This is a genomic window from Candidatus Poriferisodalis sp. (genome assembly GCF_965198245.1).
GTDB lineage: Bacteria > Actinomycetota > Acidimicrobiia > Acidimicrobiales > Poriferisodalaceae > Poriferisodalis.
In genome coordinates this window covers 1,085,713-1,547,085 of the sequence record NZ_OZ240249.1, presented here as the reverse complement: position 1 = coordinate 1,547,085, position 461,373 = coordinate 1,085,713, and the positions used below count along the sequence as shown (strand labels likewise).

Genomic DNA, 461,373 nt, shown 5'->3' with positions numbered 1-461,373 from the left:
ATTCGTCATTGGCGCGGTGGTGCTGGTGGCCCTCGCTATCGCCGTGCGCAGGTGGTCGCGCACACCGGGCCGCACGGGTTTCGGCGGCGCCCGCGCCGCGCTCGGCAAGGTGCCCCAAGCCGGAAGGCTGATCGCCGCCTACACGCTGCACGCCTTCGTCGTGACGACGGTGCTCACGTTCATCGTGAGCCACCTCGAGAGCTACGCAGACCTCTTCGACGCGAGGGGCGCTGCGATCGCCTTCTCGTCCATCGGCATCGGCAGCATCGCCGGCGGTCCGATCTTCGGCCGCATGGCCGACCGACTCGGCAGACGACGCACGGTCACCATCGGCTTCGGCGTCTCGCTGGTCTCGACCATCACCTTGACGGCATACCCAGTGCTCGCGCTCGGGGGGCCGCCGGTCGCGTGGGCGTCGGCATTCGTGTTCGGCACCGCCTTCACCGGCATCATCGCTTCCATCGCTTCCATCGCCGCCAGCGTCAGCGACAACCTCGCCGGCGACGAGTTTGGTGCTGCCTACGGGGTTGCGACGATCCTGTTCGGCTTCGGCCTAGCGGCAGGGCCCCAGATCGGCGGCCTGCTCGCCGACTGGTTCGACAGCTTCGGGCCCGCCTTCGGACTCGCGGTCACTGCCTGCGTCGTAGGCATCCTGCTCACCGGCTGGGGCGACGATCCGGTGCCCTCGGCGGGATCCGGGGCCCGGCCCGCTTGAGGCTGGGCCAGCTGAGTTGGGGCTAGCTGAATTCGGGCTCGTCCCACCACGGGACGTACTCGGGCAGGTCCTGGCTCGGACGCAGCGTGAATTCGGGAGGTCGCTTCTCGAGAAAGGACGCCACACCTTCATGCGCGTCCGCGCCTTGCCCGAGGTGGTAGATCCCCCGCGAGTCGATCTTGTGGGCCTCCATTGGATGGTCGGCAGCCAGCATGCGCCACAGCATGTGGCGGATCACCGTCACCGAGATCGCCGAGGTGTTCTCGGCAATGTCGGCAGCGATGGCTCGGGCTGCAGGCAGCAGATCGACGGGCTCGTGCAGGCTGCGCACGAGCCCGCCTTCGAGAGCCTCGGCTGCATCGAAGACGCGGCCGCTGAAACACCACTCCAACGCACGCGACAGCCCGACCACGCGCGGCAAGAAGTACGACGAGCAGGCCTCGGGCACCAGTCCCCGCCGGGCGAACACGAACCCGATGCGCGCCTTGGTCGACGCCAGCCGGATGTCCATCGGCAGCGTCATCGTGACGCCCACGCCGACGGCGGGGCCGTTGATCGCCGCGATGAGCGGCTTGTTGCACTCGTACAGGCGCAACGCGAGCAGCCCGCCGCCATCACGCATCCACGACAGATCGTCGCTCTCGCGTCGCTCTGCGGCCCGTTCGGCCTTCTGCTCATCGGTCTGATTGTCGAAATCGAAGGCGGCGGAGCCCCCACCGAGATCCGCACCGGCGCAATAGCCGCGGCCGGCGCCGGTGAAGATCACTGCCCGAACGTCGTCGTCGGCGTCAACGAGGTCAATGGCGTCCATGACATCGCAGAGCATCTGGCTGTTGAACGCGTTCAGTCGCTCCGGCCGGTTGAGGATGATGGTGGCGACGTGGTCGTCAACCTGGAACAGGATCGTCTCGAACTCCGGCATGGGGCCTCCCCGGGTCGTAGCGCTTCATGTCCGCCGCCTGATGCCGCGGCCCCGGTGTTTCTACACGTCGAGCCGTCTCAAACGTCGAGGAAGCGACTCGCTGCAAAGGCGGAGCCGAGCACGCCCACCAGCACGCCGGCGATCACGGTGACGAACACCACGGTCGTGAACTGGTTGGAGGTCACCACGAACGACCTGAAGAACGCCAGGATCTCCGAGCGAGAGAACAGCCCCTCGACATGGCCGCGCAATGCGCCTGCCGCAATGGCTCCGATGATGCCGCCGATGAGGCCGTGCAGCATGCCTTCGAGCATGAACGGGAACCGGATGAAGCTGTTCGTGGCACCGACCAGCTTCATGACCTCGATCTCGCGGCGGCGGGCGAACATGGCCACCCGGATCGAGTTGAAGATCAGCATGACGCTGGCACCCGACAGCACGATCGACAGCAGCAGCACAATGCCTTGGAACGACGTGAACCACGTCCGGATGGCGTCGACCTCTTCACGCCCGGTCTGGACGGACAGAACGCCAGGGCGCTGGCGGAACTGCGCCGCGAGGGACTCGATCAGCTCTGCCTCGACCGATCGGGGCACCACCCGGTAGGACGCAGGCAGCGCCTCGGGCGAAACCTGAGCCAGCAACTCGGGCTGGTCGGCCATCTGCTGGGACACGAGCGCGTAGGCCTCATCAGCGCTGAAGAACTCGATGCGGTCGATCTCAGGGTGCGACTGCAACTCGATGCCGAGTGCGTCGATCTGGGTGGGATCGATCTGCGGGTTCAAGAACACCTCGAACTGGACGCCGCCCTCCCAGCGGTCGAGTGCGTTTCCGCTGGCGTAGCCCGCCATGAGCCCCATGCCCACCAGCATCACGCCGACAGCCACGGTGAGAATCGCAGCGAACGTCAGCGTGAGGTTGCGCCGGATGTTGGTCCAAGTCTCCCGCGCGAAGTAGCGGATCCGGCTCACGGATCCACCCTTTCGGGGGGCCGGGAGGCGACAGCCTCCAGCGACTCCGTCTCGTTGCCGTACGCGCCCCGCTGCTCGTCGCGCACCAGCTCGCCGTGCCGCAGCGCCACTACCCGGCGCCGCATGCGGTCCACGATCGTCTGATCGTGGGTTGCCATGACCACAGTTGTGCCGGTGCGATTGATCCGGTCCAGCAGCGAGGTGAGCTCCTCAGAGGTGTCAGGGTCGAGGTTCCCGGTGGGCTCGTCTGCGAGCAGGATGAGCGGCCGGTTCACGAACGCACGGGCAACGCTCACGCGCTGCTGCTCGCCACCCGACAGCTCGTCAGGAAAACGCCGCTGCTTGTCTTCCAGCCCGACCAGCTCCAAGATGGCTGGGACCTGCGTGCGGATGACGTTCTCGGGGCGACCGATGACCTCGAGCGCGAACGCCACGTTCTCGTAGACGGTCTTGTTGGGCAGCAGCTTGAAGTCCTGGAAGACCGAGCCGATGTTTCGCCGCAAGTAGGGCACGCGCCAGCTGGTCAGCTTCGACAAGTCCTTTCCGGCCACGTGGATATTGCCGTCGGTGACCTTCTCCTCACAGGTCATGAGGCGCAGCATCGTGGACTTGCCCGACCCGGACGGCCCGACCAGGAAGATGAATTCGCCCTTCTCGATATTGAGGGTCACGCCGTTGACCGCTCGCGTCTCGCCCTTGTAGATCTTCGTGACGTTGTCGAAGCGGATCATGCGCGCCTTCGGGCTGTGCGGCCGGGTCGAGACTCCGGCATCGCTGTGTCGGTTATTTCCGGGATTTGACTACAGCAGATCTGGATGAGATTGAGCTGAGTCCTACGGTACGCCAGCGTCCTTGTGAAACCCGTTCACCGCCTGCGGCCCGCACACGGCTGCGGTGTCGAAACCGCAGCCGGCGGCGCCTAGTGCAGTCGGTTCCTACGCCACCCTCAGGACGGCGCTTCGAGTCGGATGCCTTCAAAGCGACTGAAGTCGCGATCGAACGAGACGATCTCGCAGCGATGCTCAATCGCCAGCGCTGCAAGATGCGCGTCGTTGACGAGGTTCCCGCCGGACCCCGACGACGCCAGCAGCTCCGAGACGATGCCGAGGTGCCGAGCCGTGGGTTCGACGACAACGCCGGCTGGCTGAGCGATCCACTCCCGTGCCCGTGCGATGGCTTCCGCTGGTGTCAAGGGCTGAGAGAAGACGCCTCGGTGAGTGGACACGCGGACGAACGCCAACAACGCCAGCCATGCGAAAGCAACCGTCGCACCGCCGTTCAATGCCCAATCGAGCCAACGCCTCGATTCGCAGTGACGGTCGGCGTCCTCGTTGACGGCATACAGCAGGACGTTCGCATCGACGAGCTTCACGAACCGGTTTCCATTCGCCGGGCCAACTCGGTGTCTTCGAGCTGCCCCGCAAGCTGAAGCGCCTTGGTCAAATCGACTTGCGGCGGGCCCAACGAGCGCGTCTGGGTGGCGAACGGTCGCCGGCTCGCACCCTTCGGACCGGCCTCACGCAGCAAATCGTTGAGTGCCTGCTTGAACGAGACCTTGCGCTCGGACATGCGGCGCCGGATGATCTGCTCTGCATCGGTATCGAGTGTCACCGTGGTCCTCATGTTGACAGCATAGCATCACCTATTTTGATGCTCTGCTGTCAATGCCTTCGGCGGCGTCAGGTCTCGCCGTCTGAGCCCCGCTGGGAGCGCTGCCAGCGCAGGTAGGCCTCCATCAGGCCGTTCAAGTCGCCGTCGAGCACGGCGTCGACATTGCCGACTTCGACGTTGGTCCGCAGGTCCTTGACCTGTTGATACGGGTGCAGCACGTACGAGCGGATCTGGCTGCCCCAGGCCACGTCGCGCTGTTCGCCCGCCAGGGCTGCAACCTCTGCCTCGCGCTCGGTGCGCTGCAGGTAGGCCAGCTTCGCGGCGAGCATCTGCATGGCCCGGTCTTTGTTCTGGTGCTGGCTGCGCTCGTTCTGGCACGCCACGACGATGCCCGTGGGCAGGTGCGTGATGCGCACCGCTGAGTCGGTGACGTTGACGTGCTGGCCGCCAGCCCCAGACGACCGGTACGTGTCAATGCGCAGATCGCCCTCGTCGATGGGGACCTCGTCGGAGACCTCTTCGAAGAACGGGACGACCTTCAGCGAGGCGAACGCCGTGTGGCGGCGGGACTGCGCATCGAACGGAGAGATGCGCACCAGACGATGCACGCCCCGTTCGGCTGCAAGGAACCCAAAGGCATGGCGCCCCTTGACGAGGAAGGTCGCAGAGCTAATCCCGGCCTCTCCCCCATCGGTCGCCTCGGTCAGCTCGACGGAGAAGTCGTTGCGCTCGGCCCAGCGCTGGTACATGCGCAGCAGCATCTCGGCCCAGTCGCAGGCGTCGGTGCCCCCGGCACCCGAATTGATCTCGCACACGGCGTCGTTCTCATCGTGCTCGCCGCTGAACAGCGCCATGAGCTCGATGTCTGCGAGCCGGCGTTCGGCTGCTTCGACGGCCTCTTCGATCTCGGGCAGCAACTCGGCGTCGTCCTCTTCGGTCGCCAGTTCGACGAGCGCCGTGGCATCGTCCACCTCGGCGCGTGCCCGCTCCCAGCGCTCGATATCGTCGCGCACGCGTGACAGCCGGGTGGTGACTGCACGAGCACGGTCGGGGTCATCCCACAGCGAGGGCTCGGACGCCTCGGCCTCCAGCCCGTTCGCCACCGCACGGGCCTCGTCGATCCCCAGGTACTGATGCGCGTCGGTCACGCGCCGATCCAGGTCAGCCAACGCGTCGGCATAGTCGCTCAAAGATCGGCTCACGTTGGCGCCTCAGCGGCCGTGGCAGTGCTTGAACTTGCGGCCCGAATCGCAATGGCACGGATCGTTGCGGCCCAGCTTCTCCTCGGCTGACTTGACCACGGTGCCGGTCGAAGCTGCAGCAATGCGTCGCGACTGCGACGGACCACTGGGACCGCGGGGCGCTGAGGCTGCAGCCGCACCAGATGGTGCGCCGTTGCCAGCACCGACAGTCGACGGCGTCAGATCCGGCGCGGTGTACTGCACATCTGTGGCCCCAGCAGCACCGTCGGCTGACCTCGAGGGCGCAGGCCCCGTTGTTGACGTTGATCCGGCGGCGGCCTCCGGCGATGTGACCTGCACGTGCATCACGTAGGTGACGAAGTCGCGGTAAACCCGCTCGAGCAGGCTGGCGAACATGTCGAAGCCCTCTCGCTGCCACTCCGCCACGGGGTCCTTCTGGCCGATCCCGCGCAGGTGAATGCCCTCACGCAGATGATCCATGTCTGCGAGGTGCTCCCGCCAGCGCTGGTCGATGAGACGCAGCAGCACCTGCCGCTCCACCTCGCGCATCGCTTCGGATCCGATCTCGGCCTCTCGTGCGGTGTAGTGGTGCTCGCCGTCGGCGCAGACCAGCTCGACCGCATCGGCGACCCCCCAGTCCCGCTGAGGTTCGCCCGACAACTCGGCAACCGTGAGCTCGGTTGGCCAGTAGGTGCCGACCGTGGCCAGCAGCCCGTCGAGATCCCATTCGGAGACGACATCGCCTGTGCAGTGATCCAGCACTGCTGCTTCGGCAGCGTCGTGCAGATAGCCCAGCGACTCGGCGCGCAGATCGTCGCCGCCGAGGATCTGCTCCCGCCGCGCATAGATCACCTTGCGCTGCTCGTTCATCACCTCGTCGTACTTGAGGACGTTCTTGCGGACCTCGGCGTTCTTCTGCTCAACGGTGTTCTGCGCCCGCTCGATGGCCTTGGTGACCATCTTCGCCTCCAGCGGCACTTCGTCGGGCAACGTGCGATCCATTACCCAGTTCACCGCCCCGGTGGCGAACAGGCGCATCAAATCGTCCTCCAGCGAGAGGTAGAAACGGCTCGCTCCCGGATCGCCCTGCCGCCCGGAACGACCCCGCAGCTGATTGTCGATGCGCCGCGACTCATGGCGCTCGGTTCCCAGCACGTAGAGGCCGCCCAGCTTGCGCACCTCGTCGCCTTCCGCACGGCACTCGGGCTCGTAGCGCCCGACACGGGCTGACAGCTCCGCTGCGTTCTCCGGCTCGTCCGGATCGAGCTTCTCGCGCAGCAAGTCGCGGCGTGCCAGGCCCTCAGGGTTGCCGCCGAGCAGGATGTCGACGCCGCGGCCGGCCATGTTCGTGGCCACGGTGACCGAGCCCAGCCGGCCCGCCTGAGCGATGATCTCAGCCTCGCGCGTGTGTTCCTTGGCGTTGAGCACGCTGTGGTCGATGCCCCTGCGATCGAGCGCGGCTGCCAGCTTCTCGGAGTTCTCCACGCTGACGGTGCCCACAAGAGTCGGCTGGCCCGCGCCGATGCGTTCAACGATGTCGTCGACGACGGCCTCCAGCTTCGCGGCCTCGGTCTTGTATATGAGATCGCCCTGGTCGTCCCGCACCACGGGAAGGTGGGTCGGCACCGGGACCACGTCAAGTCCGTAGGTGTTGCTGAACTCGGCGGCTTCAGTGGCGGCCGTGCCCGTCATGCCGGCGAGCTTGTCGTAGAGGCGGAAGTAGTTCTGCAGCGTGATGGTGGCGAGCGTCTGGTTTTCCTCTTTGATCGCCACCCCCTCCCTGGCCTCAACTGCCTGGTGGAGGCCCTCGCTCCAGCGCCGCCCTTCAAGGATGCGGCCCGTGAACTCGTCGACGATCTTCACCTCGCCCCCAGAGACGACATAGTCCTTGTCGCGCCGGTAGAGCTCCTTGGCGCGCAGTGCGGCGTTCATCTGGTGAACCAGGTTGGCCGAGACCTCGTCGTACAGGTTGTCGATGTTGAGCGCCCGCTCGACCTTGGTGATGCCCGGCTCGAGCACTGCCACGTTGCGCTTGTCTTCTTCGACCTCGTAGTCGACGTCGCGGATCATCGTCGCGGCGATACGAGCGAACTGCTGGTAGAGCTTGGCGGCGTCCGCAACCCGGCCGCTGATGATGAGCGGCGTCCGCGCCTCGTCGATAAGGATCGAGTCGACCTCGTCGACGATGCAGTAGTTGTGGCCGCGCTGGACTTGAGCGCTGCGATTCGGCGCCATGTTGTCTCGCAGGTAGTCGAAACCGAACTCGTTGTTGGTGCCGTAGGTGATGTCGGCGGCGTACTGGCGACGCTTGTGCGCAGCGTCGTAGGGGCCGGGCACCACGAGCCCCACCTCCAAACCCAGGAAGCGGTGGATGCGGCCCATCCACTCGGCGTCGCGGGCGGCCAGGTAGTCGTTCACGGTGACGATGTGGACGCCCTTGCCACTCAGCGCATTGAGGTACACCGGCAGGGTCGAGACGAGCGTCTTTCCCTCGCCGGTGCGCATCTCGGCCACCCAGCCGAAATGCAGCGCCGCCCCGCCGATGAGCTGCACGTCGTAGTGGCGCTGGCCGATGACACGGCGCGCCGCCTCGCGCATGACCGCGAAGGCATCGACGAGGACGTCGTTGAGGTCGGCGCCGCGGTCGAGCTCAGCGCGAAACTCGCCCGTGCGAGCCCGCAACTCGTCATCGGAGAGCCGCTCCACCTCTGGCTCGACGGCGTTGATTTCGGGAGCCAACTCCTCCAGCAGGCGCAGCTTCTTGCCTTCCCCGGCACGGAGCACACGCTGAAACAGAGCCACGAGCGCAGGCTACCGCTGGCCCCCGGCACCAGAGCCGAGGATTAATGAAAGGTTCAGGCGTCGATCTCGATGAGCCCAGCGTCTCCGTCCGAGCGCAGGTACACCACGCTCGGCTTGTCGCTATCGACATTCACGAACAGGAAGAAATCGTGGTCGAGCAGCTGCATCCGGGCGACCGCTTCGGCGGGATCCATCAACTCCAGGTCGAACGTCTTGCGGCGCACGATACGCGGGACCCATTCAGGGTCGTCGATGTCCGCCGCCTGCTCGGGAGCCACAGCACCGTTGACCAGGTCGTTGTCGAGGCGAGCCAGCGGATGGTGGACCTCATCGCGTTGCAGGTTCGGGCGACGGCGCCGTACGACACGAGTCTTGAGCTTGCGCAACTGCTTGCCGAGCTTGCCGACTGCGAGGTCGACCGCCTGGTGCTGGTCAACGCCGGCCACTGAGGCGCGCACACGGTGGCCGTGGCCGAGCAGTGTGACCTCCACCTGCTCACGCTCGGTGATGCGCGGGTTTTTCTCCTCCCGGAACACCACCTCGGCCCGATCCAGGTCACCAACGAATCTGTCCAGCGCCCCGATCTTCCGCTCCACTGCAGCCCGCACATCGTCGGGAACCTGAACCTTGCGACCCGTGATGATGATCTGCATTGCCTCGGCTTTCTGGGCAGCTGCCCGGTGAGACGTTCCTGCCCGAAGTGAAGGGATTGCCATGTTAGGCAACAGACGCGGCACCGTCGTGACCCCGCCGAGCACACGCTGCCACGTGCACGGAGGCTGCGCGCGCATCCAACAACGCAGCGGTCGCGGCGCGCAGCGTCGCCCCGGTGGTGAGCACGTCATCGACAAGCAGAATCCGGCGCCCCGCGACACGAACGCGTGCATTGAAACGGGGACCGTGGAGACGTTCGGTTCTGCTGGCGCCCGATTGTGCTCTCGTGCCGATCCGCCGCAACAACCGCGCCGGGCGCACACGCAACGCCTTGGCGGTTGTTCTCGCCAGCGTCTCAGCCTGGTCAAAGCCGCGCGAGCGGCGGTGAGCTGCCGTCGTCGGCGCCCAGGTGACTGTGTCGATGCGCGCCGGCAGAGCCGCCGCTGTGTCGATGCGCGCCGGCAGAGCCGCCGCTGTGTCGATGCGCGCCGGCAGAGCCGCCGCTGTGTCGATCGACCCCTGTGCCGGCGCTGCGAGGTGTGCGAGGGCGAGCGATTCGCCGAGCCATCGTGCGATGGCTCGCTCGCCCCGGTACTTGAGCGCATGGATGAACTCGCGACCGACGCCGTCGTGCGAGAAGAGCAGGGCGACCGATTCAGCACCCGGTACCGACGCCGGCTCGGGATCGCACAGTGCCCCGATGCACTCAGCGCACGGGCACCATCCCAACGCGTGGCAGCCAGGACAGCGCACTTCAAACAGCACGACGCGGACCGTAGATGCGCGGCCGCCGGGTGCTGAAGCCAATTTGGGCGTCAGTAGCGGTAGCGGTCTGCCTTGTAGGGGCCTTGTGGGTCGAGGCCGAGGTAGGAGGCCTGCTCTGCGGTCAGGCGGGTGAGCTTGGCCCCGAGCTTGTCAAGGTGCAGGCGCGCCACCTCCTCGTCGAGGTGCTTGGGCAGCACGTGGACGTCGACGTCAAGCTCGGATGCGTGCGCATGCAGTTCGAGCTGGGCGAGCACCTGGTTCGTGAAACTCATCGACATCACGAAGCTGGGATGCCCGGTCGCGCAGCCCAGGTTCACGAGCCGGCCTTCGGCCAGCACGATGACCGAATTGCCGGTCGGGAAGATGAACTCGTCCACCTGGGGCTTGATCGGGTTTCGCCGGACATCTGACATCGCCGCGAGGCCCGCCATGTCAATCTCGTTGTCGAAGTGCCCGATGTTGGCCACGACGGCTTGGTGCTTCATGCGCGACATGTGCTCGGCGGAGATGATGTCGCGGTTGCCGGTCGCGGTGACGTAGATGTCGGCGATGTCGAGCACGTTTTCGAGCCGGTCGACTTCGAAACCCTCCATGGCGGCCTGCAGCGCGTTGATGGGGTCGATCTCGGAGACGATGACCCGGCAGCCTTGGCCCCGAAGCGCCTGCGCGCAGCCCTTGCCGACATCGCCGTAGCCCGCCACGAACGCCACCTTGCCGCCGAGCATGACGTCGGTTGCCCGGTTGATGCCGTCGATGAGCGAATGGCGGCAGCCGTAGAGGTTGTCGAACTTGGACTTGGTGACCGAGTCGTTCACGCTGTACGCCGGGAAGGTCAGCTCGCCGCGGGCAGCCATGTCGTAGAGCCGGTTCACGCCGGTGGTGGTCTCCTCTGAGACGCCGCGGATGCCCGCCGCAATCTCGGTCCACAGGCCGGGCTCGGTCTGGCGCAGCTCGCCAAGCAATTCGTGCCCCGCGACCTCGTCGGGAGGGGCCGCATGGGGACCGTCGGCCAGCAGGACCGGGACTTCGCCCATGCTCTCGTAGCGGGCACCGAGGTGCACCATCAAAGTGGCATCACCGCCGTCATCAACGATCAGCGTGGGACCGGGACCGTCCGGCCAGCGCAGCGCGCGGTAGTTGCAGCGCCAGTACTCCGGGAGCGTCTCGCCCTTCCACGCGAAGACCGGCACGCCCCGCGGCTCGTCGAGCGTCCCGCCCCGCCCGACCACCACGGCTGCCGCTGCCTCGTCCTGGGTAGAGAAGATGTTGCACGAGGCCCAGCGCACCTGAGCTCCGAGATCGGCCAGCGTCTCGATGAGTACGGCGGTCTGCACGGTCATGTGCAGCGAGCCGGTGATGCGGGCCCCCCGCAGCGGCTGCGCGTCGAAGTGCCGGGCGCGCAGCGCCATGAGCCCAGGCATCTCGGCCTCAGCCAGCTCGATCTGCCGACGGCCCGCTGCCGCCAAGCCGAGATCAGCGACCTCGAAATCGATCACACTTGCCTCCGTTTCGCGTGCGCAAGGTGGTATCGGGCGGCACGCGAACTCCAGTGTGCTCAGCGGCGCTCCAAGCCGCACGGTGTATTGGCCTATTCGCCCAAAATGGGCTTCGCCTCGTCAGCGACACGTTCGCTAGCTGCGCGCACGTGGGTAGTACCGTCGAAGCGGGCGTACTTGGGTTGTTCGACATCGGCGGCGAGCTGTTCCAACGCCTGATTTCCGACCGGTCCGAGGCAGCGAGCTACTACACCCGTCCAGCGGTCGCGGAATTCCTCGCACACATCACCGTCAACGAAGGCGTGCAGCTCCCGGCATCTGCCCGATCGCTGGTGCTCGGCGACGCCGACCCATTGGGCGAGACCTTCCGCATAGCCGACTTCGCCTGCGGGACCGGAACGCTGCTTCGTGCCGCCTACCGAAGAGTCCGCTCACTTGCGAGAGATGATCCCGCCCTATTCCCGCTCTCGGGGCGGTGACAAGACGCTCTCGGCCGACACCTACATGGGTGAAATGATCATCACCGCTACAAAGCGCTCCGAGTCGCGCATCGATCTGTCTACAGCCGATGTCATAACCGTGACGCTTGACGAGCCGTTCAGCAGCATCGCCGTCGCCGCCGAGACAGGTCGATCGATCGACGCCGCGCTTCGCGACCGAGAGGAGCAGCGAGAAGGCCCGGACGCATCGCGATGGCTCGCTCTGGGCCTCCGACGCCAAAGCTCAGACCACACTGACGTTCGATTCGGATTCACGATTTGGGCGAACTCGACACTGGGAATGGTCGTCCATTGGTCACGAGCCCAGCGCCAACAGCACGGGCGCAGCAGTGCGCAGCTTGAGGGAATCCGACAAATGCCTTGCCCAGACTTCAACGACTCGAGAATCTACGCGGCCGCCGCTGAACTCCTGAGAACTCATCGGGAACTCATGCGCGTCCAGCTGATGTCAGCCCGCGATGCGTATCGCGATCCGGCGCGCGCTGAACTCGACTTCGCTGCCGCTGAGATGGTGGGAATCCCCGATCCGGAGGCCCTACGAGATCTTGCCCGCGACTGGTGCAGCGAGCCTTCCGTCCACGACGGCGATCCACCCACTGTTGAACAGTCGTAGGAGAGGTGGACACTGCGGCGGTGTCCGGATCTGCGTCGGAACCCTCACCGAACTACTCCACGCGCAAACGAGAAGCGCCCCATAAGGCCGGGCATCTCGGTCTCTGCCAGTTCGGTCTGCCGTCGGCCCGCTGCCGCCAAGCCGAGATCAGCCACCTCGAAGTCATCGATTGGCGTCATTGCGTTCGGCGCAGATTGCGCAGAAGGACGGTGACATCTTCGAGCAAGCCACCACAGGCACGTAGCCATGTCGGCTCCTCTCCCGGGACGACTGCCAGCCAATCTGTTTCCGCCGCGCCCCTTCCGGTGTGTTGACCCACACGCCCAATTACGTGCTCACGAAGCACCGTCTTGGGGATCACCCATCCGTGAATGCCCTAGGGAGACAGGCCCACTGCGAAGAGGAACTCATAGTTCTGATCTCGGATCTGCTGGAAGCGATACTCGCCGTTCTGCCAACGGGTGGAGAACTTGATTTCGAACCGTCGACCCTCAACCAGATCGAATTCCAATTCCGAGTTAGCGACTTAGAACAGCGTCCCGGCTGAGATGTCATCATCCGCTCCCGACGTGATCGGATTCCCCGCTCCGTCGATCCACTCGGTGCCGCTGCCATGCAAGCGACGCCGCATGGCTTCGATTGCCTCAGAGTTGTCGTCGATGAGCACGAAACGACGTCCAAGTTGCTGCGCGACCGCGCCCGTCGTGCCTGAACCCGCAAAAAAATCAAGTACGCGTTCGCCAGGGCGCGATGAAGCTGACAGCACGCGGCGCAGGATGCCTTCTGGCTTCTGAGTCGCATAGCCCGTGCGCTCACTGCTGTTGGTGGGAACGATCGTGTGCCACCAAACGTCCGTCGGCAACTTGCCGCTTGCAGCCTTCTCCTTCGTCACCAAGCCGGGCGCCATGTAGGGGATGCGCTCGATTGCGTCCTGATCGAAGAAATAGGTCTCCGGATCGCGTACGTACACGAGGATGGTGTCATGCTTGGCCGCCCAGCGACGCTTGGAGCGACCTCCGTAGTCATAGGCCCAGATGATTTCGTTGAGGAAACACTTGCGGCCGAAGATCTCGTCGAACAAGATCTTGCAATAGTGAGCCTCTCGATAGTCGATGTGGAAGTAGATCGTTCCTTCCGGCGTCAGCAGACGGTGAGCTTGTTCGATGCGCTCGGAGATAAACACCAGGTAGTCGTCAAAGCTGTCGGTGAATGAAGTCGAAGCTCTGTTCACCGAGGCGTAGCGACGACCGCCAAACCCGGTGCGGTCCCCCGTCTCGTCGCGCACGACCGAGATCGATGTGCGTCGCTGCTCGCGGCCGCTATTGAAGGGAGGATCTACGTAGATGAGCGGAAATGAGGCGTCTGGCAACTTTGGCAGCACCTCGGCATTGTCTCCATGGACGACCCAATCGAGACCACGTTCAAGATCGAGCATCAACAGTCCTTCTGCAGTGTCTGCACCGACGACGCAGATTTGTACGACGCGACATTGCCCTTCAGATGTCGTCAGAAGCAAGGTAGGTCTTGAGTTCGGCGAGCAGTGTGATCGGGCCGGGATCGCGCCGGGCTGCTGCGGCGATGCGCAGGCTCAGCACATCGACTTGGTAGATGAGGTCGAACAGCTGCGCCATGGCGCCATCGCCACCGGCACGCAACTCTGCGTAGGGCACAGCGACGCGGGCGCCGTCCAACACGCGGCGGGTGAAGTCGTAGCGGCGCCGGATCTGAGGGTGTTCGAAATCGTGCCGCAGCGCGATCACCGCCAGAGGCGAGCCATCAATGAGACGACCTGCCAGGTCCCATCCGGCCAATTCGTTGTGGCACAGCTCGGGCATCGCGCTGGCATATGCCGGGATCTTGACGTTCTCGTTGATCTGGGCCTTGGCTCGGCCCGCGGCGACGACCCCCGGCGCGCCCCCGCCGTAGAAGACCGGCAGCATCTCGCCGTTGCCGATCGCGCTGACGATCTCGTCGAGCGAATCGACCTCAGCGCCGGTGCTGTCCTGGCGCGCACACAGCTGGGCAACGGTCGCGCCGACCCAGCCGGCAACGCCCGACAGCAGACCAGCACGTTCGAGCGCCACCAAGGGCGCGACCGAAATGGCGCCGACTGCCGCTCTCGGCATCGGGATGCTGCCGTCCACTTCATAGAGCGGCGCTCCCCAGTGGCGGGCCAGCTCGGCCAGCCGGCCGCCCGAGGTGACAGCGACAACTGAGGCGCGGGCGTCATGCGCGGCCGCGGCCGTTTCGAGGGTCTCTTCGGTGTTGCCGCTGAACGAGACCGCTATCGCCAGCGTGTGCGGGCCGACGAACGCGGGACACTCGTAGCCCTTGACAACAGTGACCGGCACACGCATCTGCGGCGCCGCGAGGGCCGAGATGACGTCCCCGGCGACCCCCGAACCTCCCATGCCCAGGACAACGACATTGGTGATCGGTTCGCTCCCTGCTGGGCCCACCACCTCCTCGGCGGCGACTAGCGCTGCTTCGAGCTGCGCCGGCAGTGCCACGGTGGCAGCCGCCATCCCCATCGAGTCGATGCCGGTTCGGTCATGCCCCGTCGACTGAGACCCTGCTGACTGACTCATGGCAAGAGCCTCCTGGCGCCGGCAGCTGACCAGTGTGCGTCGTGGGTCACTGTTCAAACGTCGGACTGAGTTCACCACTCGCGATGCGAGCGTCCAGCGCTGCGGCGGTGTCCGGATCTGCGTCGGAACCCTCGTCGATCAGCAACACGGGAATGCCGTTGTCGACGGAATAGGTCCGCCTCAAGCGCGGGTTGTAGAGCAGATCCTCCTCCGCCACGAAGTAGAGCGATCCCTTGTCCTGCGGGCAGGCCAGGATTTCTGACAAGGCCGGATCAAGTCCCATGCGTACCTCTTGGACGCGGCCGGAGCCAGCCGTCCGACGTCGGTTGCGGATCCACGTGGCGATCATGCCAGCAGCGCCCTGATTTCGCTCACTCGTTCTGCCACAGCTTCGGCGTCGAGCGCTTCGAGATTCAGCCGGAGCAACGGCTCGGTATTGGACGGCCGCAAGTTGAACCACCAGTCGCCTGCGTCGACGGTGAGACCATCGAGGCGGTCCTGGGAGTATCTGGTGAAGCGCGCCGATACCCGGCGAAGCACCTCGTCAATATCGCCAACACGAGTGTTGATCTCGCCTGAGGACGCATACCGGTCCAAGGGCGCAAGCAGCTCCGACAACGGCACCGCTGCGGTGCTCAGCTGTTCGAGCGCGACCAGCGCAGCGATCAGACCGGAGTCGGCACGGTAGTTGTCGGCGAAGTAGTAGTGGCCGCTGTGCTCGCCGCCGAAGGCGGCACCAGTGCGCGCCATTTCTGTCTTGATAAAGCTGTGGCCCACCCGGGTGCGCAGTGGCTGGCCGCCCGCTTCAGCGATCGCCTCGGGCACGGCGCGGGAGCAGATCAGGTTGTAGAGAATCGGCCCCGGACCGCAGCGACGCAGCATGGCTTGCGCGACCAGCGCAGTGAGCAGCGATCCGCTCACCGCGCGGCCGCGTTCGTCGGTAAGAAAGACCCGGTCCGCATCGCCATCGAACGCAAGGCCGACATCGGCCCCAACCTCCAGCACGCGCTTGCTGAGATCGACGAGGTTCTCGGGCCGGATCGGGTCGGCCGGGTGGTTGGGAAAGGTGCCGTCGAGCTCGCCGTACATCAGCTCCCACTCGAACGGCAGCGGCCCGAAGACCGCCGGCAGCACGTGGCCTCCCATGCCGTTGGCAGTGTCCGCCACCACTCGCAAGGGGGCAAGCGACTCGACGTCGACGAACGATCGGACATGGATTGCGAACGTGTCGAGCAGGTCACGCGAGTGGCGCCGGCCCCCGCCGGCAGTCGACGTAGCACCCTGTGCTGCCCGCTGAGCAATGTCGGCCAGACCGCTGTTGGCACCTACCGGTGCAGCGCCGGGTCCGCACAGCTTGATGCCGTTGTAGGCGGCCGGATTGTGCGATGCCGTCAGCATTGCTCCTGGCAGGTCCAGGTGGCCCGAAGCGAAATAGAGCAGATCCGTCGAAGCCAGCCCGATGTCGATGACGTCGACCCCGGCTGCCTGGGCACCGCTGGCGAACGCATCGGCCAACGAGACACCGCTCGGACGCATGTCCCGCCCCAAGACAAGCTGCGTCGCACCCGACCACTCAGCGAAGGCGTAGCCGATGCCACGCGCTGCCGACGGACGCAGCTCGTCGGGACAAATACCACGTATGTCATATGCCTTGACGATGCCCGCCAAGACATCGGCTGGCACAGGATCAATGGGGCCCGGCATAACGCTTCCCGAGCCTAAGCGGCGCGTCCCGTAATGCTCCCTGCAATCGTCGAGGATGCCCCGAGTCCGGCGACTTCTGGGGCGATTGAGATGTGAATCAGATGCACGTTGTGCATGGTCGATCTGCCCAGTTCCGCGCAGCGGTGCGCGGCCATTTTCTGCAACCCCCTTGCAATTTGCACGCCCACCTACCTAGAGTGGGAGCAGAGAGTGGGATGCGAACCTGTCTGAAGCAAGCGGACGAGGCGATGATGAAGAGTAAATACCAGCCAACAAATCGTGAGCAATTGGTACTTGACGAGGTCGAGAATCCTAGGTACGACCGTCAGATTGTCAATGGCCTTGACCCCTTTATGAGTGGCTCTGCGCCTGAAGACTTCCAAAATTTCTACACCGCCCAAGAGCTCGATGATTTACGCCAATTACGCGACACTGAACGCGATGTTGAAACACGAATGCCGGTCAAGATTACCCGGCACTACTTCGAAATGGCGAAGTCCAGTTCCGCACTGAAAAAACTCGTCAAGGCATCCGCGGACGAGACTGCGAATCTTGAAGGTGATCCTGACCCCGCTAATCAACTTGATTACAGCCCTATCGAAGGCCTGTTACATAAGTATGAAATGGGATTGCTGTATGTTATTTCGACATGCTCAGCACATTGCAGGTTCTGCTATCGCGAGGAATTGATTGGGCGCAAAGAGATTGAGCGCTCTGACGGCACGGTCAAGAAGAAGGGCCTTGCACATGTCGGCGAAATCACCGACTACATCCGGGCACACAATGCCGCTGTCGCAGCAAACGGAGGGACGCATCCGGAGACCGGTCGGCCCAAATTGCGCGAGATCCTCCTGTCAGGCGGCGACCCCATGGTGCTGCCGAATTCCAAGCTGGCAGCGTGGTTTACAGCCTTGGCGGAAGCAGGCACCGAGGTCATCCGGATCGGAACCAAGGAGCTGGCGTTCCATCCGGATCGCTTCGACGAGGCCTTCTTCTCGATGATCGATCGCTTCCACGACGTCTACCCCGATGTCTCGATGCGATTCATGATCCACTTCAACCACCCCGACGAGTTCTTGATGAAGGACTCCGACGGGCAGTACATCAGTGACGACAAGGGCTTCTTGCAATGGCGTCCCAACACACGGCGTGCGGTCGATGAGCTCGTAGGACGCGGCTGGATCAGCGTGGAGAATCAGACGCCGATCATCGCGGGCGTCAACAACGATGCGAGTGCACTGCGAACCCTGCAACGGACGCTCAAGAGTGTCGGAGTCGAGAACCACTATTTCTTCTGCGGACGCAACATCGTCGCCTACAAGGCTTTCAACGTGCCCATCGAGACGGCGTGGGCGCTCCTCAACGAATCCCAACGCGGATTGTCCGGGGTGGAGTCTCACGCCCGGCTCACGATCGTGCACTACAAGGGCAAGACAGAGGTCTCCGCAGTGACCGACGGTCCGATCGCCGGTCTGCGGGGCGCCGAAAACGGCGTCGTGATCTTCAAGGTGCTGCGCAACCCGGCTCACGCTCCCCACCGGGGCAAAGTCACGATCGTCGGTCGCAACCCAGAGGCCTTGTGGTTCGATGAATACGAAGACCGGGTGCTTGTTGATGAAGCCGGTCTGTTCAGCCAGCAGCGACCGAGCGGTGTTGACGCCCCGCGCTCCCGATCACGACACCGCCCGACGCCCAAGAAGGGTCTGACACCCGGCCAAGCACGGCCGGCGCCGCTCATGGCCGTCGTCGCCAGCAACGAGCGCAGGTCGCACCCGAAGAGTCCGGCCGGCGAACCAGCACCAGCGCTACGCGACGCCGGGGCCTAACCACCTCACGCCGGCGTTTCAGCCGGGAGCGTGTAAGCCCCCAACGCGCCATACGCACCGGCCGCTGCCCGGTGGCGGATGCGCCAGATGTCGGCGATCACCCTCAGCGATTGAGAGGTGAGCCGGACCGTCGTGTCGGCCGAGTGATCCACGGCTACAGGCACCTCAGTGGCCGTCAGTTCGAAGTGTTCGACGAGATACAGCACTTCCACGTCGAAAGCGAACCCGTCGATGACGGAGCGGCTGAAGATCTGCTGTGCTGCGGTCGCCGTAAAGCCCTTGAAGCCGCACTGCGTGTCGCGGTAGCGGCGCAACAGCACCAAGCGAGTGAAGACATTGAACATCCGGCTCGCGAGTGCCCTCGTGGGCGGTGCCGGACTGATGGTGCGTGCCTCGGCGTGGCGGCGGTTGCCGAGCGCCACGTCAGCACCTCCCTCAAGCGCATCGATGAGGGAACGGAGCTGGCCAGGCGGGTAGGCCAAGTCCACATCGGTGAACAGACGCAGTCGCCCGCTCGCAGCGAGCATTCCCATGCGCACGGCTGCGCCCTTTCCGCGGTTCGCCTCCGACGACACCACCACATCGGCACCGGCTCGCCGGGCCGCCTCTGCTGTGCCGTCGGTCGAGCCGTCGTCCACCACCACGATCTCGAGTCGACCGTCCAGGGCTTCGTTGCGCAGGAAGGCAGCGCTGATCTCCGTCACCGCCGCTCCGACGAGGTGTGCAGCTTGGTAGGCCGGCAGCACGACAGACACCTCGGGTGCTTCGTCGAGGATTTCAGCGATCTCGCCGGCAATTGGTACAGCCGTAACGCTGGGTTCGGTCCCGCTGCCAGCGGGCATCGGCTCGTCCAGCGGGGGCGTCCACGGATCCGGGTGACGCGGTCCAAGCGAGCGGCGGCGGTCGAACCGTACCGGGGGCCGCACAGCGACGACCGCCAGCGCGATCACCCCGAGCACTGTTGCCAGCCAGGCGAGGTATTCGACGGCCGTGGCGCCATAGATGAGCTCAACGTGCTCATCGGTGGGAATCACCACCATCCAGTTGGGCGTCACGCGGTAGGGCCCGTCGGCGCCGCGTGCGGACCAGTTCGGAAAGTAGGACACCTTCACCAGCACCGGAACACCGGGCTGGTCCACCGAGAACGACAGCCAGTCCCGCCCAGTGTCGAAGTCGCTGACCTGCACTGGCGGCAGCGCACGCCGTGGTGCCGCGCTGAACCTCGCCAATGAACCCGACGTGCCGCTGTCGCCGCCGGGAGACAGCAGCAATGCCACCCGGGACCAATGCTGCGGCCCCTGTGCCGCGATCGGCACATCCCACGCCTCTGGGTCGTTCCACCAGATCGACGCCGGGTCGGTCCAGGCCCGCCCGGCTTGGGACACATCGGGTGCGACCGCGGGCTCGAAGGACAGCGGAGACACCACGTCGCTGTCAGCGACGAGGTAGATCGACCACGGGCCTGCCGAGGCGATGTGCCTCAAGCCAGCGGATTGATTTGCCGCTGCGGTCGCCTCGGAGCTGAACGATGCGTAGTACCGAATACCCGACATCTGCAGGTGCGGAACTCCCAGCGCGAAGTCCAGGGCGTTGTAGGGAAGGCCGCGCATCGGACGCGACGGTGCCGCCGACATCTCCGACTGCATGAGGAAATGGAACGGCACCGTCGGTGACGATTCGAAGTAGAGACCTTCCATCGACGCTATGCAGCCGTCAGTCCAATGCGGCAGAAGCATCGGGGCCATCGGAGTGCCATACGCACCCACGACGTCGCGGTCGTATTCCCACAGCAGACGCCCGCATTCGAAACGACCGCCGACATCGCTCATTGCGGTGACGAACTCGTAGTACTCGGGGTACGATGGTCGCCCTTCGTAGCCGCGGAAGTTCCAGCGCGCCCAGCCCGAGACGAAATTGCGGTCCTCCGCGGACACCGTGAGTGGACCCCAGCGGTAGGCGCCGCTGGCGTCGAGCCTGCCGCCCGGAGCGTCGCCGAAGCGCAGTGCCAGCAGGCCCACAGCCGCCACCAATGCGGCGACCGGCACCAGCATGCGTACCCAGCGCGCCGCCGGCACCAGCATGCGTACCCAGCGCGCCGCCGGGACCAGCTGCTCGCCGGCGGGGTGGGGACGGTCCGAGTCCCTTCGAGTCAGACCTTCGATAACGAGCCAGAGGCCCATCGCTGCCAGCAGGTACAACGCCAAGTACCAGAAGGGCAGGATGCGCGCGTTCCACAGCCGGTGCTGAGGCCAGTGCACAAATGCGAGGGCCATCGTGATGGCGATGACCGTCCACATCAACGCTGGGCGGTACCAGCGCGCCAAACCGACCGCAGCGCCGATGCCTGCGAGCACGAGCAGCCAGGTGATGCTGTGATGGGCTCCGTCGCCGCTGATCTCGTCGGCAAAGAACAGGTGCTCTCGTACGGAGGTCAGTCGCTCCCAGCCCATGTCGTTCAAGAAGGCCCGGCGGGCCGCGAACGGCACCGTCCAGAACGCCGACAGCAGCCCGCCGATGACGCCGATAGCAAGCGCGTGCCACGCCCGCCGCCATTCGAGCACCACTAGCGCCACGACGGCCGCAGCAGGTACGACCAGCCGAGGCAGCGCAGAGTCAGTGAGATTCCACACAGCGGCCCACAACACGATCGCAGCGATCGACGAGCCCATTGCCCGAACTCGGCCGATGCGATCGGGCAAGGCATGCAGGCTGCGCACTGCGACCATCAAGATGCTTGCCGTCACGGCGAACGCCAGCGGGATGGGGTGGCAGAGAGCCACGAACGCCAGGGCCAGGCTGGCCCGCGCGCGTCCGGTACCCCGCTCGAGCGAGCGCCAGAGCATGCCCAGGTAAACAAGCGTCGCCGACAATGCGATCGAGAACGCGAATTCCCCCGCCAGCGTCGACGCGGCGTTCCCGCCATAAATCGTGAAGTTCACGTCGAAGACGAACAGCAGCAGGGCCACCGCAGCCAGTACCCGCAACGGACGTGCCCAGCCCGCCAGCAATCCCATCAGCCATGCGGCGGCAGGCATCGAGACGACACCGCTGATCGCAATGAGCTTGAACGCCACGCCGAAGGGCAACACCACATCTGCTGCCACGATCATCAGGTACGGCAGCACCATGTAGAACTGCATGGCCGGCATGCCCGCGTACCACTCCGGTGTCCAGCCGCGCAGCGAACCCGCTGGCAGGAGCTCATCGCGCAGGAACGCTGGGCCCCAGACGTGAGCGCCCATGTCCCCACCGGTGGGCGTCGCCACCGATAGGACCCCGCCAGGGTCAAGCCACACAACAACGGCCGTGCAGCTCGCCAGGACCACTGCCGCTTCGATCCACGCCGGCAGCACCGCCCCTGCGCGCGAGGGGCGCATGGTCAGTGCGGCCACCCGCGCAGGTTAGTGGTCTGGCCTGCGACCATCTTCAGCACTGTGGGTCCGGTGGTGCCGCGCGGCTACTGGTAGCCGGAGCGCCGCCATAGCATGAACCCATGGCTTCTGAGGTGCCCTCGGGCGAGCGGCACTCCCGCGCGCGCAAGCCGCGCGCCAGCGAGCCCTCCGACGCGCCGGCCGACGACGACTCGAACGAGCGCTCCCGCCCCGAAAGCCCGTCTTCATCAGGATCCGGCGTTCGCCGGCGCAGAGAACGCTGGCCCCGCTGGTCGATCTGGTTGCTCGCCATCGTGCTGCTTTCGGTGATGTTCCTGCCGGGCATCCTGGGGAACGACGACAGCGAGCCCATCGACTACAGCGCTCTCATCGCTGAGGTGTCCGAGGGGAACGTCAACAGTGTCACCGTCACCAACGGCACCGGCGAGATCACCGGCGAGTTCGTCAACGGCACCACGTTCTCCTCCGAGGGGCCTGTCGAACTCCCCGAAACCGATCTCGCCTTGCTGAGAGAACGTGGCGTCTCCATCGAGTTCCACACCGACAGGCCCAACCTGCTCGTCAGCCTGCTGCCGTTCCTGCTGCCATTCGGCCTGATCTTCCTGCTCTTTTGGTGGATGCAGCGGCGTGCACAGGGGCAGATGTCGGGGATCATGTCGATCGGCCGCAGCAAGGCCAAGACCTACACCACGGAACGTCCGTCGACGAAGTTCGACGACGTCGCCGGCTACGAGGGCGTCAAGCAGGAGATCACCGAGGTGGTCGACTTCCTGAGGACGCCCGAACGCTTTACCGCTATAGGTGCCAAGGTCCCCAAGGGCGTACTGCTGGTGGGTCCGCCGGGCACCGGCAAGACGCTCATTGCCCGCGCAGTGGCCGGAGAGGCCGGTGTGCCGTTCCTGTCGGTCACCGGCTCGGACTTCATGGAGATGTTCGTGGGCGTCGGTGCCAGCCGCGTGCGCGACCTGTTCCAGAACGCCCGCAAGCTCGGGCGGGCGATCATCTTCATCGACGAGATCGACTCGATCGGCCGCAAGCGAGGCGCCGGGCTTGGCGGCGGACACGACGAGCGTGAGCAGACGCTCAACCAGATGCTGGCCGAAATGGACGGCTTCGAAGAGAGCGGCGGCATCGTGATGATGGCCGCAACCAACCGGCCCGACATCCTGGATCCCGCGCTGCTGCGGCCGGGTCGGTTCGACCGCCAAGTCGTGGTGCCGCTGCCGGAGTACTCCGAACGGCTGGCCATCTTGGCGGTGCATTCCAAGGACAAGAAGATCGACGACGACGTGCAGTTCGAAACCCTGGCCAAGGGCACTCCCGGCATGAGCGGCGCCGACCTGGCCAACTTGGTCAACGAGGCTGCCCTGCACGCGGTCCGGCGGGAATCGGAAACGATTGCCCAGATAGATTTTGAAGCTGCGCGAGACCGGGTGCTGATGGGCCAGCGTCGCGAGTCGGTGGCGCTGACGGAGCACGAGCGGGAAGTCACCGCATATCACGAAGGCGGGCACGCGCTCATTGCCACGCTGTTCCCGCATGCCGACCCCGTCCACAAGGTGACGATCCTGCCGACCGGACAGGCGCTCGGCGTCACCATGCAGCTGCCCGAGGAACGCCACGCTTACAGCCAGAACTACATCGAGGACCGGCTGGCTGTGCTCTTCGGCGGACGCATGGCCGAGGAAACCGTCTTCGGCGTGACCTCGACTGGAGCGGCCAATGACCTGGTTCAAGGCACAGAGTTGGCTCGCAAGATGGTCTCCGAGTGGGGCATGAGCGACCGGGTGGGACCGATGGCCTGGGGATCGCACGCGCAGGTGTTCCTCGGCGAGGATCTCGTCTCGGGGCGCGACTACTCCGACGAGACCGCCCGGGTCATCGACGAGGAAGTCGAGCGGATCCTGCGGACCCAGCAAGATCGGGCCCGCCGTGCGCTCGTCGAGAACCGCCCGGCGCTGAACCGGATCGCCGCCGCCCTGCTCGAACACGAGACCATCACGGGCTCCCAGATCATGGCGCTCGTTGCCGATCGCGATCCCGACGAGACGGCAGCGGCCGGCAATGGGCAACTCGACGCCCCCGAGGGGTCCGACACGGACGACCCCCTCTTGACAGACGATGCGCAGGACGCGCCGACGATTCCCCTCATCGAGCAAGCTGCTCCCCCGCCGCAGGTGGCCGACTAGCCCGCTGAGGGGCCCTGCGGGGGATCGGAGCGGCGCACAACCTGTGCGAGCGCCGCGGTCAGCCCAGACAGATCAACACGGCCGACCCAGCCGTCGATGACCTGACCGTCAGCGTCGGTGACCACCGTCGTGGGCACGGTGTCGATGCCGTGCTGGCGATGCAGCTCCCGTTCAGCCCCGAATGGCACTTCGGCGACCGGCAGCCCTGCGCCGGCGGGTCCCCGGATGACGGCCAACGCTGCTGCACAGGTGCGGCATGTCTCCTCGGTGAAGACCACCAGTGCCGGGCCGGCGGTGATGCCCACCGCCGTGAGATCTACGGCCGCGGGCAATTCCGATCTCGTCACTGATGTGGCCGCTGCGCCTCGGCGGCGCTGGGCCAGATAGGCCACCGCGAGCGCGACGACGACCAACACCGCAGCAATGGCGAGACGTTCCATCGGCGCTTCACCACCTCAGCGGATGGGCCACGCTCAAGCCGACGCCGCCGATCCGTGATTGCCACAGCAACACTGCGAACGGCGTGTCGGACGCCAGGAGGCGAGTCGTGCCGCTGCCGAGCCGGTGCGTGACCACACCCGATGCTGGCACGTCGATGACGGCGACCGTCTCACCGTTCAGCGTTCCGACCACGACCCGGCGGTCGCTGCCCCCTTCGACTGCTGGATCAGCGTCGGGGTCAGCGCTTTGGGCGGCAGTGGCCAGCGGATCGACCATGATCGTCAGAAACGCCTCAGCGCCGGGTTCGGGCCCGACGACGACCAGCCATCGATCGCTCGTCTGGACGATGCCGGGCACGAATGCCAAACCCGACTGCGCCCTCAGCACGGGCGGGCGGATCTCGACCACTGCCTCTACGTCAGCATCGTCAGATTCAGGGTCGCCGGTCTGCGTGCCGGCCGAAGCCGATTCGTCGGTCTGGGCGACCACCGTCGAAGACTCGCCGCCGGAAAGCTCGGAGACAGACTCGGCGGCAGCGTCAACACGGTCTGAGGCAAGCGCAATGTCGGTCAGCGGGCTCGCTGGGGTGCCGACCAGCGTCTCCGCCCACACGACGATCGGGACATCGTTCTGCGAGACAACGGAGACTCCGAATGGGAGGCCCGGCGGGGCGAGGAGCGTGTCGAGTCCAGGTGCCAGTTCGCCAGGCGCGGAGATCGTCAACTCCGTGACATCGTGCGATGCCACCGCGAAGGCCACACGGTCACCCGCTAAGCCCTCAGCCACCACCGATGCGACGACTTCCGCGACCTCATCGGAGGGATTGAAGATCCGTACCCACAGGTGTGTTCCATCGTCGATACCGGCTACCGGCACGAGCCAGCGTCCACCGAGGTTCACCGAAGCCAGCTCCGCAGCAAAGCCACGCCGGCCGATGCTCCCGTCGTAGGCCGCGAAGGAATCCACCGCGACGCGACCTGTGCGGGCCCGCACCGATGCAGCCACAACATCCCTGCGACGTGCATGTTCGCCGACGTTGACGACAACCGTGCTCCACGCCGGTACCACCACACCAGTCAGCGCTGGTGCGACGAACGGTCCGAATTCCGCCTCCGAGGCAAATGTGACATCGACGATTGCGTCCCGCGGCAGTGGATTCATGATTGCGAGCAGTCCCAGCGCATCGGCTTGGGTGTCCCCGACCGGGACGTACCAGTTCGGGGCCAGCACGCTTGAACAGCGAGCCTCGTCCACCCCGAGCGGGGACACGAATCTCCGCGTCACTGCCAGACCGCCCGAGGAGGCCTCCACCAGCGCCCCGATGACCTCGTCGCGCGCATAGTCGGAGGTGTTCACGACCCCGGTGCTCTGCGGTGCAACTTCAGCCCTCACGAATTGCCGGCCCGTCGTACGGCCGCGCAGCTCGACCGATACCGATGCCGTTGCACCGGTCATGTTCGTCAGCAGCAGCTCTGTAGTTGTCTCGCCGAATCCCCGAACCGGAACCCGCATGCCGACGACCGGGCAGAACCAGCTCGACGTCAATGCGTCAGGTGGCGGTACCACGACTCGCGTCAGCGCCTCACGCCCGTTGACCGCGGCCGTCGGCGGGTCCCGATCGATACGCGCATCGATCACCAAGGCCGCAACGATCAGCAGCGGGATCAACAGCCGCGGCAGCCAGCGGATGATCCTCATCGTCGTACCAACCGCTTCAAGGAGGCAGTCACGCGATCGGCGAGCGGCGTGGGCTGGCCGATCGCAACCCAGACCATCGCCAGCCAGATCAGCGCTTGAGCCGCCGTCCGGTTAGAGACGGCAACCGAGCGCTCATAGCTCAGCTCAGCCTGCCCAGCGTGGGGAGGATCGAAGCGCATCGCCCAACCCAGCGCCGGAGTCGGCTCCGTCCGTGTGTCCCCGATCTGGAGATACCAGCCCGGGTCGTAGGTCTCAGCCACCAGTACAGGTCCGGCGCCCACAGACCCGAATTGGCTCGTGGCCGACCGGTAGTCGGTGAGCACCCCGATGCCGTCGCTCAAATCGCTCACCACGAGGTCGACCGGATCAGTGGCGAAGCTGGCCGGGATCGGCTGTTCGAACTGCGAACGCGACGACCACCACGCCTCGTTGCGGAACACCTGCACCGATGGATCCGCCGCCAGGGGGCGCAGATCGATCTGGGAGGCGAGTGCCTCAGAGATAGCCGATGACACCGGTCGGTCCCAACCATCGGAGTACGACGGGCCTGAGCGCTCTACCACCACCACGTACCTGATGCCGAACGACCCCAGCAGCCTCCCCAACCGCAGCGTGTCGCCCGCCAGCCCGATCCGAACAGCTTCAAGCAGGCGCTCGGTGCCGGGTGCCTGCGGAGTCGCCCACGAGTGCCTCACGTCGGGGTATCCCCGTACCGAAGTCCCCGCCGCAAGTCCCTCCACGCCGAGATCGGTGCCACGCAGCGGCAAGACCTCTGGAGCGCCGATCCACAGGACTCGGTAGTCGGGTCCGACATCGCGGTCGTCGACCAGTCCCAACGGCACTCGGTGGTCGAAACCCGGAGCTGACCAATTGCCGTCGACCGATGCCCACGCCGTAGGGAGCACCATGGCCCCGACAGCGATGCCGCACAGCAAGACCATCGCACTGCGAATCCGGGGCGGCGTGTCGCCGTCGTCGGCTGCGAGCGCCGCCGGTCCCGAAGTTGCCGCCCAGCACAGACCCACGGCCCCCAGCGCCAGAGATACCGCCGCCAGCGAGTGTCCCAACAACCTCTCGCCCACCAGGACATCGGCCCATCCTGCGACGATGGCCCACGCCAGGGCGAAGCCGGCAAGCCCTACCAGCCAGCCGCGTACCGCCCACCACAACCGAACGCCGCGTGCGACCAGGAGCGGCACGGCTGCAGCAGCCACCAGCCCCCAGTTGAGCGGCAACTCGCCGAGCGGACCGGTCTGGAATCGCAGCAGCTCAGGCAGCGATGACGGCGTCGAGGCCGTGCGACTGCCAAGTGAGGCATCGAGGTAGGCCTGCAATGAACCGAACTCGATCAGCCAGGGAAGGTGCGCAACGAAAGCGAGCGCCACTGCGCCGACAACCTGCAGCAATCCGGCAAGCGGTGTACCGATCGGCTCGCGGCTCGCCGTTCGCCTCATCAACTCCACAACGGCGAGGGCCAACGCCGCAGCCAGGGCCAGCACGACGATGAACGGTTCGAAGGCTGCTGCCACGGCCAAGAGCAACCCAAGCGATGCCACCCTGGCTGAGGTGCCGCGCCGGCTTCCGTCGCGGGAGGCCCGAGCGGGGGAGGCGCCGATCAGCCGGCTCACGAGCAACACAACCGCCGGTGCAGTCCCGTAGGCCAGCAACACGTCCCAGCGACCGCCAGCGAACGCGTTGTACGGCAGCGGGCAGGCGGCGTACAGCACCAGTGCCACCAACCGGCCATTGCGACTCGGGGAGGACGCGCACAGTTTCCAGATGCCGACAAGGCCGGCCAGGACCAGGCCCCAGACGGCGATACCTCTCAACAGTCCTGTGGCGCCCAGCGCGACGGTCCCGCCGAGGCCCAGCAAGCCCATCGCCGGATGGCCGATGCCCGCGGCACCGACACCGCTGTCGCGCCAACCGTCGAGATACGCCCCGAGCATCGCGCCGGCGTCGGCGAACGCTGAGAACTGACCGTACGCGGGGATGCCTCCCCGCAGCAGGTGGCGGGAGCCGAAGGCGATGGCGCCGAGCACGAGCAGCCAGACCACCCACACGGATCGGTGGGCGTTACGTCGCCATGTGCCCAAGATGCTCTCGTCGATGGTGGTTCGTGCAGCCAGACCTCCTTCGGGACTCAGGCGGTATCGGAGCCAGTCGGCGACTCGCACCGAACCGCCCTGCTGCAATCGACGCAGATCGGCGTCGCGTACCCGCCGGTAACGCTTGGCGGCACCTCGCAGCGCGAATGTGCCTCCCACATGGCGCGCGTTCCACAGCCAAGCCAGTGTCACATCGGCGGCCTGAGCGAACCTCCCGCGCAGCGCCGAGAACAGCACCTCACCCGCTGCGAGCAAGGCTGCGAGCGCCGCAGCCGGCAGCAGGTGCACCCACCCGTAGCACTTGAACAGGGTGCGAAGCCGAGCACGGTGGTCGTGCTGGCGCACCGAGGGCCCTTGCGGGGCGCGTGCGACTTCGGGCCCCAGCAGCCCGGTTGCGGCCGGTACGACACGGACGCGAGCACCGGACAGCTGAATCCGCCAGCACAAGTCGACGACGGCGCCGTCGCCTTCCAGTGCAGGATCGAACCCGCCGACGATGCGGAAGTAGTCCTCACGCACGAGGAGGGCTTCGGTTGGCGCCACGAACAGATCGCGGGCCTCGTCATGCTGCTGTTGATCCAGTTCGCCTTCGCCGGCGACGGGAATTCGAACGCCGAGACGGTCTGCTGTACCGCCCAGATCGCGCAGCGTCACGGCGTCGTCGGCGTCCAGCAGCTTGGGGCCGGCGATGCCGACGATTCTGCCTGGGGCATTCTCGGCGTCTTCAATCAGGGTGCTGATGGCGTCGGCTGCCAGCGCGACGCGATCGGACAAGAACAGGAGATAGTCCGCTCCACGCACCAGCGACGCGCCCCGATTGTTGACTGCTCCCGTGCGCTGGCGGTGCGGGCCGCGGCTGCGATTCCGTCGTGACGACACTCGATTTGCGACAGCGGCGGTTGGGAACGCTTCCTGAACACGGCGGCCCTGTGCGCCCTCCGCATCGCACAGCACCAGCACGGCGAGCCGCGGATAGTCCTGCGTAGCCAATGCGCGCAAGGTGGCCTCGGTGTCGGACCATCGCGATCCCATCGTGACGATGGCTGCTACCGCCGGTGGAGGTGCCAGGACTGCCGGACCCACGGCGCCCTCGGATGACAGTCCGGTGGAGACGGGCGAAATCATGGCGATGTCACGTTTCGCACAGTTGCTTACCGCACCGATTCGACAGCAACGACGCCGGAACCCGCCCGAGAGGTGCGGTAGTCCGGCGCATCTCCGTAGTTGAAACTGGTTCCGTCACTCCATACCAACCAGTAGCCGTCACCAGTAGCAGTGCCGGCGATGGCGACCGTCCGCAGACGGTTCTGCCGGTCCGCCCGGTCATCGTGGTGCTCGGCCGACCCGACCGCATGCACCGCGGTATCAGCCCCGGCGAGCCAGTAGCCCTCGCCATCAGGCTTGACGGCTAAGCCGATCGCAACCTCGTCGGCGCCAAGTGGCGCACCGCAGCCGCCGTCATACGCATCGCCAAACGCCAGCACTCGACCGTCGGCGAGTGCCAGCCAGTAGCCGTCACCCGTCGGTGTGGCTTCGATGTCCACCACTGACGACGCCAAACGCAAGTGAGCGACGCCACCCCAGTGTCCGGCGGCACCAAATGCGAACACCGTGCCGTCGCCGGTCGCGAGCCAGTAACCGGCGCCCCCAGGGTGGCCAGCCATTGCCACGACGGGCTCCCCAAGGTTGACACCCATCGCATCACCGTGATCGCCAGCGTCCCCGAATCGGTGAACGTCGCCATCGGATGTGGCCAACCAATAGCCCTCGCCGCCGGGTTGCCCAGCCATCGCGACGAAGCGAGTCGACGAAGACGTGCCATTGCCGAAGTGCTCAGCGGCGCCGTCGGCGAGGACCGTCCCGTCTGATTTCAACACCCACAAGCCTGGACCGCTCGCTTCTACGGGTGTACCGCCCGACCCCGGCTCGCACGTGAAGCTCGGATCGAACTGCGAGAAGCGGTACCAGTCCGACCTCAGCGAGAACGCCCGCCGGAACGGATCGCGGGCCCATCGGCCCCATCGCCCGTCGGTAACACCCCTGTAGTCCTCGAAGTCCTCGACACCGTTCGTCCCGACGAGACGGAGCCCGCGCGTCCGACCCCCCCAGGCGCCGTTCCCGTTCCGGTGCGTCACCTCGATGCAGATCAGCTGGCCGATGTCCGGGAACTTGGTCTCGATGTCTGAGCGACGGATCCCACTTTCCCATGCGTGATTCGGGTTGCCTTGCGTGGCATCGCCGAGATCCTCAACACCCGGGAAGTGGGATCCCTCGTCGATTCCGGCGGTCCAGCCGCCACTGGAAGAATGGAACTCGGCGAACGCAATCCGGCCGTCGGGGTGAACGAGGACTCGCCCGGCAGTATTGATGATGGCCGTGTTGGTGTGGATGTAGCGGGTGCCATGGTCAAGGCCCTGCCCGTTCTTCGCGGCACCTGCATAGACCTGACAATTCCAGTAGTCGCACGTGTCGGTGAACATGCCGCGGCGTTCACGTGCAGCAGCGAGCGACAGCACATAGGACCGGGCCGCGATGGCCTGGGCTTCCAACGCCGCTATGCCGCGTCCGTTGCCTGCTGCACCCCACTCGGGGATGCTCTCGCGCGGCACTACACCGCGCAAGTACTGCTCTAGCGGAACTCGGTTGACGGCAACTGGACCGTTTTGATCGACCACTGCGAGCGAGCCGCGGTACGCGACACGCATCGATTCCACTGCTGAATCGGTGTCGTCGCAATAGATCATCACGAGCATCTGAGACTGGTCGTCGACACCGAAGTCATCGTTGCTGGGCAGCACCTCCACAAAACGATCTCCGCGACGGCTCGATGCTGTCAGCCCATCGGCGACGAGGTTGCCCCTCGCTCCGCAACCGCTGTTCGAGCGGACCCAGAAGTCGCCACCGCTGACGCCGACTCGAGCGACGGCCCCGCCGCCGAAGTCGCGACCGGCAATGCTGAACGCAGATTCGGAGGTGACGAGCAAGTCGCCACGGTTGCGCGTCAGGTGGACCCAAATATCCCGTTCGGCGATGTCGGTTTGCGAGGTATTGCTGTAGTAGTGGCCAAGGATGCGTTCGCTGGTCCAGCCGTAGTCCAGCGCATAGCCGAGCGCTCCCCATTGGCTCAGACCATTGCCGTGGCCGAAGCCGCGGCCCTCCACGATGATCACGTCGGGCGCCAGTCGGTATTCGTTCTGCTGAGCACCCGCACTAGGCGCCGCTACTGCCAGCGTGGCGGCCAGCACTGCCGCGGCGACGATCGCCCGTATGGCACGCGTCGGCATCGAGTCCATCACTGCAGCTTGCGCCGCTCGATCTCGAGGTCGTGGGAGACCATCGTTGTCACCAATTCGTCGAATGTCATCCGAGGTTCCCATCCCAAGACCCGTTTGGCCTTGGATGCGTCGCCCACCAGCAGGTCGACCTCAGCTGGGCGAAAGAACCGGGGGTCGATCCGAACGTGGCGCTCCCAGTCGTCGATGCCCGCTGCGGCAAATGCAAGCTGGACGAAGTCGCGCACAGCGTGGGTGTGCCCGGTCGCAATCACGTAGTCGTCGGGCTCGGGCTGCGCCAGCATGAGGTGCATCGCCCGCACGTAGTCGCCGGCGAAACCCCAGTCGCGCTTGGCGTCGAGGTTTCCGAGCGCTACTTCGTCCTGCAGGCCCAGCTTGATGCGCGCAACGGCGTTGGTGACCTTGCGGGTCACGAACTCGAGGCCGCGTCGCGGCGACTCGTGGTTGAACAGGATGCCGCTGCAGGCATACAACCCGTAGCTCTCGCGGTAGTTCACGGTGGTGTTATGGCCGAACACTTTGGCTGAGCCATATGGACTGCGCGGGTGCAATGGAGTCAGCTCGTTCTGAGGGGTCTCGCGCACCTTGCCGAACATCTCGCTGGACGAAGCTTGGTAGAAGCGGATCGGATTCTCCACCCCGCCCACAAGGCGGATTGCCTCAAGCAGTCGAAGCACGCCCAGACCGGAAATGTTGGCGGTCAACTCGGGCTGTTTGAACGACAGCGCCACGAAACTGATCGCGCCAAGGTTGTAGACCTCGTCGGGCTGGGTGTACTCGAGCGCGGCGATGAGGGACCCGAGGTCGGCGAGGTCGCCGGGCACGAGCTCGACATAGGGCAGGTCGGCAGCCATCGCCTCAGAGCGCGGATTGCGCTGGCCGGTGATGAGCCCGACGACCCGGTAGCCCTCGCCGTGCAGGAACTCGGCGAGATACTGGCCGTCCTGTCCGGTGATTCCGGTGATGAAGGCCGTCGGCACGAGTCGGCTCCGGATCGGGTGGGTGGAGTGCGGGCGTCGGGGCGCGGCGGCGTTCGGGACCGGACCGATGGAGGTCGTTCCGGCTGAGAGGCGAGTCCCGGGTGCGGGATTGTGGCGCCTCGGTTCAGGGTACGGGGCACCGGCATCGCTGTGAAGTCACGTGGGATCGCTCTGAGGCTCACCCGTATGACCGACGGGTTCCGATACCGTGCCGCGGATGGCACTCCGCCCGCCCGCCAGCCGGCGGCGCCCACCGCTCGCAGTGGTGGCCGCAATGCTGGCTGCAACGGCCGTCGTAGGAGTCGGGACTTCGGCTGGCGCTGCGTCGCAGATCGAATCGAATCGGCTGTGGGGGGTCGACCGATACGAGACTGCGGTGGAAATCGCCACCGAATTCGTCTCCGAGGCCGGCGCGATCGACACCGTCATCGTGGCCTCCGGGGAGTTCTTCGCCGACGCCCTGGCAGCCACCCCGCTGGCGAGCGTGCTCAATGCGCCGATCCTGTTGACGCCCTCAGACGTGCTCCATCAAGCTACGCGCGAGTTCATCGAGAGCCATCGCATCACCGACCTCATCATCGCGGGGGGCCCTGCCGCGATCTCAACCGATGTCGAGGACTCGCTGTCTGAGCTGATCGACGGTGCGCCTGAACGGCTGGAAGGCGTGAATCGCTACCGGACGGTGACAACGATTGCGCGCAAGATCGGCGCCAACGAGATCGGCAGCTTCTGCGGGGACGGCCTCCGGACGGCATTGCTTGCCAACGGGGAGACATTTGCCGATGCTCTCGCGCTGTCGCCGCTCGCCTTCGCAGGCCCGCATCCGGCTCTTCTGACGAAGCGCGACCGGCTTCCCGCGGCCGTCAAGCAATACGTCGTGGACCTTGACATCGAGCAGGTCGTGATTGCTGGCGGACTGGCCGCGATCGACGTCTCGGTCGCCGAAGAACTCGAGGAGCTGGGAATCGAAGTGCAGCGCCTGTGGGGCCAGGATCGCTTTGAGACAGCAGTCGAGATCGCACAGTCGCTGACTGACCGCTGCTTCGACACTGACGAATTCGGCCTCGCGAACGGCAGGAAATTCCCCGATGCGCTGGTTGGCGGGACGCTGTTGGGCCTGCTGCACGCTCCGTTGCTGCTCTCCGAGCAGGTCCTGCCGGACCCGACATGCGGCTTCTTGGGGAGTCCGACTCCCGATGCAGGTGCTGTCAAGCTCACGATCTTCGGCGGGACCGCAGCTGTCGCCGATTCCGTTGTCGAGGCTGCAATCGACGCCCTGCGCCGGCTGGACCCGGACTGCGATCCGCGCACCGACAGGCCCGGGGTGCCACGCGACTTCGCTGTGCGACCGCGAGACCGGGGGTTGGAGGTCAGTTGGAGGCCGCCATTGAACGTCGGCAGTGCCGAGCCGTCCGGCTACCGAGTGCGATACCGGCCAGTGGGCGGGTCGTGGACGACGATGCGCAATGTCAGCTCGCCAACAGAGATCACCGGCTTGCAGAACACGACGCTCTATGAGGTCGGGGTGCAAGCAGACGGCGATTCCTACGGCATCTGGACACCCAGTGCTTGGGCATCACCCTCCAGCGCTGCGACACCGGGTCGCTAGCGTCACAGGCTGTGTTGGGGGCTGAACGACCGACTGCTGATGGTGCAGCGGATTCGGTCGCCGTCCTCGCTGGCGGGGTGGGGGCAGCCCGGTTCCTGAGCGGACTGCTGCGGGTGCGCCGTCCCGCCGAGGTGACCGCGATCGTCAACGTAGGCGACGACTTCACGCTGCACGGTCTGTACATCAGCCCCGATCTCGACACCGTGACGTACACGCTCGCCGACGAGATCAATCCCGAGACCGGCTGGGGACGGGCCGGCGAGACCTGGCGCGTGCTCACCGAGCTGAGGCGCCTTGGCGGACAGGACTGGTTCAAGCTCGGCGACCTGGATCTTGCGCTGCACCTGTTCCGCACCCAGCGCCGCAGCGAGGGCGCGTCTCTGTCGCAGGTGACCGGCGAGATCGCTGCCAGGTTCGGACTTGAACTGACACTGCTGCCGGTCAGCGACGATCCGATCCAGACGCGCATCACACCGGCAGAGCCCGTCGGGGCCGCTGAGATCAACTTTCAGGACTATTTCGTCGCACATCAGCACGGCATCGCGGTGAGCGCGGTTCGCTTCGCGGGCATCGATGCCGCCAGACCGGCGCCGGGTGTGCTGGAAGCGCTGGGAGACACCGACACCGTCGTGGTCGCACCATCGAACCCGTTCGTCTCGATCGGCCCCGTGGTGGACGTGCCGCAGGTGCGCGAGACGCTGTGCCGTCGGCGAGACAGCGTCGTCGCCGTGTCACCCATCGTGGGCGGCGCATCGATCAAAGGGCCCGCCGGCGCCATGATGCGCGAATTGGGCCACGAGCCCAGCGTTGCGGGCGTCGCACGGCTGTACGCCGACTTCGCCGGCACCTTGGTGATCGACCATGCCGATGACGACCTCGCCCCCGCAGTGGCCGAAGCGGGGATGACGCCCGTCGTCACCGACACGATCATGGCCGACCCGGACCGCGCTGCCGCGCTGGCCCGGGCAACGCTCGAAGCTGCGAGTGCGAAGGGAACCACGTGACCATCGAATTGCACCCTGTCGAAGGCATCGGCGAGATCACCCTCGGTGCCGATCTCGGAGCGGTCATCTCGAGTGCCTGCGCGGGATCGCCCGCGGGCCTGCGCGACGGCGACGTGCTCGTGGTGACGCAGAAGATCGTCTCCAAGGCCGAGGGCGCGATGGAGCCGATCGATCCCGACGACCCGCTGTCGCACAAGCCGCTCGTCGAGCGCGAATCGGTGCGCATCCTGCGCCGCCGCGGCGATCTCATCATCAGCGAGACCAAGCACGGCTTCATCTGTGCGAACGCCGGAATCGACCTGTCCAACGTCAAGCGGGGCTACGCCGCGCTGCTGCCCGATGACAGCGACCGTTCCGCCAACAAGATCCGCGATCGAATCCGGGCACTGTCGGGCCGCACCGTCGGAGTCATCATCTCCGACACGTTCGGACGCCCATGGCGGCGCGGCGTCACCGACGTGGCCATCGGCTGCGCGGGCATCGCCGCCGTCGTCGACCTGAAGGGCACCGCCGATGCACTGGGTCGGGAGCTGATGGTCACCGAGGTGTGCGTAGCCGACGAGATTGCCTCTGCCGCCGACTTGGTGTGCGGCAAGGCGCGGGGCGTGCCGGTCGCAATCGTGCGGGGCGTCGATCCCACCTGGTTGCGGCGTGCCTCAGTGCGCTCAGAGATCATCCGAGATCCCGCCGAGGACCTGTTCCGCTAGCGCTGGGCCTCCATAAGCCTGCCAGCCATCCTGATGTGCGCCCGGGGTGCGCGGGGCAGGGGCGCCCGAGGTGCGAGCCACGAACCTGACCGCCCAGCGGAACGGGCTTGAAGCACCCAAGATGCGCAACGCAGGGGGCGCCCGTGCTTCAAACAGATGCGGCGCTTGGTGCGTGCGCTGGGTGGGCCTGGGGCGCCGCACAACTGCGCGCGGGCGCCCCTGCCCCGCGCACGGGCCTGTCAGACGCTCCCTTGTCAAGCGGCGAGTGCGAAGGGCTGATTTCGGGTCTGTTCGTCGCGCCACATTCGTCGGATGACGCGGTTGGCGAGTTGGCGTTTGTGGGCTCGTCTGGCTTCGCGTCGGGTCTTGCCTTCGGTGGCTTTTTTGGCGAGGTAGGCAATCGCTTGGGGCTGGCTGCGCTGCTGGGTGACCGACGCGACGTGCAGCACGCTGTTGATGCGCCGGTTGCCTCTGAAGTCGAGCCGGTGCTTGACGGGGTTGGCGGCGCCTTCGCCTGATGACAGGGCGACGGCGCCGGTGCCGCACCAGCGGGCGAACTTGGACTCGCGGTCGAACCGGGTCGGGTCGCCGACCTCGCACAGCAGCGTGGCAGCTGAGATCGGGCCGATGCCTGGTTCGTCGCGCAGGGTGGTGCCGTGGCGGTCGAGCAGCTCGTCGATGAGGCGTTCGAGGCGGCGGATCTCGCGGCGAGCTGTGCGGTCCTGTGAGGTGTTTCTGACTCTTCGCGACGGGTTGGGGTTGGGTTCAGACTGCGTCGGTGGGTTGCTGGCGGGTTGTGGTTGGTGAGAGTAGTGGTCTGGGTCATCGTTGGCTCCGGTGCCAGGCTCGGCGTTGTTGGTCGGCGGTGTGCATCCCGTGCTGGCGGGCGGCGCGGATGGTGTCGCCGCGGCCGTCGTGTTCGTCGTTGGGGGTGAGGTAGCCGATGGCTTCGTGCAGCCGGACGCTGTTGTGGTGGGCTCGGATCCGTTCGAGTTCGGCGGTGAGCACGGTCGGGTCGGTGATCGTGGTCAGGTGGGGGTGCTCGCGTTTGGCGTGGCCCCACAGCGACTCGATCCAGGCCTGGTCGGTCGGTGTGGAGGGGCGGCCGAAGTGTTGAGCGATCGAGCACAGGGCCATGAACCGGCGGGTCTCGTTGGCGCGCATCTCGGTGCCGTTGTCCGAGATCGCCAGCAGCAACGGGATCGTGGTGTCGTCGGGCGGTTCGGCGTCGGGGTCGTCGAGGCGTGCCCGCAGCTCGTTGGTGAGCAGCCCTTCGTTGTCGAGACCGCGGCTGAACAGGACCCGGGCGGCGACCGAGTCGGGGTTGGCTGTGAGGTGGGTGGAGATCCATTTGCGGCTGACGAGGTCGACGATCGCGTACGCGTGCTTGGCGGCAGCGCAGCGTTCGAACTGGGAGCCGTCCCAGCACCACAGCTGGTTCGGGCGCCATTCATGCCAGGCCGGCCACGGCGTCTTCACGCTGCGCGCGGGCCGCGGATCTCCTTGCAGGGCAAGGCCGTGACGGGCCAGGACCCGATCCACTGTCGATGGCGATACCCACACTCGCTGTTCGTAGGAGCCGCGGTGGGCGAGCTTGCGGTGCGAGCGGTCGATGTCGCCCCAGTCATCGAACAGCGCCAAGATCTCGGCCTCTTCGCACTCGAGGAGCCCATGGATCGGGTTCCCGCCCGCAGCGAGATCCTCGAGGCGGCCGGCGGCTCGGCGTTGTCGCCAGCGCCACACCCTGGCCCGGTCGACCTCGAGGGCCGCGCAGGCCCGGGTGAGACTCCAGCCGGCGCGCACAGCGTCGTCGATCAAGCCGAGCAGCGCTGCTTTGGCGGCCCCGTCGACGCGGGCGGGGATCGGGCCGCTCATCCCCAGTGCGATTTTCCCCGCAGCACCGCCAACTCGACCGCCTGCTCGATCACCGTGGACTGGAGCCGTTCGACTTCGGCGCGCAACGCGGCCGCCTCCGACGCCTCGGCGCGGGACTGGCGCGGCCGGCCCGGCCTGGAGGCCTGCAAAGCGGCGATCGCCCCGTCGCGAGCCACAGCGCGCAGCCGAGCGACCACCGAGCGATCCACCCCCGCCTCGGCCGCGGCGTCCGCTTGGGAAATCTGCCCCGACAGCATCCGCACCCACAAGTCGTACTTCTGCTCCGCTGTCAGCATCCGCTTCGGCTCTCGCTGCATCGACGTCATCGTTGACGGCCTCCATGATCAAGGCCAGCCACCATCTCAGATGCAACCTGAAAGAACCAGAATCCCGTCGCGTTAAGTCAGACGCAACACGTCCTGGCCGATGAACGCCTGGAGCCATTCGAGCCGATATTTGCCGGCGGGGGTCGTGTCGGTGTCGGGGTCGATGTGTTCGAGGCGGCGCAGCCGGGCTTCGATCTTGCCGTTCGTGGTGAGCTGGTCGCGTATCTCGGTCGGCAGCTTGGAGATCTGGTCCGCGACATGGTGCAAACCCAGCGTGCGTGCGGCCACCAGGGCCCGACGATGCTCGAGCACAGCCTCGATCTCGGCCACGGCAGGGTCATAGACCTCCAGCGTCTGGACGGGTCCCAGCGTCGGCTCGGCCAACAGCGCCCGGGCCGAGGCGACCGCGTCGACAGCGTCGGTCTTGCCCAGCTGACGCGAGCGGCGCTGGGCCGCTGAGCGCGACGCCGGCACCTCACGGGCGTCGAACCCGGCTGCTGTGAGCGCGATCGCGACGTGCGCTCCCCACTTGGCTGATCCCTCCACGCCGACCTGGCAGACGGCGTGAGCGTCGAGCAGATCGACAGCGGCGCCGTACCCGGCGGCGGTGTTGTCGAACGTCTCGTGGGTGATCTCGACGCCGCGATGGTCGACGATCCCTGCGGTGAAGGTGTCCTGGTGGGGGTCGATTCCCCCGACTGGCGGTGTCATGCTGTGCTCCTGCTGGAAGTGAAACTCCGGTGGGTCCGGGAACGGCAGGGGCGCTTCGTCACAACCGAGTCGAGACAGTCAGGCTCCCTTCAAGACAGGAGCGCTCCTGCCGGCCCCACACTCGACGCGACACGTCTGACAACAGGCACAAGGCCACAAGTCTGGTGGAGTCACCGTCGAGCATGGAACCGGACCGTAACCCCCTGGCAGAAGGCGCCGGCAAACCCAACAGTGACACTCGGGAATTTTGTGTATCGGGCGTGATCTGAGGGTCCGCAGCTGAGGGCTGTGGGCTGGGAAGGATCATGTCTGTGACTGATCATGACGTGCCGGCTGTGCCGGCGAGCGAAGCTGCCGACGATGCAGCGATGAAGGACTGGGCCGAGTATCTGGTGGCCCAGGCACGCGCGGAGGGCGTGGAGCTGACCGGCGACGGCGGCTTGTTGACCGGGTTGGTGCGCCAGGTGCTCCAGTGTGGTCTCGAGGTCGAGATGACCGAGCATTTGGGCTATGAGCGTCACGCCCCGGAAGGCCGCGGGACCCCGAACTCTCGTAATGGGTCGACGCCCAAGCGGGTCACAACCGAGATCGGCGAGGTTGATCTGGCGGTGCCTCGGGACCGTGCGGGGTCCTTCGAGCCGGTGACGGTGCCCAAGCACCAGCGTCGTCTCGACGGCCTGTCGGGGAATGTGATCAGCCTCTATGCGAAGGGGCTCACGACCGGGGAGATCCAGGCGCATCTCGCCGAGATCTATGACACCTCGGTGAGCCGGGAGACGATCTCGAAGATCACCGAGGGGATCGTGGCCGACATGGCGGTGTGGCAGAACCGGCCCCTCGACGCCGTGTATGCGGTGCTGTTGATCGACGCGATCGTGGTCAAGGTCCGCGACGCCCAGGTCGCCAACCGGCCCGTCTATGTCGCCATCGGCGTGGATCTTCAAGGCGAACGCGACGTGCTGGGGCTGTGGCTGGGCCCGACCGGCGGCGAGGGCGCCAAGCAATGGGCCACGATGCTCACCGAGCTGCGCAACCGGGGCCTGGCCGACGCGCTGATCGTGTGCTGCGACGGACTCAAAGGACTGCCCTCCTCGATCCGGGCGACCTGGCCCGACGCCACGGTGCAGACCTACGTGGTGCACATGGTCCCCAACAGCCTGCGGTATGCATCCACCAAGCACTGGGGGCCCATCACCAAGGCCATGCGGGAGATCTACACGTCTTCCACCGTCGAGGCCGCCGAGGCACGCTTCGAGGCCTTCGCCGACGACTGGGAAGGCACCTGCCCCGCCATGATCGGCTCATGGCGGCAGGCCTGGGACGAATTCGTCCCGTTCCTGGAGTTCCCGCCCGAGCTGCGCCGGGTCGTGTACACGACCAACGCCGTCGAGAGCCTCAACGCCCGCTTCCGACGGGCAGTGCGCCATCGAGGGCACTTCCCCAACGAACAAGCAGCAATGAAAGTCCTCTACCTTGTCGCCACCGCCAGACGCAAGAACCGAACCAACCTGACCGGAAAGACCAACGGCTGGAAAACCATCCTGAACACACTGACCGTCCACTACGGCGACCGGATCGCCGACCACATCTGATGAAAACCATCACGGCCGGTTACACAAAATTCCCGAGTGTCACTGTTGGGTTTGCCGGCGCCTTCTGCCAGGGGGTTACGGTCCGGTTCCATGCTCGACGGTGACTCCACCAGACTTGTGGCCTTGTGCCTGTTGTCAGACGTGTCGCGTCGAGTGTGGGGCCGGCAGGAGCGCTCCTGTCTTGAAGGGAGCCTGACTGTCTCGACTCGGTTGTGACGAAGCGCCCCTGCCGTTCCCGGACCCACCGGAGTTTCACTTCCAGCAGGAGCACAGCATGACACCGCCAGTCGGGGGAATCGACCCCCACCAGGACACCTTCACCGCAGGGATCGTCGACCATCACGGCGTCGAGATCACCCACGAGACGTTCGACAACACCGCCGCCGGGTACGGCGAAGCGATCGATCTGCTCGACGCTCACGCCGTCTGCCAGGTCGGCGTGGAGGGATCCGCCAAGTGGGGAGCGCACGTCGCGATCGCGCTCACAGCAGCCGGGTTCGACGCCCGCGAGGTCCCGGCGTCGCGCTCAGCGGCCCAGCGCCGCTCGCGTCAGCTGGGCAAGACCGACGCTGTCGACGCGGTCGCCTCGGCCCGGGCGCTGTTGGCCGAGCCGACGCTGGGACCCGTCCAGACGCTGGAGGTCTATGACCCTGCCGTGGCCGAGATCGAGGCTGTGCTCGAGCACCGCCGGGCCCTGGTGGCCGCACGCACGCTGGGTTTGCACCATGTCGCGGACCAGATCTCCAAGCTGCCGACCGAGATACGCGACCAGCTCACCACGAACGGCAAGATCGAAGCCAGGCTGCGCCGCCTCGAACACATCGACCCCGACACCGACACGACCCCCGCCGGCAAATATCGGCTCGAATGGCTCCAGGCGTTCATCGGCCAGGACCGCACAGCTCGCCGCGAGATCCGCCGCCTCGAACGCCTCATCGACGAGCTGCTCGACCGCCACGGCACCACCCTGCGCGACGAACCAGGCATCGGCCCGATCTCAGCTGCCACGCTGCTGTGCGAGGTCGGCGACCCGACCCGGTTCGACCGCGAGTCCAAGTTCGCCCGCTGGTGCGGCACCGGCGCCGTCGCCCTGTCATCAGGCGAAGGCGCCGCCAACCCCGTCAAGCACCGGCTCGACTTCAGAGGCAACCGGCGCATCAACAGCGTGCTGCACGTCGCGTCGGTCACCCAGCAGCGCAGCCAGCCCCAAGCGATTGCCTACCTCGCCAAAAAAGCCACCGAAGGCAAGACCCGACGCGAAGCCAGACGAGCCCACAAACGCCAACTCGCCAACCGCGTCATCCGACGAATGTGGCGCGACGAACAGACCCGAAATCAGCCCTTCGCACTCGCCGCTTGACAAGGGAGCGTCTGACAATCCTGGGGCGGCTCGCTCAACGTCTCGTGGCAAGGATGGCGCCCCCACTGGCGCCTGAGGTCGAAGCCGAGCTCTACGAGGGTCTCGACGGCTGAGCTGACCAGCAACGCAGACTGCGGCACAGCGGGTTCATCGCCGCACGGCGGCGTTCAGACGGATGCGCTCGGTTGAATGCGCTCGACTGAATGAGCGCGGTCTCATTCACGCTCGCGGCTCGCCTGGGTTCACGTCCGGCAGCAAGCGCTTCAGCCAGCTGCGGCTGTCTCGTTGATCTGCAACTCGATGGAGTCGAGCCCCACCGGCGTGCCGTCTTCGCGCACCACTCCGACCGTGACCCGCTGGCCAGAGTCCCGGTCAATCAGGCTCACCAGCCGGTTCTGATGCTCGATGAGATGCTCGTAGCCGAACTCCGCCAAGGCGAGTGGGCACGGTTACGAACCTCAAACGCCTGGTCGAGGGCGCCTGGACTGCGGGACTCACCGTCGCCTATGCGCTGCATCACTCGAACATCGGCGGCGACTACGACGGCTGGAAGTTCCTCAACCCGTCGCACAAGGGTACGAGGGACCTCGGGCTGTTCGAGGCCGGAAGCTTCGGTGTGCAGGTTCACCCTGATGTCGCGCCACAGCCCGGCGACATCATGGCGCGGGAGCACTGGACCGCGAGCGGGTTCGCAGGGACGGACCTCGACGTCTTGCTGAGCCAGCGCGGCATAGATCGTGTCGTCATCGCGGGCAGTTCTCCGATCGGCTTGATCACTTCATGGGGGGACAGCCGCCCACGCAATTCGCCTAGGCCCTGATCCATCCGCGGATCAGGGCCTAGAGCACGGCCTCGGTCGCATCATCGACGAGGCTGACGGAGAGGTCGTCGAGCACTCCTTCAGCCTCGGCCCACTCGCGGATAGAGGCCATGAGGTCTGACAGATGGTCGGCGCCGCCGGTGAAGCCCAGATCGTCCTCTGCCCACCAGTTCGTGCCTTCCCCGGTGTTTCGGTACACGCGGACCGTGTGCATGTGCTTCTCCTGCGGCTCTGCGCCTAGTTCCATAGTAGATCCCGAATTTCGGCGTCATTCAGCAGCGCGCGTTCGCTCAGCATGTGGCGAAGCGCTCGTGGAGGCACCTCGTCGCGATCATGGAACGCGAATCCGATCGGCAGGCGACCGGGTGCAACGAGCTTGCGATGCGAGCCTGTCTGCCGCTCCACCTGATACCCCAGTTTGGCGAGCAGCCGCAGTACTTGTCGGGCTTTGAGTGCTGGGAAATGCGCCGCTGGGATGGCCACTCTTGACACGCTAATGATCTTTTACGACTATTTACCTGTATTTACCTGCTATTTCCAACATTCGATTCATGCGCGCCGATAACTGTATTTTCGGCCCAGATCAGTGCCGAGCGACCCGGCCGAAATCGTTCGCATCCGACTGTGTCTCAACGTGTCCTGGCCGACTGCGCTGGTCCGGCTGCGTCAAGCCGTTGTCACAGACGTCATGTCGCCGACCAGGACCTTCTCGAAGTCATCTGCATCGGCGGACGCCTGTGGCGTCGACATCGTTTCCCATGATGGTGCCGCGGAGCTGCCCGAGATGGTTGTCTGCGGCGTCTACGCGAGTGGGATGCGCCTGAGGCGGGCCGTTATGCGGTGAGCGTCGAGATCGGGTAGGCGAGCACTTTCTCGTCGGTCGTGACGAGCGTGTGTCCCTCAATCATCGATTGGGCGACGAGGAGCCGGTCGAACGGATCTGCGTGCAGATCCGGCAGCGTTCGCAGGCCCATCGCGTGGGCTGCGGTGAGATCGAGCCAGTCCGCGCCGAGCCGGGCGACCAAGGTCTGGCAGCTGTGCTCCAGAAACAGTTTGCCGATGCGGCGCTTTATCTCTATCTCTGCGACCGAGATTGACGAGACGACGAGGTCGTTGGCGGGGTCCTCCAAAGCCGCCACCGCCTCAGCCGAGAGTCGTTCCGGCGCCTCATTGGCCCACAACAGAACATGCGTGTCAAGCAGGAGCGTCGCCATCAGAGTGGATCATCGAGCGACTCAAGCACTTCGGCGGGCGTGTCGTCGAAATCGTCGGCGATGGTGATCGTGCCACGGAGCTGCCCGAGCTGGCGGCGCGCCGGCGGTCGGGCAGCCTGCTTGAGGCCAGCGGCGAGAAGCTCGTTGATGACCTCGCCGAGCGTTCGGCGAGATTCGAACGCGATGCGCCGGGCTTCATCATAGATCGCGTCGTCCAGTGACACTGTGGTGCGCATACGCGCATCATAGCATCACAGTCCGAGGGCTAACGGCGGCGGCCCTTGTTGCGGGGGCGGGACGGGGCGCCGCGGGTGCAGCTGTTTGCGGCAAGCGCCTCCTTGTACGCCGCCCAGGAGTCGTCGGCCACCACGGCGGACAGGTATCCCCCCCGCACCGCCGCGGAGGCGCAACCCATTCCGGGACCATCAACAACGTCCCTCGGCACGGAACCCAGAACTAGCCTGCGGATTCTTGCGGCAAGCATTCGGTGAAGACCGGGTGCGAAAAGTCCGAGGTTCTTGGAGCAAGAGCCACCGGCGACCACATGGCCACAAGGCAGCAGCGAAGAACGATGCGACCATGACGGACCCCTTCGACGACGCGCCTGCGTCACGTCCGCGACGTTCACGGGAGCGACAGCTTGCTGCACCGACAGCAGGCAGCATCTGGGATTCGGCTGACCCATTCGCAGCTGGCGCTGGTGACGGCCACGTAAGCGCCGGACCCATGCGATCACATCGGACCTCGGGCGTTCTTGCCCCGGTCGCCACCATGGTGGCGCTTGCCGCCATATTGGCGATGCTCTTGGCGGCATGCGTTGGCGAGGATGGGCCCGCCGCGCCGGCTGCCGCGGGGCAGTCAGAGGCGACCCCCACTGTTGAGCAATCCGACCCGGGCCGTGCTGGTCGCCTGGTACCGCAGCACGGGTGGTGCAACCTGGGGTGCCAACGCGAACTGGCTGAGCGACAGGCCCATTGGCGAGTGGCACGGCGTCACCACGAACAGCAACGGCCGCGTCATTGAGCTGGGTTTCCAAGACAACCAGCTGACGGGCGAGATTCCACCTGAGACGGGCGCCGTCCCCGCTCATTCCGATGCCACGTGGGCGCTCGTCTCGACGCTCACACCATTCTCGACGAGGAAGCGCAGCACGTCAGTGCCGGGGATCGCGACACCGAGGCTGCCGCCTTCGCCTTCGAAGAGGCCGGTGGCCACACCGATCAGGTGACCATGACGGTCAAACACGGCACCACCGCTCACGCCTGAATCCAGCAGCGCATCGGTCTTGAGCAGCCGGTGGCCCTCAGGACTGGTCGTCGTGCCCGAGAAGGTGCCGCTGGTGAACGTCAGCGTGTCCTGACTTTGGCCGAAGCCGGGGTAGCCCAGAATGGTGATGTCGTCACCGAGCGCAAGCTCGTCCCGCTCGACCACGAGCGGCGTGGGCAGGTCCGCCGGCGTGCCGCTGAAGCGCACAACGGCGAGATCGCGGACGGGATCGTCGGCCACGAGCTCAGCCCGCTGCCAGTCGTCCGGCGCCGCATCAAACCGCCGCGCAAAGCCGACATGCACCTCGCAGACAGGAGCGTCGCCATCGGCATGCAATACGTGCGAGTTCGTCAGGACGAGCCGACCGTCTCCGATGATCGTGCCCGAGCCCGATTGCTGGCAGCCGGGTGCGACGAGCTGCACCACCGATCTTGCAAGCGCCTCCCAGTCGGGCGCAGCGCTGGGCGGCGCAGCGCCGGGCGGCACCGTCGAGGTCGGCACCGGCGCCGTGGATCCCGGCGCAGGGACCGCAAGACGCTGTTGAGCGGGCACCGTTGCCGAGGTCGTGGCGGCATCCGGATCGCGTTCGCCGGTCGGTTCCGCTGGGGCCCGCGTCACCGTCGTTCCGGTCTGCAGCGGCACAGTGGGGGCAGCCCCGCCACCGCCGGATGCCGCAGCCCGCGTGCCGGTACCGGCGGCAGCCTCGGGGGCATCCGGACGGCTCGCCAGCATCGCCGCGCCAACTGCGACCGCGGCGACGGCCGCTGCCACGAGTGCCGCTGTCGCTGCCCGGCGGCGGGTCCGGGATCCGGACCGGCCGGCAGCGGTACGGGATTCCCGGCGAGATGCGCGTGTGCCCGCGGCCCGCGTGGTTCCGGCCCTGCCCACAGGCACCGTATCGGGCCTGCTCGGCGGTGAATGACTCTCCGATGGCATCGGCGTGCCGTCCTGCGGACGTTCCGGCGGCCGCACCGGCCAATCCTGAGCAGGCGGCTGATGCGGCGGCGCAGACGCAGAACGGGAGGGAGGCCGGCGGTCTGCCGGGGCACCTCTCAGCGGATTGCGAGAATCGCCTGAACGCTTATCGGCCATGTTGACGTTGCTTCGTGCCGCCGCGCTCGAGGTGCCTGCGGGTCTTCTGCGTGCCCTCCGGCCGAGCGGCTCACATCAGAGGTTCGGAAGTCGGCGAGCCAGGGCTTGGGTCGATCACCGCAGCGGCGTCGGCGCGCGACCCGGGCACGGGTACCAGCTGCTCCACCTCGACCGGCTCGGAGACGTCCACCCGGACCGCATGGACCAACAGCGTGCCACGGTCGCGCAGGTAGCGGCATGTGCGATCCGCGCCGGGCTTTCCCACAGGTACAGCGACGTCGGCAGGCCACCACACGTACGGCGTGTACTGCGGCGGCGCTTGGGCTCGAGGCGGCAGCGAGCCCGGCGGCAGGCGGTCCTCGCCTTCGGGCAACAGCTCCCCCAGCAGCGCCGGCAACGTTCGCTCCTCTCCCGCGGCGGCATCGACAGTCACCGCCGCACGCTCGTTCATGAACGTGACGCGCATCGCTTGCGCCACAGCCTCGTCGGCGGCGCTGCGCAGCAGCCCGTCGTAGGCGCCGTCGTAAACCCTGCGAGCGAAATTCCAGCGCGGACCCACTCCCTCGCCGGTGCGCGCAGACTCGGGGGCTGCGGGGTAGGTGTCGTGCTCAGGCAGCGGCACCTCCCGTTCGGCGCTGACGCCGTAGTAGGCCCGCTCTGCCTCGGTGAATCGCCCTGCCATCCGCCGGTACTGCTCGCCCAGCCAGCCTCTCGACGCGACCAGCGGCAGCAGTTCGGCCAGAAACCCGTCCCGTGTGTCGTCAGTGAGATCCAGATCGAGGATCAGCAGCTTGCGCACCGGCGAGCGCGGATCCCCGACCTCAGTGCGGTCAATGCCCGCCCCGAATGGCCGGTGCAGCAGCCGGCTCAGGACGGCCGCTGAGGCCAGCCAGTGCACCTTCATGGTCGCCAGCACCGAGCTGCGGACCGAGGCTTGCTCCAGCTGATCAACATAGGAATCGACAGAGCTCTTCCACGCTCGCACCGAACGGCGGTCCCGTCGGCGGATATGGCGGATCATCCCGCCGGTCACCCCCGCAACCGTGACCGCGGTGGTCAGCAGGACCGTCAGCAGCCGCCAGTTGCGCTCCTCGAACACGGCCGGGGCGCTGAGTTTGTAGTTCAGCGCCGCGACCGCCATGACGAAGATGTAGGCCAGCAGGACGACGCTGATCGCTGTGGTGGACACCATGGGCGCGAGGGGGCCCAGCAGGGAACGATCCCCGGAGAACTCGCGAAACCTTGCCGTGATTGTCAGCCCCACGACCGCTGCGATCACGACCGCAGCGGGAAACCACCGATCCGGTTTGTCCAGGAAGCTCTCTTCCAAGGGCCGTGCCATGACCAGCAGCGTCGTGGCAGCGGCTGCGTATGCCGCGGCCACCAAGGTGAGGCGGACCTGGGCGGACATGCTGCGGCCCGGCGTCAGCCGCAACACCGGCGGCAACGTCGCCAGCAGGGAGATCAACCCGAAGGCAGCGAGCCGCGCCGATTCCGGCAGGTGATCCGGCGTGAGGACGTCGCGCAAGCTCGTCAGCGTCACCAGCGCACCGAGCCCGAGGAGCACCGCGCCGAGCAGGGCATAGGCCACGAACGTGGTGACGCCCGGCTCGGGACGGCTATCGGGGCGCAAGTGATCCCGGAAGTCTCTCAATAGGGCACGGATGCGCTCGTCGCAGAGCTCGTTTTCGAGATCGAAGCGGCGCGTGACGCCGGCGAGCAGCGTCAGGTCCGCCGACGAGCTGCTCCCGCCGTCGGGATCGTCCTCCTCAGGCTCATCAACCTCCTCATCGACCGCCACCTCATCGACCGCCGCCTCATCGCAGACCCCACCATCGGCCTCAAGCCCAACAACCGCCTCATCGACCGCCGCCTCATCGCAGACCCCACCGTCGGGCCCGGCTGGTGCCTGTACATCGACCGCAGCGGGGTCGTGCATTGGGGGACTGAGCGCTGAAAGCACGTCGACCAGCGCGCCGTCGGCGGGCGCGAGCACCGATGGATCGAGCACGACATAGCGCTCGCTTCCCACGGCTGCCCTGACGCCATCGTCGAGCATCGATGCATCTGCGGTCCCGAGGACCCGACGCACCAGCTTGGTCCATCCGCTCGGCGGCACCCCGTCCATCGACACCGGGCCGCTCGCTTCTTGCAGCAGCCGCCGGGCCTCGTCGAGCGCCTCGTCGGAGTCGACACCCGAGCCGTCGGCGCCGACGATCGGTGCCGACCACAGCGCGACGCGAGCGGTGTCGAGGGCGAACGCGTTGAGCCGCTCAGCAGCGTCACCGAAGTCGTCGTGCTGGCTCAGCGCCCCGCTCACCGTCTCGACCGCAGACCGCCGGGTCGCAGCCATGTCGGCCTCGGGGCGGGCCGCGGGCCGCTCGTGCAATTCTGCGGAGTCGTCGTCGGTTACCTGGAATTCCTCCGGGTACAGCAGCGGCGGGGCCGCACGGGCAATGTGCGCCGGATCGGGCGCAGGCAGCAGTCCCGGAGGCAATGGCAGCAACCCGTCCGTGTCCAGCATCTGCTCGGGCGACGGCGCTCGGATACGCGCAGCCCGGCAGGTGGATCTCACGAGGCGCACGAGCGGGTTGCCGAGGCCACTGCGTGCGAACTCGACCATCTCCAGCGGCGCCCCTGCCATCGTCGACCACAATCCGGTCAGCGATGCGACCTCCACCGCGACATGCCACGCGTGAACGTCGCCGTCGGCGCTCGACAGCGGAAGCGCCATAGTGCGCTCGGACTGACGGTCCGCCGGCAGCACCACGAACGCACCCTCTGCTGCAGCATCGATGTAGGCCGCCGGCGGCGCGAGCTGCTCGTCCCCGCTGTCGGGAATCCACACCCGATGGAGGAACACATCGGTTTCTTGGGGCGCGATCCTGCGCAGATCGCTGCGCAGCGCTGCGTCTGCCTCGGCCAGCTCGCCGTGGGCGTTTGCCGCTAGCGACGCCGTCGCTGCACTGACGATGTCGATCCGTTGCAACTCCCCCATGCGGTGCAGCGTGTCCGCCACCGATTCAGCCGACCAGGCGCCGCCTTCGAGGATCTGCTCAAGCCGGCCGCGCTCGGGCATGTCCGGAGCTGCGCACTCAATGTGCATGACCGGCCGGAGATGAGACGCGGCCGACAGCTCAGCCCATGCCGCCAGCACCGACGACATCGCGCGGTCGCCGTGGTGGGTGGCGATGATGACCGTCCGTCTGCGGCCGTCCGCGGCCGGGAGCACGATGCTCGAAGGTCTCACATCAATGGCTCCGGCTCGCGGTGTTCGAGATCGTCGGCCCTCGACTCTGCCACCTGGATCAGGTCATTGAGCGACGGCCGCATGAGCTCGTCCCACAGGCCGATCCAGTGCGGCGCGCTCGACAGGACAGCGGCAGAAGTCTCGCAACGTTGCAGATGCTCCCTGTGGCGCGCGCCATAGCTCTGCAGCGTGCTGCGGCAGACCTCCGAAATGCGCCTCAGCCGGCCGATCTCCGAATCGACATCGTGGGGGGAGTCGAACCGATCCAGTAAGGCCCCGCCGGGGTCCAGGACGGAATCGGCGGTTCCAGAACGGACCCAGTCGCCCAGCGCAGGCGACAGCGACTCGTAGGTGTGCAAGGGGCCGTTGGGCACCGCCGTGCCGAGCTCGCGCAGCTCGATGTACGGCAGCAACGGGTCCAGCGTGCCGGTTCGGCAGACGTCCACATACGCCAGCGCCAGCGACTCCAGAACCAAGGGCAGGACATCCTGCTCGCCGGTGGCTCGCGGCACAGACAGGAAGTTCGCGGCGAAAGACATCGGCACCCTCGTCCGGGATACGAAGATCTCGTAGATCTCGCCATCGGCCCTGATCCGTCCGAGCATCCGCCCGGTGAACCAGCCCCGCACCAGGCAGCGCAGCAGCGCCTGAGGGGCTGGCACAAACGAGCTGAGCGGTTGCGCACGGCGACGCGTCCAGAAGTTCTGGCGCCGGGTCGCCGTGTCGCACTGGTACCACCGCTCGGCAATCGGCCGCATCAGCGACTCCACCACGAGCAGCGACACCGGCGCGGCGAGGGTGCTGGTGATGTCGATGTGGCAAATGGATGAATCGCTGTTCAGCAAACCGTCGATGTCGTCGTCGCCGAGGCCCTCTCTGGCAAGCCGGGCGCGCACATCGGCTTCCACCGGATGGGCCTCCAGCGGGAGCGAGCTGAGCTGCAAACGCGGCGACGCCTGCGTCATGTTGGGGTGGACCAGTCCCAGCAAATTCGCGTCGAGATTGATCAGCGGCGCTGCTGCCGACACTGCTTCGCCGAGCTGGTTGAGCAGCCTGCTGCGGTGCTGGCGGATGTCCTGCTCGCTGAGTCCCGAGGCGTCGTGAGCCTCCGACGTGCCGACGAAGCTGCGCAGCGTCAGGTCCAAGTATCGGGACCATGCCGAGCCCGGACGCTTCAGCCATGCAGCGGCCCTGGCCTGCAGATCTTCGAGCGTCGTCCGGACCCGGACCCGCAGCTCGGTCGGCGAGTGCGAACCGCCCACCGCCGCTGCTGCCGACGGCCACCAGTCCCGCTCGATCTCTACGCATGCCAGATCCTGCGCGTCCGCACCTGCTGCGGCGCCCTCGCCGAAACGCCCGGACACGATCGTGCGTCTCACTTCCTCGCGCTGTTCCAGTGCGCGGTCGGCGGTTCCTACGTCGCGCGCCAGCAGGTCGGCAAATATGTGGGGATAGTCGTCCGGATCGACGAGGGGATAGTCGCCAGCGGGCGGGCGCACGCTGTCGGGCGGCGGCTCGTCGTTCCAAGCGACCCACATCGTGGTGTCGGCAACTTCAAACTCGGCGTTGCCGTGAGCTTCACGCAGCGTGCGCATTATCGGCCGCAGCACGCGTTCGGCGACTTCGGTGACGAGGGTGGCAGCGCGCTCACAGACGAGGGCCTCGCCGGCATAGACGGCCCAGTGAATGCCGTCTAGCAAGGCCTCCTCGAGGCGGGCATCGGTATTGGCGACCTTGCCGCGCATCCCATCGAGCGCCTCGTTGACAGCCGTCGCCCAGTTGCGCGACCAGTCGCGCTGGCGACCGACGTCATTCTCCATCAGGTCCTCATGGACCTCGTCGGCCAAGTACGCGGCTGCCAAACGGCACAGCTCCGCAGCAACCAGCAGCCCGTGCGATGCCACCCATCGCCCCGCAGTGCGGGCGATCTGATCGCTGATAGCGGGAACCCACTCCAACGTCGAGGTGGTGAGATGGGACTGGTACTTGCGCTCGTAAGTCTGCTGGGCGGCGTCGATGGCGTCGCGCAACATCGAGCGCCACCGCTCGGAGTCCAAGCTCTGGCTTTCGTCGAGGCCGCAGCGCTCCCGTGCCTCGTGCTCGAACTCCTCGCGAAACGTGCCGGATTCGGGCGGCCGCAGTTGATCGATGATCTGGTTGTCCTCGGGGCCCAGCTCAGTCAATCCTGCCTGCCGCAAGAACGCCGGGAGGTGATGCTCGGCGAGGTGCGACAGGACCACATTGGGATCCTCGGTGGCAAGCTCGCGCCCGACTTGTAAGGCCTCGCCCGAGTCGCTGTGGTACCTCGTGAGATGACCGATTGCATCCTTGACGAGCCGCTGCACGGCGTAGCGCTCAAGATATTCGGTGCCGACCGACAGGCGCGAGAAGCCCAGCGCCGAGAAGCAGGGCAGCCCCCGCTCATGCATCTCGCCTTGATCCACGAGGATCTCGCCCTGCTGCTGCGAAGACGCCGAATTCGCCCAGTTTCCGGCGGTGTATGCCACGAAACGCGCCTGCACCACTTTGTCGCTGACCCATGACAGCAGCGAACGGCCGACCATCTCGAACAAACGGTCCGGCGTGCCATGATCGACGCCGCCCTCGCCGACGCGGCCCACCAGGAACGGGTACGTCGGGCCGCTGCGAACCTGCGCTTTCGGCAGGCCGGCCTGCCGCAGCACCTCGCTCTCCTTGGGCGCAGCGATGTTCGGCGAGCTGACCTCACTGCCCTGCCACCACTGGCCGTTGAGGATCTCGCAGATCGCCGCGAGGCTGTTGGGGTACACGCCTCCCAGTGACGCGCCCCCGAGCGACTGGAAGACCTCCGGCGTGTACAGCAGCGCAAAGATGTTGTCGCCTGCGGGCGTCTCCAGGCTGCGCAGGATGTCGCACACGACGTTGAGCAGGCCCGCTCCTGTGCCGCCCGCGAGCGAGCTGACCACGACGATGTACATGTTGGAATCCGGGTCCGCCTGCTGGCCGGTGACAGCGCTGTACAGATCGCCTATCTCGCCGCGGGCACCGGGCGCAGAGATCCGGCGAACGCACTCGTCGAGCTTCTTGCGGATACGCGAGGCATAGGCCATCGCCACCGACTGGCCCACGGCGCGCATCTGGCCCGCCCCGAGCTGCACGCCCACATTGAGACCCGCAGGCTCGACCCGCCATGTCTGCATCTCGGGCCACAACCGCGGATTGCCGTCGAGGATGTTCTGCAACGCCCTGAAATCCATCCCGGCGCTGATCAGGCCGAGATACTCGTCGGCCTCGAGCGACTCGGCCGCGTAGTCGATCTCGTCGCCGTCGGGCCGTACTGGCGTGTCGATGTGCAGGAACTGCCAGCCCGCCGGGATCCGGCTGCCGGCATCGTGCTCGGACATCCATCCGCGAATCTCGCGCTTGAGGAATCGCAGCGTCTTGCCACCGGATCCCCCGAGGCCTACGAACAAGAACTTGCTGTACATCTCACTCCTCAGTCGGAATTTCGCTGTGCGTCGGATTCTGAATCTGGTTCACGGCTTCATCGCTGCCGTGGCGGCGGGCGGTCCGGACGGTCGCGCGGCGGCGGGCGGTCCGGACGGTCCCTGGCAGGGGGCCGACCCGGATCGTCCCTGACCGGCGGCTGCTCGCTGGGGCGCTCAGCACCCTCCTGGGCCGGCGGCGGCGCCGGCTGTTGCAGCATGCTCTCGGCACGGTCGCCATCGGATAGGTCCGGCTGGCGCGTCCGGCGCCTCGGCGAAGCCCTCGTCGCGTCGTCGTCCTCGGCCTGTGGCGACGCAGCCTCGTCCGCGCTGTGCGCCGAGGCATCTGCTTGAGCCATGAGCGCTTCGAGCTCATGCTCGTCTACATCGGAGACGCGCGAAGCCCGGCCGCGGCGCGGCAGCGCAACCCACGCCGACGCCACGAGATGCCCCTCAGGAGACCGACGGGGCGCACCTGCAACGAGCAGGGTCGGCAGCTCAGCGGACGCTGTGGCACCGTGCCGGGACCGGCGGCGCGCTGTGGGCCGCGCCGCGATCGGATCGCCTGTGCGGGCGTCGACAGCAGACCATGCGCCGCGCAGCAACCCAGGCAGCCAGAACCACGGAGGCCGTCGCAAGGCGACGCGCAATCCGGCCGACTCCCACGCCATCCATCGCTTGCCTCGTCCGCCCCTGCTTGCCTCGCCGCCGATGCGCTCGCCGGTAGCCGCATCGATGGCACCGCGGGCGCCCGCGGCGAACGACAGCTTCCCGTCGGCGCCGGGCTCGAGGGGAACATCGAACCGGTACATCCAGTAGCCCATCGGGTCGGGAAGGCCCATGTTCGCCACGAGCGCGCCGCAGAAGAGCAAATAGCTCGCCGCCATGCTGACCAGCAACAGCGCCAGTGTCAGCCGGAACGCCGCCGCGGAATTGGCTCGTGCCAGATAGCTCTGGTCGATCTGCAGCTCGACGGATTGCTCGCGCATCAAGCGATCTGCGCTTGACTGCAGCTCGCTGTCGCCGGGGTCCCAGCGAGGCATCAGCGTGATGGCCCCCGCGATGTCCCAATCGCCGTTGTCCAGCTCATCAGCGCTGACCAGGTGCAACGCAATGCCCGCAGCGTCGCCGTCCACACCCACCGACAGCACCGACCCGTCATCGCTCACTGTCCCGCGGCTCCCGCCGCTGTGAACGCCGTCATCGAAACGCCACTCGAAGTCGCCCGGCAACACAGCCGCGTCATCGGGACCCCACACCAGCTCCACCGTCATGGTGCCCTCAGTAGGCGGCACCAGCACGCACCCCGATGCCGCCCGCAGCCGCGAGCGAGGAAGCTCCGCCGCGTCCGACTCGACATCTGCATCCGAGCCCGAGCACGACAGGACCGGTGCTCCCCGAATCTGGTAGCTCTGCTCGATCTGCAGCTCGACGGATTGCTCGCGCATCAAGCGATCTGCGCTTGACTGCAGCTCGCTGTCGCCGGGGTCCCAGCGAGGCACCAGCGTGATGGTCCCCGTGATGTCCCAATCGCCGTTGTCCAGCTCATCAGCGCTGACCAGGTGCAACGCAATGCCCCCGGCATCGCCGTCGCTCCCGACGAATAGCGCCGATCCATCACCCTGCACCGTGCCGTTGCCTGCGCCATCGTGAAACTCGGTGTCGAAGTGCCACTCGATGCTGCTCGGCAGCACGGCCGCGTCATCAGGACCCCACACCAGCTCCACCGTCGCGCTGCCCTCGGTCGGTGGCACCAGCACGCACCCCGATGCCGCCCGCAGCCACGAGCGGGGAACCTCCGCCGAGTCAGGTTCCACAACCAGGCGGCGTACAACGCCCAGCGGCCGCTCGTCCTCCGGCCGGGCTGAGCCGTCGCCGTCCGTAGGGCCAGACGCGCCTAGCGCGTCCGCGCCCGAGCACGACAGCACTGGCGCCCCGAGGCAGTCGTAGAGCACCGAGGCGGGACCGTCGATGTCCACCCGTGCCTCGACGGTGACCTCCCCGGCGCCGAAAAGCGCGCCGGTGTGCGCCGGCCGGACTTGCGCCACCAAAGGCGCGTCGAGATCATGGGACTCTTGACACCGCAGTGGTCGGAGCTCGAAGACGACCGTGCCGTCGTCGCGACAGGACCAGTCCGCGACACGCTCATCAGGCCACTCGAAGTGCTCGACGGCAGCTGCGTCGCAAAGTTCGGGCGGCGCTGGAGCCGCGATCTCGATTCTCCGCGGCGGCGAATCGGGACCCAGTTCGCTGCGCAGCACCGGTCCGATCTGCTGCCCATCGGCTGTAGCGACTCCCTGGGCCGACGGCGCCGACGTTGGAGAGGCTGGAGAGATGTAGCAGGCCACGCCGGCATCGCCTTGGCCTCCGCTGGTCAGGATCTCGAGGGTCCAGCCCCCGTCGAGATCGCCGAATTCGGCCGCATCGAGGCGCAACGGCTCGACGCCGGTGCCGTCGCCGCGACGCGCGCTGCCGTCGGCTGCGACGATCTCGTAACCCGTGATCCAATTCGCGCGCGGGTAAGCCACGATCGACTCAATGAATCTGCCCGCCGGCAGCGGTGCAGACTGCTGACCGTCGACGGACGCGACGCCGCACTCGGGCCATTCGGACAAGCCGTTGGCAGCTACATCGACTACTTCGAGCAGCTGGATAGCGAGCCGGTCGAGAGCGTCAATGGCGATCACCGAGCCATCACGGTCGGCCGGCTGATCATCGCTCCACTGCGCGCAGCCGAATTCCCGCGAGTACTGGAGGCCACGCGTCAGCTCAGACGTCGGATCGCCTGTCAGCGCCCGCACAATCTGCATCGAGGCCAGCGCCATTTCGCGGCCGATCTCGTCTTCCTCGTCGGGATCGGCCTCATCGGGGTCGGCCGGGCGGCCTGCAACCCGGAACTGGTCTCCCAGCAGGATCGCGTAGGTATCGATGCCTGCTGCCTCGAAGGACGGCTTGAGATCGCTGCAAACGTCGGCTCGGAGCCGGTCGGCCTGCTCGAGCGACGGTGTGCCGGTTGGGTCATAGATGCCGTCGGTAAAGAACAGCAGCAATCGGCATGCATCCTCGTTGCCGCCGGCGGTGAAGGCGCGCCGTGCTTGTTCCAGCGCCGTCAGGTAGTCGGTGTGCCTGCCCTGCACAACGAAGCCGCCTTGCCCGTTCGAGTCGCCCAGGGACAGCTCGATCTCAGCATCGGAGGGATGCTGTGTCGACGGAGGTCGGAATCCCACGATCTCCCGGGCCGAGGCGTCGAAGCGCCACAACGCAACTCGGATCTCCGGTGCGTCGGCACTGCGCAGGTCGGCCACCAGCGCCGACAATCGCGCCCGGAACTCTTGCAGTGCCGTCCTGCGCTTGGCGCCGTCGCGGTCGATGCCGTCGCGCTGATGCAGCGAGCCGGAGGCGTCCATCATCACCAGCAGATCGATGGGCTGGCCCGGCGAGCACGGCGAGTAGCCCGATGAGTCAAGTTCTTGCGCAGCAACCACTTGTCCGAACGGCAGCGCAGACAGCACCAGCCCGAGCACGACGACGACGAAACGGCGACACAGGCGCCGGCGCGAGCTTGCTGCCGTCACGGCCTCGTCAGGTCCCGGGCCCAGAAGATCAAGTGTGCAGCACCGAGAGCCCAAGTGGAGAGGGTCATCCAGACGACCGCCTGTCGTGCGCTGAACAGTCGCCACTCGGAGTATCGCCGGGTCGCGCGTGCCTTGCCATCGGCCTTCAGAAACCGGTACAGCACCCCGATGTTGACGAAGCAGCCGACGACGTAGCCGAACGTGTTGAAATCGACTTCGCGTCCGGTTTCAAGGATCCCGATCTCAGCCCGGTCGCCCAGCCAGAAGCTGGCTGCCACGAATACCAAAGTGACGACCACAGCCGCGAAACTCGCGACGGGCGGTCCCGCGTCCTGTCCGCCGTTCACCTTCCTGCTCTCCGTCCGCTCGATGAGGCCGCGAAACTCGCGACGGGCGGTCCCGCGTCCTGCCCTCGAAGCGAGGCACTACGTACCCGTCGAGATGGTCCGTCGCGACCCGGCGCAGTGCCAGAGCGACGCGCTGGTGGACGATCCGTCATCGTCATATGGCTTACGCTCCCGAGCCGATGAACAATCGCCAGTGTCACCCGACGAGGCGTAACATTAGTTTAGATCATGTATACGTGAGTCTGATGCAGGCAACAGACCGCAGAACGCTCTGCGACTGACCAAGCACGGCTGTGAGCGACACGAGGTGCGAGAACTCTCAGTGCGAGGAGGGCTAACGGCGGCGGCCCATCTTGCGGGGGCGGGGCGGGGCGGTGCGCGTGTAGCTCTCTGGGACAAGCGCCTGCGCGGCAGCTTCCATCGAGTCGTGGCGGCCGGCGGCCTCGGTCGCGGTCTGGGCGGCAGCCCACTGGGGCTCGAATCGCTTCAGCCACGCGACTGCGGGCATCGCCACCTCGACGCAGACGGCTTCCTGCGAGACGTCCCTATTCCCTCGCACTGGCAGCGACTCACCTCGACGAAACGCTCGCGCAACACATGTGTTGTGTAACATGCGTGAGTGAATGCAGGCGAGTTGCGGCGCTGGCTGAAGCGGCAGGGCTGCACCTTCGAGACCCACAAGGGAGGCAGCGGGCACCTCACCGTGAGACGTGGGGATCGCACGAGCCAGTTGCCGATGCATGGCGGACGCAAGGAACTGGGACGCGGACTTGTCGCCAAGATCAAGAAGGACCTGGGATTGAACTGATGCTCGCATATCCGATCGAATTGACAGACGACGACGGCACCGTGCTGGTGACCTCCCCCGACTTTCCCGAGCTGAGCACGTTCGGCGACGATCGCGCAGAAGCAATCGCCCGAGCCTCGGATGCCCTCGATGAAGCAATCGCTGCGCGGATTCATCATCGAGAGGACATTCCGGCGCCATCGGCAGGGCAATCCCTCGCAGCCTTGCCGACTCTCACAGCGGTCAAGGTGCTGCTGTACCAAGGCATGCGGGCTCAGGGCATCGGCAAGGCCGAACTCGCTCGCCGCCTCGGCTGGCACATGCCACAGGTCGATCGAGTCTTGGACGTCAACCATCACTCCCGGTTGGACCAGATGGACGCGGCGCTCAGGGCAATCGGCTGTCGCCTCAGCGTGGAGGCAACCAACGCGGCCTAGCGGCGGCGGCCCAGCTTGCGTGGACGGGGCAGTGCGGTGCGCGTGTAGCTCTCTGCGGCAAGCGCCTGCGCGGCAGCTTCCATCGAGTCGTGGCGGCCGGCGGCTTCGGCTGCCACTTGGGCGGCCGCCCATCCCGGCTCGTAGCTCTTGAGCAAGGCTGCCGCCAGCGCACCGACTACCGCTGACCAACAGAGCCCCAGCACAGTCGCATTCCCACCCTGCAGACCCGCTCTCCCGCCGTCCCTTGGGGCACGTTCGTCGCCTTCCGAACATGCCCCGCAGCTCGGTCGCGGCTCCACAAGTTCGATGCCGCACCTCGCCGAAGACACCCACAATTGATTGGGTACGATGACGGCATGTCCCGCCGCGACGAGATCCTCGCACGCCACCGCAACGCGATCCTCGACGCTGCTCGCAGGCACAACGCGTCGTCGATCGCGTTGGCCGGTTCCGTAGCCCGTGGCACCGACCACGACGAAAGCGACTGCGACTTCGTATGCACATTCGACCCCGGGACAACCCTGCTTGATGTAGCTGCTCTGCAGCGTGAGCTCAGAGAGCTACTGGGCTGTGATGTCGATGTGTCGTCAGCGAAAGCGCTCGAGCCCCCCTACACCTCGATGCTCCGTGATGCGATATCGCTGTGACACGGGGCGACGAAGCCCGAATTCAGGACATCATCGAAGCAGCCGAGATGGCCGCACGCATTACCGCAGAGAGCCGCTCAGCTTTCTACGACGACTGGAAGAACATGCCCGTCGCGGCACAGATGATCAGCATCATCGGGGCGGCGGCATCGCGCCTCTCTGATACCACTACCGCCAGCTACCCCGACATTCCCTGGGACGACATCCGGGGCATGCGGAACTTCATCGCCCACGAGTATCACAACATTGAACCAGAGATCGTCTGGGAGACACTCCGGACCAGCATCCCTGAGCTCGTGCGGTCCCTCGGCGAAGAACCTGTACGGCCTCAACGCTGACGCTTCCCTGTTCGAGGTCCCGCACTCGGCTTTCGAGATCCTGGACATCGCCGCTGCAGCGCCAAGGCCATCACGGCGTTGGCGTGCACCGTCGTCGGCACGGTCTTCGTCGCCCCGCATAAGCGCCATTCTGAGTACCGTCGAGTGGCACGAGCTTTGCCGTCGGCCTTGAGGAATCGGTACAGCACCCCGATGTTGACGAAGCAGCCAACGATGTAGCCGAGCGTGTTGAAGTCGACCTCACGACCGGTGTCGGGAATCCCGACCTCAACTCGGCTGCCAAGCCAGAAGCTGGCTGCCACGAATGCCAAAGTGAGGCCCAACTTGCGTGGGCGGGGCGGGGCGGTGCGCGTGTAGCTCTCTGCGGCAAGCGCCTGACTGGGAGCTGTTCGTCCACGCCTGCCAGGGCTGATAGGTTGTCGCGTACTTTAAGTACTTGACGTACGCAAACTGCGTATCGCACGAATCGTGTGGAGGCCCGGGAACACACCAATGACATTCCTCTCCTATACCGATACCCGCAACCGGCTCAGAGAGGTGCTCGACACAGCGGACGGGGGCGTGCCGATCGGCGTCGAGCGCCACGGTCACCGTTTCGTCTTGCTGGATCTGGCGCGGCTGCACGAGCTCTTGGCGGACTCGCCGAGACTGCGCCGTCCCGAAGCCATCGCTGAAGCAGGCGGGTGGTCAGTGTTCCTGCCCGACGCTCCCATCGCCGCAGATGGTGCCGACCTGGACGATGCCACCGAGGAGTTCGTGGTCGCCTTGCGGGAATATGCGCAGGACTGGGTCGAGCGACTGAGATTCGCACCGAACCACGCGCGGCATTGGCCGCTGGTGCACTTCGTGTCGCTGAGCTCGGATGCCGACCTAGCCGCATGGGTTCGCGGCGGCCGGTGAGCTTCCCGGCAGCCCGTCGCGAGGACCACTGCCGCTTCTGCGAGGTCGAGGGCTGGCGACTGGTTCGGTCGGCCACCGGAATACGCAGCACCCACCACGAGACTTATGAGCTAGAGCTGCGCAGCGGAGATGTGCTGCGAACCCGCATCTCGCGGCCGCCAGACCGCACGGTCTATGGCAGCGGGCTCTGGTCGCACATCCCCCGGGACCAGCTCAAGGTGAGCCCCGACGAGTTCTGGAAGTGCGTCGACGATGGCATCGCGCCGCAGCGAAGCCTGCCCGCCGCCCCTGAACGCTCTATCCCCACTGAAGTGCTGTACCTGCTCAAGCGACGAGTCGGCCTCTCGGAGAGCCAGATCGCCGAAATGACCGCAGAGACGGCAATCGAACGGTTACAGCAGTACTGGACCTCCGGCCAATAGGGCCTAGCGGCGGCGGCCCAGCTTGCGTGGACGGGGCGGTGCGGTTCGCGTGTAGCTCTCTGCGGCAAGCGCCTGCGCGGCGGCTTCCATCGAGTCGTGGCGGCCGGCGGCTTCGGCTGCCACTTGGGCGGCCGCCCATCCCGGCTCGTAGCTCTTGAGCAAGGCAACCGTCGGCATTGCCACGAATATGGAGCTGTACGAGCCGACGAGAAGGCCGATCAGCAGTGCGGTCGCGAACTCCGACAGGGTGCCCGCACCGAGGAATCCGGCGCCGACCACCAGCAGCGACACCACCGGCAGCACCGAGGTAATCGACGTGTTGACCGATCGCGTCAGCACCTGGTTGAGCGACACGTTCGCGAGCGCGTGATACGTGAAATGGCTGCGCGCCGGCAATGAGCGCTCGTTGGACTTCACCCGGTCGAATACGACAATGGTGTCATAAAGCGAATACCCCATGATCGTGAGGAATGCCACCACGGTGGCCGGCGTCACCTCAAACCCGAAGAGCGCGTAGGCACCCACGGTCAGCACAATGTCGTGCGCCACCGCAATCAGCGCTCCGACCGACATCTTCCACTCGAAACGGAACCACAGATACAGCGCGATCAGCACGAAGAACACCACGAGCGCCCGGCGGGCCTTGCCGGCGACCTCGTCGCCGAAGGACGGGCTGACCTGCCGGGTCGACAGGCTCTCCGCGTCGACGCCGACGGCGTCAGCCAGCGTCGCGGCAACCTCAACGGCCGATGCATCGGGTCCGAGCACGCCGCGTACCCGGAAGATGTCGTCGGCACCGGTGACCACAACGAGCTGCACCCGGGCGTCGGGCACGCCAGCCTCCGCGGCTGCGGCAGCGACGTCATCGGTCGTCGGACCGTCGCCTGCTGCGCCGCCGGATCCGATGTCCGTGTCGCTCCCCTCGGTGCTCTCAGCGCCGGCCGGAACGGGAATCTCCCACACAGAGCCGCCCTCGAACTCAATGCCGAGGTTCAAACCCCGCACGAGCAACGCCACCGCGCAGACAAGCACCGCCACCGCAGAGCCAATGAGCACTTTGCGTGACACACGCAAGATGTCCCAACTGTTCTCGCCTCGATAGAAGGTGCGCAGGGTTGCGATCACGCTGTGCCTCCCGTCGGCGCGGCCGCCGGGAAGGCGTCGTCAGCGGCGGGCAGCACGCCCAGCCGCCGGGGCTCCTCGTTCACCAGCTTGCGAGCCACGAGTACCACCAGCGGCCGCATGAAGAAGTACGACACTGCCAAGTCGATGAGCGTGGCCAACCCGAGATACAGGGCGAAACCGCGGACGGTACCGCTGGTGAGCTGGTACAGAACGCCTGCGCCGATCAGCGATGCCATGTCCGCCCAGACAATGGTCGCGAAGGCACCCTTGAAGCTGGCGTCGGCGGCCGAGCGGACCGCCCGGCCGCGCCGCACTTCTTCCTTGATCCGCTCGTAGTAGACGATGTTCGAGTCGACCTGGACGCCGATCGACACGATGATGCCGGTGGTCCCAGCCAGCGTCAGCGCGAGCCCGCGGCTCTCACCCAGCCAGCTGATGAGCGACCACAGGACGGATCCGCTGATGGCCAGGCTGGTCACTGCAACGAGGCCGAGCAGCCGGTAGTACGCCAGCATGTACAGACCGACGAGGATCAGTCCGACGATGCCTGCGATCACGCCCGCACGCAGCGTTCCCTCGCCGAGGGTTGCCGAAACGGTTCGTACATCGTCCTGCTCGAACTCGACCGGCAACGCGCCGAATCGCAGCGCTACGGCGAGATCGCGCGCCTCCTCCTCGCCGAACGTGCCCGAGATGACCGCAGTGCCCTCGAACTCGGTCGCGCGGATGACCGGAGCGGACTCGACAACGCCGTCGAGAACGATCGCCACCTGCTGGCCGAAATAGCGGGCGGCGATCTCGTCGAACCCAACCGCACCCTCGTCAGTGAGGTCCAGATTGACGACCCACTCGTTATTGAACGTTGCCGCGGCCTCGGAAACGGCTTCACCGGTCAGCTCGGCAGGACCGAGCACATAGCCGACGGGCTCGCCCCGACCCGGCAGGACCACAGCCCGGTCGGCGACGTCGTCCTCGGGCAGCGTGAAATCCGGGAGTTCTTCGATCTCGATGACGTTGGGGTCGTCGGCGATGTCTTCGCCTTCGGGATCGATCGCACCGTTGTACGCATCCGCGAAGTTGATGGCCGAGCGGAACTCAGCCTCGTCGAAGAGGCTGAACGTCAGCAGCACGGGACGGAACCGGAGTTCCGCTGTCTGGCCCACCAAGTCGACAGCACGCTGCTTGTCCTTGACGCCGGGCAGCTGAATCACGACTTGTTCGCCCTGGCGGGTGATGTCGGGCTCGGCCACGCCCAAGGCGTCGACGCGCGACCGGATGATCTCAATGGCGCGATCCATTTGCTCGTCGTCGGTCGGTGAGGTCGGGCGCAGCAGCACCTCGACGCCCCCCTGCAGCTGCACGCCCAGCACGGGTGCCCAGCCAGCAGCCAGCACGCCCGCGAGCGAGCCAAATCCGATCAGGATCGCGACAAGGAGCGAGACGATCTGCGAGCGGCGCACGTCAGACCTCGGAAACCACGCGCAACCGGGTCGTCAACAGGAACCTGCCGCTCTCAGGCTTACGCCGGTACCGCTGCGGGCATCGCGGCACCTAGCAGCGCAGTGCGCTCGGGTCAGGCTCATTCCGGCGCGTCTAAGTCGTCCGATGTGGGCGGCTCGGCCGTGCCCTCGCTGCGAGCATGCGTGATGATCTCGCCGATGGCGCGGCGCTGCACTCGCAGCTCCACGTCGCTGTCCACCTCGATGCAGACGACCTCACCGGGCTCTTCGACCGCCACGATCTTGCCGATGACCCCGCCGACCGTGGCGATCACGTCACCAATGTCGGCACGGCCCAGCATTGCGGCGCGCTCCGCGGCGCGCTTGCGCTGCGGCCGGATCATCAAGAAATACATGAGGGCAAACAATGCGACGAGCAGGATGATCGAGCTCATGATGTGCTCCTCAGTGTGGCGTATTTTGGCGGGTCAGCGTACCGGGCCACTGCGGCTCGCAGTGACTCAGCCCCAGACTTCGTTGACCTGCTGGCGGAAAGCGTTGAACCGTCCCGCCTCAATGGCAGCGCGGGAGTCGGAGACCAACTCGGCCAGGAACGCAATGTTGTGCAAGGTCAAGATGCGACCTGCAGTGGGTTCGTTCACGCTCATGAGGTGCCGGAGGTAGCCGCGACTGAAGCGAGCCCCGGGCCGCGGGCGGCCGTCGGGTCTGGTCGGACGGGGATCGAGTGGCGTTTCATCGCGGGCGAAACGGGCATTGCGGATGTTGATGCGGCCGTGCGGTGTAAGCGCCGTGCCGTGACGGCCGAGGCGGCTGGGAAGCACGCAGTCGAACATGTCCACGCCTGCTGCGATGGCGTCGACGATCCGGGTCGGGTCGCCGACGCCCATCAGGTAGCGCGGCCGGTCTGCGGGCAGCACTTCGGCCGCTGCTGCGAGGGCCGGGGCCATCTCGCCGCGGGACTCCCCCACCGACAGCCCGCCGATGCCGTAGCCGTCGAAGCCGATCGATGCCAGCGTCTCGGCGCTGTGGCGGCGCAGCTCGGGATCGATCCCGCCCTGGCAGATGCCGAACAATGCCTGCCCGCCGGCGGTCCCGTCCCGGCGCACAGTCTCCATGGCCGCTGCCGCCCGGGCCGCCCAGAGGTGCGTGCGCTGCGTCGCGACGCGCACTTCGGTGGGCGGTGCTGGCAACTCTGGACAGATGTCGAGCGCCATCTGGATGTCCGACCCCAAACGGCGCTGCGCGTCGACGGCGTCTTCGGGTGTCAGCCGCATCTGCGTGCCGTCATAGGTCGAGCGGAACGTCACGCCCTCGTCGTCCACCTTGGACTTCACATTCTGGGAGGGATCGGGGGGATCGTCGCCATCGGAGGCGTCTGAAGATCCCTGACGGCGGCCGGGTTGATCTGCGCCGCCGGAACGGCGGCCGAGCGACATGATCTGAAAGCCGCCGGAGTCGGTGAGGAAGTGGCCGTCCCAGCCGACGAAGCCATGCAGGCCACCGAGCGCCTCAACGACATCCACACCCGGCCGTGCCGACAGGTGGTAGGTGTTCGCCAGCACCACCTCCAGACCCAAGTGCTCGTAGTCGGAGGAATCGAGATGGATGACGGCGCCGCGGGTCCCCACCGGCATGAAGACCGGCGTCTGAAATGTGCCGCGGGCGGTCGTGACCTGTCCTCGCCGGGCCGGGCCGTCCGATGCCAGCAAGTCATATGCGGCCCTGCTGGCCGTCCCCGCCCGAGGCACGCGTTCCGGGGCGCTCATTGCCCACTGCCGCGCCGGAGCAGCATTGCGTCGCCGAAGGACAGGAAGCGGTAGCCATCCGCCAGCGCCGTCTCGTACAGGTCCCGCCAGTGCGGCCCGATGATTGCGTCGATCAGCAGGAGCAGCGACGACCGGGGCAGGTGGAAGTTGGTGAGCAACCCGTCCACCACCAAGAACTCGGCGCCCCGCCGCAGGAACAGCTCGGTCCAACCGCAGATGTCACGCGTGCCCGTCTCGGCTGCGGGCTGCCTCGCCAAGGCGGCAGACTCCAGCGCCCGCACGGTGGTGGTGCCCACGGCGACGACACGCTCGGCTGTGTCGCAGGCCGCGAGCGTTTCTGCGGGCACCCGGTAGTGCTCGACGTGCATCTCGTGCTCGTCGGCATGTTCCGCGGTCACCGGCGCGAATGTTGCCAGGCCGACCGTCAGGTCCACAGTTGCGATCTCGACGCCATTTGAACGCAGCGCATGCAGAACATGCTCTGTCAGGTGCAGACCTGCGGTCGGCGCTGCGGCAGAGCCGTCCGTTCGTGCATAGACGGTCTGGTAGCGGTCTGCGAGCGCCTTCCGGGCAGCGTGACTGTCGAAAGCGTCGACACCGATGCGTTGCGCAATGGCGTTGCGCGCCGTATTCGGGTCGATGTAGGGCGGCAGCGGCGCCTCCCCGGCGTGTTCGAGCAGCGGGGCCTGCGATACCTCGACGAGAGGTACCCCATCGACGAGGACGTCCACAGCGCGGCGCTGTCGATCCAATCGCTGACGCACGATGACCTGGACGTTCGGGTCCCGTTCCGAGACCAGCACGGCGCCGTCGGCAATCCGGCGCGAGGGCCGTACAAGCGCAGCCCAGGCCCCGTGCCGGTCCTCTTGCGCGTCACCCCGTGCGTTGTCCCCGGCCGCCTGCGGCTCGGAGTTGAGCGGTTCAAGCAGCAGCACCTCCGCGACCCCGCCCGTGCGCTTGCGCAGCGGAAGGCGGGCGGGCATCACCCGCGTCTCATTGACCACCAGCACGTCCCCAGAACCCAGCAGGGAGGGAAGGTCGCTGATGTGCCGGTGCTCAGGCGGTATGCACGGCCCCCGGTCCACCAGCAGCCTGGCAGAGTCACGAGGTTCGGCGGGCACCTGCGCAATGGCTGACGATGGCAGGTCGTACTCGAATTCGCCCATCGGTAGCCGCGGCGCGTCCATCGCAGGTCGAGGCTATGGCTGCCCGCAGCAATCGCTCACGGCTTCGCCGACGCCTTCAACCGCAGCACGCGACAGCAATTGGGAGCGACGGCCGGGCCAGTGACCTCACCACGGCGCTTCGTCGACCTGCACCCTCGGCGCCGACCGGGGCCCTTGCTCTTCGACGGTGCGCTCGGACCGGTCCGCAGGCGGCGCTGCCGTCACATCGGGCTCCGGTCCGGTTTCGGTGGCATCGAACAGCGTGTGTCCTGCATCATCGCCGCGGGCGCCACTGAGCAGACCTGCCTCCGCAGGAATCTCAATGCCCAGGTGCGCGTACGCCGCTGCGGTAGCGATGCGGCCACGCGGCGTGCGCTGCAGCAGCCCGCGTTGGATCAAGAACGGTTCGTACACGTCTTCCACCGTCTCGGTCTGCTCTCCAACGGTGATCGCCAGCGTGGACAGGCCCAGCGGCCTCCCGGAATGAGTCACAGCCAGGGCGTCGAGAATTGCCCGGTCCAGCTTGTCGAGCCCGAGTTCGTCGACCCCGAACACAGCCAGTCCCTCACGGGCCACCGACACGTCGACGGCACCATCGGCGCGCACTTCTGCGAAGTCGCGGACGCGGCGCAGCAGCCGGTTGGCAATGCGCGGCGTGCCCCGGCTGCGGGAGGCGATCTCCGCAGCGCCATCGGCATCAATCTGCACGCCGAGGATTCCGGATGCTCGGGTCACGATCGCGGTGAGGTCGCCGGTGGAGTAGTAGTCGAGGCGTTCCACCAAACCGAAACGGTCACGCAGCGGCCCCGAGATCAGCCCGGTACGGGTCGTGGCACCCACCAACGTGAAACGAGGCAAGTCGAAGCGGATCGAACGCGCAGCTGGACCCTTGCCCAGCACGATGTCGATAGCGAAGTCCTCCATGGCGGGGTAGAGCACTTCCTCGACGATCTTGGGCAGGCGATGGATCTCGTCGATGAACAGCACATCGCCGTCGGCCAGGTTGGTGAGGATCGCTGCCAGATCGCCTGCACGTTCCACGGCAGGCCCCGACGTGAGATGCAGCACCGCGTCCAATTCGACGGCGATGATGCCTGCGAGCGTCGTCTTGCCCAGGCCTGGCGGGCCGGCGAACAGCAGGTGGTCGGGCGATTGGCCGCGGGCCACCGCGGCTCGCAGCGTGATGGCGACGTGTTCTCGCACTTCGGGTTGGCCGACAAATTCATCCAGCGAGCGGGGCCGCAGCGTGGCCTCGGCGTCGCCCTCGTCTGCCGCCGAGCGCGTCGGATCGGTGGCATCGCTGCGGCTTGACCCTGAGGGCGCCGTTGACTCCGCGCGCCGGTAGCCCTCGGTACGAGCCCCTCCGGCACTCATCGCGGACCGAGCTCCTGCAATGCCACGCGCAACAGCGCCCCGGTGTCGGACGTTGCGTCACGCCCCGCTGCAATAGCGACAGCCGCCATGGCCTCACGTACTTCTGACGGACTGAATCCCATCTGGCCCAGCGCAGCCCGCACTTCCGCCACCGCAGAGCCAGCGCCGTCGCCGGACGGTCCAATCGCAGCGCCGACGGTCTCAGGTGCACCCAGTCGCGACTTCAGGTCAAGCACCATGCGCTTGGATGTCTTGGCGCCGATGCCGGGCACGAGTTCGAGCACAGCAGCATCGTCGGCTGCCACGGCTCGCCGCAGCTCGTCGGGCGGCAGGTGACTCAGCACCGCCAACGCCAGCGCGGGACCCACGCCATGCGCGCCCAGCAGGGCCTCGAAGCAGCGCCGCTCATCGAGTTCGGTAAATCCGTAGAGGTCGGAACTGTCCTCGCGCACGTGATGATGCACATATACAAAGCACTCATCTCCTACCGGGCCGGCTCCGGCCAGCGTCGAGGGCGCAACGGTGACGCGGTAACCCACCCCGCCAGCTTCGATCAACAGCTCGCCGGCAGGATCCTTGTCGAGCAGGCGACCGCGCACTGATCCGATCATTGGGGACCGATCATCGCGAGCCGTTCATTGCGGCGGATTCTCGGCCGGTGTCACGGCACAGCCGGCGGGGGCACCACCCCGGCGGCGGGAAGCAGCATCCGCGCTCGGCTGTGTGTCGCCGCGCGGTTCCATGGCGCCTGGGACAGGTGGCACAGTGCGACCGCAGCCGCATCGGCAGCATCTGCCGGCTCGGGGGTTCCGGGCAGTGCGAGCAGTTCGCTGACCATGCGCTGCATCTGGTCCTTGTCGGCCCCGCCCCAGCCGGCAACGGCTTGCTTGATCTGCGTCGGCGTGTATTCGACCACCTCTGCCCCCGCTGCCGACGCAATCGCCATGGCCAGCCCGGCCACCTGCGCGACACCGATGGCTGTGCGGACGTTGACCTGGAAGAACACTCGCTCCACGGCGACCACCGAGGGCCCGAACTCCTCGATGAGCGCCTGCAGCTCGCGCATCTGCGTCGCCAGGCGTACCGCTTGCGGCTCGGCGGGATCGGTGCGTATCACGCCCAAAGCCACCGCCTCGTTGCGAGTGCGCTGCGAACCGGAGCCGGGAATCTGCTCCACCACGCCGTAACCGCAGCGCGACAATCCAGGGTCGATCCCCAGTACGAACATCAGTACGAACCGTAGCCCTTGGCACCGTTCCGACTGGGTATGCGCGAGCCTTCGAGCTCTGCGCGATCGACGCTGTTTCGCCCAATTGCTCGCCTCAGTCGGCGATCGTCTCCAGCAGTGATTCGCTGATGTCGAAGTTGGCGTACACGCCCTGTACATCGTCGTGGTCGTCGAGGGCATCGAGGACCGCCATCACTTGCTTGGCGGACGACGCATCGGTCAGCTCGATGAGGTTCTGCGGCGCGTAAGTCATATCCGCCGCCTTCACCGCTATGCCCGCCGCCTCGATCGCGTCGCGCACCGTCATCGTGTCGGCCGGCTCGGTGATGACTCGCCAGGAGTCGCCCTCGCGCTCGATGTCCTCCGCGCCCGCCTCCAGCGCCACCAGCATCAGTTCGTCTTCGTCTGGCTCGGCCGCATCAGCCTCGGATGCCACCACAGGCACTACCACCACGCCTTTGCGCTCAAACTGCCATGCCACCGCACCTGGCTCGGCGAGCGAGCCGCCTGCCCGTGTGAACAGGCTCCGGATCTCCGAGCCGGTTCGGTTGCGATTGTCGGTGAGCACATCCACAAACATCGCAACGCCGCCGGGTGCGTAGCCCTCGTAGGTGACCTGCTCGTAGGACACGCCATCCAGCTCGCCGGTGCCGCGCTTTATCGCCCGCTCGATGGTGTCCGATGGCACCGAGTTGTCGCGGGCCTTCTGGTACATCGTCCGCAGCGTGGCGTTGGAATCCAGGTCGCCCCCGCCCGCTCGTGCCGCTACCTCGACCTGACGGATCAGCTTGGCGAACAGCTTCCCGCGTGCCTTGTCGGCAGCGCCCTTGCGGTGCTTGATCGTCGCCCACTTGGAATGACCGGACACGGACCCTCCCCCACAAAGCGTGCCAAACGACATGCGCCAAAGAAGGTGCACTCGTGAGGACAGTCTGCCGGACGCGTCCCTCAGTGGTCTGTCGATGCGCCGACCATGTCCAAGAAGATCCGGTGAATGCGGTCGTCGGCGGTCAGCTCCGGATGGAAGCTCGACACCAGTATCGAACCCGACCGGCACAGCACCGGGACCAATGCAGGGTTGCCGATTCCCGACGAGTTCACCGCGGGCCGGATCTCCGCCAGCACTTCCACGCCGTCGCCGGTGCGCTCCACCCATGGAGCTCGTATGAACACCGCGTGGAATGGCTCGTCGAGGCCCTCGGTGGCCAGATCTGCCTCGAAACTGGCGACCTGACGGCCGAAGGCATTGCGCCGCACCGAAATGTCGATTGCGCCGAAACATCGCTGATCCCCTCGGCCGTCCAGCACTTCGGCAGCGAGCAGGATCATGCCCGCGCAGGTGCCGAACGCCGGCATGCCATTGGCGAGGCGCTGCGACAGCGCGTTGAACAGCCCGCTCGTGCCGAGCAGGTGCGACATCGTGGTCGACTCGCCACCAGGAAGGGCAACAGCATCGACGCCGTCGAGGTCGGCGGGCGTACGTACTTCGACAGCCCTCGCCCCGACTCGCCGGAACGCGGCGACGTGCTCGGCTGCCGCTCCCTGCAGCGCGACGACGCCGATCAGCGGCAGGCTGTCGCTCGTGCCCGGGGATGCGGGGCAGCTCAGCGCTTACCAGCCGCGTTCGGCGAGCTTGGTTTCGAGGCCTTCCATCTCGAGACCAGGCATGGCGCTGCCGAGACCCCGGCTGACTTTGGCCACCACCGATGGATCGCGGTAGTGCGTCGTGGCTTCCACGATCGCCTCGGCGCGTGGTCCCGGGTCTTCGCTCTTGAAGATGCCCGACCCGACGAAGACCGCTTCCGCACCGAGTTGCATCACCAGCGAAGCGTCAGCCGGCGTGGCGATGCCGCCAGCACAGAACAGGGGCACCGGCAAACGGCCGGTCTCGGCAATTTCCTGCACCAAACCCAGTGGCGACTGCAGCTGCTTCGCCCAATCGAACAGCTCGGCGGAGTCGGCCTGGGTGATCTTGCGGATGTCGCCGGTGATGGAGCGCAGATGGCGGACGGCTTCGACGATGTTGCCGGTGCCGGCCTCGCCCTTGGACCGAATCAGGCAGGCACCTTCGGAGATGCGCCGCAGCGCCTCGCCCAAGTTCGTCGCACCGCACACGAACGGCACGGTGAACGCCCACTTGTCGATGTGGTGGGCCTCATCGGCGGGTGTGAGCACTTCGGATTCGTCGATGTAGTCGACGCCCAGCGCTTCGAGGATCTGGGCCTCGCCGAAGTGACCGATGCGGGCCTTGGCCATGACCGGGATCGTGACCGCCGCCTGGATGCCTTCGATCATCGCCGGATCGCTCATGCGAGCCACACCGCCGTCTCGGCGGATGTCGGCCGGCACCCGTTCGAGCGCCATGACGGCGACTGCCCCGCCATCTTCGGCAATCTTCGCCTGCTCGGGCGTGACGACGTCCATGATGACGCCGCCCCGGAGCATGTCGGCAAGACCGCGCTTGACCCGCACCGTCCCCGTCAGATGGGACTCTGCTTGCTGCGCGTCGGTGGGCATCGAGGCGCCAGTTTGGCCTGTGCTCGTGGGGCCTGAATTCATGGGCTCAGTGTAGGGACCGGTTTCCGAAGCGCAGACGGGATTGTCGGGCCCGAACGCTGTGGGGTCGAGCACGGTGCCACAGGCGGAACAGCGACGCTGGTGCCAACCGGATCGAGGCCCGGGGCGACCGTCACACACTCGCTCCCTAAACTTGGTGTCGTGGCCACGACCCGGTTCTCGCGACCTGTCGAGATCCCCGACGATCTCGGGGAGGTCTCAGTCGCGCCCGTGACTGGCCGGGTGACGCTGCCTCTTCATATCGCTTGGAGCGGTCAGGGCGACTACGACATGTCGAATGCCGACCAGATGCGATCTGTGTATGAGCTCGTCATGACCGAAGGCACCGAGGACGACGTGCTTCATTACATCGACCTCAACCAGCTCCTCGACGTCTGGGAAGACCTCTGGCTGTCGCCGCACGTGCGTGAACGCTGGACGGCGTGGCTGCGAGGCCGCGGCCTGCTGCCTGAGTAGTGCTTACTGACCTGCAGCGCCGCGTCTGGCACGTCGTAGGTCCACTGCCGGACAGCGAATCGGTCGCGCTCGCTGGCGGCGGCGCTCTCATCGTGCTGGGGATCGTGGATCGCGCCACGTCGGATCTTGACTTCTTCGCAGCCTCGGCCTCACAAGCCGAGCGGTTCATTCCGGCGGTCGAGGCCGCGTTGGCGGCCGATGGGCTGCGCGTCGACCGCATCCAGACCGGACCGGGCTTTGCACGCCTGCGAGTTTCTGACGACACGAACACGATCACGATCGACCTGTCTCACGACTACCGGCGCTTCCCAACCGTGGACGGAGAAGCCGGCCGGGTCCTGTCCGCCGACGAACTCGCTGCTGACAAGCTCCTCGCCTTGTGGGGCCGAGCCGCCCCCAGGGACTTCCGCGATGTGCACGCGCTCGCCCAGCGTTTCAGCACTGACGAGATGTACCGCCTCGCAGCCGAGAAGGATCCCGGCTTCGACATCGCATCCCTCGCTGACGCCCTTGGCGTCTTCGATCATCGTCATGCTGGCGAGTTCGCTATGGACCCCGAGGATCACCGACGTCTGCGCGACTGGGTTCATCAATGGCGCTACGAACTCGAACAACACGAGAACCAGACCTGTTCGAACGACGGATCTCCGCAGGAGTCCTAGATACCAGCGGAGATCCACGAGTCCGCGCCGGCAGCGCTACCGGCCGTTGTCACAACCGCTCAGACGAAGGGCATCCTCGCCGAGAACCTCGCAACCACGTGACCGATACGACTGCTACGTCTTCGGGTGTTCCCACCCCTGAACTGCTCCAGCGAATTCACGCTGTCCTCAGAATTCACGCAGGACGGCAACTCGCGTCTCGAGGTCTGCGCGGTAGTCGGGCAAGTCGTCCGGGAGCTGGGTCTCGGCAGCTCTCGGATCGGCCAGCCACAGCGGCCACGTCACTCTCGGTGCATCGGTACGCACAGCCGCTCCCGACATCGTTTCGAGCGCGTCGGCGAGACCTGGTGGGTAGCGGGTCAGTCTCACGGCTTCGGCGTCGTCGTCGAAGTCGCTGCCGGTGCTGGCCTCGCGCTCCAAGCGGGCCTGGACGAACAGCCACAGGGAGGTCCACAGCAGCGCGGGCAGCCCCACCGTCGTCACCGCTGTGGTCAGGTAGGCACTACGCCCGTCACGAATCTGTGTCAGCAGCCGCGCAACGACGGCCTCCAGCTCGATGCGGTTCAGCGAGTCGAGCAAGCCCTGTGTGACGACAACCGTGGACCGGTCGGATTGCCGGCCAAACGCAGCGGCGTTCGCCCCGCTGCTGGGAGCGACGAGGAGTGCCGGCACTTGAACCCCCACCAGCAGGCAGACGCCGTCAACGACATTCGCCAGGCGAGGCTCGTCTTCGAATTCACACACCTTCGAACTGGCTCCGAACAGCGCATTTCGCAAGCGTCGCTCTCCGACAGCCAGCCAGGTAGCGGCGAGCCCGCAGGCCGCTGCGAGCGCGATCGGCATCACCCACCAGCCCAGAGGCGTGAACAGCGCCACCAGCACGCCCACGATCGCCCCTGCAACGAGATGCACGGCCCAGAATTCCGCCAGCAGCTTGTCGGCTCGACTGCGGTAGATGGCGAACAGCGGGTCCACCTGCTGCATTCAAGCGGCCCCAATCACTATTGGCACAGCACAGGTGGCACAGCTTGACGGGCAGACCTCAGCTGGCACGGCGTCGCGCGATGGCACGTCCGTACATATCGAGGTAGATCTCGGCCAGCCGAGCCATCGACAACTGCTCGGCGCGCTGGCGGCCAGCCGCCACGAAGTCCGCGGCGCGGTCGGGGCGCCTCAGCAATCGCAGGAGCGCTGCTGCCAACGCTGCCGGATCGCCGGGGGCGACAAGCTCGGCTTCGTCCCCAATGCGAACGACGTTGCGGTATCCGGGCAGATCGCTCGCTACCACCGGCGTTCGTGCAGCCATGGCTTCGATGAGCACCACGCCGAAACTCTCGCCACGCAATGACGGCACGCAGAACACGTCGGCGCCCTTGATGCGAGCCAGCTTCTCGGTCTCGCTGACCCGTCCGAGCCACTCGATGCGCGTGTCGCGCTGGTATCTGCGCTGCAGCTCCTCGGTCTGCGGGCCGCGCGACATCACCCACAGACGAACTCCCTCAGGCAGCCGCGACATGGCTTCGAGGAGCACCGTGAGGCCCTTGCGCGGCTCGTGGCGACCGATGTACGCGATCGTGGGTGCGGGGCTGCGCATGGGAGCGACTTCGTCGAAGCGATCCAGCTCGACACCGTTGAAGACCAACTCGTAGTCGCCGCCCACGCCATCACGGGCCATCTCGGCGGCATCGGTCGAGACAGCGGCCCGAATGTCGATCCTCGTCGCCAGCCACCGTGTTCCCGGCACCAAGTACGCAAGGCTGCCCCCCGCTGCATGCCACGTGCCGACGGTGGGCGTCGAGCCTAGGAACAGAGCTGTCTGCGTCGGCCCGGGACACAGCGGCTCATGCAGGTGCAGGACATCGAACTGCTCGTCACGCAGCGCCCGAACCGTGCGCAGCGTGCAGGCGAAGTCGGGCGCAATCGGGGCGACCGATCCGTTCGTGAAGGTAGGAATGCTTGCGCCCAGAGGTGTGACACCGGTCTGGGGCGGTGCGCCGTCGCAAGGAGCGAGCACTCGTGTCTCGTGGCCGCTCGCAGCCAAAGCTCGAGCCAAACCCAGCACCTGCATCTGGACACCGCCAGGGCTGGTCAGGCTGTAGGGCGAGATGATCCCGATTCTCACGGGCAGAACCTCATAGGTCGCACCTCACTGACGATCTGCGCAGCAATCCTCACTGCCGCCCAGACGCTAGGCGCGGTGTGCGGGTCGCACAATGCGCTCTCTTGACGCTTCCGCTAGTCGCCGTCGGCTGCGTCGCCTGACACGGCTGGTCGGTCTGACGGCCAATTGGGACCGAAGAGGTGCCACTGGCGCGGTTCTGCAGCGATCAGCGTCACCAACTCGTCGGCGAGCCGCTGGGTGACCGCGGCGACATCGTCACGGAGGCGCCCGCGTCGGGTGACGTCTACCGGCGGCCGAACCGTGCCCAGGTGCTTGCCTCGAGGTCGGAAGTACACGGCGGTCGGCAGCAGGGCCGCACCTGATCGCAGTGCCAGCAACGCCGGACCTGCCGGCAACGTCGTCTGCTCGTCGCCGAAGCTGACCTCGATGCCGTCGCTGGTGAGGTCACGATCGCACAACAAGCAGACGATCTCATTGCGCCGCAGCGCACCCAGCACCTCGCGGCCCGCGTCTGGTCCGAGCGGCACTACGCGCATGCCCAGCCGCTCACGGAAATTGGCGAACCACTCGAAGAGCTCCGGCGGATGCAAGGGCTCGACCACCACGCTGATCGGCAGCCGGTTCACGGTCGCCATCCAGAATCCGGCCCACTCCCAGCCCCCCAGGTGCGGCAGGGCCAAGATGACGCCATTGCCGCGCTCGAGGGCCTCCTCGACATGGTGGTAGGCCGGAACATCGATGCCGCTGTCCAGGGTGCTCTCACTCAGCGCGGGCAGCCTGAACGACTCCAGCCAGTAGCGGGCATAAGAGCTGAAGGCCGCGGCGGTGGCCTGCTGCACGGCTCGCTCAGCCGCCATTGCGTCTGCGCCGGCATCGCCGGCATCTGCGTCTGCGCCGGCATCCAGTTCGCCGCCGTCTGCGTCTGCGCCGGCAGACCCACCGGCACCCGCCCCTGCAGCAATCCAACGCTGTGCCCGTGTCTGGTGCCGGCGCACCATGTCGGCCTTGGCGGGCATCAACCGCGCCAGCACGGGGCCCGCGAGCACAGCCAAACGCTCGCCCAGCCACAGCGGGACCATCCGGGCTGCGGTCGCTCCCGCTTGGTACCCCAGCACTATTGCCTTGTCCCGCCCTAGCGGGCGGCGTGCCTTGTCCCGCCCTCGCGGGCGGCGTGCCTTGTCCCGCCCTCGCGGGCGGCGTGCCTTGTCCCGCCCTAGCGGGCGGCGTGCCTTGTCCCGCCCTCGCGGGCGGCGTGCCTTGTCCCGCCCTCGCGGGCGGCGTGCCTTGTCCCGCCCTTGCAGGCGGCGGAGCACTGCGCTCACTTCGACATTCGCGCGCTGGCCTGGCGCCACACCTTCACAAAGCGCATCACCGCTGTCACGGTTGAGAGCGCGAGCAGCACCCACAGCAACGGAATGAGCAACACCTCGAAGGCAACCGCCACGGCAATCACCACTGTGCGTTCGGCACGCTCCATCAGCCCGCCCTTGGCCACGAAGCCCAGCAATTCAGCCTTGGCACGCTCGTAGGAGATCACCGCACTGACGCCGAGCACCGCCATGGGCAACACGGCCCAATGCGCGCCGTGCTCAGAGGCGAGATACCAAGCGATGCCACCCAGCAGCAGGCCGTCGGTGACCCGGTCGGCCGTCGAGTCAAAGAATGCGCCCCGGCTCGACGAGGTGCCCCGCGCTGCAGCGACCGGCCCGTCAAAGAGGTCAGCGAGCGCAGTCACCACCAGGAACACGGTGCCGAGACCGAGTCGGCCTGCACCAATCGCAACGGCGCTCGCCGCTGCCATCACGAGCCCGAAGGCAGTGAGCACGTCAGCACTCAGGCCGATCGCGGCGAGTCCACGCCCGATCGGCGCCGTGACGCTGTCGACGCCCTTGCGGAACATGCCATCGAACATCGTCAGCTCCCGTCGCCGGGCTCCGGGATTGCGCTCGTGTGCACACCAGCGGCGTCGGGAGCCTCTGGCGCTGAGCTGGGCGCCGTCTCAATCCAGGTCTCGGGATTGTCCTCCACCCAACGCTCGAGCACGGAACCGCTCAGCGCATCCACGAGCACCAAGCCTCTGCGCTCAGGCGGGTCTTCCGCCGAATACACGAGCACTCGCCATGTGGGGCGGCTCATCCAGCCCCGCCAGCCGAGCTGCGCGCTGGCGTGCCCGACAGCAAAACCGACGTCGGTGACTGCGGCGACCAACGCTTCGTTCTCATTGGCAGCGAATCGACGTCCCGCTGCGAATTGGTAGAGGCCGGCGAGGGCGAGCAGCACACCGCCTACCGCCACGCCTTCGTTGAGCAGGACCGATTCGCTGTCAGCGGCAAGCGCCGCTGTAGCAGCCCACACACCCGCTGCGAAACACAGTGCGCCGGTGATCTTGCGCCGCGAGTTGTCGGGGAACTTGTACGCGCCGACAAATCCTCGGTCCAGATCAGCGGGAAGCGCGTCGCGCACCTCGCCGAGGTCGTCTGGCTCGGCCATCGAGGCCAACGCTACCGGCGCCCTCGCAGGCGCTCGCGGCTGCTTGCGCTTCTCGCACGAACTAGAGCACAACGCCGAGCAGGGCAGCTGCGTCGCTGGCGGACTCACCGTCCGCGACGGCCGTGTCGATTGCTGCGAGCGCGCCCGGCGTGTCGAGATCGTCGTCCAGACGCTCGCGGACGCTCGACAGCGCTCCGTCGCCGGGACCCGCCGCCCGCCAGCGCACGAGTCGCCGGGCCGCATCGGCCACACGGCGCTCATCCCAGTCCCAATCGGCCCGATAGTGCGCACCCAGCAGCGCCAACCGCAGCGCCATGGGCTCCCAGCGCTCGCGCAAGTCGGACACAAACACGAGGTTTCCTGCCGATTTGGACATCTTGGCGCCACCCTGTCGCACCATCGAGGTATGCATCCAGTGGCGCACGAACGGTCCACCGGTGATGGCTTCGGACTGTGCCCTGGAGCACTCGTGGTGCGGGAACACCAGGTCGCTTCCGCCACCGTGCACATCGATCGTCTGACCGAGGTGAGCGAGCGACAGAGCAGAGCACTCCACATGCCACCCGGGGCGGCCCGGACCCCACAACGACGACCATTCCGGTTCGTCGGGAGCTGCACGTTGCCACAGCACGAAATCCAGGGGTTTGCGCTTGTCTGGATCGTCAGGCCGACCGCCACGCCTGCGGGCCAACTCGATCATCTCGGTGACGCTGAGCCGGCTCAGCTCCCCGAAGCCGGGTGCCGTCGAGACGTCGAAATAGACACCTTCGCCACTGCGATATGCGTGTCCGCTGTCGAGCAACTGGCCGATCACTCGCCGGATGTCGGAGATTGCTGAGGTGGCTCGGGGCTCGCTGTCGGCCCGCAGCAGCCCCAGCGCCTCCATGTCTGCGTCGAACGCAGCCAGCGACCCCGCCGCCAGATCCAGGTAGTGCACGCCCATGGCACGCGCCCGCGCCAGCAGGTCGTCGTCCACGTCGGTGATGTTGCGGACGCACCGGGTGCGCCAGCCAAGATCCCGCAGTCGCCGCTGCAGCACGTCGTAGGCCAGGAACGTGGCGGCGTGGCCCACGTGGGTGGCGTCATAGGGCGTGATCCCGCACACGTACATGCGCAGCGTGTTGCCTGGGCGCACGCTGAGCGGCACGATGGCCCGCCGCTGCGTCTCGTACAGCCTCATCGCTCTGCGCTCAGAGCACCAGCCATCGGCTCAGTCGGGGACGGTCTCGGCGCTCGGCTGCGCTGCGTCAGGGTGGCTCGGCCCGCCCCCGAGCACGCTGATCGGGACGTGATCCAAGCCGACCAGCCGAAGGGCCACACGGGTGCGGTACCGCGTGTTGAGCTGCATCAGCACCGCAGTGAATGCCTCGATGGCTGTTGCATTTGACAGGTTCCCGCAGTCGAGCGCTCGCGCGCCGGGCATGCGGTCCACGATCTCGGCGATATGCCAGGTGGCCTCGCGGTGATCGCTGCAGATGAGGATGTCGCCGTCCACCGGCTCGTCGAGATTGCCGAGCTCGGTCGCAGGCACGTGCTGCAGGGCAGCGGCGACTCGGGAGTCCGGCAGCGACGCCTGAACCGAAGCCGCGACCGAGCCCCTGGGCGGGATCAGCGGCACGAACTCGTCGTCCACGCGGGCCAGCGCGTTCGACATCGTCGCCACCACCTTGCCGCGCAAGTGCTCGGCGACGCCCCGAGCTGTGATTGCTGCCGCGTCCCACGGAGTGGCGATCACGACCGTGGGCTCCTCCGCGGCGAGGCTGTTGGCACCGGGGTGGATGCGCAGGTGCCGCTCAGGCCAGCGATCCAGAATATTGTCGACCACTTCCATCGACCGGTACTTCGAACGAGATCCCAGCGTCACTTCACAGCCGATGTCGGCCAACCGGGTCGCCAGCGCCGCGCCGGCTGGGCCGGTGCCGCCGATGATGCCAATGCGGGTCGGCTCGCCGGCACCTGCAGAGGCACCTGCTGCGACCCCATCTACGGTCCCGTTGGGGGTCGCATTTGCTGACACGACCGCCACGGTACGGCGAAGCGCGCCATAGAGCAAAGAGAGGCGGCAATGTGTGCGGACACCAGAGGGGCGCCAGGCACGGCGGTAGCGTCCGGCGGTGGGCAGCGTTGCGGGCTGCCGTGCCGACAAGGAGGCAGCGCCAATGGCCGGCAGCGGAATCGTGGAAGGCAAGAAGCTCCTCATTACTGGGGTGCTGACCGACGCCTCGCTGGCGTTCAACGTGGCCCGGTTGGCCCAGGAGCAGGGCGCGGAGATCGTGCTGACCGGCGCCGGACGGGGCATCCGGCTGACCGAACGGACCGCCCGCAAGCTGCCTACCGCGTGCGATGTGCTGCCGCTCGACGTCACCTCGCCCGACGAGATCTCCGCGGTGCGCGACGACCTGACGCAACGCTGGGGCCGCCTCGACGGGCTGCTGCACTCCATCGGCTTCGCACCCGCGAGCTGTTTGGGCGGGAACTTCCTCGACGCACCGTGGGAGGACGTGTCCACCGCAGTGCACATCTCGGCGTACAGCCTCGCCGGGCTGGCGTCACCGTTGGCGCCCTTGCTGGCCGAGGCGAAGGGCTCGGTGGTGGGCCTGACGTTCGATGCCAGCGTGGCGTGGCCCTACTACGACTGGATGGGCGTTGCGAAGGCTGCCTTCGAATCGACGGCGAGGTACCTGGCGAAGTCGCTCGGACCGCAGGGCATCCGGGTGAATCTGGTCTCGGCCGGGCCCATCCGCACCATGGCGGCCAAGTCGATCCCCGGGTTCACCGACTTCGAGGAGGCGTGGGAAGCCCGCGCTCCGCTGGGCTGGGACATCGGTGACAGCGAACCGGTCGCGCGCAGCACGCTCGCGCTCATGTCGGACTGGTTCGGGAGCACCACCGGCGAGATCCTTCACGTCGACGGCGGCTATCACGCCATCGGCGCCTAACGCCAACCGACACCTCGGCCCGTGGCGAGACCTGAACCTCATCGCTCGATCAGGCTGCTGGTTGTGCCTGCGGCGGCGTGGTGGCGGGCAGTGGTTTCTGTGAGGAGATCGTGGGCAGTGGTTCTTGGGCAGTGGTTCTTGAGAGGTGACTGCGTCTGGTGATTGCGGCGCGGTGTTTGGGCTTGCGTGAGGGCGCCGGGTTCGGGGGATTTGTCGGGTCGGGTGGGATGAGCCGGAAACGGTTGTCACGGACGATGACTTGCCAGTTGTGGTCGTGGATGCGATCGTGGCATGACCAGCAGACGAGCACGAGATTGTCGACTCGTGTCTTGCCGCCGCATTTCCACGGGATGACGTGGTGGGCTTCGCAATCGCCCGGCGGTGCCCCACAGCCGATGCATTTCCCGTCGCGTGCGATTAAGGCGCGGCGCTGCGCCGCGGTGGGCGCCCGGCTCGCGACTGTCTCGTACAGCGGGGTCAGCTTGTCGCCGAAGATCTCCACCCAAACGTCGGAGTTGCAGGCGAGCCGTGCGAGGGTGCTGAGCGGGATCGGTCCGATGCCGCAGATCTCCGCGACACCGCCTGGCTGGCCCGAAAAGGCCGCCAGCTCGGCGGTGCCGTCGGGCTCGCCGGTCAGGGCTGCGAGATCGGCACGCACGATGATCTCCGCCGCTGCTGGCTTGCGACCGATGTGGGCCGGTGGTGCCTCTGCAGCGGGCGCGGGCTCGGAGCGGTTGACGCCGTCGGTCTCGCCAATGCACCCCTGCTCTGGGACACCGGTGCCAGGCAGCGTCAGATGACCTGACTGCGGCGGGTTGTCCGTGAACGGCTGTTGGCCGGTGGGTTCGGTGGGAGCCGCAGTCGAGGGAGTCGCCTTCGGTGCGGCTGGGTTATCTGCGGCGAGGAGCGTTTCAAGTGCGTCGGCCATGCGCTGGTCGCGTGAGCGCACCGCGTTGCCCTTGCCGAGTGCATCTACAGCACCGTCGGCGGCGGTGCCATAGGCCGCGTTGGGGGGTTGAGGCTGGGCACGGCAGAGCTGGGCTTGGCGGTGCTGGGCGCGACGATCTGCTTGGCGGAGCTGTTCGGCGTGGTGACGCAGCCGGTTCTGGATGCGGGCGCCCATCTCGGCGTCGAAGCTGCCGCGCATCTGCACCGAGCCGTCGTCGCCGTTCCAAAAGCGCACATTGCGGTTGCGCCGGTTGCGGCGATGCTGCGCCACCAGATCAGCAGCGTCTTGGTGGCGGGCCGTCCAGCGCTGAGCGGCTTGGGCGAACTCGTCGGCAGGCAGCGTCTTGGCGAGCCCGATCAGCTCGGGATCGCCCTGCACCGCATCGGGACTGGTCTTGCGGGCGGCACGTGCGAGCTTGGCGGCGTTCGCCAAGCTGATCTGCCCCTCGGTGAGCGCGGCGTGCGCATCAGGAATGGAGACCAGCTCTGTGTCGGTGCGCACGTTGCGGGCAGCGTCCGAGCGCGACAGGCCGCTGTGCTCGTGCAACAGCCCCGCGCCGCCGTCGCCGTGGCGTTCGCGCTGCGCAACAACTGCCGCTGCTTTGGCCTCGAGCAACTCGACGCGGCTGCGCAGCTGCTTGGACACACCCAAAGTGCGGCGCAGCAGATCGCTCGGCGCTGTCTCGATGCCGTCGAGCGCAGTGTTGAGGTGTTCGAGCGCCTGCTCTACATGAGAGAACATACGTTCACTCTACTGGATCGGTGTCACAATTAAGCGTTCTCAGCACAAACAAATTATTACAACTATGTTACATATGGTTTCAGTGTGTTTCCATGTTGCACGTAGCCCCCGGAGCTCAGCCAAGACGTGGCCGTGAATCTCTGCACCGACTTGGCCAAGACTTCGCCAATTGGTTCGTCGCCCCAACGGCTTTCCGACATAGCGCACGCCCATCGACGCCTCCGCCAAGTCAGTGGTCAGTCAGAACCTCGCGCAAAGGGGTTTGATGAACGAATTGGGACATCGGGGTCGTCGACCTGCAGCACTGCCGCGACATGCTTCAGGGCTTCTCGGCAAACGGTGCGTACGGCGCAGAGAAAGTCACCGTCATTCCGGATGAAGGCTTCCAAGGTCACTTCGCCATCTGTTGTCGACTCCGCGGTCTCATGACCTGCGCGAGACAGTGGCAAGAATTCGGGCCGTTGGTCGCGCCCCAGCGCGTCGTGGACGGCAGCATCCCATTCGATGAGTGGGACCGCCGTCTCGTCGACCAATTCAGAATATGAGTACTCCGACAGGTCGAGGCGTTCCAGAGTTGGACGCTTGCCGTAGAACTCGAGGAAGCTGCCAGCTCGCGGCCCTTCGGAGCGTCCGAACAGCAATGCGTAAAGGACAGTGAACAACTCGACAATCGCTGAGCGCTCGTCGCACCCCACGAGACGCGCCGCATCGAACAGTTCTGATTGGATGCTTCGAGCCGACCAATCCTCCAACTGGCGCAGCAGCGAGGATGCTACGTAGAGGAACGCCCTCTGCTGATTCGACATTCCATCGAGGACTGTCTTGGCCTCGGCGTCGTCGAGCAACGCAAGCTCGCCGGCGAGGTCGGGGCGACTCTCCATCAGTTTTCGCGCGACTGCTTCCTTGTGAGCGAGCCACTCGGCGTCGGCCTCCGACATATCGACGCCGAGCGAGGCCACGTGGTTCGCAAGCTCGATGTGCGGTTGCTGGGCGAGGCTGACCACCGAATCGAAGGGCGGGCTGACGGCGGGAGGCGTAGGCACCTCGCGTCGGTAGTCGACCTGCGAGATGAAGAAGAGCTGTTGCTGGTTCGGTTCCGCATCGCCCTGGGCTGCGGCCCGCCAAAGCCGCTCGTACTCGACGAAGGCCTTGGTGAGGCCGGCGATGTCGAGAGCGAAATCGATGGCTCGGCGCGGCTGGGTGCGCAGCACGACGTAGCGCAGCAACTCGGGCGGCAGCATCGCTGTCAGCTCCGACGCCGTCATGCCGATGCCCTTCGATGAACTCATCTTGGCCCCGCCGAGCGTGAAGAACTCATAGGGCACGGGCACCGGAACCGGGCACTGCAGCACTTGGCGTGCCAGCGCGGAAGAGACTTCATGTGAGCCGCTGGCAGCCATGTGGTCCTTGCCGGCGCCCTCGATCGAGACGCCGAAGAGCTTCCACTTGGCGGCCCACTCCAGCTTCCACGGCAGCTTGCCGTTCCCGCCGAACGGGCTGATGCGGCCGCTGTGCCCACAGCCCTCGGCCCATGTCACCAGATGGGGCCGGCACTCGTAGGCCACGGTCTCGCCGTCGTAACCGGACGCATAGGTAGTGCCGATGCGGCCGCATGCCTCGCAGATGGGTTGGAACGGCAGCCAATCATCGGAACGCTCGGCGCCGCTGAGCCTGAGGTAGATCTGCCGCACGTCGGCCGCAGCTCGCAGGAACGTGTCGATGATCTCGTCGAGCCTGCCTGCCCGATAGATGTCGCTCATGCGGTAGAACTCGACCTCGACGCCGAGATTGTCGAACTGCCCGGGAGCATCATCGACCGGCGAGTCGGTGGCATCGAACCACTTTCCAGTGAACTCGCCGAAGTACGCCTCAGCCATCGAATCACCACGAAGACCCTCGGGCGGCGGTGCGGCCCACAGCGGCTTGCCCTGGTGCTCGACGAACTGGTCTCCGGTGCCGTGCGGTTTCTCGTCGACGGGATCCATGTCGTCGCAGCCGTACATAAAGGTCGCATTCAGCCCACGCTCGCGGGCTGCGCGCGCCAAGGCGTCGTGAATGAGCACGCCGCGCAGCGAGCCGACATGGGCACGGCCGCTGGGTGTCTTGGAATCGTTGACCACGACCCGCTGAGGGCAGCTGTCGAGCACTCTGTCGATCCATGTCATGGCGTGATGCGCAACAGGCCGCTACGGGTCTGACAACGACCACGGCAGCCTAACTGGGTCACCCTGCTCCGCCGTCTGCGATTTTGCTGTGCGTGCCTTCGTCGGCGGCAGCAGGATCACCGATCAGGCCGCGTAGCAGATCGTCGAGTGCGACCACGCCGAGCGTCCGGCTGTGCTCGTCGACCACGACGGCAAGATGAATGCGTGTGCGCTGCATCCGGCGCAGCGCCTCGTCGAGCGCTGTGTCGGGATCGAAGCGGAGCATCCGGCGAACGAGGCCGCTACCGAGACGCTGGCGAGCCGCAACTCGACGGTCGGCTTCGGCAAGGTCGGGCGCATCCCGCTCGGTCGCCGCTGCCAGGTCGTTGCTGTGGAGCATGCCCCGGACGTCGTCGGGTCCATCGCCGAGCACGACGAGCCGCGAGCGGCCCGTGCGGGTGAACTGCTGCTCGGCCGCTGCGATCGAGTCGGCGAGCCGTACGGCGGCAACATCACCCGCCGGCGCCATGATCTCGCTCACCGTGGTGGCTTCGAAGCGCATCGCCCGCTCGAGCAGCGCCACATCGCCAGCCTCGATGTGGCCTTCAGCGAGCGAGTCGCGAGCCATGAGGCCCAGCTCGGCCGGCGTCGCCGTGTCGGTCAGCTCAGTGGTCGGCTCCACGCGAAGGGCTCGCAGGACCCCGTTCGAGACGGCGAGCAGGGTTCGCACCACGGGTCGGGCGACGATGAGATATGCGGCCATCGGGCGGGCGAGCACGAACAGTGTGCGTTCAGGGCCGATCAACGCCAGGTTCTTGGGGACCATCTCACCGAGCACCATGTGAACGACCGCTACGAGCCCGAGGCCGATTCCGAAGCCGATGGAGTGCAGAACGGCGTCTGGCAGCTCGACGATGCCCCCGATGGCGCTCTCGATGACCGCAGCGATCGCCGGTTCGGTGAGGCGACCGACTGCCAGCGAGCACACGGTGATCCCTAGCTGCGCGCCGCCAAGGGTGGTCAGCACATCGGACTGCATGTGTTGCGCCGCAAGGGCTGCTGATCGTCCCGTTGCGGCTTGGCTGTCCACGACTGCACGCTTCGAGCCGATGAGGCCGAACTCCATCGCGACGAAGCCGCCGTTGAACACGATCAGCACCGCGCCCACCGCTATCGCGAGCGCCGTCACGACGATGCCTCGTTCGAATCGGTGCCTTCGCTGTGCGCGGGGGTTTCGGCGCTGACGGCTACCTCGGCAATGCGCAAGCCGTCGAGTTCGCTCACCGCCAAGCGCCAACCGTTCCAGGAGACCACCGTGCCCACAGACGGGATCTTGCCAAGGCGCTCCAGCACGAATCCGGCCAACGTCTCATAGGGACCTGGGGGTGCGGCCAAGCCGGTGGCCTCTTCCAGCTCATCGAGCGTGGCGGTGCCCGCCAGGGTGATCGGGCGGCCAGGCCGGCGAGGTGTCAGGGCGGGCGGCTCGTCGAACTCGTCGGCAATGTCGCCCACCAGCTCTTCGGCGATGTCCTCGCGCGTCAGGACACCGGCAGTACCGCCGTGCTCGTCCACCACGACGCACAGCCGGCAGTCGGCCTCGGACATATCGGCCAGCACGCCGTCGAGCTTGCGGCTCTCGGCCACCGCAACGACGGGGCGCATGATGGTCTCCACCGGAGTGCGATCTCGCTCGGACGCGTCCACACTGAACACATCGCGTACCTCGGCGATGCCGAGCACGTCGTCGGAACTCGACCCGAGTACGGGGAATCGCGAGTGGCCGCTGCTGCGGGCCAGCTCCACCAGATCGCCGAGAGTTGCGCCGGCTCCAAGGGCCGACATCGCAGTCCGTGGCGTGAGCGCATCGGCGGCGTCCTTGCGGCCCAATCGCAGCGTTCGTACCAGCAGATCGGCCTGCGCGTCGCTCAGGGTGCGCTGGCGCGACGAGCGGACGACGTACTCCAGCTCATCGCGGGTGCGCACGATGCGCAGTTCCTCGGTCGGCTGCAGGCCCAATCCCCGCACGGTGGCGTTGGCGATGCCGTTGAACAGCAGCGTGACGGGGGCGGCGATGACGCCATAGATCCGCAGCACCGGTGCCAACCACATGCTCACCCGAAGCGGACGCGATATAGCCAGGTTCTTGGGTGCCAGTTCGCCGAACACCATTTGGAACACTGCGGCCAGCGCTATCGCAACCACCGCGATGGCGCCGGTCGATGCCACCGTTTCTGCCCAACCGCCCAGCGCCCGTTCGATCAGCTCGCCGATGGTGCCCTCAGCGATGATGCCGAGCACCAATGAAGTGAGGGTGATGCCGAGTTGTGCACCGCCGAGGTGGAAGCTGAGGCGCCGCAGCAGCGCTCGCACGCCACGAGCGCGGAGGCGCCCCTGCGCTGCCAAGACATCGACCTGAGAAGTGTCAACGGCGAGGAGTGAGAACTCCCCCGCCACGAACACGCCGTTCAAGGCAATGAGCACGACGACGAGTGCAAGTCCTGCAATGAGTCCCAGCGTCATGCCGGTGTTGCGCACCCCCGCGTAGCCCAGTGGCTGCGCCCACGGTACCGCCGGGCCGCGGAGAGCTGATTCTGCTCGCGGTCGAACCCGCTGGGTCGCTCTTGTTCGCCTCGCTCACGGGCCGCTCGACCTCCGGTCGTCCCGGTTCGGCAAGCGGGGTCACCGCTAGCCTCGCCGGGATGCGGGTAGCCCCCAGCACTGCGCCCGCGGATCAGCCTGCGCAGCTTGATTCCGATGCCGTCGGCACGCGATCAGCCGATGACGACACCACCCCCACCGATCCTGCAGAAGCGAGTCCAGCCGGCGGGTTCGGCGACGATCTGACCGATGATTGGATCCGGGCTGAACGTTCGCTGAGTTGGATCCGGCGGCTCGGGCCCCTGCTCCGGCGACACCGGATGCGCATTGTCGGTTCGCTCATCGCAGCTATCGCCGCAATGGGCGTGCAGGCCGTCGCACCGCGGGTTGCGGGCTACGCCGTCGATGCAGCGCTGCCGCGCGAGGGGGCGAGCGGGTCTGGTTCGTTGTGGGCGTTCGTCATCGCACTCTTCGCGCTGGGCGTGGCCCGGGGCGTTTTCACCTACGCATACCGCAAGGGTCTGTTCTCGATGGGCTGGCGCGTCGAGTATCAGCTGCGGACAATGCTGTTCTCCCACCTCAGCCGGCTGTCATTCGCGTTCTACGACCGGGTGCAGACCGGTGAGATCATCTCCCGCTCGAACTCCGACATCCGCTCGGTGCAGATGTATCTGGCCTTCGCTCCCATCGTGTCGATGCAGCTGCTGACCTTCGTGGTGGCAATCTCGCTGATGGCGTGGATCAGTCTCACGCTCACTGCCATCACGATGCTGGCGATGCCAGCCGTCTACGCGCTCGGCCAGCGGTTGCGGCGGATCATGTTCCCGCTGTCGTGGATCATCCAGTCCCGCAATGCCGAGGTCGCGACCGTGACCCACGAGACCGTCAGCGGGGTGCGTGTCGTCAAGGCATTCGCGGCCGAGGCCCGGCAGGTGGAAGAAATGGCTCAGGCGGCGCAACGGCTGCGCTGGGCCAACATGCTCCAGCACAACACCCGGGCGCACTACACGCCGGTCATCGAGAACCTTCCTCGCCTGGCATTGGCGATGGTGCTGCTGGTGGGCGGGCACCAGATCATCAACGGCTCGCTCACCGTGGGCGACTTGGTCACTTTCAATCTGTACATCCTGCTGCTGCAGGCGCCGTTCCGATTCATCGGGATGCTGTTCATCTTCGGTCAGCGGGCCAAGGCTTCCTCTGAACGCATCTTCGAGGTGCTCGACGAGCCGGTGCTGGTCGCAGACCGACCCGGTGCGATCGACCTGCCTCAGCGGCGGGGTGACGACGATGCCCCCGCAGGCCAGGAGGTGAGCTTCGACGGTGTTCGATTCGCCTACGGCACCGAGACCATCGGCGGTGTGGCGGGAGCCTCGAGCGCGGAACGCGACGCACCACCGGTCTTCGATGGACTCGACTTGCACATCGGCGCCGGCGAGCGCGTCGCAGTGGTCGGGCGCACCGGCTGCGGCAAGACAACTCTCGTCCGCCTTCTGATGCGCTTCTATGACATCGGCAACGGCAGGATCGCCGTCGGCGGCCACGATGTAACCGATGTGACGGCCGACAGCCTGCGCCGCGCCGTGGGCCTCGTTCCCGACGAGCCATTCCTGTTCTCCGCCAGCATCCACGACAACATCGCCTACGCCCGTCCTGATGCCGAGCGGCCAGATGTGATTGCAGCCGCAGCCGCTGCGCAGGCTCATGAATTCATCAGCGAGCTCGACGAGGGCTACGACACGGTGGTCGGCGAGCGCGGGTACGACCTCTCAGGCGGTCAGCGCCAGCGCATCGCGATTGCCCGGGCATTCTTGGCCGACCCGGCAGTGCTGATCCTCGACGACGCCACCAGCTCGATCGACGTGGCGCACGAGGAGAAGATCCACGAAGCGCTCACCGAGCTGCTGAAAGACCGCACGACCATCGTCATCGCCCACCGGCTGTCCACGATCAGTCTGGCTGACCGGGTGATCCTGCTCGCCGACGGGCGGGTGGCAGCCGATGGCACTCACGCCGAGCTGCTCGCCACCGAACCCCTCTACGCAGAGGTGCTGGCAGCAGGAGACGAGTCACAGACCACCGGCCAATCCGAAGCGGACGGCTGTAGCGCGCACGAAGGCAGCAGAACATGGTGATGGTCGGTGGCCCCGGCCACATGGGTCCTACCGCGACGCAGGCCAGCGCTGCGGCGGGCCTTCCGTTCGCCGGGGTGCCATCGGAGCTGCAGGAGGGGGCCGAAAAGCTGCTGTCGCTCGAGCCCGATCACCCCGAGCCGCGCGTCAATTTCGACCCTGTGACCGAACGCGCCGAGGGCGGGCGGGGGCGCCCATTCGGCCTCCGGGACATGCTGATGCCGCACCGGTGGGGCATCGCTGCAGCGCTGCTGATGCTGTGTGCCGAGACGGTCGCGATGCTGGCAGGGCCCGTGCTGGTGCAACAGGGCATCGATCGCGGCATCGTGGCAGGCGATCGCTACACGCTCAACATGGTCGTGCTTGTCTTCGGGGGCGTTGTGGCGGCAAGCATCGTGCTGAGCCACGTGCGCCAACGTCTGAACGGACGCATCTCCGAGCAGATGATGTACGACCTGCGACTGCGCTTGTTCAGCCACTACCAGCGCTTGTCGCTGGACTGGTACACGACCGCCAAATCGGGTGTGCTGCTCAGCCGCATGACCTCCGACGTGGAATATGTGGCGCTGCTCGTCAACGAGGGCTTCGTGAACTTGCTGATCCAAGTGCTCACGGTGGGCGTCGTGACCGTGGTGTTGTTCACCTACGACCCGGTGCTGGCAGTGGTGCTGCTCGTGGGCATCGTTCCGCCGCTCACCGCGCTGACACTGTGGTTTCGTACACGCAGCGAGGCTGGCTACAGCGAGATCCGCGACCGCATTGCAGACGTGCTGGCCGACCTCTCGGAGAACCTGGCTGGAATCCGAGTGATTGCTGCGACGGGGCGGCGTGCGGCGAATGTGCTCCGACATCGCAAGGTGACCGCCCGCTACCGCGACGCCAACCTGTCGATGTCCAAAGCACAGGCGATCTATGGCCCGGGCACCGAGGCGATCGGCATTGCGGCGCAGGGGCTGGTGCTGGCCGTCGGCGGAACGATGGTGCTGCGAGGCAGCCTGGAGATTGGAGTGCTGGCGGCGTTCGTCCTGTTCGTGACCCAGTTCTTTGCCCCGATCCAGCAGCTCGCGCAGCTGTACAGCACCTACCAGCAGGGCCAATCGGGCCTGCGCAAGATCAGTCAGGTCCTGGCGACGCAGCCGACCGTGCGCCAGCGGGTCGATGCCATCGAATTGCCGCCGATCGAGGGACACATACGGCTCGAGGGCGTTTCGTTTGCCTATGACGATGAGGCGGCCACGTCTGGCGAGAACGGCGATGGGACCGACGGCACTACGAAGGTGCCGGCGGGACACTTCGGCGCATCCTTCGACCCGATGGCGATGCCTGAGGGGCTGGGCAATGGCACCCGGATCGGTCACGGCGGCACCACAGATGGTGACGAGCCCTTCGAGGATGACCCTCCGGAGGTGCTGAGCGGCGTCAGCCTGGAGATCCGGCCTGGCGAGACCTTCGCCTTGGTGGGGCCGACGGGTGCAGGCAAGAGCACGATCGCGAAGCTGATCATCCGCTTCTACGACCCGACCGAGGGTCGGGTCACGATCGACGGCTGGGACCTGCGGGACATCACGTTGGCGTCGCTGCGCAACCAGCTGGGCGTGGTGCCTCAGGAGCCCTTCCTGTTCCACGGCACCATCCGGGACAACGTCGCGTTCGGTTTGCGTCACCGAGGCGGCACTTCCGCCGGCGAACAGCTGGACGCCGACATCGATGCGGCGCTCGACCTGGTGGGGCTGCGCAGGTTGATCGACAGCCTTCCCGACGGAGCCGACACCCAGGTGCATGAGCGGGGTGTGTCGCTATCAGCCGGCGAGCGGCAGCTGCTAGCGCTGGCTCGGGCGTTCGTGGCGCGGCCTAGGGTGATCGTGCTCGATGAGGCCACCTCCAGCGTCGACCTCAGCACCGAAGCCGAGATCGAAGGCGCGCTGGACCTGCTGTTGGAAGGCCGGACTGCGGTTCTGATCGCACACCGGCTGGCAACGGCCATGCGGGCCGACCGCATCGCCGTCATCGACGAGGGCGGTGTCGTCGAGCTGGGCACTCACGACGAACTGGTCGCGCTCGGCGGCCGTTACGCGCAGATGTACGCCACGTGGGTGTCCCACGCTGGCGAGGGCCGCCGCGACGACTCATGAACGACGGCGTGGAGCGGCCGGTGCCATCGTGCGACAGCCCGGTGCCGGCTGTCTCGGTTCGAGGGGTGTCGGTCGTCTACGACGGCAACACGGTGCTCGGGCCGCTCGATTGGGACATCGCTCCGCACGAGCGTTGGATCGTGCTCGGGCCGAACGGGTCAGGCAAGACGAGCCTCATCAAGATCCTGTCGCTGTACCGCTTCCCCACCACCGGCACGGTGGAAGTGCTCGGCGAGCGGTGGGGTGCAGTCGACGTGCGCGAGCACCGGCGTCGGATCGGGCTTGCGAGTTCGTCGCTGCGGGATCAGTTCCGGCCGAACATCTGCGCAGCGGACATCGTGATGACGGCCCGTTACGCGGCACTGGAAACTTGGTGGCACACCTACACCGATGCCGACCGGGCAGCAGCGCTGGCGTGCCTCAAGCGGGTGGATGCAGGCCAGCTGGCCGAGCGCGCGTTCGCCACGCTGTCGTCGGGCGAGCAGCAGCGGGTGCAGTTGGCCCGCACGCTCATGAGTCGTCCGGAGCTGTTGCTGCTCGACGAGCCGACCGCCGGGCTGGACTTGGCGGGTCGGGAGCAACTGGTGGCCAGCCTGGAGTCGCTTGCCGCCGATCCGCAGACTCCCGCAACCGTGCTCGTAACGCACCACACCGACGAGATCCCTCCGTCGTTCACCCATGGGTTGCTGTTGCGAGACGGAGTGCCGCTGGCGTGCGGCCCGTTGGGTGAGGTGCTCAACGCGGAGTCGCTGTCAGAGTGCTTCTCGCACAAGCTGCGGCTCGAGCGGCGCGACGGCCGTTGGCTTTCCTGGGCCGCGAACTAGATCCCAACCCGCAGGCAATGACGTCGGTCCGGGCGAGTCGGGACCCTTCGCCACCGACTCCGGCTGAGAACGCTCGTGCCCGGGCCTGCGAGACTGACGAAATGGGCGAGCACAGCAACACAACGATGGGCGCCGCTGCCAGCGAGATCGAGGCGCGGATCACCGGCTACTTCGAAGCCTGTACCTCTGGCGATGCTGAGGCCGTGGCAGGGCACTTCAGCGAGAACGCCGTCGTCTACGACACGAATCACGCACCGGTACAGGGAGCCGCCACGATCGGGCGGTTCTGGGCACGCATCGCCTCGAAGTGGCGAGGCGCATCGTGGAACTGCGAGCGGCTCGTGACCGACGGTGACACCGCAGCGATCGAATGGAGGATGACCGGAACGATCGCCGGGCCCGCTGGCCGGCGGGACAACGACGTGCCGTTTGCGGTGCGCGGCAGCGAGCACTACGACTTCGACCTGAGCAGCGACTCGGGCGAGCGACTGATCGCTGAGATCCGCCAGTACTGGACGTTTGATCTCGAACACCCATCCAGCGAATTGGTCGACTATCCCTACGGCGAGCTTGGACGGCTCGGCGGCTGACGGCCTCTTGGGACCCACGTTGCCGCACAGCGACACCAGCAGCGCTTCAGGCGACGACCTGCACCTGATCTATCCCGATCCGCAGTTCGCCGAACGCAGCGCCGCGGCGGGTGCGCTGCGACGGCTGGCACATGCCTTCGTGCGGCACCGCACCGACCCCGAGACGTTGGCCGAGATCACCGCATGGGCCGACGCGACCGCCGAGCGGCTCGAGGCTGCCTCGGATCCTGTCCCCCGCCCGGAGGACTACTTCGCCCGCCGCTATGTCGACCCGAGACCGTCCGATGGCTCCGAGGTCATGGCGTTTGGCGACCGCGCATTCAGCGGTCCGGCCAATCCCACCGCCATGGAGGTCCACATGCGTCGCCACGGCGAGGGCGTGCGCGCAACCGTGAGCTTCGGCGCCGCGTTCGAGAGTGCCCCGGGTCGGGTGCACGGCGGGGCGGTGTGCGCCGTCGTCGACGATGTGCTCGGCTACCTGATGGTCTGCTTGGGGATCGCCGCGTACACGGCGCGTCTCGAGATCGACTATCGAGGCGGCGTCCCGATCGATGAGCCGGTGATCTATGAAGCCCGCGAGACCAGGCGTGACGGCCGAAAGTCGCACGTCAAGTTGGCAGTGCGCGCAGGCAACGCGCCGCCGGACGCTCCCCCGCTCATCGAGGCTGCCGGCCTGTTCGTGATCGTGACGGCAGATCAGCTCGGCAGTTGAGGCTCACGCAGGATGAGGTGCTCCAGCGGCTCGCCGATGTGCGCCCGGCCCGACGGGAGCTCCCCCGGCCCGGCGTCGACATCCCACACCATGACGTCATTGTCGAGCGTGTACAGCAGGAACCGGCTGTCGGGTGCCCAAGCCATAGACCCGAGGTCGACACCGATCTCGGGGGAATGACGGCCCCATTTCTCATCGAGATCGACGACCACCACACCTGCCGGCATGCCGGTGCCGTGCCGAAGCCGTATAGCGATGCGGTTGCCGTCAGGAGACATCAACCCCTGCTCGCTCCAACGGTCCGGCCGCGCCGCGAGCAGCTCTGCCGGCAATTCCACTCTGCGCTCGTCGATCGCCCCGGTGACAATCGGGTAACCCTCGCAGAACGTCTTGCAGTCGGAAGCCATCTCGTCCTGGTCGTCACGCTCGCCGAAGCGGCCTGACGCCTCCGCACAGATGTCGGTACACCATTCGTCGCGACGATCTGCACCCACACTGGCACTGAAGGCGGTGTCGGTGATCTGACAGCCGTGCGCCTCGCACTGCAGCCGCACGACATGACCGTCGCCGACAGCGAGCACCCGACCAGCGCCCAGCCGGAGCGCCGAGTTTCGTCCGTCGAGCGCCATGACACTGCCTGCCATGGACACGACGACGTGGTCGCCGAGAGCGCCATGCACGATCGCCTCGTTGGGCATTTGCACCGCTGAGCGGAAGACGCCGTCGGGGCCGATCACTCGGGCGAAGAGATGCTCGGTACCGCGCACCACGGCGACGATCCCCGGTGGGCTGTAGGCGGGCAGAACCTCGGTCACGTCTTCAGCGATGACGACAGTGTCTCCGCTCTGGGGATCTACTCGCATCACGTTGCGTCCGATGCCCACAGCGATCGCTCCGTCGAGATCAACCAGCGTGTGCGGCAACCCGGGCAGCGGCACGTAGCTCGCCGCTCCGGTCAGCAGGTCGAGTTGATACAGGAAACCGCGAATGTTGCCCGTGGGATCGCCGGCCAGCGTGGCAATCATCTCCGCAACGGGCCGCGCGGGCGGCAGATCGCCCACGGGCGTGTCGAGCGCCGTCGGTGGGGGAAGCGTTGTGCGTGGCGGTTGCGATGGGGCCGCCGTCGTGGTGGTCGCCGGGGGCTCGGACGTGGTGGTCGCACCAGCTTCGACGGCATCGGGCTCGCCACCTCCGCTGCGCACCCACGCCACAATCAGCGCAGCGACAGCCAATGCCGCGACCAGCGCCACCAACGCAAACAAACGCGGAGGCGTTGACGACGGCTGCCGCTCGATCACAGATTCCTGCACACCGGCGAAGTCGGCTCCGCCTTCGGGCAGGATCTCCAGTCCCCGTGGCGGCTCAGGAATGCTCACCGCTTCACATTCTGCGCCGCATGCTGCGCCCCCGCGCCCCAACGTCGGTAGCCCGAGGGCGAATTGCTACCAAGAAGTGGCGTTCTGGGGAAGTTCCCGGAAGGGTGTGGCTGGATCGGGACCGGGCTCCCTGGGGAGTCCCAGCACCCGCTCGCCCAAGATGTTTCGCTGGATCTCGTCGGTGCCGCCGTAGATCGACGGCGCCGGTGAGAAGACCGTCATCTCCTGCAGCACGCCGTCGGTTGCCGCGTCGGCCCCCCACAACGTCATATCTGCGCCGAGGATGGTGCTGGCGAGCGACCGGGCCCGACGCAGGGCGGTCGTCATGCGCAGCTTCGCCAGGTTGCCTTCGCCGCCGGTGCGCTGAGATCGCTGTCGCCCGCGCATTGCCGACAGCCGCATCACCTCGAGATCGGTGTGCAGAGCCGCGAGCTCCTGTCGCACGACTGGGTCCGCGGCACGGCCACGCTGGCGTGCCTCGGAGGTGAGCTGTCCCAGCGTTCCGGGACCCACACCGCCTGCGGCGAGCGGCAGACGCTTGCCGCGGAAGGCTCCCGCCGGTTCGTCCAAATGTCCTGCAATCGATCCAGGGTGTGCGGCTGCATACGCAAGGCCATGGCTGCCACCGATGCTTGCTCGCTCGACGGCCAGCGTGGTGTTGGTGACGCGCCAGCCGTCGTTGAGCTCGCCGATGATGTTGGCGTGGGGCACCCGTGCCCCGTCGATGAACACCTCGTTGAACAACGACCGGCCGGTCATCTCGCGCAAGGGCCGGACTTCGACGCCTTCGGCGGCCATGTCGAAGGCGAACCATGTGAGCCCGCGGTGTTTGGGCGACTCGGGATCGGTACGAGCAACGAGCATCCCCAGGTCCGCGTGCTCGCCTTCGGAGGTCCACACCTTCTGGCCGCTGACGTTCCACTCATCGCCGTCGCGAACCGCCTTGGTTTGGAGTCCGGCGAGGTCGCTGCCGGCTCCAGGCTCGGAGAACAGCTGGCACCACGAGTCGGTCCCATTGAGGATGTTCGGCACAAATCGCTCAATTTGGTCAGGCGTCCCGTGCTCAAGAATCGTCGGGGCGGCAAGCAGCATGCCCAGCCCTGCCGGTGAGCCGATGGCACCTGCGGCGCGAACGGCTTCGACCAGCACACGTGTCTCGCTGCGGCCCCAGCCTCGGCCGTAGGGCTCACCGAGGGTGGGGTTCGACAGTCCGGCGGACGCGAGCCGCTGCCACCATTCCCGCACGCTGATGTCGGGATCCCAGTTGTTCGCTAGCCATGCGTCGAGCTCAGCCCTGAGATCGCCACCCGAGGTCGCGCCAACCGTTGCCTGCCGCTCGCTCATGGCGCCGAACACTACCGTCGGCCCTTGCTCAGGCTTCCTGTGCAAATCGCAGGCTGTATCTCAGGCTTCCTCGGCGAAGCGAAGGCCGTGTCTCACACTTCCTCAACGAATCTCAGGAAGATGGCGGTAGTAGGAGCGAAGAACAGCCGCCAGGCCTGCATGATCCCGCCGTTGGGACCGCAGATCATCCGCGTCTGGGATCCCGCAGGCAGTTCCACGACGACTCTGGGGCTGAAGATCCACAGCAGCTGCAGCTTCAGCGTGTAACTGCCGGGCCGCAAGAGGTAGCTCTCGGTCTTGTTGTCGCGGATCTGTCCGACTCGCTGGCCCTCGATGACGACCTGGTAGCTGCGGATGGTGTCGCGGTAGTGATGAATGCGCTCCAGCACCAGCTCAGCAGTTGCCCCCTCAGCCGCGTCGGACTGATCGTCGCCTGACGCATCAGCCTCAGCGGCCTCGGGAATGCCCATCGGCCCCCTGGGGGCCTTGGCGTTGTGGTCGGCCATGGCCCGACGAGCCCGCTCCCACACCGACGGGCGGCGAGACCGGTCGTCACCGGAGGCGGGATCGGGGGCCGGCGCGGCCCCATCTCCCTCAACCATCGGAATCCCCGCGTGGCGGCATCGCTGCGAACGTACTTCCCGCCATCTCCGGAGGCCAGCCCTCGCCGGTCAGCATCGCCTCCACGACAACCGCGACGCCATCGGATTCGTTGCTGGGCGCGACAACATCGGCCACGGCACGCACCTCGGGCGGAGCATTGGACATTGCGACCGAGCGACCCGCCCAGCGCAGCATGTCAATGTCGTTCAACCCGTCGCCGAATGCCACGACGTCGGCCGGTTTGATGCCGTAGCGCTGGCACACAATCTCCAGCCCGGTCGACTTGTTCACCCCGGCGGCGGCAATCTCGGCGAGGTCGAGGCCCGACGGTCGGATCTCGGTGCCCAGCGGCATCTCCGGTGCCAGCTCGCCAACGGCGGTCATCATCTCGGTGCCCGGCGTTTCGACCAACCACGTCAGCACGGGTCCGTCGACGGCAGCAATGGCGTCGTCCACTCGGTCGATCCGCAGATCGGCCGCAAGCCCAGCCGGCATGTCTGGCACGAAGTTGTGCTCCCACAGGTGCCGACCATCGGCCATGTCAAGCCCAAATCGCACATCGGGCAGGAGCTTGCGAGCGATTTCCGCGGCCTCGATGGCCTCGGAATGGGTCATGGAGCGATCGGCCACCTGCTCTGATGCCCGGGCGTCCATCACCACTGCGCCGTTGAGGCAGACGGCGTACGACATCCCGCGAGCGCACCGCGCCAGCGGCTCGACCTGGGGCCAGGGACGGCCGGTCGCGATCACGGTCATAACACCGGCGGCGTCCAGCGCGTCCAGCGCATCGACCGTCCGAAGAGTCGGCATGCCGCTGCGACCGATCAGTGTGCCGTCGATGTCGAATGCCGCCAGCCGCGGCAAGCCCGCCCGTGGGATCATCGCGCTGTTGCGGGGTGCACTGGTCATGACCTGCACGGTAGAGGGCGGGTGTGACGGTCATGCTGTTTGGGCCAGTGGTTCGGGCCTGGGTGTGACCCTCGGTGTGACGGGCTCGGTGCCTTGTTGCTGATCTGTCGGCTTGGTGCCCGGGCTGCTGGCCCGCACCGACCGGTCGGACGGTCTGCGGTTGGTCTCAGTCCAGGAATTCAGCAGTGGCAGTAGCGGTTTGCAGCAGGCGGTCCGACTCGCCGGCTGTCTCGAAGATCCGGGTGCGACTGGTCACCACATGTCCGGTTCGGGCCAATATCTCACCGTCGACGCGAAACGGTCCGCCACGAGCCGGCGCCAGGTAGTGCATGTCTGCGAACACGCAACGCGACGGGCGCTCTCCCCCGTCGCTGAGCCCAGCCAGATGTGTCGCCATGACCTCGGCAACCACGATCGAAGCCCCGCCTTGCAACGAGCCGAACGAGTTGCGGATGCGGTTGTGCATCGGCAGCTCGATGCGCGGCTCTCCGGGCACCGGCGAGATGCGCAAGTAGTCGTCCAGCGGCGGACGGGGGTTCACCTCGTGATCTTCCCGGTAGTGGACGGTGTTGTCTCGTGCCGTCGAATCCACCACCGGCGTGTCGTCGCGGCGGGGCAGTCGTGCGTACGTACACGTCGAGCGTGCGATTTCCGTTCCGGCCTCGTCGGTTACCGAGGTCTCGGTGACCACCTGGTTGCGTCCTATTCGCAGCGGCGAGCACCGGGCGGTCACCACCGAACCCTGTGCCCGTGCTGCAAGCACCGTTGACAGGTGCAGCGTGGCGGACCAGTCCGGAGACACCACGAGGACGGCGTGGTGTCCGGCCACCGAATCCACCAATGTGGCGACGGCACCGAGCCGCAGCCAGCCCCCCTCGGCCAGCGGACCGTCGGCCAGATCGTCCAAGATGGGCATCGTCGCGGTCAGCGAACCGTCGGACGTCATCTGGTGGCTGAGACGCAGATGTCGCAGGATGTGGTTCTGAGGCGGGTAGCGGACCGGCTGCTCGCTCCCTGGGTCGGCGGCCGAACCACCACCGTCATATGGCTGATCGCCGGGCTGACCAGTGCGGGCTGGCCGGCCCGAAGGTGACGCCGCTGCTGCGCTCATGCGGCACGCTCGTCAGCGAGATTGCGCAGAGCGTCCCACAGCTGCCTTGCCGCATCGGCCAATTCGTCGGTGCCGCCACCGTTACCAATCACGAAGTTCGACGCTTCGCGCCGTTGGTCATCGGTGGCTTGAGAGGCCAAGCGGGCCTTGGCGTCGTCGGCTGTCATGCCGCGGCCCGTAAGTCGTTGCAGTCGTACATCGGGCGGCGCTTCGACCGTCACCACCACTTCATAGGGAAACCGAGTGTCGCGGCCCAATGTGCTCTCCACCAACACCGCCATGTCAAGCACGACGACATCAGCTACGCCTTTTGCCGCAATCGTCTCGATCCGCTCGTCAAGGAGGTCGTTGATGGCGGGGTGGCTGATCTCGTTGAGAGCGGCGAGCTCCGAAGGATCGTTGAACACGATCGCTGCGAGCGCCGGCCGGTCGATGCCTCCATCAGGTCCGCGCAGGTGGTCGCCGAATCGCTCGACTACAGGTTCGACCGCCGATCCCCCTGGGGCGATGATCTCGCGGCCCAGGCCGTCCACGTCCACGACAGCGGCTCCGTGGAAGGAAAGCAATTCCGCGACGGTGCTCTTGCCCGCGCCGATCCCCCCAGTCAGCCCGACGATCAGCACAGCGACCCCCTGGGAGCGACGATCAGCACAGCGACCCCCTGGGAGCGACAATCAGCACAGCGACCCGGCGGCCGGGGCTAGGCCGTGCGGCGGTTCGCTGCGTCGGTCGGAGGACCGGCAAAGGCCTGCGCAATATCCATCCAGCCCACCGCTAGGGGACCTTGGATCTCAAGATCGGTCTCGGAGTGGTGGCGGCGCTGGGTGGCCACCAAGCAGAACTGACAGGCGTCGCCGCTCACCTTGTCGGCAGCGTCTTGCGGCCCCCAGGTCCACACAGCCCCACTCGGGGCATCAAGTTCTACACGTACCGGTCCGGCGGGCACCTCGAGACCGCGGTTCATGTAACTCCAGCCGCGGGTGCTGACCCCGATGTGGGCGACGTGTCGCAGCCGATCGGTGCGGGGCAGCTCCCGGCCGTGGGTGTCGGCGATGTCGTGCCCGTGCGACCACGTCTCCATGAGCCGAGCGGTGACAAACGACAGGGCGCCCATCGAGGGGCCGAACCACGGAATCCGGTCCTTGGGGTCCAGCGGCCGAACTGCCGCCACCATCTTGGCTCGCTCCGTGCACAGCCAGTCCCAGATCTGCGCACCGGACATGGAAGCAAAGTCGATTCCCGCTGCCGTGTGCAGGTCCATCTCGCCCCGTGCGGCGGCGGCCGTGAAGCCACCAAAGCCCTCGGGATCGACGACGGCGACTGTCGCCACCCAATCGGTCATGCCCAGATGCACCATCGTCTCGCGGCTGTCCCATCCCTCCGCTGGCGTGGGCAGGCGCCATTGCTTTTCGCTGATGTCGGTGACCACGTCGCCGAGCGCTTCGGTCTCAGCTTGAAGGTCGTCGCAGATCCCGTCCATGACGGTGGACCCTACCCGCGCCCCTCAGTGTGATTCTGGGGTGCCAGGGACCTGCGCCGGGGCGATGCGCAGCGGCAGATGAGTAACTTGCACTCGATGAGCGGCACAACCAACAGTGGCCACGGGCCGCGGTCCGACGAGGGCGTGCTGTGGCGGCCAGATACGCAGCGGCGTCGCTCAACGCAGCTCTGGCGCTTCGCTGCCGACGTCGGTCTTGGGCTCGACCAGCACACCTACCGGGAGCTGCACGAATGGTCGGTTCGACAACCTGGCGAGTTCTGGCGGGCGGTGTGGAACTTCAGCGACGGCATCGGCGAGCTGGGCCCAGAGTTCTTGAGCAGTGAAGTGTTCTTGAGCAGTGAAGCTGGCGGCGGCGCTCCGGAGCCCCGGCCGGGTCTCGAGTTCTTCACCGGATCGAACCTGAACATTGCCGAGAACTACTTGAGGCCGACTGCTTCGGGGGGGCCTGCTGCGGACGACACTGCTCTCGTGCTCATCGGCGAGGACGTCGTAGAGACAACGATGACGCACGGTGAACTCCGGGCGGAAGTGGCGGCCTGCCAGCGGGCGCTGGCCGCCGACGGCGTCGGCGTGGGCGACCGGGTGGCCACCATGCTTCCCAACGGCCCCGAGGCGGTCATCGTGTTCCTGGCGACAGCATCGTTGGGCGCCGTGTATTCGTCGGTCAGTCCCGACTTCGGCATCGACGGCGTGCTGGACCGCTTCGGTCAGATCGCCCCGGCCGTGCTGGTCGCTGTCGATGGCTACTACTACAACGGCATCCGGCATCGCACCACCGCCAAGGCAGCCGAAGTGGCCGCCAGCCTGGCGAGTGCCGGCGCGCCGCTTCGCCGGCTCGTGATCGCGCCGTACGACCGCTCCGCCGGTGTCGAGCGCGACGCCGCTGGAACTCATGCATCCACGGAGTGGTCGGCCTGGCTGGAGCCGCACACGTCGGCAACCGGCGACAACCTCACGTTCAGCCGGCTCGGATTCGACCAGCCGGTGTGCATCCTGTACTCGTCGGGAACCACCGGAAAGCCGAAGTGCATCGTCCATCGGGCCGGCGGCGCCCTGCTCAAGCTGTGGAGCGAGCAGCGCCTGCACTTCGATGTCCACCCCGGCGACCGGGTGATGTACTTCACGACCACGGGCTGGATGATGTGGAACTGGCTCGTAGCCGGGCTGGCCAGCAGGGCATCGCTCGTGCTGTACGACGGATCGCCGTTCCACCCGGGCCCGGCCCGGCTCTTCGATGTGGCAGACGACTGGGGCGTGACGCTGTTCGGCGTCAGCGCCAAGTTCATCGAGGGAGCCATAAAAGCGGGTCTGCGACCGGCGCAGACCCATGCGCTCGACACTGTGCGCGCCATTGCATCAACGGGCTCGCCGCTTGCGCCCGAGGGGTTCGACTGGGTGTACGAGCAGGTGAAAGCCGACGTTCATCTGGCGTCCTTCTCCGGAGGCACCGACATCTGCGGCGGCTTCGTGATCGGTGACCCCACGGGCCCGGTTCGCCGCGGCGAGATTCAGGTGCCGGCGCTCGGCCTGGAGGTCGACGTGGCTGACGCCGACGGCGCCTCGCTCAGTGCCGGGACGCAGGGCGAGCTGGTGTGCCGAAATGCATTTGTGTCCATGCCGCTGCACTTCTGGGACGACCCTGACGACATGCGCTACCGATCTGCGTACTTCGAGCGCTTCGCGGGTGTGTGGCATCACGGCGACTTTGCCGAGTGGACGCCGAGCGGCGGGATGATCATCAGCGGGCGATCGGACGCCACGCTGAATCCCGGCGGCGTGCGCATCGGCACCGCGGAGATCTACCGTCAGGTCGACCGGATCGACGAGGTGCTCGAGAGCGTGGTCATCGGTCAGCGGGTGACTGCCCCCGACGGATCGACGACCAGCACCGACACCAGGGTCGTGCTGTTTGTGAAGCTGCGCGAAGGGCTGACGCTCGACGATGAGCTCACCGGCAAGATCCGCTCCCAGATTCGCTCTGGAGCGTCGCCCCGGCACGTGCCGGCGGTGATCGCCCAAGTTCCCGCCATTCCCCGCACGCGGTCAGGAAAGCTGGTGGAGCTCGCCGTTCGGGATGTCATCGAAGGCCAACCCATTGCAAACATCGAGGCCATCGACGACCCTGATGCGCTAGCCCACTTCGCCAGCCATCCCGCTTTAGAGCCATAAGAGCCTCAGCGGATAGGCGGCGATGCCCGGCAGCCCCGACGGCCTGGACTTTGCGCAGAAATGCCGCCACAGACGGCAAAATTGCACAAAGAAGGCGTGACAGCAACTTTCCGAGACGTCAGCTATCCGCGCGGCCTCCAAGGGCAGGGACATGATCATGGGAACGCGGGACACTCCTTTGAAAGTCGGCGCCATGCCGAATCGATCGCGATGCCGCCGCGGCGCGCCGCTTGCTAGAACAGTGATTCGTCGGTGCGGCGAAGTCCTTCGATGACGAGCACCGAAGCGGCCGTTGCTGCCATGAGCACCACCGCGAGCGCCATCGCCTGACCGCGCAGGCTCTCCCCCGGCGTACCGAGCAGGCGGAACAGCGCCAGCGGTGCGGTCAGCGTGTCGGGTCGCCGCGGCAAGAACGCCGTCGCACCGAACTCACCGAGCGACACGGCGAATGCGAACGCCGCACCGACCGCAACCGCGCGTGACGCGATCGGCACGTCAACCTCTCGGCGCGTTCGCATCGGGGACGCGCCGAGCACCGAGGCCGCCTCCCGCAGCCGATTGTCGATTGATCGCAGCGTCGGCACCAACGTCCGGACGACGAAGGGCATCCCCACCAAGGCGTGCGCGACAGGAATGATCCACCACGCTGTACGGAACTCCAACGGCGGGGTGTCCAGCGCCAGCAGCATGCCGAGTCCCACCGTGACCGCCGACACCCCCAGCGGCAGCGTCAACCCGACATCGAACAGTCGCCGCAGCCACGTCGCGCCCCGTGCGACGGCCACAGCGCGGGCGCGGCCCCCAACGACGACGATCGACGCGAGTGCGCCCACGACTGAGGCGATCACCGTCGCCATCGCCGCGAATCCCAGCGAGTGCGCCAGGGCAGCGAGCGCGGTCGCCGGCAGCATCTGCACCCGTTCGGCGAGCGCCGTGAAGTTGGCAACTCCGTAGCCGTTGCCGGTCGCAAAGGCCCGCTCAACCAATGTGCCGATCGGCACGCCGAGCAGAAGCAACGCCACGACGCCATTGACGGCGATCACCCCGCGGCGACGGCGGGGTGCCGTGCGTCCAGGCGCCCGGCGGGCAACTGCTCGTCGCCGTTCGGCCATGCCCGCCAGCGTGACCAGTGCCGCCACAGCGACAAGCTGGCAGAGCGCCAGCGCCGATGCCGTAGCAAAGTCGAGCCGCGTGATGGCGTACCGGTAGATCTCTGTCTCGACCGTGGCGCGTGCCGGGCCGCCGAGGATCAGGATCACCCCGAACGAGGTGAATGAGAACAGGAACGTGACAGCCGCCGATGCCGCGACTGCGGGCCGCAGCAGCGGCCAGGTGACGTACCGGAAGGTACGCACCGGCGTGGCGCCGAGAACGGCCGCCGCGTCGGTGTTGCGGCCGTCCAGGCCAGCCCACCATGAGCCCACGGTCCGTACCACCACGGCGTAGTTGAAGAAGACGTGAGCGGCAAGGATCGCCCACACGGTGTGTCGCAGCGACAGCGTTCCTTCATCGAGACCGAACCGGTCGAAGGTTGCCTCGAAGGCGCCGGCCACGACCACCGTCGGCAGCACGAACGGCACGGTGATGACGGCTCGGACAATCCGCCGCGCCCTCGGCCGCAAGCGCGCCAGCGCTGCCGCGGCAGGAATCCCGACAGCAAGGGTGAGCACAGTCGAGGCGACGGCCTGCCAGACCGTGAACCACAGCACGCCGCGAATCGCCGAGCGCCCCAGCAGATCCCCGAGGCCACTGAGTCCGTCCGCGACAACGGTGAGGACCGGGTAGGCAAAGAACACCCCCACGAATGCGAGGGGTGCGGCAGCGGCGACTGTCCAACCGAGAGCCGGTGCTGCGGATCGCCGCCTCAGCGACCGGGCCACTGTCACATCTCTCTGAGAGGGCGGCGCGCTCAGCGCAAGACGATCTCCACCCAGCGCTCGGTCCACGCGTCGCGGTTTGCTTCGATCTCAGCCGGGTCGAGCATGAGCGGATCGTCGGGCACCGCCGTGTGCTCGACAAATTCGGGCGGGAGTGTCGCGCTCTCGATCACGGGGTACACGAACATGTTGAGCGGCACGTCGTTCTGCCAGGTCTCGCTCAGCATGAAGTCGACCAGCGCACGCGCCCCTGCCTCGTTGTCGGTCCCGGTGAGGATCCCGGCGAACTCGATCTGGCGGTAGCACGACTCGGTGATGACCCCAGTGGGTGCCACGTCTGTTGGCGGATCGGCGTAGATCACCTCCGCAGGCGGGCTGGAGGCGTACGACACGACCACCGACCGGTCACCGCCGCCGGCAGTGAACTCGCCGTAGTAGGCGTCCTGCCAGCCCGCCGTCACCGTCACGCCATTGGCACGCAGGTCCTCCCAGTACAGCTCCCAGCCGTCGCCGAACGCAGCGATGGTGGCAAGCAAGAAGGCGAAGCCGGGTGAGGACGTTTCGGGATGCTGCACCACGAACTGATCAGCGAATTCGGGGAATGTCAGATCATCAAGGCTCTCCGGCACCCGCGGCACAGCGTCCTTCCAGTAGTTGACGCACACGTCGCCGTAGTCCACGGGAGTGACCCGATGTCGCGGATCCAGCTGCAGGTCGACTGGCACGCCGGCGAGTGCCGGGGACTTGTAGCGGGCGAAGATGCCCGCGTCGAGGCCCCGCTGCAGGAAGGTGTTGTCGATACCGAAGAGGACATCGCCCAGCGGCGCATCCTTGGTGAGTATCGCCTGGGCCACGAGCGTGCCCGCATCGCCGACCTCAAGCAATTCCACCGTCACACCAGTCTGTGCGGTGAACTCCGCAAGCGTTCCCTCGGACAGGTTGAACGAGTCGTGGCTGATCAGCGTGACCGTCGTTCCAGCGATCGATGGCCCGTCGTCGGCCGGCTCCTCGGTGGCGGGTGCCCCAGCGTCTGACGGCGACTCGGTCTGGGGCGGGACAGGTGTGTTGGTCTCAGGTACATCGCCGTCGCCGCATGCGGCCACCATCAGCATCGCGGCGGCGACGGCGACAGCGAGGCGGAACGGCCTACGAAGCGGGTGGGTGGTCATGTGCTTCCTCCGCTGGCATTACCCAGATCAGGTTCTCGGGTCGGCGACGGCACAGCTGTCGCCCTCTCAGCCCCACGGGCTCCCCGGTTTGTGTTGTCGCCGTCACCCTACCGTGCGGCGCTGTTTGCTTCGCCGCCGCCGCGCCCAGATCGGCGCCGAAGCGAGCGATCCGCAGAGCTCAGAACCAGCGACGCGATTTGCTGTGCCGGGTCAGCACCGGCGCCGTCGAGATGAGATCCAGCATCTCGAGCTGATCTTGGCTGAGGTAGCGAGTGCGGCCGGCCACTTCAGCGAGCGGTTGCAGCGCGATCCCGACGGAGTGCACGCCCACCATGGCGCCCGACTGTCCTTCCATGAGGACCTCCACCGCACGTGCCCCGAGCCGGCTGCCGAGCAGCCGATCCGCCGGCGAGGGCGGCCCGCCTCGCTGGATGTACCCCAGCACGGTGGTGCGGGTGTCGAAGCCGGTGCGTTCGGCCAGCAGCTCGCCGACGAACTGGCCCATGCCGTCAAGGATGCGATTGCCCCACTCGTCGGTGCCCGTATCGGGGATCTCGACGCTGCCGTCAGCAATGGCGCCCTCGGCGACCACCACGATGGACGCATTGCGGTCGCGGTGGTGGCGCGCAACGAGACGTTCGGCGATCTCGTCGATGTTGAACGGTGCCTCGGGAACCAGGACCGCTGCGGCACCACCGGCGATGCCCGCCCCGGCCGCAATATGCCCAGTCTCACGTCCCATCACCTCGAGCACCATGATCCGGTTGTGCGACTCGGCTGTGGTGTGCAGCCGGTCGACGGCTTCGGTAGCGACACCCAGTGCCGTGTCGAACCCGATGCAGATGTCGGTGCCGAAGACGTCGTTGTCGATCGTCTTGGGCACAGCGACGACGGGAAACCCGGCTTCGGACAGCCGGCCGGCGGTGATCAGCGTGCCGTCCCCGCCGATCGTCACCAGTGCCTCGACGCCGTCGCGCTCGAGCTGTGCAATCAACGGCGCCGTGCCTTCGGATTCCAGCCGGCGGCTGCTGCGGGAGGTCCCGAGCATCGTGCCGCCCCGGGGCAGCGTGCCCCGCATCGCCTCGGAATCCAGTGTGATGCTGTCGCCGTCGAGCACGCCGTTCCAGCCCCGCCTGTACCCCACGACGCTGCGGTCCAGCTCGTGACCGGCCATGCGCACGACGGCCCGGATGGCCGCGTTCAACCCTGCGCAATCGCCTCCGCCGGTGAGCACCCCGATTTGCACGGGCTCACGCTACGCGGCCACGCGGACAGGCAAGGCCCTGGTTGCCGAACCTCCTGTTCCCCGCTCATGTTCCCAGTCCCTATTCGAGACGGGCTCACGGGCCGCTCGAGCCCCGGCTTCGCCGCCGATCGGCTCAGCCTCTCGGCCAGACGGCGCAACGGTTCGATCCCGGTCGCCTGGACACCTGAAGGGCGGCTCAGTCTGCGACCAGCACCCCGGCAGCTTCGAGCTCAGCGAGCCGGGCGTTGTCGAGTCCGAGCAGCCCGCCGATCGCCTCGCGGTTGTCAGCACCGCGGGCTGCGACATGGCCGTCGGTGCCGATGCCCGAGCCGAGCGCCGGGCGCGCGGGCACCGCGAAACCCGAGGTGGCCTCGGTGAAGAGTCCCCGATCTTCGGCCCAGTCGGTTGCTGCCAGCTCAGTGATCGAGCGCATCTCCGCCACGCTGAACGGTGTGCCGGCCTCGATCGCTCGCCGGAACTCCTCCACGTCCGAAAAGCCAGCAGCCCACTGGGTCATCTCGTCGTACAGCTCGTACCGGTTTGCCATGCGCGCCTCGGAAGTGGCGAAACGAGGATCAACAGCCAGCTCGGGTCGGCCCATCGCCTTGATCGCGTCGTTGAACCACGCTGCTGGGTTGCCGGCGATGGCCCATACCCGGCCGTCGGGCAGGACCAGGATCGGGCATTCGTGGGCAAGGCCTGCGTTGGGCTCCTCCCAGCCGCCCGCCAGCTCAACAGCGGACCACTCCTGGATGTACACCATCGCTTCCACCATGCACACATCGATGTGGCCCCCCCGGCCCGTGCGAGCCGCCTTGACCAGCATCGCGTTGACCGAGGCGGCAGCGGACATGGCCGTCACGATGTCGCCGACCACCAGCGGCGGGTTGGAAGGTCGGGCACCGGTCTTGCGGATTGAGTAGTCGATGTAGCCCGATTCCATGTGGCCGACGGGCGCATACGCACGCCGGTTGGCCCACGGGCCGGTCTGGCCGAAGCCGGTCACCGAGCAGTACACGAGTGTCGGATGCAGCGCACACATCTCGTCGGGTCCGAGCCCGAACTTCTCCATGACACCGGGGCGGTAGTTCTCTACGACGGCATCGCAGCGGCCGATGAGCTCTCGCACCAGCTCCGGGGCCCCGGCCGCACGCAGGTCGATTGAGCAGAAGCGCTTGCCGGCGTTCTGCTGCGAGAAGTACGGATTGACGTCGCCCGGCGCACGCGGCGGGAAGGTCCGGCTCAGGTCGCCGTCCGTCGGCTCGATCTTGATGACCTCGGCCCCCATGTCCGCCATCATCCGCGTGGCGAGCGGCCCCGCCACGACACGGGTGAAATCCAGCACCCGGATGCCCTCGAGGGGCCGCTGATCTGCGCCGTTCGCAACTGACTCCGCCATAGCGCTGCGAATTCTCTCACGGCAGGCCAAGCGGCTTCAGCGCAACACCCACCAGCCGTATCATCAACTTCGGCAGATACCCGAACGTGCGCAGGAACTAACGCGCCGCCTCGACAGCGGCCTTCAAGATCCACTCATAGGCAGGCTGAGCACGCACGCCCAGAGGTGCCTCGCCGGGAAGACCTCGGCGGTCGAGCGTCAGCAAGGATGTCTCGGCGGCGGGCGTGTGTGGGATCGAGGTTTTCTGAAAAGGGCTGTCATATATTTGTAATAATCGGAATGGGCTGAGAACGTGTGTTTGTGACACCGGCCCAGTAAAGTGAACATATGTTCTCTCATGTGGAGCAGGCGCTCGAGCACCTCACCGCGGCACTCGACGAGGTCGCAGCGGCGCCCAGCGATCAGCTGCGCCGCACCCTGGGGCTGTCCAAGCAGCTGCGCAGCCGCGTCGAGTTGCTCGAGACCACAGCCGCCGCTGTGGTCGCCCGGCGAGAGGACCACGGCGACGGCGGCGCGGGGCTGCTGCGCGAGCACAGCGGCCTCTCGCGCTCGGACGCTGCGCGCAATGCGCGCACCGGCGCAGAACTGGCCGCGATCCCCGACGCGGATGTGGGGGTGGCCGAGGGACAGATCTCCTTGGCAAACGCTGCCAGGCTCGCGCAGGCTGCACGCAACACCAGTCCTGACGCTGTGCAGGACGATGGGGAGCTGATCGGGCTCGCCAAGGCGCTGCCCGCGGACGAGTTCGCACAAGCCGCCCGCCGCTGGGAAGCCCAGAACCGAGACGCTGCGGACCTCGCCGCACAGCATCGCCGCAACCGCCGCAACCGACATGTGCGCTTTTGGAACGGCGACGACGGGTCGGTGCAGATGCGCGGCAGCTTCGACGCCGAGACCGGCGCCCGCATCCAGCAACGGCTGCGCCGTCAAGCCGAACAACTCCGTCAAGCCGACCGCCGACGCCAAGCCCAACCGCAGGCCCCCGCCAATCCCGACGCCCACAACCGCAACGACGGCGACGGTGCTGGCGGCGCTGCTGCTGCGCGCACCACAGACCAGCGCACGACAGACCAGCGCACCACAGACCAGCGCACCACAGACCAGCGCATGGCCGACGCACTCGACACGCTCCTCGCCGCCGGCGCCGCACCCGCAGCCCCAGCCGCGGCACCGACTGCACACATCGCACCGACTGCACACATCGCACCGACTGCACACATCGCACCGACTGCACACATCGCACCCAAAGCAGCGTCCGCGGAGATCATCGTGCGCGCCGATCTCGCAGCCCTCGCAGAAGAGTCCCGCGGTTTCGCGGAGATCTGCGGCACCGGCCCGATCCCGCCCAGCACCCTCGCCCGGCTCGCGTGCAACTCCGACGTGTGGGTCGAGATCTTCGGCGACAAGCTCACCCCGCTGTATGAGACCGTCGCCCGCCGAGCGCCCACCGCCGCGCAGCGCCGCGCTCTGGTCGCACGCGATGGGGCCTGCATCGGCTGCGGGGCGCCGCCAGGCGACTGCGAAGCCCACCATGTCATCCCCTGGAAATGCGGCGGCAAGACCCGCGTCGACAATCTCGTGCTGGTGTGCTGGTCCTGTCACGACCGCATCCACGACCACAACTGGCGAGTCTTCGTCCGTGACGGCCGTTTTCGGCTCATCCCTCCAGGCCCAGCAGACCCCCCGAACCCCGCCCCCTCACGCAAACCCAGACACCGCATCCCACAATCGACACCACCCGCCCCCACCCCACAACAGCCACCGCCGGCTACCAGACGACACGAAGCACAACCAGCAGCCTGAACACCGGTGACACTGGCACCGCCGGCCACGAGGCCACACGAAGCACAACCAGCACGGCCGACACCCTCACCCCGACTTTCCGACCACCCTCCGAGGTCACAGCGCTGAGAAACGATCGCTACGAGGGCAGCTTGGCCGAGCGATGAAGGCCCGACGCACAATACGGCTGTCTTGAACGGTCAGCGTCGCAACGGCCAGCGTAGACATCAGGGCAGTATCGCGAACTCGCGAACTTGCCGAGGTTCTTCGCAGGAGATTCTTGCTCTGTCCGCGCTTGGGCGCGCTCTACGGCAACCACCCGAGACTGCGTCGGGCATCAGCCACGACGGCGGTTGCCGACAGGGCTGAGCCGCTGATGGTGAACTCGAGGCGGTTGGACAGTTTGCGGTCGTCGTCGGCGCAGATGGCGCCGGTGTCGTCGCAGGCGTCTGGGACGGGCAATACGACGGTCACGTCGGCGGCGGAGCGGGGCTGGATCACAATCCGCCAGTGCGTGTTGTGGGGCCTGTCGAGGCGCCTGGCTTGCTTGACGGTTCCCCCGGTCACGCTGAACGCCTTGTCCCGCAGGGTCTTGTAGCTCACGCCGAAGTTCTCGCTGAACTTCAGCTCGAACGAGAAACGGCTCAGCCCGTCGTGAGCCGTGGGGACGTTCTGGGTCCACGCGGTGAGCGGTGCTGGTGCCACTTCGTCGGTGGCAGCGCTGGTGAGCGTCTCGGCGTTGGCGGCATCGTCGGTGAAGCTCACCGTGACCTTGACGGTGCTGCCCTGGTCCGCGTCCACCAGCGTGTAGGTGCTGGCGGTGGCTGCGTCGATGTCGGTGTCCGCGGTGCCGTCGTTGCGGACCCACTGATAGGAAAACACAGCACCCCTCAGCCCGTCGGCGTCGTCAATCCCCGACGTGTCCGCCGTGAGGGTCTGTTCCACCTGGGGAATTCCAGTGATGGCGGGCGCTCCGGTAGGCGAGCTGTTCTCAGCCGCGGTCTCAGATTCGGTCTCGGTCTCAGACTCAGACTCAGACTCGGTGTCGGTGTCGGTCTCGGTTTCGGTCTCAGACTCAGACTCGGTGTCGGTCTCTGATTCGGTCTCGGTCTCGGTCTCAGGGTCGGTGGTCTGTTCTGAGACTGTTCCGGTGACTTTGATCTTGAAGCTGGCCGTCTCGTCGTAGGCGGTCCAGGTGCGGGTGTCGGCGGTGGTGGTGAGGTAGTGGGAGTTGTCGGCTATCGACCAGCCGTCCGCGCCGCCGGGGTCCTCTGCTGTGGCCGCGGACTCGTCGGTGGGATAGGTCTGGGGGATGAGCGCGAACGCGTCGGTCCCGCTGGGGCTGACCCACTCGACGACCACGAAATAGGTGGTCCCCGCCGCCAGCTGCGCACAGGCGCCCTCGCCCGTCGCCGCGTCGAACACGACCACGCCCGGCGCGGAGAAGCTCGACGGGCCGGCCAGGGTGCACAGCGCGTCGCCGGGCCCGCTATCGCTGGCGGCGCTGTTGATCGTCACTCGCAGGTTGTCCCCCGCGGTCGAGGCGTCGAAGAGGTGCGACACCTGGACACTGACCGAGCCGAGCGTGTAGCCGCCGGCCCTCGGGCCCGTGGTGAACGCCTGGGCGAACCCCGAACGGGCCGTGTTGAGGGTGCGCTGAATGCCGCCGGCGCCGGCGACGCCGACGTTCAGGTTGGCGACCAGGAACTGCGGCCTCTCGCGCACCTCGGCGGTCGCGGCGCTGGTCAGCGTCTCGCTGTTTGCTTTGTCGTCGACGAAGGACACCCTCACCGCAATGGTCTTGCCCAAGTCGTCGTCGCCGAGCTCGTAGGTCGACTCGGTCGCGTCCGCGATGTCGGCATCGCCGCGCATCCATCGGTAGGCGAAAAAGACGTTGGACAGCCCGTCGGCGTCGTCGATGCCCGAGGTGTCCGCCGTCAGCGTCTCGCCCACCTGCGCAGCGCCGCTGACGGCGGGCTCGCCGGTGGCCTCGGAGTTGGCCTCCCCCACGTTGGCCCCCAAGACGGCTACGTCGGCGGTGCGCACGATGCGCACCCGGATCACCTGCCCGTCCTCCCAGCCGACATCCACGCCGGACCACCTAAAACTGCTCGCACCCGAACTGCCCGCAGCAAACTCCAGGGAGAGGTCGCCCACGACCAGCGTGTAGTCCGCGGCGTCGGGAACGCCGTCCGCGAACGCCAGACGCAGATCACGCTCCGGCAGATGCGACCACAGCGACCTGATCTGAAGGCTGCCGCTGCCGCCCACATTGGAAAACAGATCCGCAGACGCCGCGCCGATCGACACGCTGGTGTACTCGGTCACCGACATGTCCGCCGACCACAACGGCACCACAGACTCCTGCGCGTCCGCCGACGCCGGCACCGCCCACACCGCCCCAGCCGTCAACACGACCGCCAAAAGGGCCGCCGCGACGGCCTGCCGCATCGGAACCCGACCCGGCGGATCAGCGGGACCTGCGTTGCTCAGGGCCGGCCCGGCCGTGTCGCTGCGGTGTGCTGGTGTCATGTGCGGTCATCCTGTGGGGAAAGGGCTGCTCGGGGAATTCGGGAAGCCGGCGGCGTGGCATCGCTCACGGGCTGGGTCACTACCGCACGACGGTGAACACCGGCGAGATCCCATAGATCGGCCGGAACTCACCGATGTTGTCGGTCAAACTGTCATCGACAAGCACAGCGCCGACAGGAGCAAAGTTGTTTTTCTCTTTGCGCGTGTACTCGGGATCTGGCGCGTGGACGTCGCTCGGATCCCTCACCAGCTCGTAGCCCCTCGGCGAACCCGCCGCGACCTGCTTCATGCTGTTCGAATTACCCATGGTGAACATCGGGTTGGCGGACCCGGCAGAGTCGCACCCGGTCCACACCATCGCATGCTTCTCGAACAAAGCAGAGTTCCCGGTCACATACGCGCCGTACTCGGTGTTCTCCCACGTGTCGCTGTAGAACCCGGAGTACGAGTCCGCGATCAGCGTCGGATGTTCGTCGTCCCAGCCGCCGTCCAGCCAATGGACCGGCACCCCGATGCCGTCCATGTCGGTGTTGGCCGTCGCGTCCACCGAAGCGGTGCACACCACCGCCGCGAACCGTTCGGAGACCCGCCGGATGACCGCATCGGTATAGGGCACGTCGACTTCTTCGCCCCGCACATGGGTCCCCGCAGCCTCCCGGCGGACAAGCTCGTTGTACACCCCGATGTCATCCGACACCGCATCGGTCGCGTTGTGAGAGACGAACACCAGCCTGAACTGACCTCCCACACCGACGCCCGCGGGAATGTGCCGCCAGCTCAAGGGCACCCTCACACCATCGGGAACGAACGGGGCATCTTCGTTGACCTCGGTGTACACCGCGAGCGACAGCGAATTGCCGCCCGAGTTCGCGTCCAGGCTGGAAAGGCCCGTACCTCGATACAGAACATCCGCAATGGCGGCGTCCGTTGCCACGCCGGCGTCCTCGCTGCTGCTGGTGGTGCGCTCCAACCGGTGCGCGGTACCGCTCACATGGCGCCACACCATCACATAATCAGTGCCCGGCGCCAGATGCATTCCCGGCGGCGCCTCAAAAAAGCTGTGGCCCGCCGCGAACTCGCTGGGGCTGAGAAGGTCGAACAGCTTCTCGCCCGGCCGCCCGCCCACATCGGCGTGCACCGACACCGCCACCGACCTCGGACTGTCAGGAAACTCGCTATTCGAGCCCTCGATTTCGACACCGATGCCCTGAAGCCGATAACCCAACCCGTCCGAACCCGTCGTGAAACCCTGCGACAGCACAGGGTTGGCGGAGTCCGCAGAGGCATAGCTGTTGTTGCTCTGGCCCAGGTTCTGCACCATCGCGTCCAGCGCCTCGCCGAACACGGCCATGTACGGTGCATCAACTTTTATGTCGATAGTGTTCGCGTTAGCGGTGTCAATGGTCACCCCTTCCGCCTTCGGCTCGTCTCTCATAGCGGACTGGGTGCCGTGTATGCGGCCCACGGTGATGCCCCCCGCTCGGGTGACACTCATTAGGTCCCAGTAGAAGTTGTAGACGTCGCTTCCCGACACGGTTGCGCCTTGGGGGGCGGTCCATTCGTTGATGCCGCTTATCTGGCGGGTGTTGACCAGGCTGAACAGGCTGGTGGATTCGTCGCGTAGCTGCCACGGGTTGGTAAAGATCCCCCCGCGTGCGGTGTTGTCCGCGGCGAAGGTCAGACCGCGTATGAGGTAGCGGTCCGCGGCCCCCACAGTGATCTCGAATTTGCCCTCGTCGCCTTGCGACACGATCTCCTGGATGGTGTCGTCCATGGACTCGGGCGGATCCACGGTCAGGTCGGGGTCGGGATTGGGGATTTGGGCGTAGGTCGAGACCAGGATGCCGCTGTTGCGCTGCGAGCCCATAATGGCCAGGCGCAGCACGTTGGTGGCCCCGCTCACGCTGTTGTCCAACGTCGCCCTCGCCTCGCCGCCGGCGTCCTCATCGTCAGAATCCGTCCTTTTGATCGACAGCGACGCCCCGAAGTCCGACAAGACGATGAGGTAGCGGACGTTCTTCCCTTGGTATGCGAACGCGCCCGGCGGGGCCGTGAACTTGTTCAGGCCGGCCTTGAACGAGGGCGGGTTCTCAAAATCGAACAGCTTGGTCTCCGCGCTTGTGTGGCCCACCCCAGGAGGGCGGGCCATCCACAGCGACACGGTCAGGCTCGACGGCGCCGCAGCCAGATCGATCGACACGCTCGAGATCTCATAGCCCTGGCCATGAGTGCCCAGCTCGAAGCCCATCTGGTACTCCCCGGTGATCGTCGCGGTGGTCGAGCTCGCCTGGCCGGTGTTGGCGACCAGCGTCGAGGTCAGCCGCGGCGCCGGTGCGGGAACCGGGCCGAACGGCAGGCTGGTCACTGTCTCTGAGTTGCCCAAGCTGTCGGTGAACGACACCTCCACCTTCAACAGCTTGCCGATGTCATCCTCGACGCGCCGGTATCGGCCCGACTCGATCACTATGTCCGCAGGAGTTGCGCCCTCTGTTTCGCCGGTGAGGACCAGTTGGCCGTGGAACTGCCGGTAGTGGGTCGAGGCGGGGTCGGGCGAGTCGAGGCCCACCGCGGTCTCGGTGCTGCCGTCGACGCGGATCCACCGGTAGGAGAAGTCGTGCTGGACGCCCGTCGCGGCCTCGGAACCCACATTGGGGATCCCGTCGGCGTCGGCGATGGCCGAGACGTCCACCGCGAACACGCCGGGGTCCTCAGCCGAGACCAGCACCACCGGCCGGCCGGTGGCGGCATTGTTCGCCACTTGGGCGTGAGCGGGATTGGGGCCGTCAGCGAGCCACAGGGTGCTCGCCAGCGTGGCCGCCCCCAGCCCGACGAGCAGCAGCCGACGCGGCGTACGACGCCGGGCGACGGTCATGACCTACCTCCCGCGAGCAGAGGACCAGAGTCCGGGGGGGGGGGGGTAGATCGTGCGCTGTGCATAATAGGAAGGTGACGATACCGCATGATTCAATGAAACACCACCATCATGAGTAGCCGAAGCAGGGCGCTGAGGTTGTCGCTGGTCGCAGCGTCTCCCGGCGGCGGGTACGAGGCAGCCGCGTTGCGTGGCGGACCGCGAGCGCTGGGGCGAGCAGCGCTGGTCCTGCTCCTGGTTCTGGTGGGCCTGCCGTTCTACCTGCTGGTCAGCCCGGTCTCGGCCCTGTCGCGTGACGCAGGCAGCGATGTCTCACTTGCCGCCGCCAACGACTACCCCACCGGCCTGTGGTCGGACGGGAACACCATGTGGGTGGCGGACTTCGAAGACGGGAGACTGTACGCCTACAACATGTCGGACGGCAGCCGGGACTCCGACAAAGACTTGGCGCTCGACTCCGAGAACGGCCTTCCGGTCGGCATTTGGTCGGACGGGACCACCATGTGGGTGTCGGACTTTCAGGACGGCAAGCTGTACGCCTACAACATGTCGACCACAGCCAGGGACCCCGGCAAGGACTTCGACAAGCTGCGCGCTGCCGGCAACTACTTCCCCGAGGGCATCTGGTCCGACGGGGTCACCATGTGGGTGGTCGACGTCGGCGCTAACAAGGCGTACGCCTACAACCTCTCGGACAAGACCAGCAACCTTGACGAGGGCTTCGAGCTGGGTGCGGGCCACACCTCTGCCATGGGCATCTGGTCGGACGGGACCACCATGTGGGTGTCGGACTGGCGTGACGCCAAGGCATACGCCTACAGCATGGCGACCAAAGCCCGCGACGCCGGCAAGGACTTCCCGCTGGACGCCGACAACAGCCATCCCGAGGGCATCTGGTCCGACGGGACCACCATGTGGGTCGCGGACCGCGAAGACGACAAGGCGGAGGGCGGCAAGCTGTACGCCTACGCGCTGCCAACCGACGTGATCGTGTCTCCGGTGTCGCTGGCGTTGGCCGAGGGCGGTTCGGGCACCTACACAATGGCGCTCAACGCAGCGCCCACGGCGGACGTGACCGTCGAGGTCACCGGCGGCGGCGACGTGAGCGTCAACCCCACCAGCGTCACGTTCGGCCCGTCGAATTGGAGCACGGCGCGGACAGTGACGGTGAGCGCTGCCGACGACGACGACGCTGTGAACGACACCCTCACGCTGGAGCACAGCGTCAGCACCGCCGACAGCAACTTCTCGGGCATCAGCGTTGCCGGCGTGGCGGTCGCCGTGACCGACGACGAGCGTGCGGGGGTGACCGTTTCGGTGGCCGCACTGACGCTCGAGGAGGGCGGTTCGGGCGACTACACGATGGTGCTCGACGCGGCGCCCACGGCGGAGGTGACCGTCGACATCACTGCGGGCGGCGATGTCAGCGTCAGCCCAACGAGCCTCACGTTCGACTCCTCCAATTGGAGCTCGGCGCAGACCGTGACGGTGAGCGCGGCCCACGACGACGACGAGATCCACGACTTCGAGACCGTCAGCCACAGCATCGGCAGCGGGAGCGCCCCAGAATTTGCCGCCCTCACCGATCTGGCGGGTGTGGAGGTCTCGGTCGGCGACGACGACACTCGGGTGACGAGCTTCGAGCTGGCCGCCGCGAATCGTCACGCTGCCGGCATCTGGTCCGACGGAACCACCATATGGGTGACCGACGACATTGACCGCATGCTGTACGCCTACAGCATGGCGACCATGGCGAGGGACACCGCCAAGGACTTCACCTCGCTCGACGCCCGGAACGTTCTTGCCTCCAGCATCTGGTCCGACGGGACCACCATGTGGGTGGCCGAGCGCAGTGTCGCCAAGCTGTACGCGTACCGGATGTCCGACGGCGGGCGCGACGCCGCCAAGGACTTCGACACGCTCCTGGACGCCGGCAACAGATCTCCGCGGGGCATCTGGTCGAACGGGACCACCATGTGGGTGTCCGACACCTCCGACGAAAAGCTGTACGCCTACAACATGTCGACCACGGCGAGAGACACCGCCAAGGACTTCGACACGCTCCTGGACGCCGGCAACAGATCTCCGCGGGGCATCTGGTCGAACGGGACCACCATGTGGGTGTCCGACACCTCCGACGAAAAGCTGTACGCCTACAACATGTCGACCACGGCGAGAGACACCGCCAAGGACTTCGACACGCTCGACGCCGCCAACACCGCTCCGCGGGGCATCTGGTCCGACGGGACCACCATGTGGGTTGTCGACTCGTCCAGCGACAAGCTGTACACCTACGAGATGCCCGCCGGGGTGTCTGCGGCGTTGCGCACACCGTCGAGGCTGGTGGCCAACACCGACCAGACGCCCGGCCGCATGGTGGGCATCCATTCGTCCAATCCCAAGATCGGGCAGGGATTCACGACCGGCGCGTGGGCCAAGGGGTACGCCCTGACATCGGTCGCGGTCCGCTTCGACGTCATCGGTGCTGATGCGGCCCTCACGACCGAGATGTCCGCGACCGTCAACGAACCCGACGAGACCGACGAATCCAAGCCCGGCCATGCGCTGTGCAAGCTGGTCGGTCCGCCGAGCTACGCGCGCGAAAGCTTGAACACCTACACGGCACCGGCGAGCGGGTGCCAGCTCAGCGCGAACACCGCCTATTTCGTCGTGCTGGAATACGAGTACGAGGATGTGGAGGGCGCCGCGAGCCTGGTGGGCTTGGGCAGCACTGTCGCCGCCGCCGAGTCCTCCGGCGGCGCCGCGGGCTGGTCCATCGCCGACTATCACAACTACTGGACCCACGACATGTGGCGAACCGAGGCGGAGCGGATCGTGAGGATCGAGCTCGTCGGCTACCCGGGCAAGAAACCCGCAGCCACCGACATCGGCGCCACCGAACTCACGGAGGAGACGGCTGTCGACGAACCGTTCTGGTCAGCAACGCTGACCGTGGGAGGCATCGAGTCCGCTGCGGGATTCGATCTCTTCACGGGATTGGGCAGCCTCTCCGCCCGCAGCTTCTGGATCGATGGTCGGATCTTCGGAAATATCGTCGGCTCGATCTACGTATACGAGGACAACTACCTGTACTTCGTCGTGAACAATCCGAAGCCGCCGGAATTCACGCTGAGTATCGACGGATTCCACTTCTCTTCGCGAGATGCCGAGGTCACCGAGACTGACGTGCTGAACAGGTACAGGTGGGCCGCGGGCGAGTTGACCCTGTCGGTCGGAGACGAGGTGAACGTCAGCCTCGTCCTGTCCGATCCGACCGACGTCGAGCCGCAACCTGTGGCCGCGCGTTCTTCTCAGGCGACCGACAGTCCGGGCACGGGAAAGCCCCCGATCAGCGGGACGCCGCAGGAGGACGAGTCAACGACGGCGGACACGCCCAAGATCGCCGACGAGGCCTTGAATCCGGCCAACACTGCGACTGAGACACCGCTGACCGTCAGTCTGGAAGACGCCGCGTCGACTCACGATGGCTCGACAGAGTTCACCTTCGACTTGCGGTTCAGCGAGAATCTCCGCCTGAGCTATGTCACCCTGCGGGACCGCGCCTTCGTGGTGACCGACGGCGACGTCTTGAGGGCGCAACGGATTGACAGGCCGAGCAACATCGGTTGGCGAATCACGGTACGACCGGACGGCAACGGTGATGTGTCCGTTGTCCTTCCTGTCACGACTGACTGTGGAGCGCGTGGGGCCATCTGCACCCAAGACGGCACGAAGCTCTCGAGCCGGCTCGAATTGACCGTTCGCGGCCCGGGCTGACCCCGGCTTCGTTGCTCTCGGCGGTCGTGACGACGAACAACCGGGTCGTGCTGGTCGCGTGGGCTTGGCGGCCGAAGCGTCGGAATACTGAGAAACTTGCGCCTATTGCAAGGTTTTCAGTATATCACTATGATATGTGTGTAGAGAATCGGGACGGAGTGCATGAGAGGCGGGTTCGACATGGCTGGGAGCGTCGTTCGGCGACTGGGGGATGTCCCCGCAGCTCAGCATGGCTGTTTCACGCGCGCGCAAGCCTCGGCGGCTGGGATACCGGACTTTGATCTGACGAGGTCTGTAGGACGCGGCCTGATCGAACGCGTGGGGCACGGCGTGTACAGGGTCGCCGGCGCCGGCGACGACCCCCTGGCGGAACTGCGCATCGCGTCGCTCCGTCTCGACCCGGAGCGAACACCGCGCCAGCGGGCTGCCGATCCCAAGGTCTGGGTTGCCCTTCAGTCAGCTGCGAGAGTCCACGGTTTCGGGGTATTCGCCGGCGGGCCGCACACGTTCGTGTCGCGCAGCCGCATTCAACCTGGTCACGGCACCAGCGTCCGCCTCCGATCGCGAGGTCTCGAGCGCGGCGACTGGGGGCTCAAGGACGGATTTGCGGTGACGTCGGTGGGCCGGACCACGGCCGACCTCATGAGCGACCATGTCGACGGCGGACACATCGGCCGGTTCGTCAGCGACGCGCTCGACGCAGGCGCCATCACCATGGGCCAACTGTGCGAGCGGCTCAGCGCAGACCCCGACGAGATCGAGTCCCTCATCATGCAGAGCGGTCACCACGCGAGCGTCGGCATCGATGACTGACGCCGAAGGCGACGTAGGCGAGCAATCGGTTCCCTATCGCACGCCCGAAGCGTTCCGCCGAGCGCTCAAGGAGCGGATCGCGAAGGCCGCAAGATCCGACTCCCTCTACACCTCAGAGATTCGTCGCCAATTCGCCTACAGCCGATTCCTCTACCGGGTGTTCGCCTCAGCGGATTCCGGATGGGTGCTCAAGGGTGCCACAGGGCTACTGGCTCGCATACCCAGCCGCGCCCGCCACAGCCTCGACATCGACCTGATGCGCCGCGACGACATGAGCGAAGCCATCAAGCTGCTGCAGACCCTCGGGCACCAACACGCTGACACAGACTTCTTCACATTCGACGTGCAACCGGAACGACAGCCCGCACTCGACGCTCCCAACGCGGCACTGTCCGCGACGGCATACCTCGGAGAACGCCAGTTCGAGAGTTTCAAGATCGATCTCGTTGTCGAATCGAACATGACCGCAGAGCCCGAATATGTCAGCCCGATGAATCCAGTCGAGATCGCAGGACTGCGATCAGTTCCATATCTGGTGTACCCGCTCGTCGACCACATCGCCGACAAGCACGCCGCCATGCTCGACGACTACCGCGGACGGCCCAGCACCCGGTACCGCGACCTCGTTGACCTCGCCATCATCGCCGGCACCGAATCGGTCAATGCAGCCGCACTCAGCACCGCTCTGCACAGCGAATACGCGCATCGCCGAATTCAGACGCCTACCGTCGTCACGCTGCCGTCAAACACATGGATTCCGGGGTACGCACAAGCAGCCAAAGATGTCGCGAACCTGCCCCAACGCACCGCTGATGAAGCGCTGGAACTCGTGGGCAAGCTACTCAATCCCATTCTCGCGGGCCGCAAAACAGGGACATGGAACCCGGACGGGGCCGGCTGGGAGGACTAACCCGAACCGCCAGCTTCGCGTCGAGCGAGCGCCTACCCGAAGTTCACGCGTGGAGCTGCGGTTCAGCGAGAATCTCCGCCTGAGCTATGTCACCTTGCGGGACCGTGCATTCGTCGTGACTGACGGCGACGTCTTGAGGGCGCAACGGATTGACAAGCCGAGCAACATCGGTTGGCGAATCACGGTGCAGCCGGACGGCAACGGTGATGTGGCCGTTGTCCTTCCTGTCACGACTGACTGTGGAGCGCGTGGGGCCATCTGCACCCAGGACGGCACGAAGCTCTCGAGCCGGATCGAACTGGCTGTTCGCGGCTCGGGCTGACCCCGGCGGACCCGCACCGGCAACAGCGTGTGGGTGCCCGAAACTCGGTGGAGGCGTCGGCCGGGCTTCAGCGCGCAAAGTGTGCCTGCTGCCGGCGTCGGCTGTGCACAGCCGGCCTGATCAAACGGCCGCTCGCGCTAGCTGCGAACACGCTGAGCTGAAGCGGCCGCCGAAGCGCTGACGGTCTGGTCGCGCATCTCAGCGATGCGGTCGCGCAGCGCGGGCACCCGAGCTTGCAGGTGGTTCAGTGCGTCGTCACGCCGGTCGTCGTAGGCGGGATCGCTCGGCAGGGTGCCGGGACTCTCCAGCAGGCGGATGATCTCTTCGAGAGCGCGGGGCGGGTGGGTGTATCCGAACCGCTTGCAGTAGTACCCGAGCCCGGCTTCGAGGCTGCACGCCTCGGACTGATCCATCGCGGCAAGATCCAAGTAGTCGCGCAGCTTGGGCCGGAATCTGATCACGTCGAGCTTCGCGGCCATCAGGTCCGGAATGGACCCCACCTTCATGCCTTCGACAGTTATGCCCGCAGCTACCCATCGCATCCGTGAGGGCTCCACACCGTTCGAGGGCAGAGCGCGGAATATGTCGACTCTCACGCCGTCGACGAAGCCATGGAACATGTTGTCGGAGACCTCGTCGATCACCACGCTGGAGGCCGCTGCGCGCAGGCGCTTCTCTTGCGCTGTGCCTGAGAACTTGCGCAGTGTGATGACATCGAGATCCTCGGAGACTCGGTGGCGCAGATGGATCGCGACAGCTGTGCCTCCCATGAGGGCACCGCCGACGCGGTTCGCGCAGTCCGCAACATGAGGCCACACACGTCGCAGGTTCTCGGGCAGCACGTCGGCCCACGCGTCGAGTCCGCTCATGGCGCAACTGCGCGTCGGGCGATCTCGCCGTCGAGCAGTTCGGCCCTCAAGCCGGTGTCGAAGCCCCGCAGTGCGCGGCACTCTTGCAGCACCCCGGTCGGCAAGGCTGAGAGCGCCCACGCTCGCGCGCACGGATCGCGTCCGCCGACCAGCGTCTCGGCGATGTGCAGACCGTGCTGCGAGATCCTCAGCGTGTCAGCGGAGGCACCCGACCAGAAACTCCGCCAGAAGCGCTGGGGAACCTCGTCGTCGGTCTCGATGGGCCGCTGCGTCGGCACGTCACGCAGAAACGACAAGACCTCCATGCAGCCGTCCGACCACGACAGTGACCACACCGTTGCCTGTCGCAGTTCGTAACCGTGCTGGATCGTCGACTTGGTGCTCTCAACCCAGCCGCGTTGCTCTAGGGCGGCGATACAGCGCAGCGTCTGGGAATACGACACGCCGGCGAGCTGGGCGATCTTCGCCGCGGTAGCGCCGAACGGCCTGGCCCTCAGTGCGTTGAGAACCGACTTGGACCCGTGGCTCAGCGTCGGAAGCGGGCTGTCGGTGGCCCGCAGCGTAGCCGGCAGCGGCTCGATCTGCCACGGGTCTCGCGTCGGGTGAGGCTGCGGCCCGTTGCACAGAAGATGGCGCAGCCGCTGCTCGGTGGATCGGGATTTCACGGGCCCGAGCAAGGCAGCGATCTTGCGTGCGGTGACCCGTGAGACGCCGATCTCCTCTGCGACGCTCGAAGCCGAAGGATCCTGCAGCTCGGCGACAGCGACCCAGGCCGAGGGGGAGAGTTTCGTGGAATGGATCGCGGTACTGGAGGTGACGGTGAATCGTCTGCGGCAGTCGCCGCAACGCCAGATGGACCACTTGGCGCCGGCACCAACGCTCTGGTCCGAACAGCGCACGCTGCCGCACACGGGGCAAGTCGGAGACCCTTGCCATCTCGCATCGATCAGGAGCTGTTCGGCACGCTCGCGTTCAGTGATCGCCATATGGCCATGATACTCGCTGGTGGGCAATTTTGTTTCCTATGCGAACCAGAGAGAGGGTCCGAACGCCGAACAACATCGGCCTGAGACTGACGGAGCGCCACCAGATGGAGAGCGTGGCTAGGTTCGAGGAGTGCGAGGCAGTAGTCCGACCGACACCATGCCGAGGGAGCGCCATTTCCCACCCGATTCCGGTCGCTCCTGGGCCGGACTGTTCCCAAAACTCTGGCGGTATCGCAGCTGTGTGCTCAACGGTGAGGCCGGTGCCGTCCCCGGACGGAGTCAGGGGTACTCCACTGAGCCTCTCTGGCCATTGCACGGGCTCCGACCCTTGCGAGGATTGAGCCGTGACAGATCGGCTACGGCCGGAGCAGGACCCGTTGAGTTGCGTGACGTCAGTGGTCGGCGAGAATGTCTCGGGCTGCTTCGACGGCGGTGTCGGTGCGGGTTTGACCGGTGATGCGCCGCACGTCGGCTCCGGTGGGTGCAGCGTCGGTGATGGCTTCCCGAACGTCGTTGCTGACTGCGGCCCTGCCTCCGACGATGATGACCTGGCTGGGCCGGTAGTCGCGGATAAGCGCCGCTGTGGCTTCGGGCAGTGTGCCCGGTGCGGTGTAGGCGACTGCGGAGTTGTCTGTGGCGGCTGCGAGCGCTGCGGCGACGCCGATATCGGGCGGGGACCAGCCGTTGGCGATCACCAGGGTGATGCCGTCGGGCGCGTCGGCGGGATTGCCGAGCACGCGCCGGGCTGCTTCGGCGGCGGTGTGGATGCGGTCTGTCCCGGTGAGCCGTGACACGCTGGCATCGGTGCCTGCCGCGGCTGCGATCTGGGAGGCCGCGTCGTCGCTGATCGCAGCGGTGCCGCCGATCATGATCACCTCCGCCACGTCGTAGTCGCGCAGGAGCGCAGCGGAAGACTCAGCCAGGATGTCGCGCTGGGTATAGAGCACCGCGGCGCGTCCGCTGCGCGCAGCCAGTGCTGCCGCAGCGCCGATGTCGGGCGGGGACCAGCCGTTCGCCACAATCAGCGTGACCCGGCCAGCCTCAGAAAGGTTGCCCAGGACCCGCCGTGCCACGCTCGCGGCCGTATCAGCACGATCCGCCCCAGTGATGCGCGCAATGTCGGACTCGGGTGATGCGAGACGGATCTGGGTGCAGACGTCACGTGACACCGCGGCGATCCCGCCCACGATGATCACCTCAGCCGGGGACGCCTCCCGCAGCAGCAGCCCCAACTCCGACGGCAACTCGTCGCCTGCGGTGTAGGTCACCACCGCGCTGTCTGTTCGGGCCGCGAGCACCGACGCCGCTCCCACATCGGCAGGGCTCCACCCGTTGGCCACCACGATGGTCGCGGCCCCCACATCCACACCGCCTCCGCTGCCTAGGCAGCACACGCTCAGACCAAGCGACTGCCCCGCCAGCACGTTCGTCAACCTGAAAGGAATGCACCCCGACAGATCATTGCCCGACAGGTCAAGCTCGGCGAGGCTGGTGAGGTTGCCGAGCTCGTCCGGAATCGAACCCGACAACTCGTTGTCGGACAGGTCAAGCTCGGCGAGCTTGGTGAGGTTGCCCAGCTCGGGCGGAATCGAACCCGACAGACGATTGCTGCCCAGCCAGAGCGATTCGAGGTGGGTGAGGTTTCCCAGTTCGGGCGGAATCGAACCCGACAGTCGATTGCCGGGCAGCAGGAGCTCTGTGAGGTTGGTGAGGTTGCCCAGCTCGACCGGAATCGAACCCGACAGCTCATTGTCGTACAGCAACAGCGTGTCGAGGTTGGTGAGATTGCCCAGCTCCGGCGGTATCGAGCCCGTCAGCTCATTGTCGGACAGCCACAGCTTGTCGAGGTTGGTGAGATTGCCCAGCTCCGGCGGTATCGAGCCTGACAGGTCATTGCTGGACAGTGAGACTTCGGCTACGTGAGCGTAGGTGCGGGCGATCTTGATGCCGTCCCATCTGAACATCGCCACATCAGGGCTCCAGTTCAGGGTTGCCTGGGTGCTGTCGCCAATGAGGATCGGCTTGGCGGCGAGCAGGATGTTGCAGTCGGCGATGAGTCCGGCGTTGGTGGTGGAGTTCGACACAGCGGGAGTGCCAGAGCAGGGGCTGTGCTCGACCTGAGCCGAGGCGTTCGCGCCCAGCCCGAGAACTGTCGCCAAGGCGATCACAAGAGCCGACGCAGACACGGCGATCACGAACCCGCGTCTGCGGCCGGCTCGACGGCGGCCGTGATGCTGTTCGGCGTCGTTCGCGGTGCAGGATTTGTTCCCGGGTGGGCGGTGGCTCATGAGGGGCTCTTTGCTGACGCGGCTGTTGTCGCGCTCAAACTCGCGAACAAGCCCGGCGTGGCTTGTTTGCGAGTTAGCACTTTAGGTCCTCTGACCTGCGGTTTCGCTCGCCCGATGGTCCGCCCAAAAGGGGGGCTCCACATTTGAAACGGGGGGTACTCCACATTTCGGATCCACCCTCCTAGGACGCTTCCGCGCCCCCTCGGAACAGTGTTTGTGCAGGTCAGGGCTGCATTTTGCAGCGTATCGCCATGATGAGAGGCGTCCGCCTCGCCGTTACGCAATGCCTTCGACACCCGCTGTGAGCGGATTCGTGCTGAATTCTGCCCCTCTGACGGGTTACAGCAGCAGTCATTTGCGCTGGTCACAGCGTCACAGGGGCAAATGTGGAGCCATTTTGAAGTAGATGCTTCGAACAGCGGGTTCGCCCATGGCTCGGCTCATCGGCAGTGGTGCAAGGCGGGTCGGAGGTCATGGAACCTGTCGGGGAGAAAGTGACCGAGGGCCGCCGGTAGTTTCTCGGCGTGGCGACCTACGAGGCTTACCGAGGGCTGACGCTGCCGGAAGCCGTGCTGGAGCTTGTCGAGCAGGACGGCAACGAGCGCACCCGCCACCTGAGCCGGTCCGTCCCGCAGCGCAGTGTCGATCGTCGATTCAGTGTCGTCTTGTCGCCACGCCATGATGCACGTGAACGGGCACCCAGCGCGGCGCCGGGAGACGAGACTTGAGTCGTACGCCTCTTGGACTGCCTCAACTCTGCAAGTTCACAACCTCGGCATGGCCAACATGAGAAGAATCGCGGGTTCCCGGATTCGGAGGATTGCCCTGCTCGGCGCGTTGGTCGCCTTCTTGGTCGCGATGTTGCTGGGTGAACGGCTCAACGTCGTCGAATTCGCGTTGCTGCTGATCGGAACGGCCGGCGCGACGGCCCTCGGACCGAGTATCGCCAGTGAGGCACGGCGCCCCGGCAGCCGCGGCTCGCGCGACGACTGGGCAGCGCTGCGAGCCTCGCCGCTGCGAGGCATCCCCCGGGGCATTCTGATCGTGCTGCTCGCAGGCTGGGCTGTCACCGCTGGTGTGGTCCTGCTCGCCTATGCAGGATCGATGTCGGTTCCGTTGCCTTTCGACGGCGCTGTGTCAGGCGGAGTGCTCTTGATAGCCGGCCTGCAAGTCTCATTGACCGTGTGGCTTTGGATGCGACGGCGCCGCCAAACCTGAGCGCTCCGGGCCGTTGTTAGGGATCTTTGTGCAGGTCAGGCCGCCGCGGCCGCGATGATCTTCCTGTTGGTCCGGTGCTCCATCTGAGTTGACGTCTGTGCACTGCGATACTGGCGACATGAGGGGCGCAGGCGCTTGGACACGCCTGCCGCGTCTTTGGAGCCTGGTCATCGGCATCACTTTTCTGGTCGTCCTCGCGGCAGCCGGGATCGCTGTCGGCATCTCGCTGCGCTCCGACGAGCAACGGGATGCGGCGCCCGCGTCGATCCTCCCCGATCACGACTGTGTGGCACTAATAGGCCCTGAGCCGTGGATCACGCTGCACGCGAACTCCGAGCCGCAGTACTGCGTGGTCGTCGCAGAGTTCCAGAGCGTCCAGGTGTGGAACAAGGGCATGGAGCCCATGACGGTCGACTGGCCCGACGGAGAACGCCAAGTCGCCGTTGACGATCACTTCGATACCGGTCCCATAGGGGAAGTCCTTCAAGTCGGCCCTAACGAGATCGCCGCCGCGCCCTTCGTTATGCCCACGATCTGGCTGCTTGCAGAGTCGCTCAGCCCGACGTCTGGAATCGAGGCAACCGACGACGGCTTCGGCCCCGTCCGCGTCGGCATGACCCTCGACGAGGCAAGCGCCGAACTCGGCCTTCGACTGGAGACGGTCGAGCCGGTACCGGGGCCAAATCGCTGGATCGCGGCGGTGCACGGCGATCCCTATTCGCCGACATTCCTCTCTGAGGGATCAGGCGACGGCACCAGCGTCATTGTCGAGATTCTCTTGCACGGCCCTCACAGATAGCCGGCCTGCGTGGCGGGTTCTGCCCGATCGAGCGGCAGGGGCGACACCGCTCTGCGAGGCTCCCCGAACCACGACACCACGACCAGGCCGCAGATCGACCCAACCGACGAGCCGCACACCCCAGCAGTGGTCCATTTGATACCGGCAACGAGAGCGGCCAACCTCCCGGCGACGGCATTCGCTCTGGCTCTGAAGCGCCGCCTCGTGCCGGACGCTGTTCCCTGCGGTGGGTCCCACGTCGGCGAAGCTCCGAGCGGATGCTGCCAGCGCGTCGGGCTGCTTCGTCAAGGGTGGACGCGGCACCGCCCCCTAGCCTCACGACGTCGCCTTCGTCGTCGACAGCGAGGCCGGCATAGATCAGAACCTCGTTGAGTTCGGCCATGCGGCGTGCGTGCTGAGGCCGATTGTTGCGGTACCGCACCGGGGCCATCGTCCTGTTGATGAACGCCACCAGGCTCTTGCCGTTGCCGTGCTTGTTCTGGTGCGCAGCCAAGGCATTAGAGATGCGATGCCGCTTGGTGATCCCCGGACTCACATTCAGGACCCTGATCTGTGCGAGAGCCTGATCAATCTCGGCCCCCGACAGTCCCTCGACGGTCTCGCCTAGCACGTCAGCGACGCCCTGGATGACGTCAGCCTCAAATGGAGGGACAGAAGTCGGTGCCACGGGCGGAGCGTAGGGCGCAGCCGACATACGGCCGCGCAAGCCCAATGCCCGTCCGTGACTCAACAACCCGAGTCTCTACAAGACAGTGAAGATGTGCGCGGGGTGATTCAGTCACAAACAAGCCCGGCGTGGCATATTTGCGAGTTAGGGCTTCATGTCCTCTGACCTGCGGTTTTGCTCGCCCGACGGTGCGCCCAATAAAGGGGGTCCACATTCAAAACGGGGGGTACTCCACATTTGAGATCTGAACCGCGCTGGCTTTGTTGGAGACTCAGGGGTTTGGTTTTCCAGCCCCGGTTGGGGTGGTCTTGTGGGCAGCGTAGAACGCTGCTTCGAATTCTGCGGGCGGGGTGTCGTCGCAGTGGCCGTGGAGCCGCTGCTCGTTGAACCAGTGCACCCAGCCCAAGGTGGCGAGTTCGAGCTGGTCGACGTCGTCCCAGCCGTGTGTGTCGGGCCCGTAGGCGCATTCGGCCTTGTAGAGCCCGTTGGTCGTCTCGGCCAATGCGTTGTCATAGGAATCGGCAACGGTGCCGATGCTGGGGCTGGCCCCGATCTCGTCGAGGCGTTCGGTGAATCGCAGCGACGTGAATTGCGACCCCGCGTCGGAGTGTGCCACGAGCCCGACCAGGCGGCGGCCGCCGCGTGAGCGGCGGGCCATCTCGAGCGCGTCGAGGACCATCTCGGTGCGCATGTGCGAAGCGACGCGCCACCCCACGATGCGGCGGCTGAACGCGTCCACGATGAAGCACACATAGGCCATGCCTGCCCGGGTCGCGACAAAGGTCAGATCGGTCACCCACAACGCATCGGGCCGATCAGCAGTGAAGTCGCGGTTGATCAGGTCGGGCGCCCGAACAGCGTCCCGATCGGGGCGGGTGGTGAACATCTTGCGCCGCCGGCTGACGCCGCGTACGCCCAGCTCACGCATCAGCCGGGCGACCTGGTCCCGGCCGATCTCATGACCGGCCCGCCTGGCGGCCTTCCACAGCTTGCGTGCCCCGTAGACCTTGCGGTTCGCGACCCACAGCGCCAACAGAATCTGCATCCACACCGCGTCGCGAACCGCTCGCGCCGACGGCTCGCGCTGGCGGCGCTTGGCCGCGTAGTACGTGCTCGGGGCCACCTGCAACGCAGTGCAGATGGGCTCGACCCCGAGCTCGCCACGATGGGCGTCGACGAACGACACCGTCACCTCTGTGGGCGGTCGAGCCCCTTACGCGAAGAAAGCCGACGCCTTGCGCAAGATCTCGTTCGCCCGACGCAGCTCCCGGACCTCGGCCTCCAACGCCTTGATCCGCTCAGCGTCCTCGCTGCTCGCACGAGGCCTCAACCCAGCATCGATCTCGGCCTGGCGCACCCACGACCGCAGCGACTCCACCCCGATCCCCAGCTGGGCCGCGACCCGCTTCACCGTCCCGTGATCGGTGCCCAGCTCCTTGCGGAGCTGACGCACCGCACGCACAGCACGCTCCTTTTCCGCCTCGCTGTACCGACGCGTCGTCGGCTTCCCAGGCGACATTTCATGTGGCATGACTCCATCCTCGTATCCAAGATCAGGAGTCTCCAATAAACAGTGAAGATGTGCGCGGGGAGTGGGCCGTCGACATCCTCGATGGTCGATGCTGCGAGCAAGATGCCGAGTTCGGTGCCGTTCATGCCATCGCCGAGCACTTTCGCCACCTTCTCGACGAACGACGGCGAGAAGCACGGAATCTCCTGTCTTGCCACGCTCAGAGCGTAAAGGGCACAAGTTCAGCGAAGCGAAGCGAAGCGAGGCGTTGCGCAAACAAGCCCGGCGTGGGCGATACAGGATTCGAACCTGTGACCTCTTGCGTGTCATGCAAGCGCGCTAACCAACTGCGCCAATCGCCCGAAAGGGTTTCAAACGGTAGCACTGCGGGTGCAGTGCACAGCCGAGGCGGAGACCGGATTCGAACCGGCGTACACGGCTTTGCAGGCCGCTGCCTAACCACTCGGCCACTCCGCCCGAGTCCGGGTGAGGGTACCGTCCGACGTGCGCGGGGTCGCCCGCCGTACACTCGTCCGCCAAGGCAGTTCGCCGCGTGGCCTCACTGCCCAGCGTTGTCGCACGAGTCGTCGCGACGTGCGCACCTCGCGGGTCACGCCCTCTGAAGAGATTTTCGTGACAACTTTTAGTGAACTCGGCGTACCTGCGCCCATGTGCGACACCCTGGCTGACCAAGGCATCACCGAGCCGTTCGCCATTCAGGAATTGACCATCGGCGAAGCACTCGCCGGCCGAGACGTCTGCGGCAAAGCCAAGACCGGCTCCGGCAAGACGCTGGCATTCAGCCTGCCGATGCTGGCGCTGACCCCCCGCGCCGCCGACGGCCATCCCACAACCCTCATGCTCACGCCTACCCGCGAACTGGCCAACCAGATCGCTGCCGTGGTCGAGCCCTTGGCCAAAGCCGCCGACCTGCGGTCAATCGCCACCTACGGCGGCACCAACCTCGACCGGCAGATCGAGCTGCTCGCCGGTGGCATGGACATCGTCATCGCCACACCCGGCCGGCTCATCGACCTCATCGACCGCGGCGCCGTCAACGTGTCGGGCATCCAACGGGTGGTGGTGGACGAAGCCGATCGCATGGCCGACATGGGGTTCTTGCCGCAAGTCGAATGGGTGCTGCGCCACATAGACGGTCAGCATCAGACGCTGCTGTTCTCGGCGACGCTCGACGGCGTCGTCGACACGCTGGTCAAGCGGCACCTGCGGGACCCGGTGTTCCACGAAGTGACCGAGCGGGAGGTGACCGTCTCGGAGATGGGTCACGTGTTCATGTCCGTGCACAAGATGGACCGGGTACGGGTCGCAGCGCGCATCATCGAGGCGAACGGCCGCACATTGCTGTTCACCCGCACCAAGCGAGGTGCCGATCAGCTCACCCGCGAGCTGCGAGAGGCCGGGGTTGATGCCGGCGCCATTCACGGCGACCTGCCCCAGATCAAGCGTGAACGTGCGCTTGCGAACTTCGCCAAAGGCAAGCTGGCTGCCCTCGTCGCCACCGACGTCGCCGCCCGGGGACTGCACATCGACGAAGTCGATGTCGTCGTTCACTACAACGTGCCGCCCGAGCACAAGACCTACCTTCACCGCTCGGGCCGTACCGCTCGGGCGGGACGCGGCGGCACCGCGGTGACGATGTTTCTCTGGGACGAAGAACTCGAAGTCCGCCAGCTTCAGCGCCGGCTGGGGCTGCGGCTGCCCTTGCACGACATGTTCTCGAACAATGAACGCCTCGACGACCTCCTGGCGTTCGCCGCCAGCAGCGACAACCTCGGCCGCTGAAATCCGCTTTAGACGGGCGGGAACCGACCGGTACCCTTGCCATTCCAGCGGCAGACTGGCCACTGGACGAAGGCCCCTACCGACGAAGGCTCAGCTGTGGACAGTGCGAGGCGCGCAAGCGCCCTGAGCGACGATGCGGCGCCCTGGCCGCTGCCCGCCTCGGGTGCATGGCACCCGGGCCTTGGCGCGGCCGAGCGGCAGTTCTTCGAGCTGTCACCGGATCGACCGTTCACGCTGGAAGGCGGCGGCACCCTGCAGGTCCCCGTGCTGGCGTACGAGACCTGGGGTGCCCTCGACGCCGACGCAGCCAACGCAGTGCTGGTCTGCCACGCGCTGACCGGCGACGCCCACGCGCATGGCCTCGCGCATCCGCCGTCGCAACCCACCCAAGGCTGGTGGAACGACTTCATCGGTCCCGGCCGCCCTCTCGACACCAACCGGTACTTCGTGGTGTGCGTCAACGTGCTCGGTGGCTGCCAAGGCAGTACCGGCCCGTCGTCGGTGAACCCGGCCACCGGCGAGCGTTTCGGGCCCGACTTTCCCGTCGTCACCAACCGCGACATCGTGCGGTCACAGTGGGCGCTGGGCCGCCACCTCGGCATCGACCGCTGGCTCTCAGTGGTCGGCGGCTCGATGGGCGGCATGACCGTGCTGGAGTGGGGCATCACCTATCCCCGGCGGGTCGGCTCGCTGGTGGTGATCGCGTCCACCGCCGAGGCCTCGGCACAGCAGATTGCCTGGAGCAAGGTCGGCCGCCAGGCAATCCTGGACGATCCCAAGTTCAGAGACGGCCGCTACTACGACGCAGCCGACGGGGACGGACCGCATCGAGGCCTTGCCAATGCACGGCGCATCGCCATGATCCACTACCGTTCCGGCGACGAATTCGACCGCCGGTTCGCCCGCCACAGCGAGGATCCGGTGCTGCCCCTGCGGCTTGAGCAACGCTTCGACGTCGAGAGCTACCTCGACTACCAGGGCGCAAAGTTCGTGCCCCGCTTCGACGCCAACACCTACCTGGTGCTGAACAAGCTGATGGACCTCCACGATGTCGGCCGCGGTCGCGGAGGCATCGATGCAGCGCTGGGCCGCATCGTCGCGCCGACCATGGTGATGAGCGTTCGCACAGACTTCCTGTATCCGCGGCCCCAGCAGTTGAGGATCGTGGAAGCATTGGCCCGCCGCCCGACGGTGCGAGTCGAACACGTCGACATCGACAGTGACAACGGCCACGACGGCTTCCTCACCGAGCCCAACCAGACCGGACCGCCGATGGGCGAGTTCATCGACGACGTCTACAAGAGCGATGCGGGACCCTCGGGGGCAACCCGTTGACCACCAGCGCCGCGGCGCTGCTGGCCGAAGTGCACACCAGCGTGCCGTCCGAGGCCGTCGGATCAGGCTTAGGGGTGTGGTGGCTGCTCGTGTCGCTGCTCGGCTTGGTCACCGTGGCATGCGGCACGGGATTCGTGCTGTACCTGCGGCGGACGGTCCCGCAGCAGTGGCAAGGTGAAGAAAGCACCGTAAGGGGGACCCCATGAGCGAAACCTTCGATCCCCAAGAAGTGATCGCCCGCTTCGCAGAGCGCGCTCAGGCAGTGCGCAAGCGAAACCTGCCCGCCGTCGGCGGCGAGGAGCGACGACACTTCATCCGTCAAGCCGAGCTGGACTTCATGGACTACGCGATGATCGGCGACGCCGAGGCGACGCTGGTCGACGGGATTTTGACCCTGCGCATCGACTTGCGCTCCTCCGGGGAATAGCAGCGTTTCTCAGCCGCTCGGGGCCGCAACGGCCCGCTGAATCCACGCGTCTCTGCGGTGGCCGCTTGCTACAGTGATCCGCCCGCGCGGATGTAGCTCAGTTGGTTAGAGCGCAACCTTGCCAAGGTTGAGGTCGCCGGTTCGACCCCGGTCATCCGCTCCACGCTGCCTCTTGTGTGCTCCGCTACGGCAGTTGGCGTCGCGTCGAGCGTCCGGATGTGCCAACCTTGTGCGGCCCAATCCGGGCAAGGCAGCGGCCGAATCCGGGCAAGGCAGCAACCAGACATGACCCAAGGCTGCGCCTGTGGCGCGCCCCAGCGATCATCAGGAACGGGAGAACAACATGGGTGCACTCGACGGACGTGTCGTTCTGATCACCGGCGCGGGCCGCGGCATCGGCCGTGAACATGCCCTGCTGATGGCGTCGGAAGGGGCGAAGATCGTCGTGAACGATCTCGGCGGTTCCGCCGATGGCACCGGCGCAGATCAGGGCCCTGCGGGCGAGGTCGTGGCGGAGATCGAAGCCATGGGCGGCGAGGCCGTTGCGAACGGCGACAGCGTCACCGATTGGGAAGGCGCGCAGCGCATGGTGAACCAGGCTGTCGAAGCGTTCGGCGATCTGCACGTGCTGGTCAACAACGCAGGCATCCTGCGTGACCGCGTGGTGGTCAACATGACCGAGCCGGAGTGGGACGCCGTCGTCGATGTGCACATGAAGGGTCACTTCTGCCCCACCCGCTGGGCTGCGGCCTACTGGCGCGAGCAGTCCAAGGCCGGCAAGGAAGTCAGCGGCTCGGTCATCAACACTGCCTCGGGCGCCATGCTCGGCAACCTCGGCCAGTTCAACTACTCAGGCGCCAAGGCCGGCATTGCCGCCATGACGCTGGTGGCTGCTGGCGAGCTCGCCCGTTACGGCGTGCGGGTCAACTGCCTGGCGCCGATCGCACGCACTCGTTTGACGCTGCAGACGCCAGGGCTGGAAGAGGTGGTGCGCGCACCGGAGGACCCTGCAGAATTCGACCTGTACGACCCGGCGAATGTCAGCCCGCTGGTGGCCTACCTGAGCATGGAGAGCTGCCCGTTCACCGGCGGCGTGTTCCATATCGGTGGCAACGAGGTGGGGCTGTACCAAGGCTGGTCGTTGTCGAACGACGACATCATCGCTGCCGATGGGCGCTGGACTGTTGAGGGCCTGACGTCGATTGCGCCTCGGCTGAATGAGGGTCGGTCGAAGCTGGCTTCGGTGGCTACTGCTATTGGCGACACCTTCAAGGGATTCGGCAGGCGCGAACCCACCACGTAGCTGCGGGCGCGCTCGCAGGATCCTGTGCGCCGTGTTCAGACGCGCTGGATGCTCACCTGAGCGTTCAGTGCTGAGGTCAGCGCAGCGATGTCATCGGGATCCGAGGTCGCGATGACGGTGTGTTCGACACGCGCAAGGTGAGCAGCCGCCACGGCGACCGACGCATCAATCACATCGTCCGTGCCGGTCCTGGCGCAGAGACGACCGCAGGCGCGCGCCACCGCGCCGTCGAGAGCAACTTCGTCGCAGTGCATCAGGGCGCGGGCGAGATGTGCCTGCCGCCGGCCTCCCCGCCATGTCTGAGCCACGACGCCAGCGGGTGCCGCCACGATGTCGCCGGCGTCGGATGCCGCCCGCAGCCGCACCCACATGGCCCGGTCGTCGCGATCAAGCGCGATGAGCGCCCCCGCATCGAGCACCAAGGCGGTCAATGGCCCAGTTCCGCTCGCGCCCGGGCCAGTTCAGCCTCCGTGAATGCGCCGTGATCAGACTCCCAGTCGGCGACCACGTCGCGCAGCCCACGTGTGACCAGCCGACGGCGTGCCGCATCGGCCAGCCACGCCGACATGTTCTGCTCATCAGCCTCGGCGGCCTCGCTCACGGTAGCCGCGAGGCCTGCTTCCAGCGAGATCGTCAAGCGCTCAGTAGCCATGCCAACAATCATACTTCTTCATAACCGCGACCATTACTGCGGGTTGCGGGATTGGTTCCTCGCCTCGCCAGGAAATTCGCCCGTGGAACGGACGGGCCAGGTGTGACAATGGAGCTGTGGAGGCACTCCGGTTCGCCAAGCACCAAGCCCTCGGCAACGACTTCCTCATCGCGCTCATGCAGCCGGACGAAGAGACGGCTTTCGCTGAGTCACAGCTCAAATTGCCAGCCTTGGCGGCGCAGCTCTGCGATCGAAGCTCCGGTATCGGTGCCGACGGCTTGATCTTGGCCACCGACATGAGTACCACGCAGCCGAGCGCGGCGCCGGACGCACCCGAAACCGCTTCCGCGGCAACGGTCAGGCAAGTACGGATGACGCTGTTCAACTCGGACGGGTCGTCAGCGGAGGTGAGCGGCAATGGACTCGCCTGTTTGGCCAACGAGGTGGCCCGCACTCTCGTTTCCAGCATGGAGTTTTGCGAGGGTGCCGAAGCGCTCGACAGCATTCTCGAACTCACCGTTGACACGGTCGATGGAGCGAGGCGGGTGACCTTGAGTGCCGAATTCGCCACAACCGAGAGCGGCTCGGTCGAGCTCGTCGATCCGCTCGCCGAAGTCCACATGCCAGACGTCGCACCCGGGCCGAACGTCACGGCCGAACTTGACGAACAGATCAGCACGGTCTTCGGCGACACGCAGCGAGCCATCGGAAACGTCGGCAATCCGCATCTCGTCATCAACGCTGTTCGACCGATGAACGCACGCGAGACAGCCGACCTTGGCGCTGCGTTCGAGGCACACTTTCCTAGCGGCATCAATGTCGAGTTCATCTGGCGCACTGAGCACGACGGCTCGACTTCGGCGGCCCCAAGTTCCATCGGCATGTCCGTGTGGGAGCGCGGCGCCGGGCTGACGCAGGCATGTGGCACCGGTGCCGTCACGGCGGCGATGCGGGCGCAGGACTGGGGTCTCGTCACAGCGAACGAGGAAACGACCGTCGAGATGCCCGGCGGCGAGGCGACTATCTCGACTGACGACGATGACGGTCACCCCATCCTCAGCGTTTGGGTGGAGCATCTCGGTGACTATGAGTGGCCAGTGCGGGAACGATCGCCGGATGGCTGATTCTGAGCAGATCGCTGACGAGACGTCAGACACGCATCGGGGGGGTTTTGGGGAGTTTGGGGGGGCTGAGTCCGGGCTTATTGACCGGGCTTTTCGGGAGCAGATCGTGCTGGTGGGGGTGCAGTTGGCGGAGCGCACTGCTGATGAGGTCGATGCCAATCTCGACGAGCTGGAGCGGCTGGTGGACACTGCTGGAGCCGATTCGGTGGAGCGGGTTGTTCAGCGGCGGGATGCGCCTGATCCGGCGACGTTCGTCGGGCGTGGCAAGGCCGACGAGATCTTGGATGCCTCGTTGGAGCACGATGCCGACACCGTGGTGTTCGACGACGAGCTGTCGCCGGCGCAGCAGTTCAACCTGGAGCGGATTCTGAAGCGCACGGCGCTGGACCGCACGGCGGTGATCCTCGACATCTTCGCCCAGAACGCCACGACGCTCGAGGGCAAGGCCCAGGTGGAACTGGCGCAACTTCGCTACCGGCTCCCCCGCCTGCGCGGCCGGAGTCGGCAACTGTCCCAGCAGGCAGGCGGCATCGGTACCCGGGGGCCGGGCGAGACCCAGCTCGAAGTTGACCGCCGGCGGATTCAGCGGCGCCTCGCGCGGCTGGAGAAGGACCTGCGCGGGCTGCGTCGGACTCGGCTGAATCAGCGAAAGTCGCGCCGACGGTCCCGCTACCACACCGTGGCGATCGTGGGCTACACCAACGCCGGCAAGTCGACCCTGCTTCGGCGACTCACCGGTGCGAATGTTCTGGTGGAGGACCGTCTATTCGCAACGCTCGATGCCACCACCCGGCGCCTGCAGCTGCCCGGCGGCGAGACGGTGCTCGTCACCGACACAGTCGGCTTCATCAAGAAACTGCCGACGTCGCTGGTCGAGGCGTTCATGTCGACCCTCGAGGAGGTGGCCGAGGCCGATCTGCTGGTGCACATCGTGGACGCTTCGGCCGCAGAACCCGAGATGCACATTGACGTCGTGCGCGCAGTGCTGCGCGAGATCGGAGCCGGCGACATTGACGAGCTCATCGCGTTCAACAAGAGCGACGCGACCGACCGAGGCACGGTTCGGCAGCTGCTGGAGCACTACGAGGGCTCCCATGCGATCTCGGCGAACAGCGGCGACGGCGTCGAAGAGCTATTGCTGGCTGTCGGCGACCGGCTCCGCAACCTCACCGAGGTCACCGAGCTGCGCATCCCCTACTCCCGCGGCGACGCCCTGGCCGCCGTGCACCGCGAAGGCGAGGTGCTCACCGAGAAACATGACGACGACGGCACCGTCGTGCATGCCCGACTCGACGACGTTGCGCGCAGCCTGTTTTCGGAATTTGTTGCACGTGGCTCCGATTGAGCGCTGCGATTCGCCCGCACCCTTGACGAAGAAGACCGGCCAATGCGGGACCCGCTGTCGGCAACGGTCTCTGCGCCGAGGCTGTGGCATGTCTGTTGTCCTTCGCCGTCACTCGCGCCTTCGTTGCGGCGAGCAATGATGTCGTGGTGAGTGCAGGCACGGGGTTTGTCCCGCCGCCCTATCCCTATGACCGGCTGGACGAGCTGAAGCCGCTGGCGGATCGCCATCGGGGCGGCTTGGTGGATCTGTCCATCGGCACGCCGGTGGACCCGCCGTCACCGGCGGTGCTGGCCGCGCTCGGCGGGTCGGATTCCGAGCGGGGATATCCGCCGTCCATCGGCACGCCCGACTTGCGGGAAGCCGCTGCACGCTGGTGCGAGGAACGCTTCGGTGTGGAAGTCGATGCCGCTGCTGAAGTGGCTGCAACGATCGGTTCGAAGGAATTCGTGGCGGGACTGCCCCACTGGCTGCGCTTGCGCACACCCGAACGCGACACCGTCTTGTTCCCCGAGATCAGCTACCCCAGCTACGCCATGGGCGCCGAGCTGGCTGGCTGCCGGGCGGTGCCCGTGCCGGCGGACGAGCGCTGGTCGATCCAACTCGATGCCATCTCCGATGCCGATGCCGAGCGGGCGTTGGTGCTGTGGGTCAACACGCCCGGCAATCCCGCCGGCGGTCTCGACGACCTTGCTGCGGCTGCACAGTGGGGCCGCGAGCGAGGCGTACCTGTCTTCAGCGACGAGTGCTATGCCGAGTTCACCTGGAACGGACCGCCTCGCACGATCCTGTCGCCGACTGATCCGGGGCCCGCAGGTGGCAACACCGAGATCCTTCGCGCACACGTCGACGGCGTGGTCGCAGTTCATTCCCTGTCCAAGCGGTCCAACCTGGCCGGCGTGAGGGTGGGCTTCTATGCAGGCGACCCCGAGCTTGTCCACTACCTGCGGGAAGTCCGCAAACACGCCGGGTTCATGGTTCCGGGGCCGGCCCAAGCGGCTGCGACAGCGGCGCTGGCCGACCAGGTCCATGTTGCCGAACAACGTGAGCGATACCGGAGCCGGCTCGAGCGCCTCGCGCGCATCGTCGGTCGCTTTGGGCCCGAGCCTCCACTTCCTCGAGGCGGGTTTTACCTGTGGGCTGCGGCTCCCGGCGGCGACGCGTGGGCGTTCACTCGCACATTGCTCGCAGAGGCGGGCATTCTCGTCTCGCCCGGCGAGTTCTACGGACCGACCGCTTCGGACTATGTCCGGGTCGCAGCGGTCCTGACCGACGATGCGCTCGTCATGGTCGAATCCCGCCTCGACTGACTCACGACTCGGATTCCCACGAACCGCAGCAACGAACCGCCCACCGCCGCCTAGGGCAAGTTCTTGTATGAGGTCGCTGCAAAATATCGCACTTGTGAGAAGTCAGAGCTCGTACTAGCCATCAGACAATGGAATTGAGGCCTTCGCAAGGCCGGTGGCCATCAGGCTTCGAGTTGCTGGGCTCGGTCCGCCATCTCTGAGGTGCTTCCGCAGGGGATCCACGTAATCCGCGGATCTCGTGCGAACCAGCGCTGCTGCCGGCGAGCGAAACGCCGGGTCCGTGCGACGGCAGCTTCAAGCGCTTTGTCCAGCGAGCACTCCCCTGCCAGGTGGCCACGCAGTTCCTTGTAGCCAAGGGCTTGCGCTGCAGTGCGCGACAGCGAACCCTCCATCAGCCGCCGCACTTCGTCCACGAGACCTTCCTCGATCTGTCGGCGATAGCGGTCCGTTATGCGTTCGTCGAGCGTGTCCCGGTCAAGGTCGATGCCCAGCATCCGAAAGGGCACCTCGGGATAGGTCTGCAGACCCGGCCCATACGACGAGAATGGCCGGCCGGTACCCAGGCAGACCGACAGCGCTCGCACGACACGTCGTATGTTCGTCGGCTCCATACGTGAAGCTGCGAGCGAATCCAGTTCGGCAAGGCGGCGGTGCAGGACGACGACACCGTCCGCCGTTGCATGCGCCTCGGCCTCGAGCTCCGCCACGATCGATTCGAACTCCGGCGGCGGGGTCAGGCCGTCGATGACAGCGCGCAGGTACAGACCGGTGCCGCCGACGAGCATCGGAACGGCGCCGCGGCCAGCGATGTCGGCCATCGCCGCTTCGAATGCCACGGCGAAGTCGACGACCGTGAATCGCTCCGCCGGGTCGACAAGGTCGATGAGGTGGTGCGGCACCTCGGCCTGCTCGGCGGCAGTGGGCTTGGCGGTGCCGATGTCCATCCCCCGATAGACCTGCATCGAATCGATCGAAACCAATTCCACCGGACCCGCGGCTTCGGACTGGGAGCGGGCACGCTTGGCCAGTTCCAGCGCGAGCGCCGACTTGCCCGACGCCGTGGGGCCCACGATGACCAATGGCTGGTCGACGCCGTCACCGCCCACGGCGCCGACCTCGTGCCCCCCGCTCTTGTTCCCCGTTCTCATACGACGGGCTCACGGGCCGCCCGGGACACGGCCTCGCTTCGAGAGCCGGCGGCAGCGCACGACGTGCCTCCCAACCGTTCGGCCTCAGCGCGCGGCAACCGGGATGCGGGTGCGGTGCCGTGCGGGCGCGGTGACCTCGATGAGCTCACCGCTGAGATGGAACGTGGCGGCCTCGCGCACCAGCACTCGGGCGTAGGTACCCGTTCTCAGCGGCTCGGGTGATGCGAAGTGCACCAGGCGGTTCTGGCGGGTTCGTCCCGTCAATGTGCCCGGATCCCGCTTGGACGGCCCCTCGACCAACACCTCCTCGATCTGGCCGACACGCGACTCGTTGCCCAGTCGTGCCAATCGCTCGACGACGGCTCGCAGCCGCTCCATGCGCTCGGCTGCCACAGCAGGTGCCACAAATCGATCACTCAGCTCGGCGGCCTCGGTGCCTGGACGCGGCGAGAAGACGAACGTGAACGCGCTGTCGAATCGCGCTTCCGCAACGACCTCGAGCGTCTCCGTGAAGTCGGCCTCGGACTCGCCGGGGAACCCCACGATGATGTCGGTGCTCACCGCCAGATTCGCCACGGCGGCACGGGCGGCGTTCAGCCGATCGAGGTAGCGCTGGGCGGTGTAGCCCCGGTGCATCGCCGCCAGCATCCCGTCGCAGCCGGACTGCAGGGGAAGGTGGAGGTGCTCGCACACCGCCGGCGTCTCGGCCATGGCCGAGATGACGTCGGCCCGCAGATCCTTCGGGTGCGGGCTGGTGAATCGCACCCGCTCGATGCCGTCGACCGCGCCGACGGCGCGCAGCAGATCGCCGAACAGCGGACGGGCCGTGTGCCGCCCGGCGGCCCAGGTTTCACCGGCACGCCACGCGGCGGTGTCGGCGGGGTCGTCCGAGGTGTGCGCACCGTTCGCGCCAAGCAACGCGGCCTCGGCGGGGTCGTCCGAGGTGTGCGCACCGTTCGCGCCAAGCAACGCGGCCTCGGCGGGGTCGTCCGAGGTGTGCGCACCGTTCGTGCCACGCAGCGCCAGGGTCACGTCGCGGCCGTAGCTGTTGACGTTCTGCCCCAGCAAGGTCACCTCGCTGACGCCGTCCGCCGCCAGCCGGCGCACCTCGTCGATGAGTTCGCCGAACGGCCGCGAGATCTCGCGGCCCCGAACCGACGGCACGATGCAGAAGGCGCACGAGTTGTCGCAGCCGATCTGGATCGTGACCCACGCTGCGTGCTGGGCATCACGTCGCACTGGAAGCGCCGACGGAAACTCCTCGGACTCGGTGAGGATCTCCGTCACCGGCCCTGATACCCGCGCATTGGCCAGCAGTTCGGCAGCGCGGCTCACATTGTGGGTACCGAAGACCACGTCGACATGGGGAGCCCGCTCGCGCACAAGATCCTGGTCCTTCTGAGCCAGGCAGCCTGCAACGGCGATCTGCACTTCGGGTCGGTCCTCCTTGAGGCGCTTGAGGTTCCCGAGCTGCCCGTAGAGCTTGTTGTCGGCGTTCTCACGGATGCAACAGGTGTTCAGCACGATGATGTCCGCTTCGGCCATCGTCGGCGCGACAACCAAGTCGTCAGCCTCCAGCAGGCCGGCGATCCGTTCGGAGTCGTGCACGTTCATCTGGCACCCGTAGGTGCGCACGAAGTAGCTGCGCTGGGTCTCGCCTCGTTGGGTTTGCTCGCCCGCAGCCACGGCGTCAAGGCTAGGGGCGCGCCCGGGACCGGAAGTCAGGTCGATGGGCCATCAGCGGTGGGTGAACGCGAACGGGCGGTGCCGGTTCGCCAGGACGGCCGGCGCGCTGCGTTGGCCGATTGGCTCAGTCGACGCTGGCACCCTCAGTCCGTGTCGCCTGCGCATCGTCCAGGCGGTCGAGCACGTCGGCATCGCTGTCGGCAGGGTCACCGTCGACGCCGAGACCCAGCGCATGCCGGATCCGGCCGTCGATCTCGACGGTGACCTCTGGGTTCGCGATCAGGAACTTCTTTGCGTTCTCGCGACCTTGGCCCAGTTGCTCGCCCTCGTAGGTGTACCAAGCACCGGACTTCTTCACGATGCCGTGCTCGACGCCCACATCGAGCAGCGAACCCTCGCGGCTGATGCCATGCCCGTACATGATGTCGAACTCGGCCTGGCGGAACGGCGGCGCCACCTTGTTCTTGACGATCTTGACGCGTGTGCGTCCGCCCACGACTTCGCCTTCGATCTTGATGGCCTCGATGCGGCGGATGTCGATGCGCACCGTTGAGTAGAACTTCAGCGCCCGACCACCCGACGTGGTCTCGGGGCTGCCGAACATCACGCCGATCTTCTCGCGCAGCTGGTTGATGAACACGCAGATCGTCTTGGTCTTGTTGAGGTTGGCGGTGAGCTTGCGCAGCGCCTGCGACATGAGACGCGCCTGCAAGCCGACATGGTGGTCGCCCATCTCGCCTTCGATCTCGGCCCGCGGCGTGAGCGCTGCCACCGAGTCGATCACCACCACGTCAATCGCTCCCGAGCGAATCAGCATGTCGGTGATCTCGAGCGCCTGCTCGCCGGTGTCGGGCTGGGAGATCAGCAGCTCGTCCACATCGACGCCGATGTTCTTCGCGTACAGCGGATCCATTGCGTGCTCGGCGTCGACATAGGCGCAGACGCCACCGGTTCGCTGGGCCTCGGCCACCAGGTGCATGGCGAGCGTGGACTTGCCCGATGCCTCCGGGCCGTACACCTCCACCACCCGGCCGCGGGGAAAGCCGCCGATGCCGAGCGCCAGGTCGATCGCGAGACTGCCGGACGAGATTGCCTCGACAGCCATGTGATGTTTCTCGCCCATCTTCATCACCGACCCGTCGCCGAACTGGCGTCGGATCTGTGTGAGCGTCATATCCAGTGCTCGTTCCCGATCTGTGTTCTGCTTATCCATGTCGTCCTCCTCGGACACCCGCCGGCCGCACCCGGTGTGCGATGCCGTGTGGTGGCACCGTAGGAGCGGGGTGTGACAACTCACGGGTGATTTTCTGCCGGTTGATCTCCCTTGGACAGCGGTCACGCTCGGTGCGCCGCACGTCGCTGCACTGACGGCCCCTGCTCAAGCACTCTGCGCTGTTACAGCAGCCACTACGAATGACAGCAATGTAGTTCCGAACATCAGTTCGTGTCAAGGCAGGACAGCCGAGATTGGGGCACTCGGTCACGCCTCGTGTGTGCGCGGGCGGCCGGCACGTCATCGTGTCGCACCCGTGTGGCACGCTGCGCCCCATGAGCTCCCCATCCCAGATGAACGATGACGACTTCGTGCTGCTGCACATCGAACGCGATGCCGGCGTGGTGTTCGCAACCATTGACGCCCCGCCGATCAACGTGATGACGCTGGCGCTGTTCCGCGAGCTGGCCAAGTTCAGCGCGCACGTTGCCGACGACGACTCCGTGCGAGTGGTCGTGCTGCGCAGCGACAATCCGGACTTCTTCATCGCGCACTTCGACGTAGAGGCAATTCTCGGCTTCCCCACCGAGGGACCGGCTGAGCGCCCGACCGAACTCGGGGGCTTCCACGCCATGTGCGAGCGCTACCGCACGATGGGCAAGGCCACCATCGTCGAGATCGGAGGACGGGTCGGCGGCGGCGGCAGCGAGCTGTCCATGTCGTGCGACATGCGCTTCGGCGCCATCGATCGCACCTTCATCAACCAGATGGAGGTGCCCATCGGCATCCTGCCCGGCGGGACCGGCACACAGCGTCTCCCCCGGCTCGTGGGACGCGGGCGCGCCATGGAAGTGATCCTGGGCGGTGTCGACCTCGACGCACGTACCGCCGAGCAGTGGGGCTACCTGAACCGGGCGCTTCCCGCCGACGAGCTGCGGCCCTTCGTGACCGATCTGGCCTATCGCATTGCGAAGTTCCCGCCCCAAGCAGTTGCGCTGGCCAAGCAGGCGGTCAACGCCGCTGACGATCTGCCGCTGCGAGAGGGATTGTTCACCGAGCAGTACCTGTTCCAGCAGCTCATGCGCACTCCCGAGGCCCGGCCCGCCATGGAACAGTTCTTGGAGCTGGGCGGGCAGACCCGCGAGGGCGAGATGCGGGTGGCAGACCTCGTCACCGAGATCAGCACGGACAGCTGAAGTTCACGCCAGTGGCACTCGCCCATCCCCCGCTCGCGGGCAACACCGAACTCATCGACTCGTGGCGCGCCTGGCTGGTGGCGATCGGAGCGGGCCTGTCCTGCGGCATGGCCTTCGGCACCATCTACACATTCGGTGCGTTCATCGAGTCGATGGCGACCGAATTCGGGGCCGGCCAGGGCGGCACCTCGGTCATGATCGGGATCGCAACCCTGCTGTTCTTCAGCACCGGGATCATCTCCGGTCCGCTGTTGCATCACCTCGGGCCGAGGCCGCTGCTGGCCGTGGGCGGCGCGCTGTTCGTCGTCGGCTTGGTTGCCACCTCGTCGGTTTCCGAGCTCTGGCACGGCTACGTCGTGTACGGCGTCGGCTGCGGCTTCGGGGCGGGCCTGTTCGTCTCACCGCTGTTCGCCACGGCAGCGTCGTGGTTCCTGCGGCACCGGGCGGTTTCTCAGGGTCTGGTGGCGACCGGGCCCGGCTTGGGAACGATGGTGCTGGTACCGCTCGCCCAGCGGATGATCGAGAACCTGGGCTGGCGGGAGGCGTTCCGGTGGCTTGCGGTCATCGGAGCGATCACGGTGCTGGTGTGCCTCGTGCTGGTGCGGCGCACCCCGATCGTGGCCACCGCGCATCCGCGGGAGCATGTGCGCCGGGTCGTGCGCACCAAGGCGTTCTGGCAGCTCACGATCGGCTCCACCCTGTTCGCCGTACCGGTCATCGGCTCGCTGGCCGCAATCATCCCCTTCGCAAGCTCCGTCGGCATCGGCGCCGGCGCAGCCGCATGGCTGCTCTCGGTCGTCGGCGCCGCGAGCATCTTCGGACGCCTGCTGCTGACCAGCTTCGCCCGCGCTCTGGGTTCGATCCGTCTGCTGAAGATCTCGTTCGCGATGCTGCCGGTCGCGTTTGTGATCTGGTTCTTCGCATCGGATCGCTACGCGCAGATCGTGGTCTTCGCCGTCATCCTGGGCGTCGGCTACGGCGGATTCGTTGCGCTGCAGGGCGATGTGACGCCCCACCTCTTCGGTGTGGCCGGCATCGGATCAGTGCTCGGGCGACTGTTCTTCTGTTACGGGATCGGGAGCATGATCGGTCCGATCGCCATGTTTACCCTGCTGGAGAGTTCGGGCGGAACGCTGCTGCCGATCGCGCTCGCGGGGGGTGTCGCGCTCGCGGGCGTGCTGGTCATCTGGGGGCTGACGCCCGACCCGGTGCCGTTGGAGCCGACCACCTCAACGCGAGCACCGCGCTCTCCCGTGCAACTGTCACCTCCCAGCGTCTGGATGCCCGTGCCAGCAAGCAGCGACCGCCGGAGCTGAAACCGGGCAGCCGACACCGTTCGGCTCTATCGTCAAGCACCGTGGAACGGCCGCTCGAAGACGTACTCGTGCTCGACCTGACTCGCGCGGTGGCCGGGCCGATCACCGGACGGCTGCTGGCTGATCTCGGTGCCCGGGTGGTGAAGATCGAACCGCCCGATGGGGACCTGACCCGCTTCATCGTTCCCCATGTGGATGGCCATTCGGCCTACTTCGCACACTTCAACGCCGGCAAGGAATGCGTGTCGCTCGACCTCACGACTGCCGCTGGCCGCGACGTGTTGATGGCCATGGTCCCCAAGGCGGACATCGTGCTCGAGAACTACCGCCCCGGTGTCCTCGACAAGCTGGGCTTGGGGTACGACGCGCTCGCCGAGATCAATCCAGGCATCATCGTGGCATCGGTGTCGGGCTGGGGACATGGCAACAGCCGCAGCGACCGCGGCGCGTTTGCATCGGTGCTGCATGCCGAGGCCGGCGTGACCGAGATGGTGTCGCGTCGACGTGGTGGCGAGCCCTACCGCAACGATCCGATGTCCCACGCCGACACCTACAGCGGGCTTCATGCGCTCGGCGCAGTGCTGGCCGCGCTGCACATGCGGCACCGCACCGGGCGCGGGCAGACCGTCGAGGTGTCGATGGCGGAAAGCACGCTGATGTGCAATGACCTGGCTGCCACGGACTTGACCGGCCAGGACCCGCAGATCGGCTTCAAGGGCGGGCAGAACTGGGCCGCGGTCTACCCGCTGTCGAACGGCCGTCACGTCACTGTGACGCTGGACCTGACCGCCAATTTCGGCATGAAGGTGATCACCGCAGCGATGGATCGTCCCGACCTGCGCGTGGACCCCCGGTTCGCCCGCATCGAGGACCGGGTGCATCACCGAGACGAGCTGGAAGCCATCTTCGGCGAGTGGGTGAGCCAATTCGACAGCGCCGAAGCGGTGGAAGCCGCGATCGGCGTGAAGCCTGTCATGGCCGCCGAGGTCCGCACGGTGCCCGAACTGGCCGCCACAGACTGGGCTCAGGAACGAGGCGCCTTCGTAGACGTTGTCGCAGGCGAAGCGGCGGTGCCGCTCACTGTGCCGCAGTCGCCGTGGCGCTTTGCCGGAGCGGACGCAGGTGCCCCGCCCGGAGCCGTCGCAGGCGACCGCGGGCAGCACAACCGCGAAGTGCTGGCGGAGCTGGCGGGGCTTGACGCCGCCGCGATCGACAAACTCGAAGCTGACGGCGTGGTCTCCTCCGGACCGCCCATCCGCCGCCCGGCTGCTCGCTCACGCCACTAGCGCAACGCACCAGCGACAATCGGCTGGAAACCTGGTGGGGCCCGCCGGCCGTCGCTCAGCCGCAAATGCGCAAGGCCCGGCCGCTCACCGTCCGGAGAGGAGCCGGGCCTACTTCCTCGGGCTACTGCCCTCGGCCTCCCCAGTCTCGCCTGACGTCGAACGTAACGCAAGCCTCGGGATGGGCCGTCAAGGTCGTGGTGTCCCTGGCGGACTCAGGAAAGCAGCGTGGCGCCGATGTGGTCGACGAATGCGGCGATCTCGTCGACGGTCTGGCCGTTGGGCAGCAGCACCAGCCGGTCGACTCCCATCTCGGCGAAGCGCTCGACCATCTCAGGCGTCGGCCGCATGCGGGGCGTGACAGTGATCTCGAGCCGCCCGAGCTCGGCGGGACGGTCATGGCGGGCGCCAGCTTCGGACAGTCCTTCGATGCAGCGCTGTGTGCCGTCGTAGTCGAGCGCGAATCCGTACCAGCCCTCGCTCATCGTGACGGCGCGGCGGTACGCAGGCGGGGTGTGGCCGCCCATGACGACCGGCGGACCCGGTTGCTGGACCGGCCGGGGGCGGGCCTGCACATTCGAGAAGCTCACGAACTCGCCGTGATAGGCGGGCGCATCCATCGACCAGATGGCACGCATCGCCTCGATGTACTCCTCGGTCCGGCGGGCCCGGTCGGCCATCGGGATGCCCAGCGCATCGAACTCCGGCCCGAGATAGCCGACACCGACGCCGAACAGCAGTCGGCCTCCCGACAGCACATCCACGCTGGCCAATTCCTTGGCCAGAACCAACGGATTGCGCTGGGGCACGATGATGATGCCCGTGCCGAGCTTGATCTCGCTGGTGACCGCAGAGACATAGGCGAGCGCCACCGCAGGATCCAGCATCGGGTGCAACGGCGGCAGCGGCGACGGCGGCGCCTGCGGGTCGGGCAGCACCACATGCTCGCCCGTCCACACGGACTCGAAGCCCGCGGCCTCAGCGGCCACTGCGACACGCCCAGCTCCCTCTGGGCCAGCCGCGTCGCCCAGCGCACCCATATTGATCTGGAACAGACCGATCTTCACTGTGTTCCCCTCTAGTTGCCTGCCGTGGTGACGCTCTCGGTCGCCGCTTCGCCGATGCGGTTAGCGGAAGTTGGGCGCCACCTCATTGATGAACAGGTCCATGGAGTGCTTCTTGGCTTCCATGGGCCCGAAGGTGAAGTCGGGAATGATCAATTCGTCGACGCCGACCTGGCGGTACTGCTCGACCACCTCGCTGACCTCGTCGGGCGTTCCCACGATGGCGGCTCGGCCGAGGTCCATGGCACGGGAACTCTTCAGCTTGGCCGAGTCCTCACCGATAAACAGCAGCGCGCACGCCGAGCGGCTGATCTCGCTGGGATCGCGACCAATCGCCTCGCAGTGCCCATCAAGCACGCTGCACAGCTCGGAGATGTCGTCGGGCATGCCCCAGCAGTTCCACTCGGTGGCCCAGCGGGCCGTCGTGCGCAGCGTGCGACGCCGGCCGCCGCCGCCGATGAGCAGTGGTATCGGCGACTGAATCGGCTTGGGGTCCAGCGGCGCCTCGGTCACCGTGTAGTGCTCGCCGTCGAGGCTGGTGCGGTGGTTGCCGAGCAGCGAGCTGATGATCTCGACCGCCTCGTCGAAACGGTCCATGCGACTGCGCAGCGTGCCGAACTCGAAGCCGTACGCCTCGTGCTCGTTCTCCTGCCAACCCGCGCCAATGCCCAGCACCACCCGGCCGCCAGACAGATGGTCGATGGTGGTGGCGATCTTGGCGGTCAGCACCGGGTTGCGGTAGGTGTTGCCCGCCACGAGCGGACCCAGGCGCACCCGCGGCACTGCCACCGCCAGCGCCGCCAGCACCGACCACGCCTCGTGAACAGGCTGGTCGACGTTTTCCTCGTTGGGCATGAAGTGATCTGCGAACCACAGACCATCCCAGCCGGTGGCCTCAGCGTGCGCGCAGCATTCGATGATCGCTGACGTCTGTTGGTCGTTCTTGGTCCAGAATCCGAATCGCATCGGAACAGACTGCCACCGTGCCGGTCAGGCGCGCAGGATAACGATTCAAGACAGTCGAGATATATCAGCAACACGACTTGGATATACTCGGGCTCATGACCAAGCGTCTGGTCGACATCGACGATGAGCTGCTGGAGCAGGCGCGCCGCATCACCGGCGCACTGACCATGAAGGACACCGTCAATGCAGCGCTGAAGCACACAGTCGACGCCGAATTGCGAATGAAGCACGCGCACCGAATTGCTGGCCGTCACGGAACTGACATCGCCGATGATGAGGTCATGTCCGGTGCCTGGCGTTGAGACCTCTCTATCTTGCGGACAAGAGCGCGTACGCGCGCATGCATCACGCCGCAGTCGCGGCCCGGCTCACTCCGCTCTTGGTCGACGGGTACGTGGCGACGTGTCCGATCATCGACCTAGAGGTGCTCTATAGCGCGCGGTCCCGTACGGACTACGAGGAGATCCGTGCCGAGCGAGGCACCCTGTCATCGTTTCCCATCACCGAATCGGTCACCGATCGAGCACTTGAGGTGCAACACCTCCTCGCTCAGCGCAGTCAGCACCGGCTTCCGCTGCCTGATCTGCTGATAGCGGCGGTCGCCGAAGTCAACGGCCTGTCAGTCGTTCATTACGACGCCGACTACGACCGGATCGCCGACATCACCGGCCAGGCGACCGAATGGGTTGTCCCGCGAGGCTCGGTCTGAAAGCCAGCGTTCGGGCCGCGCGAGAACGTGCTTTGCACATTCTTGGGTTCGATACCCGCGCCATGAACCAGGCGGTGAAAGGCTGCCTTGGTGTAACCGAGTTCGGCGGCTAGCTCGTCGAAGCGGTCCATGCGGCTATGCAGCGTGCCGAATCAGCCTGGCATCCCGCGACTCAAGTGCTCAGAACGTCCACGAGCCGCCATACATCGCTGCTGGGATTGGAACGCGGCGACGATCCCGCCGTTTCATGCCTCTTCGCAAGCGTTTGAGCCCGTGCCTTGGCGTCGGCATAACCGGGTTCGAGAACTTGCCACGCGGCCGCCGGCACATCCTTCTTGTTCTTCCTGTCAATTAGGCCCAGCTCTCTGGCGAGCCGATTTGCAGTTATTCGATCGAGTGGAGCCGTGTGTTCCTGGGCATGTAATACGAGCCATAGCTCAAAGCACGGATCCGAAAACGCGACATGAATGCCGCTTTGACGGGCTTCGTTGAGCGCTTGCGAAACGTTGGCGTGGGCGTCGCGGTCGAACACGCACCAGACCTCGTCGAAAGGCACTTCGTTGCGGCGACGCACCTGCTTCATGGCACGAATGTCGTTGCGCGCTTTCTCCACGAGGGTCATCGGTGCTGCGCCCGTGACGCCCCAGCTAATGGTGAGACCTGAACCGCGGATTTTTCCCCAGCGACCAAGGTATTTCGGCTCCGTCTTATCGCCCTCGCTGTGGACTCGGATTATCCGCTGTGTCTTGCGCCGAGGTGCCACATGTCGTGCTCGGTTGCGCCCGGAACTCATGCGTCGGTGAACTCATCGACGAGGTCAGCTGCTTCCGCCGGAAGTGCTCCCGCCAAGTCTGCGGGATTCGGCGATGGGATCGCTCCGTAGCGGCCTAACAGATAACGGCGCTCGATCGCTTCGTCACGTCGCGGCGCCGGTGTGAAGTGTGCCAACGAGTACAGCGACGAGGCGCCGTCGGGGGCCTTCTCGGTGAACCACACCTGATCACGACTCAACATCGCTTCGCCGCTGTCGCCGAGCATGCTTGTGTCGTTGGTGTTGAAGATCAGTTGCGCTCCGTTGGGGTTGTACCGCGGACTCTGGAACAGCTCCACGAGCCGGCTCACGAGGTGGGGATGCAAGCTGGTATCGAGTTCGTCCACGACGAGCAACCGGCCATCGTCGAGCGATGTCAACAGCGGCCCGATCAGTCCCAGCCAGGTCTGCGTCCCCTGGGATTCCGCGGACCGATCCAACTCCACATCCCCGTCAGCGCCCTCATGGGTCAAGACCAAAGTGTCCTCGTCGGCGATGTCTTTCTCTTCTCGCACCGCGAGGCCAGCGGAGCGCATCGCACGCAGGATCTTCTTGCGCTGCTCAACCTGTTGCGGGTCCGGTGGCACCAGCCTGAGATCAACGATGCCGAGGTCAGCAAATCGCAGCACATTCAACAACCGTTCCTTCGACTCGCGCGCACTGAGTTCGTTCGCCGACTTCGCCGAACCGTACGTCCAGCCTTCCCAAGCCGAGTGCCAGATGTTGTTGACAAACCAACGGTGCAGGCGGCGCAGCGGGTTGTCAGGACCGGCCCCCGCAACCGACAGCAGCAGCGCATTCTCCCGGTCGTAGCGCTCCAGCAGCTCGCCTTCGTCGTGAAGCGGCGATCGAAACTTGGTCTTCTTTCCGCTCACCCGCTCGAACAGCAGAGCCCTGCGCCCGCGCGGGGCATACCAAGCAGACTCGGCTCTGACACGCGCATCGTCCATCTCAAAGCCATACCCGAAGAGAACGCCGCCCAGAATCAACTCCACTTCGAATCGAGACGGCTTGTCGGCTGCGGCACCGTCGAGCAGGAAGCGCTGTCGGGGAAGCGGATCGCCAGATGCTCGTTGGCTGAACGATCCAGCGACCAGCCCGTGCATGTCGCCCAGTGCCTTCAGAATCGCCGATTTCCCGGAGGCATTCGCGCCGAAGATGGCTGCGGCCGGCAGCACCCGCTCTGGCTTGGCACGGCCCGCGATGGACATGAGCCGGACTACATCGGGATCGGCGAGACGCGTCCCAAGCAGGGACAGATGCACTTCATCTCGAAAGCAATAGACGTTCTCTGCCGTGAACGACAAGAGAGCACTAGAGGCCGTTGACAGGCCCGTTGTCTCAGTCACAGATATATTTCTACGATAATTTCACAGAAAATGCAACATATTTGCTAATGGCGGTCTTGGAGGATCAGGCGCAGCAGGTTGAGCGCAGAGATGGCGCTGTAGTCGGCGAGGCGCTCGCGATCGCCGGGGAGGCGGATCTCGTCGGCCTTGTCCCGGTGCGCCACTGCTGGTGTGTCGCCGTGCGCCGGCTGCGCCGATATCGACACGGCAAGGAACGCCGTGCCATACGGATGCTCAGGAGTCGCCGACGCACGGTCCTCCACTGCCGTGACCGCCAGTCCGACGCTGGCGCCGCTGCGCAGGCGAGCGGCCCGCGCGAGTGCTTCAGCGCCAGCGACCGACGCAAGGGGCGGCACAAGGTCATCACCCATCGGTGATACCTCCGACGAGCCGGCATGCAGCAGGTACTCGGCCAGATGCTCCGACCGGGCCACAATGCCGCCTGCAAATGTACGCGGGGCCGTCGGGTCCGACGACACCCTCGCGTCGTCGCCCGCCGACGCCAGGCCAGGGTCGCCCAGCTTCGCTCCGCCGGGGGCGGTTCCCGCTCGCAGAGCGGCCTCGGCCGATGACAGGCGGTTCGCCATTCGGCCGCCGGTGATCGTCTCCGCGACGCCGAGCGTCAACCCGAACCGACCCAACTCAGCCAGCACCGCTGTCTCCATCGTGTCGTCGTCGTAGGCGAACACCAAGTCGCCGAGCAACGGTTCCAGCACCGCCTGTTCGGCGTCGATCAGGCGCCACGCCTCGGCCGAGTCGGCCCCCTTGGCGGTGATGCGGACCTTGATGCCCTCAATGCCGCTGGCCAAGAAGGCAAGCGTCGGGTTGCCGGTCTCGTCCAACTCGTCGATCCGGCCAGCCAGCATCTCGGCAAGTCCGGATTCGCTCTGGCCCCACGTCCGCAGGACACGACTCTCGATGGTCGCGCTCACGCCCGCACGCCGCTGCAGGTCGCCCAGCACCGTGCCGTTGAGCATCTCGCGCATCTCGTAAGGCACGCCGGGCACCACGTACACGACCCGATCGAACACCTCGGCTCCGTCCGGCGGCTCGGCGCCATGCGGCACCGCGCCCACGCCCCGCACCCAGCGGATCGGCGCCATCAAGCCGGGGGCGGTGCCGGGCTGCTGCGGGATCGGCGTGGCACCGGTCGGCACCATCGCCTGTCGCAGGTTGTTCTCAGGCATCGGCCGGCTGCGGCTGGCGAACATGGCCCGGATGCGGTCGGCGATGACCTCATCGAGCACCAGATCAGCCCCCATCACCGACGTCAGCACCTCGCGGGTGATGTCGTCCTGGGTAGGACCGAGGCCGCCGCACACGATGACGGCATCACTGCGGTCGAGCGCCAGCCGGAGCGATGCGTCGATGCGGTCGAAGTTGTCGCCCACCTTCGTCTGATAGTGGCTGTCGATACCGGCGAGGGCGAGCTGTTCACCCATCCACGAGGAGTTCGTGTCGACGATCTGACCCAGCAGCAGCTCGGTGCCTACGGCGATGATCTCGGTCTTCACATCGGGTGACCCTAGGCGCAGGGGGCAACCGCCACAGTGCGAAGGCACGCACGCAGAGGAGACCGCTGGGTGCCGGGCGGCGCTGCCGGGCGCAGCGCCTTTCGTGTCAGAGTGCGGGTTCGTCGCCCAGCTGTGCCGCCGCCGCGCGCACCGCTGGCGACGATGCCGAGGCCGCCGTGTCAGAGTGCGGGTTCGTCGCCCAGCTGTGCCGCGGCCACGCTGCGGGCCGAGCGCAGGTAGGCCCAGCCGGTCCAGACCGTGAGCGCCACGGCGATCCACAGCGTCAGCGTGGCAAGCCAGTGCACATGAGTTGCCAAGGGTGGCATGACGGCGAAGCCAATTGCCCACAGTTGCGTGAATGTCTTCCACTTGGCGAGCTTCGTGGCGGGAACCGTGATGCCCCGGCGACCGGCTCGAGACCGGTAGGCGCTGATCGCCAGCTCCCGCACGGCGATGATGATGACGGGTGCTGCGTGGAATTGGCCGTTCCATACGAGCGCAGCCATCCCGCCGATCACCAGCACCTTGTCCGCCAGCGGGTCCAGGAAAGCGCCAGCGCGCGTCTTGCCGTGACGTCTGGCAAGCCATCCATCCAGATAGTCGGTCATGGCGATCGCGAACCCGGTGACGAAGGTGCTCCACCGTGCCCCCCACGACACGATCATCGCGATGAACACTGGCGAGGCCGCTATACGGGCGACCGTCACGAGGTTGGCCGGGGTCGCCAGCGCCGTCGGCCCGAACGTCGGGGGCACATCGGGCCCATTCGGAACCGCCATCGCCTTGCGAGGCTACGCGAGCGGAGCAGAAGCGGGGCGATGGCCAGCCGTTCCCCTCCGGCTGGGGTGTTGGGGCCGCGAAGGCGGCAGAGGCTTCCTGAGACGAGCAACCCAGCCCACGTAGTATCGGCACGTGGCGCTGCGGACGGTCTCGGGGGACGGCGACACCGCCACGTCGAGCGAGCCAAGCACCACCCCGCGTCCGGCCCAGCGCATCTTGAGTGCCACCGAAGCCGTCGAGCGGATGGCCGCCAAGCGCCAGGGCAAGCGCGGTTGCTACGCCATGTTCAGTTCCTACCTCGGTGGGGTCGTCACCGATCCGATGGTGATGACGGTGCCGCTCGATGACCACATGGTCCACCGCGGACACGGTGTCTTCGACACGTGCTCGCTAGTGAACGGTCGGCTGTACCGGCTCGGCATCCACATCGACCGGCTGCTGGCCAGTGCAGCGGGGGCACGCCTCGAGGTCCCGTGGTCTCGCGACGAGCTCATTGCGATGGTCGCCGACACGGCTGCATCATCGAGCGCCCGGGACGGCATCGTCCGGTACTGGCTGACGGCCGGACCCGGCGGGTTCTCGTTCATGCCGGCAGAGTGCGAGGAGCCCTGCTTCTACTGCGTCGTGCTCGACCCGATGAGCTTCGGCGCAGGCGGTTTCGATCCGATGAGGGACGGCTTCCGCGAGGCGACGGTGCGCGATACGCCGATGAAGCCGCCGTTGCTCGCCCAGATCAAGTCGAACAACTACCTGCTCAACGTTTTGACCCACCTTGAGGCTGCCGACGGCGGAGGCACGTTCGGCATCATCGTCGATGACGATGGCTTCATCGCCGAAGCGTGCGTGCTGAACGTGTGCAGCGTGAGCCACGACGGCGTGCTCGTCACTCCCCCATTTCAGGGAATCTTGCACGGCACCACCATGCGGCGGCTGCTGGATCTGGCCCGGGGAGCCCTGTGCGAGGACGGGCTGCTGCGAGACGTGCAGCAGCGGCCGTTGCGGGCGGACGAAGCTCGTGCCGGCGCCGAGCTCATCATGTCCGGCGGCGACACCCATGTGTTCCCCGTGGTGGAGTGGGACGGTGCCCCGATCGGCGACGGCACGGTGGGTCCGGTGGCGAAGCGACTGCACGAGCTCATCGAGGCCGAGACGACTGCGGGCGACGGCGCGCCGGAGGACTTCATCGAGGTGCAGTACCCCTAGAGCGGGCACGGCATCGACCCGAGTCGAGGGGCGGATCGGACGCCTCCATGGCTGTTCGGTGACTGTCACAGGGCCGTCCTAGGGTGCCCTCGTGGACCTTCCAGCCGATGCCGCCGTCGCCGAAAGCGACATCCGACGGCTCGATCCGCGTCCGGCGCCAACCAAGGATCCCGCCGCGGTGCCGGTCACGGTCGTGGGTCCAGACAAGTTGGGCGAGTTCGTCGATGCGCTCCGTGGTTCTGCAGCGCGCGCGGTGGACACCGAGACGGTGTACCAGCCTCGCGTAGCAGGGTCGCGCGGACAGGTCCCCCAGCTACGCGTGATCTCTGCCGCGACCCGTGCTCCCGATGGCACCGAGTGCGCCTGGGTGGTCGATGTAGCTAGGCACGACGGGCCTGAGCTGGCCACGGCACTCCACGACGGTCTCCGGGTGCCCGATCTGGCATCCGACGCCTGGAATGCCACCTTTGACGATCGGGTCATCGACACGCATCTCATGGAGCCAGCCGAGGCCGCCGGCGCAGCTGTCGGATCACTGCGCTGGTGGGATGCGCAGCTCGCCGATGCTCTGCTGCATCAGGGATTGACGGGCTTCGGCTTCTTCCACGGCTTGGCATGGGCAGCCGAGCGCTACCTGGGACTGAGCGTCGAAGGCAAGGCCACCACCCAGCTGTCCTATTCCGCCGACGCACCCCTCAGCGATCACCAGGTGGCCTACGCCGCGGCAGACGCCGTGTTGACCCTGTGGGTGTCAGAAGTACTGCGTGACCGTTTGCGCGAGACGAGGTTGGAAGAGGTGTGCCGGCTCGAGCTGGCAGCGCGCCCATTCCTCGACCGCATGGAGCGGGCGGGCTTGCCGTTTGACGTCCAAGGGTGGGAGGCCGAGCTGGCCGGACTGGCAGCTCGGCGAGTCGAAGTGCTCACCCACTTGGCGGACCTGACCGGCGGCGGGCAGGCCGACTTGTTCGGCGGAGGCGTGGAGCCCAACTGGAATCCCGACAGCGAACAGCAAGCCCGCGACGTGCTGAATCGCTTCGCTGCCGACCGGGTCGAGGCGTGGACCGCGAAGACCGATCGCCACGCCCGTCCGCTGGCGCCTACCGATTCGCTGGGCGCGTCGGTGCTGGCAGGCATCGGCGGCGAACTCTGCACCGCGCTGCTGGCGTACCGCGACCTGTCCAAGACGCTGAGCACCTATGGGCACACGATGGCAGAGCACCTATGGTCCGACGGCCGTCTCCATCCGGAGTACCTGCAGGTGGTGGGCACCAACACGGGTCGGCTGGCCAGCCGCAATCCCAACGCTCAGAACTTCACTCCGCGCCTGAAGCCGTACATGAAGCCGCCGCCAGGACGAGTATTCGTCTATTCCGATCTGAGCCAAGCCGAGCTGCGGTTCGCTACCCAGCTGGCCGGCGACGAGGGCTTGAGGGCCGCGTTCGAGAGAGGGCATGACATTCACAGCGCCACCGCCGAGCGAATGTTCGGCGTGCAGATGGACGGTCCTGCGGGACTCGGCGCCCTCGACCGGCCTCGTTACGAGGAATTCCGCACCAAGGCCAAGCGCATCAACTTCGGCATTCTGTACGGGCAGCGCGGCGCGGGCCTGTCACGCGGCTTGACCGACGCCGGGGTGCCGACCAGCCGCGACGAGGCCGGCGCGCTCATCGAGGCGTATCTGGGCGCCTACCCCGGCATCGCGCAGTGGGTGGACGAGCGCGACCGCTATATCGGGCACTTCGCCGCGACCTCGCTCGATGCCGATTGGCCGCTCACGCTGCAACTGCATGCGCTGTGGCCCCGGACCGACGATGCTCGGCGGGCGCTGCGCAAACAGCAGCGTCGGCATCACAGCGCAGAAGAGGTTCACGAGGCGGTGCTCGCGGCGGAACGGGCAGCTGCAATCGACGCAGGTCGCTTCGCACAGGGCGGGGAGATTGACCTGCGTGACATCGATGTCGCGGAGGTGGCATGGGCGCTGTCGTTCGCCGCACCGGTGGTCGTTCGGTCCGATGGCTCGCCGCTGTCGTTCAGCTCCCGGACGCCGGCTGGGCGCCGCCAGCAGTTCACGTTCTCGGTGGACTGGGTGCTGGGCGAAGCTGCAGCCGTCGTCGGTTGCTCGACCAAGCCTCGGCCCGATGAGGTGTGGCGCCGGGTGCTGCAGCGATTCGAGCTCGCGCCCCCGACAGCTTTGTCGGGAGGGGCTCTGCGCCCGGCCGTCGACAAGGTGCTCGAGCAGAGGCATGTGCGGCGCGCTGTGGTCGATGAGGTCGGCGTTTCGATGGGCGAAGCCGACCAGCGTTTCCTGCTGCAGCGCGCGCTGCACACCCGGGTCGGCCAGATGGCCAACGCCTACCGCAATGCGCCGATCCAAGGCGGCGTGGCTGACGTCATGCTCGACGCCTTTGGGCGGCTGGGTGAGGTCTTGGCGCAGTATCGGTCTGCCGTCGCTGTGCAGACCGTCCACGACAGCGTCGTCATCGAGTGCGACGAACACGATGCTGCTGCTATCGCCAGCGATGTCAAGGCATCCCTGGAAGCAGCGATGTCGCGCTGGTGCCCCGACGTGCCCACGGTGGCTGACACCGACATCCGGTCAAGCCTGTCGGAGACCTCAATCCTCGAAGCGATCGACTGACGACGCAGCCGGCTCGGCGCGCGACGCCTATGCAACGTCCACGGATTGCGAGCGCTGGCTATTGCCGACATGGGTCATCGCATAGACCGCCATCGCAAGCGTGACGGCAATGCCCATGGTCAAGAACATGCGCTGCACGCCGACCCATTCGGCCAGCGCACCTAAGGGCGCAGCTGCGATAGCGAATGCCGCGAACGGCAGCTGCACCAGCGATTGGACGCGGCCCTGGTAGGCCTCATCGGTGGAACGCATGACGATTGTCTGAATCAATGAGATGAACCCGGTAGATGCCGCGCCGACGGCCACCGCGATCAGCATTGCCACTGCATAGCTAGGTGCCCAGCTGAGGGCGATGACCGAGGCGCCGAAGCCAAATCCCAGACCGATCAAGATGGTCCCGACACTCGACGAGTCAGCGCGCGACGCAAGCAGTATCGAAGCGATAACGGCACCGACCGACGCAACCCCGGAGATGAACCCGACATATGCATCGCCATAGCCGAAGACACCTTCCACAAGCGCTGGCATGAATGCGACGTAGTTGAAGCCGAACATGATCACGACAATCGATGTCAGTATCGGCCGGCGGAGCTCGCGGCGGCTCATCGCATACCGGACTCCCTCGCCGATCTCTGCCAATGGTTTGGCGCGGGAATAGCGGGCGATCTGTGACTCGTCGCCTTCGGCCGCCCGCGGTCGATGCGTCTCAGGGAGCTGCAAGAGCAAGAGGAAGCTGAGCGACGCGATGGCGGTCGAGACGAAGTACGCGCCTGCAAGGCCGAACAGCGCGATTCCCGCCAGTATTCCCGCCAGCGAAGGGGCAATCACGCGGCTCCCGCTCAGCGACAGCGACGAGAGCGTGATCGCGTTGCCCAGGCGCTCCCGGCCCACAAGCTCGGTTGTCATCGAGATGCGAGCCGGACCGATCAGGCCGAACATCAGGCCCTGCAGGGCACTGGAGACGAGCAGCATCCAGAACTGGATGACACCGGTCGCGAGGGCCGTGCCCATCCCGAGCGCCGTGAGGACGAGGATGAACTGGCCGACCAGCATGAGGCGTCGCTTCGAGAGCCGATCAGCAGCCACCCCTCCGAACAGCGTCGACACCGCCAAGGTGAGCCCGAAGAAGAGGAACACGATGCCGAGAGCCCCTTCGCTCTCGGTGAGATCCCACGCCAGCAGCCCCCGCAGCAAGAACTGCATCTGGATGCTCATGAAGGAAAACACCCCGCTCAGCCATAGTGCCCGGAACGCCGGAACATGCAGCGCTGCGAATGTCGTGGTGCGGTCGTTCGGTCCGGGCCCCGACGATGCCTTGATTTGACCGTCGCTGTCGGCAGGGGGCTGGGCCTGCCCGCCGGGCGCCGTCGTCGCCCGTGATTCCGTCATACCTGTGGCCCCTTCGGACAAGCCGGATGACGACGCTACCGGTTCGCCTGCGCCGGTGAATGGGGCGCGGACGTGGTGTGACCAGCGTTGCGGGCCAGCGTCTCGCAGCCGGCGCTAGCTTCAATTCGGCTCGGATCTGACGTACCGATTCGTGCCACAACCGATACCACCATTCCAGGAGAGTGCCCAAATGCCACGTCTTGACCTCAGCGGAGCTTCAGCCATCGTCACCGGCGGAGCGTCGGGCATCGGCGAGGCCAGTGCACGCCAGCTGGCCGATGCCGGCGCGCACGTCGTGATCGCCGACCTGCAGGAAGACCTCGGCGCCGAGGTGGCGGCGTCGGTCGGCGGCCTGTTCGTGCGATGTGACGTCACCAGCGTCGACGAGGCAAGCGCAGCGGTAGATGCGGCGTCGGAGATGGGGCCACTGCGAGCGCTCGTCAACTCGGCTGGGCTCGGCCGCGCCGGGCGCACCATCGACCGCAATAACGTGCCGATGGATCTCGAGCAATTCCGCTTCGTCATCAACGTGAACCTGATCGGCTCGTTCAACATGCTGGCCCAAGCTGCCTCGGCAATGGCCAAGACCGAGCCCGTCGACGGCGACGGATCCCGCGGCGCAGTCGTGAACATGGCCTCGGTCGCCGCGTTCGACGGTCAGATTGGCCAAGCCGCGTACTCCGCCTCGAAGGGCGGTGTGGTGGGCATGACCCTGCCCATCGCCCGCGACCTGTCCGCCACCGGCATTCGCGTCAACACCATCGCTCCCGGCCTGATCGACACGCCGATCTACGGCGAGGGTGAGCAATCCGACCAGTTCAAGGCACACCTCGGACAGAGCGTGCTGTTTCCCAAGCGACTCGGCTATGGCGAAGAGCTGGCGTTCATGGTCATGGAGTGCATCACCAACCCGTACATGAACGGCGAGGTGATCCGCGTCGACGGCGGCATCCGGCTGCCACCTCGCTGATTCACCCCTGCGATCACTCGCGCCAATCAACCGCTTCGATCGGCGCTCTTGCGCCAAGCGTTCAACCAGTCGCGGCTTCAAGGAATTCGGCGATAGCGTCGTTGAACGCCTCGGGCTGTTCCTGGTTGGCCAGGTGGCCCGCATCGGCGATCTCCACGTAGCGAGCGCCGGGGATCCCTTCGGCGAGCCGCTGGGAGGCTCGCGGCGGGGTGACCTCGTCGTGCTCGCCCACCACCACGAGCGTGGGCGCGGCAATGCGCTCCAGATCCGGGTAGTGGTTGGATTCCGCCATCGAGTCGCATGCCCACTGGTAGCAGGGCATGCGGATCGACGGGATCATCATGTCGGCGACATGAGACCGAAGCTCCGAGGATGCTCCCGGGCTGACGAGCCGCTGCGCACGTGCCGCAGCGAAGCCTTCGGGTCCCAGGTCGACGAAGTCTGCCGCTCGCGCCCGCATCGCTTCCGCCTGTTCGGGCTTGGTACCGGCACCGGCACTCGAATCGGCCAAGACGAGCGAGGAGACCAGATCGGGATGCCGCAGAACGAGGCGCGTCGCGGTGACGCCGCCCCACGAGACGCCCAGCACAGCAACCGGCCCGTCGGACTCTGCGGCTATCAGCGACGCAGCCGCATCGGCCCAGCCGTCGATGCCGGGGGCGTCATCGGGATCGGCCGAGAAGCGGTAACCGGGAGCGTCCCAAGCCACCAACCGCATGCCCAACCGCTCCGCCAGCGGCCGCTGACCCAAGAAGGCATCGGCGCACGAGCCGATGCCGTGCAGGCACAGCAGCGCAGGTGCGTCGTGCGCACCGTATGACCAGCGAAAGACGTTGCTCATGCCGCCTCCCTCACCAGAGAACAGTCGCCGACCACGCTCATGGGCCTGCTCAGCAGCGCGGGACCAGTCGGCACGCGCACGCCGTGCTTGACGGGGGATGAGCAGGAAATCGAGCCGGTGTGCTGAGAGCTCATGGCTTCGGTCGAACCCGCGCCAGCGGGGTCGGCACGCCAGCCACAGTGGCGCGGGTCCGGAAGATGCAGCCGCCGTCGGATGTGCCGCCGCCGGTCACGACGTACAGATCGCGCATGTCGGCGCCGCCGAAGCAGACGCTGGTGACGAACTGGTCGGGAACTGGCACTGCGACGTCCGGCTCGCCGTCGGGCGTGTAGCGCTGCACCCGGCCGCCTTCGGCCAGCGCAACCCACACGCCGCCCTCGACATCCACCGCCAAGCCGTCAGGCACCTGGCGCTCCCGCACGAACTCCCGCCTGTTCGACACAGCGTCGCCGTCCACATCCGACACCCACACCCGGCCCGGGATGCTGTCGGAGTGATACAGCCGGGTGCCATCAGGCGAGAAGCCGATGCCGTTGGTGAGCCGCACGTCGCCGTAGACCTCCTCTGCCGAGCCGTCGAGGTTGATGCGATACAGCTCGCCCGGCTCGTCCGCCGATGACTCGTCGAAGGGGTTGCGGCGCAGCGATCCGACATAGACACGGCCCAGCGCGTCGGTGTGCATGTCGTTGAAACCGGCAACGTCAGGGGCGAACAGCACCTCCGAGCCAGCATCGGTGACGTGCTGGATATTGCGGCCGCTCACCACCACGCCACCGTCGGCGTGCAACACCATGCCACCCACGCCCCGACGCTTGGGCACCACGATCTCGATTTCGCCGTCGGGTCGCCGCCGGCGCACGCCGCCGTTGGGCACATCGGAGAAATAGAAGTTGTCGTGCTCGTCGACTCGGGGACCTTCGATCAGCCCCCACCCCGAACTCAGCAGCTCCAAATCGAATCCATCGTCCATTGAGCTCTCCCCCGCTCCCGCCTCGCCAGTCTCGGTTCGCAGTGTTCGGACACTAATGAACCAGCGCGGAGGTCGGGTTCCCAACAGCGCTGAGCAAGCACCCGTCGGTTGGTCGGCTCGGCGTGCCGCCGTGGCCCTTCTTCTGCGGTGCGCTCTCGGGGAGCCGGACCAGCCCCCGTCCTCAGGCTCTCGCAGCCCTCAATCGGCAGGCCTTCAGTACCGCAGCGGAACGCTCTAGAGAAACAGGGCGGGTTCGCGAGCTAGATCGGGCTTGCAGGCCGGGGCGGCGTCCCGGGACTGGGCGTGTTTCGGCGCCGGTGCGGGGTTGCGACGCTGGGTCGGCTTCTTGGACGGTGCGGGGTTGGGCGGCGACTTTGCTTCGGGGGGCGCGAGCCGGTAGCGGTCGTCGCGGATCACAACTTGCCAGTTGTGGTCGTGGATGCGGTCGTGGCAGGACCAGCAGACCAGCACGAGGTTGTCGATCTTGGTGGGGCCGCCGCGTTTCCAGGGGATGATGTGGTGCGCTTCGCATTCGCCGGGCACTGCGCCGCAGCCGATGCAGGCGCCGTCTCGGGCGATCAGAGCGCGGCGCTGGGCTGCGGTGGGCGCTCGTGCAGCGACGGCCTCGTAGAGCGGCGTGAACTGCTTGCCGAACAGCACGACGGAGATGTCAGCGTTGCAGGCGAGCCGGTCGATCACGCTGGCGGGGACGGGTCCGGTGCCGACGATCTCGCCGATGCCACCATGCTCGTCGAGCTGGTCGCCGAGGTCCGCTCGCACGATGATCTGCGTGGATGGGCACCTGTGCCCCGCCGGGCCGGTGCTCTGGGAGCCAGCACCGCCGGAATCCGGGGTGCCGGCGGCTGCGGTACCGGCAGAGGCGGGTGCGGGTTCGGCGTGGGAGAGGATGCGGTCGAGCGCGTCGGCCATGCGTTGGTCGCGGGTGCGCACAGCGCCGTCGCGTGCCGAACCATTGGGCGCTGTGCCGTGCAGGGCTGCGCCGTTGGGTGCTGCGCCGTCGGGGCTCGCGGCTGTGCGGTCGCGCAGCAGGCGGCGGTCGGCTTGGCGGAGGCGTTCGGCTTCGTCGCGGATACGGGCCTGGATGCGGGCGCCCATCTCTGCGTCGAACGCGCCGCGCATCTGCACGGTCCCGTCGTCGCCGTTCCAAAAGCGCACGTTGCGGTTGCGCCCGTTGCGGTGATGTCGCTCGGCGAGGTCTGCGGCGTTCTGGTGCTGCGCAGTCCAGCGCTGGGACGCTTGGGCGAACTCGTCGGGCGGCAGCGTCTTGGCCAGATTCACGAACTCGGCGTCGTCTTGCACCGCATCGGGGCTCGTGTCACGCGCTGCCCGAGCCAGACGGGCGGCGTTGGCCATGCACATCTCACCCTCGGCCAGTGCGGATCGGGCATCGGGCACCCGCTCGAGCTCAGCGGCGGCGCGAACATTGCGCGCTGCCTCTGAGCGCGGGACTGCCGCGATCTGGTGCAACACCCCGGCACCGCCGTCGCCGTGGCGCTCGCGCCGCGCGATCTGAGACGCCACGGCGGTCTCAAGCGTCTCGAGCTTGGCGCGCAGTGGCTTGGCCAGACCCAGCGCCTCGCGCAGCTCGGCGGTGGGCGCGCCATCGACGCCATCGAGCGCTGATGCGAGCGAGTCGAGCGCCTGCCGCACCTGAGAGAACATACGTTCATTGTAAGGGCGCGGTGTCACATTCGAACGCTCGTATGCTATCAGAATGATTACAGATATATGACATTTGATGTTGTTGTTGTCAGATCTATTTCATTGATTGTCGAATCCGCTGTGGGGCGAGCGGGCGCTGCAGCCGACTGATCAGCTCGAAGGACTGAATGTGATGGGCAGCGGGTGTCCGGTTCGGGTGAAGAGGTCTTGCAGCATCCGCAGCGTCATGCCCCAGACGACCCGCCCGTGCCCGACTTCGATGCCCGGGAAGCGCTCATCGGGCCGCGGCGGGTAGAGGTAGTCGATGTGGTGCTGCGGGTCCGCCAGTTCCGCCACGGAAACCCACAGCGCGTCCGCAACTTCGTAGTTGAGCGTCAAGACGGGACGGTCGCCGTCGAGCCAGCACACATGCGGGGTCACTCGCAGCGCCGCACCGCGCCAACGCGGATTGCCCTCGAGATCGTCGAGGCGGCCAAGCCAGCGGACCCCCGAATGAGCGGTGATGTCGAAGCCGATCTCCTCGCGGCTCTCGCGCACCGCCGTGTCGAACGTGTCGTCGTCGTCGGGTTCGGTCCGGCCGCCCGGAAAGGCCATGTGGCCAGACCATGGGTCCCCGTTGCGGATGGCGCGTTCGATGAACAGCATCTCTGGACCGCTATCGCCCCGTCTCACCACCGCCGCAACGGCGGCAGTCGGACCGTGATGCGGCGCATCCAAGTCTTGGCTCAGCACCTCCGACAAGCACTCAGCGTCGAATACCCCGATGACGGAGTGCTGCCCTACCACGGCATCGCAGCGTAGGTGGCCGAGCCCGATCGGCTCCGAGTTGCCAGATGCGTCACTGCTACCGTCGCCGCGATGACTGCAGCTGACTCTGTCGCCTCAGCCGAGTCCGACGATCCGACCACCGGCATGGACGCCGTGGCATTCGAATCGTTTGCGGGCGAGGTCGCGCAATTCCGGGACACGGTCGTGGCGCCGAACGTCACTCGCTGGGAGAGCGAGAAGCGCATGGCGCCCGAAGCCCTGCGGGAAGCGTCGGGGATTGGGCTGCTGGCCATGGAAGTGCCCGCGGCGCTCGGCGGTCTCGGGATGAACTTCGCTCAGAAGTGCCGCATCGTCGAGGTGCTCAGCGCCGTCTCGATGCCGTTCGCCTTCAGCCTGGTGAACACTGGCAACATTGCCGCCCGGGTGGCGAACCTCGGCAGCGAGGTCCACCGCGAGCGGTATCTGGCAGACCTCATGGCTGGGCGCCGATTCGGCTCGACAGCGCTGACCGAGCCAGGGGCCGGCAGCGACTTCGCCAACATCGCCACCACCGCGACACCCGTCGAGGGCGGCTTTCGGCTCGACGGTGCCAAGGCATGGATCACCAACGCCGCGCACTCCGACGTCATCTTCTGCTACGCGCAGACCGAGCCGGGTTCTCGGGGCCGCGGCATCGCGTCGTTCCTCATCGACGGCACCCGGGCGGGCTTCGAACGACTGCTGCCCTATGAACTCGCGGGCGGTCACCTGATCGGCACCGGCGGCTTCCGGCTTGACGGCTACATCGCCCCCGCCGAAGATCTCATCGGCCCGCCCGGGCAGGCGTTCCTCGCAGCCATGTCCAGCGTGAACGGCGCCCGCACGTACGTCGCCGCTATGTGCTGCGCCATGGTCGAAGCAACGCTGGCAGGCGCAGTGCGCTACGGCACACAGCGCGAGGCATTCGGCAAGCCCGTCATCGGGCACCAAGGGCTGGCTTGGAAGCTGGCCGGTGTACAGAACCGCCTCGAGGCGGCCCAGCTGCTCACCGAGCGTGCGGTCGAAGCGGTCACCGAGTCGCTGCGCACCGGCGACGCCTCAGGAGCGATCCTTCCAGCGGCACATGCCAAGAAGTTCACCACCGAGACGGCCGAGGCCGACATCGCCGCATGCATCCAGACGATGGGCGCTGAAGGCCTACGAAGCAACTACCCGTGGGGTCACCACCTCGTCGGCGCACGCATCGCCAACTACGTGGACGGCAGCACCGAGATCCAGACCGACCGCATCGCCCGTTCCCTGCAAGACATATACGCCTGAGAGGATCACATGAACCTGTTTCATTCTGCCCGTCGCATCCACATTCCATTCACCAAGTACTGGATCGGGATATCGAAGCCTCTCGATCATGTTCACTTGATCGTCGTCGGACCTCACATCTGGCGACTGTCCACCTGGTACAACCCGAACGCGAAAGCTTGGATTGCAGAACTCAAAACCGAAACCGAAACCGAAACCAAGAGACTCACTGTGCCAACAACTCGGATTCCAAACTGGAAGAACGCATGGGAGCTAATCGCCTCCAGGATCGAAACCGACATCATTTTCCTCAAAGACGACAACCGAAAGAGAGCTGGCCGATGATCTATGGTCAAGACTTCGTCCCCGGGGTCACGATCAGAAAATGCGGAGAACCGCTCAGCCGAAGACGCCTTCCTCGCGCAGCGCGGTGATGTCATCCCACGTGTAGCCGTGCTCGAGCAGAACCTCCTCGGTGTGCTGACCGAGCTCGGGTGCGACGGCGCCGGGCTCAAGCGGCGTGGCCGACATGCGGATCGGCGTGCCGATCACCACACGGTCGCCGTCGGGGTGCTCCACCCGTCGCAGGTAGCCGTTCTCGTACATGGACTCATCGGCGGCAATCGATTCGTAGTCACGGACCAGCCCGTAGCGAACGCCAGCGCCGGTGAGCACCGCTTCCCACTCCTTGAGGGTCCTGGTCGGAAACACTTCGTCGATGATGGCGACCAACTCGGCCCGTGCATCAGAGCTCAGGATGAGATCCAGGAACCGTTGGTCGTCGGCTAGGTCGGGCCGGTCGAGCAGCTTGGCGAACTCGGGCCACCCCGGTCCGGTGCCGCTGAGCAGGTGGATCCAGCCATCGGCCGCCTCGACGGTGTGGAGCAGGGTGGGCACGAATGCGTGGCCCGAATCGATCCGCTCGGGATTGCGACCGGTCAGCAACGTGTAGGTGATCTCCGACGCCTGCGCGTAGATCATGCCGCCCACGAGCGACACATCGACCCGCTGCCCCAGCCCGGTCTCTCGGCGATGGAGCAACGCAGCAAGAATGCCGGTGACCATGTTCTGGCAGCCGACATGGTCCGAAATGACGGCCCCGTTCATGACCGGAGGACCGCCGTCGATCCGGGTGGCAAACATCAGCCCGCCCTCTGCCTGACTGCTCGAGTCAGCGCCCTCACGGCCCGACTTGGGGCCGATCGGCCCGAACGTCGAACCGGTCGCGTACACAAGCCGGGGATTGATGGCTGAGAGGTGCTCGTAGGACAGGCCCCAGGCCTCCATCGTCCCAGGCACGAAATTGTGGATCAGCACATCGGTCTCAGCGACGAACCGCTCAAGCGCGCTCTTCCCGCCCGGGGTGCGCAGGTCGAGGGTGACCGACCGCTTCCCCCGATTGCACGCTTCGTAGTACGGACTCCGTGGATCGTCGGGCGACACGGGAATGACCCGCCCCAGGTCTCCCATGCCCGGCAGCTCGATCTTGATGACCGACGCTCCCATGTCATGCAACGTTGCCGCAGCCTGCGGGCCCTGCACCAAGATGGACAGGTCAACCACGGTGTAGTCGTCAAGCGCTCCCATCGCCGGATGGTAACCCCCGCTATTCGCGGCAGACTTCGGATCACTCGACGTCTCGCCGTCCGATCCTCGCTTGCCAGACCGCGTAGACCACACCTCACAGGACGATGACCATGTCAACCGCATCGACGCAACCACCCTCAGCTGATCTCTATGAACGGCAGCACCGAGATCCAGACCGACCGCATCGCACGCACGCTCGCTGCCACCTACGCGACAAGTTGAACCCGCCGTATCGCCGCTCCTCCGCCGCGACACACGCGACAGGCTGAGTCACGGCACTCAGCCGAAGACGCCCTCTTCCCGCAGTGCGGCGATGTCATCTCACGTGTAGCCGTGCTCGAGCAGGACCTCCTCGGTGTGCTGACCTGACGGCGATCCGATCGATGATCTACTCGCAACGTCGACTTGGCTGCTTCCCTGTCGGGTTGACCAGTCAGCAGGAGAGGGCACCCTGCCACCAGCGAAGAAAGTGTTCCCGCGTCCCAGATGAGGCGCCCCAAACAGCGATGATTCCATTCGTGCATGCTAATATGACCAGTTCACGTCCGCAATGCCGTTAGTCTGCTGCGACCTCCAACCCAAGAAGGAGCAGATCACTCATGCGTGAGACACTCAGCCCGTCCCCGCAGACGAGAACATGAATGGCGAAACGCTGGACTGTTGTTCTCGTCTCCGTCCTAGCGGCCGTCATGCTGACCAGCACTGTCGGTGCCGGCGCGCAGACGACACCGCTGATCGATAGCGGACCCGAATCGGAAACCGGCGCAGTTCCTCAACAGCCACCCAGCACCCTGACGGAGACCGTCAACCCAGCCATCGCGTCGTATGCGGCGGATTATTCGGTGAGCGAGGCAGAAGCAGAGCGTCGCCTCGCCCGTTTGGATGGCATCAGCGAAGTGCTTCAGTCGATCCGCGAATTGGATTCCGAGCGGGTCGCAGGCTGGGGGATCGACCATGGCGAAACCCTCACCGGCTGGGTGTGGCTGACCGGCACCGGTGCAGCGAGCACCGAGGCCGTGGCCCTCGCCGATGCACATGCCGACATCGAGATCCGCGTAGGTGCCGCCCACACGTATGCGGAACTGCGGGATGCTCAGGACGGCTTCGGCGATGGCAGCCACATCGTTGCACCGGGCACAACCGGCGCGGTCGGGCATGCGACCGGCGGTTCGGACTTGCTGCAAGATCTGCCATCGATCGTCACCTTCACGGGTCTAGACCTGCGCAGCAACGGCATCTATATCGGCATTGACCCGTCGCTTGCGGCGGATGCTTCGACGGGCAGTGCAATCGTGCCCGGCGGGCTGATGACTCCGGACCCAATCGCAAGCACTGACGGGAATGCGACCGACGACACATCGCTCGAGACGGCCATAGCGCAGCTGACCACCGACCTTGATCCCCATATCAGTGTCGCGTTCGAAGTCGTTGACGGTCGCGGTGCAGGATTCAGCGCGGACTTTGACGGGGGCCGCGGAATGCGCACTTGCACATCCGGCTTCGCCGCTGTGACCAATGACACTGGTGTCTACGGAATCGTGACAGCAGGCCACTGCTCCAACACGCAGCGAATGCAGGGGGTCTCGCTTCCGTGGGTGCGCGGCTATGAGAGCCGTCGTGCAGACGCGCAATTCCACGAGATCCCCACGGGGGCAAATCATGTCCTCTATGACGACTATGTCTGCAACACGAGCGGCTGGTGGGATTCGGAGTGCGATGTGTCCGGTGACATAGCGCGCATGAACATGCAAGACCATTACGTGTGTCACACGGGCATGAACACGGGCACCTCGTGCGGCACGGTCGAGGACATCAGTCACCGTCCCTCCTACTACGGCGCATGCAGGTACGGAAGCGAGACGGGTCGCAGGATCAACTGCAGCAGCGTCTTCGTGCTGGTAGAGGGTCCGTCGTTGTATTCGTGTGAAGGCGACAGCGGAGGGCCTTGGTTCAGCTACGGAACTGCCTACGGCATCCACATGGGAACCGTCAACCAGTACCCGACCTGCTATGAGCCTGTGTCAGGAGCGATCTTCTCGGCAATCGACGAAGTCGAGTCCTTCCTCAATGTCGACATTCTGAGCAATGGCTCTGTCACGATTGAGTAAGCACATGTGACGTGAGGCCGTGGGAACGTCCTGCTGTCGGGGGATCAATGTGTTCTAGGACGGGGCGAGCAGGGTATGCACTGCTCGCCCCGTCAATCCTGCTGTGGCTCGCTCTTGCGGGATGCGGGCAGAACCGCCCCGATTCTGCGGTCGAGCGAGAATTCGCAGGAATGTGGGACTACCCCCGAGTCGGGCTCTGGGAGAGGAGCGATTCACAGCTTGAGGGAACGCTGACCATCGAGGGAGACTGCGTTCTCGTGATCGAGAGTTACTCCGAGCAGCGAACTCTAGTCTCATTGCCACGCAGCTTGCCGGTGTTCGAACGCGGCGAGCGGTCCACAGGGATCGAAGACGCCAAAGGCTGGATGTCGACGGTGTATGACGCTGAAGCGAAATCGCTATGGGTAGGCGAAGGCGGACAGGTACGCGTCGGAGACCACGTGTCGCTCTCAGGCCATCCCATCGACAGCGACTGGTTCGACGGTGAATGCGCCGCGGATTCCTACTGGCGAGCAGGCTCTCTCGAACTCTGGCCCTGACCGCGTGAGATGTCGACAGACCGCACCCCTTGCACGAAGCTCACGCCAAACGCTCAGCCGAAGACGCCCTCGTCCCGCAGTGCGGCGATGTCATCCCACGTGTAGCCGTGCTCGAGCAAGACCTCTTCGGTGTGCTGACCGAGCTCTGGCGCGACGGCGCCTGGTTCGAGCGGGGTGGCTGACATGCGGATCGGGGTGCCGATCACCACAAGGCTGCCGTCGGCGTGTTCCACCCGTTTCAGGTAGCCGTTGTCGTACATCGACTGATCGGCGACGATCGTCTCGTAGTCGCGGACCAGCCCGTAGCGAACCCCGGCCTCGTCGAGCGTCGCCTCCCACTCACCGAGGGTCCTGGTCGGGAACACTTCGTCGATGATGGCCACCAACTCGGCTCTGGCATCGGCGCTCAGCATGAGGGCCATGAACCGCTCGTCTTCGCCAAGATCGGGTCGGTCGAGCAATTGAGCGAAATCGGGCCATTGCGGTCCGGTGCCGCTGAGCAGGTGGATCCAGCCGTCGGCCGCTTCGACGGTGTGGAGCAGGGTCGGAACAATGGCGTGGCCCGAATGGTTCCGTTCCGGGTTGCGGCCGGTCATCAGGGTGTAGGTGATCTCGGACGCCTGGGCGTAGATCATGCCGCCCACGAGCGACACGTCGATCCGCTGCCCTGTGCCGGTCTTGGACCGATGGAGCAACGCGGCCAGAATGCCGGCGACCATGTTCTGGCAGCCGACGTGGTCGGAAATGACTGCCCCGTTGATGATCGGTGGACTGCCGTCGATCCGGGTCCCGAACATGAGCCCGCCTTCGGCCTGACCGGTCATGTCGGCTCCTTCGCGGACGGACTTGGGGCCGATAGGCCCGAAGCTCGAACCGGCGGCGTACACGAGCCGGGGATTGATGGCTGACAGGTGCTCGTATGACAGGCCCCAGGCCTCCATGGTCCCGGGCACGAAGTTGTGGATCAGGATGTCGGTCGCCTCGACGAGCCGCTCAATGGTGCTCTTCCCGCCTGGAGTGCGAAGGTCGAGCGTGACCGACCGCTTCCCTCGGTTGCACGCTTCGTAGTACGGACTTCGGGGATCGTCCGCCGAAACGGGGATGACCCGTCCCAGGTCACCCATGCCCGGCAGCTCGATCTTGATGACCGACGCTCCCAGGTCGTGGAGGGTGGCCGCAGCCTGCGGACCCTGCACCAACACGGCCAAGTCCAGCACTGTGTAGTCGTCAAGCGCTCCCATCGCCGGATGGTAACGCCCACCATTCGCGGCAGCCTCCCAGTCACTCGAAACCAACACCGCACCGTTGCGAGCGGTCGTCGCTACCGACCCGGCCGTCAAGCAAGGATTGTCCGACCTCTACGGGCCGGAGTGGGCGAAGTACACCCACGGATTCATGAAGCGACTCGAAGGCCGCCGGCCGACATGGCCTACCGCGACATGTTAGGTCAGGCCTGGACGGGCTGAACTGGTCTTGTGGCAACGCAATGGTCAAGGTGTGATGTGGACGTCGGCGCCTCGACGCCACGTATGCGAAGGACTCAAACCAGATCATCATCCTGTTGCGACGGCTGCGTCCCGGAATCCGGTATGTCAGGCTCTCACCGTGTTCACAGGGGGAAGGTCATGAGCGAACCACTGGCGACTCCGACATCTCGAGCGCTGTACGAGCGTGCGCAGGCGGTGATACCAAAAGGCGTGTACGGGCATTACGGGCCCGCCGTGATCGAGGACGGGCCGGTCTTCTTCTCCTCGGCGGAAGGTGCCCGGTTCACCGATGTGGACGGCAACTCCTACATCGACTGGATGTGCGCATACGGCCCGAACATCTTGGGATACAACCACCCGGCGGTGGAAGAGGCCGCGGAGAAGCAGGCCGCGGACGGCAGCACGGTCAGCCTCGCCGCGCCCGTGATGGTCGATCTGGCCGAAGAACTCGTCGACCTCGTGGACGGGGCCGATTGGACGCTGTTCGGCAAGAATGGCGCCGATGCGACCGGCCTGGCCGTGATGGTTGCCCGCGCAGCAACGGGGCGGCGGTACATCCTCAAGATCCAGGGCGGCTATCACGGCTCGGCCCCGTGGATGCAGGCGCCCGGCAACAAGGGCACGATCGCCGAGGACCAAGCGTTCGTCATCGAGGTGCCCTGGAACGACGCTGACGCCGTGCAAGCGGCCATCGATGCGCATTCGGGCGACATCGCCTGCTTCATCTCGTCGCCGTACCACCATCCCGTGTTCGCCGACAATGAGCAGCCTGCGGACGGCTACTGGGCGGCCGTCGAGGGCGCATGCCGGGCGGCAGGGGTCGTCGTCATCCTCGACGATGTCCGCAGCGGGTTCCGGATCGATCTCGCCGGCTCGCACGTCGCCTACGGCTTCGCGCCCGACCTCATGTGCTTCGGCAAGGCGATCGGGAACGGGCACCCCATCGCAGCGCTCGCCGGCAGCGAATCGCTGAAACAAGTCGCCGGAGAGACGTTCTTCACCGGAACCCAGTTCTTCAACGCAGCGCCCATGGCGGCCGCCCTCGCCACGCTGCGCGAGCTGCGCTCGTGCGATGCGGCCGCGGCCGCGACCGAGACCGGCGTTCGCTTGGACGATGCCCTGACCGATGTGGCGGCGGCTCATGGACACGAACTGCGGGTCACGGGTGTGCCGGCGATGCCGTACTTCCGCATCATCGGCCCGGGAGGCAGTCGGTTCCACGCCCGCTGGGTTGCGGAGTGCATCCGGCGCGGCGCCTACCTGCTCAGCTATCACAACAGCTTCGTGTGCACCGCCCACACCGACGACGACATCAAGCGCACCTGCGACATTGCCGACGCGGCGTTCGCCGCGCTCGACTGAGGTCGGAGTCGCCTGACCGATCCGGAACTGTTCCGGTGACCAACCGCCCGATGGCCTGGAAGGAACGCGCATGAAATACGGCTTTACCGTGCCTAACAACTTCGGGGTCGACGACCCCGCCGATGTGGTCGGATTGGCCGTTGAGGCCGAGCAACTCGGCTTCGACTCCGTGTGGGTGAACCACCACGTGCTCAATGTGGGCTACGTGGTGATGTAGCAGTGCTCAGCCAGGGACTCGCTTCCTTCGCTGGCGAACACTGCCTTCCCAGCTGAGCGTCTAGCGTCGACCGCTGCGCTTCGTTCGGAACGAGTTGCGCAACTGGTTGGCGTCGTAGCCGCCGAGCACTTGGCCGTCGGTGGCGTACACGTAGAGCGCCGTCTTGAAGTAGATGCCCAGGGCACCCACCACGACCATCACCGTCACGACACCCGCAAGGCCGACGGCTGTACCGACGACGATGCCGACGACGCCCGGAACGATCAGACCAATCAGCACACCGACGATGACTGCGGGGAGCATCAGCACGAAGCCGAGCAGGCCGAATCCCGCTTGAGAGATCAGGTTCTCGCCCCAGGTCTGTCGAACCAGACCAGCCGATCGCTTGATGCTGGAGATCGGCCTTTCATCATCGACGATGATGGCGGGAACGACGAGATAGGTGGCAATGGCCCAGGCTGCCTCGGCGAACCACGTGAGGATGCTTCCGAGCGCTCCTAGGCGCTCTCGGAGAAATCGAATCAGGATGCCGAAGGTGGCAGTGATGACAGCCCAGCCAAACAGGCTCGGCAGGTGCATCGCAGCCCGAGCCATGGCGCTGCGCACTGTGGGGTCTCCACCCGACATCCGGTCATGGGCACCCGCCACAAGCGCCCCTTCGAAGAAGACGCCGATGGCGGTTGCAGCCACAACAAACACGAAGCCGAGTACCGCCATGCTGCCGCTGACGCTGCCCTCCTCGACATCGCCGACGACGAAGCCCACTACGCATGCCGCCGCAACGAGGGCGAGAATCGCGAGCATGCTGAGGACGGGTAGCCACAGCAGTTCCCGGTCCTGCTTCAGCAATGACCACGAGGTCTTCGTCAGTCTCCAGGTATTTGCCATTCGGCCCATCGCGATGCTCCTTGAACGTCGGCGAGTCGAGAGCTCAGGCTCTCCGATCGCCGCGGCGATCCCGGTCCGCCTTGAGCGTACAGACGCACTGTGACGCCAAGGGTCGCCTTCGGACAGTGCCGCTCAATCGGCCCGTTGAAACGGTGAGCGGACAGGTTCTGCCCCTTCGGGCTCGCGTCGCACCGACGCCGGGTCGCTCTCAGCGACTGGCCGCGGCGGTTTCTCGTCGCGCGGACGCCGGCGTACGTATCACCATCGCCACCGAGGCCAGCACGACTGCGCCGCCAGCGAACTGAGTCAGCGTCATCGGCTCGCCGTGAATCATCCACGCCATTCCCACCGCCACGATGTGCATAGCCAGCACATACAGCGACGACCGGGCAACCTCGAGGTGGGCATGGCACCAGGTCATGAGGACGTGACCGAACACGCCGGTCACGAACGCCACGATGACGATCCAGAGCCAGTCGTAGCCGCCGAACTCCCGCCAACCCGCTGGCGAGACCCACAGCAAGGTGGGCGGGATTGCCGCGATCAGCGACCAGAAATTGATGCCGGCCATCCACTCCATCGGATCGACGGCGCTCGCGGAGCGCGCCATACGCGTCAACACGAAGTAAACGGTGAACGTCAGGACCGACATTGCGGTCAGGAACAGTCCGAATGGGCTCGCTCGGAAATCCCCGCCGGCACCAGCGATCACGCCGACGGCACCGCCCACCCCGAGCAGCGTGAAGGCGATCTGGCGGAAGCCGACCCTGTCGCCGAACAGGGGTCCCACGACCGCCAGGAGCATGGCCGGCTGCAGGGCCATCATGACCGACATCACCGAGATGGTGACCTGCTGCACTGCGGCGAAGACGAAGACCATGTTGATGCCGAAGGACAGTCCCGGCAGCGCCGTCTGCCAGAACACCCGCCGAGACAGCCAGCGGCCGCGCAGCGCCAGCACCGCCAGCAAGAACGGTGTCGACATCCCGAATCGGATGACAGCGCTGACCATTGGGGGTGCACTGAGCAGCTTCGCTATCGGCGGACCCATGCCCCAGGAGATGACGACGAGCCCCATGATGACGAGCGGCAGCGCGGCGCTGGTGGGGTGCACAGGCATAACACCTTCGGCGGGCCTCGGCGGCAGGGAAGTTCGGGCGCCGTTGAGAGAATCCCCGATGGCACCAGCTCGACCGATGGCGGGCGCCACAACGAAGACGGCACCGCCCCGGTTCGACGGTTCGGGCATGCTGCCGCCCGGCGGCGCAGCCCGATCCGATCCCCTCACCCGAGCGAGGCTAGGGCTGATTCGCCGGCTGAACCCGGGATCGCGAGACGTCCGGTAAGGGGCAGCCCCCGCCAATACGCTGCGGTCCGCGGGCAGCCCAGCCCGCGGCACAGCCCGCAGCACAGGGGGAATGCCATGACCGACGAGGCCAGCGCCGACGACACCGGGTCCGAAAGCAGCCTGGCACCGCAGTGGTCGATTGATCTCAGTGGCCAGACGGCGTTCGTCACCGGCACCACCTCAGGATTGGGCAGGCGCTTCGCCACTGTCCTCGCTGCGTGCGGTGCCAGCGTGGTCATCTGCGGCAGGCGCGTCGAGCGGCTGAACGCCTTGGCGGCCGAGTTGGAGGCCGACGGCGCAACTGTGCTGCCGATGCCGCTCGATGTCACCGACACCGAGGCGCTGTTCGGGGCCGTCGCCACCGCCGAAGAACAGCTCGGTCCAGTGCAGATCCTCGTCAACAACGCTGGCAAGCCCGACGCCCGCCTGGCGCTCAAGATGGACCCGGCGTTTGTGGACGAGATGATCGCCACGAACCTCACGTCGCTGTTCCACCTGTCCTGTGAGGTCACCCGGCGACTGATCGCGGCTGAGCTGCCGGGCCGGATCGTCAACATCTCCTCGGGGGCTGCCTTCAGGGCACCGATCGGGACCTCGATGTACGCCGTCACCAAGGGTGCCGTCGTGCGCATGACCGAAGTGCTGGCGCAGGAATTCGCCCGTTACAACGTGAACGTCAACGCCATTGCCCCGGGCGCGTTCGAGAGCGAGATGATGGACGGAATGCTCGAACGCATGGGCGACATCACCAAGATGTTCCCCCGCCGACGCCTGGGCAAGGCTTCGCAGCTCGACTCGACGCTGCTGTACCTGGTGTCGCCGCTGTCGGATTTCGTGTCGGGCACCTGCATCACCGTCGACGACGCGCAGGGAGCCGGCTGAGATCGTGAGCTCGACGGACGCCACGGCTGGCGTCGGCAATCACACTGATGCCGACGCCACGAGCGTCAGCAATCGCACTGATGCCGACGCCACGAGCGTCGGCATTGCCGACCTCGAAGCGGCGGCGCAGCACTGGCAAGAGTACGGCTGGGTGCTCGTGGACGGTCTGGTGCCGACCGCGGACATCGATCATGCGGTGGAGGAACTGTGGGACTTGTACCCGCACCCTGATGAGTTCCACGCCGACGACCCCGCTGTGCGAGACCGATTTGTCGGCAACAGCTTCAAACAAGGCCACGAGTTCCCCGAGGCCGACGCTGAAGGCGCCGCCTTCCGGCCCAAACAATTCCTGGGACACATCCTGTTCCCCTACACGTCGCCGCGGCTGAACCGGCTCCAGGTGCATCCCAACGTCACGGCGTTCGCTCGACTGGCGATGGGCATCGATGACATCCGCATCTACCAGGCCCGCATCTGGGGCAAGTACACCGGCGTCACCAACTACGAGCAGCCCTTCCACCAGGATCGGAACCACAACGTCGTGCCCGACCGCCTCGAGCCCGGCTGGTGGAACCTGGAGGGGTTCCTGTACCTCAGCGACGTCGAACCTGATGTGGCGCCGACCGAGATCGCGGGAGGCCCAGCCGACTCGTCTCGGCCCTACGACGGGCCGCCCGAAGGCGAGCGGTTCTCCGCCGCCGGTGCCCGGGGCTCGTATCTGGCATACCGACCCGACGTGTGGCACCGAGGTGTCGACCTGACGCGGCCCGGCGGCAGCCGCTTCCTCATGAGCGCCTCATTCAAGCCGGCAGGTGCCGACTGGATGGGCTACGACAACGTACAGCCGGTGACCGTCGGGCGGCCGTGGATCACGTTTGCTGCCACTTGTTCGCCTGAGGAGTTGGCGCTGTTCGGCGCCCCGCTGCCCGGCCACCCCTACTGGACCCCCGAGTTGGTCGACGCCCTCGAACGCCGCTACCCCGGCATCGACCCAAGCCCCTGGCGGAACGCCCTGGTTTGACCGCCGGAGACGCAGTCTTTGCTGCGCAACCCTTGTGACTCGGTCTATGCTGCATACTGAGTCATATCTGAATCAGATTCTTGTCATGACGGAGGTGCGCAATGGACCAACTCACCGTCCGGGGATTCGAAGACGACCTCGAAGCTGCAATGCGTCGTCTCGCACAACGCGAGGGTGTGTCGTTGAACAAGGCTGCACTGAGATTGCTGCGCAAAGGCGCGGGTCTGTCCGACGACGCTGAACGAACCGACATGGTCGGCACATCGCTCGACCATCTGATCGGCAGCTGGACGCCGACTGAAGCTGACGAGATCGACCGCGCTCTCGCGGACTTCGAGACCGTCGACGAGGCCTCCTGGGCGTGAGGCTCCTCCTCGACTCCAACGCTTACTCGCTGCTCATGCGTGGGCACGAGCGCGTTGGCGAACTGGTGCGAAATGCTCAGGAATTGCTGTTCTCCGCCGTTGTGATCGGCGAATTGATGTATGGCTTCCGAGTCGGATCGCGTTTCGAGCGGAATGTCGCAGACCTCCGCTCTTTTCTCGAGAGTCCGTATTCGACCCTCGTCGAGGTCGGTCAAACGACCGCCGACCGCTATTCAAGAATCGCCGCAGCTTTGAAAGGCAAGGGTCGCCCCATCCCGACGAACGACGTGTGGATTGCCGCACACGCAATGGAGACCGGCGCAGACCTTGTCTCAGCAGATCGGCACTTCGAGCACATCGACGGGCTTGTCTGGGTGCCGATCTCGGCGAGCTGAGCGCTTCGGCGACCCAGCGCCGCGCGGTAGCGTCGGCGGCCATGAGCTTCTTCGGATCTGATCACTTCGAGACCATCACCGACGGCCTGATCTTCCCTGAAGGTCCGGTGGTGCTGCCCGACGGCTCGGTGGCCGTCGTCGAGATCGGGCGGGGCACGATCACCCGTGTCGATGTGTCCGATGGTCGCAAGGACATCCTGGCCACGCCCGGCGGCGGGCCGAACGGTGCAGCACTCGGTCCTGACGGTGCGCTGTACGTATGCAACAACGGCGGCTTCGAGTGGATCACGGTCCGCGGCCGCACGGTGCCCGGCGAGGTGGCGGCGGACTACACGACCGGACGGATCGAACGGATCGACGTCGAAACGGGTGAGGTGGACATCCTCTACGCCGACGTGAACGGCGTCTCCCTCAAAGGGCCGAACGACATCATGTTCGACTCCACCGGAGGTTTCTGGTTCACCGACCACGGCAAGACCCGTGCTCGTGACCGTGACCGCGGCGGGCTGTACTACGCAAAGGCCGATGGCAGCCACATCGAAGAGATCGTCTTCCCGATGGACGGGCCCAACGGCGTCGGCATCTCCCCAGAAGAAGACCGCGTCTATGTTGCCGAGACCTTCCAGGGCGCCATGTTCGCGTTCGACCTCGAAGGGCCGGGCAAGGTAGCCGCTGGCGTGCCATCACGGGGCTGGTTCCTGGCGCGACCCGCCGGCCGCAAGTACTTCGACTCGCTGGCGATGGACGCAGAAGGCAACGTGAGCGTGGCGACGATTCTCACGGGGGGCATCAGCACGTTCACCCGCGATGGCGAAGAACTCGAATTCGCTCCCACCGACGACTCCGCCACCACCAACATCTGCTTCGGCGGCGATGACATGCGAACTGCGTACGTCACCCTGTCAAGCACAGGCCGCCTCGCCGTCGGCGACTGGCCCCGCCGCGGCTTGAAGCTCCCCTTCTAGAAAAGCAATCCTCAGGCCAGACAGCGAGGCATGGCGCCGCCGACCTAGGCGACGTGTCTGATGGGTCGCCTCCGGCCGACGGCGATTTCTAGGCCAAGCAGCGAGGCATGGCGCCGCCGACCTAGGCGACGTGTCTGATGGGTCGCCTCCGGCCGACGGCGATTTCTAGGCCAAGCAGCGAGGCATGGCGCCGCCGTTGTAGGCGACCATGTCCATGATCGCCCGTTCGACGCCGGGGAACTCGTAGCTGCCGGGCGCGGCCTCGCGATATGCGACATGGAGATTGCCGGCCAGCCGTTCGGGATCGGTGTAGCGGGCATGTGACCCGAGGTCGCTTGCTTGTGCCTGCTCCAGCGGTGAGCGTTCGGCTGCGATCCCCTCAGCCGCGCAGTCCTGCACGAAGCGCAGGTACGCACGCTGCTCACCGAGGACCCGCTCAATGTCGCCGCCGCCGACGTGCGGACCGTGACCCGGCACGATCACCTCGGCGCCGTAGCCCTCAATGACATCGAGAGCGTCCAGCGTCCCCGACACCGAGCCGAACAGGGCGAACGGCGTACCCCCGTGGAAGATCAGGTCGCCGCAGAACAACGCCCGGCAGTCGGGCAGCCACGCCAGGATGTCGCCGTTGGTATGCGCCACGAAGCCCAGGTCCGACAGCTCGATACGCCGGTCGTCGAGGTGCAGCACGGTCGAGCCCTCGAAGGTCACATCGGGCGCCCGGAACCGCAGATCCCCCCAGTCCACGCCAGGAAACACTGCGCTGTAGTCGGGAATGCCTGCGGCCACCATCACCTCGCGGCACGCCGTGTGGGACACCACCGTGGCGTCAGCAAAGAGGTAGTTGCCGTGGGTGTGATCGGCGTGGTGGTGTGTGTTGACCAGGATCGTCACCGGGTTGGGGGTCACCGACGCGATGGCATCGAGGTAGGCGCGAGTGCGGCGCTCGGTGGAGGTGGCGTCGATGGACACGACGCTGCGGGAGCCCACCACAAACCCCATGTTGTTGATGAACCAGGTGCCGTCAGGCTGCACGTAGCTGTACACGCCCGGTGCCACCTCGCTGAGCTGTGCTGCCTCGACTGCTGCATGTCCCGACATGTGCCCTCCTCGGGTCCGGCGAACAGGCTCCGCTTCTACGGCGAAGCGTAGAACCCGTCGCCTACGCTGGGGAGCGCCTCGGATCGCGCCCGCAGGGACTCAAGGGAGCCGCCATGAGCACGACTGCCGACATCGACAGCTCTTCGGTAGAACGGGACTTCGACGTCTACAGCGACGAGTACATCCAAGGCGCTGCTGACGTCTGGGACGATCTGCGCCCAGAGTGCCCGGTCGCTCACAGCAGCCACAACGGCGGGCACTGGATGCCCACCACCTGGGACGACATCGCCGCAGTCGCCTACGACACCGAGAACTTCAGCTCCCGCGACATCGCTGTAGCGCCCACGCCCGAAGGCGTCGGGCTGCTGACGGCTCCGCCGATCACCTCGGACCCGCCGTTCCATACCGACGCCCGACGGCTGCTGCTGCCGTTCTTCGGGCCCACGGCCGTAGACGAGATGGTGGAGGTCACCCGCAGCATCGCCCGTGAGCGAATTGACGCAATCGTGGCCGAAACCGGGGTGGACCAAGGACGTTCCGGCGTCACCGACGCCGCCGACACCTATTCCAAGCACATTCCTGTCCGGGTCATCGCCCGCATCCTGGGGCTGCCCGAGTCTGACGAGCCGGACTTCACCCGCTGGGCCGTCGATGTGCTGCAGTCCAAGGGCGACGAGTTCGGTCGGCGCGCAAACGCCACACGTGAAGTGCTCCAGTACTTCGGCGAGCTCACCGACCAGCGGAGGCAGGAACGGGCGGACGACCTGCCGTCGAAGCTGCTCGACATGCGGCTGCCCAACGGCGACCCGCTAGCCAATCACCACATCACCGGTGCCAGCTTCCTGCTGCTGCTCGCCGGCATCGACACCACGTGGAGCTCGATCTCGGCCAGCTTGATGCACTTGGCCATGCACCCCGAAGACCGTGAACGGCTGGTCGCGGAACCCGAGCTCATCCCCACCGCCATCGAGGAGTTCCTGCGGGCCTATGCACCCGTGACGATGGCAAGGGTCACCGCCACTGAAGATGCAGAGATCGGCGGCTGCCCGGTCGCACACGGCGACAAGGTGCTGCTGCCGTTCGGGGCTGGCAATCGCGATCCGTCGAAGTTCGAGCGTCCCGATGAGGTCATCATCGACCGCGCCGAGAATCGCCACTTCGCCTTCGGGCTCGGAATCCACCGCTGCCTGGGCTCGAATCTGGCCCGCATGGAGCTGAGGGTCGCCATCGAGGAGTGGCTGGAGCGGTTCCCGAAGTTCGAACTCGCCACCGACGTCGGCCGTGGCGGTGTGGAATGGGGCGGCGTCCAGGTACGCGGCCCCCGCAACCTGCAGATCCGCGTCGGCATCTGAGCCTCCGAAGCGGGGCGTCGAGCAGAGCTCATGCCCTGGCTCAGGCCGCGAAGAGGCTGCTGAGCGAGTACGTGAATCCTGGCAGGACTGAGCCGCCGTCGAGATCGTCGTCGAGCGTGAGCGTCTCGACCTGCTGTGCGGCGGCCCGGTCAGTGCCGGCGCGGTGCACCTCGATCGTATTCGCGTCGGGATGCACCACCCACAACAGCCGCACGCCAAAGCTGAGCCACATGGCGGTGCGCTCTGCGAGCTCGCTCGGACGATCGTTCGGCGATGCCACCTCGACTACTAGGTCGGGCACGACGCCTGAGTAGCCGTTGGGTTCTGTGCCAAACGGCAATCGCTCGGCGGAGGTAAAGGCAATGTCTGGCTCGCGCACGGTGTCGGGATTGCGCTCGAGCAAGATGCCGGCATCGGTGCCGATGACGGTCCCGAGGCCGCGAGCCTCGGCATGGTCAACCAGTCGTGCGCCCAGACGCATAGCGACCATCCCGTGCCGATATCCAGCGGGTGCCATCTTGCAGAACAGCCCCCTGACCAGTTCGCCGCGCACGCCCTGGGCGTCTAGACGCAACAATTCCTCGGCAGTGAGCAACGTAGTCGCAGAGGGCTGAGTGATTGTTTTCATTTTATTTCAATCACTTTCATCGTGTCATGCCATCGTTTCGGCGACAGTGGTCGAGGCGATAGACGAGATGCCGTCTCGGCATTCTCTCATCCGGCAGCCGCTGGGGGAAGCGGATTCCCCCCGGAGCCGAGCCAGCCGCCGTCACTCTCCCAGCGCGTCCGCTAGTTCCTCTGGCGTCATCATCACATCGCGGGCCTTGGAGCCATGCGAGAGACCCACAACGCCCCGCTGCTCGAGCAGGTCCATGAGCCGGCCGGCGCGGGCGAAGCCGATCTTCAGCTTGCGCTGCAGCATGGAGGTAGAACCGAGTTGGGTCTCCACCACGATGACCATCGCCTGTCGCAACAATTCGTCGTCGCCGGCGTCGCCTGTGGTGCCGCCCGGAAGTCCTGTCGCACCCGCTGACGCTTCGGCGCCCTCGACGCCTTCGACATAGCTGACCTCGGGTGCCTGCCGGCGCCAATGGGCCACTACGTGGGCAATCTCCGACTCGCTCACCCAGCTGCCCTGGATGCGGCGCGGAGTGCTGGAGTTGGCGGACAGCAGCAGCATGTCTCCTTGGCCCACCAGACGCTCGGCGCCCGGCTGGTCCAGGATGACCCGGCTGTCGGCCAGGCTCGACACGGCGAAGGCCAGCCGGCTGGGAATGTTTGCTTTGATCACGCCGGTGATGACGTTCACGCTCGGGCGCTGGGTTGCGACGACCAGGTGGACGCCGACGGCTCTGGCCATCTGAGCCAGACGGGTGATGGAGTCTTCGACGTCGCGGGCCGCCACCATCATCAGGTCGTTCAGCTCGTCGACGACCACCACGATGAACGGCATCGATTCGTGTTGCTGGTCTTGGCCGAGCAGCTCGCTCTCGTTGCTGTGCAGCGCTCCGTCGAGCACGGCTGCGTTGTAGCCGGTGATGTCACGGAAGCCCGCTTCGGACAGCACGTCGTAGCGGCGCTCCATTTCCCTCACGGCCCATGCCAGGGCGTTCGCGGCCTTGCGCGGCTCGGTCACCACTGCGGTCAGCAGGTGGGGCAGGCCGTCGTACTGACCCAGCTCGACCCGCTTGGGGTCGACGAGGATCATTCGCACCTGATCGGGGGTGGACCGCATCAACAACGACGAGATGATCGAGTTGATGCACGACGACTTGCCCGAGCCGGTAGCGCCTGCAATCAGCACGTGGGGCATCGTGGCCAGGTTGAGCATCACCTCGCGCCCCGAGATGTCCTTGCCCATCGCCACTTCGAGCGGGTGCATCGCATCGGCCGCCGCCTTGGAAGACAGGATGTCGCCCAGCGCGACGAGGTGGCGGTCGGAGTTGGGCACCTCGATGCCGATCGCCGAACGGCCGGGGATCGGCGCCAGGATGCGGACATCGGCAGCCGCCATGGCATACGCGATGTCCTTGTGCAGGGCCGTGACGCGGGACACCTTCACGCCCGGGCCCAGCTTCAGCTCGTAACGCGTGACGGTGGGGCCGGGCTCCCAGCCGGTCACCTGCGTTTCCACGCCATGGCTCGCAAGCGCGGCCACCAGCGCTGCGGCTCCTGCCGACAGCTGCGCCCGGTCGAACTGCTGGGTGCCGCTGCGCTTGAGCACCGACTGCTTGGGCAGCTTCCAGCGCGGACGCTGGCCTCGGGCCCCGGTGCCCCGCGGTGCCGCGCGCGGGGCCGGTACGGGTGGGGGTACGACGTCTCCACCGGGAGGCTCGACGAAGGACGGCGGTGACGGCTCAAACGATGCGTCGCCAGGCTCCGCGGCGGTCGGATCGAGACCTGGAATCGGGGCCCCCTCCGCAGCCGGCAGCTCGCCACCCGGCATCTGGTCGCCATCGGATGCGTCCAAGTCGTACTGCTCGGCTTCGAATGAGGGCGGCTCGGGATCGGTGCCCACACGCTGCAGGCTCCGGGCACCTTTGGACACGGACCCGCGCAGCAGCCGGCCGAGTGCAGCGACGCCGGTCCACATCCAGCGCAGGACCTGACCAAGACCGACGTTGCCGACGATCATGACGGCAAACAGCATCACGAGCAGCAGCACGGCCCACGTCGCGGGGTCGTCGATGAGACGTCGCAACGGCTCGGCCACAGCGGCGCCCAGCACTCCCCCGCTGCGGCGCAAGTCCTCCAACTCGGGTCCGAAGCCGTCCGCGGACCCCGACAGGTGCGCCGCTCCGGCGAACGCGACCGTCAGCAAGCTCAGCCCGAACGCGGCGCGACCGCTGCGCTCTGAGGCCGCCATGCGGGCGAGAGCCACCCCGATCCAGATGAGCAGGATCGGCACCGCGAAGCGGAACACACCGAGCAAGACGGCAAGCCCGTTCTCGAGGAGTCGGCCCACGACGCCCGCTCGGTCGCCCAGCAGGCCAAGCCCGCAGATCACGGCAAGTGCGAACAGCGACAGCGCCACGATCTCGCGAGATCGGCCGCTCAGGGCATTGCGGACTACCCGGGACAGGCCGCGCTGGGAATCTCCCCGCGTCGAAGCCTTCGACGCATCCTTCGAGCCGTCGGCCCCGGCAGTGCCCTTCGCACTCACCTCTGCGAGAGTACCGAGGCGGGGCTACACCTACGGAGACCCACCGAGGCCGCCGCTCAGCAGTCTTGTGGACCAGCGTCGATGCGGCTTTGCTCGGCCGCTTCGTGCTCACGCCTGGTGCGAGCTCGTTCGGCGTTCGCAGCTCGGTGCTGGTTACGGGCGGTCTGCACCGCAACCAGCACGAACATCGCGACAGTGAACGGGATCGAATAGCGATTGATGAAGTCGATGACCGTGCCGAGCGGCCCTGAGAACAGGTCCGCAACCCACCACACGAGTGCCAAGCGCGTGACGGTGCCAGCCAGGTTCACCACCACGAACGGCAGCTGGCGCATCCGCGCAATTCCCGACAGCAAGCACATCGGGTAGCCAGGAATGGCGAACAGCAGCAACCAGCCCACACGGGGGAACCAGCGCTCCAGCCAGCCCATGGCCCTGATGATGCGATTGCGGGGACCCAGCTCGGCTGCCAGGTACGCCTTGGCATTCGGGCCGTAGTCGTAGCCGAGCCGGTACAGGAACGGGTCGGTGATGAACAGCCGGGTCACCCCGATGATCATGAAGGCCCACAGCGGCGCTTGGTGGGCCACGCCGAGCAGGATCGGGTCCGTGGCGTTCAGCGACAGCAGCAGCAGCGGCGCTCGCGCGATGAGGGCCGCGAAGAAGATCTGTCCGACGTAAGCCGCCAGGGCAAAGCCCACCGGCACCGCTGCGAGCAATTGCATCCGCCGCCGGTCGGCATCAGAGATCGCCACGCTCAGCGATGCCCCCTCGGCGTCGACGGCGTCGGCCGTCGTTGGATCGTCCCGGCCGTCGTCAACCACCTCGGCCGAGGCTACGCACCTACGCCGGCGGTGGCTGTCACTGATAGACGGGCTCCATGCTGGTGTAGAGGTCCTCGGGTTGGAAGATCCTTATGTAATCCAGTTCGAGTCTGGTGCGGATCGTGTCGTAGCTGCTGGAGGCGAATCCCGATGCCCGCACTATGAGTTCCATGGGCCTGTGAGCTATTGCTACGAGTTCCAGCAGGGAGTCGGTGTCGTCTGGATCCAAGTACGTGAAATACTTGTCCCGGTCAGACCCGGTGTACGCCACCTTATTTCTACCGATTGTGAACTCGCCGGTGTCGGCATCGGTGATCGTGATCGGTTTATACTCGACCGAGATCTTGTTCTTGGGTCTGACCGTCAAGTCATCATTATGACCGTCGATCTTCTGAAAACTCCGATAGCCGGCCGGGGTCCACTCTAGGCCCAAGGTCACCGTTATTTTGCCATTGTTCCAGCAACTAGCGTGTTGTAACGTAATCTGAGTTGACGTGCCGGAACCACAATATATGTTCCACCTTGACGAATTAGTCGGCACCAATGGGGCATCGTATTGCTGCCGAGGACCATTGATGTACTGATGCGAGACGGTCTTTCGGGACCTAGGGACATGTTCGAAGACGTTTATCTCCATGCTGGATGCCCTGGCGATATCTTCGTAGCTGTCCACGACTACGTTATACTCGTCATGCAGGGACTCCAAGGCGACCACAGGGTTTCCGGCAGAGAAGGCATAGTTCTGGTAGAAGTAATTGACGTTTGTGTTCACGGAGAATTTGACCTCAACGTATCCGTACTTGAAGGAGAACTTGCCGTAGGTCGACATTGATCCTCGACAGGAGTGAACCCTCGTCATGTAGTATCGGCCGTCTCGTATATTCTGGCAAGGCTCGCCACGGCTGTCCGTGTCGCCGCTGTCGCACGGGTTGGGATCGTGATTCCAGAGGTCGCTGTCGAGAGTCGCCATCCCGTTGTCTAGGCCTTCCTTGCATCCATCCTCGATGGGCGTACCGTTGAACTCTTCGGCAAAGATCAGGCTGTAGTTCTCCTTGGGCTGAACGAGGTTGGGCAGGCTGTCGCGCAGGCTCGACGGCGTCTCCGGCTGCTCAGACGGCGGGAGTTCGTGCATGAATAGACATGTGAACCTGTCCCGGTTCGCACTGGGATAGTCGCCGCACTCTGAGGCATGCTCCGACGGGCCGACCACAGCCTCGCGATACACCATCAGATCGGACGCGGAGTCTTCGGCCGAGAACTCCACCGTTCTCACCGGATGCCCGTTGATGTAATAGAAAGGTCTGTCGTTGTCATAGTCATCCATGAACATATACAATAGGCCGCTATCCTCTCGCACTCCGAGCAACAGGTCATAGCAGTCACGCCCGCAGAATTGGCGTGGCTCTCCGGACACACCTTCAACCGCGTACTTCACACCGTCTGCATCGCCATCGCGCGCCTGCACGCTCACCCTGCCGAAGTAGCGGTTGCCGAGGACCAGATCATCATTGTGATCGTCCCAATCCGGCCCTTGGAGACTATTGACACTCCCGTCACAGTTGGCGAATTCGTGATCGCAGAACAGGAAAGCGCTCGGATAGAAGGAGAACTCACGAGACGTGAACGCCAGCGCAGGCCCGCCGCTGTCGTCGACAGTCAAAACCTGGTCACGGGGAACGTCCGAGCCGGTATCCACGGAAGCATTAGCGCTGTCAGTCGCTACAACACCGAACGTCGTGGCGGCCAGCAGCACGACGCCCACCGCCCAGGCCCCCGCCAGTCGCAACCGGGCGGAACTCATTGGTAGACGGGCTCCATGCCCGTATAGCGGTCGATGGGCTGGAATACTCTGATGTAGTCAATCTCGAATTTGGTCTGGATTCGGTTGTTGGATGGATTCCCATGAGCGTGAAGCTCAAACTCCAATGGGATGTGAGAGATTCCGATCTTCTCTAAGATCGAATCCGAATCGCCGTCGGTTAGGAACTCAAAGAATTGCTCACGTTGGTTGCCAGTGAAGAGTCGCTCAGAGGAGCTGAACGAGACTTGTCCATCCGTCGAAACTGAACTGGGCCAGGAGCCTATTGATATGTTCCCCATGGGCACAACCGCAAGACTGTCGTGGACACCGTCGACTTTAAAAAAGGTGCGGTATCCTCTAGGCGTCCACTCAATACCTCTTGTTATGGTCTCGGTAGATTTGCAAGTAGTCCCTGTGTAGAATGGGGCCGGATTTGATGACTGACTGCCCCGCCGGCACAACCGTAACCGTTTACTGCTTCGGCGAGGTTCGGTCGTCGTGAACCGTTGTTCACCGTATGGGTTGATCCATTGATGAGAAACCTCAGATCGAGATGAGGGCAAAAACTCGAACAGGTTGATGGCTGTTCCGAGATAGCGTGTGACGGCTTCATAGTCCTCGACGGGTATGTCATAGCGGCGATACTTGTGCTTGAGAAGTATGAGCGGATCACTAATGGAGAGCGCCATATTCAGCCAAGCCGCAGTGCTGTGAGCCGTCATATCCGCGGTGTACTTTACTTCGATATATCCGTACTTGAATCTGACTTTGCCGTTGGAGTTGATCTCGGGGGAGCAACTGGTGATGACCGCCATGTAGTAGCTACCGTCTTCGACGTTCGCGCAGGGCACACCGTTGCTGTCGACATTGTTGCATGGGTTCGTGTCAAAATGCCAGACATCTCCGCTCAAGGTCACCATGCCGTTGTCAAGCCCCGGTTTGCAACCGTCCTCCTCAGGCGTACCGTCGAATTCCTCAGCGAAGACTAAGCGATAGTTCGCTTTGGGCTGGACGAGATTCGGCAACGCGGTGATCATGTCTGCGGAAGCACTCGGAGGATCTGAAGGCAGCGCCTCCGCCAAGAACAGACATGTGTACCTGTCTGCGTTCTGACTGGGGAAATCGGCGCAATCGGGTGACCGTTCTGATGATCCGAGCGACACCTCACGATATACCTTCAGATCCTGACCAGGAATCTCGACGGACAGCTCAACTCGCTGTCTTGGAAAATCGCCGACATAGTGAAATCGATTGAGACCCGCATCGAGTCCGAGGCCCTCCTCAATGATGTCAGTGGTGATGGAAGCCTCCTCAGCAAACAAAAACAGCGCGCCGCTGTCCTCAACTATGCCGACTTCAACATGGGCGCACCGGACTGGCTCCCTGTGGTGGCACCACTGATACATCGATTTGTCAGGCTGATCCTCGATCACAAACCTGAGACTGTCGACCTCGTTATCTCGCTCGCGAACCTCCACTCTGTCGAAATAACGGCCGCCTCCGATGTTGTGGTCGGTGTCGGTCCTGCCAGAGGTGTCGTCGCTTGTGTAGAGACGCACCTGCGGCTCCAGAAAGATACGGCCGTCAGATACGAAACTCAAGGCCGGCTCCTCCTGTCCGATGGCAGACGCAGCCGAGGCTGCCGGCACAGAAGTGACATCGTGACGCGCCACTACGCCTACTACCGTCGCAAGCGCAAGACCAACTGCTATCAGCCTTGGGAACCTAGCCACAAATGCCATCCATTGATTTGCCTTGGGTTTCGTTCAGGCAGTGTGAATCGCCCTGAGTTTCGTGGGTCATCTGCTAGCAGTCTTCTGTAGGGAATGATTGAACGCGCTCAGTGCGAACGGCCTGGGATCAGCGGCCTGCGAGGATGCGCCGTGCGGCGCGCACGGCGGTGTCGGTGCGGGTGCCGCCGGTGATTCGCCGCACGTCGGCGCTGTCAGGTGCGGTCTCGGTGATGGCAGTCCGCACGTCGTTGGCGACTGCTGCGCGGCCGCCCACGATGATGACCTGACTGGGCCGGTAGTCGCGGATCAGCGCTGCGGTGGCCTCTGGCAGTTCTCCTTGCATGGTGTAGGCGACTGCGGAATTCTCCGTGGCAGCTGCCAGTGCGGCCGCCACGCCGACATCGGGGGCGGACCAGCCATTGGCGATCACCAAGGTGACACCGTCGGGCGCGGCGGCGGAGTTGCCCAGCACGCGCCGTGCTGCCTGCGCGGCGGTGTCGATCCGGTTGTCGCCCGTCAGCCTCGAGATGCTGGCGCCGTTCGCCACCGCGGCGATCGCGTTTTGGACCTCATCGCTGATGGCGGCGGTGCCTCCCACCAGCATTACCCGCGCAATGTCGTAGTCGCGCAGCAGCGACGCCGATGCTTCCGGCAGGCTGTCACGCTCGGTGTAGATCACTGCCGAGCGGCCGCTGCGCGCAGCCAGTGCCGCAGCGGCGCCGATATCAGGCGGCGACCAGCCGTTCGCCACAATCACCGTCACCCGCCCGGCCTGGGAGGGTCCGCCCAGAATGCGACGCGCCGTGACCGCCGCGGTGTCGGCACGACCCGTACCAGAGACCCGCGAGATGCCAGACTCCGGTGACGCAGCGCGAATCTGCGTGCGAACCTCACGCGACACCGCAGCATTCCCACCGACGATGACCACATCAGCGGGAGAGGCCTCCCGCATCAGCTCCCTGGTCTCCTGCGACAACGCGTCTCCCGCGGTATACACCACCACTGCGCTAGATGTGCGCGCCGCCAGCACCGAGGCCACCCCAACATCAGAGGGACTCCACCCATTCGCCACCACAAAGGTCGCGACCCCGACATCAAGATCACCGCCGCCACCGCCACCACCGCCGCCACCGCCGCCACCACCACTGCTTGTGCCGCTGCTTGTGCCGCTGCTCGAACGCCGCTGTGTCACGGTCAGATCGAGGGCCTCGTTGGGGATGGTGTAGTAGCCGTCGTTACCTTCGATCTCGTGAACGATCGTGAACTTGGAGTTGGCCGCAGCACCGTTGGCGTTCACCGTGACCCGCTGGGGCACCCACCAGTTCGATTCCGTGAACCTGAGGCTGCGCGGTTCCACCGACAGACCGCCTCCTGCATAGATCGTCACATCCACGTCCGTCGGCGATCGGGGCTCTTCGGCGGATTTCACCTCGGGCGTCTGGAACAGCGGCGACGAGTTGCTCAGCGTCGTGCCGCCGCCCGGTGCGCTGTTGAGACTGACCATGTAAGTCACTGCCCGACCGCTGGTGATTGTCACGCCCTGCGAGCTGATGCGGAGTCCGGGGGTGTCGTTGTCGATCATCGTCACGTCGACGCTGCCGACACTGAGGCTGGCGTACTCGCTGGCGCTGCCTGCGGCGATGGCGTGGGAGATCGTGGCCGTGCCGTCCACCTCGTCGTCATCCTCGTCCGCCGCGACTGTCACCGTGCGGGGCCGATCCCAGTTCGAGGGTGTGAACGTCACGCTGACAGTGGCATTGCCGTTGAGGGTGATGCCGGCCTCGGCCCCGGCCGTGATATCGACGGTCACGTCGGCTGAAGGCTCTTGCGCGAGCGACACGGTGTAGGTACCGGTGTCGCCCTCGGTCACCGCCAGCGACGGCGGTGTCAGCACCACGCCAGCAGCGTCGTTGTCGGTGACCTCGACGACCACCTGGACGGTGTTGCGCTGGTAGTCGTCGTCGGTCGAGGACGCGGTGGCGGTGACGGTGACACGGTCGTCGAAGGTGTCGGCGTCCTCGGTGCCTGACACGGTGACAACCTGGGCGGTATTCCAGGTCGTAGTGCCAAATGTCAGCGACGCGCCTTGGGTGACGGTCGCGATGGAGGTGTCGCCGGAGGTCACCGTGACGATCACGTCGTCCGATGGCTCGCTGGTCAGCACGACCGTGAATGTGCCGGTGCCTTCCTCAAGCACCCCGATCGCGGCAGGCGAGACGCTCAGACCCGGTGTGTCGTTGTCGGCGACATAGACGGCAACGTCGGTGCGTTCGGTGACGGCGGCCGGGACGTACTCGTCGGCACTGCCCTCGACGACGACGTGAGTGATCGTGACCTCCTCGTCGACGGCGTCTTCGTCGTTGCCGGCGATCACCGTGACGGTGCGCTCCTGGTTCCAGTTCGATGCGTCGAAGGCCAACCGAGTGGGCTTGGTGGTCATCTCGCAGCTGCCGCTGTCGCACCTGACGGCGATGTCGATGGTCACGTCGCTGGTCGGCAGGTGCGACAGCGAGATCGTGTAGGTGTCTATGTCGATCTCGTCCACCCTCAATTGCGGGGGCGACACGGGGATCTCGGCAAAGTCGTTCTCGACGATGGTGACCTTGACCGAGTCGACGCTGATGCGGTCATAGTCCCGATCGCCGCTGGCGGCCGCGTGGGTGAGCTCGACCGGGGCGTCTGTGCCGGCGTCGTCGTCGGGGGCGGCGGTCACCGTCACGGTCTGCGCGGTCGACCAGTTCTCGGCCGTGAACGTCAGCATGGTGTCGCTCAGGGTCAGGTCGCTGCCGTCGTGCCCGGCGACGGTCACGGTGACATCCGCTGTCGGCTGCGAACTCAGCGACACCTCATAGGAACGCGAGCCGCCCTCGGTCACCGACAGCTCTGGAGCCGACAGCTCGGGGGCCAACCCCGCAACCGTCACGGCGACCGCGGCGGTGTCGGCGTCGGTCACGGTGACGGTGATCGAGTCGACGGGGATGCCGTCGTAGTCCGAGTCCGCGCTGCCGACCGAATGCTTGAGCGTCACGTCCGACTCATCGATCGCGTCGTCGTCGGGGACGGCGGTCACGGTCACGGTCTGCGCGGTGGACCAGTTCGCAGCCGTGAACGTCAGCTCGCTGCCAGCGATCAGCGTGTTGCCGCCGAGCGTCACGTCGCTGCCGCCGTGCCCGGCGATGGAGATGGTCACGTCTTCGGTCGGCCGCCGGCCCCCCAGCGTGATCGTGTAGTCGCCCGAACCGCCCTCGACGAGCTCGAAGGAGTCGGCGGACACGAGCACCGCTGCGGTGCCGCTCCCGACGGTGCCGACATCGTCGTTGTCGGTGATGGTGACCCTGACGGGATCGCCGGCGAGGTTGTATTGGCTGTCGGCGCTGGAAGCGGTGTGGGTGAGGTTGAAGGCTGCTTCGTCGTCGGTGTCGCCGTCGTCTGCAGCCGCGACGGTGACGGTTTGGGGCGTGTCCCAGTTGCCGGTGGTGAAGGTGAGTGCGTCATTGGACACGTCGCTGCCCGACAGCGACGCATCGGTGCCGCCGTGGCCGCCGATGGTGACGGTGACGTCCGCCGACGGCTCGGTGGCCAGCTCCACGGTGTAGTCCGCGGAACCTTCCTCGGTGACATCGATCGCGGTGGTGCCGATGACCAGCCCGGCTTCGTCGTCGTCGATGACGGTCACGGCCACCGAGGGGATGGCGAGGCTGTCGTAGTCGGCACCCTCTGAGGTGTGGCTGATGTCAAACGGGGCGTTGTCGCGGGCGTCGTCATCGTCTTCGGCCTCGACGGTGACGGTCTGGGGAGTGCTCCAGTTGCCGGAGGTGAACGTGAGGTCGCGCGTCAGCACGCCGCCCGACAGCGACGCGCCGGAGTTGGCCGGGACGGTGACGGTGACGGTGACATTCGCGTTCGGTTGGGTGACGAGCTGCACGGTGTAGCTAGCGGAGCCGCCTTCGTCGACGTTGATCGCGGTCGGATTGATGGCGACGGAAGGGCTGTCGTTGTCGGTGATGCCGACCGTGACTATGGCGGAATCGCCGTCGCGGTCGGTACTGACGCCTTCGTAATCGTTGTCGCCGGTGCTGGTGGCGGTATGCAGGAGCGTGACCTCGTCGTTGAGGGCGTCGACATCGTCTGCGGCGGAGACGGTGACGGTCTGGGGCGTGTCCCAATTCGAGGTCGTGAAGGTGAGTGCGTCATTGGACACGCCGCTGCCTGTCAAAGACACGCCGGAATTGTCTGGAAACGTGACCGTGACGGTGACTTCATCGGCCGGCTCAGTGTCCAGCCGCACCGTGTAGTTCGCGAAACTCTCCTCGACGACTGTGATGCCAGTGGGATTCACCATCACTGCGGGACTGTCGTCGTCGTCGACGGTGACCTCGATCTCGCTGTCTGCGAGGCTGCCATAGTCGCTGTCGCCGGTGCTGCGGACGTCATGGGTAAGAGTGAAGGTGTCGTCGCGCCCGTCATCGTCGTGGGCGACCTCGAAGGTGACCGTCTGGGGCGTGTCCCAGTTGCCGGGCTCGAAGGTGAGTGCGGACCGCACCACGTCGCCTGACATCGTCAAGCCGGTGGTCGCGTCCGACGTCAGGGCGACACGGACGGTCGCTTGCGGCTTGGTGGCCAGCCACACGGTGTAGCCCGCGGGCATCTGCTCGATAACGGCAAGCTCGAGGGGGTCGATGCCGAAGATCAGCCCGGCAGAGTCGTTGTCGGTGACCGTGATCTCGACCTGGACATCTTCGACGAAGCCGTAGCCGGGGTCCGAACCGGCTGTTGAGTGATTGAGGTCGAATACGTCGTTGCGGCCGTCGTCGTCGTGACCGGCCACGACGACGACGGTCTGGGGTATGGACCAGCTCGAGGTGGTGAACGTGAGCGTGTTCGTCTGCGTAACATCGCCCGTCAGCGACACATCACTGTCCGTTGGACGCGTCAGGACGACGACGACGGCCGCTTGCGGCTTGGTGGCCAGCCTCACGGTGTAGCTAGCGGAACTCTCCTCGACAACGGTGAGTTCGAGAGAGCTGAGGTCGATGATCAGCCCGGCCTCATCGTCGTCAGTGATGGAGACGGTGACATCACTGCCGGTCAGGTTGTAGTCGGTGTCATTGCTTGTGGCGGTGTGGGTCAGGGTGACGGTGTCGTCGTCGTCGTCATCATCGTGGCCGGCTTCGACGGTGACGGCCTGGGCCATGTCCCAGTTCGAGGTGGTGAACGTGAGCGTGTTCGTCTGCACGTCACCCGACAGCGACACGCCGGCATTGGCGTGGCCCGCGACGGTGACGGTGACGACATCGGACGGCTCGGTCGCCAGCTTCACGGTGTAGCCCGCAGAGTCCCCCTCTTCTTCAACGGTGAGGTCGGTGGCGTCGATGACCAGCCCGGCAGTGTCGTCGTCGGTGATGTTGACCGTGACGGCGTCGATAGTGACGCTGTCGTACTCGTCGGCACTGCTGGCGTTGACGGTGTGGCTGATCGTGGCTTGCTCGTCAGCGACGTCGACGTCGTCGACGGCGGTCACGGTGACGGTCTGGGCAGCGTCCCAGGTGCCAACGGTGAACGTGAGCTCCGCGGTCGTGTCGGCGCTGCCCCCAGGCGCGGCCACGCGGGCGTCACCGTCCGCGGACACGTCGATGACGACGGACCCAGAGGGCTGCGCCCCCAGCACGACCTCATAGCTGCCGCCCGAGGCGTCATCCTCGGTGACGGCCACCGGGCTGCCCGACACCGACACTGCGGCATCGTCGTCGGTGATGTCGACCGTGACGGCGTCGATGGTGACGCTGTCGTACTCGTCGGCACTGCTGGCGTTGACGGTGTGGCTGATCGTGGCTTGCTCGTCAGCGGCGTCGTCGTCGGCGGCGGCGGTCACGGTGACGGTCTGGGCAGCGTCCCAGGTGCCGACGGTGAACGTGAGCTCCGCGGTCGTGTCGGCGCTGCCCCCAGGCGCGGCCACGCGGGCGTCACCGTCCGCGGACACGTCGATGACGACGGACCCAGAGGGCTGCGCCCCCAGCACGACCTCATAGCTGCCGCCCGAGACGCTGCCCTCAGCGACGGTGAAGGGGGCCGACGGGACCGTTACCACCACCGAGGGGGTGTCGTCGTCGGTGATGAACACCGTCGACTCGTCGTCGGTGCCCGCGGTCACGCCTGCGGGCAGCGTCCCGAAGGTCAGCTTCACGCTCTCGCCGGCGTCGGCGGCGGAGTCGTCGACGGCGGCGAACGTGAACGACGTCAATTTCTCTTCCGACGCGAACGACACGCTCGCGGGGACACCGGAATAGTCGTCGCCGGTCGCGCCACCCTCGGCGGTCGCGGTGATCGGGATCGTCACCGACCGCTCAGGTTCAACCGACAGCTCCACTATCACCTTGACCGTGCCGCCCTCAGCCACGCTGTAGGCCGCCGACGCGAACTCGACCGTCACCGAGGGATCGTCGTTGTCGGTGATGAATATCGTCGACTCGTCTCCGCTGCCCGCGGTCACCCCTGCGGGAAGCGTCCCGAAGGCCAGCTTCACGCTCTCGCCGTCGTCATCGTCGCTGTCGTCAAGGGCGGACACCGCGGCGTCCTTCGCGGTTTCGCCGGGACCAAAGGTGACCTGCGACGGGGCGGAATAGTCCGCGGCAACGGCTCCCCCACTAGGCGACGCGCTCAGGGGAATCGTCAGCGTGCGACGCGGATCCTTGTCCAGCACGACCCTCACGGCAGCGCCCTGGCCCCCCTCCGCAGCCTGGTAGGACGCCGCTGCGAAAGAGACGCTGACCTGGACCACAATGACGCTTTCGGTGACGGCACTGGTCAGCGTCTCGGTATTTTCCTCGTCGTCGACAAACTCCACCCTGACCGCTAGCCGCTTGCCGACATCGGCCGGCTGCACGGTGTAGGCGTCCGACGCTGCGCCGGAGATGTCGGTGGCCTGTCCGCCGGAGTCCACGCGCAGCCACTGGTAGGAGTAGCCGGGGCTGGTCAGGCCGTCCGCATCAGCAATGGCGGAGGTGTGCGCCGTCAGTTCTTCACCCACCTCGGGCGAGCCGGTGACCGACGGCGCGCCCGTCGGGGCCAAGTTCACCGACTCCAGCGTGAACGTGAGGGCCGCAATGCTCTCCGTGGAGAACTTGCCGGTGCCGCGAATGCTCGTGATGACACCCCGCGGCGACGTCGCGGAATTCGACAGCGAGAACCCGCCCCCGTTCTCGGTACCGGCGTCCCACGGGTACAGCTGCACCTCGTGCGACGACAGCCAGTTGCCGCTCGCGTCGAGCAGGGACAGCCCTGAGACGCCCACAAACCAGTCCGGACTCGGTGCAACCATGGTGACCAGCGTGACCAGCGGGTGGTCGGTGGTGAGCGTGGCCGTCAGGCTCTCCATGTCGGTGGGGCCGATGGAGCTCGTGTCGCCCTCGACGACACCGAGGGCATCGGGCCCGGCACCGGTGACCTCACTCCTCAGGGCCGACGTTCCCCCGACCTCCGCCATCGACTCGATTCCAGCCGAGGCGACCTCACCGCTCTTGAGGAATGCCGCATCGGCGTTGTGGACGGCGCCGATCAGGCGCGAGAAGTGCGCCCCGCCGGGAAGCCCGTCCGGCGTGGCCGCTGTGGTCCAATCACCCTGGAATTCGATCGTGTAGGTGGCCGTCGATGCCAACGCGGCCACCGGGGCAGTCTCCGGGGGCGTGAGCGACAGGTCCTGCCCAGTGCGACTCACGGTGACGGTGTACGTCGTGGTCGCCACGCCGTCCTGCGCGGTCACCTTGACCCCAAAGATGTTCTCGCCCACCGAGAGGTCGACTTGGGCCGTGTCGGCACTCGCGACGGTGTTGCCGTTGCCGTCGAGGATCACCACCGCAGCGTTGGTGTCGCTTGTGGTCGCGGCGAACGTTGTGCGCGCCACGGTGTACCCCACCGCCCCCGAGTAGGAGGTGACCTCGCTCGTGAACCCCGGCGTCAGTCGTACGCCGGTCACCGTGAGGCCGCTCAGCTCGGCGTCGTCGGAGAACGTCGTCCCCGTGCGGGTGGTCGACCACGCCCCAGCACCGATCGAGTTCACCGCCCGCACCTGCACGTCGTATTGCGTTTGGCTGTCCCGTCCCGTGATCGTGTGGCTCAGGTCGCCGTCGCCGGATGTCCACGCCTGCTCGACAGTCCAGTTGTCGTCGTCGGTCTCGTCGGCGCTGGTCTCGATCCAGCGCGCGTCGTAGGACGTGATCTCCTCTCCGCCGCTGATAGCGGGCGGGCGCCACTCGACGGTCAGCGACTGCGCGCCCGGCGCAACCGAGGTGATCGTCGGGGCACCGGGTGCTGTGGGCGCCGCGTCGATGATGACGATGGGCGCCTTGTTGTCGACCAGCTCGGACAGGCCGGTGTAGTCGCTGGCCGCCAGCGCCACGAAGAAGACCTCGCCATCTTCGTTCTCTTCTTCGATGTCTGACTTGATGCCGATGCTGACAGTGCGTTCTGCGCCGGCGTCGGCATCCCCGGACCAGTCGAACTTCTCGAACCCGTAGACGGTGTACACCGACATCGAGCCTCCGGAGAACAATTCCCCGTATCCATACTTGTAGTCCTCACGGTCAGGGGTCTGAGACTCGGCGAGCTCAAGGTCGGCTCCATAGGAGGACTCTGTGGAGGCGATCACCGAGTCCTCGGTGATGAGCGCTCGATTGTCGTCGGCGGAGCTGTGAATGATCGCGACGACCGGCCAGGGCGCGGCAACGCTGTCAGTGTTGGTCAGCGTGCATGCGAGGGTGGACCCCTCCACCACTTGCGATGGGCACGACAGCGTGAACCCGCCCACACCGACCTCGACGTTCTCGGTTCGCGACCCGCGCTCCACGGCGACGGTGTAGGTCTGCGACATGCCGTCCTCGGCGGTTACGAGAACCGCTATCGAGGTTGAGCTCGAGGCGAGATACACCGCGGCACTCTCAACACCGCTTTCAGCCTGCACGCCATCGACAGTGACCGTGGCCCGCTCATGGGTCACCGTCGGAATCAGGGTTACCTCTGTGACGTCATAGTCGACGGTGATCTCATATGACAGACCGGTCGATGAGAACGTGAGCGGCTGCTCGGCTACCCCCCCCCCCCCGGCGAATACGCGGAGGCCGCTCAGAGACGCATCGCTGCTCTTGCTGTCGCTGTCTGAGATCCGAACGTTCTGCCGGTTGTTGTACAGCACTCCCACGTTCCTGCTGCCATCGGACGCCAAGGAGACGTAGAACACCTCCTCGCTCTCATGATCGTCGTCATCGGCAATGCTGATGACAACTTGGCGCGAACTCGTGTTCCCGCCGGTTGTCGTCGTGGTCCCGCCGGATGTCGTCGTGGTCCCGCCGGATGCTGCGGCTGCCGTTCCCGACCAATCGAAGAACGAGTAGCCGACAAGGTCGGAACCTATCCACCACACGCCCGCTTCGATTGTGGCTTCGGGAGTGGGAGCGCTCAACTCAACATCGAGGGGCGAGCCCCGGACCAGCGCCCTGTTCGAGTCGGTCGACCGGTGCAGGATCCCGACGACCGGCCAGTCCTCCTCGGTGGCTGCGGTGTTCGTGAGCGTGCACGTCAGGGTCGAGCCCTCCGCGATCTGCCCGGGACACGTCAGTTGAAACCCGTCATGGCTCACCGTGACGCTGTCGGAGGCATTAGCGAGGCCAAGACCGAAGAACGCAGTAACGCCGACGAGCACGATCAACAGCACCAACGGCGCAACGAGACGTGAGGAACGCAGACAGCGCTTCATCGCCGACATGACGAACTCAACCGAGAACAGGCTGTCCGCAGCCGTCTCGCCAGAGCATTATGAAATGCTCGTGCAGAATTATGCAGAATTATGATGAACCACTGTAGCGATCCAACTCATATACATATGCGCTATATCTCTACAGCACCGGACCAGGAGATTGGTCAATATTGGGGTTGAGCCATACCGGTCGAGCGGGAGGCACTTCCCCCCGGTTGGGGCCCAATTGCCTTCCCGTGCGAGAAGAGGGACGGGAAGAGGGTGCGCCGGCTTGCCCTTCGGCCCGGTGCCTACAGCCCTCTAGCCTGCGGCGTCATGGACTCGACGATGATGGACCTGCCGCTCACCTTGGACCCCTTCGTTGAACGCGCTGAGACGCTGTTCGCGCACAAGGAGATCGTGACCGCAACCGCCACCGGCATCGAGCGCACCAACTACGGGCGCTGGGCGGAACGGACAAGGCGCCTCGGCGGTGCACTTGACGACCTCGGCATCTCCGCGAACGGCCGGGTGGCCACGTTCGCCTGGAATACCGACCGACACCTCGAGCTGTACTTCGCTGCGCCGTGCTCGGGCCGGGTGCTGCACACGCTCAACATCCGGCTGTTCGCCGAACAGATCTCCTACATCGCGAACCATGCCGAAGACGAAGTGGTCTTCGCAGACCGGTCGCTGCTTCCGGTCCTGTGGCCACTGGTGGACGAGATGACGACCGTGCGCCATGTGGTTGTCATGGACGACTCGGGCGGTGGCGACGCAGCACCTGAGGTTCCCGACGATCCCCGCATCGTCGACTACGAGGAGCTGCTGGCCGCTGCGACCCCATCGGGCTTCCGGGTTGCCGACGAACGCCAGGCGGCCTCGATGTGCTACACGAGCGGCACCACGGGCGAGCCCAAGGGCGTGGTCTACAGCCACCGCTCCACCTATATCCACACACTGGCCGCGATGCTCGTCGATTCGGCTGGCGTCTGCGAGAGCGACGTGATCATGCCGGTCGTGCCCATGTTCCACGCCAACGCCTGGGGTCTCAGCCATGCGGCGGTGGCAGCGGGGGCCAAGCTGGTCAATCCCGGTCCGAATCTGGCACCCAAGCCGCTGGCAGAGCTCATCGAGACCGAGCGGGTCACCCTCGCCGCCGGTGTGCCGACGATCTGGATGGGCGTGCTGGGCGAGCTCGAAGGACGTGATGTGTCGAGCCTGCGCGCAATCCCGTGCGGCGGTTCGGCAGTGCCCAAGGCGCTGTCGGAGGGGTACCGGGCTGTGGTCGGGCTGCCGATCCTGCAGGCGTGGGGCATGACCGAGACCAGTCCGCTGTGCTCGCTCGCCCATATCCGCTCGGGCCAGCAAGGCCTCGACGACGATGCAAAGGCCGATCTGCGCACGACGGTGGGAACGGTCCTGCCGACCGTGGAGTTCCGCATCTGCGAGCCCGACACCACCAGCGAGCTGCCCCACGACGGCAAGTCATCCGGTGAGCTGCACGTGCGAGGCCCATACGTGACCGGCTCGTACTACAACCGGCCCGACGCCGCCGACTCGTTCACCGACGATGGCTGGCTGCGCACCGGCGACGTCGCCACCTGTGACCCCAATGGCTACGTCCGGCTGGTGGACCGCACCAAGGACCTCATCAAGTCAGGCGGCGAGTGGATCAGCTCGGCAGAGGTGGAAAACGAGATCATGAGCCACCCCAAGGTGGCCGAGGCTGCGGTGGTCGCGGTGGCCTCCGAGCGCTGGATGGAACGGCCGATGGCATGCGTGGTGCCGGTAGAAGGCGAGACGATCACTCACGACGAGCTCATCGAGTTCCTCACGCCGCGGATGGCGAAGTGGTGGCTGCCCAGCGCCACACAGATCATCGAGGAAGTTCCGAAGACCTCGACGGGCAAGTTCTCCAAGAAGACGCTGCGGGACCGCTTCGGCGATCTCGTCGTTGACTGACGCCAGCGTGAGCGACTTCGACCTTGACCAAGCTCAGCCACACCGCTCCGAGCCCGATGCGAGCGGCCCACACCGCTCCGAGCCTGATGCGAGCGGCCCACACCGCTCCGAGCCTGATGCGAGCGGCCCACACCGCTCCGAGCCGCGCCTGCTGGTGTGGCTGGCGTTGCGACTGAAGGGCCTCGGCGAGATCGACGACGTCGCTGCGATCCACGGGCTCGAACCCGACGTCACCGAGTGGCTGCTTGCCGAACTGGATGCGGCCGGGCACTGCATGTTCCGCGAGGTCGGCGGCGTGCCGAAGTTCATCCTGACGCCAACCGGCCGAGACGACGGTGGAGCCGCGTTGGCAGCCGACCTCGACGAGGCGGGTGCTCGGGACGCGGTCACCGCGGCATACCGGGAGTTCCTGGCGCTGAACCCCAAGATGCTGCAGCTGTGCACCGACTGGCAGGTCTGGCCCGCCGATCATCTCGCGGCGGCCGATGCAGGGCCTGGCGACGGCGGGCGGCTCAACGACCACAGCGACCCCGACTACGACGCAGCGATCATCGAGCGGCTCGAAGCGGTGCACGGCGAGCTGGCGGGCGTGCTCGAAGCGCTCTGCAGCGTGATGGCTCGCTACGAGAACTATGCGCCCCGCTTCACTGAGGCCTTGGGCAAGCTGCAGGCCGGCGACCTGGACTACCTGACCAAGCCGATGATCCCCAGCTACCACACGGTCTGGTTCGAGCTGCACGAGGACTTGCTGGCAACGCTGGGCATCAACCGCGCCGAAGAAGGCAGCGTCTGAGGCGCGCCGGTGCCACTCGCAGGCCCCACAGCCGCCGATATCAGGACCGCTGCGGCAGCGCCTCGGCAGTAGTCTCGGTGACATGAGCGCGCGATTCGGGCGAGTGGTTCCGGCGATGGTGACGCCGTTCGCGGCAGACGGTTCGCTGGATGTGGACGCTGGAGTGACCTTGGCGCGCTGGCTCGTATCGGAGGGCGCCGAGGGTCTCGTCATCACCGGCACCACCGGCGAGGCACCCACCATCACCGACGAGGAGGACTGGGAGCTGTGGCGCGCTGTCGCAGAGGCCGTCACGGTCCCGGTCGTGGCAGGCACCACCACCAACGACACGGCGCACTCGGTGAGCCAGACCCGCAAGGCCGCCGAGCTGGGCGTAGACGGCATCCTGGCGGTGACGCCGTACTACAACCGGCCTTCGCAGGCAGGCATCGCAGCGCACTTCGCGGCGGTGGCCGAGGCCACCGACCTGCCGATCATCATGTACGACATCCCGGTTCGCACGGGCCGCAAGATCAACACTCCGACGCTGCTCGAGCTGGCACAGATCCCCAACATCGTGGCCGTGAAGGACGCCGCTGGCGACCCTGGCGAGACCGCCACGGTCATCGCTCAGGCACCGGAGGGCTTCGAGGTGTACAGCGGCGACGACGGCTTCACGCTGCCGCTGCTGGCCGTCGGGGCCGTCGGCGTGATCAGCGTTGCAGCGCACTGGTCGGCCGGTGAGCACGTCGCGATGTTCGACGCCTGGGAAGCGGGCGACGTGACCAAGGCCCGGGAGATCAACGCCACGCTGCTCGAGAGCTTCGACTACGAGACCGGAGACGCGGCGCCGAACCCGGTGCCGACCAAGGCGATGCTGCGCACGCTGGGTTTGCCCGTGGGTGAGCCACGCCTGCCGATGGGCCCGACGCCTGACGGCTTGGAAGATCGCGCCCGCGAGGTCTACGCCCGACTGAAGCAGACTTGAGTCCGCGCGCGCGGCGCCCAGCGGCGTCCAGCACTTCGACGCGGTCGGGCGCTCCGGCGGACGGCGCAACGAGACAGCCCGTCACCGTCACGTTCCTGGGTGGACTCGGCGACGTCGGGCGCAACTGCACGGTTGTCGAGGTCGACGGCAAGCTGCTGATCATCGACTTCGGGGTCATGTTCCCCGACCCGGCGATCATGCCGGGGGTGCAGCAGGTGCTTCCCGACATGGGTTGGCTCAACTCCCGTGCCCGCGACATCGTCGGATTGGTCGTGACGCACGGACACGAAGACCACCTCGGCGGTGTGCCGCACTTCCTGCGCAGTATCGAGGTTCCGCTCTACGGCTCAGCTCTGTCGATGGCACTGGCAGAGCACAAAGTGACGGAGGCGCGCCTCGGTGACCGCACGTCATTTCATGTCCTGGGCGACGGCGAGCGTCGGCGCATCGGCCCCTTCGACGTCGAGGCACTGCCGATCACCCACTCGGTGCCCCAGAGCTTGTGCATCGTGGTGCACACATCCGCCGGCGCGCTCGTGCACACAGGGGACTTCAAGATCGACGAGTCGCCGGTGGACGGTCGTCTCACCGACTTGGCGCGGCTGCGGGCGCTGGGCGAGGAAGGCATCGCCCTGTTGATGGCCGACTCCACCAACGCAGACCGTCCGGGACGCAGTGCCTCGGAGACCGAGATCGGCGCCACGCTGCGGCGGCTGTTCAGCGAACGCCCGGAGCGGCGGCTCATCGTGAGCTGCTTCGCCAGCCACCTGCACCGGGTCCAGCAGATCTGCGACGCCGCGATCGACGAAGGCCGCGTTGTGGTGCCGGTCGGCCGTTCGATGGTGAACAACGTGCGCATCGCACGCCAACTTGGGGTACTGAAGATTCCCGAGCGTGCGCTGTTCGGCGTTGAGCAACTCGGCAGCTTGGACCCATCGAACGTTTGCATCGTGTGCACCGGCAGCCAGGGAGAGCCCAACGCCGCGCTGTCGTTGATCGCGAACGGAAGTCATCCCGACATCGGGGTCGGACCTGACGACACCGTGGTGCTGTCGAGCCATCCGATCCCAGGCAACGAGCGCGCCGTGTTCCGCATGGTGTCCGGACTGGCTCGCCGAAGTGCCGAAGTGATCCACGACGGGCACGAACTCGTGCACACGTCCGGCCATGCCCAGCGCGACGAACTGCGCGAGCTGCACAAGGCGTGCCGCCCGCGCTGGTTCGTTCCGATCGAAGGCGAGTACCACATGCTGGCTCGCCACGCCCAGCTCGCCCGCGAACTCGGCATGAGGGCCAAGCGGGTGCTGACGCTGACCGACGGAGCCCAGATCACGCTCAAGGGCCCTGAGCTCCAGGTTCGCGCCGGGGTTCCCGCTCCGTATCACTACGTGGACGGAACGCTGGAGGATCCTGACCAAGAGGTCATCGGCGAACGTCTGGCCCTCACAGCAGGTTTCGTACACGTGACCGTCGTGCTTGATTCTGGGGGCCGATTGGCAGCAGCGCCCGACATCGCCTCGCGGGGCTGGCTCGACGTGACCAAGCACGCCGACGTGGTCGAAGCCCTCTCCGAGGAGATCGCTCAGGCCGTCGAGCGAGCCGTCAAGGCGTCACGATCCAGTCCCGACACCGACGAGGTCGAGCGAGTGATCCGCCGCGCCGCCGGTCGCTTCGTCGGGACTCGCACCCGGCGCCGCCCCGCCGTCTCAGCCACCGTGATTCTGCTCAGCTGAGCCTGCGCAAATCGCTGCCGCCGCGCTCTGGAAGCTCATGCCTTGCAGGCCGCCCCGGCCGGGTGCGTTCGGGTGGGAGCCTAGGGGGCGAGCGCGGAAACAGAGACAACCGCGACGCCGTCGGGGCGGTCATAGCTGTATCCGGACGCGGTGATCACCACCAACTTGGACGGCGGGCCAACGCGATCCGTGTCGACCTTGGCCGCTAGGCGAAGCAGCGCCTTCGCAGCATCGTCGATGCCATGGGCGCTGCCGAGCGTCACCTCAACAGCCATCCAACGACCATCGCCGGCCTCCACGATGGCATCGGCTTCGAGGTGGTCGCTGTCGCGGTAGTGCGAGACCACGGCATCGTTCGCTTGGGCATAGATGCGCAGGTCGCGCACCACCAGCGACTCGAACATGAAGCCGAACGCCGGAAGGTCCCCCAGCAGGCGGCCAGGCGTGGCTCGCAGCACGGCCGCGGCCAATGACGGGTCCACAAAGTGGCGCTTGGCCTTGGTGGTGAGCGTGGCGCGCGAGCGCAGATGAGTGCGCCAATGGAAAAGGTCCTCCAGCACGAATAGCCGTTGCAGCGCACTGAGATAGCTGCCCACCGTCGTGCGGTGCAGTCCCCCGCCACTTCCGGCTTCGGCTGCGAGCTTGTTGACCGACGCCGCCGTGGAGACGTTGCGAGCCAGCGACATGATGAGCCGATGGACCCCCTCGGAGTCCCTGCGCACGCCATCGACGGCCGAGACTTCGACGCGGCACACCTCACTGAGGTAATCCCGCAGCGCTCGCTGAGCGGTCAGCGCATCTTGTTCGAGCAGGCGGGGCCAGCCGCCGCGGCAGGTGATGTCGGCTATGCCTTCGACGTCGACGCCCGATGGCGATGCCGCGCAGGCAGCGCCGCTCAGCAGGCCGTTCAGCGACACTTCGCCGGTGGAATGGCCGGATTCCAACAGCGACATGGGACGCATGCGCACCCGACTGATGCGTCCGGCACCGGAATGGCGTGTGAGATCGTCGGGCGGCGTGGCGGAACCCGTCAGGATGAAGCGACCACTCAGGCCGGGTTGCGCATCGCAGGCAGCACGAACGTGGGGCCACACGTCGGGCGCGAGCTGCCATTCGTCGAGCAACCGCGGCACCGCGCCTTCGAGAACGGTCTGCGGTACGACGCTCGATGCGAGCCGCGCGCTCGGGTCCTGCTCGAACAGCACTTCGCTGCGCGCAAAGTGCTTTGACGTCCATGTCTTGCCGCAACCCCGAGGCCCTTCCACAACCACAGCAGCAGATGCAGCGAGAGCATTCCGGAGATCGTGATGGACCACACGGGTGAGGTATCCGGGGGGTGTCAGGGTGCCGCCGGGAACGTTGCGGGCATCGCTGTCGGACACGAGAACTCTCCAGGATCTGGGCCGCGTTGACGGTGGAGCAGGATACTCTGCACATCAGCTTCAACCGACAATTTCAGGAGATTCTAAGCGACTATTTCGGGAGTATCAAATCGACTATTTCTTGGATGCCGCCACGGACCGAGAGATCTGGGATCACGCGGCGACCCATGACTACGTCATCGTCTCGAAAGACTCAGACTTCGGCAGCTTGCATTCCTGCACGGCCCGCCGCCGAAAGCGATCTGGGTCCGGGCCGGCAACGCGTCAACTCGCGCCATCCTTGAGCTGCTGCTACGGCACCGCGGACTCATCGACGACTTCGAAGGCGATGCAGAAGGTGCCTTGCTTGTGCTGTCGCTCGACTGATGTGCCGATCGTTGCCACCGACAGCCTCCGTCGGTACTCCCTTCGGCCGAAGAGTACGACGTTCCGCTCTCCTGCATAGGAGGATTGGGGCCCGAGCTGGCGTCTGATGCTTGTCCAGTCGTTGTCCATCCTTGCCGCCAACAGCGTCCGTCATGGCCGACGTGAATTTACGGGCTCTTCGCGTTTTAGCGTGGGGTGAAGGTGTCGAGCAGGCTCCGGTCGGGTTTTGCGGCGTGCAGCAGGGCTCTGATGCGGTAGTGGTCGAAGTTGGTGATCCCGAACGAGACGCGTTTGGTGAGCTTCGCCGGGTTGTTGGCGGCCCCGGTGGGTCCGTTGGTCACGCGTGAGCGATGCCGGTTCGTGATCTGGTCCCGCCAGGTGCGCGGAGTGCGCCCGAGCTTGTTGGGCTCGGGGGGAACGCTTCGTCGCGCAGGTCGCGGGACAGCTCGTCGAGCGTCTCGGCGGCGAGTGCGTGGTCGCGGATCCGGTAGATCATCGGGACGGTCTCTTTGGCGTGCCAGGCGTCGCGGACCTCGCCGCGGGGGTCGCCGGCGGCGAGCTTGACGACGTGGAACGGGTCGGCGATCTGTTTCGCGTGCGCCAGCGTGTCGGTGAACGCCTTGCGATAGGGGCCCGACAGCTCCACGCCCTCCGCGCGTGCCTGGGCCACCAGATACTCGGCCCAGTCCTTCATCGCTGCATCGTCGGCAGCTTCGCTCGCCGGCACAGCCGGCACGTCATGATCAGTCACAGACATGATCCTTCCCAGCCCACAGCCCTCAGCTGCGGACCCTCAGATCACGCCCGATACACAAAATTCCCGAGTGTCACTGTTGGGTTTGCCGGCGCCTTCTGCCAGGGGGTTACGGTCCGGTTCCATGCTCGACGGTGACTCCACCAGACTTGTGGCCTTGTGCCTGTTGTCAGACGTGTCGCGTCGAGTGTGGGGCCGGCAGGAGCGCTCCTGTCTTGAAGGGAGCCTGACTGTCTCGACTCGGTTGTGACGAAGCGCCCCTGCCGTTCCCGGACCCACCGGAGTTTCACTTCCAGCAGGAGCACAGCATGACACCGCCAGTCGGGGGAATCGACCCCCACCAGGACACCTTCACCGCAGGGATCGTCGACCATCGCGGCGTCGAGATCACCCACGAGACGTTCGACAACACCGCCGCCGGGTACGGCGAAGCGATCGATCTGCTCGACGCTCACGCCGTCTGCCAGGTCGGCGTGGAGGGATCAGCCAAGTGGGGAGCGCACGTCGCGATCGCGCTCACAGCAGCCGGGTTCGACGCCCGTGAGGTGCCGGCGTCGCGCTCAGCGGCCCAGCGCCGCTCGCGTCAGCTGGGCAAGACCGACGCTGTCGACGCGGTCGCCTCGGCCCGCGCGCTGTTGGCCGAGCCGACGCTGGGACCCGTCCAGACGCTGGAGGTCTATGACCCTGCCGTGGCCGAGATCGAGGCTGTGCTCGAGCACCGCCGGGCCCTGGTGGCCGCACGCACGCTGGGTTTGCACCATGTCGCGGACCAGATCTCCAAGCTGCCGACCGAGATACGCGACCAGCTCACCACGAACGGCAAGATCGAAGCCCGGCTGCGCCGCCTCGAACACATCGACCCCGACACCGACACGACCCCCGCCGGCAAATATCGGCTCGAATGGCTCCAGGCGTTCATCGGCCAGGACCGCACAGCTCGCCGCGAGATCCGCCGCCTCGAGCGCCTCATCGACGAGCTGCTCGACCGCCACGGCACCACCCTGCGCGACGAACCAGGCATCGGCCCGATCTCAGCTGCCACGCTGCTGTGCGAGGTCGGCGACCCGACCCGGTTCGACCGCGAGTCCAAGTTCGCCCGCTGGTGCGGCACCGGCGCCGTCGCCCTGTCATCAGGCGAAGGCGCCGCCAACCCCGTCAAGCACCGGCTCGACTTCAGAGGCAACCGGCGCATCAACAGCGTGCTGCACGTCGCGTCGGTCACCCAGCAGCGCACCCAGCCCCAAGCGATTGCCTACCTCGCCAAAAAAGCCACCGAAGGCAAGACCCGACGCGAAGCCAGACGAGCCCACAAACGCCAACTCGCCAACCGCGTCATCCGACGAATGTGGCGCGACGAACAGACCCGAAATCAGCCCTTCGCACTCGCCGCTTGACAAGGGAGCGTCCGACAGTCCCCGGCATCACCCTCGGCTGAGTGGTGCTGGGCTCGCTGCTGAATGCGCTCTAGCAGACAGCGCTAGCTGGCGGGCTGGGTGTCGAAGGTGGTGACGCGGTTCCTGCCCCGGTCGAAACCGGAGTCCAAGGATGCCTGTATGTAGTACCTGGTGCCGGGCACAAGACCGGCGAGAGTGACCGACGCGGTGCTCGCCGAGACCTGCACGAAGCGGTACTGCCACCCGATGGTGTTGGTGGCGTAACCGAAGTACACGAAGGTGTCGTCGGCGTTGGCGATCGGCACGGTGACAGTCGCCGTGGTGGATCCGACGGCGCTCACCACGATGTCGCCGAGCGTGATCGCCGCAGCGGTGCCGTCGCAGTTGGGCTCGGAGCGCTCGGTCGGCTGGGGGGTGACGGTGATGCGGTCGGTGCCCGTGGCGGTGTGGTCGTAGCCGACCAGCACGCTGGTGGAATACACCGGGTCGGCGTCGCGGCGGATCGTGACGATGCGATATTCCTGGCGGATCGTGACGTATGCGTCGTCGCCTGCTTCGGCCGAGCTCAGTCTCGCTCCTGAGGGCTGGCTGACATAGACGCTGCCGTCGTCGCGCACATAGGTGCTTGCGCTGCCCAGGTCCACGAACCTGAGCTGGGACGGGCCCACCGAGAACTCCTCGCCGGCGTGCCGCTCTTGGGCCTGCTCGAAGTCCCACTCGTGGACCTTGTTCCAGAACGTCAGCCGGTCCACCCCAGCAGGGTCCAAATAGCAGTAGTGGGTGCGCCGCTCCACCAGGTAGCCCATCACATCAGCCGCCTGCGCCGCGGGTGCGTTCCATGCCAGCCTCACACGCGCCTGCACGTAGCCGTTCGTCTCATCGACCACGGCGGTGCTCGTATCGCCGACCACGTTGCCGGCCGTCGGGTCCCGGCCCTTGGTCAACCGCACATTGGTCACCCCGAGACTCGGGTCGTCAGCGGCGAGGGCTGGGTCGACGGCGGCGAGCACGGCGACGGTTGCGATGCTGGTCAGCATCTCGGCATGGCCGGCCTGGTCGGTGAAGCTGACCCGCACCTTGACGGTGGCGCCCACGTCGCCTGGGACCAGCGTGTAGGTCTGCGAGGTTGCGTTGGTGATCTCGGCGTCGCTGCCGCGGATCCACTGATAGAAGAACTCCACGCCCGACAGGCCGTCTGCGTCGTCGATGTCCGACGTCGAGGCCGTCAGCGTCTCATGCACCTGCGCAGTGCCCGAGATCGTCGGCCTGCCCGTAGCAGTGGTGTTCGCCACAAGAGCCACGTCGTCGTCGTCGACGGTGACCGACACCGAATCGATCGACTGCCCGTCATAGGCGTCGTCACTCTGGGAATCGTTCACCGCGTGGGACACCGTGTCGGAATCGTCGGCGGTGTCGGTGTCATGAGCCGCGGTGACCGTCACCGTCTGGGGCGTCGACCAGATTCCCGAACCCGACACGGTGAACGTCAACAACGTCGGCGACACGGTCAGATCCCCCGTCGCGGTGATGTCGATCACCACATCAGACGTCGGCGCCGCGTCCAGCACCACCGTGTACGACTCACCCGTCATGTCGCCCTCATCCACCGACAGCGTCGACTCCGACACCGTCACCCCAACATCGTCGTCGTCGGTAACGGTCACTTCGACGCTGGCGATCGCCACGTCGTCATAGGCGTTGTCGCTGTCGTCGTTGTTCACCGTGTGGGTCACCGTGGCGTCGTCGTCGGTGCTGTCGTCGTCGCTCGCCGCGCTCACCGTCACCGTCTGGGGTGTCGACCAGATCCCCTGGCCCGACGCGGTGAACGTCAAGCTCGCCGTCGCCGCGAAGTTCATGCCGTCCGAGCTCACGGTCACATCGCTGTCGCTGTCACCCGACAGCGCCACGTCGATCACCACATCGGTCGCCGGCGCCACGTTCAGCACCACCGTGTAGGTGCCCATCCCGCCCTCGGCCACCGACAGCTCCGAGGTCGACACCGACGGCCTGTCGTCATCGACCACGCTCACCGCCACACTGTCCAGGCTGGCCAAAGCGGCGTACTCCAGGGCGCTGTGCTGGGTATCGCCGTTGCCGTCGGTGTAGCCGGCCACAACGGCGTGGGCGACCGTCGCGGTGCCGTCGGCCATGTCGGCGTCGTCGGCCACGCCGGACACCGTCACCATCTGCGCGTTCGACCAGTTCGACGAGTCGAACACCAACTGCGCCGGGACCGCAGTCGTCACAGCAGCATCCCCCGACGTCACCGACACCGCCACCGGCGCCGACGGCAACGCGTCCAGCACCACCGAATAGGCCTTCGTGGCGCCCTCGTCCACCTCCAGCGTCACCGGCGACACCGTCACCCCCGCCGACGTGTCGTCATCAGCCACCACCACGCTGAGCGTGACCGCCGGCGCGTCCACATACTCCGCCGCGCTGCCCGCCGCCACCGACACGGTGAGCGTCTCGGTCTCATGCACCAAGTTGGCGTCGGAGGCCGCGGCCACGTTCACCGTCTGCGCCGTCGAGTAATCGTCAGGGGTGAACGTCAAGCTCGCCGTCGCCGCGAAGTTCACGCCGTCGGTGCTCACCGTCAAGCTCCCGCTGGCGGCGACATTGATGGTCACGTCCGCAGTCGGCTTAGCCAGCAGAACCAGGTCGAACTCCGTCGTGTCGCCCTCCAGCACCGTTTCGCCGTTGTCGAACTCGGGCGAGTCCACCAGCAGCGCCAAGTCGTCAACGGTCACCGCCAAATCAGCGGTCACCGCCAAATACTCAGCGGCGCTCCCCGTGCCCACCGTGTGGCGGATCGTCGCCGCGACATCGGCGGCATTGTCATCGGGAGGCGACTTCACCGTCACCGTCTGAGCGGTGTTCCACGTCGACGGTGTGAACGTCAAACTGGCCGTCGCCGCAAAATTCATGCCGTCGGTGCTCACCGTCACCGTCTCATAGGACTCCAGATCCGCCACCGCGATCTCCACGGTCACATCAGCGGTCGGCTTCGAGGCCAGCTCCACCGTGTAGGTCTGACCGCTATTGCCCTCGGCCGCGAAGTGCACCGACGTCTTCGACAGCGTTATCCCCACCAAGTCGTTGTCGACCACCGCGACCGCCACGCTGGCGATGGGCACATCGTCATAGGCGTTGTCGCTGTCGTCGTTGTTCACCGTGTGGGTCACCGTGGCGGTGTCGTCGGTGCTGTCGGCGTCTTCGGCCGCGCTCACCGTCACCGTCTGGGGTGTCGACCAGATCCCCTGGCCCGACGCGGTGAACGTCAACGACGACGGGCTCACCGTCACATCGCTGTCGCTGCCATCAGCCGTCGCCACGTCGATCACCACATCGGACGTCGGCGCCACACCCAGCACCACCGAGTAGGTGCCCATCCCGCCCTCGGCCACCGACAGCTCCGACACCGACACCATCGGCCGGTCGTCATCGGCCACGCTCACCGCCACGCTGTCCACACTGGCCAAAGCCGCATACTCCAAGGCGCTGTGCTGGGTATCGCCGTTGCCGTCGGTGTACTCAACAACCACCCCATGGGCCACCGTCGCCGTGCCGTCGTCCATGTCGGTGTCGTCGGCCACGCCGGACACCGTCACCGTCTGCGCCGTGTTCCAGTTCGACGTGTCGAACACCAGCTGCGCGGCATCAACGGTCGCAGCAGAGGTATCCCCCGACGTCACCGACACCGCCACCGGCGCCGACGGCAACGCGTCCAGCACCACCGAATAGGCCTTCGTGGCGCCCTCGCCCACCGACAGCGTCACCGGCGACACCGTCACCCCCGCCGACGTGTCGTCATCAGCCACCACCACGCTGGCCGACACCGACGGCGCGCCCACGTACTCCGCCGCGCTGCCCGTCGCCACCGACACGGTGATCGTCTCGGTGTCATGGGCCGAGTTCCCGTCCTGGGCCGCGGCCACCGTCACCGTCTGGGCGGTGTTCCACATCGCCGACGTGAACGCCAGCGTCCCCGTCGCGCCGAAGTTGTTGCCGTCAGTGCTCACCGTCAGGCCCCCGCCGGCCGCGATGGTCACGGTCACGTCCGCCGTCGGCGGGGTAGCCAGTTCGACTTCGCATTCTGCCGTTCCGCCCTCCAGCACCGAAACCGGACAATCGACCACAACACCCGCCGGGTCGTCATCGGCCACCGTCACCGCAACGCTGGCAATGGTCTCCCCGTCGAAGTCGTTGTCGCTCCGGTCGTCGTCCACGGTGTGGGTCACCGTGGCGGTGTCATCGGCGCTGTCGTCGTCTCCGACGGCCCTCACCGTCACCGTCTGGGCAACCGACCAGTTACCCGACGTGAACGTCAGCGTCCCCGTCGCCGCGAAATTCACGCCGTCGTCGGTGCTCACCGACACATCGCCATCGCTGCCTTCGCCGAACCCGATGTCGATCACCACATCGGAGCTGGGCGCCTGGCCCAGCTTCACCGTGTAGGTGTAGGGGCCCGTGCCGGCCTCGACCACTGCCAGCTCGGTCACCGACACGATCACCTTGGAGGCCTCGTTGACATCGACGACCGTCACGGTGACGCCCACTGTGTCGTCGAGCTGATCGCTGACGCCGCGGTTGTCAGGAATGCCGTTGTCGGTGACTTTCACCGTCACGTCGTAGTCGTTCATGGTGTCGCCGTCGGCGGGCGACTCGAAGTCGGGCACGGCGGCGAAGGTGAGCTCGCCGTGGCCCTGGGCGTTCTTGGCGATGGCGAAGTCGCCCGCGTCGGTGCCTTCCAACGACCACGTCAGGGTCGTGTCGGCGTCGGGGTCGGTCGCCTCGTAGGTCTTGACGACCTCCGACGTTGCGGTGTTCTCGTCGACGTTGAACGCGGTGAACGCCGCCGCCGTGGTGGTGATCACCGGCGCCTCGTTGACGTTCGTCAACTCGACGGTCACCGCGATGGTGTCGTCGACGGCGGTGTCGGGCTCGCCGTCGACGTCTTTGGCGTCGCTCACGTTCACCGTCACGGTGAAGCTGTTGTTGGCGGCGTCCTCGAAGTCGAAGGTGTGCGCGACCCCGGTCTTGGTCGTTATCTGGCCGTCCGAGTCGATGTCGAAGGTCCCCGCGTCGGTGCCCGTCAGCGTGTAGGCCAGCGTGTCGGCGCTGTCGCGGTCGGTGGCGGTGACCGCGCCGCCGACGACGCCCACTCCCGCGGCGCTGTTCTCCGCCAGGGTGCGGGTAGCCGTCTCTGCGCCGAATCTCGGCGGGAAGTTGCCCTCGCCGACCTCGAACAGCCCCGACAGGGCATAGAAGGGCCAGTTGGTGGCGGGGTCGAAGAAAGCATTCGCGTCGAGGGGGCCACTCGAGCTGTGATCGAGGCGCCCGACCTGGATGCTGCCCCCGTTGCCGATCGCCAGCGAAGCATTGTCGGGCAGGAGCTTCTCGGTCCCGGCGTCGGTGCTGCCGGTCCAGACCCGCTCGACGGCGATCGGGGCGCCGTCGGCCCCGGTGGGGTTGGCCTCGTCGTCCCAGCCGCCGTCGTAGAAGTTCTCGTAGTCGTCGGCGACCTTGGTGCCGTTGAGCCACCAGATGGGCACGCCCTTGTCGTCGGCGGTGTAGGCGGTGGCGGTGTTGTCGCGGGCATCGGTGCTGGTGGTGCTGCCGAGCAGTCGGAACCAATGGCTGTAGTCGGCGATGTCGGTGTGGCCGGCGGCGGCCTGGGCCTGCACGAAGGTGTTGTAGACGGCGATATCGGCAGAGGCCGGGTTGTGCGTGCCGGTGACGAACAGGACCCGGAACCGGTCCCCGTTGGCCACATCGGCGGGCAAAAGCGACCAGTCCACCGGGACCGTGATCGCATCGTCGGGGGCGCCGCTCACCTGGATCAGGAGGTTCTGCGCCGCGGCGAGCTGCGACCACGCCGAGCTCGTGTCGTCATAGAGGTGGCCGCGGTCGCCTATCGACCAGCCCGCCAGGCTGCCGGAGTTCTGGCCCAGGGCGGCCGTCGACGACCACTTGATCGCGTCGGTATTTGCGTTCGCCCGCGACAGCACCACGAAATACGTGGTGCCCGGCGCAAGCTCGGGGCACAGATCGGTGCCGATCGTCGGAGCGCTGAAGGAGTGCAGGCCCGAGCCGGCGAACGCCGCCGGGTCGCTCAGCGTGCACAGCGCCTCGCCCGGAGAGCCGCCGGCGTCGGCGTTCAGCGTCACCGTCAGCTCGGCGCCCACCGTCGCCGTGTCGCCGATCTCGGCGAACGCGACGCCGACCGAGCCCAGCGTGTAGCCGCCCGCATGGGCGCCGGTGGTGAACCGCTGGGCGTAACCGGAGTTGGCGCTGGACAGCTCGGCGGGGCTGCTGGCGACGGGTTTCGCGCTGTTCTGCACCAGGACGTCAGCGGCGACCACCGTCTCGGTCGCCGAACTCTCCAGCGGGCCCTCCGAAATGTCGTCGTCGTCGTCGAAGCTGACCCTCACCTTGATCGTGTGGCCGGCGTCGGCGTCCACCAGCGTGTAAGCGGCCGAGTCCGAGCCGATATCGGTCTGGGTCGAACCGTCGTCGCGGACCCACTGGTAGGCGAAAACCGCCGAGGCCGTCCCGTTTCGGTCCGCTATGGCCGACGCGTCCGCTGTCAGCGTCTCGCCCGCCCGCGGGGTGCCGCTGATCGTCGGCACGCCGGTGGCCGGGGCGTTGACCACAACGGTCGGCCTGCTCGCTATCGGACCCTCCGCATTGCCCTCGTCGTCGACGAAGCCGACCCACACCACGATCCGCTTGCCGACGTCGGCGTCCACCAAGGTGTAGGCGGCCGAGGACGTGCCCACATCGGTCACAGTCGCACCGTCAAGGCGGACCCAGCGGTAAACGAACGTCGCCGAGGCCGTCCCGTCGGGGTCCATGATGCCCGAGGTGACCGCGGTCAGCTCCTCGTCCACGCTCACCGTACCGCTGATGACGGGCACGCCGGCGGCCCGATAGTTGACCGCCTCGCCCACCACCATCACCCCCGACAAGGCGTAATAGGGATAGATGTTGGCGGCGGCCGACGCCTCGCTCGCGTCGAGGGGGCCGCCCGCGCTGTTGTTGAGCCGCCCGACGCGGGCGGGATCGGCGCCCAACGCCCGCGACACGGCGGTCACCGAGCCCGACTCGGTGCTGGAGTCCGCCTCGGTGCCGGCGTTCGTGCTGCCGGTGAAGACCCGGTCGACGGTGGCCGCGGCGCCGTCGGCCCCGGTGGGGTTGGCCTCGTCGTCCCAGCCGCCGTCGTAGAAGTCCTCGTAGTCGTCAGCCACCTTGATGCCGTCGAGCCAGTAGACGGGCACGCCCTTGTCGTCGGCGGTGTAGGCAGTGGCGGTGTTGTCGCGGGCGTCGGTGTCGGCGGTGCTGCCGACAATCCGGAACCAGGAGCTGTAGTCCGCGATGTCGGTGTGGCCTGCCGCGGCTTGGGCCTGGACATAGGTGTTGTAATCCGCGATGTCAGTCGAGGTCGGGCTGGCGATGCCGGTGACGAACAGGACCCGGAACGCGTCCCCGGCAGCCAGCCCGCTCGGGATGAGGCCCCAGTCCGGCGGGACCGCGACCTCCGTGGCGACGCTGCCCCTGACCTCGATCATGTGGGATTGGCTCGATGAGCTCAACCAGCCCGCGTTGAGGGCGGTGGTGTAGCCGTGGCTGGAATCGGCGACAGTCCATCCTGGCGAACCGCCTTCGTCTTCGCTGCTGCTCTGGGTGAGGTGGGGCGTGATCTCGTGCTCGTTGTGGCCGGCTCGCTCCAAAACGGCGAAGTACGCGGTGTTCGCCGAGAGCTGAGGGCATCGGTCGGCGCCGGCGGTCGGCGCCGTGAACGTGTGCGTGCCCGAAGAGGAAAAACTGGGCGGGTCCTCCAAGATGCACAGCGTCCGGCCCGGCACACCGCCGGCCTCCTCGGTCAGCCGCACCGTCAGCTCGCTCCCCGCGGTCGAGGCATCGGCGATGCTGGAGAAACTGAAACCGATCGAGTCGAGCTCATAGCGGATGCTCGCGCCGGTGGTGAACGATTGGGCAACAGGCTCATCCAGGGGGATTTCGAAGGTGGCGCCGCTCGCGGCTGTCTGCCCGGTGTTCTTGACCAGGTCGACCGTCGTGTCCGCCTCGTCGTTGTCGACCACCGTCACCGCCACGCTTTCGATGGGCACGTCGTCGTAGGCGTTGTCGCTGTCGTCGTTGTTCACCGTGTGGGTCACCTCGGCGGCGGCGTCGGTGCTGTCGTCGTCCTCGGCCGCGCTCACCGTCACCATCTGCGCCGTCGACCAGATCCCCTGGCCCGACGAGGTGAACGTCAACGACGACGGGCTCACCGTCACATCGCTGTCGCTGCCGTCGGCCAGCGCCACGTCGATCACCACATTCGACGCCGGCGCCACGTTCAGCACCACCGTGTAGGTGCCCATCCCGCCCTCGGCCACCGACAGCTCCGACACCGATACCGTCGGCCGGTCGTCGTCGACCACGCTCACCGCCACGCTGTCCACGTCGGCCAAAGCGGCATATTCCAAGGCGCTGAGCTCGGCGCCGTTGTCGAAGTACGTGGCAAGCACCGCATGAGCGACCGCCGTCGACCCGTCGGCCATGTCGGCGTCGTCGGCCACGCCGGTCACCGTCACCACCTGCGCCACCGACCAGTTGTCCGCCGTGAACGTCAACTGCCCCGGAACCGCAGTCACCACAGAGGCATCCCCCGACCCCGTCGACACCGCCACCGGCGCCGACGGCAACGCGTCCAGCACCACCGAATAGGCGTTGGTGTCCCCCTCGCCCACCTCCAGCGTCAGCGGCGTCACCGTCACCCCCGGCGACGTGTCGTCATCAGCCACGATCACGCTCTCCGTGAGAGGCATCGCCTTGCTCACATACTCCGCCGCGCTGCCCGCCGCCACCGACACGGTGATCGTCCCGGTCTCATGGACCGAGTTCGCGTCCTGGGCCGCGGCCACCGTCACCGTCTGCGCCGTCGAATAGTCCCCAGACGTGAACGTCACACTCGCCGTCGGTGCGTAGTTCACACCGTCTGAGCTCACCGTCAGGCCCCCGGCGACCGCGACGTTGACGGTCACATCCGCAGTCGGCCGGGCAAACAGGCTGATCGGGAACTGCTTCGTGCCGCCCTCCAGCACCGAGAACTTGGCGATGACTCGCCCAGTCACAGTGTTGATGCCTGTGGCACTGGTATCTGTGACGCTCACGGGCAGCTCCGCGGTCACGCTCGCATACTCCGCGGCGCTGCCCGAAGCCACCTCATGAACAATCACCGCCGAGATGTCCGCACCATTGTCATCAACAGGCGAGGTCACCGTCACGTCCTGCGCGGTCGACCAGTTGTCCGCCGTGAACGTCAATTGCGACGGCGCCACCGTCACCGACTCATAGGACTCCAAGCCCGGCACCGAGATGTCCACCATCACGTTCCCTGAGGGCTGCGAGGCCAGCTCCACGGTGTAGGTGACCGGCACGCCCTCGGCCATCGTCAGCTCGGTCACCGACACGATCACCTTGTCGGGCTCGACGACGGGGCCGACCTGGGGGCTGGTGCGGGGGTACTCCTTGTTGCCGGCGTCGTCGTCGAAGACCACCCGCACCTTGAGGTGCTTGCCCACGTCGTCGGCGGTGGGCGTGTAGGTCTCGCCGGTCTCGCCGTCGATGTCGGTCTCGTCGGTGCCGTCCACCCGGATCCACTGGTATTCGTAGGAGACGTTCGCAAGCCCGTCGGTGGAGTCGGTGATGCCGGAGACGTCGGCGGACACCTCCTCGCCTCTGTTCGGCGTTTCGACGCTCAGAGCGACCTGTATGGACGAGCCGAGGGACCAGGAGAGACCGGCGGACCAGGTGTACCGATAGCGGCCCGTTCCCGGTTCGCTCTCGGCGGCGTCGTCCGAGGCGTAGGACACGCCGTCCGCGGTGAGGGTGAAGCCGCGCGGCAGCGCCTTGTCCAGCTCGAGGGCCAGATCGCCGGAGTTGTCGGCGTCGTTCCCGTCGAGTACGGCGCGAACGGTGTACGCGACCCCATCCACGGTGAACTCCGTCTCGGTGATGGATCCGAAAGCGTTAAGAAAGACACCCGCCACGGCGTATCCGGTGGAGAAGGGTGGGGGCGGGGGACTGTTCGCCGCCACCACACTTGCCGTGTAGACGTCGGTGGAGAACGCGCTGCGGACCACCGGTTCGCCCACGGCGGGCGTGTTGTCGGGCTGCGCGCCCCGCAGGTCGTAGACGTAGAGCCGGCTGTCGACGATGTCGGACACCCACAGCACCCGGCCGTCGAACCACAAGCCCTGCGGGCTGGAGTTGTCGGAGTCCAGCGCGATGTCCTTGGCGGAGTCCCGGGACTCGTCGGACAACTTGTAGGCGAACACCTTGTTGTCGTCGTGATCGGCCACGAACATCGTCGTGCCGTCAGACCACAGACCCCGCGGCGTCGTGGCGTTGTCACTGGCCGCAGCGGTGGAGTCGTACAGGGCCTCCATGTCCTTGGCCGTATCGTGGGTGCCGTCGGAGCGCTTGTAGGCGAAGATCTTGTCGCCGGCGCCGTCGCCGGTGGCGTCGTTGCCCACCCAGACGGTGCTGGCGTCGCACCACACACCCAGGGCATTGTCGTTCGCCGAGTTGAGCGTGATGTCCTTGTCCGCGTCCCGGGTCGTGTCGGACATGTTGTAGGCGTAGACCTTGCCGTCTTCTATGTCGGCCACGAACATGGTCGTGCGGTCCGAACAAACCCCCGACGGGCGATCGTTGCCGGCCGCGCTCAGGGTGTCGAAGTCCTTGTCGGCGTCGCGGGACCCGTCCGAGCGCTTGTAGGCGAAGAGCTTGTTGCCGGCGCCGGCGGAAAGTCCGTCGTTGGCCACCCAGATGGTCTCGTCGTTGCCCCAGACGCCCCGGATCCGGGAAAGGACGGTGCCGGTGTCCAGCGCGAACCCGGTCACCCGCGACGGGACGTACGCAACGCCTCTGACCTCGATCTGGCGGGCTTGACTTATTTGGTCCTCCTCCCAGGGATTACCAGTGTCCTGGAGGTGGCCGAAGTTCTCGATCGACCAGCCCGCCGCGCCGCCGCTGTCCTCGTTGTCGCTGAGCGTCACAGCCAAGGAGATCTCGTCCGAGGTGGCGTTCCCCCGTTCGATGACAACGAAGTAGGACATGCTCGGCGCAAGCGTGGGGCACCGGTCCGCGCCCGAAGCCGGCGGAACATCGAAGGTCTGCACGCCCGAGCCCGAGAACGTCGCCGGGTCGGCCAGCGTGCAGAGCACACTGCCCGGCACCACGTCGGCACTGGAGTTCAGCGCTGAGGCGTTCAGCGTCACCGTCAGCTGGCTGCCCGCCGTCACGGTGTCGGCGATAGTGTGAAACCTGACGCCGACCGAGCTCAGCGTGTAGCCGTCGGTGGCGGCGCCGGTCGTGAATGCCTGGGCCTGTGTGAGGTAATTGCTCGATTCGAGGGCTTCGCCTGTCGCCTCAGCGGTCTGGCCCGTGTTGTCGACCAGGTCGGGGGCCACCGGGTCGGGGGCCACCGGGTCGGGGGCCACCGGGTCGGGGGCCGTCACCGGGCCGGCCTCGGGGCTGGTGCGGGGGTACTCCTTGTGGCCGGCGTCGTCGTCGAACACCACCCGCACCTTGAGGTGCTTGCCCACGTCGTCGGCGGTGGGCGTGTAGGTCTCGCCGGTCTCGCCGTCGATGTCGGTCTCGTCGGTGCCGTCCACCCGGATCCACTGGTAGTGGTAGGAGACGTTCGCAATCCCGTCGGTTGAGTCGGTGATGCCCGACACACCAGCAGTCACCTCGGCGCCCTCCATCGGCGCCGACTCGCTGATCGCCGGGGCGCCGACCGCGGGGGTGTTGTCGGGCTGCGCTCCCGGCAGGTCGTAGGCGTAGAGCCTGCCGTTGATGTTGTCGGCCACCCACAGCACCCGGCCGTCGAACCACAGCCCCCGCGGGTCGGCGTTGTCGGAGTCCAGCGTGATGTTCTTGTCCGAGTCCTGGGACTCGTCGGACCGCTTGTAGGCGAACACCTTGTCGTCACTGCTGTCGGTCACGAACATTGTGGCGCCGTCGGACCACAGACCCCGCGGCGCCGTGGCGTTGTCACTGGCCGCAGCGGTGGAGTCGTACAGAGACTCCAGGTCCTTGGCGGAATCGTGGCTGGCGTCCGATCGCTGGTAGGCGAAGACCTTGGCGGCGGCGCCGGTGCCGTCGTTGGCCACCCAGACGGTGCCGGCGTCGCACCACACACCCGAGGGGGCGTCATTGGCCGACTCGAGCGTGATGTCCTTGGCCGAGTCGCGCGTCCTGTCCGACATCTTGTAGGCGTAGACGTCGTTGTCAGCCGAGTCGGCGACGAACATGGTCGTGCCGTCCGAACAGATGCCACGCGGGTCCTGGTTGCCGGCAGCGTTGAGGGTGTCGAAGTCCTTGTCGGCGTCGCGGGACCCGTCGGATCGCTGGTACGCGAAGATCTTGTTGTCGGTGCCGGTGTCGTCATTGGCCACCCAGATCGTCTCGGCGTCGCCCCACACGCCCCAGGAGTCAGCGTTGTCGCCGTCCAGCGCGAAGCCCGTCACCCGCGGCGGCGGGCCGATCTCGGGGATCACTGTGGGGTCATCGTCTTGGACCGTCACCGCCACGCCGGCGATCGTCAGGCCGTCGTAGTCGTTGGCGCTGCGGTCGTCGTCCACCGTGTGGGTGACCGTGGCGGTGTCGTCGGTGCTGTCGGTGTCGCCGGCTGCGCTGACCGTGACCGTCTGGGGGTCCTGCCAATCGGTGGTGCTGAACGTCAGCGTCATCGGCGACACCGTTACATCGATGTCGCTGTCATCGTCCAACGCCACGTCGATCACCACATTGGACGCCGGCCGCGCCCCCAGCACCACCGTGTAGGTGCCCGAGCCGCTCTCGTCGATGTCGAGCGACGTCTCCGACACCGTCACCCCCACCACGCCTGCCACCACGGTCACCTCGACGCTGGCGGCCGCGCCCCGCAGGTACTCCGGCGAGCTGCCGTCGGCCACCGCCAGCGACACCGTCTCGGTCGGGCTGGCCGCATTGGGCAGGTCGAACCCCGACGCGCTGACCGTCACCGTCTGCGGGGCGTCCCAATCGGCCGACGTGAAGCTCAACGACGCCGGCAACACCGTCAGGCCGCCGCCCACGCTGAGATCGACGGTCACATCGGCAGCCGGCTCGGAGGCCAGCGCCACCTCGAAGGTGCTCTCGCCGAACTCGGTGACCTCCAACGACGCCGGCGACACCGCGATATCGGGCACCAGCGCCGTGCTGCCCCGAACCTCGATGTAGCCGCCGCCATTCCCTGTGCACGGAACCCAGCGGCTCTCAGCATCGACATAGAAACCGCAGCTTGTGCTGACCGACCAACCGTCGGCGGAGTCAAGGTCATAGCCGGGGTGCGGTACGCCCGGCGAAAGTTCCTGCCAGACAGTGCTGACCATGTTGACGTCGAAATCCGATGCGCCCAGGCGTTCAAGGCTGACGACGTAACCGGTATCGGGGGCGAGCACCGGACACGAATCAGGCGCAGCGAACGAGTAAGCGTTGAATGCCGTGTACCCGCCCAGGCTCACCAGCGTGCACAGCACCTCGCCGGGTATGTAGCCGAGGGAGTCGTGGGCAACAGCCTCAGCGATCGTCGCTTGGAGCACCAGCGTGTCGGTCACCCCAGCCGAGTAACCGGCAAAGGCGTGCAAGAACATGCCGATCGACCCGACCCGGTAGCCGGCCGGCGACGGGCCGGTGTCGAACCCCGTAGCCCAGATCGGATTGGCAGCGGACAATTTCCTGGAAGTACTGCTCGTGAGCCCTTGCGTGGTGCCGACCAGCTTGGTGTCGTCGTCGTTGTCGGCCACGCTCACCACCACGGCCACCGCGGCCATGTCGTCGTAGGCATCGTCGCTGTCGTCGGCGTCGACGGTGTGGTTGATCACCGCTACATCGCCGACGGCGTCGGTGTCGTCAGCGGCGGTGACGTTCACCATCTGCGGCTGGTCCCAGTCCGACGACGTGAACGTGAGCATCGCCGGCGACACCGTCACGTCGCTGCTGCCGCCCAGCCTCGCCACCTCGATCACCACATCGATGGCTGGCGCCACGCTCAGCGCCACCGTGTAGCTGCCCGAAGTGTCCTCGCCCAGCGTCAAGGCCAGATCAGAAACCACCAACCCCGGCACCACAACCCCGGCGATCTCGAGCTGGGCGCGCTGCGGGACCCCAGCGACATCAAAGACATGTCCGTCGTGTTGATATGGGACCGGAAGCGACCAGCCAACCGAGCCGCCGCCATCGACGCCAGTGTCCGATGTCGTCCACAAATCCCATCCATCGAAGTCATGGTCGGCACGGTGCGCATGGACGAAGTAGGTGGCGGCGCCGGAAAGCAAGCAGGATTCCGTCGCGATGAACAGGTTCACAGCATCGCTTCGGTAGCGATCGGGAACGGCCAGCGTGCAGACTGCCTCGCCGGGCACATAGCCCAGGGTGGCGTCCGGAACCGCGGTGGTGACTGACACGGTGATCGCCCCGCCAGCACCCGCTTCGAACCGCCTGAGGCTGAGGCCGATGCTGGCCAGCTCATAGCCCCCGCTGCTCGGACCAGTGGTGAATGCCTGCGCCACTCGGCGATTGGATGCACCGAAAATCTCAAAGTCGCGGCTGTCTTTGCCGAAGTTTGAAATCAGCGTCGACGTCTCGTCGTCGATGACAGTGACCGCAATATCACCGGCGGTCACCGACGCATACTCCGTTGCGGTGCCGTGATCCACCGTGTGGGAGACCGTTGCCCTGCTGTACAGGAGATCAGCGTCGTCCGCCGCGCTGACCGTGACCGTCTGCGGCTGCTGCCAATCGGTGGTGCCGAACATCAGGCTCGACGGCAACACCGTCACATCGCTGTCGCCAGTGACCACCACATTCACGGTCACCGACGCCGACGGCCGCGCGTCGAGCGCCACCTCGTAGGTGCTCGAGGCGTTCTCGGTGACGTCGAGCCACGACTCCGACACCGTGACCCCCGGCACGCCCTCCACCACCGTCACCTCGACACTGCCCGCCGCCCCCCGCAAATACTCCGGCGAGCTCCCGTCGCCCACCATCAGCGACACCGTCTCAGTAGGGCTCGCCGTGTCCAGGTCGAAATTCGACGCGTCGAGGGTGACCGTCTGGGGGGTGTCCCAATCGTCGGCTGTGAACGTCAAGCTCGCGGGCTCCACCGTCAAAGCACCGCCCGCCGTCAAATCGACCGTCACATCAGCGGCAGGCTCAACAGACAGCGCCACATCGAATGTGGCTGCGCCGAACTCGGTGACCTCCAACGACGACGGCGACACCAAGATGTCCGGCACCGCCGCCACACCGCCCCGCAGCGCAAAACCGAAGTTGGCAAAGTCGTCGCACCTGGCCCAAAAATCGCCGCCTGCGGCAACGGGGGGGTACACGCAGTCACGATCAGCCCGCCATCCCTCGGCCGAATCAGCATCGGCCCACGGCGGAAAATCCCCGACCCAGCCGCGCATACGGACCCGGTGATTCGGGATGCCCAAGGTCCTCAACACAACTGCATAGCTGGTGTCAGGCACCAGCGCAGGACACGAATCAGGAACGGTGAACACGTTCTCGCCGTTCTCGACATAGGCATCGGGGCTCACCAACGTGCACACCACATCGCCGGGGATACGGGCAGCAGGACGATGATCACTGTCCACTGGGGGCACGCCGTTAGGAACAACCTCGGTGATCTCCGCCACCACCGCAAGAGTCGACGCCTGCCCAACAGGCAAGCCCACGTACTGCCCGAACCACAACGTCAAAGAGTCCATCCTGTAGCCAGACGCAGCCAGCCCAGTTGTGAACAACTGCGCATCTCGCTCGTTAGCGGTCCCTCCGATGGAAGGACTATCCGCAGCGAAACCATCCCGAGTCCCCACCAGCTTGACGGTCTCGTCGTCGACCACGGTCACCACCACCGCCACCGCCGCCAAGTCGTCGTAGGCGTTGTCGCTGTTGGCGGCGTCGACGGTGTGGGTGATCACCGCGAGGTCGTCGGCCGAGTCGGCGTCGTCAGCGGCGGCGGTGACCGTCACCGTTTGGGGCTGGTCCCAGTTCGACGACGTGAACGTGAGCGTCGCCGCCGGCACGGTCACGTCGCTGCTGCCGCCCAGCTTGACCACATCGATCTCCACATCGGCGGCGGGCTCGGTGGTCAGCCTCACGGTGTAGTCGGCGGTGCTGCCCTCGGCCACCGTCAGCTCGCGCACCATCAGCAGGCCCGGCGATGCCGCGGCGACGGTGGCGGTGGCGGCGCTGGGCAGGGTGTAGCTGCGGCCGTCGTCGTCGCTGAAGCCCGCCTTCACCTTGACGGTGTTGCCCGCGTCGGCGGGGACGAGGGTGTAGCTCTGCGACGTGGCGCCGGAGATGTCGGCGTCGACGCCGGCGGTGGTGCGCACCCACTGGTAGGTGAACTCGGTGTTCTCAAGGCCGTCGCCGTCGGCAATGGTCGAGGTGTCGACGGTGAGCACGTCGTGGACGGTGATGGGGCCGGTGCCGGGAACGGAGATGCTGATGGCGACGGTGGGCTCGCCGGTGGGGGCCTTGTCGGGCTGTTCGACCAGCACGAGGCCGCGTACCTCGATCATCGCGGGGTCGTTGCGGGACTCCCAGGCGCTGTCCGCGTCCGACCAGCGGCGGCTGGTGTCCGCCAGCGCCCAGCCCGTAGCGGGGTCGAGGACGTCTTCTGCGTCGTTGGCAGTCCTGGCCAACCTGGTCGCGCTGATGTGTTCCGCGGCCCGAGTGACCACGACGAAGTAGTCGACCGATGCCCGCAGCCGCGGGCAGGCGTCATCGCCGGTGGGCGCATCGAACGTGTGCAACCCGGTACTGGCGAAAGCAGCCGGGTGGGAGAGCGTGCACAGCACGTCGCCGGGATGGCCGTCGGTGCCCGAATCGCGCAGCGTCACCGTCAGCTCCGCGTCGGGGTCGGCGTCGGCGTGGATCAAGTCGAAGACGACGCCGGCTGATGTCAGCCTGTAGCCGCCGACATGCCCGCCGGTGGTGAACGCCTGGGCGTGCTGGCGATACCCGGAGCCCAGAGGGTGCGTGGAACTAGCGTGCACGGCCTGGCCGGTGTTGGACACCAGCGTGCCGATGATCGGCGCGGCGGCGACCTCGAGGAAGTGGGCTGAGGTCCCCCCCGGCCTATTCCAAGTGGTGCCGTTGGACCAGAGGCGCGAGTTGGCGATCTTCCATCCGGTGACAGGATCGAGAGCATCCTCTGCGGCGCTGGAGGAATAGAGAACGTTGACCAGGGTCGGGTTCGGGCCCTCTCGGCTCACCACCGCGAAATACGTGGTGTTCGGGGCCAGCTTCGGGCACAGGGTGCCGCTCGCGGGCACGGTGAACCTCTCGGTGTCGTTAGCGTCCGAGGTGAAGGCCGCCGGGTCGTCGAGCGTGCACAGCGCCGCGCCGGGATTGCCGCCATCGCCGACCCCGTGGAGCCTGACCGTTGTCACGCCCGCGCGTGCGAGAGAGCCGAACCTCAGGGAGAAGCCGAGCGATTCCAGCACGTAGCCGTGAGGGCTCGGCCCGGTGGTGAACCCCTGCGCCCTCAGTGGGCTGCTGTTGTCGATACTGAATTCGCCACCAGGGTCTTGACCGGTGTTGGAGACCTGCGTCGCCGCGGCGGCGGTCTCGGGCGGGGGCTCGACCTCTGGGGAGGCCTCGCTGGTGAGCGGGTAGGCCTCGAATCCGACGTCGTCGTTGAACACCGCCCGTACCTTGAGCTGCTTGCCGACATCGTCGTCTGTGGGGACATAGGTGGGCGAGGTGGCGCCGTCGATGTCGGTCTCGGTGCTGGCGTCGACGCGGATCCACTGCAACACGAACGCATCGGCCGACACGCCGTTGGCATCCGCGATCCCCGACATGTCTGCGGTCACGCGCTGGGTCAACTGCGCGTCGCCCGACACCGCAGGCGCACCCGTCGGCGCAGCCGGCACAGCTCGCAGCGACACCTCCACCTGCTCGGACGCGCTCCATGTTGCGGTGCCGGGATCGAGTTGGAACGCCGTGGTGTTTGTGTTCGTGTCCTGGGTGCCGGCCGGCAGCGCATAGACGTGCTCCGCGTCGCCCAGCACCAGCTCCCAATTCTGCGACACGTCCGAGCTCACCCTCGGCGACAGCGTGAGTGTCAATTGGCTGAAGGTCGCGTTGAGGCTCAGCGCCTCGACGCTGTACTGGGTTGGCCCGTAGCCGAAGCCGGTGTCGTCGAGAGCGCTGGACGGGAACGTTGAGGCGGCCGCGTCGTACCCGACCGCGTTGCCGGAACTGTTCGCGGTGACCGTGGCCGTGCCCGACCAGAACGTGCGGCGGGTGTGCGCTGCGGGCAGGTCGTAGGCATACAGCTTGTCGTCGTCGGGGTCCGACACCCACAGCACCCGTCCGTCGAACCACAGGCCGCGCGCTTTGGCGTTGTCGGCGCGCAGGTCGATTTTCTTCGCCGAGTCCTCAGAGCCGTCGGCGAGGCTGTACGCGTAGATCTGGTTGTCTCCCTGATCCACCACGAACATCGTCTCCCCGTTCGACCACAGCCCCTTTGGCGCGGCGTTGGCCGACGCGCTGTCGAACTCTTTGGCCGTGTCGGGCAAGCCGTCGGAGCGCTTGTAGGCAAAGACCTTGTCGTTGGCACCGGAACCGTCGTTGGACACCCAAACCGTGCTGGCATCGCACCACAAGCCCCCGGGACTTGTATTGCCGCTGAGCAGCGTGAAGTCTTTGGCCGAGTCATGGGAGCGGTCCGACATCTTGTAGGCATAGACCTTGTCGTCGCCGATGTCGGCCACGAACATAGTCGTGCCGTCAGAGCAGACGCCCGTGGGCGACTGGTTGCCCGCCGCGCTCAGCGTGTTGAAGTCGCTGGCCGTGTCACGGCCGCCGTCGCTGCGCCTGTAGGCATAGAGCTTGTCGCCGTTCCCCGTCCAGTTGTTCGCCACCCAGATCGTGGTGGTGTTGCCCCACACCCCGGTGGGATTCTGCTGGCTGTTGTGCATCCTGATGTCGGACAGCCGCTGCGACCCGGCCGCGGCTGCCGCTCCCACCGCCGCGCTGGCCGCGCTGGTCAGCGACTCGTCGTTGTCGGCGTCGTCGGTGAAGCTCACCCGCACCTTGACGGTGGCGCCCTCATCCTCGCCGCTGAGGGTGTAGGTCTGGGACTGCGCGCCCGCGATGTCTGTGTCGGTGCCGCTGTTGGTGCGGACCCACCGGAACTCGAACTCGGCGGTCGTGAGGCCGTCGGCGTCGTCGATCCCCGAGGTGAGCGCGATCAGGGTCTGGCCCACTGTGGCCGTGCCCGAGACGGCGGGCGCACCGGTGGGATCGCTGTTGGGCTGGGAGACCAGCAGGCGGCCTCGCACCTCCAACAGGTAGGTGGACGCCGCCGAACTCCACGCACTGCTCGCCTGCTCGAAATCGCGGCCAGTGTCCTCCGCGGTCCATCCGGTGGCCGGTTCGATGGTGTCTTCTGCGTTGCTCACAGTCGTCTTCAACGAGATCGCCTGAGTGGTGCTGTTGGCCCGCTCGATCACGAAGTAGTACGACGTCGACGCCAACAGCCGCGGGCACGCGCCGTCGCCGGTCGTGGGCGCGCCGAAGCGGTGCAGTCCCGAGGCGGCGAAGGCGTCCGGATCAGTCAGCGTGCACAGCACATCGCCGGGATGGCCGTCGGTACCCACCTGGTTGAGCGTTGCGGTCAGCTCGCCGGCGGGCTGGGAAGCGGCGTGGATCTCCTCGAAGTCGATTTCCACCGAGCTCAGGCGGTAGCCCCCGGCGCCGGCACCGGTGGTGAACGCCTGGGCCCGTTTGGGAGTCGTGGCATCCAGTGCGCTCCCGCCTGAGGATGCGGCCTGGGCGGCAGTGGACAGCAGCGGGCCGATGATCGGCGCGGCCCTGACTTCGAGGTAATGCGCCCGTCTGAAGATTTGCCCCCAGTTGTTGGTGAACTGGTGCAAGTTGTTGCCGATGGTCCAGCCCGTGGCAGGATCGAGCACGTCCTCCCCGGTTCCGGTGGTGCGCACCGATGTAGAAGCCTGGTTCGATCCGGTGCGGTCGACGACCGCGTAATAGGTGGTATTGGGCGCCAGCTCCGGACACGCCGTGCCGCTCGAGGGAGAGGCGAATCGCTCCACGTCAGAGATCAAGGCGGTGAAGGCGGGGTTGTCGAGCGTGCACAGCACATCGCCGGGAGCGCTGCCGGACTGCTCATGGAGCCGCACGCGGGTCGATCCCGCACGACTGACATCGAGGTCGAGGACCAAGCCGACCGACTCCAGCACGTAGCCGTGCAGGCTCGGCCCGGTCCTGAACGCTTGTCCTCTGGACGTCGTGGTGCTGGTGAGCGCTGAGTAGAGGCCGGCAGTCTGGCCGGTGTTGGAGACCTGCGTCGCCGCCGCGGCGGTCTCGGGCGGGGGCTCGACCTCTGCGGAGGCCTCGCTGGTGAGCGGGTAGGCCTCGAATCCGGCGTCGTCGTTGAACACCACCCGCACCTTGAGCTGCTTGCCGACGTCGTCGTCTGTGGGGAAATAGGACTGCCCCGAAGCACCGTCGATCTCGGTCTCAGTGCTGGCGTCGACGCGGATCCACTGGAACGCGAACGCATCGTCGGACACGCCGTTGGCGTCGGCGATCCCCGACACGTCCGCGATCACGCTCTGGGAGACCTGCGCCGTGCCGGTCAGCGCGGGCACCCCCGCCGGCGCCTCCGGCGCCGCCCGCAGCGACAGCTCCACCTGCTGGCCATCGCTCCACGTCGCGGCGCCGGGGTCGAGCACGAAATTCGTGTACTCGGGGGATGTGTTGTGGGTGCCCGCGGGGAGCTCATAGACGGAGTTCGCGTCGCCTAGGACCAGCTCCCAGTTCTGGGACACGTCGTTGTTAACCGTCGGTGCCAGACTCAATACGAGCTCGCTGTTCAGCGCACTGAGATGCATCGTCCGCACGCTGAAGGCGGCTGCCCCGTAGCCGAAGCCGGTGTCGTCGAGAGCACTGGACGGGTATGAAACTCCGGTGCTCTCATAACCGACGATCGAGCTATCGCCGACGTGCGTGCGGACCGTGGCGGTGCCCGACCAGAACGTGCGGCGGGTGTGCGCTGCGGGCAGGTCGTAGGCATACAGCTTCTCATCGTCGCGGTCCGACACCCACAGCACCCGGCCGTCGAACCACAGCCCGTGGGCTTTGGCGTTGTCGGCGTGCAGATCGATGTTCTTCGCCGAGTCCTCAGAACCGTCGGCGAAGCTGTACGCATAGATGCGCTTGTCCACCTGGTCCACCACGAACATCGTCTCCCCGTTGGACCACAGCCCCTTCGGATCGGTGTTGGTGGTGGCGCCGGGCTCGCCGGCCTGGTACAGCTCGTCGAATTCCTTGGCGGTGTCGCGCGAGCCGTCGGAGCGCTTGTAGGCATAGATCTTGTTGTTGGCGGCGCCGGCGTCGTTGACTACCCACACCGTGTTCGCATCGCACCACAAGCCCACAGGATCTGTGTTGCTGCTGTCCAGCGTGATGTCCTTGGCGGCGTCATGAGAGCGATCCGACATCTTGTAGGCATAGACCTTGTCGTCGGGTTGGTCGGCCACGAACATCGTGGTGCCGTCAGAGCAGACGCCCGTGGGTATCTGGTTGCCCGCCGCTCTCAGAGTGTCGAAGTCGCTGGCTGTGTCACGGCTGCCGTCGCTGCGCCGGTACGCATAGAGCTTGTCGCCGTTCCCCGACTCGTCGTTCGCCACCCAGATCGTGGTGGTGTTGCCCCACACGCCCAACGGGTTGTTCTGGCTGTTGTGCAGCCTGATGTCGGTCACCCGCTGCGACCCCGCTGCGGCCGCCGCCGCCACCGTCGCGGTGCGCCCGCTCGTGAACGACATGGTGTTGCCGGCGATGTCGGTGAAGCTCACCCGCACCCTGACGGTGGCGCCCACATCCTCTGGGGTGAGGGTGTATGACGACGACGTGGCGTTGGCGATATCGATGTCGGCACTGGTGCCGGCATCGGTGCGGATCCACCGATACGAGAACCCGGTCCCCGCGAGCCTGTCGGCATCGGCGACCCCGCTAGTGAGGGCGATGAGAGACTGGCCCGCCACCGGGGTGCCCGAGACAAAAGCAGTAGGCCGCGGCGCCAGCACAGTGCCCTTCACCTCGATCTGGTGAGGTTTCGGCTGCGACTCCCACGAGCCGCTCCTGAAGCGGTGGCGCACGTCGGCGACCGTCCAGTCGGTTGCCGGCAAGAGAGTGTCTTCGATGCTCTCGGTGTCCCACGCACGCTTCAGCCCGATCGTGTCGCTGGTGTTGTTGGCCCGCTCGACCACCACGAAGTAAGAAGTCGATTCGTCGAGCAGCGGACAGGCGCCGTTTCCCGTCGTGGGCGCCTCAAAGTGCAGCACACTGTCGGCGGTGAACGTGGACGGGTTGGCGAGCGTGCACAGCGCATCGCCGGGGTCGGCGCCTCCTTCGTTGAGCGTCACGGTCAGTTCGCTGTCCGGCTGCGAGTCGGCACTGACGGTGCCGAACTTGATGCCGATCGAGCTCAGCCCGAAGCCACCGGGGTTGTCTCCGGTAGTGAACGACTGGGCGAGTTTGGTGTCAGTGGCGTCCAGCTCTGCGGGGTTGGACACGGTTCTCTGGCCGGTGGTGGACACCAACGGGCCGGTGTACGGCGCGGCGTCGATCGCGATGCGCAGCGCGAAATTGTTCACAGCCGACCAGGTGTTGTTGGTGCGGTTCAGGATGAGGCGCTGGTCGGCGATAGTCCACCCTGTGGGGGGAACCAGGACGTCATCGTGATGAGAGGTGTGCCCCACTTCGTTGCCGACGTCTACCCCGAAGTCGTGCGAGACGACGACTGCATACGAGCGGTTGGCGACCAGTAGCGGGCATCCGCTGGGTGCCTCGTACGTGGAGACCCCCCCGTCTATGAATAGATCGTCCGAAGCCGGGTCGTTAAGCGTGCAGAGCTCAACGCTTTCGGGCAATCCGTCGCCGTCCAGGGCATGGAGCGCCACATCCATATGTTCCTTGAAAGCGACGTCTATGCCCGGCGAGAAGTCGGTGTACACACCGACGGAGTCCAGTTCGTAGCCGAATGAATTCGGCCCGGTCGTGAACACCTGCGCGTGACTCTGCTCTGACGCCACGCTAAGAACACCTTGTCCGAACTGGCCGGTGTTGGAGACCTGGGTTGCCGTGTCGGCGGTGTCAAGCGCGGCGATAGCCGGCGACTCCTCGCTGGTGAGTTCCTCGGAATAGCCGTCATCGTCGGTGAAGGTCACCTTCACCTTGACGGTCTTGCCTTCGTCGTCATCGCCCAAGGTGTAGGTGGAATTGGTGGCGCCAGAGATGTCGGCGTCGACGCCGCCGTCGACCCGGATCCACTGGTAGTTGTATTCGACCCCCGTCAAGCCGTTGGCGTCGGTGATCCCCGAAGTGTCAGCGGTGAGGGTGTGCCCCAGCCCGGCGACGCCCGTGATGGTGGGCTCACCCTCGGCGTCAGAGAACTCATAGCCCTTGACGTCGATTCGGAAGACCACTGAATTGCCGATGGTGTGCCACGTGTTGGAGACGACTCCGGATGAAGTGTCACGGATGCTCCATCCCGGGGCCTTCCCCGAGTCCTCCGAATTGGACGTAGTCAAGCCCAGCGCAATCTTTTGGGTGGTGCTGTTTGCCCGTGCAATCATCACCGCATACTTCGTCCCGGCGCTCAGCCTCGGACACGCCCCGCTTTCCGTTGTGGGAGGGGCTTCGAAAAACGCCACGCCGTGAGGGCTGATGGTGGCCGGGTTCGAGAGCGTGCACAGCACGCCGCTGGGACGGTTCGAATTGCTGACCGACTGGAGCGTCACCGTCAGCTCGCTGACCGGATCCGCATCCGCGTGGATTCCCTGAAAGTTGATGCCGATCGAGTCCAACACGGCGCCCGTGCCGGCGGTGAATACCTGGGCCAACCTCGGAACGTCCGAACTCAACGCCTGTTCAGCGTTATTGGATCGGCCGGTGTTCTTGACCAGGCTGGTGACCGAGATCGTCTGCGCTTCGGCAGGGTGCTGGTCTGCGGCGATGCCGACCAGGGCACCCGCTGCTGCGAAAGCCAGCGCGGCGCAGGCCGCGAGCGGGCGTCTGTGCGACCTGGCGAGGGATACCGACACGCGTCGACGCATCACACTTGACACTGGACGGTTGGGCCTCTACCCATCCTGCGGGGGGGGGGGGGTCAGCGGGTTAATCTCGCGGGCGAGCACGGCGCCTCTACCCATCCTGCGGGGGGGGGGGGGTCAATAGCACTATCACGACTCCCCTCAGGGCTTACGTCGGAGGACCGCAGTTCATTCTGTCCGGCTTTGTGCACCTGCATCATACAAGAATGTATTGAGTCGATGTAATTGACTATCGGCACGCTGAAACTGGGCTGAATCGGTGTGAGCGGCCCTGCCCGTTTCACCGAACAGGCACCATGCCTGGCGCACCGTGGGGCGCCGTCGGGGCTGGCCGCGTCGGAAAATGACGCCTGTTGGGGTGCTGGTCGGCGCTACGGTCCCAGGCGGATCGCCGCGCCCAGCCGCGGCCGGCTGTGCAGCCAGCGGCGCAGCCTGGGCCGGCGCTGCTTCGCGCTCTCGCTGAGCGAGCCTGCACGCCGTCGCGGCGCTGCGGCGTGGGCACCGCAACGCTCGCCCGCACCGCGACGCTCGCCGGCACGATGGGAGGGAGTGTCTTCTGTGTCTGAACAAGAACGGTCTCGGCTCTACGCTTGGTTCTGTGATCAAGCCGACGAGCCGCTCGCGGAGTACGTGATGTCGTGCCTGGCGCCCGCCCCGCTGGCCGACATCGCAACGCGAGCCGATGTGCGCGATCTCGCCATCAAGATCGACGCACTGGTGGCACAACGCGAAGCCGACCGCAAAGCAGCCGCGGCACAGCGCGACGCGGACCGCAAGGAAACCGCGGCACTGCTCGCCACCAAGTTCGATGCGTTGGCGGCACAGCGCGACGCGGACCGCCAAGAAGCCGCAGTACAGCGCGACGCGGACCGCCAAGAAGCCGCAGTACAGCGCGCTGCCGATTTGCGGACGGCACGACATCGCCACTACTGGGCTGTGGGCATCATGACGACGCTGTTCGGGGCGAACATGGCAGTGGTACTGGGCGCGCTGTTGAACGCGGCCTCGCGGGTCGCCGCATAGCTGCGTCGGCGAACTCCGGCTACAGCAGCGACGCGGTCATGGCATGGCGTAGGCCTACACGCGACCGTCGCCGTTGTCGGATACGCACATCGCGTTGCTGCCAAGCGCCGGGTCCGGAACATGCGTGTCGCCTGGGAGACCGCTGAACAGTTGTCAGTAGCACCGAGTTGCGACTGTGGCGAGCGCGCAGGCCGTAGCGCTGCAAGGCCACCCACGTCCGAACTGCCCAGCCGTTTCCTAGGCGGGCTGCAACGGTGGTATCCCCTCGACAATCCGATCAACACGCTCCGTCAGAGCACGCATATCGAGCCGGACTTCATCAAACCGAGAATCGATGCCATCGACACGCTTATCCAAGGCATCGAACCGATAATCGACCGCATCGAACCGCGAATCGACCGCATCAAAGCGGGAATCGAAACGCGCTATTGGTGCCGCGAAGCGGGAATCGACCGCATCGAAACCGGCATCGAAGCGCTCAGCGAGTTCGACGCGCATCACCTTCAGCACCGCCCACATAGCGCCCGCCAAAGCAACAAGCGACGCCAAGACCACAGTGAGCAGCGGCGGCACCAACCCCCAGTCCATGGACCGATGCTGCTTCTCGCCCTCCCGTCGCGACTGCGGATTTTCCCGCAGCACATGCGCACGCCCAGCGTTCCCGCAGCAGCGCGGGCGACAGCAGGGTCGTTGGGCTTTTTCGAGTCTTCACTGCCTGAAGACGACACGGTCTCCTCACAGCGCAGAAGGCGCAGCGCAGCGGGCGACCCCGACGAACGACGCGCACCCCTCGACGGCCGATTGTCCTCGTCACCACTGATCTCCTTCGCACGAACACACTCGGCCATGCGCCGCAACACCGCAACCCCCGCAATAGCACGCGGGGCGACATCCCCAACGCTGCACGACGCGGCACTGAGTGAGGCCAATTCTGAAGTTTTGATGTGACACGGTGTGTTTACGGTATTTGTCATGGAGCACACGGATATTCGCAGCGATCAGAAGAACGGAAAGCTGTCAGGCCCGCTGCCGGAATGCAGCCCCGCTGCGGCGGCGATGTCGGTGCCAGTGCCGCCGGTCAAGTCCGTGGCGCATGGGGCCGAGTCTGTGTCGGCGGCTGTGCCGGATTCCCCGGTTGGGGCTGAGCTTGTTGGTGCGGTGCCGGTCGGAACCGAGCTTGCCGAGGCGGTGCCGGGCAGGACTGTGCCCGCCGGAACTGTGCCGATCAGGTCGGTGGGGTCGGTGTTGTCGGTGTTGTGCGAGGCTCGTCGTGCTGTGTCTGAGGCGGCGGGGGTGCCGCTGGGCGGTGCTGGCAGCGACACGCTCACCCAGGTTGTGGCCGAGGCCGCGCGGCTGCGCTCGGCCGCCCAGGCATTGCTGTTGGCCGCGACCGCGGCGTTGGAGGCAGACCGCGAGGGATCAGGCCGCACCGCGCTGCGCGAGCACGCCCGGTTGAGCGCCCGCAGCGCCAAGCGCACCGCCCGGACCAGCCACCAGATCGCCCAGATGCCCAACACCGCACGCGGCCTCGCTCTGGGGCACCTCACAGCCGAGCACGCCGAAGTGCTCGCCGACGCCGCCCGCCACACCAGCCCCGAAGCGGTCGAGGGCGCCGAGGAGCTGCTCGAGGCCGCCGCGGTGGTCCCGCCTGAGGTGCTGCGCCGCGACGCGCGGGGGTTCGCGGCCCGCTGGGACCCTGACGCGGTGCGCTCGGTGCTGGACCGTCAGCGCCGCCAGCGCAGCGCTGCGCTGTTCATCGACCACAGCACCGGCATGGGGGTGCTCAACGCCCGTTTGGACCCGGTCAGCTTCGCGTTGGTCAAACAGGCAGTCGAGAACTACTGCGACGCCCTGTGGCGCACCGACGGCGGACGCGACGGCACACCCGATCAGATCCGCGACAACCCCCAACGCCTCGCCGACGCTGTCTTCGAGATGCTCACCGACCGCAACGCCCTCGCCACCCTCGCCCACCCCGCAGCTCGCCCCCCCGACACACCCCACGACGCCGCCCACACACCGCACCGCAGCGGCGACACCGCCGAGGACGACGACACAGTGCGCGACAGCGCCCCGGGTCGTTCGATCGGGCGGTGGCGGCCTGCTCAGGCGCCCAACCAGCTCGTGATCATCGCCGACATCGGCGTCATCGACGGCACCAGACCCGACGGGCTGTGCGAAGCGCTCGGCGCAGGACCGGTCCCCCCGGCCATCCTCGACGATCTCTCACCCGACACCCGCATCAGCGGCGCCGTCTTCGGCGGACCCGGCCAAGTGCTGTGGCACGGACGCAGCCGCCGCCACGCCAGCACCGCACAACAGCTCGCCATCGCCATACGCGACCGCGGCTGCGTGCTGTGCCGCGCCCCCATGCACCGCTGTGAGTACCACCACATCGACGAATGGCACACAGACGGCGGCAGCACCGACGAAACCAACCTCGCCGCCCTATGCGACGACTGCCACACCAGCCTGCACAACAACAACCGGCGACTCCGCCGATTGCCCGCACCAGGCCAATGGGCCACCGAACCCCGCCACGACCCTGCTGCTGGCGGATCGAGCAACCAACCCCGCGGCGACCCCGCTACAGGCGGATCGAGCACCGCAGCCCGCCACGACCCTGCTGCTGGCGGATCGAGCACCGCAGCCCGCGGCGACTCACCCCCAGGGCCCATGCCATAGCTCTGCAACGCCACCCCGGTCCGAACTGTTCAGCCGTTTCCTAGGCTGGCTGCAACGGTGGAATCCCCTCGACGATCCGATCGACACGCTCCGTCAGAGCACGCAAGTCGACCCGGAGCTCATCAAACCGGCGGTCGACGCCATCGACACGCTTGTCCAAGGCATCGAACCGCGAATCGACCGCATCGAACCGCGAATCGACTGCATCGAACCGCGAATCGACTGCGTCAAACCGCGAATCGACTGCGTCAAAACGGGCATCGAAACGCTCTATGAGTGCCTCGAAGCGGGAATCGACCGCATCGAAACGGGAATCGACCGCATCGAAGCGGGAATCGAAACGCTCAGCGAGTTCGACGCGCATCACCTTCAGCACCGCCCACATAGCGCCCGCCAAAGCAACGAGCGACGCCAGGACCACAGTGAGCAGCGGCGGCACCGAACCCCAATCCATAGACCGATGCTACTTCTCGCCCAGACGCCGAGCCAGCGATTTATTACTCAGCACCAATGCTCAGGCGGGCGGCTGGCGCTGTGCTCGCAGTACTGCGCCCGGGGCGACTTGCTCGCCGCTGCCGAGCACCGAGAACTCGGAGAGCACCGCGCCGACGCCTACGACCGCGCCTGTGCCGAGCACCGAGTCGATCACGACAGCACCGGCGGCGAGGCGGCAGCCGTCCCCCACTACTGATCGCAGCACGACGGCGTCGGGTCCGATTTCGCATCCGCTGCCAATGACCGACGTTCGGATGCGCGCATCGGGATGGATGCTCCCAGACGCCACCGTGCTGGCGTCGACCACTCTGGCACCGGCACGCCGGCCGTCGAGGATGTCGAGATTGGCTGCCAGATACTGCTGCGGCGTGCCCGTGTCGAGCCAGTAGGTATCTGAGACCAGCGCCGCCAGCGTCCCGTCTGCGACGAGCTGTCCGAAGACCTCTCGCTCGATGGAGACGGGCCGGTCGGGCGCGATGCGATCGAGCACCGCTGGGGTGAGCACGTAGGTGCCGGCGCTGATGGTGGGCTGTTCGCCACGCGGCAGTGCTGTTTGGGTGACTCCGGGTTCGGGCTTTTCCGAGAACGACAGCACCCGGCCCGATGGATCGGCCACGACCAGGCCATAGGGCGTGGGGTCGGCAACCGGCTGCAGCGCAATGGTCGCTTCCGCAGCCGAGCTCTCATGAAAGCTCGCGAGGGCCCCGACGTCGAGGTCGGTGAGCACGTCCCCGTTGAGCACCAAGAACGATCCGGTGATGCCGCTGGCCTCCGCGGCAAACCGCACCGCTCCCGCAGTGCCCCGCGGTTCCGGCTCGACCGCCACCTCATACGCCAGCCGGCCGATGCGCCCCTGCGGGTACGCCTTGGTGAACGCCTCGGCTCGGTAGCCCAGCGAGAGCACCACTTCGTTCACACCGTGTTGGCTGAGATGCTCGCAGACCCACTCGATCATCGGACGCCCGCACACAGGCAGCATCTGTTTCGGAGTGTCGTTGGTCAGCGGCCGCAGCCGGGTGCCCGAGCCTCCCAGCAACAGGATCGCCTTCATCTCGAGGTCCCCGGTGCTGGCCCTCAGGGTGTCGCGGCAGCCGGCTCGCCGCCCATCGAGTTCTCGTCGGTGCCGGGCTCGACAGTCTCATTGGGTTCAGACGTGACCGGCAGGTCGCCTTCGACCGGCTCGCTCCCGCCTCCGTCGTCCAGCACCGGCCCCTCTTCGGTCGATCCATCTACGAGCGGCTGATCCTCAGGTGGCAGGTTCAAGTAGGAGCGGAGGAACGCGTCGTCGGGTCGCGGAACGTCGGCGTTTTCGACGCTCGGATGGACGTAGGCGAACACGAAGATCTGGCCGTCGCCCAAGAAGCGCACGTCTCGCAGGTCCTCTGTGAAAGCCAGCGCCTTGGTGGCCTGCAACGTCTCCCAGCGCATGATGCGGAGCTCCGCGCCCGGTTCAGCAATGTCGGGATCGTCGCTGTCGGGATCAGGCGAGGCACACCCCTCGCCAGATTCGTCGAGAATCGTGCCGTCGGGCAACTCGATCTTCGAGTCGTCCAACTCGAACTCGATCTCACCCATGAACGATCCAACGGTGGCGAACTGCCCCGTCACGCCAGTATGAAATGGATGAATGTGAATGAGCCCGTCGCCGTGAGTGTGAATGCCTGACAGGTCATCGACGTCGTTGGGATAGAGGTCGAGGATGAAATCGTCGCAGTCGTAGATGGCATAAAGCGAGTGCCAGTGATCGCCCAGGCGCGGAGGACCAGCGGGGGCATTCTCGGACCGCTCAATTCGGGCTACCAGGATCAATACGACGCCCAGAATGACGACGAGGAGCATCGCCGCCGGGAACAGCAGGTCGCGCCGCGGGCGGAAGCCTCTGCCGCTTCCGCCGGCGCTCGCCGCTTTGGCGACTTTCTTGGCAGCGGCTGATCTCGCCATACGGGGCGACAAGCTACCGGCGCGCCCGCCCGGTCCGGCTCAGCGAGAGTACTAACGCCGCCTGAACCCCTGCGCCGGCGCTAACGCCGGCCGAACCCCTGCGCCGGCGCTAACGCCGGCCGAACCCCTGCGCCGGCGCTAACGCCGGCCGAGGCCTTCGTAAGTGAAGCCTGCTGCGCGCAGCTGGACGGGATCGAGCAGGTTGCGGGCGTCCACGATGCGCGCAGCAGCCATCTCGGAGGCCGCCCAGGCCCAGTCGAGCGTCGCGAACTCGGGCCACTCGGTGAGCACAACTGCCACATCGGCGCCGCGCAGGGCCTCAAACGCAGAACCGCGAACGGTCAGGGCCGCCGGCAGCTGTGCGGAGATGTCGGGTCGAGCGTCGAGGTCGTCGCCCAACGCTGGGTCGTACGCCACGAGTTGCGCTCCCAGAGCCCCAAGCCGGTCGGCCACCCTGAGAGCGGGAGAGCCTCGCAGGTCATCGGTACCCGCCTTGAAGGTCAGGCCGAGCACCGCCACCGTCACACCATCGAGACACCGAACGTCGGCCCCGGGTGCGTCGGTGCTGAGATCAGATGGCCGGCCAGGCTCGGTGCCGACGATGCGAGCAATCTTGGCAACCACGCGGTCGAGCTGCTGATCGTTCACCGTGATGACGCCTTCGAGCAGATGGAAGACGTAGCCGGCGTCGTTCGCGACCGACACCAGAGCGCGCGTGTCCTTCGGCAGGCACGAACCGCCCCAGCCGGGGCCGGGTTGCAGGTACGCAGAACCGATGCGGTGATCAGAGCCGACCCCCTCGAGCACCGAGTCGACATCGGCCCCGACTGCTTCGCACACAGCGGCGAGCGCGTTCACAAACGAGACCTTGGCGGCCAGGAAAGCATTCGCCGCGTACTTGACCGTTTCCGCTGACGTCGGATCGCTGAGAATTACCGGCGCATCCACGCCCGCATACAGCGCTGCGATCCGGTGTGCCGCCGAGAGGTCGTCGGCCCCGATGACGATTCGATCAGGTGCGAGGAAGTCGGCCACCGCCGAGCCCTCCCGCAGGAACTCGGGATTCGACGCCAGCGCTACATCGGTCCGTCCCAGCGCCGCCGCGATCTTGGGTGCAGTGCCGACCGGCACGGTCGACTTGGTCACCAGCACCGAGCCAGGCCGCAGTCGTGACGCCACCGAATCGAGTGCAGCCATGAGATAGCTGAGTTCCGTCTCACCGTCAGCACGCAATGGCGTCGGGACGCACAGGAAGGCGATATCGCACGTGGCCGCAACAGCCTCGGCCGAGATCACGAAGCGGAGGCGACGCTGTGCGATGCCTTCAGTGACAAGCCGGTCGAGATCGGTCTCGCGAATCGGCACGACGCCAGCTGACAGCGACGCCACCTTGGCACGATCGATGTCGGCACAGATGACGTCATGGCCAAGGTGGGCGAAGCACGCCGCCGTCGTGAGGCCGACGTAGCCGGCGCCGACGACGAGGATCCGTTGCGGGGGCGCTGTTTCGCTCATGGCACAAGTTGTTCAGCAGTCGGCACGTCAACCCGCCGGTAGCCCGCATCGACGCGCAGTGGCCCTTCGCCTGCGTGCAGGATCACCGTGGTTGCATCGAGGTCGTCATGGCCGGCGAAGTCTGGCACAGGCACGAGGTGACTGGCGAGCAGTCCCGCTGCAAGGCGACCCTCAGAAGAGAGATAGACGACCGTGCCGACCGGAGGGCGATCAACGCCTTCGGGTATCGCTCCCGCGGCCTCCGCGTCGAAGCCGAGCTCGCTCAGCTCTGCTGCAAGCCGATGGCGCGCCGTGCCCGTGACCTTCACCGTCACGCGTGACTCCACGATGTCGTCCCAGCCGATGCCCCGGAACACATCCAGCACCCGCTGGTTGTGGGGGTCGGGCGTGAGCCCCAGCGACCACCGCACGGGATCGTGGACATCCTGCACCCGCAGCTCATATTCCTCGAAGTCGGTATCGAAGTCGATGCCCGGGAATCTCGACGCGAGACGCCGGCCATCGTTCACAATGCTCAGAGTGTCAGAGGTCGACAGATGGTCGGCTGCGATGTCAAGAATCGAGAGCAACTTGATCGGACTCGCGAGAAGTCCCGGTGCGACTTGCTCGGCGGCAATACGCATGAACTCGCGTTGGCGGTCGTTGCGAGCGAGATCATTCCAGATGCCATGGCGTTGCCACGTGCCGTCAGGAGACTGCTCTTCGAGGTGGCGGCTCCGTACGTACGCCAGTGCCTGCCGGCCGTCGAGGACGTGCGTGCCAGCCTTGGTGACGAAGCCACTACGGCTCTCAGTCGGGCTGCTCGTACCGCCGTTCGGTTGATCTCTGAGGGGCTGGCTAAACGTCATCTGAACGCCGCCGACTGCGTCCACGAGTCGCAGGAAGGCCTGGAAGTCGACTTCGATGAAGTGCTGCAAGGTGATCTCGAGATTCTCCTCCACGGTGTCGATCATTCGTGCAGCGCGACCAGCGGTCGTTCGGTCGCGGTTGTAGGCGCTATTTATCTTGGCAATCTGACTGATGCCTGTGATGTCGCTGGTGCCTGCGATCTCGGCGGCGAGATCGCGCGGGATCGACATCATTGCGGCCGTCCCGTCATTGCGCAGCCGAATCACCATGATCACGTCTGCGAGTCGGCTGAAGTCTGAATGGCCCGCGCGCAAAGGGTCGTCCGCTGAGAGCCCCAACGTGCTGTCGATGCCCACGAGCAGGTAGTTCTCGCCCGTCGGGCTGCCTGGGAGCACTGGCTGCCCTGGGGATTGGTTGTCTGTACCAGCCGATCCCGATGCCGCGTCGGCCTCATCGGCTGCTCCGTCGCCATCTCCCGTCGTGCCGCCTCCGCCGCCCTCAGCTGTGTGTCCAGGGGGCTCACCATCGGGATTCCCGAGCGCTGTCGACGTCTGGCCGATCACGACATCGGCCGCCGTCACTGGCTGCTGAGGCGCTGAGGTGAGCACGTCTGCCAATTCGTGACGTTCGATCCGCCCGAGCTGGAGCAGCACGAATGCAGAGCCAGCGGTCGCGACTGCTCCCAGCAGGGTCAACGCCGCCAGCGAAATAAGAATGAGGCGAGCCCGCCAACTGCGGTGGCTCACTCGGCGGCCTCAGGCCTACTCACTCGGCTGCCTCGCAGAGGGCCTCGCTCAGGGATGGATATACGAACAGGCTCTCGGCGATGTCCTGGACTCGCAGGTTCGCGCTCACAGCCAGCGCCACGACCGAGATCAACTCGGCTGCATGGCGGCCCACGATCGATCCGCCCAGGACCTGGCCGGTCAGCGGATCAGAGACGATCTTGACAAAGCCACGCGGATTCTCCTCGATCAGCGCCTTGGCATTGGCACCGAACGGCACCTTGGTGACGCGGATCTTGCGGCCCGTGGCAAACGCCTCGGCCTCGGCAAGTCCGACATCGGCGATCTCGGGCTCGGTGAAGATGGCCGACGCGGCCTTGTCGTAGTCGAGGTGTCGATGGGGCCGGCTGTCGTGCAGGCCCATCGAATGCTCGACGATCTTGCGCCCCTGCATGGCCGCCACCGACGACAGCGGCAGCTTGCCGGACAAGTCGCCGGCCGCATAAATGCCCGGACCCGACGAGCAGAGGTTGTGATCGACCTCGACGAATCCGTGCTCGTCGACGCGCACATCGGTGTTCTCGAGACCCAGCCCGTCGCTGTTGGGGATCGAGCCGATGGCGAGCAGCGCATGAGATGCCTGCACCGTTCGCCCATCGCTGCAGACGACCTCCACGGCGTCGCCGTCACGCACGATGCTCACCGCACGTGCGCCCTTGAGCATGTGCACGCCGAGATCGCCGAAGGTCTGCTCAAGCACAGCGGCGGCCTCGGGATCCTTGTGCGGCAGCACCTGCTGGCGGCTGACGATCAGCGTCACCTTCGAGCCCAGCGAGGTGAACATGTGCACGAACTCCACACCGGTCACGCCTGAGCCCACGACAACGAGATGTTCAGGAAGCTCCGCGGGCGGGTACGCGTCACGGGTGGTGAGAATCCGCTCACCGTCGATGGGTGCCCAGTCGGGGATCCGGGGACGGCTGCCGGTCGACAGCACGATGACGTCGGCGGACAGCTCGACCGCTCCGTCCGATGTGTCGGCGCAGACGTCGTTGGGCCCGAGCAGGCGACCTGAGCCCGACAGGATCCGCACACCCTGGCTGACCAACATCTGACGGGCGACTTCCGCGAGGCGGTCCTCGATGTCGCCGATGCGCTGGCGCAAGTGCGGCGTGTCGACCGACGTGGAGACGTTGGCCAAGCCCAAGTCGTCGAGGCGGCCGGCGAAGCTGAGCGCGGAACCCGTCGCGATCATGGTCTTGGAGGGCACGCAATCCCGCAGGTGTGCAGAACCGCCGACGATGTCACGCTCGATGAGCGTCACTTCTGCGCCGTAGCGCGCCGCGTAGGTTGCCGCCGAATGGCCCGCTGGGCCACCGCCGATCACGACGAAGCGCTTCTGGGCCATGAGTGGGCAGCGTACCGGTGGCTCCCGGCCCCTCTGTCGTCGCCGACCCCGGAGCGGGGCCGGCTCAGCTCAGCGTGGGGCTGCAGAGACCGTCGAGCTCGCTGACCGTGATGCGCTCGCGATTGGCGTAGGTCACCTCGTTGGAGGGGTCGGGCCGCAACCGGAACTCGCGGAACGACATCTCCAGGGAGTCGAACGCGATGATGCGACCCGCCAAGCCGTCGCCGATGCCCAGGATCAGCTTGATCGTCTCGAGCGCCTGGATCGACCCGACGATGCCTGGCAGCACGCCGAGCACGCCAGCTTCAGCGCACGAGGGAGCAAGTTCTGCCGGCGGGGGCTCGGGCAGGTAATCGCGATAGGTCGGACCGTTGTGCGGGTCGAAGACCGTGATCTGGCCCTCGAAGCGGAAGATCGAACCGTGCACCACCGGAATGCCCAGCTTCACCGACGCGTCATTGAGCAGGTAGCGGCTCGGGAAGTTGTCGGCGCCGTCCACGACGACATCCCAGCCCGACAAGATGTCGAGCACGTTGTCGGCACCGAGCCGGGTGTCGTAGGTGACCACGTTGACGTCAGGGTTCAGGGCAGTGAGGGTCTTCTTAGCCGAATCCACCTTGCGGTCGCCCACCCGGTCGACGTTGTGGAGGATCTGGCGCTGCAGGTTGGATTCGTCGACCACATCCATGTCGATGATGCCGATGGTGCCGACGCCGGCCGCAGCCAGGTACAGCGCTGCGGGAGAGCCGAGGCCGCCGGCGCCCAGCATGAGCACCTTGGCGTCAAGCAGCTTGAGCTGTCCGGCCTCGCCCACCTCGGGCAGCAGCAGGTGACGCAGGTAGCGGTTGCGCTGTTCGGCGCCGAGGGAGGCAGGCGTGGCCCACGGACGACCTTCGTCCTTCCAGCGGCCAAAGCCGCCATCCATGGAGACCGAGTTGGGGTACCCGAGTTCGGCGAGTGTCTTGGCCGCAAAGGCCGAGCGAACGCCGCCGGCGCAATAGATGATGATCTCGGCGTCGTGATCGAGCACTCGGTTCTCGATCTGCGCCTCGAGATGCCCGCGCGGGATATGGATCGCCTCGACGAGCGCACCCTGGGTGTACTCGTCGGGCTCGCGCACGTCGAGCACGACCGGTGAGCGGTCGGAGATCCACTCGGCGGCGGTGGCCGTGTCGATCTCGGTGATCTCGCGTTTGGTCGCTGTCAGCAGTTCGCGGAACGAGGGCATCTGGGCCTCCCTGTTCGTGACTCGGCGTCGCGTGCGGTACGACCTGATCAACCGATCAGGCTCGGATCCTAAATCCTACCTATCTAGTCAGGAATTAGTCACCCCGGACGCCACGCGGGTGTCACCTCAGGCGGGAGGTGCGGCCGCAGATTCGCGGCAGTACCTCAGAGATGGACATCCGCAGGACCATGTCGGCTAGGTGATCCATCTCGGTGGGCTCGGCGTTGACGATCACCACGCGTGCACCGGCCGACTTGGCTGTGGGTACAACCGCAGCGATGGGGTACACGGCCAGCGTCGTGCCCACGGCCAGCATCAGGTCGCAATTCTCGGCTGCGATCTGAGCGCGCAGCAGGTCTCGTGCAACGAGCTGCTGACCGAAGCTGATCGTGGCGCTCTTGAGAATCCCGCCGCACTCGGGGCATGGTGGGTCGTCCTCGCCGAGCCGCACCCGGTCCAGCGCGATTCCCATGTCGTCGCGGTAGTCGCACTCCAGGCACGCAACCTCGCGGATGGTGCCGTGCACCTCCACGATCTTGTCGGGATCTGATCCGGCGTCGTGGTGCAGCCCATCCACGTTCTGCGTCAAGAGCGACACCAGCTTGCGACGGCGCTCCAGCTGCACGAGGGCCCTGTGACCGTCGTTGGGCTCGGCGCCCCAGGCCCGGTGGTCCATGCGAGCTCGCCACGCCAAGGCGCGCACCTCGGGATCGGCCAAGTAGTTCTGCAGCGTCGCCTGCTTCTCGGCGGCGGGGTTCTTCGTCCACACGCCATTTGGACCGCGAAAGTCCGGAATGCCCGAATCGGTGGAGATGCCTGCACCGGTGAGCACCGTGATGGCACGTGCCTCGTCGATCCATCCAGCCACAGATCGCACGTCGTCGACTGCGGAACTCGAATCGGCCCCAGTGTTCATCTCATCCGGGTTCATCTCACCCATTCTGACCAACGCCCGATGACGATAGCGCTCAGCATGCCGGAGCCGTCGAGCGAGATCGCGGCGTTCATGTTGCCCATTCTGACCTATTGCGCAGGAGTCAATTTCACGAGCGTTGTGGCACTTCCAATAATTTTCATATTATTTTCATCTATTTTGATATATATGTATTACGTTCCAAGTGAATGGCAGTCGCAAGCGAACGTGAGGGAGATCCCAGTGCCAGCTGAACAGAGGCCCACAGTCCCCATCCACTCGGCCGCTCCAGATGGGGCCACCCCAGCCACACTGCAACTAGTCGGCGGCACTGCAACCGGGCCGGGCAGCACTGCGCACATCGGAGCGGCGGCGGAGCCACTGCGGGTCCTGCAGGTGCGGCCCTGGGACGACCCCAAACTGCACCGCGATGGCCACGACCCGCGCTCGGCCTACGTGGAGCGCTTCTGGATCGCTGTGCTCGGCCCCAGTGCGGTCTGGCTGCTGCGGCTGCTTGCGCGCGAATTCGACGAACTGGCCCCGGGTGAGATTCTGCGCCTAAACCTCGAGTCCACTGCGCAGCGACTCGGTCTTCAACACCGCGGCGGTCGCCAGAGCACGTTCATGAGAACCATCGACCGCTGCCGCATGTTCGATCTGGCCCACTTCGAGAACGACGCTGTTCTGATTGTGCGCAGGCAGATGCCGCCGGTACCGCGCAAGCTGCACGTTCGCATGCCGCGCGAACTGCGCGACGAGATCGGTCGCTGGACTCGCACCGTTGGACATACGGACTTTTCCGTGGGCGAAACTCGGCTGCTTGCGACATGCATGCTGATGCTTGGTCACGGCCTTCACGAATCCGCAGAGCGGCTCGTGATGCTGGGGTTGGCGCCGAGGGCTGCCAACGAGGCAACTGCATGGGCGTGGGCCGACCGTTGCGTACGGCCTCACGCCACCCGAAATGTATGACGCGTCCAGCCGGGGCGCGGTCACTGTCCGCCAGACGCAGGGCGGCACCCGATTACCAATTGCACACCAGTTCGACCAGCGTGCGCACGCCAAAGCCGGTCGCACCCTTGGACAGCTCGCCAGCATCGGCATCGGTTCGCACTGGACCGGCAATGTCGAGATGCACCCAGGGGGTCTCGCCGACGAACTCCGACAGGAAGATGCCGGCGACAAGCGTGCCCCCGTAGCGGCCCTTGCCGATGTTGCGCAGGTCGGCAATCGGAGAGTCGAGTTGCTCGCGATACTCCGGCGGCAGCGGCAGGTGCCAGAGAGGTTCTCCTGCGGCGCGGGCTGCTGCCTCGGCCCGTTCGATCGCCGCCGAGTCATTGCCCATGAGTCCCGCGTACTTGTCGCCCAACGCCACGAGGCAGGCACCCGTCAACGTGGCGAGATCTACCACGAGGTCAGGCTCCTCTTCGACGGCCAGCGAGAGGCCGTCCGCGAGGACGAGCCGGCCCTCGGCGTCCGTGTTCAGCACCTCGACCGTCTTGCCGTTGCGGATGCGCAGCACGTCGCCGGGCTTGGTGGCCGTGGGTCCGGGTTGATTGTCCGTGCAGCAGCAGATACCGGTGACCGCGACGTCGGGTGCCAATCGAGCGATGGCGCTCATCGCCCCGATGACTGCGGCGGCGCCGCCCATGTCCACCTTCATCCACTCCATGCCTTCGAAGGACTTGAGGTTGAGCCCGCCGGTATCGAAAGTGATGCCTTTTCCGACGAGATGCACAACCGCACGTGGAGTGGCCGCCGGCTGCCATCGCATGCGGATGAGGGCGGGGGGCTCTGTCGAGCCAGCGTTGACACCGAGCAGCCCGCCGCATCGTTCTGCTGCGAGCCGTTCGCGGTCCCATACCTCGACCGACGCCGTGCCCGCTGCGGGATCGCCCTCTGCCGCAGCTGCTTCGATTACATCCACTGCGGCAGAGGCGAGGCCGCTCGCGGTGAGCGCCCCGGCCGGCTGGTTCACGAGGTCACGGGCCAGTGCGATCCCGCCGGCCACGGCAGCGGCACGTGCAATGGCTGCTGCCACATCGGTGCCATCGGGCGCCGCGAGCGCTACCCGCTCGAGCGCAGCCGGCGCCGGCGGGTCGCCCTTGTGCTCGTTGAACCCGTAGGACGCCAGCAGCATGCCTTCGACGACTGCGCCGAGAGCGACATCGGCGCCAACGTCGTCAGACGCTGCAGCCGCCAGCGCCGAGGTCAATGAGTCCAGCTTCGAGGCGGCACGCCACAACGAAGCCGACGCCTTGCGGATGTCTGCCGTGGTCAGATCCCCTGAACCCAGCCCGACTGCAATCGGCAGCATGTCGTCTGCAGTATCGGACGCGCCGGCCATGAGCGCCGTGCTGCCCACGGAGCCGTCGAATCCGCTGGCGGCCAAGTAGTTGGGCGTCGCACCCAGCGTGTCCAGGGCATCGCTGCGCACCGGCCGGTCGCTGGCGGCCGTGGGCGGCCCAGCAGCAGGGTCGGTGACAACCTCGAATTCGTCGGTCGATATGGTCAGCGGCACGGCATCCTCGCTCTGTTGGTGTTGACGCGGCGTTAGCGGGCGCGGTCCCGCAGCGCGGTTCTACCCGACGCCGAGTCCGGGCACAGAAGAGTTTCGCCCAGCCTCGACCACTACTGGGCCGACCGCAGATGCACGACATCGCCGACGGCCACAGTGTGGGCAGCGCCGGCGTCATCGGTGACCAACAATCGCCCTTGGGCATCGAGGTCAGTCGCGAGTCCTTCGAGGACACGCGACATCGTCGTGGCATCAAGCGAGATGCGAACTCGACGGCCGAGCGTGGCCGAATTCTGCCGCGCTTCTTCCAGCACTTTGGTTGTCCCGGTGGCGTCGCTGGCACCTTCGCCGCTGTGGCAGAGGCGCCCGTATCGAGCTTCGAGTCCCGCAAGCACCCGGCGCGCCAGCAGAGTTCGGTCCACTGGAACACCAGATTCCAGGTTGAGGCTGGTCGCGATGCCGTCCAGTTCTGCGGGCACCTCCGGCCACCCGGTGTTGAGGCCCATGCCCACAACAAGTGCCGTGATCTGTCCTTGGGTGCTGATGGACTCAGCCAGGATGCCGGCGAGCTTGCGGTCTTGACGAGTTGTGCCAAGGCCCGCATCGCCAGCGATCACAAGGTCGTTGGGCCACTTCAGCTGGGGTCGAATGCCGCTCGTCTGCTCGCATGCGTCGGCTGCAGCAAGCGCGACTGCGAGCGTCACCAAGGCCGCACGAGCAGGAGGCAGCGGACCCGCTGGCGGTCGCAGCAGCACGGACATCATCAACGAGCTGCCCGGCGGCGCCGTCCACCTGCGACCACGGCGACCGCGACCGGCGGTCTGGCGGTCCGCAATCAGCACGACCCCTTCGGGTGCGCCGCGTCGGGCCCGATCGAGCAGTTCGGTATTGGTGGAGCCGATCTCGTCGTGCCACTCGACATCGGTGAAGCGGGTGCCGTCGACACTGCTGAAGTGCGGTGAGTCGAACTGCCCCGGATCCTGCTCGGCAGGCACGCAGCGACAGTATCGGTAGCGAACAGGAGCGGAGAGCAATAACGTCGCCGATCGATGTTCTGCCTATCCGCGCGGCCTGTTAGGACCTGATTCGTGTTCAGCAAGCTCCTCATCGCCAACCGGGGCGAGATCGCTGTGCGTGTCATCCGGACCTGCCGCGAGCTGGGCATCTCATCGGTCGCCGTCTACAGCGAACTGGACCGCGACGCCATGCATGTGCGGCTCGCGGATGAGGCGTTCGCCCTCGGCGGCCGGACGGCAGCCGAGAGCTACCTCAACACCGAAGCAATCCTGGACGTGATCTCCCGCAGCGGGGCTGACGCAGTCCATCCCGGCTACGGCTTCTACTCCGAAAACGCCGACTTCGCGCGGGCCATCACCTCCCGGGGTGTGACCTTCGTGGGACCGCCACCGGAAGCCATCGAGGTGATGGGCGACAAGATCTCGGCGCGCCTCGCTGCCCAACGGTCCGGGGTCGCCGGCGTTCCGGGCACCACCGAAGTGATCACCTCGACCGACGAGGTCGCTGCTTTTGGGGCAACCCATGGCTACCCCATCGCCATCAAGGCGGCTTACGGCGGCGGCGGCCGCGGCATGAAGGTCGTTGGCGGGCCTGACGAGATCGAAGCCGCGCTGGAGTCTGCGCAGCGCGAGGCCGAGGCGTTCTTCGGGCGCGGCGAGTGCTACATGGAGCGCTACCTCACCTGGCCGCGCCACATCGAGGTGCAGATCATCGCCGACCATCACGGCAACGCCGTCTGGCTGGGCGAGCGCGACTGCTCCGCTCAGCGCCGGCACCAGAAGCTGGTTGAAGAAAGTCCCGCGCCGCTTCTCGATGACGCCGTTCGCAAGGCGATGGGAGACGCAGCGGTGGCGGTTGCCCGCGGCTGCGACTACACGAACGCAGGCACCGTCGAATTTCTCTATCAAGACGGCGAGTTCTTCTACTTGGAAATGAACACCCGGCTGCAGGTGGAGCACCCGGTAACGGAGATGGTGACCGGCGTCGATCTGGTCCGCGAACAGATCCGGGTGGCCGCCGGCGAGCGGCTGTCGTTCACGCAGTCGGAGGTGACCTCGGTCGGGCACGCCATCGAGGCGCGTATCAACGCCGAGGATCCCGCGGGCGGGCGATTCCTGCCCTCACCCGGGTCGCTGACGTCACTGCGTGTGCCCGACGGTTTCGGCGTTCGCTGGGACGGCGGGTACGAGGCAGGCGACACCATCAGCCAGTACTACGACAACCTCATCGGCAAGCTCATCGTGTGGGGCTCGGACCGCCCGACAGCAATCGCTCGCATGCAGCGGGCGCTGGGCGAATTGAGCATCGGCGGCGTTGCGACAACTGTTGCCGCCCACACCGTGATCATGGCGTCGGAAGATTTCCGGGCCGGCACCCACAGCACCAGATGGGTTGAGGAACAACTCGACCTGAGTGGTGTGAGCGGCAAGGCCGACGCCGAGCCCCCCGTCGGGTCTGGTGGCACATCCGACAGCGACGACATGCCGCGCGTGCGGCGCGACGTCGTCGTCGAGGTCGATGGCAAGCGATTCTCGGTGAGCGCATGGGTGCCCGAGGCAGCCTCGTCCGGCGCTGCAACTGCTTCGGCGCGCCCGAGGCGCGCGAGCAGCGCCGCCTCAGCCGGCACCGGTACGGGTCAGGTGACCGTCCCGATGCAAGGCACCATCGTCGAGATCCTTGTTGAGGTCGGCCAAGAGGTCACCAGCGGCGACGGCGTGGTCGTGCTCGAAGCCATGAAGATGGAGAACAGCATCAACGCGGACCGCTCCGGAACCGTCACCGAGATCAAGGTCGCGCCGGGCGACACCGTGGGCGCCGGCGACGTGGTGGTCGTTATCTCGTAGCTGCGGAGCCCCCTGGCGCGGCGGGTGGGGAAGAACTCTCCTCCGCCACCCGCTTGTCACTAGTAAGGGTGCCGACGTCGAGCTCGATGGCACGCACCCGGCGCAGCGTTCGCTCGGCAATCACCCGGTTGGCTCGCAGCAGGTCCGCTAGGACACCGAGCATCAGCAACTGCATCGCCACCAGCAACGCAACCGCGCCGATGATGAGCGACTGCACGTGGCCCGAACCGTCTGAGGTCACCAGGAACCATCCGAAGCGGGCGAACAGCAAGACGCCGACCGCCGCGAACCCCGCAGCCAACACGGCAAAAACCCGCAGTGGCTCGTGCATGGCGTACACGCGGACGATGGTGCCCGCGGCCCTGCGCACGTACTGCCGCTTGGATTTGAAAAGGCGGGACGGGCGGGTGGTGGGATTCACCCGAACCGGCACATCGGTGACGGCCAAGTCCGACTTGCCGGCCTGGATCACCGTCTCGAGCGTGTACGTGAAGCGCGACACCACGTTCGCTGCGAGCGCCGCCTCCCGGTTGTAGGCACGGAATCCGGAGGTGACGTCGGCCACATCGGTGGCCGAGGCCTGGCGCACGGTCCACGAGCCGAGTCGTTGCAGCCGCTTCTTGAGCGGTGAGAACTCAGGGTGATTGCGGATGTCCCGTGAGCCGATGACCAGGTCGGCCCGACCCGCGACGATCGGTTCGGTGAGCCGGCTGATGTCTCCCGCGTTGTACTGGTTGTCGCCGTCGGTGTTGACGATGACGTCGGCACCCATGCGCAGCGCTGCGTCGACGCCGCTGGCGAAGGCCACCGCGAGCCCCTTGTTCTGCGTCAGGCTCACGACTGCGTCGGCGCCATGAGTCCATGCCACGTCGACCGTGTCATCGGTTGAGCCGTCGTCGATGACCAGCCACAGCACTTCGCTGAAGCCCTCCACTTGGCGTGGCAGCGCGCTCAGGGTCTCACCTAGCGTCTCTGCCTCATCGAGACAGGGGATCTGGATCACCAAGCGCACCCGCACATTGTGTCGGGTCAACCCGACACTGGGGGAACTCGGGCTCTGAGAGGCCGCGCGGATAGTCGACGTCTCGGAAAGTTGCTGTCACGCTTTCTTTGTGCAATTTTGCCGTCTGTGGCGGCATTTCTGCGCAAAGTCCAAGCCGTCGGGGCTGCCGGGCATCGCCGCCTATCCGCTGAGGCACTTAGTCCACGTTGATATGCCTGAGGCGCAACGCGGCGAGACCGAGGCTCGCGACCGACACGCAGGCGAGCACCACGATGGCCGTGACCCCACGGTTGGGATCGAAACCCAGGTCGACGTCGGCGATCTGGGCGAGCACCGAACGGGCATAGCCGCGCAGCGAGAGCCGCGCAGCGAACTCGCCGAGACCCACAGCGAGTCCCTCCCACAGCAATACGTAGGCGATCCCCCACAGCACCGCCTTGCGGAACAGCAGCCCGACGAGCACGAACAAGCACGAATACGCCACCGTCCCCAGCGCCGCCGCAGCCAAGATCCCGACTGCAAGGTCTCCCGACCCTGCAGCGCCGCCTGATGCCAGCCAGCCCCCCAGCACCGTCGGTGCAACGCACAGCGGCAGCGCCGCCGTCATGGCGACCGCGGCCGCGGCGGCTGCCACAGGCGCGCGACCCATCGGACGCAGCCACAAGTACACGAGCGTGCCGTCATCGCGGGCATCACCCAGCGAGGCCGCGGCGAACACCAACGACACGATCGGGACGATCACGATCAAGCCGAACGCATCGGCGTAGCCCGCCCCGTCACGCAACATCTCCGCTGCGCTGAGGTCCCGGTCAGCCGCAGCGATCCCCGCGACCCAGCCGACCACGATCATGATTGCTCCGAGAGCGGCGAGTGCCGCGAGCCGGCCGGCCGTCACGATCTGGCGGATCAGGACTCGGTAGCACAGCACGGTCGCCCGTACGGATCCGACACGACGGCGTTGCACGGTCGTCTGCCCCGTGTCGATGGCTTCGCTCATCGTCGTTCCACCAGGTAGCGGAATACCGATTCGAGGTCCTCGTCCAGCGGTATGACGCGTCGCAGACGGGTGCCGAGGCCCTTCGCCAATGGCGCGATCTCACGCCCGAGCCGATCCACCTCCAGCGTGTCTGCCACCACCACGTCGCCGTCGATGCGCACGCCCACGACGGTGCCCGAGCTGACAAGCGCAGCGGCGAGAGCACGAGGCTGGTCTGCTTCGATGCTGATGCGGTGCGGGCGATCGTCCATCAGCTCCCGGAGATCGCGGTAGTCGCCGCTCGCCACCAGACGGCCTTGGGCGATCACCAGGATGCGTGACCCCAGGCGAGCGACCTCTTCGAGCACATGCGAGGACACGAGCACGCAGCGTCCCTGCGCGCCCAAGCCCTCGAGCAGTTCGATCATGCGACGTCGCTGGACTGGATCGAGGCCGTTGAGCGGCTCGTCCAAGATCAGCACCTCAGGATCGTGGACGAGTGCGGCAGCCAACTTGGTGCGCTGGCGCATGCCCTTGGAATAGCCCGACACCGGCCGATGATCGTCCGGGTCGAGTTCGACAACTCCCAGTGCATGGCGTCCGGCAGCTCTCGGGTCAGCCACGCCCTGGGTTGCCGCGGCAATGCTCACGAAGTCGAGTGCGTCGAGCCGGTCGAAGAGGGCGTCCTGCTGGGGCGAGAGACCGATGCGGCCTCGCACGTCGCGATCTCCCCGGGCGTCGGCTCCCAGCACTCGCACCGTTCCACGCGATGGCGGGGTGAGCCCGCACATCATGCGAAAGAGCGTCGACTTGCCCGCACCGTTGGGACCGAGCAGCGCGGTGACGCCGGCGCGAACCGTGAACGTCACGTCCGACACGGCCACCACGTCACCGAAGAACTTCGACACTCCATGCACCTCGACCATGCCGGAGGGCGTGGCGTCATTCGGGGAGTCCGTCGAGGGGTCAGCGGATCCGCTGCAGGGCGAGGGCCGTCCGGTCGTCGAATCGGGTTCGGGTGCAGGCACCGGATGGGGGCGCGCGTTCATCAGCTCCCCTCGATCCGCCGGTAGCGCCACCAAACCACTGCCGCGCCTGCTGCGACCCAAGCCGCGTTCACCGCCACGACGAAGATCGTCGACAGCTCGCTGAGGCGCTGGCCCTGCGACGCTTCACCCGCCCCCAACGGGGTCGGCGGACCGACGCCGTAGATGCGGTCCTTCAGCGCCGCACCGATTTCGCCGAGGTTGAACGCGTACAACCGGGCGTCGAGCTCGGCGGTTTCGACGAGCACGCTGGTGACGAGATTGCTGCCCAGCAAGAGCAGGACGACGCCGATCACTGCGAAGGCGCGCCGGTCGGTGAGGCTCGAAATGGCCAGGCTGGCCGCGGTGATGGTGGCGGCGATGGCGATGCCGGAACCCAAGATGCGCACGAGCACGATCAGCCAGTCCCCCAGCCCATCAGGACCCGATCCCTCCACGGTGTAGGCAATGAGCAGGAACAGCAGCGGCCCGATGGTGATGACCGCCAACGTGACGGCCACCGCGGCCGACTTCGAGACGAGATAGCTCCACAGCCGCAGCGGCGTCGACAAGTACAGCGGCAGCATCCCGTTGCGGCGGTCGGCGACCAGGATCTCCGGCACCACGATGCCGCAGTAGAAGAACAGCGCCGCCTCAATCAAGCCGTAGTACTGGTGGTAGTCGGGCAGGATCTGCTCGGAGATCATGTCGACGTCGATCACGGTGGCGATGCCGACGAACACAATGGCAGGAACCAGTGCGATCACCACAGCCAGCCACGGCAGGAACTTGTGGCGCGCCGGTCGCCCGAATCCCAGCGTGAACCTGAATGACGACCCGACGACGGCGCGCATCGCGCCGGCAAGTCCGCGGCGGGGGCCGTTGTAGGGCCGGTAGCGCTGGTCGAGAATCTGTGCAGCGTCGTCGGCGGCTTCGGTCGCCATCGTGCGGGCGTCGTTCATGTCGTTCATATGGCTGACGCTTCGAACAGGTCGGCCAAGGTGCGGCGGCGGGTCTCGAGACGCCGGATACGCGCTCCTGCTTCCGCTACCGCGTCGCGAGCCCGGTCGCACAGCTCGTCGCGGTCAACGCCTCCCAGCCGCAGCGTGGTGCCCGAGCGCTCCACCTCGATGCCGGCACCGAGCAGCATGCTTACGACCGCGTCCACCGATCCCGAGGGCACGGCAATGTCGACGAGTTCCAAGGTGACGCCCTCGCCGTCGCCGTCGCCGATCAGCTCGGCGATCGGCCCTTCGGCGACCAGGCGACCCGCGTCGAGTGCCACGATGTGGTCGCAGACCCGTTCGACCTCCTCGAGCAGGTGCGACGACAGCACGACGCTCACCGAGTGCTCGTTGCTGATCTCGCCGATCAGGGTCAGCATGTCGCTGCGCTGCGTTGGGTCGAGCCCGGACGTCGGCTCGTCGAGCAGCACCAGTTGCGGATCTGACGCCATGGCTTGTGCCAGCTTGACCCGCTGGCGCTGACCGGTGGACATCGTGCCGAGCGTGCGTGTGCGCTCCTCGCCCAAGCCGACCAGCCACAGGCTGTCCGAGGCACGGGTGCGCGCCTCGCTACGAGGCAGGCCACGCACCTGCGACAGGTGACGCACGAAGTCCACGGCGCGCATCTCGTCGGGTAGCACGTCACGTTCGGGAGCGAACCCCACTTTCGCCCGTAAGGCCGCACCCTGGCTGCGTGGATCCAGTCCCAGCACCGTCGCCGAGCCCGAGGTCGGGATGCGCAGGCCGAGCAGGGCGTTGAGCAAGGTGGTCTTGCCCGCGCCGTTCGCGCCCACCAGCCCGGTGACTCCGGGTCGCATGCGCACGTCCAGCGTGTCAAGCGCCACGGTCGACCCGAAGCGTTGCGTGAGCGCCGATGTCTCGACGATCACCGCATTGTCATCGGTGCCGCCGCTCACCTGCTCAACGTACCTGCCGTGCTTCGAACTGACCGGTCAATGGGGGAGGCCGCTGAAATCGTCCCGGCGCAGCGGGTGCGCTAGAACGACTCGCATGACCGATCCTTCTTACAGGGGCCCTGTGCCTGACACCTCGGACCCCGACGCGGCTGCCACGTACCAACTCGGCGGGCACATCGCCACCATCACCTACAACCGGCCCGAGGCCATGAACGCCATCAACGGCGACATGCGCCAGTGCCTGAATGCGGCGTGGATGGAGTTCTATAACGACCCCGACGCCTGGGTGGCGATCATGACCGGCACCGGGCGGGCGTTCTGTGCCGGTGCCGACCTGCGCGACCCGACCCGGGGCTCGGCGGGATCGTGGTCGGGGTCGTACTTCGAGGTCCCGACCGTCAACAGCCTCGAGAGTGGTCTTGAACTGTTCAAGCCCGTCATTGCGGCCGTCAACGGTGCATGCATCGGCTACGGGCTAACAGGGGCACTGGTGGCGGACTTCCTAATCGCGTCGGACCGCGCCGTATTCGGCATGCCCGAGGTGAAGATCGGCGTGCCGACCATCGTGGGATCGATGCGGATGCCGCACAAGATCGGCTGGGCGAACGCCATGGAGATCCTGCTGACGGGCGACAACATCGACGCCGAACGCGCCCGCGAGATGGGCCTGGCATGGAAGGTCGTGCCGCACGACACGCTCATGGACGAAGCACGTTCGCTGGCGGCGCGCCTGTGCCAGGGAGCGCCGCTGGCAGTACGGGCCGTCAAGGAAGTGGCGTGGCGAAGCCAGCGGATGGGCTGGACCGAGGCCCTGCGCATGGGCGAGTCGATTCGCAGGATCGTGGGCGACAGCGACGATGCCAAAGAGGGCGGACGTGCCTTCGCGGAGAAGCGCCCGCCCGAATGGACCGGCGCCTGAGGTGAGTCTTGCTAAGGCCTGTTGAGAAAGGTCAAGGCGATGGACTTCGCGCTATGTACTTTGGTCGGCCCGCAGGGAACAACAGAGGCTCTGTAAGTGACTCCAACCATTGACGCCGCTCGGGAGGCAGATTCGCAATAGCCCTCTCTGCTTGGGCCAGTTCCTCATCGGGGATCTTCTCCAAGCCAGCAGAGAAGGCGTTGCTGAATTCAGCAGCCATGACGGCCAAGCCGAGATCATGGATCATGCGCAAAGCAACCCACGCTGTGGCGTACGCGATTTCAAGCCATTGTTGGGTGATTTCTAGCCGTTGTCCTTCTTCGCCGTTGATCGGCTTGAAGATGCCCCATAGGTACTCGCCCTCGAGCTTGGCGTGGGCAACGCAGTTTCGGTTGGCGACGCTCTGCTTGATCCATTGAAGCCCCTCGTCAAGTTGAACGAATTCGTTGATACCGAGAGAGCGGTACCATCGTTCGCACTTGGTCCTCAGTTGACCAGCAGTCAGCAGTGTCCAGTCTTCGTCGGTGAACATCGGCAACGTGTTCCGCAACATGCTCTCCAAGCCGTATTGGATTCTCCAGAATCTGCCGACCATCTCCCACACGGGTTCGAGTGGCTCCCAGCCCGGTGCCTGCTCTGCTTGCTTCACCAGCCAAATGCTACGACTGCGTTGGAGGTGCGATGCGGCTGCCGTTGTCGTCTCGCCGTTCCTTGCCAGTGCGCCCATGCGTGGCTCTCGACTGCTGCAGCGATGACGGAACGACTGCCAGCCACGTGCTCCGCAGATGGCTTCTGCTTGGATGGCGCCGGGTATCGGCTGTACGTCGATGCTCGACGGGGTGCTTGTGCAGCAAGCAGATCAATTATCTCGTGCACGCGCGCAATGCCGCGTAGCCGGCGATCTCAAAGGCGTGCTGGGCGGCATCGCACGCGTCAACGTCGTATTCCACATCGTCTCCGATGCCGAACTGCCGCTCGTCAAACTTGCAAACTGCCCGCACTTCGGTCTGGGCTTCGTCCTCGGTGTCCCGCGCGTCCGGGCACGAGTCGTCGCCCCCTGCACGATCTCGTTCGCCCGACGCAGCTCGCGGTTCTCCTGGCGCAACCGTCGTAGCTCCTCGCTCTCCGCCGAGCTCAGCCCTGCACGGACGCCTGCGTCGATCTCGGCCTGAGCCACCCACTTGCGGACCGATTCCACGCCGTAGCCGAGCTGCGGAGCCACACGCGTTACCGTCCCCGCCGAGGCGCCCAGCTCCTCTCGCAGCGCCAGCACCATCGGCACAGCGTGCTCCCGTTGCTCAGCCGAGTACCGACGAGACGTCGCCGCAGGACTAACGCGGGACATCGAGCCAGAAGCTCGAAACGCCATCCACTAACCGGCGAGAGTGACGCGAGCCACGAGGTCGGTGCCGAAGCCGGTAAGGATCGCTAGGTAGAGCAGCCCGGTGGCGGCCATGACGGCCGCGTACTGGCGTTCGCGCAGCGCAGCCATGGCTAGCGATGCGAGCGCCACCGTGGTGATGGCGCACGCGGCCCAGAACCAGCCCAGCAGCCCGCCATAGCCATCATCGATGCTGCCGGTGAGCACAGCCATCATTCCCGTGGGCAGCAACAGCAGCCCCACTTCGACGGGCCAGATCCCGCCAAGATGGCGCACCAGTTCCCGCAGCGGTTCCCGCCGCAGTCCCGGCTGCACGAGGTACCAGTGACCCAGCAGCATCGAATCGCTGACGGCACCCAGGAACGCAGCGCCGACGACAACGCGCGCGAGGTGCAGAACCGGGTTGATGTCTCCGCTGGCGCCGAGTCCCGCAGCCACCACGCCCACCACGCCGGCGAGCGGTGCCGCAAGATCCCAGCGCGAGTCGAAGACCTCGATCGTCCTCCGCGGGGAGGACTCAGCTGGTGCTGCACCGTCGCTGTCGATGCTTCCGGCTGGCTCACGGGGGCCCGCTGGGGACACGTTGGGCAGTGCCGAGCGCACGAGCGTCGCGCCTGCGCAGAGCGCCATCGCGATGCAGGCGAAGTCGCGCACCGCGTTCAGCTGGAACACGAAGCCGGCGACGGCTGCAATGACTGCGATCACCCCATACAGCGAGCGCAACAGCCACCCGTAGCCCAGCCCGACTTCGCGTCGCCGAGTGGTCACCCACAGGTACGCCAGGCCCCCGGTGGCCCACTGGCAAAGCACCGTTGCCACATCGACGGGTGCACCCTCACCCACAGGGGGCCAATCTCAGTCGTAGGGACCCAAGAACTTGGATCCGTCGAAGTGAATGAGATGGTCAGGCGATTCGGCAATCCAAACTTCGGTTTCCCACGCGATGTCTGCGACGTATTGACGGAAGGTCGCTCGATCTGAGAACGCCGTGACGTAGACGAGTCCGAGACGCGGCGATTGCAAGAGCTGGTCCAACTCGGCTCGGCGCTTCGGATCGATGGGTCCGTGAGATGTCACGGCCTCGACAACGACGAGCCACGACTCGTCCACATGCTCGACGATGACATCGGGCATCTTGCCGTGATGGGGAACGCTGATACGAGCTCGCATGAATGCGTTTTCGTCGTAGACCGCGAACTTCTCATCGGCATCGCCGATGTACCAAACGGCTCCTCCGGGCGTGAATCTTGGGCAGAACCCTTGGATGATCTCCCTAATGAGCGGGTTCTGACCTCCTGGCGAGAGATCGACGGAGGTGCCATCAGGCAAACGCACCGGAATGCGACGCAGCCGGCGCTGGCGCTCAAGCTGGTCGGCGAGCGTCCCTACCCGCTCGAGATAGGTGGCCAGGCGTTCTGACCAAGCGTCGGTGCCGTAGGCCTTGGCCAGCGTCCAGGCAATGCCGTTGACCTGGTAGACGGTCTTGCCGCTGTTGGTGGGGCGGTCGGGATCGTCGGGGTTCTTTGTAGCCAAACCGGCGGCGCAGAACTGGTGAATTGTCTGCCGTCGAACCGTCTCGCGGGTATTGGGCGCATAGTCCTTGCCGTAGTGGACACGCATGAACTTCATCATCTCGGTGATGCCCCGCAGCGGGGTGCCCGCCGCCGCCCATGGCATGTCGGGCTTCACGTCAAGAAGCGCGAGAAAGGCAAGTGCAGAGCGCTCGTTGCTCTGCGCAGGAGGGAATCCGAGTTCCTTGAGAATCCACTGCGCCTCGGAGATGCGCTGGGTGATCTGGTGGTTCACCGCACACCTTCGAGAGCCGGGACGTGGCGTTCCACCAGCAAGTCCGTGGCTGCCTGCTCGAAATTAGCTGAGCGTGCCTCGGCACCCAAGGCCAGGAGGGACTGAACGTCCGGATACCGAAGCGACTCCAAGTCGGCAGCGTTCACTTGTGTATGCCCGTTGAACTGCCGGAAGAACAGGTCGACAATCGTCGAGTTGAGGTAGGCCGCCAATCCCCATGCGAGATAGCGTTCCATGCCTCGGTTCGAGACGTGCAGCACGTTGACGTGATTCTCCATGGCGACGACATCGCTCGGCAGATCCAAGGATTCCAGCACGGCCGCGACTACCCGTCGGCGTTCCTCTTTCGATGAGAAACGTTTGACCAGCACGTACTCACCCGAAGGCAGGAACATGCCTTTGGTTGCCGGCGTTACCGCAATCGCGCACGGCTTGGAGTTGGACTCACCCGGCCAGTTGATCCTGCCTCGCCGCAAGTGTCCGGGGTAGATCAACGGGATCGCGTCGCCGTCGCCGTCGCAGTCTTCACGCAGGTGCTCCCGCGACCGAAAGTCCACCACCCGGCCTGTCGAGGCTGTGACACCCAATCCTGCCAGCGTCTGCGGGAGGCCTCCTACGTGCTCCGCCAGCACGACGCTCGCGGGGTCCTCGGGTATGCGAATAAAGAGCCGTGGATCCTTCGGGTGGACGACCGAGTCGGCGCTGACTTCATGCCGGCGAGGTTCGTCGAGACCCGAACCCGAACTGACGGCGATCTGCACCGGGGGGCGCTGAGCGGACCGAACGATCCTGAAGATGATGTTCTCTTGCAGCACCGCGCCGTCGCGAAATGCGGTGTCGCGGGATTCGAAGACGTGGATGTCCCGTAGCACACAATCGTCCAGCAGGGCCTGCCGGAATGGCCTGAAATACGACCCGTTGCAGAAACTCCTCGGGGTGATCGCGACCAGCTGGCCACCGGGAACGAGCAAGCGGCTAGCAAGCCAGACAAAGGCCGAATACAGGTTGCTCGTACGAACACCAAGACGTCGAAGCCGCTCATGAGTCGCCGAAGCTGTGCGCAGCTTGCCGTATGGCGGGTTCATGATGACGAGATCGAACGGCAGACGTTCTCGCTGGAACATCTCTGGCGCTGCCTGGGCCGCAGCCCATGTCAAAAAATCCGAATGCTCGACACGACCCTGAACTGAGGGCATTACATCGCAGCAGTCACTGAGGGTCGCTTCGAGACCTTCCAGCAGGCGATCGTCGACTTCCAGGGCTGTTACGTCCAGCAAGCAGTGCCATCCCTCGCTGGCTGCGCGTTCAACTAGTGCAGCCGAGAGCGAACCGACGCCGGCACCGGGGTCCAGGACGCGTACCCGTCCCTCCGGCGGTTCGAACATGTCGGCCAACAGTCTCGCTATGGGGGCAGGAGTGAAGTACTGCCCAAGCTCCGAACGACATTCCGCAGTCAGTCCCTCAGCCTGCGCGATGCGGCGTTGCTCGGCACGCGTCAACGGTCCAGCCGCAAGCAGATCATCGGCAACTGCCGCCACACGGCCTCACCAAACAAGTCGAGTTCGAAACCTGTCGGCAGCATAGGTAAGTCCAGGGTTCGCTACGCGGAACGTTTCGGGGTGTTTGAGAGGGGTGCCCTACGCCGGCACTTGCTGGCGGCTTGGTCCGAGCTGCACGGCTGCGGCCGATTCGGCGGCGTGGTAGCTGGAGCGGGTCAGCGGGCTGGACTCGACGTGATCAAGCCCCAAAGCAGTTCCGACCTCTCGCCAACGGCTGAACGAGGTAGGCGGCACCCAGCGGGCGACAGGGATGTGATGGCTGGTCGGCCGCAAGTACTGGCCGATCGTCACGATGCTGACGCCGACTGCCGCGAGATCGGCCAAGGTGACGTCGACCTCGGCATCGTCCTCGCCCATGCCGACGATGATGCCCGATTTCGTGACGAGCCCGGCCGATGCGCTGCGGGCCAGCAACGCCAGGCTGCGGGCATAGCCCGCCGATGGGCGAACGGCTCGCTGCAACCGAGCGACGGTCTCAATGTTGTGGTTCACGATGTCGGGGCCCGCGTCGAGGATTGTCTGGAGCGCCGCGGCATCGCCGCCGAAATCGGGCACCAGCACCTCGACTGTCGTGCTTGGCGATTGCGCCTTGATCGCCGCGATGGTCTCGGCGAACGCAGCCGCCCCACCGTCGGGTAGATCATCCCGGGCAACCGCGGTGACGACCGCATGGTCGAGTTCCATCTCGGCGACCGCGTCGGCCACCCGGCGAGGCTCATCGGGATCGAGCGGTGCCGGCTGGCTGGTGTCGACCAAGCAGAAACCGCACGCCCGCGTGCACCGCTCGCCGTTGAGCATGAAAGTGGCTGTGCCCGCACCCCAGCACTCGAAGATGTTCGGGCAGCCCGCCTCCTCGCACACCGTCACCAAGTCGTGCCGGCGCATCACCCGGCGCAGCCGCAGGTAACCCTCATTGGGGTCCATGCGGGCACGCAGCCACGGGGGTTTCCGCTCAGCGAGACCGAGGCCGCCGTTCACACCAGCTTGCGCCAACCTGGCTCGGCTGCGCGGCGGAGGGATCTCGACCTGACCGGGACCCAGGCCACGGCTGAAGGCGCTGAGATCGGACGGGCGGCGCCGCCACGCCACATCTGCACGCTCGAAGCCTGTGGGCGACCACCGTTCGGCTGCACGCCGGACCACCGCATCTGCCACCTCGCGCATCGTCGCAGTGCAGCCCTCAGCCCGCAGCGATGTCGGTCGGAAATCACGGATGCCGCACGGGATGATCCGCTCGAACCACGCCAAGTCGGTGTCGACGTTCAGCCCGAAGCCGTGCATGGTGCGACCACGGCTGAGTCGTACGCCGATCGCGGCGAGCTTGCGGGGCGTGCCGTCGAGGTCGAGCCACACGCCCGGATAGCCCCGCAGCCGACCGCAGCCGGCGAGACCGAGGTCAGCCAGCGCGTCGATGAGCACTTGTTCCAAGTCGCACACGTACGCGGCCGTCTCCGCCAGTCCGCCGCCCCGGTTGCTTGGCAAGGACAGGATCGGGTAGCCAACGAGTTGGCCGGGACCGTGGTAGGTGAAGTCGCCGCCACGGTCGATACGCACGCAGTCGGCGCCGACCTCAGCCGGATCGACCAGCAAGTTCGCCTCGTCGGCACTCGGGCCTGCGGTGAAGACGTGATCGTGTTCGAGCAGCAGCAAGTAGTCATCCCGACTGTGCGTCCACAGGCGTCGCTGCAAATCCAGCGCCTCGCGGAAGCGAACCCGCCCCAGCCACCGCACCTGCAGCATCAGACGAACGCTCCGCTCATGTTCGCTACGCTCACGGGCCGCTCGGGCCCCGGCCTCGCTGGCGGCGTTGTTCTGCAACCCGAATCCACTGCAAACTCGCTCGGCCTCAGAGCTCCGCTCCCCAGTCGTGCTGTTCCAGCATCTGGCGGATGTGCCCCAAGAATCCCGCGGCATAGCTGCCGTCGAACGCACGGTGATCCCAGCCCATCGCCAGGTGGCCTACCGAGTGCACCACGATGCTCTCATTGCCGAATCGATCTGCGACCACGACCGGGCGGCGGGCAACGCCGTCGGTCGAGAGCACCGCAACCTGGGGCTGGTTGATGATGGCCGCCGTCGTGTAGGTGCCGAACGAGCCGTTGTTGGAGATGGTGAAGGTGCCGCCGGTGATGTCGTCGGGGGTCAGGCGTCGCTCGCGGGCCCTCGTCGCGAGTTCGTTCATGGTGCGGGCGACCCCTCGCAAACTCAGCGAGTCGGCGTCCCGCAGCACCGGAACGATGAGGCCGTCGTAATCGAGGTCGACGGCAACGCCGATGTTGCGACGCCGCCGGATGCGCAACCCGTCGTCTTCCACCGAGGCGTTGAGCCGGGGCCAGTGAGCCAATGCGTCGGCGACGGCAATGACGATGAAGGGCAGGTAGGTGAGGCTGAATCCCTCTGATGCTCGCCACGCTTCGCGGTGCGCCCGGCGCACCTGCTCGACGTTCTCGTAGTCGACCTCGACGACGGTGAGAGCGTGGGGCGAGGTGGCCACCGAGTTGACCATGTGCTCGCCGGTGCGGCGCCGGATGTTGTTGAACGCCTCGAAACGTGAGTCGCCGTCGGTCCACTCAGCCGCTGCAGCGGCTGCCACCGGTGCCGGCACCGAAGGCGGGCTCGGAGCGGCGGCGCGTTCGCCTGCTGGCGATGTTGCTCGTGCTGGCGCGGTCGGGGCGGTTGCAGCCGCCGAGCGTTTCTGCTCGTCGATGGCGTTGAGCACATCGGACCGGGTGATGCGACCGCCTACACCTGTGCCGACCAGTGCAGCGGGATCCAGGCTGTGCTCTCGCACGAGGCGCCGCACCACCGGAGACAGCAGCCGACCACTTCCATTGCGCGCCGACCCGCTGGCTGCGCCATCAATCGATGCGGCCGCAGCGGCTGCGGCCACTGGGACCTCAGATGGCGCTACGGGGGCCGGTTCCGCCGGCGGCGAAACGGGTGCTGGGGCCGCGGCTGCGCTGGTGTCGGCGACGGGCGCAGCCGGCGGCGGCACGACGGCACCCTCGCTTACCTCGACAATGGCCAGCACCGTTCCGACGTCCACCGTCTCGCCCTCGGGCACACGGATTTCGCTGATGACCCCCTCCATGGGCGAGGGCACCTCGCTGTCCACCTTGTCGGTGGACACCTCATAGAGCAACTCGCCCACCGTGATCGAGTCGCCGACGCCTTTGAACCAGCGGGTGATGGTCCCTTCGGTGACCGTCTCGCCGAGCTGCGGCAGCACCAGGTCAGCCATATCGCTGCCTCGAACGGCGTCGAGTGCCCGCACGCCGGCTCATCCGTGGAGCCCCCGACCTGTGAGCGCCATCATCGTCTCGCCGAACAGCTCGGACAACGTTGGATGCGGCTGCACCAATGCGGCCACCTCGGAGACCGTGGCCTCCCAGTTGACCGCCAGGTAGCCCTGACCGAGCTGCTCGGTGACCCACGGCCCCATCATGTGAACGCCGAGCACGCGCCCGGCGGAGCCGTCGGCATCACGCTCGGCCACGATCTTGACGAGGCCCTCGGTGTCGTTGACGATCATCGCCCGGGAATTGCCGCTGTAGCGGTGCTTGGACGACACCACGTCGTAGCCGGCTTCGCGAGCCGCTGCTTCGGACAGCCCGGTGAAGGCCACCTCGGGATGGCAGTAGATCGCCCACGGCACATTGGGGTAGTCCACCGGCGCGGGGTCTTCGCCCAGGATGTCCTTCACCGCAACGATCGCCTCTGCGAAGCCGACATGGGCAAGCTGAGGCGTATTGATGAGGTCGCCCACGGCGTAGACGCCGGCCATCGTCGTTCGGCACAGCTCGTCAACGACGACGAAGCCTCGTTCATCGACTTTGACTTCGGTGTCATCGAGGCCGAGGTGGTCTGGGTACGGCCGCCGTCCCACCGACACCACCACCGCGTCCACTTCCAGCTCGGCCGTGTCGGCGTCGTCGCCCTCTGACGCAGCTGCCGTGTATCGCACGGTCGTGCCGCCATCGTCGAGCGGCGTGTGACCAGTGACCCCGCAGCCCGTCCGCACGTTGATGCCCCGCTTGGCAAACGCCCGGGTCAGGGCCTTGGAGATGTCCCCATCGACGCCGGGAATGATCTGTGGCGCGTACTCGAGCACGGTCACGTCGGCGCCGAGGTCGGCCAGCATCGAAGCGAATTCGCAGCCGATGGCCCCGCCGCCAATCACGGCGACGCGACCTGGCACCTCGTCCAGCGCCAAGACTTCGTCCGAAGTCATCACGAGCGTCCCGTCGCGATCGAATCCCGGCAGTGTGATGGGCACCGAACCCGCCGCCAGCAAGACATGGTCACCATGCAGCGTCTGGGTCTCGGACTCGCCGTTGCGCACCGCGACCGACCGGTCGGTGCCCAGCCGGCCCGTCCCCTCGTGCACCGCGACTTTGCGGCGCCGCAGCAGTCCCTTCACCCCGGTTTCGAGGCCGTCCACGATGCGTTGCTTGCGGCCCTGCGAGACGCTGAAGTCCAGCTCGGGCGGCTCGGTGTTCACGCCGAACTCGGCTGCTTCGCTCACCGTGCGCCACACGGCTGCTGTCTCAAGCAACTCCTTGGCGGGTATGCAGCCCCGGTGCAAGCACGTGCCGCCCAGCCGGTCCCGCTCCACCAGCGCGACCTTCATGCCCGCCGCGCCGGCATACAGCGCCGCCCCGTAGCCCGCGGGCCCGCCGCCGATCACGACGAGGTCGTAACGAACCGGGGCGCTCGATTCGCCGGAATTCGCTTCATCTGCCATCGCGCGACGAGGGTACGCCTCGGGGCTCAGCCGTTTGCACCGGGGCGATCATCTGTCCAGACCGGCGCCGAAGCGCTACAACCAGATCAGCACCCGGATCGCGAACGCCACCAGGATGACGACGCCCGTGACAAGCGCTGTGACAAGCAACGCCCGGGTGCTCACGCGGACGAATGTAGCGACGGTCGCTACCGGGACCCCCATGTCCCCACGGGTAAGATTCGCACCGTGACCGCATTCGCCCGCCGCCGGACTGTCGGCTTGGCTGCGTGCGCCATCAGCCTCATGGTGTTGGCGGGTTGCGGTACCGATGACGACGCGTCTTCGACAGCGTCTCCGACGGATGTCGCCGAGACGTACGAGCCTTCGAGCGCAGCCGCTGCTGAAAGTGTCGAACCGGCATCTGCCGCCGAGAGCGTCGAACCGGCATCTGCCGCCGAGAGTGTCGAACCCGTAGCAGCCGACGGTGGCGCAAATGCCTCCGCCACTGAAGGATCATCGGCAGACGAGAGCGCCTCAGCGGCCGAGACCCGGCCCGAGATACTCCTGCTCGACACGAGCCAGGTTGACGGGCAGCCCTTCGAGCTGGCTGCTGCAGCAGGCAACGACGTGCTGCTGTGGTTCTGGGCTCCGTGGTGACCGGCCTGCCGGAGAGAAGCTCCTGCGGTCGCAGAGCTGAAAGCAGAACACGGGGATGACTTGGTGATCGTGGGCGTCGCCGCGCACGACTCCATCGCTTCCTTCGAGGGATTCGTGAGCTCTCACGGACTCGAGCAGATGCCCCACTTCGGTGACGAGAGCGGGGATCTGTGGGATGCGTTCGGCGTCCGATCTCAACCCACCTGGATGCTTGTACGAGCCGACGGCACTACTGAGCGCGGCCAGGGCCATATTCCCGGCGAAATCGTCACCGACGCGCTGTCACCGGCCTGACCGAAGCCATGGCCAGGAGCGAGCAGCGCAGCGTCAGCGTCGAGCGCCACATCGCCGCGCCGGCTGAGGCGATCTTTACGGTGCTAGCCGATGCCAGCCGTCACTGCGAGATCGACGGCTCGGGGAGGCTGGTTCGGGCAACCAGCAGCAACATCCCATTGACGCTCGGCAGCACATTTTCGATGCGCGTGCGTCTCGGCGTCACGTACCCCACCAAGAACCGGGTCCTGGAGTTCGAGGAGAACCGGCTGATCGCGTGGGCGCACTGGCAGGGGCAACGCTGGCGATACGAGCTCGAGCCCTCCGACGACGGCGGCACGCTGGTGCGCGAGACCTTCGAATGGGGAACTGCACGCTGGCCGCGCAGCATCGAACTTGCGGGAGCTCACAAGAAGAACGTGCTGTCCATGGAAGTCACGCTCGAGCGACTGGCAGCCATCGTCGAGACGCCTCCCGCCGCGACCCCCGACACAGACGCTGAGAACGCCGCCTGAGCAACCGGCCCGGATGGCCCGCTGCTGCTAGTCGGGCTCGATGACCCACACGTCCCCGCCGAGCGCTTCTTCCAGGCGCCGGTGCAGGTCCGCCAGCGTGCGGTCGCCGGCTCGGCGAACGAGGATCGCTTCGTCGCAGTTGTGCATGAACCACGTGTCCCGCCGCCGCATCGCCTTGCCGAACGCCTCTCCGTCGACTGGTGACTTGGCACCGAGCATGAATTCTTGAGCTGCTTGCTGCCGGAGCTCGGCGAAGCGTTGACGCGACGTCCCCGGCCACCGTCGTTCGACGCCCTCGAACGCAAGCACCACGGCATATGGCACACCAGCCGCCAGCGCAGCCTCGGCACCCAGCGTCTCGGCACCAAGCCCGAGGCCCGTCGCGACCACGAGATCGGGATGCATCTGGCGCTTGGCAGCGAGTACGTCGCTCAGCTGCCGGAGCACCTTGCGCAAGATCGGGTTCTCGTTGTACCCGCCGAGCTCCGGCGGCCGGTGGCCCAGCACGGTCACGACGTGACCGGCGATTTCCCGGTTCCCCGATGTCGGCTCGTCGGTGCTGACGGTGCCCTTCGGGGAGCCGTGCGACCCCGACCGCCCGTCAGCGAGCTGATCGAGCACGTCATCGTCGAATCGCTTGCCCCGGAGCCCAGCACCAGCGCTCGCAGCGTGCACGGCCAGGGCATCGGCGGCGGAATTCAACCGCTGGCCGGCGTGACCTTTCACCCAAGCAAACTCGACGTCGCCCCGCGCCAGCACGGCATCGATGAACGGCTCCCACAGGTCTCGGTTGGCCACCGGCTTGCGTGACGTGTTCAGCCAATTGCGCCGGTGCCAGCCCTTCCACCATTCGTCGGTGAAGCACTTCACCACGTAGGTGGAGTCGCTCATGATGCGCAGCGGCCCATCCAGCACCTCGACGGCCTGAGCCGCAGCGGTGACCTCCATCCGCTGGTTCGTTGTCCTGGGTTCGTGACCGCACGCCCACGGCCCGCCGTCAATCACGTACGCCCAGCCGCCCGGTCCCGGATTGCCCAGGCACGACCCGTCAGTGAAGACTTCGCGGGCTTGGGTGTTCGGCTGGGGACTCATCCAAGTGCGACACTAGAACCCATGCTCTTTGACGGGTTGCATGAGCAGATCCCCGACATCGATCCCGACGAGACCGACGACTGGCTGCAGTCGTTCAAAGCAGTTGTCGAGGAACGGGGCAAGAACCGGGCACGCTTTCTGATCCGGCGTCTGATGTCCAAGGCCCGCGAGCTGCAGGTCGACTTTCCCGCCACCGTCTCGACCCCGTACATCAACACCATCGCCCCCGAAGACGAGCCGTGGTTCCCGGGCGATGAAGGGATTGAGAAGCGCCTTCGAGCTTTCATCCGCTGGAACGCCGTCGCAATGGTCACCCACGCCAACTCCTGGGCGGACGGCATCGGCGGCCACCTGTCCACGTTTGCCAGCTCCGCGGCGCTCTATGACGTGGGCTTCAACCACTTCTGGCAAGGCAAGGATGACGGCGAGCCCGGCGACCACATCTACATCCAGGGCCATGCCGCACCTGGCATCTACGCACGGGCCTATCTCGAGGGCCGCCTCGACGACACCGACCTCGAGCACTTCCGGCGCGAGATCGGCCGCACCGGGCTGTCGTCGTACCCCCATCCGCGTCTCATGCCCGACTTCTGGGAGTACCCGACGGTGTCGATGGGCCTCGGGCCGATCATGGCGATCTACCACGCCCGCTTCAACCGCTACCTGCACAACCGTCGTATCGACAACACGGCCGAGTCGAAGGTGTGGTGTTTCGTGGGCGACGGCGAAACCGACGAGCCCGAAACCCTCGGTGCGCTGCACCTCGCCGCACGGGAACGCCTCGACAACCTCATCTTCGTCGTGAACTGCAACCTGCAGCGTCTCGACGGGCCCGTGCGTGGCAACGGGAAGATCATCCAGGAGCTCGAGGCCAACTTCCGCGGCTCTGGGTGGAACGTCATCAAGGTGATCTGGGGAGGCCGCTGGGACGACCTGCTGGCCCGGGACCGTGACGGCGCACTGCTCAACAAGATGAACGAGACCATCGACGGCGAGTACCAGCGCTACTCGGTGGAAAGCGGGGCCTACATCCGCGAGCGGTTCTTCGGGCCCGATCCCCGGTTGCGAGAGATGGTCCAGCACCTCTCCGACGAGGACCTGCAGACCCTGCCCCGAGGCGGTCACGACTACAAGAAGCTGTACGCGGCCTACCAGGCGGCCGTGGAGCATGAGGGCAGCCCGACCGTCATCTTGACCAAGACTGTGAAGGGCTGGTCGTTGGGACCTGACCTCGAAGCACGCAATGCCACCCATCAGATCAAGAAGCTGAACCGGACCCAGCTCATGACCATCCGGGAGCGCTTGCGGCTCCACAACGAGATCGACGCCGAGTTCGACCCTGACGATCCGCCCTATTGCCGCCCCCAGCCCGGCAGTGCCGAGCACGAGTACTTGGTGGCCCGCCGGAAGGCTCTGGGCGGTCCGTTGCCCAAACGCATGGGCAACTGGTGCCGCAAGGCACTGCCGATGCCGAGCTCGAAGCCGTTCGAGGAGTTCTCGGCGGGCTCGGGCAAGTTTGCGGTGTCGACCACCATGGCCTTCACCCGGATGCTGCGGGCGATGACGCGAGAGCCGGGCTTCGGCGACCGTGTGGTGCCGATCATTCCCGACGAGGCCCGCACGTTCGGCATGGACTCGCTGTTTCGCGAGCTCGGCATCTACGCCAGCCAGGGCCAGCTGTACGAGCCCGTCGACCACGACCTGCTGCTGTCCTACACCGAGCACATCGACGGCCAGATCCTTGAGGAGGGCATCACCGAGGCCGGGGCGCTGGCCAGCTTCACCGCCGCCGCCACCTCCTATGCCGTCCGCGGCGTGGCGATGGTGCCCTTCTACACCTTCTATTCGATGTTCGGCTTCCAGCGTGTGGGCGACATGATCTGGGCGCTGGCCGACATGAGGGGTCGCGGTTTCCTCATGGGGGCCACGGCCGGGCGCACCACCTTGATGGGCGAGGGTCTCCAGCACCAGGACGGCCACTCGCCGCTGCTGGCCTCGGTCGTGCCGCCATGTCAGGCATACGACCCGGCGTTCGCCTACGAGCTCGCGACGATCGTGCGCGACGGGATCCGGCGCATGTACGGCGTGGGCGAGGACATCTTCTACTACCTGACGATCTACAACGAGAACTACGTCCAGCCCCCTGAGCCGGACGACCTCTCGACATCGGATCTGCTGGCTGGGCTGTATCGCTTCGCCCCGGCTCCGGAAGGTCGCTCGCACGCCGGCACCATCCTGTTCTCGGGTTCGGCGCAAGGTGCTGCCCGGGCCGCGGCCGACCTGCTGGCCGCCGAGCACGACGTTGGGGTGGACCTGTGGAGCGCCCCCTCGTACAAGGCGTTGCGTGAAGAAGCACTGTCGTGCGAGCGGTGGAACACGCTGCATCCCGACGATCCCCAGCAGGTGCCGTTCGTGACCCGGCAGCTGGCCGACGGCTCCGGGCCGGTCGTGGCCGTGACCGACTTCATGCGAGCCGTGCCCGACCAGGTGTCACGCTGGATCGGCCGCGACTACACCTCGCTGGGCACCGACGGATTCGGCCGCAGCGACACCCGCAGCCGGCTGCGGGAGCACTTCGAGGTGACTGCCGAGCACACCACAGTGGCGGTGCTGTGGCGCCTTGCCGAGCTCGGCGAGATCGACGCGACTGCGGCGGCCGAGGCCATCAAGCGCTACGGCCTGGCCACCGACAGCGCCGACCCCTGGTCCTCGGCAACGCACTGAGCTAGCCGGTGCCGACGATTCCCGACGCTGCGAGGGCGGCGCGTGCAGACTGTCACGATGCCCAGCGACATTCCCTGCCCGCAGCGATGGTTCGACGACTACGAGGCCGGTGAACGTTTTACGTTCGGAACGACGACCATCGACGAGGCCGAGATCATCGAATTCGGCCGTAAGTTCGACCCGCAGCCCTTCCACATCGATCCCCAGGCAGCCCGAAACACCGTCTATGGCCGGATCATCGCGTCGGGATGGCATACCGGCTCGATCATGATGAGGATGCTGGGTGAATACCTGTTGGGGCCATCGAGCATGGGTTCGCCTGGTCTCGACGAACTGCGCTGGCTGGCACCGGTGTATCCAGGCGACCCTCTCACCCTCGTGGTCGAGATTCTGGAGGTTCGCCCGAGCCGCTCCAAGCCCGACCGCGGCATCATCAAGATGACCCACGAACTCGTCAACCAGGACGGCACCACGGTGGTGCGCGCGGTGGCGAACATGATGATGGCCCGCCGCACATGAAGCCCTCGAAGTGCTGATCGCTCACTGCGGGCAGCGTCGAGAGGGGCTTGCTCAGGCGAGCTGCAACGGACCCGGATCGGGTGTGCCGGAGCTGCCTTCCAGGCGTGCTACGCGCTCACGCACCAAGGCGACCTCGGCGGTCACGCCGTCGATGCGGTCGGACTGGTGGTCGATGCGATCCGACTGGTGGTCGATGCGTCCGCTGAGGTGGAAGGTGATGCCCAAGCCGGTGCCGAGCACGCTGGCGACGATGCCCGCGGCGGCTACGAGTACCGCCCACGCCTCGACGACAAGCTGTGTCGCTGCCATCATGCCCGCTGTCATGACCTCACGCTAGAACACACGCCGCCCGGTTCGGCAACGCATTTTGGGCCCATCGACTGCCCAGTGCACCAGCACGGACAGCTCTGGCCTCGAGATCCTGCGGCCACACATCGGGCATCGGCTGATGCAAGCCGGATACGTTTCACATATGTCCACGGGTAATGCGGATGATGAACAGCAAGCACCGCGGCAATCCACCGACAACCCGTACTTCGTCGAACGCGAGCTTCGACGTCATTTCGACGGCATTCGCATTGTCAGCGAACTCGACCTCTCCGCTGATGGATCGATTCTCAAGAGGGCTAGAGACGTCGTCCTCAAGGTCGCCCAGCACGGTGTGCCTGATCGCCTGAAGCGCTACCCCGCCTCGACTGCAGCATTTCTCGCCGCCGAAGGTGCGCGCTGTTACGACGAAGGTACGTTCTGGCCCAACATTGCCATTGCCCCGTACCTCTCATCAGGTGTCGATCAGTCCAAGGTAGGCAGGGCGTTTCTGTCGGCACTGGACGAACTCGGACTCGAGAACTTCAGCTACGCGGCGGCTCGAGAACGCTGGCTCGCGTATGTGAGCCCGATTCTCATGCACGGAGGCATCCCTGCTGCGTGCGCAGACGAAGTCGCAGATTTGGTGTTTGCCGGATTGCGCGATGGCATCTGGGATGCCGACGAGCTCATCGGTCGCATACGACAGTCCAGCACCCGCTGGTCAGGACTTGCGAAGCCAGTACAACGCTTCTTCGAGTATGGCGACGAATTTGCCAGCGACCTTCTGCAGCGGGTGATCGACACGGCCGCCGACATCGCCGAACTCGGACGTGACGCGACCGACCTCATCGCAGAACTCTCTGCCGACGCAGGACTGCCCCGGTACTTGACGCGGGCCCTGCTCAACGACGAACGACGTTCGGCCCGGCGTGGGCGACGTCCGCCTCGACCCACTGTCCGAATCGACCGCTACTCGTGTGATGGTCCGTACATGACGCTTCCGCCTTTTCCGCATGAAGGCGGGTGGCTGATCCAGGGTGCTATGACACACAGATTCGCGACGCGCAGGCATGATCCGCGCGATATCCCGCTCGCGCCGTCGCATGGCTGGACTGCAACGCTTGAGTGGCGCGAGCACTCGGCCAACCGGCAGTCGGAGCGACAGTTTGCGGGTTTGGAGCGGGTTCACGCATACGTGTTCGATGCCTCCGGCAATCTCACACGTCAGCAGCACCGGCTGCCCGCCAGCCAAGCGTTGATTCTGACATCACCAGGCGTAGCCATCACCGACTCCGATGGAATGCCCATCCCGAGTCCAGAGGAACTTCCTCCGCGGGCAGGCGCATGGAATGGCTGGGTGCTGAGAAGCTTCGACCTCGAGGGGGTAGCTGCCGTGCTGGTGAAGCCTCCTCCTGGGCCGGGCGGCGATGAGGAATTGACGGAGCTGGCCGTGGCCCGAGCCCCCGCACGGCCCAAATTGGCGACGGCGCCGGTCAGTGGCACAAGAGGGATGCTCGGCGGCGGCGTGTTCGCTGAGCCACCGAGTATTGCGATGCCCGAGGACGCCGATCCACAAAGGTGGCGCGTCCGTTGGCGCGAGATTCGAAGCGAAAGCGAACCTGCCACAGATGCGTCGGCCGAGAATCGCTCGCCGACCACTACGCGACTCGCAGACTTGCCGTGTGCGGAGGGCGCATTTGAATTGGCGGCGCTCTTGCCTTCTGCCCCTGCATTCGCGGGCACGATCGAGGTGTCTGGCCCATTGGGCAGCGACATTCGCGAGGACATAACCGTCATTCAGGGACTCGCCGTCGATGTCCCTGATCGCATCTTCGTACCGCGCGAGGTCGTCGAGGTTCGCGTCACCGCGGATGCCGAACTCCTTCTCGAAGGCGGTGCGCGAGTTTCAGAAGCGAGGTTGTCGTTTGAGGCAGGCCAGGACACCGTTCCCCTCACAGCCGGCGGCACCGCCTTCGCTGTCACGATTCCTCGATTGACCTGGGCGCTTCGCCGAACCGACGGATCCTTCCCAACCCTCGGAGTTGAGCGGCTGCGAATCGGACTCGACGAGATTGAATCAGGCGCAGTCGGGTCGGTCTTGGTTCGATGCGGTCGGCCGGCAACACTGCGACTTGAACTGCGCAGTGACGCAAGCCCTTACGAGATCGGGCCTCTGCAAACCAATAGCCCGGTCGGGTGGTGGTCCTTCTCGCTTGCCGAACTGCGGACGACAATCGCCGCTGCGACGGCTCCTCGGCTAGATCTCATCCTCCATGTCGACGACCTGAGCGAGCCCATCGCCGTGGTAGAGGCACAGTTCATTGTGAGCGACTTGGAGATCAGCACGGAACTCGACCCGGAGACCGCCGAGTGCCTTGTCAGCGCCGAGTGGACGGAGAACCGCCAGTTCACTGGTCGCCAACTCCGGCTCTGGTCAGAGCATCGGCCGTGGGAGCAGCCCGTTTGCGTCGAAGTGGAGGACGACGTCGCTGGCCGATGCGAGGCAATCCTGCTGCTGCCGCCGGGTCCCTACGTGGCCGAAGTCACCTTGGCCGATGAGTGGTCCTCGCCAACGTTGCCGATTCCCGGCCAAGCAGGCACACGCGATGTGCTCGTCGGATCGGAACTGCAGCGGCGGATCCGACTTGAGGGTCTTCGCACCGAGGCCCCACTCGAGGCGCTCGAGCTTGTCGTCGCAGGTGCCGCCCGTTAAAAGAGCCTGGATATCAGCGCAGCAGCCTCCGCAACCGACGAACTCGCTAGTGCCATGGAGGCCGCGGCACAGCTCAGTGCGACGAATGCAGGAGCATCGAATACCTTGGTCGACCTCGTCGAGTTGGTGTTGACCTCTGACAGTCTGTTGCCGCGTCTGGCCCCGATGCTCGCCGAGCTTCCGGCGCAGGTTCTCCGCAAGCTCGAGTTAGCCATCGTCGCATCCGCTCACGGCTCGGCCGGATACACAGATTGGGATCTGGAGCGCCTGTGGAAGACCCTCCCGACCGTAGCCGCGGCGCTAGACAATCCGTTCGTCGGCAGTAGTCCGAGCGATCTCGCCGACGCGAGCCTCGACCGGTGGCAACGCTTCAGCGGTTGGCGACCCGCAACTGGCGCGGCACCAATTGAAGGTCGAATCGAGCCCGTCACCCCTCCGCTCGACGAGTTCGGGCCAGAGAGGTTGCGGGAATTGCAGCAGGCCTTGCCGCCATCCGGTTCATTGCCGCTGCAGTGGGGCGGCTACCTCGATGCGGCGTTCGAGATGCTGACCAACACTTGGCACGAGCCAGCCCGAGCACCGGGCAGCCGCAGGTCACCAGACCGTGAGCGCATCAGGCATTGGCGCTCATCGCACAATGCGGTCTACTCCTACGCCCAGAGGTTCAGCGCCCGGCAACTCACCCTGCTCGACTTGGTCCGGCCTGAGTCGGAAAGGCCTGCGTGGCACAAGTTCCCCGCAGATGTCCTCGCAGCCGCATTTCACCTGATCGACAGCTCGTCAGGACGGGCAGACACGGCTGAGGCTGCGACTGCGTTACGTGACGCTGCCGAGATCGCCCCACTGTTGACGACGCGCAGCATCCTGCTCGCCCTAGGCCTGCATCACATCGAGAACTCCGCCGAGGATTTCTGGGGTGACTGAGTACCGCAACTCCGACGCAGCAGGATTCGATCCTGCCGCCGCTGCGAAGAGCATCGGCGAGTCGTATCGGCGCTACTTGAAGACCCGCTACTCGCCGGCCGACGCGTCGCTGCGCGCAGAAGTTCATCTTGCTCTGGACGAGCGATTCCAGAGCGAGAAGGGCCCATTTCGTCAACCGACTCCCGCTTATGCCACCGGCGCCTCGCTGAGTGATCTTGTCTCGACAGGGCTGCTGCATGAGCGCTTCACTCAACTGGACCCGGGCGTGTTCCCGCCAGCGCGACCTCTGTATCAGCATCAGGAAGGCGCTCTGCGCAAGGCTGTGGCGCGTCGCAATCTAGTCATCGCGACTGGCACGGGATCGGGTAAGACCGAGTGCTATCTCTTCCCGATTCTGCATCAACTCCTTACCGAAGGCGATGCCGGGACGCTGAGTCAACCCGGGGTGCGAGCGTTGTTGCTCTACCCGATGAATGCGCTCGCCAACGATCAGATGCAGCGCTTACGCGATCTACTGCGGCCCTTTCCCCAGATCACGTTCGGGCGGTATATCGGCGCAACGCGAGAGCGGCACCGCGAGGGCGTAGAAGCACATCGTGGCGCTACGGGCGCTGACCCCGATAACGGCGAACTTGTGTCGAGGGAAGAGATGCGAGAGCGCCCGCCCCACATTCTGCTCACGAACTACGCAATGCTCGAGTATCTGCTGCTGCGGCCCGTTGATACGACACTGTTCGACGGCCCGACCGGAGAGCATTGGCGCTGGATCGTGCTCGACGAGATGCACGTATACAACGGCGCGCGTGGCGCTGAAATCGCCATGCTGCTGCGGCGTCTGCGCGACCGCGTGGTGCAAAGCCAGCCCGGTCGCCTGCAGTTCGTTGGCACCTCTGCGACGCTCGGTACCGGCACGGGTGCCTCGTCCCGAATCGCGAGATTCGCCTCCGATCTGTTTGGTGAGCTGATCGAGCACCACGAAACCGAATCTGCGCGACAGGACATCGTGACACCGTCCGTCGATGAGCCGGATACCGATGCACCAGCTCGCTTCCATTACATGCTGCGGGCTCTAGAAGGCGCCTTCGTGTGCCGATCACCGGCACACGACCCCGCGACACCGAGGGTGCAACTTGAGCGACATCACACCTGCCCGAGCTGTGACGACAGCGGTGTCGACTCGCAGATGTTCGAACTCGGCCTTTGCGTTCGCTGTGGTGCGGGTTTCCTCGTGGGAAGTCTCCAAGATGCCACTATCGATGCCGCAGAACCTGAGCACTCGGACCGGCTGGTCCAAGCACCGCCGCAGCGAACCAATCTGGCCTACCTGCTGATCGGCCGACAACTCGAAACCGACGACGAGGACGAGGCCGCTGTTGTCGACGACGAAGAGGTGGAGGCTGAGGTCGACTACCGACATGTCTGTACTGCTTGCGGTCGCCTGAGCGACTCAGGGGAGGAACGTTGTCCTTGCGGAGCGACCGGTGCCTCAGAACGAATCGTCTTCGCCAAGCCCAAGCGCCCAAATGACCCGCTCCGCCGATGTCCCACTTGTTCCGGGCGCACGAACGGCCAGATCGTGCTGCGCTTCTTCACCGGGCAAGACGCGCCCGTCGCAGTGGCCGCAACCAGCCTGTATCAGGCGCTGCCGCCCGGAGACATCCCGGCTGGTGTCGTGCCTGAGATCGGCGAGGGTCGCAAGCTGCTGATGTTTGCGGACAGCCGCCAAGACGCGGCCTTCTTCGCGCCGTACCTCGAACGCACCTACGCCCGCGCCGTCCAGCGCCGGATGATCTGGCTGGCAATTGACCGGGACAGCGATGACGACTTGCGGTTCGACGATCTCGTGTTGCCTATCCAGAGGCTCGCAGAAGACCATCTTGTTCTCGACCCAGATGCCAGCGGCGACTCCAAGCGGCGACAAGTGCGAACGTGGCTGATGGCCGAGGTATTGGCGACAGATCGTCGTCAAAGCCTCGACGGCAGCGGGCTCGGCGAGATCACTGTCGCCGTGCCGCGACGCGCTCGACCGCCCGAGCCTCTGAGACAGCTCGGTTTCAGCGATGCCGAGGTATTCGACATCGTGGCGGTCTTGCTGGACACATTGCGAATGCAGGCCGCTGTCTGGCTGCCTGACGGCGTGAGCATCGATGAGCAGGTGTTCGCTCCGCGAAACGTCGTGACCACGGTTCGCGCGGAAGGCAGCGCCGGGAAGGTGCTGTCATGGCTGCCCACCCGTGGCACGAATCGTCGCATGGATTACCTGCACAAGGTCCTGGACCGTCGCGGTGCAGTGGCCGACGAGCGGGTGATTCTCGACGGCCTATGGAGATGGCTCACCGACCGGGGCAGCGGTTGGGACAAGGCATTCCCGTCCCGCAGCGGAAGACAAACGGGACACACCTTCGCAATCGACCCCGAGTGGATCCGGTTCGTGCCAGCCCGAGAAGGACATCCCGCCTATGTGTGCCGTACCTGTCGGCAGGTTGCATGGCGAAGTGTGAACGACGTATGTCCCACTTGGCAGTGCGCGGGTTCGCTGCGTCCCGTGACCGATGTCGACTTGTCTGCCTCCGATCACTATGGGCGGCTCTACACGACGCTGGTTCCTTCGGGCATGAGCGTTCAAGAGCACACAGGTCAGCTCTCAGCCGACCAAGCCCGCACATATCAGCAGGACTTCCTCGATGGCCGGATAAACGCTCTGAGCTGCACGACGACGTTCGAACTTGGCGTCGATGTCGGCGACGTGCAGGCGGTATTGATGCGCAACGTACCGCCGACGCCGGCCAACTATGTGCAGAGGGCCGGCCGGGCCGGCCGGCGAGCCGGCAAGTCGGCCTTGGTTGTCACATTCGCGCAGCGCCGCAGCCACGACCTCCATCACTTCAGAGAGCCTCAGCGTCTCATCGACGGACACGTCGAGGTGCCGATCGTGTCGCTACGGAATTCGCAGATTGTGCGACGGCATATTCACGCCGTGGCGTTCGCGGCATTCGAGCGCCGCATCGCGACCACGGGGCGCGAACCGCACAGGGATGTGGCGTCGTTCTTTCGCCCCACAGATGGCCGACCGGCTGCGGTCGACGAATTTGTCGACTGGCTGCGTTCATATCCGGAGGAACTCGGACGGGCGATAGCTCGCATTACGCCGGAGGCTGTGGCCCCAGAACTCGGTGTTCAGACGTGGGAATGGGTCGACCACTTGACCGCAGGCACTACTGGTAACCAAGCCGACGAACCCGCTGGCTCGCTCAGGCGCGCCGCTGAATCGATTCGAGAGGATCTGGCAGAGATCGAACGTGCAATCGAAGACGCAGACCAACAAGAGCGCCAATTGTCCAACCAAGGACATAGCGACGCCGCGTCCAAGCAAGCCCACCGCCGAGGTGCCCTGAGGCGGGTCCAAGCCACCTTGGAGAAGCGACCATTGATTGACTACTTGGCGACGCGCGTTGTTCTGCCCAAGTACGGGTTCCCGGTCGACGTCGCCGTACTGGATCTTTGGCGCGACGGCGACCGTGACGCCGGAGCGCTCGATCTCAACAGAGACCTGCGCTGGGGCATCACCGAGTACGCACCAGGTTCCAAGGTGGTGGCGAAGAAGGCCATCTGGGAATCCGACGGATTGCGAGCCCCGCCGGGTCGGGCACTCTATGCACGCTCCTACTCCGAGTGTCAGAAGTGCGGCGATTTTCGTGTACGACGCGATTTCGATGCCGAGGATCATCACCTCGCGCCACCGTGCAGTGCCTGCAGCAACCCAATCGCCGAGCGGCAATTCGTCGTACCGCAATTCGGTTTCATCGGCTACAGGAGTCGGGAACAGCCTGGGGAGACCCGGCCGCCTCGAGCGGGTTGGGCACGTTCGTTCTTCAGTGACTACGAAGGGGAACAGCCCCCGTGGGAGCAGGCACCGATAGAAAACGTCACGATCGGTGCTCGCTTCAGTCGGCAGGGACAGATCACCGCCATCAACGCTGGACCGGCATCACGAGGCTTTCGAATGTGTCTGACGTGCGGGTATGGAGAACCACTCGTCAACCAAGACCGAAAGAAGCCTCCGAGAACCCACAACAGGCCTGGTTCTCAACGAGAATGCAGCGGACGACCGCGCGTTCTTGACCTTGGACATACTTTTCTGACCGACGTACTCGAACTTGACTTGAAGAGGCCGCTTAGCCGAATCGAAGCGCGCAGCACCCTGCAATCGTTGCTTGCCGCAACCCCGGTGCTCGGCATTCCCACCGATGACGTCGACGGAACACTGCGTCCTCTTCCTGATGGCGGCGGCACTGCGTTGATCATCTTCGACTCGGTGCCGGGCGGCGCCGGCTACGTCCGCCTGATTCGTGAGGAACTCGCGCAACTCACGGATCAGGCAAGGAAAATCGTCGGCGATTGCGCGTGCGCCCTGAAAGCGAGTTGCTATGGCTGCCTGCGGACCTACCGCAATCAGGCTCATCACGACGAACTGGTTCGCGGTGAAGCATTCAGAGTCCTCGATGCTCTGCTTGCGTACGCGTCATGACTCATTGTCCTTGAAGTTCTTGGCGGCGTGGAGTGGGCGAGAATGCGACCATGGACTCCAAGCCGGGTGGTCGGTTAGACGTACCGGACAGGTGACGGGGGCCCGATGGTTGGTCCGAAGCCACGCACTGAGGGCCAGCGCCGACGAAGTCCGACGCGAGAACAGGGGGCCCGTGCTAACTGCCACGAGGCGATGCATGTCGGTCAGGTGGACATGCTGTTCGCAGCGGACGAGAACCTGTTAGCCGATTTCACGGTAGAAGTTGGCTCAGAATCACGGCAGAACAGCCAGCAATCTCACGACAGCATTGCTGGCAGTGCTTCGGGCGTGCGCGGATTAGCCTGTGGCCGTGCTCTTGGACCGGATCACTGTTGATCCTCACCGCATGGGCGGTCTGCCCTGCATCAGGGATCTGCGGGTGACCGTTGCAACGGTGCTGGGACAGCTTGCCGCTGGCAGGACCCGTGAGGAGTTGCTATCCGACTATCCGTATCTCGAGACGGACGACATCACGGCGGCACTTGAGTTTGCCGCCGCCCGGGTCAGCGAGAGAGAACTCTCCGCTTCCCTGTCTGCGTGAGAATCCTCCTCGACGCCAACCTGTCTCCACGAGTCGCAGGAGCACTCAGGGCTGGCGGCCATGAAACCCTCCATGTCGGCGACGTGGACATGCTTACCGCAGCGGATGAGACCATCCTGGAATGGGCTGCGGAGCATGGGTACGTCGTGGCCACGTCTGATTCGGATTTCGGAGCACTCCTGTTTCGGCGCCGCTCGGTGAGTCCTTCAGTCATCCACTTGCGAGGCGTGTCTCACCAGTCGCCGGATGCGCATGCGGCTCTGCTTGTGGAGAGCCTCCCGGTCTTGGCGGAGGCACTGGAAGCCGGCGCTGTCGTCTCGCTCAGTCCCACGAGGATTCGGGTCCGAGACTTGCCAATCTGGTGAAACTGAGTGGCCGCAGAAGGGCTCTCGGATCAGAAATCGCGGCCGCACCCCCCACGGCGAACTGAACGGAGAATTGCTGCTCCTGCCGGGGTTTCCTCGGTTTCGCCGTCGCTCTGACGACACGTTCATTTCGGTTTCCGCTGGTCAGAATCAAACCTGCGCGGTCCGCGCGCCGAGGGAGATCACGTGCTGGGGCCGTCAAGCATGGGTTCGCCCGGCCTCGACGAGTTGCGCTGGCTGGCACCGGTGCACCCAGGCGACCGTCTCACAATCGTGATCGAGATTCTGGAGCTTCGCCCGAGCCGCTCCAAACCCGACCGCGGCATCATCAAGATGACCCACGCACTCGTCAACCAGGACGGCACCACGGTGGTGCGCTCCATCGCCAACATGATGATCGCCCGCCACCCCGATGCAGCAGGTCGCGAGGTCCCCTAGGCGTACCGGGCAGCAGCCTGGTGTTCCAGCCAGCCCAGCAGGATGGCGACGGCTCGGGGGTCGTGGCGGATGCGGTGATCTGCCCCCGCGATGAGGCGCAGCTCTGCACTGGGATGCTGCTCCGCCAGGTGGCGGGCCTCCTCGTAGGGCACCTGCCGGTCATTGATGCCGTGCAGGATCAGCAGCGGCCGGTCGGTAAGTCGCTGCACTGCGTCCACCGCCCTGTTCTGCTTCAACTCACGGTTCCACGTGCTTGGCGAGCGCGGGAAGTCCTCGGACCTGATGACACCGACATTGCGGCAGTGCGCCAGGAAAGCTTTGGGGTCGCCTGCCCAGTCGTCGAAGTCGGCCCTCGGCGCCATGGCTGCCACGCCGCGCACCCGGGGGTCGCGTGCAGCAGCAAGGATGGCCACCGAGCCTCCGGTCGTGGAGCCCACCAGCCACACACCGCGGCAGCCGTCTTCCAAGACGTGCTCGATCGAGCGCCCGACATCGTCGATCCATCCGAGCAGGGAAAAGTCGCCGTCGGACTCGCCGCAGCCTCGCATGCTGACCGCGAGCACCGTCCAGCCCTGCGCTTCGGCAATGCGCTCCGCGAAGAGCTGGTACGTGCGGTTCGGTATGCCAGGTCGCTGCTTGGAGGGGAACCCATGACACAGCAACACCGCCGGTCCGCTTCCCGTCGAGCGTGACGGCCGAACCATCAACGCCGCAAGATGCGGGCTGCCCTCGATCGTGATCTCGGTGACGGTGGTGCTCACCGCGCTGCGTTTCGACCGGGGCGGCACGACGGCAGCGCTGTAGGGGGGAGCATCGGCGACTCCTAGCCACAGAGCCGCGAAAGGCGATAGCCGCGGTTGCGCGCTTCAGGCAGCTCGTCGGGTCCGAAAGTGGCGTAGGACTGCGCCGTCACGATGTCGGCGACGGCCGCAGCCAGCTGTTCGTCAACGGCGGGATCGTCGGACGCCACTTCCATGTCGTAGACGATCTGGTTGCGCTTGTCGCCGACGAATCGACAGCCGGCGAGCTCCCTCGGGATGTCCATGTTCACATTCTGCCGTCCAGCGGACGCTCCCCTCACCCGAGCCGTGGCCAACGTGGCCCGAACGGGAGAGATTCGGCCCAAGGCTCACCTGCCGTTGGGGGAGACGGCGGCGAGGGCGCCGATCCGGCGCAGGTATTCCAGGTGCGCGTCCACGACGGCGTAGACCTGTTCGAGCGTCACTTCGAGGCCATCGCGACGGGCGGAGCGGTACAGGTCGGCCGCAGACGAACGATCCTCGGTGATCGTCGTGCTCCCGTCACTGGCAGTCCCGTCGGTGTCGCCTGCCGCGACGCCAGCCGACTCAGCGGGACCGAACTGCAGCTGATTGAGATGCTGCCGAAGCAGCGCTTCAAGCTCGTCGGCGTCCAGCGAGGCAGCGATGTCGAACGGCAGCAGATCGGAGACGAACTCCGCTGCCTCGGCGAGACGCCACACCGGCTCCCGTCGCTGGCGGCCAAGCCGCTGCGCCTGCGTGCCGACCACGCCCGCGGCAACGACGAAGCCGATCACCAATGAGATGACGATGACCGTGACGATCACCGATGCCTCCTCGGCCTCAAGCGTGTCATGCGGCGCACCGGCCGCGTTGCGTTCTGTGTTGTCGGGTCTACAGGCCGATGCGCTGCGCCAGGTGCTCCCGGTGGTATGCGGGATCGCCGAAGATCAGCTCGGAGCTCTTCGCTCGCTTGAAGTAGAGGTGCGCAGGGTGCTCCCAGGTGAAGCCGATGCCGCCGTGGATCTGGATGTTCTCCGCGGCACAGTGGAAGTAGGCCTCCGAGCAGTACGCCTTGGCCAGCGATGCCACCGATGGCAGCTCGTCGTTCATCTCTGCGGCGCACCACGCGGCGTAGTACGCAGCCGACTTGGCCGACTCGACCTCGAGCAGCATGTCGGCGCACTTGTGCTTGATGGCCTGGAACGAACCGATCGGACGACCGAACTGCACGCGGTCCTTTGCGTACTGCACCGCCATGTCGAGCACGAATTGCGCACCGCCCACCTGCTCGTTCGCGAGGGCCACAGCGGCCAGGTCGAGCACTCTGTCGATGTAGGCGAAGTTGTCGGTGTCGCACAGATGCTTCCCAGGCGTGTTGTTGAATGAGATCCGGGCCTGCTTGCGGGTCTGGTCCATCGTGGCGAGATTCTCCCGGCTGAGGCCGGCCGCGTCGCCCTCGACGGTGAACAGGTGAATGCCGCCGTTGCAACGGGCCGCCACGATGAACAAGTTCGCTGTGCCGCCGTCGGTCACAAACATCTTCTCGCCAGTGATGGTCGCCGAGTCGCCTGTGTCGGTGGCCTCCGCCTCGACGCCCTCGGCGTCCCAGCGACCACTGGCCTCTGCCAGGGCCAGCGTGGCGATGATGTCGCCGGAGGCAATGCCCGCGAGCAGCTCTTCCTTGGCCTTCTCGTTGCCGGAGTGCAGGATGGCGTTGCCGGCCAGCACCACGGTGGAGAAGTAGGGCGAGCACAGCAGGCTGCGGCCCATCTCTTCCAGCACGATGCCCAGCTCCACGTAGCTGGCGCCCTGCCCGCCGTATTCCTCGGGGATGATCAGCGCCTGCAAGCCGAGCTGTTCGGCCATCTGCGACCAGACGGCAGTGTCGTAGCCGTCGTCGGTCTCCATCAGCTCGCGTACGGCGGTCTCCGGGGACTTCTCCTCAAGGAACGAGCGGACAAAGTTGCGGAGCTCTTCCTGCTCCTCGGTGAATGCGAAGTTCACGGTCGCGCCTCCGGGCCGGGTGCAGCCAGTGCAATTTGATCACCGGTGCAATAGTCAGGCGAAGTTCTATCACCCAGACACAGGAACGGCTCAGTGGGACTCACGCAGACGGCGTGGAACCTGCGGTGCGAGCCGGGCGTTAGCTTTCGTGACGAGCTTCCCGCATACGAGCGGGGCAGATCGCAAGGCTGATCCGAAAGCGAACATGACTCAACAACGGCGCCGGATTCCTCACAGTTCGGGCAATGCGGCCAGCAAGGCGGTACAGCAATGAGCGACGGGTCCAGCCAGACCCCAGACGCGGACACGCCTGAAACGGGCACGGTCGCGTCGACCGCATCGAATGGCGGCGCGGTACGCCGGCTTATCGGGCGGCCCGGTGCTGGTGCCGGCTTGCTGGCCGGCATTGCGGGTGCTGCCGTGGCGTTGGCGTTCGGGGAGCTGATGGACGGGCTGGTCGACACGATCCCGTCGCTGGTGGTCGCCGTCGGCGAGGCGTTAGTGGACTACTCGCCTGACTGGGCCGTGAAGCTGAGCATCGAGTTGTTCGGCGAGAAGGACAAGGCGGTGCTGGCGATCGGCATCGTCGGGGTCTCGCTGTTCATCGGCGGCCTGCTGGGTGCCTGCGCGATGGCGTCGCGCCGACGCTGGGTGCCGTTCGCAGGCTTCGCTGCGTTCGCCGTCATCGGCGGATGGACTGCAGCCCGCAACCCGATGAGCCCGTTCGTCGGCTCGTGGATCGTTGCCGTGATCGCAGCAGCGCTCGGCTACCTCACGCTGAGAATGCTCTTGCGACTTGCCCCAGCCCACAGTCCCCCACACAGCGACGATCAACCGCCGCTCGAACCTGCCGCTGGGGAAGCTCCGGATCCGGCTCCCGATGCCAGCCGACGGGCGTTCCTGCTCGGCGTCGGCGGCGCCGGCGTGGCGGCTGTGGGCCTTGTGGCGCTGGGACGGGGAGTACGCGGCCCCTCAGCGGCAGAGACCGCCCGGGCCAACATCAACCTGAGTCCGTCCGCGCCCCCCACCACCGCCGCCGCCGCGGGTGCCGCGACTGCAGCAGAGACAAGCGCTACGACTGCGGCCCGCCGAGCGGCAGCCGCCGAGGTGGCCGCGCTGGACACGCTCGACGAGGTCGCCGGCATCTCCCGCTACCTGACGCCCAACGACGACTTCTACCGGATCGACACGGCGCTGACGGTGCCGCAGGTCGACCCGGCCAACTGGAAGCTCCGTTTCACCGGAATGGTCGACAACCCCTACGAGCTGACCTTTGACGAGATCTTGGCGATGGACCTGCAAGAACACGTCATCACGCTGTCGTGCGTGTCGAATCGTGTCGGCGGCCGTCTCGTCGGCAACGCCATCTGGACCGGTGTGCCGCTGGTGGACCTGCTCGACCGGGCAGGGGTGCGAGACGGTGCCGACCAGGTCGTCGGTCGCTCGGTGGACGACTGGACCGCCGGATTCCCGACAGGGATCCTGCGCGACGGCCGCAACGCAGTGCTGGCCGTCGGCATGAACGGCGAGCCATTGCCCACCTCCCACGGCTTCCCCGCCCGCCTGGTGGTGGCAGGCCTGTATGGCTACGTGTCGGCCGTGAAGTGGATCGAGGAGATTCACCTCACCACCTGGGATGGCTTCGACGGCTACTGGGTGCCGCGGGGATGGTCCAAGCGGGGGCCCATGAAGACGCAGAGCCGCATCGACGTGCCCGGCAGCGGTGATCGCCCCGTCGCCGGAACCCCAACCGCCATTGCAGGCATCGCCTGGGCGCCGACTCGAGGCATCAGCGCTGTCGAGGTGCGCATCGACGACGGCCCGTGGCAGCAATGCGAGCTGGGCGAGGCGCTGGGTGACGAGAGCTGGGTGCAGTGGCACCTGGCCTGGACGCCCACCGCAGGCACGCACTCGCTGCAAGTTCGGGCCATCGACGGCACCGGCATGACGCAGCCCGAGGGTCCGAAGGACGTCCGGCCCGATGGTGCCGAAGGCTGGCACCGGGTCGCCGTGCGGGTCGACGCAGCCTGAGCAACGCCCTGACGATGCCCTATCGCTGGCGGGCGAGGGACGCACGCCTGCCGCGCTCCTAGGATGCGGACATGGCATTGCACTGGTCCGGCACCGGCATCGAAGTCCACAAGCACGTCGTGCGCCCCATCGAAGGTGACTTGCCCAGTGGCTTCCCCGACGACTTCGACAACAACGTCTTCACCATCCGCTGTACCGAGACCGGCGAGGCGATGCTCATCGACGCCGCGAACGAGCACGAGCGTCTGCTCGAGGTGTGCCAGGCGCTCGGCGTGACCAAGGTTGTCGAGACGCACGGTCATTGGGACCACATACAGGCGGTCCCGGCCATTCGCGACGCGGGCATCGAGGTGGGCATCACCGCTGAAGACTCGTCGATGCTGCCGAGTTACGACTTCATTCTCGAGGACGACTCGGTCATCGAGGTGGGTCGCCTGCGGATACGCACCATCCACAACCCGGGCCACACCGCTGGCTCCATGAGCTTCCATGTGGAGGGCACGCCGCTGCTCTTCACCGGCGACACGCTCTTCCCGGGTGGACCCGGCGCAACGGGATTCGGCGGCGACTTCGATCAGATCGTTCGCAGCATCGAGGATCGGATGTTCTCGGCGTTCGGGGGCGACACGATGGTGCTGCCCGGTCACGGCCTCGACACCACGATCGGCAACGAGTCTCCGCATCTGCAGGAGTGGATCGACCGAGGCTGGTAAGCCGCTGCGTCTAACCCGTCGCCACCCGGCGACTGCGTCTAACCCGTCGCCACCCGGCGACTGCGTCTAACCCGTCGCCACCCGGCGACCGAGCGATCTGAACGCTATGTAGAAGGTCACGATGGCGAGTCCAACGATGGCGGCGGCTCCCTTGAGGATCATGAGCCCGTCCCAGCCCTCGAACAGGATCGCCCGCATCGCCTCCATGAGATAGGTGACAGGGTTCCACGCCGCCACCGTGCGCAGCCAGCCTGACATCAGCTCTCGTGGCAGGAATGACGGCGTCAGGAACGCGAACGGGAAGAAGATCAAGAACGACGAGTTCACCGCGGCCGGATTCCCGGTGCGCAGCGCAACTGTGTAGGGGATGCCGCTGTACGCCACGCTCCAGGCGATAGCGAGCAGCAAGAAGACCAAGAACCCCAAGAAGCCGGTCTCGAACCACACCCCGAAGCCAAGGCCCATCGCGACCACGAACAGGGCCAGTCCGAGCGCCATCACGATGTCAGCCACCATCAGCCCGAACAGCAGCGTGGATCGGCGAATCGGCGTCACGAGCATCCGGTCGAGATAGCCGGACTGAATGTCGATCACGAGCACGCTGGCCCGAGAAATGCCCGTGACGGCAAAGATGATCGCGACGGGAAGCTGGAAAGCCCGGTAGTCGAGGCCGACATTGCTCCCCGAAGGCGCCTGACCCTCCACGAACGACTCCAGAGCGCCGGTATTCACGACAAAGAAGAAGACGGGAATGATCAGCGCCGGGATCATGTACTCGGGTTCGCGAACCACGCTGCGGACAGCCCGCCGGGAGATCGTCGCTATGTCGGTGAGGAAACTGACTCCGTGCGTCAGGTGGCCACCAGCGGCCGCAGCAGTGTCGGTCATGATGCGCGTTCCGCAACGGTGTGCTGGCCGTCCACCTGTGTGCTTGGGGCGACCGAATCGGCCTGCTCCACAGCACCCTCTCCAACAGCCTCCTCGGCTGCTACTGCGCTCTCTGCAGCAGCTTCTTCGGCTGCGGCCATGCGGTAGCCCGTCGCCTGAAGGAACACGTCGTCGAGCGAGGGTGTCCGCACGGTGAGCGCTGTGGGATGCACGTCGGCACCGGCCAGTGCCACAGCAACTGCACCGACCAGGCCGGCACCGTCCGAGGTCGCAATGGTGATGCCGTGGCGACCCGCAGTCACATCGTCAGCCTGAGGCACGGTCTTCGCCGCCTCCGTCGCGCTAGCGATGTCCTCGGGCTCGAGATCCACCACGATCACGTCGGCGCCCACGGCGCGCTTCAGCTCGGTGGGGGTGCCCTGTTGCACGATGCGCCCATCGGCCAGGATCGCCACGCGATCGGCCAGCACATCGGCTTCTTCCAGGTATTGGGTCGTCAGGAAGACCGTCACGCCCAGCTCGTCATTGAGGCGGCGCACCTCGTCCCACACCTGGGTTCGGCTCACAGGGTCGAGGCCCGTTGTGGGCTCGTCCAAGAAGATCACCTCCGGTGCGTGGATCAGCGACGCCGCTAGGTCCAGCCGCCGTTTCATTCCACCGCTGTAGGTGGAGATACGGGCATCGATGGCGTCGCCAATGTCGGCGAGGTCGATAGCTCGCTCAATGGATGCAGCCCGGTCGGCGGGGCGCAGCCCATAGAGCCGGGCCTGCAGGTCAAGGATCTCGCGGCCGGTCTGCTTCTCGTCGAGCGCTGCGTCTTGCATGGCGACGCCGATGCGGATCCGCACCTCACCGGGGCTTCTCGCCACGTCGTAGCCGGCAACCCTGGCGGTGCCCGCCGTCGGGCGCAGCAGCGTGCACAGCATGCGCACGGTCGTGCTCTTGCCAGCGCCGTTCGGACCCAGAAAGCCGAAGATCTCACCTTGGCGGACCAGCAGATCTACGCCGTCGACCGCCCTCACCGAACCGAAGTCGCGGACGAGTCCATGGGCCTCAACGGCCGTTACTGACCCGTCAGACGTCGCCTCAGACACGGGCGGCAGGCTACCGATGCCGATGAGTCCCTTCGTGCGGCTCTTCGCACTGTGAAGCTAGGGCGCGCGTTGTTTGGGACGCTCAGGCGGCCGACTTGCGGCGAAGCATGCCAGTCCGCCGATCAACCTCATAGTCAGCTTCGCGAAGCAGCTTGGTCACCGCTCCAAGGTCGATAGCTGACAGGTCCCAGTCACGTCGGAATCCCTCGCGCACAGCCTCCACGTAGCACTGGCTCGGGCTGAGCTCACCATCACGCGAGGTGATCCCCCGGACGACATCTTCGAGTTCCGCAGACATCGGGACTGCCACCGAAGCCGGTGGAACACCGCTGGTCATCGTCAACATTAGATCGACCGTCGAGACATGCTCGAATCCAGATGCAAGGCCTTTGACTGACCGCTGGCCCTTGTCGAGCGTCGCAATGAGTTCGGGCACGACAACGAGATCGGCTGCAGCAATCGCTCGTTGCAAGAGACGCCAGACACCCCCACTGCTGTTGCCGAAGAGCAGAGTGATATAGCCGTTCGGCTTCAAGACGCGGCGGCACTCGCGTAGCGCCTCCGTCAACATCTCCTCGTACCGATCCGGTGAGCGATACGACCCGGTGTCTGTCCTGTCCACAACCGCTTCTAGTCCCGCATCAGTGAGCTGGTGACCTGGCAGCCACGCCTCTTGGAACAGGCTCATGTCTGAGTAGAAGATGTTCGAGCCGAAGGGCGGATCGGTGAAGACGTAGTCGACAGACTCGTCTTCTAGCGGCAGGGATGTGGCGGAAGCGACGTCGTACCTGACGTCCCCGTTCTCCACTCCGGCGACCAGTCCGCGTTCGCATCTACGTGCCCGTATCCATTCGTCCGACCGGGCAACTGCATCGACCTTTCGGGTGAAGAGGTCGAACACGTTCCACTCGTAGAAGACCGGCGCGATGTAGTAGTTCGCGTTCGCCGCATTCAGGGGTCGTTGACGCGACCACTGGTATCGCTTGCTTGCGCGGGTCAGGATTGCAGTGAACGCAAAGAGAAGCTTGCGGCGGATCGCAGAGTCATCCGTTGCGTCGATCGCGTCGCGCAAAGCTGCAAGTGCGCAGAGATTCCGTGTGCTGTAGAAGGTCGCTGTCGAAGTGAGGCCGTGACGCCCGAGCGCCGATGCCTGGTACATCTGGCGTGTCGGCTCGATTGGAACGTCGGGCCAAGTCAGGTCGGCCTCCTGAGCTACCTCGAGCGGCTCAGACCAGGGTTGTTCGCGCTGTATTGCGGCACAAGAGCATACGACCGAGTCAACGACCGGCTCCTCACCTGTCCTCGATGAACGGCTGCCAACTGTCTCCCCGCAACGGAAGCAGGCCATCGCGGCCTTGTGCCAGTCGGCTTCTCGAAGGGACGCGTAGTAGTTGACGCGGGCATCGCAGCCCCCGCACTCGACCACGCACGACCAGATGGCCTTTGCAGTCTCGGCGCGTCCTCCGCATGCAGAGCACGTCGAGCCGTAGATGTCCCCGACAACCTCGCGCGCTCGTTCAACCGCTTCCGCGCCATGCCGTTGAAGAGATCCTGTGTCGACGAGATTGGCGTAGTTGCTACCAATGTGCCGACCGAGCACCGATACATCGAACAACCGAGCACGTCGGCCTGCCACGAGCGCAGCAACCCCGGTCATGCCGGACCCTGCGAAGGGATCGAGCACGATGTCGCCAGGTGCGGTCATAGCGTCGATGAATGGGACGACCGCCGCCACCGGAACCTTCGTCAAGTACGCGTGCGCCATGTACACCGGATCGGAACGCTTCACGGTGACCGAATCTGGTAGCGAATGAACTGATTCGCTGGCCGGGCCGAAAAGCCCGGCCTGTCCGTTGGAAGCGGCCCTAGCGTTGGCGCGTCGGGTCATATGTCACATCATGCCGGAGGGAGCAGGCGCGGCAGTGGGTTTCAAGGAAGATGCGAAATTTGCTCGCTTCGTCGCGATGGGTGCCGTCGGCGCCGCCGTGGCCGCCGATGTCCTGCGGGAGCGCCACGGCCACCAGCCCATTGAGCTAGAGCGTTATGCGACGGCCAACAAGGTCTGGCAATCCAAGGTGAAGCGCCTCCGCCTGCCCGACCTCGTCTGCACCCAGTGCGGTCTCAGGATCGAAGCTCGCGCCAAGTCCACGTTGGAGATCGTGCTTTCGCACTCGGACACACCGGGACGACGGTGGGACGACGGAGGGATGCGCGATTCCGACTTGTACGCGTTCATGCGCGTCCGGTCGAATCAGGACGAGTTCCCACCAGACGTGGCTGATCCCGTCTGGTTTTCAACCGCGGCACTTCGCGCTCGTGAGACACACGCCATGCGCTCAGGTCGCAAGTCACAGTCGGATGGATCCGAGCTGATGATGAAGTGGAAGAGCTGGTCACCCAAATTCGGAGGCACCTTCGAGTGCGTTGACTCTGATGGCCGGATCGCCGTTCGCAAAGAAACCGGCGAGCGGCGGAGTTACTGGCAGTGGCGTGATTGGCCAAGCGAAGGTCACGTCTACTTGGCGCCGGGCGACAAGTTTGAGCCCGGCGAGCAGATCGTCGCAGGCATCGTCACACCACCCGAGTCGCTCTCGTGTCCGGGGGCCATTTGGGACGTGTCTGCAGCGCTGCAAGACCCGAACGAAGTTGAACGCCTGGCAGCGATGCGTGCAGTCGGTACCCAGCCTCATGCGCAAGTGATCGAGCTCCTCAGAAATGTTGCCCATGACGCTGAGGAGGATTGGCGAATACGGCTCGAAGCCCAAGTTGCACTTGCACGAAGCGACTCAAGAAATTGGGTACCACTGATTGCCGCATCGATGGACGCCAGTGAGGAGCACGAGCGGTCGATGGAGGCCGTGCTCGCGCTTACCGAAGTTGATGCATCAGCGGCTCTTGAGGCCCTATTCGACATCGCGACAAACATTGACCTGCATGAGGATGTGCGCGCCGCGGCTGCATGGGGCGTTGGTCAGGGTGCTGCCGCAAGCCCTGACCGCTTGATACCGGTCATGCTTGACGACAATCCGCTCGTTGCCGTCCACGCCGTTAGCGCGATCGACTCCGTCTCCGACGCGACCAGAACGACCTTGCTGGACTGGTTGGGCAGTGGCGATCAGCGCAAGGCCGCAGCCGCAGCAAATGTCCTTGCCCGTATCCACGACGTTGAGACACTTCTCGATGCGTGCGACGAGGACGAGCCGGCCCGGAGGTGGGCCGTCTACGCACTCGGTGGCATGGATGCATCGGTCGTGCGCTGTCGAGCTGGTACACGACTGACGGATGAACTCCGGTCAGTGCTTGAGCCGATGTGGCTCCGAGAGCTCGATTGGTTGCAGGCAGACGACGATCCGCTCACCGCTCTCGATCTACAGAAGATCAGATTCGACCCGAAGCACCCGACACTCGACGTTGTCATGTCACCAGCACGGAGTGTGAGCGACTAGCCGCCTCGTACGCACTTTTTGCAGACGGGTGGCGCAAGCGCGCACTGTTCGCATGTCGATGTTGCACATGGCGCAGACCGCGAAGGCCACGACGGTGGCGACGGCGAGCACGCCGACGAAGATGAGGTCGGGTGTGCTGACCCCAGTTCGCGATCCAACGAGATTGGCTGGCCCAACACCGCCCGCAACAGCCCACGCGAAGACCTAGCCGCGGTGCATGTGCTTCGCGGCTGATCGAGCTCTCCATATGTGCTCAACGAACCCAGGGCGGATGTTCCTACAACTGGCGCTAGAGCGAAGGGAGCACGTCGATGTGGCGGGTGACGGACTCCCAAGCGTGAGCGAGTTCAAGCACTGAGCGGTCGGCGCGATGGCGGCCTACCAGTTGCAGGCCGACGGGCAGGCCGTCGGTGGTGAAGCCGGCCGGCACTGAGATGGCCGGGTGGGTCGTGACAGTGATGTCGCTGCACGAGCGCATCCAGTCGATGTAGGTTTCGAATTCGACACCTTCGATCTCGGTGGGGTACTCGACCTCGACATCGAACGGCGGCACCTGAGTGGTCGGGCACGCAAGGAACTCGAAGCCGCCATCGGCAGGGGACATGAACGCATCGATGTCGGCGTATAGCTGGGTGTGGCGACGGCAGATGTCGGTGTACTCGCCGATGGACATGGCGAGACCCTGTTCGATGTTCCACGCCACGGTGTGTTTCAGCTGGCCCCGGTACTGCTCCAGCAGCGGCCCGAAGCCGACAGCGAACAGCCACGCCCGCCGGGCCTGGAAGATCTGCGGGGCATCGGACAGGTCCGGCCAGGCCTCGACGACCTCGCAGCCCAAGTCGGTGAGCACATCAGGCACGTTCGCCGTCGCGGCCCGCACCGCAGGATCGATGGGCAGTCCGCCCGCATCGGGCGACCACGCCACCCGCACGCCGCGCAGATCTCGCTCCAGCGAGCCTGCAAAGACCTCCGGCGACTCCTGGTTCGACACCGGCGAGCGGGCATCGGGACCGGCGAGCGCCTGCAGGAAGAACGCCACGTCGGTCACGGTCCGCCCCATCGGGCCTTCGACGGCCAACGGGAACCAAGCGTCCTGCGAGGTGGTTGACGGCACCCGTCCTGGGGATGGCCGGAAGCCCACGATGTTGCAGAACGCGGCAGGGTTGCGCAGCGAGCCACCGAGGTCCGAGCCGTCGCACAGCGGCAGCATCCGGGTAGCCAGTGCAACCGCTGCTCCCCCGCTGGAACCTCCGCATGTCTTGGCAACGTTGTAGGGGTTGCGGGTGATGCCGAACACCGGATTGAACGTGTGCGAGCCGGCGCCGAACTCGGGTGTGTTGGTCTTGCCCACCATGACTGCCCCCGCCTGGTGCTGACGCTCGACCACCAGCGCATCGATGTCCGGCACGAAGTCTGCGAACAGCGGCGAGCCCAACGTGGTGCGAACACCGGCGGTGAGCGCCAGATCCTTGTGCGCCACCGGCAGACCATGCAGCAACCCGAGCGACTCGCCGCGGGCGTGGGCTTCATCGGCCGCAGCCGCCCGCTCGGCGGCCAGTTCGGGCGTGAATGTCACAATCGCATTCACGGCCGGATTGACCCGGCTGATGCGTTCAAGGTGTGCCGCGAGCAATTCTCGCGCCGAGATCTCACCGTTCGCCAGCATCGCCGCCATCTGCGTCGCCGTCAGCCCGCAGATGCCCGCTTCGTCCCCAGAGCGCGTGTCCATCGGGTCATTCGATCACAGGCACCGCCTAGGTTGCAGCCCATGAGCCAGTCATTTACTGCAGGGACCAGCGACGAGAATCGCCGCACGGGCCAAACCGTCGAGCTGCTGCAGACCCTGATCCGCAATGAGTGCGTGAACTACGGCACAACGGAGTCCGGGGGCGAGGTTCGCAACTCCGACACCATTCAGGCCTACCTGGAGGGTGCAGGCCTGGATCTTGAGGTGTTCGATGCGGCGCCGGGCCGACGGTCGCTCGTGACCCGCATCGAAGGCAGCGATCCGAATGCGCCCACTCTGTGCCTGATGGGTCACACCGACGTGGTGCCGGTGAATCCCGACGGCTGGAGCCGGGACCCCTTCGGAGGCGAACTCATCGACGGCGAGGTGTGGGGCCGCGGCGCGGTGGACATGCTGAACCTGACGTCCTCGATGGCGGTGGCATTCCGGCACATGGCCGACACGGGCTACCGACCCAAAGGCGACCTCATCTACTTCGCCTGCGCCGACGAGGAGGCCGGCTCGGCCTACGGGGCTCGCTGGATGGCCGAGAACCACCCCGATGCAATCGGTGCCGACTACGTGCTGACCGAGAACGGCGGTTTGCACTCGGGCTCGCCCGAAGCTCCTTTCATCGGCATGAACGTGGGTGAGAAGGGCGTGGCCTGGCGGCGCCTGCGGGTACGGGGCGTGCCCGGGCACGGCTCACGACCGTTCCGGCAGGAAAACGCCCTCGTCAGGGCAGCCGCAGTGGTGCACCGGATCTCGCAGTACCGCCCGCCGCCGAGGTTCCATGAGCTGTGGCGGGAACAGGTCGACACGCTCGGTGTCGACGACGAGACCCGGGCGATCATGCTGGACGAGGCACTCATCGAGGACTGGCTGGATGCCCATCCCAGCGCGTCGGTGGCAGCGCACCTGTACTCGTGCACCCATACCTCGTTCTCGCCGAACGTCATCGGCGCGCCCACGTTGATGAAAATCAACGTGATCCCCGACCACGTCGACATCGAGGTGGATGTGCGCACGCTGCCGGGTGAGGGCGCAGCGGAGGTGCAGGCGCAACTGGATGAGGCGCTCGGCGACCTGGCAGACGATGTCGAGGTTGAGATCATCATGAACGATCCCGGTTCGGTGAGCCGGGTCGAGACTCCGTTGTGGGATGCGCTGCAGGTGGCGGTGGGGCGGCGGTTCCCGACTGCTCGGCTCACCCCGCAGCTCATCATCGGATTCACCGACTCCCGCGTGTACCGCGACATGGGCGCTGTGGCCTATGGGGCCGGTCTGTTCAGCCCCGATCTGGACGGCGGCGACTATGGCGCCCGCTTCCACGGCAACGACGAGCGCATCGACCTCGAATCACTCGCGCTGACCACTCAATTCTGGCTCGACGTGGTCGACAGCCTCTGGAACTAGCGTCCTTTGGGCAATGGGAGCGAGATCGGGTGTCTGAGGGCGAAGTTGTCAGCAAGGGCGTCGGCGAGCTGGCCTACTGGTCGAAACGCAAGGACGCCGAAGGGAAGCTCGATAACTACTGGTTCGAGCGCTTCTACACCGATCACTTCGGCCTGACCCACGACGACTACCGCGACAAGCGGGTGCTCGACATCGGCTGCGGCCCCCGGGGGTCGCTGGAGTGGGCAACGATGGCCCGCGAACGCGTAGGCGTGGATCCGCTGGCTGACGATTACCTGCAGATGGGAGCTGCCGAACACGCGATGACGTACGTCGCAGCCGGCGCGGAGACAATCCCGTATCCCGATGCCAGCTTCGACATCGTCTGCTCGTTCAACTCGCTCGACCACGTCGACGATCTCGAAGCTGCGATCGCCGAGATGAAGCGTCTCACTGCCCCCGGCGGATTGCTGCTCGTGATCACCGACGTGCACGATCGCCCGACGCCGCAAGAGCCGATCTGCTTCGACTGGGACGTGGTCGAGCACTTCGCGCCCGAATTCGCCATCCAGTCGTTTCGCTGTCTGGAAAAGTTCGGCAACGGCGCGTACCAGAGCGCCGAGCAGAACATCTTGTTCGACCACGCGAACACCGAACGCCGGTACGGGGTGCTGACAGCGCGGTTCATGCGGGTCTCCGATGCCCAACCAGACGCGTCGGCCGAGCCTGAAGCGTCCGAACCAGAACCCGAAGCCCCGGATTCTCCGACGCCGTCGGAACCGACCCTTGGCGAAGCCGCCACGCAGTTGGCGGCTGCAGCCATGCGCACCATCCGATCCAGCTCGGAGCAGATCGTCGAGCGCGTCGAGCGAGCTAGGCGCGACCGGCACAGTTGACGGCGCAGGCGATCGGCGACGCCCGCCATCTCCATCAGGGGCGCTGGTTGGGGCATTTCGGGTCAGCCATACACTGCGTCTGATGGCATTGGGCGACACAGCGGCGGGAGGCTCGGCAGCCGATATGGCGCCGGGAGGCGCGGCAGCCGACATTGCGCCGGACGCTGCGGGGGGCGCACCCCTCTTCGAGATCGACGGCTTGGGTGTCCGAGCTGTCGACGGGCCGCAGATCCTGCGGAGCGTGGATCTGACAGTCAACGCGGGCGAGTGCCACGCCATCATGGGCCCCAACGGGTCGGGTAAGTCGACGCTGGCCACCACGATCTTGGGATCGCCCGAGTACCAGGTCACCGGCGGTGAGATCCGGTATCGAGGCGACGACATCTCCGAATGGGATCCCGATGCCCGCTCCAAGGCCGGCCTGTTCCTGGCCTTCCAGTACCCCCAGCACATCCCCGGCGTGTCGGTGCGCAACTTCCTGCGCCAAGCAGTTTCGGCACGCCGTGGCGAAGACGTGTCGGCCATCGAGATCTATGTCGCCATGGGCGAATGGATGTCACGGCTCGGCATGGACGAGTCGTTCATGGACCGCTACCTCAACGAAGGGTTCAGCGGCGGCGAGCGCAAGCGCAACGAGATCCTGCAGCTGGCCCTGCTGGAGCCCGATGTGGCAGTGCTCGACGAGACCGATTCGGGACTCGACATCGACGCGTTGCGGGTGGTCGCGACTGGTCTGCAGCAGGTTCGCGCCGAGCGGCCGCACATGGGCGTCGTGCTCATCACCCACTACGAGCGCCTGCTCGGCGAGATCGAGCCCGACCATGTGCATGTGCTGGTCGACGGGCGGATCGTGGCCTCGGGCGGTCCTGAACTGGCTGCCGAACTCGAACGCGACGGCTACGAGCCCTTCGAGCAGAAGGCGGCGGCGTGAGCACCGCGGGCGACGTCGCCATCGACGTCCCTATCGACACGACAGTCAAGGCGCAGTTCCCACTGCTCGAACGCAGCGTCCACGGCCATCCGATCGTCTACCTGGACTCTGCCGCGTCGTCGCAGAAGCCGGCGGCCGTGCTCGACGCCATGGACGACTACTACCGCACCGTCAACGCCAACGTCCATCGCGGCGCGTACGAGATCGCAGCGGCGGCAACCGAGCTGATGGAGAATGCCCGCGCTGACGTAGCTCGATTCATTTCGGCACCCAGTGCCGACGAAATCATCTTCACCAAGAACGCCACCGAGGCCATGAACCTGGTGGCCCGTTCATGGGGCGGCTCCAACCTGGGCCCGGCTGATGCGATTGTGCTCACCGAGATGGAGCACCACGCCAACATCGTCCCCTGGCACATCCTGGCCGCCGAGCGGGGTTTCGAGATCCGCTGGATTCCGATTACCGCTGACGGCTGCCTGGACCTGACGGACCTAGACCGCTTGCTCGATGGGGCGCAGCTGCTGTCGGTAACCGCCATGAGCAACGTGTTAGGCACGCTGAATCCCATCCCCCGGCTCGCGGCCGCCGCCCACGACGCAGGCGCGCTGATCAGCGTGGACGCCAGCCAGTACGTACCTCACCTGCCCACCGATGTGGGCGCTCTGGGCGCGGACTTCATGGTGTTCACCGGCCACAAGATGTGCGGCCCGACCGGTGTGGGCGTGCTGTGGGCGCGTTCCGATCTGCTCGAAGACATGCCGCCGTTCCTGGGTGGCGGCGAGATGATCCTTGACGTCACCAAGGAGGGCTTCCGGCCCAACACGGTGCCCCACAAGTTCGAAGCCGGCACCCCGCCTATCGCGGAGATCGTGGGCCTCGGGGCCGCCGTGCGGTACCTGGAAGGGCTCGGCATGGACGCCGTGCGCGCCCACGAAGTCAGCCTCACCGGGTATGCCCTGCGTACGCTCACGGACCGCCATGGCGACGACATCACCGTGCACGGTCCATCGGAGCCGGCCCAGCGCGGCGGCGTGCTGTCGTTCGTGTACCGCGACGTGCATCCCCACGACATCTCCCAAGTGCTCGACCAGAGCGGCGTGTGCGTGCGGGCGGGACACCACTGCGCCAAGCCGCTCATGCGATGCCTCGGCGTCACCGCCACGACGCGGGCATCGCTGTACGTGTACAACGACACTTCCGACGTAGATTCGCTGGCTGAGGCGCTCGACGAAGTCGGCGCACTGTTCGGCCGCTAGCGGCAACAGGACTGGGGCGGAACGAAACCCGATGGCTGGGCTCGAAGACCTGTACCGGGAGATCATCCTCGACCACTACCGGAACCCGCGCAACCGCGGCGAGCTGGAGAGCCCGCCGGCGCACCGCAGCGAGGGATTCAACCCCCTGTGCGGTGACGAGGTCGTGCTGACCTTCGAGATGGATGGCGACACGGTGACCGACTTGCGTGTCGGCGGGCAGGGCTGCTCGATCAGCCAGGCATCGGCATCGATGATGTCCTCCGCGGTTATTGGCAAGTCCGCTAACGAGATCCGTGATCTCACCCGGGCCTTCAAGGCCATGATGTCGATCCACGAGGAAGTCATCGGTGGGGACGGATCCGAGGCCCTCGATCGCGACGGCGGGGCGTCGAACGGCGGAGTGCTCCAACTCGGCGACTTGGAAGCGCTGCGGGGCGTGGTGAAGTTCCCGGTGAGAATCAAATGCGCGACGCTGGGCTGGAACGCGCTCGCCAGCGGCCTCGACGAGACATCCGGGGCGGAGTGAGCCTTCCGGCGGATCGGTCCGCCTGCACACAGCGATAAGGCGGGACCATGACTGAGCAGGCTGATCGCCGCGCTGAACTCGTCGAGCGGGCGCGGCAGGTTGCTCCGAAGCTGGCCGCCCGAGCGGCGGCCGATCCCTGGGCCCGTCAGATTGCCCCCGACGCCATCGACGAGTTGCGGGCCGCCGAGTTGCTCACGATCGGCCAACCGAGCGCCAATGGCGGTCAGGAACTCGACTGGATCACCTACCTCGAAGTGCAAGCGGCGCTAGCCGAGGGCTGCCCTTCGACCGCCTGGCTGGCGTGCGTGGGCAATGCCCACGCCTGGCTCGCAGGGCACTGGCCCAGTGCCTGCCAAGAGGAGATCTACGCCGACGGTCCGGACACCTACGTCGCCGGAGTGCTGACCGATCGTGGCGACACAGTCCCGGTCGACGGAGGCTGGACGCTCAACGGCTTCTGGCCGTTCGGGTCGGGCATCGACCACGCGGGCTGGGTCGTCCTGGGCGGTCACATCCCGTCACCAAACGGCGGCGAGCCCATTTCGGGCATGTTCGTCCTGCCCGCCAAGGACATCGCCTTCCTCGACGACTGGCACGCCAGCGGTCTGCGAGCCACGGGCAGCAGCAGCATCGTGGCCAAGGACGTCTTCGTGCCCGAACACCATTTTGTCCCCGGCGAGGTGCTGGCTTCGGGCGACACCCCGGGCATGGCCCACAACCAGGGTTGGATCCAGCGCAGCGCGCTCATGCCGACTTTGGCGTACGCCCTCACGCCGGTCGCGATCGGTGCCGCCCGGGCATCGCTCGCAGCGTTCGCGGAGGAAGTAGACGGCAAGGTCATCAGCCACGTCGACGTGCTGCAAACCGATTGGCCGCTGACACACCGGCAGTTCGCCGAGTCTCATGCGCTCATCGACCAGGGCGAGCTGCTGCTGCGGCGAGCCGCTGAGCTCATCATGGAGACCGCACGCAACGGGGAGTTCATGGAGCTCGGGCTGCGAGCACGGGTGCGGCTCGACTGCGCGTACGCCGTGCGACGGTGCCTGGAAGCCGTAGAAACGCTCTACCTGGCAACCGGGGGACGCGGCGTGCGCGACACCAACCGCATCGGCCGTTTCCAAGCCGACCTGCAGGCCATCAACATGCACGCGATCACCGCGCTCGACCCAGCGTTGGAAGGTTACGGCCGCATCCTCATGGGCCACCCACCCCGCACCCCCCGCCTCTAGCGATTTGCGGCGCTCAACCGAGCGCGTCAGAGTTCTACGCTGAGGTCGCGCCAGCGCCAGGGCGCGTCCGGAATGAGCAACTCGGGGTCACCCGTCCAGAGCTCGGCGTCATGGGCCACGGCGGTGGCCGCAGCGAACGCGTCTGCATAGGACATTCGATACTCCGACTTGAGCGTCGCCGCCTCGATGACTCGTGAGGCGGTTGGGATCTCAGCCGTCACGTTTCCCAAGAGCCGGGGCAGCACACGATCTGCGAGGGGCGATCCCCAGCGACGCCGAGTCGAGTAGTACACCTCGCCGACGTTGATCCACGACATCACGGCTTCGCTGCCTTCGAGCAACTCGGACATCCGGCGCTCAAGCGATTCCCTGCCCTGCATGAACTGCATGACCGGCCAAGCGTCCAGCACGACCGCCATCAGCCAGAGTGATCGTCGGTCTCGTCATCGGCCAGCGATGTCCCGTACCGGGCCAAGCGAGCTTCCTCACGCTCACGATCGGCTCGCCGTTCTGCGAGCAAGTCCTCGGTCAAGTCGGGTTCGCTCGGCAAGCAGCCGAACAATGAGGAAAGGTCGGTCACGCGGCGCACGCTCACCGCGTCGCCGTCGCACCAGAAGCTCACACGATCACCCGGTCGGATGCCGAGTTGGTCACGGATCTCCTTCGGAATCACGACTTGGCCCTTCGGCCCCACCCGATGAGTCATACTAAACAGTATAACTCACGCCCGAGCGGTCGGCTCCAACAGCGAGCATCGAGGTCCGTCTGACTCATGTAGTGGCAAGGTTCGGATCGTTGTCCAGGGTCAGCACAAAGGCGGCGTGATCGTCATGGCTCAAGAGGTCACCGAGAAGTCGATGCCAGCGCCCGACAGGCACTCTGAGCACCTCGGAGCCAAGGTCGATGATCTCGACACGGCTGCCGTCTTCGGAACTCCAGTGCCGGCGCGTCACGTCGTTCGTTCTACCAGCGGTGGCCGGGTGGGACTCCGGTCATCCATTCGGAGATTCGGCGCGAGGTGCCTGGCGTCGTGCCTGGCGGCAGTTCGCCCGGAGGGAAGAACGCCACTTCGGCAATTTCCGGCGAGACGGACTCTTCAACCCGCCAATCGGTGACGACGAACACGACGATGTGGTCGCTGCGACGCCCATGGCGCGAGGAGTACACGCCGAGCACCTTCCGGGGAGCCTCGGCAACGACAATGCCGGTCTCCTCACGCAGCTCTCTGGCTGCCGCCTCCGAGAGCGTCTCACGTGGCTTCACGCCGCCGCCTGGCAGGAACCAGCCGTCCCTGTAGGTGTGGCGGACCAAGCAGATCCGGCCTTTAGGGTCGACCACGAGTCCGCGCACACCGAGCGTGACCCGAGCCGGCCGCAGGCGCACCCATGCTTCGAAGAGCTGATGCAGCAGGCGGCGCGCGCCGGGCTTCGATTCGATCGTCCCCTCCACCATCTGCGGAGTTGCGGACCGTTCTCCCCTCTTGCGCCGCTTCAGGCGCCTGCGAGCCATCGAACAGCGATCAGCTTGCGCCGCCCGCCAAGCCGTCCATCGCGCGCGCCAGTGCAGCGTCCAGCTCGGTCACGCCGCCACGGTCGTGAGTGTTCAGCGCGACCTCCACCGTGCTGTACACGTTTGACCAGTTGGGGTGATGGTTCATCTTCTCTGCCACTAGGGCCGCAGAAGTCATAAATCCGAACGCCTCCACGAAGTTCCCGAAGCGGAACGTGCGTCGCAATTCGCTGCCCGACACGGCCCACTCCCCCAGATCGGCCGCCAGTCCTGCAAGTTCGTCCTGCGACAACAGCTCTCGTGCCATTGGATCATCCTCCCCATGTTTCCCCTTGCCCAGTCAACACCAACCGGCAGGCACATCGAAAGCGCGCTCTGCCGCTCGCGTCCAGAGGCTGAGCCGATAGGCGAAGCCGTGGCCCGAGCGGCCCGTGAGCCCGTATCGAATCGAAACTGGGAACAAGAGCGGGAAATGACTGGTGCGACAACGGAAAGGTTCACCTGTGCGCGCGGCCTCTCAGCAAGATTCAGCGGCGCTCAGCCCAATTCGTCGAGCGGGTCTGCCCAGGGGTCAGCAAACGGATCGTCGGCGGGTGACGACCGCGCGCCTGCAGCGAGGGAGCTGCCGAGCCCGCCGATGGACACCGCCACGCCAGCCTTTGGTTCGTCGGGCAGGTACGGCGCGTAACCGTCTTCCTCGAGCGCGTCCGCAAGCTCGGGTCCACCAGAGTCGACGATGCGACCATCCACGATCACGTGGACTTCGTCGGGGCGGAGGTACTCGAGGACCCGGGTGAAGTGCGTGATGGCCAGGACTCCCAGGCCGGCCTCGGTGAGCGCCTCGATGCGGTTGGCGCACGCTCGCAGAGCATCGATGTCGAGGCCGCTGTCGATCTCGTCCAGGATGGCGATGCGCGGCTGCAGCACCGCCAGCTGGACCGTTTCGTTCCGCTTCTTCTCGCCGCCTGACATGTCGACGTTCAGCGGCCGCGCCACCAGCTCGGCCTTCAGCCCGACTGCTGCAGCTTCGGCTTCGAGCAATTCCCGGGTCCGCTCCAGCTGTTCGGCACCCGAGCTGTCGTAGCCGGCCCGCAATGCAAGAGCCTCGGCCAGCGCCTGGGCTGCCGAGACACCTGGCACCTCGGTCGGATGCTGCATCGCCAGGAACAGCCCGGCTTGCGCTCGCTCCCAGGGAGCCAGGCTCAAGACGTCGACTCCGTCAAAGGTGACCGAACCGGCGGTGACCTCGTAGCCGGGTCGGCCCATCACCACGTGCGCGAGCGTGCTCTTGCCCGAGCCGTTGGGGCCCATGACTGCGTGCACCCGTCCCGAGGACACTTCGAGATCGACGCCTCGGAGGATCTCCTGACCGCCCGCGGACGCACACAGCCCTTCGATGCGCAGCGTGTGGGTGGAATTGGCGCTCATGGCAGCACCACCGCTACGCCTTCGCCTTGAGTGCGTATCTCGTAGACCGGCACGGGCTGGGTGGCGGGGAAGCAATTCGGCCGCCCGGTGCGCAGGTCGAAGCTCGACGAGTGCTGAGGGCACTCCAGCGCGCATTCTTCGGGCCAGACCCAGCCGTCGGCCAACGAGTAGTTCTGGTGGGTGCATCGATCGCCGATGGCATAGAAGTCGTCGCCGATGCGAGCGAGCGCGATGCGATGACCGTCGACATCGAAGCGTCGGGCTTCGCCGTCAGGCACATCATCTTGCTGGCACAGCACCACGGTGCGGACCTCGACTGCTTCGCTCATGACGCCCCTGCCGGGGATACCAGTTCATCGATGCGCCGGCGCACCGACGCAGAGATCTGCTGTGACGGCAGCGCGTCGAGGACCTCGTCGAAGAAGCCCCGCACCACGAGTGCCTCGGCCACGTCGGTCGGCACGCCACGGCTCTCGAGGTAGAAGCGCTGGTCAGCGTCGACGGGACCGGTCGAGGAGGCGTGGCTGCACTGCACGTCGTTGTTCTCGATCTCGAGGTTCGGCACCGACTCGGCCCACGCATGCGGCGACAGCTTCAGATTCCGGTTGGTCTGCTCAGCCACGACATGGAAGGCATCGGCCTCGATACGGATCAGCCCGGTGTAGACCACCCGGGCGTGGTCGTCGACCGCCCCCTTGAACAACAGGTCAGAGGTGGTGTGGGGTGCCACGTGGGTCTGGAAAGTGCGGAAGTCGAGCGTGGAAGTACCACGGCCGAAATACACAGCGTCGATCTCGCTGTGGCCGCCACGACCCGTCATGTCCGTGCCGATGCGGGCACGGGCATACGCGCCGCCCATCGCCACGTGCCCAATCCGCAGGTTGGCATCCCGGCCCACGTCCGAGCAGTGGTTGACGAGCTGCCACGCGGCAGCGCCGAGTTCCTGCACGGTGAGGTGGCCGAGGTGCGCACCGTCGCCGAGGCTCAGCTCGGTGAGTGGGCAGATGAGTGCAGGCGCGTCACCGCCGGTGTGGTGCTCGATAACGGTGGCCTGGCTTGTGCGTCCGGCCACCACGACGAGTCGGGGGAACCAGGCCAGTCCGTCCGCATCGGTGTGAACGTGGACGACGACGGGTGCAGCGATCACTGCCCCCGGCTCGATCCTGATCGCGACCGGCGCTGCGGACAGCGCCAGGTTCCAATCGCCGAACACATCGGGACCCTCAGGAGCCACGATTCCGATCAGATCCTCGGCGCCGTCATCGAGTGTCATCACGCTGATGCCGTCTGCCTGAACAGACACATCCACGATCGCCCCATTTGTGACGCGGATCACTGCGGCGGCATCGTCATCGACGCCCGCGACCAGACCCTCCGGGCCTGCGGAACCGCCGGGCGTTCCGAAGGCGTACCGATCAGCGTCGAGATCGTCGATTGGGGTGTAGCGCCAGACCTCTTCGGTGAACGACGGCAAGCCAAGTGCGGCCGCCCGGTCTGCAGCGACGCGGCGCCGCTTGGTCAACGCGTCGGAGCCGTCAAGCGCGTCGACCAGATTGGGCGTGAACACTGTTCGGAGGCTATCGGCGTGTCGGCGACGGGCTCAGTTGCCCCGGCGACGCTTCTTGCGCTGTTTCTTGCCGCTGCGACCTCGCATTTTGGCCCGGAGTCCCTTGGTTCGAGCATGCTCGGCGGCGACCTCTTCAAAGATGCGCGGACCTGCCGTATTCACAATGTCTTCGGCCTCATCCAGCAGCGCCGCAATGGAGTCGTCCACGCCGATGCTTTCGGGTTCCTTCGCGAAATTCTGAACGCCCAGAGAACCGTGCTGCCAGCCGACATCGAGGCGCCGGGGCGAATAGGAGGGACAATCCTCCGGGCAGCGCCACGGGGCCTCCGGCGCAAGGTCGAGATTGCACTTGCGCACCGTGTCGCCGTTCGGATACGTCCGGCTCTCGTAATGTTGGCAGTTCGTCCGCATCGGCATGGCAGCTGCGTCCCTCAGCGCTGTGCAATCGTGTCGGCGAGCGCAATGGCCCGCCGGGCCTCGTCCACGTGAAGATTCTCGACCATCTTGCCGTCCACAGTTACCACCCCACGACCTTCCGTGACCGCCGCTTCGAACGCTTCGATAACCCGGCGGTGGAAGTCCAGCTCGTCGAGGCTGGGTGAGAAGGCTTCATTGCACGGCTCGACCTGGGTGGGATGGATGAGCGTCTTGCCGTCGAAACCGAGGTTTGCTCCCTGCCGGCAGACCGCGGCGAATCCACTGGCATCGCGGATGTCGTTGTAGACGCCATCGAGAGCGCCCACGCCTGCCTCGCGGGCAGCCACCAGGCAGGTGGCCAAGTGCGGCACCAGCGCGGCACGATCAGGCGTGATGGTGGCCCGCAATTCCTTGGCCATGTCGTTGGTGCCCATCACTACGGCATCGGTTCGCTCGAATCCGGCGATCTCGCGGGCGTTGGCAATGCCCGCCGGAGTCTCGATCATGGCCCAGATGCGAGTGGAATCGGGCGCACCCGCTGCCTCCAGCAGGCCGGCCACCGCTGCCAGATCGGCGGCGCCTGACACCTTGGGGATGACCACCGCGGACGGCGCGGCGGCACCGACGGCAGCGACGTCATCACGCCCCCACGGAGTGTCGAGCCCGTTGCAGCGAATCGCCAGCTCCCGGTAGCCGTACTCGCCCGAAGACGCTGCAGCGCATGCGCCCTCGCGGGCGGTCTCCTTCGCATCGGGCGCCACCGCACCTTCGAGATCGAAGATGAGCGCGTCGGCGTCGATGCTGCGGGCCTTCTCCAGTGCCCGAGCGTTCGCCGCCGGCATGTACAGGACCGACCGTCGCGGGCGGGCGTAGGCAGTGCCGGAACTCATGGGAGATCTCAGGCGGTCTCGAGGCCGTAGGCCGTCGCCAGATCGGGATCGGCTGCCGCCAGATCACGAGCCAGTTGCAGCACCACCCGGCACTGCTTGACCGTGGCGTCGTCCTGCATCTTGCCGTCGATCATGACCGCACCCGTGCCGTCGCCCATCTCGGTCACCACCCGCTGCGCCCACGCCACCTCAGCGGGCTCAGGGCTGAACACCCGCTTTGCAATGTTGATCTGGCTGGGGTGCAGGCTCCACGCACCCACGCAGCCCAGCAGGTAGGCGTTGCGGAACTGGTCTTCGCAGCCGATCGGATCGGCGATGTCGCCGAACGGTCCGTAGTAGGGAAGGATCCCGGCGGTGCCGCAGGCATCCACCATGCGGGCCAGGGTGTAGTGCCACAGGTCTTGCTGGAACGACGTCCGAGCGTCGTCGTCAACCTCGGGCACCGGATCGGTGCGCACGAGGTAGCCCGGATGGCCGCCGCCGACCCGGGTCGTCTTCATGCGTCTGTCGGCAGCGAGGTCCGCTGGCCCGAGCGACAGGCCCTGCATGCGGGGGCTCGCCAGGCAGATCGACTCCACGTTGGCCACCCCCCGGGCTGTCTCCAAGATCGCGTGCACCAGCAGCGGCCGTTCGAGCCCCACACGGGCCTCAAGCTGCGCCAGCAACCGATCCACGTAGTGGATGTCGGAGGCGCCTTCCACCTTGGGGACCATGATCACGTCGAGCTTGTCGCCGATCTCGTGACACAGCGCCCAGACGTCGTCGAGAAACCACGGCGAGTCGAGGCTGTTCACGCGGGTCCACAGCTGCGCGTGACCCGGTTCCCACGCCTTGCCCACCTCGATCAGTCCGGCCCGGGCAGCGTCCTTGTTGTCAGCAGACACGGCGTCTTCGAGGTTGCCGAGCAACACGTCGACGGTTGGTGCGATGGCGGGCACTTTGGCCCGCATCCGTTCATTCGACGGATCGAAGAAGTGGATCATGCGCGAGGGCCGGAACGGAACCTCGCGCAGCGGTTGGGGCGCCCCGAGCGCCAGCGGGGCAAAGAAGTCTTTTGGGCTGCGCATCAGCCGATCGATCCCTCCATCTGAAGCTCGATCAGCCGGCTCCACTCGACGGCGTACTCCATCGGCAAGGTGCGCGTCACCGGCTCGATGAAGCCGTTCACGACCATGCCCATTGCCTGTTCTGCCGACAGGCCGCGGCTCATCAGGTAGAAGAGCTGCTCGTCGGCGACCTTGGACACCGTGGCCTCGTGGCCGATCTCGGCATCGCGTGAGCCGATCTCTTGGTACGGGTAGGTGTCCGATCGGCTGTCCTGGTCGAGCAGCAGGGCATCGCACTGCACGTGGCTGCGGCAGCCGCTCATGCCCTCTTCGACCCGCACCAGCCCGCGGTAGGTGGTGCGCCCGCCGTCCTTGGAGATGGACTTCGAGACGATCTTCGAGGTGGTCTCGGGCGCGGCATGCACCATCTTGGCTCCGGCGTCCTGGTGCTGGCCGGCGCCGGCGTAGGCAACCGAGAGCACCTCGCCCGAGGCCTTGGGCCCCATCAGGTACACGGCCGGGTACTTCATGGTGAGGCGCGAGCCGATGTTGCCGTCGATCCACTCGACGTGGGCCTCGTCGTAGGCGGCCGCCCGCTTGGTGACCAGGTTGAACACGTTGTTCGACCAGTTCTGGATGGTGGTGTAGGTGATACGTGCGCCCGGCAGCGCCACCAACTCGACGACGGCTGAATGCAGCGAGTCGGTCGTGTACACCGGGGCCGAGCAGCCCTCGATGTAGTGCACCGTGGCACCTTCGTCGGCGATGATCAGCGTCCGCTCGAACTGGCCCATGTTCTCGGCGTTGATACGGAAGTACGCCTGCAGCGGCATCTCCACCTCGACGCCGGGCGGCACATAGATGAACGACCCGCCGGACCACACAGCCGAGTTCAACGCTGAGAACTTGTTGTCACCCGGCGGGATCAGCTTGCCGAAATAACGCTGCACGATCTCGGGGTATTCCTTGACGGCGGAGTCCATGTCGCTGAACAGCACGCCCTGGGCTTCGAGGTCCTCGCGGTTGCGGTGGTAGACGACCTCAGACTCGTACTGCGCCGTGACGCCGGCGAGGTACTTGCGCTCGGCCTCGGGGATACCCAGCTTCTCGTAGGTGTCCTTGACCGAGTCGGGCAGCTCTTCCCAGGCATCGACCTGACCCTCGGTGGGCTTGATGTAGTAGTAGATGTCGTCGAAGTAGATCTGCGACATGTCCCCGCCCCAGTTGGGCATGGGCTTGCGCTGGAAGATCTTGTAGGAACGCAAGCGGAAGTCCAGCATCCACTGGGGCTCTTTCTTGAGCGCGGACATCTCGCGGATGATCTCTTCGTTCAAACCCTTGCGCGGCTTGAAGACGTAGTCTTCCTCGTCGCTCCACCCCAGCTTGTACTTGCCGAGGTCGATTCCGACGGCAGCTTCGGCGGTGTCGGTCATAAGTTCAGCCTAACGCCGCTCGCCGCCGGGTCCGAGTGCACCGGTCGGCGGCAAGACCTCAGCTCAGCAGAGCGGGGGCGAGGCGGCGCCAGCCGTCGAATGCAGCCTCAGGATTTGGGGCCAGAACCTGCACGCAGACGTGATCTGCGCCGGCATCGAAGTGGGCATCCACACGGGCCTTGACGTCTTGCTCGGTGCCCCAGACCACGATGGCATCGACCAGCTTGTCTGACGGTCCCCCGTAGGGGCCGCCGTTGATGTCGGCCTGGGTGAAACCCAGCCGCAGCAGGTTGTTGGCGTAGTTCGGCAAGCCCAAGTAGATGGCCATGTTCTTGCGGGCCAAGGTCCGGGCCGACTCGGCGTTGGTGTCCAGAATCGCCATCTGCTCGGGATAGAGCGCTGCTTCGGGACCCATGGTCTCGCGAGCCACCGCGGTGTGCTCGGGCGGCACGAAGTAGGGGTGGGCGCCGGCGGTTGCCGTGGCTGAGAGCTCCAGCATCTTCGGGCCGAGGGCCGCCAGCACGATCTCGGGCAAGTCTTGAGGGCCGTGGGCCATGAAGCGGGCCTTGTTCATGCGCTCGAGGTACTCGCGCATGTAGCTCAGCGGCCGGGAGTAGTCGTGCTTGCGGATGTACTCCACCAGGTGGTGGTGGCTGACGCCGAGGCCCAGCAGGAAGCGCCCTGGGAAGGCCTCGTCGATGGTGCGCAGCGTGTTCGCCATCGTCATGGGGTCACGGGCGTAGATGTTGGCAATGCCGGTGGCGATCTTGATGGTGCTGGTGCCCTCCAGCAGGCGGGCGGCCGCTACGAAGGGATCACGCCCGACCGCCTCGGGGACCCAGAACGCGCCGTAGCCAAGTTCCTCCGCTTCGGCGACAAATTCCACACCTTGCGCGGACGGCAACGCGTCGAGCACCCCCGTCCAGATGCCGATACGTCCCAAGTCGATGCTTCCCATGCTCATGGACTGCGACGCTACTGCCGCGCCATGCCGCGCGTTCTGGTCGTGAGCAGGTCGGCGGTCAATCCCAGCAGACGGGATACCGTGTCAAAGTGGAGCGCGACGGGGGCGGACAAGCGTGATCAACACCGTGGCGGAACAAGCCGACGAGGTTGAGCGCCTGTGCAAACGCTTCAACGTTCAGCGTCTCGAGCTGTTCGGATCGGCCGCCCAGGGGACATTCGACCCCAGCCGCAGCGATCTGGATTTCATCGTCGATTTTCGGCCTGCCGCCTTGGACAACTATGCCGACACGTACTTCGGACTTCTGGAGGCCCTTGAAGACCTCTTCGGAAGGGCAGTCGACTTGGTAGTCCACTCAACGATCAAGAACCCCTACTTCCTCAAGGCAATCGAGGAGACCAGGACCGCCGTATATGAGGCTTGAGAGCCGCAAGTACCTCGACGACATACGGCGGGCCACGCAATCGCTCATGGAATTCACCAGCGGCAAGTCCCTCGCCGACTATCTCGCCGATGCCATGTTGCGCTCCGCGGTCGAGCGACAGTTCGAGATCATCGGCGAAGCAATGACACGGCTTGCGCGGAGCGACGATTCGGCTGCTGCTCGCATCACCGCACACAGGCGCATCATCGCATTCCGCAATGTGCTGATCCACCAGTACACCGATGTCGACGACCGCCTCGTTTGGGACGTCGCGGAAAAGAGCCTGCCGACCCTCGCCCAAGAGGTCGAAACGCTGTTGAGCGAGGAATAACGCAGCCGGTCGCTGGATCAGTCGATGCGGTGGAGTTCGCCCATGTAGCGGACCCGGCGGTCGAGGTAGTTCTGCACGCCCGGCAGGATCAGCGAAGCGGTGTCGGGGTGCTCGCGGATCTTGGCTGGCGTTCCAACCGCGATGGCGCCCGGCGGGACCTTCATGCCGCCCGGCACGACGGCCCCGGCGCCCACCAGCGCCCGCTCGCCGATCTCGGCATCGTGCAGCACGATCGCCCCGGTGCCGATCAGCGCCTCGTCATGCACTACGCCACCCTCGATGTGCGCCAAGTGTCCGATCGTGCAGCGCTCCCCCACCGTCGTGGACCACTCCTCGGTGACGTGCAGCACGGCGTTGTCCTGCACCGAGGTGCCAGCGCCCACGACGATGTCGTTGTCGTCGCCGCGCAGCACCGCACCCGACCAGATCGAGGCCTCGGGGCCAATCGTGACTCTACCGATAATGATCGCCTCAGGCATCACGAAGGCGTCAGGGTGAATGTCGGGCACGTAGTCGCCAAGCGCGTAGATAGGCACGGTGCAACGCTAGGTGCAGCGATGGCTGCGCACCACCCGCCCCGAACGACGGCGCGAGCGCTATGCCCGGTACGGTGCGCACTCCATGGCGCAGCCTCCTGTGGCACCAAAGCGGCCGCACGTCCGGCGAGTGCACGGCACCGATACCGACGATCTGTGGCACTGGCTGGCAGACCGCGACGACCCGATGGTGCGGGAGTACCTGGAAGCCGAGAACGTCTATACAGCGGCAGCCACCGAGCACCTGGCCGATCTGCGCGAGGCCCTCTTCGAAGAGATCAAGTCGCGGATCAAAGAGACCCACCAGTCGCTGCCGACGCCGAAGGACCAGTGGGAGTACCGGGCTCGCACTGTCTCAGGTCTCCAGTACGGCATCCACGTTCGGCGGCCCAGAGGCGGGAATGACGAGCAGGAAACCGTGCTGCTCGACGAGAACGAGCTGGCCGACGGGCACGACTACTTCGCTGTCGGCGATCTGGCAGTCAGCCCCGATCATCGGCTGCTCGCCTACACCACCGACACCGACGGCGACGAGAAGTACTCGCTGACGGTCTTCGAGATCGCCAGCGGTCGCGTTCTCGATGCGCCCGGTATGCCCACAGAGGGCTGCGGGCTGGCAGACCTCAGCTACGGCTTGATCTGGGCGAACGACAACTCGACCATGTTCGTCGTGCGCACCGACGACGCCCAGCGTCCGAACCGTGTGATCCGCCACGTCGTCGGCACCGACCCGGCCGATGATGTCGAGATCTACCGGGAGGACGACGAGCGGTTCTGGGTCGGTGTCGGAGCCTCCCGCAGCGAGCGGTACATCGGGATCGGGTGCGAGTCGAAGACCACCTCCGAGCATCGTCTGCTCGACGCCGACGATCCGACTTCGGGGCTGCTGCTTGTGCAGGCGCGCTGCCACGGCGTCGAATACGGCGTCGACCACCAGGGCGATCGCCTGCTCATCGTCACCAATGACGGCGCCGAAGACTTCCGACTCATGGAAGCGCCGCTTCCGACTGGAGACGGGACCGACTCACGTCTGTGGCGGGAGCTCATCGGTGCTCGGCCTGGGGTCCGCCTCGACGGCGTGGACTGCTTCGCCGACTTCGCTGTCGTCCACGAGCGCAAAGACGGACTGGTGTCGATGCACGTCCACGACACCCGCTCCGCAGGCGACGGGTCCCCGCTGGGCCCGGGGTTCGAGATCGAGATGCCCGAACCCGTCTACGAGGCAGGTGGCGGCTCGAACGCCGAGTACCAGACCAAGCGGTACCGCTTCGGCTACACGTCGATGGTGACGCCTCCGTCGATCTTCGAACTGGACCTCGACAACCATGAGCGAGAACTGCTGGATCAGCTCCCGGTGCTGGGCGACGTCGACCTGACGGCGTACCAGACCGAGCGCATCAGGACGACAGCTCCCGACGGCACCGAAGTCCCCATCAGCGTGGTGTGGAAGCCGAGCGCCATCGGTTGGCCTGCGCCGTGCCTGTTGTACGGCTATGGCGCGTACGAAATGCCGATGCCGGCGTCGTTCTCGACGGCGCGGTTGTCGCTGCTCGACCGGGGAGTTCTATTCGCGATCGCCCATGTTCGCGGCGGCGGCGAGCTCGGCCGCCCCTGGTACGAAGGCGGCAAGCTGGCCAAGAAGTCGAACACGTTCGATGATTTTGCTGCGTGCGCTGAGCATCTCGCAGCAGCCAATTGGGCCGACCCCGCACGGATCGCTGCCCGGGGAGGCAGCGCTGGCGGATTGCTGATGGGTGCCATGGTGAACCGCCGGCCGGAGTTGTTCTGCGGCGTGGTTGCCGAAGTGCCGTTCGTGGACGTGCTGAACACGATGCTCGACCCCGACATCCCGCTCACGGTCACCGAGTACGACGAGTGGGGCGACCCCGCCGAGCCGGCGGCGTTCGAGACGATTCGCTCGTACGCGCCCTACGAGAACGTGGAAGCCGTCGACCATCCGGCGCTGCTGGTGACCGCTGGGCTCAACGACCCGCGGGTCCAGTACTGGGAGCCTGCCAAGTGGATCGCCAAGCTCCGCGACACGACGACGTCGACCAAGCCGATCCTGCTGCGCACCGAGATGGGCGCCGGCCACGGCGGCCCGTCAGGTCGCTACAACGCCTGGCGTGACGAGGCGTTCATTCTGGCCTTCATCTGCGACGTGCTCGACGTGGCGTAGGCGGAGCTACGGGCAACGCAGATAGGTCACGGCTTGGCGGAGCAGAGGTCGCGGATTCTCTGCGCAAGTTTGCTGCCTGCAGCGGCATTTCTGCACAAAGTCCGACGCCAACCATCTCGCTGCGCAAAATTGCTGCCGGTATGCGCGGCTTCTAAGCGAGGGCCACGACGGCGAGCGCGGCGAGCACGCCGTTTCGCAACAGCGAGCCGGCGCCCACCGGCTTCGCAGACCAGCGACCGAAGCAGGCGCACACGGGTCGGTCGTCAAGCGGACGCCTCAGCACCCGCGCCAACGCCGCGCTGAAGGCCGCCAACAACGCCAGCGCCAGCCACGCGGGCCACGGCTCGGCCAGCCCTGCCGCCAAGCCCGCTCCCAACACGATCTCAATTGGAGCGATGAGCGACACCGACCAGCGGGGCGCACCCATCGCTCGGGCGGCGCCAGGCCACGAAGGATCACGCAGCTTCAGCGCCCCCGACGCCAGGAACAGCACGCCCAGCGCTACCCGGGCGACGGTGCCGATCACCTGGTCGCCCGATCACCGGGCCACGCCGCCCCGCCGTCAGGCAAAGGTGCCGTAGCCACCCTTCCAGAAGAGCAGGGGGTCCTTGGCGTCGAGCACATCGAGCTCCACGACACGTCCCACCACGATGTCGTGGTCCCCCCCGTCGTAGACCGCCTCGATGGTGCAGTCGATGTAGGCGATCGAGCCGTCGATAATCGGTGCGCCTGTCGGTCCCGGCCGCCACTCCACGTCGACGAACTTGTCGTCGGCCCGGCTGGCCATGACGCCGCAGGTGGCCATCTGGTCCTGGGCCATGATGTTCACGCAGAACGAGCCAGCCGCCCGGATGTCGGCCCATGACGTCGAGTCCTTGGTGGGCAGGAATGCCACGAGCGGCGGATCCAGCGACACCGACGTGAACGAGCCGATGGCCATGCCGACGGGACGGCCCTCGTTGTCGGCGGTCACGGCGGTCACACCGGTCGGGAAGTGCCCAAGCACGCTGCGGAAGAGCCCGGAATCGATGGTCGGCTGGTCGCTCGCGTCAGTCACGGCTGCAACCCTAGACACGCCATCGGTGCCGTTTCCCCGTCTCGATGGTGCCCGCAGCACCCGGTCGGCCCCATACAGCCCTATGTAGCCTCCGGCCATGACTTCGAGCGCTGACGGGAACACGGCCAACACGGCGGCGGCGGACTTGCCACACGATGGCCTAGTGGCCGTGGTGAAGTGGGACTGCCCGACGTGCGAGCTGGTCGCGCCGGTGCTTGCAGACATCGAAGCCCGGGGTTCGCTGACCGTGTTCACCCAGGACGATCCTGCCTTCCCCGAGGCTGTCGCAGCCAAGGTGCACGACGCCGATCTCGGGTTCTCATGGCATCACGACATCGAGACCGTCCCGACGCTGATGCGCTTCGCCGACGGCGACGAGGCCGGTCGAATTGTCGGCTGGATGCGATCCGAGTGGGAGTCGTTCACCGGCCTCGACAGCTTGGGCGAAGGGCTGCCCGAATTTCACCCCGGATGCGGCTCGCTGTCGGTGGATCCAGCCCATGCTGACGCTCTCGAAGCACGATTCGGCAGCTCGGGCCTGAGCGCTCGCCGCGTCGAGTTCGGCAGCCAGGAAGACATCCACGAGGCGATGTTCGATCGGGGCTGGTCGGACGGCCTGCCGCTGGTGCCCCCGACTGCCGAACGGGTTGCAGCGATGCTCGCGGGGACATCACGTGCTCCCGACGACCTGGTCGCCAACGTCGCACCGGATCTCGCCGACTGCACAGTCGAAAAGGCTGCCGTCAACGCAGTCATGGCTGGCTGCCGACCTGAGCACTTCCCGGTTGTGCTCGCAGCGCTGACTGCTGTCTGCAACGACACGTTCAACATGCACGGAATGCTGGCCACCACCATGCCGGTAGGGCCTGTGTTCATCGTCAACGGCCCCATTGCGCGCCAGATCGGCATGAACAGCGGCATCAACGTCTTCGGTCAGGGCAACCGGGCCAACAGCACCATCGGCCGGGCGGTGCAGCTGATCGTGCGAAACGTCGGCGGGGGCCGGCCCGGCGAGGTTGACCGGGCAGCGCTGGGCCAACCCGGCAAGGTGGGCTTCTGCTTCGCTGAAATCGAAGGCGGCATCGAGACTGCGCCCGGCTCCGGCGACGGCGATGCCGGCACCGGCTGGGATCCGCTGTGCACAGACTTCGGCTTCGAAACCGGAGCGAACACGGTGACGGCCTTCCCCGGCGAAGCGCCCCGCTCAGTCGTCGACCAGATGTCACGCGATCCCGAATCGCTGGCGCGCACGATGGCGGCCGCGCTGAATGCGATCCACCACCCCAAGCTCGTGCTGGGCTTCGATGCAATCCTGGCGGTGGCACCCGACCACTCCCGTGTCTTCATCGACAGCGGCTGGTCCCGCCAGCAGACGGCCCTGCGCATCAACGAGCTGACGACCCGTCCCGGCGCCGAATTGGTGCGCGGCGCGGGCGGCATCGCCGAGGGAGTCCCCGAGTTCCTGGCCGAGACGGACCTCTCCAAGTTCCGTGAGGGAGGCCTGCACCTCGTGCACTGCGGTGGCGGTGCTGGCCTGTTCTCGGCGGTCATCGGCGGTTGGGTGAACGGCGATGTGGGATCCCAACCCGTGTGTGTCGAGATCGATCCGTGGCGCTAGCAACGCCACTCGTCCCCGGGGAAGTTCGGGCCCTGGGCTACCCGCTCTTGTTCGCTACGCTCACGGACCGCTCAGGCCCTGCGCTACCCGCTCTTGTTCGCTACGCTCACGGACCGCTCAGGCCCTGGGCTACCCGCTCTTGTTCGCTACGCTCACGGACCGCTCAGGCCCTGGGCGACTACAGTCGATCGGGACGTGCCCACCGGATCCACACAGGGGAGACCACATGAGCACTGTCGTTTTGGACCCCACCAACGAGGCGGCACCTGCGCACCGTGAACGCGTGGCGCGGCCCGGCTCGCTGGATGGCCTCACCGTCGGCCTGCTGGACATCAGCAAGCCACGCGGCGACCGGTTTCTGAACCGGCTGGAGGAACGGCTGACCGAGCGTGGCCTGCGGGTCGAGCGCTACTCCAAGCCCACGTTCACCAAGCCGGCGCCGGTCGACCTGCGCCACGAGATCGCCACCCAGTGCGACGTGGTGATCGAAGCGCTAGCCGATTGAGGCAGCTGCACGTCGTGCAGTGTGCACGACATCGCTGATCTGGAACGCCGCGGCATTCCGTCCGTCTTCGTCGCCACCGTCCAATTCGTCGACGGTGCCGAGGTGCAGGGCAAGGCCCTCGGCTTCGACCCTGCTGCGGTGTGGGTGGAGCATCCCATCCAGGACCGCACCGACGACGAGATGGTCGCCATCGCCGACAAGGCCTTCGACGAGCTCATCGAGCAACTTGTCGCTTCGTGAGCGACAAGCCCGACAAGCACAGCGTGGCGGCATAGTCATCCCAGCCGGAGCTGTTCGCCGTCTGCGGTGATCAAGCCTTCGGCGATCAATTCATCAACGAGCCGTTGCGCACGGGCTTTGTCGCGTTCGAGACGCATCGCAACCGGTCCCTGCGCGCGGGCGACTTCGCGCTCTGACAGCGCAGCGAGCAAGCGTCCCCGGGCCTGCCGGTCGCTGCCCTCGTACGGCGCCTGGCGAGTGCTGACACCAGCACTGCGATCAGCCGGGTCAGGCCCGTTTGAACCCGCCCATGCGCACCACTTCCGTACCGGGCAGTCGCCGCAGCGTGGCGTTCGCTTGGTGCAGATCCGGTTGCCCAAATCCATCATCACCTGGTTCCACGACCAGCCCTCGCCCGCCGGCACCAGCTCGTCGGCCATCTGCTGCGCCTGGGTTGGGCTGAGCCGTTGACCCGCCCAGCGGGCGAGGATGCGACCCACGTTCGTGTCGACGACTCCGGTGTCGATGCCGAAGGCAAATGCCTGCACGGCCCGGGCCGTGTAGGGGCCGACACCGGGCAGAGCCAGCAAGTCGTCCAGCCCGGCGGGCACCGTGCCGCCATGTCGCTCGCTGATGAGCGTCGCCGTCCGCCACAGGTTGCGAGCACGGCGGGGATAGCCCAGTCCTTGCCATGCCGCCAGCACATCGGACAAGGCCGCCTCGGCACAATGCTGCGGCGTGGGCCAGCGCTCGGCAAATGTCTCGTAGTAGGGCAGAACCCGCTCAACCTGGGTCTGCTGCAGCATGACCTCCGAGACCAGCACCAGCCACGGATCGCGGGTGCGCCGCCACGGCAGGCCCCGCCGCTCGGCTGCCCACCACCGGCTCAGCTCGGCGTGGCGCAAGCCACGCGCAATCAGCTCGGCGTGGCGCAAGCGGTCAGGCCTCCCCGACGGCGGCCTCGTCGCTGTAGGGGAAACGTCGCTCGGGCGATGCATCTCGCTTCCAGATCATGACCTTGCGCCGGAAGTAGCAGACCTCTTCGGACCGCTGGTTGAACGCCCGGGTCTCGACGGTCACCACGCCCCGGTCGGGCCGTGAACTTGACTCCCGCTTGTCCAGCACCTTGGTGACGGCAAAGATGGTGTCGCCGTGGAAGGTTGGGCGCGAGTGCGTGAGCGTCTCGACTTCGAGGTTGGCGATGGCAGCGCCGCTGACGTCGGGCACGCTCATGCCCAGCACCAGCGAATAGACGAGGTTGCCGACCACCACGTTCTTCCCGTGCACGGTCTCGTGCTGGGCGAACCACTCGTTGGTGTGCAACGGGTGGTGGTTCATGGTGATCATGCAGAAGAGGTGATCGTCGGCCTCGGTGATGGTCTTGCCCGGCCAATGCCGGTACACGTCGCCGATCTCGAAGTCCTCGAAGTAGCGCCCGAACGGGCGGTCATGGACGGTCACGTGAGCCTCCGCTATGTGTCGCTGTTGCAAGGGTCGAGTCATCGTACGGCGCACGGCCCCCGCTGGCCGGGCTGACAGATGCGTCACGCTTTCGAAGCGTCAGACCTTCTTTGTGCAATTTTGCCGCCTGAGGCGGCAAAATTGCACAAAGTCTCGGCGGACCCCCGCTTACCAGGGTCGACGGCCGGGTCGCTTGGGGAAGCGGGCTTTAGCCTGTGCGGCTGTGACCACAACGGGGACAGACGCTGGGACGAATGCGGGATCTGCCAAACCGGATCTGAAGGCGGCAGCCGACGCGCTGACGGCAGGCGTCGGGGCAGTAAGCCGCGCCACCGAGCACGCGGTCGGCCTCGGCGATGATCACCAGTGCTTCCTGTACGACCTGGCGCACACGGCGTCGGCCATGCGCATCTGCGAGTCCCTGCTCGACTGGGGCGCACTGGGCGACGCAGAAGCGCGACTCGCCTGCGGGTTCATCGCCGATGCTCTCGGTGAGTTTCACGCCCGGCTATTCGCTCGCGAAGACCAATGGGGCCTCGAGCCGGGCGCATTGGATGCCACACGCGATTTCGTGGCCGCCTACCGCAACCCGGCCTACGTGGCCACCATGGCCGGCCTCGATGCGCCCAGCCATCTCGACGAGGACTTCGAACTCGTAGCGGAGACGTTCCGCCGCTTCGGCGAGGACAAGATCGCACCGGCCGCCGAGCACATCCACCGCGGTGACACTGACATTCCTGAAGACATCATCTCGGGTCTCGCCGAGCTGGGCTGCTTCGGCCTGTCGGTGCCCGAGGAATACGGCGGGTTCGCCTCAGGTGCCGAGAGCGACTATCTGGGCATGGTCATCGCCACCGAGGAGCTGTCGCGGGCCTCGCTCGGCGCAGGCGGCTCGCTCATCACCCGGCCCGAAATCCTGACCCGGGCGCTGGAACGCGGCGGCACCGAAGGGCAGAAGAAGCACTGGTTCCCCCAGATCGCCACGGGCGAGACCATGGTTGCGGTTGCCGTGACCGAGCCCGACTACGGCAGCGACGTTGCCAACCTGGTTGTCTCGGCAAGCCCGACTGAGGGCGGATGGCTCATCTCGGGCACCAAGACGTGGTGCACCTTTGCCGGCAGGGCCGACGTGCTGATGCTGCTGGCCCGCACCGATCCCGACCGGCGCAAGGCGCACCGGGGGCTCAGCCTGTTCATCGTGCCGAAGCCCCAGGCGGAAGGCCACTCGTTCCAATTCATCGACGAGCGCGGCGGCACCATCGAGGGCCGAGCCATCGCCACGCTCGGCTACCGCGGCATGCACAGCTTCGAGATCGCCTTCGACGACTGGTTCGTGCCCGCAGAGAACCTCATCGGCGGCGATGACGGCATCGGGCAGGGCTTCTACCTGCAGATGGCCGGGTTCGAGAACGGACGGCTGCAGACTGCAGCGCGTGCGGTCGGCGTGATGCAGGCCGCCTACGACGAAGCCCGCTCCTATGCAGACGAGCGCCGGGTGTTCGGCCAGCCGATTGCCGAGTACCAATTGACCCAGGCAAAGCTGGGCCGCATGTCCGCGATCATCGCGGCAGCCCGCCAGTACAGCCACGAAGTGGCGCGCATGATGGCGCGAGGCGGCGGTGCGCTCGAGGCCTCCATGATCAAGGCGTACGTCTGCAAGGCCGCCGAATGGGTGACCCGCGAGGCCCAGCAGATCCACGGCGGGTTCGGCTTCGCCGAGGAATACACGGTGAGCCGGCTGTTCGTCGATGCCCGGGTGCTGTCGATCTTCGAGGGCGCCGACGAGACGCTGTGCCTCAAGGTGATCGCGCGCCGTCTGCAAACCCAAAACGCCTGACAACGTCCTGACGACGTTCTGTGTGCAATTTTGCTCGCTCAGCGAACATTTCTGCCAACAGAAGCGTCACGACCGTTCTCAGTGCAATCGAGCCGACAAGAACGGCATTTCTGCAACCAGAAAATGCTGTGACAGCAGCGGCTCGCGAAGGGCGCCGGGCGAGCACGGGATAGCTTCGGCGCGTGCACCCCATCGAGCACCTGCGCTACGTCGCACGGGCGGGCGACCTGTCCCAGGACGTGCTGGTGCGCGAGACGGCTTCGGCGCTGGGCGCGCTGTCGTCTGACCCGTTGGAGCTGGTCACGGTGTGCCGACGCATTCTGGACAAGTACCCGATTGCGGGGGCGCTGTGGTCGATGGCGGCCCGGGTGTGCGCATCTGCACAGCCGTACCGGGCTGCACGTGAGTTCGCGTCCGAGCTGCGTGCCGATGCCACCGCCGACCATGCAGCCGACGCTCTGCCCGCCAATGCCGCGGTGTGCCTGCTGGGCTGGCCCGACCTTGCCGCCGAAGGGCTCGGGCGACGATCCGACGTGACCATACGGATCATTGACGCCTACGGCGAAGGAGCCGGCTTGGCGCGGCGATTGGCCGGGCGTGGCTGTGATGTCACCGATGTTCCGCTCGCGGGATTGGCCGCCGCATGCTCCACCGCCGATGTGATCGTCACCGAAGCTGCCGCTGCCGGGCCCGACGCGGTCATCGCCGCGAGCGGTTCGCACGCAGCGGCTGCGGTCGGGTACGTCTCGGGCGTGCAGGTCTGGTGCGCGATCGGAATGGGTCGGGCGCTGCCGCGGCAGTTCTTCGAGGCAGCCGCAAGCGCCGTCGCTGAGGAACCGTGGGAATGCGATGAGGAGGTCGTGCCGCTCGGCCTGTTCAGCCACGTCGTCGGCCCTGAAGGCGTCGAGCCTGCGTCAGACTGGCAGCGCGCCGATTGTCCCCTCGCAGCCGAACTGCTCCGTCCGGCGATCTGAATTCCGGCAAGTCGTTCGTTCGGCCACGCGAACCGTGGCCAAGCCGGGCGGGCGCGGTAGTTTGCCTGCCGTGCAAGCTGGCGCATCTGCCGACATCAAGCTTGAGACACTCAGCGGCCACGGCCACACGCTGGGTGAATGGCTGGTGGTGTTCAACCTGTTGGCCGTCGTCATCGATCCCTTCACGCACCAGAGCGGTTGGATCCTGCCCACTGCGTCGCGGCTGTTCTTGGTCTATGAGGAAGCCGACGTCCGCTGCGCGTTCGTGGTGTGCAGCGATGCGGAGGGCGCTCGCAGCTTCCTGGGCCGCTTCGCCGACGAGCATCTCGTACTGCTGGACCCCGACCGCGAGTTCGTGCGTTCGCTCGGCCTTGAGCGTGTGCCGGCTCTCGTGCACCTTGCCCAGGACGCCAGCGTGCTCGGCTCGGCCCAGGGCTGGGACGCCGACGAATGGTTGACGGTGATCAACGGCGTGGAAGAGGTCATGGACTGGCGAGCTCGGCCGGTTCTGCCGACTGCTGAAGATCCGGGCAGCTTCGAAGGCACTCCAGCCCTCAGCTAGCCCAAGCGACCAGACCGAGGTTCAGGGCCACCGGCCCTTCTGGCGATACATCGACCGGTCGGCTGCGTGAAGCAAGGCCCCGGGCGTCGCGTCGCCGCCGCGGCCAGTTGCGCTGCCGATGCTGACGGTGACACTCATCTCGTGCAGCGGGTTGGAGGCGTCGCCCCCTGCGGAGGCGCAGTCCAGCGCCGCATGCAGGCGCTCGGTGACGACCCCCATGTCGTCGGAGCTGCGCAGGCCGCCGCACACGACCACGAATTCGTCCCCGCCCACACGGGCCACGACATCGGAGGGTCGCACTGCGTCACGGATGCACTGCGCAACCGTGACGAGCACGAGATCGCCGGCGAGATGGCCATGCTGGTCGTTCACAAGTTTGAAAGCATCGACGTCGCAGAACGCCACACCCACCACCCGGCCGGTACGCGCCGAGCGAACCAACTCAGAACGCAGGTGACGAAGCGCCCCTTCGCGTGTGGCAACGCCGGTCAGCGCATCGGTGCGCCACGTACGCCGGCGGCGGCCCGATGCCCACCACATGCCGCCGCCGAATGCTGCGACCAATGCGGCCGCCCCGACTCGCAGTCTCGACATGTCCAGCCAGCTCAAGGTGCGCTCCAGCGTCGCGGGCCCCCTCGGGGCGTGAAGGTCATCGGGCGGTCCAGCCCCCGTCCACCATCAGCGAACTGCCCGTGACGTAGCTGCTGGCGTCACTGGCCAGGAACAGCAGCGCACCGTCGAGCTCGTGCGGCGCGCCGGGTCGCCGCATCGGGGAGTTGCGGCTGATCCAGGCCATCGAACGGTCGTCATCGAACATCGGCGCCGTCAGCTCAGTCTCGAAGTAGCCAGGGCATAAAGCGTTGACCCGCACGCCCCGAGTGGCCCATTGCACGGCAAGGTCGCGAGTGAGATTGACCAGGCCCGCCTTGGATGCCGCGTAAGCGGGCTGCAGGTTCGGGGCCGATGCCACGTGGCCGTGCACCGAGGCCACGTTGATGATGCTGCCGGTGGCCTCCCGGCCGATGATGTCGGCGGCGGCGAGCCCGGCCAGCAGGAAGCACGCGTTCAGGTTGATGTCGACGACGTGCCGGAAGCTCTCGACGTCGGCCTGTTCTCCAGGGTTGATGGCATCGCTCACACCGGCGTTGTTGACCAGTACGTCGACCTGCCCGTAGTGGTCAACGGTCCGTGCGACAAGATCGCGGCAGGCGTCGTCGTCGCCGACATCGCAGGAGATCGCCAGCGCGTCTGGCAGCTGCGAGGCCAGCGCTTCAAGCCGGTCCGCTCGCCGGGCAGCCACCACCACCTTGGCCCCCGCTGCCGCGAACACCTCAGCGAACCGCACGCCGAAGCCGCTCGATGCGCCCGTCACCAGGCACACCTGCCCATCCAGCCGGAACGGCGAGGTCAGGTCGATCTGCCCGTTCGCTGCGGTCTCACTCATCGACATTCCTGTTCTGGCGCTGGGGTGGGACTCCAGTGCCTGAGCGTACGGCCCGATGAGGTGCGAATAGAAAGTGGCACGGCCTGACACGGGCATAGTGCCCTAGCGTGGATGCCATGAAGATCCGGATCGGTTTCGGGCTGGGCACGCGCAGCTTCACGAACGACCACGCCACCTTCGACCCGTTCGTGGACGCGCTGGAGGACTTGGGCTTCGACTCGCTGTGGCTGAGCGAACGGCTCGGCGGCGAGTGCCCCGACCCGATCGTGGGCCTCGCATATGCAGCAGGCCGCACCAAGCGCATGAAGTTCGGCATGTCAGTGCTCGTACTGCCCGGTCGCAACCTCACCGTGCTGGCCAAAGAGCTCGCCAGCCTCGACCGGCTGTCCGACGGCCGCCTGCTGCCTGCGTTCGGCCTGGGGGTGGCCGATGTCCACGAGCAGGCTGCATTCGGCGTCGAGCGCCGCCAGCGGGCGAAGATGTTCAACGAGGCCCTGCCGCTGCTGAAGCGCTTCTGGGAGGACGAGCCCGTCACTCACCACGGTGACTGGTACCACTACGACGACGTGACGCTGGCACCCAAGCCGGCCCAGAAGCCCATGGACATCTGGCTGGGCGGAGCGGCGGAGGTCGAGCTACGCCGCTGCGGGCGCTTCGGCGACGGATGGCTGCCGTCGTTCTGCACGCCCGACATCGCGGCCGCTGGCTGGAAGATCGTGAACGAGGCCGCCGACGAAAACGAGCGCTGGATAGACCCTGAGCACTTCGGCGTCCTCGTCCCCTACACACAAGGCGAGATGAGCACCGGATACAAGGCAATCCTCGAACGGCGTGCCCCCGGCATCGACCCCGGCGAGATCATCCCGACCGGTTGGGACGGCCTGAGGGACCAACTGCAGCGCTTCATCGAGGTGGGCGCATCCAAATTCGTGCCGATCCTGGTCGGTGAGCCCGAGGACTGGTTCGAAGAACTCGAGGGCGTCGCCAACGCCGTTCTGCCGCTGCAGAACTAGGCCTGCTCGTCGCCGTCCGTCGACGTCGCTGCTGAGCCCAGCAGGGCCGCGATCATTCGCTCGACGGAGCCCCCTCGGGCCTCCTTGAAGACCCCAAGACGCTCGAACACCTCGCTCGCGGCACGGTGGAAGCCGTCGGGGAGGCCTGCCGCAGCGAACGCGTCTGCGATCTCGTCCATCTCACCCGTCCAGCGCCACGCTTTGGGACCCACTGCGATTGCGGTGTACGACAGTCGCTGTGACAAGCCGCTCTGCGACAGCGCCCACTCGGCAGACAGCTCATCAGCCACGCCCTCAGCCGCAGCGAGTGCCGCCACCGACATCAACAGGGCGCTGGTGCCCTTGGTCCACGAGGCGTAGGCCATCTTCAACGCCGATGCGGCGCCCGTTTCGCCTCCCTGCAGGACGCGAGGCTCCAGTGCGGAACCCTGGAAGTGGGCGGCTACACGGTCAGCGTGAGAGCCCGACAGATAGAGCCGGGTTGTGCCGGGCTTCGTCGCCGGTGGACCGATCAGGCTGCCGTCGACGAAGTCCTCGAAGAGCGCTCCGATCTTCCGGGCCGTCGTGGGCGACACTGCGTTCGCGTCCACGTAGCAGCCTGCGAAGCCCGTATCGGCCACGGTGTCAGCCAGTGCCTCGGCCCCATGGGGCGGGCAGACCGAGATCACCATGTCTGCGGCGGCGACCATCGATGCGAGGTCGCCCACGTCAACGAGACCAGCGCCGGCTGCCCGCTGGCGAGTGGCGTCGGAACGGCCCTCGCTGGCCCACAGCACGGTGCCCGAGCACGCAGCTCCAACGGTCACGCCCATGGTCCCCGGGTGCAGGATTCCGGTAACGGCCGCCTGGGGTGCCTCGCTCACGGGCAAAGTCCTAGCAGCGACGCTTCTATGCCGAGTCTCCGGACGGTGTGCCGTCCTTGCCACCGCCCAGATAGGACGTGCGCAGGGCTGGGTTCGCCAGGAGCGCCTCTGCGGTGTCGTCGAGTACGACTCGGCCGGTTTGCAGCACCCAGCCCCGGTCGGCGATCGAGAGCGCCATGTTGGCGTTCTGCTCGACCATGAACACCGTCATGCCGGCTTCGTGAATCTGGGCGATCAGCTCGAAGTTCTGCTGCACCAGTGCGGGTGCAAGCCCCATCGAGGGCTCGTCCATCAGCAGCACCCGCGGCTGGGACATGAGCGCCCGGCCAATGGCCACCATCTGCTGCTCGCCGCCCGACAGCGTTCCGGCGTTCTGGCCGAGACGCTCCTTCACGCGGGGGAACAATTCGAAGACACGCTCCAGATCGGCCGCTATGCCGTCGCTGTCGTTGCGCAGGTACGCGCCCAGTTGCAGATTCTCCCGCACGGTCAGCCGCTTGAACAGCCTCCGGTTCTCCGGAACCATCGTCACGCCGCGGGCGACCCGGTAGCTGGTCGGCCGGTCGTTCACGACCTCGCCGTCGAGCACCACTTCTCCCGATGTGGGCTTCAGCATTCCCAGCAGCGTCTTCAGCGTCGTCGACTTGCCGCTGGCGTTGCCGCCGAGCAAGCACACCAACTCGCCCTCGTAGATGGCCAAGTCGACGTCGCGCAACGCGTGCACTGCGCCGTAGTGAGCATTCACCTGACGCATTTCAAGGAGCGGAACGGTCAGGTCCGACCCTTGCGCGCTCATGGCCTAGACGCCCTTTTTCCGCTCGCGGCGCGCAACCTGCTCATGAGGCCGCCGCGCCATGGCCCAGGTAGGCCTCAATGACTTGTGGATCAACCGACACGTCGGCGTAGTCGCCCTCGGCGATCTTCTCTCCGTGGTCAAGCACGACGACACGGTCGGAGACTTCCCGGACCACTTCCATATCGTGCTCGATCACAACGATCGCGTACCCCCACTCATCACGCAGTCGCCCGATCAGGCCGGTGAGCTCGGCCGACTCAGTGGGGTTCATACCCGCCACGGGCTCGTCAAGCAGGATCAGCTTGGGTTGCGTGGCCATCGCACGGGCGATCTCTAAGCGGCGACGGTTGGCGTACGAAAGGGTGAAGGCGGGCTGGTCGAAGCGGTAGCCCACGAGTCGATGACCGAAGAACGACAACACCTCTTCGCCGCGCCGGCGAATCTCTTCCTCCTCGCGACGGAAGGCCTTTGTCCACAGCAGCGCCCCCACAACGCTCTGGCCGGTCCGGCAGTGCTGGGAGACCATGACGTTCTCGAGCACCGTCATGTTGGCGAACAGCCGCACGTTCTGGAACGTCCTGGCGATGCCGCGCGACGTGACCCGGTTGGGATCCAGCCCGATCAGCGACTGCCCCTCGAACAGGATGTCGCCCTCTGAGGCCGGCACAGTGGCACTGATCGCGTTGAACAGCGTGGTCTTGCCCGCGCCGTTCGGACCGATGACCGAGACGATCTCGCCCGGGTACACAGCCAGGTCCAATCCCGCGAGCGCCTTGAGGCCGCCGAAGTCGACGCTGAGCCCTCGTATCTCGAGGATCGGTTCCGCCGCCGGAGCATCAGTTTGTGTCGCCGCGCTCACGCAGGCTCCTCTGCCCGTCGACTGGCGTCAGCCTCGTTGCCGTGGTCGTCGTCTTCTGTCTGGCCTCGCAGCCAGGCGTCCTGGGCCATCTCTTCTTGATGCAACTCTCGGGTACGGCGCACGCTCGGGATGAGGCCCTCGGGCCGCGCCAACATCATCCACACCAGCAAGGCGCCATAGATCAAGAGCTTGAATTCGGAGAACTCGGCCAGCAGACCGGGCTGCTTGGGCCCGCCGAGCACACCGATGAGGACGGCCGAGCCGGCGATGACGCCAACGATGTTGCCCATCCCGCCAAAGATCACCACCACCAAGATGACGATGGAAACGAGGATCAGGAAGCTGGCGGGAAAGACCGAGCCCACCTTGGCGGAGAAGATCGCCCCGCTGAACGAACCGAGCACCGCGCCCACCACGAATGCCAGCAGCTTGACGTTGACCGTGTTGATGCCCATGGCCTCAGCCACGGTCTCGTCCTCGCGCACGGCCATCCACGCCCGACCGATGCGCGAGCGCTCCAGGCGCCACGACACGTAGATCGCGATCGCACAGAACGCGAGCACGAGGTAGAACACGCTGCGGGGATCGGTGCCCGACACTTCGGCCAGGCCGAAGATCTCTGCCCCGGGAATGTTGGTGATGCCCTGCGAGCCTCCGAACCATCCTGAGAGCCAGTCCGACAGGAACAGCAGGCGGATGATCTCGCCGAAACCCAGCGTCACGATGGCGAGGTAGTCGCCGCGCATGCGGATGACCGGCGCCCCGATGAACAACCCGACCAGGCCCGTCAGGACTACAACGCCGATGAGGGCCACGAACCACGGCAGCTCGGGGTGGATTCTGGGAGATGTCGCCGCGGTCAGCACTGCGGCGCTGTAGCTGCCGACAGCGAAGAACGCCACATAGCCGAGGTCGAGGATTCCCGCGAGCCCGACCACGATGTTGAGCCCGAGCGCCAGAAGCACGAAGAGCCCCACGTTGGCCAGCAACTCGTTGGTGAGCTTGCCGGCAAACATCGGCAGGACGATCAGCACCGCAGCGGTTGCCAGAATCAGCACGAGGTTCGCCTTACTGCGTGCCGCACCTTCGAGCATCTCGACACGAGCTCGTGCCCGGCGCACCCGGCCGCGCCCGACGAACGCGAGAGCGCCGGACCCCGCAGCGAGGACCACCGCTCCCGTGATGGTCAGGCCACCCCTGGATGCGTAGAACCAGTCCGTCACCGAGTCGATGTGCATACCCTCGGCGAGGTCCTCGACCAGCGCCTCGAGTACCGCTGCTCCAAAGACGGCGAGCACCATTGTCCACAGGACCCGCCGAGCAACCGCCGGCACGACCCGCAGGAGCCCGCCCGCCGCGCCGATCGCTGCGCCGATGATCAGCCAGATCACGACGGCAAATGCCGTGCCCCGGCCGAAGGCCAGCAGATCGGCCAGGATCGGGCTCCAATTGACGAGCGGCTCGCGTATGTCGAAGTTGGCAATCAGGATCGCAAGCAGCGACAGGCCGCCGCCCGCGAGCGCGCCAATGACAGCGCCGCCGACGACTTCGTGCGCGCCGGCTGCGTGATAAGGAACGCCCTCTCGACGGACTTGATGACCGACGCGAGTCCCGACTGCGAACGGCACGATGACCAGCGACAGGTAGCCGAGGCTCAACAAGCCCTCGATGATCGTCCTGCCGTCGAGCCGCACCGGCATGTTGGACAGCGAGATGAAGAACTGCCCGAGGACAGCCACAGCACCCATCCGTCCGATGCGGCGCCAGTCCTGCGCGAAAACAGGGCGGGGAGGCGCCGCCGCGGAGGCCGCGGTCGTATCGGGAGTCGCCGCATCGGGGGCCGTCAGTGCGCTCACGTTCGGTCCTCCCCTGGCAGACGCTCGCCGAACAAACCTGCTGGCCGCACCAGCAGCACGATGATGAGCATCGAGAACGCCACGGCGTCACGCAGCTGGGAAACGCCGCTCACGCCCAACGGCTCCAGGATCAACAGCGGCCCTACAGATTCGGCCACTCCGATCGAGAGCCCACCGGCCATCGCGCCGCCCAGATGCCCGATCCCGCCGACCACCGCAGCACTGAATGCCTTGATGCCGGGCAGGAAGCCGGTGGTGTGAATGACGCTGCGGAACAGGATCCCCCACAGGATCCCGGCCATCCCCGCCATCGCTCCGCCCACTGCGAACACCTTGACGATGGTGCGGTTGACGTTGATGCCCATGAGTGCCGCTATCTCGGCGTCCTCGGCCACGGCCCGCATCGCCTTGCCGGTCTTGGTGCGGTCGACGTAGTACCACAGGGCCGTCATCGACAGGGCTGCGACGACCACCACGAGAATCTTGCCGCCCTCGACCTGCAAGAAGGTGTGCTTGGCCTTCACCCAAGCCGGCACATCGGGGTAGGACTTGCTGGCGGGGCCCAGCAGGACCACCGAGGCGTTCTGGAGGAAGAACGACACGCCGATGGACGTGATGAGCGGGATCAACCGGGGTGAGCCGCGCAGCGGCCGGTATGCGACGCGCTCCATGACCACCGCCGTGAGCGTCGACACGATGATCGACACGATGACGATGAACACCAGTGAGCCGATGAAGTTGGACTCCCACAGACCTGCGTCAGCAAGCTTGTTCGAGGTGATCATGCCAGTCATCGCGCCGACCATGAACACCTCGCCGTGGGCGAAGTTGATGAAGCCCAGCACGCCGTAGACCATCGAGTAGCCGAGGGCGATCAGGCCGTACATCGACCCCTGCGCAACACCCGATACCACCAGCCCCCGGAATTGCGCCCCGGTCAAACCGGTGGCGTCGGGGTTCGCCCAGCGGGCGAACGGGTTGTCAGGGTTGATCTCCTGGGCGATGAACGCCAGGAAGCCGACGAGGAGAACCGCCAGCACCCCCACACGGATGACGGTGAGGAACCAGTCGACCTTGGTACGCGGCGCTCTGAATCTGAAACGGACAGTCCGGTGACGGGGCGCCCCACTTGGGGGCGCCCCTTCTTCTAACACCGAATTGACCTTAGAGGGCCGGACGTGTTTGGGCTAGTACCTCGCCCATCCGGCTCAAGGAGCGAAGGAGAACATGACGTTCTCCATGCTGGCTTCTACGTTGTCCTCGCCGCCGATGTTCTGGACGACCGTGATGCGGGCAGCGCCGCAATCACCGAACTCGTCGCAGTTGATCGTGCCGATCAGGCCGCTGTAACCCGTGACGCTGTTCAGGTGGTCGCGAATGCCTTGGCGGTCGACGACCAGTGTGTCGCCGTCGAGGAACGAGGCCGCCGTGATCGCGTCCAGCAGCAGCGTGGTGGCGTCGTAGCCATGCGCCCAGAACGGAGCCGCCGGCTTCTCACCCCACCGCTCCTCGTACGTGGCGAGGAAGTCGTTGGCGGTCTTGTCCGTGCTCTGATTCACGTTGTCACCAAAGCGAGTGTCCGGACCCGAGAAGTACATTCCCGCGGTCTGCGGCAGCGCCAGGTAGTTCGTGTTCAGCAGGCCGTCAGCCGCGAGCAGGACGGTGTTCTCGAGACCCGAGACTCCCGGCGCCTGGTCGGCGATGAAGTCACCGGCCGGCTGGAAGATCGGGAAGAACAGCGCCTCGGGACTCCCGGCGGCAATCTCGGTCAGTACCGGCACCATGTCGGTGTCGTCCTTGTTGACCGCCGTGAACCCAGTCACCGTGCCGCCCTCTGCCTCGAACGCGTCAGCAAACGCCTGCGCGAGGCCTTGGGTGTACGGGTCGCCGTCATGGATTGCGGCAGCCGTGGTCAGCCCGAGTTCGCCGAAGACGAACTTCGCCATGGCGGCACCCTGGAACAGGTCGTTGTGGGCCGTCCGGTAGTAGCCGACGTTGTAGTTCGCGCCCGCGGTGCCCGCCAAGTCCGAGGTCAGGGCAGGCGAGGTGTTGCCGCCCGAAATCAGGACCATGCCGGCCTCAGTGATGAGCGGTGCTGCAGCGACCGCCGCACCCGAGCAAGAGGTGCCGATCACGCCGAGGACATCTTCGTCAGCGACGATGGTCTGCGCCGCCGCCTGGCCGCCGTCGTTGGAACATAGGTCGTCGAGCGTCGTTCCTAGGTCCACGTCGAAGCCGTGGATCTGGCCGTAGTCCTCGATGGCCAAGACCGTCGAGCGTTCGATCGGCAAGCCGAAGAACGCGACATCGCCGGTAATGGCCTCGAGCGACCGGATCTGGATTGCGTCGCCTTCCTCGACTTCGACGACGCCAAGCGCGCCTTCCTCAGGTCGGTCTTCGCCGCACGCTGCCGCAATGAGCGCCATCGAGAACAGCAGAGTCAAGAGGGTCAATAGCTTTCGTTGCATGCGCATTCCTCCCCGTTGAGTTGGCCGGGCGCACCTGCACCAGCGGCCTCGTGCCTATGGCGCACTCAGTCGGATAGCCGTCGGCACCGTGTACTCGTGCCGACATCGATTACCAAGCTGGATGCGTCACATCTGACCCTAGATCACTGCTAGGTCGCAATCGGACCATCTTGCATCTGAAATTGCTGCAAATTCACGAACATGTACTGGACCTACCGCATAAGTAATGCGCAGATGTGAGGGAACATCAAGCCGGGCGCACTTCAGCCGCCGGTGGGTCGAATGAGCCTGCTAGCCATACGGCGTGTCTGGCACTGGGGGCGGCCGCTCATGGGCCCGCAGAGTCTCGCCCGAGGCGCTGTTCGCCGTCGGCGCGGTGTCGCAGTACCTCGGCGCGGCAACGGCCGTCGAGTTGTTCGACGAGCTATCGCCCATGACGGTTGCGCTACTGCGTGTTGCGGGCGCGGGCGCCGTGCTGGTGGTGTTGCGCCGTTCGTGGCGACGGCACTGGTCACGCATCGAACTGGCCTGGACCGCTGCATTCGGAGTGGCACTGGCGTCGATGAATCTGTTCTTCTACCTCGCCATCGCCCGCGGCCCGCTGGGGAACTCGGTGGCTATCGAGTTCATCGGGCCGATCGCTGTCGCGGTCATCGGCACCAGGACTGCCCGATCAACGTCGGCGCTGGTGCTAGCCGTTGCTGGCGTTGTGACCCTGGCGGGTTTCGCGGCGCCAGAGGCGCAGCTGGGGGCGCTGTTCTCACTGATCGCAGGGGCGCTGTGGGCCGGATACATCGTGCTCGGACACCGGGTTGCGCGTTCAGGCATGGCAGTCGACGGCCTCGGCGTGGGCATGCTGATCGGTGCCGTGGTGATCAGCCCAGCAGGTGCCGGCGACCTCGGCTCGGCATTAGGCGCTCCGCTCCTGCTGGCAGGCGGCGTTGCGGCGGGGGTGCTATCGAACGTGATCCCCTACGGCATCGACCAGCTCGTGATGCAGCGACTGGCGCGAGCACGGTTCGCCCTGCTGCAGGCTTTGCTTCCCGTCGCTGCAACCTTGATCGGGCTGGTGTGGCTATCGCAGGTACCGAGCGTGCGCGAGGTGGCAGGCATCGTGGCCGTGGTTGCAGCGATCGTCATCAACCGGGAGTCCGATCAGATGCTGGGTGACGTCGTTCCCTGACCGGGCGAAGGCGCTGCGGCGTCGCTAGAAGAGCGGATTGCGCCAAGTGCCTGCGGCCACCAGCGCCCCCACGAATGCTGCTGTCCCGATCGCCGTCAGCAAGCCCCACACGACATAGGGCGAACGGCGCAGCGCCATGTCGACGACCTCCCCCGAGAGCCGTTCGGCCAGCGTCGGCGGACCTCGGCGCCGGCTGGTGTCGCCGATCGCCAAGCCGGCAAGGACTCCGGCCACAAGTCCGCCCATGTGACCGCCGATGGAGATGCCGGGAATGAGGAACGAGATGACCACGTTGACGATGATGAGGCTGCCCAACCCGTCCCGCCACGGGTTGCCGCCGCGCAGGTACTCCACCACGTAGGCGGCACCCATCAGGCCGTACACCGCGCCGGATGCCCCGACCACGACCGCGTCGGGTCGAAGCAACAGCGCACCTGCCGAGCCGCCGATGAGCGACACAACGTAGGTGCCGGCCAGCAGAGCCGGGCCGATGAAGCGTTCAAGCCGCCGACCCAGCAGGTACAGCACCAGCATGTTGAACAGCAAGTGCCGCAGGTCGGCATGCAGGAACGTGCCGGTGACGATCCTCCACCATTCCCCCCACTCAGCTACATACGGCCCCCAAAGGCTGTAACCGTCAAGAGCGGAGGGACGCAGCGAGCCCCGTGCGGACGGCACGATCCGGGCCAAGTTGTGAGTCAGGGCGAAGACCACGACCGAAGCGCTCGCGAACACAACGGTTGCAGTCGGCTGCCTGCCGCGTCGAACGCCCAGCCTTCGCACGATCCTGAACCCTAGGAGTTGCGCAGGTGCGGTCGGATGCAGGCAGCAGTAGCTTTCCGTCGGCCGTGGGGTCGAGCGACGATTCCTGAGGGGCATGGACAAATGTCAACGCTGCAAGATGTGATGGCCCGGTTGCAGCTCGCCGGCACGGCGCAGAACCGCAAGGTCTATGCGCGCCATGGTGCCGCCGCGCCCATGTTCGGCGTCAGCTACTCCGAACTGGGCCGCATCGGCAAGCCATTGATGAAGGACCACTCGCTGGCAGCCGAGCTGTGGGAGACCGGCAACCACGACGCCCGCGTGCTGGCACTGCGCATCGCCGACGCCGCGGAGATGACCAAGACGAGGGCGCGTCGCTGGCTGCGAGACGTCGACAACTACATCCTGGGCGAGGCGCTGGGTGGGCTGCTTGCACAATCACCGCACGCTCGGGAACTCAGCAACGAATGGCGCGACTCGCCCCGGGAGTGGCCCGCCTCGGTCGGCTGGTTCATCGTGGCCTGCACAGCCGAGCAGTCCGACGTGTGGTCAGCCGGCGAGTTACGGGATCTGGTGGTTCAGATCGAATCCGAGATCTCAAAACGACCCAACCGGGTTCGTCATGAGATGAACGGTGTTCTCATCGCCATTGGATTGCGCGATGAGAATCTGCGCCGCCACGTCATCGACCTGGACGGCCGGATCGGTCCGGTGCTCGTCGATCACGGCGAGACCGGCTGCAAGACCCCCGACATCGCGCCCTATATCGAGCGCACCATTGCACATCGAGCCAGCGTGGCCGCCCGGCGTGCCGCAAAGGCCAGATCCAAAGCCAGCGCCTAGCGCTAGCCGCCTAGGAGTCGACGGGCGATCACTCGGGCCTCATCGAGGTCGGCGACGAAGTGATCCGATGGAACCCCGCGGAGCACGTCCAATTCCTTGACGCCCGTTGCCTGCGATCCCTCGAGGCCCATCACGATGCACTTCGCACCCGAATCCAATGCAACGTCGACGAGCTGACCGACCATGTAGGTCGCGCTGTCGTCCATGTGTCGCGTGTCGGTGAAGTCGAAGATCACCACCTCGTGCTCGGCCACATCGGCGTTGATCGTGTTGAACAGCTTGATGGACGATGCCGCCGTGTAGATGCCTCGCAGCGACAGCAGGCCGGTCCGTGCTGCAAATGGGTCCGCAGCATCGAGGTCGAAACCGGGTGCGTCGCTATCGTCCCCAGCGCTCAAGAACGTCATGTCGAGCAAGGGAGTGGACACCACGTTGTCGAACTCGAGACGTTCGAGCTGGCGCGAATTCGTCAGTGCCGCAGCGACGAGCCCTGCGCCAACCGCCACGACGAGGTCGGCCACAACCGACAGGCCCAACGTCAGCGCCATCACTCCGTACTGGTCCAACTGCGCCCGTCGTACCTGCGTCAGGTACTTCCAATCGATGATGTCGAAGCCGATCTTGATGAGGATTCCGGCCAGCACAGGATGCGGGATGACCTCCGCGTAGCGTCCCAGGCCCAGCACCAGAGCCAACAGCACCAGTGCACAGAGCGCTCCCGACAGGCGCGATCGACCGCCGGCCTTGACATTCGCAACCGTTCCAGAGGTGGCACCAGCGCCTGGTACGGCTCCGATGAACGCCGCCAGGACATTGGCGGCTCCCACGCCAATCAACTCACGATTCGGACGATGCTGGTCGCGTGTCATCGAGTCGGCGACCATCGCCGTCAACAGGCTGTTGACGGAGCCGAGCAGCGCGAGCGTCACCGCGGGCGCCACAGCACCACCCAGATCACCCCAAGCGAACTCGGGCAGCGCGATGTCAGGCAGCCCTGAAGGCACATAGCCGATGATCGCCACGTCATCGATCCACAGCACGCTGAACAGCGTGCCGACGAGCAGCGCTGCCACCGACGATGGCAGAAACCGGCGCAGGCGCTGCGGCCAGAACACGCAAACGCCAATGGTGAGAGCGCCGAGCGTCACCGCCCCAACTCCGATGTCCCCCACGACCTCTGGCAGAGCGCGGACGGAGGCCACCACTCCGCCGGGCACGACCTCGCTACCCAGCAACGGCAGCAGTTGCACTACGACGATGATCAACCCGACCGCGGAGGTAAAGCCCGACACAACCGGATAGGGCGTGTACGACACGAAGCTGCCAAGGCGCAGTAGGCCCAGCAAGACCTGCACCAGCCCGGCGATCACCACGATGGCAAGCGCTCGGCTTATCTCACCGCCCGCGTAGTTGACAACGACCACCGACATCGCCACTGACAGCGGCGCGGTGGGTCCGGAGATCTGCGTTCGGGAGCCGCCGAACAACGCCGCCAGCAAGCCGACGGCGATGGCGCCGTAGAGGCCTGCGATGGCGCCGAGACCCGATGCGACACCGAAGGCCAGCGAGAGCGGCAGCATGACCACCGCTGCGGTGAGACCGCCGAAGACGTCCCCGCGTAGCCGTTCTGCGTTGTAGTTCAGCGTTGGCACAGCTACAACGAATAGTCCATTCAGAGGCCGAGGATGGCGTTAATGGCCCCCAGCACGGCGGCGACGTCTGGATCGACGAACAGGACCGCAAACCCTGCATGGTAGATCGTGTCGCCCACACGCGCTGTGACGCTGTAGCGGTTGACCGGGAAGCCCGCGACGATGCCGGCGTAGTCGTGGCCGTAGGACTCGTCGCCCAGTTCCGGAGTGTCGCCGGGGCTGAACGCGCCCAGCGCTGTCGTGCGCGGCTCGACGAACTCCCCGCACGCGATCAGCTCGGCGTCATAGTCCTTGATGGCCTGTGCGGCCACCTCGGCCGAGTCGAAGCGGGCAGCCCAGACGTCGAGGAAGGGTCCCGTCGTCGGGTCTCGGACCCACGTCGCGGCGGAGAACGCCACCGGCTCCACGCCGCTGAAGATCGCAGTGCCGGGACAGGTCTCTGCCACCGGCATGGTGGTTTCGCTCAGCAGCGTGTCGAGACCCTCAGGCGTCGAGCCTTCGAGCAATGTGCCCTCCACGGCAGCGGGTGTTGCCAAGGCCGCATCGATCTCCGCGAGGTCAGGGTCGAGATAGTCGCAGCCTCCCGGCTCGGCAGCACCGGCCAAGCGGTCGCCGACCCAGGTGAGGGTCTCACCCAGATACGTCAGCGTCGTGTCGACGTGTCCGCCGCTTGGGTACACCTCGAGGGTCGCGTGGGTGCCTTGCGAGCAGTAGGCGCCGTGCAGCGCTCGGACCAGCTCGGGTGCCACGACGGCGTCGGCCCAGCCCTGCACGAACAGCACCGGCGCATCGACGATGGGCGCCCCGCCGGCCTCATTGGCAGCGAGTACCTCGGCTAGCGGGCCGACCGGCTTGATGCCGTCCCAGCCGCTGGGATTGCGCATCGCATCACCATCGACGCCAAAGAAGGCCTCGAAGACCGCACCGAGGCAGTCCTCCTCGACGATTCCCATCTGGTCGATGGCCTCCGCAGAGAAGTAGTCCTCGAGACGGAGTTCGTCGTACGCGGCCGCCATGGCGAACGCCGCCATGACAGCGAAGCCTTGCGCATTGGTGCCGACGGTGTCCATCAAGCCGCTCATGTTGGCTGCCGGGGCCGCAGCCACCACTCCGGCGAGATCCAGTTCGGGTGCGTAGGAGGGCGCTATCTGTCCTGTCCACAGCGCGGCGTGGCCGCCTTGGGAGAGGCCCCAGACGACGTAGCGGTCGCTGGCGCCGAGATCCATCTGGCGCACCGCCCGCACGATGTCGATGGTGCCGCGGCCCTCGCTCTCGCCGACCAGGTAGGGATGCGTGCCCGGCGTGCCAAGGCCCTCGTAGTCCGTCGCCGCCACGATGTGGCCAGCGGAGGCGATCGCCATCGGGATTCCGGATTCGGCGGGATGCGTCGCCGACGGCGCGCACACGTCAGCCACACCCGTTGTGCCGTGCGCCCACGTGACAATCGGCGAGCCGGCTGCAATGCCCGCAGGAGCGAGGACGAGTCCGCTGACCTCGACGAGATCGCCGCCCACACCGGTCGACAGGTACGTGATGCGCCAGCCGTCAAGGTCGCCGGCGTCAATGGGCTCGGCTGATACCAGGTCACCGGCCGCTGGCTCAGCCGGTGGCGCCTCGGTTGTTGTGGCGGCCGGCGCTTCAGTGGTTGCGGCCGGCGCCTCGGTGGCGACCGGTGCTTGGCTGGTTGCCACTGCGCCCGCATCGGTGTCGGCGGACGTGGTCGGAGCAGCTGTCGCCTCTGGGGACGGATCGGAGTCGGCGTCGCTGCAAGCAGCAGCGACGACGGCGAAGACGAGCAATGGAGCCAAGATGCGGCGCATCCCTGCACAGTACGGCCTAGGACAACATGCACCGAACGAATCGGGCGTCAGGTGCGCCGGTGGAAGTGTCCGGGCCCGACTTCAGGTTCGAGCCAGCTCGGCTCGTGCCAAGAACGTCCTCAGAGGCCGAGAATCAAGTCAAGCGCTCCCAGGGGAATCGCGGGGTCCGGCGCGACGAATATCGCTGCCAAGCCCGCGCTGTAGATCGAGTCGCCGATGCGTACGGCAGTGGCGTACCGGAGGATGGGCAGCCCCTGCACTATGCCCTCGTAGTCGACGGCGAAGGACTCGTCACCGAGCCCGGGATCCTCACCCAGGGTGAACATACCGAGCGCACCGGTCTCCACATCAGTGAATTCGCCGCACTCGATGAGCCCGTCGCCGTAATTGCTGAGCGCCTCTGAAGCCGCCTCAGGCGATTCGAAACGGGCGATCCAGACATCAAGGAAGGGCCCGGTCAGCAGATCGCGGACCCACACGGCCGCGGAATACGCGACCGGCTCGACATCGCCGAAGGTTCCGATTCCGGGACAGGTTTCTGCCCTGGGGGTCGAACTCGCCGTCTGGAGATTCTCGAAGCCTTCGGGCGTCGAGCCCTCGAGCAGCGTGCCTTCGACAGCAGCAGGCGTCGCCGGCGCCTCTTCGACTGCCGGCTCCTCTACTGGCGCTGCCGTGGTGGTGGTGACGATGGGTGCCGCGGTTGTCGTAGTGACGACCGGTGCCTCCGTCGTGGGCGGCGGCGCCTGAGTTGTAGGCGGCGGCGCCTGAGTCGTGGGCGGCGCTGCCTCGGTCGTGGCGACCGTGGTCGGCGCGGCCGCCTCGGTGGCCGGGGGCGGATCCGGATCGGAGCCACCGCAGGCGGCTCCGATGAGGGCAATAGCAAGGAACAAACCGGAAATACGTCGCATAAGGGCAGACTACGACCTAGGGAGAGACCGAGAGGGGTGTGCAGTGAAGTTCGGAATGACGCTTGCCAATACTGGGCCGCAGGTCGAGGGCGGGGGCGCTATCGCCTACGCGCAAGCTGCAGAGGCGGCCGGTTTCGAGTCGCTGTGGACTGTGGAGCACGTGGTGGTGCCCGAGGGTTATGCGTCGCCGTACCCGTATTCCGAAGATGGCAAGATGCCTGGCAAGCGGGACGACATCGACATCCCCGACCCGCTCATCTGGATGGCCTTCGCGGCAGCGGCAACCTCGGAGATAAAGCTCGGCACCGGGATTCTCATCGTCCCCCAGCGGAACCCCGTGGTGACCGCCAAGGCGATCGCGACGCTGGACCGCCTGTCGGGTGGACGGGTGATGCTCGGGATCGGTGCCGGTTGGCTGGCTGAGGAATTCGACGCACTGGGTGTCTCCTTCGACGACCGTGGCGACATCACCGACGAGTACCTGGCGGCGTACCGATCGCTGTGGCATGACGAGGTGTGCTCGTACGAGGGCAAACACGTCTCGTTCGACCGCGTGTACTGCCGCCCGCAACCGACCGGATCGGTGCCGATCGTCGTCGGCGGCGACAGCAAGCGGGCTGCTCGACGCGCCGGTGAGTACGGCGACGCCTTCTTCCCGGTATCCGGTGATTTCGACGAGATGACGGCGCTCTATGAGCATGCGAAGCGATGTGCCGAGCGGGTTGGACGCGACCCGGAGCAGATCGACTTCATGACACAGGGGCCCGCAGCGCCGGAGCACATCGAGCGGGCGGCCGCGGCCGGCATCACTCGTCTTGTCACCTACCCGATGTCACGTACCAAGTTCGACGACTTCAGCCGTGACGTGATCACGGCATACGCCGACGCTTAGAGCCCACATGCTCGACCAGCTATTCGAGTTCATCGAGGCATCGCCGTCGCCGTACCACGCAGCTGCGGCAGCCCTCGATCGGCTGGTGGCGTCAGGTCTCGTCGAGGTCGGCCGCGACGACCCGTGGAACGAGCTGGAGCCGGAAATCGGATGGGCGACGCGCGACGGCGGCACGGTTGTGGCAGTGCGCGCCGCGGCCCACGTCGATCCCGACAGGCTGCGCTTCAGCGTGATCGGCGCGCACACCGACAGTCCGAACCTGCGCCTGCGCCCGCAGCCGGACAGCGGTGCGTACGACTACCGGCAGCTCGGTGTGGAGGTGTACGGCGGTGTGCTGCTCAACTCGTGGTTGGACCGCGACCTCGGCCTGTCCGGCCGCGTCACCGTGTTCAACAGCGACCGTCTCAGCGACCGATCCCGGTCGCTCTTCGACGACGAGTACCAGCACACGCATTTTCCGTTCTGGAGTGACGCTGACGAAGATCGCACGTTGACGTCGACCGCTCCGCGCACAGTGCTGTGGCGCTGCGACCGGGCGCTGCTGCGTGTCCCGCAGCTCGCTATTCACCTCGACCGTGAGGTGAACGATGGCCTCAAGCTGGACCGCCAGCAGCACATGACACCGGTGTGGGGACTCGGCGAGCCGAGCGCGGACGGGTTCCGGCAGTTCCTCGCCGGTGAGCTCGATGTCGAGCCCGACGCAGTGCTGGCGTGGGATGTCATGGCGCATGATCTGTGCCCGCCCGCTCGGCTCGGGCGCGACGGCGAGATGTACGCCGCCGGTCGCATCGACAACCTGGCGTCGTGTCATGCGGCCGTCGAGGCGTTGGTCGGGCTCGACGCGGCGCCTGACGACACCGCCGCAGTCGTCGTGCTGTTCGACCATGAGGAGATCGGCAGCGACTCCGCCACCGGTGCCGGCAGCCCAATCCTGGCTGACGCACTTGAGCGAATCGCCCAGAGCCTCGGCGCCGACCGCGAGCAGTACCTGCGGGCGGTGGCACGCTCGTTGTGCGTGTCAGCCGATGGAGCCCACGCGGTGCACCCGAACTATCCCGAGCGCCACGAACCTGGGCACTTGCCGCTGCTGAACGGCGGTCCGGTCATCAAGACGAATGTCAACGTGCGCTATGCGACCGATGCGGCGACCAGTGCCCGCTTCGTGTCCGCATGTAACGCCGCCGGGGTGCCGCACCAGATCTATTCCCACCGCGGCAACCTGCCGTGCGGCTCGACCATCGGGCCGATCACGGCCTCCCGGCTGGGAATGAGCGTCGTCGATGTGGGCTCGCCGCAGCTGTCGATGCACTCGGCCCGGGAACTCGGCGGCAGCGACGACCCTGCGCTGCTGACGGCGGCGCTGGGCGCCTTCCTCGCTGAAAGCTGACAGCGCTCGGCGGATCGCCGTCGCGGCCGGACCGAGTTGCACTGAACAAGCGCTCAGCGGTGATGCAAGTAGTCGTCGAGGTGTGAGCAGTCGTTGAATCGGCGCAGCACCCAGTCGTCGTCGCAGCGCACGATCTGGGTGATCGAGCAGTTGTCGGAGCCGCCGAACGAGAACGGCGTGGCCCCGACGATATGGGCCAGTGCGGCGCCGATGACTCCGCCGTGCACACAGGCAGCGACGAGTCGGTCGGGGTGCGCCCCGGCGATGCGTTCAAGGGCACCCATGCACCGGCCGATGAGCTGCTCGTTGGTCTCGGCCCCGGGAATGACGTCCCAGCGGCGCTCCGTGTGCAACCGCACATAGAGGGGGTGATTCTCTGCCGCGAACTGGCGGATCCTCCCGCCGTCCCACTCGCCTAGCGCCACCTCGCGCAGGTCGGGCTCGATCGCGGGAGTCATGCCCAGTCGTTCAGCAAGCGGCTCGAAGGTCTGCTGCGTGCGTTGCAACGACGAGACAAAGAGCGCGTCGATCGGCTCGGAAGCCAGCCGGCGGGCTACTGCCGCCGCCTGCACATGCCCCTCGGGTGCGAGCGCAGGGTTGCCCTGAGTGCCCAGCATGGGGAACGGTTCGCCGGGCACGAACGCTTGGGACGCGCCGTGACGCACCAGCAGGATCTCGGTAGCGCCCGGCGGCCGCTGCCACCGCTGCTGCTCGAACTGCCTGACCTCGGTGTCGGAGGCTGCGAGGTCTTCATGTTCACGGTCTGGAGCGGTCTGTGTCACGGCCGCAAGCTAGTGGCCTGCCCGCGGGCTCGTTCAGCTGGTACGCCGCCGCGCCGTTGGCCGCCAGGGCCGAACCGGCATTGAACTCGAACCAGCCGAACCAGCCGATGCCTGCACCCAGCATGACGAAGGGCACGTTGGAGCGTCTGCAACCCCGGCTGGTCAGGCGCCAACGTTCGCCGCAGCGTCGAGAGCTGCGCCCAGGTCGTCGAGCAAGTCCGAGATGGTCTCGAGACCGACGGACAGCCGTACCAGGTCGTCGGGCACTTCCAAGGCCGAGCCCGCGGCGGACGCGTGAGTCATTGCTCCGGGGTGCTCGATCAGCGACTCCACTGCACCCAGCGATTCGGCAAGCGTGAACACCCTGGTCGCGGCTGCGACCTGCTCTGCGGCAGCCCGGCCGCCGTGCATCCGGAACGACACCATGCCGCCAAAGCCGCTCATCTGCCGGCTCGCGATGTCATGGCCGGTGTGGTCGACGAGACCCGGATACAGCACGGAACGCACCGCCGGGTGCCCGGCGAGCAGGTCGACCACTGCCTCTGCACTCGCGCAGTGACGGTCCATTCGCACCCCGAGCGTCTTGACGCCTCGCAGCGTCAGGTAGCAGTCAAAGGGGCTCGGCACGGCCCCAACCGCATTCTGGGTGAACACGAGGTGTTCGGCCATGGCGTCGTCATTGGTGGCCACGAAACCGCCCACGACGTCGCTATGGCCGCCGAGGTATTTGGTTGCGGAGTGCACCACCGCGTCCGCACCGAGGGCGAGGGGCTGTTGCAAGTACGGCGTAGCGAACGTGTTGTCCACCACGACGATGCCGCCCAAGTCGTGGGTGATCGCGCTGATGGCCTCGATGTCGAACACGGTGAGCAAGGGATTGGTCGGCGTCTCCAGCCACACCATGCGCGTCTGGGGCGTCCAGGCATCCCGGATCTTGTCGGGAGCGGTGAGATCGGCGGCAGCGAAAGTGACGCCAGCGTTGCCGAACACCTTGTCGATCAGCCGCAGGGTGCCTCCGTAGGCATCGTCGCCGAGCAGCAGGCTGTCCCCGGGGCGCAGGACTCGCAGCAGGGCGTCCGATGCCGCCAGCCCGCTCGCAAACGCAAACCCGTGGCGGGCGCCTTCCAGGGACGCCACGCATACCTGATAGGCGTGGCGTGTGGGGTTGCCGGTGCGGCCGTACTCGTATCCGTGGCGGGGCTGCCCGACGGCCTCCTGGGCAAAGGTGGTTGCCAGCGAGATGGGCGTGACCACCGCTCCGGTGTAGGGGTCATGAGGCTGGCCGGCTCGAATGGCGCGCGTCTCGAAGCCGAAGTCGTCTGGATCCTCGAAGCCAGACAGCTGGGGATCGCCGCCCAGCACTACCCAGGCTCCTTGCAATCGCCGCCGGACGCGGGCAGCGTGCCGTCGACCGGCAGTCCCCGTTCCGCCAGCCATTCATCGTCGAAGACCCGGCTGAGATAGCCGCGACCGGAATCGGGAATGAGGGTCACTACGAGGGAATCCGCCGCCCGGCCCGCCGCGTCCAGCTCGGCGGCAACCCGTACAGCGCCAGTGATCGCGGTGCCTCCGGAGCCGCCGATGAGCAAACCTTCGGTGCGGGTGACGTGGCGCGCCATGGCAAATGACTCGGCGTCAGTGACGGGAATCACCCGGTCGACGATGCTGGCGTCGTAGGTGGTCGGCCAGAAGTCCTCGCCGATGCCCTCGACCAGATAGCTGCTGCCGTCGCCGCCGGCGTAGACCGACTCCGGGGGGTCGGCCACGACGACCTCGATCGCCGGATTCTGTTCCTTGAGGTAACGCCCGACGCCGCTGACGGTGCCGCCCGTACCGGCGCCGGCCACGAAGTGGGTGACCCGCCCGCCGGTCTGATCCCAGATCTCGGGTCCGGTGGTCTCGTAGTGGGCGCGGGGATTGTTCTGGTTGGAGTACTGGTCGGGCGAGAAGGCCCTGGGCGTCTCGGATCGCAACCTCGCCGCAGTGGAGTAGTACGAACGAGGATCCTCCGGCGCAAGGGCGACCGGACATACCACGACCTCGGCGCCGTAGGCCCGCAGCAGCGCCACCTTCTCGGGCGCCACCTTGTCTGTGCAGACGAACACGCAGCGATAGCCACGCTGGGCCGCGACGACAGCCAGTCCCACGCCGGTGTTCCCGGAGGTCGGCTCAACAATCACGTCGCCGGGTCGCAATTGCCCGTCGGCCTCGGCCGCGTCGATCATCGCGATCGCCGCACGGTCCTTGACCGATCCGCCGGGGTTTGTGGTCTCGAGTTTCGCCACGACCGGCGTCATGATGTGCGGCGCGACCCGACTGAACCGGACCATTGGAGTTCGGCCCACCAGTTCCAGAATTGATGGGGCGATGTCGAGACCGTCGAGCGGGTCCGGCACGCCCGATGCCATCGGGCCGTCTGCAGCCATCGCTGCGAAAGCCTAGGGAGCCCGACGCAGCCGTGCCCCGCTGTTGCGTCGTGAGGTCAGCTGGTTCAGCTGGACAGAGCAGCGAGCGGCGACAGCTCGGGTCGCATCAGCTCGACCCCACCGTCGGGCAGCACCGAAACCTCGTGCCAGAGCCGGAGCTTGGGCGGGCGTCCCAGCATCTGAACCGTCGAGAGGAACGAGTGGAAGATGGCCAGGTGCGTGGAGTGCGACCGGGACCACGCCTCGAGCGACGCCAGGTCTTCGAACCAGCCCACGAAGCTCGTGGACTGCAGATCCTCGCCGTCGATGGTCTGCTCCCGCAAGAACCGGCTGGAGATGCAGCCGGTATCGGGGTTGCGGGCCAAGAAGTCGATGCCGGCCCGCAGCTTCGGCTCGATGTCGGTGAAGTACAGCTCTCGCTCGTCGTCGGGGCACTCGTCCCACTTCTGGCCTGAGCGGATGAGGCACAAGTTGGCCGGCAGCGGCGAGCCTGGAGCCGACTCGAAGGGATCATCAGCGCTGGCCGCCATGCGGTCCCGCGCAGCCCCCCAGTAGTCGTGCAGCTCGGTGATGTCTACCGAGGTCAGGTTCCGAATTCCCGGCAGCGGCCGCTTGGTCCCGGCAATGGTCTCCCAGCGCTCTGCGGGAATGACGGCCGTCTCGCAATAGACCCCAGCTCGTTCAAGCACATCGCAGCTCTGCCGCCAGCGCTCGTAGGCCTCGGGATTCACCCAGTACGCCATGAACACTGTCTCGACATCGCCCTGGGCTTCTGCCGCGTCGTCACCCTCGTCGGTGAAGTTCACGATGCGGGCCCGCTCGACGTGATCGGGCCGATGGTCGCCCTCGGTCAGCGCCGACTGCAATTCGGCCAGCGTGTCGTCATTGTCCGGACCCTTCGAGAAGACCATCGAATAGACGGTCACCTCGGGGAAGTCGACAACGCACCACGCCGGAGCGCTCGGCGAGTGCCCCTCCGGTCGATTCGCTGCCATCGGTCTGACAGATCCCGGCGAGGGATCCGCTCAGGCGCCGAGTTCGGCGGCGCGAGCCCGGAAGCTCTCGACGTTGGCCTCTTTGATGTCCTCGTAGCCGCGGATCATGTCCGGCAATTCGGCGATCTCGACGGCCCGGGCGTAGGCAGCATCATCGCCGCTCGCCAGCGTGTCGAGCGCCCGGGAGATCATCCCGCGGTACTCGTCGATCAGCTCCCGCTCCATACGGCGATGGACGGTCTTGCCGAAGATGTCCAGCGCGCCGCCCCGCAAGCCCTTCATCCGGGCCAGCAACGCAAATGCGACATCACCCGACCGGCCAAGGCCGATCTTCTTGTCGACGCCCATGCGCCGCATGATCGGCGGGTGCAGCTTGTAGGTGACCTCGGTCTTGTCGCCGAACTGGTCACGCACTGCCTGCTGGAACGCCTCGCTGCGGTGCAGACGAGCAACCTCGTACTCGTCCTTGTACGCCATCAGCTTGTACAGGTACCTCGCCACGGCCTCGCTGAGGGCCGTCTCGTCACCTGCAGCAGCCTCGGCCTCGCGCACCTTGGCCACAAACTCCGCGTACGCCGCCGCATAGTCGACGCTCTGGTACCCAACGAGGTCGGGCACGCGGATGCGCAGCAGCCGAACCAGCTCCTCTGACTGATCGGGCACCGCGTCGATGAGCTTCTGCTCCCGCTTGGAACGACCGGTCTCTCGCTTCACCCGGCCGACACGCTCCACGTGCAGCGTCTCCATGAAGTCCGGGTCGAGCACGATGTTGCGGCCGATGCGGAACGCCTGGGTGTTCATCTCGACGGCGACGCCGTTGAGCTCGATGGCCCGCTCGATGGCCGTGGCGCTGATCGGCACCACGCCCGACTGGTAAGCGGCGCCGAGCACCAGCACGTTGGCCGGCATGTGCGAGCGGAACAGGTTGTCCGACAGCGTGCCTGCGTCGAAGTAGATGTTGCGCTCCGGTGTGGTCGCCTCGTCGATCGAGCGCTGGAACGCCGTCCACTCAGGGAACTCAGCGGAGGTGTCACGCACCATCGCGCTGGTCGGCACCTTCGACGACGACACCAGCGCCACCGTGCGGCCCGCCTGAGCCTTCTCGAGGTTGACCGGATTCGTGCCCGACAGCAGGTCGAACACGATGTAGGCGTCGGCCTCGCCGGTCCCGACCTTGTTGGCCTCGCCACCATCACTGCCGTGGGGACCATTGGCGTCGGGTGTGCTGGCGAGGCGACGGATCTTCAGGTTCGACACCACCGGGCCGCCTTTCTGGGCGAGTCCGGTCTGGTCCAATCCGTTGGCCTGCTTGCCGTCGAGCAGCGCCGCTGTGGCAAGCATCTGGTTCACGGTCACCACGCCGGTACCGCCGATGCCCATCATCAGTATGTTGCCCTCGTCGAGCCGATCTGGCTCAGGCAGGTTGTCGCCGATCTCGTCCACGGCCGCTGTTGCTTTCGTGGGCACCTTGCCCCCGGGCACCACCTCGATGAATGCCGGGCAGTCGCCGTCGAGGCAGGTGAAGTCCTTGTTGCACGAGGACTGGTGGATCTGCGTCTTGCGACCGAACTCGGTCTCGACGGGCTGCACGCTCAGGCAGCTCGACTTCTCGCCGCAGTCGCCGCAGCCCTCGCAAACGGCTTCGTTGATGAACACCCGTGTCTTGGGCTCGGCCACCTTGCCGCGCTTGCGGTCACGCCGGAGCTCGGCTGCGCACGCCTGGTCGTAGATGAGCACGGTGCAGCCCTCGATGTCACGCAGCAGCCGCTGCGCCTCATCGAGCCGATCGCGGTGCCAGACGTCGGTGTCGGGTGCGAACTGAGCCTCGGCGGGGTACTTGTCTGGATCGTCGGCGACGACCATCACCTTGGCCGCACCCTCGGCATGCAGCGAGCGGGTCAGCTCCGGCACCTCCATGCCGCCGTCCACGTCCTGGCCACCCGTCATTGCGACCGCTGCGTTGTAGAGGATCTTGTAGGTGACGTTGGTGCCTGCCGCGATGGCCTGGCGGACCGCCAGCGAGCCGGAGTGGTGGAACGTGCCGTCGCCGATGTTCTGGAAACGGTGATCCATCGTCACGAACGGCGCTGCGCCGACCCACTGCACGCCCTCGCCGCCCATCTGGGTGGTGCCGCGCACGTTGCGGGTGGGAGTCATCGCCGCCATGCCATGGCAGCCGATGCCGCCCCCGGCCTCGGAGCCCTCAGGCACCCAGGTCGAGCGGTTGTGCGGGCAGCCCGAGCAGAAGCCCGGCGTGCGTCCCGCTGCTTTGGCACCGTCGGAGGTGGTGACAGCCAGCGGGATCGTGATGCGCTCGGGCACGGCGGGGCCGATGCCGTCGCTGCCGAAGCGGTCGACCAGGAACGGGCGGATCTTGCGGGCGATGAGGTCGGCGTCCATCTCGCCGTGACCGGGGAACCAGAAGCCGTCGGCGGCGTCGCGCTTGCCCAGCACCCGGGGGGCGGAAGCGGTGCCGTAGAGGATCTCGCGCACCAGCGTCTCGATGACCGAGCGCTTCTCCTCGACCACGACGATCACGTTGAGCCCACGTGCAAACTCACGCAAGCTGGTGGGCTCCAGCGGCCATACCACCGTCGGCTTGAGAATGCGGACGCCACGGCGAGACAGTTCTGCCTCGCTGAGACCCATGCGGTCGAGCGCCTCACGCAGGTCGTAGTAGGTCTTCCCGGCCGCGATCAGGCCGACCTTGGCGTCGGGACTGGTGACGGTCTGGCGATTGAGCTTGTTCTCCGCCACGAACTTGTCGACCGCGACCATGCGGCCCTCATGGATTTCAAGCTCCATGCGCACGGCATTCGGGCCGAACAGGGCATCCTGCTGGGTGTGCGCCCAAGGCTTGCCGTCCCACTCGAGGGCGGGACGCACGGCGCTCACCCTTCCCGGGCCCACCTCGACGGTCGAGTAGCCGTCAGCGACATTGGTGACAATCTTCAACGCCGACCAGAAGCCCGAGTAGCGGGAGAGCTCGTAGCCCCAGCGTCCGTAGTCGATGACTTCTTGGACCGAGCCGGGGTACAGGATCGGCGTCTGGAAGTGGATGAGCACCGGCTCGGATTCCGACGCGAGCGTGGACGACTTCGAAGCCGGGTCGTCGCCCGCTACGAGCAGCACGCCGCCCTTAGGGTCGACGCCGCAGACGTTCGCATGCTTGATGGCGTCACCTGACCGGTCCACGCCGGGCGCCTTCCCGTACCACATGCCCAGCACGCCGTCGTAGCGGCCTTCGAAGTTGCGGTTGGCGAGCTGGCTGCCCCACACAGCCGTTGCGCCGAGGTCTTCATTGAGCCCCGGCAGGAACGTGATGTGGTTCTGCTTGAGCTCTTCGGCGTTGCCGAGCATGAGGGCGTCGATGCCCCCCAGCGGCGACCCGCGGTATCCCGACACCATCGCCGCCGTGTGCACGCCGTCACGGCGATCGGCCCGGAGCTGGTCGAGCAGCACACGCAGCAGCGCCTGCACGCCTGACATAGCGACATCGCCTTCGGCGCGGTCGAAACGGTCCTCGAGCTTGAAGTCTGCGAGTGCCATCGAATCCCCCTGATCCGCCGTCATGGCTCCTTGCGGAGGCTACCCGTCAGCCCAAAGTGCTGCCCGTATGACGAACGCACTCATGTTCTTGACGATGCCTGCCAGCCCCGACGACCCAGACTCTGCGCAAAAATGCCGCCACAGGCGGCAAATCTGCACAAAGAATGCGTGGGAGTCGTTCCCGAGCCGTGACCTATCCGCCCGGCTGCTTGGGCAGCAAGACTGGCCGCGGGAGCGTGAAGGCCAAACCCAGTGCGCAGGCGTTCGACACTGCCGCCAAGGAGAACGTCCAGCCGTAGCCGCCAGTGGCTCCGAGCAGCAGCTGCGCGACGTACGGACCCACCGCGGCACACGACCCCGCTGTTGCGAAGAAGCGTCCCACGATCGCGCCGGCATGGGTACGCCCGAAGTAGTCGGCGACCAGTGCCGGGAATACCGCCACGCTCCCGCCATAGGACAGGCCGAAGGCGATCGCCGATGCGTACAGCAACACCAGCCCGTCGGAGACGGCGATGCCGACGAACGACAGCGTCTCCACCGCCAGGGCCAGCATCACGGCACGGCGACGGTCGATGTGGTCGGACAGCGGTCCGGTCACGATTCTGCCCACGAGCCCGCCGACGCCGACGGAGCTGATGACTCCCGCAGCCCACAGCGGTGAGAATCCGAGGCTCCGGGCGTACTGGACGCCATGCGCGAATGGCACGAACACCACCACGAACGTCAGGGCGAACATGCCGAAGATGCGCCAGAACACCGAATTGCGCCACGCCTGCGGGGCGGTCCACGCGGTGGCGGGGTCCTCGGTCTTCGGATCGCGGACGTCCGCTGCGTCCACGTCGGAGTCCGCCGGCCTCGACGCGACTCGTGATCGCCTGAGCGGGCGGTTCCGAGGCTCGGGCGCGGGCCCGTCGGGTTCTTGACCGATCGACTCCGGGTCGCGCACGAACACTGTTGCGGTGACGGCCATGAGCACACCGCCCGTCACCGCCATCACGGCGATTGCCATGCGCCAACCGAATTGCTCGACGAGCCACGCAGCGATCGGCGGCGCAACGATGCCGCCCGCGCTCCCCCCGGAGCCGACGATGCCGGTTGCCAGGCCTCGCCGGTCAGTGAACCAGCGCACGACGGTGGCGTTGGCAGGCACCCACGACGACGACATCCCGAGCGGTGCAATCACGGCGAGGCCGATGAACACCATTGCGAGGCTTCCTGCGGCTGACAGCACCAAGTAACCCGCTGCGAGCAGCACTGCGCCCAAGGCAATGACCTTGCGCGGGCCGAACCGGTCGGTGAGCTGCCCAGTCCATGCGCTCACAGCGCTGTAGGCGAGGATGTAGGAGGCATACGCGAGCTGCAGCCAGCTCGCCGACCAGCCCCTGTCGGCGCTGATCGCCCCTTCGAAGGTGCCGTAGCTGAACTGGATGCCGTAGACGATGAACAGCACCCAGAATCCGGCCCACGCCACACGCCAGCCGTGGAAGGGCTGGCCGATAAGCACGCCCGCGCCGCGAGGCGGCGGGCCGTTGGGGTCAGTCATGGGACGTGCATTCTGGTGCGCAGCAGCCGCCGATGGCGGTGGCCGCTACATGTCGCCAGGCGTGATGTAGAACCAGATGCCGTGCTTCTCGCCGGAGTCGGCCATCGCCTTACGGGCTGCGACGATGGTGCGCCCTGCTTCGGTCGACTCGAAGAACCAGCGAGTGCCTGCCCACGCTGAAGGAGCATGCTCGGCGAGCGCCAACGCCGCCGTCTCGTAATAGCCGCGGATGTCCTGTGCCACCCGTGCCGGAATGCCGGGAATGCCCGCCTGCTTCCACGGTGTGCCCGAAGCGACGTCGACGAAGCTCTGCACGGCGGCCCCGATGTCGTCGACAGCAACGGTCCGGCCGGCGCCAACCCGGTTGCCGAGCTTGGCTACGGCACGGTCGTAGGCGGGGCGCAGGCCGTTGGCCTCGTCGACGGCGGGGTGCAGGTTCGGGTCGTGGTGGGGCGGCAGCGTGCACGACATCGTCTCGGTGCCGTCGTCGTCGATCGTCTCGGCGAACTTCTCCACGACCGGCCCCGGCGACGACAGCAAGCTGAACGCGTGTGCCAGCACCCGATGCTGGAATTCGGCGTCGTTGGGCTTGCCGAGCGGCCGACCCAGCGGGAACTCGCACCAGAGGCCTCGCGGCGGAGCGGTGCCCTGGATGTGGGCGCCGATGGATCCCAGCGCGACCGTCGCCAGTCCCTCTGCCTCAAAGACGTGTGCGAGCGTACTCACGGTACGCGTGCACAGCGGTCAGACGGGAGTGAACAGGACGACGTCCACCTCGTGCTCACGGAGGCACTTCGCCCCCGCAGGACCCGAGTCCATCCGCACCGCAGACAGGTCGAACTGGTTGCCGGCATAGGACAGGTGGATGTCGGAGACCCGCCCGATGGTGCAGTCAGCCACCAACTCGTCGAGGCGGTCGATCGGAAAGACGGTGTTGATGTCGAGGGCGATGCCGGTGGCGTCGAAGTTCGGGCTCCAGTGGCCGCACATGTAGTCACGCCGGCCCGCCTCAAGCACTCGGTAGCTGACGTCGATGGGTGCAAAATCGTCCTGGTCGGGATGATGCAACGACGCCGAGGACACGATTGCCACGGTGGCATCGGCCAGCGGCGGGGGCGTGGTGAACGCAGTGGTCTCGAAATCGGGCAGCTCGAGCCCTCCGGTCAGTGCCTTGACATCGGAATCAGCCATGGCGGCAAAGTTAGGACCTGAGGCCAAGTCTCGCTCGGAAATGCAGTGCTGCCCGCGGTCGAGGGCGGAGAAGCCCTCTGCTCCGGGAATCCAGCAGGTTCCAACCTCGCAGATTTCTTCTCCGCACTCGACCGCTAGGAATCTTGGGCTGAGGCACCTTCTTCGAGGTTCAGCGAACGTTGGCGGAGGCGGCGCATGCCTCGCAGCCAACGATCCGGATCGGAGGCCTTGCGCTCCACGTAGGTCTGGGCCTCGGGGTGCGACAGGATCAGGAAGCGTTCTTCGGCCATCGCTTCGGTAATGACTTGCGCCACGAACTCGGGCTCGACGATGCCGTCGGTGCCACCGTCGGCGAGCCTCCGCGGCGCCATGGCGGTGTTCACGCCCTGCGGGCACAGCACCGAGACCCGGATGCCGTCGTCGCCGTGGAGGATCGCCTCCATCTCGGCCAGCTTGATGCATGCCGCCTTGGTGACCGAATACGGCGCCGAACCCATCGCCGCGAGCAGACCCGCCGCGCTCGCGGTGTGGACGAGGTAGCCCTGTCCCCGAGCCAGCATGGACGGCAGCACTGCACGGGCCGCGTACACGTGGCTCATGACGTGCAGCTCCCATTGGGACTTCCAAGCGTCGTTGGACGCGTCCACCCCGCCTTCGGCGCCAGCGCCTGCGTTGGAGAAGAACACGTCGATCGGTCCGTGAGCTTCGAGCGTGCGCTCTACGAGGTCCGTGACGGCCGTCTCGTCGGTGACATCCAGCCCGACGCCCTCGCACCCCAGCTCATCGGCCACTGCAACCGCAGCTTCAGTGTTGTAGTCGGCGACGACGACATGGCGGGCGCCCTGCGCCAACCAGTGGCGCGCCGTAGCGGAGCCAATGCCCCCGCCGCCTCCGGTGATGATCGCTACTCGATCGCGCAGTTCCATCTCATGCGCTCCTTGTCTGGTGTTGCGACGGCGTGAACCGGATCAGTGTCGCGCAGCGCAGCGCCTCGTGGCGAGGCGGGAGTCGTATCAGTCGGCTGCGGCCTGGGCCGGCTCGGCCGTGCCGATGCCGCCGACTTCGGAGCCGTCTTCAATCGCCTTCAGCCGAGCCGCATACGCGGTCTCGACAAGGCGCTCGGCGCCCAGGTACCGACCGGGGCTGGCCCCGTCGACGTGGCCCATGATCCCCCGGTAGAGGCTGAATCCGCACAGCGCCGCCAACTCTTCGGACATGGCACCGACGTCGGCCGGAGAGAGGCTGTAGTACTGGTTCTGCTGCTGGCGCATCCAGCCCCGGCAGTACTGCACGCTGATGCCGAGGCGCCAGTCGTCGGGGGACGTGTTGGCGCCGCCGCAGTGCCAGGTGCCGCCGTTCACGATGAGGACCGAGCCAGCAGGCATCTCAGCCGCGATGTACTCCGGCTTCTCCCCCGGCTGGGGCTCGTGGTCGAAGCGATGCGACCCAGGAACCAAGCGGGTTGCGCCGTTCTCTTCGGTGAAATCGGTGAATGCCCAAATCGTGGTGACCATGAAGGGGGGGCGCGGGCGCGGCACATCGATCTGATCGACGAGGCCGTCGTCGGAATGCAGGCCTTGATGCACCTCACCAGGGCCGATGTGCATGCAGGTGGTGCCCGACAGGATCGCTCCCGGCTCCATCAGCCGCTGCGGGAACGGCAGCACGTTGCGGTGGATCGGCAGCTTCCAGAACGACCGGTCCTTGCCCAACAGGTTGTACATGCGCTTGGTGGCGAACCCCTCGATGCGGTTCCCCTTCGGCTGGATATTCAGCTCGTCTTCGACCCGGGCGACGGTGTCGCGGATCTCGGTGAGGAGTTCTGGCTCGATGGCACCTTCGACGATGCAGTAGCCGTGAGCTTCCACTTCGTCGAGATAGCGCTGAAGTTCGCCTTCGTTTGCGGTGAGATCGGGGGTGCCGCTGCTCATGGTCCCAGTCTTGCAGGACACGATCGCCGATACCTCACCGCACAAGCGTTGCGGTACCGCGTTCGTAGGATGACTCCCGTGGATGGCGAGAGCAGGTACGCGTCGAGCCACGACAACGCCCACCTGCGTCCGCTCATTGACCTGACATCACGGCCCACGTCGCTCAACTATCTGCGCGAGGCCTGGCGCCGGCGAGAGTTCGCCATCGTCGTGCCCGCACAAGATCTTCGAGCCCAGAACATGGACACGACGTTGGGCCAGTTCTGGCATCTGATGAACCCAGCGCTGCTTGTGGGCGTCTACTTCCTGGTTTTTGGTGTCGTCATCGACACCAGTCGCGGCGTCAGCAACTTCCTGGGCTTCCTGATCGTCGGGATTGTGCTGTTCCATCTCACCCAACGGGTGGTGCAGGAGGCGGCAGTCTCGATCACTCAGAATCTCGGACTCATTCGATCTATCCAGTTCCCGCGCATCTTGCTGCCCGCCGCAACGGTGAACGGCCAGACCGCAGCATTCGTTCCGGCGATCGTTCTGGCACTTCTAGCGGTGTTGGCCACAGGAGAGCGCCCATCGATGCGCTGGTTGTTGCTGCCGCTCGTACTGTTGGCGCAGTTCGTCTTCAACTTCGGATCGGCGCTGATATCTGCACGCATCGGCACTGCTGTCCCGGACCTGCGGCACATCTTGCCTCACCTGTTCCGACTCTTGTTCTACGCCTCGGGCGTGATCTTCAGCGTCGATGCATTCGTGCACAGCTTCGCCTGGCGACGGGCTTTTGCGCTGAACCCGATCTACGACCTGATCACGTGCGCACGCTGGTGCCTGCTGGGACAGGCAGTCGACGTCTGGGTGCTGGCTGGCACGGTTGCGTGGAGCGTCCTGATGCCCATCGTTGGCTTCATGATCTTCTTCCGCTCCGAACAGCGACTCGGTGCGTGATGGCAGCGTCGACACGGGTGACCGTCGAGATTCGCGACGTTCACGTGAACTACCGGGTGTACGAGGAACCGACCAAGGGACTCAAGCAGGGATTCGCCCGAGGTCGGATGCGTCGCCGCTACCGCATCATTGAGGCAATACAAGGTGTGACGCTGAATCTCCACGAGCACGAGACACTCGGGCTGATCGGAGCCAACGGAACAGGAAAGTCGACGCTGCTCTCGGCCATGACTGGGCTGTTGCCCCTTGCGTCAGGCAGCATTCGCGGCCGGTCGAGGCCTTCGCTTCTCGGCGTGTCGTCGGTGATGCGACCAGCACTGTCAGGTCGCCGCAACATTCTGATCGGCGGTCTGGCTCTGGGTTTCTCCAGGGTTGAAATCGAGCGCCGCATGGATGAGATCATCGACTTTGCAGGCGTGCGTGAGGCCATCGATCGGCCCATGCGCACCTACTCGTCGGGTATGCGCGCCCGGCTGCACTTCGCCATTTCCACGGCCCGCGTACCTGAAATCCTCCTGATCGACGAGGCGCTCACAGTGGGCGACGAGGAGTTCCGTCGGCGTGCCGCCGAGCGCATAGATGACGTCTGCGGCGCTGCTGGTTCCGTCGTTCTGGTCTCGCACAACATGGCGGAGATCGAGCGCTACTGCGATCAGGTTGTGTGGCTGGACGGTGGCCGCATCCGAGCCGTCGGAGAGCCAGCCGAGATCGTCGAGGCCTACGTCACGACCTCCCGCCCCAACTCCCGTTGAGCCGGCGGGGCGCTGCGGGGGCGACAATGCGAGACTGACCCTGTGGCGGGAGAAGCAAGGCCGGGGCGGCGGATCATCCTGAACGCCTTCACGATGAACTGCGTCAGCCACATCCAGCAGGGCTTATGGGTGCGTGACGACACCCGCCAGCGGGAGTACACCTCGCTCGAACCGTGGCTCGAGCTCGCCCGCATCTGCGAGGCGGGGTGCTTCGACGCCATCTTCCTGGCGGACGTAATCGGGCTGTACGACACCTACCAGGGCAGCGCCGACACCTCGCTGCGCGAGGGCATGCAGGTGCCCGTGAACGACCCGATGCTGCTGATCCCAGCCATGGCGACGGTCACTGAGCACCTCGCATTCGCCTTCACCAGCTCAGTGCTGCAGGCGCACCCGTTCACGTTCGCCCGCCAGATCACCACGCTCGATCACCTCACCGGCGGGCGCGTGGCGTGGAACGTCGTGACGTCGTACCTGCAGAACGCCGCCCAGAGCCTCGGCCATGACCGCCTTCCGCGCCATGACGAGCGCTACGAACAGGCCGAGGACTACATGGAGGTCTGCTACAAGCTCTGGGAGGGCAGCTGGACCGACGACGCCGTGGTGGCCGACACCGAACGCCGCGTCTACGTCGATCCCAACGGCGTACGGCCGATCAACCACAAGGGCGCCTACTACTCGGTGGCGGGGCCACATCTCTCGGAGCCGTCACCGCAGCGGACGCCAGTGATCTTCCAAGCAGGTTCCTCAGATCGCGGGCGAGACTTCGCCGCGAGACATGCCGAGTGCGTCTTTGTCGTGGCGGCATCGCGGGGCCTCACCCGCATCGCCGCAGACATCCGCCGAAGGGTGAGCGCGGAAGGTCGCCATCCCGACGACGTGAAGATCATTGCCGGCCTGTCCCCTGTCGTGGGCGGAACGGAGGCCGAGGCGAAAGCCAAGCACGCCGACTATCTCGAAACGCTCTCGCTGGAAGCGGGCCTCGCCCATCTGAGCGGCAACCTCAACGTCGATCTCAGCCACATCGACCCTGATCAGCCGCTCGAGACCTTTGACACCGAAGGCGTGCGGGGACCGGTGAAATCCCTGCTGGATTCCGCTCAGCCGGGCACCCGCACCTTCGGGGATCTCGTCAAGCTCAACATGGCGGGGCAGTTCCTGATCGGCTCTCCCGAGCAGATCGCCGACGGCATGCAGCGCCGTCTGGACCAAGGCGTGGACGGCTTCAACTTGGTCTACGCCACCACGCCCGGCACGTTCGTGGACTTCATCGAAGGCGTGGTTCCCGTGCTCTCAGAACGTGGGCTGGTTCAGCGGGCGTATCAACCGGGAACGCTGCGGGACAAGCTCTTCGGCCGCAGTCGACTGCCCGAGACACACTTCGGCAGCGGCTTCCGCCGGTAGTCGGCGCAGCTGCTGCGCCGTCGCCTGGCCGTTCCGCTCGGGGGTTCAGCCGGCCAGCGTGGCCCGTGACGGCCCCCGCAAGGTCACACCGCCGTCGACGACCAGCGTGTGGCCGGTGATGTAACGAGCCTCGTCGGTGCACAGGAACCTGACCGCTGCGCCTACATCCCAGCCGTTGCCTTCGATGCCGAGCACGCTGGCGCGTCGGCGTGCCTCTGCAAGATCTTCGGGCATGTCATCGCCGCCGACGAGTGGCGTACGGACGGGACCAGGGGCGACGCAGTTCACCCGAACGTTGTCGGCACCATGGTCGACCGCCATCGCCGACGTGAGCGCCATGATCGCCCCCTTCGAGGTCGAGTACGCCGTCATGCCTCGGGGCCTTAGCGCCGAGATGGATGAGATGTTGACGACGGCGCCTCCGCCCGAGTGCTCGATCATGGCGGGGATTGCGTGCCGTGACGCCAGCACCATCGAGGTCAGATTCACATCCATGACGCGCTGCCAGCGGTCGACGTCATCGGTCACCACCGATCCGCTGCTGCCGATGCCCACGTTGTTCACCAGGATGTCCAGCCGGCCCCAGCGATCGAGCGCAGCCTGGGTCATGGCCTCGCAGTCGGCTTCGACGGTCACATCGGCCTCGACGGCGATGGCGCTGCCGCCTTCGGCGGTGATCATCTCGACGGTGAACTCAGCGAGCTCCGCCTTGCGGTCGACAGCAACGACATGCGCTCCGGCCTCGGCCAGCAACACCGCAGCGGCGCGGCCGTTGCCGATCCCGTCCCCCCGTGCCCCCGCGCCGGTGACCATCGCCACCCGGCCGCTCAGATCAGCATTCGCCCGTGTCGCACTCATTGACAGCCTCCTGCGCTGGGCGACCGCCTAGCCGCTGTTGCGGCGCAGCGTGCTGCGGTCGTCCAGCGGTGTCCACGCATCGGTGTAGTCGTCCTGCAGCTCACTCAGGCCGGCTGCCCAGGCGGTGGGGATCCACGCATAGCGGGACTCGAACATGAAGGCCAGCATGTCGGCCATCCGCCGGGGCTCGAGTTCCGCCGTGGTGCCGGCGTTGTAGGCGTCGATGTCGGGGCCGTGGGGCAGGAACGCGTTGTGAATGCTCACGCCGCCGGGCAGGAAGCCTTCGAGCTTGGCGTCGTAGGTGCCTTCGATGAGCCCCATCAGCTCGCTCATCACGTTGGAGTGGTACCAGGGCGGACGGAACGTGTGCTCCTGAACGGCCCAGCGTTCGCGGAACAGCACGAAGTCCACGTTGGCGGTGCCCGGAAGGTCTGAGGGCGACGTCAGCAGCGTCCAGATCGAGGGCGCGGTGTGATCGAACAGCAGCGGCCCGAGCGGGCAGTAATTGCGCAGGTTGTACTTGTAGGGGGCGAAGTTGCCGTGCCACGCCACCACATCGAGCGGTGAGTGCGGCAGGTGTGTCTCGAGCAGGCGGCCGTCGTGCTTGAAGACCAGCCGGGTGGGATTGTCGTCGGCCTCGTAGCCGGCGACCGGATAGAGGAAGTCCCGCGGCATGGCCAGCGCGTCCACGCCGATCAAACCCGGGTCTGGCAGCCGGAATGGTGCGCCGTAGTTCTCGCACACATATCCCCGGACTGTCTCCTCCATGAGCTCGACGCGGAACTTGACGCCACGGGGAACTGTTGCCAGCTCGGCAGGCCCAACCGTGAGCGTGCCGAGTTCGGTGACGAGTCGCAGCGTCCCCTGCTGAGGCACGATCAGCATCTCGCCGTCGGAATTCGCGAACACTTCACCGTCCATCGAACGGTTGGCGAAGTACAGGTGCGTAGCAGCGCCGCATTGGACATGAGCGTCGCCATTGGTGGCCAGCGTGCAGAGCCCTTCGAGCCAGGTGCACGGCTCGTCAGGAACCCCAATGGGACTCCAGCGCAGCTGGGCCACCGGCGGCGAACCCTCACGGCAGGGGGAGGACCGGATGTTGCCCGGATTGATGTCGCGGAGTTCCGTGACGTGACGCACCGATGGTCGGATCCGGTACATCCACGTGCGCAGCGCATCCGTCCGAGCGACAGTGAAAGCGCTGCCGGTCAGCTGCTCGGTGTAGAGGTCGTGGGCGACACGCTGGGGGCTGTTCTGACCGATCGGCAGCACGCCGGACTCAGCTTCGGTGGCGTGCTCGTTGCCGAACCCGCTCTGATACTCGACGCCGAAGTCATCCCCCATGCCTGCCAGCCTAGATCGGGCCTGCCGACCCGCTTGAGGTGGCGAGCACAGTCCAGCCAGACCGGCGCTAGTAGCTGGGTCGGCGGTGGTGGCGCATGACCAGCGCCAGGACGGTTGCGCCAGCCGCGCAGACCGCGAAGCCGGTCCAAACCAGGTCGAAACTGCCCGTCCATTCCGCTATGTAGCCGGTCGCGAGGCCGCCGATGCTCAGCCCGGACATGAATCCGAGCATCACCGTGCCCGATGCCCGACCCGCCAGCGCAACAGGAATCCCAGTGATGACCGCCAACATCGCTACGGCGTTCCAGGACATCATGGTGAAGCCAGCCAGCAGGGACATCACCCACAGCAGGCCGCCGTAGACAGAGGTGGCGGCGAGCAGGAGTCCCATCGCGACGACGGTGAACCCCGCCTGGACGGCCAGCGCGCTCGCCGGCCGGACTCGTCGTTCGGTGAGCCGAGCCCACCAGATGCGTGATCCCACCGCGGTGATGCCCGCGAGCGCACTGGCCAGCCCGGCCCAGAAGTTGGTCCAGCCCAGTGATTCCTCGGCAAAGAGGATCTGGAAGCGGCCGACGCCACCCGCGACGGCGCCCATCAACAGCGAGTACCAGGTGATCGCAATGATGAAGCGGTGCTCGGAGCGGCCCATGCGGAGCACCTTCGGTGCCAGCGGGGTGATGGTGAACACCGCGCCCGGCGGTGCGTCGTACGCCGCTGCCGATTGGGCGCCCGTCCGCGCGTCAGGACGCATCCACAGTTGGATGCCGAGAGCGCACACCAGAGCCACGACCCCATAGACGCCGACCGCGGTACGCCATCCGAACCAGACAGCGAGCGTCGGCAGCGTCGCCCCCGCCAGGAAGGCCCCGAACATGACGCCCGATTGCTTGAGGCCGGTGATTGTGCCTCGTTGACCTTCTGGCACTCGTTCGGCGACGAGCTTGTTGGTTGCCGGGTTGCACCAGCCCTGGCCAAGGCCAGCGAACGTTGCAGAGGCCATCAGCGCCCAGACGTTGGGCGCGAAGGCCATGCCGACCATGCCGACCCCGGCCGTAACGATGGTCAGCACGGTTGAGAGCTTCGGGCCGATGCGGTCGGTGAGGCGCCCCGAGAGCGGGGCGAACAGCGCTGCTGCAACCGTGTTGGTCGTGAGAGCGACCCCGAAGACACCTTTGGTGATGCCGAGCGACCCGATGAGATCGGCCGCCACAACCGCCGGTGCGATCAGGGGAAACGGCCCGAGCACCATCGTGGCGACGAGCACGAACCTCAGACCGAAGCGCTGCAGCGGGCCATCGGGACCCGGCGGGGGCGCCTCGGCAGCGTCCGGTACTGCGCTGGAGACGCTGCCGACCGTTCGCATCGCTGCGCACCCTATGGCTGCTGTCACGCTTTCTGTGTGCAAATGTGCCGTCTGTGGCGGCATTTCTGCGCAGAGTCGAGGCCGTCGGGGCCCGCCGCAGCGTTGCCGATGTCGCCGACCTCGGGGCCGCGGACGCGATGGTGACGATGGAAGCTCTTGCTGGTGAGCTGCCTCTGGCTGACGTGGTGGTCCTGACGTGCCCGCTGACGGCCCGCTCTGGAATCATCCCAAGGTTGTGATGACGACCCATATCGGAGGCGCCGGCAGCGGGATGCCGTCTCGCAACGACGACCCGTTCATTTCCCGGCTCGATTCGTTCCTCGCGGGCCACACGCCTCGCCTGCTGGTGGAGAGCTGAGCCTTGAGAACCGAGACACTGCTGCCGCTGGGCAAGCTCGACCCCGGGCTGCGAGCCCCCGACGTGCCGCTCGACGTGACGAGCATCGGCGAGGCCGCTGCGCAGGTCGAAGAACTGGGCTACGACGCCCTCGTCGTCGAGGAGACCAAGGACGACCCCTACCAGCTCCTCGCAATGGCAGCAATGGCAACGACCACGCTGGAACTCGGCACCTCAGTGGCGATGGCGTTCCCGCGGTCACCAACTGTCGGTGCATGAAGCCGCTCGTGGCCACAGCGCCAGACGAGGCCACGCTGGCGGTCGTGGCACGCACTGTTCGCGAGCGCGTGGGCTTCTACCTGTCGACACCCGCCTACCGGGCAGCCTTCGACGTGCACGAATGGACTGACGAGGCGGAGCGGGCCGCGGTGATGTCGAAAGCTCAGCGCTGGGACGAGATTTCGGCGCTCGTATCCGATGAGATGCTGCACACCATCGCCACGGTCGGCACCTACGACCAGATCGGACGTCTGCTCGCCGAGCGGTACGGTGCCCTGACCGACCGCATCGAGTTCTCGATCCCCGTCAACAATCCTGAAGACGGCGAGCGGTTGACCAGCATTCTCACGGAGCTTCAGGCCACCAGCCGAAGCTGAGCGGTGCCGCGGCTCCTCGCCGGCAACCCCACCTGAGACCTTCTAGGTCTAGGGTCTCGTCGTCGGTCGCGTGCAGGCGCGGCTATGGAGTCAACCGCACACAGGCTGGGAGGCAGCAGATGGGTGTCCTGGACGGGCGAGTCGCGATCATTACCGGGGGCGCACGAGGGCAGGGCGCTGTCGAAGGGCAGCTCTTTGCTGACGAAGGTGCAACCGTGGTCCTCACCGACGTGCTCGACGAAGAGGGCGAGCGGACCGCCGGCGAGGTGGGATGCGAGTACCTGCACCAGGATGTGGCCTCGGAGGCCGATTGGGATGCGGTCGTGGCCGACGTCGTGAATCGTCACGGCCGCATCGACGTCCTGGTGAACAACGCCGGGATCTTCCAGGACACCGGCCTGATGAACACGACGGCCGAGGACTACCACCGCATGATGAGCATCAACGCTGCGGGCACGTTCTTGGGAATGCAGAAGGTCGGGGCAGTGATGGCCGAGGCAGAGTCCGGATCCATCATCAACATCAGCTCAGTCGCGGGCCTCATGGGAACCTTGGGAGGGTTCGCCTACGGTGCCAGCAAGTGGGCGGTGCGCGGCATGACCAAGTCGGCGGCGAAGGAACTCGGCCGCCGCAACGTGCGCGTCAACTCGGTTCATCCCGGCTACATCGACACCGTGATGCTGACCCAGACATCGGTCTTCAACGAGGACCCCGACCGCACTCGCCGGGCGCTGCGCAACGTGCCGCTGGGGCGCATCGCCGAACCGGCCGAAGTCGGCCGCGTGGTCCTGTTCCTGGCGTCGGACGCCAGCAGCTACTGCACCGGCCAGGAATTCACCGTCGATGGGGGCATGTTCTGTTGAGCTGGCTCAGCCGAACCATCAGACACAGCGGCTAGGAACGGCGCTCCCGCATATTGACGGCGGCGCGGACATCGGGCAATTGCTGCCCCACCTCGGGTCCGCTGGGCGAGATCTGGGTGCTGCGGGGCGCTACGTCAACGTCCGCAAGTGGCGATCAAGCAGTGAACTACAGTGACCCGCGGGTTAGCCCCATGGGGAGAGGTCGCACATGAACTACGACGCCCGGCTCCTCCGTGCGGACATCCGAGCTGGCATCACCTCTGCCGCTGTCGTGTTGCCGCTCGCGCTCGCCTTCGGCGTCGTGTCAGGGCTGGGTCCCATTGCCGGTCTGTGGGGCGCAGTTGCCGTCGGGTTCCTCGCGGCTGTCGTTGGGGGCACGCGGGTACAGATTTCCGCGGCGACGGCCCCGGTGGCGATCGCCGTGTCGTTCATTCTCGTGAGGTACGCCGATTCGGCCGTCGAGGCGCTCGCAATCATCTTCATCGCCGGCATCATCCAGATTCTCCTGGGCCTGTTGCGACTCGGGAATCTGGTGCAATACACGCCGTATTCGGTGGCTTCGGGCTTCATCAGCGGTGTCGGAATCATGGTGGTGCTGCTGCAGGTACTGCCCTTCTTCGGTGCCGACCCAGTGCTCGGCAACCCACTCGATTCGATCCGCGATTGGCCCGGCGCTGCCCGCGACATGGACTTCCACGCGTTCGGATTGGCCGTCACCACCTTCGTGATCTTCGCGGGATGGCCAAAGCGGTGGCGCAACTACGTGCCAGCCGCCGCTGGCGCGCTCGTGTGCGGGATCGTTCTCGGCGCATGGATCTTCGACGGGGCTCCCCGCCTCACCGAAGTCGTCGACGCTCCGGATTTCTGGGCAATGGAGATGCCAACCGGCGGCTTCTGGGGTGCTGTCGGCGCAGCGATGATCATCGCTCTCATCGGCACGCTGAACAGCCTCCTGAACGCCTCGGAGTCCGACTCGATGACAGGACACCAGCACGACCCCGATCGGGAACTCATCGGCGTTGGACTCGGCAATGCACTGGCGGGCATGTTCGGCGGCCTGCCGGGTGCCGCTGCTCCGGACGCTACGCAGACGAATATCCGAGCAGGGGCTCAGACCAGAGTGGCGGGCGCAGTATCCGCAGTGGTGTCGCTCGTGCTGATGATCGTGCTCGGCGGCCTCGTCGACGACATCCCCTACTCGGTCCTGGCGGGCATCTTGCTGTGGATGGGCTTGCGGCTCATCGACTGGCGCCTCATAACGCACCTGAACAAGGTGCAACGAGAGCACGTGCTGGTGATGCTGCTCACGCTTGGGCTCACCGTCTTCGTCGACCTGCTGGTGGCCATTGCCGCCGGCCTGATCGCTGCGGCTCTGGCTGCCAGCCGTCGCTTTGAGCGGCTGGAGCTGGACAGTGTCTTGTCGGTGCCGATGCTTGATGCGGTGTTCTTTGCTGACAGCGACAGGGTCGACATCAGCCAATTCGATGCGTTCTCGGCGCGAGTCGGGATGGTGAAGATGCGTGGCAGCTTCACCGTTGCGTCATCCAACCGGCTGAGGATCGCCATCAGCAAGGACATCCAAGAACACGAAGTCGTGATCCTGGACTTCTCGGAGACGAGCTACATCGACGACAGCGCAGCGCTCGTGGTGGAGCAGCTCATCGACGCTGCCATAGAGCACGACACGGAGTGCATCGTGATCGGCCTCGACGGGCTGCCCGCGACCAGCTTGCAGGCCCTCGACGTGCTGCGCCGGGTACCGGGCGACCACTTCGTCCAGAGCTTCGATGATGCCCGGGCAATCGCCGGTCGGTTGCTCGAGATCAACATGGAGGCCTGAGCCAGCACGCTGCGGCTCCGAAGCGAGCCAGCCGAGGTCGTCCGAGGCAAGCTCAGTACAGCTCGGGGACGAACGTCTGGTCTGACATCGGCGGGCGCACGTACCCGCCTGAAGGACTGCGTTCTGGCAGCTCGACGGACTCCCACGGCACGGCTTCGTAGGGGATCTGCGACAGCAGGTGGGCAATGCAGTTGAGCCGCGCCGCCCGCTTGTCGTCCGCCTCGACGACGAACCACGGGGCCTGCTTGATGTCGGTGTGTGCGAACAGGGAGTCCTTGGCCCGTGAGAACTCCACCCACCGTGCACGAGCTTGGAGGTCCATCGGCGAGAGCTTCCAGCGCCGCGCCGGGTCGGCAATGCGGCTCTGGAAGCGACGCTCCTGCTCCTCGTCGCTGACGGAGAACCAGTATTTGATGAGGATGACGCCCGAGCGCACCAGCATCCGCTCAAACTCGGGGCATGAGCGCAGGAACTCCTCATACTCCTCATCGGTGCAAAAGCCCATGACCGGTTCGACGAGTCCGCGGTTGTACCAGCTGCGATCGAACAGCACCATTTCGCCGGCTGCAGGCAGCTCTCCGGCGTAGCGCTGGAACCACCACTGCGTCTTCTCGCGATCACTGGGCGTGCCGAGCGCCACGACGCGCACCACGCGAGGGTTCAGGCGTTCGGTGATGCGCTTGATCGTGCTGCCCTTGCCTGCCGCATCCCGGCCCTCGAAAATGACCACGACCTTGAGCCCCTTGTGGCGAATCCAGCGCTGGAGGCGGGCCAGTTCTTGCTGCAGGAGCTTGAGTTCCCGCTCGTATTCGCGGCGACCGATGCGGCTGCGACGCTTCGGCGGCGGGGCGGGGGGATCGGTGTCTGGCTCGGCAGCGGCAACTGCTTCAGGCTGAGCGTCTTTGGACGTGGCCTTCGACCCCATGGGTTCGGACAGTAATTGAGCGATCCGAGTGACGAAGACCCGCGGGAGGGGCTGGTCTCAAGCCCTCCTGATCGCCGCGGTGGTGGTTCGATCAAGCACCGTCGCGTAGAGCACGCCGAAGATCACGATGATGGCGCCCGCCACCGTTGTGAGCGTCGGGTACTCGCTCAAGAACACGGCTGCCCAGATGATGCCGGCCGCGGTCTCCACCGGAGCGAACAAGGCCACCTCGCCGGCAGGTGCGTATCTCGATGCGGTGCTGTAGGACAGGCGTCCAAGCGGGTTGCAGACCAAGCCCATCACCAGCACGGCAGCCCAGGCCGTGGCGTCGAGCCGGCCCAGGTCGACGACGAATGCCGTGGGGATGACCACCAGCGCCGAAGCCAGTGCCAGACCGACGATGCGGCTCATATCGCGATGGCGTCGCCAGACGACCGTGCTGGCGGCGAATGCCGCGACCGCAACCAGTGCCAGGAAATCGCCAAGCAGGTTCGGCGTGCCTATCGAATCCGAAACCACCAGGCCGATGCCGGCCAGCGTGAGCGTGATGCCCACGACGACGCGCAACGACGTTCGCTCACGCAGAGCGAACCATGCGATCGCCGCAGCCAGAACTGGCGCAGCCGCCACGATGGCCACGACGTGAGAGATCTCGGTGTGGGTGATCGCCGAGATGAACGTGAGCTGGCTGAGCGCCCCGAGCACGCCGATCGTGAGCAAGGGCACGGTGTGGGCCCGGATGGACGCCCAAGCGACGGATGGGCGCCGCATCGCCATTGCGCCATAAAGCACCAGTGCCAGCGCCCCGACGATGAAAGCGATGTCGAGTGCGTCGGCTTCCGAGATACGCACCCACAGCGAGTCGGTGGACACCAGCAGCATGCCGCTCGCCGCGAGGAACCAGCCGAGGCGTCGACCGTCGCGGTCGGAGTGAGTGTCCGTCACAACACCGTCGCGCTGCCGAGGTGGCCTGTTGTGATCATGAGAGCTTCAGTCATTGGCAGAGATGTCGCCGCCGAGGCGGCGGTGCACCAGCTGGGCTCCGGCCAAGTCCGACAAGGCGAAACCGACTGACTTGAACAGGGTGATCTCGGAATCGGAGGTGCGCCCGGGATGGTTGCCGGCGACAAGTGCCGCCAAGTCGGCTGCGATCGAGTCGCTCGTAATGAGTTCATCGGCGAGCGGTTGGGCGAGATCGCCTGCCAGCACCGCTCCGGCACGCGTGTCGACGAACAACGTTGATCGAACGACCGCAGCATCGTCGGCCTCGCGCATGTCGGCGCGGAAGCCGCCCACGAGGTCGAGATGCGTGCCGGGCTGCAGGAGGCTGCCGCACACCAGCGGGCCGGTTCCGCCAGTGGCACAGGTGACGATGTCGGCACGCTCGACTGCGACGTCAAGCGAGGGAGCAGGTCGGGCCGGCAGGCCGTGATCTTGGAGTGCGCCCGCCACTGCAGCGGCCTTGGCGGGATCCCGTCCCCAGACCTCAATGACGCCGAATTGCCGGACCGCGGCATGGGCGAGCGCAAGGTTGGGTGCCAGCTTGCCCGTGCCGACAACGAGCAACCGATCGGCATCGGAGCGGGCCAGACGATCAGCGGCCAGCGCTGAGACGGCGGCCGTGCGCCGCAGCGTGAGCTCGTCGCCGTCAAGCACAGCAGCGAGCTGGCCCGTCTGGCCGTCGAACAACAGGTAGCCCGCACTGATGATCGGCAGGTCGGTGCCCGCATTGGAGGGGTAGTACGTGACGGCTTTCACTCCGAGCAGTTCGCGATCAACCCATGCGGGCATGACCAGCAGCGAGCCGGTGCCGCCGTCGGGAAGGGCCACATCGTGCACCTCCCGCTGGGGCACCGTGACGCCACCGTCACCGAGCATCTGGGCAATTGCATCTATCAGCTCGTTCCACGGCGTGGCCCGCCGCACCGCTGCGGCATCGAGCGAGAGCATCACGAAGTGCCAGCGGTGAACAAGCGGGGAGGCCGGTAGACCCCGTGGGTGACGGCGCCGTCGACAACGTGAAGCTCCCAGACGGACGCCTTCTTGCAGCGGCTCGGGGTGAGGTCGACTCCCCGGTGGGCGAGGCGCCACAGCACTTCGGGAATGGCGTCGCCGTGGCTGCACAACACGCTGTCCCCTGGCAGGCCGCACAGGCAATCGAGCAGGGCTTCTGTGCGCGAGCCATCGGCGCCCTCGTCGAGCTCGACAGCGATCCCGATGTCCAGTCCCAGTGCTGCGGCGAGCGGTTCGACGGTCTGGATGCAGCGCACTGACGGGCTCGACAGCACTCGGTGCACTGGTGCTGCGGAGAGCAACTCGGCGATGGCCGCCGCCTGGGCCAAGCCCTTCGAGTCAAGAGGTCGGACGCTGTCGTCACCCTGCCAGACCCGCCGATCGCCAGCGGAAGCGTGACGAACGAGGTAAAGCACAGCGTGAACGCTAGAGCCGCGCAGGAATGTCTGCCGCCCCCTCCGCGACTACTGAGACCGGGATGGGGTATGAGACGATGAGCCCGAACCGAATGGGGGTGGGCGATGAGCAACACGACTCAGGATCCGGATCCGAGCGAGACGCCAAGCGTCGCTGGGTCCGATGCCGCGACGCCTAGCGTCGCTGGGTCCGATGCCGCGACGCCTAGCGTCGCGGTGCCCACACTCCCCGACGGCGCGTTTGCCTGGCACCGGCTGATCGGCGTCGACGAACTCGATGTCGGCCGGGTCACCGCGGTGACCGTCGAACGCGAGAGCCTGTGCGTCACTCGCACGGATACAGGATTCGGGTGCCTCGCCAACGCCTGCCCGCATCAGGGCGGTCCGCTCGGCGAGGGCAGCATCGAGGGCGGTTGGCTGCGCTGCCCGTGGCATGGCTACGACTACTCCCCCAGCAATGGCAAGCCGCCGCCCCCATTCGACGATGCACCTGCCGCCTACCGCACCGAGGTCCGGCCCGACGGTGTCTACGTGGCTCTGCCGGTTTCGGCCACCCGGACTCGAACCGTGTCGGACCAGCTCGTCGAGACCATGACCGCGTGGGGCGTCGGGTGGGTCTTCGGCATGGTGGGGCACTCAAATCTGGGCTTCGCCGATGCACTGCGAGAGGCCGAGGCTCGCGGCTCGCTGCAGTTCATCGGTGTGCGCCACGAGGGCGCCGCCTCCTTCGCAGCGACCGCCTACGGAAAGCTGACCGGGAGTCTGGCCGCGTGCTTTGCGATTGCCGGGCCGGGCAGTACCAACCTGCTGACAGGGCTCTATGACGCCAAGATGGATCGGGCGCCGGTGCTGGCGCTGTCGGGCCAGGTGCCGTCGAGCGTGCGTGGTAGGGGCGCATTTCAGGACACCGACCTGTCAGCGGCCTTCGCCGACGTTGCGCGCTACTCCCAGACCGTCCAGGCGGGCTCCGACGCAGCTGAGCTGATGAACTTGGCCTGCAAGACGGCGTTGGTGGAGTGCGACGTGGCGCACCTGGTGCTTCCCGACGAGGTGCAGGTGCTTCCCGCGCCCGGCGGTGGCCGCAGTGACGCCGGATCGCCGCAGGGTCGCACTGGCGACCGGGCGGTCTCGCCCGCGGCGAGCGCGCTCGACGCGGCAATCGATGTGCTGTCGGGCGCGGCGCGGCCGATGATCATTGTGGGGCACGGCGCCCGCAGCGGCATCGACGACATCGTGGCGCTGGCCGAAGCGATCGATGCGCCGGTCGCCACGACGTTCAAGGGCAAAGGCCTCATTGCCGACCAGCACCCGCTGGCCTGCGGCGTGCTGGGCCGCTCGGGTACGCCGATTGCCAGCTGGTTCATGAACGAGGCCGACGCGCTGGTGACCTTCGGCGTGTCATTCGCGAATCACACCGGCATTGCGTCGTACAAGCCGATCATTCAGGTCGACTTCGACCCGATGGCGCTGGGGCGGTTCCATGCGGTGACGGTGCCGATGCTGGCCGACGTGGGCGTGGCGGCACGGGCGTTCGCTGAAGCGTTTCGCAGCCGGGCCGTCCCAGGTACGGCCGCGGCCGAGGTGGCAGCGCGTTGGGACATCTGGCGTGCGGAAAAACAGAGCCGGCGCGACGACGACCGGGGCAGCGGCATGAACTCGGCGGTCGTCTTCGAGGCTCTGAGTCGCCTCGTTCCGGCCGACGCCATCATGACGGTGGATGTCGGCAATCACGCCTACTCCTTCGGCCGCTACTTCGAGCCGTGCGGGCAGACCGTGCTGATGTCGGGATACTTGGGGTCCATCGGCTTCGCATTCCCCGCTGCGATGGGGTGCTGGGCCGCAACCCAGCGTGCGCCGGGTGTCGACGGATCGCCGTGGGCGGAGCGGTCTGTGGTCTCCGTGTCAGGCGACGGCGGCTTCGGCCAGTACGCCATGGAGTTGACGACCGCCGTGAAGTACGGCATGAACATCACCCACGTGCTGCTCAACAACGGCGAGCTGGGGAAGATCTCCAAGGAGCAGCGAGCGGCCGAGCTCGATGTGTGGCAGACCTCGCTGCACAACCCCGGCTTCGCGTCCTTCGCGCAGTTGTGCGGTGCGATGGGGCGCGAGGTGACATCGGCAGATGAGCTGGACTCGGCACTGTCGGACGCCCTCGCCCACCGGGGCCCTGCGCTCGTTGAGGTGATGACCGATCCGCTGCTCGTCTAGGGGCCGCGCGGATAGGTGGTGGCGTCTCGAAAAGTTGGTGTCACGCCTTCTTTGTGCAAGTTTGCCGTCTGTGGCGGCATTTCTGCGCAAAGTCCAGGCCGTCGGGGCTGCCGGGCATCGCCGCCTATCCGTTGAGGCTCTTTGGGGGCCGTCCGGAGGCGATCACTAGCGTCGAGGGGCGATGACGAGACAAGCGGCAGCACAATCGGCAGCCTCGAAGTCCCCAGACGGGCTCGGGCTCGACGAGGCGTATGCGGTCGACGGACCGGACGCCAACCGCGAGCTGTACGCGTCGTGGGCGGCGACATACGAGTCGGAGTTCATCGTCGAGAGCCGCTACGTGTACCACCAGCAGGTGGCCGAGGTGTTCTGCGCCGGCATGGCCGCCTTTGACCGACCGGTACTCGATGCAGGCTGTGGCACCGGCATCGTGGGTGACGAGCTGGCGAGGCTGGGCGTGACGGTCATCGATGGCATCGATATTTCGACGGAGATGCTGGCGAAGGCCGGCACCAAGACCCACGACAGTCGGCCTACCTACCGGCAGCTCGTCGAAGCCGATCTCACCGGCCGCATTGATCTCGCTGATGAGTCCTACGACGGCATCGTGAGCGCAGGCACATTCACTCACGGACATCTCGGTCCCGACACGATCTCGGAGCTGCTGCGGGTGGCACGCCCTGGTGCGCATTGCGCGCTGGGGATCAACTCGGCTCACTTCGACGAGTTCGGATTCGGCGACTGGCTCGAGCAGTGCCGCGCAGACGGGCACATCACCGAGCTGCGCTACGAGCTGCGGCCCATCTATGGCAGCGCCGACGAAGCGGATCCCGACCAGTGGGCCCGCATCGCCGTCTTCACGGTCCGATGAGCACCGCTTCGACTTCCCAACGGGCGATCTTCGCCGACTTGGGTCGCAGCCAGTGGTACCTGCACCTGAGCCGCCCATCAGCGGGTGGGAGTGGATTCGACCTGGGCTGGCTGGGTGCTGTGCTGGGCGAAGCGCGCGCAGTGTGTACCTCGGCCAGCCTGGAATTGCTGATTGGCTTCGGCCCAGCGCTGCTGGGCGAGTTCAGCAATGACGTGCCCGACGACTTCGGGCCCTACGAGACGATCGAGTCCGCCGATGGTTCGGGTCGCCGCGCCGTGGGCACGCAGGAAGAACTGTTGCTGTGGTTCCACGGATCACGCACGGACGACGTGTGGAAGGCCCAGTACGACACCCGGATCTCACTGCGGCCGCATTTTGCAGTGGCACGCGAGACGCCGGCATTCGTCTATGGCGAATCGCTCGACATGACCGGGTTCGTGGACGGCGTCGGGAACCCCGACGATACCGAGCGGGTCGCCGTGGCGACGGTTGCCGCCGGCGAGCCGGGAGCGGGCGGCAGCCACGTCATCGCACAGCGCTGGGTGCACGACCTCGGGGCGTGGGAACGAGTTGCCACCGGCGAGCAGGAGGACATCATCGGCCGGCGCAAGTGGTCGGGCACTGACAAGCTGGCGGTTCAGGCGCCGCAGAGTCATCTGCGCCATGTCGAGCTGCGTGTCGATGGGAACCATGGATTGAGCGGCAGCCCCGAGCGCGACGAGATGTGGCGCCGCTCGACGCCGTATGCATTCCACGACGGCACGGTCGGGCTGTACTTCCTCGGTTTCTCGGCGTCGCAGGCGCCGCTGCGTGAACGGATGCGTCTCATGTACGGCCTCGATGCCGCTGACGGGGTACGTGACGGGCTCACTGACTTTTCGACGCCGGTGTCAGGTTCGTACTATTTCGCCCCTAGCCAACAGACCCTCGACGCAATCTGCGGCTAGGTCGCCGCGGCCGCTGCGCAGTGGAGAGCTACTTGCGGTACGCGAATGTTTCGTCGAAACGCGACTGAAGGTACACGCCCGACGTCGTGGGCAGGTACTTCGGCTGCTCGCCTTCGCCGAGGCAGCTCGGCAGGCACTCGACGACCGTGTCGAAGGACGGGTTGACAAACGTCGGCACCGAGTATCGGTCGGCGGCGTGCGGCGACTGCACCCGGTGAACAGTGGCGCGATACCGATCATTCGTCCAGCGGGCCAGCATGTCGCCCAGATTCACGATGAAGCTGCCCGTCGGTGCTACGACGTCGTGCCACTGCCCGTCGACGTCCGCTAGCTGCAGTCCGGGCGTTCCGTCGGTGTGCAAGAGCGTTACGCAGCCGTAGTCGCTGTGGGCACCGCAACCCAGCTGGTCCAAAAGCGGTTCGCCGACAGCGGGGTACCTGATGAGACGGGTGCCGACCAGGGGCCGCACGAGGCGCTGACCAAAGAAGGACGGCGGTAGGTCGAGGGCCTCGGCAATCAAGCGCAGCAGGCGTTTCGCAGCATCGAGTACTGCCTCCTGGTAGGCCTCGACAGTCATACGAAACCCGGGCACGTCCGGCCACTGATTCGGTCCCTCGAGCGGCGAACAATCGGGATCATCGAGTGAGCGTTCGGGACCGAAGTCCAACGTCTCCTTGAAGTCGGCGCGCATCCCAGGCTCGAGCAATTCGCCCTCCACACCCGCGTAACCCCGGTGATGACCGGAGAGTTCGATTGCGAGCGCGCACTTGGATGCAAGAGGCTGTGTGAAGAACTGGCGTGCGGCCATGAGTACGCCGTCGAGGAGTGCGCGCTCGACGCCGTGCCCGGTCATGGCAAAAAAACCGATACCGCGGCAGGCAGCGTCGATCTGCTCGCTCGCAGCCGCGAACGAGGTGTCGCCGGAAATGTCGATGACCGGAATCTCCGTATCGCCGCCCGGCATGGCACGCAACGTATCGGGTCAGCCAAGCGCGCCGAAGCGGGACGGCGGAGAGGGAACCGGCCCGCTTCGGATGCTGCTGGGGGTCTATGCAGCGGTCGTCGAAGCAGTGGACCCGGAGCCCTCGGAGTGGGTGTGGCCGCCCCAGCGGCCCTTGCCCATGAAACCGCCGCGGTTACGGTGCCACCCGTCGGGGTCTTCGGATCGATCTGGCCGCTCGCCGTTCACCATTGCAGTGATCTTGGCGGTCAGCTCGTCGGCCATTCCGCCAGCCCTTTCGTCGGGGTGTTCTGACGACCCTGACGATGGCAGGCAAATCTGAAAGGCCCCTGAGATCAACCTGAGAGCGACCTAAGAATGCGCGCTCGGCAGAGGTGATCGCCGAGGCGGAGCGTGACCAGCCGGCTGTCAGCCAGCTTCGGAGTGGGTGACCGGATCCTCGCCCATCCATTCGCGCAGCGTGTTCTTGAGCTTCGTCTGCTGGATGAACAGGTCATGCTCGGGACCGGCGAGATCCGCGGACTGCGGCGCCTTCAAGTAGAACGACAACCACTCCTGCACGCCGCCGTGACCGGCACGCTGGGCGAGATCCAGGAAGAGCGCCAAGTCGAGCACGATGGGCGCCGCCAAGATCGAATCGCGGCACAGGAAATCGATCTTGATCTGCATCGGGTAGCCGAGCCATCCGAAGATGTCGATGTTGTCCCAGCCCTCTTTGTTGTCTCCACGCGGCGGGTAGTAGTTGATCCGCACCACGTGGTCGATCTCGCCGTAGAGATCCGGGTAGGTCTCCGGCTGCAGGATCGTGTCGAGAACGCCCAGCTTGGAGGTTTCCTTCGTCTTGAAGTTCTCGGGATCGTCGAGGACCTCGCCGTCGCGGTTGCCCAGAATGTTGGTGGAGTACCAGCCGCGCAGGCCCAGCATTCGAGCCTTGAGCCCCGGCGCTACCAGCGTCTTCATGAGCGTCTGACCGGTCTTAAAATCCTTGCCGGCGATCGGGACGCCGCGGCGTTCCGCGAGCTCGGTCATGACCGGGATGTCGACCGTCAGGTTCGGCGCGCCGTTGGCAAACGGCACACCGCTCATAAGTGCTGCGTAGGCGTACATCTGGCTCGGCGAGATGTTCTCGTCATCGGCTGCAAGCCCAGCTTCGAACGCCTCCACGCTGGTGTGCACCCCTGTGGGCTCCTGGTACGCCTCGGTCGACCCGCACCACACCATCACCAGCCGGTCACACTCGTTCTCGGCGCGGAAACGCTCAATGTCGTCCATCAGGGCTTGGGTCGCGTCGAGCTTGCTCATCGGCGGCTTGGTGCGTGTGCCTTCGAGTCGGCTGACCCAGCGGGGATCGAACACGGCGTCCATCGCCACGATGCCTTCGAGCTCGCGGGAGATCACGCCGAGGTCGCGCTCTTCGAGCACCCCCGCAGCGCGAGCGCCCTCGAGTGCGTTAGGCGTAATGGGGTCCCAGCCACCGAAGACCAGGTCGTCGAGACTGGCCAGCGGCACAAAATCGCGAATCAACGGGTTGCGGCCCTCGCCCCGGCCTCCCAGGCGAATATGGGCCATCTGGGTCACCGACCCGATCGGCGCTGCCAGCCCGGCCCGCATTGCCAGCACGCCAGCGATGAACGTGGTGGCAACGGCGCCCATGCCGGGCGTCAGCACACCGAGCTTGCCCGTCGCAGGTGCGATCTGGGGTGTCGTCATACCGCGAACCCTAAGGGGCCGCGCGGAAAGGTGGCGTCTCGGAAAGTTGCTGTCACGCCTTCTTTGTGCAAATTTGCCGTCTGTGGCGGCATTTCTGCGCAAAGTCCAGGCCGTCGGGGCTGCCGGGCATCACCGCCTATCCGCTCAGGCTCTCAAGGACAGTCGTGTAGCTGCGACTGTCGAGCGCGCCCCGTCAGGCAGCTAGCGGCGCCGTGGGCGTGAACTCGGCGTCGAGGTGCTTGACGCCGTGAATGAACGCTGCCTGCAAGGTGTCGGGCTCGCTGACAGCGACGATGTCGGGCAGGCGGCTGAACAGTTCGCGGTACATCACCGTCATCTCACGACGTGCGAGATGCGCCCCCAGGCAATAGTGCGGGCCAGGTCCGCCGAATCCGTACTGCGGGTTCGGATCTCGCAGAATGTCGAACTTGAACGGATCGGTGAACACCGCCGGGTCGCGGTTGGCGGCGACGTAGAACATCGCGACCTTGTCGCCTTGGCGCATCTCGCGGCCTTCAAAGACATAGTCCCGGGTGACGCTCCGGCGCATGTAGCCGACGGGGCTGGACAACCGCACGATCTCTTCGACCGCAGAGGGCGCGACGCCCTCGAAGTCGCCAGCCCAGATGGCTCGCTGATCGGGATAGTCGGTGAGGTACTTGAGCCCCCACGAAATGGCGTTGCGCGTGGTCTCGTTGCCGGCAACGACCAGCAGCACGAAGAAGCTGGCCAGATCGGCATCGCTCAGTTGATCGTCAGCCAGCTCGGCGTTGACGAGCACGCTGGTGAGATCGGTGCCGTCGCCGCCGCGCTTTGCCTGGGCGACATCCTTCATCAGCTCGGCGAGTTGGCCGCCAGCGGTGAGCAATGCCGTCAGGAAGTCGACATCGGTCGGCTGGTACTCGGGATCTGAGATACCCAATATGACGTTGGTCGCCTCGAACACGCCTTGGTACTCCGACCGCGGAATGCCCATCAGGTCGCAAACGATCTTGAGCGGGAGCGCGGCGGCCACTTCGGTCACAAAATCGCAACTGCCCTGCTCGCACACCGAGTCCACGATCTCCGCCGCCGCAGCCTGAACGCTTCCGTCGAGATCGGCCAGCATCCGCGGCGTGAATCCCTTGGCGACGATGCGCCGCAGCCGAGCATGGCGCGGGTCGTCCATGGCGATCATGGAACTGAAGAACTCAAGGAACTCCGGCGGTGCGTCCAGCATGGTGATGCCATCAGCGGAGCTGAAGACCTCGGTGTTGCGCGAGATTGCGGCCACGTCGGCGTGCCGGGTAATGCACCAGTAGCCAGGCCCCGGCTTGACAACTTCGTCGTCGTAGTCAGGCTCCTCGAACCAGTCAAGCGGAGCTTCGGCATGATGTCGAGCGATCACCGCGTCGATGACGTCGGCCGGCTGAGTCCAGAACCACGCCTCCATCATGTTGGGCAGGTCGGTGTTCCACTCGCGCATGGCTGCACGGTAGCGCTGCGTTGCGAAGGATCGACACGACGCAGCAGCCTTGGAGGCCCCAGCAGGCCGTGCGCCGGACCATCTGGCACGATGTACCGCCGTGGCTACCGACCGAGCCCTAAATCGCAGCACCGTCAATGGCGGTTCTGAATTGAACTACATCGTGCATGGCGCTGGAGCAATCGGCAGCGTGCTCGGCGCGCGGCTGACCCAAGCAGGGCGCCAGGTGGCTCTGGTCGCTCGCGGGGAGCATCTGGAAGCTCTGCAGCGCGACGGGCTGCGGATCTCGGGTTACACCGAGGGCCATTTCAGGCTGCCGGCCGTGCGCACCGCACACGAGCTCGATCTTGATGAGCGCACCGTGGTGCTGCTCGCCATGAAAACCCAACACACGTTCGAGGCGGTCGAAGAACACCGCGAGCTGTACAAGGGCGTGCCGCTGTTCTGCTTCCAGAACAGCGTCAGCAACGAGGAGTGGCTGATCGAACGGGGCTTTCGCGCCTATGGCGTGATGGTCCGGATCGGCGCTCGCATCGACGAGCCCGGGGTGGTCACCCACACCGGCGCACGCCGGGCACAGATCGGCTGCTGGCCCACCGGCTCCGACGAGCTGTGCACTGCAGTGGCGGACGACCTTGTTGCCGCCGACATGCGCGCTTCAGTCGACGATCACGTGGCCGATGCCAAGTGGGGAAAGCTGGTGCTGAACCTCACGAACGCGTTCTCAGCGCTGATCGATCTGCCCGTTCAGGAGTGGTTCTGTGCCGAGGAGACCCGTTTCTTCATGGCCGATCTGCAGGAAGAGGCAGCCGACGTGCTGGATGCGGCGGGGATCTTGCCGGTCATGGACGACGGTCGGGACTTGCGCTCGTGGATCGAGCGGATGCGGAAACCGGGCCGGCGCGAGCCCCGTGGTGATTCTGACCCGGTGATGCACAGCTACCCATCGACCTGGCAGGACCTGCACTTCCGGCGTCCCACTGTCGAGGTGGAGCACTTCAACGGTCGCATCTGCGAGCTCGGTGAGCAGTATGGAATCCCGACGCCGCTCAACCGGGTGCTGACCGAGCGCTGCGTTGATGCTGCAGCCCGACGCCTCGGTCCGGGCACCGAGACCGTCGCGTCGCTGCGCGCGGCGGCCGGGTTGTAGGCGCCGCGTCGGCAGCGGGCTGGTGCCCGGGGCGGGATTCGAACCCGCACGCTCCCGAAGGAGCCGAGGGGTTTAAGCCCTCTGCGTCTGCCAGTTCCGCCACCCGGGCCAGCCAGCGCGGCGAGTGCCGCCGCAGACGCAATCATGCTCGCTCCGCGGCCATCACGACACCTCGACCGCTGAACAGCCTGCGTGTCGCACCCAAGGCCCCGCGGACGTATCCGACACCGTGCGATCCGCCGGATCGGACTGTCGCCCTACCGGTGTGTTGTTCCGGGCGCCTCACGTGCTCCGATGATCAGGCGGCCTCGTCCCACGGGTGCGGCGGGTCAGACACTTCTGAGGGCTGGCGAATGGCCGGCGCTTGCGCAGCGGCTGGTGCCGTAGCTCCCGAGGAGATGCCGACACCGTCGACCACTCCGTCGGTGCCCTCGGCCGCACGCCACAGCACATCTCGGGCTGCGCCCGCCGTTTCGGAGGCCAGATCGTTGCAGACCACGATCCCCTCGATGGCGTCGGCGACGACCGCTCCGAATGGACGGCCACGCACACGCACTGCTACTACGCAATCGTCGGGAGGCCTGCGCTGGATCGAGCGATCAAGCTGGTCGGAGCGCGGCGGGCTTTGAAAGCTCGGGACGTTCAAGTCCAGCGCACGTGCCGCCGCGGCGAGCGCTCGCACTGTCAGGACGAACCGGCCAGACGCGTCGAGGCTGGGACGCTCGACGCCTCGCTCGGTCCGGGACGGCGTGGCGCCCCCACGGTGTGGCCGGCTGCGGACCGGCGATGCATCGACCAGTCGAAGCGGTGCGGGAGGGTGGGTACGGGGTGTTGCTGGCATGTGCCCAGCATCACAGGGGGGTGTAACAGCTATCCGAACAGCCACCGACACGCTTCCCCACGCGTTGACAATCACCGAGGCCTGCGCGGAGGCGACCACAATGGGCAGCGATGGCCGGCACTGCAACAGGACTGCTTCCAGCCCAGCAGGCGACGCTCGATGCAATCCGCACGCCTTCGCAGCAGCGGCCCGTCTATCACAACGACTTCGCCATTGAGTTGCGCCAACAGTCCGAAGACGCGTTGGCTCAAGTGGTCGATACCGCACGCGAGCTCGACAGTCGAGGCCTGCGGATAGCCAAGCGAGACCTGGCCGGCGTCTTCGGCTGCGAAGCACGACACCTCGCCGATGCTGAGGTCCCCTTTGAATGGTCCGTGCCCACCGCCCGCGGCACAGTGCTGCACAAGGCCGTCGAATTGTCGATTCACCGACCCTTCGAGCCCACCGATGGAGTGAACGCAGCTGTTGAGCGCCTCATTGCCGACGATGAGAACTTGGGCAGCTTCCTGGCTGACTCCAGTGTCGGCGAGCGCGCCGACCTGGTGGCCGGGTGCGTGGCACTGCTCACACGGTTCAGTGAGACCTTCCCGCCGATGCAACGATCCTGGCGGCCAGCCGCCGAAGTCAAAGCCCGTGCACGGCTCTGCGGCGGTGCCTTCGTGCTTTCCGGTAAGTACGACCTGACACTGGGAACGCCAGCGCCGATGGGTGGTCCTGACGGCGGTCAGCGGGCTGGCAAGGTCATCATCGACCTCAAGACCGGATCACGGTCTCCAACCGATCCCGAGGACCTGCGGTTCTACGCGCTAGTCGAGACGCTGTCAGTCGGCGTGCCGCCGCTCGGCGTGGGCTCGTTCTATGTCGCAGAGGGTCGTATCGAACACGAAGCAGTCACCGCCGAGGTGCTCGACAGCGCGCTGCGTCGAACGGTTGACGGCATCGGAAGGCTTGTGGCGCTTCGATCAGGCGACCGTGAACCACGCCGAGTGCCCGGCCCGCCGTGCTGTTGGTGCCCGATCTCGGCGGATTGCGGTCCCGGTCAGGTGTGGCTGTCCGACCCTGACGACTGAGCGACACCGTCGCTGCGAGCGGCTCGCAGCCGCGCCGCCATCTCGTCGCGGCCCGCCCGCCACTCCTCCAACGTCAGGCCGAAACGCACGTGGTCTTCCCAGACGCCGGCGATCTGGATGTAGCCCTGCGCGATCCCCTCCGAGCGCAGGCCCAGCTTTTTCACCACCCGCAAGCTGGCGTCGTTGCGAGGCATGATCGAGACCTGCACCCGGTGAAGTCCGGCCTGCTCGAAGGCGAACCCGAACACGGCCATGAGGCCCTCGGCGACCAGTCCCTTGCCCGCCAGCCGCTCGTCGACCCAGTAGCCGACATGAGCGCTCTGGAACGCTCCCCGTGCCACATGGGAAATGTTGATCTCGCCGCAGAACCAGCCTTCGTGCCACAGGCCGAAGTCGAACGCGGTGCCCAGCGAGCGCTCGCGTTCACGCATGCGGCAACGGTTGGCGAATGCTTGGGGGTCGCACGACGGATCGGGCGCGCTCGTGGGTGGGCGCGGCTCCCATTTCGCCAACCAGTCGCGGCATCGTTCGCGAACCTCGCTCCATTGAGCGAAGTCCGACGACACGAGCGGGCGAAGCTCGAGCCGCTCGGTGCGCAAGCGACTCACGCCCCGCACAGTAGTGGCGCGCCGTCGGCGGTCACCGAGCGGCATGAGCGCCTCCTGCGGTATCCGAGGGGCGCTGCGGCGTTCGCAGCTCGGCGGCAATGCCATCGAGAAGATCGCGTTCACGCACCAAGCACTCGTCGATCTCCCAGTGGCGCATGATTGCAACCAGGATGCAGCAACCGCCCACGATCACGGGCGCCCGGTCGACGTGCAGACCCGGATTGTGGACGCGGTCGGCCAGTCGCTCGGTGGCGAGCGTGCGGAACACGTCCTCGGCTGCAGCCCTGGTGAGCACGAACCCGTCGATCATCTCAGGATCGTAGGTATCGAGACCGATCTCTACCGCAGCCACCGTCGTGATAGTGCCGGCAACACCCACGAGCCGTGCCGCCGGGACACCTCGGCCGATGACCGGGTGCTCGCGGTCGATGTCATCGAGGTGCAGGCGAGCGACCGAGATCGCCGAACTCAGCTCGGAGGGTTGAGGGGGATCGGATGCCAGGAATCTCTCGGTCCACCGCACCGATCCCATGTCGACTGACGTGGCGTCATCCGGGCGGGCGTTCGCGGTGGGCGTGCCATAGGCGAGCTCAGTAGAGCCGCCGCCGATGTCCAGCACCAGCGCGGGGCCCGCATGGGCGCCATCGAGGCCCGAGGTGGCTCCGGCGAATCCATATGCCGCCTCGCTGTTGCCGTCCAGCAGCTCAACCTCCCTGCCGAGCGTGCGGCTCGCCTTCTGCAGGAATTCGGCGCCGTTCGCTGCATCGCGTACAGCGCTGGTCGCCACCGCCCGCACTGCGTTCACCTCACGGCGTTCGATGATCTCGCGGTACTCCCCCAGCACGTCGAGCACACGGCCTATGGCCTCGTCCCGCAGCCGACCGCCAGCGTCGACGCCGCGCCCGAGCCCAGTGATCCGCTGCAGCCTCAGACCCAGACCCTCGCCGTCGTCGATGAGCAGCCGTGTGCTGTTCGTACCGCAGTCCACCACCGCCACTGGGCCGGCTGGGTTCTCGGCAGTCACCGAACCAACCCCTCGGGGCCCAGCCGTGCAAGCACCCAGTCACCGACGGGGTCGTCACCGCCCGCCAGCCGGTACGCCAGGTGCGCATGCAGGCACTTCACGCCTAGCGCCGTGCCCCCGACGCCGCCGCTTGGGCGCGGTCCGTGGTGATCTCGGGGCAATAGCGCATCCCGTTCGGCGGCGTAGCAGCGGTGGGCAGCAGCGAGCGCCGCTGGGTCAACGGCCGCCTCGGCCACCCGGACACCGCCGTCACCCTCAAGCTGGGACACCCGCTGGCGCAAGTCGGCATCGACCAGCCAGTAGCGGGTCGGCATGGGACGTCCGTCGTCAAACAGCGGCGCATTGGCAATCACGACTGGTCGCCCGTCGTGGTGCGCGACGGCGACAGCAAAGGCGCACTGGGGCGGGCGGCCGAGCAACTCGGCCACCGCTTCGGCTTGAGCGGGCGTCAGGGGTGCGCCGGGAGCGCAACGGACAAGCAACGCCCTATGGGGTGTCGCGGCGGCGGACCCTCAGCCTTGGCGACGCTTGCGCCTGCGGCGACGATTGAACAAGAACAACACCACCACTGCGAGCGGGGCCAGGATGCGCTTGAGCAAGGGCCTGCCCGCTGTCTCGAGCAGGTCGACCGGCTCCGGCTCGGCCATCTCGATCTGGCGCGGGCCGGACTCTGCGGGAGTTTCCGCCGCCTCGCCCGTCGTTTCAGCGTCGTCCGCGGTGCCGTCGCCCGCCTCAGAGCCGGAGTCCTCTTGGTCACCAATCTCGGACAGCTTCTCCTCGAGCGAACTCACGAACTGCCCGATGAGCTTCTCGGTGACATCGGCCATGACCCCGCGGCCGAACTGGGCCACCTTGCCGGTGACCTTCAGATCGGTGGTGATCGACACGACCGTGCCGTCGCCGTCGCCGTCGGGAGTCATCTCGGCGGTTACCTCGGCGGCTGCATTGCCGGCGCCGCGCGATTCTCGGCCGGTGGCCTCGAGCACGATCCGGCGGTTGGCCTCGTCGAGCTCGACGAATCGGGCCGAGCCCTTGTACTGCGCGGTGATCGGGCCCACCTTGATCTTCACACCGCCCTTGAACTCATCGCCGTCGATCTCGGTGAGCTGCGCGCCCGGCATGCACGGCGCGATGAACTCGACGTCGGTCAGGGTGTTCCAAGTCCGCTCGACGGGAATGCCGACACGGAATTCACTCTTCAGCTCCATCGGCGCAGATCCTCCACGGTGTCGATGTCGTCGGGTAGCCCTTCGCAGGCTACCGGCACCACGATTTCGGGAAATCGGCGCATGACAGAGCGGGCGCCTTCATCGCCGTCGTGAGGCAGCAGCGGCCATACTTCGCGACCCAATCGCACCGGATTGCCGCGGATGCCGCCGTAGGTCGCGACAGCAATCGGGCCCGAGCTCTCGGCAACGGCGCGCCAGGCAGCGGAAGGAACGAAGGGCTGATCCGCAAGCCCGACCACTACGGCCTCGGCGCCAACGAGGGCCGCCCAGGCCGTCGCGCACACCACCGAGGACGCGATGCCGGATTCCCAGTGATCATTGGCGAGCAACGTGATGCCGCCGTGCCGATCAGAGCCGACGGCGTCCAAGGCTCCTGCCAGATCCACGGCGCCAGTAACCACGGCCACAGAGTCGAGTCCTGCATCGAGCAGCGCCTCAAGCGAACGGGCAGCGACGGAACGACCGTCGAGGGTCGCTAGCAGCTTGTGCTCGGGTGCCGCGAAGCGCGTTCCGGCCCCGGCGGCCAGCAGGACGCCTGCGGTGGTCATGATTCCCGTGCCCAGCAGCCGGATGCCTCGCTCGAACGACTAGTACGAGCGGGGCAGGCCCAGCACCTTCGACGACACGAAATTCATGACCATTTCCTGGCTGACCGGGGCGATCTTCATGAGCCTTGCCTCGCGCCAGTAACGCTCCACGTCGTATTCCTTGGCATAGCCGAACCCTCCGTGAGTCTGCATGGCCCGGTCCGTGCACTCGAACGCGGCTTCCGACGCCAGGTACTTCGCCAAGTTGGCCTGCGCGCCGCAGTCGAGGCCATTGTCGTAACGCCACGACGCGTCGCGCACCACAAGCTCGGCCGCGTGAAGCCGAGCGTGGCTGTCCGCCAGCGGGAATGCGATTCCCTGGTTCTGCCCGATCGGACGTCCGAAGATGACTCGGCCCTTGGCGTACTCGACGGCGCGTCGCAGCGCGACCCGGCCGATGCCCAGCGCCTCGGCGGAAATCAAGATGCGCTCAGGGTTGAGTCCGTCAAGGATGTAGCGGAAGCCCTCACCCTCCTCACCGACCCGGCGGCTGACCGGCACCCGGAGCCCGTCGTAGCGGACCTCGCACGAGACAACGGCGTTGCGGCCCACCTTCGGGATCGGCGTGATGTCGACAGCTGGGTCCTGCAGGTCGACCAGCAGCAGGGTCATTCCCTGGGTCGGTCCGTCGCACTCTTCCTTCGGCGTGGTGCGCACCAGCAGCAGGCACACGTCGCAATACGGGGCTTTGGTGGTCCACACCTTGGCGCCGTGGATCACGTACTCGTCACCGTCGCGCACTGCCCGGGTGCGAATCGACGTCGTATCGGTGCCCGCATCGGGCTCGGTCACGCCAAACGCCGCATGGATGGAGCCGTCGGCAACGCCGGGCAGGAACTCCTTGACGAGCGCGTCGGAGCCGTACTTGCGCACCGGCTCCATGCCGAAGATGGACAGGTGCAGCGCCGAGCAGCCGTTCATGGCCGCACCGCTGGCGGCCACCTCCTCGAGCACGATCGAGGCCTCGGTGATGCCCTGGCCGCCGCCGCCGAACTCAGTGGGAATCGCGATACCGACCCAGCCTCCTTCGGCCATGGCGTTGTAGAAGTCCCAGGGGAACTCGTGGTTCTCGTCGCGGTCGCGCCAGTACTCGTCGGGGAAGTCGGCGCAGACCCGTCGGACGCCTTCGCGGATCGCCTCGTGGTCCTCGTTCGTCGTGAACTCCATCGCGCTGACGCTACCTGCCCCTCGATTTGTCGGGTCTTGGCGCTAGTGGATGCGGCCTTGGCCGTCTCTGAGGCGGGGAGCTTGGTGGCCGGTGTGGGAGGCGATGATCTCGGCGACTATGGACACTGCTGTCTCTTCGGGCGTGCGGCCGCCGATGTCTAGACCTATGGGGGCGGCAACGCGGGCGAGTTCTTCGTCGGTGACGCCGGCTTCGCGTAGGCGCTCGGTGCGCTTGTTGTGCGTTGTTCGCGAACCCATGGCGCCGAGATAACCGACGCGGGTGGGCAGCGCGCCCACGATGGCGGGCACGTCGAACTTGTGGTCGTGGGTGAGCACGCATACCGCGTCTCTGGGCCCCAGGTCGGAACCGATGCGGTCGAGCAGGCGGTTGGGCCAGTCCACGACCACCTCGTCGGCCATCGGGAAGCGACGCCTGGTCGCGAAGACCTCCCGTGCATCGCAGACCGTCACGCGGTAGCCAAGCAGCTTGGCCTGGGAGGCGAGTGCGCGGGTGAAGTCCACAGCGCCGAAGATGACCATGTGCGGGCGCCGGGCATGACACTCCACGAACACGCTGAGGTCCATCTGGCGAGCCTCACCGTGCTGGCCGTAGTGGCGAACTTCGCTGATGCCCGCATCCAGCATCCCGAGCGCGTCACGTTCGACGACCCGGTCGAGATCGGCGTTACCCAGGCTGCCGAGTGTCGGCGAGTCGGGTCGCACGAGCAGCTTCGCTCCGGCATCGGGTCCTTCGACGACCGTCGCCAAGGCCACGGGCTCCTCGGCCCGGATTGCGTCCCGGAACGCCTCGTAGATGCCGGCTGCCTGGCTCACCAGTCGAGTTCCTCCACGAACAGGTGGATCGTGCCTCCACAGGTCAGCCCGACGGCAAAGGCCTCGTCGTCGCTGTAGCCGAACGTGGTGATGCCGGCGCCGCGGCTGCCGCCCAGCAACGCCAGTGCCTCGCCCACCACGGCACCTTCGACGCAGCCGCCCGAGACCGAGCCCGCCACCTCGCCCTCTTCGTTCACAGCCATTGCTGCACCGGGGTCTCGTGGTCCCGAGCCTTCGATGTCCACCACCCGAGCAACTGCCACGCGCTGGCCAGCGGCCCGCCACCGGTCGATGTCATCCAGGATCTCGTCCATTCGTCCAGTCTCTCCTTCTTGGCGGGTTGTGCGTCGGGTGCCCCGAGAACTAGCGCGCTCAGGCAGCGATGGCAGCAGCGAGGTGCTCCAGCGAATCGAACGAGTGGCCTTCGATGAAGTCGTCGACGTGCGGCAAGGCCGCTGCCATGCCGCGGGCCAGCGGCGCATAGCCGGGAGTGTGCTTGAGCGGGTTGACCCACACCAAACGGTGGGTCACCAAGTGCAGGCGCGCCATCTGCTCGGCCAGCTCGTCCGGAGTGCCGCGGTCCCAGCCGTCAGAGCAGATCACCACGATGGCGCCGCGGGCCTGCCCTCGGACCCCCCAGCGGTCGTTGAACTCGTGCAATGTGGCGCCGAGGCGGGTGCCGCCCGACCAGTCCTGAACTGAGTCGGATGCGGCGCGCAGGCCCGCGTCGGGATCGCGGGACGACAGCTCGCGGGTGACACGAGTGAGTCGCGTGCCGATCGTGAACGCCTCAACCCGGGTGCGTCCCACCACGGCGGCGTGTGCAAATCGCACGAGTGCACGGGCATAGGGCTCCATCGAACCCGACACGTCCAGCAGCAACACGAGTCGGCGGGGTTTGCGGTCACCCGTCAGGAACTCGCGTCGAATCGCCTCGCCGCCGGTTCGGAGCGCACGGCGGATCGTTCGGCGCAGGTCCGGACGCCGCGAGAATCGCTTGGCCCGCACTGCACGGCGCGAGCGGCGGGTCACAGCCTGAAAGCGCAAATCGCCCATCAGCGTGTGCAACTCCGCCATTTCAATGTCGCTGCAATCGGCGAAGTCCTTGTGACGCAGCGTCTCGACATCGCTATAGCGGACGCGCAACGTGGGGCCGGTGTCGGGCTCGTCACCCTCGGCCGACGGCGGCGTGTCGCCGTCGTCGGTGTCAGTGGCCAGCGTTACCGAGATCGGCGGCAGTTCCACAACGATCCCGCTGGGTTCACGGCCTTCCCAGAACACCGCGAAAGCACGGTCGTAGATGCCGATGTCGGCCGGACTGCCCACCAGCGTGGCCCTGCCCGCCCAGTACACGTCGTCGCGGCCGGATACTCCGAGCAGCCTCAGTGCCTCGGTGAACGCCATCACTCGGCGGATGGTGACGATAAGCCCCGCGCCGCGCAAGATCGACGAGAACGCCGAAGCCAAGAACTCGGGCTCGTTGACGTGTCCGTCTGTCGCCGACTGCTCGGCACCCAGATCAGTGCCGGTGGCGCCCATGGCCTGCCCGCAGTCCAGGCCGCTCAGGCCTCGGCCACGGCGGCCATGATCATTTCCATGCCCACCGAGGTGACCCGCTGCTGGTCCTCGCGGTACTTGAGCACCGTGCCGAGCGTGGCTTCCAGCATCGGGTTGTCCAGCTCGGCGGCGCCGAGGCGTCCCAACGCGGTGGCCCAGTCGATGGTCTCGGCTACGCCGGGCGGCTTGTAGAGCCGCATTTCGCGCATGGTGGACACAGCCGAGGCAACCTGCCGGGCGAGGGTGCCGTCCACGTCGGGCAGCTTCAGCTTCACGATCTCAACTTCCCGGTCCACCGAGGGATGCGAGACCCAGTGGTACAAGCAGCGGCGCTTGAGGGCGTCGTGCACATCGCGGGTGCGGTTGGATGTGACCACCACGAACGGCGGGTGGGCGGCCGTGATCGTGCCCAATTCGGGCACGGTGACCGTGAAGTCGGAGAGCACTTCCAGCAGGAACGCTTCGAACTCGTCGTCGGCGCGGTCCACCTCGTCGATCAGCAACACGGCCGGCGTGGCATCGTCGTGGTCGATGGCCTGCAGCAGCGGCCGGCGGATGAGGAACCGTTCGGAGTACAGCTCGTCCTCGATGGCCTCGGCGTCGGCCGCGGCACGTCCAGCAGCCTCAGCGGTGCGCAGGTGCAGCAGCTGGCGCGTGTAGTCCCATTCGTAGAGCGCCTGCGCCGCATCGATGCCCTCATAGCACTGGAGGCGGATGAAATCCCCGCCGGTCCACGCTGCGAGAACCTTGGCCAACTCCGTCTTGCCGACGCCAGCGTCGCCTTCGAGAAAGAGCGGGCGACCCATGGTGACCGACAGGTACACCACCGTGGAGAGTCCCTCGTCGGGCAGGTAGCCGTGCCGGGACAGGGCAGCCGAGACCTCAGCAGGAGTACCGGGCACCTCGAACACGGACGCCAAGGCTACGGCCTGGCGTTCATACGGACGCAGTTCGGGCCGAACGCCCCGACCCAGCCGTCCCTGGTCGGCCGTTCCCCCAGGACTTTGCGCAAGAATGCCGTCATAGGCGGCAAATCTGCGCAAAGAAAGGTGAGATCTCCTCGACGCATAAGTAGTTCGCATATTTCATGCTGTTTCAATAGTTTCCAGTCGGCATGTGCTCTCCAGCCGCCGAACCAGAGACGGCCGGCGGCGGACCGGTCGTGGACGAGGAACGTCTTGAATCCCACATGCGGCGACAGCACGGACTCGTCTCGCGCACCCAGGCTCTGGCAGCCGGTATGACCCGGCATCGCATACAGCACCGAGTGAGCGCCGGTCGCTGGCGGCGCGTCGGGGCAGGCGTGTACCAGCACTCGGCTCTGCCCGTCACCCCGCACTCGAAGCTCCTGGCCGCATGCATCGCCTACGACGGCTTGGCAAGCCACCGATCCGCAGCGGCGCTGCACGGCATCGACGGCTTCGAGTTGGGTCGTCCCGAACTGGTGGTCAGCCCGAAACGCGCGAGGTCCGCCGTCGGGGTCATCCTGCATCGCTCGACGCAGATGGACCTGGCCCGGCCGATCCGGCTTGACGGCATCCCATGCACGGGACTGGCCCGCACCCTGCTCGATCTCGCCGCAGTGGTGAGTCGAAATCGGCTCGAGCGGGCGATCGACGCTGCGATGCGTGACCGGCACCTGCGGTACCAAGATCTCTCCGAGGTGCTCGCGACCCACACCGGCACGGGCAGGCGTGGCCGGGGCCCGCTCGGCGCGGTGCTCGCCGAGCGATGTGCCGACGTTCCCGTGCCGCTGAGCGACTGGAGTCGTTGGGTATGCGAATTGCTGTGTGAGTCCGGTCTTCCGAGGCCAGCGTTGGAGCATCGGGTGCATGAGGCCGACGGTCGCTTTCTGGCTCAGGTAGATCTGGCGTACCCCTCTCGCCAACTGGCCATCGAGCTTGACAGCATCCGCTGGCACCACAACCGCGAATCCTTTGTGAATGACCGGCGGCGGCGCAACCGGCTGCTAGCAGCCGGTTGGGATGTGCTCTCCTTCACCTGGGACGACTACTCCGAGCAGCCCACCGAGCTGTGCGCTGTTGTTGCCAAGGCCCTCGGTGATATGGCGTCTCGCTGAGTATCACGTAGGCAGTCCACGAGAACGCACCTACAGGCACGTCTCATCGGACTTTGCGCAGAAATGCCGCCTTGGGCGGCATTTCTGCGCAACGAACCGGTGCTCGACGACACCGGGACGGACCCACCGCCCAACGCAGACGATCCCGGCCCGGCTACGACCTAGCGCTTACGCGGATGCGTTGGCCTCCAGGCGGCAGAAGCACGAGGCAGTGATCGGGACGTCGGCGCGTGCGACCGCCAAATCGAGGCGCTGGCGGATGAGGGGCGCCTCGACGGTGTCCTCTCGCCGGACGAGGCACTCGTGCAGCCCATGCAGGCTCCAGACGTTGTCGGGATGCTGGCAGGGTCGACGCAGCTGGCCATCCAGGCCCAGGTCGGCTCGGTAGAGGACTTCGGCCTCGTCGAAGTGGCCCTGTTCTGCCAGCAGCGCGCCCAGCGCGTGACGCGTCGGCTGCATCCAGCCCCAAGGCTCGTCGTAGGGCAAGTTGTCGTCGAGCTCGACCGCCCGGCGGAGATGGGAGAAGGCGACGTCGAAGTTGCCGCGCCGGTACTCCACCTCGCCGTCCAGCATCGCCCCTGCGACGGCCAGGATGTCCAGGCCGGTGTTGTTGAACAGCGTCCGGCTCGGCAGCACCTGGGCCTTGGCGGCCAAGAAAGCCTCACGTTCGGCCAGCGCGTTGTCGACCCGGTTCGTCGAGCCATACGCCACCGTCCGTGCGTAGCGCATCATCGCCGTGGTGACGCAGTAGAACTGCTGGTCAAAGGGCAGGTGTTGGGCGAGGATCTGCTGCCACTTGCCGAAGCGCACCAGGACGTGCTGCTTGATCGCCACGAATCCCTCCAGCCAGTCGGCCATCGGCGGCGAGCCGGTACGCAGCAACTCCTCAGGCAGCGTGCGGTTCATCTCTTCAGCCGCTTGGAGTGCCGGGCCGAACTGGCCGGCGAGCATCGCCCCGTACACCTTGAAGTGATAGTCGTGGCAGCGGTAGGCCGAATAGAAGTTCATCGGACCCTTCAGGTCCAAGTACTTCCGATCGGCGACGATTGCCGATGAATTGCGCTCCACGACATTGTGGTAGTGGCCGCACAGCACGTCGATATGGGTCGGCATGTGGACTAGGTGTCCTGCGTCAGGCGCAAGATCGACGAGCCGGTCGCCGGCTGACAGCGCCCGCTCGGGATGGGGCGACATCTCCATGAGGTGGATGTACATGTGCAGCAAACCCAGATGGCTGTTGGCACCGGAGGCATCGAGCGTCTCGAAGGCAGACTCCAGCACTTCGACCGCTTCGAGGGTTCCCGCGCCGTCGGCTGGCTCGCCGGTAACTAGGTCCCACAGCCCCCACGGGGTCCGGTTCATGATCGCCTCGGCGAACAGGGCGCAGATATCGAGGTGATCGCTGTGGGCCCGGTAAACCTCGCGCATCGCCTCCGCGTAGGCGTCATTCCATCGCCCAAAGTCGTCCTCGTCCGGTACTTGGGGATTCGATGGATAGCGGTGCGTCAGTGCACCGATCAGCGCTCGTTCGAGATCGCTGGTGCCTGCTGATGCATCGTCAGCTGCCACCACCTCAACTCGAGCACGTTCCAACGAGGTGCGCAGATCGTCCTCGTCGAAGTCTTCCCACGGCTTGTTGTAGTTCGGCCCGATGGCATACGCGATGCCCCAGCGGGCCATTGCGAAGCCGGGATCGTGCAACAGAGCACGCTCGAAGCAGGCGATCGCCTCTTCATGATGGAAGCCGTAGCACCACGCCATGCCTCGGTCGAACCAGAGCTGGGCTTCGGCATCCCGTGTTGTCACCGGCCACTGGTACGAGCCCAGATCGAAGTACGCCATTCTTGTTTCTCAAGCCCTCCCGCTCGTATGAACAGTATTCCTCACAAAACCCGGCAAAGCCATGATCACTGCTCATCTGCTATATCCGACAGCGCTCAGGGTCCGACGGCTCCTACGAGGTCGATGATTCCGATTGACGGGCGGACGCCGATTCGGAGCTGTGGGGCATTGCCACGCTCGCGGCCGACGCCGGTTGACACATAGATCGGTGTTCCGTCCAGCTCATGCAACCCGCCTGCGGCGACGTGCCTCGGCACGCTCGACAACGTCAATGGCGGGCCGATGAGCGGGAACGAAACCTGCCCGCCGTGGGTATGGCCGGCAATGAGAAGATCGGCCGGCCGTGCGTGCAGCAACTCGATTGCGTCTGGCTTGTGGGCGAGCAGTATCCGAACGTCGGCATGCTCATCGCCCGTGAGTCGTTCAGCCATCCGCCGCGCCGACGCCTCGTCGCCGAAGAGCGTCGTCCCTCCGATGCTCAGCGTGATGCCATTGAGCTCGAACGTGTCGACCTCGTTGTCGAGCACTCTGGCGCCGGTGCCAGCGGTGATCTGCCGGAGGCCCGCAACGGTGTCGGTGTTGCCGCTCACCAAGAAAACCAATGGCACGTCGTCGAGAATCCGCCGAATTACTTGCGTGAATTGCGGCGCTCGCTCGTCGAAGAGGTCGTCGTCGAACTGGTACAGATCTCCAGGCATCACGACGATGTCAGGTGCGAATCCAAGCAAGCGGTCGACGGCCTCGTTCTCGTAGTTGCCGACCGCTGTCGTCTGCAGATCAGCGAGCACCCCGATCCGGATCCGCTCGTCGACGCCATCGACCGCGAGCTCCGCAGTGTCCACACGTAGCCAGAAGGGCTCGACATAGGTCGCATAGACGCCGACCGGGATTGCGACAAGGGCGATCACGCAGACAGCGGTGATGGCTTGCGGGCGCGTGCGGGCAGCCAGCAGCGCGATGCCACCGGCGATCGGCGCACCCATCGCCCCTACGACATAGGTGACATGCACAAGCGTGAACCCGTCCAGTCCGGTAATGAACAACGCTCCGCCGCTCAAGATGACCGTGCCCACGAATCCAACGGTCACCGCGCGGGCAACGACCTGGCCGCTGCGGAGTCCTGTGCGGATCCACTTCACCCCGAGGATCCCCGAAACGATCCCCACGACGACTGCAGCGACGATGGAGTAGTAGTTCAAGAACATCGGCAACAGACCCTCGCATCCCGAGGGTGCCACAGACCTGTCGAGCCGTTCGGTCGGAAGGGCGCCGGTGCGGCTGCGCTGTGCGTCGAGTGCGACCTCAGCTGGTGCCGAGGGTGAGCAGGTTCTCGACAGGCTGGTAGAGCTCTTCGAGGTAGGCGGTGTCGTCGGGGCTGAGCTCGATCATCGTGGCCTCGACGAGCTGGTCCAGCTGGCTGATCTTCGACACGCCCACGACCGGGGCGGTGATCTCGGGCTTGTTCACCAGCCACGCCAGCGCTACCTGGGCGGGGCGCACATCGAGCCGCTTGGCCACCTCGGACACCCGGGCGGCGATGTCGAAGTCCCGCTCGCCCCGGTACAGGCTCTCGGTACGAGCACGATCCTGACCCTGGGACCTGTCGGTGGTGCCGGCGTCGAGGCCGCCCTGATACGAGCCCGCCAATATGCCCCGTGCCAGCGGCGACCACGGGGTGAGCGCCACGCCGGTGCGGGCGCAGTAGGGGTTCATCTCCCGCTCTTCCTCGCGGTAGATGAGGTTGTAGTGGTTCTGCATCGACACGAACTTCGTCCAGCCCCGCATCTCGGCGGTCAGCTGCATCTCCGCGAACTGCCATGCGAACATCGACGACCCGCCGAGGTACAGCGCCTTGCCCGCCTTCACGACGTCGTGCAGCGCCTCAAGCGACTCAGTGATCGGCGTCTCGACGCTGCCGGGGATGCCGTGAGGATGGCGGTGAATGACCAGCTGATCCACGTAGTCGACACCGAGGCGGCGCAGCGAGTTGTCGACGCCTTCGATGATGTGCTTTCGATTCAGGCCGCCCTCGTTGGGGTTGCGCCCCATCGGCATGGAGACCTTGGTGGTCAGGACGTACTTCTCACGCGCAAGCAGCTCCCGCAGCACCTGGCCCACGACCTCCTCAGATGCGCCCACCCCGTAGATGTCCGCGCAGTCGAAGTAGTAGAGACCGCGCTCGATGGCGGCTTCGAAGATCGGACGGGCTTGGTCGACGTCGAGCGTCCAGTCGCCTTGGTGGCCCCGCCCGGGGATCCCGAAATTCATGGTCCCCAGACACAGTTCGGAGACCCGCAGGCCGCAGTTGGACCCGAGCTGGATTGACTTCAGTCGCGACATGGTCACGAAACGTATTCGACGGCGGCACTCACCCGTCGGGTCGCCGCTGCCGGAAACTGGGAACCGGCGCTACGCAGCCTCTGGCGCACCAGAGGCGAGGGCGCGCCAGAGCGAGCGGTACGTCGGCCACGATGCCTCGGCGGGCACGTAGCCGTCGTCGATCAGCGCCCTGTTCAGGCGCTTCAGATTGCGAGCCGGCACGCCCGAATCGACGTGATGGGCCAGGTGGTAGCCGACGTGGAAGGGCACGAACAGCACCCGGGCCAGCCAGCTCTGGCGGATGTGGTGCGTCGTATTGCGCCGGTCGGGAGTCCGGGTCATGCCGCCGTGCTCGGCGATGGCCCGCAAGCGGTTGATGATCTGGTACCAGGTGAAGAACGGCACCCCCCACAAGAACAGGTACAGCCATGGGTGACCCGACAGCCAGAACGCAGCGAACACGATGGCCTGCCCCGCGAAGAACCGCAGGCTCAGCGGCAGGAACCTGAGCTTGGCCAAGCCGGTGAATCGGGGCTTGACGATGCGCCACGCGGACACGCCCACCACATCCCTCATGAACTTGCGGCGCAGCGACGGCCACGAAATCGGGTAGAACGAATACAGCAGGAAATCCGGCTCGCGGGGGCCGAATTCGTCCCGGTGGTGGTTGGCATGGCCCCGGCGGTAGTGGTGCGCGCCGGTGCCGAACGGGAACCAGCCCACCAGGTTGATGCCGATCCGGTCGTTCAGCCAACGATTCGAGAACAGCAGCCGGTGGGATGCCTCGTGGTGGAGGACGAACATGCGCAATTGCAGCGTGCCGATGATCGGCACCGCAGCAACGATGGCCAGCGGATGATCGATGGCGATCACTGCGGCAATGACGGCCACGGGCGCTGCCAGTGTCGCGATGACTTCGACCGCATTGATCGCATTGGGGATGCGGCGCAGCTGAGCCCGGAACGCGGGCTTGGGCCGGCCGTCGGGGCGCAGACGCTCCGAGCCCTCGAATGCGGGCAGATCGGATCGCGCCATGCCGCCGGTCATCTTCGCCACGAGCTCGTCGTGAGTCGGCGTTGCGGCGGTCGAGCTCACGGTTCGATGCTACGGCGCTCGCGCAGTGACGGCGGTGCGTGGCGACACTGGGCTGGCAGGGCTGGCCGGGCACGCCGACCGTTGGCTACGGTTCCGGGCGACCACAGATGGGCTGATGAGAATCAGCTGACCGAGACAGGGGAACCGGCGATGGACTTGGGAATTTCAGGACGCACAGCAGCGGTGGCTGCGGGCTCAGCAGGACTGGGGCTCGGATCGGCAAAGGCGCTCGCAGCCGAAGGCGTACGCGTGGCCATCTGCGGCCGCGATGCGGAGCGCTTGGCTGCCGCGGTGGCGCAGATCGACGGCGAGGTAGTTTCCATCACCGCCGACTTGGGCAACCCCGACGAGGGTCGCAGCTTCGTCGAGCAAGCCATCGAGAGCCTGGGCTCGGTGGACATCCTGGTGACCAACGCCGGCGGTCCGCCACCGGGCATGTTCACGAACACCGAGATCGACTCGTACCAGATGGCCTTCGACATGAACTGCAAGGCCATGATCGAGATGTGCCGGGTCGCCATCCCTGCGATGCGCGAGCGGGGCTGGGGCCGCGTGTGCGCCATCACCAGCGTCGGCGTCAAGCAGCCGATCCCGTTCCTGCTCGCCAGCTCGGTTGCACGGGCGGGGCTGACCAGCTTCCTCAAGATCACGGCCCGAGAGGTGGCAGCCGACGGCGTGACCGTGAACTCCGCTCAGCCGGGTACCCATTGGACCGACCGCGTGTCCAAGATGATGAACCAGGAAGACGCCGGCAAGAGCAACCCGATGGGTGTGTGCGGCGACTCCGACGACTTCGGCGCCGCAGTGGCGTTCTTGTGCAGCGAGCAGGCCAAGTTCGTGACCGGCACGGGTCTGCTCATCGACGGCGGTCAAGCCACCGGGCTGCTGGACTGAGCTCGAATCGCTAAGTGCCTCAGCGGATAGGCGGCGATGCCCGGCAGCCCCGACGGCCTGGACTTTGCGCAGAAATGCCGCCACAGACGGCAAAATTGCTCAAAGAAGGCGTGACAGCAACTTTCCGAGACGTCACCTATCCGCGCGGCCTCTAAGAAACGCCGGCAGCCTCGAGCGCCCGCCGGGTGAGAACCCGGGCGAGGTGGTTGCGGTAGTCCGGCGTGGCGTTCAGGTCGGTGGGCGCGTCGGTGCCCTCGGCGGCCTGCTCGGCAGCTTCAGCCGCCGATGCCCCGCCTGCCAGCGCCGCCTCGACCGAAGCAGCTCGAATCGGCACGGAGCCCATGTTCACGAGCGCCACGTTGGTCCCGCCGTTGACGGTCACCGCGGCTGCGCCGACGATTGCCCAGTCCTGGGCCCGCCGGTTGAACTTCTGGTAGTTCCAGCCGTCGCCGGGCGCCTTGGGAACCCGGATCTCGGTCAGCATCTCGTCGTCCGCCAGCGCTGAGGTGAAATAGCCGGTGAAGAAGTCGCCAGCGGCGATCTCACGGCTGCCGTTGGGACCTTGGGCGACGAGGCTGCCGCCCAGTGCCAGCACCGCCGCCGGCAGGTCGGATGCGGGATCGGAGTGCGCCAGCGAACCGCCGATGGTGCCACGGTGGCGAACCTGGGGATCGCCGACCTCGCCAGCCACATGGCCCAGCAACGGGCACTCCGCGGCCAGCAGATCGCTGGTCTCCAGCGCCCGATGACGGGTCAGCGCGCCGATGCCGATGTGGTCGCCGTGGTCGGAGATAAAGCTGAGGTCGGTCACGCGGCCGATGTCCACGAGCACGCTCGGCACCGCCAGGCGCAGCTTCATCATCGGCAGCAGGGAATGACCGCCGGCGAGCAGCTTGGCCTCGTCGCCGTGCTCACCGAGCAGTGCGATGGCCTCGTCGGCGGAACCAGCTCGTACGTAGTCGAATGCTGCAGGAATCATTGCCGTGCTCCCCTCAGGCTGACGTCTCGCCGGCCGCGCAGGCCAGCACCGACTTGACGATGTTGTGGTACCCCGTGCAGCGGCACAGGTTCCCTTCCAGGCCTAGGCGCACTTCTCGCTCGGTCGGGTCGGGATTCTCCTCGAGCAGCGATACCGACGCCATGACCATGCCTGGAGTGCAGTATCCGCACTGCAGTCCGTGGTTCTGGCGGAAGGCCTCCTGCATCGGGTGCAACTCGTCCTCCGACGGCGCCAATCCCTCGATGGTCAAGATCTCCTCGCCGTCGGCCTGCACCGCCAGCATCGTGCACGACTTCACCGATTCGCCGTTCACATGCACGGTGCAGGCTCCGCATGAGGACGTATCGCAGCCCACGTTCGTGCCGGTCAGCCGCAGGTCGTCCCGCAGCCAGTACACGAGCAGCGTGCGCGGCTCGACGTCGCCGGTGCGAGTCTCGCCGTTCACAGTGACGCTGATCTCCACAATGACCCCTCTTCTCGCCGGCCACCAGGCCGAGTGCTTGGTTCCGTGGCCGTCAGGCCGGGCGTGTGTCTGCACGGCCCGCCGGGGCCGAGCGGCCACCATCATGCATCATGCAGCAGCAGCGCGCAGACAAGGCGACAAGCGGCACTGAACCGCAGCAGTAGTTTGACGATGTGGCCGGCGACGAGGCCGTTGCGGGTACTGGCGACTGGTCGGAATGCGCGAGCGAACTTGCGCCGCCGGACACGCGGGACTTGATCCTGCAGCGGGCGCGTGACCTGTTCGCCCGGCAGGGCTACCGGGGCACTTCGGTCCGGCAACTCACCTCGGGCCTCAACCTGACGCCGGCCGCGCTCTACTACCACTTCACCGGCAAGGAAGACGTGCTCGCCGGGGTTCTAGCCTCAATGGAGCGCGACGGTGAAACGATCATCGCCCGGATGGGCGATCTCGAGCGAACGCCCGAGGCCCTGCGAGAGGTGCTCGACCGCTTCTTCGACCTGCTGGCCCGCGACATCGTGGCATTCCGACTCGTCGCCGATGACGTCGACGTTCAGCAGAGCGCTGTCGGTCAGCGCCTGCGGGCGCAAGCCAGAGATCTCTTTGTCTGGCTCACCGGACCTTCATCCGAAGTCGAGGATCGCATCCGTGCTGCAGGCGCCGTCGGCACGGTCCGTCTGTCGCTCGAGCAGAGCGGCGTGGATCCCGATGTTCACCGTGATGCGATTGTTGGACGCGCCCTGCGCATCATGACCGACTAGCAGGCTCAACTCGCCATCTCGGTGGCTTGGCCTGGTGCCAACGAACGGATTCAGTTGCCGAGCAGGTGCGCCACGCCGCGCAGCGGCCACGCTGGCGGCAGCTTGACCACGTCGGCGGGATCCACGTTTAGGCGATACAGCGTGTCGCCGTCGCGCACCAGCGAGAGCTGCTCGCGGGCGATCCGCTCCACGACCACTGGATCCTTGGCCTCGGCCACCTGCTCGGCCAGGTGAGCGGTCTCCGCCTGCAGCCGTGCCAAGGTGTCGGAAGCATGGTCGATGTTGCGCCGTTGGCTCGTCAGCGACTGCCAGGGAAACAGCAGCACTGCGAGCAGGCCGACTGCGCTCACCACGATCACAAGACCGACAAGCACCGCCATCACCCGGGGTCGCCCCTCCCGGCGGCGGAGCTGCGTCGGCGCGTTCATGGGCCCTGGGTTCGTGAGTATCGTGCCAGCGAGGCGCCACCTCGATAGGCAGCAGCCTCGCCGAGCTCTTCTTCGATGCGGAGCAATTGGTTGTACTTGGCGACCCGATCCGAGCGTGCCGGCGCGCCCGTCTTGATCTGGCCGCAGTTGGTGGCGACAGCCAGGTCGGCGATGGTGGTGTCCTCGCTCTCGCCTGAACGGTGCGACATCACCGCGGTGTATCCGGCCTGCCCGGCGAGCTCGACGGTGTCGAGCGTCTCCGTCAGCGTGCCGATCTGGTTGACCTTGATCAGCACGCTGTTGGCTGCTCCCGCAGCGATGCCGCGTCCCAGCCGCTCGATATTGGTGACGAACAGGTCGTCGCCGACCAGCTGTACCCGATCGCCCAGCAGGTCGCCGAGTCTCGACCAGCCGTCCCAGTCGTCCTCGGCCATGCCGTCCTCCACTGAGCAAATCGGGTAGCGCCCGCACAGTTCGGCCAAGTAGCTGGCAAAGCCTGCAGCGTCGAGCTGGCGGCCCTCGCTGGCAAGGGAGTAGGTGCCGTCGGCGAAGAACTCGGTGGACGCCACGTCAAGCGCGAGCGCCATGTCAGCGCCGGGTTCAAAGCCAGCTTCGCCGATCGCCTCGACCAGAAGCTGGAGCGCAGCCTCGTTGGACTCCAGGTCAGGAGCGAACCCGCCTTCGTCGCCGACCGCTGTCGACAGGCCCCGGGTTCGCAGCACGCTCCGCAGTGCGTGGTAGGTCTCGGTGCCCCACCTCAGAGCTTCCGAGAATGACGCCGCTCCCACCGGGACGATCATGAACTCCTGCAGGTCGACGTTGTTGTCGGCGTGGGATCCGCCATTGATGACATTCATCATCGGTGTGGGAAGCACATGTGCATTGGCACCGCCGACGTGGCGGTACAGCGGCACGCCCAGCGTTGCCGCCGCGGCGTGGGATGTCGCCAGCGAGGCGGCCAGCACGGCATTCGCCCCGAGCCGGCCCTTGTTCATCGTGGCGTCGAGCTCGATGAGCATGCGGTCGACAAGGCGCTGATCGGCAGAGTCGAACCCGACGAGCGCGCCGGCGATCTCGCCGTTCACGTGCCCGACCGCGACGGCGACACCTTTGCCGCCGTACCGGTCACCACCGTCACGAAGCTCGACGGCCTCGAACTGTCCTGTCGAGGCACCCGAGGGCACGATCGCACGACCGACGGCACCCCCCGCCGTGCGTACTTCGGCCTCAACCGTGGGATTGCCCCGCGAATCCAGCACCTCGCGGCCGGTCACCTGGACGATCTGAGTAAGTGCGCGCACTGTCACGCAATGCGAGAGTACCGAAGCCTGGCGCAAGCACGATCAGCGCTCGAGTCGAGCCACTAGGGGGTCTGCGCCTCGCGAGCCGCGATGCGGTTCGCCCGTGCGGCGCGTTCGGCCTTCTTGATTGCCTCCCATTGCACCGACAGCTCGTCATCGCTGGGTTCGGGAGCGTCGGGATCGCGTACGAACACATGGGGATGTCGGCGCAGCATCTTGGCCTCGATAGTGGCGAGCACCTCGCCCAGCGTGAACGTTCCCGCCTGTTCCCCAATGGCGGCATTCATGAGCACCTGCAGCAGCACATCGCCGAGTTCGGAGACAAGATCCTCGATGGCGGTTGCCTGATCGTGCGCTGAGCCGGACATCGCGTCATGGGCGGCCTGCAGCGCCTCGGCCAGCTCGGCGGCCTCGTCGAGGGCGTGAGGGGCCAGCGAGGCATGCGTCTGGACCCGGTCCCAGGGGCACTCGCGTCGCAGTCTCGCAATCACCTCGTGCAGCGAGACGAGTCTCGCACCGAGGTCTTCATCAACGGCCATAGCGACTCCCACGCAAGAGACAGCTCACGGCAGGATCGGCAACGACACCCTCAGGCTGTCGGCGTTCCAAGCGCCGAGCCCTGGGGCGACGCTCACCTCGTAGATCGACATGATCTCGGTCAGTACGTGGCCCGCGAACGGACCGATTGACGAAAGATCGGTCTCATCGGAAAGCAGCGCATCCAGATGCAGCACCACCCAGAGCTCACCGGTCGGACTCGCTGCGGACGGCAACATCAGCGGCTCGGTCAACCCTCCGGGCTCGAGGTCGAGCAAGGCCAGCGCCAAATCGCCTCCTCCGAACAGACTGAACGGCTGGCCGCATCCAATGGTGCCGTCAGCACCGGCGAGCCCTGGAAGGTTGACCGCTGCAGCGACGTCAGGCAGCGCCTCACCTGCCCGCACGCGATCGGAGGCAGAATTGGCGTCGGCCTCGGTCGTCACTGCCAGCGCACTGACGCAGTGCGGCGTAGCCAACCGCTCGATGCTGGGATCTTCTTCGACACTGCGTTGTTGCGCAAATTCTTCGAAGGCGCCTTCGAGGTGCGCCTGAACCTGCGCATTGATCTCCTCGTCAGAGGCGCTGACGTCGACGGGGAAGTCCAGACCGTCGAGAGCGACACCAGCAAGGCGCAACTGAATCATGGACGTGAGCCGCGACACGAACTCCTCGTGAGTCGGGTTCTCCGGATCGTCCATAAGCGTCACGGGCGAGTCCACGATGTTCTTACGAACGTCATGAACAAGCACCTGCCCGCCCGGGAAGCTCGCTGCAACGGCGGCGCCATCGGAGAGCAGTGCCCCGAAAGCGGCTTCCTGGGCAGCTCGCGCAGCGTCGCGTTCGGCTCGCTCGGACTCAAGTTGGGCTTCCAGCTCTGCCGCTTCGACAGCATCCTCAACGGCATCGCGTGACACCACGCCGTCGTTGTCGGTGTCGAGTGCGTCGACGAGATCGGGGTCCACCGCTGTGTCAATGGTGACGACGTCGCCATCGTCCGCACATGCAAACGCCATGAGCGCTGCGAGCCCCGCGACGGCCCCGATGGCCAACTTGCGGCGCAGCGCCCGCCGTCGCCCCGACCGGGCAGTCACCGCCGCCTCGGACCCCGAGGCCGCCAGGCTTCGATCGGCATCAGGAATTCTTGGCGCCGAAGGGGTCGCCGTGGTCTGAGGCATCTAGGCAGGGTAGGTGTTCGCCGCTGCGGCGGTGTTGACACCATCGCATCGGAAGGTCAGTCCGCGGGCGGCCGCAGTTGCTGGCAGAACCCAAACAGGTGCCCGACAGTGGCCGGTTTCAACGCTCGGACTGACAGCTGCACTTCGCCCACGTCTGCCTTGTAGCGAGCTGCGCCAAACGGCGTGCCTGCACAGATGCGCCGCATGCGCAGCTCTTCGCTTGCGGTCAGCGCGAGCGGTCCCAGGCGCACCCGCCCGCCGTCGTGACCGGGCGCGAACGCCACGGTTCGCATGCCCAGCCGGTGGCATTCCGCACGCAGCAGTGCGATATGCAACAGCGTCCCCGCGGCGTCAGGAATCGGACCGTAACGATCGACCCATTCGGCTTCGATGTCAGCCACTTCCACCAACTCGGTCACAGCCCCCAGCCGGCGATAGGCCTCCAAGCGACCCGTCTCGTCCGCCACGTAGTCGTCGGGCAAGTGCGCCACGAGCGGCAGATCGATGACGATCTCGGCCGGCTGTTCGGGCGTCTCGCCGTTCAGCTCGGCAACCGCCTCGCTCACCAACTCGCAGTAGAGGTCGTAGCCGACAGCAGCGACGTGGCCAGACTGCACGCCGCTGAGCAGGTTTCCGGCGCCCCGGAGTTGGAGGTCGCGCATAGCGATGCGGTAGCCCGAGCCCAACTCGGTGGACTCGCCGATCGTGCGCAGGCGCTCGTAGGCCTCCTCGGTGAGCGAGCGACCTTCGGGGTGGAACAGGTAGGCGTATGCACGCTGGCCCGACCGGCCCACCCGTCCGCGGATCTGGTGCAGCTGCCCCAGACCCAGCAAGTCGGCGCGGTCCACCACCAAGGTGTTGACGCTGGGCATGTCGATGCCCGATTCGATGATGGTCGTGCACACCAGCACGTCGTAGGCGCCTTCCCAGAAGTCGATCACGACCTGTTCGAGCGTTCCCTCGTCCATCTGGCCGTGTGCGACCGCGATCCGCGCCTCTGGCACGAGCACCGCGAGGTCCCCAGCCACCAGATCGATGTCCGCGACCCGGTTGTGCACAAAGAACACCTGGCCCTCGCGCAGCAGCTCCCGCCGGATGGCCTCGCTGACGGCGCGCTCGTCATAGGGGCCGACGTGCGTGAGGATCGGCTGGCGCTCAGCGGGCGGTGTCTGCAGCAGTGAGAGATCCCGGATGCCAGTGAGTGCCATTTCCAAGGTGCGGGGAATCGGTGTGGCCGTCAGCGTCAGCACATCGACCTCAGAACGCAGGTGTTTGATCGACTCCTTGTGACTGACGCCGAAGCGCTGCTCCTCGTCCACCACCAACAAACCGAGATTCTTGAACAACACGTCCCCCGACAGCAGCCGGTGCGTACCGATCACCACGTCGACTGTGCCGTCGGCTACCCCGGCAAGCACAACGCGCTGAGCGGCAGGTGTGAGAAAGCGGCTGAGCACCTCGACACGGACGGGTTGGTCGGCGTAACGCTCCGCGAACGTCTGGTGGTGCTGCTGGGCCAGCAGCGTCGTCGGCACCAGCACCGCCGCTTGCCTGCCTGCGCTGACCGCGCAGAATGCCGCCCGCACCGCCACCTCGGTCTTGCCGAAGCCGACGTCGCCGCACACGAGCCGGTCCATCGGCGTGGGTTCTGACATGTCGGCCAGTACCTCGTCGATCGTCCGGCGCTGATCCGGTGTGGGCGTGTAGGCGAAGCTGTCGGCCAATTCGGCCATGCCGAATCCGTCGGGATCGAACGCGTTGCCTGCAGTAGTGATTCGTCGTTGGTACAGCACCACCAGCTCTTGGGCGATTTCGTTCACGGCCGCCCGCACCTTGGCCTTTTGGCGCTGGAAGTCGCTGCCGCCCATGCGACTGAGCCGAGGCGTCTCTCCGCCGATGTACGGGCGGATGAATTCGATCTGCTCGGTTGGCAGGTAGAGCCGGTCGGTTCCGCGAAACTCCAGCTCTAGGTAGTCGCGCTCATCGTCGCCGAACGCCCGGCGGACAAGCCCCGCGTAGCGGGCGATGCCGTGATGGTGATGGACGACGAAATCGCCGACGCTGAGATCTTCGAATGACGGCGATACTCCAGTCCGCCGGCGAGCTGCGCGGTGAACGCGGCGGCGGCCGGAGAACTCCGCCTCGGGCAGCACTGCGACACCGGCTGCGGGCGCGATGAATCCCTTCTCGAGGGGCGCGACCACCACGTGCCCGCCCGGCGCCGGAGCGAACCCATCTCGATGCAGGCGCAGCGGCACTTCTTCCGCGCCCAACACATCAGCGAGACGCACAGCCGAACCCTCGCCTTCGGCTGCCACTAGCACAATGGGTCGCTGCGCTCCCGCCACACTGGGTCGCTGCGCTTCGGCCACCATGGGTCGCTGCGTACCTGTCACCAAGCGACGCAACTGAGCCACCAAGCGCGTGACGTCGCCGGCGGCGGGCACCCAAGACTCAGTCGCTATGTGCGGGCCCGGTGTCCCGTCTGCCGACGGAGCCGCGGTCGAGTCCACCGACCACACCGCGGCCTCGCAGCGCGCCAGCAACCGGTCGAACCGAACGTGCAGCCGCGGGAACGACACCACAGCCTGTTCGCCCGTGCCGTCGCACTGGCCCGCATCGTCGGGATTGCTGAGGCCCCACGTCACCGCCAGAGAACGGGTCAGGTCGTCGGTTTCCGCGGTGATGTCGGCGGCCCGGTCGGCGAGTCGCCGCGGTTCGAGGAGCAACACCAGCGCCTCGGGTCCGAGCAGGTCTGGCAGCACGATCTCGTCGGAGCTAAGCCACGGCAGCCACGACTCCATCCCGTCGAACAGCTCGCCTCCAGCGAGTCGCTCCATGTGCTCGCGGCACCACGGTTCGCTGATTGCCAGCGCTGCGGCCCGTTCCCTCATAGCGGCATCGGGGCGCATCTCGCGTGCCGGGAACAGACGTGTCTCAGCAAGATCTGCCACCGAACGCTGATCGGAGACGGAGAATGTCGTGAGACGGTCCACCTCGTCGCCCCACAGGTCGATTCGTATCGGTGCATCGGCCGTCGGGCAGAAGGCGTCCACGATCCCGCCGCGCACCGCAATCTCGCCCCGGTGCTCGACCTGATGCTCGCGGCGGTAGCCCCACCCCACCAGCTGCGACACCAGCTCGCCGAGGTCGCACTGGCCGCCTCGCTCGACGTGCATCGAAGATGTTTCCCCAGCACACACATCGGGACTGAGCCGTTGCAGCAGAGCTCGAATCGGGGCGACGATCACCTCGGGCACAGGTTCGCCTGGGTCTGAGCTCGAGCTCAGCGCCCCCAGCACCGCCAGGCGGCGGCCCATGGTCTCAGTCGCAGGACTCACCCGTTCGAACGGCAGCGTCTCCCAGGCACCGAACAGTGCTACCTGTTGTCCCCCCAGCCAGGTGCCGAGGTCATCGGCATAGCGCTCAGCTTCGTGGGCCGTCGCTGTCACGACGAGAACCGGCGTCCGCGACCCCAACGTTGCCAAGCCGGCGGCGAGGTAGGGGCGTGCCCCCTCTGCCACAGCAATCGAACCGGACGCCCGGCCCAACATCGACACGAAGCCGGGGTCGTTGCCGAGGCGTTCGGTCAACACCCGCAGCGGCGCTGAGCCTGCGGTGCTCACTGTGCGTGGGGGTCCCGACCCCGCTGGCGGGTGTTCGTGACGTTCATCGCCGCCTCGGGGCCATCGCGCACCAGCATCTCCAGCCCTGCCACCGCCAGGTCGATGGCCTCGTCGATCAATGGTTCCTCCCGGCGCGACGGGCGTTGCAGAACCCACTTCTTGCCGGCTTCGGGCCGCGGCGGCTTGCCGATGCCGATGCGCAGACGCACAAAATCCCGGGTGCCGAGCTGGCTGGCGATCGAGGCCAAGCCGTTGTGACCGGCGATCCCCCCGCCCACCTTCAGCCGAACCTGGCCAGGCTCAAGGTCGAGCTCGTCGTGCACGACGACAAGTCGCGAGGGCTCGACAATGCCGTGGCGCTTGACCAGCATGCCGACGCTGCGACCGCTCTCGTTCATGAATGTGGACGGGCACGCAAGCGTGACGCGGCACTCGCCGACCGTCGTCACTGCCACCCGAGCGTGTTCGCGTCTCTGCGCGGTCAACGCGCACCTGAGCGCCGCGGACCAGCCCTCCACGGCTAGGGATCCAACGTTGTGGCGGCTCCCGGCGAAGCGCTCAGGAGGATTGCCGAGACCCACCACCAACCAGTCTGCGGCTGCCCCCCGCCGCGCGGCCGCCCGGCGGAAGACGGACACTGAGTGAGTCAGTCCTCGTCGTCGTCGTCGTCGACGTCGTCGTGGTCGTCAGCCTCGGTTGGTTCGCCGTCTTCGTCAAGCCGCTCGGCTGCGACCGCTGCCCGTGTTCGCTGCGCGATCACCACCAGCGTCTCGCCCTCGAGCAAGCTCACCATGCCCGCGGGCAGGGCGAGATCGCTGACGCGAATCGAGTTCTCCAGCGACAGCGATTCCACATCTACGTCGATCGCCGGGGGGATGACTCCCGCTGGCGACTCGACATGCAACGACATGAGCTGCTGCTGCACGACCGCTCCCTCGCGACCGGCCAATGCCGCTTCACCGACGAGCCTGACCGGCACGTCGACCACGAGGCGCTCCTCGAGTGAGACGAGCATGAAGTCGACATGGGTGACTCTGTTGGCGATCGAGTCGCGCTGCATGTCCTTGACGATGGTGAGATGGTTCTTGCCCTCGACCTCAAGGGTGATGATCGCGTTGGGCCCCGCTGCGTTCAGCGCCGCCCGGAAGCGCAGGCGATCGAGCGTGATCAACACCGGGTCGCTGCCGTGGCCGTACATGACCGCAGGAATCTTGTTATCGGCGCGCAGACGTCTCGACGGGCCTGAGCCGGTTGCCAGACGGGCCTCGGCGACGAGCTTCAGCTGTACCATGCCGATCCCTTCAACATTTGGCCCCTTCAACACTTGAGCACTTGGGCGATTGGCGCCTGTTCTGATTGCGGCTGGGAAGCCTACGAGATCCAAGCGTCGACGCCGCCGAGAATTGCCTTAGAACAAGTTCTGGCCGTCAAAGATCTCCGAGACCGAAGCGTCCTCGAACACCGATTCGAGGGCATCGGCGAACACCCCAGCGACACTCAGCACCACCAACTTGTCGAACTGTTTCGAGCTGGGGATCGGCACTGTGTTGGTGACGATGACCTGGCTCAGCGACGAGTTCTTCAGACGGTCGACGGCCGGTTCGGAGAACACGCCGTGAGTGCTGGCGCACATCACGTCGGCCGCTCCATGGGCCAACAGCGTCTCGGTGGCCGAACAGATGGTGCCAGCCGTGTCGATCATGTCATCGATGATCACGCAGGTGCGCCCCGTCACCTCACCCATGATGCCGAGCGCTTCCGATTCATTCGCGCTGTCAGCCGAGCGGCGCTTGTAAATCGACGCAACATCGCAGCCCAGCCGTGTGGCATAGCGCTCAGCCACCTTCACCCGGCCGGTATCGGGCGACACGATCACTGAGTCGGGGCCCATGACGGCGGACAAGTACCTGATGAGCACCGGCGCAGCAGTCAGATGATCCACCGGACCGCCGAAGAAGCCCTGGATCTGCCCGCTGTGCAGGTCAATCGACACGAGACGCTCTGCACCGGCGACGGCGAACATGTCGGCGAGCAGTCGCGCAGTGATCGGCTCGCGGCCGGCTGCCTTGCGATCCTGGCGGGCGTAGCCGTACAGCGGCGCAACCGCGGTGATGCGCTTGGCCGATGCACGCCGGGCGGCATCCACCATGATGAGTTGCTCCATGATCGCGTCATTGAGGCTCATGGTCTCGCAGGCGGCGTGACTCTGAATGATGAACACGTCGCCGCCACGAATCGATTCGGCGAACTTGCACTTGATCTCGCCATTGGCAAAATCGACGAGTCCGGGATCACCGAGTTCCACGCCCAGTTGCTCAGCGATCTCGGTGGCCAATTCGGGATTCGCCCTTCCGCTGAACAAGTGCAGGCGCTTCTTGGTGACCAGCTCCATTGCATGTTCCTTTCGCAGCTGTCCCCTCGGAGCCGTGCTCGACACAGACGCGCTCGAAGCAGCAGCACTTGAAGGCTGGGCGAAACGCTCGGCAATGGGTTTTGGCGGCATGTTCAGCAGTCCGGCGACACTTCGAGGCTACCTGACGGCACCTGCAGAACACCGGAGATTTTCGCTGTGCGACTGCGTTTTGGACGCTCAGCGACCGCGTCGCGTCGCCAGCACTGCCTCGCACGCCGCCAGCTGGTCGGCATCGTTCACACCCAGCACTTCGGCAGAGTCAGGAGCCGGCACAGCCGAGATCGACTGGCCGGCGCGCGCAAGCAGTCCGATGGCATCGGTGAGGTAGTACTCCGACTGAGCGTTGGCCGGGTTCAGCTCGCCCAGCACCCGGCGCAGCAGCGAGATGCGAAAGCAGTAGACGCCCGCATTGATCTCGTTGATTCGTGCTTGCGACGGCGAGGCGTCTCGTTGCTCGACGATCCCGATGAGCCCCCGAGAGCGCACGATGCGCCCGTAACCGGTTGGGTCGCCGACGTAAGCCGTGAGCAGGCTCGCAGCAGCGTCAACGCTCCGGCGCTCCGAGATGACCTGGCCCAGCGTCGCGGCACGCAACAACGGCGTGTCGCCCGGCACCACCAGAACATCTGAGGCTTCTGAGAGCTGGCTGAGGGCCAGCAGGCCCACACGTGCTGCGTCGCCGGTGCCGAGTTGGGTGGGCTGGGTCGCGAACACCAGGCGGTCTGGCTGCGGCGCCCCGGTCTGAACGGCGTCGCGGACTTGGGTTGCGCCATGCCCTATCACGACCACGACCGGCTCGGCATCGACACCTGCGAGAGCGTCGAGCACTCGCAGCACCATGGCGCGGCCTGCGACCGGAAGGAGCGGCTTCGGCACGTCCGAGGCCATTCGAGTGCCCGCGCCCGCTGCCAACAGAATAGCTGCGCAGGGTTGGCTCATCGGAACCGAGCGCATCGTGCGGGTTCGACCTGGGAATGGGGCGGTTCGGGGAGGAGGGTTCGAACCTCCGTTGTCGGGACCAAAACCCGATGTCCTGCCAATTGAACGATCCCCGATCGCGCATGCCGCGTCAACCGGCGTGCTTGTGTATCGAGGGTAGCGACCTGCGCGAATGCCATGGTCAGGGAGTTGCCCGCGCTCGGAATCCGCGAGTTCTCGTGGGACGCCGACTGCGAGGCGATAGCGTTCAGCGCTCGATGGGATCGCTGGTCAAAAAGCGCCGCAAGCGGATGCGCAAGAAGAAGCACCGCAAGATGTTGCGGCGCACGCGTTACCAACGCCGCAACCGCTGACCCAGCCACCGTGATGTCTTAGGGCGATGGTCTAGAGCCGTCCAATCGCACGCACCCACACGGCGCTGATGCCGTCGCGCACAGGCAGGTTCATGCGTGTGCCGAAGGGCGCAGGGACGAACCACGTGCCGCCGCTGCCTGCCAGCTGCGGCGTTCGCCCCGTGGCCTGGGCGAGCTCATCGCGCCAGACGGCGAGCTCGGGATGCACGGCCAATGCGGCCGCCTCAAGGTCGTTCGAGCCCCCGCTCGGTCCTCCCATCTCGTCCCACATCCGGTACACCGCTGCGGTATTGACCTGAATCGGCGGCGTCCACAGCACAAAGGCCTGATGCCGGAACGGGATCGACTCGATGATCTCGCCGATTCCCGTCACGCGAGCTCGGCCGCCGGTGAGGCAGAACGCCACGTCTGCGCCCAGGGTCGCCGCTTGCTGCGGGGTGATGAGGGCGGGCGTCTGGGTGCGGGACGTCGCAGGGACTGCCTCGACGGCCTCGCTGACTGCGAGACGATTCGTCCAGCGAAGCACTGCGGCTGCGTCGGCCGATCCCCCGCCGAGCCCGGCGCCCGGCGGTATGCGCTTGCGGATCTCGACGTGGGCGGTCCGGCCCGCCAGCTCCAGCGCCCGGATCACCAAGTTGGAACGGTCACTGGGTATGTCCCAGTCGGCTGCACCGGCTGCGCCGACCGATGGCACCACCTCAATCGACGATGCGGTGCTCGGATGCACGACGATCTCGTCGCACAGATCCAACGTCACCATCTCGGCATCAATGAGGTGATAGCCGTCTCGACGAGTGCCCGTAATGCGCAGCTGCAGCGTCAGCTTGGCGGGAGCAAGCAGTCCAATTGGCTGCCGGTGAGCGGAGGTGTGCGCCGGCACAGCCGTCTCAGCCTTGCTGCCGAGTGGCCAGCGAGACTGTGGCGAGAAGTACCCACTGCGCAAGCCCCAGCCGTTCGGGGCGTTCGGTCGGGTCGACGCCGGCGGCCACAAGCGTTGCATCGGCGTCATCGAAAGCGCTCCGCAACGTACGGCGCAGCATCTGCCGCCGGTGCGCGAAAGCCGTGGTGAGGAGCCGATCGATCTCGGCGCGCAACTCGGATTCCAACGCTTCTGCACGCCGGGTGATGCGCACCAGCGCAGACTCCACTTCGGGCCGGGGGTAGAACACCGTGGCCGGTACCGCGCCAGCCAGTTCGGCGTCAGCGTGGATCGCAACACGCACCGAGACGGCGCCGTAAGCACCGCTGCCGGGTTCAGCAGCCAGTCGCTCGGCGGCTTCTCGCTGGCACATCACCAGCAGCTGGGACACCCCCGGCACCTCGTCGAGCACCCTCAGCACCAGCGAGATGGCGATGTTGTAGGGAAGATTCGCCACGAGGTGCCAGCCAGTACCCCCCAGGAGTGCGTTCCAGTTCATGCGGCGAGCGTCTGCGTGCACCACCTCCACCGAGTTCTGGTAGGGACTCAGCACCTCGCGCAACAGGGGCACCAGCCGGCCGTCGGTCTCCACGGCGACAACAGTGGCCCCAGTCTCTGCCAGGGCCGCCGTCAGCGAACCCAACCCGGCGCCGATCTCGACGACACGGTCACCCGGCCCGACTCCTGACAAGCGGGCAATACGGCGCACGGTGTTGGGATCGACCACGAAGTTCTGCCCGAGGCTGCGGCGCGGAACAGTGCCAGCCCGTTCCAAGAGCTCCTTGACCGCAGGCAGTGTCAGCAACTGGTTGGTCATGGGAGAGCAAAGGGGCCAAGCCGGAACATGCGCTCGGCATTGGCCGTGGTCTCGGCCGCAACCTGCGCGGCAGAGGCGCCCCGCGTCGCTGCCACCGCCTGGCCCACGAAACGCACCCAGCTCGGCCGGTTCTGTTTGCCACGCTGAGGCACAGGGGCCAGGTACGGCGCGTCTGTCTCGACGAGGTAGCGGTCGGCCGGAACGAGGGCGGCAGCGTCACGGATCTCGGACGCATTGCTGAACGACACGATGCCGCTGAATGAGAGCGATGCGCCGCGATTGAGTGCCGCGCGGGCCTCGTCGGGCCCTCCGGTGAAGCAATGGAAGATGCTGCGTTCGGGCACGCCTTCGGCGTCGAGCACGTCGAAGGTGTCCTCCCAGGCGTCGCGGCTGTGGATCACCAGCGCCAGCTCGTAGCGGTGCGCCATCGCAATCTGGGCGGCGAACGCCTCACGTTGGCTGGCCCGATCGGAGTGCTCGTAGTAGTAGTCCAACCCGCATTCGCCGATCGCGACCGGCGATTCGCCCGCGGCGATCAGCTGCTCCAGCGCCTCGAGCGCTGCAGGTCCGGAGTCCGCATCGTGGGGATGCAGCCCGATGGTGGCGGCGACACCCGGCAACGTGCGGGCGCGCTCCAGTGCAGAAATGCTGTGCTCAACGTCGGTGCCGATGTCGATGACCCAGGCGACCCCATCTCGGTGCGCCTCGGCGACGAGATCGGCGCCGTTGTCCCACAAATGGCAATGGCTGTCGATCCAGACTTCGGCCTGGTTCGGGGTGTTCATCGCAATGGGCTCATCGCAGGCGCGGGTACAGCGGCTTGCCGGTCTCCACCGGCAGGCCGCCGGGGTAACCGCCCCAGTTGGCGGCCTCCGGCAGACGCTGATCGGCCACTGAGCCCTCCATGCCGATGCGCCGCCACACTTCCTGGCAACCCCTCGGCGTGGCCACCGACGCCAGCACCGCCACGATGCGCAGCGCCTCGAGGGCATCGCCGAGGACCGCGTCCACCTCGGGACCTGGTTCGGCCTTCCAAGGCTCGGCCGCCTCGAGCATGGAATTGGTCTCGCGAATGATCCGCCACGTGGCGTCGAGGGCATCTGAGGGCGCCAGTCGTTCCCACGCCTCGGCCGCCTCGCCATAGCACTGGGTCACCGCGGAGGCCAGCGGGCTGTCAGGGCGGGGCGCCGGACCGATCCCGTTGCACTTGCGAGCGACGACGGTGGCCACCCGGCTCATGAGGTTGCCCAGGTTGTTGGCCAAGTCCGCGTTGTAGCGGGCGACCATCGCCTCATAGGAGAAATCCCCGTCAGGCCCGAAGGGCTGATCGTGCAGGAAGTGGTGCCGCACGCCATCGCTGCCGAAGTCGTCAACGAGGTCGCCAGGAGCGATCTGGTTGAGCGCCGACTTCGCCATCTTCTCGCCGCCGACGAGCAGGAAGCCGTGGACGTGGACCCGCCGCGGCGGCAACACGCCGCCGCTCATCAGCATCGCCGGCCAGTACACGCAGTGGAATCGCAGAATGTCCTTGCCGATGAGATGGACCCCCGGCCAGCGGTGGTCGAACTGGGTGTCATCGCTGGCGTAGCCAGCCGCCGTGATGTAGTTGGTCAACGCATCGAACCAGACATAGGTGACATGTCGGGAGTCCCAAGGAATCCTGATGCCCCAGTCCAGCGATGTGCGGCTGATGGAGAAGTCCTGAAGGCCGCCGCGGATGAACCCCAGCGCCTCGTTGCGCTTGGTCGCCGGGACCACGAAGTCGGGATGGGCCTCGTACCAGTCGAGCAAGGGCTTCTCGTACCGGCTGAGCGAGAAGAAATAGTTCTCTTCGGTGACATGCTCGGCGAGACGGCGGTGGATGCGGCAGTTGCCGTCGTCGAGGTCGTCGTCGGTGTAGTAGGCCTCGCAGCTCACGCAATACAGGCCCTCGTAGGTCTGCACGGTGATGTCGCCGTTGTCGTAGCAGGCCTGCAGCAGCTGCTGCACCGAGCGGTGATGGCGCGGCTCGGTTGTGCGGATGAAGTCGTCGTTGGCGATGTCGAGCTGCTGCCATGCCTCCTGGAAGCGCACGACGGTGCGGTCAGCCCACTCGATGGGGGTGCAGTCGTGCTCGGAGGCTGCCCGCTGGACCTTGAGGCCGTGCTCGTCGGTGCCGGTCAGGAACATGACGTCATCACCGCACAGCCGCTGCCAGCGAGCGATCGCATCGGCGGTGATCGTCGTGTACGCGTGCCCGATGTGGGGGGCGTCGTTCACGTAATAGATCGGCGTCGTGACGTAGTAGGAAGCCACGCCTGCAGGGTAGTGAGGGGCAGCCAGGGAGCTTGCGGGGTTTCAGCGACGAACCTGGCCGCCCGCGGGCTTAGTCGCGAGCGTCGGCCAGCGCCACGGCGAGGGGGTACACCCGGTTGCGGCCGGCACCGAGCTTGCGCGCCACTGCGGCCGCAGCATCGCGAGCGCTGGCGCCGGCGGCGAGCTCGGTCTCCAGTTCGGCCCGTATCTCATCGTCGGAAGGGGCCTTGCGAGCCGCCGGACCGATAACCACCACGATCTCACCCTTGGGATGGTCAGCGAAACGGGTCGCCAACTCGCCCAGCGTCCCGCGGGACACCTCCTCGTGCAGCTTGGTGAGCTCCCGCGCCACCACGGCGGGTCGGTCGTTCCCGCAGGCGTCGGCCAGCTCGGCCAGCGTGGCTCCGACCCGCTTCGGCGATTCGAGCAGCACCACGGTGCGCTCCCACGCAGCGATCTCGGCGATCCGCGCTGCGCGGGCGTCCCCGCTGCGCGGCAGGAAGCCCTCCATCGCCCAGCGTTGCGCCGGCAGGCCCGACACGGCGAGAGCGGCGATGGGCGCCGACGGCCCCGGGACGACGCTGACGGGCACTCCGGCAGCCGCGACTGCCTCGACGAGGCGCTGTCCGGGATCGGAGATGCCCGGCATGCCGGCGTCGGTCACATAGGCAGCAGTCTCGCCGGCAACCAGGCGCTCGACCACCTGTTCGCATGCCGCGGCCTCGTTGTGCTCGCGCACTGCGAGCAGCGGTCGCCGGCCGATGCCCAGCCGCTGCAGCAGCAGACCCGTGCGGCGCGTGTCCTCGCAGGCCACGAATGACACCTCGCGCAGCACCTGTACCGCCCGGGGGGCGATGTCGGCCATATTGCCGATCGGCGTAGCGACCAGCCACAGCAAAGGTTGCTCTACGGTGGCTGCGGCTGACCGGTCAGTCATGTCTGTAGGCAAGCACGCTCAGCGAGTGCCGGTGTGCTTATGCGTCGAGCCGGATGTCGAGCGAGTCGCCCACTCGAATTCCCCAGCGTTCGAACGCGCCCGCTCGGGCCTCGATCACCGATCGTGCACCGAGCCGGGGGCGGCCGATCCTGCCCGGCCGCATCGTGACGATGTCGACCACTTGCCTGCCGGCGTTGAGGTACGCCACATCGATCTCGAAGTTCATTCCCACGGTGTGCACCGCACGGCAGCGCTCGATCAGCAGTGCCCCGGTCAGGTCGTCGCGCCCCAGCAGTCCGCGACGGCGTGCGGGGCGGGCGCGGGCGACTTCGAGGCTTGCCACCACGCGGTCCCCACAGGCCAACCACGGCATGGCTACACGTTGAAGCGGAACTCCACGACGTCGCCGTCGCGCATCGGGTAGTCCTTGCCTTCGACGCGCATCCTGCCGGCGTCGCGCGCCGCGCCCCATGAGCCCAGTTCGAGCAGCTCAGCCCAATCGATCACCTCTGCCCGGATGAATCCACGCTCGAAATCGGTGTGGATCCGGCCAGCGCACTGCGGTGCCCGCCAGCCAGCACGGAATGTCCACGCCCGTGACTCCTTCTCGCCGGTGGTGAGAAAGGTTCGCAATCCCAGCAGACCGTGCGCGCCAGCAACGAATCGCTCCAGCGCTCCGGAGCCCAGACCGAGCCCTTCCAGCAATTCAGCCCGTCCGGCCGCTTCGAGCTGGGCAGCTTCTGCTTCAAGCTGGACGCACAGCGGCAGCACCGTGGCGCCCGGCAGCTCAGCCTCGATGGGCGCTGCAAGCTCGGCTGCCGCATCCAGCTGGTCCTCGCCGATGTTCAGGACCGCCATGACCGGCTTGTCGGTCAGCAGGAAGTGGCTCCGCAGCGCCACGCGATGCGGGTGCTCGTCGGCCCCGTTGCACGTCGCGGCAAGTGGCCATGCCCGGAACAGCGGTGTACCGGCTTCCAAGTGCTCAAGTGCAGCCTCGAGTGCTGCCACCTCTTCGGCAAGCGCTGTGTCGGAGGGCTGGCTGCGCAATGCCTTGCGCCGGCGGTTGATCCGGGACTCCACCGACTCCAAGTCGGCCAGTGTCAACTCGGTCTCCACAATGCTGAGGTGCTCGAGCGGATCGGCTGGACCTGGCACATCGGTATCGGTGAAGGCACGGAGCACAAAGACAATCGCATCGACCTCGCGAATTCCGGCCAGGAATCGGTTGCCCAGTCCCTCGCCCTTGCTGGCGCCCTCTACCAAGCCGCCGATGTCAATGAACTCGGTGGTCGTGGGCACCACCTTGCGGCTTGCGCTCATGCGCGCCAAGGCATCGAGGCGGCCATCGGGCACGCGTGCCACGCCGACATTGGGATCGGTTGTCGCGAACGCGTACGGCGCGGCCAGCGCACCACCGCCCGCGAGGGAATTGAACAGCGACGATTTCCCCGCGTTGGGCAGGCCGACGAACCCAAAGCGCTCCATCGCCGGGCGAGGCTAGTGAGTGCGCCGACGCGGTCCGGCCAGCACCCCGACGGCCGTGGGCTCGCAGCACGCCCGGGCGATGCGGTGTGTTGCGTGCAAGACTTCGCCGACACGGGTGTGCGGCCACGAGGCCCACTGACGGGGAGGAATCCATGGGACCGTTGCAGGGACTCAAGGTGATCGAGCTGGCCGGCATCGGCCCAGGGCCGTTCTGCGCAATGCTGCTCGCGGACCTCGGGGCGGACGTCGTCCGCATCGATCGCATGACACCCGAGGACCTCGGCATCGACCGGGGACGCAAGTTCAACGTGCTCAACCGCGGCCGGCGCTCGGTTGCGGTCGACCTCAAGTCGCCGGACGGCGTCGAGACCGTGCTGAAGCTGGTGGAACAGGCCGACGCGCTGATCGAGGGGTTCCGCCCCGGTGTGACCGAACGGCTGGGCCTCGGTCCAGACGAGTGCTTCGCCCGCAACCCGAAGCTGGTGTACGGGCGCATGACCGGCTGGGGCCAGGAAGGCCCCATGGCCCACGCAGCCGGCCACGACATCAACTACATCGCCCTCACCGGCGCACTGCACGCCATCGGTCCCGCCGAGGCGCCGAGCCCGCCGCTCAACCTCGTCGGCGACTTCGGCGGCGGGGGCATGTACCTGGCGTTCGGCGTGTGCGCTGCGCTGCTCGAAGCGCGCGACTCTGGGGAGGGCCAGGTGGTGGACGCAGCCATGACCGAAGGTGCGGCATCGCTGATGGCAGCGATCTATGGCATCTACGGCTCGGGTGGCTGGCAGGACGAGCGGGAGTCCAACTTCCTCGACGGCGGCGCCTACTACTACGGCGTGTACGAGACCTCCGACGGCAAGTTCGTCTCGGTCGGGTCGATCGAGGGCAAGTTCCACGACGAACTGCTCTCCAAAACCGGCCTGGCCGACGCCGCCACCGTGGACCGCAACGACCGGGATGCGTGGGCTGACAAGCGGGCGCGCCTCGCCGAGGTCATCAAGACCAAGACCCGCGACGAGTGGGACGAGATCATGGCCGGCTCAGACGTGTGCTACGCGCCGGTGCTGGACCTGTCCGAGGCTCCCCATCACCCGCACAACGTTGCACGCGGCAGCTTCGTCGAGGTGGAGGGCGTAATGCAGCCCGCGCCTGCACCTCGTTTCAGCCGTACCCCCGGCGAAGTCGCTCGGCCGCCGGCTTCACCCGGCGAGAACACCGACGAGGTGCTGGCTGACTGGGGCTTCGATGCGGACGACATCTCCAAGCTGCATGAGGTCGGCGCGGTTGGCTGAGCCGACCTCCTCGCGGACCGCCAGCACCGGAAACTGATGCCGGTGCGGCGTCGATAGCCTGCACCGCCTATGTCGAAGCGCACCAAGAAGCGAAAGCTCCGGGCGCGCCGCAGCAAGGCAAACCACGGCAAGCGCCCCAACTGCGGCCGCGGCTAGTCCGCGTCAGCCGCTGCGGCGCTCTATTTCGGCCAGGATCGGCTCCGTCAGCACGATTCCGCCGTAGTAGGTGTAGTGAATGCCGTCCTGGGTGCGGATGTTGCGTTGCCCCGTTCCGAGACGCCGTGCATAGGCGCCATCCACCGCCACTGCGTCAAATGAGTCCATGTAGATCGCGCCGTCGACCTCGGCGGCGGCTGCTGCCGCGAGCGGGTTGACGACACCGGGCAACGGGGCAAAGTGCCTTGGTTGCAACGGCGGCAGGCCGATCCAGATGACCAACCGGCCGGGCCTGGCGGCCGCTGCGACGAGATCACGGACGCGGGCCTGATAGCGCTCGTTCCATTCCGGCTCTCCAAAGCGCTCGGGAAAACCCCGGAAGCGCTGCTTGTCGTTGGCGCCCATCGCCAGCACGATGACGTCGTAGGGCCCCTCGGCAACTTCTGTCGCCATATAGGTGACCCAGTCGAAGTACCAGTCGGTCACCACCCCGGTCGACTTGATGATGTCCTCGGTGAAGCGGAACCGTTCGTCGTCGGCGATGAGCTGCCGGAAGCCGTACACGGGACCGCCCGATATCGAGTCGCCCCCGGACCACACCCGCAACGGCCGCTCCGGTGTCGCCGTCGGCAGGAGCGACCGCCGGTCGTCGCGTGCAAACCAGTAGTAGGTGGGCTCGGTGCCCAGCTGTGACTCCGACAGCGGGTCCGGCCAGCGCAGCACCGGGTCTGCCCATGGATCCTCGGTGATCCTGGGTGCCGGTTCGGGCGCCGGCTCCGGCTCGGCCGCCGGCGCAGGCACGGGCGCTGGCGATTCCTCGCTGGCACCGTCGTCGGGCGAGGCCTCACCGTCGGTCTGCGCCCCGGCCGGTCCCGACAGCAGCACTGACGCCAGAAGGCACACGACGACCACGGCCAGAGCTCCCCCCAGAGTTCGCCGAGGGCGGCGCACCGCCCGCTGATTCACGAAGGAGCGCCTGATGTCAGGTCGACGACGAGGCCGAGTTGGTCCAGCAGCACCTCCGACAGCCATCTGCCACCGATCGTGCTGAGGTGGACGCCGTCGGTGAGCCGGACGTCGGTGAGCTGGCCGTCGGCATCAGCGACGTAGCGGCTGAAGGTGCCGTTCGGTCCCCTGAACAGGTCGCGGATTTCCACGTAGTGCACCCGATCGCGCTCGGCGGCTTCTGCTGCGAAGACCTCGTTGACCCTCTGCATCCGGGAGTCGTATTCGGGATCCTCCATGATCGGCTGGCCGACCCAGATCAAGATTCGTTCCGGGTCGGTCGTCACCAGGTCCATGATGTGACCGACTCGCGCCGAATACTCCTGTAGCCAGCTCTCGGAGAAGCGGCGGGCGATCTGTCCGTCCACGACGATCGCCTGGGCGTCGTTGCCTCCGAACATCAGCACTACCGCGTCGGGGTCTTCACCTGCCATGACTTCGACGATGCGTGTCGGCCAGTCGTAGAAGTCGGGTCGACTCAGGCCGCTTGCGAGCTCGTGCTCTGTCGAGGCATCGATGACACCAGTGTCGTTGGCCAGTCCGACCATGGTCTTGCCGAAGAACTGCACCATCGAGTCGCCCATGATGGACAGCTGCAGCGGGTCGGCGGGTGTCGGGAACCACGGCACGCTGGTGGGAGGTGCGCTCGTCGCCGTGTCGCCGAGGGTGCCTAAGGCCGGCTGCTCGTCCCCGGCTGTCAGCTCAGTGCCGATTGTTCCGCCGACCGTCGCCTCGGCTCCCGTCGTTTGGTCTGCCAGCGCCGGGGTGTCGCCGCTGTTTGTGCCGACGGGCCCTGTGGCGGGCGTGTCGGCGACCACGACCCCGGTGGGGGTCGAATCGGCCACTGCTGCGTCGCCGGCGGCATCACCCACGACGGCGGAGGCGAATGGGTCGGTGGTCGCGCCCGGATCGGTCACCGAGTGGCCCAACGCCTCATCGGCCCACAGGCGCGGCAGGTGCAAGCCGACGGCGCTGGACGTGCCCTCAACCGGCTCCCAGACCGCCACCGAGGCGTCGCGCTCCCAGCCGAATGGCTTCTGCTGTGCCTCACGCAGCAATTGCTGCGAGTTGAGCATGATTGCCAGCAGCAGCCCGAGCGCTCCGGCTGCCAAGACCCGGCCGGCAGCCACCCCGGTTCGGCGGTCCGTGGCGTCGAGACGTGGCGGCCCTGCGGACGGAGTGATCCGGGGATCGGGCGGAGCGTGCGATGCCGTCATGACTCAGAACTGGAAGTAGATGAACGGGGCAACGCCCGTCGGGCCGAGGACATCGATTGCCACCAACGAGACGCCCACCACGGCGCCTTGTGCCACCCAACCCAGGCTGGCAAAGCCGTCGCGCAGCTGATCGAACCAGTCGGTGGGCATGAACTGGAACGCCAGTGCGCCGAATGTCACTGCGATCACGAGCGGCGTTGCGGTGCCTGCGTAGTTGTCGAAGCTGGCGACCGCGCCGAGCATCTCGACCGCCGCCGACAGCGACTCGGACCGGAAGAACACCCATGCAAGGCACACAACATGGAACGTGACCAGCCAGCGCACCACCTCGCCGAGGCCCGGGGAGAGCAAGGGGCCGGCGCCGCTGCGCTCCCGCTGCTCGCGCACCAGCCGCTCCACCGCCAGAACGACGCCGTGAATGCCGCCCCAGATTACGAAATTCCAGGTGCTGCCGTGCCACAGGCCGCCGAGCAGCATGACGATCATGAGGTTGCGGTACGTGTTGACGCGGCCACCCCGGTTGCCGCCCAGCGGCACGTAGAGGTAGTCGCGCAGCCAGCGGGACAGGGTCATGTGCCAGCGCCGCCAGAAGTCCTGCAAGGTCAGCGCCCGGTACGGATTGTTGAAGTTCTGCGGGAAACGGAAGCCCAGCAGCAGCGCCACGCCGATGGCGATGTCGGTGTAGCCGGAGAAGTCCGCATAAATCTGGACTGCGTAGGCGTAGACACCGAGCACGACCTCAGGTCCGCTGTGGGCCCCCGGATCGGCGAAGACACCGTCCACGATCTCGCTCGCCAGGAAGCTGGAGATCACGACCTTCTTGAACAGCCCGTTCAGGATCAGCCCGAACGCCTCCGCGGCTGGGACGTAGCGAGGGTCGGGCCGTGCAGCGAGCTGCGGCGCCATCTCTGCCGCCCGCACGATCGGTCCCGCCACCAGCTGGGGAAAGAACGACAGGTACACCGCAAAGTCCAGCGGCGCCATCTCGCGGACGTTCCCGCGGCCGATGTCGATGATGTAGCTCATCGCTTGGAACGTGTAGAAGGAGATGCCGACCGGCAGCGTGTACTCCAGCACCGGCAAGGCGCCCGAGATCCCGATGCTCTCGAGCAGGTTGGACATCTCGACGGCGAAGAAGTCCCAGTACTTGAAGACGCCGAGAATACCGAGATTGGCGGTAACGCCGATCCGGACCCACCACTTCGCAGCTTGGGCAGAGCCGGCGACCCCCTGGCCCGAGTCCCACAACCGAGCTGCGGCGAAATGCCCCACGACCCAGTTGATGACAATGGTCGCGAACAGCAAGAAGACGAAGCGCCAGCTCCACCAGCCGTAGAACACGATGCTGGCCGCCAGCATCAGCGGCTTCCACAGGGCCGGGTGCGGCCGCGTGAGCCAGTTCACGACAAAGACGACTACGAAGAATGCTCCGAAGACGAACGTCGGGAACAACATGCCGAGCCGAACATACTGGCGTTCCCGTCCCTCCAATAGACACAGCTTCAGGATGGACACCGGTGAGCCAAGGCGTTTCTGTATGACGACCCCCGCAGCAACGCTCGACGCCTGGCTAGCCGTTGACCCAGATCCCGGGACGCGCAGTTCCATCGAGACCAACCGCGAGCGCCCGGACTGGGTGCAGGCCCATTTCGGCAGAATGCTGCGATTCGGAACCGCTGGAATGCGAGGGCCGACCGGACCAGGGCCTGCCTGCATGAACCGGGTCATGGCTCGACTGACCGCCCGGGCAGTCGGCGCTGAGCTGGTTTCCAGCGGTCTGGCCGACCGGGGCGCGGTCGTCGGCTTCGACGCCCGTGCCGGCTCCGCGGACATGGCGTTCGACGCCGCACGCCTGCTCGCCGCCATGGGCGTTCCGACAGCCATCATCGACGGAGGGGCGCCGACGCCTTTGCTGGCACGGCAGCTGCTCGCCCGTTCCGCAGGGGCGGGGCTCATGATCACCGCCAGCCACAACCCGCGCGAGGACAACGGCCTCAAGGTGTATTGGTGCGACGGAACGCAGATCCGGCCGCCGCTGGACCGGCGCATCGAAGCTCGTATTGACCTCGGGGATCTCCCGACCGACGACGACCTCGCAGCCCGACACGAGCTGGAGCTGCTTGACGTGCGCTCGGTCATCGCCGAGTACGTCGGCGCGGCCGTCCGCCGACCGGTGTTCGATTCGGACGGCCGACCGGCCGATCCGACCGACGTGCCACCGATCGTCTACACAGCGCTGTGCGGCGTCGGCTCGCAGACCCTGGGCCATGCCTTCGCCACCGCCGGCCTGCCGCCGCCGATCTACGTGGAGCACCAGCGACATCCCGATGGATCGTTCCCGGGATTGCCGTTCCCGAATCCCGAGGAGCCGGGCACCCTCGACGCTGCGATGAGCCTCGCCGACTCATGCGAAGTCGATCTCATCCTCGCCAACGACCCCGACGCGGATCGGCTGGCGGTGGCCGTTCGCGATCGGGACGGTGCGTGGTGCCGGCTGAGCGGTGACGAGTTGGGTGTGCTGCTATGCGACTGGCTGATCGGTCTGGCGGGTGACCACGGGACGACACGACCGTTGATCTCGGCGTCATCGGTCGTGTCAGGTCGAATGGTCGAGGCCCTGTGCGCTGCGCGAGGCATCGCCCACCACCGAACCCTGACCGGCTTCAAGTGGATCATGGAGCCACGGCTGGCGCATCCCGATGCCCGCTGGGTGTTCGGCTACGAGGAAGCGCTCGGCTACTCGGTCTCCGACGCCGTGCTCGACAAGGACGGCGTCTCGGCGGCCACCGAATTCGCGCGGCTGACCGGTGCCTTGGCTGCTCGCGGCATCGGACCGCTCGAATGTCTCGACGAGCTGGCGGCCGAAGTCGGCCTCCACGTCACAACAGCAGCTTCAGTGCGCGCCAGCGCCGGTGCGATCGCCGCCGCCATGGCGGCGTTGCGAGCCAATCCACCTCGCACGATCGCTGGCCGCTCCGTTATGAACATCACGGACTGGCTCGACGCCAGCACGCCTCACCCCGCTGACCTCGTCGAACTGGAGCTGGCGGGCGGCTCCAACCACGACCCCGAGGCGCAGGTGCGCATCTGCATCCGACCGAGCGGCACCGAGCCCAAGGCGAAGATCTACCTCGAAGCCGTGAGCCCGAGCCCCGGTGACCTCCGCACCGAACGCCGTCGCCTGCGGGCACTGCTCGACGCCATCGCCGCCGAGGTGTCGACCGCTCTGTTCAGGGCCGAATAGAGGGACAGGCGCACGGGCGGCGACGCGTGCCAGCAGCGGCGGTCACCATTGTGTGCAGAAATACCGCCTCAGACGGCAAGCTTGCACTCAGAAACTGCTCGCCGAGAAATCTGTGCAGAAGTACCGCCTCAAACGGCAAGTTTGCATACAGAATGCGTGACGGTCGCTTCCCGAGCCCGGACGACTGGCTCTAGATCAAGTCGGCAGCCAGCTCATCGAGCGGCACCAGCGGTCGGGTGCCCACATGGGAGATGACTTCGGCGGCCGCCACCGAGCCCAGCCGGCCGCACCGTTCCAGGTCGTATCCCTGCGTCAGCCCGTACAACACACCGGCTGCGTACAGATCGCCCGCACCCGTGCGGTCCACTACCTCGTCGACCGGTTCGACCGGAACGTTCACGACCTCGTCGGGGGTGACAAGCACTGCGCCGGCTGCCGAGAGCGTCACCGATGCGATGTCCACCCGGCCCTGCACCGCCGCGAGCGCTTCGTCGAGATCATCGGTCTCGTACAGCGCCTTGAGCTCGGCAGCGTTGGCGAACAGGACGTTGGTGCAGCGATCGACCATGTCGATGAACTCGCGCCGGTGGCGCTCCACGCACAGCGAGTCGGAGAGGCTGAGCGCCACCTGGCAGTCGTTGCCGGGCGCGGCGCAGTGCTCTGCCACCTCGCGCAGCGCGGCCCGAGCCGCCGTCGGGTCCCAGAGGTAGCCCTCAAGCAGCACCGTCCGGGCGCGCGCCACCATTGACCAGTCCACATCGGCCGGGGCGAAACCGGCCGATGCGCCCAGGTACGTGCTCATGGTTCGTTCACCGTCAGGTGTGATGACCACCGTGCAGCGACCCGTCGGGTCGTCTGCGGGCGCCCGCGCGGTGGCGTGCTCGACCCGGTGACCGACCATGTCAGAGACGAACAGATCGCCGAGCGGGTCATCGCACACTCGGCCCATGTAGCCCGCACTGCCGCCCAGCGCCGCTATGCCCAGCATCGTGTTCGCGACCGAGCCGCCCGGCGTCATCTCGTCGGCGCCGCCGAGCATCTGGACGAGCGCGCTGAGCTCCACCGCCCGCCGGGTGTCCACCAGCGTCATGGCTCCCTTGACGATGCCCAACTCGGTGACGACGGCTTCGTCGGCGCGTAGCAACACGTCCACCATGGCGTTGCCGATGCCCACGACATCAAGAGGATGCTCACCAGCAGCGGCATCGGGTGCGTTGCCGATGCCGACGACATCCAGCTGTCCGGCCGACTCCACCCCGTCGGCTTAGCACCTCGTCCTGCCCGTTCGCACGATCTACCCGGCCCTCAGGGCGTCGGTAGTGTGCGCGCCGTGACGTTCCTCATTCCTGGCCCGCCCCCCAAGTCGGGATCCGACGGCTCCGGTGCACCTGATGCCAACCCGTACCGGCTGCCACGAGATGTGCAGCCAGTTCGCTACGACATCGTCATCGAGCCAGATCTCGAAGCTGCACGATTCGTGGGGGAGGTCCGCATCGAGGCGACAGTGGAGCGCCCGGTCGACAGCGTCACCTTGAATGCCGCCGACCTCGAGTGCTCCGATGCGACCTTGCGCCAGGGCGGCCGGGCCGTCGGCGCTGAGATCTCATTCGATCCCGCGACTGAGCGGATGACGCTGCGACCGGTCGACGGCAGCAGCCTCGATGTCGGCCAAGTGCAGATCGCATGCAGGTTTGCCGGCGAGCTGAACGACCAGCTGCGCGGCTTCTACCGATCCACGTTCGTCGACGAGGCCGGGGAGACGCGCACGATCGCCACCACCCAATTCGAATCCACCAACGCCCGGCGTGCTTTTCCCTGCTTCGACGAGCCCGACCTCAAGGCGGTGTTCGGCGTCACCATGATCGTGCCCCCCGATCTCATGGCGGTCAGCTGCGGCGAATTGGTGTCGTCCGAGCCGACAGCCGACGGCCGACGTCGCGACACCTTCGCCGACACCATGCAGATGTCCACCTACCTGATGGCCTTCATCGTCGGCGACCTCGAAGCGACCGATCCGGTGGACGTCGGCGGAGTGCCGCTGCGGATCGTTCACGTGCGCGGCAAGTCGGCACTGACCGCTTTCGGGTTGGAGGCCGGGGCGTTCTCTCTCGCGTGGCTGGTCGACTACTACGGCATCGACTACCCGGGCACCAAGGTGGACCTCATTGCGGTGCCGGATTTCGCATTCGGTGCCATGGAGAACATGGGTGCCATCACCTTCCGCGAAACGCTGCTGCTGGCAGATCCGCAGAAGGCGACCACCGCGGAGCTGCTGCGAATCGTCGATGTCGTCGCGCACGAACTCGCTCACATGTGGTTCGGGAATCTCGTGACGATGGACTGGTGGAACGGCATCTGGTTGAAGGAGGCGTTCGCCACCTTCATGCAGGTGGCGACCACCGATGCCTTCCGACCGGAGTGGAAGCGCTGGGACGAATTCTCGATCGAGCGTGGGGCAGCGTTCGACGTGGACGCTTTGAGCACCACCCGGCCCGTCGAGTACGAGGTGATCTCCCCCGCCGATGCCGAGGGCATGTACGACGTGCTGACCTACGAGAAGGGCGCTGCGGTGGTGCGGATGCTCGAGCAGTACCTCGGCCCGGACCGATTTGCAGCGGGAGTGCAGCACTACCTGGAACGCAACAGCTACGCCAACACCACCACGACCGACCTGTGGGACGCCCTTGAGTCCTCCAGCGGCGAGCCCGTGAGGTCGGTCATGGACGGCTGGATATTCAAGGGCGGCTACCCGATCGTGTCCGTCGACGCGCATAGCAGCGGCCTGACGGTTTCGCAGCACCGCTTTGTCTATGGCACCGGGGAATCCGACGATGCGGATGCCGAGATCTGGAGCGTGCCCGTCATGGTGCGCGCTCGCCTTGCCGACGGCAGCACCGTCGAGCGGCGACTGCTGCTCGCCGATGCCTCGGCGACTGTGGACTTGGACGGACCGGTCGAGTGGACCGTCGTCAATGCCGGCGGCCACGGCTATTACCGGGTGCGCTACAGCGGGGACCTGCTCACAGCTGTGGCTCGCCAGGCGCTCGAGGTGCTTGAACCCATCGAGCGCTACGGGCTGGTGGACGACACCTACGCCGGCGTCGTGGCCGACGACGCCAGCGCTGCGGAGTTCATCGGGCTCGTGACCGACCTGGGCTTGGAGACAGATCTGCACGTGTGGCAGCGGATGATTTGGGGGCTGAAGGGGCTGCACGCCATCGCCGAGCCGGCGGGGCGCGAAACCCTGGCTGTTCTCATCAGGGACTTGGCCACGACCGCCCTGGGCGTGCTGGGCTTCGAGCCTCAGCCCGGCGAACCCGATCTGGACCGCGAACTGCGCGGTGTGCTCTTCGAAGCGGCTGGCGGCAGGGGGCGCGACGAGCTGGTGCGGACCCGCGCACGGGAACTCTTCGAGGCAGCTGCTGGCAACGGAGCCGCCGTCGAGCCGAATCTGGCCGCGGCAGCCGTGCAGGTCGCGGCGGCCTCGGGCGACGAGACCGACTACGAGCGGATGGTCGAGTTGTACCGCTCAGCCGACACTCCCCAGAGCGAACTGCGCTACCTCCAGGCGCTGCTGCTCTTCGAAGATCGACAACTGTTCGAGCGCACCCTGGAGTTGTTCGCCACCGAGGTGCGGACCCAGAACGCCCCTTACCTGCTCGGTGCCGCCATGACGCATCTCGACTGGGGACCGGTGGCATGGGAGTTCATCCGGGACCAGTGGGACGAATTGACCAGCCGTTTTCCCCAGAACTCGATATCGCGCATGGTCGGCGGGATTCGCGGATTGAACACCCGCGATCTCGCCACCGAGGTCGAGACGTTCTTTGCCACCCACGAGGTGCCACAAGGCGCTCTCACGGTCGCCCAGCACATCGAGAAGATGTGGGTCAACGTGCGGTTGCGCGAGCGTGAGGGTGCTCGTATCTGATGTTCGGTCGCCCGCCTCGACGCTCCATGCGACCGGGCGACGAGGTGTGGCTGTCGCTACGCGCACTCGCGGCGGCAGGGGCGCTGATCGCCGTGGTGATCTACTGGGCGCTCGTCATCGTCGACTAGACGCAGCGGGGCTTGACTTTCTCGATTCGTCGGCCCAACGCAGCATCATGGCGATGATGGTTCCCCACACGATCGGAATACCGCCCAGCTTCATGATGAGCCCGGCCGTCTGCTGGTCTGTCGCAGCGTCGAGGCCGTAGAACCGGGGTGCCAACTCGTAGGTGGCATAGAGGGGGAAGCTGGCAAAGGTCAGGAACCCCGCAGGCACCGCCGGAACAACACCCAGCGCCAGGAAGAGATACACCATCTTGCCGGGATAGGCGCGTAGCCGGTGCTCGATGAGCGGCGAGCAGATCGGCAGCCACACGAGCACGCCCGAGACCAGCCACACCACGTCCATCACGAACGAGCCGAATTGGTTCGCCCGCAGCGTGTCCACTGCCCACGGCGAGTGTGTCGCGACGAGGCAGCCATTGAACACCAGCCCGGCGGCAACCGGCTTGGTGAGCCGGGTCATGAAGCGGTAGAGGCGCAGCCTCGCCAGGATCCTGCGGGCCATCGGCTCGGGAACGCCCATCACCATCAGCGGCGCAGCGACCAGCGTGTACAGCATGAACTGCACCATGTGGGCCGAAGCCAGATAGCCCGCACCAAGCACGCCGAGCGGCCAATCGGAGGCCACCCAGAACGCCGCCACCCCGGCCAGGAATAGCCACATCTGGCGGCGCTCCGCCGCTGCATCGGCAACGTCCAGCGGCTCTATGCGCATGCCGCGAGCACGCCGACGGGCCCTCAGATACGGGACCGCGATGGCCAGCGACGCCACCCAGACGCCTGGGTAGGCACGCCACGCCCACGTCCACGGCACCTCGAGCGCCGAGCACCAGAAACGCATGGTGCTACAGACCCGCGCCGGCCGGCGCGTCCGGTTCGATGACGGCCAGGATCGGCAGGTCGTGATCGAACTGGGACTGACGTGTGGGATAGGGGTACTGCGCGTAGCCGTAGCCGTTGGGGGCGAAGGCAAACACACGGCCATCGTGGCCTACGTCGTAGACGCCGTGGCCGTGAGCCACGTCGGCCTCGGCATCTGTGCTGTGGTCGTGTTCCGTAGTCGGCGTGGTGTCGAAGATCTTGATCGAGGCCAACGAGCCCAGTGCATTCTGAAGGTCCGTCAACTGCTGTTCGCTCCGGGGAATGAGTCCAACAAAATCGGCGCTGAACTGGTCGAGATACGCACGCAGGATCTCAGGGGTGTCCCGATCAGGGTCGACGGTGACCGCCAGCACTTGCACATTCTTCGGGGCACCTGGACGGCTGAGCACGCTGGCGAGCTGCGCCAGCTGCACACCGCAGATATCGGGGCAGTTCGTGAACAACTGGTACACGAGACGTACCTGCCCTTCCGTGTCTGCCGCGAGACCGAAGTCGTTGCCGGCGGTGTCTGATAGCACCATATGGGGGATCTGCCGCAGCTCGGAGGGGGCCACCGCGAGGCCTTCATAGCGCGACCCGGTGTCGCCCCCGCCTACGCATGCTGCCACGAAGACAGCAGCGACCAGAACTGACGCGACCACCCGCAGGCGTGCCCGGCGCGTGCGTCCTCGACGGCGACGTGCGTGAGACTGACGTGACGCCGATGTGGAGGTGAGGGGAATCGAACCCCTGGCCTCTTCGATGCGACCGAAGCGCTCTACCAACTGAGCTACACCCCCGAGTCGGGCGGTTGTCGAATATATCTGCGCGATCAGCAGGCCCGTCTGCGACCACGATTCGCTGCACAGCAGCGCTTGGATGCACTGGCTGATCGCCGTTCGGCGCTGTGCCTACTGGTTCGCCGTTCGGCGCTGTGCCTACTGGTTCGCTGTACGGCGCTGTGCCTACTGGTTCGCCGTTCGGCGAATCATCCTCACCGTCGACGAGCTGGCCGGATCTCGCAGTGGCAGGTAGTGCACCTCAGCGGTGGGAGCCGCTCGGCGCCGACGCACCGCCAGCGCGACGTAACCCGTGGTGAGCCCGAGCATCACGACGAAGGCAGCGAGCGCCCACAGCGATCCCGTGGCGAGTGTGCCTGCGAGCGTCACCAGCATGCACAGCACGAGCAACGTGCCGATGTCGCGTCGACGGACCGCTGCCTGCTTGGGCGTGGTCGGCATTGACGTGGACGGGCTCGTCCACCGAGGTTGCGGCTCGGCAAATTCCCTCAACGCATGCGCTTGGGAGATACGTGCTGCAGCCGGCGCGGAACGACCGAGCGAGTCGAGTTGTTGGTGGAACTGGTCGACGGACGATGTTGTTCTGCGTCGTGGCTGGAACAGGCGCGCAACGTCGGGAGCCAGTACCACGATCCAAGCGACAGCCAACAACACCAAGACCAGTTGTGTCACCCATCACCTGCCTAGCGGACGGGCCTGCCCACAGAGGGTGCCATTCCGCCGCACGTCCAACATGCATTTCCGCTGCCCGCGCACTGCAGCAGACTAATCTTCCCAGATTGAGAGCGGGTATCGCGCGATCGTTCGCTCGGCGGGCACTTCGCAGCACCGCAATCGAATCAGGCAACGGAGTCAGTCGGTGGCGTCCGCTTCTCGCCGGTAGGTGCCCGACTTGCCGCCCACTTTCTCCCACAGGGCGAGGTCGCCGATGACCATGGATCGGTCGGCCGACTTGCACATGTCGTAAATGGTGAGGGCTGCGACGGAACACGCCGTCATCGCCTCCATCTCGACACCGGTGCGGTCCACTGTCTCCACCTGCGCCTCGATCTCGATCCAGGTGTCGGCAATCTCAAAATTCACATAGACAGCGCCGACGAGCAGGGGGTGGCACAGCGGGATGAGATCTGGGGTGCGCTTGGCGGCCTGGATGCCAGCCACCCGAGCGACCGCAATGACGTCCCCCTTCGCAATCGCACCCCGGGCAACCAGTGACGCTGTCTCCACGTCCATGTACACGCGGCATCGAGCGATCGCCCGTCGATGTGAGATTTCCTTCGGCGTCACGTCGACCATGCGCGCCCGACCCAGAGGATCCAAGTGTGTGAAAGGTGACTCGGTCATGTCTCAACCACCCCTGTATTTGATGAATCGGCGGCCTTCAGCCGCCGCTGTGTCTGACGGTCGGCGGTTAACCGCCGATCTGACTCATGGTTCGCTTGGGCTTGATGAAGTTGACCTGCCCGATCGAGTGGCCGGCCCACTTGGTGCCGACCGCATCGCGGACTGCAACCGCGAGGCGGTCATCGACCTCGTCGCCCGTAGCGCCGCTGCGCAGGATCGACCGCATGTCGAACTCGTCCAGCGCAAACAGGCAGGTGCGGAACTGGCCTTCGGCTGTCAGGCGCACCCGGTCGCAGTTGCCGCAGAAGGGCTTCGTGACACTGGCGATGACTCCGACCTGACCACCGCCGTCGAGGTAGCGGTAGCGCTCGGCGGGCTCGTTGGAACGCAGCACGGGCTCGGTCGGGAACACGTCTGAGATCGCCGCCAAGATTTCATCGGCGGGAACCACCACGTCTGATGTCCACACATCTCCAGCCTCGAGCGGCATGAACTCGATGAAGCGGACCTCGACTCCGCGCTCGCGGCCGAACCGGGCGAAGTCCACGACTTCGTCGTCGTTGATGCCGCGCATCATGACCGTGTTGATCTTCACTGGCGCGAGCCCAGCGTCGATGGCTGCATCGATGCCGTCGAGGACCCGATCCAGCTCGTCGCGGCGCGTCAGCTCCAAGAAGCGATCGCGATGGAGCGAGTCGAGGCTGATGTTGATCCGCGAAAGGCCCGCTTCCGCCAGCGGCTTGGCATGCATGCGCAACGTGGCGCCGTTCGTGGTCAACGCCACGTCGACGCCAAGCGCGGCGAGTCGTTCGACCAGCCGTGGCAGGTGAGCCCGCACCAAGGGCTCTCCTCCCGTCAGCCGGATGCTCTCGAAACCGAAGCGGTCCACGCACACCTTGGCGAAGCGCTCGATCTCCTCGAAGCTCAGGATCTCTGAACGCGGCAGCCAAGTCATGCCCTCTGCGGGCATGCAGTACTGGCAGCGAAAGTTGCAGCGATCGGTGACCGAGATGCGCAAATCGCCCACGATCCGACCGAACGGATCGACAAGGTCAACCGCTCGCGCCGGCGCTACGGCACCTGCTGCACCATTCATGGACCTGAGCGTATCGACGGCCGCGCAGAGAGGTCGCTGCCGGGTCCCCGACGATGGACTTGCTCAGTCCAGCAGGAGCACGTCGAGCTTGTCTCCTGCGCGTACGCCGTCGCCGTCACCGATGACCGCCAGGGCATTCGACTTGGCCATGGCCCACAGCATGTGCGAGCCCTGACCTCCCGCGGAGCGCACTTCGGTCCGGCCGCCCAGCGGTGTCGCCAGCACCCGCATGAAGTGCGTCTTGCCGTCGGGGCGCCGCAGCAGGTCTTCCGCAGCGAAGGCCACGACCGTGGGTCGGATCGGCTGCGGGTGCCCCATCATCGAGCGCAGGCCGGGCCGGGCGAAGAGCTCGAAGGACACCATCGATGAGACTGGGTTGCCCGGAAGCCCGAAGACAGGCACATCGCCCACTGTGCCGAACGCCAGCGGCTTTGCCGGCTTGATCGCCACCTGCATCCACCGCATGTCGCCGATGCGGTCGAGCACAGCTTTCACGTAGTCGAAGTCGCCCATGCTCACGCCGCCCGAGGTGACGATGGCGTCGCATGTCTGGACGCCGATGGCGAGGGCGGCCTCGATCTCGGCTGGGTCGTCGCGAGCGAGGCCGAGGTCGACCGTTTCGACATCGGCTCGGTGTGCCAACGCCAGCAGCGTCCGACGGTTCGAATCGCGGATCTGCCCCGGCTGCAATGGGCTAGCGTCGTCGACGAGTTCGTCGCCGGTGGACAGCACGCCGACTCGCGGCCGGGGGTACACCTCGACCTCGGTCATCCCGAGGCTGCACAGGACACCGAGATGCCCTGCCGCGAGCTCAGTTCCTGCCGGGAACACGTTGTCGCCTGCATGCAGGTCATCGCCAACAGGCCGCACGTGATTGTCGGGCGGGACGCTGACCTCCACTCGTACCACTTCGCCGTCCGCGACCGAGGCCGCAACGATCGCCGTGCGCTCCACCATGACGACGGCATCGGCCCCAGGGGGAATCGTGGCACCGGTCATGATGCGACTGGCTTCACCGGGCCCCACGGTGACCTGCGGAGCATGCCCGGCGGCGATCGTCTCGACGACGCGCAGCTCACAAGGAGCGTCCGCTACGTCCGCCGATCGCACGGCGAAGCCGTCCATGGCCGTGTTCGGGAATTGGGGGATGTTCTGCGATGCGATGATCTCGCTGGCCGTCACCAAGCCCAGCGCGTCCGCGACCCGCACACGCACGGGCTTGCGCGCTTGGCATCGGTCCAGAACGAACTCGCGCGCGGTCTCGAGCGGAAGCACCGGGCGCAATGTACTGGGCGCAATGTGCTGGAGGCGGCCTACCGGGGGGTCTCGATGCCTCGCGCTGCGAGTATCCGGGCGATCTCGGGGCGGCGCGCTTCGAGTTCGGCAGGATCCTTCACCGGCTGGAAACGCCCGTCAGGCCCGTCCCGCTCGACGAGCAGCATCGTGGTGTCCACGAAGGCCGAGAGCTCGCCGATCAGCCGTTCGAACTGGACGACCCGGCCGCCCTCGACCTGTTTGTGGGCCTCGAACCAGGTCAGCGGCCAGTCCGTCTCGAAGACGTCGACGTCGGCAACCAGCGAATTGGTGTTCACCGCACACGTCGCCAGTGGATCGATCCCGGGCGGCAGGCGAAATGCCTCCACGATCTGCAGTCGCCCGTTCACACGCCACGGCGCGCCGCCTGTTGCGCTGCCCGGGACGACTTCGCAGGTGAGCGGTCTCGCTTCCGCCACGTGCGCGCCGATCACTGCGGGGTCCAGCGTTGCCGCGGCGTTGTCGACGTTGGTCACGAACAAGTGCCGACCGCCCGCTTCGGCGAACCGGCCCAGCAGGCTGCTCCGGCGCATCGCCCATGGCGCGTCCCCGTGTCCCGGCGCATGCAGCGACACTGTGCCGCTGCGGTCGCGGAACAGATCGCCGTCGGGCGTCAGGCGCATGGAGACACCCTGGTGGGCGAAGTCGACCGGTACCTGTGCGCTGTGGGTGCCGGCCGATGCCCAGTCGCGCAGCGCGCCGTCGGACTGGAAGCTCGTCATCAGCCACAGCGGGACGGTGCACCCCAACTCGCTCGCCAGGCGCCGCAAGTCCGCCATCTTGGCGTCCGCGAACCTCAGGCCAGGCAGCACTTCGGCCAGTGCCTTGACGCCGCCGCCGAAACGAGTGGCCATGCCGCCCGCCAGGAGCAAGACGCCCACCTGCCCACGAGCGATTGCCTCGCGACCCACATCTTCGAGCCGTCCGCGTTCGGCCGAGCCCAGCGGTGCCAACGACACAAGGTCGTCGGTCTGAGCGGCTGCGATGCTGCCGCGCACCCAATTCGCAGCGGTCCGGTCGCTGCCGCTGCCCGAATTGCCGGTCAGCCGGCCGCGCAGCTCATCGAACGTGCCGGTGTCGAAGCCGTAGGCGGCCAGCGTCCGAGCCGAGTGCTCGTCGATGCCGTACCGGGCTGCCAGATCCGAAGCGCGCACGCCGCCAGAACCTAGGGCGTCAGCGGAGAGGCGGCGATGCCTGCCAGGCCCGACTGCCGCGACTCTGCGCAGAAATGCCGCCACAGACGGCAAATTTGCGCAAAGACTGCCCGCAGCCGCGACTCTGCGCAGAAATGCCGCCACAGACGGCAAATTTGCTCACAGAAGGCGTGACAACGGCTTCCCGAGCCGTCAGCCCCACCCGTCGACGCGGCACGCGCCGGATTCTCCGGGCGGCCCTCGACGAACCACAGCTACACTGCTCGGCGGCTGGAGCCAGGACCACATCGCAGAACGGGACCTCATGCCGACCTACCAGTACCGCTGCACTGACTGCGGAGAGTCGTTCGAGCGCCATCAGAGCTTCTCGGACGATCCCATCACGGTGTGCCCACTGCCGCGGGAGGGCGAGGCGCTCAACGGGGCAGGCTCGACGTGCGGCGGCGAGGTCCGCAAGATCTTCTCCAACGTCGGGATCAGCTTCAAGGGCAGCGGCTTCTACCGCAACGACAGCCGACCCTCTTCAAGCTCGGATTCGTCGGGCTCGTCGGAATCCGGCTCATCCTCATCAAGCACAACCAGCGAATCCCCAAGCAAGAAATCGACCTCTTCGGAGAGCGGCTCGTCAAACGACAAGTCCAGTTCAGCCGTCGGGGCCGCCTCGGCGTCAGGCTGACGCCTCCAGCATCGAAACGAATCCGCGGCGATGCAACCGCCGCGATGACTTCGCGGCGGAGGCTTCCATGGCGTTCATCTCACAACTCGGCGATCTCTGGCAGCGCCGTCCCAACCTGGTCCACTGGACCGCCGTCGGCGCTGTTGCGCTCGTGGCACTCGTGCTCGTCTCCGGGATGACCGGCCGGGCGCGCACGGCTGCTGCTGCATGGGGGACCTCGGTACGCGTACTTGCCGCTCAGTCCCCGTTGGCAGTGGGGACCTCTCCCGAAGGGCACGTCGATCTCATCGAGGTCCCGGCCCATCTCGTGCCCGCCGGAGCGCTCACCAGCGCTTTCGAGCTCGGCGAGCTGACTCGGGCCGTCCCACGCGGGGGCCTGTTGACCGAATTGGACTTTCACCCCGCGGCGGGAGTGAGCCCAGGGCGCCGGGGCATCGGCATCAGCGTCGTCTCCCACGCACCCGACGTCGAGCCCGGCACTGGCGTGGAGTTGCTGCTGTTCGCCGACATCGATCCGTTCGATCCCTCCGCCGGCAATGCAAGCCCCGATCGCGTGCCTGCCTATGTCCTGGCCGCATCGGCAGATCGATGGTTTGTCGAAATCGAGCCTGTGCACCTCGAGGCGGTCGCGCGCGCCAGCGCGACTGGCATCGTGGTGCCGGTGGTCCTCAGCGCAGACCGCTGATAGCCACCACGGCCACCGCAGCCGCCAATGCCACGCGGTAGCCGGCGAACGATGCAAACGGCGATCGCCGCGGTGCCCGGCTCGTCCGATCCAGCAGCCACACCATTGCGGCTACGCCCGCCCATGACGACACCACTGCTGCTGCTCCCCCGACGATGAACAGCTGCAACTGCGCACCTGTGGGGGCAGCACCTGCGAGCGTGACCGAGCGGTAGACTCCAGCGCCCCCAATGAGCGGCAAGCTCATGAGGAAGGCCAGTCGCGCCGCCGCAGCCCGGTCGAAGCCGAGCCACCGGCCTGCCGTGATGCTCACCCCCGAGCGGCTCACACCCGGCAGCAAGGCTGCTGCTTGCGCGAGTCCCATTCCGACCGCATCCCGCAGGCCGTAAGAATGCTGGGACCTCTGCGCGCCTCGTCGCCCCGCCGATGCGTCGCTCCACCACAGCAGCCCACCGAAACCAGCCAGCAGCGCAGCGATCAGCAGCGGCTGCTCTGCGAGGTCGAGCAAACGGTCCTCCAGCGTGACGCCCACCAGCGCCGCGGGGACGGCCGAGAGGGCCAAGCTCAGCGCAACCACCGTGTCGCTGTCGGCGCGGCCGCGGATGCCGCTCCACAGTGCCCTGGCGTAGCGGGCAATGTCAGCACGCAAGTACGCCGCCGCTCCAACGAGCGTGCCGACGTGCAGCGCGACATCGAAGGCATTTTCCAGCTCGTTGTCGCCATCGAAGAGATCCCAACCGGCCAGCCACGGCACCACTTCGAGGTGGGCGCTCGAAGAGACCGGGAAGAACTCGGTCACTCCTTGCAGCAGGCCGAGCACGATCGCCACGGCAAAATCCGGCACCGAGGCGGCCTCTAGTCGTCGCTCCCCACCGATGGGACAATGCGCGGTCTCCAGCGACGGGGTGGGTCGTAGTGATGGCCGACCGCCCAGCCCTGACGCATCGATGCGAGGAAGGTTGCGGGATCGTCATCGTGGAAATCCGGCATCTCGAGGTAGGCGCCCCCGAGTGCTTCGGCCACGTGGGCGTCGCTGCCGGCGCCCGGCGCCAAGCCGTGCTCGCCCGCATAGCGCGCTGCACGCGAGTTGAGGCTGGTGAGGCTCGTCTTCGCGTTCAGCACCTCGATGCCGTCGACGAGACCCTCGCTGACGAGCTCATCGAGCACGTCGTGACGCAGGTTGTTGCGCAGCGGATCGAACGGGTGCGGGATATAGACGAGCCCACCCTGGGACTTCACGGCTCGCGCGGCCGTCACCGGCGCCAGACCTTGCGGCACGCGGTCGGTCAGGAACAGCCCGATGATCTCACCCGCGTGGGTCTTCATCTCCTCACCGACCACGACCCGGGCATCCAAGGAGCCCTTCAGCTGTTGGGCACCGCGCACGGCGTTGTGATCGGTGATGCACACCACATCGATGCCGCTCTCCGACAGGCATTGCGCGAATTCGTCCGGTGTTGTGGTCGAGTCGCCCGACCACATCGTGTGCGTATGGAAGTCGACACGCACCCATCCCGACGGGCACTCATCGGCGAGATGCGGATGGCGTTCGATGGCTGCAGGTGCGGGTGGGCGCGGCATCGCTCACACCCCCGAGAGCGCCACGTCAGCGATGACCAGCGGCGGCATCGACATGCCGCCCGCGAGACGTTCAGCGGTGGCGCCGATACCACAGATCCCCAGCAGCATCCGCTGAAGGGTGGACGCAATGGTGGCCTCGCGAAACGGCTCAGCGAGCTCGCCGCCAGCGATGCGGTGCCCCCAGGCGCCGACCGAGAAATCGCCGCTCGTGGGATTGACCCCGCTGTGCAAACCGCTGACGCCGCGCACCAGCACACCGTTTCCGACCGCAGCGAACAAGTCTTCAGCGACGATATCGCCAGTGGCGACGACGGGCGCATGGGTGCCCACACCGGGAACGGACCGCGTGCCGCGCACTGCCGAGCCGGTCGACACCGTGTCCGACCGGCGTGCGGTGTAGGCGTTGTGCAGGAAGCCGCAGAGCACGCCCGCCGAGATCAGCGCGTTGCGACGGGCCGCCAGACCTTCGCCGTCGAAGTTCGCTGCACCGAGTGTCGCCGGGTCGGTGGGGTCGTCGACCAGGTGCAGGCGCTCGTCGGCGATCGGCTCGCGGACCCGGTCGGCGAACGGTGAGCGGCCCTTGAGCACGCTGTCCGCCGCAAGCACGCTCGACACCACACCGATGAAAGCTGCCGCAACCGGTGGGGCCAGCACGACATTCATTCGTTCGCTGGGCGGCTTGGTTGCGCCCAGCTGGCCGGTGGCCAGCTCCGTTGCTTCTGTGACGACCCGTTCGACGTCAAGTTCGTCGGGACGCCACGCTGCATCGCCGGCGTAGCCGATCTGCGTCTCGTCACCGTCGGTGGCGAGGGGTTGGGCGCCGATCGAACAGGTGCCGTGCTCGGATTGCACACAGATGCCGGTGCTTGATGCCAGCGCGGACTGCGACCACCCGTCGCTCCACGCCGCTACACGCACTCCCGAGATTCGGGGATCTGCGGCCAAGCAACGGCGCTCGAGGTCGATGGCCGCTGCGATCTTGTCGGCGTCGGACACCTGCAGCACTGACGGGTCGCTGAGGTCCAGCCCCGGCGGCGCAATGCCGTCGGGCTCGGCCAATCCCTGGTGGGGATCCGGCTCGCCGAACGTCACGTTGCGGCGGGCTGCAGCGAGCGTGTCGGACACCACGTCGGCGTCCAGCGAACCGGCCGAGGCGAAGCCTTGACGCCCCTGGGAGACGACCCGCACGCCGATCGCTGCGCTTACACCCGAGCGCAGTGACTCGACATCGCCGTTGTACGCACGCACTGTGGTGGAGCGCCCCGTCGACACGCAGACCTCGATCTGCTCGTTGCCGTGGGCTTGCTCACACACCCGTTGGGCGAGGCGAGTCAGCTCGTCAGTGTCGTAGCGCCGTTGTTCGCTCACGCGCGATCACACCCCGCCGCTCACGCCCAGCCACACCCCGCCGCTCACGCGCGACCACACCCCGCCGCCTATGCGGCGGTGCCCCCGACCGTGAGGGCACGCACCCGCAGGGTGGGCTGGCCGTCGCCAACGGGCACGCCCTGGCCGTCCTTGCCGCAGGTGCCCGGGCTCCCCATGGCGAAGTCGTTCCCAAGGGCGTCGATGTCGAGGAGCACCTGGGGGCCATTGCCGATCAGATTGCCCTCTCGCAGCGGCTCAGTGATCACACCGTCTTCGATGAGATACGCCTCGGTCATGCCGAACACGAAGTCGCCTGTGGCGGTGTTGACCTGGCCGCCGCCGAGGTGTGCCACATAAACACCCCACGGCGTGTCGGCGATGATGTCGGCGGGATCGATGTCGCCGTTGGTGACGAAGGTGTTCGTCATCCGGACCATCGGCAGGTGCGTGTAGCTCTGGCGGCGACCGTTGCCCGACGGCGCGCGGCCATCGTCGCGGCTGCGCAGCCAATCCCACATGTAGTCGGTCAGCACGCCGTCGGAGATCAGTACGTTGCGCTGGGACCGATGGCCTTCGTCGTCGATGGCCAGCGCGCCCCACTCGGGACCCATCGTGCCGTCGTCAACCAGCGTCACTCCGCTGGCAGCCACTTGCTCCCCCACCCGACCAGCGAACACTGACGCGCCCTTGCGCACCAGATCGGCTTCGAGTCCGTGACCGCAGGCCTCGTGGAAGAGCACTCCGCCCCCGCCCCGAGCGATGACAACGGGTACTTCGCCGCTGGGCGCCGGGCGAGCCGAGAGCTTGGTGACGGCACGCTGCGCAGCGCGCTCGGCGAGCTCGGCGGGGTCGTAGTCGTCGAACAGCTCCCACCCGATCGTGTAACCGACGGTCTCGCGTCCGGTCTGCAAGCCGCTGTCGCCGCTCGCGACGCATCCCACCGAGAAGAGCGTCCGCACCTGGTCGTCGGCGGCGCATACCCCGCTGGTGTTCGCCACCATGATCCGGCGGCGGCCCTCGCCGTACCGGGCGGTGACCTGGGTGATGGCCTCGTGGGTGGACCGGGCAGCATCATCGGCGGCGCGCAGCAATGCCACCTTGCGTTCCGCGCCGATGGTTGCGGGCAGTACTGCCACCCGTGGCTCCGCGAGACCGTTGCCCCCGAGCGACATCATGTCCACCGTCCCGCCTTGGGGCGAGCGGGTTGCTACCGCTGCAGCCGTGCGGGCCGCATCTGCCAGTCCTCCGGCACTCAAGTCGGACGTGTGCGCATAGCCCGTGATGTCGCCAGCAGTGACACGAATTCCCACACCGCGGTCGCGACCCGAGTTCATCTCGGTGACCCGGCCCTCGTCGAAGACCACGCCAACCGATTCACGATCCTCGGCGAACAGCTCGGCCCATTCGCCGCCGGCGTGCAGCGCCGCTCGCAGCGTCGCGTCAACCACGTCGAGGTCGACGAGCGGCTCCGCTGCTCCGCTCACGGGCGTCATCGTGTCCGTTGTACGTGTCATAGCCAGTCTCGCTGCCAGAAATCCTCAGGCCGTGCCGAATAGTGCGACCCGACACAATCGACGAAGTGCGACCGCTGTACGGCCGCACGTTGGCCGCGCCATCGCCACACTATTGTGCGAAGCCACGTGAAACGCTTCGAGTGGGAAGTGCGCCGAGGGGCCGATTCAGGCACCAGAGTTTGCAGGCTCCGCGGGAGTGCAGCCTGAGTGCGCATCCCACACAGCCTCGCCACGGTCTTGCGCGTCTGCGTGAGCGGAGGGCTCTTGGCGCTGCTGATCGTCATCAGCCGCGATGAGCTGTCGGCGCTCGACGTCGATTCCAAGAGCGCCGCCGCCGCCTGGCTGATCGCAGCGGCTCTGGCAATCGCGGCCGCATTCGTGATGGCCGCGGCACGCTGGTGGCGGGTGGCCGACACCCTTGACCTCAAGGTGTCCGGGCGTTCGATGCTGTCGATCTACCTCGCCGCACTGTTCGTCGGGAACTTCCTGCCCACCACGATCGGCGGCGACGTGCTGCGGGTCAACCGGCTCAGTCATCTCTGCGGCAGCGAGGCCAGCGCATTCGCGACCGTCATCATCGAACGACTCACCGGCTGGGTCGTGCTTCCGCTGCTCACCCTCGCCGCACTGGCGTCACAGCCGAGCCTGCTGACACACTCGGGAGGTCAGATCGCCGGCGCGCTTGCGGTCGGGACCTTGGTGATGCTCGCCTTCATTGTCTGGATCGCGGAGCATCCCCGCGGCCTCGGTCGGTTGTCCGGCGGCAGCCGCATCCGGGATGCCCTCGGCGCCGTCCATACCGGTCTGAGCATCTTCCGGCGCGCACCGCGCGCTGCCGGGCGCCTCCTCGGCGTCGGGTTCGCATACCAGTTCCTGCTGGTGGTGGCGACAGCTTTGACCGGCGCAGCGATCGGCGTGAACCCGGGCCTGCGAGCGTGGCTGGCGTTTGCACCGATGGTGCTGATCGTCCAGCTGCTGCCGGTTGCCATCGGCGGCCTCGGCGTGCGAGAAGGCGCGCTCGTGCTATTTCTGGATGCGCACGGTGTCAACGAAGGCGAGGCAGTGCTGCTGGGCTTGCTGCTGTACGCGCTGACGCTGCTGGTGAGCCTTTCCGGGGCTCCGACACTGGCGTTCGGCGGGCGACGGCGTCGCGGCAAGCCACAGGCCGAGGTCCCGCTGGGGCGCTGAGTACCCTTGTGCCGCGAATGCACCTCGCCAAGCTCACCAGTCCGGCTGACCTGCGAGCGCTCAGCCCCGCACAGCTCGATGAACTGTGCGCGGAGATCCGGCACTTCGTGGTGCAGGCCGTCTCGCGGACCGGTGGGCATCTCGGATCGAATCTCGGTGCGGTCGAACTCAGCGTGGCACTGCATCGCGTCTTCGAGTCGCCACGTGACGTCATCATCTGGGACACCGGCCATCAGGCCTATGTGCACAAGCTCATCACCGGCCGGCGGGAAGGCTTCGAACGGCTCCGTCAGCGGCACGGTCTGTCGGGATACCCTAGCGCAACCGAGTCCCCCCACGACATCGTCGAGAACAGCCATGCTTCGACCTCGCTGAGCTGGGCATCCGGCCTCGCCACCGGCTTCCAGCTGACAGGTCACGAGCACCGACGCGTTGTCGCCGTCATCGGTGACGGCTCCATGACCGGCGGAATGGCCTTCGAGGCACTGAACAATCTCGGCCACTACGCCCAGCGGGCGCTGATCGTGCTCAACGACAACGGCCGCTCGTACGCCCCAACCGTCAGCCGCCTCTCGGCCGCGATGTCTCGACTGCGACAGTCGCCGCACTACGTGCAAGGCCGTCGAGCGATGGAGCAACTGCTCGATCGCGTGCCCCTGGGAGACGGCGTGCGACGGGGGATCGACAGCGCTGCCGCCGCGATGCGCGAGATGTGGGAGCCACCGGCATTCTTTGAGACGCTCGGCGTCCGCTATCTCGGCCCGGTCGACGGGCACGACATCGCGGCCATGGAATCGGCGTTCCGCGACGCTGCGGCCTATACCGACGGCCCCATCGTCGTCCATGTCGTCACGCAGAAAGGGCGCGGCTACGCCCCCGCCGAACACGACACCGAAAAGCACCTGCACGACATCGGCCTGTTCGATCCCGCCACTGGTGGTGCGCCCGCGCTCAGCACGGGCGCCTCGCAGCTAGAGGCGAAGGTGATGGCGCAGGCCGAGCCTGATGCAGATGCCGACTCGCAGGCGGCTGCGAAGTCCCAGCCGACTGCATCTTCGGAGCCGGCTCTGCGCGATTACACCGCTGTCTTCACTGAAACGCTCATCGCAGCAGCACGACGCAACCGCGACATCGTCGCGATCACGGCTGCCATGGGTGGTTCCACCGGGCTATTGCCATTTCAGCGAGAGTTTCCCGAACGCTTCTACGACGTCGGCATCGCCGAGCAGCACGCGTTGACCTCAGCTGCAGGCATGGCGCGCGCCGGGCTGCGGCCTGTCGTGGCGGTGTACTCGACGTTCCTGGCCCGAGCCTTTGACCAAGCGCTGTACGACATTGGCCTGCATCGCCTGCCGGTCATCCTCTGCGTCGACCGGGCCGGCATCACCGGACCCGATGGCGCCTCGCATCATGGGTTGTACGACATCGCCATGTTCACGCGCGTGCCCGGCATGACGGTGTTCGCTCCATCGTCGCCCGACGAACTGCCCGTGGCATTCGCGCGGGCCTTGGAGATCACCGACGGACCCGTAGCGATCCGCTGGCCACGGGGCAAGGGCCCGGTGGCGCAATCCGCGGAACACGCGGATGCAACGGCAAGCGGCATGCGGATGCAAGCCCGCCAGCACCGCTCCGGCCCCGACGCCTGCATCCTGGCCGCGGGCCAGACACTCGTCGCCGCCGCCGAAGCTGCCGAGCTCCTCAGCGCCGAAGGAGTGGACGTCTCGCTGTGGGACCCAAGGGTGCTCAAGCCGCTCGATCGAGCGATGGTGCTCGACGCCGCCACGCACCCGCTCGTGGTGACCGTCGAAGACGGCGTCCGCGTAGGAGGCTTCGGCAGCCTCCTCAACGACGCCCTCCAGCAACTGGATGTGCCGACGGCGCCGCGCGTCAGCCAGCTCGGCACCCCCGACACCTACCTCCCCCACGGAACCGCCCCAGAGCTGCACGCCGAGCTCGGCCTCGACGCAGTAGGCATAGCCGCCGCAGTCCGCAAGACCCTCGCCCGCATCACGGCCTGAGAACCGCGAGCGCGAAACGGCCCGGGACAGGCACCCCGAGCCGTTCAGCGAATTCGGTTGTGTGCTCGGCTCAGCCCAGTTCAGAACCGACGACCGAGACGAAGCTCACGCATGCGCCCGGCTGGCCACCGAGGTTGTGCGTGAGGCCCAGCGTCTTGCCCTGCTCGGTGACCGAGGCAATCTGCCGCTCAGGCGGTGCCTGACCACGCAACTGCAGCCAGCACTCGAAGAGCATCCGCAGGCCGGATGCGCCAATCGGGTGGCCGAAGCTCTTCAGGCCGCCGTCGGGGTTTACCGGGAGGTCGCCGTCGAGGTCGAACGTGCCGGCCATGGCTTCCTTCCAGCCCAGGCCACGCTCGGCGAACCCGAGATCCTCCATCAGGACGAGCTCGGTTGGCGTGAAGCAGTCATGCACCTCGGCCATCGCGATCTGCGAGCGAGGATCGGTGATGCCGGCCTGCTTGTAGGCCTCGGCTGCCGATACCTCCACCTCGCGGAACGTGGTGTAGTCGTAGGTGCTGTCGAGCGCCCCGGTCGCAGGACCTGAGGCGAAGCTGAGCGCCTTGATGTACAGCGGGTTGTCGCAGTACTGGTGGGCGTCCTCTGCCCGGACCAGGATCGCGGCGGCCGAGCCGTCGCTCACGCCGGAGCAGTCGAAGATGCCCAGCGGACCAGCGATCAGCGGCGAGCCGGCGATGGTCTCCTTGGCTACTTCCTTGCGGAACTGAGCCCGAGGGTTCAGCGCTCCGTTGCGGTGGTTCTTCCAGGCGATGCGGGTGAGGACTTCCTTCATGGTGTCGGAATCGAGCCCGTACTTGTGGGCGTATGCCGGTGCCAGCAGGCTGAACGTCGCCGGAGCGGTGATCGATGAGTCGGTACCGTCGCTGGGCGGGCGAGCGCCGGTCAGGCCGGAGTAACCGGAGTCCTTCAGCTTCTCGACACCGATGGCCATCACCATGTCGTAGGCGCCCGATGCGACTGCATACGCAGCGTTGCGGAATGCCTCCGAGCCGGTGGCACACATGTTCTCGAGCCGGGTGACCGGCTTGTAGTCGAGCTGCAGCGGCTTGGACAGTGTCAGGCCGGAGACTCCCGAGCCCATCGTGCCGAGCCAGAAGGCGTCGATGTCGTCTTGTTCGACGCCCGCGGATGCGTACGCATCGTGTGCGGCGTCGGTGAGCATGTCATCGACGCTGCGATCCCAGTGCTCGCCGAATTTGGTGCATCCCATTCCGACGATGGCGACTTGGTCGCGAATGCCATGTGAACTCATGTGTGCCTGCCTTGTGGTGGGTTGGGTGTTGGGTGGTGGACCGGTGGGTACTCCGTCGGTGCGCCGCTGAGTGCGCAGGCGCTAGATCTCCCTGCGACATTATGGCCGCTGGGGCACAGTGCTTGCTTGCTGCTGCTCTCGCAGCAGGTGCGTGCAGTGTCAGGAGGCGGCTGGGCGGGCCTTCCAGAAGTAGTTGTGAATGCCTTCGGCGCTGTAGAGGCGCCGGAACGTCATCTCGACGCGGTCGCCAATCCTCACTTCATCGGGATCGACGTCGGTCATCTCGGCCTGGAAACGACCGCCGCCGTCGTAGTCGATGACGACCGCCACGACCGGCGGCGAAAGCGAGAAGGCCAGCCGATCGACGGTGAACGTGGCGATCGTGGCGGGAATGTCCGCCATGCGGATGCGCTCCATATCGTCCACGGCTCCACCTTCCATCGACACGCGCATCGGCGGCATGTGGATCGCACCCGAGCTTCGGTCACGGGAGCCGACGAAGGCGTACTTCCAGTCCTCGGAACGGAACGCAGGCGGCGCGCCTGGGCGTTGAGGGTCTGGACGGCGGGGAGGCTCCCGGTCGAGGAAGCCGCGCCACGTCAGGTACTTGTTGTAATCGAGCGCGTCGTTGCCGCGATCGATCTGGGACCGCACCGAGGCAAACGGCGTGTGGTCAGCGATGGCGTCCGTCGTGTGCAGCACATCGACCGTGGCGCCGTCGGCCAGATGGACCAGCAGGACCGTCTCGTTGGGGTCGGCCTCGTCCAGAATCGATGCCAGCACGATCGCCGGGTGAGCGGTTCCGGTGTTGCCGACCTCGCCTGTCAAGTCGGTGACCAACTTGTCGCCCGCGACTCGTGACAGGCTGCGCACCGCCCGCGCGTGCAGGCCGACGATCACGATCTTGTCGATGTCATCGAGACTGACGTTCGCGTCGCCCAGCGCACGCTCGATGGCGTCGTTAGCGAGCGGCAGATACACCTGCTCGCCGAATCGTTCTTCCCAGATGCGCGAGAACGCATCGCCCGGCTGTCGGTAGCGGTCGGTGAACTCCGCAGTCGCAACCGCTCCGCCGAGCCATTCGCACAGCACCGGCGAAACCGAGTCATCGCCGAAGACGTACGCAGCCGCGCCGTCGCCTCCGCTGGCCTCGTCACCACTGGTGGGACGACCGGTGCGAAGGTCAGAGGCGACGGCCAGGTTGGCGCCCCGATTCGCTGCGGCGAGCGCCCAGGCGGCCTCCGATGACCGCGGCGCTCCGCCGACGTCCACCGCCCACGATGACTGGGGCAGATCGAGCGCCGCGTGGATCGCCGCAGCGTTCGTCTTGTCCATGTAGGCAGGATTCGCCGTCGAGAACAGCACCGAGTCGGGCACGAGCTCGCTGCCACGCAGTGCATTGCGCGCCGCTTCGACACCCATCGTCGTGGTGTCTTCGTCGTAGCTGGCCGCCGCACGGTGCCCCCGGCCGCCGCCCGAGCCCATTACCGCAGTGATCTTGGAGCGGTCCAGCCGCCAGTACGGCACGTACGCCCCGTACGCAATGATCCCTCGTCCCATAATTCCGTCTCCCATCGACCTTCGTCTTGGGCCCTCGTGCGGCCCCCACGGCCCCGGTCCGGCGCACACCGGTCAGCGCAGGAGCCTATGTGCCCCAGCGGTCCACGCGCCCGGCGAGGCGCATCAGGGTCGATCCATGCCAATGCCCTACCGAACGCGTCGTCTTTTCCAGTGAGACTGTGCGTAGCGCTCAGCGCTGGCTGGCACGGCACGACTGGCGCGACACTTCAGATCTCGAGACGCCGAAACGGCGCGACCCGGCCGCTTGCCGAGCAAGGACGGTTCCGGGGCCTTCGTTCCTCGCTCACGGCTCTGAGTCCGAGATGCAAGATGCCGGGAATCTACGTCGTGGTACGGTCCGAACCATGTCCCGCCGTGAGGCGATACTGGAACGTCACCGCACAACGATCCGTAAGATCGCTGCCAGAAACAATGCGACAGCAATCGCCCTGGCTGGCTCGGTCGCTCGAGGCACCGACACACCCAACAGCGACTGCGATTTCGTCTGCAATTTCAGCACCGACGCGACGCTGCTGGACTTCGCTGGACTTCAGCTTGAACTGGTCGAACTTCTCGGATGCCATGTCGACATCGTTGATGCCCAAGCGCTGAAAGCGCCGTTCGAGTCGATGCTCGACGACGCCGTTCCGCTGTGACCCGCAGCCAACACCAGCGCCTCGAAGACATGCTCCGCGCCGCCGAACGTGCCGCGAGCATTCTTGATCGCGGTTCTGGCGCATTCGCAAGTGACTGGACGCTGTTGGCAGCCGCCGAGCGGATGCTGGAGATCATCGGTGAGGCAGCGCGTCATCTCGATGGCGAAGCCACCCAGCAAATGTCGGACGTCCCATGGTCGAGATTGCGCGGGATGCGCAACTTTCTCGCGCACGAGTACCACCACGTCCGAGCCGAGGTCATTTGGCGGACGCTTGCGGCAGACATTCCGCCACTGATTCAACAATTGCGTGCCGCTATGGACAACGTTTCGCCGGAATGAGGCGTGTCGCCGTCACGGCTTCGACGCGTTCTCGATCTCAGGACTGGATGGCTCGCTGACGCCGCTGAGGGCCGGGTCGCAAGAGGGAATGCCCTGGACACTGAGCAGTGGACGGGAACGACGCTGGACGCCTCAACGAGAGCGATGACCTCCCGCATGTCCCTTGGGAAGCACGCACCTGGCCTGTGCCCTGGGCATGTGGGCGTTGCACCGCGATCGCCCGCTGGTCGGACGCGTCGTTCCCGCTGCGTTTCCGGGATCTTCGGAGGCATAGCGGGACTGCTGTGCGACCAGCAGTTTCATGCTGTTGACAGTGATGACGTCTGCGATCTCGACGGAGCCGTCGTTGTTGATGTTGACGCAGCCGGCGTTGAGCAAGTGCTGCTCGGCCCGCGAGAGGGTTGCCGGATCGCTGCGCACACGCTCGGCAATCTGGTGGGGCGTCGCAACGCCTTCGAGATCTGCCAGTACCCGCATAACGTGCTGCTCGGTCGTGTTCAAGCTGTGCCAGGTCGGAACCGAGACCTGCTCGTGCATCGCACGATTGGCTTCGCGTATCGCCGCATCTGCAGCTTGATCGCCAATCGGGCGAAACGGGGCGTCGGAGATCAACCAGGCGCAGTGGCCGACGAGCTGCATGCGGAATGGCAGCGCTCCTGAGGCTTCTGCAAGCGTGGACAACGCGTTGCCCTCAAAACGTCCGTCGGCGTCGTGAACGGTCTTGGACAAGAAGCGTGCCGCGTCGACTGCCCCAAGCGGAGGCATGTCGCTGCGGTGACACCTCTGAAAGAACGTCATCTTCTTGTCTTCGAGCAACGTGTGCTTCATCTCGGACAGGCCTGCCCCAAGGAAGGCCAGCGGCAGCTTCTCTCCCTTGGTGACGTGCTGGAGATCTGCTGCCATTCTGCGGAGTTCAGTCCGATCGCCGCTGTGCAATTCGTCGATTGCCAGCAGCACCGCTGACCCCTGCTGCGCAGCGTGATCTGCCAGCGTGGTCAACTGGCGACGCAGCCCCCAACTTGGACGCATCTCGCGGGCCAGTTCGCGTTGCCATTCGAATAGGAAGATTCTGAACCTGGTCGAAGAGCGTTCTTCGCGCCTGGTATCGGTCACGTCAGGCAGCGCTTCGTGCGTCTGTTGTGCCCACTCGATGTACTCGCTGACCCGGTTGTGGATGCCGTCGGTGCTGGCGTCGAGCGGCAGCACTATCCAACCTGACTCCCTGGCCGCATCGCACATGGCATTGAGCATCACCGTCTTGCCGGAGCCACGAGGGCCCAACAGCAGCGTCGTGAACCGCCTGTCACCCGGTCCTGCCCCCAGGCCCTCGCGCAACGACTTCGTCAGCGCGTCACGTCCGACGACAACATGCGGTTCCTGGCCGAAATCCGGCGTGAACAGATTCGGCGGGGGCACATTCGGGTTGCGAAGCAGGTCTGCCACGAGCTGCACGCTACTCGGCGACGCACATGAGATACCTCATTTCCTCATTAAGCACCGCATTAACACATGATCTGCCGCACTAGGGTCTAGGCCCGGAACAGGCACGGCATCAGCATCGCCGGAATGAGGCGTGTCACCGCCGCGGTTGCGACGCATCTTCGATCTCAGGATTGGCTGGCCGGTTGCCGCCGTGGAGAACCGGGTCGCAAAAGGGAATGCCCTGGACACTGAGCATGAGTTCGTCGAGTTCTGACCACACGTTCGGGCCGCTCACCCACTGTCGGGGGTTGGGCAGGATCGCCGTGTAGTCGTCAATGAGCCGGCAGCGCCGGGCGTTTCCGCCCTCGGTCGGGTCGAAGTGGATCGCCGCGGTTGCCATCTCGCTGGTGATGGCGTGAAGAGGCGTGATGCGGTCGACCTGTGTCAATCGTGCGTTGGCAAGCAGCGTGAGCGCCATGGTGGCGCCGAGCATTGCGGTGACCACCACCGCCGCGAGTCGCGCCGATCCTGGCCTGCGGGCGATGCCGAAGACACACACCAGTGCCGCCGTGGCCATGAGCGACCAGCCCACTTGGACCATGATCGTCTCTCGCCAGGCCTCGCCGACTTGCGGGCGAACTTCTTGGGTTCGCCTTGACAGACCGACAAGGAGCGCCGGCAGGAGCGCGGTGATTGCTCCGAGAGCGCCGAGGCTCATGGCCGCCCGGCTCCAACTCACGGAATCCTGCGAGGTGACCGACAGGGTGCCTCGTGCGTTTCGGCCGACGGTAACGGTGACGTACGCGACCGCTGCGAGCAGCGCGATCAGGAGCACATTCCTCGCCAGATCGGCGAGTCCGAAGTTGATGCCGGCCCTGTCAACGAGGCCAGCGGTGTACCTCCAGCCAGCCGGGGATGCACCGGTCAACAAGCGGTCAGCGGTACGCCCGAATACCTCCGTCGTCAACTCGGCATCAGATGCCACATAGCAGGACGACCCGCTGCACCGCTTGGCGATCTCGATACGAGCCGGGATGAACACGGCAAGGAATCCAGCACTGAGGTACGCCCAACGGCGGATGCACGCCATGCGAAACAGTTGTCGAGCCGAGGAACCCGCAGCGGCACGCGCCACCGCGAACGCGGCCGCGAGCAGTGGGGCCAGGTAGATGAGGTCGTATGTGGACGCCAAGACCGCACCGAGTCCCAACATCGCGACGGGCTCATGCCATGCGAGCCGCCTTTGCACCATGTCCTTGTCCCGCGCTACCCACAGCGCCGTCGCGAGCATCAAGATGACTGAGCCGATGAGAATGAGGTTGTAGCTGGTGATGGGGCTGTAGTGGTCTCCGGCAACCAAGGTCGCCGCCAGGATCATCGGATACAGCACGACGGCCGGGTTGCTGCTGGCTCGCCCGATCCCCGCTGACCGCAACACCGCCGACACGAGTCCAAAGGACCCGAAGGCAAGCATCGCAATCAACACGAGCCGGATCACGCCGTTGACGGCGTGCGGAGCGAGACCGGTTGCCTCCGAGATGTCGAAGACAGCCGCCCTCTCGATGTTCTCCACGGCGCGACCGAGCGGACGGAAATTTCCTCGGTCCAGGAAGGGGCCGACGGTGTCCAGCGAATGGCCGATGCCCCTGAGCGGGTTGCTGCCCACATCATTGGCGGCGCCGTAGAGACGCCGCCGATCGTCACCGAGCAGCGAGTGCCCCACCAACGGGACGACGACGATCACCGACGGTGCCACGACAGCCCACTTGTGGCGCTTCGCGTCGAAGCGGGGCCCCGGGTGATGTGAGGGTCCGCTGCTGAGATGGGGGCCTCGACGGCTACGCAGCGACGTTCGGCAGCTCAGTCCCGCGATACCGGACAGGTTCAAGTTCCCGGGGCGCCCTTCTACCGTTCCGCAACGGTGAATTCGGCGCGTGCCCAGGCACCGGGGCCGTGGGCGTTGTGGCCGAGCACGTAGACGACGTAGGTTCCGGGCCCGAGCGAGTAGTGCTCACGTTGTCGTTGCGCGACAGGCAGGTACTCGTGAAAGAGGCGAACCGAGTCCTCGCGTTCGAGATGGTAGGTCCATGATTCGATCGTCGAAGCGTCTGTGTCGGCGTGCCAGCTCACGGTGACTCTCGATCCGTCGATGGCCACAGAGACACTCGGTTCGAGAGGCGTTCCGGGTGCCGGCTCGCCGTCGCCGATGGTGAAGGTGTAGGCGCTGGGCTCGCTGCACCCGGCGGCGTTGCAGGCGGCTGCGAGGACACGGTGGATGCCTTGCGGGGGGTCGTGCCACATGTAGCCCCAGGCGGATGCCGGCGGATCGCCTGGCAGCCCGCCGTCGTCGATCTGCCAGTGCGTGATCGGCAGATCCGAGGTGGTGGACTCCCACCGGAGCTGGAACCGGTCAGCCCAGGCGCTCACGCTGAGCCGGGGCTTGGTCGGCGGCACCTCGACGGGCTCGACGGGGTAGGACGAGAAGTTGTGGGTGACCATGATCTTTCGCTCGCCCACAGCGATGCCGATGCCGACATCGGTGAACTCGGGGTTGACCGTGTTCGAGAAGTGCGGCGGGCTGTCCCGGAACCCCTCGAAGGCGGCCTTGACGGCCTCGTCCAGCGTTCCGGCCACGTACTCGCGGGCCACGTTCTCCCCGTACAGATGCCACCCGAGCGGATACTCGTCGAGCCAGTCGGGGTTGTGGCCGAACCTGCCGTCTTCGGGTATCTGCTCGGACCAGCCACGTGCGACCCGGCGCAGCCCGGCGTGATGGCGCAACGGTTCGACGCCGAAGCCGGCACGCAACTCGTTGACGAGTGTCACCATGTACGCCTCTGCCTGAGCCCGGCCGCCGATGCCGCGTTCGGCGACGAGCCCGCTGACCGCCTGCTGAGATACCGCAGCCGACCCTCCGAGCACGATCAGTTGGTTGGTGTCGGGGCCAAGCCATTGCGCAGAGGCTTCGGGCACCGCGGCCGGATCGGTCAGCAGCAGCGGTGCGCACAGGCGACCCAGCAGCGGCCCCGCGGTGAACGCGTCGTAGGGTGCCCGCGCCGTGGTCAGCCCCACGATCTCGTCGCTGAAGCACTCGCCCCCAGCGGTCCACGAGTACCGGTCCCGCAGATAGTCCGCTACGGCGACCGCCGTCTCGAACCTCGTCGCACCCGCCAGGCGCACCACATGCTTGGCGACCGGGTCCACAGCGGCTTCCACCTCGGCGGAGACAGCCGCATGACCGCCCATGATCACCACGCGCTCCACCAGGTCAGACCTGATGAACGCCCCGACAGCAGGGTGCAGCCGATCGCCGGGAGTCAGCAGCACCGGATGAGTGCCGCGGGCGGCGAACGTGCCCGCCACCATTCCATCCACGAACACGTCCCCGTTCGCCACGATCACCGTGCGAGCAGACCCGAACCCATGCCCGCCTGCTCCCATCCGCCGCGCCACCGCAACCGACGCCGTGTAGCGGTCGGCCGCGGAGATCCGCTCGATATCGGGATCGATGCGACGAGCGGCAGCCAGAGCCTCAGACGGCAGCACCGACTCGCTGCCCACCGCAATCAACTCCGAGACGCCGACCCCCTCCAAGAACTCCAGCGCCCCATCGCTCAGCCCGCTGGGACTCACGAGCAAGATCGGCCCATCCAGCAGCCCCGCCAACCCGGTAGCCATCACCGCATCGGGCCAAGACGTCCCCGACACCAGTACTGCTGAATCCAGCTTCCCGCCGCGCTCATCCGCATACGCCCGAGCAACCTCCAACGACGTCGCATACCGATCCGGTCCAGCCAGCCGTTCAACAAACGAATCCGGCGCTCGCTGTGCAGCAGCAGGCGGAACACCCACAAGCCCAGCCGATATTGACGCCAGTGCGACAATGAAGAGCAAGAAAAGGTCACGGACATCCGGCGCGTCGCGTTTGCGCGTGGAGTTGGAGGTGTGAGAGTCCCGGTGTGAATGCGAGGGATCCGCCTGCCCGTCGTAGTTGTGGCCCAAGCCGGCCATCACCCCATCGATTCGCGACCCACACAAGTGCCTGCCGCCAACGAACACACCAGAGGACAAACTCGACGATGCTCTGGCGGTCGTCTCGGTACCACCCGCCATTCGCTGGTCAGCTTCCGGCAAGAGAACGGGCTTCGCTGCCGATGAGATGCGCGGTCGTCCAGCGGTTCGCGCCGCCGAGGCGTTTCATGCCGCGACCAGAAATCTTCGCTTCAGGTACCGCGGCGGCGCCGAGCACGTACCCGCCGTGATCGGCACGGATCATGGATCGCATGGTTCGGACTCCGACTCGGCACCGTTGCCCGATGTCAGACTCATCTTCTTGTCGTCCAGAGCCAGCCGCGTGGCCTTGGCGGCGATTTCAAGGGTTGTCGCGCCGCGGACGCGATGGACCTCTGCGTCGGGGACGACGTCCCTCACTTCGGCATAGACGTCTTGTGATAGGTGGTCCGTGCCGCCGATCAGCACGACTTGGATCGGCTCGAACTCTCTTAGTTTTTCTTCGGTGTCGTTGTCGTCGGTGTCCACAGCGAGCGCGTCGGGGCCGGCGTAGAGCACCGCTGTGCCGCCGCGTACGGCTGCGTACGCCGCTGCTACACCGACGTCTTCCGGTTTCCACCCGTTGGCGATCACCGCTGTAGTTGCGCCCTTAGTAAACGCACACTCCGCTGCCAGCGCCGCCGTATGGAATCTCGTATTGCCGTCGAAACGATCCACGTCGACATTGGGTGTTACTTGTTTGAGTTGCGTTTCAATCTCACTCGAGAGCGCCGCCGTGCTTCCCACAAGCAGCACCCGCTCCGGATAACGCTGGCCGATGGCGACTGCGGTCACGTCGCCCAAGTCGTCGTGCTCGCTTGCGAAGAGCAAAGCGTCAGCGCCGCCGGATGCCACGAGCGAGGCTGCAACACCGACATCGGCCAACGACTCGTCATAAGCAACCACTAGAGTTCCGCCCGTCGAGTCGCCTAAAACCCGATGGACAACCTGGCCAGCCGTGACCACGTGGTTACCGCCACCGATTCGTTCGATACATGCATCATCCGGGGCCAGGCTCTCAAGTACGTCCCGTATGTCCTCGGTGAGCGCAGCAACACCGCCGACGAGAAACACTCGGGCCGGCGGGAAGTCGGTAACCACTGCGATTGCGGCGGGAGTCAACGAGTCCTCCGTGACGAATAACATTGCGTCGCCTTGGTCTGCTGCGACGAGTGATACGGCCGCGCCGACATCGAGTGGCTTGCTCTCGTTTGCAACCACCAGCGTCAAGCCGTCGTCGGCACAGCCGCCGGTTATGGAGCCGTCATCAACAGCGTTGTCGGATGCGGATAATATGGCGACCAGTACAGCGATGGCGACGGCGATGGCTGCCATTGCGGCTGCGGCGGTCTTTGCCCATCGAGGGATCCGCTTCGCTTCGGCGGGCGAGTGGTCAGGTTCGCTCGCCGGCAACCTGGACGGGGTGATGGGGCGCATGACGGTCTGGCTCTGCTCTGTCGGATCGTCGTCGCTGTCCTCTGGAGCAGCCATCGGTGCTGCAGCGGCCGCGGGCTTCGGGCTTGTGTCGGAGTCGCGTGGCGTAACGGGAGTAAGGCTGTGGGAGCCGGGTGTACGACCGACATAACGGCTCTCGCCGCTGGACATCAGCAGCGAGGTGGGGTCGAGGCCCTGCTCGCGTTCCACCCCGCCAAGAGCAGCCGCGAAGTCCGCCATGTCCCCGAACCGGTCCTGAGGTTCACGCGCCATAGCCTTTGCCAAGACATCTGCGAGCGACTCCGGAAACCCCGACTCGAGACGAGGAGCCGGCTCGTACACCATTCGCTCTAACAGTCGCTCGGTGGTGTCATCAACGCCCCCGTCGAACGGACGCGAACCCGTGCCCAGCGCATACATCGTCGCCGCCAACGAATACTGATCAGCAAACGGCGACGATGCCGACGCACCGATTTCCACCAACTCGGGGGCCGCGTAGTACAGCGACAAACGCGTTCGCACCGCAGCCGAGCCCAGATGCATCAATGACGCGATCCCAAAATCTCCCAACACCGCTGAGCCGAACTCCGACCGGAAGACGTTGTGTGGCTTCACATCTCCATGCACCACTCCTTGGACATGAGCCGTTCCCAACGCCCCCGATACCGCCACACCTGCCGCCAGCAACTCCCTCACACCAAGCGGTCCCGACCCCCGCACAACATCCATATAGCTGCCAGCACGAAAGAGCTCCATCACAATCGCCGGATGCCCATCTGCAGCGAACGCGCTCGCGAAGACAGTCACAACATTCGGATGACGCGACAACACCCCCAATAGACGGCATTCGCGCTCGAAATCCGCCACGCCGTCGTCACCCTCAAGCCGATCATTGAGCACCTTTATTGCGACCCAACGCCGGAACTCGAACTCCAAAGCCTCAAACACCCGACTGAAGCCGCCCACCCCGATCTCGCGCAACGCCCCGAATCCCTCCACCGCGGGTAGATCCAGTTCACGGCCAACAGCGGCAACATTGCCGCTGCCTGAACCGGCAACTTCATCGTCAGCCATCACGACGCCCCCAACCTCATCGCCGCGAAACCAGCGGCACTTGGGCGACGACCGACACTCCAGCGACGACCAGAACGCCGCGGCCTGGGCGAGAATCCCGCAATACATCTTCGCTCAACCTGCGCAGCCCGAATTCCGAGGCGTCGAGGCTGCTCTTGGGCGTCAGCACGAGCGCTGCCCGCGCCGACATCGCCCTGGTGAACTCGCTTCGCCCGCTGAAGAAATCGGTCGGACCGGCCGCAATTGCCGCCCGGTCCCCTGGGTGCGCCATGAACTCTCGAAGCCAATCGGCGTCTCCGGACCAGCGATTCGCATCATCGATGAACAGCGCCACTCGCTGCCGCGAACCCAAACAGTCGGCAGTCAGGTCACCGGCAGTCACCAATTCGCCCGGAAATGTGCCTTCGGTCAGAGGCGAGCGCCGCGACAGCGGCATTCCCAGAACGCACCAGCCCTGCTCGGACATCAATTCCGCCCCAGCGATGAGAGCGTTGCTTCGCCCGCTCCCCGGTGAACCGCAGACGATGAATGCCGGCCCGTCCTCTTCGGCATCGAGCCACAAGAGCTCTCCGGTCTCCCCGTTGACGCAGAATGCCACGGGTTGGTGAACCCCGTCGGGAAGCCTTGCCGAACCCACCGCATGAAACGGCAGAGGCCAGTGCAGTTCGCGCAACTCCGTCGGCAGCAGAGCCGAACCCGCTGTTCCTTCCCACACCTCGCGCAGCTGATTGCCGAGAGCCTGCAATACGTCCCGCGCCGATGCATCCGCCGTCGCAGGCACTTGGGCAAACTGCATGAGACGACCACTGGCTGCGTCCGCGGCACGCCCGAACCCGACCAAGGCGCCGTGCAACTGCCGGGGTACGCCCAAGGCCGCGTAGTCGCTGGGATCCGGGCAGCGCAGCACGAAGCGTCGGCCGATTGATGAGCCGAGACGCTGGTGCGCCAGCGCTGGCGTGCCGGTCAGTATGAAGCGCACCCCCGTCCCCGACGCCTGCCCTACCACGCCCATGAGCAGAGGCAGCAACGGACTCGGCTCGCCTTCTGCGTGCGACAGCAGCCGATCTGCACCGTTGACAACCACGACGGTCTCGGGCAGCGCCTCGGCGGCGGTGGCGTGCAGCTCAGCGATGGACGCGACACCGATGTCGGCTAGGGCGGACTTGCGGAGTGCCAGCTCTTGGGCGATGTGCTTGAGCAATCTCGTCGCCAAGGTCTCGCTGCGCTCAGCCACCGCTCCGACATGGGGGTAGCCCCGGAGCACACCGAGGCCTTGCCCCAAGAGGTCGATCACATAGAAGTGCATCTCCTCGGGGCTGTGTCGCACCGCCGCGGCAGCAATCATCGCCCGAGCTGTCTCGCCGAGACGGGCTTCGGACCCACCGAGCAGAAGCAAGCTGGGGCCATATCGCTCGAGTCCCACCGGGGACTGGCGCTGCTTCTCCGGTTCGTCCACCAGCCCGACGGGCCACGTGAGTTCGCCGCCGGAAAGGTCGGCAAGGCTGAGATTCAACGGAAGCTCGGCAGGCCACGGAATGGCGGGCTTGGTCCATCCCGTGGCCTCGGCGGCACGTCGGATCACTTCGATGACTGCGTACATGTCCGTGTCCACTGCGGGAACGTCCACCGGCGGAGGCTGTGCCGACGCGTCTGAGAGCGCTGCGAACGGTGCCGGGTTAACGGTCACCGGCGCGACTACGGCTTCTCTGCCTGGTTTCGGCCCGGCGACCCGGGCAGCTTGGAACTCGCGCGGTGCGCCCGCATGGGAGCGCAGGAAGGCCCGGCCTATGCGCTCCTTGGGGATGGTGGCGGCTTCCGGCGAGTTCAGCACTGCCTTGGAGTGAGCCCCTTCTTGAACTCTGAAACACACGCGCAGGCCGGCATTGGCCGCGATCTGCGAAGGGAGCTGGTTCTCGAAGTTCTGAGTGACCAGCCACAGATGAACGCCCAGTCCGCCACCGACACGGGTGACGCTCTCGAGCGACGACAGATTCGCCTTGCCCGTCTCGGAGCTGAGCAGCTCACTGAACTCGTCGACGATGAGCAACAGACGCGGAACCGGCTGCAGCGAAGCATCGACGCGGCGAGCAGCACGATAGGCGTCGAAGTTGGGTGCGCCCGCGTTCTTGAACATTTGTTCCCGCCGCCGAATCTCGGAGTCGAGGAGTCGGACAGTTCGCACGAACGAATCGACGTCGTGGTTGGTCGACAGGTCAACCACATGCGGCAGACGGGCCGACAGTTCGTGGTCGACGCCTCCCTTGAAGTCGATGATCACGATTGACAGATCATCCGGGTGGTTGGCCGACGCGAGGGAGGTGATGAGTGACTTCAGAAACTCCGTCTTGCCCGATCGGGTGGTTCCGCCCACCAAGCCGTGCGGGCCGTCCGTCATCAAGTCGATCTCGGTGACGAGATCACCAAGACCTCCGACCCGAACGCAGCAGGTACCACCGCTGCGGCGCCAGCGTTCGATGACGACGTCTACTTGGTCGGGATCGGTCTGAGCATCGATCAGGTCCACAAGCCGAATCTGCTCGGCTTGGCCCGAGCCACCGAATTGTGACCGTGCTGGGCGCAGACGAGCCAGCGAACGTGCGGCACGTTCGAAGGACGGCACCGTCATCTCGATGCCACGAACGCCGTCCGCGCGGGGATGAGTCTCGCTGACAAAGCTGGCATCATCGGCGAACTCGCCGAGTGTCAGCCGGGCGGCGGAACCCTCAGGGGTGACCCGCTCGTCCAAGACGATGCCCACCACTCCCACCGGCGCACCTTCCACCAGCAGATCGGTCAGTTCTTGGGGATCGATCGCATCGACACAGTCGATAATGACGATGTGCATCGGCAACATCGGTATCTCGCCGCGGCGGTTCCCGCTGACCTCCTGGCGCTCGCTGATGACCGAACGCAGCGCAGCCAACGCCGTGGCCCGAGAAGAAACCGTCGACGCGATCGTGTTTCGAACGTCATCGGAGAACGTGTGGGGCAGCCATCTCAGGACGTTCCACTCTGAAACGCAGTGTTCGTCTGAGTCGATGTCGGTGATCAGCCAGATCTTGACGTCTCCAGGCGAGTGCGAGGTCGCTAGGTCGAGCACGAGCGCACGCGTCAGGGCTCTGGCACGCTCCATCGGCCCTCGGACGGCAAGCGGCCCTTCGCGCGCCAGACAGTGCCGCAGCACCGCCGACCACTGCACATCCTTGTCAAATGCCTCACCCTCGGGCCGGTTGCCGACGACGACCTCTGAGGGTGTGGCATACAGCCCTATCGCGACTTCGCAGAAGTCTGCATCGGACGCCGACCGCTCCCAAAGCCTCACGTGGCGTGCCGTGGCCAGCAGAGCCGCCATGCCGGCAGGAGTTGCGGCCCAGCGATTTCGGCGCAGCTCTTCTTGACGTGCCTCTTGGAGGTCACGCAGGAACCGCTCCCGCTTCTCGGCGTACTCAGCGAGTTGCGCTTGCTTCTCGCGTGCTTCCTTTCGCCTCCGTCTCAGACTCTCAGTAGCCATCACCACTGGGCCGAGCGCGATGACCGGCAGGTATATCCACACTTTATTCAAATGGCTCAACGCGATCATGAGACCCATCCCTGCTGAGGCGATGAGCGGCGCGACAACGCTCAAGAGCGATCGTCGGCCGGACTTGTCATCATCGACGGCACGAGGGTGGTCTAACTTGTCGAGCAGCGCCGGCAAAGCAGCACGGAATTGACGCTGGAATGGCTCGGCTGGGCCGCCGAGACGCTGCTCGGGCGCGATCGAAGCAGCCTTGATGTGCATAACCACAAATGTCGAAGAGCCAGCAGCCACATACGAATGGTCGGCAGCCTGCATCTGTGTATCGATGAGCGTGTCTTCGAGCACAGTTCCGTTCGTGCTGCCGCAATCTTCGATCGCGATTCCCTTGGCCGATTCTCTCAGCCGAAAATGTTCGCGCGACATGGACCGATCCCTCACGATCAATCCGCTCGACCTGCCGCGGCCGACGGTAGCCCATTGCGATGTTATGGGCATCCACACACCGGTATCTGGACCCGCCACCGCGACGAGATACCAGCCCGCTACAACATCGTCTGGCGGTTCTAGATCACCGAGATCACCGAGATCACCGAGACGCGATCCGTGCCGCAACCTGCCCCGCAGGAGCCGACTCTCGAGGTTTCCATCGTCAATCGGCCATCCGTCGATAGCCATGGAGCGCCTGTCAAACCCCATTTCGGACAACGCGTCGACCAAGTCTGACAGACGTGCTTCCTCCGTCGCTTCAATCAGGAACTCGCCCTCTGTGCCAACAACGCTCGCCGTCGAAATGCGCCAATGAGGCATGCAGCCTCACCCTTCGTACGGCGGGTGCCGCACATCATCGCCATGCAGTTGAGTTCTAGCTAGAGTACCAGCTGATTCCAATATCTTCGCTGCAAGCCGCATCGCGTCATCGGAGACTGCTGATTCCAGCACAGTTCTTTCCTTCTGCCCAAGCGCTTCATTTCGCGACACGAAACGGTTTTGCACAACGGAAACGTTCGACTCGTTGGACTCCGAGGCATCTGAACAGTCCGAAGACAAACTGAGCACCTTTTGCAGTCGCTGAACTAGTACTTGATCGTCCTCGCGTTCGGGTTCTGCTTCATGCATCTACGTTGTCCCACGTATTGGCGGGCAAGCTCATCACTTCGGTTTCAGTCATCGACGAAGGTAGGGTCATCGGGATAGAGGATCCGCAGCGTGCGAGCTATGCGGTGGAATAGATCGCTGAAGGGCTTTGCATGCTGAAAATTGGTTGTAGAGAACTGCAGCACGATTACAGCATCACCATCAGCGCATGACACGAGATAAGTCTGCAAGAACTGCCGAAACTCAGATTTGAGGTCGCGTCTCCACGTCAGCAAGCGAGTCAATTTCGCCGCTTGATAATCGCCAATCTTGCACACCGAAGGCGGCTCGATATGTGCGTATCGAGCCGTCGAATCGTCCGAGGGCGTATTGTCTGCAAACGCAGAGACCATCGCCGATGCCGACAAGGGCAAGTCGGTGCCTATTTCATCGCGACGCAATGCCGAAACGATCAGCAAGGCGGTCAGCAAGGTATCGTCGCCATCTGAATTGTCTGCTGTTTCGATTGCCAAGAATGAGCTGGCCAACATCACTCGACCGGCCTTGGCCGCCTGCAACGACCACGCCGCCAGAAGTTCGAGTTGGCGAAGCTCCGCCCGGCCCAAGCCACCGCTCTGCTCCATCAGTGACATTTGGTCCTTGACGAAAGCGCGATGTGCGGCTTCCTCAAGAGGAATGTCGTCCCAGGACTCAGGCAGCGACAGGATTACCGAATCCGGCATCAGGGTGCTAGTCATGCCGCTCTCGCAACTGACTCAAAGCCGGCGTCAATCAGAAAGTCAGGCGCTATATCGACGAGTGCGTCGAGACCACAAGGTATCAAAGCAAAGTCGCTGCCCTGTATCGCCGGCTGGCCAATTCGCGAAGATTCGTTCCATGTCGACAACGAATCTTCTAATTCCGAGGCCGAGTGCTCCAATAACCTATCTGTAATGTCGGCGGCGGTTTCTCCCAACTCATCAGGCAGTTGTGAATTGAGTATATCGACCACATTGTCCGCGCTTTTTCGGAATCCTGTACCACCGATTTCGATCCCTCTTGCGGTAGCTTTCATGTCTGCTTCTATCATGTCACCCCCAATGTCAAACACGTCCTCCACACGATCACCCACACCCCTCAGCGTGCCTGACATCACGTCACCCGATTTAGCGATGAACGGCCGTGCAGGCCCGGAATGCAGCGTTGCTCGCCGCTCCATCATTCGCTCAGTGCTATCTGCGAGCCCATGAATCTTGGTCCTTGCTCGCGCACCAAGCTGACCAAGAATATCGTTGAAGCCCTCACCAACATCTCTCAGGGTGTCCGCTGCACCGCTAGCCATGTCATCTACTTGCCTGGCCGCGCGCTTGATGTGCGGACCAGCCCTCTTCATGAGCTTCGCGCCAGCCTTTGCGAATTGACGACCACCTGGAACGAGAAAGCCAGCCATGCTGATGGCGGTGTCGAGCGCGAACTCCGAGAAATCTATGCGATCACTAAGCAGCAAGACAAGGCCAGCGGACACCTTGAGGAGAACCAGGCCTATTTCGACGAGCTTGTAGATTTGTCCAATGATCGGAATGAACTCAAGGAATATCCCGACGAAGTCCAGCACATCCAGGATGTAATTGAGGACCGTATACAGTGCGGCCGCTAGGTCGACGACCAGTTCACTGATTGCCTCCCATACAACTGTAAGCGTCTGCCACGTCCTCTGGAAATGCTCGTGCCAAGGGTCCTTGAGCGCCCACAGTTCGACAGCTCCAAGCCGGCCTGATGTGTGCTCGTTAAGGTCCTCCTCTTGATTGCGTAGCGTGTCCCATTCTCTCGCGCTGTCTTGGACCAAATCGTTGGCCGTCCGCAGGCCACTCCGAGCATCGTCCAACAGGCCTGCCACATGCGCTTGCCGCGATCGCAACTGCTGCAGCCCTGCGCTAGCCGTTGGAATACCTTCAAGTGCCGAGATCTGCTGAGCGATGGCTCTCAGGCTCTGGCCGTGAGTGCCAATATCAGACTCCGTCTCAAGCTTCCGATTCCAGTTGGTCCGAGCGCGTGCCAACGCTGATTCGGCCGCTTGATGCAGTGCCTCCAGATTCCGTTGATGGTCGCTGAAGATGTCCGAAATGTTCAAGGACACCGACGGCACGGCGTGCAACGCTTCAGCGCATTCGCCAATTGCCACATGAAAGGCCGAAGAAGCTTGACCAGTGAAGCCCTCGTTTTGACCGAACCTGATTGTTCCAAGCTCATCCCCGAGGTAGCCGCACTGGTCAGCAATACGCGTGAAAGTGTTCGCTACGTCACCGAACTGAGCCGGCGATCCACAAATGAGCGGATCGTCCTTGCCCAGAGTCTTCCAAGAGAAGTCCATCAGTTTCCTCGATTGCTACGGGTCTTCCGTTCTTCCGCTTTCAAGTACACTGGCCAACTCCTGATCTGCGTCTACGAATGCATCTCGTGCTGACCGAAAGGCGTCAGCAAGCGCAGCCAGCTGGTTCACCAAGTTGTCGCGGTTGTAGTCCCAACGGCGTCCCAACTTGTCGTAAGCCGACTGAACCCGCGGAGCGGAATTGAGGTTGCAACCGCCGTGATTTGAATAGGCCCTGAGATCGTCGGCGGTCCTGTCCAGTCGACTGGACAGGGTGGCAAGGAATCGCGGATCCACTCGGATTGTGCAACCAGTTGGATGTGACATCGTGACATGCCTCCTGACTCATAGGCCGGTCCTGGGACACTCGGCCTACCCTCGGCTCATGCAGCTAGCTGCTCAGCCTTCCCGCGATCTCTTGGTCAGTCTTCTCGATAGTGTCAGCAGCACTCCTCAGGAATTGTCCGAGCCCGTCAAGGCCGTCCATCATCTGGTTCGCTCCCCGTACCCAGTCATCGAATTTCGCCTCAAACGCAATTTGCGTCTGGCCCGTGAACGATTCCGTGAGATTGCTCAGATACGACTTGAGCTTCGCCACCTGATCCTTGGCGGCTTGGCTCTCCTGTTGCACATGATTTGCCATTCCTCGGGCTTCGTCGGCCCGCAGCTTGATTTCTGCCATTTGGTTCTCCTATTGTGTGTTGACATCTTGTGGATCCAATACACCTATCCGATCCCGCCTCATCCCCGGCTGATTTCGCCCATTCCGAAGGGAATCATTGCGATTCGCCATATTCGCTGCATCAACTGCATAGTGCGAACAGCCGGGGCGACCATCAACGAACGCTCCGTTCATGATGAAGATCTGAGTCGGATTGCGTCCACAGCGAGGCGCGCATTCACTGTACCCACGTCGTTGTAATCGTCGCGGGCGCGTGTATCGCGAACCTCAATGCGGACACGACCTTCAAGGTCGTAGGAGCCGAGAGATTGCCATCCGCTCACAGACGCTTGGTCCAACCATGGACCGGCGACATATTCGTCCGCACTGAAAATACCATCGCCGTTCGCATCGGACCAAATCAGATACTGGATATGCGCCGTCGCCCAAGCGGACGGTATCCATACCTCCACATCGTACGCACCATCAACAGCATCGAACTCCCATCGAGCCCAATCGTCCAGGTCATCATCGTTCGAATTGCCAATGGCCAAGGTGAAATGGAATCCATTGCTTCCGTATCCGAGGCGGTCGATGTCTGCGGGAGGCTTCCACCATGTGTACTCACCGCTTCTATCGGTGAGAACCGGATTGTCGTCATACACCTCCTGAGGTCTAGAAGTAGTCGTACTGGACCCGCCATTCGTCGGTATAAGTTGAAGTGCGTCTACCGCCAGTCGCGCATTGATCGGCCCCACATCGTTGTAATCATCACGGGCGTTTGTATCGCGCACCTCAATGCGGACACGACCGCTCAGATGGTATAAGCCAAGCGACTGCCATCCACTGACAGACGCTTGGTCCAGCCATGGCCCACCGACGTATTCGCCATCGGACGAAATCCGGTACTGCACATGCGCAGTGGCCCACTCAGATGGAATCCACACCTGCACGTCATACTGACCGTCGTCAGGATCAAACTCCCATCTAGCCATGTTGTCCGTCAAATCAGTTCCCGAGTTGCCGATAGCCAAGGTGAAGTGAAAACCGTTGCTGCCGAAACCTTGTCTGTCAACATCACTCGGTGGCTTCCACCATGTGTAGGCACCCTTCGCGTCCGTAAGTTCGGGGCGATCGTTGAGCAGAGCACCCGGTGGAATCTCTTCGTCATCGGCAAGCCAATCGAGGACATTTGAATGCGTGCCACCGTGCCATGCACTGTCTCGCAATTCCGCGCCGACTATCACGAATATCTCATTGTCGGGATAACCGAATAAGCAGTCGCGAGTCGATGGCCTATCATTGGATACGGCCGCGTTATATGAGCGATACACACCGCGTGAAACACCTATTTGATGTACGCCATTGTGAGCGCATGCGAGTGTGTGCGCGCCATCTGGGAAGTTCTCAATTTCCACGCGCAGCCAGTAGCACGCGTCGCCCGTGCAGTCAGAGCGTCCTTGAACTCGATCGCCTCTCGATAGATTCACTCTCGGACGAAGTTCAGTCGACGGCAGGGTTGATTTCTCGGTGAAACCGGACCAACCCCCCGGGCCGATGCGGTTCCGAGCGCGTACGCGTACATGGTAGGCGGTGTCCGCCTCCAATCCTGTGATTCGTGTGGATCGCAATACACCCCGAAACGGCCAATCCTGCCAATTGTCTCGACCTGCCGAGCGGTACTGAAGGTCATAGCCTTCAATCTCGGCACCATTAGCCTCGGGAGCACTCCATGCGACACTCACCGCTTCGATCTCAGAGTTCAACAGCGGACTGACTGGTGCTCGAGGAACGAAAGCTCGATAAGTACAGTCGGTCTCGTCGATCCAGCCAAGGTCGCCCAGCTGATAGCAGGCGATATATGCGGCAACCCTCTTGTCGTTTACCGCTATTTCCCGCACATCTCGTTTTGAATCAAAGGATGTATAGCTAAGTAGCGATTCTAGCAGTTCAACTATTTCCCATTGTTCCAAGCCTTCGTCTACCCGGCTATCGGCACACCCGATTCGATCCTGCTTGGAGATATTCGTCTGGTCGATATGGTCACACAATTCGGGGTGATCCACCCAAGGGTGACTAAGATGGTAGAAGGCATGCCCAATCTCATGAGCTACTGTCCCAAGGAATGGGGCTAGCTGGTTTCCTCGCATTTCGAGCGTAGCAACAACCGCAGGCCCGCCTCGGTGCGCAAATCCATTTAAGTCGCCCCGATCGACATGGGCAAGAATGAGAATCTTCCTATTCGTCGGATCGCCGGTAGCGCTCATACACTTCCAAGTTGTACCGTCATCGCTCCATTTGCCTAGGTTACTCCCCTGCCAATCGGCAGCAGTCAGCGTGAGAATCTTGCCGCGCGTGAAGGTGATATCGGCACGAGCGGTCGAATTGTTACCGGATCGATTTGATTGACGCCGGAAAAAATGGCTCACTTCGTTCAATTGCTGCACACGATTCGTAAGTTTATTCAGGTCGTATGCTCCAGATGGTCCGCAATAGTGGACCGTGATGTCTAGCTCGGGATCAGCTTGTTCGAATCCGACATCGAGCAACGGGTCAGGGAAAAGAGGATCGAGAACGACGTCGGCATAGTCAGCCGCGGGTGGAGCGATACCGACGATTCTGCTTGCTACTACACCTTGCGTCGCCCATCGATCGGCACCTTCGAGACGCACGTAATTGGTTCCGCTGAAGTGGTCACTCATCCAACTCGTTGGGATTGCCGCGGGACCACCTACGACGTATTGTGCGTCCGCGTAGTCGTAGTCGTCCTTGGCCTTGGACGAGGGTGGTGTGTCGGTACTCGGGTCGCCGACATCTACGAGGCATCTGCCGTCGCCGTTCGCAGATAGATTGTTGAAGGCTTCGGCGAGCATGTTGGCTGCGGCCCGATCCTCGACCACGCTGAGTTTGACCGCCACGGCGATGGCGCAGCCGGTGTTGGGCGGCAGCTGAGGCGTGCTCGACGGCTGTCCCGCATAGGCGACGACTGGTGCCCCGCGGACCAAGCTGAAGATCGCCGATACAGCCGCAGATTGGGTGTCCCAGCGGTTGCCGCCGGCTATGCGTGTGTAGTTGCTGACACCGAGTGTGGACGTGAGCCAATCATGCGGGATCGCGGCTGGGCCGCCGACTACGAACACTCGGTCGGCTTTCGACAGCTCATTGCGGCTGCCTGGCGGGACCCTGCCGGAAGTTGGGTCGCCTGCGTCTACCAGGCAACGTTGCCCCAGGCCGAGGATCGTGACCGCTGCGGCGAGCATGTTCGCCGCAGCTCGGTCTTCGACCACGCTCAGCTTGGCAAGCACCGCCGTTCCCGCACAATCGCCGTTGAGAGGCGGCTGAGGCACCTGCGCAGCAGCGGCCTGAGGGAAGGCGGCGACTGCGAAGACCGCTGCCAGGACGAACATGGCACCCACGGCGCGACATCGCGATCGGAATCGATGCTGTCCGTCCTCGTGCTTTGTATCGGCATGGCACGCCTTGGCCTCTACCAGTTGAGATCGCAGCATGAGCTGAACTCCTTCATGAGGACTTGGGTGTGGACGCGGCATTGCTGTGCGGTAATCGCCGCAGACGCGCGCGCTGATCAAGACTGCGTAGAACGCACGCGCGGTCGGCGACTGCACGACTGCCGCGCGCAGTCGCGCGCACGCACGACCATTGCGACACGCCTGAGGTCGGCGCGGCAGCCACCGAGCAGACCCGTCTCGGTGCGGTTGCTCCAGAGCGAAGAGTCGCCAGTGCCGGGCCGTACCCGAACACCGTGAAACCGCTATGAGGCGGGGTTACAGCAGATTTACGCGACCAAACGGGGGGGGGGGGGGGTATTCGGGCAGGCTGCGCGGGAGGGCACGCACGCCTCAGCAGCGCAGATCATGCGCTTGCTCGCCGCGGATGGCTCAATGGACATTGGCTGGATGCTAACTGCCTGACGAATGCGTGCATGATCGAATGTCTCGCTCTCATGGGCCGAGCCGATGCGGGTGTCCCGACCCCGCTGGACCTGGTATGGCGGCGCGCAGGTTGTCGCGCCCTGGAATCGCAGCGGCTAGTACGAGTCCGTCGACACAGCGCAGGTCCCGCCCCGCCGGTCACGCCTCCCACAGGTAGAAGATCGGCAGGGCCACGATGCGGGGCCCGAGCCGCAGAGGTTGCTCACCGGCGTAGAGCACGATGCCGCACTCGAACCGGTCGCCGATGGTGTCGCGGAGCCAGCCGAGCGTTTGTGCCTTGCGGCCGTGGGCGCGCATCGCAGCGGTGACCTCGATGCAGACGAGCTTCCCGTCGGCCAGCCGAACGATCAGGTCCACCTCACGCTGGCGACGATCTCGGAAATGATGCAGCGTCGCACTCGAGCCCCCGAACGACAGTTGTTTGCGGACCTCGTTGGCGACGAACGTCTCGTGCAGCGGTCCGCGCAGCGGCTCTGTGGGATCGGACAGCGAGTCAGGCGTTGCCCCCAACAGCGTCGCGGCCAACCCTGAGTCGGCCATGTGCAGCTTTGGGTGCCTGATACGCGCTTGTGCCGGTGCAAAGCCACTGGTCAACGGGTTGATGACCTGCTCAAGACAGACTGCTGCTTGTACCTTGCTAACTGGCCTCCCAGTGCCGAACTTCGAGTTCGGGCATCGGGAAGTCCGAGACGTTGGCCGTGGCGAGTGCGGCACCGACGCCGACAGCTGCGGAT

At 66.1% G+C, this 461,373-nt stretch carries 381 protein-coding genes, 6 tRNA genes, 8 pseudogenes, 1 riboswitch and 1 other annotated feature (2 of these 397 cut by a window edge); of the genes and pseudogenes, 135 read left to right on the top strand and 260 right to left on the bottom strand.

All coding sequences use genetic code 11. The features are described 5' to 3' along the window. A protein-coding gene (locus ACOCMM_RS07115; protein WP_419552483.1) for an MFS transporter crosses the window boundary here: on the top strand, positions 1–715 show its 3' portion. The gene continues 578 nt to the left of window position 1, outside the view; the window shows 715 of its 1,293 coding nt (coding positions 579–1,293); the start codon falls outside the window, past its left edge; its stop codon occupies positions 713–715. Positions 716–737: 22 nt separating this feature from the next. Here the strand turns inward: ACOCMM_RS07115 and ACOCMM_RS07110 are convergent, their stop codons facing one another. The 10 genes from ACOCMM_RS07110 to ahcY all read right to left on the bottom strand — a co-directional run bounded on the left by ACOCMM_RS07110 (position 738) and on the right by ahcY (position 11,138). Continuing rightward, entirely contained in the window at positions 738–1,637 is a 900-nt protein-coding gene (locus ACOCMM_RS07110; RefSeq protein WP_419552482.1) for a crotonase/enoyl-CoA hydratase family protein, read from the bottom strand. Positions 1,638–1,714: 77 nt separating this feature from the next. After that, positions 1,715–2,608, bottom strand: coding sequence for a cell division protein FtsX (locus ACOCMM_RS07105; protein WP_419552481.1), 894 nt, complete (start codon positions 2,606–2,608; stop codon positions 1,715–1,717). Then, positions 2,605–3,339 (bottom strand): cell division ATP-binding protein FtsE, encoded by a 735-nt coding sequence (gene ftsE, locus ACOCMM_RS07100; RefSeq protein WP_419552480.1) that lies wholly within the window; start codon positions 3,337–3,339, stop codon positions 2,605–2,607. Before ftsE ends, ACOCMM_RS07105 begins: the two co-directional genes overlap by 4 nt. A gap of 215 nt (positions 3,340–3,554) precedes the next feature. Continuing rightward, the gene (locus ACOCMM_RS07095) at positions 3,555–3,980 is read right to left on the bottom strand and encodes a type II toxin-antitoxin system VapC family toxin (protein WP_419552479.1); all 426 of its coding nucleotides are present in this window, start codon (positions 3,978–3,980) and stop codon (positions 3,555–3,557) included. Continuing rightward, positions 3,977–4,231 (bottom strand): antitoxin, encoded by a 255-nt coding sequence (locus ACOCMM_RS07090; RefSeq protein WP_419552478.1) that lies wholly within the window; start codon positions 4,229–4,231, stop codon positions 3,977–3,979. The genes ACOCMM_RS07095 and ACOCMM_RS07090 overlap by 4 nt, the downstream gene beginning before the upstream one ends. 56 nt (positions 4,232–4,287) lie before the next feature. Then, positions 4,288–5,409: a peptide chain release factor 2 gene (gene prfB / locus ACOCMM_RS07085; protein ID WP_419554836.1), complete on the bottom strand. Its 1,122-nt coding sequence runs from the start codon at positions 5,407–5,409 to the stop codon at positions 4,288–4,290. 21 nt (positions 5,410–5,430) lie between these two features. Then, on the bottom strand, positions 5,431–8,223 hold the full coding sequence (secA, locus tag ACOCMM_RS07080) for a preprotein translocase subunit SecA (RefSeq protein WP_419552477.1): 2,793 nt from the start codon (positions 8,221–8,223) through the stop codon (positions 5,431–5,433). A 53-nt stretch (positions 8,224–8,276) separates the two neighbouring features. Then, positions 8,277–8,939, bottom strand: a complete 663-nt coding sequence (gene hpf, locus ACOCMM_RS07075; RefSeq protein ID WP_419552476.1) for a ribosome hibernation-promoting factor, HPF/YfiA family — start codon at positions 8,937–8,939, stop codon at positions 8,277–8,279. Position 8,940: 1 nt separating this feature from the next. After that, a complete protein-coding gene (locus tag ACOCMM_RS07070; RefSeq protein WP_419552475.1) occupies positions 8,941–9,642 on the bottom strand; it encodes a ComF family protein in 702 nt (233 codons plus the stop codon). Positions 9,643–9,692: 50 nt separating this feature from the next. Beyond that, positions 9,693–11,138: an adenosylhomocysteinase gene (ahcY, locus tag ACOCMM_RS07065; protein WP_419552474.1), complete on the bottom strand. Its 1,446-nt coding sequence runs from the start codon at positions 11,136–11,138 to the stop codon at positions 9,693–9,695. Positions 11,139–11,287: 149 nt separating this feature from the next. Here ahcY and ACOCMM_RS07060 point away from each other — a divergent pair, with 149 nt between their 5' ends. Further along, positions 11,288–11,617 carry a hypothetical protein gene (locus ACOCMM_RS07060; protein ID WP_419552473.1) on the top strand — a complete coding sequence of 110 codons (330 nt, stop codon included), beginning with the start codon at positions 11,288–11,290 and terminating at the stop codon, positions 11,615–11,617. Next, entirely contained in the window at positions 11,583–12,251 is a 669-nt protein-coding gene (locus ACOCMM_RS07055; RefSeq protein ID WP_419552472.1) for a hypothetical protein, read from the top strand. The genes ACOCMM_RS07060 and ACOCMM_RS07055 overlap by 35 nt, the downstream gene beginning before the upstream one ends. A gap of 44 nt (positions 12,252–12,295) precedes the next feature. Here ACOCMM_RS07055 and ACOCMM_RS07050 read toward each other — a convergent pair whose 3' ends face one another. The 5 genes from ACOCMM_RS07050 to manB all read right to left on the bottom strand — a co-directional run bounded on the left by ACOCMM_RS07050 (position 12,296) and on the right by manB (position 16,543). After that, positions 12,296–12,430 (bottom strand): adenosylhomocysteinase, encoded by a 135-nt coding sequence (locus ACOCMM_RS07050; RefSeq protein ID WP_419552471.1) that lies wholly within the window; start codon positions 12,428–12,430, stop codon positions 12,296–12,298. Between the two features lie 347 nt (positions 12,431–12,777). Further along, complete coding sequence (locus ACOCMM_RS07045) at positions 12,778–13,686, bottom strand: DNA-methyltransferase (RefSeq protein ID WP_419552470.1); 909 nt, start codon at positions 13,684–13,686, stop codon at positions 12,778–12,780. A 61-nt stretch (positions 13,687–13,747) separates the two neighbouring features. Then, positions 13,748–14,839 carry an SIS domain-containing protein gene (locus ACOCMM_RS07040; protein ID WP_419552469.1) on the bottom strand — a complete coding sequence of 364 codons (1,092 nt, stop codon included), beginning with the start codon at positions 14,837–14,839 and terminating at the stop codon, positions 13,748–13,750. 46 nt (positions 14,840–14,885) lie between these two features. Then, positions 14,886–15,122: a Trm112 family protein gene (locus tag ACOCMM_RS07035; protein WP_419552468.1), complete on the bottom strand. Its 237-nt coding sequence runs from the start codon at positions 15,120–15,122 to the stop codon at positions 14,886–14,888. 62 nt (positions 15,123–15,184) lie between these two features. Continuing rightward, positions 15,185–16,543 (bottom strand): phosphomannomutase/phosphoglucomutase, encoded by a 1,359-nt coding sequence (gene manB / locus ACOCMM_RS07030; RefSeq protein WP_419552467.1) that lies wholly within the window; start codon positions 16,541–16,543, stop codon positions 15,185–15,187. Positions 16,544–16,635: 92 nt separating this feature from the next. On the opposite strand from manB, the gene ACOCMM_RS07025 reads away from it, so the two are divergent. Next, complete coding sequence (locus tag ACOCMM_RS07025) at positions 16,636–18,369, top strand: KamA family radical SAM protein (RefSeq protein WP_419552466.1); 1,734 nt, start codon at positions 16,636–16,638, stop codon at positions 18,367–18,369. 5 nt (positions 18,370–18,374) lie between these two features. Here ACOCMM_RS07025 and ACOCMM_RS07020 read toward each other — a convergent pair whose 3' ends face one another. After that, positions 18,375–21,761: a glycosyltransferase gene (locus ACOCMM_RS07020; protein ID WP_419552465.1), complete on the bottom strand. Its 3,387-nt coding sequence runs from the start codon at positions 21,759–21,761 to the stop codon at positions 18,375–18,377. Positions 21,762–21,862: 101 nt separating this feature from the next. Between ACOCMM_RS07020 and ftsH the strand changes: the two genes are divergently transcribed. Then, the gene (gene ftsH, locus ACOCMM_RS07015; protein WP_419552464.1) at positions 21,863–23,950 is read left to right on the top strand and encodes an ATP-dependent zinc metalloprotease FtsH; all 2,088 of its coding nucleotides are present in this window, start codon (positions 21,863–21,865) and stop codon (positions 23,948–23,950) included. On the opposite strand, the gene ACOCMM_RS07010 is transcribed toward ftsH, so the two are convergent. The 5 genes from ACOCMM_RS07010 to gmd are packed head-to-tail and all read right to left on the bottom strand — an operon-like array spanning position 23,947 to position 32,470. Next, positions 23,947–24,390 (bottom strand): thioredoxin family protein, encoded by a 444-nt coding sequence (locus ACOCMM_RS07010; RefSeq protein WP_419552463.1) that lies wholly within the window; start codon positions 24,388–24,390, stop codon positions 23,947–23,949. The genes ftsH and ACOCMM_RS07010 overlap by 4 nt on opposite strands. 7 nt (positions 24,391–24,397) lie before the next feature. Beyond that, positions 24,398–26,089, bottom strand: a complete 1,692-nt coding sequence (locus ACOCMM_RS07005; RefSeq protein ID WP_419552462.1) for a hypothetical protein — start codon at positions 26,087–26,089, stop codon at positions 24,398–24,400. Continuing rightward, positions 26,086–29,322 (bottom strand): hypothetical protein, encoded by a 3,237-nt coding sequence (locus ACOCMM_RS07000; RefSeq protein ID WP_419552461.1) that lies wholly within the window; start codon positions 29,320–29,322, stop codon positions 26,086–26,088. Before ACOCMM_RS07000 ends, ACOCMM_RS07005 begins: the two co-directional genes overlap by 4 nt. A gap of 26 nt (positions 29,323–29,348) precedes the next feature. Then, positions 29,349–31,490 carry a SpoIID/LytB domain-containing protein gene (locus ACOCMM_RS06995; protein ID WP_419552460.1) on the bottom strand — a complete coding sequence of 714 codons (2,142 nt, stop codon included), beginning with the start codon at positions 31,488–31,490 and terminating at the stop codon, positions 29,349–29,351. After that, positions 31,490–32,470, bottom strand: coding sequence for a GDP-mannose 4,6-dehydratase (gene gmd / locus ACOCMM_RS06990; RefSeq protein WP_419552459.1), 981 nt, complete (start codon positions 32,468–32,470; stop codon positions 31,490–31,492). The genes ACOCMM_RS06995 and gmd overlap by 1 nt, the downstream gene beginning before the upstream one ends. Before the next feature lie 217 nt (positions 32,471–32,687). On the opposite strand from gmd, the gene ACOCMM_RS06985 reads away from it, so the two are divergent. From ACOCMM_RS06985 to cofE, 3 genes are read left to right on the top strand one after another with little or no spacing between them, the layout of a single operon-like run. After that, positions 32,688–34,079, top strand: coding sequence for a cell wall-binding repeat-containing protein (locus tag ACOCMM_RS06985; RefSeq protein ID WP_419552458.1), 1,392 nt, complete (start codon positions 32,688–32,690; stop codon positions 34,077–34,079). 11 nt (positions 34,080–34,090) lie between these two features. Then, positions 34,091–35,083, top strand: coding sequence for a 2-phospho-L-lactate transferase (gene cofD, locus ACOCMM_RS06980; protein ID WP_419552457.1), 993 nt, complete (start codon positions 34,091–34,093; stop codon positions 35,081–35,083). Then, positions 35,080–35,790: a coenzyme F420-0:L-glutamate ligase gene (cofE, locus tag ACOCMM_RS06975; RefSeq protein WP_419552456.1), complete on the top strand. Its 711-nt coding sequence runs from the start codon at positions 35,080–35,082 to the stop codon at positions 35,788–35,790. Before cofD ends, cofE begins: the two co-directional genes overlap by 4 nt. A 254-nt stretch (positions 35,791–36,044) precedes the next feature. Here the strand turns inward: cofE and ACOCMM_RS06970 are convergent, their stop codons facing one another. From ACOCMM_RS06970 to ACOCMM_RS06955, 4 genes are all read right to left on the bottom strand, one after another. Next, positions 36,045–36,392 (bottom strand): transposase, encoded by a 348-nt coding sequence (locus ACOCMM_RS06970; protein WP_419554835.1) that lies wholly within the window; start codon positions 36,390–36,392, stop codon positions 36,045–36,047. A 220-nt stretch (positions 36,393–36,612) separates the two neighbouring features. Further along, complete coding sequence (locus tag ACOCMM_RS06965; RefSeq protein ID WP_419552455.1) at positions 36,613–37,665, bottom strand: integrase core domain-containing protein; 1,053 nt, start codon at positions 37,663–37,665, stop codon at positions 36,613–36,615. Then, entirely contained in the window at positions 37,662–37,982 is a 321-nt protein-coding gene (locus ACOCMM_RS06960; RefSeq protein WP_419551537.1) for a helix-turn-helix domain-containing protein, read from the bottom strand. Before ACOCMM_RS06960 ends, ACOCMM_RS06965 begins: the two co-directional genes overlap by 4 nt. 81 nt (positions 37,983–38,063) lie before the next feature. After that, positions 38,064–38,702 (bottom strand): IS110 family transposase, encoded by a 639-nt coding sequence (locus ACOCMM_RS06955; RefSeq protein ID WP_419552454.1) that lies wholly within the window; start codon positions 38,700–38,702, stop codon positions 38,064–38,066. 305 nt (positions 38,703–39,007) lie between these two features. Between ACOCMM_RS06955 and ACOCMM_RS06950 the strand changes: the two genes are divergently transcribed. Together ACOCMM_RS06950 and ACOCMM_RS06945 are read left to right on the top strand one after the other, a co-directional pair. Continuing rightward, positions 39,008–40,294, top strand: coding sequence for an IS256 family transposase (locus ACOCMM_RS06950; RefSeq protein WP_419552453.1), 1,287 nt, complete (start codon positions 39,008–39,010; stop codon positions 40,292–40,294). A gap of 274 nt (positions 40,295–40,568) precedes the next feature. Then, positions 40,569–41,654: an IS110 family transposase gene (locus ACOCMM_RS06945; protein ID WP_419552452.1), complete on the top strand. Its 1,086-nt coding sequence runs from the start codon at positions 40,569–40,571 to the stop codon at positions 41,652–41,654. A gap of 263 nt (positions 41,655–41,917) precedes the next feature. Here ACOCMM_RS06945 and ACOCMM_RS06940 read toward each other — a convergent pair whose 3' ends face one another. Then, positions 41,918–42,088 carry a hypothetical protein gene (locus ACOCMM_RS06940; RefSeq protein WP_419552451.1) on the bottom strand — a complete coding sequence of 57 codons (171 nt, stop codon included), beginning with the start codon at positions 42,086–42,088 and terminating at the stop codon, positions 41,918–41,920. A 5-nt stretch (positions 42,089–42,093) separates the two neighbouring features. On the opposite strand from ACOCMM_RS06940, the gene ACOCMM_RS06935 reads away from it, so the two are divergent. Next, positions 42,094–42,474 (top strand): cysteine hydrolase family protein, encoded by a 381-nt coding sequence (locus ACOCMM_RS06935; RefSeq protein WP_419552450.1) that lies wholly within the window; start codon positions 42,094–42,096, stop codon positions 42,472–42,474. A 19-nt stretch (positions 42,475–42,493) separates the two neighbouring features. On the opposite strand, the gene ACOCMM_RS06930 is transcribed toward ACOCMM_RS06935, so the two are convergent. From ACOCMM_RS06930 to ACOCMM_RS06885, 10 genes are all read right to left on the bottom strand, one after another. Then, positions 42,494–42,688 carry a hypothetical protein gene (locus tag ACOCMM_RS06930; RefSeq protein WP_419552449.1) on the bottom strand — a complete coding sequence of 65 codons (195 nt, stop codon included), beginning with the start codon at positions 42,686–42,688 and terminating at the stop codon, positions 42,494–42,496. Positions 42,689–42,711: 23 nt separating this feature from the next. Beyond that, the gene (locus ACOCMM_RS06925) at positions 42,712–42,957 is read right to left on the bottom strand and encodes a type II toxin-antitoxin system HicA family toxin (RefSeq protein ID WP_419552448.1); all 246 of its coding nucleotides are present in this window, start codon (positions 42,955–42,957) and stop codon (positions 42,712–42,714) included. Positions 42,958–43,307: 350 nt separating this feature from the next. Then, positions 43,308–43,688: a type II toxin-antitoxin system VapC family toxin gene (locus ACOCMM_RS06920; protein ID WP_419552447.1), complete on the bottom strand. Its 381-nt coding sequence runs from the start codon at positions 43,686–43,688 to the stop codon at positions 43,308–43,310. Then, on the bottom strand, positions 43,688–43,924 hold the full coding sequence (locus ACOCMM_RS06915) for a CopG family transcriptional regulator (RefSeq protein ID WP_419552446.1): 237 nt from the start codon (positions 43,922–43,924) through the stop codon (positions 43,688–43,690). Before ACOCMM_RS06915 ends, ACOCMM_RS06920 begins: the two co-directional genes overlap by 1 nt. Positions 43,925–44,774: 850 nt before the next feature. Beyond that, on the bottom strand, positions 44,775–45,725 hold the full coding sequence (locus ACOCMM_RS06910) for a S1 family peptidase (protein WP_419552445.1): 951 nt from the start codon (positions 45,723–45,725) through the stop codon (positions 44,775–44,777). A gap of 391 nt (positions 45,726–46,116) precedes the next feature. Then, positions 46,117–49,296 carry a hypothetical protein gene (locus tag ACOCMM_RS06905; RefSeq protein WP_419552444.1) on the bottom strand — a complete coding sequence of 1,060 codons (3,180 nt, stop codon included), beginning with the start codon at positions 49,294–49,296 and terminating at the stop codon, positions 46,117–46,119. Continuing rightward, the gene (locus tag ACOCMM_RS06900) at positions 49,293–52,763 is read right to left on the bottom strand and encodes a tubulin-like doman-containing protein (RefSeq protein ID WP_419552443.1); all 3,471 of its coding nucleotides are present in this window, start codon (positions 52,761–52,763) and stop codon (positions 49,293–49,295) included. Before ACOCMM_RS06900 ends, ACOCMM_RS06905 begins: the two co-directional genes overlap by 4 nt. 56 nt (positions 52,764–52,819) lie before the next feature. Then, positions 52,820–56,335, bottom strand: coding sequence for a hypothetical protein (locus ACOCMM_RS06895; RefSeq protein ID WP_419552442.1), 3,516 nt, complete (start codon positions 56,333–56,335; stop codon positions 52,820–52,822). Beyond that, positions 56,332–56,682, bottom strand: coding sequence for a hypothetical protein (locus tag ACOCMM_RS06890; protein WP_419552441.1), 351 nt, complete (start codon positions 56,680–56,682; stop codon positions 56,332–56,334). The genes ACOCMM_RS06895 and ACOCMM_RS06890 overlap by 4 nt, the downstream gene beginning before the upstream one ends. A 334-nt stretch (positions 56,683–57,016) precedes the next feature. After that, on the bottom strand, positions 57,017–57,241 hold the full coding sequence (locus ACOCMM_RS06885) for a hypothetical protein (RefSeq protein WP_419552440.1): 225 nt from the start codon (positions 57,239–57,241) through the stop codon (positions 57,017–57,019). Between the two features lie 60 nt (positions 57,242–57,301). Between ACOCMM_RS06885 and ACOCMM_RS06880 the strand changes: the two genes are divergently transcribed. Beyond that, on the top strand, positions 57,302–57,490 hold the full coding sequence (locus ACOCMM_RS06880; RefSeq protein ID WP_419552439.1) for a type II toxin-antitoxin system HicA family toxin: 189 nt from the start codon (positions 57,302–57,304) through the stop codon (positions 57,488–57,490). Further along, positions 57,490–57,906: a type II toxin-antitoxin system HicB family antitoxin gene (locus ACOCMM_RS06875; RefSeq protein ID WP_419552438.1), complete on the top strand. Its 417-nt coding sequence runs from the start codon at positions 57,490–57,492 to the stop codon at positions 57,904–57,906. Before ACOCMM_RS06880 ends, ACOCMM_RS06875 begins: the two co-directional genes overlap by 1 nt. Here ACOCMM_RS06875 and ACOCMM_RS06870 read toward each other — a convergent pair. Next, positions 57,903–58,109 carry a hypothetical protein gene (locus ACOCMM_RS06870; RefSeq protein ID WP_419552437.1) on the bottom strand — a complete coding sequence of 69 codons (207 nt, stop codon included), beginning with the start codon at positions 58,107–58,109 and terminating at the stop codon, positions 57,903–57,905. The two genes, ACOCMM_RS06875 and ACOCMM_RS06870, sit on opposite strands and share 4 nt — an antisense overlap. A gap of 153 nt (positions 58,110–58,262) precedes the next feature. Here ACOCMM_RS06870 and ACOCMM_RS06865 point away from each other — a divergent pair, with 153 nt between their 5' ends. Then, on the top strand, positions 58,263–58,553 hold the full coding sequence (locus ACOCMM_RS06865) for a nucleotidyltransferase family protein (RefSeq protein ID WP_419552436.1): 291 nt from the start codon (positions 58,263–58,265) through the stop codon (positions 58,551–58,553). Next, entirely contained in the window at positions 58,550–58,891 is a 342-nt protein-coding gene (locus ACOCMM_RS06860) for a DUF86 domain-containing protein (RefSeq protein ID WP_419552435.1), read from the top strand. The genes ACOCMM_RS06865 and ACOCMM_RS06860 overlap by 4 nt, the downstream gene beginning before the upstream one ends. Here ACOCMM_RS06860 and ACOCMM_RS06855 read toward each other — a convergent pair. Then, entirely contained in the window at positions 58,882–59,193 is a 312-nt protein-coding gene (locus ACOCMM_RS06855; protein WP_419552434.1) for a hypothetical protein, read from the bottom strand. The genes ACOCMM_RS06860 and ACOCMM_RS06855 overlap by 10 nt on opposite strands. A gap of 190 nt (positions 59,194–59,383) precedes the next feature. On the opposite strand from ACOCMM_RS06855, the gene ACOCMM_RS06850 reads away from it, so the two are divergent. Both ACOCMM_RS06850 and ACOCMM_RS06845 read left to right on the top strand, forming a co-directional pair. Next, positions 59,384–59,791 carry a prevent-host-death protein gene (locus ACOCMM_RS06850; RefSeq protein ID WP_419552433.1) on the top strand — a complete coding sequence of 136 codons (408 nt, stop codon included), beginning with the start codon at positions 59,384–59,386 and terminating at the stop codon, positions 59,789–59,791. Then, positions 59,788–60,213, top strand: coding sequence for a cytotoxic translational repressor of toxin-antitoxin stability system (locus tag ACOCMM_RS06845; protein WP_419552432.1), 426 nt, complete (start codon positions 59,788–59,790; stop codon positions 60,211–60,213). The genes ACOCMM_RS06850 and ACOCMM_RS06845 overlap by 4 nt, the downstream gene beginning before the upstream one ends. Positions 60,214–60,216: 3 nt before the next feature. Here ACOCMM_RS06845 and secF read toward each other — a convergent pair whose 3' ends face one another. From secF to pdxS, 11 genes and pseudogenes are all read right to left on the bottom strand, one after another. After that, on the bottom strand, positions 60,217–61,338 hold the full coding sequence (secF, locus tag ACOCMM_RS06840) for a protein translocase subunit SecF (RefSeq protein ID WP_419552431.1): 1,122 nt from the start codon (positions 61,336–61,338) through the stop codon (positions 60,217–60,219). Beyond that, the gene (gene secD / locus ACOCMM_RS06835) at positions 61,335–62,798 is read right to left on the bottom strand and encodes a protein translocase subunit SecD (protein ID WP_419552430.1); all 1,464 of its coding nucleotides are present in this window, start codon (positions 62,796–62,798) and stop codon (positions 61,335–61,337) included. Before secD ends, secF begins: the two co-directional genes overlap by 4 nt. A 119-nt stretch (positions 62,799–62,917) precedes the next feature. Continuing rightward, on the bottom strand, positions 62,918–63,232 hold the full coding sequence (yajC, locus tag ACOCMM_RS06830; RefSeq protein WP_419552429.1) for a preprotein translocase subunit YajC: 315 nt from the start codon (positions 63,230–63,232) through the stop codon (positions 62,918–62,920). 66 nt (positions 63,233–63,298) lie between these two features. Beyond that, entirely contained in the window at positions 63,299–64,564 is a 1,266-nt protein-coding gene (gene tgt / locus ACOCMM_RS06825; protein WP_419552428.1) for a tRNA guanosine(34) transglycosylase Tgt, read from the bottom strand. Then, complete coding sequence (queA, locus tag ACOCMM_RS06820) at positions 64,561–65,751, bottom strand: tRNA preQ1(34) S-adenosylmethionine ribosyltransferase-isomerase QueA (RefSeq protein ID WP_419552427.1); 1,191 nt, start codon at positions 65,749–65,751, stop codon at positions 64,561–64,563. Before queA ends, tgt begins: the two co-directional genes overlap by 4 nt. Before the next feature lie 276 nt (positions 65,752–66,027). Beyond that, positions 66,028–67,104: pseudogene (gene ruvB, locus ACOCMM_RS06815) on the bottom strand (Holliday junction branch migration DNA helicase RuvB); the annotation flags it as partial. Beyond that, on the bottom strand, positions 67,101–67,715 hold the full coding sequence (gene ruvA, locus ACOCMM_RS06810; protein WP_419552426.1) for a Holliday junction branch migration protein RuvA: 615 nt from the start codon (positions 67,713–67,715) through the stop codon (positions 67,101–67,103). The pseudogene ruvB and the gene ruvA, both read right to left, overlap by 4 nt. 24 nt (positions 67,716–67,739) lie before the next feature. After that, positions 67,740–68,332 (bottom strand): annotated as a pseudogene (gene ruvC / locus ACOCMM_RS06805) (crossover junction endodeoxyribonuclease RuvC). A 94-nt stretch (positions 68,333–68,426) separates the two neighbouring features. Further along, on the bottom strand, positions 68,427–69,200 hold the full coding sequence (locus tag ACOCMM_RS06800) for a YebC/PmpR family DNA-binding transcriptional regulator (RefSeq protein WP_419552425.1): 774 nt from the start codon (positions 69,198–69,200) through the stop codon (positions 68,427–68,429). Between the two features lie 80 nt (positions 69,201–69,280). Continuing rightward, complete coding sequence (gene pdxT / locus ACOCMM_RS06795) at positions 69,281–69,904, bottom strand: pyridoxal 5'-phosphate synthase glutaminase subunit PdxT (RefSeq protein WP_419554834.1); 624 nt, start codon at positions 69,902–69,904, stop codon at positions 69,281–69,283. A gap of 39 nt (positions 69,905–69,943) precedes the next feature. Continuing rightward, positions 69,944–70,849, bottom strand: coding sequence for a pyridoxal 5'-phosphate synthase lyase subunit PdxS (gene pdxS / locus ACOCMM_RS06790; protein WP_419554833.1), 906 nt, complete (start codon positions 70,847–70,849; stop codon positions 69,944–69,946). 201 nt (positions 70,850–71,050) lie between these two features. Here pdxS and ACOCMM_RS06785 point away from each other — a divergent pair, with 201 nt between their 5' ends. Further along, positions 71,051–71,365, top strand: coding sequence for a hypothetical protein (locus ACOCMM_RS06785; RefSeq protein WP_419552424.1), 315 nt, complete (start codon positions 71,051–71,053; stop codon positions 71,363–71,365). Beyond that, the gene (locus ACOCMM_RS06780; protein WP_419552423.1) at positions 71,365–72,027 is read left to right on the top strand and encodes a nucleotidyl transferase AbiEii/AbiGii toxin family protein; all 663 of its coding nucleotides are present in this window, start codon (positions 71,365–71,367) and stop codon (positions 72,025–72,027) included. The genes ACOCMM_RS06785 and ACOCMM_RS06780 overlap by 1 nt, the downstream gene beginning before the upstream one ends. A 168-nt stretch (positions 72,028–72,195) precedes the next feature. Here ACOCMM_RS06780 and ACOCMM_RS06775 read toward each other — a convergent pair whose 3' ends face one another. From ACOCMM_RS06775 to npdG, 7 genes are all read right to left on the bottom strand, one after another. Next, positions 72,196–73,011, bottom strand: a complete 816-nt coding sequence (locus ACOCMM_RS06775) for a hypothetical protein (protein WP_419552422.1) — start codon at positions 73,009–73,011, stop codon at positions 72,196–72,198. Positions 73,012–73,069: 58 nt separating this feature from the next. Beyond that, positions 73,070–74,149: a glycosyltransferase family 4 protein gene (locus ACOCMM_RS06770; RefSeq protein ID WP_419552421.1), complete on the bottom strand. Its 1,080-nt coding sequence runs from the start codon at positions 74,147–74,149 to the stop codon at positions 73,070–73,072. A gap of 113 nt (positions 74,150–74,262) precedes the next feature. After that, on the bottom strand, positions 74,263–75,264 hold the full coding sequence (locus ACOCMM_RS06765; RefSeq protein ID WP_419552420.1) for a phosphatidylinositol mannoside acyltransferase: 1,002 nt from the start codon (positions 75,262–75,264) through the stop codon (positions 74,263–74,265). Positions 75,265–75,467: 203 nt separating this feature from the next. After that, a complete protein-coding gene (locus tag ACOCMM_RS06760) occupies positions 75,468–76,061 on the bottom strand; it encodes a CDP-alcohol phosphatidyltransferase family protein (RefSeq protein ID WP_419552419.1) in 594 nt (197 codons plus the stop codon). A 2-nt stretch (positions 76,062–76,063) separates the two neighbouring features. After that, on the bottom strand, positions 76,064–76,639 hold the full coding sequence (locus ACOCMM_RS06755) for a hypothetical protein (protein WP_419552418.1): 576 nt from the start codon (positions 76,637–76,639) through the stop codon (positions 76,064–76,066). A gap of 61 nt (positions 76,640–76,700) precedes the next feature. Continuing rightward, positions 76,701–77,819 (bottom strand): cysteine--tRNA ligase, encoded by a 1,119-nt coding sequence (locus ACOCMM_RS06750; protein WP_419552417.1) that lies wholly within the window; start codon positions 77,817–77,819, stop codon positions 76,701–76,703. Positions 77,820–77,849: 30 nt separating this feature from the next. Next, a complete protein-coding gene (gene npdG / locus ACOCMM_RS06745; RefSeq protein WP_419552416.1) occupies positions 77,850–78,656 on the bottom strand; it encodes an NADPH-dependent F420 reductase in 807 nt (268 codons plus the stop codon). A gap of 142 nt (positions 78,657–78,798) precedes the next feature. On the opposite strand from npdG, the gene fabI reads away from it, so the two are divergent. After that, a complete protein-coding gene (gene fabI, locus ACOCMM_RS06740) occupies positions 78,799–79,578 on the top strand; it encodes an enoyl-ACP reductase FabI (protein ID WP_419554832.1) in 780 nt (259 codons plus the stop codon). Between the two features lie 49 nt (positions 79,579–79,627). Here the strand turns inward: fabI and ACOCMM_RS06735 are convergent, their stop codons facing one another. The 4 genes from ACOCMM_RS06735 to ACOCMM_RS06720 form a co-directional block, all read right to left on the bottom strand. Next, positions 79,628–81,268 carry an HNH endonuclease signature motif containing protein gene (locus ACOCMM_RS06735; protein ID WP_419552415.1) on the bottom strand — a complete coding sequence of 547 codons (1,641 nt, stop codon included), beginning with the start codon at positions 81,266–81,268 and terminating at the stop codon, positions 79,628–79,630. A 236-nt stretch (positions 81,269–81,504) separates the two neighbouring features. Next, on the bottom strand, positions 81,505–83,433 hold the full coding sequence (lysS, locus tag ACOCMM_RS06730) for a lysine--tRNA ligase (RefSeq protein WP_419552414.1): 1,929 nt from the start codon (positions 83,431–83,433) through the stop codon (positions 81,505–81,507). Between the two features lie 58 nt (positions 83,434–83,491). Further along, entirely contained in the window at positions 83,492–84,601 is a 1,110-nt protein-coding gene (locus ACOCMM_RS06725) for a hemolysin family protein (RefSeq protein ID WP_419552413.1), read from the bottom strand. Next, a complete protein-coding gene (locus ACOCMM_RS06720) occupies positions 84,598–85,947 on the bottom strand; it encodes a hemolysin family protein (RefSeq protein ID WP_419552412.1) in 1,350 nt (449 codons plus the stop codon). The genes ACOCMM_RS06725 and ACOCMM_RS06720 overlap by 4 nt, the downstream gene beginning before the upstream one ends. Before the next feature lie 164 nt (positions 85,948–86,111). Between ACOCMM_RS06720 and ACOCMM_RS06715 the strand changes: the two genes are divergently transcribed. From ACOCMM_RS06715 to ACOCMM_RS06695, 5 genes are all read left to right on the top strand, one after another. Beyond that, positions 86,112–88,142, top strand: a complete 2,031-nt coding sequence (locus ACOCMM_RS06715) for an ABC transporter ATP-binding protein (protein WP_419552411.1) — start codon at positions 86,112–86,114, stop codon at positions 88,140–88,142. After that, positions 88,136–90,271: an ABC transporter ATP-binding protein gene (locus ACOCMM_RS06710; protein WP_419552410.1), complete on the top strand. Its 2,136-nt coding sequence runs from the start codon at positions 88,136–88,138 to the stop codon at positions 90,269–90,271. The genes ACOCMM_RS06715 and ACOCMM_RS06710 overlap by 7 nt, the downstream gene beginning before the upstream one ends. Further along, positions 90,268–91,095 carry an ABC transporter ATP-binding protein gene (locus tag ACOCMM_RS06705; protein WP_419552409.1) on the top strand — a complete coding sequence of 276 codons (828 nt, stop codon included), beginning with the start codon at positions 90,268–90,270 and terminating at the stop codon, positions 91,093–91,095. The genes ACOCMM_RS06710 and ACOCMM_RS06705 overlap by 4 nt, the downstream gene beginning before the upstream one ends. Positions 91,096–91,196: 101 nt before the next feature. Then, entirely contained in the window at positions 91,197–91,685 is a 489-nt protein-coding gene (locus ACOCMM_RS06700) for a nuclear transport factor 2 family protein (RefSeq protein ID WP_419552408.1), read from the top strand. Further along, on the top strand, positions 91,666–92,397 hold the full coding sequence (locus tag ACOCMM_RS06695; RefSeq protein ID WP_419552407.1) for a PaaI family thioesterase: 732 nt from the start codon (positions 91,666–91,668) through the stop codon (positions 92,395–92,397). The genes ACOCMM_RS06700 and ACOCMM_RS06695 overlap by 20 nt, the downstream gene beginning before the upstream one ends. Here the strand turns inward: ACOCMM_RS06695 and ACOCMM_RS06690 are convergent. From ACOCMM_RS06690 to ACOCMM_RS06660, 7 genes are all read right to left on the bottom strand, one after another. After that, positions 92,382–93,773 carry a hypothetical protein gene (locus ACOCMM_RS06690; RefSeq protein ID WP_419552406.1) on the bottom strand — a complete coding sequence of 464 codons (1,392 nt, stop codon included), beginning with the start codon at positions 93,771–93,773 and terminating at the stop codon, positions 92,382–92,384. The genes ACOCMM_RS06695 and ACOCMM_RS06690 overlap by 16 nt on opposite strands. A gap of 66 nt (positions 93,774–93,839) precedes the next feature. Next, positions 93,840–95,117 carry an acyl-CoA dehydrogenase family protein gene (locus ACOCMM_RS06685; protein WP_419552405.1) on the bottom strand — a complete coding sequence of 426 codons (1,278 nt, stop codon included), beginning with the start codon at positions 95,115–95,117 and terminating at the stop codon, positions 93,840–93,842. 92 nt (positions 95,118–95,209) lie between these two features. After that, on the bottom strand, positions 95,210–95,719 hold the full coding sequence (locus tag ACOCMM_RS06680; RefSeq protein ID WP_419552404.1) for a hypothetical protein: 510 nt from the start codon (positions 95,717–95,719) through the stop codon (positions 95,210–95,212). Then, positions 95,712–96,629, bottom strand: a complete 918-nt coding sequence (locus tag ACOCMM_RS06675; protein WP_419552403.1) for an HAD family hydrolase — start codon at positions 96,627–96,629, stop codon at positions 95,712–95,714. Before ACOCMM_RS06675 ends, ACOCMM_RS06680 begins: the two co-directional genes overlap by 8 nt. A gap of 166 nt (positions 96,630–96,795) precedes the next feature. Beyond that, positions 96,796–97,740 (bottom strand): hypothetical protein, encoded by a 945-nt coding sequence (locus tag ACOCMM_RS06670; protein ID WP_419552402.1) that lies wholly within the window; start codon positions 97,738–97,740, stop codon positions 96,796–96,798. After that, positions 97,737–98,363: a dephospho-CoA kinase gene (coaE, locus tag ACOCMM_RS06665; RefSeq protein ID WP_419552401.1), complete on the bottom strand. Its 627-nt coding sequence runs from the start codon at positions 98,361–98,363 to the stop codon at positions 97,737–97,739. The genes ACOCMM_RS06670 and coaE overlap by 4 nt, the downstream gene beginning before the upstream one ends. Before the next feature lie 77 nt (positions 98,364–98,440). Then, positions 98,441–99,220, bottom strand: coding sequence for a TIGR03084 family metal-binding protein (locus ACOCMM_RS06660; RefSeq protein ID WP_419552400.1), 780 nt, complete (start codon positions 99,218–99,220; stop codon positions 98,441–98,443). Positions 99,221–99,316: 96 nt separating this feature from the next. Here ACOCMM_RS06660 and ACOCMM_RS06655 point away from each other — a divergent pair, with 96 nt between their 5' ends. Beyond that, a complete protein-coding gene (locus ACOCMM_RS06655; protein WP_419552399.1) occupies positions 99,317–101,410 on the top strand; it encodes an acetoacetate--CoA ligase in 2,094 nt (697 codons plus the stop codon). Between the two features lie 233 nt (positions 101,411–101,643). On the opposite strand, the gene ACOCMM_RS06650 is transcribed toward ACOCMM_RS06655, so the two are convergent. The 4 genes from ACOCMM_RS06650 to ACOCMM_RS06635 form a co-directional block, all read right to left on the bottom strand. Next, a complete protein-coding gene (locus ACOCMM_RS06650) occupies positions 101,644–103,290 on the bottom strand; it encodes an ABC transporter permease (RefSeq protein WP_419552398.1) in 1,647 nt (548 codons plus the stop codon). A 29-nt stretch (positions 103,291–103,319) separates the two neighbouring features. Then, positions 103,320–104,456, bottom strand: a complete 1,137-nt coding sequence (locus ACOCMM_RS06645) for a thiamine ABC transporter substrate-binding protein (RefSeq protein WP_419552397.1) — start codon at positions 104,454–104,456, stop codon at positions 103,320–103,322. Further along, positions 104,444–104,552, bottom strand: a riboswitch (TPP riboswitch). It overlaps the preceding gene by 13 nt. 82 nt (positions 104,553–104,634) lie before the next feature. Further along, positions 104,635–105,702 carry a 6-phosphofructokinase gene (locus ACOCMM_RS06640; RefSeq protein WP_419552396.1) on the bottom strand — a complete coding sequence of 356 codons (1,068 nt, stop codon included), beginning with the start codon at positions 105,700–105,702 and terminating at the stop codon, positions 104,635–104,637. A 196-nt stretch (positions 105,703–105,898) separates the two neighbouring features. After that, positions 105,899–107,101, bottom strand: a complete 1,203-nt coding sequence (locus tag ACOCMM_RS06635; RefSeq protein ID WP_419552395.1) for a CaiB/BaiF CoA transferase family protein — start codon at positions 107,099–107,101, stop codon at positions 105,899–105,901. 327 nt (positions 107,102–107,428) lie between these two features. On the opposite strand from ACOCMM_RS06635, the gene ACOCMM_RS06630 reads away from it, so the two are divergent. Continuing rightward, a complete protein-coding gene (locus ACOCMM_RS06630; RefSeq protein WP_419552394.1) occupies positions 107,429–108,904 on the top strand; it encodes a DUF222 domain-containing protein in 1,476 nt (491 codons plus the stop codon). Positions 108,905–109,189: 285 nt separating this feature from the next. On the opposite strand, the gene ACOCMM_RS06625 is transcribed toward ACOCMM_RS06630, so the two are convergent. Both ACOCMM_RS06625 and ACOCMM_RS06620 read right to left on the bottom strand, forming a co-directional pair. Further along, positions 109,190–111,415 (bottom strand): hypothetical protein, encoded by a 2,226-nt coding sequence (locus ACOCMM_RS06625; RefSeq protein WP_419552393.1) that lies wholly within the window; start codon positions 111,413–111,415, stop codon positions 109,190–109,192. Between the two features lie 79 nt (positions 111,416–111,494). Beyond that, positions 111,495–114,287: a choice-of-anchor R domain-containing protein gene (locus ACOCMM_RS06620; protein ID WP_419552392.1), complete on the bottom strand. Its 2,793-nt coding sequence runs from the start codon at positions 114,285–114,287 to the stop codon at positions 111,495–111,497. 111 nt (positions 114,288–114,398) lie between these two features. Between ACOCMM_RS06620 and ACOCMM_RS06615 the strand changes: the two genes are divergently transcribed. From ACOCMM_RS06615 to ACOCMM_RS06600, 4 genes are all read left to right on the top strand, one after another. After that, positions 114,399–118,064, top strand: coding sequence for a hypothetical protein (locus ACOCMM_RS06615; RefSeq protein ID WP_419552391.1), 3,666 nt, complete (start codon positions 114,399–114,401; stop codon positions 118,062–118,064). A 162-nt stretch (positions 118,065–118,226) separates the two neighbouring features. Further along, positions 118,227–118,877, top strand: coding sequence for a type IV toxin-antitoxin system AbiEi family antitoxin domain-containing protein (locus tag ACOCMM_RS06610; protein WP_419552390.1), 651 nt, complete (start codon positions 118,227–118,229; stop codon positions 118,875–118,877). Next, on the top strand, positions 118,870–119,787 hold the full coding sequence (locus tag ACOCMM_RS06605; RefSeq protein ID WP_419552389.1) for a nucleotidyl transferase AbiEii/AbiGii toxin family protein: 918 nt from the start codon (positions 118,870–118,872) through the stop codon (positions 119,785–119,787). Before ACOCMM_RS06610 ends, ACOCMM_RS06605 begins: the two co-directional genes overlap by 8 nt. Before the next feature lie 49 nt (positions 119,788–119,836). Next, positions 119,837–120,109 (top strand): hypothetical protein, encoded by a 273-nt coding sequence (locus ACOCMM_RS06600; RefSeq protein WP_419552388.1) that lies wholly within the window; start codon positions 119,837–119,839, stop codon positions 120,107–120,109. 137 nt (positions 120,110–120,246) lie between these two features. Here the strand turns inward: ACOCMM_RS06600 and ACOCMM_RS06595 are convergent, their stop codons facing one another. The 3 genes from ACOCMM_RS06595 to ACOCMM_RS06585 all read right to left on the bottom strand — a co-directional run bounded on the left by ACOCMM_RS06595 (position 120,247) and on the right by ACOCMM_RS06585 (position 124,252). Then, on the bottom strand, positions 120,247–120,978 hold the full coding sequence (locus ACOCMM_RS06595; protein WP_419552387.1) for a nucleotidyl transferase AbiEii/AbiGii toxin family protein: 732 nt from the start codon (positions 120,976–120,978) through the stop codon (positions 120,247–120,249). Further along, positions 120,975–121,964 (bottom strand): helix-turn-helix domain-containing protein, encoded by a 990-nt coding sequence (locus ACOCMM_RS06590; protein ID WP_419552386.1) that lies wholly within the window; start codon positions 121,962–121,964, stop codon positions 120,975–120,977. Before ACOCMM_RS06590 ends, ACOCMM_RS06595 begins: the two co-directional genes overlap by 4 nt. A 392-nt stretch (positions 121,965–122,356) precedes the next feature. Beyond that, the gene (locus tag ACOCMM_RS06585; RefSeq protein ID WP_419552385.1) at positions 122,357–124,252 is read right to left on the bottom strand and encodes a cell wall-binding repeat-containing protein; all 1,896 of its coding nucleotides are present in this window, start codon (positions 124,250–124,252) and stop codon (positions 122,357–122,359) included. A 524-nt stretch (positions 124,253–124,776) separates the two neighbouring features. Here ACOCMM_RS06585 and ACOCMM_RS06580 point away from each other — a divergent pair. The 3 genes from ACOCMM_RS06580 (at position 124,777) to ACOCMM_RS06570 (ending at position 126,269) form a co-directional block, all read left to right on the top strand. Beyond that, positions 124,777–124,980 carry a hypothetical protein gene (locus ACOCMM_RS06580; protein WP_419552384.1) on the top strand — a complete coding sequence of 68 codons (204 nt, stop codon included), beginning with the start codon at positions 124,777–124,779 and terminating at the stop codon, positions 124,978–124,980. A gap of 58 nt (positions 124,981–125,038) precedes the next feature. Next, positions 125,039–125,470 carry a hypothetical protein gene (locus tag ACOCMM_RS06575; protein WP_419552383.1) on the top strand — a complete coding sequence of 144 codons (432 nt, stop codon included), beginning with the start codon at positions 125,039–125,041 and terminating at the stop codon, positions 125,468–125,470. 118 nt (positions 125,471–125,588) lie between these two features. Continuing rightward, positions 125,589–126,269, top strand: a complete 681-nt coding sequence (locus ACOCMM_RS06570; protein ID WP_419552382.1) for a hypothetical protein — start codon at positions 125,589–125,591, stop codon at positions 126,267–126,269. A gap of 938 nt (positions 126,270–127,207) precedes the next feature. Here ACOCMM_RS06570 and ACOCMM_RS06565 read toward each other — a convergent pair. The 3 genes and pseudogenes from ACOCMM_RS06565 to ACOCMM_RS06555 form a co-directional block, all read right to left on the bottom strand. Beyond that, positions 127,208–128,467, bottom strand: a pseudogene (locus ACOCMM_RS06565) (IS3 family transposase). Next, positions 128,051–128,165, bottom strand: a sequence feature (AL1L pseudoknot). It overlaps the preceding pseudogene by 115 nt. Before the next feature lie 267 nt (positions 128,468–128,734). Further along, positions 128,735–128,808, bottom strand: a tRNA-Val gene (locus ACOCMM_RS06560). A gap of 44 nt (positions 128,809–128,852) precedes the next feature. After that, positions 128,853–128,923 (bottom strand) — tRNA-Cys (locus ACOCMM_RS06555). A 156-nt stretch (positions 128,924–129,079) separates the two neighbouring features. Here ACOCMM_RS06555 and ACOCMM_RS06550 point away from each other — a divergent pair. The 6 genes from ACOCMM_RS06550 to ACOCMM_RS06525 all read left to right on the top strand — a co-directional run bounded on the left by ACOCMM_RS06550 (position 129,080) and on the right by ACOCMM_RS06525 (position 133,314). Beyond that, positions 129,080–130,249, top strand: a complete 1,170-nt coding sequence (locus ACOCMM_RS06550; RefSeq protein WP_419552381.1) for a DEAD/DEAH box helicase — start codon at positions 129,080–129,082, stop codon at positions 130,247–130,249. Positions 130,250–130,372: 123 nt separating this feature from the next. Further along, the gene (metX, locus tag ACOCMM_RS06545) at positions 130,373–131,584 is read left to right on the top strand and encodes a homoserine O-acetyltransferase MetX (protein ID WP_419554831.1); all 1,212 of its coding nucleotides are present in this window, start codon (positions 130,373–130,375) and stop codon (positions 131,582–131,584) included. Next, positions 131,581–131,790, top strand: a complete 210-nt coding sequence (locus tag ACOCMM_RS06540) for a hypothetical protein (protein WP_419552380.1) — start codon at positions 131,581–131,583, stop codon at positions 131,788–131,790. The genes metX and ACOCMM_RS06540 overlap by 4 nt, the downstream gene beginning before the upstream one ends. Continuing rightward, positions 131,787–132,011 (top strand): hypothetical protein, encoded by a 225-nt coding sequence (locus ACOCMM_RS06535; protein WP_419552379.1) that lies wholly within the window; start codon positions 131,787–131,789, stop codon positions 132,009–132,011. The genes ACOCMM_RS06540 and ACOCMM_RS06535 overlap by 4 nt, the downstream gene beginning before the upstream one ends. A gap of 86 nt (positions 132,012–132,097) precedes the next feature. After that, a tRNA-Gly gene (locus ACOCMM_RS06530) sits at positions 132,098–132,174 on the top strand. Between the two features lie 180 nt (positions 132,175–132,354). Then, complete coding sequence (locus tag ACOCMM_RS06525) at positions 132,355–133,314, top strand: SDR family oxidoreductase (RefSeq protein WP_419554830.1); 960 nt, start codon at positions 132,355–132,357, stop codon at positions 133,312–133,314. A gap of 35 nt (positions 133,315–133,349) precedes the next feature. On the opposite strand, the gene ACOCMM_RS06520 is transcribed toward ACOCMM_RS06525, so the two are convergent. Both ACOCMM_RS06520 and ACOCMM_RS06515 read right to left on the bottom strand, forming a co-directional pair. After that, a complete protein-coding gene (locus tag ACOCMM_RS06520; RefSeq protein WP_419552378.1) occupies positions 133,350–133,745 on the bottom strand; it encodes a twitching motility protein PilT in 396 nt (131 codons plus the stop codon). Next, entirely contained in the window at positions 133,742–133,966 is a 225-nt protein-coding gene (locus tag ACOCMM_RS06515) for a hypothetical protein (protein WP_419552377.1), read from the bottom strand. Before ACOCMM_RS06515 ends, ACOCMM_RS06520 begins: the two co-directional genes overlap by 4 nt. Positions 133,967–134,082: 116 nt before the next feature. Between ACOCMM_RS06515 and dapF the strand changes: the two genes are divergently transcribed. The 3 genes from dapF to ACOCMM_RS06500 all read left to right on the top strand — a co-directional run bounded on the left by dapF (position 134,083) and on the right by ACOCMM_RS06500 (position 137,742). Next, positions 134,083–135,090: a diaminopimelate epimerase gene (gene dapF, locus ACOCMM_RS06510; protein WP_419552376.1), complete on the top strand. Its 1,008-nt coding sequence runs from the start codon at positions 134,083–134,085 to the stop codon at positions 135,088–135,090. Continuing rightward, complete coding sequence (gene hflX, locus ACOCMM_RS06505) at positions 135,083–136,435, top strand: GTPase HflX (RefSeq protein ID WP_419552375.1); 1,353 nt, start codon at positions 135,083–135,085, stop codon at positions 136,433–136,435. The genes dapF and hflX overlap by 8 nt, the downstream gene beginning before the upstream one ends. 146 nt (positions 136,436–136,581) lie before the next feature. Continuing rightward, positions 136,582–137,742: an aminotransferase class I/II-fold pyridoxal phosphate-dependent enzyme gene (locus ACOCMM_RS06500; protein WP_419552374.1), complete on the top strand. Its 1,161-nt coding sequence runs from the start codon at positions 136,582–136,584 to the stop codon at positions 137,740–137,742. 161 nt (positions 137,743–137,903) lie between these two features. Here the strand turns inward: ACOCMM_RS06500 and miaA are convergent, their stop codons facing one another. The 3 genes from miaA to recA form a co-directional block, all read right to left on the bottom strand. Next, a complete protein-coding gene (miaA, locus tag ACOCMM_RS06495) occupies positions 137,904–138,890 on the bottom strand; it encodes a tRNA (adenosine(37)-N6)-dimethylallyltransferase MiaA (RefSeq protein WP_419552373.1) in 987 nt (328 codons plus the stop codon). Positions 138,891–138,974: 84 nt separating this feature from the next. Further along, a complete protein-coding gene (locus ACOCMM_RS06490; protein ID WP_419552372.1) occupies positions 138,975–140,576 on the bottom strand; it encodes a MiaB/RimO family radical SAM methylthiotransferase in 1,602 nt (533 codons plus the stop codon). A gap of 124 nt (positions 140,577–140,700) precedes the next feature. Continuing rightward, positions 140,701–141,789 carry a recombinase RecA gene (recA, locus tag ACOCMM_RS06485; protein WP_419552371.1) on the bottom strand — a complete coding sequence of 363 codons (1,089 nt, stop codon included), beginning with the start codon at positions 141,787–141,789 and terminating at the stop codon, positions 140,701–140,703. Positions 141,790–142,124: 335 nt separating this feature from the next. On the opposite strand from recA, the gene ACOCMM_RS06480 reads away from it, so the two are divergent. The 3 genes from ACOCMM_RS06480 to ACOCMM_RS06470 are packed head-to-tail and all read left to right on the top strand — an operon-like array spanning position 142,125 to position 145,587. Next, the gene (locus ACOCMM_RS06480) at positions 142,125–142,985 is read left to right on the top strand and encodes an enoyl-CoA hydratase/isomerase family protein (protein ID WP_419552370.1); all 861 of its coding nucleotides are present in this window, start codon (positions 142,125–142,127) and stop codon (positions 142,983–142,985) included. Positions 142,986–142,996: 11 nt separating this feature from the next. Beyond that, positions 142,997–144,301 carry an MFS transporter gene (locus ACOCMM_RS06475; protein ID WP_419552369.1) on the top strand — a complete coding sequence of 435 codons (1,305 nt, stop codon included), beginning with the start codon at positions 142,997–142,999 and terminating at the stop codon, positions 144,299–144,301. Between the two features lie 41 nt (positions 144,302–144,342). Continuing rightward, the gene (locus ACOCMM_RS06470) at positions 144,343–145,587 is read left to right on the top strand and encodes a CaiB/BaiF CoA transferase family protein (RefSeq protein WP_419552368.1); all 1,245 of its coding nucleotides are present in this window, start codon (positions 144,343–144,345) and stop codon (positions 145,585–145,587) included. 212 nt (positions 145,588–145,799) lie between these two features. Here ACOCMM_RS06470 and ACOCMM_RS06465 read toward each other — a convergent pair whose 3' ends face one another. After that, positions 145,800–146,651, bottom strand: coding sequence for a TIGR03619 family F420-dependent LLM class oxidoreductase (locus ACOCMM_RS06465; RefSeq protein ID WP_419552367.1), 852 nt, complete (start codon positions 146,649–146,651; stop codon positions 145,800–145,802). 60 nt (positions 146,652–146,711) lie between these two features. After that, a complete protein-coding gene (locus tag ACOCMM_RS06460) occupies positions 146,712–147,614 on the bottom strand; it encodes a TIGR03560 family F420-dependent LLM class oxidoreductase (protein WP_419552366.1) in 903 nt (300 codons plus the stop codon). Between the two features lie 95 nt (positions 147,615–147,709). Between ACOCMM_RS06460 and ACOCMM_RS06455 the strand changes: the two genes are divergently transcribed. Together ACOCMM_RS06455 and ACOCMM_RS06450 are read left to right on the top strand one after the other, a co-directional pair. After that, positions 147,710–147,916 (top strand): type II toxin-antitoxin system VapB family antitoxin, encoded by a 207-nt coding sequence (locus ACOCMM_RS06455; RefSeq protein WP_419552365.1) that lies wholly within the window; start codon positions 147,710–147,712, stop codon positions 147,914–147,916. Then, positions 147,913–148,323 (top strand): PIN domain nuclease, encoded by a 411-nt coding sequence (locus ACOCMM_RS06450; RefSeq protein WP_419552364.1) that lies wholly within the window; start codon positions 147,913–147,915, stop codon positions 148,321–148,323. Before ACOCMM_RS06455 ends, ACOCMM_RS06450 begins: the two co-directional genes overlap by 4 nt. 172 nt (positions 148,324–148,495) lie before the next feature. On the opposite strand, the gene ACOCMM_RS06445 is transcribed toward ACOCMM_RS06450, so the two are convergent. The 4 genes from ACOCMM_RS06445 to pgsA form a co-directional block, all read right to left on the bottom strand. After that, on the bottom strand, positions 148,496–149,116 hold the full coding sequence (locus ACOCMM_RS06445) for an RloB family protein (protein ID WP_419552363.1): 621 nt from the start codon (positions 149,114–149,116) through the stop codon (positions 148,496–148,498). Continuing rightward, positions 149,113–150,441 carry an AAA family ATPase gene (locus ACOCMM_RS06440; protein ID WP_419552362.1) on the bottom strand — a complete coding sequence of 443 codons (1,329 nt, stop codon included), beginning with the start codon at positions 150,439–150,441 and terminating at the stop codon, positions 149,113–149,115. Before ACOCMM_RS06440 ends, ACOCMM_RS06445 begins: the two co-directional genes overlap by 4 nt. 86 nt (positions 150,442–150,527) lie before the next feature. Next, positions 150,528–151,997, bottom strand: a complete 1,470-nt coding sequence (locus ACOCMM_RS06435; RefSeq protein ID WP_419552361.1) for a molybdopterin-binding protein — start codon at positions 151,995–151,997, stop codon at positions 150,528–150,530. Between the two features lie 179 nt (positions 151,998–152,176). Then, positions 152,177–152,776, bottom strand: a complete 600-nt coding sequence (gene pgsA, locus ACOCMM_RS06430; protein ID WP_419552360.1) for a CDP-diacylglycerol--glycerol-3-phosphate 3-phosphatidyltransferase — start codon at positions 152,774–152,776, stop codon at positions 152,177–152,179. Between the two features lie 133 nt (positions 152,777–152,909). On the opposite strand from pgsA, the gene ACOCMM_RS06425 reads away from it, so the two are divergent. Together ACOCMM_RS06425 and ACOCMM_RS06420 are read left to right on the top strand one after the other, a co-directional pair. Then, positions 152,910–153,980, top strand: a complete 1,071-nt coding sequence (locus tag ACOCMM_RS06425; RefSeq protein ID WP_419552359.1) for an aminotransferase class IV — start codon at positions 152,910–152,912, stop codon at positions 153,978–153,980. Between the two features lie 91 nt (positions 153,981–154,071). Beyond that, a complete protein-coding gene (locus ACOCMM_RS06420; protein WP_419552358.1) occupies positions 154,072–156,618 on the top strand; it encodes a DNA polymerase in 2,547 nt (848 codons plus the stop codon). Positions 156,619–156,645: 27 nt separating this feature from the next. Here ACOCMM_RS06420 and ACOCMM_RS06415 read toward each other — a convergent pair whose 3' ends face one another. Next, a complete protein-coding gene (locus tag ACOCMM_RS06415; protein WP_419552357.1) occupies positions 156,646–158,007 on the bottom strand; it encodes an MFS transporter in 1,362 nt (453 codons plus the stop codon). Between the two features lie 190 nt (positions 158,008–158,197). Here ACOCMM_RS06415 and ACOCMM_RS06410 point away from each other — a divergent pair, with 190 nt between their 5' ends. Next, positions 158,198–158,977: an SDR family NAD(P)-dependent oxidoreductase gene (locus tag ACOCMM_RS06410; RefSeq protein WP_419552356.1), complete on the top strand. Its 780-nt coding sequence runs from the start codon at positions 158,198–158,200 to the stop codon at positions 158,975–158,977. A gap of 61 nt (positions 158,978–159,038) precedes the next feature. Here the strand turns inward: ACOCMM_RS06410 and ACOCMM_RS06405 are convergent, their stop codons facing one another. From ACOCMM_RS06405 to ACOCMM_RS06390, 4 genes are all read right to left on the bottom strand, one after another. Continuing rightward, on the bottom strand, positions 159,039–159,818 hold the full coding sequence (locus ACOCMM_RS06405; RefSeq protein WP_419552355.1) for an alpha/beta fold hydrolase: 780 nt from the start codon (positions 159,816–159,818) through the stop codon (positions 159,039–159,041). A 130-nt stretch (positions 159,819–159,948) separates the two neighbouring features. Then, positions 159,949–160,788, bottom strand: coding sequence for an SMP-30/gluconolactonase/LRE family protein (locus ACOCMM_RS06400; RefSeq protein ID WP_419552354.1), 840 nt, complete (start codon positions 160,786–160,788; stop codon positions 159,949–159,951). 234 nt (positions 160,789–161,022) lie between these two features. After that, complete coding sequence (locus ACOCMM_RS06395; RefSeq protein ID WP_419552353.1) at positions 161,023–162,471, bottom strand: HNH endonuclease; 1,449 nt, start codon at positions 162,469–162,471, stop codon at positions 161,023–161,025. A 150-nt stretch (positions 162,472–162,621) separates the two neighbouring features. After that, a complete protein-coding gene (locus tag ACOCMM_RS06390; protein WP_419552352.1) occupies positions 162,622–163,257 on the bottom strand; it encodes an NUDIX hydrolase in 636 nt (211 codons plus the stop codon). 72 nt (positions 163,258–163,329) lie between these two features. Here ACOCMM_RS06390 and ACOCMM_RS06385 point away from each other — a divergent pair, with 72 nt between their 5' ends. Together ACOCMM_RS06385 and ACOCMM_RS06380 are read left to right on the top strand one after the other, a co-directional pair. Further along, positions 163,330–164,538, top strand: a complete 1,209-nt coding sequence (locus ACOCMM_RS06385) for an acyl-CoA dehydrogenase family protein (RefSeq protein ID WP_419552351.1) — start codon at positions 163,330–163,332, stop codon at positions 164,536–164,538. A gap of 9 nt (positions 164,539–164,547) precedes the next feature. Beyond that, complete coding sequence (locus ACOCMM_RS06380) at positions 164,548–164,862, top strand: hypothetical protein (RefSeq protein ID WP_419552350.1); 315 nt, start codon at positions 164,548–164,550, stop codon at positions 164,860–164,862. A gap of 54 nt (positions 164,863–164,916) precedes the next feature. Here ACOCMM_RS06380 and ACOCMM_RS06375 read toward each other — a convergent pair whose 3' ends face one another. Next, complete coding sequence (locus ACOCMM_RS06375) at positions 164,917–166,104, bottom strand: CaiB/BaiF CoA transferase family protein (protein WP_419552349.1); 1,188 nt, start codon at positions 166,102–166,104, stop codon at positions 164,917–164,919. 689 nt (positions 166,105–166,793) lie between these two features. Here ACOCMM_RS06375 and ACOCMM_RS06370 point away from each other — a divergent pair. Both ACOCMM_RS06370 and ACOCMM_RS06365 read left to right on the top strand, forming a co-directional pair. Further along, entirely contained in the window at positions 166,794–168,212 is a 1,419-nt protein-coding gene (locus ACOCMM_RS06370) for a hypothetical protein (protein WP_419552348.1), read from the top strand. Positions 168,213–168,382: 170 nt separating this feature from the next. Then, positions 168,383–168,751: a hypothetical protein gene (locus ACOCMM_RS06365; RefSeq protein ID WP_419552347.1), complete on the top strand. Its 369-nt coding sequence runs from the start codon at positions 168,383–168,385 to the stop codon at positions 168,749–168,751. 53 nt (positions 168,752–168,804) lie between these two features. On the opposite strand, the gene ACOCMM_RS06360 is transcribed toward ACOCMM_RS06365, so the two are convergent. After that, positions 168,805–169,992, bottom strand: coding sequence for a CaiB/BaiF CoA transferase family protein (locus ACOCMM_RS06360; RefSeq protein ID WP_419552346.1), 1,188 nt, complete (start codon positions 169,990–169,992; stop codon positions 168,805–168,807). 384 nt (positions 169,993–170,376) lie between these two features. Between ACOCMM_RS06360 and ACOCMM_RS06355 the strand changes: the two genes are divergently transcribed. After that, positions 170,377–171,600, top strand: coding sequence for an aminotransferase class III-fold pyridoxal phosphate-dependent enzyme (locus ACOCMM_RS06355; RefSeq protein ID WP_419552345.1), 1,224 nt, complete (start codon positions 170,377–170,379; stop codon positions 171,598–171,600). A 70-nt stretch (positions 171,601–171,670) separates the two neighbouring features. Beyond that, complete coding sequence (locus ACOCMM_RS06350; protein WP_419552344.1) at positions 171,671–171,817, top strand: hypothetical protein; 147 nt, start codon at positions 171,671–171,673, stop codon at positions 171,815–171,817. Positions 171,818–171,877: 60 nt separating this feature from the next. Here ACOCMM_RS06350 and ACOCMM_RS06345 read toward each other — a convergent pair whose 3' ends face one another. After that, entirely contained in the window at positions 171,878–172,714 is an 837-nt protein-coding gene (locus tag ACOCMM_RS06345) for a DUF6159 family protein (protein ID WP_419552343.1), read from the bottom strand. A gap of 199 nt (positions 172,715–172,913) precedes the next feature. Beyond that, positions 172,914–173,993, bottom strand: a complete 1,080-nt coding sequence (locus tag ACOCMM_RS06340) for a DMT family transporter (RefSeq protein ID WP_419552342.1) — start codon at positions 173,991–173,993, stop codon at positions 172,914–172,916. Between the two features lie 135 nt (positions 173,994–174,128). Between ACOCMM_RS06340 and ACOCMM_RS06335 the strand changes: the two genes are divergently transcribed. The 5 genes from ACOCMM_RS06335 to ACOCMM_RS06315 all read left to right on the top strand — a co-directional run bounded on the left by ACOCMM_RS06335 (position 174,129) and on the right by ACOCMM_RS06315 (position 177,681). Continuing rightward, positions 174,129–174,935, top strand: a complete 807-nt coding sequence (locus ACOCMM_RS06335) for an SDR family NAD(P)-dependent oxidoreductase (RefSeq protein ID WP_419552341.1) — start codon at positions 174,129–174,131, stop codon at positions 174,933–174,935. 4 nt (positions 174,936–174,939) lie between these two features. Beyond that, positions 174,940–175,956, top strand: a complete 1,017-nt coding sequence (locus ACOCMM_RS06330; RefSeq protein ID WP_419552340.1) for a hypothetical protein — start codon at positions 174,940–174,942, stop codon at positions 175,954–175,956. A gap of 101 nt (positions 175,957–176,057) precedes the next feature. After that, positions 176,058–176,321 carry a hypothetical protein gene (locus tag ACOCMM_RS06325; protein WP_419552339.1) on the top strand — a complete coding sequence of 88 codons (264 nt, stop codon included), beginning with the start codon at positions 176,058–176,060 and terminating at the stop codon, positions 176,319–176,321. Beyond that, the gene (locus ACOCMM_RS06320; RefSeq protein WP_419552338.1) at positions 176,318–176,716 is read left to right on the top strand and encodes a type II toxin-antitoxin system VapC family toxin; all 399 of its coding nucleotides are present in this window, start codon (positions 176,318–176,320) and stop codon (positions 176,714–176,716) included. Before ACOCMM_RS06325 ends, ACOCMM_RS06320 begins: the two co-directional genes overlap by 4 nt. A 41-nt stretch (positions 176,717–176,757) precedes the next feature. Then, positions 176,758–177,681, top strand: coding sequence for an SMP-30/gluconolactonase/LRE family protein (locus ACOCMM_RS06315; RefSeq protein WP_419552337.1), 924 nt, complete (start codon positions 176,758–176,760; stop codon positions 177,679–177,681). A gap of 165 nt (positions 177,682–177,846) precedes the next feature. On the opposite strand, the gene ACOCMM_RS06310 is transcribed toward ACOCMM_RS06315, so the two are convergent. Beyond that, complete coding sequence (locus ACOCMM_RS06310; protein ID WP_419552336.1) at positions 177,847–178,782, bottom strand: MBL fold metallo-hydrolase; 936 nt, start codon at positions 178,780–178,782, stop codon at positions 177,847–177,849. 113 nt (positions 178,783–178,895) lie between these two features. On the opposite strand from ACOCMM_RS06310, the gene ACOCMM_RS06305 reads away from it, so the two are divergent. Beyond that, complete coding sequence (locus ACOCMM_RS06305) at positions 178,896–180,134, top strand: cytochrome P450 (protein ID WP_419552335.1); 1,239 nt, start codon at positions 178,896–178,898, stop codon at positions 180,132–180,134. Between the two features lie 40 nt (positions 180,135–180,174). On the opposite strand, the gene ACOCMM_RS06300 is transcribed toward ACOCMM_RS06305, so the two are convergent. From ACOCMM_RS06300 to ACOCMM_RS06275, 6 genes are all read right to left on the bottom strand, one after another. Then, positions 180,175–180,762 (bottom strand): Uma2 family endonuclease, encoded by a 588-nt coding sequence (locus ACOCMM_RS06300; protein ID WP_419552334.1) that lies wholly within the window; start codon positions 180,760–180,762, stop codon positions 180,175–180,177. A 141-nt stretch (positions 180,763–180,903) separates the two neighbouring features. Further along, complete coding sequence (locus ACOCMM_RS06295) at positions 180,904–183,297, bottom strand: DNA translocase FtsK 4TM domain-containing protein (RefSeq protein WP_419552333.1); 2,394 nt, start codon at positions 183,295–183,297, stop codon at positions 180,904–180,906. 56 nt (positions 183,298–183,353) lie between these two features. Beyond that, positions 183,354–184,121, bottom strand: a complete 768-nt coding sequence (locus ACOCMM_RS06290) for a hypothetical protein (protein WP_419552332.1) — start codon at positions 184,119–184,121, stop codon at positions 183,354–183,356. Between the two features lie 37 nt (positions 184,122–184,158). Beyond that, positions 184,159–185,883 (bottom strand): hypothetical protein, encoded by a 1,725-nt coding sequence (locus ACOCMM_RS06285; RefSeq protein ID WP_419552331.1) that lies wholly within the window; start codon positions 185,881–185,883, stop codon positions 184,159–184,161. A 35-nt stretch (positions 185,884–185,918) separates the two neighbouring features. Next, complete coding sequence (locus ACOCMM_RS06280) at positions 185,919–187,664, bottom strand: hypothetical protein (RefSeq protein WP_419552330.1); 1,746 nt, start codon at positions 187,662–187,664, stop codon at positions 185,919–185,921. Between the two features lie 118 nt (positions 187,665–187,782). Next, positions 187,783–197,412: a spondin domain-containing protein gene (locus ACOCMM_RS06275; RefSeq protein WP_419552329.1), complete on the bottom strand. Its 9,630-nt coding sequence runs from the start codon at positions 197,410–197,412 to the stop codon at positions 187,783–187,785. Between the two features lie 306 nt (positions 197,413–197,718). Between ACOCMM_RS06275 and ACOCMM_RS06270 the strand changes: the two genes are divergently transcribed. From ACOCMM_RS06270 to ACOCMM_RS06255, 4 genes are all read left to right on the top strand, one after another. After that, positions 197,719–199,347, top strand: a complete 1,629-nt coding sequence (locus tag ACOCMM_RS06270) for a long-chain fatty acid--CoA ligase (RefSeq protein ID WP_419552328.1) — start codon at positions 197,719–197,721, stop codon at positions 199,345–199,347. 7 nt (positions 199,348–199,354) lie between these two features. Beyond that, the gene (locus ACOCMM_RS06265; RefSeq protein WP_419552327.1) at positions 199,355–200,140 is read left to right on the top strand and encodes a hypothetical protein; all 786 of its coding nucleotides are present in this window, start codon (positions 199,355–199,357) and stop codon (positions 200,138–200,140) included. Between the two features lie 82 nt (positions 200,141–200,222). After that, on the top strand, positions 200,223–201,107 hold the full coding sequence (dapA, locus tag ACOCMM_RS06260) for a 4-hydroxy-tetrahydrodipicolinate synthase (RefSeq protein ID WP_419552326.1): 885 nt from the start codon (positions 200,223–200,225) through the stop codon (positions 201,105–201,107). Continuing rightward, a complete protein-coding gene (locus ACOCMM_RS06255; protein ID WP_419552325.1) occupies positions 201,104–202,840 on the top strand; it encodes a ribonuclease J in 1,737 nt (578 codons plus the stop codon). Before dapA ends, ACOCMM_RS06255 begins: the two co-directional genes overlap by 4 nt. Positions 202,841–202,920: 80 nt before the next feature. Here the strand turns inward: ACOCMM_RS06255 and ACOCMM_RS06250 are convergent, their stop codons facing one another. Next, complete coding sequence (locus tag ACOCMM_RS06250) at positions 202,921–204,222, bottom strand: ATP-binding protein (RefSeq protein WP_419552324.1); 1,302 nt, start codon at positions 204,220–204,222, stop codon at positions 202,921–202,923. Here ACOCMM_RS06250 and ACOCMM_RS06245 point away from each other — a divergent pair. After that, a pseudogene (locus ACOCMM_RS06245) lies at positions 204,161–204,486 on the top strand (DUF5615 family PIN-like protein); the annotation flags it as partial. The gene ACOCMM_RS06250 and the pseudogene ACOCMM_RS06245 overlap by 62 nt on opposite strands. 287 nt (positions 204,487–204,773) lie before the next feature. Here the strand turns inward: ACOCMM_RS06245 and ACOCMM_RS06240 are convergent. Further along, complete coding sequence (locus ACOCMM_RS06240; RefSeq protein WP_419554829.1) at positions 204,774–205,109, bottom strand: transposase; 336 nt, start codon at positions 205,107–205,109, stop codon at positions 204,774–204,776. 541 nt (positions 205,110–205,650) lie between these two features. Between ACOCMM_RS06240 and ACOCMM_RS06235 the strand changes: the two genes are divergently transcribed. Both ACOCMM_RS06235 and ACOCMM_RS06230 read left to right on the top strand, forming a co-directional pair. Then, on the top strand, positions 205,651–206,736 hold the full coding sequence (locus ACOCMM_RS06235) for an IS110 family transposase (protein ID WP_419552323.1): 1,086 nt from the start codon (positions 205,651–205,653) through the stop codon (positions 206,734–206,736). A gap of 1,527 nt (positions 206,737–208,263) precedes the next feature. Beyond that, complete coding sequence (locus tag ACOCMM_RS06230) at positions 208,264–208,431, top strand: hypothetical protein (protein ID WP_419554828.1); 168 nt, start codon at positions 208,264–208,266, stop codon at positions 208,429–208,431. A 4,148-nt stretch (positions 208,432–212,579) separates the two neighbouring features. Here ACOCMM_RS06230 and ACOCMM_RS06225 read toward each other — a convergent pair. Further along, positions 212,580–230,930: pseudogene (locus tag ACOCMM_RS06225) on the bottom strand (choice-of-anchor R domain-containing protein); the annotation flags it as partial. Positions 230,931–231,485: 555 nt separating this feature from the next. Here ACOCMM_RS06225 and ACOCMM_RS06220 point away from each other — a divergent pair. Beyond that, positions 231,486–231,950, top strand: a complete 465-nt coding sequence (locus ACOCMM_RS06220; protein ID WP_419552322.1) for a hypothetical protein — start codon at positions 231,486–231,488, stop codon at positions 231,948–231,950. Between the two features lie 237 nt (positions 231,951–232,187). On the opposite strand, the gene ACOCMM_RS06215 is transcribed toward ACOCMM_RS06220, so the two are convergent. Further along, positions 232,188–232,523, bottom strand: coding sequence for a hypothetical protein (locus ACOCMM_RS06215; protein WP_419552321.1), 336 nt, complete (start codon positions 232,521–232,523; stop codon positions 232,188–232,190). Positions 232,524–232,922: 399 nt separating this feature from the next. On the opposite strand from ACOCMM_RS06215, the gene ACOCMM_RS06210 reads away from it, so the two are divergent. Further along, positions 232,923–234,635 carry an HNH endonuclease signature motif containing protein gene (locus tag ACOCMM_RS06210; RefSeq protein WP_419552320.1) on the top strand — a complete coding sequence of 571 codons (1,713 nt, stop codon included), beginning with the start codon at positions 232,923–232,925 and terminating at the stop codon, positions 234,633–234,635. Between the two features lie 40 nt (positions 234,636–234,675). Here ACOCMM_RS06210 and ACOCMM_RS06205 read toward each other — a convergent pair whose 3' ends face one another. From ACOCMM_RS06205 to ACOCMM_RS06170, 8 genes are all read right to left on the bottom strand, one after another. Beyond that, complete coding sequence (locus ACOCMM_RS06205) at positions 234,676–235,089, bottom strand: hypothetical protein (RefSeq protein WP_419552319.1); 414 nt, start codon at positions 235,087–235,089, stop codon at positions 234,676–234,678. A 60-nt stretch (positions 235,090–235,149) separates the two neighbouring features. Continuing rightward, on the bottom strand, positions 235,150–236,181 hold the full coding sequence (locus ACOCMM_RS06200; RefSeq protein WP_419552318.1) for a sugar phosphate nucleotidyltransferase: 1,032 nt from the start codon (positions 236,179–236,181) through the stop codon (positions 235,150–235,152). Positions 236,182–236,204: 23 nt separating this feature from the next. Continuing rightward, positions 236,205–237,071, bottom strand: coding sequence for a hypothetical protein (locus ACOCMM_RS06195; protein ID WP_419552317.1), 867 nt, complete (start codon positions 237,069–237,071; stop codon positions 236,205–236,207). A 138-nt stretch (positions 237,072–237,209) separates the two neighbouring features. After that, on the bottom strand, positions 237,210–238,586 hold the full coding sequence (locus tag ACOCMM_RS06190) for a UDP-glucose dehydrogenase family protein (protein ID WP_419552316.1): 1,377 nt from the start codon (positions 238,584–238,586) through the stop codon (positions 237,210–237,212). After that, the gene (locus ACOCMM_RS06185) at positions 238,583–240,181 is read right to left on the bottom strand and encodes an LCP family protein (RefSeq protein ID WP_419552315.1); all 1,599 of its coding nucleotides are present in this window, start codon (positions 240,179–240,181) and stop codon (positions 238,583–238,585) included. Before ACOCMM_RS06185 ends, ACOCMM_RS06190 begins: the two co-directional genes overlap by 4 nt. Positions 240,182–240,200: 19 nt before the next feature. Further along, positions 240,201–241,568 carry an FAD-dependent oxidoreductase gene (locus ACOCMM_RS06180; RefSeq protein WP_419552314.1) on the bottom strand — a complete coding sequence of 456 codons (1,368 nt, stop codon included), beginning with the start codon at positions 241,566–241,568 and terminating at the stop codon, positions 240,201–240,203. A 64-nt stretch (positions 241,569–241,632) separates the two neighbouring features. Continuing rightward, on the bottom strand, positions 241,633–242,796 hold the full coding sequence (moeB, locus tag ACOCMM_RS06175; RefSeq protein ID WP_419552313.1) for a molybdopterin-synthase adenylyltransferase MoeB: 1,164 nt from the start codon (positions 242,794–242,796) through the stop codon (positions 241,633–241,635). Between the two features lie 121 nt (positions 242,797–242,917). Continuing rightward, positions 242,918–243,727, bottom strand: a complete 810-nt coding sequence (locus ACOCMM_RS06170) for an SIR2 family NAD-dependent protein deacylase (RefSeq protein WP_419552312.1) — start codon at positions 243,725–243,727, stop codon at positions 242,918–242,920. Between the two features lie 225 nt (positions 243,728–243,952). On the opposite strand from ACOCMM_RS06170, the gene ACOCMM_RS06165 reads away from it, so the two are divergent. Then, complete coding sequence (locus ACOCMM_RS06165) at positions 243,953–244,681, top strand: hypothetical protein (protein ID WP_419552311.1); 729 nt, start codon at positions 243,953–243,955, stop codon at positions 244,679–244,681. Positions 244,682–244,733: 52 nt separating this feature from the next. Here the strand turns inward: ACOCMM_RS06165 and ACOCMM_RS06160 are convergent, their stop codons facing one another. Then, entirely contained in the window at positions 244,734–246,230 is a 1,497-nt protein-coding gene (locus tag ACOCMM_RS06160) for a leucyl aminopeptidase (RefSeq protein ID WP_419552310.1), read from the bottom strand. A 110-nt stretch (positions 246,231–246,340) separates the two neighbouring features. Continuing rightward, positions 246,341–247,222 carry a biotin--[acetyl-CoA-carboxylase] ligase gene (locus ACOCMM_RS06155; protein ID WP_419552309.1) on the bottom strand — a complete coding sequence of 294 codons (882 nt, stop codon included), beginning with the start codon at positions 247,220–247,222 and terminating at the stop codon, positions 246,341–246,343. Between the two features lie 93 nt (positions 247,223–247,315). Here ACOCMM_RS06155 and ACOCMM_RS06150 point away from each other — a divergent pair, with 93 nt between their 5' ends. Continuing rightward, the gene (locus ACOCMM_RS06150; protein WP_419552308.1) at positions 247,316–249,088 is read left to right on the top strand and encodes an acetyl/propionyl/methylcrotonyl-CoA carboxylase subunit alpha; all 1,773 of its coding nucleotides are present in this window, start codon (positions 247,316–247,318) and stop codon (positions 249,086–249,088) included. Here the strand turns inward: ACOCMM_RS06150 and ACOCMM_RS06145 are convergent. The 5 genes from ACOCMM_RS06145 to ACOCMM_RS06125 form a co-directional block, all read right to left on the bottom strand. Next, positions 249,078–250,091, bottom strand: coding sequence for a glycosyltransferase family 2 protein (locus tag ACOCMM_RS06145; RefSeq protein ID WP_419552307.1), 1,014 nt, complete (start codon positions 250,089–250,091; stop codon positions 249,078–249,080). The genes ACOCMM_RS06150 and ACOCMM_RS06145 overlap by 11 nt on opposite strands. A gap of 196 nt (positions 250,092–250,287) precedes the next feature. Next, positions 250,288–251,088: an ABC transporter permease gene (locus ACOCMM_RS06140; protein WP_419552306.1), complete on the bottom strand. Its 801-nt coding sequence runs from the start codon at positions 251,086–251,088 to the stop codon at positions 250,288–250,290. Then, positions 251,085–252,116 (bottom strand): ABC transporter ATP-binding protein, encoded by a 1,032-nt coding sequence (locus tag ACOCMM_RS06135; protein ID WP_419552305.1) that lies wholly within the window; start codon positions 252,114–252,116, stop codon positions 251,085–251,087. The genes ACOCMM_RS06140 and ACOCMM_RS06135 overlap by 4 nt, the downstream gene beginning before the upstream one ends. Continuing rightward, positions 252,116–253,063: an ABC transporter permease gene (locus ACOCMM_RS06130; protein ID WP_419552304.1), complete on the bottom strand. Its 948-nt coding sequence runs from the start codon at positions 253,061–253,063 to the stop codon at positions 252,116–252,118. Before ACOCMM_RS06130 ends, ACOCMM_RS06135 begins: the two co-directional genes overlap by 1 nt. Beyond that, positions 253,060–254,013 (bottom strand): ABC transporter ATP-binding protein, encoded by a 954-nt coding sequence (locus ACOCMM_RS06125; RefSeq protein ID WP_419552303.1) that lies wholly within the window; start codon positions 254,011–254,013, stop codon positions 253,060–253,062. Before ACOCMM_RS06125 ends, ACOCMM_RS06130 begins: the two co-directional genes overlap by 4 nt. A gap of 94 nt (positions 254,014–254,107) precedes the next feature. Between ACOCMM_RS06125 and ACOCMM_RS06120 the strand changes: the two genes are divergently transcribed. After that, entirely contained in the window at positions 254,108–254,932 is an 825-nt protein-coding gene (locus ACOCMM_RS06120; protein ID WP_419552302.1) for an enoyl-CoA hydratase/isomerase family protein, read from the top strand. Between the two features lie 31 nt (positions 254,933–254,963). On the opposite strand, the gene ACOCMM_RS06115 is transcribed toward ACOCMM_RS06120, so the two are convergent. The 8 genes and pseudogenes from ACOCMM_RS06115 to lpdA all read right to left on the bottom strand — a co-directional run bounded on the left by ACOCMM_RS06115 (position 254,964) and on the right by lpdA (position 264,422). Next, complete coding sequence (locus tag ACOCMM_RS06115; RefSeq protein WP_419552301.1) at positions 254,964–255,581, bottom strand: hypothetical protein; 618 nt, start codon at positions 255,579–255,581, stop codon at positions 254,964–254,966. A 396-nt stretch (positions 255,582–255,977) separates the two neighbouring features. Further along, a pseudogene (locus ACOCMM_RS06110) lies at positions 255,978–256,277 on the bottom strand (transposase); the annotation flags it as partial. Positions 256,278–256,304: 27 nt separating this feature from the next. Beyond that, entirely contained in the window at positions 256,305–257,156 is an 852-nt protein-coding gene (locus ACOCMM_RS06105) for a hypothetical protein (RefSeq protein WP_419552300.1), read from the bottom strand. 12 nt (positions 257,157–257,168) lie between these two features. Then, the gene (locus tag ACOCMM_RS06100; protein ID WP_419552299.1) at positions 257,169–258,119 is read right to left on the bottom strand and encodes a BsuBI/PstI family type II restriction endonuclease; all 951 of its coding nucleotides are present in this window, start codon (positions 258,117–258,119) and stop codon (positions 257,169–257,171) included. Then, positions 258,116–259,657: an Eco57I restriction-modification methylase domain-containing protein gene (locus ACOCMM_RS06095; RefSeq protein WP_419552298.1), complete on the bottom strand. Its 1,542-nt coding sequence runs from the start codon at positions 259,655–259,657 to the stop codon at positions 258,116–258,118. Before ACOCMM_RS06095 ends, ACOCMM_RS06100 begins: the two co-directional genes overlap by 4 nt. A 99-nt stretch (positions 259,658–259,756) precedes the next feature. Further along, positions 259,757–261,592 carry a lipoyl synthase gene (gene lipA, locus ACOCMM_RS06090; RefSeq protein WP_419552297.1) on the bottom strand — a complete coding sequence of 612 codons (1,836 nt, stop codon included), beginning with the start codon at positions 261,590–261,592 and terminating at the stop codon, positions 259,757–259,759. Continuing rightward, positions 261,525–262,952 carry a dihydrolipoamide acetyltransferase family protein gene (locus ACOCMM_RS06085; protein ID WP_419552296.1) on the bottom strand — a complete coding sequence of 476 codons (1,428 nt, stop codon included), beginning with the start codon at positions 262,950–262,952 and terminating at the stop codon, positions 261,525–261,527. The genes lipA and ACOCMM_RS06085 overlap by 68 nt, the downstream gene beginning before the upstream one ends. 6 nt (positions 262,953–262,958) lie before the next feature. Beyond that, positions 262,959–264,422: a dihydrolipoyl dehydrogenase gene (gene lpdA, locus ACOCMM_RS06080; protein WP_419552295.1), complete on the bottom strand. Its 1,464-nt coding sequence runs from the start codon at positions 264,420–264,422 to the stop codon at positions 262,959–262,961. Positions 264,423–264,650: 228 nt separating this feature from the next. Here lpdA and ACOCMM_RS06075 point away from each other — a divergent pair, with 228 nt between their 5' ends. From ACOCMM_RS06075 to ACOCMM_RS06065, 3 genes and pseudogenes are all read left to right on the top strand, one after another. Then, positions 264,651–265,061, top strand: coding sequence for a hypothetical protein (locus tag ACOCMM_RS06075; RefSeq protein ID WP_419552294.1), 411 nt, complete (start codon positions 264,651–264,653; stop codon positions 265,059–265,061). 12 nt (positions 265,062–265,073) lie between these two features. Next, positions 265,074–265,355 (top strand): annotated as a pseudogene (locus ACOCMM_RS06070) (TlpA family protein disulfide reductase); the annotation flags it as partial. 8 nt (positions 265,356–265,363) lie between these two features. Continuing rightward, the gene (locus tag ACOCMM_RS06065) at positions 265,364–265,849 is read left to right on the top strand and encodes an SRPBCC family protein (protein WP_419552293.1); all 486 of its coding nucleotides are present in this window, start codon (positions 265,364–265,366) and stop codon (positions 265,847–265,849) included. Between the two features lie 27 nt (positions 265,850–265,876). Here ACOCMM_RS06065 and ACOCMM_RS06060 read toward each other — a convergent pair whose 3' ends face one another. After that, positions 265,877–266,941, bottom strand: a complete 1,065-nt coding sequence (locus ACOCMM_RS06060; protein ID WP_419552292.1) for an RNase H family protein — start codon at positions 266,939–266,941, stop codon at positions 265,877–265,879. 21 nt (positions 266,942–266,962) lie between these two features. On the opposite strand from ACOCMM_RS06060, the gene aceE reads away from it, so the two are divergent. Both aceE and ACOCMM_RS06050 read left to right on the top strand, forming a co-directional pair. After that, complete coding sequence (gene aceE / locus ACOCMM_RS06055; protein ID WP_419552291.1) at positions 266,963–269,665, top strand: pyruvate dehydrogenase (acetyl-transferring), homodimeric type; 2,703 nt, start codon at positions 266,963–266,965, stop codon at positions 269,663–269,665. A gap of 57 nt (positions 269,666–269,722) precedes the next feature. Further along, positions 269,723–270,184: a MaoC family dehydratase gene (locus ACOCMM_RS06050; protein ID WP_419552290.1), complete on the top strand. Its 462-nt coding sequence runs from the start codon at positions 269,723–269,725 to the stop codon at positions 270,182–270,184. A gap of 51 nt (positions 270,185–270,235) precedes the next feature. Here the strand turns inward: ACOCMM_RS06050 and ACOCMM_RS06045 are convergent, their stop codons facing one another. Further along, positions 270,236–270,508, bottom strand: coding sequence for a hypothetical protein (locus ACOCMM_RS06045; RefSeq protein ID WP_419552289.1), 273 nt, complete (start codon positions 270,506–270,508; stop codon positions 270,236–270,238). Positions 270,509–270,656: 148 nt separating this feature from the next. Here ACOCMM_RS06045 and ACOCMM_RS06040 point away from each other — a divergent pair, with 148 nt between their 5' ends. From ACOCMM_RS06040 to ACOCMM_RS06015, 6 genes are all read left to right on the top strand, one after another. Then, complete coding sequence (locus ACOCMM_RS06040) at positions 270,657–273,206, top strand: hypothetical protein (RefSeq protein ID WP_419552288.1); 2,550 nt, start codon at positions 270,657–270,659, stop codon at positions 273,204–273,206. A gap of 54 nt (positions 273,207–273,260) precedes the next feature. Further along, positions 273,261–274,130, top strand: coding sequence for a hypothetical protein (locus ACOCMM_RS06035; RefSeq protein WP_419552287.1), 870 nt, complete (start codon positions 273,261–273,263; stop codon positions 274,128–274,130). Next, positions 274,123–278,658, top strand: coding sequence for a DEAD/DEAH box helicase (locus ACOCMM_RS06030; protein ID WP_419552286.1), 4,536 nt, complete (start codon positions 274,123–274,125; stop codon positions 278,656–278,658). Before ACOCMM_RS06035 ends, ACOCMM_RS06030 begins: the two co-directional genes overlap by 8 nt. A 349-nt stretch (positions 278,659–279,007) precedes the next feature. Further along, positions 279,008–279,238 (top strand): DUF433 domain-containing protein, encoded by a 231-nt coding sequence (locus ACOCMM_RS06025; protein WP_419552285.1) that lies wholly within the window; start codon positions 279,008–279,010, stop codon positions 279,236–279,238. Continuing rightward, a complete protein-coding gene (locus tag ACOCMM_RS06020; RefSeq protein WP_419552284.1) occupies positions 279,235–279,603 on the top strand; it encodes a DUF5615 family PIN-like protein in 369 nt (122 codons plus the stop codon). Before ACOCMM_RS06025 ends, ACOCMM_RS06020 begins: the two co-directional genes overlap by 4 nt. A gap of 186 nt (positions 279,604–279,789) precedes the next feature. Further along, positions 279,790–280,041 (top strand): hypothetical protein, encoded by a 252-nt coding sequence (locus ACOCMM_RS06015; RefSeq protein WP_419552283.1) that lies wholly within the window; start codon positions 279,790–279,792, stop codon positions 280,039–280,041. Here the strand turns inward: ACOCMM_RS06015 and ACOCMM_RS06010 are convergent. From ACOCMM_RS06010 to ACOCMM_RS05995, 4 genes are all read right to left on the bottom strand, one after another. Beyond that, complete coding sequence (locus tag ACOCMM_RS06010; RefSeq protein ID WP_419552282.1) at positions 280,038–280,802, bottom strand: alpha/beta hydrolase family protein; 765 nt, start codon at positions 280,800–280,802, stop codon at positions 280,038–280,040. The two genes, ACOCMM_RS06015 and ACOCMM_RS06010, sit on opposite strands and share 4 nt — an antisense overlap. 62 nt (positions 280,803–280,864) lie before the next feature. After that, a complete protein-coding gene (locus tag ACOCMM_RS06005) occupies positions 280,865–281,086 on the bottom strand; it encodes a hypothetical protein (RefSeq protein WP_419552281.1) in 222 nt (73 codons plus the stop codon). Between the two features lie 84 nt (positions 281,087–281,170). Beyond that, positions 281,171–281,626, bottom strand: coding sequence for a hypothetical protein (locus tag ACOCMM_RS06000; RefSeq protein WP_419552280.1), 456 nt, complete (start codon positions 281,624–281,626; stop codon positions 281,171–281,173). A gap of 67 nt (positions 281,627–281,693) precedes the next feature. Next, a complete protein-coding gene (locus ACOCMM_RS05995) occupies positions 281,694–282,806 on the bottom strand; it encodes an acyl-CoA dehydrogenase family protein (RefSeq protein ID WP_419552279.1) in 1,113 nt (370 codons plus the stop codon). 270 nt (positions 282,807–283,076) lie between these two features. Between ACOCMM_RS05995 and ACOCMM_RS05990 the strand changes: the two genes are divergently transcribed. Together ACOCMM_RS05990 and ACOCMM_RS05985 are read left to right on the top strand one after the other, a co-directional pair. Continuing rightward, positions 283,077–284,837, top strand: a complete 1,761-nt coding sequence (locus tag ACOCMM_RS05990; protein ID WP_419552278.1) for a molybdopterin-dependent oxidoreductase — start codon at positions 283,077–283,079, stop codon at positions 284,835–284,837. 71 nt (positions 284,838–284,908) lie between these two features. Continuing rightward, entirely contained in the window at positions 284,909–285,550 is a 642-nt protein-coding gene (locus tag ACOCMM_RS05985; RefSeq protein ID WP_419552277.1) for an MBL fold metallo-hydrolase, read from the top strand. Positions 285,551–285,616: 66 nt separating this feature from the next. Here the strand turns inward: ACOCMM_RS05985 and ACOCMM_RS05980 are convergent, their stop codons facing one another. From ACOCMM_RS05980 to ACOCMM_RS05970, 3 genes are all read right to left on the bottom strand, one after another. After that, the gene (locus ACOCMM_RS05980; RefSeq protein ID WP_419552276.1) at positions 285,617–286,438 is read right to left on the bottom strand and encodes an ABC transporter permease; all 822 of its coding nucleotides are present in this window, start codon (positions 286,436–286,438) and stop codon (positions 285,617–285,619) included. Continuing rightward, positions 286,435–287,532 carry an ATP-binding cassette domain-containing protein gene (locus tag ACOCMM_RS05975; RefSeq protein ID WP_419552275.1) on the bottom strand — a complete coding sequence of 366 codons (1,098 nt, stop codon included), beginning with the start codon at positions 287,530–287,532 and terminating at the stop codon, positions 286,435–286,437. Before ACOCMM_RS05975 ends, ACOCMM_RS05980 begins: the two co-directional genes overlap by 4 nt. Before the next feature lie 82 nt (positions 287,533–287,614). Further along, on the bottom strand, positions 287,615–289,321 hold the full coding sequence (locus ACOCMM_RS05970; protein WP_419552274.1) for a DNA methyltransferase: 1,707 nt from the start codon (positions 289,319–289,321) through the stop codon (positions 287,615–287,617). A gap of 109 nt (positions 289,322–289,430) precedes the next feature. Between ACOCMM_RS05970 and ACOCMM_RS05965 the strand changes: the two genes are divergently transcribed. Next, positions 289,431–290,978 (top strand): HEAT repeat domain-containing protein, encoded by a 1,548-nt coding sequence (locus tag ACOCMM_RS05965; protein ID WP_419552273.1) that lies wholly within the window; start codon positions 289,431–289,433, stop codon positions 290,976–290,978. 289 nt (positions 290,979–291,267) lie between these two features. On the opposite strand, the gene ACOCMM_RS05960 is transcribed toward ACOCMM_RS05965, so the two are convergent. Further along, positions 291,268–292,707, bottom strand: a complete 1,440-nt coding sequence (locus ACOCMM_RS05960; RefSeq protein ID WP_419552272.1) for an amidase — start codon at positions 292,705–292,707, stop codon at positions 291,268–291,270. Positions 292,708–292,746: 39 nt separating this feature from the next. Between ACOCMM_RS05960 and ACOCMM_RS05955 the strand changes: the two genes are divergently transcribed. The 6 genes from ACOCMM_RS05955 (at position 292,747) to ACOCMM_RS05930 (ending at position 298,937) form a co-directional block, all read left to right on the top strand. After that, entirely contained in the window at positions 292,747–294,120 is a 1,374-nt protein-coding gene (locus ACOCMM_RS05955) for a M20/M25/M40 family metallo-hydrolase (protein ID WP_419552271.1), read from the top strand. Between the two features lie 29 nt (positions 294,121–294,149). Further along, complete coding sequence (locus tag ACOCMM_RS05950; protein ID WP_419552270.1) at positions 294,150–294,995, top strand: class I SAM-dependent methyltransferase; 846 nt, start codon at positions 294,150–294,152, stop codon at positions 294,993–294,995. Between the two features lie 82 nt (positions 294,996–295,077). After that, positions 295,078–295,926 (top strand): Fe-S cluster assembly ATPase SufC, encoded by an 849-nt coding sequence (gene sufC, locus ACOCMM_RS05945; RefSeq protein ID WP_419552269.1) that lies wholly within the window; start codon positions 295,078–295,080, stop codon positions 295,924–295,926. Beyond that, entirely contained in the window at positions 295,923–297,182 is a 1,260-nt protein-coding gene (locus ACOCMM_RS05940) for a SufS family cysteine desulfurase (protein WP_419552268.1), read from the top strand. The genes sufC (ACOCMM_RS05945) and ACOCMM_RS05940 overlap by 4 nt, the downstream gene beginning before the upstream one ends. 31 nt (positions 297,183–297,213) lie before the next feature. Next, positions 297,214–297,708, top strand: a complete 495-nt coding sequence (gene sufU, locus ACOCMM_RS05935) for a Fe-S cluster assembly sulfur transfer protein SufU (protein ID WP_419552267.1) — start codon at positions 297,214–297,216, stop codon at positions 297,706–297,708. Positions 297,709–297,755: 47 nt separating this feature from the next. After that, entirely contained in the window at positions 297,756–298,937 is a 1,182-nt protein-coding gene (locus tag ACOCMM_RS05930) for an acyl-CoA dehydrogenase family protein (protein ID WP_419552266.1), read from the top strand. 26 nt (positions 298,938–298,963) lie between these two features. On the opposite strand, the gene ACOCMM_RS05925 is transcribed toward ACOCMM_RS05930, so the two are convergent. From ACOCMM_RS05925 to ACOCMM_RS05865, 13 genes are all read right to left on the bottom strand, one after another. After that, positions 298,964–299,356 carry a PIN domain-containing protein gene (locus tag ACOCMM_RS05925; protein ID WP_419552265.1) on the bottom strand — a complete coding sequence of 131 codons (393 nt, stop codon included), beginning with the start codon at positions 299,354–299,356 and terminating at the stop codon, positions 298,964–298,966. After that, positions 299,356–299,643 (bottom strand): AbrB/MazE/SpoVT family DNA-binding domain-containing protein, encoded by a 288-nt coding sequence (locus ACOCMM_RS05920; protein WP_419552264.1) that lies wholly within the window; start codon positions 299,641–299,643, stop codon positions 299,356–299,358. The genes ACOCMM_RS05925 and ACOCMM_RS05920 overlap by 1 nt, the downstream gene beginning before the upstream one ends. A gap of 64 nt (positions 299,644–299,707) precedes the next feature. Continuing rightward, a complete protein-coding gene (locus tag ACOCMM_RS05915; RefSeq protein WP_419552263.1) occupies positions 299,708–299,890 on the bottom strand; it encodes a hypothetical protein in 183 nt (60 codons plus the stop codon). 10 nt (positions 299,891–299,900) lie between these two features. Beyond that, the gene (locus ACOCMM_RS05910) at positions 299,901–300,446 is read right to left on the bottom strand and encodes an NUDIX domain-containing protein (protein ID WP_419552262.1); all 546 of its coding nucleotides are present in this window, start codon (positions 300,444–300,446) and stop codon (positions 299,901–299,903) included. Between the two features lie 10 nt (positions 300,447–300,456). After that, entirely contained in the window at positions 300,457–300,753 is a 297-nt protein-coding gene (locus ACOCMM_RS05905) for a 4a-hydroxytetrahydrobiopterin dehydratase (protein WP_419552261.1), read from the bottom strand. A 230-nt stretch (positions 300,754–300,983) separates the two neighbouring features. Further along, entirely contained in the window at positions 300,984–301,874 is an 891-nt protein-coding gene (gene sufC / locus ACOCMM_RS05900; RefSeq protein WP_419552260.1) for a Fe-S cluster assembly ATPase SufC, read from the bottom strand. After that, a complete protein-coding gene (locus ACOCMM_RS05895; protein ID WP_419552259.1) occupies positions 301,871–302,203 on the bottom strand; it encodes a non-heme iron oxygenase ferredoxin subunit in 333 nt (110 codons plus the stop codon). Before ACOCMM_RS05895 ends, sufC (ACOCMM_RS05900) begins: the two co-directional genes overlap by 4 nt. Further along, positions 302,200–303,441, bottom strand: a complete 1,242-nt coding sequence (gene sufD / locus ACOCMM_RS05890) for a Fe-S cluster assembly protein SufD (protein ID WP_419552258.1) — start codon at positions 303,439–303,441, stop codon at positions 302,200–302,202. The genes ACOCMM_RS05895 and sufD overlap by 4 nt, the downstream gene beginning before the upstream one ends. A gap of 33 nt (positions 303,442–303,474) precedes the next feature. Next, on the bottom strand, positions 303,475–303,858 hold the full coding sequence (locus ACOCMM_RS05885; protein WP_419552257.1) for a hypothetical protein: 384 nt from the start codon (positions 303,856–303,858) through the stop codon (positions 303,475–303,477). Positions 303,859–303,872: 14 nt separating this feature from the next. Then, on the bottom strand, positions 303,873–304,748 hold the full coding sequence (locus tag ACOCMM_RS05880) for an HpcH/HpaI aldolase/citrate lyase family protein (RefSeq protein ID WP_419552256.1): 876 nt from the start codon (positions 304,746–304,748) through the stop codon (positions 303,873–303,875). Between the two features lie 8 nt (positions 304,749–304,756). Then, on the bottom strand, positions 304,757–305,815 hold the full coding sequence (locus ACOCMM_RS05875; protein WP_419552255.1) for an HpcH/HpaI aldolase/citrate lyase family protein: 1,059 nt from the start codon (positions 305,813–305,815) through the stop codon (positions 304,757–304,759). Further along, a complete protein-coding gene (sufB, locus tag ACOCMM_RS05870) occupies positions 305,815–307,227 on the bottom strand; it encodes a Fe-S cluster assembly protein SufB (protein ID WP_419552254.1) in 1,413 nt (470 codons plus the stop codon). Before sufB ends, ACOCMM_RS05875 begins: the two co-directional genes overlap by 1 nt. Positions 307,228–307,285: 58 nt before the next feature. Further along, positions 307,286–308,191: an LLM class F420-dependent oxidoreductase gene (locus ACOCMM_RS05865; protein ID WP_419552253.1), complete on the bottom strand. Its 906-nt coding sequence runs from the start codon at positions 308,189–308,191 to the stop codon at positions 307,286–307,288. 115 nt (positions 308,192–308,306) lie between these two features. Between ACOCMM_RS05865 and ACOCMM_RS05860 the strand changes: the two genes are divergently transcribed. Beyond that, positions 308,307–308,615, top strand: coding sequence for a nucleotidyltransferase family protein (locus ACOCMM_RS05860; RefSeq protein ID WP_419552252.1), 309 nt, complete (start codon positions 308,307–308,309; stop codon positions 308,613–308,615). After that, the gene (locus ACOCMM_RS05855) at positions 308,605–308,946 is read left to right on the top strand and encodes a DUF86 domain-containing protein (RefSeq protein ID WP_419552251.1); all 342 of its coding nucleotides are present in this window, start codon (positions 308,605–308,607) and stop codon (positions 308,944–308,946) included. The genes ACOCMM_RS05860 and ACOCMM_RS05855 overlap by 11 nt, the downstream gene beginning before the upstream one ends. A gap of 17 nt (positions 308,947–308,963) precedes the next feature. Here the strand turns inward: ACOCMM_RS05855 and ACOCMM_RS05850 are convergent, their stop codons facing one another. Continuing rightward, complete coding sequence (locus tag ACOCMM_RS05850) at positions 308,964–309,482, bottom strand: gamma carbonic anhydrase family protein (RefSeq protein ID WP_419552250.1); 519 nt, start codon at positions 309,480–309,482, stop codon at positions 308,964–308,966. A gap of 85 nt (positions 309,483–309,567) precedes the next feature. On the opposite strand from ACOCMM_RS05850, the gene ACOCMM_RS05845 reads away from it, so the two are divergent. Then, positions 309,568–311,661 (top strand): S9 family peptidase, encoded by a 2,094-nt coding sequence (locus tag ACOCMM_RS05845; protein WP_419552249.1) that lies wholly within the window; start codon positions 309,568–309,570, stop codon positions 311,659–311,661. 151 nt (positions 311,662–311,812) lie between these two features. Here ACOCMM_RS05845 and ACOCMM_RS05840 read toward each other — a convergent pair whose 3' ends face one another. Together ACOCMM_RS05840 and ACOCMM_RS05835 are read right to left on the bottom strand one after the other, a co-directional pair. Beyond that, positions 311,813–312,187 (bottom strand): MauE/DoxX family redox-associated membrane protein, encoded by a 375-nt coding sequence (locus tag ACOCMM_RS05840; protein ID WP_419552248.1) that lies wholly within the window; start codon positions 312,185–312,187, stop codon positions 311,813–311,815. Between the two features lie 36 nt (positions 312,188–312,223). Then, positions 312,224–312,718 carry a flavin reductase family protein gene (locus ACOCMM_RS05835; RefSeq protein ID WP_419552247.1) on the bottom strand — a complete coding sequence of 165 codons (495 nt, stop codon included), beginning with the start codon at positions 312,716–312,718 and terminating at the stop codon, positions 312,224–312,226. Between the two features lie 97 nt (positions 312,719–312,815). On the opposite strand from ACOCMM_RS05835, the gene ACOCMM_RS05830 reads away from it, so the two are divergent. Together ACOCMM_RS05830 and ACOCMM_RS05825 are read left to right on the top strand one after the other, a co-directional pair. Further along, positions 312,816–314,336, top strand: coding sequence for a thioredoxin family protein (locus ACOCMM_RS05830; protein ID WP_419552246.1), 1,521 nt, complete (start codon positions 312,816–312,818; stop codon positions 314,334–314,336). Between the two features lie 226 nt (positions 314,337–314,562). Further along, positions 314,563–315,081, top strand: coding sequence for a UGSC family (seleno)protein (locus tag ACOCMM_RS05825; RefSeq protein ID WP_419552245.1), 519 nt, complete (start codon positions 314,563–314,565; stop codon positions 315,079–315,081). Between the two features lie 35 nt (positions 315,082–315,116). On the opposite strand, the gene ACOCMM_RS05820 is transcribed toward ACOCMM_RS05825, so the two are convergent. Both ACOCMM_RS05820 and ACOCMM_RS05815 read right to left on the bottom strand, forming a co-directional pair. Beyond that, positions 315,117–315,995 (bottom strand): A/G-specific adenine glycosylase, encoded by an 879-nt coding sequence (locus ACOCMM_RS05820; protein WP_419552244.1) that lies wholly within the window; start codon positions 315,993–315,995, stop codon positions 315,117–315,119. 4 nt (positions 315,996–315,999) lie between these two features. Next, positions 316,000–316,521, bottom strand: coding sequence for a MaoC family dehydratase (locus ACOCMM_RS05815; protein WP_419552243.1), 522 nt, complete (start codon positions 316,519–316,521; stop codon positions 316,000–316,002). Between the two features lie 223 nt (positions 316,522–316,744). Between ACOCMM_RS05815 and ACOCMM_RS05810 the strand changes: the two genes are divergently transcribed. The 3 genes from ACOCMM_RS05810 to ACOCMM_RS05800 all read left to right on the top strand — a co-directional run bounded on the left by ACOCMM_RS05810 (position 316,745) and on the right by ACOCMM_RS05800 (position 319,894). Further along, positions 316,745–318,358, top strand: a complete 1,614-nt coding sequence (locus tag ACOCMM_RS05810) for an acyl-CoA dehydrogenase family protein (protein WP_419552242.1) — start codon at positions 316,745–316,747, stop codon at positions 318,356–318,358. 182 nt (positions 318,359–318,540) lie between these two features. After that, a complete protein-coding gene (locus ACOCMM_RS05805) occupies positions 318,541–319,332 on the top strand; it encodes a hypothetical protein (RefSeq protein WP_419552241.1) in 792 nt (263 codons plus the stop codon). A 70-nt stretch (positions 319,333–319,402) separates the two neighbouring features. Continuing rightward, positions 319,403–319,894 (top strand): hypothetical protein, encoded by a 492-nt coding sequence (locus ACOCMM_RS05800; RefSeq protein WP_419552240.1) that lies wholly within the window; start codon positions 319,403–319,405, stop codon positions 319,892–319,894. Between the two features lie 21 nt (positions 319,895–319,915). Here the strand turns inward: ACOCMM_RS05800 and ACOCMM_RS05795 are convergent, their stop codons facing one another. Then, positions 319,916–320,488, bottom strand: a complete 573-nt coding sequence (locus ACOCMM_RS05795) for a GGDEF domain-containing protein (RefSeq protein WP_419552239.1) — start codon at positions 320,486–320,488, stop codon at positions 319,916–319,918. A 55-nt stretch (positions 320,489–320,543) separates the two neighbouring features. Beyond that, positions 320,544–321,338 (bottom strand): SDR family NAD(P)-dependent oxidoreductase, encoded by a 795-nt coding sequence (locus ACOCMM_RS05790; RefSeq protein ID WP_419552238.1) that lies wholly within the window; start codon positions 321,336–321,338, stop codon positions 320,544–320,546. Positions 321,339–321,454: 116 nt separating this feature from the next. On the opposite strand from ACOCMM_RS05790, the gene ACOCMM_RS05785 reads away from it, so the two are divergent. Further along, entirely contained in the window at positions 321,455–322,351 is an 897-nt protein-coding gene (locus ACOCMM_RS05785) for an LLM class flavin-dependent oxidoreductase (protein ID WP_419552237.1), read from the top strand. Here the strand turns inward: ACOCMM_RS05785 and ACOCMM_RS05780 are convergent. From ACOCMM_RS05780 to ACOCMM_RS05755, 6 genes are read right to left on the bottom strand one after another with little or no spacing between them, the layout of a single operon-like run. Beyond that, on the bottom strand, positions 322,348–323,214 hold the full coding sequence (locus ACOCMM_RS05780; RefSeq protein ID WP_419552236.1) for a DUF1932 domain-containing protein: 867 nt from the start codon (positions 323,212–323,214) through the stop codon (positions 322,348–322,350). The genes ACOCMM_RS05785 and ACOCMM_RS05780 overlap by 4 nt on opposite strands. Before the next feature lie 25 nt (positions 323,215–323,239). Next, positions 323,240–324,010 carry an ABC transporter ATP-binding protein gene (locus ACOCMM_RS05775; protein ID WP_419552235.1) on the bottom strand — a complete coding sequence of 257 codons (771 nt, stop codon included), beginning with the start codon at positions 324,008–324,010 and terminating at the stop codon, positions 323,240–323,242. A 40-nt stretch (positions 324,011–324,050) separates the two neighbouring features. Continuing rightward, positions 324,051–324,869 carry an ABC transporter ATP-binding protein gene (locus ACOCMM_RS05770; RefSeq protein WP_419552234.1) on the bottom strand — a complete coding sequence of 273 codons (819 nt, stop codon included), beginning with the start codon at positions 324,867–324,869 and terminating at the stop codon, positions 324,051–324,053. Beyond that, positions 324,866–326,725: a branched-chain amino acid ABC transporter permease gene (locus tag ACOCMM_RS05765; protein ID WP_419552233.1), complete on the bottom strand. Its 1,860-nt coding sequence runs from the start codon at positions 326,723–326,725 to the stop codon at positions 324,866–324,868. Before ACOCMM_RS05765 ends, ACOCMM_RS05770 begins: the two co-directional genes overlap by 4 nt. Further along, a complete protein-coding gene (locus tag ACOCMM_RS05760; protein ID WP_419552232.1) occupies positions 326,722–327,879 on the bottom strand; it encodes a branched-chain amino acid ABC transporter permease in 1,158 nt (385 codons plus the stop codon). The genes ACOCMM_RS05765 and ACOCMM_RS05760 overlap by 4 nt, the downstream gene beginning before the upstream one ends. Before the next feature lie 54 nt (positions 327,880–327,933). Further along, the gene (locus ACOCMM_RS05755) at positions 327,934–329,193 is read right to left on the bottom strand and encodes a branched-chain amino acid ABC transporter substrate-binding protein (RefSeq protein WP_419552231.1); all 1,260 of its coding nucleotides are present in this window, start codon (positions 329,191–329,193) and stop codon (positions 327,934–327,936) included. A 304-nt stretch (positions 329,194–329,497) separates the two neighbouring features. Here ACOCMM_RS05755 and ACOCMM_RS05750 point away from each other — a divergent pair, with 304 nt between their 5' ends. Then, on the top strand, positions 329,498–330,376 hold the full coding sequence (locus ACOCMM_RS05750) for an EamA family transporter (RefSeq protein WP_419552230.1): 879 nt from the start codon (positions 329,498–329,500) through the stop codon (positions 330,374–330,376). A gap of 24 nt (positions 330,377–330,400) precedes the next feature. Here ACOCMM_RS05750 and ACOCMM_RS05745 read toward each other — a convergent pair whose 3' ends face one another. After that, positions 330,401–331,159, bottom strand: coding sequence for a rhomboid family intramembrane serine protease (locus tag ACOCMM_RS05745; RefSeq protein WP_419552229.1), 759 nt, complete (start codon positions 331,157–331,159; stop codon positions 330,401–330,403). Between the two features lie 102 nt (positions 331,160–331,261). Here ACOCMM_RS05745 and ACOCMM_RS05740 point away from each other — a divergent pair, with 102 nt between their 5' ends. Continuing rightward, positions 331,262–331,981, top strand: a complete 720-nt coding sequence (locus ACOCMM_RS05740) for a DNA alkylation repair protein (RefSeq protein ID WP_419552228.1) — start codon at positions 331,262–331,264, stop codon at positions 331,979–331,981. 2 nt (positions 331,982–331,983) lie between these two features. Here ACOCMM_RS05740 and ACOCMM_RS05735 read toward each other — a convergent pair whose 3' ends face one another. From ACOCMM_RS05735 to ACOCMM_RS05725, 3 genes are all read right to left on the bottom strand, one after another. Beyond that, positions 331,984–333,633, bottom strand: a complete 1,650-nt coding sequence (locus ACOCMM_RS05735) for a SulP family inorganic anion transporter (protein ID WP_419552227.1) — start codon at positions 333,631–333,633, stop codon at positions 331,984–331,986. Between the two features lie 20 nt (positions 333,634–333,653). Continuing rightward, complete coding sequence (locus ACOCMM_RS05730) at positions 333,654–335,453, bottom strand: lipase family protein (protein ID WP_419552226.1); 1,800 nt, start codon at positions 335,451–335,453, stop codon at positions 333,654–333,656. A gap of 119 nt (positions 335,454–335,572) precedes the next feature. Continuing rightward, a complete protein-coding gene (locus tag ACOCMM_RS05725; protein ID WP_419552225.1) occupies positions 335,573–336,361 on the bottom strand; it encodes a hypothetical protein in 789 nt (262 codons plus the stop codon). A gap of 43 nt (positions 336,362–336,404) precedes the next feature. On the opposite strand from ACOCMM_RS05725, the gene ACOCMM_RS05720 reads away from it, so the two are divergent. Both ACOCMM_RS05720 and ACOCMM_RS05715 read left to right on the top strand, forming a co-directional pair. Then, positions 336,405–337,253, top strand: coding sequence for an LLM class F420-dependent oxidoreductase (locus ACOCMM_RS05720; protein WP_419552224.1), 849 nt, complete (start codon positions 336,405–336,407; stop codon positions 337,251–337,253). 7 nt (positions 337,254–337,260) lie between these two features. Next, positions 337,261–338,640, top strand: coding sequence for a M18 family aminopeptidase (locus ACOCMM_RS05715; protein ID WP_419552223.1), 1,380 nt, complete (start codon positions 337,261–337,263; stop codon positions 338,638–338,640). Between the two features lie 53 nt (positions 338,641–338,693). Here the strand turns inward: ACOCMM_RS05715 and ACOCMM_RS05710 are convergent, their stop codons facing one another. From ACOCMM_RS05710 to ACOCMM_RS05660, 11 genes are all read right to left on the bottom strand, one after another. Further along, positions 338,694–339,422 (bottom strand): histidine phosphatase family protein, encoded by a 729-nt coding sequence (locus ACOCMM_RS05710; protein ID WP_419552222.1) that lies wholly within the window; start codon positions 339,420–339,422, stop codon positions 338,694–338,696. Further along, complete coding sequence (locus ACOCMM_RS05705) at positions 339,397–339,588, bottom strand: hypothetical protein (protein ID WP_419554827.1); 192 nt, start codon at positions 339,586–339,588, stop codon at positions 339,397–339,399. The genes ACOCMM_RS05710 and ACOCMM_RS05705 overlap by 26 nt, the downstream gene beginning before the upstream one ends. Continuing rightward, entirely contained in the window at positions 339,585–340,784 is a 1,200-nt protein-coding gene (locus ACOCMM_RS05700; protein WP_419552221.1) for a cystathionine gamma-synthase, read from the bottom strand. Before ACOCMM_RS05700 ends, ACOCMM_RS05705 begins: the two co-directional genes overlap by 4 nt. Beyond that, positions 340,784–341,848 carry a PLP-dependent cysteine synthase family protein gene (locus ACOCMM_RS05695; protein ID WP_419552220.1) on the bottom strand — a complete coding sequence of 355 codons (1,065 nt, stop codon included), beginning with the start codon at positions 341,846–341,848 and terminating at the stop codon, positions 340,784–340,786. The genes ACOCMM_RS05700 and ACOCMM_RS05695 overlap by 1 nt, the downstream gene beginning before the upstream one ends. A gap of 65 nt (positions 341,849–341,913) precedes the next feature. Then, positions 341,914–342,843, bottom strand: coding sequence for a phenylacetaldoxime dehydratase family protein (locus ACOCMM_RS05690; RefSeq protein ID WP_419552219.1), 930 nt, complete (start codon positions 342,841–342,843; stop codon positions 341,914–341,916). Positions 342,844–342,873: 30 nt separating this feature from the next. Continuing rightward, the gene (locus ACOCMM_RS05685; RefSeq protein WP_419552218.1) at positions 342,874–346,392 is read right to left on the bottom strand and encodes an indolepyruvate ferredoxin oxidoreductase family protein; all 3,519 of its coding nucleotides are present in this window, start codon (positions 346,390–346,392) and stop codon (positions 342,874–342,876) included. Positions 346,393–346,585: 193 nt separating this feature from the next. After that, on the bottom strand, positions 346,586–347,935 hold the full coding sequence (locus tag ACOCMM_RS05680) for an MFS transporter (protein WP_419552217.1): 1,350 nt from the start codon (positions 347,933–347,935) through the stop codon (positions 346,586–346,588). 45 nt (positions 347,936–347,980) lie between these two features. Continuing rightward, entirely contained in the window at positions 347,981–348,661 is a 681-nt protein-coding gene (locus ACOCMM_RS05675; RefSeq protein WP_419552216.1) for a hypothetical protein, read from the bottom strand. 18 nt (positions 348,662–348,679) lie between these two features. Beyond that, positions 348,680–349,126, bottom strand: coding sequence for a hypothetical protein (locus ACOCMM_RS05670; RefSeq protein ID WP_419552215.1), 447 nt, complete (start codon positions 349,124–349,126; stop codon positions 348,680–348,682). Between the two features lie 134 nt (positions 349,127–349,260). Continuing rightward, positions 349,261–350,052: an SDR family NAD(P)-dependent oxidoreductase gene (locus tag ACOCMM_RS05665; RefSeq protein ID WP_419552214.1), complete on the bottom strand. Its 792-nt coding sequence runs from the start codon at positions 350,050–350,052 to the stop codon at positions 349,261–349,263. A gap of 87 nt (positions 350,053–350,139) precedes the next feature. Continuing rightward, positions 350,140–351,057 carry a phytanoyl-CoA dioxygenase family protein gene (locus tag ACOCMM_RS05660; RefSeq protein ID WP_419552213.1) on the bottom strand — a complete coding sequence of 306 codons (918 nt, stop codon included), beginning with the start codon at positions 351,055–351,057 and terminating at the stop codon, positions 350,140–350,142. Between the two features lie 78 nt (positions 351,058–351,135). Here ACOCMM_RS05660 and ACOCMM_RS05655 point away from each other — a divergent pair, with 78 nt between their 5' ends. The 3 genes from ACOCMM_RS05655 to ACOCMM_RS05645 are packed head-to-tail and all read left to right on the top strand — an operon-like array spanning position 351,136 to position 354,152. Beyond that, on the top strand, positions 351,136–351,996 hold the full coding sequence (locus ACOCMM_RS05655) for an ABC transporter permease (RefSeq protein WP_419552212.1): 861 nt from the start codon (positions 351,136–351,138) through the stop codon (positions 351,994–351,996). Beyond that, the gene (locus ACOCMM_RS05650; RefSeq protein ID WP_419552211.1) at positions 351,996–352,748 is read left to right on the top strand and encodes an ABC transporter ATP-binding protein; all 753 of its coding nucleotides are present in this window, start codon (positions 351,996–351,998) and stop codon (positions 352,746–352,748) included. Before ACOCMM_RS05655 ends, ACOCMM_RS05650 begins: the two co-directional genes overlap by 1 nt. A gap of 42 nt (positions 352,749–352,790) precedes the next feature. Continuing rightward, the gene (locus ACOCMM_RS05645) at positions 352,791–354,152 is read left to right on the top strand and encodes an LLM class flavin-dependent oxidoreductase (protein ID WP_419552210.1); all 1,362 of its coding nucleotides are present in this window, start codon (positions 352,791–352,793) and stop codon (positions 354,150–354,152) included. A gap of 45 nt (positions 354,153–354,197) precedes the next feature. Here the strand turns inward: ACOCMM_RS05645 and ACOCMM_RS05640 are convergent, their stop codons facing one another. The 3 genes from ACOCMM_RS05640 to ACOCMM_RS05630 all read right to left on the bottom strand — a co-directional run bounded on the left by ACOCMM_RS05640 (position 354,198) and on the right by ACOCMM_RS05630 (position 357,720). Further along, on the bottom strand, positions 354,198–355,010 hold the full coding sequence (locus ACOCMM_RS05640; protein WP_419552209.1) for an SDR family NAD(P)-dependent oxidoreductase: 813 nt from the start codon (positions 355,008–355,010) through the stop codon (positions 354,198–354,200). Positions 355,011–355,037: 27 nt separating this feature from the next. After that, positions 355,038–356,354: a homogentisate 1,2-dioxygenase gene (gene hmgA, locus ACOCMM_RS05635; RefSeq protein ID WP_419552208.1), complete on the bottom strand. Its 1,317-nt coding sequence runs from the start codon at positions 356,352–356,354 to the stop codon at positions 355,038–355,040. Positions 356,355–356,421: 67 nt separating this feature from the next. Continuing rightward, a complete protein-coding gene (locus ACOCMM_RS05630) occupies positions 356,422–357,720 on the bottom strand; it encodes an MFS transporter (protein WP_419552207.1) in 1,299 nt (432 codons plus the stop codon). Between the two features lie 53 nt (positions 357,721–357,773). Here ACOCMM_RS05630 and ACOCMM_RS05625 point away from each other — a divergent pair, with 53 nt between their 5' ends. The 5 genes from ACOCMM_RS05625 (at position 357,774) to ACOCMM_RS05605 (ending at position 361,416) form a co-directional block, all read left to right on the top strand. Continuing rightward, positions 357,774–357,959 carry a hypothetical protein gene (locus tag ACOCMM_RS05625; RefSeq protein ID WP_419552206.1) on the top strand — a complete coding sequence of 62 codons (186 nt, stop codon included), beginning with the start codon at positions 357,774–357,776 and terminating at the stop codon, positions 357,957–357,959. Positions 357,960–358,081: 122 nt separating this feature from the next. Continuing rightward, the gene (locus ACOCMM_RS05620; protein WP_419552205.1) at positions 358,082–358,336 is read left to right on the top strand and encodes an LLM class flavin-dependent oxidoreductase; all 255 of its coding nucleotides are present in this window, start codon (positions 358,082–358,084) and stop codon (positions 358,334–358,336) included. Next, the gene (locus ACOCMM_RS05615; protein WP_419552204.1) at positions 358,333–358,713 is read left to right on the top strand and encodes a hypothetical protein; all 381 of its coding nucleotides are present in this window, start codon (positions 358,333–358,335) and stop codon (positions 358,711–358,713) included. The genes ACOCMM_RS05620 and ACOCMM_RS05615 overlap by 4 nt, the downstream gene beginning before the upstream one ends. 119 nt (positions 358,714–358,832) lie before the next feature. Further along, a complete protein-coding gene (locus ACOCMM_RS05610; protein WP_419552203.1) occupies positions 358,833–359,576 on the top strand; it encodes an SDR family NAD(P)-dependent oxidoreductase in 744 nt (247 codons plus the stop codon). A 208-nt stretch (positions 359,577–359,784) separates the two neighbouring features. After that, positions 359,785–361,416 (top strand): SulP family inorganic anion transporter, encoded by a 1,632-nt coding sequence (locus tag ACOCMM_RS05605; RefSeq protein ID WP_419552202.1) that lies wholly within the window; start codon positions 359,785–359,787, stop codon positions 361,414–361,416. A 52-nt stretch (positions 361,417–361,468) separates the two neighbouring features. Here the strand turns inward: ACOCMM_RS05605 and ppk2 are convergent, their stop codons facing one another. The 4 genes from ppk2 to ACOCMM_RS05585 are packed head-to-tail and all read right to left on the bottom strand — an operon-like array spanning position 361,469 to position 364,770. Further along, the gene (gene ppk2, locus ACOCMM_RS05600; protein WP_419552201.1) at positions 361,469–362,341 is read right to left on the bottom strand and encodes a polyphosphate kinase 2; all 873 of its coding nucleotides are present in this window, start codon (positions 362,339–362,341) and stop codon (positions 361,469–361,471) included. Between the two features lie 57 nt (positions 362,342–362,398). Further along, positions 362,399–363,286 (bottom strand): DMT family transporter, encoded by an 888-nt coding sequence (locus ACOCMM_RS05595; RefSeq protein ID WP_419552200.1) that lies wholly within the window; start codon positions 363,284–363,286, stop codon positions 362,399–362,401. A 45-nt stretch (positions 363,287–363,331) separates the two neighbouring features. After that, positions 363,332–364,291 (bottom strand): ornithine cyclodeaminase family protein, encoded by a 960-nt coding sequence (locus tag ACOCMM_RS05590; RefSeq protein WP_419552199.1) that lies wholly within the window; start codon positions 364,289–364,291, stop codon positions 363,332–363,334. After that, a complete protein-coding gene (locus ACOCMM_RS05585; RefSeq protein ID WP_419552198.1) occupies positions 364,291–364,770 on the bottom strand; it encodes a SixA phosphatase family protein in 480 nt (159 codons plus the stop codon). The genes ACOCMM_RS05590 and ACOCMM_RS05585 overlap by 1 nt, the downstream gene beginning before the upstream one ends. A 105-nt stretch (positions 364,771–364,875) precedes the next feature. Here ACOCMM_RS05585 and ACOCMM_RS05580 point away from each other — a divergent pair, with 105 nt between their 5' ends. The 3 genes from ACOCMM_RS05580 to ACOCMM_RS05570 all read left to right on the top strand — a co-directional run bounded on the left by ACOCMM_RS05580 (position 364,876) and on the right by ACOCMM_RS05570 (position 368,799). Continuing rightward, a complete protein-coding gene (locus tag ACOCMM_RS05580; RefSeq protein ID WP_419552197.1) occupies positions 364,876–366,981 on the top strand; it encodes a thiamine pyrophosphate-binding protein in 2,106 nt (701 codons plus the stop codon). A 181-nt stretch (positions 366,982–367,162) separates the two neighbouring features. Beyond that, positions 367,163–367,852: a class I SAM-dependent DNA methyltransferase gene (locus tag ACOCMM_RS05575; RefSeq protein ID WP_419552196.1), complete on the top strand. Its 690-nt coding sequence runs from the start codon at positions 367,163–367,165 to the stop codon at positions 367,850–367,852. After that, positions 367,849–368,799 (top strand): Dyp-type peroxidase, encoded by a 951-nt coding sequence (locus ACOCMM_RS05570; protein ID WP_419552195.1) that lies wholly within the window; start codon positions 367,849–367,851, stop codon positions 368,797–368,799. The genes ACOCMM_RS05575 and ACOCMM_RS05570 overlap by 4 nt, the downstream gene beginning before the upstream one ends. 28 nt (positions 368,800–368,827) lie before the next feature. Here the strand turns inward: ACOCMM_RS05570 and ACOCMM_RS05565 are convergent, their stop codons facing one another. The 4 genes from ACOCMM_RS05565 to ACOCMM_RS05550 form a co-directional block, all read right to left on the bottom strand. Next, positions 368,828–369,763: an isopenicillin N synthase family dioxygenase gene (locus tag ACOCMM_RS05565; protein ID WP_419552194.1), complete on the bottom strand. Its 936-nt coding sequence runs from the start codon at positions 369,761–369,763 to the stop codon at positions 368,828–368,830. Between the two features lie 84 nt (positions 369,764–369,847). After that, positions 369,848–370,024 (bottom strand): hypothetical protein, encoded by a 177-nt coding sequence (locus ACOCMM_RS05560; RefSeq protein WP_419552193.1) that lies wholly within the window; start codon positions 370,022–370,024, stop codon positions 369,848–369,850. Positions 370,025–370,168: 144 nt separating this feature from the next. Further along, on the bottom strand, positions 370,169–371,470 hold the full coding sequence (locus tag ACOCMM_RS05555; protein ID WP_419552192.1) for an inositol-3-phosphate synthase: 1,302 nt from the start codon (positions 371,468–371,470) through the stop codon (positions 370,169–370,171). Between the two features lie 193 nt (positions 371,471–371,663). Continuing rightward, positions 371,664–372,935, bottom strand: coding sequence for a cytochrome P450 (locus tag ACOCMM_RS05550; RefSeq protein WP_419552191.1), 1,272 nt, complete (start codon positions 372,933–372,935; stop codon positions 371,664–371,666). 100 nt (positions 372,936–373,035) lie between these two features. Here ACOCMM_RS05550 and ACOCMM_RS05545 point away from each other — a divergent pair, with 100 nt between their 5' ends. Beyond that, complete coding sequence (locus tag ACOCMM_RS05545) at positions 373,036–374,085, top strand: ketopantoate reductase family protein (RefSeq protein ID WP_419552190.1); 1,050 nt, start codon at positions 373,036–373,038, stop codon at positions 374,083–374,085. Between the two features lie 20 nt (positions 374,086–374,105). On the opposite strand, the gene ACOCMM_RS05540 is transcribed toward ACOCMM_RS05545, so the two are convergent. Further along, positions 374,106–374,194: transfer RNA gene (locus tag ACOCMM_RS05540), tRNA-Leu, on the bottom strand. A 189-nt stretch (positions 374,195–374,383) separates the two neighbouring features. Next, a complete protein-coding gene (locus ACOCMM_RS05535) occupies positions 374,384–374,926 on the bottom strand; it encodes a hypothetical protein (RefSeq protein WP_419552189.1) in 543 nt (180 codons plus the stop codon). 110 nt (positions 374,927–375,036) lie between these two features. On the opposite strand from ACOCMM_RS05535, the gene ACOCMM_RS05530 reads away from it, so the two are divergent. Beyond that, on the top strand, positions 375,037–375,996 hold the full coding sequence (locus ACOCMM_RS05530) for a PD-(D/E)XK nuclease family protein (protein ID WP_419552188.1): 960 nt from the start codon (positions 375,037–375,039) through the stop codon (positions 375,994–375,996). Here the strand turns inward: ACOCMM_RS05530 and ACOCMM_RS05525 are convergent. The 9 genes and pseudogenes from ACOCMM_RS05525 to ACOCMM_RS05485 all read right to left on the bottom strand — a co-directional run bounded on the left by ACOCMM_RS05525 (position 375,966) and on the right by ACOCMM_RS05485 (position 383,913). Beyond that, entirely contained in the window at positions 375,966–376,604 is a 639-nt protein-coding gene (locus ACOCMM_RS05525; RefSeq protein WP_419552187.1) for a GNAT family N-acetyltransferase, read from the bottom strand. The two genes, ACOCMM_RS05530 and ACOCMM_RS05525, sit on opposite strands and share 31 nt — an antisense overlap. 31 nt (positions 376,605–376,635) lie before the next feature. Beyond that, positions 376,636–377,628 carry an exopolyphosphatase gene (locus ACOCMM_RS05520; RefSeq protein ID WP_419552186.1) on the bottom strand — a complete coding sequence of 331 codons (993 nt, stop codon included), beginning with the start codon at positions 377,626–377,628 and terminating at the stop codon, positions 376,636–376,638. Continuing rightward, the gene (locus tag ACOCMM_RS05515; RefSeq protein WP_419552185.1) at positions 377,625–378,056 is read right to left on the bottom strand and encodes a DUF501 domain-containing protein; all 432 of its coding nucleotides are present in this window, start codon (positions 378,054–378,056) and stop codon (positions 377,625–377,627) included. The genes ACOCMM_RS05520 and ACOCMM_RS05515 overlap by 4 nt, the downstream gene beginning before the upstream one ends. Positions 378,057–378,140: 84 nt before the next feature. Next, entirely contained in the window at positions 378,141–378,836 is a 696-nt protein-coding gene (locus ACOCMM_RS05510) for an SRPBCC family protein (protein WP_419552184.1), read from the bottom strand. Continuing rightward, positions 378,827–379,405 (bottom strand): nucleotidyltransferase family protein, encoded by a 579-nt coding sequence (locus ACOCMM_RS05505; protein ID WP_419552183.1) that lies wholly within the window; start codon positions 379,403–379,405, stop codon positions 378,827–378,829. Before ACOCMM_RS05505 ends, ACOCMM_RS05510 begins: the two co-directional genes overlap by 10 nt. Before the next feature lie 39 nt (positions 379,406–379,444). Beyond that, complete coding sequence (locus ACOCMM_RS05500) at positions 379,445–380,611, bottom strand: acyl-CoA dehydrogenase family protein (protein ID WP_419552182.1); 1,167 nt, start codon at positions 380,609–380,611, stop codon at positions 379,445–379,447. Between the two features lie 42 nt (positions 380,612–380,653). Next, positions 380,654–381,759, bottom strand: a pseudogene (locus ACOCMM_RS05495) (XdhC family protein). A 58-nt stretch (positions 381,760–381,817) separates the two neighbouring features. Continuing rightward, positions 381,818–382,984 (bottom strand): vWA domain-containing protein, encoded by a 1,167-nt coding sequence (locus ACOCMM_RS05490; RefSeq protein WP_419552181.1) that lies wholly within the window; start codon positions 382,982–382,984, stop codon positions 381,818–381,820. Positions 382,985–383,007: 23 nt separating this feature from the next. Then, positions 383,008–383,913: an AAA family ATPase gene (locus tag ACOCMM_RS05485; protein ID WP_419552180.1), complete on the bottom strand. Its 906-nt coding sequence runs from the start codon at positions 383,911–383,913 to the stop codon at positions 383,008–383,010. Positions 383,914–384,116: 203 nt separating this feature from the next. Here ACOCMM_RS05485 and ACOCMM_RS05480 point away from each other — a divergent pair, with 203 nt between their 5' ends. Beyond that, complete coding sequence (locus ACOCMM_RS05480) at positions 384,117–385,082, top strand: type IV toxin-antitoxin system AbiEi family antitoxin domain-containing protein (RefSeq protein ID WP_419552179.1); 966 nt, start codon at positions 384,117–384,119, stop codon at positions 385,080–385,082. A gap of 168 nt (positions 385,083–385,250) precedes the next feature. Here the strand turns inward: ACOCMM_RS05480 and ACOCMM_RS05475 are convergent, their stop codons facing one another. The 4 genes from ACOCMM_RS05475 to ACOCMM_RS05460 form a co-directional block, all read right to left on the bottom strand. After that, positions 385,251–386,924, bottom strand: coding sequence for a tetratricopeptide repeat protein (locus ACOCMM_RS05475; protein ID WP_419552178.1), 1,674 nt, complete (start codon positions 386,922–386,924; stop codon positions 385,251–385,253). Positions 386,925–387,019: 95 nt separating this feature from the next. Beyond that, positions 387,020–388,129 (bottom strand): metallophosphoesterase, encoded by a 1,110-nt coding sequence (locus tag ACOCMM_RS05470; protein WP_419554826.1) that lies wholly within the window; start codon positions 388,127–388,129, stop codon positions 387,020–387,022. 97 nt (positions 388,130–388,226) lie between these two features. Then, the gene (locus ACOCMM_RS05465; protein ID WP_419552177.1) at positions 388,227–389,264 is read right to left on the bottom strand and encodes an aldo/keto reductase; all 1,038 of its coding nucleotides are present in this window, start codon (positions 389,262–389,264) and stop codon (positions 388,227–388,229) included. A gap of 69 nt (positions 389,265–389,333) precedes the next feature. Beyond that, positions 389,334–390,338, bottom strand: a complete 1,005-nt coding sequence (locus ACOCMM_RS05460; RefSeq protein WP_419552176.1) for a fatty acid desaturase — start codon at positions 390,336–390,338, stop codon at positions 389,334–389,336. A gap of 150 nt (positions 390,339–390,488) precedes the next feature. On the opposite strand from ACOCMM_RS05460, the gene ACOCMM_RS05455 reads away from it, so the two are divergent. Further along, the gene (locus ACOCMM_RS05455; RefSeq protein ID WP_419552175.1) at positions 390,489–391,232 is read left to right on the top strand and encodes an SDR family oxidoreductase; all 744 of its coding nucleotides are present in this window, start codon (positions 390,489–390,491) and stop codon (positions 391,230–391,232) included. Positions 391,233–391,383: 151 nt separating this feature from the next. Here ACOCMM_RS05455 and ACOCMM_RS05450 read toward each other — a convergent pair whose 3' ends face one another. Both ACOCMM_RS05450 and ACOCMM_RS05445 read right to left on the bottom strand, forming a co-directional pair. Further along, on the bottom strand, positions 391,384–392,211 hold the full coding sequence (locus tag ACOCMM_RS05450; RefSeq protein WP_419552174.1) for an FAD binding domain-containing protein: 828 nt from the start codon (positions 392,209–392,211) through the stop codon (positions 391,384–391,386). A gap of 13 nt (positions 392,212–392,224) precedes the next feature. Continuing rightward, the gene (locus ACOCMM_RS05445) at positions 392,225–392,695 is read right to left on the bottom strand and encodes a (2Fe-2S)-binding protein (protein WP_419552173.1); all 471 of its coding nucleotides are present in this window, start codon (positions 392,693–392,695) and stop codon (positions 392,225–392,227) included. A 173-nt stretch (positions 392,696–392,868) separates the two neighbouring features. Between ACOCMM_RS05445 and ACOCMM_RS05440 the strand changes: the two genes are divergently transcribed. Beyond that, complete coding sequence (locus ACOCMM_RS05440) at positions 392,869–393,456, top strand: TetR/AcrR family transcriptional regulator (protein ID WP_419552172.1); 588 nt, start codon at positions 392,869–392,871, stop codon at positions 393,454–393,456. A gap of 50 nt (positions 393,457–393,506) precedes the next feature. Here the strand turns inward: ACOCMM_RS05440 and ACOCMM_RS05435 are convergent, their stop codons facing one another. From ACOCMM_RS05435 to ACOCMM_RS05390, 10 genes are all read right to left on the bottom strand, one after another. Further along, positions 393,507–393,884 carry an FtsB family cell division protein gene (locus ACOCMM_RS05435; RefSeq protein ID WP_419552171.1) on the bottom strand — a complete coding sequence of 126 codons (378 nt, stop codon included), beginning with the start codon at positions 393,882–393,884 and terminating at the stop codon, positions 393,507–393,509. Further along, entirely contained in the window at positions 393,881–395,191 is a 1,311-nt protein-coding gene (eno, locus tag ACOCMM_RS05430) for a phosphopyruvate hydratase (RefSeq protein ID WP_419552170.1), read from the bottom strand. Before eno ends, ACOCMM_RS05435 begins: the two co-directional genes overlap by 4 nt. Before the next feature lie 56 nt (positions 395,192–395,247). Next, positions 395,248–395,724, bottom strand: a complete 477-nt coding sequence (locus ACOCMM_RS05425) for a MazG nucleotide pyrophosphohydrolase domain-containing protein (RefSeq protein WP_419552169.1) — start codon at positions 395,722–395,724, stop codon at positions 395,248–395,250. A gap of 24 nt (positions 395,725–395,748) precedes the next feature. Beyond that, a complete protein-coding gene (locus tag ACOCMM_RS05420) occupies positions 395,749–396,900 on the bottom strand; it encodes a hypothetical protein (protein ID WP_419552168.1) in 1,152 nt (383 codons plus the stop codon). 56 nt (positions 396,901–396,956) lie between these two features. Further along, entirely contained in the window at positions 396,957–400,526 is a 3,570-nt protein-coding gene (gene mfd / locus ACOCMM_RS05415; protein WP_419552167.1) for a transcription-repair coupling factor, read from the bottom strand. Next, complete coding sequence (gene pth / locus ACOCMM_RS05410) at positions 400,523–401,107, bottom strand: aminoacyl-tRNA hydrolase (RefSeq protein WP_419552166.1); 585 nt, start codon at positions 401,105–401,107, stop codon at positions 400,523–400,525. Before pth ends, mfd begins: the two co-directional genes overlap by 4 nt. Positions 401,108–401,172: 65 nt before the next feature. Beyond that, complete coding sequence (locus tag ACOCMM_RS05405) at positions 401,173–401,817, bottom strand: 50S ribosomal protein L25 (protein WP_419552165.1); 645 nt, start codon at positions 401,815–401,817, stop codon at positions 401,173–401,175. 117 nt (positions 401,818–401,934) lie between these two features. After that, positions 401,935–402,918 carry a ribose-phosphate diphosphokinase gene (locus tag ACOCMM_RS05400; protein WP_419552164.1) on the bottom strand — a complete coding sequence of 328 codons (984 nt, stop codon included), beginning with the start codon at positions 402,916–402,918 and terminating at the stop codon, positions 401,935–401,937. A gap of 198 nt (positions 402,919–403,116) precedes the next feature. Continuing rightward, the gene (locus tag ACOCMM_RS05395; protein ID WP_419552163.1) at positions 403,117–403,878 is read right to left on the bottom strand and encodes an NTP transferase domain-containing protein; all 762 of its coding nucleotides are present in this window, start codon (positions 403,876–403,878) and stop codon (positions 403,117–403,119) included. Positions 403,879–403,922: 44 nt separating this feature from the next. Next, a tRNA-Gln gene (locus tag ACOCMM_RS05390) sits at positions 403,923–403,994 on the bottom strand. A gap of 141 nt (positions 403,995–404,135) precedes the next feature. Here ACOCMM_RS05390 and ACOCMM_RS05385 point away from each other — a divergent pair. Continuing rightward, positions 404,136–404,231: a 30S ribosomal protein bS22 gene (locus ACOCMM_RS05385; protein WP_323671112.1), complete on the top strand. Its 96-nt coding sequence runs from the start codon at positions 404,136–404,138 to the stop codon at positions 404,229–404,231. Between the two features lie 31 nt (positions 404,232–404,262). Here the strand turns inward: ACOCMM_RS05385 and ACOCMM_RS05380 are convergent, their stop codons facing one another. The 7 genes from ACOCMM_RS05380 to ychF all read right to left on the bottom strand — a co-directional run bounded on the left by ACOCMM_RS05380 (position 404,263) and on the right by ychF (position 410,684). Further along, the gene (locus tag ACOCMM_RS05380) at positions 404,263–405,111 is read right to left on the bottom strand and encodes a 4-(cytidine 5'-diphospho)-2-C-methyl-D-erythritol kinase (protein WP_419552162.1); all 849 of its coding nucleotides are present in this window, start codon (positions 405,109–405,111) and stop codon (positions 404,263–404,265) included. A gap of 7 nt (positions 405,112–405,118) precedes the next feature. Then, positions 405,119–405,967, bottom strand: a complete 849-nt coding sequence (gene rsmA / locus ACOCMM_RS05375; RefSeq protein ID WP_419552161.1) for a 16S rRNA (adenine(1518)-N(6)/adenine(1519)-N(6))-dimethyltransferase RsmA — start codon at positions 405,965–405,967, stop codon at positions 405,119–405,121. Continuing rightward, positions 405,964–406,752, bottom strand: coding sequence for a TatD family hydrolase (locus ACOCMM_RS05370; RefSeq protein WP_419552160.1), 789 nt, complete (start codon positions 406,750–406,752; stop codon positions 405,964–405,966). The genes rsmA and ACOCMM_RS05370 overlap by 4 nt, the downstream gene beginning before the upstream one ends. 10 nt (positions 406,753–406,762) lie before the next feature. Next, on the bottom strand, positions 406,763–408,262 hold the full coding sequence (locus ACOCMM_RS05365) for a class I tRNA ligase family protein (protein ID WP_419552159.1): 1,500 nt from the start codon (positions 408,260–408,262) through the stop codon (positions 406,763–406,765). Positions 408,263–408,332: 70 nt separating this feature from the next. Then, a complete protein-coding gene (gene rsmI, locus ACOCMM_RS05360) occupies positions 408,333–409,199 on the bottom strand; it encodes a 16S rRNA (cytidine(1402)-2'-O)-methyltransferase (RefSeq protein WP_419552158.1) in 867 nt (288 codons plus the stop codon). 37 nt (positions 409,200–409,236) lie between these two features. Continuing rightward, a complete protein-coding gene (locus ACOCMM_RS05355; RefSeq protein WP_419552157.1) occupies positions 409,237–409,572 on the bottom strand; it encodes a DUF192 domain-containing protein in 336 nt (111 codons plus the stop codon). 2 nt (positions 409,573–409,574) lie between these two features. Beyond that, on the bottom strand, positions 409,575–410,684 hold the full coding sequence (gene ychF, locus ACOCMM_RS05350) for a redox-regulated ATPase YchF (RefSeq protein ID WP_419552156.1): 1,110 nt from the start codon (positions 410,682–410,684) through the stop codon (positions 409,575–409,577). A gap of 152 nt (positions 410,685–410,836) precedes the next feature. Here ychF and ACOCMM_RS05345 point away from each other — a divergent pair, with 152 nt between their 5' ends. Further along, positions 410,837–411,976, top strand: coding sequence for a CaiB/BaiF CoA transferase family protein (locus ACOCMM_RS05345; protein WP_419552155.1), 1,140 nt, complete (start codon positions 410,837–410,839; stop codon positions 411,974–411,976). Between the two features lie 69 nt (positions 411,977–412,045). Then, the gene (locus ACOCMM_RS05340) at positions 412,046–412,132 is read left to right on the top strand and encodes a 50S ribosomal protein bL37 (RefSeq protein WP_419554825.1); all 87 of its coding nucleotides are present in this window, start codon (positions 412,046–412,048) and stop codon (positions 412,130–412,132) included. 6 nt (positions 412,133–412,138) lie between these two features. On the opposite strand, the gene ACOCMM_RS05335 is transcribed toward ACOCMM_RS05340, so the two are convergent. From ACOCMM_RS05335 to ACOCMM_RS05325, 3 genes are read right to left on the bottom strand one after another with little or no spacing between them, the layout of a single operon-like run. Next, positions 412,139–413,098 carry a hypothetical protein gene (locus ACOCMM_RS05335; RefSeq protein ID WP_419552154.1) on the bottom strand — a complete coding sequence of 320 codons (960 nt, stop codon included), beginning with the start codon at positions 413,096–413,098 and terminating at the stop codon, positions 412,139–412,141. Beyond that, entirely contained in the window at positions 413,095–414,354 is a 1,260-nt protein-coding gene (locus ACOCMM_RS05330; protein ID WP_419552153.1) for a DUF459 domain-containing protein, read from the bottom strand. Before ACOCMM_RS05330 ends, ACOCMM_RS05335 begins: the two co-directional genes overlap by 4 nt. A gap of 3 nt (positions 414,355–414,357) precedes the next feature. Next, positions 414,358–415,809, bottom strand: coding sequence for an MBOAT family O-acyltransferase (locus tag ACOCMM_RS05325; RefSeq protein ID WP_419552152.1), 1,452 nt, complete (start codon positions 415,807–415,809; stop codon positions 414,358–414,360). An 82-nt stretch (positions 415,810–415,891) separates the two neighbouring features. Between ACOCMM_RS05325 and ACOCMM_RS05320 the strand changes: the two genes are divergently transcribed. After that, positions 415,892–417,598: a phospho-sugar mutase gene (locus ACOCMM_RS05320; RefSeq protein ID WP_419552151.1), complete on the top strand. Its 1,707-nt coding sequence runs from the start codon at positions 415,892–415,894 to the stop codon at positions 417,596–417,598. A gap of 190 nt (positions 417,599–417,788) precedes the next feature. On the opposite strand, the gene ACOCMM_RS05315 is transcribed toward ACOCMM_RS05320, so the two are convergent. Beyond that, complete coding sequence (locus ACOCMM_RS05315) at positions 417,789–418,853, bottom strand: adenosine kinase (RefSeq protein WP_419552150.1); 1,065 nt, start codon at positions 418,851–418,853, stop codon at positions 417,789–417,791. A 75-nt stretch (positions 418,854–418,928) separates the two neighbouring features. Here ACOCMM_RS05315 and ACOCMM_RS05310 point away from each other — a divergent pair, with 75 nt between their 5' ends. Further along, entirely contained in the window at positions 418,929–421,529 is a 2,601-nt protein-coding gene (locus tag ACOCMM_RS05310) for a M1 family metallopeptidase (RefSeq protein WP_419552149.1), read from the top strand. Positions 421,530–421,643: 114 nt separating this feature from the next. On the opposite strand, the gene ACOCMM_RS05305 is transcribed toward ACOCMM_RS05310, so the two are convergent. The 8 genes from ACOCMM_RS05305 to ACOCMM_RS05270 form a co-directional block, all read right to left on the bottom strand. Then, positions 421,644–422,492: a cytochrome c oxidase assembly protein gene (locus tag ACOCMM_RS05305; protein WP_419552148.1), complete on the bottom strand. Its 849-nt coding sequence runs from the start codon at positions 422,490–422,492 to the stop codon at positions 421,644–421,646. A 4-nt stretch (positions 422,493–422,496) separates the two neighbouring features. Then, positions 422,497–423,174 carry an SCO family protein gene (locus ACOCMM_RS05300; RefSeq protein WP_419552147.1) on the bottom strand — a complete coding sequence of 226 codons (678 nt, stop codon included), beginning with the start codon at positions 423,172–423,174 and terminating at the stop codon, positions 422,497–422,499. Between the two features lie 65 nt (positions 423,175–423,239). Beyond that, positions 423,240–423,312: transfer RNA gene (locus tag ACOCMM_RS05295), tRNA-Ala, on the bottom strand. A 165-nt stretch (positions 423,313–423,477) separates the two neighbouring features. Further along, positions 423,478–423,984, bottom strand: coding sequence for a hypothetical protein (locus tag ACOCMM_RS05290; RefSeq protein ID WP_419552146.1), 507 nt, complete (start codon positions 423,982–423,984; stop codon positions 423,478–423,480). 180 nt (positions 423,985–424,164) lie between these two features. Continuing rightward, the gene (gene moaC, locus ACOCMM_RS05285; RefSeq protein WP_419552145.1) at positions 424,165–424,656 is read right to left on the bottom strand and encodes a cyclic pyranopterin monophosphate synthase MoaC; all 492 of its coding nucleotides are present in this window, start codon (positions 424,654–424,656) and stop codon (positions 424,165–424,167) included. Between the two features lie 67 nt (positions 424,657–424,723). Next, positions 424,724–425,752: a GTP 3',8-cyclase MoaA gene (moaA, locus tag ACOCMM_RS05280; protein ID WP_419552144.1), complete on the bottom strand. Its 1,029-nt coding sequence runs from the start codon at positions 425,750–425,752 to the stop codon at positions 424,724–424,726. A 63-nt stretch (positions 425,753–425,815) separates the two neighbouring features. Beyond that, positions 425,816–427,027 carry a gephyrin-like molybdotransferase Glp gene (gene glp, locus ACOCMM_RS05275; RefSeq protein WP_419552143.1) on the bottom strand — a complete coding sequence of 404 codons (1,212 nt, stop codon included), beginning with the start codon at positions 427,025–427,027 and terminating at the stop codon, positions 425,816–425,818. Positions 427,028–427,065: 38 nt separating this feature from the next. After that, entirely contained in the window at positions 427,066–428,220 is a 1,155-nt protein-coding gene (locus ACOCMM_RS05270) for a UTP--glucose-1-phosphate uridylyltransferase (protein ID WP_419552142.1), read from the bottom strand. 304 nt (positions 428,221–428,524) lie between these two features. Between ACOCMM_RS05270 and ACOCMM_RS05265 the strand changes: the two genes are divergently transcribed. Further along, positions 428,525–428,896: an FmdB family zinc ribbon protein gene (locus tag ACOCMM_RS05265; protein WP_419552141.1), complete on the top strand. Its 372-nt coding sequence runs from the start codon at positions 428,525–428,527 to the stop codon at positions 428,894–428,896. A 67-nt stretch (positions 428,897–428,963) separates the two neighbouring features. Continuing rightward, the gene (locus tag ACOCMM_RS05260; protein ID WP_419552140.1) at positions 428,964–429,581 is read left to right on the top strand and encodes a hypothetical protein; all 618 of its coding nucleotides are present in this window, start codon (positions 428,964–428,966) and stop codon (positions 429,579–429,581) included. On the opposite strand, the gene ACOCMM_RS05255 is transcribed toward ACOCMM_RS05260, so the two are convergent. The 4 genes from ACOCMM_RS05255 to ACOCMM_RS05240 all read right to left on the bottom strand — a co-directional run bounded on the left by ACOCMM_RS05255 (position 429,565) and on the right by ACOCMM_RS05240 (position 434,014). Continuing rightward, on the bottom strand, positions 429,565–430,410 hold the full coding sequence (locus tag ACOCMM_RS05255) for an undecaprenyl-diphosphate phosphatase (RefSeq protein ID WP_419552139.1): 846 nt from the start codon (positions 430,408–430,410) through the stop codon (positions 429,565–429,567). The genes ACOCMM_RS05260 and ACOCMM_RS05255 overlap by 17 nt on opposite strands. Before the next feature lie 26 nt (positions 430,411–430,436). Continuing rightward, entirely contained in the window at positions 430,437–431,162 is a 726-nt protein-coding gene (locus ACOCMM_RS05250) for a PHP-associated domain-containing protein (RefSeq protein ID WP_419552138.1), read from the bottom strand. 3 nt (positions 431,163–431,165) lie between these two features. Beyond that, positions 431,166–432,530: a TldD/PmbA family protein gene (locus tag ACOCMM_RS05245; RefSeq protein ID WP_419552137.1), complete on the bottom strand. Its 1,365-nt coding sequence runs from the start codon at positions 432,528–432,530 to the stop codon at positions 431,166–431,168. Between the two features lie 68 nt (positions 432,531–432,598). After that, positions 432,599–434,014: a TldD/PmbA family protein gene (locus ACOCMM_RS05240; RefSeq protein ID WP_419552136.1), complete on the bottom strand. Its 1,416-nt coding sequence runs from the start codon at positions 434,012–434,014 to the stop codon at positions 432,599–432,601. 237 nt (positions 434,015–434,251) lie between these two features. On the opposite strand from ACOCMM_RS05240, the gene ACOCMM_RS05235 reads away from it, so the two are divergent. Continuing rightward, complete coding sequence (locus tag ACOCMM_RS05235) at positions 434,252–435,232, top strand: lysylphosphatidylglycerol synthase transmembrane domain-containing protein (protein WP_419552135.1); 981 nt, start codon at positions 434,252–434,254, stop codon at positions 435,230–435,232. 17 nt (positions 435,233–435,249) lie between these two features. Continuing rightward, on the top strand, positions 435,250–437,253 hold the full coding sequence (locus ACOCMM_RS05230; RefSeq protein ID WP_419552134.1) for a 1-deoxy-D-xylulose-5-phosphate synthase: 2,004 nt from the start codon (positions 435,250–435,252) through the stop codon (positions 437,251–437,253). A 70-nt stretch (positions 437,254–437,323) separates the two neighbouring features. Here the strand turns inward: ACOCMM_RS05230 and ACOCMM_RS05225 are convergent, their stop codons facing one another. Together ACOCMM_RS05225 and ACOCMM_RS05220 are read right to left on the bottom strand one after the other, a co-directional pair. After that, positions 437,324–438,526, bottom strand: coding sequence for an acetyl-CoA acetyltransferase (locus ACOCMM_RS05225; RefSeq protein ID WP_419552133.1), 1,203 nt, complete (start codon positions 438,524–438,526; stop codon positions 437,324–437,326). 159 nt (positions 438,527–438,685) lie between these two features. After that, the gene (locus tag ACOCMM_RS05220; protein ID WP_419552132.1) at positions 438,686–440,086 is read right to left on the bottom strand and encodes an OB-fold domain-containing protein; all 1,401 of its coding nucleotides are present in this window, start codon (positions 440,084–440,086) and stop codon (positions 438,686–438,688) included. A gap of 365 nt (positions 440,087–440,451) precedes the next feature. On the opposite strand from ACOCMM_RS05220, the gene ACOCMM_RS05215 reads away from it, so the two are divergent. Together ACOCMM_RS05215 and ACOCMM_RS05210 are read left to right on the top strand one after the other, a co-directional pair. Next, positions 440,452–440,742: a nucleotidyltransferase family protein gene (locus ACOCMM_RS05215; RefSeq protein ID WP_419552131.1), complete on the top strand. Its 291-nt coding sequence runs from the start codon at positions 440,452–440,454 to the stop codon at positions 440,740–440,742. Between the two features lie 29 nt (positions 440,743–440,771). Continuing rightward, positions 440,772–441,083, top strand: coding sequence for a DUF86 domain-containing protein (locus ACOCMM_RS05210; protein ID WP_419552130.1), 312 nt, complete (start codon positions 440,772–440,774; stop codon positions 441,081–441,083). Between the two features lie 132 nt (positions 441,084–441,215). Here ACOCMM_RS05210 and ACOCMM_RS05205 read toward each other — a convergent pair whose 3' ends face one another. The 13 genes from ACOCMM_RS05205 to ACOCMM_RS05145 all read right to left on the bottom strand — a co-directional run. Next, the gene (locus tag ACOCMM_RS05205; protein WP_419552129.1) at positions 441,216–442,526 is read right to left on the bottom strand and encodes an ATP-binding protein; all 1,311 of its coding nucleotides are present in this window, start codon (positions 442,524–442,526) and stop codon (positions 441,216–441,218) included. Between the two features lie 133 nt (positions 442,527–442,659). After that, entirely contained in the window at positions 442,660–444,261 is a 1,602-nt protein-coding gene (locus tag ACOCMM_RS05200) for a hypothetical protein (RefSeq protein WP_419552128.1), read from the bottom strand. Between the two features lie 149 nt (positions 444,262–444,410). After that, positions 444,411–446,516, bottom strand: coding sequence for a cell wall-binding repeat-containing protein (locus ACOCMM_RS05195; RefSeq protein WP_419552127.1), 2,106 nt, complete (start codon positions 446,514–446,516; stop codon positions 444,411–444,413). Positions 446,517–446,625: 109 nt separating this feature from the next. Further along, a complete protein-coding gene (locus ACOCMM_RS05190) occupies positions 446,626–446,781 on the bottom strand; it encodes a hypothetical protein (RefSeq protein ID WP_419552126.1) in 156 nt (51 codons plus the stop codon). Further along, on the bottom strand, positions 446,778–449,063 hold the full coding sequence (locus ACOCMM_RS05185; RefSeq protein ID WP_419552125.1) for a protein kinase domain-containing protein: 2,286 nt from the start codon (positions 449,061–449,063) through the stop codon (positions 446,778–446,780). The genes ACOCMM_RS05190 and ACOCMM_RS05185 overlap by 4 nt, the downstream gene beginning before the upstream one ends. Before the next feature lie 16 nt (positions 449,064–449,079). Then, complete coding sequence (locus ACOCMM_RS05180) at positions 449,080–453,258, bottom strand: FtsK/SpoIIIE domain-containing protein (protein WP_419554824.1); 4,179 nt, start codon at positions 453,256–453,258, stop codon at positions 449,080–449,082. Between the two features lie 138 nt (positions 453,259–453,396). Then, positions 453,397–453,699 (bottom strand): hypothetical protein, encoded by a 303-nt coding sequence (locus ACOCMM_RS05175; RefSeq protein ID WP_419552124.1) that lies wholly within the window; start codon positions 453,697–453,699, stop codon positions 453,397–453,399. 44 nt (positions 453,700–453,743) lie between these two features. Continuing rightward, positions 453,744–454,415, bottom strand: a complete 672-nt coding sequence (locus ACOCMM_RS05170; protein ID WP_419552123.1) for a hypothetical protein — start codon at positions 454,413–454,415, stop codon at positions 453,744–453,746. Next, on the bottom strand, positions 454,412–456,028 hold the full coding sequence (locus tag ACOCMM_RS05165) for a hypothetical protein (protein WP_419552122.1): 1,617 nt from the start codon (positions 456,026–456,028) through the stop codon (positions 454,412–454,414). Before ACOCMM_RS05165 ends, ACOCMM_RS05170 begins: the two co-directional genes overlap by 4 nt. 388 nt (positions 456,029–456,416) lie before the next feature. Continuing rightward, positions 456,417–456,707: a WXG100 family type VII secretion target gene (locus ACOCMM_RS05160; protein WP_419552121.1), complete on the bottom strand. Its 291-nt coding sequence runs from the start codon at positions 456,705–456,707 to the stop codon at positions 456,417–456,419. A 170-nt stretch (positions 456,708–456,877) separates the two neighbouring features. Further along, positions 456,878–460,195 (bottom strand): fibronectin type III domain-containing protein, encoded by a 3,318-nt coding sequence (locus ACOCMM_RS05155; protein ID WP_419552120.1) that lies wholly within the window; start codon positions 460,193–460,195, stop codon positions 456,878–456,880. A gap of 582 nt (positions 460,196–460,777) precedes the next feature. Next, entirely contained in the window at positions 460,778–461,353 is a 576-nt protein-coding gene (locus tag ACOCMM_RS05150; RefSeq protein WP_419552119.1) for a DUF4143 domain-containing protein, read from the bottom strand. Next, a protein-coding gene (locus tag ACOCMM_RS05145; RefSeq protein ID WP_419552118.1) for a PIN domain-containing protein crosses the window boundary here: on the bottom strand, positions 461,277–461,373 show its 3' portion. Its footprint extends 293 nt past the window's final position; 97 of the gene's 390 nt are visible here — the last part of the coding sequence; the start codon falls outside the window, past its right edge — the gene reads right to left on this strand; the stop codon is at positions 461,277–461,279. The genes ACOCMM_RS05150 and ACOCMM_RS05145 overlap by 77 nt, the downstream gene beginning before the upstream one ends.

Coding starts and splice junctions, on each gene's coding strand:
- ACOCMM_RS06455 (WP_419552365.1), top strand. CDS start 147,710: ATGACCAAGCGTCTGGTCGACATCGACGATGAGCTGCTGGAGCAGGCG.
- ACOCMM_RS05560 (WP_419552193.1), bottom strand. CDS start 370,024: ATGGCCGACGAGCTGACCGCCAAGATCACTGCAATGGTGAACGGCGAG.
- aceE (WP_419552291.1), top strand. CDS start 266,963: ATGCTCTTTGACGGGTTGCATGAGCAGATCCCCGACATCGATCCCGAC.
- ACOCMM_RS06525 (WP_419554830.1), top strand. CDS start 132,355: ATGGGTGCACTCGACGGACGTGTCGTTCTGATCACCGGCGCGGGCCGC.
- ACOCMM_RS06585 (WP_419552385.1), bottom strand. CDS start 124,252: ATGAGCCACCGCCCACCCGGGAACAAATCCTGCACCGCGAACGACGCC.
- ACOCMM_RS05650 (WP_419552211.1), top strand. CDS start 351,996: ATGGCAGCGTCGACACGGGTGACCGTCGAGATTCGCGACGTTCACGTG.
- ACOCMM_RS05755 (WP_419552231.1), bottom strand. CDS start 329,193: ATGCAACGAAAGCTATTGACCCTCTTGACTCTGCTGTTCTCGATGGCG.
- ACOCMM_RS05575 (WP_419552196.1), top strand. CDS start 367,163: ATGACGAGACAAGCGGCAGCACAATCGGCAGCCTCGAAGTCCCCAGAC.
- ACOCMM_RS05590 (WP_419552199.1), bottom strand. CDS start 364,291: ATGCTCTCGCTCGATGCCGCAGCGGTGCGGCGGGCCACGCCGTGGAAC.
- moaC (WP_419552145.1), bottom strand. CDS start 424,656: ATGACCGAGTCACCTTTCACACACTTGGATCCTCTGGGTCGGGCGCGC.
- ACOCMM_RS06460 (WP_419552366.1), bottom strand. CDS start 147,614: ATGCGATTCGGATTCTGGACCAAGAACGACCAACAGACGTCAGCGATC.
- ACOCMM_RS05990 (WP_419552278.1), top strand. CDS start 283,077: ATGAGCGACGGGTCCAGCCAGACCCCAGACGCGGACACGCCTGAAACG.
- ACOCMM_RS06190 (WP_419552316.1), bottom strand. CDS start 238,586: ATGAGCGAAACAGCGCCCCCGCAACGGATCCTCGTCGTCGGCGCCGGC.
- rsmI (WP_419552158.1), bottom strand. CDS start 409,199: ATGACTGACCGGTCAGCCGCAGCCACCGTAGAGCAACCTTTGCTGTGG.
- ACOCMM_RS05165 (WP_419552122.1), bottom strand. CDS start 456,028: ATGGACTTCTCTTGGAAGACTCTGGGCAAGGACGATCCGCTCATTTGT.
- ACOCMM_RS05505 (WP_419552183.1), bottom strand. CDS start 379,405: ATGACCACCGCAGGCGTCCTGCTGGCCGCCGGGGCCGGAACGCGCTTC.
- ACOCMM_RS06775 (WP_419552422.1), bottom strand. CDS start 73,011: ATGCAGCAGGTGGACCCGCTGTTCGCCATCTACCGCAGTCGAGCCGAC.
- ACOCMM_RS06180 (WP_419552314.1), bottom strand. CDS start 241,568: ATGGCCCAGAAGCGCTTCGTCGTGATCGGCGGTGGCCCAGCGGGCCAT.
- ACOCMM_RS05775 (WP_419552235.1), bottom strand. CDS start 324,010: ATGAGCGCGCAAGGGTCGGACCTGACCGTTCCGCTCCTTGAAATGCGT.
- ACOCMM_RS06235 (WP_419552323.1), top strand. CDS start 205,651: ATGACACCGCCAGTCGGGGGAATCGACCCCCACCAGGACACCTTCACC.
- ACOCMM_RS06305 (WP_419552335.1), top strand. CDS start 178,896: ATGAGCACGACTGCCGACATCGACAGCTCTTCGGTAGAACGGGACTTC.
- ACOCMM_RS05725 (WP_419552225.1), bottom strand. CDS start 336,361: ATGCGACGTATTTCCGGTTTGTTCCTTGCTATTGCCCTCATCGGAGCC.
- ACOCMM_RS06275 (WP_419552329.1), bottom strand. CDS start 197,412: ATGTCGGCGATGAAGCGCTGTCTGCGTTCCTCACGTCTCGTTGCGCCG.
- hpf (WP_419552476.1), bottom strand. CDS start 8,939: ATGGCAATCCCTTCACTTCGGGCAGGAACGTCTCACCGGGCAGCTGCC.
- ACOCMM_RS06615 (WP_419552391.1), top strand. CDS start 114,399: ATGAGTAGCCGAAGCAGGGCGCTGAGGTTGTCGCTGGTCGCAGCGTCT.
- ACOCMM_RS05965 (WP_419552273.1), top strand. CDS start 289,431: ATGCCGGAGGGAGCAGGCGCGGCAGTGGGTTTCAAGGAAGATGCGAAA.
- lipA (WP_419552297.1), bottom strand. CDS start 261,592: ATGCCGCGGGATTCTTGGGGCACATCCGCCAGATGCTGGAACAGCACG.
- ACOCMM_RS06405 (WP_419552355.1), bottom strand. CDS start 159,818: ATGAGCAACGTCTTTCGCTGGTCATACGGTGCGCACGACGCACCTGCG.
- ACOCMM_RS05740 (WP_419552228.1), top strand. CDS start 331,262: ATGTCAACGCTGCAAGATGTGATGGCCCGGTTGCAGCTCGCCGGCACG.
- ACOCMM_RS06605 (WP_419552389.1), top strand. CDS start 118,870: ATGACTGACGCCGAAGGCGACGTAGGCGAGCAATCGGTTCCCTATCGC.
- ACOCMM_RS06385 (WP_419552351.1), top strand. CDS start 163,330: ATGACTGCAGCTGACTCTGTCGCCTCAGCCGAGTCCGACGATCCGACC.
- ACOCMM_RS05570 (WP_419552195.1), top strand. CDS start 367,849: ATGAGCACCGCTTCGACTTCCCAACGGGCGATCTTCGCCGACTTGGGT.
- ACOCMM_RS05500 (WP_419552182.1), bottom strand. CDS start 380,611: ATGGAGTTCACGACGAACGAGGACCACGAGGCGATCCGCGAAGGCGTC.
- ACOCMM_RS05170 (WP_419552123.1), bottom strand. CDS start 454,415: ATGACTAGCACCCTGATGCCGGATTCGGTAATCCTGTCGCTGCCTGAG.
- ACOCMM_RS06515 (WP_419552377.1), bottom strand. CDS start 133,966: ATGGCTACTGAGCGCTTGACGATCTCGCTGGAAGCAGGCCTCGCGGCT.
- ACOCMM_RS06040 (WP_419552288.1), top strand. CDS start 270,657: ATGTCCACGGGTAATGCGGATGATGAACAGCAAGCACCGCGGCAATCC.
- ACOCMM_RS06200 (WP_419552318.1), bottom strand. CDS start 236,181: ATGAAGGCGATCCTGTTGCTGGGAGGCTCGGGCACCCGGCTGCGGCCG.
- manB (WP_419552467.1), bottom strand. CDS start 16,543: ATGCCGGGCCCCATTGATCCTGTGCCAGCCGATGTCTTGGCGGGCATC.
- ACOCMM_RS05665 (WP_419552214.1), bottom strand. CDS start 350,052: ATGGAACTGCGCGATCGAGTAGCGATCATCACCGGAGGCGGCGGGGGC.
- moeB (WP_419552313.1), bottom strand. CDS start 242,796: ATGCCCTCGTTCCGCGAACTGCTGACAGCGACCAAACGCGAGATCACC.
- ACOCMM_RS06985 (WP_419552458.1), top strand. CDS start 32,688: ATGGCACTCCGCCCGCCCGCCAGCCGGCGGCGCCCACCGCTCGCAGTG.
- ACOCMM_RS05955 (WP_419552271.1), top strand. CDS start 292,747: ATGAGCCAGTCATTTACTGCAGGGACCAGCGACGAGAATCGCCGCACG.
- ACOCMM_RS06915 (WP_419552446.1), bottom strand. CDS start 43,924: ATGCGCACCACAGTGTCACTGGACGACGCGATCTATGATGAAGCCCGG.
- ACOCMM_RS06680 (WP_419552404.1), bottom strand. CDS start 95,719: ATGGTTGAGGGAGATGGGGCCGCGCCGGCCCCCGATCCCGCCTCCGGT.
- ACOCMM_RS06920 (WP_419552447.1), bottom strand. CDS start 43,688: ATGGCGACGCTCCTGCTTGACACGCATGTTCTGTTGTGGGCCAATGAG.
- ACOCMM_RS05930 (WP_419552266.1), top strand. CDS start 297,756: ATGACTGAGCAGGCTGATCGCCGCGCTGAACTCGTCGAGCGGGCGCGG.
- ACOCMM_RS06325 (WP_419552339.1), top strand. CDS start 176,058: ATGGACCAACTCACCGTCCGGGGATTCGAAGACGACCTCGAAGCTGCA.
- pgsA (WP_419552360.1), bottom strand. CDS start 152,776: ATGGCGGTTCCGAATGGGCCCGATGTGCCCCCGACGTTCGGGCCGACG.
- ACOCMM_RS05880 (WP_419552256.1), bottom strand. CDS start 304,748: ATGAGTTCCGGCACTGCCTACGCCCGCCCGCGACGGTCGGTCCTGTAC.
- ACOCMM_RS05465 (WP_419552177.1), bottom strand. CDS start 389,264: ATGTCGCGACTGAAGTCAATCCAGCTCGGGTCCAACTGCGGCCTGCGG.
- ACOCMM_RS05830 (WP_419552246.1), top strand. CDS start 312,816: ATGACTTCGAGCGCTGACGGGAACACGGCCAACACGGCGGCGGCGGAC.
- sufC (WP_419552269.1), top strand. CDS start 295,078: ATGGCATTGGGCGACACAGCGGCGGGAGGCTCGGCAGCCGATATGGCG.
- ACOCMM_RS06950 (WP_419552453.1), top strand. CDS start 39,008: ATGTCTGTGACTGATCATGACGTGCCGGCTGTGCCGGCGAGCGAAGCT.
- ACOCMM_RS05785 (WP_419552237.1), top strand. CDS start 321,455: ATGAAGATCCGGATCGGTTTCGGGCTGGGCACGCGCAGCTTCACGAAC.
- ACOCMM_RS05845 (WP_419552249.1), top strand. CDS start 309,568: ATGGCGCAGCCTCCTGTGGCACCAAAGCGGCCGCACGTCCGGCGAGTG.
- ACOCMM_RS05250 (WP_419552138.1), bottom strand. CDS start 431,162: ATGCCGCGCCCACCCGCACCTGCAGCCATCGAACGCCATCCGCATCTC.
- ACOCMM_RS06410 (WP_419552356.1), top strand. CDS start 158,198: ATGCCACGTCTTGACCTCAGCGGAGCTTCAGCCATCGTCACCGGCGGA.
- ACOCMM_RS06365 (WP_419552347.1), top strand. CDS start 168,383: ATGTGGGACTACCCCCGAGTCGGGCTCTGGGAGAGGAGCGATTCACAG.
- ACOCMM_RS06395 (WP_419552353.1), bottom strand. CDS start 162,471: ATGTTCTCTCAGGTGCGGCAGGCGCTCGACTCGCTCGCATCAGCGCTC.
- ACOCMM_RS05225 (WP_419552133.1), bottom strand. CDS start 438,526: ATGAGTTCACATGGCATTCGCGACCAAGTCGCCATCGTCGGAATGGGA.
- hflX (WP_419552375.1), top strand. CDS start 135,083: ATGGCTGATTCTGAGCAGATCGCTGACGAGACGTCAGACACGCATCGG.
- ACOCMM_RS05555 (WP_419552192.1), bottom strand. CDS start 371,470: ATGACGACACCCCAGATCGCACCTGCGACGGGCAAGCTCGGTGTGCTG.
- ACOCMM_RS06195 (WP_419552317.1), bottom strand. CDS start 237,071: ATGGCGAGATCAGCCGCTGCCAAGAAAGTCGCCAAAGCGGCGAGCGCC.
- ACOCMM_RS06850 (WP_419552433.1), top strand. CDS start 59,384: ATGACATTCCTCTCCTATACCGATACCCGCAACCGGCTCAGAGAGGTG.
- ACOCMM_RS05305 (WP_419552148.1), bottom strand. CDS start 422,492: ATGCGTTTCTGGTGCTCGGCGCTCGAGGTGCCGTGGACGTGGGCGTGG.
- ACOCMM_RS05260 (WP_419552140.1), top strand. CDS start 428,964: ATGGCGTTCATCTCACAACTCGGCGATCTCTGGCAGCGCCGTCCCAAC.
- ACOCMM_RS05490 (WP_419552181.1), bottom strand. CDS start 382,984: ATGGGCGCCACCGGCACTGATCTGGGTGCCGAGCAGTCGGCGACAGAC.
- ACOCMM_RS05640 (WP_419552209.1), bottom strand. CDS start 355,010: ATGAGTGCGACACGGGCGAATGCTGATCTGAGCGGCCGGGTGGCGATG.
- ACOCMM_RS06230 (WP_419554828.1), top strand. CDS start 208,264: ATGTCGATCACCACATCAGACGTCGGCGCCGCGTCCAGCACCACCGTG.
- ACOCMM_RS06370 (WP_419552348.1), top strand. CDS start 166,794: ATGCTGACCAGCACTGTCGGTGCCGGCGCGCAGACGACACCGCTGATC.
- ACOCMM_RS06670 (WP_419552402.1), bottom strand. CDS start 97,740: ATGAGCGCAGCAGCGGCGTCACCTTCGGGCCGGCCAGCCCGCACTGGT.
- ACOCMM_RS07035 (WP_419552468.1), bottom strand. CDS start 15,122: ATGGGACTTGATCCGGCCTTGTCAGAAATCCTGGCCTGCCCGCAGGAC.
- pdxS (WP_419554833.1), bottom strand. CDS start 70,849: ATGCCCACCGACGCGCAGCAAGCAGAGTCCCATCTGACGGGGACGGTG.
- ACOCMM_RS05730 (WP_419552226.1), bottom strand. CDS start 335,453: ATGCGCCGCATCTTGGCTCCATTGCTCGTCTTCGCCGTCGTCGCTGCT.
- ACOCMM_RS06995 (WP_419552460.1), bottom strand. CDS start 31,490: ATGGACTCGATGCCGACGCGTGCCATACGGGCGATCGTCGCCGCGGCA.
- ACOCMM_RS06875 (WP_419552438.1), top strand. CDS start 57,490: ATGCTCGCATATCCGATCGAATTGACAGACGACGACGGCACCGTGCTG.
- ACOCMM_RS05405 (WP_419552165.1), bottom strand. CDS start 401,817: ATGGTACAGCTGAAGCTCGTCGCCGAGGCCCGTCTGGCAACCGGCTCA.
- ACOCMM_RS05185 (WP_419552125.1), bottom strand. CDS start 449,063: ATGGCTGACGATGAAGTTGCCGGTTCAGGCAGCGGCAATGTTGCCGCT.
- ACOCMM_RS06750 (WP_419552417.1), bottom strand. CDS start 77,819: ATGAGGCTGTACGAGACGCAGCGGCGGGCCATCGTGCCGCTCAGCGTG.
- ACOCMM_RS06335 (WP_419552341.1), top strand. CDS start 174,129: ATGACCGACGAGGCCAGCGCCGACGACACCGGGTCCGAAAGCAGCCTG.
- ACOCMM_RS06345 (WP_419552343.1), bottom strand. CDS start 172,714: ATGGGCCGAATGGCAAATACCTGGAGACTGACGAAGACCTCGTGGTCA.
- ACOCMM_RS07050 (WP_419552471.1), bottom strand. CDS start 12,430: ATGACGCCAATCGATGACTTCGAGGTGGCTGATCTCGGCTTGGCGGCA.
- ACOCMM_RS07040 (WP_419552469.1), bottom strand. CDS start 14,839: ATGAGTCAGTCAGCAGGGTCTCAGTCGACGGGGCATGACCGAACCGGC.
- ACOCMM_RS06120 (WP_419552302.1), top strand. CDS start 254,108: ATGACCGATCCTTCTTACAGGGGCCCTGTGCCTGACACCTCGGACCCC.
- ACOCMM_RS05875 (WP_419552255.1), bottom strand. CDS start 305,815: ATGCGCAGCCCAAAAGACTTCTTTGCCCCGCTGGCGCTCGGGGCGCCC.
- ACOCMM_RS05395 (WP_419552163.1), bottom strand. CDS start 403,878: ATGAGCCAACCCTGCGCAGCTATTCTGTTGGCAGCGGGCGCGGGCACT.
- sufB (WP_419552254.1), bottom strand. CDS start 307,227: ATGACCGACACCGCCGAAGCTGCCGTCGGAATCGACCTCGGCAAGTAC.
- ACOCMM_RS06715 (WP_419552411.1), top strand. CDS start 86,112: ATGCGGGTAGCCCCCAGCACTGCGCCCGCGGATCAGCCTGCGCAGCTT.
- ACOCMM_RS06735 (WP_419552415.1), bottom strand. CDS start 81,268: ATGTTCTCTCATGTAGAGCAGGCGCTCGAACACCTCAACACTGCGCTC.
- ACOCMM_RS05910 (WP_419552262.1), bottom strand. CDS start 300,446: ATGGCTCGCAGGCGCCTGAAGCGGCGCAAGAGGGGAGAACGGTCCGCA.
- ACOCMM_RS06400 (WP_419552354.1), bottom strand. CDS start 160,788: ATGGACGATGGATTCGATTTGGAGCTGCTGAGTTCGGGGTGGGGGCTG.
- miaA (WP_419552373.1), bottom strand. CDS start 138,890: ATGAGAACGGGGAACAAGAGCGGGGGGCACGAGGTCGGCGCCGTGGGC.
- ACOCMM_RS06415 (WP_419552357.1), bottom strand. CDS start 158,007: ATGACGGAATCACGGGCGACGACGGCGCCCGGCGGGCAGGCCCAGCCC.
- ACOCMM_RS05985 (WP_419552277.1), top strand. CDS start 284,909: ATGGCATTGCACTGGTCCGGCACCGGCATCGAAGTCCACAAGCACGTC.
- ACOCMM_RS05450 (WP_419552174.1), bottom strand. CDS start 392,211: ATGATTCCTGCAGCATTCGACTACGTACGAGCTGGTTCCGCCGACGAG.
- ACOCMM_RS06140 (WP_419552306.1), bottom strand. CDS start 251,088: ATGAGCGAAGCCATCGACACGGGGCAGACGACCGTGCAACGCCGTCGT.
- ACOCMM_RS05320 (WP_419552151.1), top strand. CDS start 415,892: ATGACGACCCCCGCAGCAACGCTCGACGCCTGGCTAGCCGTTGACCCA.
- recA (WP_419552371.1), bottom strand. CDS start 141,789: ATGGATAAGCAGAACACAGATCGGGAACGAGCACTGGATATGACGCTC.
- ACOCMM_RS05865 (WP_419552253.1), bottom strand. CDS start 308,191: ATGAGCATGGGAAGCATCGACTTGGGACGTATCGGCATCTGGACGGGG.
- queA (WP_419552427.1), bottom strand. CDS start 65,751: ATGGACGCGCCGCGGCTACCGATGGGCGAATTCGAGTACGACCTGCCA.
- ACOCMM_RS05925 (WP_419552265.1), bottom strand. CDS start 299,356: ATGGCGGTCGTGCTGGACGCTTGGCCGGTCATGCAGTTCATGCAGGGC.
- ruvA (WP_419552426.1), bottom strand. CDS start 67,715: ATGATCGGATCAGTGCGCGGTCGCCTGCTCGACAAGGATCCTGCCGGC.
- ACOCMM_RS06760 (WP_419552419.1), bottom strand. CDS start 76,061: ATGTTCGATGGCATGTTCCGCAAGGGCGTCGACAGCGTCACGGCGCCG.
- ACOCMM_RS06575 (WP_419552383.1), top strand. CDS start 125,039: ATGAGAAGAATCGCGGGTTCCCGGATTCGGAGGATTGCCCTGCTCGGC.
- ACOCMM_RS06135 (WP_419552305.1), bottom strand. CDS start 252,116: ATGAACGCGCGCCCCCATCCGGTGCCTGCACCCGAACCCGATTCGACG.
- ACOCMM_RS05265 (WP_419552141.1), top strand. CDS start 428,525: ATGCCGACCTACCAGTACCGCTGCACTGACTGCGGAGAGTCGTTCGAG.
- ftsH (WP_419552464.1), top strand. CDS start 21,863: ATGGCTTCTGAGGTGCCCTCGGGCGAGCGGCACTCCCGCGCGCGCAAG.
- ACOCMM_RS06630 (WP_419552394.1), top strand. CDS start 107,429: ATGTTCTCTCATGTGGAGCAGGCGCTCGAGCACCTCACCGCGGCACTC.
- ACOCMM_RS06060 (WP_419552292.1), bottom strand. CDS start 266,941: ATGAGTCCCCAGCCGAACACCCAAGCCCGCGAAGTCTTCACTGACGGG.
- ACOCMM_RS05455 (WP_419552175.1), top strand. CDS start 390,489: ATGGACTTGGGAATTTCAGGACGCACAGCAGCGGTGGCTGCGGGCTCA.
- ACOCMM_RS06130 (WP_419552304.1), bottom strand. CDS start 253,063: ATGAACGACATGAACGACGCCCGCACGATGGCGACCGAAGCCGCCGAC.
- ACOCMM_RS05670 (WP_419552215.1), bottom strand. CDS start 349,126: ATGGCTGATTCCGATGTCAAGGCACTGACCGGAGGGCTCGAGCTGCCC.
- ACOCMM_RS06700 (WP_419552408.1), top strand. CDS start 91,197: ATGGGCGAGCACAGCAACACAACGATGGGCGCCGCTGCCAGCGAGATC.
- ACOCMM_RS06005 (WP_419552281.1), bottom strand. CDS start 281,086: ATGGACATCCCGAGGGAGCTCGCCGGCTGTCGATTCGTCGGCGACAAG.
- ACOCMM_RS06685 (WP_419552405.1), bottom strand. CDS start 95,117: ATGAGCGAGCGGCAGGCAACGGTTGGCGCGACCTCGGGTGGCGATCTC.
- ACOCMM_RS06375 (WP_419552349.1), bottom strand. CDS start 166,104: ATGGGAGCGCTTGACGACTACACCGTGGTTGACCTGTCCATCTTGGTG.
- ACOCMM_RS07005 (WP_419552462.1), bottom strand. CDS start 26,089: ATGAGGATCATCCGCTGGCTGCCGCGGCTGTTGATCCCGCTGCTGATC.
- ACOCMM_RS05855 (WP_419552251.1), top strand. CDS start 308,605: ATGAGGCTTGAGAGCCGCAAGTACCTCGACGACATACGGCGGGCCACG.
- ACOCMM_RS06660 (WP_419552400.1), bottom strand. CDS start 99,220: ATGGACGGGATCTGCGACGACCTTCAAGCTGAGACCGAAGCGCTCGGC.
- ACOCMM_RS06355 (WP_419552345.1), top strand. CDS start 170,377: ATGAGCGAACCACTGGCGACTCCGACATCTCGAGCGCTGTACGAGCGT.
- ACOCMM_RS06360 (WP_419552346.1), bottom strand. CDS start 169,992: ATGGGAGCGCTTGACGACTACACAGTGCTGGACTTGGCCGTGTTGGTG.
- ACOCMM_RS06645 (WP_419552397.1), bottom strand. CDS start 104,456: ATGACCACCCACCCGCTTCGTAGGCCGTTCCGCCTCGCTGTCGCCGTC.
- ACOCMM_RS07055 (WP_419552472.1), top strand. CDS start 11,583: ATGATCCCGCCCTATTCCCGCTCTCGGGGCGGTGACAAGACGCTCTCG.
- lpdA (WP_419552295.1), bottom strand. CDS start 264,422: ATGGCAGATGAAGCGAATTCCGGCGAATCGAGCGCCCCGGTTCGTTAC.
- ACOCMM_RS06965 (WP_419552455.1), bottom strand. CDS start 37,665: ATGAGCGGCCCGATCCCCGCCCGCGTCGACGGGGCCGCCAAAGCAGCG.
- ACOCMM_RS05905 (WP_419552261.1), bottom strand. CDS start 300,753: ATGGCACGAGAGCTGTTGTCGCAGGACGAACTTGCAGGACTGGCGGCC.
- ACOCMM_RS05885 (WP_419552257.1), bottom strand. CDS start 303,858: ATGCCGATGCGGACGAACTGCCAACATTACGAGAGCCGGACGTATCCG.
- ACOCMM_RS07110 (WP_419552482.1), bottom strand. CDS start 1,637: ATGCCGGAGTTCGAGACGATCCTGTTCCAGGTTGACGACCACGTCGCC.
- ACOCMM_RS05535 (WP_419552189.1), bottom strand. CDS start 374,926: ATGCCAGCAACACCCCGTACCCACCCTCCCGCACCGCTTCGACTGGTC.
- ACOCMM_RS05475 (WP_419552178.1), bottom strand. CDS start 386,924: ATGGCGTACTTCGATCTGGGCTCGTACCAGTGGCCGGTGACAACACGG.
- ACOCMM_RS05175 (WP_419552124.1), bottom strand. CDS start 453,699: ATGCATGAAGCAGAACCCGAACGCGAGGACGATCAAGTACTAGTTCAG.
- ACOCMM_RS06610 (WP_419552390.1), top strand. CDS start 118,227: ATGAGAGGCGGGTTCGACATGGCTGGGAGCGTCGTTCGGCGACTGGGG.
- ACOCMM_RS05895 (WP_419552259.1), bottom strand. CDS start 302,203: ATGAGCGAAGCAGTCGAGGTCCGCACCGTGGTGCTGTGCCAGCAAGAT.
- ACOCMM_RS05690 (WP_419552219.1), bottom strand. CDS start 342,843: ATGGCAGCGAATCGACCGGAGGGGCACTCGCCGAGCGCTCCGGCGTGG.
- ACOCMM_RS06270 (WP_419552328.1), top strand. CDS start 197,719: ATGGACTCGACGATGATGGACCTGCCGCTCACCTTGGACCCCTTCGTT.
- ACOCMM_RS05790 (WP_419552238.1), bottom strand. CDS start 321,338: ATGAGTGAGACCGCAGCGAACGGGCAGATCGACCTGACCTCGCCGTTC.
- ACOCMM_RS05400 (WP_419552164.1), bottom strand. CDS start 402,918: ATGGAGCTGGTCACCAAGAAGCGCCTGCACTTGTTCAGCGGAAGGGCG.
- hmgA (WP_419552208.1), bottom strand. CDS start 356,354: ATGGGGGATGACTTCGGCGTCGAGTATCAGAGCGGGTTCGGCAACGAG.
- ACOCMM_RS06655 (WP_419552399.1), top strand. CDS start 99,317: ATGAGCGGCACAACCAACAGTGGCCACGGGCCGCGGTCCGACGAGGGC.
- ACOCMM_RS07090 (WP_419552478.1), bottom strand. CDS start 4,231: ATGAGGACCACGGTGACACTCGATACCGATGCAGAGCAGATCATCCGG.
- ACOCMM_RS05215 (WP_419552131.1), top strand. CDS start 440,452: ATGTCCCGCCGTGAGGCGATACTGGAACGTCACCGCACAACGATCCGT.
- ACOCMM_RS05630 (WP_419552207.1), bottom strand. CDS start 357,720: ATGCGAACGGTCGGCAGCGTCTCCAGCGCAGTACCGGACGCTGCCGAG.
- ACOCMM_RS05330 (WP_419552153.1), bottom strand. CDS start 414,354: ATGACGGCATCGCACGCTCCGCCCGATCCCCGGATCACTCCGTCCGCA.
- ACOCMM_RS05325 (WP_419552152.1), bottom strand. CDS start 415,809: ATGTTGTTCCCGACGTTCGTCTTCGGAGCATTCTTCGTAGTCGTCTTT.
- ACOCMM_RS05580 (WP_419552197.1), top strand. CDS start 364,876: ATGAGCAACACGACTCAGGATCCGGATCCGAGCGAGACGCCAAGCGTC.
- ACOCMM_RS06625 (WP_419552393.1), bottom strand. CDS start 111,415: ATGACACCAGCACACCGCAGCGACACGGCCGGGCCGGCCCTGAGCAAC.
- ACOCMM_RS06310 (WP_419552336.1), bottom strand. CDS start 178,782: ATGTCGGGACATGCAGCAGTCGAGGCAGCACAGCTCAGCGAGGTGGCA.
- ACOCMM_RS07010 (WP_419552463.1), bottom strand. CDS start 24,390: ATGGAACGTCTCGCCATTGCTGCGGTGTTGGTCGTCGTCGCGCTCGCG.
- ACOCMM_RS05220 (WP_419552132.1), bottom strand. CDS start 440,086: ATGGGACGAGGGATCATTGCGTACGGGGCGTACGTGCCGTACTGGCGG.
- ACOCMM_RS06205 (WP_419552319.1), bottom strand. CDS start 235,089: ATGGATTGGGGTTCGGTGCCGCCGCTGCTCACTGTGGTCCTGGCGTCG.
- ACOCMM_RS07045 (WP_419552470.1), bottom strand. CDS start 13,686: ATGCTCGATCTTGAACGTGGTCTCGATTGGGTCGTCCATGGAGACAAT.
- ychF (WP_419552156.1), bottom strand. CDS start 410,684: ATGGAGCGCTTTGGGTTCGTCGGCCTGCCCAACGCGGGGAAATCGTCG.
- ACOCMM_RS05680 (WP_419552217.1), bottom strand. CDS start 347,935: ATGACTGACCCCAACGGCCCGCCGCCTCGCGGCGCGGGCGTGCTTATC.
- ACOCMM_RS06035 (WP_419552287.1), top strand. CDS start 273,261: ATGGAGGCCGCGGCACAGCTCAGTGCGACGAATGCAGGAGCATCGAAT.
- ACOCMM_RS06755 (WP_419552418.1), bottom strand. CDS start 76,639: ATGGCCGAGCCAGACGACCTCGGCGAGGTGCGCGACGCGCTTCCCGCT.
- ACOCMM_RS06590 (WP_419552386.1), bottom strand. CDS start 121,964: ATGGCGATCACTGAACGCGAGCGTGCCGAACAGCTCCTGATCGATGCG.
- ACOCMM_RS05960 (WP_419552272.1), bottom strand. CDS start 292,707: ATGGACACGCGCTCTGGGGACGAAGCGGGCATCTGCGGGCTGACGGCG.
- ACOCMM_RS05695 (WP_419552220.1), bottom strand. CDS start 341,848: ATGGCTGCAGACGGCCCGATGGCATCGGGCGTGCCGGACCCGCTCGAC.
- ACOCMM_RS06380 (WP_419552350.1), top strand. CDS start 164,548: ATGAACCTGTTTCATTCTGCCCGTCGCATCCACATTCCATTCACCAAG.
- ACOCMM_RS05980 (WP_419552276.1), bottom strand. CDS start 286,438: ATGACCGACACTGCTGCGGCCGCTGGTGGCCACCTGACGCACGGAGTC.
- ACOCMM_RS05530 (WP_419552188.1), top strand. CDS start 375,037: ATGGCCGGCACTGCAACAGGACTGCTTCCAGCCCAGCAGGCGACGCTC.
- dapA (WP_419552326.1), top strand. CDS start 200,223: ATGAGCGCGCGATTCGGGCGAGTGGTTCCGGCGATGGTGACGCCGTTC.
- ACOCMM_RS06170 (WP_419552312.1), bottom strand. CDS start 243,727: ATGAACCCGGATGAGATGAACACTGGGGCCGATTCGAGTTCCGCAGTC.
- ACOCMM_RS05550 (WP_419552191.1), bottom strand. CDS start 372,935: ATGCGCGAGTGGAACACCGACCTGCCCAACATGATGGAGGCGTGGTTC.
- ACOCMM_RS05340 (WP_419554825.1), top strand. CDS start 412,046: ATGTCGAAGCGCACCAAGAAGCGAAAGCTCCGGGCGCGCCGCAGCAAG.
- ACOCMM_RS05660 (WP_419552213.1), bottom strand. CDS start 351,057: ATGAGCAGCGGCACCCCCGATCTCACCGCAAACGAAGGCGAACTTCAG.
- ACOCMM_RS05180 (WP_419554824.1), bottom strand. CDS start 453,258: ATGGCTATCGACGGATGGCCGATTGACGATGGAAACCTCGAGAGTCGG.
- ACOCMM_RS06930 (WP_419552449.1), bottom strand. CDS start 42,688: ATGCACACGGTCCGCGTGTACCGAAACACCGGGGAAGGCACGAACTGG.
- lysS (WP_419552414.1), bottom strand. CDS start 83,433: ATGACATGGATCGACAGAGTGCTCGACAGCTGCCCTCAGCGGGTCGTG.
- ftsE (WP_419552480.1), bottom strand. CDS start 3,339: ATGATCCGCTTCGACAACGTCACGAAGATCTACAAGGGCGAGACGCGA.
- ACOCMM_RS05605 (WP_419552202.1), top strand. CDS start 359,785: ATGAACTACGACGCCCGGCTCCTCCGTGCGGACATCCGAGCTGGCATC.
- ACOCMM_RS06705 (WP_419552409.1), top strand. CDS start 90,268: ATGAACGACGGCGTGGAGCGGCCGGTGCCATCGTGCGACAGCCCGGTG.
- ppk2 (WP_419552201.1), bottom strand. CDS start 362,341: ATGGGGTCGAAGGCCACGTCCAAAGACGCTCAGCCTGAAGCAGTTGCC.
- fabI (WP_419554832.1), top strand. CDS start 78,799: ATGGCCGGCAGCGGAATCGTGGAAGGCAAGAAGCTCCTCATTACTGGG.
- ACOCMM_RS05480 (WP_419552179.1), top strand. CDS start 384,117: ATGTGCTCTCCAGCCGCCGAACCAGAGACGGCCGGCGGCGGACCGGTC.
- ACOCMM_RS07000 (WP_419552461.1), bottom strand. CDS start 29,322: ATGATTTCGCCCGTCTCCACCGGACTGTCATCCGAGGGCGCCGTGGGT.
- ACOCMM_RS06300 (WP_419552334.1), bottom strand. CDS start 180,762: ATGAAAACAATCACTCAGCCCTCTGCGACTACGTTGCTCACTGCCGAG.
- ACOCMM_RS05230 (WP_419552134.1), top strand. CDS start 435,250: ATGCACCTCGCCAAGCTCACCAGTCCGGCTGACCTGCGAGCGCTCAGC.
- ACOCMM_RS06050 (WP_419552290.1), top strand. CDS start 269,723: ATGCCCAGCGACATTCCCTGCCCGCAGCGATGGTTCGACGACTACGAG.
- ACOCMM_RS05385 (WP_323671112.1), top strand. CDS start 404,136: ATGGGATCGCTGGTCAAAAAGCGCCGCAAGCGGATGCGCAAGAAGAAG.
- ACOCMM_RS05715 (WP_419552223.1), top strand. CDS start 337,261: ATGCTCGACCAGCTATTCGAGTTCATCGAGGCATCGCCGTCGCCGTAC.
- ACOCMM_RS05920 (WP_419552264.1), bottom strand. CDS start 299,643: ATGACTCATCGGGTGGGGCCGAAGGGCCAAGTCGTGATTCCGAAGGAG.
- ACOCMM_RS06445 (WP_419552363.1), bottom strand. CDS start 149,116: ATGAGTTCCGGGCGCAACCGAGCACGACATGTGGCACCTCGGCGCAAG.
- ACOCMM_RS05155 (WP_419552120.1), bottom strand. CDS start 460,195: ATGCTGCGATCTCAACTGGTAGAGGCCAAGGCGTGCCATGCCGATACA.
- ACOCMM_RS06315 (WP_419552337.1), top strand. CDS start 176,758: ATGAGCTTCTTCGGATCTGATCACTTCGAGACCATCACCGACGGCCTG.
- ACOCMM_RS06065 (WP_419552293.1), top strand. CDS start 265,364: ATGGCCAGGAGCGAGCAGCGCAGCGTCAGCGTCGAGCGCCACATCGCC.
- ACOCMM_RS05685 (WP_419552218.1), bottom strand. CDS start 346,392: ATGGCACTCGCAGACTTCAAGCTCGAGGACCGTTTCGACCGCGCCGAA.
- ACOCMM_RS06955 (WP_419552454.1), bottom strand. CDS start 38,702: ATGACACCGCCAGTCGGGGGAATCGACCCCCACCAGGACACCTTCACC.
- ACOCMM_RS06675 (WP_419552403.1), bottom strand. CDS start 96,629: ATGACCAGTGCACCCCGCAACAGCGCGATGATCCCACGGGCGGGCTTG.
- ACOCMM_RS05565 (WP_419552194.1), bottom strand. CDS start 369,763: ATGCCGGGCGGCGATACGGAGATTCCGGTCATCGACATTTCCGGCGAC.
- ACOCMM_RS06350 (WP_419552344.1), top strand. CDS start 171,671: ATGAAATACGGCTTTACCGTGCCTAACAACTTCGGGGTCGACGACCCC.
- ACOCMM_RS06635 (WP_419552395.1), bottom strand. CDS start 107,101: ATGGCGGAGTCAGTTGCGAACGGCGCAGATCAGCGGCCCCTCGAGGGC.
- ACOCMM_RS06280 (WP_419552330.1), bottom strand. CDS start 187,664: ATGGCATTTGTGGCTAGGTTCCCAAGGCTGATAGCAGTTGGTCTTGCG.
- ACOCMM_RS05435 (WP_419552171.1), bottom strand. CDS start 393,884: ATGAACGCGCCGACGCAGCTCCGCCGCCGGGAGGGGCGACCCCGGGTG.
- ACOCMM_RS05615 (WP_419552204.1), top strand. CDS start 358,333: ATGAAGCCGCTCGTGGCCACAGCGCCAGACGAGGCCACGCTGGCGGTC.
- ACOCMM_RS05420 (WP_419552168.1), bottom strand. CDS start 396,900: ATGCCTCAGACCACGGCGACCCCTTCGGCGCCAAGAATTCCTGATGCC.
- sufC (WP_419552260.1), bottom strand. CDS start 301,874: ATGAGCGCCAATTCCACCCACACGCTGCGCATCGAAGGGCTGTGTGCG.
- sufU (WP_419552267.1), top strand. CDS start 297,214: ATGGCTGGGCTCGAAGACCTGTACCGGGAGATCATCCTCGACCACTAC.
- ACOCMM_RS05370 (WP_419552160.1), bottom strand. CDS start 406,752: ATGAACACCCCGAACCAGGCCGAAGTCTGGATCGACAGCCATTGCCAT.
- ACOCMM_RS05510 (WP_419552184.1), bottom strand. CDS start 378,836: ATGGAGCTGAAGAGTGAATTCCGTGTCGGCATTCCCGTCGAGCGGACT.
- tgt (WP_419552428.1), bottom strand. CDS start 64,564: ATGAGCGCCCCGGAACGCGTGCCTCGGGCGGGGACGGCCAGCAGGGCC.
- ACOCMM_RS06480 (WP_419552370.1), top strand. CDS start 142,125: ATGAGCTCCCCATCCCAGATGAACGATGACGACTTCGTGCTGCTGCAC.
- ACOCMM_RS05195 (WP_419552127.1), bottom strand. CDS start 446,516: ATGGCCGGCTTGGGCCACAACTACGACGGGCAGGCGGATCCCTCGCAT.
- moaA (WP_419552144.1), bottom strand. CDS start 425,752: ATGAATGGTGCAGCAGGTGCCGTAGCGCCGGCGCGAGCGGTTGACCTT.
- ACOCMM_RS06865 (WP_419552436.1), top strand. CDS start 58,263: ATGTCCCGCCGCGACGAGATCCTCGCACGCCACCGCAACGCGATCCTC.
- ACOCMM_RS06535 (WP_419552379.1), top strand. CDS start 131,787: ATGAGCGAAACCTTCGATCCCCAAGAAGTGATCGCCCGCTTCGCAGAG.
- ACOCMM_RS05190 (WP_419552126.1), bottom strand. CDS start 446,781: ATGATCCGTGCCGATCACGGCGGGTACGTGCTCGGCGCCGCCGCGGTA.
- ACOCMM_RS05345 (WP_419552155.1), top strand. CDS start 410,837: ATGGGACCGTTGCAGGGACTCAAGGTGATCGAGCTGGCCGGCATCGGC.
- ACOCMM_RS05470 (WP_419554826.1), bottom strand. CDS start 388,129: ATGTTCTTGAACTACTACTCCATCGTCGCTGCAGTCGTCGTGGGGATC.
- yajC (WP_419552429.1), bottom strand. CDS start 63,232: ATGAGCTCGATCATCCTGCTCGTCGCATTGTTTGCCCTCATGTATTTC.
- ACOCMM_RS06045 (WP_419552289.1), bottom strand. CDS start 270,508: ATGACAGCGGGCATGATGGCAGCGACACAGCTTGTCGTCGAGGCGTGG.
- ACOCMM_RS06570 (WP_419552382.1), top strand. CDS start 125,589: ATGAGGGGCGCAGGCGCTTGGACACGCCTGCCGCGTCTTTGGAGCCTG.
- ACOCMM_RS06960 (WP_419551537.1), bottom strand. CDS start 37,982: ATGCAGCGAGAGCCGAAGCGGATGCTGACAGCGGAGCAGAAGTACGAC.
- ACOCMM_RS05355 (WP_419552157.1), bottom strand. CDS start 409,572: ATGCCGTGGTTGGCCTGTGGGGACCGCGTGGTGGCAAGCCTCGAAGTC.
- ACOCMM_RS06900 (WP_419552443.1), bottom strand. CDS start 52,763: ATGTACAGCAAGTTCTTGTTCGTAGGCCTCGGGGGATCCGGTGGCAAG.
- rsmA (WP_419552161.1), bottom strand. CDS start 405,967: ATGACCAACCAGTTGCTGACACTGCCTGCGGTCAAGGAGCTCTTGGAA.
- ACOCMM_RS05610 (WP_419552203.1), top strand. CDS start 358,833: ATGGGTGTCCTGGACGGGCGAGTCGCGATCATTACCGGGGGCGCACGA.
- ACOCMM_RS05210 (WP_419552130.1), top strand. CDS start 440,772: ATGCTCCGCGCCGCCGAACGTGCCGCGAGCATTCTTGATCGCGGTTCT.
- ACOCMM_RS06595 (WP_419552387.1), bottom strand. CDS start 120,978: ATGAGCGGACTCGACGCGTGGGCCGACGTGCTGCCCGAGAACCTGCGA.
- ACOCMM_RS06620 (WP_419552392.1), bottom strand. CDS start 114,287: ATGACCGTCGCCCGGCGTCGTACGCCGCGTCGGCTGCTGCTCGTCGGG.
- ACOCMM_RS05425 (WP_419552169.1), bottom strand. CDS start 395,724: ATGGCCGTTGATGAAGACCTCGGTGCGAGACTCGTCTCGCTGCACGAG.
- ACOCMM_RS05160 (WP_419552121.1), bottom strand. CDS start 456,707: ATGGCAGAAATCAAGCTGCGGGCCGACGAAGCCCGAGGAATGGCAAAT.
- ACOCMM_RS05795 (WP_419552239.1), bottom strand. CDS start 320,488: ATGTCGAGACTGCGAGTCGGGGCGGCCGCATTGGTCGCAGCATTCGGC.
- ACOCMM_RS06210 (WP_419552320.1), top strand. CDS start 232,923: ATGGAGCACACGGATATTCGCAGCGATCAGAAGAACGGAAAGCTGTCA.
- ACOCMM_RS06945 (WP_419552452.1), top strand. CDS start 40,569: ATGACACCGCCAGTCGGGGGAATCGACCCCCACCAGGACACCTTCACC.
- ACOCMM_RS06710 (WP_419552410.1), top strand. CDS start 88,136: ATGGTGATGGTCGGTGGCCCCGGCCACATGGGTCCTACCGCGACGCAG.